This is a genomic window from Agrobacterium sp. 6Ca8, from assembly GCF_055382765.1.
Genome location: NZ_AP026434.1, coordinates 1,360,544 through 1,777,500 on the forward strand (window position 1 = coordinate 1,360,544; position 416,957 = coordinate 1,777,500).

The window sequence follows — 416,957 nt, forward strand, 5'->3', positions numbered from 1 at the left end:
ACGGCTGCGGTCCACCCGATGATCCGCCACAACGGAAGCCAGGACGCTTGCGACACGTTCGATCGGATAAAGCAGTTCCTCGCTCGGATTTTGTGGCGAAAACACCATGAAAGGAAAATCACGGCCCCCTTCGATCAATTTTGGCAGACCGCTGCGGCGCAGCTTTTCGACGTCGCTCCCGCCCTGATCGCCGCCATGCAGCCATACCACGAGAGGATAGGTTTTGTCCGAACCGGCATAGTCTTTGGGCGTATAAAGCAGATAATTGATATCCGACGCGATCGTGGAGTCAGACCTCATGGCCTTCTGCTCGGCAAAGGCAAATGTCGATGTGGCCAGTGCCGCAACAGCGATCAGGCATAGTTTCAGATGCTTCATGCTTTTGTCCTCCCAACAAACACGTCTTCCAAGACGCGACTGGTGAACTCATCAGCCGCCGGGTTGGTTCAGTGGTTTGAAAAGCATGCCGGTCAACACGCCATGCGGAACCCGATTGAGGCTGCGAATATCGATCAGCCAGGTTTGTCCACCGCAGTGTGGAGGACAGAGAGATGCGTTCATTATTTGTTCTGGCCTGCTGTTTGAGTTTTTGCTAATCATTGCAACAAGAGTGCTTTTGAAAAATGCCGTCGTCGTGCGGATAGGCAAATATCAAGGATGCAGGCATGGCGGTTGCCTATCTGGACAAACTGAACGAGCAGCAACGCAAGGCCGTGGAACATGGCGTTGGGCCTTCAGGCGGACACACGGCTGGACCGTTGCTGATTATCGCCGGTGCCGGTTCCGGCAAGACCAATACGCTGGCGCACCGGGTGGCGCATCTGATCGTCAATGGCGCCGATCCTCGCCGCATCCTGCTGATGACGTTTTCACGGCGTGCCGCTTCCGAAATGTCGCGTCGTGTCGAGCGTATCTGCAAGCAGGTCATCGGCGCTAACGCCGGAGCCCTCACCGATGCGATGGCCTGGTCCGGCACGTTTCACGGGATCGGCGCCCGCCTCTTGCGAATCTATGCGGAACAGATTGGACTGGACATGGATTTCACGATCCACGACCGCGAAGACAGCGCTGATCTGATGAATCTTGCCCGACATGAACTGGGTTTCTCCAAAACCGAGAGCCGTTTTCCGACAAAGGGCACCTGCCTTGCGATCTATTCGCGCGCCGTCAATTCACAAACGCCGCTGAAAGAAATCCTGCGCCAGCACTATCCATGGGTGTCCAGCTGGGAAGAAGAACTCAAGCAATTATTCGCCGCCTATGTCGAGGCCAAGCAGGCCCAGAACGTTCTCGATTACGACGATCTTCTGCTCTACTGGGCCCAGATGGTCAGCGATCCCGACCTTGCAGGCGATATCGGCAATCGTTTCGACCACGTGATGGTCGACGAATATCAGGATACCAACCGGCTGCAGGCCGCGGTGCTGATGGCACTGAAGCCGGGCGGTCGCGGGTTGACCGTGGTGGGTGACGATGCCCAGTCGATCTATTCGTTCCGGGCAGCAACGGTGCGCAATATCCTTGATTTTCCGGCATCTTTCAGCCCGGCTGCCGATATTATCACCCTTGATCGCAACTATCGCTCGACACAGCCGATACTGGCTGCCGCCAATGGTGTCATCGACCTTGCCCGTGAGCGATTCACCAAAAACCTTTGGACCGAACGACAGTCACTCGAGCGGCCGAAGCTCGTGACAGTAAAAAGCGAAACCGAGCAGGCGAACTTTATTATCGACCAGGTGCTGGCCAATCGTGAGACCGGCATGACGCTGAAGCAACAGGCCGTGCTGTTTCGCACCTCCAGTCACAGCGGGCCGCTTGAAGTTGAACTTACACGCCGCAACATTCCCTTCGTCAAATTTGGCGGCCTGAAGTTTCTCGACAGTGCCCATGTAAAGGACATGCTGGCGGTATTGCGTTTCGCGCAAAACCCACGCGACCGCGTCGCCGGTTTCAGGCTACTTCAGATGCTGCCGGGTATCGGGCCGAAGAAAGCCGGCAATATTCTCGATACGATTGCGGCAGATCCCGAACCTTTGCTCGCCCTTGCCGAAATTCCGCCGCCACCCAAAACCGGTGATGACTGGGTATCCCTCGTGCAGTTGCTGGCGAACATGCGAAAATCGCACGGCGGCTGGCCATCAGATATCGAGCAGGCGCGGCTCTGGTACGAGCCCCACCTCGAACGCATCCATGAGGACGCCGAGACGCGGAAGGCCGATTTGCTGCAACTCGAGCAGATTGCCGGCGGCTATCCTTCCCGCGAACGCTTCCTCACCGAACTGACGCTCGATCCGCCGGATGCCACCAGCGATCAGGCAGGCGTGCCGCTGCTCGATGAGGATTATCTGACGCTTTCAACCATTCATTCGGCAAAAGGCCAGGAATGGCGTTCCGTCTTTATCCTGAACGTGGTCGATGGCTGCATACCCTCCGATCTGGGTGTCGGCTCCACGCATGAAGTCGAGGAGGAACGCCGGCTGCTCTATGTCGCCATGACGCGCGCCAAGGACAGCCTGTCACTGATAACCCCGCAACGGTTCTTCACCCATGGCCAGAACGCGCAGGGCGACCGGCATGTCTATGCCGCTAGAACCCGCTTCATACCGGCAACTTTGCTGCAGTTCTTTGAAACCGCCACCTGGCCCCTGGTTTCGGCCGCAGCCTCCGAGCGCAGCGCGCAGCAGATCCGCATCGATGTAGGCGCGCGGATGCGGGCGATGTGGAAATAGGGAAGATCGTACAGGCTGGAACGATGGATAACACGGCTGTTCGAAAGATCATCCATATCGACATGGATGCCTTTTATGCATCGGTGGAGCAACGCGACAACCCCGCACTTCGCGGCCTGCCGGTCGCCGTCGGCGGATCGGCCGCACGAGGCGTGGTGGCTGCGGCAAGTTACGAGGCGAGAACCTTCGGCGTCCATTCAGCCATGCCGTCCGTCACTGCCAAACGGAAATGCCCGGATCTGATCTTCGTACCGCCACGCTTCGAGGTATACCGGCAGGTGTCGCAACAGATACGGGAGATATTCGCCGAATATACCCCTCTGATCGAGCCGCTATCGCTCGACGAAGCCTATCTCGATGTCACCGAAAACCTGAAAGGCATGGAGATCGCCACCGAAATTGCGCTGGAGATCCGCGCAAAGATCAAGGCGGTCACCAGACTCAATGCATCTGCCGGCATCTCCTACAACAAGTTTCTGGCCAAGATGGCAAGCGACCTGAACAAACCGAATGGCCAGGCCGTCATCACGCCGAAGAATGGGCCTGGCTTTGTTGAAGCCCTGGCCGTCAAGAAATTTCATGGCGTAGGACCCGCCACGGCCGAGCGGATGAAACGGCACGGCATCGAAACAGGGCTCGATCTCAAATCGAAATCACTCGGTTTTCTGCAACAGCATTTCGGGAAATCCGGCCCTTATTTCTACAACATCGCCCGCGGCATCGATGAACGGCAGGTCAAGCCCGATCGCATCCGCAAATCTGTCGGCGCCGAGGACACATTCGTCGAGGATATCGACGATCTCGACTTGGCGAAGGCGGAGCTTGGCCCTTTGGCTCAGAAAGTCTGGCGTTATTGCGAGGCCCACGACATCACGGGAAAGACGGTGACCGTGAAAATCAAATATTCGGATTTCAGCCAGGCGACACGCAGCAAAACAGTGTCGGGAGCCGTGTCTGACCTCGCAACGATCCAGGAGATGTCAGAGACCCTGCTTGCCTCCGTCTTTCCATTCAAACGTCCGGTAAGGCTGTTGGGGATTACCCTTTCCTCGCTGAGCACCGAAGAGAGTGAAGAGGAAGCGCAGCTCGCGCTTGGCCTGTGATACCCCTGTCCCGAAAACGAAAAAGCCCGCCGCGGGAGGAGGTGCGGCAGGCTTTCCGAAATTTCGAACAACGGCTGGGAGGAGGAGTGCCATTGTTCACAAGACAACCCTTGGGAGGAGGATAGGGCCATCTCAATCCGAAGCTTTGCGGGAGGAGGTGCATCGCTTCGATGAAAACAAGATACCCGGTTTTGCCGCATATTAAATAGGCTTTAATGCAGCGCAGCCATGCAAGAAACGCACGAGTCTGCTTTCATCAGCAGCGGCGCGACCCAGATAGTTTGCGCCCTCAGTATCCATCAGGATTTCATGCTTGCTGTCAGGCTGACGTTGAGCGCTCGCAAAGGAAATTGGCGTAGCTGGCGGAGTCGATGGACAAAGTCCATATCGGGCAGAAGCACACGGCATCCCTGTGCCCGGCATCGGTGTTTCCGGCGTCATCTTCACCTATCGCATTAGCTCTTCTGAAGCACTCCCCGTGATTAGCCTCGAACGCTGGAGTTGATTACTTCGATCAGCCGCATAAGGCTTTGAGAGTAGCCCGGATTATGAAACCCACCGGGTATTCAGTTTACGGCCTTTGGTGCCCGATTACCTTTGTTACCTTCCAATTCGTGAACCGCACGGAGTATGTCCGACGCGACATCTTTCCATGTTCGCATTTGCGGTTTGAACTCGGCAATCTTCTTTTTCAAAGCAGCGTGCTTACCCGGTTCCAACAACAAAGCGCGAACCAAATCCGCCAACTCATCTGGTTTCTCCGGATTGAAATAAAGAGCTAGCGTCCCACCGGCCTCTCTCAAAGCCGGTACGTCCGCTGCAAACGCCGGGGTACCGCACCACAGAGCTTCACTGATAGGCAAGCCCCACCCCTCCATCCTGCTCGGTAAAACGAGACCGTATGCCTTTTCGTAAAGCAAACGTAATTCCGCCTGGTTCGGATTAAGAACAAAGTGAAACTTGTCCACTATCGAACGAAATTTTTCCAGTTTTAAAAATTTTTCAACCCTTTTGCGCCTCGCCCCTGCCAACACCAACGCTGGCGGAGCGACCCCGGAAGCCTGCAATAGCAGCATGGCCTCGACTACACATTCCAAGTTTTTACGGCCATTATAAATACCGACCCCCAAAAGGTAACGGCCTTGAGGCGGCCTCTTTTCGATTGGCTCAGCTGTCGGCCGAAGCTCGTTGCAAAGGGGTATCGCCACAACGTCCGGCAGGGTCGGCAACGTTCCCACATTTGAGAAGTGCTCTACTTCCCGCGCCGTAAATTCTGAATTTGTCAAAATCAGCGCCGCTGCGCCTATGGCGACCTTGTTATCGTGAATGAAATTTCTCGGAAATGAAAATTGATTCCGGTGTGTAAAATTATGCAACGGGATCATGTCGTGGAGCATCGGAATAAAGGTTGCTTTTTCGCCCCGTTCATTCAACGCCATGATGTAATCTGACATAATTTTCGGTCTCCCTAGTGAAACCAGAATCTGCCCGTCTAGATCAACCTCACGAACTGCACCTGCGGGAATAGTTGCCCACCGCTTGCGATTGCGATGGTCAATGATCGTGCGCACTCCCCTGTAGAACAAGGACTTTAAAAAATTCGAATCAAAAAGGTTCTGCCTCAGGCGCAGTGGCGTCGCGCTCGAAGGAACATTCGGATCCAGAACACCGGTTGGCGATGCATCGCCTGTGCGCGGAAAAACCTCAAAAAAACGACGATGCAGCGGCGAATAGACTACATATTTTACCGACTTATCCGCCAAAGTCAGTTCATAAGCGACTTCCATTACGGTCCGAGCGATTCCGTAATATTTAAACTTCACTCCCGAATTCAGGAACAGTTCCGACAGATCAAAGAAGACTTGGGGCATTTACCGTCCTGCCTGACGGACACGCCGTCATAAAACACATTAGATTGGAAAAACTTACGAGCTTGTATGCCACGCCGTTGTCGATAGCCCACCATTGAGCTTGGCATATAGATTTTGCGCCACACGTTTGTCAACGTTGCGAACCTCTTGTTCGCCCAAAGCTACACATTTCTGCCTAACAACTAAAGCGGGAATTGCACTATGTCTTGATACCGGCGAAAACGGTGCCTGATGGCTTCCTCGGCTATCGTATCCCAGCGAGCGGTGTAGCTGGATTTCATAGCCATCGGTGATTTCCGGTAGGGTCGGGTTGCTTAGAACCAACCTGAAGGACACCACCGACGACCGACGATATGGTGAACCTGCGTTCGCTTGTTGAGAAGAGCGCAGATGCAGATTTGCTGCGCGATATGATCGGCTTTGCCGCCGAGAAGCTGTGGCATGGAAGTTGGCGGTGCGACTGGTGCAGGCTATGGCGAGAAGAGCGTGCTTCGTGTCGCCCAGCGCAACGGCTATCGCGATAGCGATGGGGAAACGCGAGCCGGAACGGTGGAGCTGGGTATTCCCAAGCTGCGGACAGGCAGCTATTTCCCAAGCTCCTAGAACCCCGTCGCATGGCCGAGAAGGCTCTGACCGCGGTTATCCAGGAGGCTTATATCCAGGGGTATCTCGACACGCTCGGTCGATGACCTGGTAAAGGCCATGGGCATAAGTGGCCTCTCCAAAAGCCAGGTCTCACGGCTTTGCGAGGATGTCGACGTCAAGCCTTCCTCGACCGACCCATCGAAGGCGAATGGCGATATATCTGGATCGATGCCACTTACCTGAAGGTGAGACGCGGCGGTCGTACAGTTTCCGTCGCAACCATCATCGCTGTCGGCGTCAATGCCGATGGACGCCGGAAGGTGCTTGGGTTGGAGATCGGCACGTCCCAGGCCGAGCCGATCTGGACAGAGTTCCTGCGCAAGCTGACGCCCGGGGCTTGAGAGGCGTGAAGCTCGTCGTCTCCGATGCCCATGAGAGCATCAAGACGGCCGTTAGCAAGGTGCTGAATGCGACTTGGCAGCGTTGCCGGGTCCACTTCATGAGGAATGCTCTGGCGCATGCCGGAAAGTGCGGCAGACGCGTCGTTCCGCTTTTATTGTCACAGCGTTTGCTCAGAAGACGCCTGAGGCCGCCAGCACACAGTGGCGCAGCGTCGCTGATCAGATCAGGCCGAAGGTGCCGAAACTGGCCAATTTGATGGATGAGGCCGAGAGCGATGTGCGGGCCTACATGACCTTTCCAAAGCAGCATTGGGCCAAGCTCCACAGCACCAATCCATCGAGCGCCTCAACGGAGAGATTAAGCGACGCATAGAAGTGGTGGGCATCTTTTCCAATGATGAGGCCATCATCCGGCTCGTCGGCGCGTTGCTGCTGAACAGAACGATGAGTCGGCCGTTCAACGGGCTCGATACATGACGCTGGAAACCATCGGACAAATGAGCGATGATCCTCTCATCAGCTTGCCGGCAGTGGCGCGCTGATACTCATCCGACCATCTGGGACGAGCCGTGGTCGTCTAAGCTATACCACGTCCAGGGACACGATCTCCTCGGCAGAGGGAGATTGACACTTAACGATCACCCATTTAAATGCACTAAGCCAATTTTGGATCAGACGTGCGTCTGCATTTGGACCAGTGTTAAGCTTTGAGTTTTCCGAGTATGAAACTTGGGCAGGTAGTATATGAACGTTACACGCAGAACATCACTCCGCCAGTTTGGGTTTGTTCATCTAACGTGATAACACACACCAAATGTAGTTTCTGCACCAATTAGGAAGATCGCTGTGATCGGATCATTTTTGTCGCAAAACGACAAGAAGCTGCTGGTACGACTGTTCAAAGAGAACTTTAAAAAGCATGTCGGCTGGTACTCGATGGCAATCGCGGCAATGGTTGTCGTTGCTGCAACGACATCTCTCAGCGCGTGGATCATGCGCGATATCGTTAATAGCGTTTACCTGAAGCGCGGCTTTGATGTCGTTCTTGAGATTGCGTTTGCGGTAGCCGCGATATTCATTGTCAAGGGCCTGGCCACTTTTGTTCAAAGCTATTATCTGAGCAAAGCAGGCAATAGTATTGTTGCTGAACAACAACGCAAAATCTACGATCGCCTGCTGCAGCAAGGCGTATCGTTCTTTCAAAACCTACCATCGTCAGAACTGCTGGTTCGGGTAACCTACAATGCACAGGCTGCCAGAAGCGTTATCGATACCGTCGTTACGTCCTTTATACGCGACCTGCTTTCGCTCATTGGCTTGATCGTAGTGATGTTTGCCCAGAATTTTCTTCTGAGTGCAATCTCGATGATTATAGGACCCATCGCAATCTTCAGCGTCCGTCTTGTCTTGCGTCGCGTGCGCAAGATCATGGAGGCGGAACTTGCTTCGCTTGGCGAAATCGTCAACGTCGTGCAGGAAACCAGCATCGGCGTCCGCGTAATCAAAGCGTTTTCTCTTGAGAAGCTAATGCGTCAACGTATGAACAAGGCGGTATCTGACGTCGAGCATCGCGCCAATGGTATCGCGAAGCTTGAAGCGGCGACCAGCCCCATCATGGAAACGTTATCCGGCCTTGCTATTGCCGTCGTCATTGCAGTTTCCGGCTACACTGTTCTGGAAAAAGGTGGTTCTCCTGGCGATCTGATGGCCTTTATAACCGCTCTGCTTCTTGCTTACGAACCAGCAAAACGTCTGGCGCGTATGAGAATCCAGATCGAAGGAGGCATGATCGGGGTCCGCATGATGTTTGAGGTTCTGGACGCCCCGTTGACACTCGCCGAGAAAAAGGATGCTCTGCCTCTTCCCAAGGCAAGTGGCGATGTGGAACTGAAGAACGTCAGCTTCGAATATGTTTCGGGTCAGCCAGTTCTGAAGGATGTCAGCGTGCTCTTTGAAGGCGGCAAGATGACCGCACTGGTCGGTCCTTCCGGCAGCGGCAAATCCACCATAATCAATCTTATGATGCGCCTTTACGACCCTCAAAACGGCGCAGTCGAAATTAACGGTATGGATTTGCGTGATGTTTCCTTTGCGAGCTTGCGTGAGCACGTATCTTATGTCGGTCAGGAAACCTTCCTGTTTTCGGGTACTGTAAAGCACAATATTTCCGTTGGCCGGGACGATGCTACAGAAGAAGAAATCATAGCTGCGGCCAAGGCTGCCAATGCGCATGACTTCATCATGAAAATGCCTGACGGTTACGATAGCAAGCTTGGTGAAAATGGCTCAGGCCTGTCCGGCGGCCAGAGACAGCGTGTTGCGATCGCTCGAGCCATGCTGAGAGACGCAGACATTTTGATCCTCGACGAGGCGACCAGTGCGCTGGATTCAGAATCCGAATCCCTTGTGAGGGATGCGCTAGAGCGACTGACCCTGAAGAAGACATCCATTGTCATTGCTCACCGACTTTCAACAATCAATCGAGCCGACAAGATCGTCGTTATGGATAACGGGCAGGTTGTAGAAGAAGGCAGCCGGCGTGAATTGCTTGCTACGGATGGCCTTTATAAACGCCTGCACAGCATCCAGTTCGATGCGGACGTAGCATAGTCCTGAGGTTTATGAGGCCGCATTGCAAAGGTTTTTATTGTGACGGAACAATCTCGAAAGATCACGCCGGTTCTTCTTGCTGGTGGGGCGGGATCACGGCTTTGGCCGGTATCGCGCGATCAGTTGCCCAAGCAGTTCCAGCCGCTGGTCGGCAATCTTTCGACCTATCAGCAGACACTGACGCGCGTGGCCGACAAGGCGCTTTATGCCGAGCCGCTGGTGATCACCAACGAGGATTTCCGCTTCTTCGCCCGCCGTCAGGCTGAGGAGATCGATCTTCCGGCGACGGTGGTTCTCGAACCCGCCCGCCGCGACAGTGCCGCCGCCATGGCCGCTGCCGCCGTGCTGGCCGAGCGCCGGGAGCCGGGATGCCTGGTGCTGGCGCTCGCCGCCGACCATGTGGTGCTGGATGCCGACAAATTTTCAGAGTCCGTGAGGCTTGGCGCCAAGGCCGCCGATCAGGGCAATATCGTCGTTTTCGGTCTGGTGCCAACCGAGCCGCGCACCTCTTACGGCTACATCAAGCCTGGTGAAGCAATTGATGGTGAGGCTGACCTGAGCATCGTCGAGGCATTCGTGGAAAAACCGGATGTGAAGACGGCAATCTCCTATCTGGAGAAGGGGTATCTCTGGAACTCCGGCAACTTCCTGTTTCGTTCCGACGTGATGATTGCCGAACTCAAGGCATTCGCGCCAGAGATTCTTGCGGCAGTAACGCAGTCGGTCGAACAATATGAAAGCGACCTTGGCTTCGTGCGCCTGCATCAGGCGAGCTTCGAAGCCTCGCCGAAAAACTCCATCGACTATGCAGTGATCGAGAAGACCAAGCGCATGGCGGTGGTGCACGGCCATTTCCGCTGGTCGGATATCGGCAGCTGGGACGCGATCTGGGAAATCGCCGACAAGCACGGCAACGACAATGCGCTCGAGGGCGACGGCGTCTTCATCGATTCCGAGGGCTGCCTGATCCATTCCACGCAATTGCTGACGACCGTGGTGGGGGCAAAGGATCTGGTGGTAGTGGCTACCAAGGATGCGGTTCTGGTGGTGCCGAAAAACCGGGTTCAGGGCGTGAAGGGCCTGGTGGAGACACTGAAGGATGGCGAACACGCGCCGCGGACGCAAGCGCACAGGCGAGTGTATCGTCCATGGGGTTACATCGAACATATGTATGTGGACGAGCGCTACCGCGTGGGCCACATCACGGTTGATCCTGGCCACCGCATCTCGTTCCAGAAACACTATCACCGCTCGGAGCACTGGATCATCGTCAAGGGCACGGCAACCGTAACGATTGGCGACGAAACCCGGCTGCTGACGGAAAACCAGTCCGTCTATATCCCGATTGGCCAACCGCACCGGCTTGCCAATGAGGGGCAGATTCCGCTTGAGTTGGTCGAAATCCAGACCGGCGCCTATCTTGGCGAAGACGACGTCATCCGCATCGAGGATGATTATAAGAGGGCGTAGTCAGCGAATGCTCCCTATATAAACGGAGCATTCGGATTTACAGCCGACAGAGATATCTAATTTGATCAGAAATGACCGGCTTGCCTTCTTAATTTGTTTGGGGCGAGGCTAGCGCCATGTCAAGCTCCCGCAGCCAAGCATCCGCTGACGCATCTGATGGCATACGCCAATCGCCGCGTGGAGACAAAGATCCACCCGAACTCGTTTTAGGACCATTTGGAACGGCGCTGCGTTTGAACTGGCTGGTTTGAAAAAAGCGCCTTATAAAAACTCTTAGCCATGATCGAACCGCTTCCAAATCGTAGTCCCGTCGATCAGCGTCTGCGAAATCCGGTGGCCAGCTACCGGTTTTGACATCCCGCCAGGCATGCCAAGCAAGGAAAGCCAGCTTAGACGGCCTCATCCCATATCTTACCGTATAGAAAAGATTGAAGTCTTGAAGCTCATAAGGTCCGACAAAATCTTCAGTCCTCTGGCTAGGCGCATCTGCATCACCCGGCACTAGCTCCGGACTGATTTCTGTCGACAATATATTCCACAGAACGGCAGATGCTTCTTCACCGTAAAGTCCGCGCGCCGCTACCCATCGAATGAGATGCTGTATAAGAGTTTTTGGAACCGAGCAATTGACGTTGTAGTGGCTCATATGATCACCGACGCCGTAAGTCGCCCAACCGAGAGCGAGCTCAGAGAGATCACCTGTGCCTAGAACAATCGCGTTATGACGGTTTGCCAGTCGGAAAAGGAGTGACGTTCTGGCCCCAGCCTGAACGTTCTCGAAGGTAATATCATAAACCTTCTCTCCCCCTGCGGCGGGATGGCCAATATCCCGCAACATTTGCATTGAAGCCGGGCCTACATCGATCTCGTCCGCAGTCACTCCCAATGCCCGCATAAGTCGCCAAGCATTCGATTTCGTCGTATTAGAAGTCGCAAAAGCCGGCAAGGTCCACGCCAGGACATTTGAACGGGGTAGTTTCAACAAATCCATGGCGTGGAGCGCAACCAGCAGAGCGTGCGAACTATCCAATCCACCCGAAACACCAATGACCACACGCTCGATGTTACTGGCCTTTAGACGACGAGCAAGACCTTGAGATTGTATCTGAAACGCTTCTTCGCAAAGACCGTCAAGCTGATCTTTGTCATCCGGAACGAATGGAAAGCGAGCAACTTTTCGATGCAAGCCTATGTCATTTGCTGGAGGCTGAAGATGAAAGCCAATGTGCCTATAGGCTTTGGGCGTAAGATCGCGCCGATTGGCAACAAGGCTGCCGTTTCGCAGCCGTTCAGCTGCCAGAAGTTCCAGATCCACATCCGTAACAATCATACCGGCGCTTGTGGAAAAGCGCTCGGATTCGGCCAAAAGGGCTCCAGCTTCATAGACCATTGCATGACCATCCCAGGCAAGGTCCGTGGTCGATTCACCAAAACCGGCCGCCGAATAGAGATAAGCAGCATTGCAACGAGCAGATTGCACTCGGCAAAGCGCGTGACGTTCGGAGGACTTCCCGATAATAGCATTGGACGCAGAAAGATTGGCGATAACTGTCGCGCCGGCAAGGGCAGCCATGGATGAGGGCGGCGTCGGGACCCAGACGTCTTCGCAAATTTCAATCGCCAGCACAAAATTTTCTATATCCTGCGCAGTGAACAGAAGGTCCGTACCGATTGGAACCTCAGTTCCCAATATTTCTATCGTGGCGCCCTTTTCAACTATGGCACCTGATGCGAAGTGCCGCGCCTCGTAGAATTCGCGATAATTGGGCAGATAGGTTTTCGGTACGATACCCAAAAGCCGACCTCGATGCAGCACAACCGCGCAATTGAGAAGATGTCCCTGCCAGCGGACCGGCATCCCTACCAGAACCAGAGGCAGGATCGTCTCGGTACGCTTTCGCAGCAATTCGAGAGCCGATTCCGCCTCATCCAACAGCGCCTGCTGATGCAAAAGATCGTCAATCGCATAGCCGGTCAAACCGAGTTCGGGAAGGACGAGAAGGCCGACCGACTGTTGATCTGCCTCCTCCAGAAGCGGCATTGTCGCCGTAGCATTGGCCAGAGGTGAAGCGGGCGTGACCAAATGAGAAGCAACAGCACAACGAAGAAAGCCTTGCGCGTAAGCTGAAGCAAAAGTCGTGGGTGTCACCTGTTTATTACGCATCATTGTGTTCACTTGCATTCTTGCCGCTATCGGCAACCACCCCAACAAGAAGCCAGGAAGGGCGCACCCAGAACAACGAGGAAAAACGTGGACGCCACTGCTTCCAATTCAGTAACACCGCTTCGACGACACCCTGAGCAGCATTTTGCTCCGCCAGGATCAGGGGATCCGGACAAAAATCATGCCACATTACAAGCCCGCCGGGTCGTACTACCTGCAAGGCCTTTTCCGTGTCGTTGGCTACGACATCGGCAGTATGTCCACCGTCAATCAGGACAGTATCGAAGAAATCGCTGCTGAAAGCCGCAGTATCGAACTCCCGGCTGTCCACCAACAGTTGGGTGACGCGCGAAGCCATTCCGGCTTCGCGATAGAGGCGTCCTATTCGATTTCCGCCATCCGTCACGCCCGATGCGTCTGAATATAAAGAGCGCCCTTCGGTATCCTTTTCCCCTTCCGGAAGATTGAGTGTCCACAAGAGCGCTTCAGAATGTTGCAAGCAAAGCCGCGCCCCAAAACCCTCCCAGGTTCCGAACTCCAGATGACGCTTAGGTTGAAACGCGCGGTAGAGTTGCTCCAATATCTTCGCGTCATGGACCTCCATGCGAAACTGTGTAAGCGGCATGTTAACGAGGTTTATCGGAGCTCGGAATGAGTAACCCAAACCAAGCCGCTCTCCCAACATATGAGCATCAACAATTTCCAGACTGTTCTCAGGCACGTCAAAAGACAATGAGGCGAGCCCCTTCGCGGCCTCGCTCAAAGCGATCTCATGTTGCAAGGGATTCATGGAGGGCGACGGTGTTGTGTTGCGCCTGGCCTCCGCTTGCAGGACGATCGGCTTACTGAAACGTATGTTCGCCACGCCGGGTATCGTCGGCCCCTTTCTGATAACAATACCGCGCAGGTCCTCAACCCGATCAAGAGCTATCTCAACGGCTGTTTCTCCACCCGGGAGCACGAAAGCCTCCGACCCGAGAAGTTCCGAAAAGCCTTCCTGAACACAAAGAATTCCGACATCTGCGCCGGAAACGCTAACCGAAAGGCGTACGATCGCTGGTCCTAAACAGACTGGCTGTACTTTCCAGATCAAGCCATAGCCCCAGGCAGGTGCATCAATAATCAGATCACCTGTTTCTTCATTCACAACACCCGCACCGGCTGGCTCGAATGTGTCAGCGACATCTGCGGCCAATGCATCCGTCGCAACAAGAACAGGCGCAACATAGACAGGTTCCCGTTCGTGTATGAGCCTCAGACCGTCAGCGGCAACGGGAGCGCCCTCAGGGCGACGCAAAAGGAAATTCTCGCCATCCATGACGAGCGCATCGTGATAGCCGACCGACGCCAACCATTCGAGCGCCTGTGAAACGCTCTGCTTTCTTTCAGCCAACGCGTGATTAAGTTCTACGAGAACCCACGGGTTGAATTTGTCGAGCGTCTGAAGAGCGCCCTTCAACACTTCGAGATCGAAACTGTCGACATCAACCTTGAGAAGATCAAGCCTGTCCCACTCCAGACGGCGTATTTCCGCATCCACTGTCGAAAAATGAAACTCCTCAACCTCAGCGGGGCTACCCCAGACGCGGAATATCGCGTCACGACGGTTGCCTTCCGTTTCCCCCATAGCGAGCTGCCGGACCTCGACATTTGAAATCCCGTTGAGTTCGAGATTATGCCTGAGCATCCGATGTGTTTCCGTGGGCTCGTAAGCGATAACCCGTCCTTCGGATGCACAGCGCCCAAAAAGAGCGGAGTAATAACCGATATTGCCGCCGACATCAAAAATTCGCCAATCGCGGCCAATATTGCGGACACACCACCGTTTGGTCTGCATCTCACAATATGGATAATAGCCTCGCATATGGGCGTAATAGGAACCGAGCAGAATTGGCTCCGCCTCAGGAACCATCGTCCAGATTGGAGCCAGATCAAGTTGCACAGCTGGAACCAAGGCCTCAGCTTCCAGACCGGGTTGAGGCTCGGCCAATTGCTGCTCTTCAGAACCCGAAATGTGCTCTGGTCGCGAGCCAGACGGCGAGTTGAGGAAGGATTGCACAATGTCCCTGATCGATCGCCGCATTTATTTCCTCCACTGTCATAACTCTAAGATCGAAAGTTTCAAGATCGTCATGATCAGCGACGCCGACGTAACGGCAACCCGTGAGAGCAAAAAGATGCGCGCGCCCACAGCCTTGATTGCCGCTAACTGCATAACTGCCAAAGCTAATCGCGTTCTCAGCGACATAGCCGGTTTCTTCTCGCAGTTCCCGATGCATTGCTTCAACAGCACCTTCCCCGCGCTCCACATGGCCAGCGGGAAAGGTCATGGAATAACATCGAGCGCCATGTTTGTATTGCCATAAAGTCAAGATACGACCGTCTGCAAGAATAGGAACGGCGATCGAAAAATCAGGCAAATGAACTTGGTGATAGTCGTCAACAACGCGACCATCCGGCAATGACACGGTCTCAACTGAAAGGGTTACGAAGGGAGACGCATAAAGCTCCCTTCGATTTTTGACGGACCAGACATTTTCCATTGCTGCTTCCGCATCCTCAAGTTGTTCCAGCTCTCCATAAGAGAGAGTAATATCTCACTTAGTCTCAGATGGGCTTCGCTGTTATCAGCAAATGCCATCCCAGACTTTGCTCAAGCGCGCGGAACAGCTCCGGCGGCATAGTTTCAAACCACGGCTGCCGTACATACTCGTAATTGACGTATTGCTCGATCTGGTATGGGAAAATGTGATCTTGCCGAATTTCGGTAGCCTCGAAACATCCAGAAAGAAGCTCTTGAACGTCGCGCTCATCGTAGGTGAAGGCAATTGGACATCCTGACTGAGCTTCCGGTTGATCGAGACCAGCTTCAATCATCGCAGCCTTCCACGACCGCTTTGCATATAGCATAATTCGCAATTCACCGTCTGATTTGATAACTTTACGGATTTGTTCGATTACGCCCCTCGGATTGGGTGTATGATGAATCACGCCGAAAGAATATACCAAATCAAAGTTGTTCTCTGGGAACCCTTGCGTAAGCGCTTCAGCGTTCAGGTGCTGGAGATTTCCGTCCTGTCCAAACACTTCAAACCGCGACTTTGCGATCGCAAGACTTGCTTCGGAAAGCTCTATTCCAGAATATACTGCACCACTACGAGCGAAATTGATGGCATCAGTTCCAATCCCACATCCTACTTCCAGTACTTTTTTTCCGCTCCAGCGTGAGAATTCCGCGAAACCCGGAATGTGAGGCTCGACAAAGTACTTCCGGGCCTCAACTTCATCGAAGTATTCTTGCGAACCCACTTCGAGTTTTGAATGTCGAACATTGCAAGGGCGACGATTCCAGTACTCTTTTACGTCTTCAATAGTAGCGTTGTCAGTCACAGGCGAATCCTTTTATTGAATGAACATAGCAGTTTCATTTACTTAGCGATCTATTTCGCTATGGCCCGGAGGGCTATATTGATCAAGCTTACCATTCTCCATAGAGATGCAGGAAACAACGCCGCGTGTCACACCGATGTATCAGTCAAGTTACGCATCTACAGATTGCACTCTTTTTACAGTTATCCCTTCAAGAGCGATTCGAGACCTCCCAATTGAATGAAGGCGCACCTCAATAGGGAGAAGGAAATCCTGCGTTGTGATTTGCAACGGTAGAGATATAATTTTCATGGATCCAAAAAATTTGACTTGCACAGCCTCAACCGTTTTCTCGCCTTGAGTGATTTCGAGGCGCAACTTCGATGTAGGCGAATGATTCCACCTTTTTGTCAGACTTATATCCACCCTATAATTGCCGGGCATCAAATTGGCATAAGGACCATAAAATATATGCCCATTCGCTCCCGTGGAGTGAATTATATCTCCATCCTTTTTTCCGGCGGCACCTGCATGCATTTCGCCAGTCCAGTCTTCAGCATCGACAAACGCAGACTTGAGCAAGTAACCATGCCTCAATCTGGCTGAAAACGGCGTTCGGCTGCAGCCAACGAAACGCTGCATTAGAGACTCGAACCTATTGTGAATGGCATTCACACCAATAATACGGCGTGGCTCCTTGTTCGCTGCCAAGTGATCCCGCTCGTTTGTTACGACGGTGTAAAATTGCTCCATCAATGCGGACGACGCATCGCCTTCCACTTTCCTCGGAAGCCCAAAATTAATTATAAAAGTATCTGCGCGATCAATAACGTCTATATCGTTTTGCCAAAAACGTACATCCGTATGAAATCCCAGAGTTCGCCAACAATTAATAAAGAGATCATATATCCGGTCTTTCGGCCCAAGCCAGACGACATTCGTATTTCTCGGAGCGTTGGCAAATAGATCGACAAGGAATGGAAGCACATGCTCCGGTGTTCCTACTTCCAGATCGTAAGACTCTGGCCTATAACGCGCCTCAATCAAACCTTTCAGAGGCTGCTCGATAGCTTTGCTAAGCGCTTTGCGATACGCCATGTTTACGGTGTCAGTTAAGCTGATTTCCTCTAAGTCGATGCCAGCAAGACCCCAAGTTTCTGATTGCTCGGGTATTTCCGGCTGCAGAATATTGTGAAAAAAATCATCCGTATTGTTTTCCACACTCTTGTGTGCGTGAGCCGGAGTCGTTTGACGAGTGTGGTCGCAGTGATAACCAAGGACGAAAGGCAGAGCGTCCTCAATCCTACCATGGCGCATAACGAGACGCTTCGAAATATTTGCGTCTACATGCCAACCCAGTAGCATCCTTTCATCGAAGCCGTGAATGTAGAAGAGATCAGCGCGTTTTATCAGCTGAAAATCACCGGGCGCATCGTACAGGATAGAGTCCATCCCATACACTACCTCATTTAAATAGAAGTTCTCTCCCGCGTCACGCGTTTCAGCAATAACCCCAGCCGGATCAAGCCTATCAAAGCTCTCCCATAGCGTCTCCGGGATCTCGAAGCGGGGCGCGCAATAAAATCCGTCTTTCAGTCCTGCCAACTGTTCAGACAGGGACTGCGAACCGCGTGGCACGAAAATCATGTCTGTGTTGGTCGACAATATCCAACGGTTTGCAGGATTGGACCGTCTGACGGCAGCGTTGCGCGAAATCGGCTCAAGAGCTTTCAGATGGGTACGAGACGCAAATAGCTGATTATGAAGGCTCGGTCTTATGCGGATGATCCGCAAAAGGCGCTTCGCCCGATCTGTTAGCGTGTCGCAGATCGCCTCCGGGAAGGTTGGAAAATCATCCGGCGTGTTGTAGTCAACGAAAAGAATTTCATCATTTTCGTCGGTTAGCACTTCCGCCATACAATTCAGGCTGAGAGCAGCCCGCTTGTGAAGATTATAGCCGTAGCTATCGTTCCTTCCATAGAGGACGATCGATATCATGACATTACTCGGTTGTGTTTCGCCGCTGCGGCGTCGGCGAGCCAATCCCCCATACCGGGTCTGATCAGTGTTATTGCGGACGAGAGCTTCTCAGCATCGACGACGCGCCAGGGATCAACGACTACCTTCGGCCCTGCTGCTGTAACATCGAGATCGCGATAGGCTTTCCAGGGCGTCAAAATAGCGACCACATCTGCTCCAGCCATGGCGCTTTCCGCATCCATCTTTATCACCATGCCATCAGCAATTTGATCCGGAAGGCTGACAAGCGCCTGGGGGTCGGTAATCCGCACACGATAGCCAATGCTAATCAGCTTGTGGGCAAGCGCTAGCCCCTGGCTTTCCTCGATCACCGGGGTTTCCGGCTTGTAGGACAACCCCAGGATTGCGACTTGTGCGCCCGGATCTGCAGATGCCGCTATCGCGCGCACAAGGCGTTCTGTCTGATGATCATTGATGGCATCCGTCGCTTCGGCGAGATCCGTGCGTGCGCCAAGGCTACGTCCAAGTGCAGCGAATGCCTTGTTATCGCGTGGGAAGCAGGGACCACCATAACCGATGGCGCCCTTGATGTATTTTTTTCCGATCCGGCTGTCTGCGCCGAGAGCATCCGTGACAACATCCGCATCTGCACCTTCGAGGTGATCACACATGTCGGCGATCATGTTTGCGTAGCTGATCTTGGTTGTCACGTAAGTGTTGACGGCAATCTTGCAAAGTTCCGCATTGACCCAGTTCATCCGCTGGAACTCAGGGTTGCTCTCGGTCGAGCCACGATAGACGCTCTCAAGCAAATCTCCCGCTTTAGGGTCGCTTTCACCGATAAGAATCATATCTGGATAAAGCATATCGCGAACCACTGTGCCAAGAGCTATGAATTCCGGGTTGTAACACAGGCCGAGATCCGAGCCCACGGTTCGACCGGATGCACGCTCAAGCGTCTGCCGCAGAATACCGCCTGTAGAGCCAGGCATGACGGTGGAGGTGACAACGATAGTGTGGTAGCCGATCTTATCGTGCAGTGCTGCGCCGATGCTCTCCAGAGCAGAGATCAGATAGTCATTGCGGAAAAAACGATCCGGCCCACTTGGCGTCGGGACGATGATGAAAGTCACGTCTGAGGAAAGCACTGCTTCCCGCATATCGACCGTAGCCCGAATGCGCCCGCCATGCTCGGTGATTAATTCCTGGAGCTGCGGCTCAGGAACGGGCGCCACACCACGGTTGATTGAATCCACAAATGCAGAATTCAAATCCATACCGATGACATCAAAGCCCTTTTTGGCAAACACAGCAAGCATAGGCGCACCGAGTTTGCCCAGTCCAATAACAGAGAGTTTCGGCTTCATCATAATATCTCGCTACAGATCGGGCCACTGGCCGTCACTTGTTTTTTCCACGTGCAATCTGGGCCTGACGAGCAATCCAAGGATAGGTACGGGCAAGCCCCTGCTCAAGCGTGAGGCTTGGCTCCCATCCCAGCTTTTCTCGAATAAGGTCATTGTGGGAGTTACGACCGCGTACACCTTGCGGGCCTGGAATATTGTTAATTTCGAGATCCTTGCCGGCCACTCGCATGGTAATCTTGGCAAGTTCGTTGATCGAAACCATCTCTTCAGAGCCAATATTCACCGGTCCTGCAAAGGTTTCACATCGCGTCAGCCGCAGAGTGGCCTCAAGGCATTCATCGACAAAGAGAAACGACCGCGTCTGCAGACCGTCGCCCCAGATTTCGATCGCTCCACCGGCTTCGGCCTCCGCGACCTTACGGCACAGCGCTGCGGGCGCCTTCTCGCGTCCTCCAACCCAGGACCCCTCCGGGCCAAAGATGTTATGATAGCGCGCGACACGGCATTCCATCCCGTGATTGCGATTGTAAGCAAGATAAAGACGTTCGGAAAACAGTTTTTCCCAACCATATTCGCTGTCTGGATTTGCCGGATAAGCACTGTCTTCCCGCGTGACTGGAGCACTCGGATCTGTCTGGTTATGCTCGGGATACATACAGGCCGAAGAACTGTAAAATACCCGCTTTATGTTGCGACGGTAGCAGGCATCCAAAACGTTAAGATTGATGGTGGCCGAATTGTGCATGATATCGGCGTCATTCTCACCCGTAAAAATATACCCCGCACCGCCCATATCGGCGGCAAGCTGATATACTTCATCGAACCGTCGGTCAATTACTGCTCGACAGTTTGCCTGCTCCCGCAAGTCCGCGATAACGAAATCGTCAGCCTCCGTTGCGGCATATTCCGGGAACTTGAGGTCGACGCCTCTCACCCAAAAACCTTCACGTTTCAGGCGCTTGACAAGATGTGCGCCAATAAATCCACCTGCTCCGCATACGAGTGCCGTTTTCATGTGTCTCATCCCAACCAGAAAATTCCGCAATTATGCGCCAGCAGCAGCTATCAGATAATGTTGGAAGTTTTCAATAGTTTTCGAATTATTTCCGATCTTTTCAAAATGTTTTTGCGCTAACCGGTCATCAATCAATTGCGTGACCCAGCCCTATACGTTAGGACGCCCTAAAAATGGATAACAAGACTCTCTGGCGTCCGCGGCGGCGTAGCCGCTCGATAGTGCCCATACATCTCCAGGCTCCACAGTTCTTTCCAATATCTATTCCAAAGACGGCGCACTGCTGCGGTTGGTTACGATTCATAATCAGGGCCCTCCATTGCCCATCCCCACTATGCTCTCGGGAGACAGCGCGGACCATCCCATTAGCTCTGAGGCCTGCTCGCGAGCGAGAGATAGTGAAAGGCATGTGCCGTGATTGGGCGATCTCGATCCGTCGTGCTTGTAATGCGCTGAACTTCGATCGTTCGACTTACCACTACACCTCTCGCCTTGCCGATCAGGCCGGTCTGGAACGTCGAATTCGTGATATCTGCGAGACACGTGTCCGCTACGGTTATCGTCGTGTACATGTACTCCTGGAACGGGAGGGTTGGTGGACCAACATCAAGCGAACTTATCGCATTTCCAGAGACTTGGGCCTGCAACTGCGCAACAAGACGCCGGAGCGATGGGTCAAAGCCAAGCTGCGGGAAGATCGGCAAATGGCCGTTGGACCGAACGATGTCTGGGCCCTGGACTTCGTTCACGACCAACTGGCGACCGGCAAGAAACTGCGGGTGCTCACGGTGGTCGACACCTTCTCGCGCTATGTGCCGGTGCTTGATCCAAGTCACAGCTATCGAGGTGAAGATGTCGTGCAAACCCTGGAACGGGCATGCCGGAAAGTTGGCTATCCGAAGACGATCCGTGTCGATCAGGGGACTGAGTTCGTATCTCGCAATCTTGACCTTTGGGCCTACCCCAAAGGCGTCACCTTGGACTTCTCACGCCCGGGCAAGCCGACCGACAATGCGTTCATTGAAGCGTTCAATGGCCGCTTCCGAGCGGAGTGCCTGAACCAGCACTGGTTCCTGACCCTGCGGATGCCCGCGAAAAGATGGAGGATTGCCGTATAGACTACAATGAATTTCGGCCGCATGGTGCGATCGGCAATAAGGTGCCGATCTCGCTGATAAAATCAGGAGGCTCAACCAGCCCGCCTCCCTGAATGAAGCCGGAAAACTCTAGCCTCAGTTGGTCCAGAAACCTGGAGCGGTTCATGAAAACTCAAGACTCTCCTGACAACTGGTGGGAAAATGGGGCTCAGGTCAAAACGCACGCCGCAGGCAGGCGTCGCACACCTCTCCGCGTCACAAAGGCGTTGTGAAAACCTCGAGTCACGTTACACACGGCGCCCAAGGTCTTTTCAGCGCTCGGCATCTTTAAGTTTACCAAGCACGGATAAAAGCAAATCCGTTGATCTCACCCAATTGAATTGGCGCCGAAGTTCACTTGCCACTCGACTTTTGGTGTGCACATCCGGCGGGAAATTAGCCAATTGATGCATGGCATTCGCCCAATCCTGAGGTCTATCCGGATCACAAAAAATCACCATGCCAGGCAGCAATTCTGTCATGGCAGGTCTCGTGCTGCATATGCAGGGAACTTCAAGCATCAGTGCTTCTAACGGAGGCAAACCAAAGCCTTCATATAAACTGGGGAAAAGTAACCCTCTGGATCGTTTCAATACTCTCGCCAACTGCCCGTCAGTCAGGCGACCAACTGGGTGTATTTTCCCACCGCTGCCGGAAGCCAACTCCGCAGAAAATCCTTTCGGTGATTTTCCAACGACGACCAAATGATAGTCGTGTGCATTACTAAAGCCCATGGCCTTGATCACTACGTCGATATTCTTATGGTAGTCGTTAGAGCCTATGCAGACGAAATAAGGCGCGTCGGGGGTGAGCGAATCCACGCTTTCGTCTTCCTGCCAATCTACAACATCGACACCATTGTAAACGACGTGGATTTTTTCCTTCGGGATACCAATGATCCGCGAAATATCGTCCGAACTGCTTTCACTGACGGTTACAATAAGGTCGGCATTTCTGATTGAATGAATATATCTATGCTTCCATTCGAAGATAGTTGATTTCTGGAATATGTCCTCAAACAGCAAAGGAATGACATCGTGCACCATAACAACAGAACGAGGAGGCAGCTCTGAGGGACACCAATGAACAGAAGGGAAAAAATGAATAGGTTTTTCGCAGGCTGATCCAACGGAGAAGTTGGCGAGCACTTCTCGCTTTATTAGTTCCTTCAATATCTCACGCGCAACTCTGCCAACACCTCGTCTATCAACTAAAGTATCGGTACTATATTGGATGTTGAGACCCTGAACACATAAAGGAAAATATTCGGGACAATTGAAAGCTTCCTGTGACTTCGAGACCGTTCTCTGTTTTGGAAACCGCTTCCTTATCGCTCTTCGTATCAGACGCTCAGGATTAAGTGCACGGAGTGTCGCTCTGAAGCCACCTCTACCATTTTTCACTTTTTCATCGCCAACCCGACCTCCAGTCAATTGTGTAGATATGACATCATTTGAAACGCGATTGACCACTTCCCGAGCATATTTTGAAGCTAGCAGGGAGTTGAGTTCTTTAGCAATTTTCAGCTCATCTTCGTGGTTCGGCAGATCAAGGGCCATTGCGTACCTTTCGAAAGAGTGACCATAGTTGATGCCCCGCCTTGTATTTTTAGCTGGCTGACAGAGCAAAAACACTATCCCATTTTAAACACAGGAATAAAAAGGCCGAAAAATAAAACGGCCTACTCAGAAAACAGTTCCTCGCACTCCTCCTCAACGATTGCTATTATTCTCAAGTTACCCGCTGGCAGCCAGCAGGTCCTCGGCCTCGTAGATGGCGCAGACGATGTGGTAGAAAGTGCTGGCCGGTGCCGGTTCGTCCAGCATCGGCTTGTCGGCCGGCCATTTGTCGAACCAAAGCCCTTTGACCGGTGTGTCGAGGAAAGGCTGCAGCGCGCCGATGGCCCTCAGGCCCGAGGCAAGATAACGCTGTCTTTCTTCACCAATGGTCACGCTGGCAAGGCGCAAGGCTGCCTTCAGCCATTCCGTCTGCGGCCAGAGCCGTGCCAGCCCGTCATGTACCGAAAAATCATCGTACAAGCTCATGATCGCGACCTTGCGGCGTGGGCAGATGCCATGCGCTTCCCCGATCTCGAACATGCGCTTGGCCTTGGCAATTGCCTCGCCATTGTTGCGCAGGCTGCCCCAGCGCACCAGAAGCCAGGCCCATTCGAACTGGTGACCGGGCTCCATTATGCGGCCCTTCTCGCCTTCAAACGGCATCCAGTCATGGCCGAAGAATTCGCGTAGCCCGCCATTGGTGCCATCGATGAAGCGGGTGAGTGCAAGGCCGGCGATCTCGTCGGCCAGCGCGGTCCATGGACCTTCGGGGTCCTGCACTTCCCAGGCAAGCATCGCCTCGAAAACATGCATATGCGGATTGGAGCACAGCGGCGTGCGCGGCGGGTTCGCTTCCTCAAAGCCGGCGACGGGGTGTTTGTAGTCGCGATTGAGGACGGCGAGGATATCGAGCGCCCGGGCACGCATCTCGTCCTTGCGGTCGGGAAGGGCTGCGGCCGTCTGTGCTGCGGCGAAAAGCGCGAAAGCCTGATTGTAGAGATCGAAGGACGGATCGATCAGCTTGCCGGTCTGGTCGGCAAGGTTGCCGTAAAGGCCGTTATCGAGGCGATAGACCTTTTCGAACCAGCTCAGCCCATGCAGCAACGCATCCTTCCACGGACCCTGCCAGCCGTTCTGGCCGGCGGCAGCGAAACAATAGGCCTGACGGGGCTGCACGCGGGCGCGGCGGTCATCAGAAAAAACCGGTTTCGCATCCTGGCCGAGGCGCTCGTAAAAACCGCCGTCCGGACGGGCCGAGCCCACCTCCCACCACAGCGGCAGTGCGTCCTCTTCAAGCCATTTCCGTAAGGTTCCGATCTCTTCGGCAAGCGCCTGCGCGATACTCGGAAATTGCACAGTCATGCGTCAATTCTCTCTTCAATCGTATTTAGTGACCAATACGCTAAGGAAATTCGGAAACAAAGGTATCAACTGACGTTTAGAGCCTTTATCAAGCTAAAAACACAAGTAAGCGCCACACCCGGCGCTCGAAGAAAATCCGGTATTCCATATCGATCTCAGCTGACCAAGAACGTTGTTTACGTTGCCACGCCTCGGCCGAAATGAAGCCGCCGTCTCCCTGAAAGCCGGAGATGTCGCCGAACTTGGCATTGATGGCCTTGGCAAGCAGCGCCAAATCGTGACAGCATTCGGCCAATAGACAGAATGAGGGATGATGATTGGAATGACGGCGATCGAAAAACTGGCCCAGGGCCTTGTGAAAGCAGGCCTGAACAGCAGCAAAATTGCGCTGGCGACAATCGAGGCGGATGGCCTCGTTCCAGAAGGCCTTGAGGAAGCCATTGCCGTTCAACGAGCTTTCGTTGAAGTTTCCGGTAAAACAGTGGAAGGCTGGAAGCTGGCGATCCGGCCGGACGGGAACGCGGTCGCTGCGCCGATGGTCGATTGTTACCGGATCGGTGACGACGCTATCGCGTCTTTTCCCGGAGCGGACATTGAAGGCATCGAGGTGGAAATCTGCTTCACCCTCGCCACCGATATTCCCGTCGCAACCGCCACCCCGCTCAGCAGAGCCGATATACTGACGCATATCGACGCCGTTCACCTCGGCGTCGAGCTGCTCGGCTACCGGTTGGCGGAAAAGAACCAGGTCCCCTTCCCGCTCTTTCTGGCGGATCGCCTTGCCAATCGCGGGTTTGTTCTCGGGCCGGAAATCGACGCGGCAATCATTAATACCTTAGCCGAAAATACCGGGGATCTGCCGCATCTGACGGTGACCGAAGGTACAGAGCTTCGTTTCGATGCGGTGGTGAAACACCCAAATATCGATCCGCTCGCCCCGCTTATCGCTTTCGCCAATTCCCCCCTCAACAGGGATGGAACGCTGAAGCGCGGACAGATCGTCACCACCGGCAGTCTTTGTGGTGCGATAACAAGCGACCTTGCCGCCGAAACCTATATCGATATGAAAGCGGTCGGGGCTTTCACACTTTCATGCTTTTGATCGTCGCCTTCGGCCATCGACGCGGATAGTGCTTCCGCGTCGATGGCGATTTTGGTCGAGACGTTACGGATCTAAGGCGTCATGTTTCGAAGAACCCCTTTCGGGCTGCTTCATATCCCGTCGGCCAATCTTCGTCCGGCGATCCTATCCGGCTTTCGTCGTCGCCGTCGTGTCCACGCGGCCCGAAAACCAGTTGGCCAGCAACGCGCCGGAGATATTGTGCCAGACGCTGAAGATGGCGCTGGGCACAGCTGCGAGAGGCGAGAAATATGCCGTCGCAAGAGCGGCACCGAGACCGGAGTTCTGCATGCCCACCTCGATGGCGATTGCCTTGCGCTTGGTGAGTGAGAGGCCGGTCGCCTTTGCCGCGAAATAGCCGAGCAGATAACCGAGCCCATTATGAAGAACCACGACCGCAAAGATCATCAGGCCGGACTGCACGATCGCGCCCTTCGATGCGCCGACAACCGCCGAGACGATCAAAACGATACCGATGACGCTCACGAGCGGCAAAGCCGGCACGGCCGCCTTGACGACACCTGGCAAAAGCTTCTGCAAGGCAGCACCAAGGGCCAAGGGAACCAGCACGACCTTGACGATGCTCAGGAACATTGCCCAACCATCGACCGGCAGGAACTGGCTGGCAAACAACCAGACGAGGAAGGGCGTCACCAGAGGAGCAGCAAGCGTCGTCACTGACGTGCAGGCGACGGAGAGGGCGACGTCGCCCTTCGACAAATATGTCATGACATTGGAGGATGTCCCTCCCGGGCAGCAGCCAACTAGGATCACGCCTGCTGCCACTTCCGGCGGCATGGGAATGATCCGGGTCAGCAGGACCGCAAGCAGCGGCATGATGAGGAACTGGCCGAGCACCCCGATGGTAACATCGACCGGGCGCTTTACGACTTCACGAAAATCGTCGACCGAAAGTGTGAGCCCCATGCCGAACATGATGATCGACAGAAGCGTGACGATCCACGGTCCAATCTGCTTGAACGTATCTGGAAAATAAAAGCCGAGCACGGCAAACAAGATGACCCAGACCGCAAAGGTTTTGCCCACAAAAGCCGAAACGGCTGCCAGCGATTTCATGTCTACACTCCCAAAATGAATATGAAACCCCCTCTAGACTCCTAGGGTGCTCTGTCAAGGTCATTACGCCGTTGCTACAACCTCGCGGTCAAAAACGATACGTCGCAAATCCCGGAAGATCGAATACCTCTAGGTCAACAAGCTCAGTTGGCCAAATCTAGCCAACATTGACCGCGACATCTGCCCCACCAAATATGGAGCCAGATTGATGGCAAAACCCCTTAGGACGCACCCATATCTAGCGCGACTCAAATTCTCATTTGGCCTTGCTTTTTCATATCCTCATTTGTGTTCAGAAATGCTTATTTTATCAGCGGCTTCGATCCGTATAACCGAACAAGCGCGCGTGGGCGCATAAGGATCACGACAGCCTATGTCATCGACGCCAAAGGTGTTGTTTCGAACCGAGGCAGGTCCATAAGCCGCATCCCGTGGACTTCATTTCGGTTCATCTTCACTATACGAGTGGCGTCGGCACCACTGGGTTACCAGTCTACAGCGCGTCTGCGGACGCTTATCGCGGCAAGCGCCAGCAGCGTTAAGAAACCTGGGGATGTAGACAAGCGAGCCGCGACCGAATCCCGTTTGCTCGAGGAAATGACGGCCACCCATGCCGACCAAAACGAGACGATGAACAGGATTGAAAGAATAGGTTGTACCCTGTGGTTCATCACGCTGCGGTGGCTGCGACCTGAGCTCAAACGAGTTTGTGCTACGGGTGAAGCTCAGTCGCTGGCGTTCGCGGCCTGTTCGAGCTTTTCGATGTGCTCGCGGCAGAGCGTCTCAACCAGCTTGTGAAGTTCGGCGGTCCGCTCCTGAAGCCAAGTAAGTGCCTCTTCAGAAACCTCGAAACGCTTCGAATAGCGTGCCTTGACGTAGGCCTCATTCAGAATGTTGTACCACGTGGTAAATCGCTGACGGTCGCGCGGCCAGATGTCGATCAAACGGTGATCACGACCTTCTGAAAGTCCACGCAGGAATTTGAGATTGTGCGACGCAGGGGAATAGTTTGTCAGTGTCAGGAGGTAGCAGTTGTAGGCGCTCTCCACTGCCTGATGGAGATTGAAGGCCGCTAGGTGCAGGTTACCTTTCGCAACGAGATATTTTGCCACATCAGCGAAATCTCGCGCATCCGGGAAGTGCCGCAAAAAATGATCTTCTGCCACCCTGAGTGCATCGGCAGGGCTGAGCTGTTTCGCCTCTGCGAGCGGCCGATCGTCGAATTCGTAAAGAACAACACCTTCGCGGGCGAGATCAACGAAGAAGTATTGGCCATCATTTAGGAAATTACTGATTTCGCGAGCGCCGTGCACGATGAGGCCCACGGGCGTCTCGATCTCCTTGTCCCACATCAGCCGGTCTGTTGTCTTGTCCCAGTATTTGGGATCGGCCAGTTCCTTGTTGCTGACGATGACAAGGATGTCGAAATCCGAGCGATAGCCTTTCGACGTATGCGGTTCATCCACCCAGGTGCCACGCGCGTAAGAACCAAACAGAATGATTTTGAAAATGCGTCCATCCTTCTTGGCGTCAGACTTGGAGCGCTCCACCAGATCAGCAAACTCTTCCTGAATAATTCCGACGACGCGCGCGAGCTCGCGCTGCTTTCGTTCCGGCAAATGTTCAACGCTGGTCTTCATGTCTGCTCCGTTTCTGGACGGCATCCTCTATGGGCCATTGTAAACTTCTTTGAAACTCCGATTTTTGGTCGCCGCCAATCGCATGCTTGTCTCCCGCTAGCGCAATCTTCCGGCGCGTTGTCTGCGCCCTCACCTGTTTTTCCAGTCGCGCCAGCAAACCCAATCCTCGTATCGTCCACCCCTTGTCCCCCGCCACTGATCAATCGTGCGATCGGTTTACGCATATCGCCCTCCCCTGATTGACGCGCTTGTGTCCCTATTCAAACACGAGCAATTGCCACTTGGCGAATACTACTTTTAGTAGTAGAAATGCCTCATGGAACGTGATATTGCGGGCGCTTCCGGCGCGGGTCTTGCCTCATGCCTTGTCAGGACCGGCATCCTCCCAGCGCACCCCATGCTGAACCGGATGGAATTGCCGCAGGATATGATATTCGTCCCAATTTCCTGATGGATCGGTTCATAGTTTAGGGAACAAAATACCCGGGGCCGATAGAGCCACAACCTACGCATAAACCCAGGAAGCACAACACCTTGCAGTAGAAGATATATGTCGATTGCATCGACATATTAAATCCCACATGTCGACTAAATAAGGAAATATCGACATGGCATGCTGCCGGTTTATGGGACACGAGGTTAAGCTAATCCCACCTTGTTTTCAATTCCATAGGGCTGAGATAGCTCCGTGTCCACGAAACCGGCAGCAGGCCAGTTCTTCATCCATGGAACGTCGATGTCAGATTAGGTGGCAGCGAGCAACGTGGGGGCAGACCACCGGTTACCTTCCAGCTTGCCACCACAACGATGTCCACACTGCCGTAAAAAGTAGTTTCAGGGAAAATTGCTATCAGCTTACGCGCTATTGGCATTTTTTTCACAGGTCAAAACAAGAACCTCCTGGCAAATGAAGACGAGAATTGCATACCTTCTGTCCTTCGGGGGTGCCATGTAACTCGTCCAGAAGCCGGCTCAAGATTGTCCTGACTTCGTCATCACCGTTGTGCTCGATATAAAACCGGGACAGATTTTTACCGGTTTCCTGTCGTTGGGCCAGTAGCAGATACGCTGTCGCCGTGGTCCAGAAACCGGGAGTGTCCTCCGGAAGCGACTCTGGAAGTTCTGCAAAACCGCGGCGCGAAATCTTCAAGCCGAGCAGCGTATTGTCGGTCTCCAGGATCGTGCCGAGAAGGAAGAAAAATGCACGCCTCCCAGCCAATGCCGATATGTCAGGCACGTGTGCAATATAGAACATTCCAGGCTGCACTTGGAGCTTATCAGTTGATGAAATCGTGGACGGGCGGTCGGGCTGCGTCCCTTTTGCCCATCCCCGCAGGAAGTTACTCAGGATAGGGTTGCGGGGCAAAGCCTCACGTCTGATGGACTCATTATCAAGCTTGATTTCTGGGAGCGGTGTGTCGGCAAGAAGAGATTGCGGCTGAAACAATGCGGTATCAGGCGCAAACAGCAGCCAATGGAACTGTGAATAGAGAATGTCCGGTTTCGATTTTGACTCATAGCGCCTCGCCTGACGCGCAAACTCAGATAAAACGGCCTTTCTAAGAAACTTTTTGTCATCGGCGGAAACGAGTCCTTGAAGCTCTGGAGCCATGAAACTCCAGATTGCCTGCTCGGTCGGCCAACCATTGCGGAATTTCGCATCCCTAATAAGAGGACCCCACTCGTTCAGAGCCTTCTCAATATCCACACGCATCCGTGGTGTACCGATACGATAGAGAAACGACCAAACGCGCAGTTTGGCGTTTCGGACCTCGTGCAACCTGTTGGCGGACGGATCAATAGTGAGGGACGCAAATAAGGCGGTATGCGTTGGACCGCTGCTCGCGCTAAGAAAACGCTCTTGGTTCCGGGTCAGGGTGGGGAGCCATAGCAAGTTGGACAACTTTCCAGCAGGAATATCGGGCGTGATCAGGCGGGTCGAAAAGCCGTCCGGTTTGCTCGATCTAATGCTTTGAAAGAAATCGAAAAATGAATCGTAGCTAAACGCCTCGGCTCTGATTGCCGCATCAAACGCTGGTAAAACCATGTCCGTCACGAGCTTTTCGGCGGGCAAGGGGTAAAGGTGCCTGTTGCTCCATATGTTGCTGCTACTCGCCGCCAAGATTATAAGTCCGACAACAATAGGAATTATTTCTATACCGGTGACAAAAATTAATGGCCAGTCTTGGCTGGCAGGCGAGTAAGGCTGCAGGTGGTTGCGCCGCCGGACCAAGTCCCAAATGTGTTTTTTATCCGTCTTGATAATACGTTTGATCCAGGATCGGAGTGTGAGCCTCCGGAAAAGGATCCCAAAAGTCAGACGTAATGATAGCAAGGACAAAAGCGAGACAGCGGCTAAACGAATGTCTGTGCCATTACCAATTCCCCATGCCAGATAGGCGGTAACAAGAGTGAGTCCGAAAATGGTAAGACCAAACCAGAGATTTATCGACCGCATGATGTAATACGACGGCATCAGCGTCTTGGTGCAATCGAACGAGAAAGGCCAGCGCCCCTTCTCCAAAGCCTCGTGATAATATGAGTTGAGATCAATTGTCTCTAGGCGTGGTGGTTGATCTTCCAAGGGGAAGAGCGGGATTTTTCCATTGAAGTAAGCCGGTTTGCCCTGACTACTTCTGCGCAAAATAGCATTGCCGCGCTGCGCTTCGGCGAGCCAGTCGAAATAATGTTTTGCCGATTGCCAGCCGCAGACCGTGGTGAGAAGGCCCGGATTTTCCGAAAAATTAGCTCCCTCCTCAATGGCGTTGACCATTGCAGCGACGCCTTTTCCCTCCGTATAGTCTGACAACGGGATTGTATCACCCTTGGGCGGCAACAGTCCCTCGATACCTCTTGCGAGCGCTTGGATGAAGTTTGCATGTTCGGCAAAACTTAGCTCAATAGATGCGCGGTTTAATAGTTCTGTCCACTTGTCGACGCGCCAGTTGCCTTTCTGCGCAACTCCGCGTGTCCGTTCTCTTCCAAAGCTGATAAGTTCACCCAATTCATCTAGCAGCCGAGGTAGATTTTCTTTTCCGGCTTTCTCCTTCTGCGTGGGCTCCAAAAAAAACGGCGCTACGGCGCGTTGTGAGTCATTTTCAAGCTCAGCCGGATTGTCGGGATTTTCAGAATTGCCGAAGCTGCCGGAACCCTCTGCAACTCCGTCTGTGCTTATGCCGTCAGGCGAAGATGGGTTGGCGATTAGCACGTCTACCATCCGGCACTTTACCGTCGCAAGCGCCTGCTTGCGAGCTTCGACCAGAAGCTGGAACCCTGTTGGGTCCTCATCCGGGCGAAAATCCCTGAGACGTCGCGAATAGGCTTTGCGGATCGCCTCCTCGTTGCTCAGGGGCTTGATGCCGAGCAACGCCCAACAATCGCCACTCATTGCGGCTGGCCCCACATTTGATCAAGCGCGTCCAGCTGTTTGGCAAACTTTTCCCGCAGTGGCCTCGCATCCCGCAGTCTCTGATTATCCAGAGCCGCGATAAACTGCGCCATTAATGCTGATATCTGTTGGCGCTGCTCGCCGATTGCCTCGGCGTAGAGGCGCTCCGCCCTTGCGACCAAGGCGAGGTTTTCTTGCTGCTCGCGCGGGGCCAACTTGATTTTCGATAGTTCCTTGAAGCGCAGAGCGATTTCGGATTCGGTCAGGCTGGATTGGTTTTGGAACACTTTACGCTTAAGTTCTCCTGTCGAGAGAATCTTGACCTCGACCTCGAGCGCGCCGCTGACATCATAAGTAAAGCGGACCCCAATGCATTGAGATCCGGCCTTGCCAAGCGGTACCGGCACCTCCAGATTTCCGATCAGAATGTTCTGTGAAGGCCGCATGTTCTCGCCTTGATAGACCTGTACATCAATCTTGGTCTGCCCATCGACGGTGGTGGAGTAAAACTGCTCGCGACTTTGCGGAATGATCGCGTTGCGTTCGATAATGGGCGACATCAGCAACTCGTTTAGGCCGTAGGCTTGCTCAACCGACGCAATACCCAATGTATAGGGGCACACATCAGTCATGATGATCTCGTCAAGCGCTTCGTGCCGTGCATGGAGCGCAGATTGAAGCGCCGTTCCGATGGCAATGGCGTGATCGGGATTAGGATGCAACAGGGGAAACCGCCCGAACAAACGGGTCGTCATGGTCTTGAGCAGCGGCATTCGCGATGCGCCACCCACCAGAACAATCTGACTAAGCGACGACGGATCTGTTTCGGAATCGCGAATGACCCTTTCGATCGGTCTCCGCAACCGAGTGATCAGCGGCTTCCACAGCTCCTCTGCCTCCAGTCGCGTAATTTTGCCCTCAACGTCTTTTCCAAAGATGTTGATATGATAAGCCGCGTCCTGGGTCTCGCTCAGAGCTGCCTTAATCCGCTCGGCCTCGTTCAAAAACCTGGCCCGATCCAGAGGCCGCTGGCTTTCGAAATCGATATTGTGGAGGTTCATGAGGTGTGAAGCCAAGCTGTCCCTGAAATCATTGCCACCTAGCATAGAGTCCCCGGCGGACGCCCGTATCTCCATAACCCCGTCGAACTTGTGTAATAGGGAAACGTCAAACGTGCCTCCTCCGAGATCAAGAATCAGAAATTGCCCATCCTCGGAGCTTGCGAGTCCATGGGCCAGTGCAGCGGCAGTCGGTTCGTTAATAAGTCTCGTTACATTCAGCCCTGCCAGATGCGCGGCATTGATGGTGGCCTTACGCTGCGGATCGCTGAAATAGGCCGGGATAGAAATAACCACATCAGATACTTCGATATCGAGCGCAGCCTCTGCGTCTCTTTTCAGGCTTCTCAGGACAAGCGCAGACAACTCCTCGGCGCGCCATGCCTTCTTCGCAAGTTTCACCTCGTGATTTGTCCCCATCCACCGTTTGAAGGATGCCACCGTTTTGTCCGGGTGAGTAACCAGCCTGTCGAGAGCTGGACGTCCGACAATTGCGTCGCCGTTATCCGCAATACTGACCACCGATGGTGTCAGAAAGTCGCCCAGCGCATTCTCGATCAGTTTCACGCCCTGATCAGTCCAGTGTGCTACTAAAGAGTTTGAGGTTCCAAGATCGATACCAATAAGCGCCATTAATCGTTCCATGTCCTAATTAAAGAAAAGACCTCGCACCAATCGCTCACTGAGACCAAGTTCGTGCACTTAATTTCTTATGAATTGCTATATCCAACCGCCCAGGACTTGCCGAGGCGCTTCACGCCTTCCTCAGCGATCGGTGCTAGGCCCTGTTGACAAAGTAGCTTCAGCCGCGCGTTGAAAACTACTTGTCTGCGTCTCCCAAAAAGGCTTCGATGCTAACTCCGTGAAGCCTTTGACGCGCTGCCGCGGACGTCAGCCTGACGTCGGGATTTTCCTCCACCGCCCTTCCATACCAATATTTTGCGGCATGAAGGTCGCCGATCTTCTCATAACACTCTCCCAAACGCTCACCGAGATATCATCCAACGACTGGTCGCCATCTGCCATGAAAAGATAAATCTTAATCGCGTCCGCTGCCTTCCCACTTGCGATCAGGTCTTTTGCTTGGCGCTCTAAATAATTGAAGTTATACAAGATTTATCTCCTGTTTTTACAGCGTGTGGCAGCTTCAGCTAAGCTGCACAACTCACGAACCGGCGCAAGTGTGGCAACCATATTTTTGCGGCGGCCAACACGAGAAAGGTAGCGAAGGATTTTTGGGTTTTGGCGTATCGGGTAGCGACGCGACGAAATTGCTTGAGCCTGTTGAACAGCCGCTCAATGCGGTTTCGGTCCCTCTAGGCTCTGAAGTCACAGGCGGGCGGGTCTTTGCGGTTGGCCCTCGGAGGGATGACGAGTTTGATCCCGTGGACCAACAACTCTTCGCGCAGAGCGTCGCTGTCATAGCCCTTGCAAGAAACAGTCTCAGCTTGCCAACCGGCATTGCCAGAAGATCGGGAACGGCATTGTAATCCGAAGCTACCTGTCAGGATGAAGCGAAGAGAACGTCCCTGACCGCCTGCACGGGCGTGGATTTTCGTCGAAAAGCCGCCGCGGGATTGACCAAGAGCTTCCTTATAAGTCCCCCTTTTGCCGCCGCAGCCTGAGAATGGCCGCGAACCCGTCGATCATATGCTGCCAGTCATCGGCCAGCCTAAGTTCGACAAGCGCCTCCAACAGCGCGTCCCATAGAGTGACAACATGGTGGTAACGAAACTGTCATTCACTCCCTGGATCGCCGAAGATTTTGTATTCAACACGGTGCATCCGCCCAAGAGAAGAGAGACGACAATTATCCAAGCCTCGCCGGCCGATTTGCCGCTCAATCTTGGGCGTGGTTTCGGTTGCTATAGTATTTGCCGCGCCTTCAGTAGTTTGTCCAGCAGTGCCGTTCGACCCAGCGCTTCCGGGCCTGGTCTGCCCGAGCTTTTCAGCAATGCCGGGGCGGCTCAAATTGTCTCAACGGTGGCTCGTATTGCATAGCCGAAATTCTTACGCTCCACCCAACCAGACATCGTTTGCCCACGTTGCGAGGTTGGGCCAAGTCTCGGTCGTTGGACCGTTGTGGTCCCAGAAATGTATTTTGCCGTCGGGCGCGATGCAGTAGTAGTCACCGTTGTCTTCACATATTGGAAGCCAATCGTGGGGTAGGCCAGCGCTGCGGCCTTGTTCAATAGCCGATCTCAATTCCCCATAAACGCCACCCATCTCTTCATTTAGAGTAAGTGGCGACAGGTAACCCATGAAAGCATTAGATATGTTCTTGAGGAATTTTTTATAGTCTTCCGAGAATTCGAAACCCGTGGCGGCTTCGTATCTCGCTATTAGAGCATCATCTGGAAGCGGAATTTTACGTTTTCGCGGATCATCTAGTCGATTCACTTCACTAATAATCGCGTCAATATGTTCAGTCACCAGATACATCTCCTAGAAATCGTTTGCTCGGCTTGGACGGAATCCGGATATCGCGCTACCAATTCGATTGTCTAAAGACGTTCGGCATAAGCGGCCGCGTTCAGCCGCTGGTTTGAGAGGCCACCGAAGCCTCCATTGACCGATCGCATTTCCATGTCGGGATATCTGCCCGGAACCATCGATATGTGCCCACAAGTTTGGCAGGGTTACGCAGATACTAGACGGCTTTTATTGGTAATCGTACGGCATGTAGCGGGCTAGCGGAAGTTGATAAAAACTATTATTTCAAATAGATAAGCAAGCATTTCCCGTCCTTTTCCCCCACAAGACTGATCGGTCGAACATCATCACCTCCATCGATAGATATCTCTACCGGCAAGCCTTGATTTTCAAAAGACTGAAGTTCCTTTATCAACTCTTCAATGGTTTTCCCATTATTAACCCAATCCTTATGATCTGTGTTTTTGACGCTCATTATAAATCCCCTATACGTTTCAGATTTGTGTCGTAAGTTCCGAGGCGCGTCCCCTTAACGAGACAAAGCCATCGCCGGAACCGGCACCAACGCCTGACTTTTTGGACGACGAGGCGCTGTCATGGTGTTCTTGGGCGGCGATAACTGAGACGCTTTCGCCTTCGACGGCGATGTTTTGGCCCGCGGTGACACTCGAGCCGGCAATTGCGAGATTTTTGCTGGCATTGAGGTTCACATTGCCGGATGCAGCGAGTTCGGACCCGACCGTCTCCTCGTCATAGGTGTGATGCCGCTCACTTGCCTTCGACAGGGAACCGGATCTGGAATTCGATGTGTCCGTCTCCATGAAGTTTCTGCCCGCACTGACGATCAGGCCGCCGCCCACATCGATATTGAGATCAGCCGCGACCCTGTCAGGCGCCGCGATCCGGCTGCCGATGATGTTCAGGTCGCCTGATCCAGCCGTGCCCGCAGAGACGGAGACGTTGCCACCGGCCGTCAGCGATGAACCCTTTATGCCTGCTGGCATCTTCCGCACCTGCTTGGTAGGAACACGCTGGTCAGTGCTGTCACTGTAGCAGCTTGTTTGCGCACCGTTTAGGTTACAATTCGCTAAACTGACTTATAACCTGCGAAACAGTCATATTTCTCCAAGTCAAATCTGAACCCATACCGCTGAAAAAGCTTTTCGTTCGCTTCTGCGTTAATTTGATACTCTCCATATAGAAGTGGATCTTCGTCGGGTACGTTTAGCACTTCCCTAAAAAATTGAAGATCACTTTTTTCGAGCTGTAACATGTTCACGAGTGCAGCACTCTCGCTTTGGAACATGCTGATGATTAAATAAATTCCCATCGCCGCACCTCACATTCTTGTACTTCGACCAGGTTTCCGCGCTTTGTTTGCTTCCCAGTTTTAGGATCGTATTCACCTAAATGTTCTTCCCATTTTTATCATGTGGAAAACGAAGAAGAGGCGTGGTGCTGCTGATGGCCAATACAGGCACAGACGCCAATCCTGGAGGACAGTCCCTCGCAGACGGCTGCCGATCCTCATAGCCTGCTAGAAACCAAGCCCGGCTATGGCCGTCTCTGTGACGGCGTTGACGCCGCCGCTATCCGAAAGGCGCTCGGCCGAGCGCATGATGCTTTTTGCTGCCTTGCCGGCCTGACTGGTCACCGGAGTCGTCATTCCAGAAAAATTTTCTCATGCATCTCATGATAATTGGTTCGGTCGTTGACCGTCAGGAGGTTGATATTGTTACGGGCAAAGAGGGTCCACATCGCACTTGGTGGAGAAAGGAGTTCTCTAGCTAACAGTAATTTCCGTAATCGCCACCCGCATTCTAAGCTGCTTCTGCCCCGAGCGCGTAATCGAATTCGCTGAAAGAAAATTCGAACCCATACCTTTCGACCAGTTTCTCTGCCAGTTCTTCACTTAAATCGTAATAATCATACATACATGGATCGTCAGCTTTGACCTCGAATATTGTTTTCAGATATTCGAAATCTTCACTTGGAATACGCATCTTCTTGACAAGGAATCTACTTCCCTTCTTTTCAAAGGCAGCAATATACCGTTCAACCTTGTGCATAACAGGCTCTCCTACTTTGGCGTCGACCGCCCGGGATCTCCCGGCTTTGTCTGCTTTCCCGTTTTAGGATCAAATTCTCCAAGGTGCTTTTTACCAGTCTTGTCATAGACTTCTACTGCACCGTGCTGCTTATCCCATTCGTAAATCTTCCCCTTGCTATCAACCCAACGGGGTCTGCCCCCAACGCCACGCACTTCCTTCAAACCCGGGAAACCTGTAATTTCTTCAGTCTTAGGTTTTGGGTAATACTGATGATCGCCATTCTTCCCTCCTGTATTCTCACTGAGGACAACATTCGACATACCCGCATTTGCGAGAGTCTGCTGCATATCTGTCAGCATTCCCGGCGTCATAGTCTGATTGCCAATCGTGCCACCGGTAAGGAAAATGGCGCCGCCGTCATCGTAGACTTCAATTGTTAGGCTGGCCCTCACGCCATCCGGATATGTGACCAATATCTGTCGTTTTGGCTGATCTCCATTACCGGTAACAAGAACCGTACTGCCGTCGCTCCCTGTGAACTTCTGATTGATCTCTTTACCAGTGCTGGTTGTCGAGGCCAGCAGGAAGGCACCCGCCAGCCCTGCAACCGTGGCTCCAGTGGCGCCAATAATGCCGCGAACGATGTTGGTCATTTGCCGATAGTCCGTGAGGCAGTCCACGGCTTGTGTGGCCGTGAAATATTTCATCTGACCATTCGGCAGCATTACTGCACATGCAGACTGAGCGTGTGCGGGTGTCACTAGCCAGTCGAATATGCTGAAATCAGCAGCCCCTTGCCGACCGCACTCCTCAAGTTGTGCCTGAACCTTTGGATCATCGAGAAACGGGAATATTTCTTTTGAAAGCGCGGCTTGCTCGGGCGTTCTTTTGCCGTCCTGAACCATGCGATCCAGGGCTTCGCCAAACGCATCAGTGATCGTCTTGCCCGCCTCAACGGCGGCCTTCAGACTGTTGGTCGACAGATAGACCTCAAGACCGACATGCTTGTCCTTGGTGATTTCGTAGGCCTTGTCGGGATCGCGGTTGAGTTCGTCGAGCGGCAGGGTGGAGGCGCCGCCGGTTTCCAGCGCCGCCTGCTGTTCCTTGTCGCGAATGACAATGTCTCCGGGACCGACGGTGGCGCGGACGCTCTGGCGGGTATCGTCGAGCTGATAGCTGCCTTCGAGCGTGCTGTTGCCGACCGGATTGACATCGGTTCCTTTGCCGCCGGTGAGATCGAGGCCGAGATTGGCGCTGAAGCCCTCATACTGCTTCTGGCCCTCAAAGTTCTCATGGGTAAGCGTGCCTGTGTCGAGAGTGAGATCACCCGAACCGGACACGATCTTGCCCGCTCCGAGATGGGTATTGCCACCGACGGTGACATCCATCGTGTCCGCGGAAACGAGACCCGACTGTTCGGAAACCCAGTTCGTCGACCCGGAGCCCGCACCGCCACCGATCTGGATACCGGAGATGAGGCTCTTCCCCCCGCCGAGGCTAAAGCCGCCAGAGGTGGATTTGTTCGTGATCTCGCCGGTATCGGGAACGGAGACGATGGTAAGATCGCCGCCGATGTCGACCGTCACCGTCTCACCGGCAACAAGCGCCCCGGCGAGTGTCGTGTTGTTGCCGGACTGGATGACGATGTCGCCGGTACCGGTGACGTGGCTGTTGACCTGAGTAGTTCCGTTGACGTTCGCCCTGGCCGTGGAAGCGCTGGCGCCGCCTGTCAGCCCGACGCCGACGCCACCCGACAGGCTGACGCCGCCGCCAATGCCGATACTGGCGCCGGCGGACGAGCTGCTGGACGACGAACTCTGCGTCGCCTCGGCGCTTTTAAGGGTAATATCGTTGCCAGCTTTCAGCGCAATGTCGCCGGCCTTGTCGTCATCACTGTCGACCGGCAGGCCATCGGCGTCGTAGCCGGTCGAGATCTGCACGCCATGGCCGGTGATATCCCCGGATGCGGCTTCGATCATCACCGAGCGGCCGGCATTGATTTCGGTGGTGACAGGAACAGAGCCCGCCCCCGCCGCCTTGTCCTTTGTATAGGTGAAACCGGCGGTAAGCGAGGCCGAAGCGACATTGCCGTTGACGACAGTGTCGAGCGCATCATAGGCCTTGAGCGATGCAAAGGCAGCATTGGCGGCAGAATAGCCGTCGTTGATGGTCGTAAGCTTCTGCGCCGCGTTGCCGACGCTGTCGGCAGCGCTGACCAGCGAGGTCGAGACCGATAGCGTCACGCCGGCAAACATCTCCTCATGCATGTGTTCGTAGTTGGACTTGTCCTGCGCCGAGAGAAGGTTGACGTTACGGTCTGCGAGGATGACAACATCACGCTGTGCGGACACCTCAGCCGCCTGCAGGTTAGCATCACGACCTGCTGATATCGTGAGGTCACGACCGGCAAACAGGATGGATCTGGCGTTAGTCTCTGATGACTGGCTCGTCTGATCGACCGACTTACCGTAACCGATACCGATGGATGCGCTGCCATTGCCTGATTTCACCTGAATGCCGAAGCCTGAGCGCTTTTCTTTCTCCTGCGATGAGGCGCTTTCTGCCCCGGGAGTGATATTGACGTCGCGGGCTGCATCAAGCGTAATATCCTGACCGGCTGCGATGGACGAGCCGATGACAGTCACGTCGTTCTCGCGTGCCGTGAGCGTTACATCGGTCCCGGCAGTCAGCAAGGAGCCAACGTTAATAGTAGACGATTGGCTCTTTTCTTTCTGTTCTTTGCCCCAGAGCGAGAGGAAGCCACCTCCAGACCCCGCAAACAGGCCGGACTTCTTGCTGCTGCTTTCTAGCGCATGCTGCTCCTCGGCCCCGATGATGGCGACACTATCACCCGCGACGCTGATCGCATCGCCTGCCGTGACATTCGAGCCAGCGATGACGGTGTTGCCGCGAGCATCCAGTTTGATGTTGCCGGAGGCGGAAAGCTCGGAGGCGACTGTAGCTTCATCATAGTTGTACTGTGTTGAGCTCTTTTTCGAGAGAAAGCCCTTGGATGAGGAACTCTGCTCGAACTCCGCGGTATTCTTGCCCGACGCAATCAGCAAATTCCCGCCTGCGCTGACGTTGATATCAGCTTTGTTGGTCTCATCGCCGGCCGTTACGTTGGAGGCGGAGACGACGGTGTCTCCACCTGAGACGATGGACACACCATTCCCGCCGCTGACCGATGATCCGACGACGGCCTGCGTTTCCGTGTGACTCGTCGTCTGTTTCTTGCCGCCGAACAGGCCGCCCTTTTTCTTGTAGGTGTAATCGATCGTGGTGGTGTCGACAGCCTCGGCAATTGTCACGTCGCCGGTCGCTTTCAGACCGACCGTCCCATCGGCGGCAATCATGCTGCCGATGACGTTGAGGCTGCCGCCTGCATTGGCTGAGACCGATCCGCCCGCAGTGATCTCGGAGCCCTGACTTGTGGTTCTAACAACGGTTGTCGAACTCCGCTTGTCGCGCAAGGTGCTGGTTGTCGACCGTTCGGTCACGGAGATGTTGATGTCTCCATTCGATGTCAGGCCCAGATTGCCGCCTGCTTTCACCTTTGCATTGGCCAGCAGAATGCTCTCGTTCCCCGTCAGCGAGGCATTGCCACCCGCCGTGAAGGTGCCGCCGATCGCCGCGATCGACGAACCGGAAACAGTCAGATCACCAGCCGATGCAATCATGCCTGATGTTGCAAGCAGGCCAGTATCGATTGTCACCTGATTGCCGGCGATCAGCGCGCCCGCAGAATTCAATCTTTCCCTGTCATTGGCGGCGAGATGTAGTACCGGCGCAAGAACGGTCGTACCGTTCACCGTCTGCCACTCATATACGACGACGGATTCGGTGAGGCTGGCGATCTCCTCAGCCGTAAGCGGTTGGCCGAGCGGGCGCTGGTTCGCTCCGAGATAGGCAGCGCCGTTATCAAGGAGCTGCTTTATCTGAGCGATCGAATCCTGCCCGGTAAAGCCGGAACCCGTCGCCAGTCTGAGCTGCTGCTCAATATATTGGTTCTCGAAATAGGCGTCCCCAAGGAACTGGATCTGCCGGTCCGGCTGGTAGCCGATGCGGCCAAGGAAATAGCTCGATCCGTAGAATTTCGAGACATCGAGGAAGGCGGCACGCGTTTCATAGAGGAACGTCTGACCGGGAATAGTGCCGCCAAAGCCACCGGACTGCGGGGTTGCAACGGAGCCGAGTGTGAACAGCGCACCGCTTGCGGTCATGCCAGCGAGCAATCCGGTGGGATCGCTCGAAGGCGTAGGCGCTGCCATAGCGACATGGTCGGTGATCGTACCTGCTGCGACGGTATTGTTAACGGCACCAAAACCGGTAATACCCAGCGCTCCGCCAGAGCGGATCGCCGCGGGAACACCGCCGATCGCCTCGACGCTTTCTACACTCCGTCCTGGCCCGATATCCTTTGACGCATCGCGCGTTCCAAAGGGACTGGGACCAGGCATGGCGACCTGCCATGAACCTTCCCAACCACCCGTGTCGCCGGTCGTTCTCGTTTCCTGCCACTCATAGATGACATCAGGATAATACTGGCAGCCACCTTGTTGGTTACAATTGAGCGAAGTGGTACGCTGCAATTGCAAACCGAGATTGTTAAGAGTGCCGGAGCCAACAAGTGTCATGCCGGAGCCGGCTTCGATGTTGCTATAGGCATTGGTGAGATCGACGGTATCGACAAAAAGCGTATTGCCCGCCTTGATTGTCGCTGCGGGGCTACCAGCCGATGTGAGACGGTCTTCAGTCACATCACGATAGACATGGCGGATGGGCGCACCAATGACGAACTGCTTGCCAGCGAAAGAGACGGGAGTTGAACAATCTCCACATTCGCGTGCATAATAGGTGTCATAAGCCGACACGAGTGCGTTTGAGATTTGCTGGCTCGTATAGGTCGGAGCCACGCTTTTCTCGTTACGCAGATTTGCCGTCAGGATCGAAATATTGCGACCAGAGGAAATCAGACCTGAACTGTTGACCGTAGCAGCATTGCGCGCGCCAGAAGCACTTCCAGCAATTGTGAGGTCACGACCTGCGACAATCGCCCCCTGATCATTGGCAAGCACGCCGCCCACGAAAAGTGCCGCGTCGTTACCGGCATAGATGAGCCCCGTGGCGGTGTTGGTCAGGTTACCGGCGATATTGAGGGTAAGATCATTGCCAGCAGCCAGCTGACCGGCGTTGGCAAGTTGCGAAAGCGACAGCGTCAGATCATGGGCCGCGAGAATATTGGTGGCGTCATTCGCAGTGAGGCTACCCGCTTGGATCGCGATGTCACCTGACCCCTGCACGGAACGAGCTGTGCTGCTCACGGTGACAGCATTAAGCCGCGCACCCGTCAGATCTGTCGTTCCAGATGAGATGAGATCAATGCCACCTGACGTTAGCGTGCTGTTGGTGAGATTAATATTATTGGCATCGATGTAGAGCGTGCCGGATGTGGCAAGTCTGCTCCTGTTATTGGAAAGGTCGGCATTTTGCTGCCCGATCCTGATGTCGCCCCCGGCGGCCGTGCGTTTATCGAAGCTGATGACACCATGTGTCGAAGACAGCAAAATGTCTCCGTTTGCCTCCATGCTGTCATAGTGGATGTTCCCGCCTGCGGACGCCTGCAAATTGCCCTCGGCAAGTACGAGCCCGGAAATCCCGAGATCAAGGCCGGAGAGCAGCGCCAAATCGCCTTTCGAAAGCAGCGAGCCCGCTGCGATCGCGCCTGAGGCCGCCGTAAGCGACATCGCCTTGCCAGACTGGGCCGTGCCACCGATGGCAATGGAACCAGCCCCAGACCACAGCGAAACAGGCCCGGCAGCCGACGCGTCGGCCAAGGCAATTCGACCATCCGCCAGAAGGTTGACTGCACCACTGGCCCCGATAGTACCGGCGACATCGATGAAGCCGGCCCCACCATTGATCAGAATATCCTCTTCAGCACCGATCGAAGCGACCTTGGTGTCCTTGCCCGCCTTGACCGACACCGACTTTTTCGAGGTCAGACGACCAGTTGAAACACTTCCCTTCGAGGAAATGTTCACGCCGTTATTGCCAGAGGCATTGCCGATCGAGATTTTGCCGTCGGCCGACAGCGAGAGCTCCCCGGCATTGGCGGCCATGTCGCCGCGCATGCGAACGCCAGCGCCCTTTTCCGTGACCACCATCTTGATGCGGCCGGCCTGCATCGCCCCGAGTGCGGAACCATCAATTGCATATTCAGGTGTTCCGGAGGTCGCATCGAGCGGTGTCGCTTCACCAGTGGCATAATCGAACTTGCTCTTACCGGCCGTCAGGCGCAGGTCCTCGCCATAGATCGTGCCGTCGATCTGGATGGTACGGGATACGACATCAAACAGACTGACTGCACCATCACCGAGCGCGAAATTTGCACCGTTCGGACCGAATGTAACGTCGCCACTATTGACCGTGAAGCCATTGAGACGTCCATCAGCGCCGATGTCAGGCACACCCGTCGTCAGCGTGGCGCGTGGCGTGTTGATGAAACCGCAGCCGTTGCAGGTAATCCCGTTCGGATTGGCGATGATGACGTCGGCGCGGCCGCCGAACACTTCGGTCGGCCCGACGAGAGAACTGCGATTTTGCGACGTCACCTCATTGAGGATGACAGTGGCAGGACCTTTGCCTTGCAGGTTTGGATTTCCAGGTGTCACGCCACCCAGTTTCGACGTACCGATCTCACCATTGAAGTTGTTGAGGATGACACCCGGCGTGCCGACGTTGAAATTGTTGTATTTGTTATGCGACAGACCCTGACCATTTGGAGTGACGATATCGATCAGCGGCACGCCGTTCGGAGCCGCGCCAACACCCGGACGATTGATTGCAGCCGCCCCCACATCCGGCGCGATCTCCTGCGCCCGCAGCAAGACCGGCTGAAACGCCATGACGAAGCTCAAACCAGCGGCGACAAGTTTGCGAACGAGTTTTCCCGTTTCAATGGGCGCTGCCGTTTGGCCGCTCGTATCGCTCAATGGGCGCTTCACTGCTCGTGTCATCGCTTGTTCACCTTTTTACGCTGTACTATGGGAGTGAGCGGGATCAGTTATCGTTTTTGCTGGAGGGCGACGAAGAGGGTTTGCTTTCGAGTTTTTTGTAGACATCCGCCAGCTTCGACTGCGGGGCCGGGCATTTTTTGCTTTTGGCAATCTCGCCAAGGACCTGATTGCGGTTACGCAATGCGTCGATCTCCAGTTTCTCTGGCGATTTCGGATCCATAAAGAAAAGAGCCGGCCAAAACAGAAGAACACCTGTCGCACCGAGGACGACGTTTTTACCCTGCGCATCGGATCGTTCTTTCACCGTTGCCAGGACCTGCCGTTCGTTAGCCTCGAATTCGCGCTTGATGCCGGCGCAATCGAAAGCGCTGTCGGCAGGGTTTGTCGAGGCAACCGGATGCGCTGCCCGGCCACCACAACCGGAAACGACACTGGCAGTCGCCACCAGCGCGAATACGACAGACAATTTGGGGGCGTGAAAAGAAGATCTGACCATAATATTCTCTTTTGAAGCCTACCAGCGTGCCGTCACGCTGGCGAAAATGAGATTGCCGCGTCCGTGACTGACGCTGCTGGAAAATGCCTGGGAGTAGCCGAAATCGGCACTGATGTTTCCGCCAACGAGCTTCGCACCAACGGTCCAACTCGCGAGATAGCCGTCTGGAATATCGAAGCGATGCTGCGAGAACACGCGGCCATAATCGAGGGCCAGGTAGGGGCGTAATTCGCCCAGAACGGGCGCCAGACTTGTTCCCTCCCATGGCATTGTCCGCCAAACCAGTTCGTTGCGGCTGAAAAATCCGTTGTTACCGAATATGACGCTTTCCCTCAGGCCACGTACGTTGCTGGAGCCACCAAGCCCGATCTGTTCTGCGCCAAACATGTTATCGGGCGAATATTGGGCATTGAGGAGCGTCGTTAACTCGAACCGCTGGCCAGCCGCCTCAAACGGCCGCGTCGCGCTGACGGTCGTGTTGAATTTCAAAAACCGGGGATCCGCCGTGCCCGCCCCCGGCTCTCCGGCCTCCACGGCGTCGAAGAGATCAAGACCCTTATCAAGGGCAAAATCGAGAGCGATGACGCCACCCAGAATTCTCTGTGAACGCGACAAGCCCAGACTGCCAATCGTGTATCGACGGCTTCCCACCTCAATTCGATTGCCGAGAAGAAAGTTGTCGGTCTGCTTGTAGGTGAGACCGCCTCTAAGGGTCGTGATAGAATCCTTGTCGCGCAGAATGACGCGATCTATGCCAAATCCAACCTGACCGGAATTGCCCGAGGTTTCGATCGGCCCAAAATTGCCGGGAATGGTGCTGTTATACTCGTACCAGGAGCCATTTGTTGAAAACGTCCAGTATCCATAAGGTACGCTTGTATTGACCGAATAGCTGTTGCTGTGCCCGCGGCCATCGTCGTCCCAAGGATAATCCGGGCCGCTCCGACCGTAGGAGAACCCCAACTGATCATTGATGCCCAACAGGTCGTCGAAGCCGACGGAAACATTGGTCTGGGAGTAACCGGTACTCTCTTGACCGAGGTTGTTGTTGGAAATGCTCGCGTACCAGCGCTTGGCGGGCTTGTTCTCGACGTTGAGGATGGACGTGCCGTCCTCTTTGCCCGGCAACATGGAGGTTTTCGCGTCGTTCGATGACAGCCGGTTGATCTGGTCCAGCCCCTGTTCAATATCGCGAATATTGGCCACCTCACCCTTCACGCCGGGAAAAGCCGTCGCGAATGAACCGTTTCGCTCGGCTGGTTGGCCGTTAAGGTAGATATCCGAGATCCTACCCTCGACGACGACCAGCCGCAGCAATCTTGTTCCGGCAATATCCTGTGGGGGAACGTAGGCGCGCGAAGTCACAAATCCCTTGTCCAGATAAAGGTCGGTGATGGCCTTAAGCAAGGCGGTAATATCCGCAACGCCGACGCAGCGATTGTCGTAGCGCTTCGTGACTTTTCCGACCGCAGCGCCAGACAGCCTTGTCGCACCTTCGATCTCTACACGTGAAATATCGAAGCAAGGACCAGCGGATTTCGCGTCGCCTCCCGGCGCCCGGCTCTCACGACCAGCGACGCCATCAGGCGTAACCTGTTTCAGGTTTTCCAGCCGCTGCAACTGTCCTTGTTGTTCTTGCCGCCGGGAAAAATCATCGGCGGGCGACTGTGCAGTTGCCTGCCCTGACGCGATCAGGCCTGCAAAAAGCGCAATGACAAAGGTCCGCTTGAAACTGTTTCGCGCGCTCTTCGGGGAGTTGGCTAAGATTTGAGCGGCCGGCACAATTGCGAGACAAAAGTCAGGAGGGACTAGCCGTCGGAAACCAGGAATGAAAGCAGCAAGTGGCATATTTCGGAGGCCTGCATTTGAAATGAAGTTTTTCGCGGCAATGCCGCCCATGCTTCACTCTGCAGCTGTCCTTGCTGTCGATCCCCTACCGGGTACATAGATCAGTTCATCTGATCCAAGAAGCGTAAAAGTAGTAAGTTTCTTTACGAGACGATAGTCTTTAGTCATTTTCTGAAAGAACCGTAAACATTAGAAATTCACGAAATAATCAATCTTGCCAACATCATGGCATGGATATTATTTTTCATCCGTGAATTTTAAGCGCGACCCGCCAATTTCATGCCCTTCGGTTCTTCGAGTCAAATAACAACCAGAAGTTACTGCAATGCGCATCTCTCTGCAAGACCGAGATGAAGACCAAAGTTAAGGAGAAACTAAAATTGTTTCTGGGATGGGTGTGAAAAGGCGATGAGACTCGCGACAACAGTGACTAGAACCGGTACGTCAACCCGACAACCGGTCCACTCAGCCGTGAATCGAAGACATAACCGTCGCGCGAGTAATCAACGTCGAGCACCTTATAGCCTGCCGAGACCGACAATGTGTCGGTAAAGATGTAGTTCACCGTCGCGAGTGCTGACCAGGTGAGATCGGAACCCGCGCCGAAACCGCCGATATCCACCTGCCCCTGAACGGACAGCTTGTCCGTGAGGCTGAAAAATGCGCGCGCGCCGATGACGGGATCCACCCAGCCGAAACTCTCCCTATGACTGGCGGAAACGCTGCCGATCAGTGGGTGGCTGGCAGTAACCGCAACGTCATTGGAAATACGCCAGAAGCGCCCGCCGGCAAGCGCGTCGAGAGAAAATCCGTCCGCGTCGATAAGACGATAACCCGCCTGCAGTGTTGCCATGAATTCCTGTGTGTCGACAGTCGCATCAATGGCGGCACCGGCCGGCAAGGTTGGCAAACCTGGAATTTGCAGCGCAGGCAGCGGACCGGCTGCCTTGCTGTCGGTGGTATCGACATACATTAAATCGCCGGAAAGAACGAAACGGTCGTAACGTCCCCAGATGTTGAGAAACCCACCGAAATTGAGATCATCCATGACATCTGAAAAGGATTTCTCCACATGGAGGGTCGGGGCACGTTGGAACGGCGACACGTTGCCATTCAAGCCGGTCGCCCAGAGATAACCCGTCGCCTGAAATGCCCAGTCTGGTGCCACATCAACCGGCGCGGGTGTGGCAACAACGTCGTCCGCAGCTGTGGCCGCGGTTGCGGAAAAAGCCATAAGGACCGAAAAAATTGGTAATTTTAGCAATGCCTTCCCCCCCGACAATCGTCCGCAGCTAAGCCTATTTGACTTCCGGCAACAAGTCCGATTTTCTATCATACGCTGTATCTTGTGCCGCGAACACCGGAGGCTTTTCCATGCACCTGAAGACCTTGCCGATTTTTTCCGCCTGCACCGCCGCGATGTTGTCTGTCGCCACACTGACGACATCTGTGGCCGAAGCCTGCACGCGCTTCGTCTATCTGGGCGAAAATGATCAGGTGATGACGGCCCGGTCGATGGATTGGAAGACGGATGTCGGAACCAACATCTGGGTATTCCCGCGCGGCATGGAACGCTCCGGCGAGGCCGGGCCGAATTCGGTCAAATGGACCTCGAAATACGGCAGCGTCATTGCTTCAGGTTACGATATTTCGACGACAGACGGCATGAATGAGGCAGGCCTTGCTGCAAATGTTCTCTGGCTGGTCGAGTCGAGCTATCCCGCTTATGACGGGAAATCGCCGGGCCTCTCCATCGCCGCCTGGGCGCAATATGCGCTCGATAATTTCGCAACGGTGGACGAGGCCGTCAGCGCGCTCGAGAAGAACCCTTTCACCATTGTCACCGACAATGTTCCCGGCGAAGAACGTCTGGCGACCTTACACCTTTCCCTTTCGGATGCGACCGGTGACAGTGCGATCATCGAATATATTGACGGCAAGCAGGTCATCCACCACGGTCGTCAATATCAGGTCATGACCAATTCGCCGACCTTCGATCACCAGCTGGCGCTCAACGAATATTGGAAGCAGATCGGCGGCACCGTCATGCTGCCGGGCACCAATCGCGCCGCGGACCGGTTCGCCCGGGCTTCATTCTACGCCAATGCCATCCCCAAGAGCGAAAATCCGGTCGAGGCGATAGCCAGCGTCTTTAGCGTCATCCGCAATGTTTCCGTTCCCTACGGTATCACCACGCCGGACCAGCCGAATATTTCCTCTACCCGCTGGCGCACGGTGATAGACCACAAGCGCAAGCTCTATTTCTTCGAATCCGCATTGACGCCGAACATCTTCTGGATCGACATGACAAAACTCGACCTTTCGAAAGAGACGGGTAAGGTCAAGAAACTCGACCTGGGCCCCAATCAGATGCAGATTTATTCGGGGATGGCGAATGAGAGCTTGAAGGAAACCAAGCCTTTTAAGTTTCTCGGGCTTTGAGGGCGGAAACCGCCCAGTTAGGCCGGGAGCAGCTGGCACGGTCTGTATCGACCATTCCTCGCCACCTCACTAACATCATGAACCCGAGAGCATCACGAGAAGCGGTAGTGCAATCGAACGCAGCCCTTTTCGATTGCCGTTGCGCTCACGAGAGTGGGACTGGCCCGATGCCCGGTGAGCGGAAAAAGGGGCTCACCTGAGCCAAGGATTTCCGGGATGACATAAATCTCGATCTCATCCAGTGCATCACGCTCCAGAAAGGCCATCTGCAGCTTTCCGCCGCCCAGCATCCAGACATCGCCATCATCGAGTGCGCGCAATTCCTCGATCAACGAGCCCACATCGCTGCGCGCCTCCAGAGGTCCCTTGGGGCCATCGATCGGCCTTGAGGTGACTACGATAACGCGTTGATCTCCGTAAGCCCAGGGCGCCTGTTCACCGGCGATGAAATCATAGGTCGCCCGCCCCATGACCACCGTTCGAATTCCTTTCAGGAAAAGGCGATAATCGTGTTCGCCGAGGTCCATATCATCATATTTGTAGAGCCAGTCCAAGGAGCCGTCTCCAGAAACGATCCGCCCGTCCAGACTCGCCGCGATATATCCGCGAATGACCGCCATATTATCCTCCTTGATTTATAAATGAATATACGTTTATATATATGTCATGCCAAGACACAAGTCGATTTCAGATGGTCAGGTGCTGGATGTCCTGCTGCCCCTCATGTTGCAGACAGGCCCCGACGGGCTGACTTTTGCCTCAGCCGCAAAGGCCTGCGGCCTATCTGCGGCAACCCTGGTGCAGCGTTACGGCAAGCGCGAAGACCTTGTCGAAACCGTGCTTCTGCGCGCCTGGGACAAGCTGCAGGCGGAAACGGAAACAGCCGATGAGGAGGAACCATTGACGCCGCAGGGCGCCATATCCCTTCTCATGCGCCTCATGCCCCCCGAAGCCGCAGAACAAAACGCCAGTGACGGGTTGCTGCTGCTAAGAGAAGACATTCGCAATCCACAGCTGCGCGCGAGAGGAGCACTCTGGGGACACACCCTCGCCCAGGCGCTTGGCTGCCGCCTTACCCACGACAAGGCTAGAGAGGAACGGCTTGGCTGGCAGATGGCCGCCTTGTGGCAAGGCGCACATACATGGTGGGCATTCGTCCGCGGGGAAGATGCGAACTCGGCAATTCGCAGGGCACTCGAAGAATGGGTCGCCGCGGTGAACGTCGACGAGCGATAATCCGCGCCATCGTGGCGCATGTTTCATAAGCCCGCCAGTTCGTGGATTTATCCCCCGAAAAACCGCTTGACCTCAACTGTGATTGAGGTCCTAGAAGTATTGTCACCTTGTTTTCGCAAGGCTTTTTCCATGCTCTTGAGCAAACAGTGACAAAGGAATACCCCATGGCTTTCCAGCTTCCCGACCTACCCTATGCCCATGATGCGCTCGCCCCTTCTGGCATGTCCGAGGAGACGCTGAAGTTCCATCATGATCTTCATCACAAGGCCTATGTCGATAATCTCAACAAGGCGATATCAGGCACCGAATGGGAAAACAGCAGCCTCGAGGAGATCGTGCGCGCCACCTATGAAAAAGGTGCGGTCGCGCAGTCCGGCATCTTCAACAATGCCTCCCAGCACTGGAACCACAATCTCTTCTGGGAAATCATGGGGCCACAAAAACATGCGATTCCCAAGGTGCTGGAAGATGCGCTGACGCAGTCTTTCGGCTCGGTGGCGCTGTTCAAGCAGAATTTTGCCCTCGCTGGCGCTTCGCAATTCGGCTCGGGCTGGGCGTGGCTGGTGGCGGATACCGATGGCACACTGAAGATCACCCGCACGGAAAACGGCGTTAACCCGCTGTGCTTCGGCCAGAAGGCGATTCTCGGCTGCGACGTGTGGGAACACAGCTATTACATCGATTTCCGCAACAAGCGTCCGGCCTATATTGAGAACTTCCTCGACAATCTGGTGAACTGGCAGGCAGTGGCCGCCCGCCTCTGATTTGAGCCCCACCGAGCCGACCGGTCCCGCTGCCTTGGGGGCGACCGGGCCAGGCGCAGCCGGACAGCCGCCGCCCGGCTGCAACTCCATGCGAGCATCCCCATGTCCTATGTCGTCACCGAAAACTGTATCGCCTGCAAATACATGGACTGCGTGGAAGTCTGCCCGGTCGAATGTTTTTATGCAGGCGAGAATATGCTCGTCATTCACCCGGATCAATGTATTGATTGCGGCATCTGCGAGCGCGAATGTCCGGCCGCGGCAATCCGGCCGGATACCGAGGCGGGTCTGCATGTCTGGCTTGACCTCAACCGCCACTATTCCGGCATCTGGCCGCGCGTGCACCAGAAAAGAACGCCGCCTGATGATGCCGACATCATGAATGGTGCTGCGGCCAAGTTTTCCATTTTTTCGAAGAACCCGGGAGCGGGCGGTTAGCCCGGCACTGCATGTCTCATAATTTCATGCTGATCGATGGTCGTGTGGTCAATCACGCGCATGTCCCGCTGAAAGCACCCTCCTCTCCGACAATCTCGCCGCGTGAATTCAAGGACGCTATGGCGAGCCTCGTCTTCACCGTGGCCGTGGCCACGGCCTCCCATGCGGGCGAGCGGATCGGACGTACGATCACGTCCTTCATGCCGCTCAGCGCCGAACCGCCGCTTCTAATGATCTCCATCGATGCCAGCAGCCGTATGGTCGATCTTGTCGCAGCAAGCCGGCGCTTTTCAGTCACGACGCTGTCCAGAGGGCAGGAGGAGATCGCCGATGTGTTCGCCGGAAAAGGAAACCTGCCGGACCGGTTTTCCGTCGGCCACTGGGATGTCTGGCCGTCGGGAAGCTCAAGGCTTGCTGACGCGCTGCTCTCGATGGATTGCGAACTCGTCGGCTTCATTGATGCCGCCGACCACATCCTGTTTGTTGGATCGATCATCGAAGCGAGCTTCGATCCGCTGCGCAAACCCTTGCTCTGGAGTGAACGCAACTATCTAGGTACGGAGGTAAGCCGTTAGCTAAACCATAGACTTACCTTCCCATGAACTCATGTGCGCAGCGTCTTTCTTCGCCTTCAAGGGCAAGGCCTTTCGAATTGGGGGCGATAGCGGACGACAAACACTGCCAACACGCGGTGGAATTTTCGCGGTTGTCACTTCGAAAGACGGACAGCTTCGAAATACTTTTCGGCGCGGATATCTCTTCACCGCGCCTTCATGCACACCACGGTCCTGTCGTCGCTGAATTCGCTCGATGTTGACCCCTTCACCGACGGGTACTCGTTGATCTTGTGAAAATCTGCCGTCTCGACGCGGGCAAATTCCGCTTCCCAGTCAGCGACATCGGTTCCAGCCGGCAGAGACAGATAACCGTCGGAAAAGATTTCAAGGCTCACAAGCGTGTCCTTGGCGATGCTAAGATCGACCGTCCCCTCTTCTATGACCGTTCCGCCATTGACCGAGGCGTATCCCAGTACGTGTCCCTGCCTGTTTGCGAATTGCGGCTGGACGCGAATTCCTCCCATCAGGAATTCCTCGACCGCTTCGATATCGCTCTCAAGACCGCTCATGCGGGCTGCGGCAATGACAACATTCTCCGCCTCCTGCGCAGTCATGATGCCGTTTTCGACAGCGGAACGCAGGCCGGAAAAGATGGTCGCGCGCGTGCGTGCCTCGGCTGCATCACCATCCCCCATAACGGCAAAAAGCTGCTTGAAGACAAGGATGCGCGCCGATGTACTTACCTTGTCTATAAGCTTTGCATGCTGCAACAACCGGGAGCCGTTGATACGCACACCCGAATCGCCAGCCAGAAGCAGGCGGAAACTGTCCCCCAGGTCGGCAACGATTGCCAGGGTTGTCGACGGCGGATGGCTGGCATTGATGCGCTCGGCCTCCTGCTTCAAGATATCGCTGATGTTCTGAAAAAGCTTGGGCGCGGCTATTGTTTCCAGCGTGCCATCTAGGCCCATTTTCGCCACGGCATTTGCGGCAGCAAGTGCTGCGATACGGCCCGAGCTCAAGCCGCCGTAACTTGCACCGGTCGGGTCGGTCGCACCGTCAAAAACGGCCAGAACCCTTCCCGGTATGATCAGCGCCACATCGTCCCCGGGCGTCGCGGCGTTCTTATATTTCGATTGCGAAAAGCTCGCGATATTCATCGTCGTGTATTCCTTGCAGAGGGAGGCTGGGCAGAGGGAGGCTGGCGGCGACACGTATGTCGCCGCTCCTGCTGGCTTTTGGTGAGGGCTGGTATGGTTTCAGACGAAAGAGGCTTCTTTGTCTTCCGAGAGGCGGAACACGATGAAGACGCAAAGTCCGGTGCTGACCAGAAGGACGGTTGAAAGCGCCGCAGCCGTGCCAAACTCGCCGTCAATCACCTGAACATAGATGAGAACCGGCATGGTGATCGTTCGTGCCGTGTAGAGGATCAGCGTCGAGGACAGCTCGTTGATAGCCGTTATGAAGCTCATCAGCGAACCGATGATGAGACCTGGCAGCATCAGCGGCACCGTCACCGACACGAAGGTCTTTGCCGGCGAAGCCCCGAGATTGACCGCAGCCTCCTCGATGGACGGTTTGATCTGCCTGAGGATCGATGTCGTGGAGCGGACGCCGTAGGGCAGCCGGCGGATAAACACCAGGACGATGATGATGAGCGCCGTCCCCGTGATGTCAAAGGGTGGATAGCGGAACGTGGTGACGTAGCCGATCGCCATGACAACGCCGGGAATGAGGTAAGGCACCATCAGCAGGAGATCGAGCGAGCCGGAGACCGCATTGTCGCGTCGCACCACGATGAAGGACAGCAGGCCGGAAACGATCGCAATCAGTACCACGGCAGCCAGTGCAAACGTGAAACTGTTGGCAATCGCCTGCGGTGAATCACGAAGGATACGGGCATAGCTGTCGAACCCGAAGCCGCCGGTAAAGACGGGACCGCTGGTTGCGAGGAACGAGGTGTAGATGACCGTGAGCGACGGCAGCATGGCGATGAAGACGACCAGATAGCAGAAGCCGTGCACGATGAACGACTTCAACGGGCGCATGGACTGCTTTACCGGCCTGTTGGTCAGTGAACTGGCGTAGCGGCGCTTGGCAAGAATGTGCCGCTGCAACAGAAGTGCCGCCATCGAAATTGCAATCATCACCATGGAAATCGTCACCGCCATGGTTGGCGTACCGGCCATTTCGGAGGTGTATTGCGCATAGGCGATTGTCGAAAGCGTTCTGATGCCCTTGCCGAGGATTGCAGGCGTTCCGAAGTCGGCGATGGACAGCACGAAGCAGATGATCGCGCCGGTGCTGACTGCCGGAAAGACCAGCGGCAAGGTGATCTTGCGGAAACGCTCGAACGCCGTGCAGCCGAGATTTTCCGCCGCGTCCTCATAGGACTTGTTGATGGTGTTCAGCGCGTTCTCCGTCATCAGGAAGATGTAAGGAAAGAACTTCAGGCTGAAGACCATCACGATGCCCGGGATCCCGTAGATCGTCGGCAATGAAATGCCGGCGAAGGACAAGAGATTGGTGACAGCACCATTGGCACCGAACAGCATGATCCAGGCATAAGCACCAATGAACGGCGGTGCGCACAGAACCAGAACCGCGAAGGTGGCAATGAAAGTGCGCCCCTTTATGCGATAACGGGAGGTGCAAAAGGCAAGCGGAATACCGAGAAGGCAGGCGCCCAGCATGCCCAGCACGCCGATCAGAAGCGTATTCCAGAGTGCGACGGTGTAAAAACGTCGCGTGAACACTTCCGCATAGTTGCTGAGACCGAACGCACCGGTTTTGGCATCAAAGAAACTGATGAAGAAGACGCTGAAAATTGGCAGGATCAGGAATATCGCCAGCAGGATGACGGCAAATACCGTCACGCTTGTCCAAAAACCTGGCAGTCGCAGGCGGAAACCGCCGGGAGTTGCAGTCGCAGTCATATCCGTCATGACAGGCGCTCCCCGGTTACGCCCTCGCCGAACAGCTTCGCATCGGCCGCGCGCCAGGAGAAAGTGGTCTTCTGGTTGGGCTGCAGTGCAATGATCTCAGGCGATGGCTTGGTGATCGCCTCGATTTCCTCGCCCGACGAGAGAACGGCTGCAACGTTCATCTCACGCCCCGTGAAGCTGACCAGTCTTATGGTCACGGGCAGTTCGATGCGCTCGTCACAATCGATCGCGGCAGGACCGACAGAAATCGCCTCCGGGCGGATGGCGGCGACGATCTTCCGCTGCGGGGAAATCGCATCCGCCTGCGGCAATGCGACCTTGTGGCCGGAAATGGATGTCTGCCCGCCTGCACGGTCAAGCGTCAGGAAGTTGTTTGCGCCCACGAACGACGCGACGAAGCGGTTGGCGGGATTGTTGTAGACTTCCCAGGGAGGTGCAGCCTGCTGAATGACGCCGCCATACATGACGCAAACCAGATCGGACATGGCAAGCGCCTCTTCCTGATCATGCGTGACATAGACGGTGGTGATGTTCATGGCCTGCTGGATTTCACGGAGTTCCCGGCGCAGGTCCACGCGAAGTTTGGCATCGAGGTTGGACAGCGGTTCGTCCATCAACAGCACTTTCGGGTTGATGACGAGTGCGCGTGCAAGACCCACACGCTGCTGCTGGCCGCCGGAGAGTTCGTGAGGCATACGCTTGGCATAGGGAGCGAGCTGCACGACATCGAGAATCTTGCCGACCCGTTCGCGGATCTCGGCTGAAGACGCCTTGCGCTGTTTCAGACCGAAGGCAATGTTGTCAAATACCGAAATATGAGGAAACACCGCATAATCCTGAAAGACCATGCCGACATCGCGCTTGTGGGCGGGCACATGTTCGATCGCCTGTCTTTCGATGCTGATGCTGCCGCTATCCTGCTGGTGAAAACCGGCAATCGTGCGCAAAAGGGTCGTCTTGCCACAACCGCTGGGTCCAAGAAGCGTAAAAAACGATCCGGAGGGGATGGAGATGTTGATGTCGGAGAGGGCAACGACATCCCGGTAACTTTTCTTGATGCTGGTAATTTCTACGGCGGCCATGTGCTGCTCCATGACATATCCTGCGCGGCACACGACCACGGTGGACGGAACGAAAATGCTGTTGTGAAAGAGGTAAGCAGGGGACGGCTGCCTGACGCACCGCCCCCGGCAATGTTCTTACTGGACGTCGAGCAGGATCTCGTTCCACTTTTCCATCAGACGCGAGCGGTTGTCCGCAGCCCACTTGAAGTCGTATTTCGCATCCGGAACATCGGACAGCGGAACGAGCGCCGAATTTGCAGGAACATCGGTTCTGACAGAGCGACGACCGGCTTTCACCACGACTTCCTGCGCTTCCTTGGAGACGATGAAATCGATGAAGGCCTTGCCGTTTTCGGCGTTCGGCGCACCCTTGACGAGCGCCATGCCGTCAGGCGCGATTGCCGTGCCTTCTTTCGGATAAACGATCTCTACCGGGGCGCTGCCAAGCTTGTAGCGCAGGGCGGCGTCTTCGAGCGTGATACCTACCGCCTGCTCGCCATCATTGACGAAACGCGGAACAGCGCCTGAAGAGGTAGAAAGAACGGAGTTGCCGAGAATGCCGGTATAGACCTCCCAGCCCTTCTCTTCACTATCGAAATCCTGCAAAACCGTCGCCATCTGGATATAGGCGGAGCCGGACTGATCGGCACGGGCCGAGGAAATCAGACCCTTATATTCAGGCTTGGCAAGATCGGCCCAGGATGTCGGAACCGGCGCGCCTTTCAGCGCTTCCTTGTTGACGATGAAGGCCGTAACGACTGCGGTAAAAGGAACCCAGTTGGTGCTCGGCGAAAAGACAGGGTTGATCGATGCTGCCTCGACAGGCTTGTAAGGTTCGAAGAGGTCGGCGGAAAAGTCGATGACGGTGCCATCAACACTCCAGATCACGTCGCCAGCCGCCTTGCCGCTTTCCGCCTTGATGCGGTTCATCAGCTCGCCGGAACCGGCTTTGACAAGCTCGACCTTGGTGCCGGTCTTCTTTTCAAACATGGGCAGCAACTCATCCATGAGCTGCTGCGGCGCTGCCGAATAGACCACGACGGTACCTTCGGCATGGGCGAAAGCCGCACTGGCAAGGAAAGTTGCGCCAGCAACAAGGCGCGCGAAAATAGTGCATGATTGACGCATAAAGGGTGCTCCGTTTTTTTGTTCCCTGACTGGCAAGGCAGTACGACATAATTTCTTATTGATTTTGCGTGTCGCTACCCGCCGTCTGTTATTTATTTTCTTTACGTAAATTAATTAGTCAAGCTGCAATTTATCTTGAATACAAAAATCCAATATCCGTCTGAAATAACTCAACATTTGAAGACAGCCGCGCTTAATCTTCGAACCTGAAAAGTCAGGACGTTCCGGAAAACAAGGTGCACAGCCCCTGAAATTGCGCTAATCATCCGACTTAACTTCTCGTGGGAGACCTGGTTGATCGACCTCGGCTACAATGAACGGCGTCTGCTCGAAATCCTGCGCGGCAAGGGAGGCATGTCGCGCATCGAACTGGCGCGCGAAATGGATGTCTCCGCACCGACCCTCACCCGCCTGACGGCCAATCTTCTGGAATCCGGCCTGATCCTGGAAGCCGAGGAAGCGCGCAGCGACGGCAAACGGGGGAAGCCATCCACTGCCATCGAGATCAATCCGAACGGACTTTTCACGCTCGGGGTCTATTTCAACCCGGACGATCTGCGTGTCTGCCTGGCCGATCTCAACGGCACGATCAGGCAGGAAATCAGGTCCGAGCTTGAGGGACACAGTTTCGAGCATATCATGGAGATGGCCGAGACGGCCGCCCGACAGGTGGTTGAAAAGGCCAAGATCAAAAAGAAGGATGTGCTAGGGTGCGGCATCAGCTTTCCAGGCCACTTCAAACGTGATCGAGGCCATGTCTTTCGCATCAAGCAGTTCGAGAGCTGGCGCGACATCGACGTGGACAAGGACTTCCAGCCCTATTTCGATTTCCCGGTCTTTCACGAAAATGACGGCAATACCGTCATCCTCTCGGAGCTGTATTACGGAGCGGGTCGAAGCATCCGCAATTTTGCGATGATCTGGCTGACATACGGCATAGGCGGCGCCGTTGTGGTTCAGCGCCATCTCTATCGCGGCACGAACGGCAATGCCGGTGAGTTTGGCGGCCTGTTTCCCAAATCCCATCCACGTCCCTCTGGACAGGACCTTTGCGACACGCTGGCCGCCCACGGAGTGGGCATCCGGCGTTTGAAAGATATTGATGAAAGCTATTGCGACCACCCCGCCGTGGTTGCCTGGCTGGAAAGGGCGACCGACCAGCTTCGTCTGCTGGCGCTGACGGTTGCCCGGACGATGGATCCCGGCGCCATCATTTTTGGCGGATCGCTACCTGACTGGGTTCTTGAACACATCGTGCAGCGCATCGGCTCGCTGGAAATGCTCGGCGAAGACTTTTTCGTCGAGCCACCTGAAATACGCAAATCGATGATGAGCGACCTGCCCCATCTCGGTGCCGCCAGCATACCGATCTACCGCGCCACAACGCCCAGCTATTATTCCGGCCGGGCGTTGAAGGGTTGGGCTTAACCGCCAGTCGTCAGAGGCTTTTCGGTCCAGTTGCCGGTGGAAGGCGCCGGGTGTCTGGATCTCTCACCCGGTACCGGTTTTTATGGGAATTTCAGGCAAGTTCGGCCGGGACCAATTCCGCGATCTCCGGCCAGAGCGTCTCCGTCACGGCCATCAATTCAGGCGTTGCGGCGGCAACCCAGGGAATGCCGGTTTCGCCGCGCGTTCCAATCCGCACGTCAAGACCCGCCTCTTTTGCCAGAACAACGCCACCGGCGATGTCCCACATGGTCGTCAGTTTTTGCAGATGGCCATCGAAGATGCCGCGCGCCGCAAAAACCAGTGAAATCGAGGTCGAACGGATGGATTCCACCACCCAGCCGGCATGCCTCAAACCGACATTGAGCGCCGCCACCTCTGCGGCATCGGCAGACGCGCTGTCACCGAGCGACATCACCTGCACTTCCTTAAATGGAACATCGCGCGCAAGCGGCTTGCCGTTCAGCAGCAACCCTGTTCCTTCGGCAGCCGAATAGATCTCCTGGAAGACTGGCATGGCGACGACCCCGATTTCCGGGACGCCGTTGCGCACGAAGCCCAGCGAGATGCCCCAGAGTGGTGAGCCGCGCAGGAAGTTTGCGGTGCCGTCGATGGGATCGATGATCCAATAGGCGTCATCTGCGATCCCGCCCATCTCCTCGCCGAGAACGGTTTCACCCGGAAATGCCGCCGCCAGCCGGTCGCGCACCAGCCCTTCAACCGCGGTATCCGCTTCCGAGACGAAGTCCTGAAAACCCTTGGTGCGGGTGGCGATGCTGCCGCGCGCTTCGAAAAAGCGAAGGGCAAGCCCCATCGCCTCCTCTATGATGCCGGCTGCACGCTCGAGGCGCTGGTTCATCGTGTCCATGACCTGCCCGTCTCGCCTGCATCAGCCTTAAGCCAGCCCGTGAAGGCCTCAACTTCATCCGTCTGGATTGCACCGACGCCGACCTGCGCCAGTGCGCCCCACACACCTTCTGCATCGGAAAGTGCGCGCGTGTCGTTGAGATCGAGGCAATGGGAAACGTCGAGCGTGTTGATCCAGAGGCGGATATTCTGACGCTCCATTTCGGCGCGGCCTTCGACCAGATCAGCGATATCGGTAAATTTTACCTCGATCATCGGCGCGCGCAACGCTTCGATGCGGCGCAGATCCTCGGCAAACTTGCCCTTTCTCACCGGAAACATCGGCATATGCGGGATTTTGCCGAACCAGTCGGTATCCAGCACATCGAAATGCGCGGCTTCAGGATCGATATCGGTTTTCACCAGAACCTGATCTGCGACGCCGAGGCGCAGTACGGTTTCCATGACCTGCGGCAGGTCACGGGTGAACTTGGTATCGATATTGACGGTGATTTTGCCACGCGCCTCTTCCAGCAATTCTTCCAGCGTCGGTACGCATTCCTCCGTCACATCGGCTGCATCGCCGCCAGCACCTGCCTTCAGCCGTGCGGAACGGACGACATCAAAGGCCAGTTCGCTCACTGTCCCCCGCCCCGTCGTCGTGCGGTCGAGCGTCTCGTCGTGAATGACGACCAGCCGGCCATCGGCCGTCGCCTGCGTGTCGATCTCGATCATCTCCACACCGGCAGCGACCGCTGCGCGAACCGAAGCCAGCGAATTTTCAGCGGTCGCGGTCCAGAACCCACGATGGGCGATGGTGAGGATCGCGGGATTGTCGCGCGAGCAGAGGGCAAGAACAATGCACGGATTGGAGACTTTTCGTTGGGCTGCAAGGGTTTGAGGCATTTTTTTCACTTTCGGATGTTGCGTTTACCGGAGTTGGGTTGCCCGGATCAGATTTTCCCCATGCCCGCCGCCATCAGGTCGTCACGCAGAATGCGGCCGGCGATGATGAAAACGACGAGTGCGGGAAGAAGCAGGATGAAGGAGACGATGGAGGCGAGCGGGATCTGCATCGAATAGGGGTCGAGATACATGTAGAGCTTGATCGGCAGCGTCTGCACGACAGGCGCACCGACGATGAAGGACTTGTCGAATTCCTCGAAGCTGCCGATGAAGGACATCAGGCCACCGGCCAGAAGGCCGGGCACCGCAAGCGGCAGGATGATGTGGATGACAATGCCGGCCGTTCCCGCGCCGAGCGAACGGGCGGCATGAATCAGGTCGTCGGGAATGGTTTCTAGCGTCGCCGTCATCAGCCGTATCATCAGCGGCAGCGTGCCGACGATCTGCACAAGGATGACCCCGGTCACCGAATAAGCGAGACCGAAAAGAAGAAACACTTGGCCGATGCCGACAGCGACGACCAGCCCCGGAATGATGATGGGAGCCAGAATGAAGATCTCCACCAGCCGTTTCAGCCGGAAGGGAAAACGGGCCATGGCCCACGCGGTCGGCAGTGCGATCGCGGCCGTCGAGAAAGTCACGACGATGGCGATGAAGATGCTGTTGACGGCGGCCTGGATGAGGCTTGCATCGCCAAGAATGCTCGCCCAGCGCGTGGTGGTGTAATCCTTCGGCACGACCAGAGGCGGCGTCCATCCATCGGCAATGCTCCACAGGAACATCAGCGCCAGAGGCACGGCGATAGCGAGCGCCAGCGCGGTAAAGAGCCCGACGGAGACGAAAATCCGGTCGTCCGGCGTGAATGTGCGGCGGCGGGTCATGGTGACGGGTTCGAGGGCAATGGCGCTCATTATGCGTCTCCTCGGGTTTGGCCGGGGCCGATGCGGGATGTCAGGGAGTAATACAGAAGCAGGACGGAGACCGCGAAGAGGCTCAGCACCATGCCCATGGCATAGACCTGATTGAACCGCCCCTGATTGAACTCCGTGACCATGAGAACCGAAAGCGGCCGGGCAGTGGGCGGACCGACAATATCGGGAATGGCGTAGGAGCCCATGGAGCCGATGAAGGTAAGGAGGATGGCGGCGGTGATGCCTGGCATCGCGAGCGGAACTTCGACGAACAGAAAGGTCTTCAGCCTCGAGGCGCCGAGCGTGCGCGACGCGTAACGGATGTCCTCCGGAATGGCGGCAAAGGCACTGGTGATGATCAGCGTCATGAAGGGTATCTGCTTCCAGACACTGGCGAGAATGACGCCAATGCCCCAGTCGTCACGCACGAGTTTGGGCAATTCAAGCCCGAGCGGCGCGACCAGACGGTCGAGAAAACCGCCCCTTTCGAAAACGACGATCACCATCAGGCCAACGATAATGCCGGGCACCGCCATCGGCAGCTTGTAAAGGCCGCTGAACAGCTTGCGGCCGAGAAAGCTCTTGCGGATCAGAAGCGCCAGCGGCACCGAAGCCGCAAGCGACACCATCACCGGCATGACACCGTAATAGATGGAAGTCGTCAGGCCGCGGATCATCGACGGACGTGTGAAGATCCGCTCGTAGAACATCAGCGTGAAGCTGCCATCGTCCTGCCTGAAGCTGCCGATCAGTGCCGAAAGCAGCGGACCGCCGAAGAAGATCAGCAAATAACCCACCCCCGGCGCAAGCAGGACCAGCAGCTGGGCGCGCCTGTCGCGAAGCACCCCGCGCATCACGCCGCCTCCCCTGCCTGCCCGTCATCGAGCAGATGCACCGATCCGGGAAAACGAAAGGCGACCCTGCGTCCCGCATCGATAAGATTTTCCGCACCGGACTGGCTGATCTTAATCTGGTGGCCGCCGATTTCGACCGTATAGAGCGCATTGGCGCCCATGAAGGAAACGGCAGAGACCGTGCCGGCACCCGCCTCGTCGGCGCTGATGTGGATGTTTTCCGGGCGAACCGAAATCTGTGCGAAACCGGCCGCAGTCGCATCCAGCGTTACGGACTGCCCCCAGGGCAATTGCGCCTGCCTATCCTCAGCCAAAACCGGCAAAAGGTTGGTCTGACCCAGAAAGCCGGCGGTAAAGGCGTGTTTGGGCGCACGGTAAAGTTCGAGCGGTGTTCCCACTTCGACGACGCGGCCGGCATTCATCACCACAATCCGGTCCGACATCGCCATGGCCTCGGCCTGATCATGCGTCACATAAAGGCTGGTCGCGCCGATCCGGCGGTGAAGTTCAGTCAGTTCATGGCGCAGCGTGTCGCGGAGCTTGGCGTCGAGGTTCGAGAGCGGCTCGTCGAACAGCAAGAGGCTTGGCTGCATGACAATGGCGCGCGCCAGCGCCACGCGCTGCTGCTGCCCGCCGGACAGTTGCCGCGGCATGCGATCCACCAGACCGGCAAGATTACAGATTTCAAGCGCATGGGCGATGCGGCGCGCGCGCTCGTCCTTCGGGACCTTCTTCATCTTCAGGCCGAAGCCAAGGTTTTTGGCAACCGACATATGCGGGAAAAGCGCATAGGACTGAAAAACCATGGCGATGTCGCGCGCTTCCGGCGGCGCCTGATCGATGCGCTTGCCGCCCAGCCGGATTTCGCCTCCCGAAGGCTGGCTGATGCCGGTGAGGATGCGCAAAAGCGTGGACTTGCCGCAGCCCGAGGGGCCGAGAATGGTGACGAATTCGCCCCGCTCGACAGTGATCGACACGGGATGAAGCGCCCGGCTCAAACCGTAATCCTTGCTGATATTGCTGATCTCGAGTTCACTCATGGCGAGGCTCCCTCATGGTTTCGACCAAGGCTCCCGGACCGTTTGGCGGTTTCCAGCCCCACGGTCCGGTCGATCCGGGCAGGTGTTACTGGTTGAGCACTTTTTCATCGAGCGCTTCGGCAAGGGCCGTCGACATGTCCCAGAACGCCGGAACCGACAGGCGCGGATAAACGCTTTGCGGCAGAACATGCTCCTGTACGGCTTTGGGCATCAGGTCGTTGGTGACATCCGCCCGCGGAGAGCGCGAAGCCTTGTTCTCCAGCTTCCAGAGCTGGAACTCCTTGCTCATCGCCATATCAATGAGAAGGAGTGCGGACGCGACGTTCTTGGCATTTGCCGGCACGAAAATGGCATCGCCCGAGCCGACCTGGCCTTTTTCCAGCAGCGTGACGCGGAAGCTTTCCGGCAGCTGCTTGGTGCCGAGGAAGCTCATGACCTGATCTTCCCAGACGGTGCCAATGTAGAGCTGCTGGTTATTGATCAGGTTGAGCGTGTCGGCGTTGCCGTTTGTCAGTTCAGCCACGGCAAGAAGACGACGGTAATAATCCCAGACCGGCGTAAGGCACTCGGACGTCATTGCCCAGTCTTCGGCCTGCTGCAGCGTCTGATTATAGTCGGTAAGCTGCTTGCGGCAGTCGCCGGTGAGATAATTCAGCGCCACCGAATAGATGAAGCCGCCGCCGGAGCCGCCCTTGGCTGGCAGGGTGACGCCAAGGCGCTTCGGGTTCTTTTCAGCCCAGACGAGAAGATCGTCGAAGCTCTTCGGCACGTCTTCGGCTTTCACGAAGGCGGAATCGTAGCCGAGTGCGGTCTGGTTGAGATGCACAAGAGGGAAACTGCCGCCATGCGCTTTGCCGAAAACGGTCTCGGCCAGTTCCGGATTGTAATTGGCCATGTTGGGCAAGATCTTCGTCAGCGGAATATTGCCGACGACGCCCTTGGAAGACAAAAGCGGATAGCCGCCGCCGCCAGCGAAATAGGCGTCGACGGGTGAATCCTGCCCAGCCGCCTGCACGGCGATGAGCTGCTGGTTCGCCTGATCTCCCTTCACGTCGCTATAGGTAACCTTGATGCCATATTTGGCCTCGAACCGGGTGATCAGTTCTTTCCACGTATCCGCGAAACTGCCGGCGAAATTGTACATCGTCACCGTGCCTTCCGCTTTGGCAGCGGGAACGACGATGTCATAGAAATTTTCGCGCGTGACCTTCGACAGATCGAAGTCGAGGTTCTTCATGTTGGTATCCGCCGCAAGGCAAGGCGCTACCGTCGTCGCCAGCGCAAGCGCGGCGACCGCAATAAATTTAATGCTCATTGAATGGTTCCTCCTGGGGATCCTTTATTGACCGGCTTCTTATTACTACACTCTAAGTGTATTATTTGTGACAGTCCAGTGAAAAATGCCGTCCCCGGTGCGCGGCCCGAGTTGCGAAGGCCTTGTGCAGCCGCTATCCAAGGCCATGACAACAGATAAGACACCGCGCCAGACCTTCGACCGCCAGCCGCTTGCCAGCGAGAATGAGCGCCTCATTCTCGATATCGTGCGCCGCCACGGCCCCATTGCCCGTGCAACAATCACCGGTCACACGAACCTGACGCAGCAATCCGTGCATCGGTTGATCGAAGGCCTGCTGGAACGCGGCCTTTTGCGTACCGGCGCACCGCTTAAAGGAACGCGTGGCCAGCCGAGCCCGACCATTGAACTGGTGCCTGAGGCGGCCTATTCGCTCGGAATTTCCATCAACACTGACTCCGTGGTGATCTGCATTGCCGATTTCCGCTGCATGGTGGTTGTCGAAGAAAAATTGCGGATGCTTCCCAGCGATCGCGAAATGACGCTTGCCGCACTGTCGCTCGCTCTGGAACGGTTGCTGGCGGACCACGGCATCCCGCGCGAACGCCTGCTCGGCCTCGGCTTTTCCATGTCGGGATTTTTCGTGTCGGAAGATCGGGCGTTCAACGCGCCGGAACCATTGCGCGACTGGTCGCTGATGGACCTGAAACCGATCCTTGAAGAGAAATTCCATCTACCGGTCTGGCTGGAAAACAACGCAACCACCGGCGCGATCGGCGAAAGCCTTCGCGGTGTGGGACTGTGGTGCCAGACCTTCGCCTATCTATCCTTCAACTATGGTTTCGGCGGCGGTCTCATTCTGGGAGGTCAGCCATTCTACGGTTTTCACGGCAATGCCGGTGAATTCAGCGGCATCTTCAACCCGGATGAAGCCGACAGGCGGCCGGCGCTGCAATATCTGATCGCGACGCTGCAGAAACACGGGAGCGAGATAGATTCGATCGAAGCGCTCTATCAGCATTTTGACCCTGCCTGGCCGGGCGTCGAGGAATGGCTTGAGCGGACCATGCCGCAGGTGGACCGGCTGGTGGCGAGCCTGATTGCGGTACTCGATCCACAGGCGATCGTCTTTGGTGGACAATTGCCGCGCGCACTCGGCCGGATGATGATCGAACGTGTACACATGCCCTCGCAACGCGAACACCGTTACGGCATCGGCCCGCAGGAAGCAAAACTGGTGCTCAGCGAGACAGAAGGCGATTCCTCGGCACTCGGCGCCACATTGCTGCCGCTCAGGATCCGTTATTTCCTGTAACCAGGGTCGGCCGGGCGCGGCGATTAAACCGCGCCCGCGAAACCTTGGCCTCGCAGCCTATTCGACCACCACGGACAGCGACGAGCCAGTATAAACCGGCCGCACCTTCACATTGCCCGCGTCGATCGCAGCGAAGGTGCCAGTCAGGCCGTCTGCGGCGATGACGTTGAAGCGCTTGCCGGCAGCGGGTGCGGCGCCATCGAAGGCGAGCCGCAGGGTTGCACCATCAAGCGTCGCGTTGCCCTTGACCCGCAGCGGAGCCTTTTGCGGATCTAGCGCCAGCGTGCCGCCCGTCTGGGCGTAATCGCCGCCAATGACGATGTCACTGTCGCCGTTCAGCAAAAGCGTTCCGCCGGAGACAAGCACGCCACCTGTACCAAGCGCATTGGCGGAGGATGCCACAAGCGTTCCGTCCTGCAAGACGGTGCCGCCGCTATAGCTGTTGGCGCCGGTGAGCGTGAGCGCGCCACTGCCGGATTTGACGAGACGCCCTGCCCCGACAATATCGTTCGTCCAGCGGTCAGCCGCATTGAACCCGCCGGCTGCAGCATCCATCGTCACGTCGACATCGCCGTTAAAGGCACCATAACCGGCAGCGGCGGCCACCAGATTGATCCGGCCCCAGCCATTGCTGTCGTCAAGCAGCGGATAACCGGCCTCGATACCAGTGGAGAACAGGACGGCGCGGCGTTGCGCGGCATCGAGATAAGGCAGGCGTGTCTCCAGCAGGACCTCGGCACCCTTCGGCACCACCATGGGCGCATCGCCAACGGTTTTGTCGCGGCTGAAGGACATGGTCATACGCCGGCGATAATCAGCCTCGTTGGTCGCCGCATCGGCAAAAGGGTCTACATCCGGTTTCGCGCTATGGGCAAAATCGATCAGGGACTGTCCCGCTGGTAAGCGTTTGGCAAAATAGGCCTGCAATTCATCATGCGCGGCCTTCTTGAGATCGGCGTTTTTCGGATACTGCAGAATAGCGGCGGCTATAGCGGTGGCCGTAATGCGGCCGCCGATCACGTCGACTGGCGAATGCATCCCTGCAACGATACGGCTTTCGCCGAGCTCGGAAGCGGCAGTCAGCAATTCGGAAAACCGCTCCGGCAAAACGTAAGCATAAGTGATGGCGGCGAGATAGGCGGCATTGGTGTGACCGCTCGGAAAGCCGCCATCCTTGCCGCGTCCACGGTTCTCGCGCGCATATTTGAGCGCGGGCACAATGACGCCGGGATCGGTTTCGTAAGTTTCAAACTTGCGGTCGCCGATGGTCTCGGTGCCTGTCTCTATCACCTCGCCCTTGGCATTCATGCGCCATGGGCGCGGCGTGGAATAGAAATATTTCGCTGGCGACGTCGTGCCTTCCGGGCCACGCATTACCTTCATGAGGGCCACGACATCCTTCAGCTCGGAATCGGCCGCTCCAGCCTCGGTGCCCTTGTCCTCTTCCTTGCGCGTGATGACCTCGTTCGGATCGAAATCCGCCAGGGTGTGGTTGATGGTCGTCGTCGCGCCCGCGCCTTCGCGATACCACGGAGCAAGCGGCCCCATGCCGTCGATCATGCTGTAACCCTGCGAGCGGCGGTCTTTCATATAGGCGTTCAAGGCCGCGGCGGGGGTGCGGTTCTCACCGGTTACGGAAAGCACGTAACGCATGTTTTCCTGCCAGACAGCGGGATTGACGGCCTTCACATGGCTGAAATCGCTCGGACCGTCGCCATTGGCGCCGCCAGCCGCCCATTTTTCATCGCCCAGCGTCCAGATGCGATTAAAACCCGAGAGGATTTCGATGACGGGATTGTCGCGGTCGTCATAGGCACGGACGTCTTCGCCCCTGGCATTCTTGCCAGTCTGGTTGCGATAGGTATCGGAAAGCGGCAGCGGATATCTTGCTGCGGGTTCGGGTACCGTAATGGCATAACCCTGACCTGCGGGTTGAGTGCGCTCGAATGCCCGTGCGTTCGGGACAAGAACCAGCAATGCGACGGAGGCAAGCAAGGCCGACCGCACGAACGGAAAAGACGACATCTTCAGTTTAGCCATGACGAATCCTATGATTTCAGCGGATGACGCGTGACGAAGCGCGCACGCAGCTTCCGGCGCGCCTCGCCGTCAGCTTTTATGCCGGGCGTATTGCAGTTTTTTTTCGACTTGCTGATTAAGTCAGATCGCATATGCCACAACAGCCGACGAACAAGCGGCGACGTATGCCCGGAGCATAACTCCGGGCAGATCGAGAGCATCGCTATTTCGTGATGAAAGAACGGGCGCTCATCATTTCTTGACCGCAACGGCCTCATTGATCTTGGCGACATCGTCTTCCAGGACCTTGTAGGTCTGGTCGAGCGTCAGTTCGCCAACGATGAGCTGGCTCATGCGCTGGACGATCTGCTGATACATGGCAGTGCCACCCTTGGCGTGCTCGAATTCGCGGGCGGCCTGCGGCACATTCTTCTTGTTGTCCAGGAAGACCTTCATCGCCGCCTTGGCGTTTTCGCTCTTCAGTTTGTATTGCGGATCGACGATTTCGGCGCCCGTCAGGATCACGTAATTTTCGGCGATTTCCCGCTGCACCTTTTCAGAGCCGAGAAATTCGACGAAATGGGCGACGTCTTCGGGATATTTGGTGCGCTTGAAGCCGACAATCGCCGTGCCGCCGGGCATGGCATAGCAACCGGCATCGCCGCAGGGGGCGTTGATCGCGGTCCATTCGAAGCTGTCACCGATCTTGTTCTGGAATGGATTGACCATCCAGTTGCCGGCCAGATAGGTCACGACATTGCCGTTGACGAATTCATCGCCCATGTTCTTGTATTGCGAGCCACCCGCAGCACCCCACATTTCCTTTGGGAAGCTGCCGTTCTGCGTCCATGAATAGATGTCGGAGATGTATTTTTTCGCCGCGTCGTCGGGGAAGCTGAACTTGCCGTCCTTCACATAGGTCGAACCATAAGCGAAGGCGCCGCCGGAGAAGCGGTGGCCGGAGCGGTCCATGGTGAAGGGAATCTGCACGCCGGTCGACTTGGCAACGCGCGCGGACGCCTCGACAATCTCGCTCAATTTCGCGGTCGGGCCGGGCAAGGGTTCACCCGCCTGCTCGAACAGCGTCTTGTTGACGAAGGGCAGGTTCAGCGTCTGCGAGGCCATGTAGCCGTTGATCGACTGCGGATCGTTGACACCAGGCAGACGAAGCTGGGCAAGGCTCGAGCCGTGCAGTTTGGCGAAGCCATCCGCATCCTTCATGTAGGGGCGCATGTCGAGATAGTAGGAAGCGAGCTGCCAGTCGGTGATCTTGGCAACATCCGGCCCCTCGCCCACCGCAAGCTGTACCGGCAGCTGCTTGGAAACGGCATCATAACCGGAAGACACGAAGTTGATCTTCACGCCCGGATTGGCCGCCTCGAACTCCTTGCTGAGTTCAGACATGCGCTGCACATAACCCTGGTCGTCATCCGTAAAAAGGAACGTGATCGTTCTTGTCTCGGCCTCTGCGACCGAAAGGCCGGCGATAGAGGCCAATACGAGGGCGCTAACGCCCGAAAACAGTTTCAGCATGCTCATCCTCCCAATGAAAAACTTTTCACAAATCGAATTGAAGCTCCTCGTCTTAATTCGATTTCGCTTGTTTTGCGACTTGACAGAATAAACGTCAAGCTGTTTGTTTCGGCTAAATCGCACAAATCGCCGCAACAAAGCGAAAATAGATTTGTGAAAATAATTTCATAAAGATCGACGGGAGGCGATCCATTATGACGGATGGACCATTGGCGACGGGCATGTCGCAGCCCACATATACCGTGCCGCCAGGCGAAACGGTTACCGCCTGGATCGTCTCGGATCTGGTGGAAACTTCATTTCCGGGAATTGCGGCACCGGCGGAAGACCGGGTCAATTATCGCTTCATCAACGGCTTTGTGGATGTTGGCGACCTTCCCTGCCGCAAGGCCTTTCAACAGACGATGATCGGCCGCGACATCGCGCCCGACTCCAACTTTACGGTTTCGCACCTCAACCTGCCGGGTTCTAACCGACGCGTTGAATTCACCGGTTTCTGGCACGTTCCGACCCATGTGCAGCGCTGGCTGAAGGGCACGTTCCGCAGCGACACCACAAGACAGGCGCATTTCCGGCTGCGCACCTGCGGCGGCGTGCGCATCTGGGTGGGCGGCGTGGAGCAGGTCCGCTTTGAGCCCTTTATCCGCAATGTCGAAAGCAGCCGCGATATAACGCTCGAACTTGCGGCCGGCGATAACGAAGTGCTGCTGCTTTGCGAAGATCTGGCGGAACGTGACATCATCTGGTTCTTCGAGCTTGAGGTTACGGACGCCACGCCGCTCACCGTCGTGCTGCCGGTGCCGCTCGACCGGGAAGAAACGAAACGTCTTGCCGCACTGGTGCGCGATGTTCGCCCCGCACGCGACGTTTTTTCCGGCGCGGCCCTCGAGCTGGTTTTCGGCGCAGCACCTGCCAGCGACCTTCCCGTCCACATTGCGGTGAAAAGCCACGGCCACGAGCGCGCCGCCCTTGCCGAGGTCGATACCGTGCTGAAAGCCGGGCAATCGACCCTGACGATCCCCGAGACGGCAGGCATTTCGGACGGATATCATGGCGTCAGGATCACCATCGGTTCAGGTGCCGGAACGGTAACGCGCGTCATCGACGCGGCCTTCATGGGCGATATGGCGCCACAACCGGCCGCCACCGATATTGCCGAGCGAAAGAAAGCGGCATTGTCCTTCAGCGCCCGCTTTGGTGCATGGCGCATCGGCCGTGCGCTGGCCATGGTCGCTACCGGCAGCGGTGACATGAAGACGATTTCCGGCATCGTCGACGCAACGCTGCGGTCCATCGACCGGCGCGAGGATTGCTCCGATTTCGTGCTGGTGCCACTTCTCTGGCTGGTGCGCGCCTATGGTGACCGGCTTCCCCCTCAGATGCTTGAGCGGATCAACTCTTCTATTCTCTCCTATCGCTACTGGGTGGACGAACCCGGCAACGACGTCATGTGGTTCTGGAGCGAGAACCACGTTCTGTGCTTCCATACCAGCCAGCTGCTCGCGGGAGACTATCTGCCGGACGCCATCTTCAGCGCCTCCGGGCGCACCGGCAGGGAGCAGGCGGCGCTGGCCGCAGACCGGCTGCAACGCTGGTTCGGCAGCGTCGAGGCGCACGGTCTCGCCGAATGGAATTCGGCCGCCTATTATCCGGTGGATTTCATCGGCCTTCTCGCCATCGAACATTGGGCCGAACCGGAACTTGCCGCCCGCGCCCGCCACCAGCTCGATCTTATTTTCGAAATGATCGCTCTGCACACGCTTGGTGGCGTTCCCTCCGGTTCCCAGGGCAGAGCCTATGACAAGGAGCTGCGCGCCGGGCCACTGACGGAACTGGCACCTTTTGCGCAAGTTGCCTTCGGTCAGGGCTGGCTCAACAATGGCGTCGCCTCACTGCCGATGTTCTGCTGTGGAGATTACCTGCCGCCTCCGCATCTTGCCGCCCTGTCGCAACTGACAGGCGGCCGCATGGTCGAGGCGCGTTATGCGCAGGGACTGGAGCCGGGCAAACTCGTGCTTTTCAAGAACGAAGCAGCCCAGCTTTCCACTGTGGTGGACCACAAGACAGGTCGCAAGGGCCACCAGCAGCACGTCATGGACATCAAGCTTGCCGGCCATCCGATGGCGCGGCTGTGGGTCAACCATCCCGGCGAAGATGATCCGTGGGGCACACAGCGCCCCTCTTATTGGGCCGGCAGCGGCATCCTGCCGCGCGTGGCGCAGCACCGGGATATCGCCATGATGATCTTCGATACGGATGATCACCGCAATGATTGGACCCATGCCTATCTCGGTCGCGACGGGCTGGACGAGGTGGTGACGAAGGGTAACTGGCTCATCACCCGCGCGGGCCGCGGCTTTGCAGCACTTTATGCGACCAATGGGCTTCAACCTGTAACAGCAGGCGCCACCGCCGACCGCGAGATCAGATCACCTGGCCGCCGCGCTGGCTGGATCGGCATTATCGGCTGCGGAGATACGAACGCATTCGCGCACTTCCGCGAAAGAATTCTCGCCACGCAGGTCATGTTCGACGCCGACAGGCGCCTGCTGTCTGTCACACCGCCCGGTGGCCCCGAACTCTCCCTCAACTGGGAGGGCACCTTCACCATCGGCGGGCAAGCCATGGCCTTCGACCACGAGCAGCCACAGCCACAGATCACCTTCGACAGTGCCAAAACCGCCGCAGGCAACGGCGTGGCACAGCCATTTTACTCCTAAGCGGAATGACCAGATGAACCAGCAAAGCATCGAGAAAGACACTCTCAGAGCGACGATCGACAGCGTCGCCGCCGCCTTCAGCCGCCTCAAGGGCATACAGGAAGGCCTGGCAAGCGGTAGTTCCGACGGCAAGATCCAGTTCGATGAATGGGATTGGGAAGTGGGCGTTGGGCTTTATGGCTTCCTGCGCCGGGCGCTTGCCGCGAACGACCAGAAAGCTCTGGACGATCTCGTGACCTGGTACGGCTGGCAGATCGATCGTGGCCTGCCGCCACGCCAGATCAACAGTTCCGCGCCAATGCTGCCGCTCGTCATCCTCACGGAACATGTCGACCGGCCGGATTTCCGGGCGCTGGTGGAAGACTGGGCCGACTGGCTTGTGCACAAATTGCCGAAAACCGAAGATGGCGGCTTCCAGCACGTGGTCAAGGAACGGCTTAACGAGGGTGAACTCTGGGACGACACGCTGTTCATGGCTTGTCTGTTCCTTGCCCGCGCCGGTGTGGTCTGCAAACGTCAGGACTGGATCGATGAGGCAGTCTACCAGTTCATGATCCATGCGCGTTACCTGTCAGACCCCGTGACCGGGCTGTGGTATCACGGCTGGACCTTCATCGGACGCCACAATTTTGCGCATGCCTTCTGGGCACGCGGCAATTCCTGGATCACCGTTGCAATCCCCGAACTCTTCGAACTGGTGCCGACGCTTGCCGAAAAGGACAAACGTTTCCTCGCCAATTTGCTTGCAAGCCAGGTGCGTTCGCTGCGCCAGTATCAGCGCGAGGATGGCATGTTCCACACGCTCCTCGACGATCCGACTTCGCCGGTCGAGACGTCGGCAACCGCTGGCATCGCCTATGGCATTCTGCGCGGCATCGAGGCAGGTATTCTCGGCGAAGAAAACCGCGCCCATGCCGAGCGGGCGCTGAAGGCGGTGCTGGGCAATATCGATGATGAAGGCGTCGTGCACGGTGTGTCGGACGGAACGCCCATGGGCCACGACCTCGATTTCTACCGCCGCATTCCCAATTTGCCGACACCCTATGGGCAGGCGCTGACGATGCTGCTGCTGATCGACGTCTTTCTGAAGAGGCCGCAGGCATCATGAGTGCTCACACCAATATCACCATAGCCGCCGAGGGCCGTGACGCCACTGCCGATATCCAGCAGGCAATAGATACAGCATCGGCTGCAGGCGGCGGCGTCGTGTCGCTCTTGGCCGGACGGCATGTCAGCGGCGGCCTTCATCTTAGAAGCGACGTGGAACTTCACCTTGCACAAGACGCTGTGCTCGCGCCGATTTCCGACTACGACGCCTATGCCCATACGTCCGTTTCTGTCATCGCCGAGGATTCCGATCGCGGCATGATCGTCGCAAAGGGCGCGAGCAACATCGCCGTCACCGGCCCCGGCCGTATCGAGGCTGGCGGTGAGAACTTCATCATCGGTGACGACGAAGCCATGGGAACCTATGTGCCCGCGAAAAAGAGGCCGCGTGTCATGGTTCTGGAATCCTGCCGCGACGTTCGCCTTGAAAACCTCGTCGTCATCGGTTCGCCGATGTGGACCCTGCACATGGTCGATTGCGAAGATCTGAGTTTCCGCAACATCCGTGTCGAAAACGATCGCCGCCTGCCCAACACCGACGGCATCGTGCTGGATGCCTGCCGGCGCGCACTGATCGAGGATTGCTCCATCTCCACCGCCGATGACGGTATCTGCCTGAAGACCAGCGCCGGACCGGATGGCAAGGCTGTTGGCGCCTGCGCTGATATCACGGTTCGCCGCTGCACTGTCTCAAGCATGAGCTGCGCCTTGAAGCTCGGCACGGAATCCTTCGGCGATTTCACCGATGTGGCGTTCGAGGACTGCAAAGTCATCGCATCCAATCGCGGCATCGGCCTTTTCTCCCGCGATGGCGGCGCCATGCGCAACATCCGCTTTTCGCGGATCGAGGCGGAGTGCCACGAAACACCGGGCGGTTTCTGGGGATCGGGCGAAGCCGTGACTGTCACCGTGGTAGACCGCCGGCCGGAACGTCAGGCCGGTAAGGTTGAAAACCTTGTGGTGGAAGACCTGAGCGGTTCGATGGAAGGGGCGATAAACCTCGTCGCCACCTCGAGCGCCGGCATCCACAATGTCACGCTCGCGCGCATTTCACTGTCGCAGCAGCCCGGCCAACTCGGCACCGGCCTGCAATATGATCTTCGCCCGACCAATGCGGACATTGCACCAAGCCCGGAAGCTGCCGGCCGCGCCAATGCCTGGACACGCAGCGCCGACGGCAGGATCGTCGGACTTGAAGATTACCCCGGCGGCATGCCTGCGGTCTATCTGTCCGGCGTTCACGGATTTTCTGCGCGCGACGTTGCCATTGGAAGAACGATGCCCTTACCCGAGGGCTGGAATGCAAAAGAGATCGTCGCAGAGACGACCTTGCCCGAAGGGAGCAGGTAATGGGAAGTCTAAAGCTGGAAAACCTCAACAAGGCATTCGGTGCCGTTCATGTCCTGCATGATATCGATCTTCAGATCGAGAACGGGGAATTCGTCGTTTTCGTCGGTCCTTCCGGCTGCGGAAAATCCACGCTGCTGCGCATCATCGCCGGCCTTGAGGATGTGACGTCAGGCACCATCGGCATTGGCGGACGCGATGTCAGCGCGCTCTCGCCGGCCGAGCGCAAGATCGCCATGGTCTTCCAGTCCTATGCGCTCTATCCACATATGAGTGTGCGCAAGAACCTCGCCTTCGGCCTTGAAAACCTGCGTTTCAAGCGGGCGGAAATCGAAAGCCGCATCAACGAGGCGGCACGCATGCTGGCTATCGAACCCTATCTCGACCGCAAGCCGAAACAGCTTTCCGGCGGCCAGCGCCAGCGCGTCGCCATCGGCCGCGCCATCGTGCGCGAGCCTGACATTTTCCTGTTTGACGAGCCGCTGTCGAACCTCGATGCGGCGCTGCGGGTGCAGACCCGCGCCGAAATCACAAGGCTGCATCGCGATATCAAGACGACGATGATCTATGTGACCCACGATCAGGTGGAAGCCATGACCATGGCCGACAAGATCGTGGTGCTGCGTGCAGGCCGCATCGAACAGGTTGGCAGCCCGCTCGAGCTTTTCGACAATCCGCGCAACCTCTTCGTCGCCGGCTTCCTCGGTTCACCGCGCATGAACATGCTGAAGGGCACATTCGTCGCTGGCAGCGACGGCGGTTTCGCAATCGACACCGGATACGGCGTGTCCCTGCCCTGCCTCGTCGATCCCGCCGTGGCTACCCCCGGACAGGCAGTTCTGGCGGGCATCCGCCCCTCGCATTTTGTCATCACGCAGGAAAAGGGCCTGCCCTTCGAGGTGCAGTACCACGAAAGCCTCGGCACCGAGACCTATCTCTACGGCAATCTTCAGGGCCAGAAAGAGCAGATCATAGTGCACCAGGCTGGCCACTTCGCACCCGCTTCAGGCTCAATTCTGAACATCATGCCGGCGCGCGAAAGGGTACATGTCTTCGACCCCGAAACCGAACTGGCGCTGCCGCGCCTCGACAGCCACGGGAGAGACTAGCATGGCCAATCCGACGCTTGCGAGACTGTCCGACCGCGTGCTCGACGCCGTGATGGCGATTGCCGAAGTGCCGCTCAACCTCATAGAGCGGCTGATCGGCAAAAGACGCATGCCCTATATTTTCCTGATGCCGAACCTCGTTCTTTTCGGCATCTTCACCTTCCTGCCGATTGCCATTGCCGTCGGTTACGCCTTTACCGGCGGCACCGAGCTGCTGATCACCGACCGCCCCTTTGTCGGTCTGGAGAATTTCGGCAAGCTGCTCGATTGCCAGAGCTATATGGATCCCGGAAGCTGCCGGGAATCGCTGTTCTGGACAGCGATCTGGAACACGCTCTGGTTCGTAGGCTTCAACGTTGTCGCCACGCTGTTCGTCGCGCTGGTCACGGCCCTCATTCTTAACAGGGCGATTGCCGCGCGCGGCTTCTTCCGCGCCATGTTCTTTTATCCCGTGCTGCTGTCACCTGTCGTCATCGGCCTCATCTGGAAATGGTTTCTTGACCGCAACGGACTGCTGAACGCCTTCTTCCAGATGCTCGGCGTGCCGCCGGAAATCTTCCTGCTGGATGTCGGCTGGTCGCGCTTCTTCGTCGTGGTCGTATCCGTCTGGTTCCACATGGGCTTTTACACGCTCATCCTGCTGGCCGGGCTGCAGGCCATTCCCAAAGACCTTTATGAAGCAGCCGCAATCGACGCCGCTTCGCCCCGACGCACATTGCTGCGCATCACCCTGCCGCTGCTGGCTCCCAACCTTCTCGTCGTACTGATCCTTTTGATGATCCGCTCAGTGCAAATATTTGACGAAGCCTGGGTTTTGACCAATGGCGGCGGGCCGGGCACGGCCAATACATTCGTGGTGCAATATATCTACCAGATGGCCTTCGGTAGCGATCTCAGGCTCTTCGGCCTCGCATCCGCCGCATCGGTTCTGATGGGCCTTGTTCTTCTCGCGCTGACGCTCGTGCAACTGCGCCTCGGCAAAAAGATGGAGTCCTGATCATGTCCGGCAATATAAACGCAGTCACTTTCCTGACGCGAACCCGCCGCCCCGGCAGGATCGGTCTCACCGATATTCTCTCCTGGGTGTGGCTCATTGGCGGAACGCTCGCAGTGTTGATACCCGTCGTCTGGGCCGCCATGTCCTCGCTGAAGCCGGAAGCCGAGATCACACGGTTTCCGCCGAGCCTTCTGCCGCGCGCCGCCGTGCAGGTGGAAGTTCCAGGTTATGACAGGCCGCTCAGCCTCTGGACCGTCGCCATCGACGGCATGGAGCGGGAGATGGCTATGGTCCGGCGCGTTGGCATCAAGGCGCAGATGGTGGATCCGGCCAATCCCGGCCCGCCGGTCAGCGTCGACACGCGCGAAATGTCGCCCGTCCAGAAACTGACGATCGCGACGCAGAATTTCACCGATCCCTTGACCCAGTTCAACTTCCTGACTTTCCTGAAAAACTCGGTCTTCGTCACTGTTGTCGCGACGGTTTTAACCTTGATCGTCAACGCCATGGCGGCGTTTGCTCTCTCGAAATACCGCTTCCGCGGCGAGAAGGCGATTTTCGTGCTGATCATCTCCACGCTGATGATCCCACTTACCGTCGTCATGGTGCCAGCCTATCTTGTTATCGTCGGTGTCGGCCTCGTCGACAATCTCTGGGGTGTCATCATTCCCACCGTCGCGACGCCAACCGGCGTGTTCCTGCTCAGGCAATATATGCTGACGATCCCGGACGAACTGATCGAAGCAGCGCGCGTCGATGCGGCCAGCGAGTTCCGCATCTTCTGGCGCATCATCCTGCCGCTGACGGCACCTGCACTAGCGGTTCTCGCAATCTTCTCGGTGCTGTGGCGCTGGAACGACTTCCTCTGGCCGTTGATCGTCCTCAGCAGCCGCGAGAACTTCACACTGCAGGTGGGTCTGAACGCCTTCCAGGGCGAGTTCTCGGTGCAATGGCACTATATTCTCGCCATGACCTTCCTCAGCCTGGCGCCGGTTACCGTCGTGTTCCTGTTCCTGCAACGCTATATCACGACAGGCATTGCTGGGACGGGCATGAAGTAAAAGCTCGGTATCACTTGGGGGGCGGTGCGATGCTGCCCCTCAGCACAAGTCGACAGCCAAGTTCCAGCCGGTGCGCAGGCCGGGTCGGGTCGGCGGCGACAAGCCGCTGCTCCAGCAGGGAAAGTGCCGCACCACCCAGCCTGTCGGCGGGCAATTGAATGGTGCTGAGCGGTGGCGCACTGAAGGCCGCCGGCATGATATCGTCAAAACCCAATACCGAAACGTCATCGGGAACCCGGACACCGGCTTCCGTCAGTGCTTTCAGACAGCCGAGCGCCAGATTGTCGGCAGCGCAGAAAATCGCCGTTGCATTTCTGAGCGGGCGCTCCTCGGCCAGCAGGCGACGAATGGCGGTTTCGCCCCATTGGGGTTCATAACTCTCCACCTCAATGACCATATCCGCAGGCACCGGAAACCCCGCCGCAAGAAATGCGTCGCTATAGCCGTCGTAACGGCGGCGGATCGTCGTGCGCCCCTTCCAGGTAATGTGCAGAATATTGCGGTGCCCAAGGGAAAGCAGGTGCTCGATGCCGAGGCGGGCGCCGAAACGGTTCTCGGCCGTCACCGTATCGACGATCATGGCCGGATCCTCGCCATTGATCAGCACCACTGGTTTGCCGAGCGCCGAAAGCGCCTGAACCAGTTGTGACCGGTCATCGTTCAACACCACGATGCCATCCACATTGTCGGCATCCGCCGCCTGCGCCACCGCGACAGGGTCAAGCCGGCTTGTGGCGCTGACGAAGGGAACGATGCGAATGCCGCGCCGTTCGCATTCGCGCCGGAAGCCGTTCAGCATCGTCCAGCTGACCATGTTGAGATCACTTTGCGGAGCCGCATCGTTAGTCATTGCCAGCAACACCACGCGCAGGGTCGCAATCGTCGCCTTCTGCCGGCGGTTTTCGAGATAACCGAGCGAACGGGCCGCTTCCAGCACCCGCTCGCGCACCAGCGTCGTCAAGGGGGCCGTGCCGTTAAGGGCGTGCGAAGCGGTGCTAAGCGAAACATTTGCCTGCTGCGCCACATCCTTAAGCGTCGTTTTCCTGTCTATTTTCATAAAAGGGAAATTCACCCACTCTTTTAAGGATGGGGCGGGCAAGAAACCGGCACAAAGCAGTTGATTTCAAGAATACCCGAGCCCGATTGCTGCTCTGTTTTGTCACGCAAAGATTACAGCATCATCCGTAAAAGCGGAATTGATTTCTCTGTGTTTTCTACCAATCAGCGCGTATTCGAACGCAAGCACCGCCTGCAGCAAACCGCAGGCGGTGAGGCGGTCATAGCGCCTGGGAGATATGGTCGATACTGTCTCTGACGGCAGCAGCCGGGTCTTTCAACTCATGCACCTCAGCCGCGAAAGGCTCGAAGCTGTAAGGCCCCTTGTAGCCAGCGGCCTCCAGCGTCCTTATCTGGGCAAGATTCTCCAGCCGGTCGTCGCTATCCACCAGAACGCGGTGGGCGTCCAGCAAGTCGGCGACGGAGACGGCGGGGTCTGTCACGCCTGATATGTGGACGAGGCCGGTGCGTTCGGGGAAAAACACCGTCTCTCCTGCCAGATGATGATGGAAAGTGTCGTGCACCAGCCTGTAGACATCGCCCCCGCCTACTGCGTCGATGGCCTTGACGGCCTCAGCCTTGGTACGCAGCGACGAGACGGGGAAACCGAGCGGTTCGACAAGGCCGGTCAGCCCACGTTCCTCAAGGATGGGCTTCATGGCCTTCAGCGCGGCCACGAGATCGTCGAAGGGTACCTGTCGGCCCTCGTTGAGCGGGCACATGACAAGCGCCTTCGCGCCACTTGCGGCGGCGTAATCAGCCATCACGACTGCCCTTTTTGGCAGATCGCCCGACCAGACGTTGAATGGGTATAGCGCGTTGATGGAGATGATCGTCACACCGGCCTTTTCGGCCGCAACCTTCACGGCAGCCGGGTCCACCGTGCCGACGATGTCAGGCAGGTCGTTGCGGATTTCGACTTCGCTAAGGCCAAGATTGTGCGCTGTCGCGAAGAAGTCCTCGAGGGAGAGTTTTGGTGCGGTGATGTGGTTGATGGCAAAACGCATGAGATATCCTCACTTATAAAGGGCAGGACGCGCGGGAAGGTCGATGGCGACCGCAGCGCCACCGGTTTCCTGCGCGGCGACGCAGGCATCGGATGTGATGGCGGCCACGTAACCGTCCCAGGAATTAGGTCCGGCCGCAGTCCCCTTCGCCGCCGCATGGATGAAATCCTGCAGCTCGACATCATAGCTCGCGATAAAGCGATCCTTCCAGTCTGTCAGGATATCGTTCTGTAGCTTGGCGCCAAGGCGGGTCTGGACGGACATCGGCTCCGGCAGGCTGGCGATGCCATCCTCTCCCACCACCTGGCACTGAATATCATAGCCATAATGGCAATTGACGAAAATTTCGACGTCGATGAGCGTGCCCCTGGTGGTCTCCAGAATGACGATCTGCGGATCCTTCAGCTGTACATGGCTTCTGGCCGCCGAGCGGGGAAAGAGGACCCGCGCCGAAACATAGTCATCGTCGAGCAGCCAGCGCAGCACGTCGATCTCGTGGATCATCGTGTCGTGGATGGCCATAGCAGTCACATATTGCTCCGGAACCGCCGGATTGCGGTGGGCGGCGTGCACCATGATCGGCGCGCCGATCTTGGTGTCGACGGCCTGTTTCAACGCCACATAACCGGCGTCATAACGGCGCATGAAGCCCACCTGAACCAGCCGCTTGCCCTGCGCCACCTCGGCGTCAACGATGCGTTTTGCCCCTTCCGCCGTTGTCGACAGCGGCTTTTCGCAAAAGCAGGGCTTGCCGGCGGCAATGGCGGCCAGCACATATTGCTCATGCGTTGCACCCCAGGATGTCACCAGAACGGCGTCCACATCCGGCGATGCAATCAGTTCCTCGCCGGTGGCGAAAATGACGGCGTCCGGAGCAATGTCGTTCTTCACCGCCTCGGCGGATGCAGGGTTGACGTCACTCAGCGCCACGACCTTTGCGCCTCCGAGGACCTTGTTGATGCGGCGGGCATGGTCACGGCCAATCGCGCCGGTGCCGATGACACCAATTCTCACAGTCATGGGAAAAACCTCACTTGCGGTATTTTTCGATATAGTTGTTGATCTCGGCGCACATGAACCTGCCCGATTCATCGGCCCTGTCCTCCCAGGCAAAAACACAGGAGGTCATGATGCCGTCGAAGCCGATTTCGGAAAGCGTGCCGAAGAAGTCGTCCCACGGCACCTCACCCTGGCCGATGTTCAAGTGCTGGTGCACGCGCGCCTGCGTGCCGGGCGGGTTGAGAATGTAGCGCAGCCCTGAACTGGCCTTGTGATTGAAGGTGTCACCGACATGCACGTGGGCGAGCACATCCTTCGCTTCGCGCAGCATCGCCTTGGTGTCGTCGCCGAAATAGAAGGTGTGAGGTGCGCAATAGAGAAACTTCACATTCTTCGAATTGACGGTGCGGATGATGTCGAGCGCCGGCTGAAGCGTCTCGCACCAGTCTTCCGGATGCGGCTCGACATGCAGATTGATGCCTTCGCGCTCGAAGATCGGCACAAGTTCTTCCATGGAGCGCCACCAGGCATCCTCGCAGGCCTCGATCATCGAGCCGGTATGGCAGCAATAGCAGGAACCCTTGTCGGGATGCGGTCCACGGCCAAATTCGGAGTTCATCGTATCGACCTCCAGTTCGACAGCGATCTCGATGGCGCGTTTCCAGTGCTTCACTGCCGCCTGCCGCTCGGTCTCGTCATTGGAGGCCCAGCGATACATCGGCAGCAGCGAGGCAATCTTGACGTTTTCGGCCGCCAGCGCCTTCTTGAACGAGCGTATCCTTTCGGGAAACACGCGCGGCGCCTTGAACCATTCGAGGAAATCGGCGCGCGGGCTGAGCTCGATCCAGTCGTAGCCGAGCTCCCTAACTTTGGCGGGAAGGGCTTCGAGGCTGAGATGGCGGTGCATGAACGGGTCGATGGCAATGCGCATTTACGCTTCCTTGTCGTCGGTATCTGTTGAGGTCGTTGCGGACAGGTTAGGCCGCGGTCCGGGAGAAGAGACCGCGGCCTTGGGCCTGCTTGTACATGAGCGGCCCCTTGGTTTATTGCCGGCATTCCCAGTGAATGCTGGCCTCAGTTCTTCGCCTGATAATCCTTGAGGTTGGCGGGTGTAACGAGTTCGAAGGGCACGAAGACCTTCTTGTCGATCGTCTCGCCCTTGGCGAGTTTCAGCGCGGCATCCACCGCGCCCTTGCCCTGGCCGGCGGCATTCTGGAAAACACTGACATCCAGTTCGCCCGCCGCCATCGCGGCAAGTGCATCCTGGGTCGCGTCGATGCCCGCGATGATGACGCCATCCATCGGCCGGCCGGTCGCCTTCAACGACTGGATCGCGCCGATCGCCATCTCGTCATTGTTTGAAATCACCGCATCGAACTCAACGCCAGCCGAGAGCCAGTTGGTCATCAGGTCCGACCCCTGCGTGCGCGACCAGTTGGCGGATTGCTCCTCAACGAGCTTGATGAAGCTGCAATCCGGAGTGGCGACGACTTCCTTGATGTCCTCAGTCCGCATGCGCGCCGCCTGGTTGGAGAGCTCGCCCATCATCACCACGGCCTTGGCTTCCGTCTTGCCGGCAGCCTTCAGAAGCCGGCAGACTTCCTGCGTCTGCAACGTTCCCGACTGTTTTTCATCGGAAGCGACGAAGGCCTGCTTGTCCGGCAGATTGTCGAGATTGACCGGCTGGCGGTTGACGTAGACAAGCGGAATGCCGGCTGCGGCAGCCGCCTGCGAAAGCGCCACCGTCGCATCCGTATCGACGGGATTGACGATGATGGCGTCGACGCCGGCGGCGACAAAGTTCTGCACCTGGCTCAATTGTTTGCCGACATCGTTCTGGGCGTCCTCGATCTGCAGCGAGACACCGTTCATGCCCTTCGAATAGTCGATCATGCCGTTACGCAGCACGGTCAGGAAATTGTCGTCGAACAGGGCCATCGAAACGCCGATGGTCTGAGCCGAAGCCGTGGTCGCCAGCATGGTGGCCAGAGCCGCAATCGCAAAATGTCTTTTCATGTCATCCTCCTCCGAAACTCTTGAAAAGAAACCGGTCGCACAGCCGCAAGTGCATCGCGCCACAGCCGATCGCCGGCAAAAGGATACCCGTCGCCGAAGATGGACATCTGCGGCGTTTGGCAACCTTGAAACATCGTTATTGTCGTGGATCAGCCTCCTGCCCGCTCCACATGCCGGCAACATGATCCTAGTCCGGGGCCGGCGTCAACGCGTCTTCGGCGGGCAAAACCATCATGGCTGATAGAAATAGACGCGGCATTTATGATAGAATCTATCAAACGATCAAAGGCTCTCAGGAACCCATAGATGAGCGGGCACAAATCTCTGTCCCGGCGTTTCCGCCATGCCGTGTTCGATGGTGTGAACCATCGTGGCAACGAGGTCCGTGCATAGTTCGCGAAGCGGTGTCTGGAACACGCCGGTAATACGCCGCTCAAGCAGCGCCTGACGGGATTCCGGCGTCAACTCGTTGACGAGGCAGACGATGGTTTCCTGGCGGTTCTCCTGCTGCAGGGCCTCGATCACACCTTCCATGCCGCCGCCGATGCAATAGATGCCGACGAGATCTTGGTGTTTGGCGATGGTGTCCATGACAAGCTCGTAGGTCAGCCGCCGCGTTTCCAACGTGATCAGCGCATCCATCACCTCGAATTCCGGCGCATATTCCCTGATATAGCTGCGAAAGCCGGTTTCCCGCAGTGAATGACCGTGAAAACGGTGGCCGCCGAGCAAAAGAAGCACCTTGCCCTTGCTGCGCGCCAGCCGCGAGATCATCCAGGCCGCCGTGCGCCCGACCTTCATGTTATTCGCGCCAAGATAGGCCTCGCGCACTCCCTGCGCGAAATCGGAAAGCAGGGAAAAGGTGGGAATACCCTTCGCCTTCAGCGCCTCAACGGCCGCCGTAACGTCATGATGGTCAGGACCGGTGGCCGCAACGGCCTGCACCCGGCCTTTCATGCCGGACAGAAGGGCCGCAAGCTCGCTCGGCTCGCCCGACTGCGCAAATTCGATGCGCAGGTTCAGATGGCGATCCCTCATGTTGCGCGCCGCAAGCTCCAGCTGATCGGCAAATGCCTGGTAAAAGGAGTGCCGTTCTTTCCGCAGAATGATTCCGAGATTATAGGACGGCAGATCGGCCAGCATGCGCTGGCGGATGATGTTGGTGGCATGGAAACCGATCTTTTCCGCCGCCTCGAACACCCGCCGCGAGGTTTCCTCCCGCACCGGCAGGCGACCATTCAATACCCTGTCGACAGTCGCAACGCTGACGCCGGCGGCGTTTGCAACATCTGTGATTGTCGGACGCTTCATGAAGACACCCCTTACACGGAAAGAATCCTGTCATACCCCGCAAAACATGTCACGGATCATGATAGAATCCAACGCAAACCGAGATTTCGGCGAGGGGTGCCATAGCACGCGGCATAAATATTGATGGCTGGGGTGTCTGGTGCGAGGCCTGCTTTTCCACGTCCCTCATCTTTGTGCTTGTCACAGAAATCCAGCCAGCCCAAGTCCTTGGGCTGAAAAGACTCCCTCCGCCGCGCAGACGCGCGTCGGCTGGATTCCTGTGACAAGCACAGGAATGAGGGGAGTTGGAATGCACCAACGCGAGAAAATCATGCGTGGAGTTCCTGAGCACCTGCCGACATAGGTGAAGACATGGCCGCAGCGGCATCCGGACCGTTCAACAGAACCGAATGCCGCGATCGCGTCAGACCCGCTCGAGCGCCACGGCAATGCCCTGCCCGACGCCGATGCACATGGTCGAAAGCGCATAACGCTTGCCGGTCAGAGAAAGCTCGAGTGCTGCGGTGCCGGCAATGCGCGCACCGGACATGCCAAGCGGATGCCCAAGCGCAATCGCGCCGCCATTTGCATTCACCCGCGCATCGTCATCGGCAATGCCGAGCTGGCGAAGCGTTGCGAGACCCTGGCTGGCGAAGGCTTCGTTCAGCTCGATCACGTCAAGCTCTTCCTGTTTCAGGCCGAGACGCGCCAGAAGCTTGGCTGAGGCAGGCGCGGGGCCAATGCCCATGACGCGCGGCGGAACGCCGGCAGTTGCTCCGCCGAGAATGCGGGCAATCGGCGTCAGGCCGTATTTCTTTGCGGCTTCAGCCGAAGCGATGATGAGAGCCGCCGCACCGTCATTGACGCCGGATGCATTGCCCGCCGTCACTGTCGCACCGTCGCGCTTGTTGACCGGCTTCAGCTTTGCAAGGGCCTCAAGGCTCGTCGCGCGCGGATGTTCGTCTTTAGACACCACCAGCGGATCGCCCTTGCGCTGCGGGATCGTGACCGAGACGATTTCCTTGTCGAGGCGGCCATTGGCCTGCGCGTCGGCTGCCTTTTGCTGGCTGCGAACGGCAAAGGCGTCCTGATCTTCGCGGGAGACCTGATAATCGACGGCGACGTTATCACCGGTCTCCGGCATGGAATCGACGCCATATTGCGCCTTCATCAGCGGGTTGACGAAACGCCAGCCGATGGTCGTGTCGTAGATTTCGGCGTTGCGTGAAAAGGCGCTTTCGGCCTTGGGCAGCACGAAGGGCGCGCGGCTCATGCTTTCCACGCCGCCTGCGATCATCAATTCCGCCTCGCCGGATTTGACGGCACGGGCAGCGGCGATGACAGCGTCCATGCCCGAACCGCACAACCGGTTGATGGTGGTTCCGGTCACCGAAACCGGCAGGCCGGCCAGCAGCAGCGACATGCGGGCAACATTGCGGTTATCTTCGCCCGCCTGGTTGGCGCAGCCGAAGATCACGTCCTCGACGGCTTCCCAATCCACGGACGGGTTACGCTCGACAAGCGCCCGCAAGGGCACAGCACCGAGATCGTCAGCCCGCACTGAAGACAATGCACCGCCGAAACGGCCGATCGGTGTGCGGATATAGTCGCAGATGAATGCATCGGTCATCGGTTGTTCCTCAAAGTTCCGGGGCGACAAGATCGGCGACTTCACCATCGACATGGAGAGGCGCGCCGGTCATGGCCTGCAATTCATCGAAGCTCATCGCCGCCAGCTTTTCGCGCAAAACGAAACGGCCATCCACGACGTCAATCACCGCATGGCTGGTGTAGATGCGGGTGATGCAGCCGACGCCGGTCAGCGGAAAGGCGCATTTTTCGACAAGCTTCGGCTCGCCGTTCTTCGTCACATGTTCGGTGATGACGAAAACCTGCTTGGCGCCATGCACCAGATCCATGGCGCCGCCAACGGCGGGCACGCCCTTGGAGCCAACGCGCCAATTGGCGAGATCACCATTCTGCGCCACCTGATAGGCGCCGAGGATCGCCACATCCAGATGCCCGCCGCGCACCATGGCGAAGCTGTCGGCATGGTGGAAGAAGGAGGCACCCGGCTTCAGCGTAACGGCCTTCTTGCCAGCATTGATGAGGTTCCAGTCCTCTTCACCTTCCGGCGGCGCTTCGCCGAAATTCAGGATGCCGTTTTCGGTGTGGAAGATAGCCTGACGGCCGGGCGGCTGGTAACGGGCGACCATTTCGGGAAAACCGATGCCGAGATTGACGTAAGCGCCATCCTCGATGTCCTGCGCTGCGCGCCAGGCGATCTGGGCGTTGGAAAGCTTGATATCGTCGCGAGTGTTGATTGGCTGGGTCATGCGTAGGCTACTCCCGCGCGAATGAGAATTTCTTCCTGTTGCGGATCGGCGATCTCCACGACGCCGTTGACGAAAATGCCGGGCGTGACGACATGCTCGGGGTCGATCTCGCCGGCAGCGACGATCTTGGAGACCTGGGCAATGGTGGTGGCTGCCGCCATGCACATCAGCGGGTTAAAATTGCGCCCCGCCTTGTTGTAGGTGAGATTGCCGTAGGTATCGCCAAGCTCAGCCTTGACGATGGCGAAATCCGCCTTCAGCCAGCGTTCCTGAACATACGACCGGCCGTCGAATTCGGCGATCGGCTTGCCATTGGCAAGCTCCGTGCCAAAGGCAGTCGGGGTGTAGAATGCCGGAATGCCGGCGCCACCGGCACGGATACGCTCGGCAAGCGTGCCCTGCGGCACAAGTTCCAGCTCGATTTCGCCGGCCAGATATCTGTCGGTGAAAGCGCGCGGATCGGAAGAGCGCGGAAACGAGCAGATCATCTTCTTGACCATGCCCGCGTCGATCATTGCGGCAATGCCGATACGGCCATTGCCGGCGTTGTTGTTGATGACCGTCAGGTTTTTCGGTCCCTTGTCGATCAGGGCGTGGATCAGCTCGATGGGCGCGCCGGAGCCGCCAAAACCGCCGATCATCACCGTCGCGCCGTCGCCGATACCGGAAATGGCATCAGTCGCGCTCTTGATTGTCTTGTCCATATCAATCCTCCATCCAGCCCAGCAATGGGAACTCGCAAGGCTGCTTTGTCGCAGAGCTAAATCCGAATCCGCCTCGACGGCAACAATTTTGTGCGTTATATGATTTTTGTTCGTATATCGCACAAATGGAGCGTGACATGGCCGTCAATGAAAGAGACATGATGGGCGGTCTCGCCAAGGGACTGAAGGTGATCGAGGCGTTCAGCGCCGAGCGCCCGCGCCTGTCCATATCCGATGCCGCTGACATCGCAGGCCTTGACCGCGCCTCCACGCGGCGCTGTCTGCTGACACTGTCGGAAATGGGTTACGCCGCCTATGACGGCAAGTTCTTCACTGTGACGCCCAAGGTGCTGCGGCTTGGAACCGGCTGTCTTGCCACCATGCCGCTGCCGCGCATCGTCCAGCCCCTTCTCGACCGTCTTTCGGAAGAGATCGGCCACAGCACATCAGTCTCCATTCTGGACGATACCGAAATCGTCTACGTGGCGCGCGCCGCCCAGCAGCGGGTCATGTCCATCGCCCTCATGCCTGGCTCGCGCCTGCCCGCCTATTGCACCTCCATGGGCCGCGTTCTCCTCTCAGCCCTTACACCGGAACGGCAGCGCGAGGTCCTGGAACACTCGCGGCTGGTGGCACGGACGGAAAAGACGATGACCGGTATCGACGCCCTGCTCGACGAACTCGAGGCGACCCGCAATCGTGGTTATGCCCTGATCGATCAGGAGGTGGAGATCGGCCTTCGCTCCATTGCCGTGCCGGTGAAAACCGTGCGCGGGCAGACGGTCGCAGCACTCAATGTCGGGCTTGCCGCCTCGGTAGCGTCGATGGACGATCTGGTGGAACGTTATTTGCCGCCACTGCTTTCCGTCCAGCGTGAGCTGGGAAGAATGCTTGCCTGAGGTGAGGCCGAAGCCGCGCCGTCATCTCCCATTTTCCGCCGTTCAGCCAATCGCCATGCCCGCGGTGTCATGCCTGTTTCCCGCTTGAAGAAGCGGTTGAAATAGGCCGGGTCGGCAAAACCGAGATCTTCCGCAATCATCTGCACGGTCGATACGGTGAAGATCAGTTCCTGCTGGGCGATCTCGATCTGGCGCCTGGCAACAAGCCGTTGCAGGCTGAGGCCGGAAACGGAACGGACGAGACGGTTGAGATGGGTCTCGGAAAGGCCGAGCTTCTGCGCATAAAACGCCGCCTTGCGCGGCTCGCGAATATGTCGGGCGATCAGTGACAGCAGGAGTTCGAAGCGCTGTTCCGCAGGGCCTTCCCCGGTTCTTTCCAGTAGAGGCCGCGCCGCTCGTGCAAGAAGTGCAGCCACGGTGGCAAGCTGACCTTCGATCATCGCCTCCCGGCCTATCTCGTGGCTTTCATACTCCGCGGAGATATGTTCGAAATCCCTGCGCAATCGCTCGCCCTCGGAGAAATCCTGCAACGGCAACAACACGGGCTGCTGGAAATTCCGCAGCAGCAGCGCCTGTACGGATGCGGCAAGCGCGCCGGGCAGCACGGTGACGATCACCCCGCCAATATCGCGCGAAAAACGAAAGCCGTGCTCGAAACCCGGCGGCACGACAATGGCGACAGGTGGGCGGATAGCCTCGGTGCGGCCATCCAGCAATGCATCGCCCTCGCCGCCCCAAATGTACAAGATTTGCAGGAACGCGGCATGCCGGTGCAGGCCGATTTCAAAGCGATGCAGGCTGCTTCTGGAAAAAAGCGTCTCGCAATGAAAGCGGAAAGCGGTTCCTTGCGCTGTCTCCTCGCCATATAGGCCTTCATTCGCCGCAACCCGCATGTCATCCCAAGCTCCCCGCATCATGGTCGAATTGTGCAATTTACGGATCAGAAAGTCCATTGAGCTTGTCGCGCGCTTTGGTCAATTTCCTGACAGGAGACAATTCCGGGAGGAAAATAATGCGCACCAAGGTCGTCATCATCGGTTCCGGTCCTTCGGGTCTGCTGCTTGGTCAGCTGCTTGCCAATGAAGGCATCGATACCGTCATTCTCGACCGGGCCGGCAAGGACTACATCCTCGGTCGGGTCCGCGCCGGGGTGCTGGAAGAAGGCACAGTGCACCTTCTGGAAAAAGTTGGCGCCGACAAGCGCCTGCACAAGGAAGGTCTGCCGCATGACGGTTTCTCGCTGACGTTTGACGGGCGCGATCACCGTATCGACCTCTTCGATCTGACCGGCGGCAAACGTGTAATGGTCTACGGTCAGACGGAGGTGACGCATGACCTGATGGATGCCCGCGAAAAAGCGGGGCTTACCACAATCTATGAAGCCTTGAATGTGGAGCCTCATGATTTCGATGGTGCCAGCCCCTATGTGACCTATGAAAAAGACGGCGTAGGCCATCGGATAGATTGTGATTTTATTGCCGGATGCGATGGGTTTCACGGCGTCAGCCGCAAATCCGTGCCTGAGCGCTCGATCAAGGAATTCGAGAAGATATATCCCTTCGGCTGGCTCGGTATTCTGGCCGAAGTGCCGCCTGTCAGCCACGAACTCATCTATGCCAACCATCCGCGTGGTTTTGCTCTCTGTTCCATGCGCTCGCACACGCGCAGCCGCTATTACCTGCAATGTTCGCTGGAAGACCGGCCGGAGGACTGGAGCGACGAGCGCTTCTGGGATGAAATCCGCCGCCGCCTGCCGGAAAACCATGCCGATGCCCTGGTGACCGGGCCGTCATTTGAAAAATCCATCGCACCGCTTCGGTCCTTCGTGTGTGAACCGATGCGCTTCGGGCAGTTGTTTCTGGCGGGCGACGCCGCCCACATCGTGCCGCCGACCGGCGCCAAGGGCCTCAACCTTGCGGCCAGCGACGTGCATTATCTCAGCGAGGCGCTCATCGAATTTTATCGTGAAGGGTCGGAAGCGGGCATCGATTACTATTCGCAGAAAGCGCTATCCCGCGTCTGGAAGGCCGTGCGCTTTTCCTGGTGGATGACGACAATGATGCACCGCTTTCCCGATACCGGCGAATTTGGCCAGCGCATCCAGGAAGCGGAGCTGGATTACCTCGTGCATTCCCGCGCTGCCTCCACGGCGCTTGCGGAAAACTATGTCGGGCTTCCCTATTAGGAAACAGTTTCGGGCTTCGGGTCGAGCAGTTCGCGCGCAGCTTCGCGAATGGCCTGTATCAGTAGCGACAGCGGCAGTGAGGGCTGCGTATCGGCCCGCACCGTCAAGCCGACCGGACCGCTGGTATCGCCGGTATCGACCGGCAGGATCGCCAGAGTTCCATCCGCCACATCGCCTGCGACCACCCCTTCCGAAATGATCCAGACGGCATCACTGGTGCGCAGGAACGCGCGACCAAACGCATCCGATACCGTTTCGATGCGGATCGGCAAGGCCGGCACCCCATTGGCGATCAGGAACTGCTCGACGATGGGACCGATTACCGACTGGCGGGTGGGGATCAATACCGGGAATTCGTGCAGGTGATCGAAAACCGAAATGCCCGGCGACAGCAGCGGATGGCCGGCGCGCACGACGAACCGCACCTTTTCGGAATAGAGATGCTCGAAGGAAAAGCCCGCCATCTTTTCCGGCGCAGCCAGGCGCCCGACGACGAGATCCAGATCGCCGACGCGCAACTGCTCCAGAAGAACGGCATTGTCACCGGTGACGATCTTGACCGGGCTGCCGGTTTTTTCCGAAAGAAATCCCGCCATGGCTTTCGGCATGATCCTCACCGATACGGTCGGCAAGGCACCGACGCGAACCGGCGGGCCGGCACGCGCCGCCTCCTGCGAGACGGAATCGACCGCATGGCGAAGTGCCGTCATCGTTGCCCCGGCATGGCGCAGGAACACCTCGCCATAGCGGCTGATGCGGATGCCGCGCCCCTCGCGGTCGAACAGCGAGACGCCGAGAATCTCCTCGAGTTCGCGGATGGTTTTCGTTACCGCCGGCTGGCTGACATGCAGGATTTCTGCCGCACGAATGACGCTTTTCTGGCGCGCCACCTCCACGAAGGTCTGAAGATGCCGGAACTTTATACGCTGCTCGACCATCGAACATATAATCCATTGGTTATATTTTTCACCGATAATGTCATTTTACTTAACCGGAACGTGCTTGCAATATCGTCAACAGGAGGACGTACATCATGCATTTTCTGCGCTGTGGCGAAAACGCGATCCATTATCGTGCGCACGAACTGGAAAGCGGCAAGCCGGTCATCGCCTTTATCAATTCACTTGGTACCGATTTCCGTATCTGGGACGCGGTGATTGCGGAACTTGGCGACAAATATGCTTTCGTCCTGCACGACAAACGTGGCCATGGCCTGTCCGATATCGGCCGCCCTGCCTATTCGATAGACGATCACGCGGACGACCTGATTGCCATCCTCGATCATCTTTCCGTCAACAATGCGATCATCTGGGGTCTGTCGGTCGGTGGACTGGTTGCACAGGGACTTTATGCCCGGCGTCCCGATCTCGTGCGTGCCCTTGTGCTCAGCAATACCGCCCACAGGATCGGCACCGCCGAGATGTGGAACGCGCGCATCGACAAGATCGCCGCTGATGGCCTTGCCTCGCTGATCGATCCGGTGATGGAGCGCTGGTTCACACCAGCCTTTCGCCAGCCGGACAACGTGGTTTATGCGGGTGCACGCAACATGCTTTCCCAACAGCCGGAGGCCGGTTACAGCGGCACCTGCGCCGCCATACGCGATGCCGATTTCACGCACGAAGCGGGCCGCATCGCTGTTCCGACGCTCTGCGTGGCGGGCGATGAAGACGGGTCGACACCGCCAGCACTGGTGCAATCGCTGGCGGACCTCATTCCCGCAAGCCGTCTCGCCACCATTGCACGCTGCGGCCACATTCCATGCCTTGAACAACCGCTCGCCTATGCGCAGGCGGTCGGTGATTTTCTGAAGACCTTGCCGGAGCACTGACAGATGGCGGACAATATCGACAAGAACGAGAGATTTGAGCAGGGCATGAAAACGCGCCGCGCCGTGCTGGGTGACGCGCATGTCGACCGCGCGCAGACGGTGACGACGGGGTTCGACCAGCCGTTTCAGCAGCTCATCACCGAAGCGGCCTGGGGCACGGTGTGGTCCGGTAACCACTGGACGAAGCGCGAGCGCTCGATGGTCACCATCGCCTTGCTTGCCGCACTCGGTCAGGACGAGGAGCTTGCCATGCACGTGCGCGCCACCGCCAATACCGGCGCCACCGAAGCGGATATTCGCGAAGCGCTGCTGCATGTCGCAATCTATGCCGGCGTTCCCGCCGCCAACCACGCTTTCAAGACCGCCAAGCTTGCTCTGGCCGGCATGAAAGCCGATAGTTCCCGCGACGAGGAGGAGACGAAATGAGTAACACAAAGCCCGAAACCGGGCCGTTCTTCGCACGCGACCGCGATATTCATCCGCTGGCCTATGCTCCCTGGTACAAGACCTCTATCCTGCGTTCTCCGCAGCGCGCCCTGATTTCGCTGGAAGGCACCAAAAGCGAGATCACCGGGCCGGTTTTCGGCCACAGCCTGCTGAACGAGCTGGATAACGACCTGATCCTCAATTATGCCCGCCCTGGCGAAATGCCGATTGGCCCGCGCATTCTGGTCCACGGCCGGGTGCTGGACGAGCGCGGCCGCGGCGTGGACGGTGCGCTCGTGGAATTCTGGCAGGCCAATGCCGGCGGGCGGTATCGCCACAAGAAGGAAACCTATCTCGCCGCCATCGATCCGAATTTTGGCGGCGTCGGCCGCACGATCACGGATGAGAACGGTTATTACTGGTTCAAGACCATCCAGCCTGGCGCTTACCCCTGGCCGAACGGCGTCAACGACTGGCGGCCTGCCCATATCCACTTCTCGGTCTTCGGCCACGGCTTTGCCCAGCGGCTGATAACCCAGATGTATTTCGAAGGCGATCCGCTGATCTGGAAATGTCCGATCGTCAAAACCATCCCGGACGAGGATGCGATCAAGCGGCTGATCGCGCCGCTGGATATGAATTCAAACATTCCCATGGACATGCTGGCATACAAGTTCGACATCGTGCTTCGCGGCCGCCGCTCCACGTTTTTCGAAAATCGCAAGGAAGGCAACTGATCATGGTCCAGCCGCTCGGTTATCTCAAGGAATCAGCGTCGCAGACGGCAGGTCCATATGTCCATATCGGCTGCACCCCCAATTTCGTTGGCATCGAGGGCGTGTTCGAAAAGGACTTGGGCTCCGGCGCGCTCTATAACGACAAGGCTCGCGGCGAACGCATAAGCGTGCGTGGCACGGTCTACGACGGCGCTGGCATGCCGCTTAAGGACGCCCTGATAGAAATCTGGCAGGCGGATACGGACGGTTATTACAACAGCCCCAGCGAAACACGCGGCAAGGCGGATCCGAATTTCACCGGCTGGGGCCGCTCGCCCGGCGACATGGATACCGGCGAATTCGTCTTCGACACCATCAAGCCCGGCAAGGTGCCCTTCCGCGACGGCCGGTGGATGGCGCCGCACATCACTTTCTGGATCGTGGCGCGCGGTATCAATATCGGCCTGCAAACCCGCATGTATTTTCCCGAGGAGCAGGAGGCCAATGCCGCCGATCCGGTCCTTGCCCGCGTCGAGCAGAAAAGCCGCATCGCCACCCTTGTCGCCAAAAAGGAGGAAGGAAACATCTATCGTTTCGATATCCGCCTTCAGGGCGAGGGCGAAACCGTGTTTTTCGATATCTGAGCGGAGCTGTAATCTGAGATGAGCCTTTCCCCCTTCGAACATCCGTTTCTCTCCGGCCTTTTTGGCGACAGCGAAATCGTTGAGCTGTTTTCGGCCAGAGCGGATATCGATGCCATGATCCGTTTCGAGACGGCGCTGGCGCAGGCGCAAGCCGGGGCGGGCGTCATTGAAGCGGATGCGGCGGATGCGATCGTCTCGCGCCTTTCCGATTTTGCCGCCGATACCACCGCGCTTCGCCATGGCATCGCCAAGGACGGCGTTGTGGTGCCGGAACTTGTCCGGCAGATGCGGGCGGCGGTTGCCGGTACTGCGGCGGAAAAGCTGCATTTCGGCGCCACCAGCCAGGATGTCATCGATACCAGCCTGATGCTGCGGCTGAAGGCGGCAGCGGAAATCATCGCGGCACGGCTCGGCCGCCTCATCGATACGCTGGGTGATATTGCGGTCCGCGATGGCAGCAACCCGCTGACGGGATATACCCGCATGCAGGCCGCAATCGCCATAACGGTCGGCGACAGGGTGGCAAGCTGGATCGATCCGCTGGAACGGCATCTGGTTCGGATCGACACGTTTTTGCAGCACGGTTTTGCCGTCCAGTTCGGCGGCGCGGCCGGCACGCTGGAAAAGCTCGGCGACAATGCCGGCACTGTCCGCGCCGATCTCGCAAAGCGTCTCGGCCTTTCTGACAGGCCGCAGTGGCACAGCCAGCGCGACGGTATCGCCGAGCTTGCCAATCTGCTGTCGCTCGTCACCGGCACGCTTGGCAAGTTCGGGCAGGATATCGCGCTTCTGGCCGAAGTCGGTGCCGAAATTCGCATGAGCGGCGGGGGTGGTTCCTCGGCGATGCCGCACAAGCAGAACCCGGTCAATGCGGAAACGCTGGTGACGCTGGCACGCTTCAACGCCGTGCAGATTTCGGCATTGCACCAGTCTCTCGTTCACGAACAGGAACGTTCGGGCGCGGGCTGGATGCTCGAATGGCTGTCGCTGCCGCAAATGGTGACGGCAACGGGGTCCTCACTCCTGATCGCCGAGCGCCTCGCGGGGCAGATCGACCGGCTGGGAGCAAGCGAAGAATAAAGAGGGAATGACAGATTTTCGCGAGGACTGAGCGGCCTTCGGGCGCTTTTGCCAGCGATATGGGAATGGTGCCGGCGCGCGATGAAAACGCTTGCGACCAATCACATTAGTCGTTGATAAAAAACGACTTTCTTGAACAAGATGAATGAAGAAAAAGTGATCTTTAAGCTGTTTCTAACCGGAGTTGGCGCTTGACACAAAATTGAACTAACTGGTACAAACATTCAGGTTAACGCTATGCTGGCACAGAAGTGTGGAGCTTCCCCGGCACGGTAAAAACAAACGGAGGGCTTTGGAGCCACAGGGTTTCCAAAGCGATGCGAACAAGGCGAAACGTCTGTTCGGACCCGAACGGGTTGGGAGGAAATATGTCTTACAGTCTCGATTTTTCGGCGGTTATAGACCGTCTGCCCGAGCTGCTTCTGGCCTGTCTTGCAACGATCGGCCTTGCAATCGCCGGCATGTCGCTTGCCACCGTCATCGGGGTTCTCGGCGTCGTGGCCCGCCGCTCGCGCTTCAAGCTGCTGCGCGGTCTGGTCATCGGATTCGTGGAAGCCATTCGCAACACGCCGTTTCTGGTGCAGATATTCTTCATCTTCTTCGCCCTGCCGCAAATCGGCATCAAGCTTAACCCCACGGTCACGGCAATCATTGCGCTTGCGTTGAACGGCGGCGCTTATGCCATTGAAATCATTCGCGGCGGCGTCGATTCCATTCCCAAGGGTCAGGTTGAGGCGGGATTGGCGCTTGGCCTGCACCGGGCGCAGATCTTCCGGCACATCATTCTGAAACCGGCGCTTCGCGCAGTCTATCCGTCACTCACCAGCCAGTTCATCATGCTGACGCTGACCACTTCGGTCTGTACCTCGATTGCGGCTTACGAGCTGACCTCGGTGGCCCAGCAGATCGAAGCGGACACCTTCCGCTCCTTTGAGGTCTATTTCTCGATCACGCTGCTTTATCTGGTCATTTCCTCGCTGATGATGGGGGTATTTTCCCTCATCTCCCGCACATCGTTCAGCTATCCGGTCAAGTGAGGAAAAGACAATGGCATCCATCGGTTCCAACGAATTGTTCTTCCTGCTGCAGGGCCTGAAATGGACCCTTGCGCTGACACTGATCGGCTTCATCGGCGGCGGCATTTTCGGCCTTTGCGTCGCGCTTGGCCGCGTTGCCGAAACCCCGGCGATCCAGCGCGCCAGCACCGGCTTCATCGCGATTTTCCAGGGCACCCCGCTCCTGATGCAGCTTTTCGTCGTTTATTACGGCGTGGCGCTTGCGGGCCTGAATGTGGATGCCTGGATTGCGGTCGCCATCGCATTCACCCTGCATGCCAGCGCCTTTCTGGGTGAAATCTGGCGCGGTGGCATCCAGGCTGTGCCGAAGGGTCAGACCGAAGCCGCCAACGCGCTTGGCCTGCACTACGTGTCGCGAATGAAGGACGTGGTTCTGCCGCAGGCCTTCAAGATTTCGCTGCCCGCCACCATCGGTTTTCTGGTGCAGCTCATCAAGGGCACGTCGCTTGCCGCCATTGTCGGCTTCGTCGAACTGTCCCGCGCCGGCCAGATCGTCTCCAACCAGACGTTCCGTCCGCTGACGGTCTTTGCCATCGTCGGCATCATGTATTTCCTGATCTGCTGGCCGCTTTCCCTGTGGGGCGCCAGTGTAGAAAAGCGGATGCAAGCCGCTTCCCGCTAATACCCATCAACATGTCATCAAGCTTTGTAAGGAGGAGCAAAAGATGAAATCCAACGGTAAATTCTCACGTCGCACCCTGCTCGCGCTCGCCGCAGCAACGGTCGCCCTGCCCTTTATTGCACCGGTCGACGCCTTCGCCGGCACGGTGGATGAGGCCAAGGCCAAGGGCAAGGTCGTAATCGGCATTCAGGGCGACAATTCGCCATGGGGCTTCGTCAATTCGAGCGGCGTTCAGGACGGCCTCGATGCCGATATCGGCAAGGCGTTTGCCGAATATCTCGGCGTCAAGGTCGAATTCGTACCGCTTGCCGTGGCAAACCGCATTCCGGCCCTTCTGACGGGCAAGGTCGACCTGCTGTTCGCAACTATGGGCATGACCGCCGAGCGCGCCAAGACCATCCAGTATTCCAAGCCCTATGCCGGTAACGTGCTTTCCGTCTACGGACCCAAGGACAAGAAGATCGGCAACTATGACGATCTGACCGGCGTCTCCGTCGGCGTTCCTAAGTCCAGCGCCATGGACACGGCGATCACGGCAGGTGCAGGCTCCAAGGCCAAGATCCTGCGCTTTGACGATGATGCCGCCAACATTCAGGCGCTGATTTCCGGCCAGGTCGAGGTTGTCGGTGGCAACCAGTTTTATGGCGACCGCCTCAATCAGGCTGCCAACGGCAAATACGAGCCGAAGTTCGACCTGACGACGCTTTACAACGGCGCCGGCACCCGTCCGGGTGAAAAGGACTGGAACGAGACCGTCAACGCCTTCCTCGACAAGATCAAGTCGGATGGCCAGCTTGCCAAGATCTACGACAAGTGGATGAAGCGCGAAGTTCCCGCTTTCCCGGAAAGCCTGCCGGATATTCCTTTCACCGTGAAGTGAAGACCGGAAGAGGCTGGATTGGGAGGAGTAACCAATGGGAATCTTTAACAGACAGACGCGTTGGCGAACAGCCATCGCCGTCGGATTGGCAGCAGCTTTGCTGCCAATCCTCACACCCGCAGGCGCAGAAGCCAGAACACTTGAAGAAGCAAAGTCCAGCGGCAAGATCATCATCGGCATTCAGGGCGACAACGCGCCCTGGGGCTCCATAAATTCCTCTGGTGTTCAGGAAGGTTATGATGCGGATTTGGCCCGCGGGTTTGCGGACTATCTTGGACTGAAAGTGGAGTTCGTACCGCTTGCAGTCGCCAACCGCATCCCGTCGCTTCGCACCGGAAAGGTCGATGCCCTGTTCGCGTCGATGGGGATGACGCCGGAACGCGCGAAAAACGTACAATATGCGCAGCCTTACGCGCATAACGTCATGTCGGTCTATGCCACCAAGGACAAGAAGATCGCCAACTTCGACGATCTCACGGGAATGACCGTCGGCGCGCCGAAATCAAGTCCGATGGACACGGCTTTGACCGCAGGTGCCGGCACCAAGGCAAAAATTCTGCGTTTCGACGATGACGCCGCCACCATTCAGGCGATCCTGTCGGGCCAGATCGAGGCAATCGGCGGCAACCAGTTTTATGGTGACCGTCTCGCAGCGGCTGGCGGCAAGGATTACGAGGTGAAGTTCGACCTCGTGACCCTCTACAACAGCGCCGCCACGCGCCCCGGTGAAAAGGACTGGAACGAGGCACTCAACGCTTGGCTCGACAAAGCCAAGGCCAATGGCGAGCTCGCAAAAGTCTATGCCAAATGGATGAAGCGCCCGGTTCCGGACTTCCCGGCCTCGCTTCCTGACATTCCCTACACCGTTAACTAACGCTGCTTCGCAGCATGAAGGAAAGTTCCATGTCGCAATCCTCCGCCGCACAGGCTCCGCTGATCGCCCTTGAAGGGGTTGGAAAGTGGTATGGAGCCTTCCATGCGCTGAAAGGCGTCAACATGACGGTTCGCAAAGGCGAAAAAATCGTTCTTTGCGGCCCGTCCGGTTCAGGAAAATCCACCCTTATCCGCTGCATCAACCATCTGGAAGAAATCCAGGAGGGCAAGATCACGGTCGAAGGAACCACGCTTTCGGATTCGACCCGCGCCATCGATGCCGTTCGCCGTGAAGTGGGCATGGTGTTCCAGAGCTTCAATCTCTTCCCGCACAAGACCATCATGGAAAACTGCACCCTGGCGCCCATGCGGGTGAAGGGCCTGTCGAAAGCCGATGCGGAAGCGACCGCGCGCAAATATCTGGAGCGCGTGCGCATTCTCAATCAGGCCGATAAATATCCGGCGCAGCTTTCCGGCGGCCAGCAGCAACGCGCAGCTATTGCCCGTGCGCTCTGCATGGAGCCGAAAGCCATGCTGTTCGATGAGCCGACTTCGGCGCTTGATCCCGAAATGGTCAAGGAAGTGCTCGACACGATGATCGGCCTTGCCCGCGACGGCATGACGATGATCTGCGTGACCCATGAAATGGGCTTTGCCCGGCAGGTTGCCGACCGTGTGGTCTTCATGTCGGAAGGCGAAATCATCGAGGAAGGCCCGCCGGACGAGTTCTTCCGCGATCCCAAGCATCAGCGTACCCGCACGTTCCTCGGCGAAATTCTCGCCCATCACTAAGGCTCACCCGGAGCCGACAGGCAGGCGGGGATGACCCCCGCCTCTCCCACCACGTTCGATGAGCGATGACCTGATCATGACAGACACCAAATCCTTCAAGGTCGGCCTGATTGGCGCCGACATCCAGCTTTCCAAATCTCCCGCGCTGCACATGCGCGAAGGGGCTGCCCACGGCCTCGATTATTCCTATGAGCTTGTCGATGTCGTGGCGCGCAAGCTGCCGGAAAGCGCGCTTCCCGATCTGCTCAATGAGCTGGAATCGCGCGGCTTTGCCGGCACCAACATTACCCATCCCTTCAAGCAGGCAGTGCTTCCGCACCTGCATGAATTGTCTGATGATGCCCGCATGCTCGGCGCGGTCAACACCGTCGTCTTCAAGGACGGACGTCGCATTGGGCACAATACGGACTGGTACGGATTTTACGAAAGCTTCATGCGCGGCCTGCCGGATGCGAAACGCGACCGGGCGCTGCTGGTCGGTGCTGGTGGTGCAGGCGTTGCGGTGGCCCATGCGGCGCTGAAACTCGGCATTACCCATCTCGATATCTGCGACCGCGATTTCAGCCGCGCCGAGCATCTGGCTGCCGAACTCAACGCCCGTTTTGGCGAAGGCCACGCCTTTGCCGTGAAAGACCCGGCAGATTCCCTGCCCTTCGCGGATGGGTTGATCCACGCCACACCGATGGGCATGCCCGCCCATCCCGGCATGCCGGTCAAGGCCGACCTCCTTGAACAACGGCACTGGGTGGCCGATATCGTTTATATGCCGCTGGTGACCGAGCTTCTGGCGACGGCGGCCCAAAAAGGCTGTCGCACCCTGCCCGGCGGCGGCATGACGGTGTTTCAGGCTGTTGGCGCGTTTCGGCTGTTCTGCGGCCGTGAACCTGATGCAGAGCGCATGACGGCACATTTTACCGAAATTTGCACGAAAGAGGGTGTGGCGTGAGCCTTTTCACCATACTTAACGGACCGAACCTCAACCTGCTCGGCCAACGCCAGCCGGAAATCTACGGCTACGAGACGATGGCCGATGTGGAGGCCAATTGCCGCGCGATTGCCGAGGCGGCGGGCCACGAGATATTCTTTGCCCAGAGCAACCGGGAATACGAGCTGATAGACTGGATCCATGCGGCGCGCGGCACATCGGCAGGCATCGTCATCAATCCCGGTGCCTTTACCCATACCTCGGTGGCGATCCTCGATGCACTCAATACCTTCGAGGCACCGGTGATCGAGGTTCACATTTCCAACATCCACAAACGGGAGATCTTCCGCCACCATTCCTATATCTCGACGCGCGCCGAAGGCGTGATCGCCGGTCTCGGCATCGAAGGTTACGGGGTGGCGCTCAGCCACCTCATCGGCCGTCTTTCCCGATCTTCGTGATATGGTCCGGGCTCAGCACATATCGCAACACCATGTCGCTGACGTGATGCGACAATGTTTGCTGACCCTTCTCGGTAAACAGCCCGTCGCCGAAGATGAACGAGAAGGTTGCGACGTTCGAGACGTTGAAAAAGGACAGCGCGCTGATCTGCCAGTGCAGTTCCAGCGCGTTGATGCCGTTGCGGAAAATGCCACTCTTCTGGCCGCGCAGCAGCACGCTTTCCAGGGCATCGATGGCCGGCCGGTTGAGCTGGCGGATCGTTCCGGACGATTGCATGTGCCGGCCGTGATGAATGTTCTCGATCATCACCATGCGGATGAAAGCCGGGTTGCGGCGATGGTGATCGAAGGTGAACCGACAGAGCTTTTCGAGCGCCGCAACCGGCTCCAGACCGTCAAGCTCGAGATCGCTCTCGCCGCCACGCACCTTGGCATAGGCTTCTTCAAGAACGCGCTGGTAAAGCCCTTCCTTGTCGGTAAAATAATAATAGATCATCCGCTTGGACGTGCGCGTGCGGGCGGCGATCTCGTCGATGCGCGCCCCCGACAGGCCGTTTTGCGAAAACTCCTCCATCGCAACGGAAAGAATGTCTCGGCGCACGCCTTCCGGATCGCGCTTCGCCTGCCGGGTTTCGCTGGTGCCGTTCGAAGTTGCGCTTTTTGTCATGATCCATCCATCAGCAGGGTATACGGCTTGCCGCCGCACCCCTATTATTAACCAATTAGTACATAACGCTGAAAAGGAACGCAATATGGCGAGCTATGACACAGGCAAACAGGGCGTGCCAATGCGTACTTCCATCGCCACCGTCTCCATCAGCGGCGAATTCCCGGAGAAACTGGCGGCCATTGCGAAAGCCGGTTTCACTGGTGTGGAGATTTTCGAGAACGATTTCCTGACCTACGACGCCTCGCCGCGCGAGGTTAAGGCCCTTGCGGCAGATCATGGGCTGGATATCACGCTTTTCCAGCCGTTCCGCGATTTCGAAGGCATGCCGGAACCGCACCGCGCCCGCGCCTTCGAGCGCGCAGGGCGTAAATTCGACATCATGGGCGAACTCGGGACCGATCTGATGCTGATCTGCTCGAATGTCTCGCCGGTGTCGCTGGGTGGCATAGACCGCGCCGCCGCCGATTTCCACGAGCTTGGTGAGCTTGCGTCCAGGCATGGCGTTCGCGTGGGTTACGAGGCCCTGGCCTGGGGCCGGCACATCAGCGATCATCGCGATGCGTGGGAAGTGGTGCGCCGCGCCGATCACCCCAATGTCGGTATCATCCTCGACAGCTTCCACACGCTGTCGCGCAAGATCGATCCCAACTCGATCCGCTCCATTCCCGGCGACAAGATCTTCATCGTGCAATTGGCCGACGCACCGCTGATCGACATGGACCTGTTGTACTGGAGCCGCCATTTCCGCAACATGCCCGGCGAAGGCGATCTGCCGGTGGTGGATTTCATGCGCGCTGTCGCCGCAACCGGTTATAGCGGCCCGCTGTCGCTCGAAATCTTCAACGACCAGTTCCGCGGTGGCTCGGCGCGCCTGCTGGCTGAGGACGGCCATCGTTCGCTCATCAACCTTATGGATCAGGTGCGCCGTCTGGAGCCCGACATCCGCATCGAGGCGCCCGCCATGCCTGAGCGGGTGCAGACGGAAGGCGTGGAGTTTGTCGAGTTCACAACGGCACCGGAGGAAAAGGCCAATCTGGAAGCGCTGCTCGCCACACTCGGTTTTGATAAAACCGCGAGGCACCGCAATCGCGATGTCGATCTCTATACGCAGGGCGACATTCGCATCGTCATCAATACCGGCGGTACCGGTGAGAGTTTCGCCGGTGCATCCTACTCCATCCACGGCACCAATGCCTATGCATTCGGCCTGAAGGTCGATGATGCGCAGGCAGCGCTTGCGCGTGCGGCAGCGCTGGGCGCGCCGACATTCGCCGAACCGCGCAAATCCGGCGAAGTCGCGGTTCCAGCCATTCAGGGCGTGGGCAATGGCGTCATCTATTTCCTCGACGGGTCCACGGCGCTCGCCTCCATCTGGGACAATGAATTCGCACCGGTCGATGCGACGGCACCGGCAGGCAATACCGGACTGACCCGCATCGACCATCTTGCGCAAACAACGCATTACGATGAAATGCTGACCTGGCTTCTGTTTTACACATCGCTGTTTTCAACGCGCCGCACGCCGATGGTGGATGTGGTCGATCCCGGCGGTCTGGTGCGCAGCCAGGCCATAGAAAGCGTGCCCTCCCCGCGTTTCCGCCTGACCATGAACGGCGCCGACAACCGAAAGACCTTTGCCGGCAAATTTCTGGCGGAGGGTTTCGGCACCAGCATCCAGCACATCGCCTTCGCCACGGACGATATCTTCGCCACCGCCAAGGCTCTGCATGCGCGCGGCTTTCACGCCCTGCCGATCTCGCGCAATTATTATGACGATCTGGAGGCCCGCTTCGGGCTGGAACCGGAATTCTCCGACGCACTCCGGGAAGCAAGCATCCTCTACGACCGGGACGACAACGGCGAATATTTCCAGATATACAGCCGCACCTTCGGCGAAGGGTTCTTCTTCGAAATCGTCGAAAGGCGCGGTGCCTACGGCGGATATGGCGCGATGAACGCCCCCTTCCGCATCGCTGCGCAGCGGCGTCTTGCGCCACCGATCGGCATGCCGAAGGAATAGGCGCAGACACCAGTCCACTGGTGCTCCAAAAATCCAAACAGGCCGCAGCCGGCAGGAATGCCGCTGCGGCCTGTCTTTATTTACGCCAGCGTCACTATCTCATAGTCCCGTGGAATGGCGGAGGTGGCAACAAACCACTTAGATGCGCGCGTGCGCTGCTGATGAAAATCGAAAGCAGCGCGGTCCACAAAAAGCTCTTCCACCCTCCAGATCAGGGGGTCTTCGGTCTGCGATACCTCAAAGGAAATACAGCCCGGCTCCGCTCTGGTCAGGCGAATGTGATCGGGTAGATGGCTTTCCACAAGTTGGACATCCTGCACCGATGCGCAACGCAGGAAGCCGGATAGCCTGACCGCACCCGTTCTATTCGTCATACCCGGTATCCTTTTTCAATGGTCTTCGTCCGGCCTGTATCACGCGCAGCGGCACCCGCAACCACTGAAATCGATACATCCTCAATACAGACTAAAAACATCCCTTAATCGGGGTCCGGCCATTCGGCACACCCGCGCCCAAAATAAATGCACTTGCGTATTTGTAGAGCAGTATACAAAAATTGTTCAACACTCTGGACATGATTGTCCTGTTTTGTTAGCTTTTTTGTAAAACAAGGGGTGGGGAATACAAGTTCATGCGCATCATCGATTCTGAGACTGGCAACAGGCATTTTACCGGCACCGGTGAGGTCGCCCGTAGCACTTCGACCAGGTCGCAATTCCCGTATCGACCGGCAGCAGCCAATCTACATCGCGCCTGAAACGCCATGCGCTTTCTTTTTGACACTCCCATCCTCCGGCATAGCGTTTCATCCCGCGCGCCTGCCCCACGCCCTTGCCCCCTCACTATTTCAGATGGCCGCGCCGGCATTGCCGCGCATGCCAAGCCGGAGACGCTGATATGACTGCCGCAAACCGCAACGCCCTCCTCTCGGTTGAAAACCTGAGCGTTGAGTTCGGCGACAGCCGCGTCGTGGACGATATTTCCTTTGCCGTGGAAGCCGGCAGGACGGTGGCGATCGTCGGCGAATCCGGATCGGGCAAATCGGTCACGTCGCTCTCGACCATGCGTCTTGCGGATATGATGGGCGCGACTTACCCCGCCGGTCGCATCAGGTTCGAAGGCAAGGATCTGCTGAAGGCATCGCAGAAGGAAATGCGGTCGATCCGCGGCAAGGAGATCGCCATGATCTTCCAGGAGCCGATGACGTCGCTGAACCCGGTCTTCACCATCGGTGACCAGATCTGCGAAGTGCTTGTCCTGCACGAGAAAATGGGCAAGGCGGCGGCCATGGCCGAGGCAAAAAAGTTGCTCGACATGGTGCGATTGCCGGATGCGGCCGAGCTTCTGCACCGTTATCCGCATCAGCTTTCCGGCGGCATGCGCCAGCGCGTGATGATTGCCATGGCGCTTGCCTGTCGGCCGAAGCTGCTGATCGCCGACGAACCGACGACGGCACTTGATGTCACCATTCAGGCGCAGATCCTCAACATCATGCGCGAACTGCAAAAGAAACTCGGCATGGGCATGGTCTTCATCACCCATGACATGGGCGTGGTGGCGGAAATGGCCGATGACGTCGTCGTCATGTGGAAGGGCAGGAAGGTTGAGGAAGGCCCGGTCAAGGACATCTTCGCCAATCCGCAGCATCCCTATACGCGGGCGCTGCTTTCCGCCGTTCCGCGCCTCGGCAGCATGACCGGCGAAGAGTTTCCCAAGCGCCTTCCGCTCACCGTCCTGCAGGATGGCCAGCCGGTCGTGGTGGGCGAGGAACGGGTGCAGAACACCGCAAAATACGATGAGAAGCCGCTGCTTTCGGTTCGCGACCTGTTCGTTCGCTTCGATATTCGCAAGAACCTGTTCGGCAAGGCGACGCACCGTTGCAGCGCCGTGCAGAAGGTCAGCTTCGACATCCACGCCGGGGAGACACTGGCGCTGGTCGGTGAATCCGGTTCGGGCAAATCCACCATCGGCCGCACAATCCAGCAGCTGCAATCGGCGGTATCAGGCGAAATATCCTTCAACGGCCGCAGCTATTCTGAGATGTCGGCGGCGGAACGTTTCCGCATGCGGCAGGAAGTGCAATATATCTTCCAGGACCCCTTCGCCTCGCTCGATCCGCGCAAGACGGTAGGCTTCTCGATCGCCGAACCAATCAACACCCACAGCCTGATCAACGATGCCAAGGCGGTGCGCCGCCGGGTGGATGAGCTGCTGGAACGGGTGGGTCTGAGTTCGGAACATGCATCGCGGTATCCGCACGAGTTTTCGGGCGGCCAGCGGCAGCGTGTCTGCATTGCCCGCGCGCTCGCCTCCGATCCTAAGCTCATTATCGCCGACGAAGCGCTGTCGGCGCTCGATGTCTCCATCCAGGCGCAGATCATCAATCTGTTCATGGATTTGCAAGCGGAACGTGGTCTTGCTTACCTGTTCATCAGCCATGACATGGCGGTGGTGGAAAAGATGAGCCACCGCGTCGCGGTGCTTTATCTCGGCCAGATCATGGAAATGGGCAGCCGCCAGCAGGTCTTCGAAACGCCCACGCATGATTATACGCGCCGGCTGCTTTCCGCAGTGCCGGTTGCCGATCCCCTGATCGAGCGCCGCATCGCCATGATCGAGGGCGAAATTCCCAATCCCGTGCGCCGCGTCGGCGATGAGCCCGCCATTCTCGCCCATGAGGAAATCAATCCAGGCCACTTCATCGCGAAGAGTGCCTGAACAATAACCAAAACCGTAACCATCTGAAGAGGAACAGGTAGATGACAAAAATCAAAAAGGGGATGACGGCAACGTTCGTCGCGCTTGCGCTGGCCGGCACGGCCTTCACCGCAGCGCCGGCTTTCGCCGCTGGCAAGATGACCATTTCCAGCCCGCAGGACCCCGGCAGCTGGGATCCGATCGACACCTTCCTGGTGCAATGGGCAGCTGTCGCCACCAACATCTTCGATGGCCTGACCTATCGCGGTCCGGACCTGAAACTTGTGCCCGGCCTTGCCGAATCCTGGGAAGAGCTGGATGAAGGCAAGCGCATCCGCTTCAAGCTGCGCCAGAACGTCAAGTTCCATAATGGCGAGCCCTTCAACGCCGCCGCCGTCAAGTTCACCTTCGAGCGCCTTCTCGGCGAACAGGGTGCCAAGGGCCCGCAGCGCTCCAACTATGTCGCCATCGAAAGCGTCGACGTCATCGACGACTACACCGTCGACATGAAGCTCAAGGCGCCCGATCCGGTGCTTCTGACCAAGCTTGCCGGTTATGGCGGCATGATCGTTCCGCCGAAATACATTCAGGAAAAGGGTGAGGACAACTTTAACCTCAACCCGGTCGGCACCGGCGCGTTCAAATTCGTCTCCTATGCGCCGAAGACCAACATCAAGCTGGAAGCCAACCCGGATTACTGGGGCGGCGCACCAAAGCTCTCCGAACTGGAATTCCGCTTCATCGCCGAGCCGGCGACCGCAGTTGCCGAATTGCAGGCCGGCCGCGTCGATCTCGTCATTCCGCCCACCATCCCGATCGGCATGATCCCGGTCATCGAAGGCGATTCCAAGCTGGAGATCGTCAGCGTTCCAGGCCCGACGGTGGATGCGCTGCGTTTCAACACTCGTGACGGCATCACCGCTGATCCCAAGGTGCGCAAGGCCATCATCATGGCCGTTGATCGCGGCACGATCGTCAAGTCGATCCTTGCCGGTCAGGCCTCGGAAATCGCCAGCTTCCAGAGCGCGCTGTCCTTCGGCTACGACGCCGATCTGAAGCCGCTGCCTTATGATCCGGAAGGCGCAAAGAAGCTGCTCGCGGAAGCCGGCGTCAAGCCGGGTGCGGCGCTGCAGATCGATATCAGAGGCAATGATGCGACGATGAACGAAGTCGCGCAGGTCATCTCCAGCTATCTGTCCATGGTCGGCATCACCGCCACCATCAAGCCCTATGAGACCAACGTGCTCCTGAACGACATCATCCCGCAGGGCAAGACCGGCGCGATGTTCCAGCAGAAGTGGGGCGGCTGGACCTTCGATTACGACAACACGGCCTATTCCATGTACCACTCGGGTGAAAAGTGGAATCCTTACGACAAGGACGAGAAGCTGGACAAGCTGCTGGAATCGCAGCGCCCGCTGACTGACCGAGCCGAGCGCGAAAAGATCCTCAAGCAAGTCGGCGCCTATGCCGCCGAGCGCGCGCTGGAAATTCCGCTTTACAACACCAATGCCATTTACGGCATCAACAAGCGGGTCAAGGGTTTCGTGGCACCGCCGGATAACCGCCTGAAGCTGACCGACGTCACCGTCGAATAATCAGGCTTATCCTCCCTAAAAGCGCCTTGCCCGCCATCCCGCGGGCAAGGTCGGGTCCCTCTTCAAGGTAAAAAACGTGGCCGGTTTCCTCATCAAGCGATTGCTGCAGGCGATTTTCGTCGTCATCGCCATCACCCTTCTCGTTTCCTTCGCCATCCGCCTGACGGGCGATCCGGCTGTCACCATGTTCCAGGGCGGCGGCAGCATGACGGAAGACGATCTGGCGCGCATTCGTGCGGCGCTTGGAACCGACCGGCCGTTCTTCGTGCAATATTTCAGCTTCCTGAAAGGCCTGGTTACGCTCGATTTCGGCCGCAGCTTCACCGGCAGCACGCCGGTATCGCGGCTCATCGCCGATGCCCTGCCCGCCACGCTGCTTCTCGCCTTCATCTCCATGGCGGTGTCGATTGCGCTTTCCATTCCGCTCGGCATCAAGGCCGCGACCTCGCGCGGCAAGACGGCCGATCAGGTGATCCGTATCTTCTCGCTCGTCGGCCTGTCATTCCCCAATTTCTGGCTGGCCACCATGCTGGTGCTGCTTTTCTCCATCACGCTCGGCTGGCTGCCGCCAAGCGGCATGGGCGGCTTTGCAAGCTACATCATGCCATCGGTCACCATGGGCGTTATCCTGACGGCGACCAATGTGCGCCTGGTGCGCACGGCGATGCTCGATACGCTGCGCTCGCAATATGTCATGGTGGCGCGCGCCAAGGGCCTCAGCGAAAACAAGGTGCTTTACAAGCATGCGCTGCGTAACTGCGCCATTCCGCTGATTACCTATTTCGGCCTGCAATTCGGCGGACTTCTCGGCGGCATCGTCGTCATCGAGCGCGTCTTCAACTGGCCGGGTCTCGGCACGCTCGCCTTCGATGCGGTGGGCGCGCGCGACTATCCCGTGCTTCAGGCCGTCATCACCGTGCTGTCGCTGATGATCGTCGGCATCAACCTTCTGGTCGATATCGCCTACGGGCTGGTCGATCCGCGCATCCGCACGGAGTAATTGACGATGGCTGCCAAAACCTCGCGCCTGTCGCGCTTCAACAATCTCGAATTCATCCTCGGCGCCCTGCTTACCGTCGTCATCTGCCTTGCCGTTCTTCTTTCCGACGTGCTGTTTCCGGGCGGTGCCGAAAAGATCGACCTGATGGCGCGCCTTGCCAAGCCCTTCACTAGCGCCGCCCATCCGCTCGGCACCGATCCGCTCGGCCGTGACGTACTGGCCCGTGTCGTGGCCGGCGGCAAGATTTCGCTGCTCGTCGGTTTCACCTCGGTCATCGGGGCCGTGGTCTTCGGCGTGATCGTCGGCCTGGTCGCCGGTTATTATCGCGGCTTCTGGGACATGCTGGTCATGCGCTTTGCCGATATACAGCTCGCCATGCCCTTCATTCTCTTGGCCATCACCTTCATCGCAATTGTTGGCGGTAGCCTCACCAACACCATCATCCTCCTGATCGTCTCGCAATGGGTACAATATGCCCGTCTGGTGCGCGGCTCGGTGCTGACGCTGCGCGAACGGGAATTCATCCTGTCCGCCCGCGCCATTGGCGTGAAGGACTGGCGCATCATCCTCCAGCACCTTCTGCCGAACCTGATCGGCCCGGTCATCGTGCTGATGACGCTCAACGTCGCCAACAACATCCTTCTGGAAAGCAGCCTCACCTTCCTCGGCCTCGGTGTCGATCCGACCATTCCGAGCTGGGGCGGCATGCTGGCGGATGGCCGCACCTATCTGCAAACGGCATGGTGGGTCAGCGTCTTCCCCGGTCTTGCCATCCTTCTGACCGTGCTTGGCCTCAACCTTCTCGGTGACTGGCTGCGCGACAGCCTCGACCCCACCGGCAGAACCTCAAGGTGATCGTGATGAGCCAGATTTTCGACCAGACCTTCAAGCGTACTCTGGATGTGCTTCTCGCCAATGCCGCGCCCGGCCAGTCCTTTGAGGCATGGACGTTCGATGACGCCAAAAGCCGCCGCGAAGCCGAAGAAAGGCTGAAGAAAAAAGGCGTCAGTGCCCGCATCCGCAGCGCCTACAAGCCGCTTCTCTTCACCTTTCTGGAAGAGATCAATCTTGGTGGCGTCGATGCCATCGAGGTGCATTACCCGGTGCACGCCAATGCACCCGCCAATCGTTTCCGGCTGGAGGCCTATCCGCTGGCGGCACTAGCCGGCGACGCCAAGATCGATTTTATCGCCCGCGACGACGACGCACTTCATTATGACGTTACGCTGAGCCGCAACGGCAAGAAGGAAACCCTGAAGGTTCTCGCTCCCAACCGGGTTCATACCGATATCGTCGGCGAAACCAATGTCTCGCCAACCGGCTGGTTCCGTCCGGCCGGTGACGCTACGGGCGAGCGGCTGGAGACGGATTACGAGCAGCTTTTCGAAGCGGCAATCAATGCCGTCGCCAACCACGGCTGGGGCGATGAGGAACCCTATTTCGAGGAATTGAACATCCGCGTCACGCACCCGTCCGAAGACATGGCGCTGCCGGTCGGGGACGAGGTGGTCAGCCTGCGTGAAGCGCTGCACGAGGATTTCTATTTCTCCCTCCTGGAATTCTTCCAGAAGAAGTCCGGCCGGCCGCTGGGCGACCGCGGCCTGAAACCCGGCCAGATCGTTCCGGAAGTCGTCAAAAGCAACGGCGACGTTTCGGTCCGTATCGAGACCCGTGCACTCACCACCACTTTCTTGGATGGCGGCGAACAGCGGATCGACGAGGCCCGCGAACCGGTGGCGGCGGGTCAGATCGCGCGTATGCTTGCCGAGATCGGCGGCGAGGCGTTCGAGGCCCGCTCGCGGTCGGGCCGCGTTCTTGCCGCCCGTTATGTCGCGGGCAGCGATGCTGCCGTGATGATCAGCGGCGGCCAGCATCCCAATGAAACCACCGGCATCGTTGGCGCCGTCCGCGCCGCCCGCAAACTTGCGGAAAGACAGGGCGCGCATTTCACCATTTCGCCGCTGGAAAACCCCGATGGTTATGCCCTGCACCAGCGGCTGCGCGCCGACAATCCACGCCATATGCACCATGCGGCGCGGTACACGGCGCTCGGCGACGATCTCGAATATCGCACGCGGGAAAATTCGGGCGTCCATCTCAACGAGAAGGCAATCCGTTTCAGCGCGCACGAGATGAGCGGCGCGAGCCTGCATGTGAACCTGCACGGTTATCCCTCGCACGAATGGACCCGTCCGCTTTCCGGTTATGTGCCGCGCAATTTCGCCATGTGGACGCTGCCGAAGGGTTTCTTCCTCATCATCCGCCACCATGCGGATTGGGAAAAGCAGGCGGAAGCCCTGCTCGACCGGGTTACCCGCCATCTCGGCGCCATTCCGGGCCTGCTGGATTACAACAACCGCCAGATCGCGCTTTATGAGATTCACGCCGGTGAAACCGGTTTCCGCATCATCAACGGTTTCCCGTGCCTGTCGTCCATCGACGACCGCCACACAGTGCCGATGACGCTGATTACCGAATATCCTGATGAGACGATCTACGGCGATGACTTCATCACCGGCCACACCGCGCAGATGGAAACGGTTCTTTCAGCTTACGACGCCTGGCAGGATATTTTCGTCGCGGACGTTGCCTGATTTCGAAGCGCCCCCGATTGGGGGCATCAGAATGATGACGAAGTCCCGAAGCCCTCGTCCGTCATGCTTGGGCTTGTCCGGAGCAGCTGCAACGTCTTGGTCTAGTTGGACGTGATTGGATCCTTGGGGCAATCCAGCGATGACGCCGGGTGTGAGGGAGCTTTGTCATCACCCTCAGTTGCCCTTGTACGGCTTACTTCTCAGCCGTGGCGGCAAGCTTCTTTTCCTGCTGCTTCTGCAAAAGCCGCTTGCCCTTGCTCAAAATATGCAGATTGGCGGCATCAAGTTTGTTATATCCGGCCTGGATAATATCGAGATCGGCGACGTGACCGATTGCTGCCAGTTCATGCATCACGTCGCCAACGGCGACATCGACGCTCGGCTTCGGCAGGTGCACAACATCTTCCACCGCGGCGCGCATGCCATCCGCCGCGCCGCCCATGACGTGATACAGCGCCAGCGCCTTGCGGAGAAAAGCTTCGCGGCGCTCGATCTTGTTGTTGAGTATACTGTCGCCAACGCGATTCCGCATAAGATCAACGGCTTTATTCTGATATTCGCCCATCAAGACACCAAATGAAATTCAAAATATGCTTCGGGAGACTACGGACAATCCCCTTAGAACTGGTTAAGGCACCGGGATTACGTGCATATTATCGTCATTTTCCGGCCGCGTGGCGCAGGGCATTTTTCATAACGGCGGCATTTGGAAGCAGCATGCTGAAACGGGACCATTCGTGATGGCTGCAGCGGCTGCGGCAATTGAGAATCGCCAGACTATCCCTATTGTATGATCCAATATCGGGCAGAACCGGATAAGGCGGCGATCCATAACCATCAGGTTATTTATTGCCCCCTTTTTTTCATTTTACTTTGGCCATCGCACTTACCAGTTTGACTGGCTGGATCGGTGGAGGGAGCCACGGATCAATTGGGAGGAAATCATGAAATTACGGATCACCGCCGCAATCGCGGCCATCTGCTTCAGTTCCGTTGCCTATGCCGAGACGATCAAGGTCGGCGTGGTCGGCCCGTTCTCCGGCCCCTTCGCGCTGCAGGGCAAGAACTTCAAGGCTGGCATAGACGCCTGGTTTTCGCTTCACGGCAACAAGGTGGGCAATGACACTGTCGAAGTCGTCTACCGCGATGTGCCGCAGGCCGATCCGGCGCAATCCAAGGCGTTGGCGCAGGAGCTGGTTGTAAAGGAAGGCGTGCAATATCTCGCCGGCTTCTATTTTACGCCCGACGCCATGGCGGTTACGCCGCTTCTGAAACAGGGCAATGTGCCCATGGTCATCATGAATGCGGCCACATCGGCCATCGTTACCAAAAGCCCCTATGTGGTGCGCACCTCGTTCACGACATGGCAGACATCTACGCCCATCGCCAAGGTGGCTTTCGATGGCGGCGTCAAGAAGGTCATTTCGCTGGTCAGCGATTACGGCCCGGGCGTTGACGCGGAGAACGCCTTCAAGGCAGCCTTCACCGCCGCTGGCGGCGAAGTTGTGGAAAGCATTCGCATGCCGCTTTCCACCAATGATTTCAGCCCCATCATGCAGCGCGTGAAGGATTCCGGCGCACAAGGCGTCTTCGCCTTCCTGCCCTCCGGCCCGACGACGCTCGGCTTCGTGAAGGCCTTCAACGACAACGGCCTGAAATCATCAGGCATCAAGCTTTTCGCGCCGGGCGATCTTACACAGGAATCGGATCTGCCGGCCCTTGGCGAAGCAGCACTCGGCATGCAGACTACCTTCCACTATGCCGTCTCCCACGATTCACCCGAAAACAAGACCTTCGTGGAGGCCGCAACCAAGGCCATTGGCAATCAGAAGGAACTGTCCTTCCCCGCAGTCGGCGCGTTTGACGGCATGTATGTCATCACCAAGATGATCGAGGCGACCGGCGGCAAACAGGATGCGGAAAAGGCTGTCGAGGCGGTGAAGGGTCTTTCCTGGACAAGCCCGCGCGGCCCTGTCAGCATCGATCCGCAGAGCCGCCACATCACGCAGAACATCTATCTGCGCGAAGTCTCCAAGGGCGATGACGGCAATTATTACAACAAGGAAGTCCAGACTTTCGAAAAACAGGGCGATCCGGGCCTTGCCGCCGCCAAGTAAGCATTGAGACGGAAATGACCGGCGCCGCCTTTTGTGGGCGGCTCCGGCAAGCGCGCAATCGCATCGGGAGGAGCTTTCGAACATGCAGACGGTCTTCAGCATCCTTGTCGATGCGCTTGCCTATGGCATGGTGCTTTTCATCATCTCCATCGGCCTATCCGTGACAATGGGGCTGATGCGTGTGGTCAATCTCGCCCACGGCGCCTTCGCCATGATCGGCGGGTATCTCGCCTCCTATGCCGCCCATGGCCTCGGCCTTGGTTACGCGGCGGCAATCCTCGTTGCGATTGTCGGCACCATCGTGATCGCCATACCGCTTGAACGGTTTCTCTACCGGCGCATCTACGGCGCACCGGAACTGACGCAGGTGCTGATGACCATCGGCATCACCTTCTGCATCATCGGCATCGCCAATTTCGTGTTCGGGCCAACACTCAAAACCATTCCGCTGCCGCAGGAACTGGCCGGTCCCACCGATCTCGGGTTTCGCACCATCGCCACCCACCGCATCTTCGCCATCGTCGCTGGCCTCGTGGTGGCGGCGGCACTTTGGTTCACGTTCGAAAAGACCGCCTTCGGCATCAAGTTGCGGGCAGCGGTGGACAATGCGGCCATGGCAGCAGCCCTCGGCGTGCGCACCGAAATCATCTATGCCGTAAGCTTCGCCATCGCCGTCGGCCTTGCCGCCATGGGCGGCGTCATCGGCGCAGAATTGCTGCCGGTCGAACCCTATTATGCGCTGCGCTACATGGTCACCTTCCTGGTGGTCGTATCCGTCGGCGGCGCAGGCTCGATCCCCGGCGCGCTGATTGCCTGTCTGCTGCTCGGCGCCATCGATACGACCGGGCGGTATCTTGCCCCCGAATACGGCGAATTCTTCTTCTATCTGGCGGTCATCGTGATCATCACGCTGTTTCCGCGCGGCCTTCTTGGAAGGGCGAAATGAGATGGCGGTGCTCATGAACGACCTCACTGAAACGGCAAAACCGCCGAAGGCCCGCTCGCCCCTGCGCGCGATTGGCGGTCCGCTGCTCATCATCATCGCCGCCATCGCCGGTTACTTCCTGTTCCCGGATAATCTGGCGCTGTTGACGCGTATCATCGCGATAGCGCTTCTCGTGCTCTCCATCGATCTCGTTACCGGCTATTGCGGCGTGGCGACACTTGGCCATGCGGCCCTGTTCGGTGCCGGCGCCTATGCCGCCGGCATTGCCGCTGCCCACTACGGTATCACCGACCCGCTTCTCATGACCCTCATCGGCGCAGCAGTGGGCGGCATCGCGGGATTGCTGTCCGGCACCATTCTGTTGCGCGCGCACGGCCTGCCGCAACTGGTGCTGTCCATCGCCGTCGTCCATCTTTTCCATGAGGCGGCCAACAAGGCGTCGGACTGGACGGGCGGCAGCGACGGGCTTGCCGGCGTCTCGCCCGATGCGCTGTTCGGCACCTTCGAATTCGATCTTTACGGCCGCACCGCCTATATCTACGGCGTCTGCCTGCTGCTTCTGGTTTTTCTGGCACTTCGCGTCGTCGTCAATTCGCCCTTCGGCATGCTGTGTCGCGGCGTCAAGCAGGACAGCATCCGCATTCAGGCCATGGGCGGTTCGGTCAATGGCACGATTTTGAAGATGTTCGTGATATCAGGCATCGTCGCCGGAATCGGCGGCGCGCTGAACGCCATCTCCACGCAGGTGGTCGGCCTCGACAGCCTCAGCTTCACGCTGTCTGCCGAAGCGCTGGTCATGCTGGTTCTCGGTGGCGCGGGCTCGCTTTATGGCGCGCTGATCGGCACCGTCACCTTCATGTGGTTCGAAGACGTCGTTTCCGCCGCCAATCCGTTCCACTGGCTCACAATCGTAGGCCTGCTTCTGATCGCCGTCGTGCTGTTTGCGCCGCGCGGCCTTTATGGCGCGGGCGAACAGATCATCGCGCGCCTGCGGGGAGATCGCAAATGAGCGCCATTTTCGAAGTTTCCGGACTGCAGAAAAATTTCGGCGGTCTCGTCGTTACCAACAATGTCTCGCTGTCGCTTTCGCCCGGCGATCGCACCGTGCTGATCGGGCCCAACGGCGCCGGCAAGACCACCTTCGTCAACCTCGTTACCGGAAACATCAAGCCATCCGCCGGAACCGTGCGGATTGCCGGAGAAGACGTGACGGGGCTCAGCGCCAGTCAGCGCGTGAAGCGCGGACTTGTCCGCTCGTTTCAGGTGACGCGGCTGTTCCAGGACATGACGCCGGAGGAACATGTCGCACTCGCCATCCTGCAAAGGGAAGGCAGGACGGGCCGGATTTTCGGCCGTTACCGCGCCATGCCAACGGTGATGAGCGAGGCACGCGACATTCTCGGAACGCTTGGCCTTCTTGCCATCGCCGAAACCCGCGTCCGTGAAATTGCCTATGGCCAGCAGCGGCTCATCGAGATCGCGCTTGCCATGGCGCTCAGGCCCAAAATCCTGCTGCTTGATGAACCTGCCGCCGGCGTTCCCTCGACGGAAACGGCGCGTATCGAACAGGCGCTCGATCGCCTGCCCGCCGACCTCGCCATATTGATGATCGAACACGACATGGATCTGGTCTTCCGTTTCGCCAGACGTGTGGTCGTGCTCGCCGCAGGCGCCGTCATATTCGACGGTTCGCCTGGCGAGGTCACCAGCAACGCAGAAGTCCGCCAAGCCTATCTCGGAAGTTACGCCAATGCCCGCAGCGCCGCTTGAAATCGCCAACCTGACCGCCGGTTACGGCCCCACCCGTGTCATCGAGGGTCTGTCGCTCTCCGTTCCCGCCGGTTCGCGTTTCGCGGTGCTCGGACGTAACGGCGTTGGCAAGACAAGCCTGTTTGCCACGCTTGCCGGGCAGACGAAACGATTTGCCGGTGATATCCATCTCGGCGGGCAGGACATCACCGCCCTGCCAAGTGCTGCCCGCGCCCTCGCCGGTCTCGGTTACGTGCCGCAAACCCGCGATGTCTTTCCGACACTCACAGTCGAAGAAAACCTCTTCGTCGGCCTCAAGGGCCGGCCGAAATCGGCCATCGAGGAAGCCTACACGCTGTTTCCGCGCCTGAAGGAACGACGCCGCAATCTCGGCTCGCAACTCTCCGGTGGCGAGCAGCAGATGCTTTCCACCGCCCGCACCATCCTCGGCCAGCCGCAGGTGCTGCTTCTCGATGAACCGCTCGAAGGTCTCGCCCCTGTTATCTGCGAGGAACTGATGGCGGCCTTCTCGAAACTCGCGCAATCGGGCGAAATGACCATTCTTCTCATCGAACAGCGCATCCAGATGGCCATCGACTTCGCCGACCACGCCATCATCATGGAACGCGGCCGCATCGTCTGGTCAGGACCGTCCGACGATCTTGCGGCGAACCCGGATATTGTTGATACGCATCTTGGTGTGGGTGGATTGCACTGAGTCCATCTCGCTGAAAACCAGAAGAGTTTTCGGTTGGAACGGCTTTTAGAGTAAGCGACCGCAGGCGCGCCTACATCTCCCCCTCATTCCTGTGCTTGTCACAGGAATCCAGCCAGCCCAAGTCCTGGGGCTTAAAGAACTCTATCGCCGCGGGGACGCGCGTCGACTGGATCCCTGTGACAAGCACAGGGATGAGTAGAATATGCTGGCTACTCCTGTCCCTACTCTCGCCCATCAATCATATCTCAAAAAACACAATGGAATAAAAATTCCATTGCAGTTAAAGTGCACACGATTTCAATCTGCACAAAGGAACGACAATGACGGCAATCGATGCGCCAGACTCCGTGAAGGCTTTTGAGGAGCGGTTGCTTCAGGTCGCGGAAGGCCTGCCGAAACGATTACGTCAATGTGCGGATTATGTCGCGTCCAATCAGGATCGCATTGCCGTTTCCACCGTCGCCGAAATGGCAGAAGGTGCCGGCGTGCAGCCGTCTGCATTCATGCGCTTTTGCCAGATCATGGGTTTTTCCGGCTTTTCGGAGATGCAGCGCCTGTTTCGCGATTCCTATGTCGGTGGCTGGCCGGATTATGCGACCCGGCTGGACCACCTGCGCGAAAAGGGCGACGAGAGCGCGTCGGGCCTGTTGGCGGAGTTCGTGGAGGCTGGTCGTTCTTCATTGGAAATGCTGCTGAAATCGGTCGATACACGGCAGCTTGACGAGGCGGTCTCGGCGCTGGCACAGGCGCGCACCGTGCATATCATCGGTTTGCGGCGCTCCTTCCCCATTGCCAGTTACCTCGCTTACGCCTTCGAGAAAATGAAGGTACCTGCGGTTTTGCACAGCGCCGTCGGTGGCCTTGGCAATCTGAGCGCCATCTCCCGCGACGACGCACTGATTGCGATCACCTTCTCCCCCTATTCGGCGGAAACGCTGGAATTGGCCGAGATGGCCCGCGCCAACGGCATTCCCGTTGTCGCCATGTCCGATTCGGCCGTCAATCCGCTGCGCAAGTCCGGCGCGACGCTACTCACGGTAACGGAAATCGATTTTGGCGCATTCCGCTCGCTTTCCGCCACGCTCTGTCTCGCCATTACACTCGCTGTCGCTGTGGGAACACGCAAAACAGCCTGAATATTTTTATTGAAAACATAAAAAATAGAATTTATGATCCAAATTCATGAAACGGGCATTCCATAATTGTCCGTCTCGTGAATGCACCCGAAGGTGGTGAGACAGAAAGTGGGCGGAGGAGGCCCACTGGCATCAGGCTCCCTCAATGCGGGGTCCGAAGGAGGAAGCTTTTGAAAAAACTTGACCTTATCACGATCGGGCGCTCGTCGGTCGACCTTTATGGTTCGCAGGTCGGCGGCCGGCTGGAGGACATGGCCTCCTTTGCCAAATATATTGGCGGCTCCCCCACCAATATTGCGGCCGGCGCTGCGCGGCTCGGCCTTGCCAGCGCCGTCATCACCCGCGTTGGTGACGAGCATATGGGCCGCTTCATCCGTGAACAGCTGGTGCGCGAAGGCGTGGACGTACGCGGCGTGAAAACCGACCCGGAGCGGTTGACTGCGCTGGTGCTTCTCGGCATTCGCGACCAGAACCAGTTTCCGCTGATTTTCTATCGCGAGAACTGTGCCGACATGGCGCTCAGCGAAGACGACATCGATCCCGCCTTTATTGCCGAAGCAGGCTGTGTCTGCGCCACCGGCACGCATCTGTCGCATCCGAAGACGGAAGCGGCCGTGCTGAAGGCGCTGAAACTTGCCCGCGAAAACGGTGCGAAAACAGCGCTCGACATCGACTATCGACCCAATCTCTGGGGTGTTGCCGGCCATGGCGATGGCGAAAGCCGCTTCGTGGAATCGCAGAAGGTCACCGCCAAGCTGCAATCCACCCTGCATCTCTTCGATCTGATTGTAGGCACGGAAGAAGAATTCCACATTGCCGGCGGCTCGACCGATACGCTGGCTGCACTGAACGCCGTACGCAAGGTGTCGAACGCGACGCTGGTGTGCAAGCGTGGCCCGATGGGTGCTTCGGTTTTCGCCGGTGAAATTCCGGCAAGCCTGGACGATGGCGAGACGGGCGAAGGTTTCCCGATAGAGGTCTTCAATGTTCTCGGCGCGGGCGATGGTTTCATGGCCGGGCTTTTCCGCGGCTGGCTACGCGGCGAGGACTGGCCGACAACGCTGAAATACGCCAACGCCTGTGGCGCCTTTGCCGTTTCCCGCCACGGCTGCACTCCCGCCTATCCGAGTTGGGAAGAGCTGCAATATTTCTTCAAGGCCGGCATCCGCAACAAGGCGCTGCGCAAGGATGAGGCGCTGGAACAGGTGCATTGGTCAACCAATCGCAAGGGCGAATGGGACACAATGCGCGTCTTCGCCTTCGACCATCGCATGCAACTGGAAGCGATCGCCGACGAACTCGGCATTAAACATGAGCGCATCGGCGCCTTCAAGAAGCTCTGCCTCGAGGCCGCGCAAACGGTCGCCGGTGGCAAGGCGGGTTACGGTATCCTCTGCGATGGCCGCCTCGGACGCGATGCGCTTTTCGCAGCCAGCGGCTCCGGTCTGTGGATCGGCCGGCCGGTGGAATGGCCGGGTTCGCGCCCGCTGACGCTGGAACCGGAACTCGGCAAGGATTTCGGCGGGCTTTCCGAATGGCCGCTGGAAAATGTCGTCAAGGTTCTGTGCTTCTATCACCCGGATGATACCGACGAAATGCGCGCCGCGCAGGAGGAGACGGTGATGCGTCTGTTCCAGGCGACACGCCGCAACCGGTTGGAAATGCTGCTCGAGGTCATTCCCTCCAAGGTCGGCCCGACCGACGATCTGACCGCCGCGCGCATCATCGAACGCTTCTACGAGATCGGCGTTTATCCCGACTGGTGGAAACTGGAGCCGATGAAAACCAGAGCCGCCTGGAAAAATGCCTGCGACGCCGTGCATCGCAACGATCCTTACGTGCGCGGCATCGTCGTTCTTGGTCTCGACGCACCGCAAAGCGAGCTGGAGGAGAGCTTCCGCCTTGCCGCCGGTTTCGATCTGGTCAAAGGTTTCGCGGTTGGCCGCACGATTTTCGCCGACGCCGCGCGGGGTTGGCTCGGTGGCAAGATCACCGATGAGGAAGCGGTGAAGGACATGGCGCATCGCTATACCAGCCTGTGCCGCATATGGGATGAGGCGCGCGCCAAAAAGGGAGAGGCAGCGTGAAGACAATCAGATTGACGGCTGCGCAGGCTATGGTTCGTTACCTCGCCGCGCAGATGAATGAGCATGGCGAGACCTATATTGCCGGTGTCTGGGCCATCTTCGGCCATGGCAATGTCGCCGGCATCGGCGAGGCGCTTTATGGCATTCGCGAGGAACTGCCGACCTATCGCGGCCAGAACGAGCAATCCATGGCGCATGCGGCGATTGCCTATTCCAAGCAGCTGCGTCGCCGGCGGGCAATGGCGGTCACCTCCTCCATCGGCCCCGGTGCTGCCAACATGGTAACGGCGGCAGCGCTCGCCCATGTCAACCGCCTGCCGGTTCTTCTCATCCCCGGCGATGTCTTCGCCAATCGCGGTCCCGACCCCGTGCTCCAGCAGCTGGAGGATTTCGGCGACGGCACGATGACGGTGAATGACTGCTTCCGCCCGGTTAGCCGTTATTTCGACCGTATCATGCGCCCGGAACAGTTGCTGACCGCCCTTCCCCGCGCCATGCGCACCATGACGGACCCGGCCGATTGCGGCCCGGTAACGCTGGCCTTCTGCCAGGACGTGCAGGCGGAAGCTTATGATTATCCCGTCAGCTTCTTTGAAAAGCGCGTCTGGCGGCAACGCCGCCCGGAACCGGATGTGGTGGAATTCGAAGAGGCCGTCGCAGCGCTGAAGGCTGCGAAGAACCCCGTCATCGTTGCCGGCGGCGGTGTGCATTTTTCCGGCGCCACCGAAACGCTGAAGCGTTTTGCGGAAACCCATTCCATCCCGGTCGTCGAAACCCAGGCCGGCAAATCGGCACTGGCTTGGGATCACGATCTCAACTTCGGCCCGGTCGGCGTCACAGGCGCCGAAAGCGCCAATATCATAAGCGAGAAAGCCGATCTGGTGTTCGGCGTCGGCACCCGCTTTCAGGACTTTACCACCGGTTCCTGGGCGCTGTTCAAGAACCCGGACCGCAAGATCCTCGCCCTCAACGTGCAGCCCTATGACAGCGCCAAGCATGATGCGATCAGCCTGACGGCGGATGCGAAGATCGGTCTCGAAAAACTGTCGGCCGCGCTTGGCAGCCACCGCTTCACGGCACCGGATGCCAAGCTCAAGGCGGCATGGTTCGAGAAGGCCGATGCCGATACGGCGGCACCGGGTGAGGAAAACGCCAACAGCCTGCCCACCGACATGCAGGTGATCGGCGCCGTGCAGCGCCAGTCGCGCGACAATACCGTCGTCATGTGCGCGGCGGGCACCATGCCGGGTGAGCTGCACCAATTGTGGAAATCCAAGCTGCCGCTTTCCTATCACATGGAATACGGCTTCTCCTGCATGGGCTATGAGGTTGCCGGCGGCCTCGGCATCAAGATGGCGGAACCGGACCGGGACGTGATCGTCATGGTCGGCGACGGCTCCTACATGATGATGAATTCCGAGCTTGCGACATCGGTTGCCATGGGCGTCAAGATCACGCTCGTCATCACCGATAACAGGGGTTACGGCTGCATCAACCGGCTGCAAATGGAAACCGGCGGGGCGGAGTTCAACAACCTCTACGCCCACACCAACGTCAACCCCATCGCCATCGACTTCGTCGCCCATGCCGGCTCTATGGGCGCGGATGCGCGCAAGGTTTCCACCATCGCCGAGTTGGAAGCGGCGCTTGCGGCCGCTCGCGAATCCAGCCGCACGACTGTCATCGTCATCGATACCGACCCCTATCCGACCCCGCAGGCCGGTGGCCACTGGTGGGATGTGGCGGTACCCGAAGTTTCCGACCGGGCCGAAATCGGACCGGCGCGCGCGCGCTACGAAAACCATATCAAGGAAAGACAATAAGATGATCCGATACGGAACCAACCCGATTGCCTGGTCCAACGACGACGACCGCACGCTGGGCGCCAATATCAGCCTTGAACAATGCCTCGACGAAACCGCCAAGATCGGCTTCGACGGCATCGAGAAGGGCCACAAGTTCCCGACTGACCCGGAAGGCCTGAAGGGTGTGCTTGCGCCGCGTAGCCTTTCCTTCGTCTCCGGCTGGCATTCGCTGAACCTTCTGACCGACGGCATCGAATCCGAAAAGAAGGCCATGCAGCCGGCGCTCGATCTGCTGAAAGCCATGGGCTCGAAAGTCATCATCGTCTGCGAGACCTCGAACGCCGTTCACGGTGCCGACGACACGGCGCTGGTTGACCGTCCTCGCCTTGCGGCCGAGGACTGGGCGAAGTTCGGCGCGGGTGTGGAGGCGCTGGCGGCCTATGCTGCCGAACAGGGCATCACCCTCGTCTACCATCACCACATGGGAACCGTGGTCGAGAGCGAAGACGAGATCGACCTTCTGATGAAGCATACCGGGCCGAAGACCCATCTGCTGCTCGATACCGGCCATTGCCTGTTCGGCGGCGGAGATCCCGTGCGCGTCGCGCAGAAATACATGCACCGCGTCGGCCATATCCACGCCAAGAACGTGCGGCCGGTGATTGCCGATCAGGTTCGGAACGAGCGGCTTTCCTTCCTCGAAGGCGTTCGCCGCGGTGTGTTCACCGTGCCGGGTGACAGCGAGGGCGGCGTGAACTTCCCGCCGGTTCTGAAAATTGCCGCCGAGCACAATTACAGCGGCTGGCTGGTCATCGAGGCCGAACAGGACCCGGATGTGCGCAACCCCTTCGAATATCAGAGCCTCGGCCTGAAATCGCTGAAGGCTTTTGCGCGTGAGGCCGGACTGGATAAGGCTCAGGCGGCTTGAGGCCCTTTACTCCCTCATCCCTGTGACAAGCACAGGGATGAGGGAAACGCGGGAATAGCCGCCCGATAAATTGAACGACTGACCAAAAAGGAACACCACCATGACCTCACTTCTGCGCAAGCCGGTCGCGACAAGCGGCAAGGTGCACGACATCACGCCCCAAAGCGCGGATTGGGGTTATGTCGGTTTCGGCCTTTATCGTCTGAAGCCCGGTGAAACCGCAGCCGAGAAGACTGGCGATACGGAAGTCATTCTGGTGCTTGTCGAAGGCAAGGCGAAGATTTCAGCCGGGGGCAAGGAGTTCGGTGAACTCGGCGACCGCATGAACGTGTTCGAGCGCAAGCCGCCGCACTGCGTTTATGTCCCCGCCGGCTCCGAATGGTCGCTGACGGCCACGACGGATTGCACCGTCGGTGTCTGCACCGCACCGGGTGAAAAAGGTAGCCGCGAAGCGCAACAGATCGGTCCCGATGGCGTGCAACTGACCGAGCGCGGCAAAGGCGCCAATACGCGCTACATTTTCCCCATCGCCATGGAAGAACGCGATGTCGCCGATAGTCTCCTGGTGACGGAAGTGTTCACCCCGTCGGGCAACTGGTCGTCCTATCCGCCGCACCGGCATGACGAAGACAATTACCCCGATATGACCTATCTGGAAGAGACCTATTATCACCGGCTCAACCCGGCGCAGGGTTTCGGTTTCCAGCGCGTTTTCACCGAGGATGGGTCGCTGGACGAGACCATGGCTGTAGCGGACGGCGATGTCGTGCTGGTTCCCAAGGGACACCACCCCTGCGGCGCGCCTTATGGCTACGAGATGTATTATCTGAACGTGATGGCCGGGCCGATGCGCAAATGGCGCTTCAAGAACCACCCCGATCACGACTGGATTTTCAAGCGCGACAATCCCTGAGGCATGCCAGCGTCCACGGCACCCTCCTCATCCCTGTGCCTGTCACAGGAATGAGGGGCGAGGGAGGTCCGCGTCGCGATTGCCGTAGAGAAAAAAGCAATCGAACGTATTGATTTCATCGTAGTGATTTAGGGGAGAAGAGACCATGGCCGCTCTTGGCGTTGGCCTTATTGGCACGGGTTACATGGGCAAGTGCCACGCTTTGGCGTGGAACAACGTGACCAGCGTTTTCGGCGATGTGGAGCGTCCACGACTGGTCACACTGGCAGAGGTCAATCCCGAGCTTGCGGCGAAGAAAGCCGCCGAGTTCGGTTTCGCCCGCTCGACCGGCGACTGGCGCGATCTGCTTGCCGATCCTGAAATCGATGTGATCTCGGTCACCACACCCAATGCCTTTCACCCCGAAATGGCGATTGCCGCCCTTGATGCCGGCAAACACGTCTGGTGCGAAAAGCCGATGGCGCCTGCCTTCACGGATGCCGTGAAGATGCGCGATGCGGCCCGCCGTTCGGGCAAGGCGGCGGCCATGGGCTACAACTACATCCAGAACCCTGTCATCCGCCATATGCGCCGCCTTATCGACGAAGGCGCGATCGGCAATGTCTACCATGTCCGTGCGGAAATGGATGAGGACTTCATGGCGGATGCCACCCAGCCCTTCTACTGGAAGAGCGAAGCCTCCTCCGGCTATGGCGCGTTGGATGATTTCGCTGTTCATCCGCTGTCACTTCTGTTTTCCCTTTTCGGCCATGCCGAAAGCGCGATCACCGATATGGTGAAGCCTTACGAGACGCGGCCGCTAAGTGGCGGCGGCGAGCGCGCTGTGGAAACGCATGATCTTGCCAGCGTGCTTCTGAAGCTCGAAGGCGGCATTTCGGCGGTGCTGATCGCCAACCGCTCGGCCTGGGGCCGCAAGGGCCGTATCGCCATCCAGATTTACGGCTCTACCGGCTCGATCCTTTTCGACCAGGAGCGGATGAACGAATTCCAGCTCTACACCACGGACGGGCGCCCGGAGGAGCAGGGTTTCAGAACCGTTCTCGCCGCCCCTCACCACAAGCCGTATGACCGCTTCATCCCCGCCCCCGGCCACGGGCTCGGCTTCAACGATCTGAAGGTGATCGAGTGCCGGGAACTGATCGCGGCCATCGAGGGCAAGACGGCGCATATCATCGACTTCGAGGAAGGCCTGAAGATCGAGCGCAGCATTCATGCCATGGCCCGGTCCTTCGCCGAGGGACGATGGGTCGCGACGAGTGAGATTGCGGAATAGGCAGAGGCGGGGTTAGCGCGGAACTTTGCCTCTTTCGTCATGCTCGGGCCTGTCCCGAGCATCTGCAACCGATTGATTTAACGCTACGTCGTTGGATCCTCGGGACAAGCCCGAGGATGACGGCGGAGAGGTGTTATCCCTTAACCGGCGTTTCCGGCACCGGCGTCAGCACCTTGCCATCCCTAAACCAGCCAAGAATATTGTCGGCCACCAGATCGGCCATCGCATTGCGCGTCGGGATGGACGCAGAGGCGACGTGCGGCAGCAGGGAAACGTTCGGCAGTGACAGGAACGCTTCCGGCACCTTCGGTTCTGCGTAGAACACATCGAGACCGGCAGCACCCACCGCACCGCTCTTGAGGGCCTGCAAAAGCGCATCCTCATCGACGCTGGAGCCGCGTCCGACATTGATGAACACGCCCTGCGGACCAAGTGCCGAGAGGATTTCCGCGTTGATCGCCTTGTGCGTTTCCGGGGTGCCGGGCACGATGCAGATCAGCGTGTCGACAGCCTGCGCCATCTCCTTCAGCGAACCGTGATAGGTATAGGGCAGGCCATCGCGCTTGCTGCGGGTATGATAGCCGATCTCCACCTTGAATGGCTCCAGCCGCTTGGCGATTTCCTGGCCAATGCGGCCCATGCCGAACAGGCCGACCTTGCGGCCGCGCAGGGAAAACGGCGAAAGCGCGAAGGGCCCTTCGCCAACCCATTTACCCTCACGCAGCCAGGTTTCGGCCTGATAGAGACGGCGAACCGTGTTGATCAGCAGCGCAATCGTCGTGTCCGCAACTTCGTCGTTCAGCACATCGGGCGTATTGGTCACCACGATACCGCGCGTGGCGGCATGTTTGGCATCAACGCCATCATAACCGACGCCGAAATTGGCAATGATCTCGAGTTTCGGCAGCGCATCGATCCATTTGGCGTTTACGACGCCTGAAACGGCGATGGCATTAATGCGCTCAGCCGCACCATCAGGCAGAACCGGCTCAGCACCGGCGGGCACTGTCACGATCTCGACCTTGCCTTCGAGGCGTTCGAGCACGCGCGGGTTGATCTTGCCGGGAACGAGAACGACGGCTTGTCTGTCAGACATGGGTGGATATTCCTCCTGATTGCATTCCGATATCGTCAGAGCGGATTCATGGGCGAACCACTCGCCATCCCGCTCTTCTGGGCCGCGATCTTTTCAAACAACGGCGGCCGTGAAAAGGGCAATAAGGGGAAGCTATGGGGCCAGACGGAAGTTTCATGCCGTTTTTTAACGCGCCCGCCTCCGTCATGCCGCACTTGAGGCGCGCGTCGGCGCGGCGCAAAGAGTCTTTCCAGCTCAAGGGCTTGGGCTGGCTGGCTTTACGCTGAAGGCCGGAATGACGAAAGAGAGGGAAACGCTGCTCAAACCCTCGGACGCACCGGCCCTGTCGACTGGCGGATGCGCATTTCCGGCTTGATGAGGTGCACGCCATCCGGCTCGTGGCTGCCCGCCAGCCTGTCCAGAAGCGCACGCGCCGCAAGGCGCCCCACCTCGGCCTGTCCGTTGGACACCGTGGTCAGCGCCGGCGTGGCGATGGCCGCCTCTTCCAGATCGTCGTAACCCGTCACGGAAATATCCACGCCCGCCACCAGTCCGGCGCGCGAAATACCGTTCATCAGGCCGATGGCGACCAGATCGTTCCAGCAGACGGCAGCGGTGGGCTTCTGCGGCAGCGACAGGAAATGCACTGCGGCCTCGAAACCGCCCTGCTTGGAGCGTGGGCCGGGAATACGCAGGTTCGGATCGACCTCGATTCCCGCCTTGCGCAGCGCGTTGACATAACCCTGATAACGATCGCGGCCGGTCGAGGTCTGGTCGGTACCACCAACCATGGCGATGGTGCGATGGCCAAGACTGATCAGATGATTGGTCGCAAGCGAAATGCCATAGCTGTCGTCGCCGCGATAGGTCGGCATGTCGACGCCCTCGAGCGAGCGGGCCACCAGAATGGCGGGCATGCCGTTTTCCTCAGCCAGCGTCATGTCCTCGATCGGCGTGCCGATGGCGGGCGACATGATGATACCATCAGAACCAAGTTGCAGCAGCGTTTCGATGAAGGTGCGCTGTTTTTCAACCGAATCATAATGGTTGGACAGAATGAAGGTCTGGCGGCTGCGATCCAGCTCGGTTTCGATGGCCTTGAGAATTTCCCCATAAAACGGGTTCATCACATCATGGAACACCACGCCGATAATGCCGGAGCGCGAGGTGCGCAGGCTGGCGGCCCGGCGGTTGTAGATGTAACCGAGCGCCCGGGCCTGTTCCTTGATCTTGTCGCGGGTGTCAGAGGCGACCAGCGGACTGTCGCGCAATGCAAGGGAGATGGTGGCAGTCGATAGACCTAGGCTTTCGGCGATTGTCGACAGTTTGATCTTTTGTGCCACGGCATTTCTCCCCAAACCCATGTCATTGACAGACGTTTCTGTTTAAATCGCAATTAAACAATTTAAACAAAATCCGCAACCGGTTTAAGGAATATCAACAAAAAGACAGTGGTTTTTAAAAAACTCAACAAATTATTGAAGGTTGGTATCGATCACCTTGAGAAGTTTAACCACCGTCCTGATGTCCTTGGCCGAAAGCCCCTCGATCGCCCGCGCACCGCAATTTGCGATGGATACGTTGATATGTTCGACGCTTTTCAGGCCTGTCTCCGTCAGTTTCACCAGTGTTACGCGGCCATCCTCGTCATCGCCGCTGCGCTCCACGAAGCCCTGGGCTTCCATGCGGCCGATGGTTCGCGTCATGGTCGGCGCCTTGACACCAAGTTTCTGGGCGATCTGCCCAGGCGTGAGGCTGCCTTCCTGCGCCAACGCCAGAATTACGCCGTCCTGCCCGGCATAGAGGCCGCTTTCGGCAAGGCTGTGGCTCAACGCCGTGCGCATGGAACGGGCGGCCTGGGTGATGGATTGCGCCAGTTCCTCAGGGTTGAAATTCTCATCCCTCTTTTTGGCGTCCTTTACTTTCTTGGTGCCCTTGTCCTTTTTGGCGCCCTTGTCCTTATGCCCAGTTTTGTCCTTGCTCATATGCGAGTGCCTTTTACCCTGTGGCGGAACCGATATATGTTGCTGGAAATCCTTACCGAATGCACGCGCGGACTGCCAGATGCCAAACTCATACACGCATTATCACGACGAAAACGTAACAGACCCACATCTTCGCGCAACAGGTGCAATTTCAGTGCTGCCGCTCGGTGCGCACGAACAGCACGGGCCGCACCTGCCCTTCGAGACAGACACGCTGATTGCGGCGGGCATTGTCTCCCGTTTGGCTGCTGTTTTGCCCGCCGGTCTGCCGGTCTCCTTCCTGCCGGTGGAGCCCGTTGGATATTCCATCGAGCACATGAATGTGCCGGGCACGAAGTCGTTGCGTTACGATGAGGCCGTTGAGCGCTGGCTCGGCATTGCTAAGGCCGAATATGAAAAAGGCGTGCGCAAATTCGTGATGTTGAACGCCCATGGCGGCAATTCGCCATTGATGACCATCGTCGCCACCGAGGCGCGCGCCCGCTTCGGTATGCTGGCGGTCGCCACCAGCTGGACTCGTTTCGGCGTGCCGGTGGATATCGTGAAGCCTGAAGACAAGGCGATCGATATCCATGGTGGAGATATCGAGACGTCGGTCATGCTGGCGCTTTGCCCGGAGCGGGTGGCGATGGAAAAAGCCGCCAACTTCCCCTCCCGCCAGAGCGATTTCGCCAGCCGTTTCAGGCATCTGCGTGCCTATGGTCCACACGCTTTCGGTTGGCTTATGGGCGACCTGAACCCTGATGGCGTTGCCGGAAACGCCGCTGCCGCTTCAGCCGAGAAGGGCGAAAGGATCATTTCCCATGCCGTTTCGGGCCTTGTCGAACTGCTTGAAGACGTCCACGCTTTTGACATAACGTTATTTCATAACAAAATTTGAAAAACTGCGCCGAAACCAGCCAGAATCCCTTTGAACTGCCCGAACGTCGCGCCTATATGGACGTCGACACTTATTCCTTGAGGCCTCAACCGGCCTTTCTCCACGCGAGGTTTCCATGACCGAAACAGCACCAGCCAAGCCCATTCCAGTCACCGTCCTGACGGGATATCTAGGCGCCGGCAAGACGACGCTTCTCAACCGTATCCTGTCCGAGAACCACGGCAAGAAATACGCTGTCATCGTCAACGAATTCGGCGAGATCGGCATCGACAACGATCTTATCGTCGAATCCGACGAAGAAATCTACGAAATGAACAATGGCTGCGTCTGCTGCACGGTGCGCGGCGACCTCATCCGCGTGGTCGAAGGCCTGATGCGCCGGCCCGGCCGATTCGACGGCATCATTGTCGAGACCACTGGCCTTGCCGATCCCGTTCCGGTCGCCCAGACCTTCTTCATGGATGACGACGTGCGCGCCAAGACCGAGCTTGACGCGGTGGTCGCACTTGTCGATGCCAAGCACCTGCCGCTGCGCCTGAAGGACAGCCGCGAAGCCGAAGACCAGATCGCCTTTGCCGATGTCGTTATCGTCAACAAGACCGATCTCGTTTCGCCGGAAGAAGTCGCCCGCATCGAGGATATCGTGCGCGCCATCAATCCCTCTGCGCGCATCTACAAGACCACCCGTTCCGGCGTCGATCTTGCCCGCGTTCTCGACCAGGGCGCCTTCAATCTGGAACGTGCGCTCGAAAACGATCCGCACTTCCTCGAGCACGGCCACGAGGATCACGCGTGCGGTCCTGATTGCGACCACCACCACCATGATCATGGGCACGATCACGGCCATGACCACCATCATCACGACCATGATCACGCGCACCACGATCATGACCACGGCCACGATCACCACCACCATGGCGCGGCCTCCCCGATCCATGACGTGACGGTGCAGTCGGTGTCGCTGCGCGGCGGCGAAATGAACCCGGAGCGCTTCTTCCCGTGGATCCAGAAGGTCACCCAGACAGACGGCCCGAACATCCTGCGCCTCAAGGGCATCATCGCATTCAAGGGCGATGCGGAACGTTACGTGGTGCAGGGCGTGCACATGATCATCGAGGGTGATCACCAGCGCCCGTGGAAGGAAGGCGAAAAGCGCGAAAGCCGCCTTGTCTTCATCGGCCGCGAACTCGACCGCGAAAAGCTGGAAAAGAGCTTCAACGCCTGCCTCGCCACGGCTTGACATCCTTGACGGGGCACCGTGCCACCCTTGGCGTTTTCGGTGCCCTTCCTCACTTTCGACGTCATCCTCGGGCTTGACCCGAGGAGCCATTGCCGCCAGCATATGGATGGTCGAGTGATCCCCGGGTATGACCCGAGGACCGACCTTGACGCCACGGGTTGAAACCGCACCAACGGGTCTTCCCGACCTGGTCTGCGACCGAAATCCATCAATGACAAACACATAGACGAAAGACCGATGCCCCATGCCGACTGTTGCCCCGCTTGATATCGAAGGCCACGTGGTCTCGACCCATTTTCTCGGCGACATTCCGCTGTTTGCCACCGCCGCCGGCACCATTCACCGGCTGGATGGCGGCGAGAAGGTCACTGAGGCGCATGAGGGTCTGCTGACCTGCATCCGCGACCCATATAGCGCAACGCTGCTTTCCGGCGGCGAGGACGGGCGCGTGCTGCGCATTGGCCATGATGGCAGCCTCAGCGAGATCGCCAATGTGCCGCGCAAATGGGTCGGCGTTGTTGCCGGCGGACCGCAGAAGGCGGTCGCTTATGGTGTCGGCAAGTCCAGCTTCGTGCGCCTCTCTGACGGCACGGTCAAGGAATTCAAGGAAGAACGCACGGTGGAGGCAATAGCCTTCGCGCCCAAGGGCCTGCGCATTGCCGTTGCACGCTATAACGGCGTGACGCTGCATTGGGTGGCGAGTGCAGGCGATCCGGTCGATCTGGAATGGAAAGGTGCCCATACCGGCGTCACCTTCTCGCCTGACGGTAAGTTCCTCGTCACCACCATGCAGGAAAACGCCCTGCATGGCTGGAAGATGGAGGCCACCAAGGGCGGCATGGAAGCCCGCCATATGCGCATGACGGGTTATCCCGCCAAGGTGAAATCCGTTTCGTGGTCGGCAAAGGGCAAGTGGCTCGCCTCATCAGGTGCCCCGGCCGCTATCGTCTGGCCGTTTTCCGGCAAGGACGGCCCGATGGGCAAGGCACCCGAAGAACTCGGCAGCCGCGCCAACATCATGGCTACCAATGTCGCTTTTCACCCGCTCGAAGATGTGCTGGCCATTGGCTTCATCGACGGCATGATCCTCGGCGTGCGGCTTGCGGATGGCAAGGAAGCCCTGCTTCGCCGCCCCGGCAAGGGCGCCATTACCGGCATGGACTGGAGCGCCACCGGCAAACTGCTCGCATTTGCCTCCGAGGCAGGCGACTGCGGCATTGTCGATATTTCGGCGTAAGGACAGCAACAGGCGCGCGTCCGGTTTCGACGGATGGCTCGATACGGCTCAATCTCCGCCCTCATTCCTGTGCTCGTCACGGGAATCTAGACAGCCCAAGTCCTTGGGCTGCAAGGGACTGTTTTCGCCACGCAGACGCGCATCGACTGGATTCCTGCGACAAGCACAGGCATGAGGGCTGATAGGTGTCAGCGCCAGAAACCTCGGCATTGTCTCGCTATTCGCTGACCCGACGCCGCGTCAGGAACAGCAGCAGCAGGGCTGCCCCTGCACCAACCGAAGCAAGTCTGATCGACGTACCGAAGCTTGCATATTGCGACACAAACCCCATAAGCGGCACCGCAAACAACCCGGCAAGGAAAATGGAATTCATGTAGAGCGCGGTCGCCCGCGCGGTGCGTCCGCGCGCAAAGCCCTGCACGAAGGTGAGGCACGTTCCGGCGCAAAGCCCGTAATAGGCCCCTTCAAGTGCTGCTCCGAACAACATGGCCGGAAGGGTCTGGACCGAGGCTATGACGTTGAAGGCGACGATTGCCATCACCGCAGAGATGCAAAGAAGGATGCGGGCGCTGACCCGGCGCATGATCCTTGGCGCAAGCAGGATCAGCAGAACCTCCATCGCGCATTTGACGCTGAGCGACAGGCCCGGCACGTAATCCGGCAGGCCCACCTCGCGCACCAGAAATACCGGCAGGGCCGAGGCGCACAGGGCGTGGGCGAAAGACATGCAGAAGCTGGCCGCCGCCGCCATCAACAATGGCAGGTTGCGCCGCGTATCGTTGTCGCCCTCTTTCCGTCGCTCCATCGGGCATGTCTGGCCGCGCGGCACGAAGGCAAGGGCAAGCCCGCCCCAGATGGCCGCCATCAGCATGGCATTCATGAACACGGCCTGCGCACCGGCAAGATCGAGGATCAGATAGGCGGCGGCCGGAAGCAGCATCCATGCCAGCGACACCATTGTCCGCAGAAAGGCGTTATAGGCAGGTGCATCCAGTGCTTTTACCCGACCATGGTAGCGACCATAACTGAAAATCAGGGTACTGGCGGCGTTGGAAAACCCCATTCCCGTTGCCGTCACCGCCACGAGCAATGCCAGATGCCCGGAGGTCGCCGCTGCCGCTGCGATAAATGCACCAAACACAGAGAGCAGCAGCAATGGCCGCACCCGCACACCGGCATCGACACGTTCGCCATAAGTGCGGCTGGCGATGATCGAAGCAACCATTGCCGTCACGCTGTAGAGACCAAGCGTGGCCGGCGGGTGACCAAGGACCTGTATGATGTAAAAACCGATAAATGGCACAACAGCCGCATTGGTGCCGCCGGCGATGAAGACCAGCACGGCAATCATATAGGCCTGACGATCAAAAACGCCCGGCGAGGTGTTTTTCTGTAGCATGGGGGAATCGACTGGAGATCGGCAGCGGGAAGCGGATTGATGCCACCATCACACCAAAAGGGTATGCTGTTCAAGCCCGAGCGGAAGGCGATGTGTGTTTTCGTTCCTCACGAAGCACGCCACCCCTGTTTCCTTAAGCACCGGGGCGTCGCAGCGCTTGCGCCGCCCCTTGTCGAAGACGGAAAAACCGTCAGAACTTCACGCCAAGGCCAACCTTGACGACGTGTTCGCTGACATCGCCGGTCGAAGTGATCGGACCGGTATGGTAGGTTGCCTTGCCGAAGTCGTTGTAACGATATTCGACGCGTCCAAACAGGTTGTTGGTAAAGGCATAGTCTACACCCGCGCCGACCGTCCAGCCGTGCAGCACCTTGCTGTCCTCACCGAAGGGCGCCTTCACTTCGCTGTCCGTCGCGGTGTAGCCGGCAGCGGTGTAGATCAGCGCCCGGTCGATCGCATAACCGGCGCGCAGACGCGCCGAGCCGTTCAGGCCTGCGGAAACCTCGCTGGTGACGATGGTCTTGTCGCCCCAGGCATAACCGAGATCGCCCTCGACACCCAGAATGATGGAGGGGGCCACTTCAGCGTTATAACCAGCGAAACCGGAAAAACGGCCGCCGTCAAATTCATGCTTCGTGGTGACACCGAAAGTGGTCGACTTCACGCGGTTCCAGCCATAACCGGCGGAGGCGCCGACATAAACACCGTCCCAGGAAAAGGCAGGCGCAACATCGTTGACGACCGGTGCCGCTGGAATATCGCCGACGGCGTCGGCGGCAACGGATGCGTCAGAAAGAATGCCGAGCAGGCCGAGAGCGAGAAGAGATTGTTTCAACATGCGATAGCTCCTTGAAAATACCATCCCGGCACCTGCGTGATGCGAGTTTTCGCGACCAGAAACGCAGCGTAATGACGGGGTTGACGCACCCCTAGATTGAAGAACATCGTGGTTAAAATCGCGTAAACGGTACGGACAAAAAGGCGCTTGCAGAACGTATTCCCGTTAACATTGCCAATATTTATCAAATATAAATCAGAACTCACGCGGATGATCCCGAACCGTGCGTCCCGACATATGACGACAGCGATCGCGTCACAAAACCCTCATGAGTAGTGGCCATCCCGCAGTTTTGTGTGTGCAGTCATTGGCGGCCACACAAACAAAAAAAGGGAGCCCGAAGGCCCCCTTGCAGTCATGCGATGCGCCGTTTGTTATTTCCGGAAGCACCGTGTGTCATACACACGTAGCTGGAGGACTGCTTCCGGCTTATATCCTGCGCGCATCGTTCACGCCGAAAATCCCTGTCGATTTTCGATCTGCACCATTAGTGGCGACGCTTTTTGCCGCCATCGTTCTTGTTGTCGATGACATCGACGGAAGTCTTGTTGCCGTTGAGAAGGCCATTCAGGATACCGGTCTTGTTGCCGTTCAGAATCCCGTTATTGGACAGGATACCGCTGACACCCAGATCGATGCTTGGCGACACGACGACGAGTGCGCCGCCCTTGTTGCTATTTCCGGACAGGATACCGCCCAGCAGACCACCGGCATTGGCTTGACCAACGGAAGCGACAGTAAGAACAGCGGCTATGCAAGCAAATTTGGCAATCATTTCTCTCTCCTCTTATGTTTGATCACGCCCCATGGCGTAGTCGAACTGTATATTTAGAGGATTCTAATTCAAGCAAAGCCTAATATTACAATAAATAATTAACTTTAATACTGGTGATTTTAATTAAGTTTTACGCGATTGGCGCCGGTCTATTCTCCTGGAATTTCCGTGGAATACACCATGACTTCCGGCCTCGACAATATGTCGCCCCTGAAACTTTATTAACCATCCAAATATAAGATATTGCTTAATTAGAGACCGGAGATGCAAATGCGGCTGGGAGGATACATCGCGCTTGTTCTTGGGCTTGCCTGCACCTGCGGTGCGCAGGCGGGGGAAAACGCCGATGAACACAATATCACCTATAAAACCGGCATCGGCTACGACACCAATTACTTCGGCGATACCAACCGGTTGAAGGCGATTTCGCTGCGCGCCGGCTTCGGGCTTAACGGAAAGTTCGTGCTTGACGGCACGGAACTACGTTATTCGCTCGAGCATGAGGAGGTTCGCCTCCCCCGTTACCGTTTTGCCAATGAACACAACACCATTGCCAGCCTGGGGCTGACCAGGCGTCTGTCGGAGCGGCTGGAATGGGCCGTGGAACTGCGTGGCACACGCAGCGATGCCGGCGATATCTTCCTGCATCTGCCGGAAGAAGACATCGGTTACCGGCGACTGGACCACAAGCTGGAGGCATCGACACAGCTCGGCATCCTTGCTCTTGGCGGAAAGAACACGCTGACGGCGGGTTTTGCCAGCCTGATGAAAGGCAGGGCGCGTTTTCGTCCGGCCTATTTCGAGCCCACCCGCCTGGAGGCCAATGAAGCGCTCTTGTCGCTCAAGGCCGAACATGTGCGCCCGCTGGCCGGCGGCGAGGCCGGACTGACAATTGCTTATGACCGCATTGTCGTGCCGGAAAGCCAGCAGGAGAAATACGAGCGTTTTCCGGCCAGCACATTGCGGGGATCACTTGCCTACGGTTACAAGTTCTCCGAACGCTTCGCCGTTCTGGCCGAAGGGGGCCTGACGACGATTTCCGGCGACGATATCAGCGACAAGGTGAAGCGCACCCGGCCCTATCTCAGGGCCGAAGCCGAGGTAAAAGCCACGGACCGCATCGCCTTCGGTGCTGGCTTCTCCCAGGATTACGCGCTTTTCGACCCTGATGATCCCATTGCCGAGTTCCACCGCCGTTGGCAGTTCGTGGTTAAAAGCAAGCTCACCGACAAGGTGGGGCTGGACCTGGCGCTGCAGCGTGTCCACAAGGACTGGATCTATTACAATTACGATACCAGCGAACGCAGGCTGGTGGCCACACTGTCCTTCGATACTGGCAAGAACAGCAAGCTGGAGGTGGAATTCAACCGCCTTCTGCATGGCGAGCGCGACACCGACCTGTCCTATAGCGGATCGAGCGTCACCTCGCGTTTCACCGGCACCTTCTGAAACATAGGGCAGCCACATCACCAAAGCGCATATCAGGTCGAAATTCGGTCCCAATTTCTGCTAGAATCCAGCTCCGAGATTCGAAGGCAGGACAGACCGGATAATGAACAGACGACTTTTGCTCCTTGCGGCTGGCCTGACCTCCATTCCCGTTGCCGCCGCGGCACATCCGCATATTTTCGCCGAAGCGCGCATGGAAATCGTCGAGGGGCCGAACGGTACCATCCAGGAGGTGCGCAACATCTGGCGTTTCGACGAGATGTTCTCGGCAAGCGTGGTGATGGATTACGACAAGAACGGCGACCTGAAGCTGGACAAGAACGAGCTGGCCGAAATCGGCAACACCGTGCGTGAATCGCTTGGCGAATATTCCTACTACACCTTCATCACCGCCAACGGAAAACAGGTGGATTTCGCAAAGCCCGACACCATTCATGTGGACTACAAGGACAAGCAGATCCTGATGTTCTTTTCCGTCAAGCCAAACACGCCGCTTTCCATCAAGGGCAAGCTCAGCTTCGGCGCGTGGGACCCGACCATGTATACGGCGATCGATTTTGCGAAAGACGGCGATCTGGCGACCGTCGGCAAGGATCTCGCCGCCTGCAAGCACCATGTCGTGCGCCCCGACCCGGACGAGGTGATCTCACAAAACCAAAGTTCGCTCACCGACGCTTTCTTCAACGACCCGACCGGCACCGACATGACCAAACTCTTCGCCACCCGGCTGGAGGTGACATGCTGAGCCGAAGCGGGCGCCTTTGCGGACACCTGACCATCGCCGCACTCTGCGTGCTGGCCGTGGCAGGTGTTGCCCATGCGCAATCGCCGCTCGGCATAGGCTCGGCCGAGCCGTCCTTTGCCCCTGGCGGGCCGTTCGCGCCGCTGATGCAATGGATCAACGTGCACCAGCAGATGTTCTACCGGGCGCTGACCGGTGCCCTGAAAGCCATGCGCGAAGACAATTGGGCGATGGCATCGCTGGTTGGCCTCTCCTTTGCATACGGGGTTTTTCATGCCGCCGGTCCTGGCCACGGCAAGGCTGTCATCTCTTCCTATATGATCGCCAATGAAACGCAGCTGAAACGCGGCATTCTCATTTCCTTCATTTCAGCACTCATTCAGGGCGCAATGGCCATCGGCCTCGTTGTCGCAGCCTGGCTCGTGCTGCGCGGCACCTCCATCACCATGACGAAAGCCACGCAGGCAATGGAGATCGCCAGCTTTGCCATGGTGGCGCTGTTCGGCGCCTGGCTTCTGCTACGCAAGCTCTGGTCGCTGCGCATCCGGCGGGTACCTGTTGCAGCCTTCGCCGTTGCGGGGGAAGCAACAGCAGTCAGAACCACGGGCATGGGCACGGGCCTCAGGTTTCAGGGCAAGCCGGTTTTCGCGGACCACGCCCATAGTGGCACAGGTGATCTTTGCGTCTCCTGCGGAAAATCGCACGCGCCCGATCCGCTGCTTCTCAAAGGCAAGAATTTCAGCCTGCACGAAGCGTGGTCGGCCATCATCGCAGTTGGCCTGCGGCCATGCTCCGGTGCCATCATCGTCATGAGCTTTGCGCTCTTGAACGGGATTTTTCTCGGCGGCGTGCTTTCCGTGCTTGCCATGTCGCTGGGTACCGCCATCACCGTATCGCTGCTTGCCATCATGGCCGTCTCGGCCAAGGGGCTTGCCGTGCGCTTCGCCGGCCCCGGAAGCCGCAGGGCAGCGGGCATCAGCCACGCGATCGAGATTGCCGGTGCGCTGTTCGTGCTTTTGATGGGCCTTATGCTGCTTGGTGCGTCGCTTCAGTTCTGACTGTCGCGGCGGCGCTGGTAGCGGGCGCGCAGCCAGAACAGCAGGAAAAAGCACAGCACCACCACCGAGCCAAAAGCCGCGGCAAGAAAGGGCGAGTAATCCCCCAGCCAAAGCATGATTTTCGGCATCACGTAAAACACCAGCCCAAAACCAAGGATGATGCCAGCGGCTGCAAGGCCCGGCGACCAGTCTTTACGGCCAGAGCCAGCCTTCTTTTCAGGCGTGGTCATGGGCGAGCTCCGCGCGGATATCCTCAAGCTTGCGCTTCTGCGCGCCATCGGCCGTAAAATTCTCCGGCGAAAGCCAGATTTCAAACGCCTTGCCAATCAACGGCCATTCGCCGTCGATCATGGAAAACCACGCCGTATCGCGGTTGGCACCCTTGGAGATCATGTGCTGGCGGAACACACCCTCGAAGGTGAAGCCGTAACGCTTCGCAGTGATCTTGGAGGGTTCGTTTTGATTGTGGCATTTCCACTCGTAGCGGCGGTAACCCAGATCCTCGAAAACGTGTTTCGCCATCAGATAATGCGCTTCGGTCGAAAGCGGCGAGCGCTTCATCCTGGCGCCATGGGCAACCGAACCGACCTCGACCACGCCATTGGCGGGATCGGGCCGCATGTAGCTTGCCATTCCGACGACGTCACCGGTGGCATTTTCAACGAAAACCAATGTCACCCAGTTGAGTTTATCTCCCGCGTTGACAAGCCAGTCACCAAAGGCTGCAGCATCGGCAAAGCCGCTTTGCGGGAAATATTTGAGAAGCGCATTGACCCCCTCACCACCAAGCGCAGTCCAGAGCCTTGCAAGATGCCTGTCGCGATCAAACGTTTCCGCCGTCACATAACGGCCCTTCAGCGTCACCGGCTGCGGCGCCGGACATCCCTTAAAATCACTCAGATCGCGCATTCTCTTCCCCATTGTCTGGGAGAAGGATTAGGCCAAGCGGGGCTGGATGACAACAGTGCATATACGGAAGGGGGGGCGTGGTTCACCCCCCTCTTCTAACCTCAAACCTTCGCCGCCACCACCGTCGACTCGATATGGTCGACCAGCGCATCGGGCAACCCCAACCGCCCGGCAAGCAGATCGAGATAACCGCGCTCAGCCCGCGTATCGGCCTCTATGGCAAGACGCGAGGCGGTGTAGATTTCCACCTTCTGCTCCTCTGTGCGGGCAGCAGCCACCAGTGCGTCGATATCCAGCGGATCGGCCAGTTCCTTCTCGAGGAACCGCTCGGCTTCAGTGTCGAGGCCGGACACCTGCACCTTATCCATGATGTTGGCGCGCTCTTTTTCGTCGATATGGCCGTCTGCCTTGGCAGCGGCAATCATCGCCTGGATGAGTTTCAGCGCAAAATCGTTGGAAAGGGCGGGAGATTGCGGATGGAAGGCGGAATCGGCGGGCGGGGCGAGAAGCTCCGGCTCGGGTTTTGGAGCTACTTCAGGCGCCTGCCCGGATTTGTAATTCTTGTAGGCGAGATAACCGAGACCGGCGATGGCCGCGACGCCGCCGATGGTGGCGACATTGCCGGCGAGCTTGCGGCCGGTCTTGGTGCCCAGAATGGCGGCGGCGAGCGCACCGGCCTTCATCGGATTGTTCTTGGCGATATCGGCGGCCTGCCCGGCTCTGTCACGGACGCTTCCCGAAAGGCCCGGCACCTGTGAGCCGAGGAATTGTTCAAGAAGCTTCTTGGCGTCGAACATCAAAATCTCCTGTGAGGGTAAAGTCTACACGGGAAGATAGGGAGCCATGGCACGAATACAAATGACAAACCCGCTCACGCCTTCGTGAACGGGCTTGAAGAAGTGGCAGATCAGCCGCGCAGTGCTGCGGCTTCGGCGGCGAGCCTGGTGATGCCGGCCCAGTCAGCCGTTGCCACCAGTTCGCGCGGAGCAACCCAGGAACCGCCGACACAGACGACGTTCGGCAGGGAAAGATAATCATTGGCATTCTTCAGCGAGACGCTGCCGGTCGGGCAGAACACCGTGCCGGCGAGCGGCGAGGACAGCGCCTTGAGGTATGGCGCGCCACCGGCTTGTTCCGCCGGGAAGAACTTCAGCACCTTGTAGCCTTCGTCGCGCAGCGCCATGACTTCGCTTGCCGTGGCGGCCCCTGGAAGCAGCGGCACGTTGGAGGCGCGCGCAGCTTCCAGCACGCTTTTGTTGATGCCGGGGCTGACGATGAAGGTTGAACCGGCTTCGGCGGCCGCCTCGAAATCTTTGGCGTTGAGGATGGTGCCGGCGCCGACATGGGCGCCCTCCACTTCCGCCGCAACCGCACGGATGGCATCGAGTGCCGCCGGCGTGCGCATGGTGATCTCGATTGCCTTCAGGCCACCTGCGACCAGAGCGCGCGCGAGCGGCACGGCGGAAGCGGCATCATCCACGATCAGCACCGGCACGACTGGCTGCAGCTTGAGGATGGAGAGCAGTTTTTCGGAGTCCTGGGCCAAGATAAGCCTCCCTTGCGCGATTGAAACGATTGAAATCCGGTTTATCGATTAGCCTGCCCCGGCCTTGATGTCGAGGCATGGCAAGACCATTTTTATCCAGATACTTCAATCTATTCGCTTCTTTATGACGTCTTCATGCGATAATCTGGCGCACCGGTTTACGGAGACAGCATGGCCAAGGAAATCGAGCGGAAGTTTCTGGTTGCAGGCGATGAATGGCGTAATGAAGTGACGCATAGCATGGCTTTCCGGCAGGCATATGTTGCCTCGCTGGAAAATCGTTCGGTCCGGGTCAGGATCGTCAACGGGCTTGACGCGACACTGACCATCAAGATCGGCGCGAGTTCGCTCGTCCGCGATGAATATGAATATTCCATTCCACTGAATGACGCGGAAGAATTGATGGCCAGCGCCCCCGGCGTGGTGATCGAGAAGATGCGCCACACGGTTGATCACGGTGGATTCACTTGGGAAGTCGATGTTTTCGAGGGTAAATACAAGGGGCTGATCGTGGCGGAGGTAGAGATGGACGACGAGAACGCCAACCCCGATCTGCCCTCCTGGCTTGGCAAGGAGGTAACGGGCGACCGTCGCTTCTCCAACCAGTCGCTCGCCATGGACTGTCCCCACGGAGACTTGGCGGATGCCCTTCAGGATTGACCCGAACAAACCGTTCGACGATGAAATCCGCCGCGCGGGACTGGAACTCATCGAAGAGGCGATAATCAGCCTTCGCGACCAGCCTTCCGGGCGCCACGAGGCGGTGCACGATGCCCGCAAGCGGTTCAAGCGGCTGCGCGCCCTCTACCGCCTCATCGCCAGGGCAGCACCCGATTTCAGCAAAGAGGAAAACGCCCGCTTTCGCGACATCGCCCGCTCGCTCGCTTTTGCGCGGGAAGCGACGGCGCTCGTGGAGACGGTGGAGTATCTCGAGACCTTCGCGGCCTCCACGACGCAAGGAAAGGCGCTGCGATCGATCGCGACAGTCCTGCGCAAGCGCCGCGACCACGCCATCGAACATGAGGCAGGTCTCGACGAGGCCATTGCGGCCGCCATCGCCGGCTGCGAGGAAGCACGCAAGAGGCTGAAGGCAGTGTCGCTGCCGGACGAGCTTAAGGATGTGACAAGGCTGGTGAAGACCGGGTGGGCGAAGCAGAGGAAGAGGGCGCGTAAAGCACTTGCCGACTGCCATGAGCAGGCCGACGTCGAACATTTCCACGAATTGCGCAAGGCGGGCCAGGCCTACTGGATGCATCTCGGCCTTCTGCGCCGCCTCTGGCCATCGGCCATGCGCGCCAAGCGGGCCGACACCAAGCGGCTGGTCGACATCCTCGGCCACGAGCACGATCTTTCGGTCCTTGCCGCCTTTGCCGACCGCGAACCGGAGCGTTTCGGCAATGGCGAGCGACTGGCTCTGCTTCTCGATGCAATCATTCAGAGGCAGCAGGCGCTGCGCGGAGATGGCCTTGAGCTGGCAAACGAAGTCTTCTCCGAATCCGCCAGAACCGAAAGCCGCATCGTCGCCCTTTTATGGCGGCAGGCGGCGAAGTAGACCGGAAGGCCCGAAGAGACTGAGAATTTGACGATTTTCAAAATACCGGCAGCGGCGGATAAATATTGATTTGCGGCCGCCGCCGCTGTATTTCAGCGCCCATGACCGACACCACCATTCTCCCCCGCCCGGAAGCCGCCCCTCACCCCACTGGCGATTTTCTCGTGGCTGCGCTTTATCATTTCGCCCGCCTGCCGCGGTTTGAAAGCCTGCGCGACGAGCTGTTTCAGCTTTGCCGGGAAAACGGCGTCAAGGGCACGCTGCTTCTGGCGGCGGAAGGCATCAATGGCACCATTGCCGGGCCCGATGCGGGTGTGCGCGCCATACTTGCCTTCCTGCGTGCGCAGCCGGAATTTACGGCGCTGGAACATAAGGAAAGCCGGGCATCGAACATGCCCTTCGTGCGCATGAAGGTGAAGCTCAAGAAAGAGATCGTCACCATGGGCGTGCCGGATATCGATCCCAACCGCATCGTCGGCACCTATGTCGATCCGCGCGACTGGAACTCGCTGATCTCCGACCCGGACACCATCGTCATCGACACCCGCAACGACTACGAGACCGCGATCGGTCTCTTCAAGGGCGCGGTGGACCCGAAGACCAAGACCTTCCGCGAGTTTCCCGACTGGGTAAAGAACAATCCCGGCCTGCACAACAAGCCGAAGATCGCCATGTATTGTACCGGCGGCATCCGCTGCGAAAAGGCGACCGCCTTCATGAAGGAACAAGGGTTCGATGAGGTCTTTCACCTCAAGGGTGGCATCCTGAAATATCTGGAAGAGGTGCCGGAAGAAGAGAGCCTGTGGGAAGGCGCCTGCTTCGTGTTTGACGAGCGCGTCTCCGTCGTCCACGGTCTTGCCGAAGGCGATCACAAGCTCTGCCACGCCTGCCGCAACCCGATCACATCGCAGGTGCGCCAATCCCCGTTGTTCGAGGAAGGTGTGTCCTGCCCGAGCTGTTACGACGACCGGACAGAAGAGGACCGCCAGAGGTTCCGCGACCGGCAGCAGCAGATCGAACTGGCAAAGAAGCGCGGCGAGCGCCATCTGGGGCGCTAAAGCGGATCGGCGGCCAGCCACGGCACGTCTTCACGGTGAGAAGGCTCTTACGCGATTAGCGACTTGATCGCTCTGGGCCCCGGATGAGGTCCGGGGTGACGGAGTGTGGATCACCCTTTTGCCCCTGCCCGAAGCGCAAACAGCGGCGCCGTCTGCTCCTCCAGCATGGCTGTAATTTCTTCAGCGGCGACGGGTTTTGAGAACAGGTAGCCCTGCAATTCGTCACAGCCACACAGATGCAGGATAGCCGCCTGTTCTTCTGTCTCGACGCCCTCCGCCGTGACAGGAATATCGAGAGATTTCGCAAGCGCCACGGTTGCCTGCAACATTTCCAGCGACCGCCCGCCCTGTTCCAGGGCCATGACAAGCGACCGGTCGATCTTCATGCGGTCGAAACCGAAGCGGCGCAGATATCCGACGCTGGCGAAACCGGCTCCGAAATCGTCGAGCGCTATATGCAGGCCAAGCTGTTTCAGCTTGTCGATTGCCGCACTTGCCCGCTCCGGATTCTGGATGAAATAGCCCTCGGTCATTTCCAGCCGCAGCCTTGCGGTCGGCGTCTGCGTGGCGGCGAGAATATCCGCCACGTTGCCGGAAAAGGCCGGATTGCGGAACTGAACGGGTGAAATATTCACCGAGAGCTTGATGGAGGGCCATTGACCCGCCGTCTCGCAGGCCTTGCGCAGCACCAGCAGGCCGAGCCGCTCGATAAGGCCACTGGTTTCGGCAGCGGCGATGAAGATATCCGGCGGCACGAAGCCGTATCCCGGCCTTTGCCAGCGGGCAAGCGCCTCCACCCCGGTTATACTGCGCGTGGCGGCATTGACGACCGGCTGGTAGACCACCGATATCTCGTCATTCAGGATGGCATAACGCAGATCGGCCTCAAGCTGCAGCTTTTCCTCGCGCAGCGCATCCATTTTCAGCTCGTAGGCGACGTAACGCCCACGCCCGTTTTCCTTGGCCTGATACATGGCCATGTCGGCGCGGCGCAGCAGTTCCTCACCGTTGATATCACCGGCTCTGGAGACGGAAGTGCCGATGCTGCAACCGATGCTCGCCACACGCTCGCCGATGCTGAACGGCTCGGTGAACAGTTCGAGCAGCGCCTGGCAGAGCTTGCGGCCTTCCGACCACACGTCGTTGCCCTGAATGGCGATGGCGAATTCGTCGCCGCCGAGCCGCGCGAGCACGGCATCTTCCGGCACAAGCACCCTGAGCGCCGCCGCAACGCCCTTGATCAGTCGATCGCCGGCAGCGTGACCGTAGGAATCGTTGATCTCCTTGAAACCATCAAGATCGAGGTAAAGCAGCTTGATATCGGTCTTGTCGTGGCGGGCCTTGCCCACCATGCGGTTGAGCTTGGAAAACAGCCCGGCGCGGTTGCTGAGCCCGCTCAGACGATCGCGCAGCGCCTCTTCCCTCGCCGCCGCCTCGTCAGCCTTCAGCCGGTCGAGCGTCGCCGAACCGATGATGAGAAGTACGAGAAAGAACGTTCCGGCAATGCCGAGTGCCGTGAAGACGACCGGTCGGGCCTCATGGAAGCTCACGTCCCCCGGCAGCTGGGAGCGCCAGACGAGCCGCGCCAGCACATCCCCAAGCGGATTGACGACATCCACATGGTTGGTAGCCGGTCCGTCGCCATATTGCAGTTGCAGACCATCGATGACGTAGTTGCGGGCCAGCTTGTCTACCGTCGCCTGTTTGAGATGACGCGCGAAAATCAGATATCGCCGCTCGGATCCAACCGGAGGCAAGACCCCGGATTTGAGCCGCACCAGCGCGACACCCGTAGCCGCGACGCCGTCGCGGGTTTTCACGAAACCGGTGACCTGCGACGCGATGCCGGGACGCATGGAGCGAACCCGTTCGATCATCTCCTTGAGGCCTTCTGCAAAATAGTCATGGGGCTTCCAGGCAACCGGCTTGCCGTTCTGGTAGGCCATGCGGACCTTGCCGTCTTCGTCGAGGACGACGGCGGTATCGAAAAGATCGCTGTTGACCGTCATCTCGCCATAATTGCTCGCCACCCAGTCGAACCTGTCGGGGGCGTAGACATAGTCGGCGGCATCGTCCCAGGCGGCGTAGTCGTTCAGCGTCGCGCCAAGCTGGTCGCGGAAGGTGACAAGGGCGCCCGCCGTTGTCTCTCGCGAGCGGGCATTGTCGAGCGAGTTCGCCCTTTCCCTGACCTGGCTCAGAGCAGACAAGACCAGCGCGGTGACAATGAGAAGCACCAGCGCAAATGTGGACAATACGACGCCGACGGCGGTTCTACGCCCGACCGGCAAATATTCCCCAATGTTTCGCGGCGCAATCCGCATAAAATCCCCTTCGAAAGCATCATCTTGCGAAGGAAACATTCAAAAGCCGTTAAGTTGGATTGTGGCGACGCCACAAAAAACAACGGGTATAAAACGACAGTATGGGTGAAATAGAGAAAAATTCTCCCCACAATGGTGGGGGATTTTCATAAAAACTGCGGATGCGTTCGCCCCGCAAACAAAAAACCTCCCCCGCGAACGGGAGAGGCTGCAACTTCAATCGTGTCAGGCCTGATTACCAGGACGGAATGACCGTGCCGTTGAACTTCTCCAGAATGAAGGCCTTCACTTCCGGGCTGTGGTAGGATTCCACCAGCGTCTTCACCCACGGCTTGTCCTTGTCCTGCGCACGAACGGCGATGACGTTTGCGTAAGGGGACTTTTCGCTTTCGATGGCAATGGCGTCCTTCTTGGGGTTCAGGCCTGCTGCCGTAGCATAATTGGTGTTGATGACCGACGCATCGGTGTCATCCAGCGAGCGCGGCAACTGCGCAGCGTCAAGTTCGACGATCTGGATGTTCTTCGGGTTTTCGGTGATGTCGGCAGGCGTTACCTTCAGACCGGCTTCTTCCTTGACCTTGAGCACACCCTTGGAAGCGAGAACGAGAAGCGCACGGCCGCCATTGGTCGGGTCGTTCGGAATACCGACCGTCGCGCCGTCCTTCAGCTCGTCAAGGCTCTTCACCTTCTTCGAATAAACGCCCATCGGCGTGGTGATGGTGGTGCCGACGCTGACGAGATCGAACTTGCGGTCAGCGATCTGGTTGTCGAGGTAAGGCTGGTGCTGGAAGGAGTTGGCCTGAAGCTCACCGTCTGCCAGTGCCTGGTTCGGCACGACGTAGTCCGAGAACTCGACGATATCGATGTCCAGTCCCTTGGCGGCGGCGATCTTCTTGACCTGTTCCATGATCTGCGCGTGCTCGGCAGGTGTAACACCAATCTTGATGGTTTCGGCCAACGCCTGACCGGCGGTAAAGAGAGCGGCGAGCGAAGCCGCGAGGATGATTTTCTTCATGGATGTCTCCTTGGGTTTGTTGTTCTTGGGTTTGTTGTTCGTGAACGGTTTTATCAGTTCTTGCGGGTGCGCTTGTCGAAGCTGCGGGCAAGCCGGTCGCCGGCGCTCTGCACGAGCTGTACGAGCACGATCAGCACCAGCACCACGACCAGCATCACGTCAGGCATGAAGCGCTGGTAGCCGTAGCGAATGCCGAGATCACCCAATCCGCCGCCGCCGACAGCACCGACCATGGCCGAATAACCGATGAGGCTGACGAGCGTGAGGGTAAGCGCCAGCGTGATGCCCGGCTTTGCTTCCGCAAGCAGGACCTTGGTGACGATCTGCAACGGTGTTGCGCCCATGGCGCGGGCCGCTTCGATCAGGCCCTTGTCGACCTCGCGGATCGCCGCTTCCACCAGCCGCGCGATGAAAGGCACGGTGGCAACCGTCAGCGGCACGATGGCCGCACTGGTGCCGATGGAAGTGCCGGCGACCAGCCGCGTGAAGGGAATGATCGCCACCACCAGAATGATGAAGGGCGTGGAGCGCGCCGCATTGACGACAAGGCCGAGGATGCGGTTCGTCATCGGCGCGGGGAAGAGTTCGCCTTTGCCGCTGGTGGCAAGGAAAACGCCCATTGGCACGCCGATGATGGAGCCGACGATGCCGGCGACCGCGACCATGTGCAGCGTCTGCAGAAGACCCTTCGACAGAAGGTTGAAAAGCATATCAGGCGACATAACCGAGCACCTCCGTGTGAAGACCGGTCTCAGTATAAAAGCGGCCGGCGCGGGCGGTGATTTCCGCCGTGGCCGGATAGGACACAACCAGCGAGCCGAATGGTTCGCCGGAAATTTCCTCGATGGTGCCGGCAAGGATGTTCACGTCAGGACCGATTTCCGCAACAAGACGCGCGGTCAGCGGCTGGAATGCCGTTTCGCCGAAGAACACCAGCCGCACGAGAACGCGGTCACCTTCCGCGGCTTCCGGCTTCAACCCTGATGTAACCCAGTGCGGCAGCTTAACCCCGACCGAGGACGACAGCAGGCTGCGGGTCGTCTCGTGTTTCGGCGCGGTGAAAATATCGAAGGTGCGCCCCTCCTCCACGATCAGGCCCCTGTCGATGACGGCGACCTGCGAGGCGATGGTCTTCACCACCTCCATCTCGTGGGTGATGAGCAGCACTGTCAGCCCAAGTTCGGCATTGATCCGCTTCAGGAGTTCAAGGATGGACTGGGTCGTCTCCGGATCGAGCGCGGACGTCGCCTCGTCCGACAACAGCAGCTTGGGTTGCGTCGCAAGCGCGCGGGCGATGCCGACACGCTGCTTCTGCCCACCCGACAGTTCCGCCGGATAACGCTTCGCCTTGTCGGAAAGGCCGACGAGTTCGAGCAGCGGCGTTACCCGCGTTTCGATCTCTTTTTTACCGAGACCGGCAATTTCTAGCGGCAGCGCCACATTGTCGAAAGCGGTGCGCGACGACAGGAGATTGAAGTGCTGGAAGATCATGCCGACGGAACGGCGAAGGGTCCTCAGACTCTTCTCATCAAGGGCGGCAACATCGACACCGTCGACGACCACCCGGCCGGACGACGGTTTTTCAAGGCCGTTGGCGAGGCGGATGAGGGTGGATTTGCCGGCACCAGAGCGGCCGATGATGCCGGTGATGGAACCCTTCGGCACGACATAGTCAATGCCGGCGAGGGCTGCGAAGCCCGGCTTGCCATCGCTGCCGCCAAAGGTCTTGGTCACGCCTTCAAACGTGACCATCGCGTCCTTGGCAGTCTGCGGTGCGCGCGCGAGCGATGTCGCGTTGGATGAAAAACTCATTGGGAACTCTGCGAAAACTCTTGACGGATCGGGTCTCAAAAAATCCTGTTGCGGTGCTGAACCGCTCTCTTCATGCAGCCTTCCGGCACATTCGATGACAGCTGATTTTCCGGGTCATTTCGTCAGGCTTTCACTCAGAAATGCCGGGGATCGGCAATTCGATGGCGCATACTTGCCCGCAGGCGCCATCTTTTAACAGGGATGATTTTTCAATTATCTGAAATCAGAGAAAAAATCTACCGCAAAGCCGTCTGTGCGGCCCTGCGGCAGTCAAGACTTCGCGAGTGCGTGAAAATCAGACGCGGCTGACGAATTCCTCAAGCGGGCGGCGGACCTTCTTCAGGTTCACCAGCCAGTCGCCTTCCGGCTCGCGGTATCCGAGCGGCAGGATGGTGACGGAGCGCAGGCCCTTTTCACGCAGGCCGAGGATTTCATCCAGCTTGGCCGGATCGAAACCTTCCATCGGTGTGGAATCCACACCCTCGAAAGCAGCCTGCGCCACCGCCATGCCGAAACCAATATAGGCCTGACGGGCTGCGTGTTCGAAATTCACCTGCTCATCACGCTGCGGATAGGAGGAGAGAAGCTTCTGACGATACGCTTCCCAGCCCTCGTTCTTGACGCCACGCTCTTCGTTGACCAGATCGAACATATGGTTGATCCGCTCTTGCGTGTAGTTATCCCACGCCGCAAACACCAGAAGATGCGAGCCTTCAGTCACCTGCGCCTGGTTCCAGGCGATCTCGCGGATCTTTGCGCGCACTTCCGGATCGGTAACGACGATGACTTCGAACGGCTGCAACCCGCTGGAAGTCGGCGCCAGCCGGGCGGCTTCGACGATGCGCTCGACCTTGTCTTCCGCAACAGTCTTGGAAGGATCCATTTTCTTGGTGGCATAACGCCAGTTGAGTTTTTCGATAAGCATGTTCGTTTTCCCTGGGAGGACCAGCCCGCACCGCTCCGGATGAGGCAGCAGCAGGCGCTACGTCTGCGTAGCCTGCCTGACATAGGAGACAGGATGGCAGGCGCAAGCAGGCACCGCCGGGTAACTGGCAAAAAAGTTTGGAAAACTGATAGTAAGGTGGAAGAACTTTATTGGGGAGAGCGATCGTGTACTTTCCTGGTGAGGAATACAGCAGGTAAAGTTCACACACGAGCCAGCCTTTCCACCCTCATCCCTGTGCTTGTCACAGGAATGAGGGAGAAAGCCTCACCCCTTCATCACACCGTGGTTCCCCTTCGGAAAACCCGATGCCAGCGCGCTGTACCATTTGCCGCTGTTCTTCAACGTACGAACCTGCGTTTCGTAATCCACGTGCACGAGGCCAAAGCGCATGCGGTAACCTTCCGCCCATTCGAAATTGTCCATCAGGCTCCAGGCGAAGTAACCCCGCATGGGGTAACCGTCCTTCACCAGATCAGCAACGATACCAAGATGTTCGGCGTAATAGTCAAGACGGGGTTGATCATCCACCTCGCCGTTTTCGACACCCATATTGTAGCAAGCGCCATTTTCGGTGATGTAGCAATCGGGCAGCTCGTAGCGCTCGTAGAGCGTCTCCACCAGCGAGTGCAGCGCCGGCGCATAGACTTCCCAGCCGATATCGGTTTTGACATCGCTGACGGCCGGGGCTGGTTTGGTGGCAGGGAATTCCGCACCTTCGGTGGCGTCGTCGGCAACGCGCATCGGTGTATAATAATTCAGGCCCCACCAGTCGAGCTTCTGGCTGATGATGGACAGGTCTTCCGCCTCCACCACCGGCATGCGGCTGCCCAGGGCCTCCATCATCTCCGCCGGATATTCGCCCTTGAAGACCGGATCGAAAAACGCGCCGTTGTGGAACTGGAATGCCCGTTCAGCTGCCTTCAGGTCGGCGTCGCTATTGGAGGCCGGGATGACGGAATGGGCGTTCAGCACCAGTCCGACCGGCACCTTGGGCGCAACATGGCGGGACGCCTCGACGCCGAAACCATGGGCAAGGTTGATGTGGTGCATGGCCGCAAGGGCTGCATCCATGTTGCGCTCGCCCGGCGCATGAATGCCATAGAGATGGCTGAGCCAAACCGCACACCAGGGTTCATTGAAGGTCGCCACCGCATCCAGCCGGTCGCCCAGCCGTGCCATGACGGTCTTGGCGTAACGCTGGAAGGCATGGGCGGTGGAACGCGAGGCCCAGCCGCCGTCGCCCATCAGTGTCAGCGGCAGGTCCCAATGGTAAAGCGTCGCATAGGTTTTTATGCCGCGCGCCTTGCAGCCATCGACGAGGCGGTCGTAGAAATCCAGCCCCTTCTCGTTGATCGGGCCGAATCCATCGGGAATGATGCGCGGCCAGGCAATGGAGAAACGATAGGCTTCGACACCCATTTCCTTGATCAGATCGAGATCATCCTCCCAGCGATTATAGTGATCGCAGGCAACGTCGCCATTGTGGCGCCCGAAGACATGGCCCGGCATGTTGCAGAAGGCATCCCAGATGGATGGCTTGCGACCGTCAACCTTGGTGGCACCCTCGATCTGGAACGAGGCGGTCGCCACGCCGAACAGGAAATCGCCGGGGAAACGGGCTGCAAGCGCTTTGTGATCGGTCATCGGATAGGCCCTTTCGTCATCCATCGAGCGTCAAAAGATGGAGAGCGGTTTAGACCAAGTCAGCAATGAGGTACAGCCGCAGGCACGCAAAATCTGCAACGTTTCAGCAGCGCGGTTAAGATATCCAAAGCGCTTTAGGTACACGAAAGTCGCCGCAACGGTTTCCCGGCAGCGGGAGAACGACAGCCCGGCAAATGCGGATGGGAGTTGAGTGTGGTGGAAAGTCTTGCATCTGCCGGGCCGCGCCTTGTTCGACCGGAATGCCGGTCGATCTGTGACAGCCTTTTCACGACACCTACCGGATCGGCCCTTCCCGCTACTGGCAATTGCGGGACGCCTTTCCGGAACGCGGTTTGCCAGAACCACGCTTGTCGATGCCGGCAGCCGGTCCGCGAAAGGCGCCGCGCGTATCGCCCTTCCGTTCCGGTTGCAGGGAAATGATGCAGCAAAATGGACGGGTGGGGACATGCGGGGAAAGGTTTTGCGGTAAGTGACTGGAAAGAAAGGAGGGGTGGCGCGGAAATGTTCTCGCCTTTGGCAGCAGACGGCGAGCATGCCCCCTTAATCCGGCTATCGCAGCCTTCTTAGTCTCATTTTATGGAATGTTATCTGCACCATCGGGCCCGGAGACCGAACGGTGCCGTACACCGCAGATACGACGTCATCCTCGGGCATGTCGCGAGGATGACGGAGGAGAGGTTTGCGGCTTTAACCAGCCAATAGACGGGGGATGCTCCCCCGTCCTTTGTTTATGAACGTACCAGTCCGTCAAACGTAACGATTGACGACGTTCTCCAGATATTCCTGACGACCGGACTTCGGCTCGGGGTTGATATCCTGGCGCTCGACCAGCGCTGCGATTTCTTCGAGCTTCAGCTCGCCGCGCAACATCTTCTGGGCTTCAGGTGCGTCCCACTTCGCGTAACGCTCCGAAAGCGGCTTCGACAGCGCGCCGTCCTCGATCATCTTCGCCGCCGCCTTCAAGCCGCGGGCGCAGCAATCCATGCCGCCGATATGGCCGATCAGCAGGTCCTGCGGATCGAGCGACTGGCGACGCAGCTTGGAATCGAAGTTGGTGCCGCCATTGGTGAAGCCGCCGCCGGCCAGCACGTGGTAATAGGCCAGCGCCATTTCAGGTACGTTGTTGGGGAACTGGTCGGTATCCCAGCCAGACTGGTAATCGTTGCGGTTCATGTCGATGGAGCCGAAAATGCCGAAGGCATTGGCCATGGCCAGTTCGTGTTCGAAGGAATGGCCGGCGAGGATGGCGTGACCCTGCTCGATATTGACCTTCACTTCCTTTTCGAGACCGTTCTTCTGCAGGAACGCATAAACGGTTGCGACGTCGTAGTCGTACTGGTGCTTGGTCGGCTCTTGCGGCTTTGGCTCGATCAGGATCGTCCCTTCGAAACCGATCTTGTACTTGTATTCCACAACCAGATTGAGGAAGCGGCCGAGCTGGTCCAGCTCGCGCGAAAGATCGGTGTTGAGCAGCGTTTCGTAACCTTCACGACCGCCCCATAGCACGTAATTGGCGCCGCCGAGCTTCTTGGTGGCATCCATGCAGGTCTTCACCGTCGCAGCCGAGAATGCGAAGACATCCGGGTCCGGATTGGTCGCGGCACCCGACATGAAGCGGCGGTTGGAGAACAGGTTCGCCGTGCCCCACAGAAGCTTTACGCCGGTATCAGCCTGCTTCTGCGCGAAATAGTCGACGATCTCGTTGAGGTTCCTGGTGTTTTCGGCAAAGTTCCTGCCTTCCGGGCGCACATCGGCGTCGTGGAAGCAATAGAACGGCGAACCGAGCAGCGAGAAGAATTCAAAGGCGACATCGGCCTTCAGCTTGGCGGCCTGCATGGTGTCTTCAAACCACGGACGCTGGAACGTCTGCCCACCGAATGGGTCGCCGCCCGGCCAGGTGAAGGTGTGCCAGTAAGCCACGGCAAAGCGCAGGTGATCTTCCATACGCTTTCCAGCAACGATCTCGTCGGGGTTGTAATGGCGGAAGGCGAGCGGGTTGGTGCTGTCGGGGCCTTCATATTTGATCTTGGCGATATCGCCGAAGAAGCCTGTGCTCATTGGATGGTTCCTCCTCTGGGGTGGGTTTAGGTGGTGTTCAAAAATTCGAGGTCTGCGCGGGCCGCTTACCCCCCTCTGTCCTGCCGGACATCTCCCCCACAAGGAGGGAGATCAGCAAGTTGCGCTCAACCGCTTCGAGCGCGACCTCACAGGAGGACGTGACCTAGCCGCTTGTCGATCTCCCCCATTGTGGGGGAGATGCACGGCAGGGCAGAGAGGGGTGAACGGCGCACGCAAAACCTCAATGCGAAAGCGGCCGAATGGCGGGATAAAGCGCGTGATACCGCTGGTAAGCCTCCTCATAAGCATCGCCAAGCGCCACCACCGGCTCGATCGTCCGCGCCGTTTCCGGCTGCGTGCAGACTGCAACCGGATCTGCACCTGTTGCAGCGATGAGACCGAGGCGGGCGGCGCCGAAAGCGGCGCCGAAATCGCCCTCGGCCGGAATATCCACGGGCACACCGAGCGAAGTCGCGATCGAGGCCAGCCAATAGGCCGAGCGCGAACCGCCGCCGATGGCGGTGACGCGGGAAATGGAGGTGCCGGCCGACTTCAGCGCTTCGAGATTGTCACGGATGGCGAAAGTCACGCCTTCCAGCACGGCCTGCGTCAGCGCCCTGCGGTCACTTTCATGCGAAAGGCCAATGAAAGAGCCGCGAATGGCGGCATCGTTATGCGGCGTGCGCTCGCCGGAAAGATAGGGTGCGAAAGTGACGCCGCTCGGCGCCAGAAGCTCGTCGCCCAGTTCACCCGTCAGTTCGGCTGCGGACTTGCCGGTGAGGCGCGAATACCAGTTGAGTGCATCGGTAGCGGACAGGATGACGCCCATCTGGTGCCATGTGTTGGGAAGCGCGTGGCAGAACGCGTGTACGGCGCTTTCCGGCTTCGGCAGATAGGAGGCGTTGGCGGCAAACAACACGCCGGAAGTGCCGAGCGAAACGAACGCGTGGCCCTCTTTCACCGTGCCCATGCCGCAGGCGGAAGCGGCATTGTCACCCGCACCGCCGGCCACCACGGCCTTGCCCGCAATGCCCCATTGCGAGGCGAGCTCGGCACGCAGCACACCTGCCTCCTCGGTGCCTTCGACCAGCGACGGCATGTGTTTTTCTTCAAGGCCGGTCGCCGCCAGAAGATCGGCAGACCATTTGCGTGCACCGGTATCCAGCCACGATGTGCCGGCGGAATCCGACATTTCCGAGATATATTCACCCGTCAGCCACAGTCGCAGGTAATCCTTCGGCAGCAGTACCTTGGCCATCTTCGCGAAGATTTCAGGTTCGTTCTTCGCCACCCAAGCCAGTTTCGGTGCGGTAAAGCCTGGGAATACGATGTTGCCGGTGATCTTGCGGAAGCGCGGATCGGCATCGAGTTCGGCAGCCTCGGCATAGGAGCGCGTGTCGTTCCACAGAATGCACGGCCGCAGCACATTGCCGCTCGCGTCTATCAGCGTCGCGCCATGCATCTGGCCGGAAAGGCCGATACCTTTCACGGCAGCGAGTTCCTTCGCAAACTTCTGCTTCAGACCTTCGACTGCGGTTTTGGTCGCGGCGATCCAGTCCGCCGGGTCCTGTTCCGACCAGCCGTGATGCGGACGCGAGACCTCCAGCGAGCCGTTGGCCGAGCCGACGATCTTCTGATCGCCGTCCATCAGCAGGGCTTTGACACCGGATGTTCCAAGATCGAGACCGAGATACATGTAATTCTCCATTCCGGCGCTCCTTGCGCCACTTCAGCGGTTTTAAGAGTCACCGCATTTCCGGACGGAAAACCGGCGGCCACTTTTCCTGGAAATGCTCTCCTCAGGGCAGATTGTCCCTGAGGAATATGTCGATACGGATACGCTCCTGCGCGGCGATGACAGCGAGACCATCCGCGCGCGCTTTCAACACGCGAATGGCGCTGCGCACCTCATGACCTGCATCCTGGTTGAGCACGGCATCGAGCACGCCTTCCCGCAGCGCATTGGCCGTGTTTTCGGTGAGCTCATGGGCGATGACGGATGGCGACCTTTCGCCCGATGACGCCCTGAGCGCCCGGATGAGGCCGCGATTACCGGCGCCGAGACTGTAGATGCCGGACAGCGCGTCGCTCGCAAGCGCCTTGGTGACCAGCGCCTCGACGGTGACGGGATCGTCCCGACCTTCGAGGACCGGCAATAGTCGCAAGTCCGGAAATTCGCTTTCGATGACGGAGCGGAAGCCGTCTAGGCGTTCGCGATGGTCGCGCACCAGCATGGAGCCGGCAACGACCGCAATATCGCCGCCGCGCCCGGACAGGAAGCGCCCCATGAGGCTAGCCGCCGTGCGCCCGGCCGCAACGTTGTCGACGCCGGCATAATGGTCGCGGCGCGAACCGGAGAGATCGGAAACCAGCGTGACGGTGGCGATGCCATCTTCGGCTAGCCGGTCTGCGGCTTCAGCAACATCCTCAGAATCGGTGGCGACGAAGGCGACGCCCGACGGCTTTTCCCGCCGCGCGACTTCCAGCGCCTCCGTCAGTGCCGCGGCATTGAAAGGCGGCACCTCGATAACGCGGATCGCCGTGCGCTCCAGATGGGCACGGGCGGCTGCGGCACGAACTTCGGCTCGCAGCGTCGCCATGAAGGAATTGTCGTTGCCGGGAAGGATGAAGACCAGTGAATAATTGCGACCCTTGGCCAAATTGGCGGCAGCGATATCGCGCACATAACCAAGCTCGGCAATCGCCGCCTCCACCCGCGCTCGAGTAGCGGCGTGAACGCCGGGGCGCATGTTCAGCACCCGGTCGATGGTGGCAAGGCTGACACCCGCCCGCTCGGCGATATCGTGAACTGTCGGCTTCATGTTTCCTCCCGTGCCATTTGAATATCCAGCTTTGCCGCCGTCGTAAACCGAAAAATGATGTACGTACCTCACATTTTCAGCAAGATGATGATTTCGCTTTATTTCCATCTCTAAACTGCGGGTGTGCGCCTTTGCCCGGCGTCATCCCTCGGCTTTTCCCAAGGATTTAGACACATCAATAAAATCAACAGGCTGCAGAATATCGGGGCTGACCAACAACTTCCGTCATTTTAGCCTTGGATCAAGGACTTGGGCTTACTGGATATCCGCTCAAGGACGGCATGAGGGAAAAGTATCGCAACCAGACAAAAAAAGGGGCCGTCATTTCCGACGGCCCCAGCTCTGCGGTGGATGGGAGGGGATTTTGTTCAGTGCGCCGCGTCTGGTGGCGGCGCTGCCTTGGGTTTCTGGATCAGCACGGTCATGAAGATCAGGCTGCCGAACAGCAGCGTCAGCGCGAAGAACACATCCGCAAAGGCGAGTATCCACGCCTGCTGCGAGACCATGCCGACCAGCTTCTTGATCGCGACGGAAGCACCGTCCAGCCCGTAGGAATCATAGTTCGCGCCGACATTGTTCAGCCACTCCAGCGCCTGTGGATTGGAATAGCTGACATGTTCCGCCAGCCGCACATAATGATCGTCGGTGCGTTGCGACAGCAGGGTGTTGATGACGGCAAGGCCAACCGCGCCGCCGAGGTTGCGGGTGAGGTTGAACAGGCCCGAGGCATTGCGGATGCGCGCGGGCGGAAGCGTGCCGAGCGCGATGTTGTTGATCGGCACCATACACATCATCAGTCCGAAACCGCGCAGGACCTGCGGAATCAGCAGCTCGTAGAAATCCCAGTCGGTGGTAACATGCGTCATGATCCACGTGCCGCAACCGAAGCTGATGAAGCCGATGGCCATCATGATGCGCGGATCGAGCTTGGTGGACACCTTGCCGGCAATCGGCGCGGTGAAGAACATGGCAAGACCGGAAACGAACATGGTCTCGCCGATCATCAGCGCATCGTAACCGCGCACGCGACCGAGATAGAGCGGGTAGAGATAGGTCAGCCCGTAAAGCCCTATGCCCATCACGAAGGAAAACAGCGAGCCGATGGAGAAATTTCGGTCCGCAAAGGCGCGGATGTCCACAACGGGGAAGTCCACCTTGAAGGCACGCCAGAAGAACACCACCGCACCGATGACCATGGCCACCGAACCGATGACGATATGCTCGTCGTTGAACCAGTCCTTGTTGTTGCCCTCTTCCAGCACGTATTCCAGAGAGCCGAGGAAGACGGCCATGGAGATCAGCCCCCACCAGTCGAACTTCTTCCAGAGCGAGGTTTCAGGCTTGTCGAAATCGATCAGGCTCCATGTCAGGATGGTGACGATGATGCCGGGAATGATATTGACGAGGAACAGCCAGTGCCAGGAAAAGGCATTGGAAAGATAACCGCCGACCGTGGGACCGATGGTGGGCGCAAGCGTGGCGACGAGACCGATGATCGGCGAGACGACCGAACGCTTGGAGGGCGGGAAAATGGTGAAGGCGGCCGCAAAGACCGACGGGATCATGCCGCCACCGATAAAGCCCTGGATCGCCCGGTAGACGATCATCTGGTCGATATTGGTCGCGGTGGCGCAGAGCGCGCTCGACAGGGTGAAGCCGGCGGCGCAGGTGGCAAACAGCACGCGCGTGGACAGGATGCGCGCCAGCGTGCCCGACAGAGGGATCATGATGACTTCTGCGATCAGATAGGATGTCTGCACCCAGGCGATCTCGTCGGAGCCCGCCCCGAGACCTGCCTGGATTTCCGCAAGCGAGGCGGAGACGATCTGAATATCGAGAATGGACATGAACATGCCGAAGACCATCGCGAAGAACGCGATGAGCCTGCGCTTGTCCATGGGTGGATCGACGGGGACAGATACCCCGCCTGTGCCGACAACCGTAGCCGCCATGATCTTGCCCTCAACGACGCCCTGGTTGGCCTATGGGTTAACGTGCGCTGTTTTCGTGTTTTCCGGCGCCGTGCGGGTATCCACATCGACGACGACGCTCAGGCCCGCACGCAGATTGTGCTTGGCTAGATCTTCCTTGGAGAAGACGATACGCACCGGTACGCGCTGGATGACCTTGGTGAAGTTACCCGTGGCGTTTTCCGGCGGCAGCATCGAGAAGACCGAACCGGAACCGGGCGAGATCGACTGGACCGTGCCCTCAATGGTCTCGTCGTCGAAAGCATCCACATGGACGCGGACCTTCGAACCGGGCACCACGCGGGCCAGCTGCGTTTCCTTGAAATTGGCGTCGATATAAAGCTCGTTCAACGGCACCAGCGAAGCAAGGCGCTTGCCGACCGAAACGAGATCGCCCGTCTGCACCGCCAGATTGCCGATAACGCCGTCATAAGGCGCTTTCAACACGGTGAAGGCCAGATCGCGGGCCGCCTTGTCCTTGGAAAGTTGCAGCGAACGGATGGTGCTTTCGGCTTCCTCGCGCTGGGCGCGAAGAAGCTCGACATTGGCTTTCGCGGACGAGATCGCCGCCTCGCCGGCTACGACATTCGCCCTGGCCTGATCGAGCGCGACCTGCGCGCTGTCGGAAGCGGCAACGGTGCCGACATCCTTCGCCTGCAATTCGGTGGCGCGCTTCTGGGTGATTTCCGCGCCGCGAAGGGCCGCATCCAGAGCGCCCTTCTGGGCAACGGCCTGTTCCTGCGCTGCCTCGCCACCGATGATCTGCGCGTCGATGCGCTTCAGCGACAGTTCCTCGGTACGGATCTGCGCGTCGGCCTGTTCAAGCGCGATGCGATAGTCGCCGTCATCCAGAGTAACCAGCGGATCACCCGCCTTGACTTCCTGGTTTTCGACAACGTTCACCTTGGCGATGTAACCCGAAACCTTGGGCGCGATGACCGCGATATCACCCTGTATATAGGCGTCATCCGTCGAAACCATGAAGCGACCGTCGATCCACCAGTTATAACCGTACCAGCCGGCGCCGGCGAGAAGGGCGATCGCAAAGATCGGCAGAAGCGGCGAACGCTTCTTCTTCTTCGGTGCGGCAATTGTCTGTGGCGGCTGTTGCGGCGGGGCCTCCACCGGCTTTGCCGGAGAGGTCTCAGCCTTGGCGGAAACGTCCGCCTCTTCCGCATCGTTGACGGCGCGAACCGCGCTATTCTTCTGGGCCGACATGAGATTGTACCGTGATAAATTGAAGAAAGTTTTTCGAACTGAACCGTTCGGTTCGATTGACATAATCCCTTTCCTGACACATATCAAGTGTAATCGAACTGATTGGTTCGACGTTCGGTTAATTTTTTTTACGCCATTGCAGTGCTAGGAACCGGTAACGATGGCAGGTGAAGACATGGATATGGAGACGGAAACCGAAACGGGCTGTCCGGGAAACCCCGCCGGGCGTTTTGCTGCGGGCGAAGACCCGGCCAAGCGTGAGCAGATTGTTGCCGGCGCCTGGCGCGTGTTCAAGCGCAAGGGCTTCGATGCCGCCAGCATGAACGACATCACGCGGGAAGCCGGCGTTTCCAAGGGAACGATCTATGTCTATTTCTCCAACAAGGAAGACCTGTTCGCCGCCCTTGTCGATCATCACCGCCAGGAATTCGCGACCTCCATGCGCAACATTCTGGCCGGCACCGAAGAGGTGCGCGACGGCCTGAAACAGTTCGGCAAGGCCTTCGCCAACAAGATGATCTGCTCCGAAATGATACCGGCCATGCGCTCGGTGATCGGCGTCATCGACCGCATGCCGAAGCTGGCGCAGCGTTTCTTCATCGCAGCACCCAACAACGTGCGCACCGTTCTTCAGGATTTCATCGAGCATCAGGTCTCGCTCGGCCATCTCAAGGTCGATGACGTCGAACTTGCCGCCCGGCAATATATCGAGCTTTCCACGGGCACTTTCTTCAAGCTGCGCCTGTTTGGAGAACTCGAAGGCCCGGTTCCCGAAGAGGAGCTGGACCGGGTGATCGACAGCGCCATCATGGTGTTCATGGCGGCTTACGGAACCGACAAGGCCTGAAATCATTCAGCAACGGGCGACCGGACCGGCAACGGCACGGGGCCTGATACGCGGTTTGCGCGAAATTTCGATGAAATCTTGCCTATCACAGGCGCGGTCTCCTTGTTTCTCGCGTATTGCGCTATAAATTCCACGAACCGAATGTTTCGGGTGGCCTTGTTGCTGAAAGGAAAAATTCCCTGATGGAGTCCGTTCTCCCTCTTCTGTCCGACCCCGCTGCCTGGGTGGCGCTGGTCACCCTGATCGTCATGGAGGTCGTGCTTGGCATCGACAACCTGATCTTCATCTCGATCCTCACCAACAAGCTTCCGCCTGAACAGCGCGAAAAAGCCCGCAAGATCGGCATCGGGCTTGCCTTGATCATGCGTCTCGGCCTTCTCGGCACTGTGGCCTGGATCGTGCAGCTCACCACGCCGGTCTTCGAAATCTTCGGCCACGCCTTCTCGTGGAAGGACATGATCCTCATCGCTGGCGGTCTCTTCCTGATGTGGAAGGCCACCAAGGAAATCCACCACAATGTCGATCCTGAAGATCACAAGGAAGACATGGTGGGCGGCCCGGCTGCGATGAATTTCGGCGCCGCCATCGGCCAGATCCTGCTGCTCGACCTCGTGTTCTCCGTGGACAGCATCATCACCGCCGTTGGCATGACACCGCATCTGCCGATCATGATCGTGGCCGTGATCTTTGCCGTTGCCGTGATGCTACTCGCCGCAACGCCGCTCGCCAACTTCATCGAGCGCAACCCCACCATCGTCATGCTGGCACTCGCCTTCCTGATGATGATCGGCACGACCCTGATCGCCGAAGGCATGGGCTTCCATGTTCCCAAGGGCTACGTCTATGCCGCCATGGCGTTTTCGGCGCTGGTGGAACTGCTCAACATGCTGGCGCGTAACGCCAGACAGCGCAAGAAAGCACAGGCGGCCAAACCGCACTGATTGCCCCGACCCGTCATGCCGGACCTGATCCGGCATCCCTTCAGCCCAAGCCCTTGGGCTGAAGGGACACTTTCCGCCGCGCCGACGCGCGGCGGCTGGATACCGGCTCATGGCCGGTATGACGCGAACGTGTGGAACGCGCCGGCCAGTCGGAACCGCATGCCCCGCCTCGCGTTCTTCGACATCCCTACCGGAAGAGTCCGTCCCGCCGTCTCTCCTTCGAAAGCATAAGCAAGCATGACGACCGACCAGATCCTCGCCTTTACCGTGATCGCCGGCATGATGGTCGCGTTCATATGGGACAGGTTCCGCTATGATGTGGTCGCGTGCAGCGCGTTGCTGGTGGCGGTGACGGTTGGGGTCGTGCCTTTCGACAAGGCGTTCTCCGGTTTCTCGGACGATATCGTCATCATCGTCGGCAGCGCGCTGATCGTCAGTTCGGCCGTGGCGCGTTCAGGGGTCGTCGATATGACGATCAAGAAATATTTCCCGGAGATGCACTCCAAAACCCTGCAACTGGCCTTTCTGATGATCGTCGTCGCCATCATGTCGGCCTTCATCAAGAACATCGGCGCGCTTGCCATCATGATGCCGGTTGCTTTCCAGTTCGCCCGCAAATCCGGCAGCCCTGTTTCCTATTATCTGATGCCCATGGCCTTCGCCGCCCTTCTGGGTGGGCTTATGACGCAGATCGGCACCTCGCCCAACATCGTCGTTTCCAGGCTGCGTGAGGAAATGACCGGGCAGAGCTTCTCGATGTTCGATTTCACCCCGGTCGGTGCCGGGCTGACCGTAATCGGCATCATCTTCCTGACCTTCGGTTACCGCCTGCTGCCGGTGCGCAACCGCCAGCAGGCATCGATGGAGGATATTCTGGACCAGTCGGCCTATACCGCCGAGGCGACGCTTCCCGCCGACAGCACCTACGCCGACAAGCCGCTGCGGGAGCTGTTGAAACAGGCGGATGGCGACGTAATCGCCAGCACGATCCTGCGCGGACCCCGGCGTATCTCTCCCTTCCCCGATGTCAATCTGAAGCCGGGCGACACCATTCTTCTCGAAGGCAACCCGGAGGGCCTCGACCGCATCGTCTCGCAGGCCAAGCTGCTGCTGTCAGGCAAGCCGCTCACCGAGAACGGCCAGAAGACCGCCGACCTTATTTCCATGGAAGCGGTTATCAGCAACGAATCCGTTCTCAACGGGATTTCCGCGCGCGAACTGGCGCTGTCCTACACCCGCGGCGTCAATCTGATTGCAGTCAGCCGTCGCGGCCAGCGCGTCAGCCAGCGGCTCTCCGACCTGACCTTGCAGGCGGGCGACGTCATTCTCTTGCAGGGCAGCCGCAAGAACCTGCCACAGGTCTTGCAGGAATTTTCGCTGCTGCCCCTGGCGCAGCGGGAAATCCTGCTTGGGGTGCAGCGCCGCGCGCTTTTGCCCGTCATCGTGCTTGCCGCGGCCATGATTGCCGCCGGCAGCGGGCTGGTGCCGGTATCCGTCGCCTTTTTCGCCGCCGCCTTCCTGATGATCGTCGTCGGCGCGATACCGCTGACCGAAGTCTATAAATCGATCGACGGGCCGATCCTCGTCATGCTCGCCGCCCTCATTCCCGTCAGCGACAGTCTGCGCACCAGCGGCGCCAGCGAGCTGATCGCCGCCTGGCTCGGCCATGCCGCACAAGGACTGCCGCCCTTCGCAGCACTCGGCATGATCCTGTTGACTGCCATGGCGGTAACGCCCTTCCTCAACAATGCTGCAACCGTGCTGGTCATGGCACCCATCGCCGCCGGTTTCGCCACCACGCTCGGCTTTCGGCCGGAGGCCTTTCTGATGGCGGTGGCGATCGGCGCCGGCTGCGATTTCCTCACGCCTATCGGCCACCAGTGCAACACGCTGGTCATGGGTCCGGGCGGTTATCGTTTCAGCGATTATCCGCGCCTTGGACTGCCGCTGTCGATCATGATCGTCATTGCCAGCATTCCGATGCTGCTTTATGTCTGGCCGGTGAATTAGGGGCGGTTTACGTCCGGGCGAAGACAGCGCAAGCGCCATATTTCCTTGACGCCTGCGGCATAATATGGCCTAAGCCGATGCCGAACGGAAATATGCAAAAGTGCGTTCAACACGCCTTTCCGCACCCTTTCCCGCCGCATTCAAACGAAAACTTCGTGATAGAAGGGTGAAGCCGCCCCGATGTCACCACCCCGTCACGACGAGTGAATTTCATGACCACTTCCGGCGTTCGCGTCCGCATCGCACCTTCCCCCACCGGCGAGCCGCATGTCGGCACCGCTTACATCGCGCTGTTCAACTATCTCTTCGCCAAGAAACACGGCGGCGAGTTCATCCTGCGCATCGAGGATACCGACGCCACCCGCTCGACGCTGGAATATGAGCAGAAGGTTCTGGAGGCGCTGCGCTGGACCGGCCTCACCTGGTCGGAAGGCCCTGACGTCGGTGGCCCCTACGGTCCCTACCGCCAGTCCGAGCGCAAGCCGATGTACTGGCCCTATGCCGAAGAATTGCTGGAAAAAGGCCATGCCTTCCGTTGTTTCTGCACGCCCGAGCGGCTTGAGCAGATGCGCGAAGCGCAGCGCGCCGCTGGCAAGCCGCCAAAATATGACGGTCTCTGCCTCCACCTGAAGGCTGAAGAAGTGACCACCCGCGTCGCCGCCGGCGAAGCCAACGTCGTGCGCATGAAAATCCCGACCGAAGGTTCGTGCGATTTCCATGACGGCGTTTACGGCGATGTCTCGATCCCCTGGGATTCGGTTGACATGCAGGTGTTGATCAAGGCCGACGGCATGCCGACCTATCACATGGCAAACGTCATCGACGACCATCTGATGAAGATCACCCATGTGGCGCGCGGCGAAGAGTGGCTGGCTTCAGTGCCCAAGCACATCCTGCTTTACCGTTATTTCGGCTGGGACCAGCCGACGTTCATGCATCTTTCGCTGATGCGCAACGCCGACAAATCGAAGCTTTCCAAGCGCAAGAACCCGACGTCGATCTCCTATTATTCCGCGCTCGGCTACCTGCCGGAAGCGCTGATGAACTTCCTCGGCCTGTTCTTCATCCAGATCGCCGAAGGCGAAGAGCTGCTGACCATGGAAGAGCTGGCCGCGAAGTTCGATCCGGAAGCACTTTCCAAGGCCGGCGCCATCTTCGATATCCAGAAGCTGGACTGGCTGAACGGCCGCTGGCTGCGCGAAAAGCTCACGCCTGAGGACTTCATTGCCCGCACGCTGGAATGGGCGATGGAAAATTCCCGCCTGACCGAAGGCCTGAAGCTTGCCCAGAGCCGCATTTCCAAGCTCGGCGAATTGCCAAACCTTGCCGGCTTCCTGCTTTCGAGCGACGTTGGCCTGACGCCCGCCTCCTTTGCCGGTCTCAAAAGCAAACCCGAGGAAATCCACGAAATCCTCACCACGGTTGCCACCGATCTGGAAAAAATGCCTGATTGGAACGTTGAAGCCATCGAGGCCGAGCTGCGCGACATTGCCGAACGCACGGGCAAGAAACTGCGCGTCGTCACGCCGCCGCTCTTCGTCGCCGTCTCCGGTTCCTCGCGCTCGCTGCCGCTGTTTGACTCGATGGCGCTGCTCGGCCGCTCCGTGGTGCGCCAGCGCCTGAAGGTCGCTATTGCCGTTGTGGCCACGATGGTTGGCAGCGGTGCTTGATGCCTGCCGGGGCGGGTTTTAAATCCACCCCTCATTCCTGCGCTTGTCACAGGAATCCAGCCACGGCGCGTCGGCGCCGTGAAAGAATGAATTGAGGTCTCCCGCGCCAAGGACTTGGGCGCACTGGATTCCTGTGACAAGCACAGGAATGAGGGATACGGGAGGCAATTGTCGCCGCGGCAACGCCGCAACAGGATTGAACAATGAACGACAAGACAACCGAAACCACCGCCCTTTCCTCCGACGCCACCGAAGTGCGCCGCCAGAAACTTGCGCTGCTGCGCGAGCAGATCGGCGATGTCTATCCGGCGCATTTCCATCGCACGCTGACCAATGCGGAGCTGGCGGAAAAATATGCCGATATCGAACCGGACACGGAAACCGGCGACACGGTAACGGTGGCGGGCCGCGTTTATTCGTCGCGCAATTCCGGCATGTTCATGGATATCCATGACGCCTCGGGCAAGGTGCAGATCTTCTCTCACAAAGATACGACGCCGGAAACGGCGCGCAATCTTCTGCCGATGATCGACATTGGCGACATCATCGGCGTAACCGGCAAGGTGCGCCGCACCAAGCGCGGCGAGCTGACGATCAACGCCGAAGAAATCACCATGCTCACCAAGTCGCTGCTGCCGATGCCGGAAAAATGGCACGGTGTCTCCGATATCGAGCTGCGTTACCGCAAGCGCCATCTCGATATTCTGGCGAACGAGGACTCCAAGCTGCGCTTCCTGCAGCGCTCCAAGATCCTGTCCGGCATCCGTCGCTTCATGGAGGCCGAAGGCTTCCTCGAAGTGGAAACGCCGATGCTGCAGACAGTTTATGGCGGTGCGACGGCCGATCCGTTCAAGACCTTCCACAACACGCTGAAGATGGACATGTATCTGCGCATCGCGCCGGAACTGTTCCTGAAGCGCACGCTGGTATCAGGTCTTTCCGACAAGGTGTTCGAAATCAACCGGAACTTCCGCAACGAAGGCGTTTCCACAAGGCACAATCCTGAATTCACCATGATGGAGTGCTATTGGGCCTATGCCGACTACGAAGACATCATGGGTCTGGTGGAACGGCTGTTCGAGACGCTGGCGATTGCCCTCCACGGCACGACCGAGGTGGAATTCCAGGGCCAGACAATTTCCTTCAAGGGTCCGTTCAAGCGCGTGCCCATGCCTGATGCGGTGAAGGAAGCGACCGGCATCGACTTCCTTGCGATCAAGACTGACGAGGAAGCCCGCGCCGCCGCCAAGGCTGCCGGTTTCGCCGTCGAGAAGGACTGGACCTGGGGCGAATGCCTTGCCTTCATCTTCGAAGAGAAGGTTGAAGGTACGCTTATCCAGCCGAGCCACGTCACGCATTTCCCGAAGGATATCTCGCCCTTCGCCAAGGAAGTGCCGGGCGAACCGCGCCTCGTTGAGCGTTTTGAGAGCTATTGCAATGCCTGGGAAGTGGGCAATGCCTTCTCCGAACTCAACGATCCCGAAGAGCAGCGCCGCCGCATGGTGGAGCAGCTTGAGCAGGCCCATGCCCGCGGTGAAAAGGACAAGCAGCTGGATGACGAATTCCTCGACGCCATCGATCAGGGCATGCCACCTGCCGGCGGCCTCGGCATCGGCGTCGATCGTCTGATCATGCTCCTGACCAACGCCCCCTCGATCCGCGACGTCATCCTCTTCCCGGCCCGCCGCAACAAGGCGGACTAAGGACACTCAAGCGAAGGCGGCCGCATGGCCGCCCTTGCCCTCATGCGCTCGGCCTCTACCGAACATTGCGTCCCTATAGCAAAATTTCCTGCTAGATCGTCTCATGGCGCAGACGCGCAACGGCTAGATGCCGGATCAGGTCCGGCATCACGAAAGAAGGCGCTGCGACGATATTTTACAAACGTCGGCACAGCCGTATCAATTTTCCAGATGGTTTTAATTCCGAGGTGTCAGCAAGAGCTCAAACGCTCCTAATGCCCCGCCTTCGCCTTTGCCGCGCCCGGCTCTTCGGCAGGCGCAACCTCACCCTCAGCCAGCTTCTCTTCCGCCGCCTGCGCGGTCGTTGTGCCTTTTCCGAAGATCAGTGATTTCAGATAGCTGATGCTGAAGATGCTCCCGCCATCGGCTTCCGGGGTCGAGGTCAGAAGTTCTTCGTCGGCTACGGGTTCGCCGTGGGCTTCCGCACCGGGTCCGCCCTCGTGCGTTTGCGCCGGCGCAGCGTCGTGGCCGCCGCCGCCTTCGCCCTTGGTTTCGCCGTGTCCGCCCGCGCCTTTTGCGGCTTTTCCGCCATGCCCTTCGGGTGCGGCGTCCGAAGTGGGGGTTGCGCAGTCGGTGGCATCGCTCAGGCTTGCGGCCATTGCTTCGGCATCTTCCAGCGGCAGATCGATGCGCAGCCCGTAAAACTGGCCGCTGCCGTTTGATGCACCATCGTAATAAAAGGCGGAATAACGCTGGGCATCGGCGCCTTCGGGAATTTTCGCCGGATCGGCAATGAAGACCACCTGGGCCGCGATGGCGCGGCCGCGCATTTCCGAGCGCAATTGCGGGCCGTTTTTATCCAGCACGGAAACCTGGACCAGATCGGGCTTCTGTTTGTCGTAAACTGCCCTGGCGACACGCAGCGCCGTTTTCAACCGGTCCGTGCCGTTGCCGCCGTCAGTACGAATGAATTTGCGGACCCACAGGGAACCGTTCTTGCGGATGTTGACTGTCTGGACTGCGTCGCAGGAAAGCCCGTTCGCGGAGGCATAGGTGGACCCGAGCAGCCGCTCGCTGCCGATAAACACGGCAGCAGAACCGGTCGCACCCGCCAAAAGCAGGATCCCGCCTCCGATCATAACGAGTTTGCGCGAAAACCGCATTCGTCCGAATACAGCCTTCACGCGCAAAATCCTGACATTCAGTACCCCGCCTATCGCCCTCACCCCGGAACGTGGCTCGAAGGATGAGGAACACACGCGGGATAAGCTCGGGACCTCGTTGTCCGAGCCTTGCGATAGTGCCGCTTTCTCATTGAAAAAAGTTTAATCCCCCCGGCGCCGTGCGGGCAAAAGCGCACCATTTTCAGACATTTTTGAAATCCGCTAAATTGCGAATGATTTGCAATAGCGTTGACAAGTGTGTTTCCATGACAGATGGTGTTGCGAGTTGATCGCAACAAAAATCGGTGACAGACGTGAATCTCCATAAAATCCGCCATGCCCTTTTTGCTTTTTTGCTTTTCCTGCCTGCTGCGGCTGTCGCGCAGGAAAAACCGAAGGTGGTGACCACCTTCACGATCATTGCCGATATGGCGCGCAATGTGGCGGGCGATGCGGCAGAGGTGGAGAGCATCACCAAGCCAGGCGCTGAAATTCACAACTACCAGCCGACGCCTCGCGACATTCTCAAGGCCCGCAAGGCCGATCTGGTGCTGCGCAACGGCCTCAATCTGGAATTGTGGTTCGAGAAGTTTCTGGCCAATCTTTCAGGCGTGCCTGATGTGACTGTCAGCGACGGCATCGAACCGATGGCGATCAATGGCGGGGCGTATCAGGGGAAACCGAACCCGCATGCCTGGATGTCACCCGATAACGCCTTGATCTATGTGGAAAATATCCGCAAGGGACTCGCTGGAATAGATCCCGCCCACGCCGAAATTTACGCCGCCAATGCCAAGGCCTATTCCGACAAGATCCGTGCCACCGTGCAGCCCATCCGCGATGAGCTTTCCGCGCTTCCTGAGAACAAGCGCTGGTTGGTAACGAGCGAAGGGGCGTTCTCTTATCTCGCCCGGGATTTCGGGCTGAAGGAACTGTTCCTGTGGCCGGTCAATGCCGACAGCCAGGGTACGCCGCAACAGGTGCGCGGCGTGATCGACGCCATGCGCGAACATAATATTCAGGTCATCTTCAGCGAAAGCACGGTTTCCGCCGATCCCGCCCGGCAGGTGGCCAAGGAAACCGGAGCTGCCTATGGCGGCATACTCTACGTGGATTCGCTGAGCGAGGCCGACGGCCCTGTTCCGACCTATCTCGACCTGCTGCGCGTGACGAGCAGCACCATCGCCAAAGGACTGTCTTCATGAGAATGGGCAGCAAAAAAAGCGGCGGCGGCCTGACGGTTCAAAATGCGACAGTGACCTATCGCAACGGCCACACCGCATTAAGAAATGCCAGCTTTTCCATTCCACGCGGTACGATCACTGCACTTGTCGGCGTCAACGGCGCCGGCAAGTCTACGATTTTCAAGGCAATCATGGGTTTCGTGCCGCTGGCCGCCGGTTCCGTCTCTATTTTCGACCTACCCGTGAAGGATGCACTCAGAAAAAACCTCGTCGCCTATGTGCCGCAAGCTGAAGAGGTGGACTGGAGTTTTCCCGTACTGGTTGAGGATGTGGTGATGATGGGCCGTTACGGCCACATGAACTTCTTCCGTATTCCGTCGAAACACGATCACGAGATGGTCGAGAGAGCGCTGACGCGCGTCAATATGCTTGATTATCGCAAGCGGCAGATCGGCGAGCTTTCCGGCGGACAGAAGAAGCGGGTGTTTCTGGCCCGCGCGCTGGCGCAGGAAGGTCAGGTTATCCTGCTGGATGAACCCTTCACCGGCGTCGACGTGACGACGGAAGAACAGATCGTCGCGCTGTTGAAGGCACTGCGTGACGAGGGCCGCGTCATGCTGGTTTCCACCCATAATCTCGGTAGCGTACCGGAATTCTGCGATCGCGCCGTCTTCGTCAAGGGTACCGTTCTGGCGTCGGGCAAAACAGTAGACACCTTTAACGAAGAGAACCTGCAAAAAGCCTTTGGCGGCAGCTTGCGCCACTTCGTTCTCGGCGGAGCCGAACTGCATGATGATGCCGATCCGCGCCGGGTGAAGGTGATTACCGACGATGAGCGGCCTTTCGTGATCTACGGAAAGAACGGCCAGAACGGACACGATCCGCAGGCTCCGAAGGAAAAAGCCGATGATAAACAGCCTTCTTGAGCCTTTCACCTATGGCTACATGCTGAACGCCATCTGGGTCAGCGCACTTGTGGGCGGCGTCTGCGGCTTTCTTTCCGCTTATCTTATGCTAAAGGGCTGGTCGCTGATCGGCGACGCGCTCTCGCACGCCATCGTTCCCGGCGTTGCGGGCGCTTATATGCTGGGGCTGCCCTTTTCGCTCGGCGCCTTTCTTTCCGGCGGGCTTGCGGCTGGCTCGATGCTGTTCCTCAATCAGAAAACCCGGCTCAAGGAAGACGCAATCATCGGCCTGATCTTCACCTCGTTCTTCGGGCTGGGGCTGTTCATGGTGTCGCTGTCGCCCACCTCGATCAATATCCAGACCATCGTGCTTGGCAATATTCTGGCAATTACCACCGAAGACACGATCCAGCTTGCCCTGATCGGCGGCATCAGCCTCATCGTACTGGCGCTGAAATGGCGCGACTTCATGGTGGTGTTCTTCGATGAGAACCATGCGCGTACCGTGGGGCTGAAACCGGAAGTGCTGAAAGTGATCTTCTTCACCCTGCTTGCCGCCTCCACGGTTGCAGCCCTTCAAACCGTCGGCGCCTTCCTTGTCGTTGCCATGGTGGTGACACCAGGCGCGACCGCCTATCTTCTGACCGACCGTTTCGAGCGGCTGATCCTGATGAGCCTCGTGATCGGCGCGACCACCAGCTTCGTCGGCGCTTATCTCAGCTACTTCCTCGACGGCGCCACCGGCGGCGTTATCGTCGTGCTGCAAACAGCGATCTTCCTTTCCGCTTTCGTGTTTGCACCCAAACACGGGCTGCTCGCTTCGCGCGCCAAAGCGCGCAAGGCACTGGGAGAAGCGCAATGAGCGAATATCTCGAACTCGCCATCCTGCCGTTTCAGCTGCCCTTCATGCAATATGCCTTCATCATCACCCTGATGATTGCCGTGCCGATGGCCATGCTCTCGTGTTTTCTGGTGCTGAAGGGCTGGTCGCTGATGGGGGACGCAGTTTCGCACGCCGTGCTGCCCGGCGTGGTGATTGCCTACATTGTCGGAATTCCCCTTTCCATCGGCGCCTTCACCGCCGGTATGATCTGCGCTCTCGGAACCGGTTTCATCAAGGAAAACAGCCGCATCAAGGAAGACACTGTGCTCGGCATCGTCTTTTCCGGCATGTTCGGGCTGGGGCTGGTGCTTTACGTGAAGGTGCAGAGCGACATGCATCTGGATCACATCCTCTTCGGCGACATGCTGGGCATTGCGCCTTCAGACATGCTGGAGACCGGGCTGATCGCGCTTTTTGCCACCCTGTTTCTCGGGGTGCTGCGCAAAGACCTGCTGGTCAATGCCTTCGATCCGCAGCATGCCAAGGCAATCGGCCTGCCCGTTCGCCTCCTGCATTACGGTCTGCTGATGGTTTTGTCGCTTGCCGTGGTCGGCGCGCTGAAGGCTGTGGGTATCATCCTCTCCGTCGCAATGCTGGTCACCCCCGGCGCCATCGCCTTCCTGCTGGCGCGGCGCTTTTCCGCAATGCTCCTGGTCGCCATCTCGGTTGCGGTTCTCTCTTCGCTTGCAGGAATATGGCTAAGCTTCCTGATCGACAGCGCGCCAGCCCCGACCATTGTACTGTTCATGAGCCTGGCATTCGTCGCGACATTCATTCGCACCAGCCTCAAGGCCCGCCGGATCGACGCCGCCAATGAAACGGTGGTGTAAAAGAACGATTTTTGCGGGCGCGTGGAACATTTTCCCCTTTTGCGCGTCATTTTCATGAGCTTGCCCTCAAGCGGCAAACTCATGAAAATTAAGCGAAAGGGGAAGCTCCATGCTGAAATGGGCTCTTATTTTCTTTGTTATTTCGTTGATCGCGGGCGTATTCGGCTTTACCGGCATTTCGGCAGCGGCGTCGGGCATTGCCCGTATCCTGTTCTTCATCGCCGTCGTGATCTTCCTGGTCTTCCTCGTGCTTGCACTGATCGCTGGAAGCGTGGTGGCGTAATAAAAAAGGCGACCGGCTTTTGGGCCGGTCGCCTTCTCCTCTCTCCCGTATAGAATTATCAGCCTGTCCAGCCACCGTCGATCACATGGATCTGGCCAGTGGTGAAACCTGCCTCATCAGAAGCGAGATAGGTGACGAGTGCGGCGATTTCTTCCGGCGTGGCAATGCGGCCCATAGGCTGGCGGGCAATGAAGTCGACCAGGGCCTGTTCGTAATTGCCAGTGGCGCGCAGGCGGTCGTGCAAGGACGGGCTATCCACTGTGCCTGGGCAAATGGCGTTGCAGCGAATACCCTTGGTGACGAAATCAGCAGCAATTGCCTTGGTCAGACCGACAACCGCCGCCTTGGAGGCGGTGTAGGCGAAACGGTTCGGCACGCCCTTCACGCTGGATGCGACGGAGGACATGTTGACGATTGCGCCCTTACCCTTTTCCAGCATGCCTGGCAGAAAGGCGCGGCAGGTGCGGTACATGGCCTTGGCATTGAGGTCGAAGGAGAAATCCCAGTCCTTTTCCTCGCAATCGAGAATGGTGCCGGAATGAACGAAACCGGCACAGTTGAACAGAACATCCGCATGGCCGATATCGGCAGCAAAAGCCTTCACACCATCGCCATCCAGCACGTTCAGAACCCGCGTTTCCGCACCTTTCAGGGTCGAGAGCGCCTGCTCGTTGATATCAGTGGCGATGACGCGCGCACCGAGCGATATGAATCGCTCCGCCGTCGCACGGCCGATACCCTGGCCGGCTGCGGTGATCACCACTGTCCGCCCGTTAAAATCCTGCACCATGAATAGCCTCCCGCTACGGCGCACCCGCCCGCTGGGGCCGAGCCGCTGAATTTCGCCAGTGAATTTCATTGATCTCAAATATGGATCGACAATTCATATGTAAACGCGGTATTCATGTAACGTCAAGCAGGCTTGCGCAAAAGGGCAGCGTGCGGCAACGGTATTTAAAAAGTGCATTTCCCGCCAGGCAATCCTGCAAAACGCCACCGAGGCAAGATGACCGAAGACGACAGCGAAAGATATCGCGCCCCCGCCCTCGACAAGGGTCTGGACATTCTCGAGCTTCTCGCCCGCACGGATGGCGGGCTGACGCAGATCGAGATTGCCAAGGCCATAGGCAAAACCCCGAACGAGCTTTACCGCATGCTGGACCGCCTGGTGCGCCGTGGTTACGTACAGCGGCTGGAGGGTGACCGGTTTTCGCTGACGCTGAAAATGTTCGGGCTCGCACATTTTCACGCGCCGGTGCGCCGGCTGGTCTCTTTCGCAGCCCCGGTGATGCGCGATTTTTCCGCAAGCGCCGAGCAGGCCTGTCATCTGGCCGTTTACGACCGCGGCAGTGTTGTCGTCATCGCCCAACAGGAGTCCTCCACCTATTGGGCGATGTCCATGCGGGTGGGCGCGCAGATGAGCCTCTTCCAGACCGGTTCCGGCCATGTGCTGCTGGCCTTCCAGAACGAGGTACAGCGCAAGATCATGATCACCGAGCAGGTGCGCGGTGGCGGGGAAACCGAGCCTTCAGACCTTGAGGAGCGGCTGGCGGAAGTTCGCAGGAATGGCTTCGAATCCATGGACAGCATGCAGACCGCAGGCGTGCGCAATGTTTCCGCCCCCGTGCTGACACTTGATGGTACCGCACTTGCCGTCATCACCTGCCCCTATATCACCCCGCTTGGCGGCAAGGCCCCGACGCGAGAGGCCTGCGAGGTACTGATCCGCGATGCGGCAAGGCGCATTTCCGAAGTGGCGACGGGTCAGGGAACCATCTGAGACGCACAAAAAAACGCGACCGGCAGGGACCGATCGCGTTTAAAGTGACTGGAGATTTCTGTATCTTAAACGCAAAGGGGACCGGGATGGTTCCCCTTTTTGTTATCAGGCGGCAGCCAGCGTCAGTTCCTTGCGGACCATTTCGCGCAACGTTACCAGATCCTTGGCGAACAGGCGGATGCCTTCCGAGAGCTTCTCGGTTGCCATCGCGTCTTCGTTCATTGCCCAGCGGAACGCCTTTTCATCGAGCGACTGCAGCGGCTCGGCCTTCACGTTGTCGGGCGAAAGCTTGCGCTCAAGCGTGCCGGTGTCCTTGTCCAGCTCTTCCAGCAGCGCCGGGCTGATCGTCAGGCGGTCGCAACCGGCAAGCGCTTCGATCTCGCCGACATTACGGAACGATGCGCCCATGACGACGGTGCCGATGCCATTGGCCTTGTAATAATTGTAGATGCTGCGCACCGAAACGACGCCCGGATCGGTCTCAGCAGTGTAGGTCTCGCCGGTCGACTTCTTGTACCAGTCGAGGATGCGGCCGACGAAGGGCGAGATGAGGAAAGCTTTGGCTTCCGCGCAGGCGATGGCCTGTGCCTGCGAGAACAGCAGCGTCAGGTTGCAGTCGATACCCTCGGACTGCAGGACTTCTGCAGCCTTGATGCCTTCCCATGTGGAAGCCAGCTTGATGAGGATGCGTTCACGCTCGATACCGCGCTCCTTGTAGGAGGCGATGATGTGGCGTGCCTTGGTGATGGAGGCCTGTGTGTCGAAGGACAGGTCGGCATCGACTTCCGTCGATACGCGGCCGGGAACGAGACCTGCAAGGGCTGCACCGACGGAAATGGCAAGACGGTCGGCAACGGCCGCAACGACAGCGTCAGACTGGCCGCCCTGTTTCTTGCCCCAGGCAACGGCTTCCTTCACCGCATCCGCAAAAGCGGGGGTGCCGAGCGCCTTCAGAACGATGGTGGGGTTGGTGGTGCAATCCACCGGCTTCAGGCGCGCAACCGCCTCGATGTCGCCGGTATCGGCAACGACCGTGGTGATAGCGCGAAGTTGTTCGAGTTTGGACGTCATGGCGAATGATCCTTCATGATCTCTTGTAAACTTGCACAGCCGTCTTTTCGTTCCCGCACCATGGTGCGCCCAAGGCCGAAATCACGGTTTTGTCCGGCTCCGACTATCGCAAGCGGCAAGGTCGAAAGTCAAGACATTTGCGCATCGCAATTGACATAAGTTTCATGCCTGCGATACTCCGCCCCATAAAGAGAGTGACAAAAACCGTGGCGAAACTGAGAAGAGAAACCCATACGGCCTATTCGGAAGCGGCTTCGCTGAGGCTGCGTGCCGCATGGCTCTACTATAATCAGGGTTTGACGCAGAAAGATGTCGCCGAGAAGCTCGGCATCAGCCGCTCCACCGTCATACGCCTTCTGGACGAGGCGATGAAACGCTCCGAAGTACAGATCTGGATCAACGAGGGCATCGAGGATTTCGTCGAACTGGCCGGCAGGCTGGAGGCAGCTTATGGGCTGGATGAGGCGGTGATCATTCCCTCCCCCGGCCCCTCCCCCGGCAAGGCGAATGCCGAGGGCACGGCCAAGGCCGTTGGCCTGGCGCTCGGGCAATTCCTTTCCGAAGCGGTGCCGAACGACGCCACCATCGGCGTCGGCTGGGGCCGCACCATGACCGCCTCGCTATCCAGCTTTCGCCCGCCGCGCCGGGAAAACTGCAAGGTCGTCTCGCTGCTCGGCGGTATCGTCGCCGTGCACCAGACAAACCCGCTTGATTACACCTGGCGGCTGGCAAGCGCGCTTGGGGCGGAATGTTACATGTTCCTTGCACCGCTGCTGGTAGACTCCGTCGAGACCAAACGGGCGCTGATTGAGAAATGCGGACTTGCCACACTTTATGATCTGGCCGAAACGCTCGACCTCGCCATCGTATCCTGCGGCGATATCGGCCCGCATTCCACTTCGCTTTCGGAAGGTTTCATTTCGAAGGAAACGCTTCAGGAACTCATCGATGCCGGCTGCGTCTGCGACACCATGTTCAACTTCATCGACGCGGAAGGCCGCTCCGTCGATCACCCGATCAACGAGCGCGCCATGGCGATCGATCTAGACACGCTGCGCAAGGCCAAACACATCGTGCTCGCCTCCGGCGGCGCCCACCGAGCCATCGCCATCCGCGCCACCATCAAGCGCATCGGATGCAATACGCTGATTACAGACGAGGCGGCGGCAAGAGCATTGATGGAACTGGTTTAGGCCTCGACAGGCGACCCAGGCTGTTCCTCATTCCTGCGCTTGTCACAGGGATGAGGGAGAGCTGCCTCACACCTTCCCCGTTTCCCATCCCAACATCGCCCGTTTGCGGGTAAGGCCCCAGTGATAACCCGTGAGCGCCCCGCTTTTTCCCACAGCGCGATGGCAAGGAACGACGAAGGAGACCGGGTTCGCGCCAACAGCTGCACCGACCGCACGGGAGGCAGTTGGCTGGCCGATATCGCAGGCGATGTGCGAATAGGTAACGGCGCGGCCCATGGGAATTTTCAGAAGGCTTTCCCATACCCGCACCTGAAAATCCGTGCCGAGCAGCACGACCCGCAATGGCCGGTCCGCCGACCACAGCGTCGGTTCGAAAATACGTGCGGCATAGGGCGCGGTGGCTTCACGATCCTCGACATAATCCGCATTCGGCCAGCGACCTGCCATGTCCTCGAAACAGGCTCTTTCCTCGCCGGGATCGGCGAAAGCGCAGCCGGCAAGGCCGCGATCAGTCACCATGACCAATGCAAGACCGAAGGGTGAAACATGGAAACCGTACCGGATCGTCAACCCACCGCCCTTGGCCTTCCATTCGCCTGGAGACATGGCCTCGTGGGTGACGAACAGATCGTGCAGGCGGCCGGGCCCAGACATACCGACCTCGATCGAGGTTTCCAGCAGCGGCAGATCCTCTTCGCGCAACAACCTTTTGGCATGATCGAGCGTTACAGCCTGCAAAAACGCCTTGGGGGAAAGACCGGCCCAGCGGGTGAAGGTCTTCTGCAATTGCGTCGGCGACTGGCCGAGCCTTGCGGCAATGGCTTCAAGGGAGGGCTGGTCGCGATAATCCAGCGTCAAAAGCTCGATAACCCCGCGCACCGTATCGTAATCCGAACCGATGGGGGTGATGTCTTCATTCAGCATGATATTGGCGTTCATCGCATGTCTCCTAACGCCTCACAGAAAACCATCAAAGCGCGTCGGTCTCCACCCGTTTCTTGCGCCGTACTCAGTTTCTGCCGAGATACCGGCCTCGAGCCTATTGACGGGTTTTAAGCGGAATTATCCGCTCACATCCGCCGCACCGTCGCCAACGCACCGCCGAAAGCCTTGGCGAAGCTTTCCCGGTCATCCGGATTGAGAAACGAGCCGATATCCGTTGCCTTGCCTTCACCCGTTACATGCATGGAGACGATGCCGATTTCCTCGTGCCGCTGAACCCTGAAGCGAGCCCAGAAGGGGTTGAAACGATGCTCGACGACGCGGCCAGTCGGGGAGAATTTGCGGATAGACAGGCTGGTGCGCGAGACGCTCACCTCTTCCCGCGCCTTCGCTGCCCGGTAGTTGGCGCGGAAGGCGACATAAAGCAGCAGAAAATCCAACCCGAGGAACAGGCCGACGGGCCATGCGCCAGTGGTGAGGAAAAAGCCGCCATGGAGGAGGCAGGCAAGCCCGGACAAGGCGAGAAGCAGCCGGAAACCCCTTCTTCCGAGCGAACGGTGCGGAACGAGTTCCGCCGCAAAAATCGGCTGATCGTTGAGCGTATCCACGTTGATTTCCTCAGGGCGGGCTGGCTATAGATAGGTCATGACAGTCGCCAAAAAACGATCCAGCACCCAAACATTGAAAAAGTCAAATGCGACATCCGCCCGCAGACCGGCGCGTGTGAAGACGATCTATTCGAAGGACGAGTTGAACGAGATCTTCCGCCGTTTCTCCATTCAGCGGCCGGAGCCGAAAGGCGAGCTGGAACATACCAACCCCTTTACCCTGCTGGTGGCCGTGGCGCTTTCGGCGCAGGCGACCGATGTGGGCGTAAACCGGGCGACGCGGGCGCTGTTCAGGGTGGCCGATACGCCGCAAAAAATGCTGGCACTTGGCGAGGAGGAGCTGATCGGCCATATCAAGACCATCGGGCTTTACCGCAACAAGGCCAAGAACGTTATCGCTTTGTCACAGATGCTGATCGACAATTTCGGCGGTGAGGTGCCGAGGACGCGCGAGGAGCTGGTGACCCTGCCCGGCGTCGGCCGCAAGACGGCCAATGTGGTGATGTCGATGGCCTTCGGTGTGCCCACACTCGCCGTGGACACCCATGTTTTTCGTATTGCCAACCGGCTCTGTCTTGCGCCGGGGAAAACCCCGGATGAAGTGGAAGACCGGCTCGTCCGCATCATTCCCGAAGAATATCTGTTCCATGCCCATCACTGGCTGATCCTGCACGGGCGTTATTGCTGCAAGGCGCGCAAACCGGAATGCGAGCGCTGCGTGATTGCCGATATCTGCAAATCACCGGAAAAGACCTTCGATATTCCAGCTCCGCTGGTGGAACTACCCGCGCAATTGTTCGGTGCGGCCAGCGGCGAATGACGGATCGCGCCGGCTGACGGCCTTGTGCAGATGCACCATCATCGAAGCCGCAAAAAGCGGCGTCAGAAGGTTGAGGAAGGGGATTGCAAGGAACGCTGCAATCACCAGCCCGGCCATGAACACGGTTGTGCGGTGTTTCAGCCGGAACAGCCGCGCGTCAGCGGGCGAGCGGAAACGCATGGACGCAAATTCGAAGAACTCCCGGCCCAGCAGATAACCGTTCACCAGAAAAAAGGCGATGAGGTTGACGCCCGGCACCAGCAGCAACAAAAGCGCAATCAGGTTGCCGGCAATGACGACGCCAAAGAACTTGATCGATGACACCACGGCCTCACCGATGGGCATCGCCTTGCCCGGCGGATCATCGGGATAGGTCTTTTTCTCCACGACTTCGGCGACATCGTCGAGAAACAATCCGGCAATAACGGCAGTGACCGGCGAGATCAGCAAGGCCAACGCCAAAGCCAGCCCGATTCCGGCGAAAATGGCGAAAACGAAAGTCAGCCATCCCGCCCAGTCCGGCACGCTGGGGACCAGCGTATCCACCCACGGCAAGGCGAAATAGATGAAGACAGAGCGGATGGCGAACCACAGCGCTGCCAGCACCAGAAGCGTCAGCCCCAGAACCTTCCAGAACACCGACCGGGTCTCGGAGGCAAAAAGATTGCTGAAGGCAAGCCTCGCCGCATTAAAAATCATTCGGAACTCCTATGACGCCTCTCGCGTTTTAAACTGGCGTTCAGGAGAGATAGGCGCCGCCCATCCGCTCCGCAAGACAGGAATGAAGACGTCGCTGTTGGGAATTAAACCGCTGATGGAATTTCCCTTGAATAAAAGACGTCTCTAAAATATAATAATCTATCTATTAGAATTCGCATTCCGGTCCGGTGGAGGACAAGGCCGGAAAAGCTCGCCCCCACCGACAAGTCGCGGTTCGCACGCTCGCCCGGGCGCGCGGATGCATCATCGTTCATAAATATAAAAGAATGAGGCGTTGGTGGAACAGCTACTGTTGAATCTGACCCGTGCCATGAAGGCCGGTACGCCTTCAGAGCGCAAGATCGCCAAATATCTGATCGAGCATCTGGACGAATTGCCGTTTGAGACGGCGCAGACACTGGCTGCCAAGCTCAGTCTCAGTCCGATGACGGTTGGCCGTTTTCTGCGCTCGCTCGGATACCGGCAATTCAGCGATATTCGCATCGATCTGCGCCACGCCGAAGAGACCGCGGGCGTGGACCAGCCCGCTATTGTTGAAAGCGGCGATCAGAAGTCCAATCCGTTTTCGCAACTCCTTTCCCAACAGATCCAGGCCATTCAGGCTGCTTTCGAAATGACGGACCAGCCGATATGGCGCGTCGCCATGAGCGAGATCGCTTCGGCGGCAGATGTTTTTCTGGCAACGTCACCGGAAGGCCTTGGCACCGGAAGGCACTTTCACGGGCGGTTGCTGGAGTATCGCAGACGCGTGCACTTCCTCGGCAGCGACAGCGCCGCCTATATCGCCCTTTGGGACTTCGATCCCGCAGAAGCGCTTCTCATCCTCATGGATTGCGGCGGCAGCATCACGCCCTTGCAGAGCCTTTCTGCGACGGCGCGAAAGAGCGGCTACAGAACCCTGTTGATCACCACCCGGTTCTATGAATGGGGACCGGAAAGCGCCGATATCTGTCTTGCCATGCCGCACACCCAGACCGGCGGACAAGGCCTGCTGCAGCTCGTTGCGCTGATGGAATTCACCCTCTGCAGCCTGATTGCCGGAGCCGACGAGCAGCGCACGGCACGCATGAAAAACCTAACCGGCCTGAAACGCTCGCTTGGCATCTGACCCTCGGCGGGAGGAAACGGATCGCGCCCGTCCGCCACGACCTTACCTGCCGTTGTAGGCAAAGATCAGAGGCTTTCCAGCTCCTGGCGATGGCGGTGCATGGCGAGAAAACGGCGATAATCCCGCTCGTAAAGCGGTGTGAGCGCTGGATTGCCTGGGATTTCCGTATTGCCCGGATACATGGCGGCACCCGCCGCTGCAAGGCCCGCATGCACACCGCCGGCGGCTGCCGCCGTCATTGCCGTGCCGAGAAGAACGGCGTCGGCTGTGGCAGGCACGACGATGCGCTTGCCAGTCACATCAGCGTAAAGCTCCATCAACAGCGGGTTCTTCACATGGCCGCCGGTAACGTGCAGGCTTTCGACGGCATAACCGAAACGCTCCATCGCATCGAGCACATGGCGCGCGCCAAGCGCAATCGCCACGGCAGTGCGCCAGTAGAGCCGGCAGAGACTGTCGAAGGATGTATCGAGCGTCAGCCCGCTGATGACGCCCACCGCATGCGGATCGGCGAGCGGTGAGCGGTTGCCGTGGAAATCCGGCAGTACATGCAGCCGTTCGGCAAAGGCCGCGCCCTCGAGCGCGCGCAATTCGGTAACCCGCGCAACGATGCGGGCGTGCAGCGCCGTATCCGGCTCTCCGCCCGCCGCGTGCATACGCACGATATGATCAAGCAGCGCGCCGGTGGCAGATTGCCCGCCCTCCACCAGCCAGTGGCCGGGCAGCACCGCCTGCCAATAGGGACCCCACAGGCTGTGGCCTGGCATCTGCCGCTCGGACATGGCGACAAGGCAGCTGGAGGTGCCGGCGATCAGCGCCACATGTTTACCCACATCATCAGAAAGGCATCCGCCAAGCGCACCCAGCGTGCCGGCGTAAGCATCGATCATGCCCGCCGCCACCTGACAGCCGGTGTCGAGGCCGAGTTCGGCGGCAGCCTCGGACGAAAGCGGGCCGATGGCTGTCCCCGGCATCACGGTCGCTTCGGGCAGGCCTGCCCGCTGTTTCAGATCGCCAAGCCCGGCAAGATTGAGATAATCAGCCTGCCAGCCGGGATTTTCCTGCGCCAGAAAATTCCACTTCGCCGTCTGCGTGCAATTTGAACGCTTGGTGGAACCGGTTGCCTTCCATGTCAGGAAATCCGCCAGATCGAAGGCGAAAGACATGCGCGCCCAGCTTGCCGGCAAATTCGCCTTCAGCCACATCAGCTTCGGCATCTGCATTTCCGGTGACACGCTTTTACCGGCGAAATCCAGCACGCGGTGGCGGGATGCCGTCAGCCGGTCGGCCTCGCCGATTGCCCGATGGTCCAGCCAGACGATGGTGTCGAACCGGTCTTTGCCCGTGACGGAGACAGAAACCGGTTCCCCACGCTCATCACGGATAACGAGCGAGCAGGTAGCATCAAAACCAATAGCGGCTACGCTGTCGGGTGACACACCCGCATCGGCAAGCGCTGCTCTCACCGCAAGGCAGACGGCGTTCCATATATCGGTGGAATCGTGTTCGGCGTGGTTTTCCTGCGGCCTTTGCATCAGGATGGGATGGGTTGAGCGGGCGAGAAGCCTGCCGGTCGGGTCGAAAATCCCGGCGCGGGCGCTCGCCGTTCCGACATCGACAGCGACGAGATTTTGACGCATCAAGACTTCAGTTCCATCCCTTGCGTAACGACCTCCGGGCGGTGGCAGGCATGGTTTCCTTCAGCCTGCGTCACGTTCCACCTGGCTGTCAAAACCGCCCTTCCCCATATAATCGCCGACAAGTTGAACCAAATCTTCCATGGCGTCAAACGTGGCATTGGCCCCGAGCTCCGCGATCTTTTCGCGAAATGCCGGAAACCGCGCATGCGAGCCGCCGGTGAAGGCAAAAACCGCCATGCCGGCTGCCTTCGCCGCCGCAATGCCCGCCGGGCTGTCCTCGATCACGATGCACTGACGCGGATCAGTGCCCATCTGCCTCGCCGCATGCAGGAAAAGGTCGGGTGCCGGCTTGCCGTTCTTCACCATGGTGGCGCTGAAAACATGCGGCTCAAATTTATCGATGAGGCCGGTCAGCCCCAGCGAGTAACGGATGCGTTCCGGTTGACTTGAGGAGGCAACGCAGCGTTTGAAGGCCACCAGCCTGTCCAGCGTTTCGGCAATGCCGTCGATGGGACGCAACTCAGTGCGGAAACGCTCAAACAGCGTCGCGCGCATATGCTCGAGAAAATCGATGTCGGTCTCGATACCGTATTCCTCAAACAAAGTCGTCGTCATGCTGGCAACGCTGCGACCGAGAAAGCGGTTGTAGGCCTCTTCCTCCCCCATCTCCACGCCAAGATGGGAGAGCATGTCGAGAAGAACCGAGATGGAGACCGGCTCGCTGTCGACCAGAACGCCGTCGCAGTCGAAAATCAGAAGAGGTCCGGTCCCGTCTCGCATCTCACGTCACTTTTCAGCCAGCTTGTCATCCAAATAAAGCTGCAAGGTCTTCGCCGTGCCTTCGTGCCACAGTGTCGTCAATGCATGAGAGAAGCGTTTACGGAAAAGCTCCGATTCGGCAACCTCCCCGAAGATATCGTCAAGCGAAAGGAAGGCCATCGGGTCGTCCTTGGCCTTTGTGGCTGCCGCCTGTAGCCGCTCGGCGCTGGCGTCGTTGAAGGTGATTTGCCTGCCGCTGTCGGAGGTGCCGTAGAAATAACGGCACCACAGTGCTGAAACCAGTGACAGACCGACGATATCTTCACCGCGCGCCAGACGGTCGGCGGTGGAGGGCAGGATGAATTTCGGCTGGCGGTTGGAGCCATCCTGCGCGAGGCGCGGAATGGTATCGCCGATTTTCGGGTTGAGGAAACGCCGTTCGATCAGGCCGAAATATTCGCCAAGATCGGTATCGGGTACGGGCGGAATGACCGGGATGATCTCTTCCTTTTCGAGCTTTGCCAGAAACGCCCGGATCAGCGGATGCTCCATCGCCTCATGCACGAAATGGATGTCGAGCAGCGCTGCCGGATAGGCGATCGCCGCATGGCCGCCATTGAGGATGCGGATCTTCATGTGCTCGTAAGGCGCAACATCCTTGACGAACTGAACGCCCGCCTTTTCGAGCGCCGGTCGGCCCGCCGGGAAATTATCCTCCATCACCCATTGCTTGAACTCTTCGCAGAAGACCGGCCAATTGTCCTCGATGCCGAAATCGTCACGGGCGATATTGCGTTCGCGCTCTCCCGTGGCGGGGGTGATGCGGTCGACCATCGAATTGGGGAAAGCGACGTTGCCGCCGATCCAGTTGGCGAAGGCCGGATCGAACAAGGCGGCGAGACCGACCACCGCGTTTTTAGTGACCTTGCCGTTATGGGGAATGTTGTCGCAGGACATGACGGTGAAGGGTGAAAGCCCCTTGTCGCGCCGCGCCTTCAGCCCGGCAACGATAAGGCCGAACACGGTTTTCGGGGAAGACGGGTTCCTGCCATCCTCGGCAATCGCGGGATGCTGCGGATTGAAGGAGCCGGAAGCATCGATGAAATAACCGCCTTCGGTAATCGTCATCGAAACAATTCGGATTTTCGGATCTGCGAGCGTGTCGATAATGCCTTGGGTATCGCCAACCTTCAGAATGTCGATCATTGGCCCGGTGACGCGCGCACCGGTGCGATTATTGTCCTGCTCTACCACCGTGGTCAGGAAATCCTGTGCGGCAAGTTTTTCGCGCATTACCGCGTCCGATGGCAGTACACCCGCACCAATGATGGCGAAGTCGTGGTCCGCGCCGGTGTTGAACAGGTCGTCCAGATAGACCGCCTGATGGGCGCGGTGGAAATTGCCGACGCCGAAATGCACGATTCCGGCGGAAAGATCGGCCCGGGAATAGGCCGGAATCGCCGCGGTTTTTTTGGCTTCATCAAGCGTGGCGAGGGAGAGTTTGCATGTCATGTCACGATCCTCGAAGGGAAAACGTTGTTTGTGCCAGGACCGGATGAGAGGCACCCGGCACGCAGCGCGGATTTGCCTTCCGGTCTTCGCGTCATATCGCGATGCCCTTGTCATCGAACCTGTGGATTTTGGCATCATCTGGTGTGATGAAGACGGTATCGCCGTGTTTGCATTCGAATTCACCGTCGGTTCTGGCGGTGATGGGGCCGATGCCGGGGACGTCGAGGTGGAGGAAGGTGTCGGAGCCGAGATGTTCGGCAACCGTGACCTTGCCCTGCCACAGGCCGGTTTCTTTCGACAGTGTCAGGTGCTCGGGCCGCACGCCGGCGGTGGTCGCACCCTTTTGCCGGGCGTAGTCGCCGGTCACCAGGTTCATGCGCGGCGAGCCGATGAAGCCGGCGACGAAGAGGTTGGCGGGCGAGCGGTAAAGCTCCATCGGCGAGCCGACCTGCTCGATATTGCCGCGGTTGAGGACCACGATCTTGTCGGCCATGGTCATGGCTTCCACCTGGTCGTGGGTGACGTAGATCATCGTCGTCTTCAGCGTGTTGTGCAGCTCGGAGATTTCCAGCCGCATGGTGCCGCGCAGCGCCGCATCGAGGTTGGAGAGCGGCTCGTCAAACAGGAACGCCTTTGGTTCGCGCACGATGGCGCGGCCGATGGCGACGCGCTGGCGCTGGCCGCCGGACAGTTGCGAGGGCCGGCGTTCGAGATAATCGGTGAGGTTAAGGATGCGGGCGGCATCGTCGACCTTCTTGTCGATGACGGCCTTGTCGAGCTTGGCCATCTTCAGCGGGAAGGCGATGTTGTTGCGCACGCTCATATGCGGATAAAGCGCATAGGACTGGAACACCATGGCAAGGCCGCGCTCGGCCGGGGCTTTTTCGGTGGCGTCGTTGCCGTCGATGACTATTCTGCCGCCGGAGACGTCTTCCAGCCCGGCAATCAGGCGCAGCAGAGTTGACTTGCCGCAGCCGGACGGGCCGACGAAGACGACGAACTCGCCGTCATGGATATCGAGATCGATCGACGGGATGACTTTTGCCTCGCCGAAGAGCTTGGACACGTTCTGAAGGGAAATGCTGCCCATTATTGTCGTTCCTTATTTCACGGCGCCAAAGGTGAGGCCACGCACGAGTTGTTTCTGCGAGAACCAGCCGATGACGAGAATGGGGGCGATCGCCATCATCGAGGCGGCCGAGAGCTTGGCCCAGAACAGCCCCTGCGGTGAGGAGAAGGAGGCGATGAAGGCCGTCAGCGGTGCCGCATTGGTGGTCGTCAGCCGGATGGTCCAGAAGGATTCGTTCCAGGCAAGAATGACGTTCAGGAGCAGCGTCGAGGCAATGCCCGGAACCGCCATTGGTGTCAGTACATGCACGATCTCGTTCCAGAGCGAGGCACCATCCATGCGGGCTGCTTCCAGGATCTCGCCGGGGATTTCGCGGAAGTAGGTATAAAGCATCCACACCACGATCGGCAGGTTGATGAAGGTGAGCATGACGGTCAGCCCAATGCGGGTATCGAGCAGGCCGGCATTGCGGAAGATCAGGTAGATCGGCACCAGCACCGCCACCCCCGGCATCATCTTGGTGGAGAGCATCCACATCAAAATGTCCTTGGTGCGTTTGGTCGGCGAGAATGCCATGGCCCAGGCGGCGGGAATGGCGATCATGAGCGCGATGATCGTCGAGCCGAGCGACAGCACGACCGAGTTCATGAACGGCTTGAAGTAATCGCGCTGGGTCTGCACGGTGATGTAGTTTTCGAGCGTGCCCGAGGGAATGAGGCTGAAGCCTGCGATCGCCTCCGGCTCGGTCTTGATCGAGGTGAGGAAGGCGTAAAGGATCGGGAAGAACAGCAAAAGCGCCACGGCCCATGCCGCGATGGTGAAGCCGATCTTTGCGCGTGTCGTTGTCTTGCGGGCCATGATCGCTTCTCCTTAACGGTCGAGGTTCTTGCCGACGGCGCGCATCAGGAAGATGGCGACGATATTGGCGAGCACGACGGCGATGATGCCACCGGCCGATGCGCCGCCGACGTCGTAGCCCAGAAGCGCCGTGCGATAGATGAGGAAGGCAAGGTTGGTCGAGGCATAGCCGGGGCCGCCATTGGTGGTGACGAGGATTTCCGCGTAAACGCCGAGCAGGAAGATCGTCTGGATGAGGATGACGACGGTGATGGCGCGGGCAAGATGCGGCAGCGTCAGGTAGATGAAGCGGTTGATGAAGTTGGCGCCATCCATCTCGGCCGCTTCCTTCTGCTCGCCATCGAGCGACTGGAGGGCGGTGAGCAGGATCAGCGTGGCAAAGGGCAGCCATTGCCAGGCGACGATGATGATGATGGAGAGCAGCGGAAACTGCGCGAACCAGTCGACCGGCTGCAGGCCGAAGAAGCGCGACAGATCGGCAAGCACGCCGTAACCGGGATGCATGATCATGTTCTTCCACACCAGCGCCGCAACAGGCGGCATGACGAAGAAGGGCGAGATGATCATGATGCGCACGATGCCCTGACCGAAGATGTCCTGGTCAAGCAGAAGCGCAATCGCAATACCGCCGATGACGGTGATCAGAAGCACGCCGCCGACGATGGCAAGCGTGTTGAAGATCGACTGGAAGAAGGCCGGATCGGTATAGAAATACTGGTAATTGAACAGGCCCGCAAAGCTGACATTGGCAGGGTTGAGCAGATTGTAGTTCTGGAACGAAAACCACAGCGTCATCGCCAGGGGCACGATCATCCACACCAGCAAAAGCAGCACCGAAGGCGCAAGCATAACCCGCGCCAGACCGCTCGTGTTTCGTGTTGCCATTGCACTAACCTCCCCATGGGCTCGGGCATCACGAAATGCCCCCGGCATATCCGGAAGAACCGGCTCATTCCAGTTTTGATTTGAAAGGCTTAAAGGCCGCCGCGCAGCTCGCGGCTTGCGCCCCCAAGGTCCGCTGCCCGGCATTGGCGCCGGACAGCGATCTTCAGGAGGATTACTTGATGTAACCGGCGCGGGTCATTTCACGCGTCGCTGTCGACTGGGCGCTGGCAAGCGCATCGTCGACACTGGACTGGCCGGCAACGACCGCCGAGAACAGCTGACCGACCGTGGTGCCGAGCGCCTGGAATTCAGGGATCGCCACGAACTGACCGCCGGTGTAAGGCACGGGCTTTACGGTGGGCTTGGTGATGTCGGCGGCATCCATCGCAGCAAGCGTCGGCTTGGCGAAGGCGGCTGCTTTTTCATAGTCAGCATTCTTGTAAAGCGAGGTGCGGGTACCCGGAGGCACGTTTGCCCAGCCTTCCTTGGCAGCGACGAGTTGGGTATATTCCTTGCTGGTTGCCCAGGAGATGAACTTCTCGGCTGCATCCGCCTTCTGCGAGCTCTTCGGGATAGCAAGGTTCCATGACCACAACCAGTTGCCGTGGTTCTTCAGCTCGCCATGCGTCGGGAAGAGCGCATAACCGACCTTGTCGGCAACGGTCGAATCCTTCGGGTTTGAAACGAAGGAAGCAGCCACCGTGGCGTCGATCCACATGCCGCATTTGCCCTGCTGGAACAGCGTCAGGTTTTCGTTGAAGCCGTTGGAGGAAGCACCCGACGGACCGGCATCCTTCATCAGATCGACGTAGAACTGAAGAGCACTCTTCCATTCCGGCTGATCGAACTGCGGCTTCCAGTTCTCATCGAACCAGCGGCCGCCAAAGGAGTTGGTGAGCGCGCTGATGAAGGCCATGTTCTCGCCCCAGCCAGCCTTGCCGCGCAGGCACATGCCGTTGATATCCGTCTTGCGATCGGTAATCTTGCGGGCAGCGTCACCGATGAATTCCCAGGTCGGGTTTTCAGGCATCTTCAGGCCGGCTTTTTCAAACAGGTCCTTGCGATACATGATCATGGCGGATTCGCCGTAGAACGGCGCCGCATAAAGCTTGCCTTCGCTGGAAAGACCACCACGGATCGCCGGCAGAATATCATCCACGTCGTATTTGTCGCCAAGCTTTTCGAGCGGCAGCAGCCAGCCCTGCTTGGCCCAGATCGGCACTTCATAGTTGCCGATGGTCATGATGTCGTACTGACCGCCATTGGTGGCGATATCGGTCGTCACGCGCTCGCGCAGGACGTTTTCTTCAAGCGTGACCCATTCCACCTTGATGTCGGGGTTCTTGGTGGTGAAGTCGGAGGTCAGACCCTGCATGCGGATCATGTCGCCGTTGTTGACGGTGGCGATGGTCAGCGTTTCGGCGGAAGCAAGGGTCGAAAAGGCGAGTGCCGAGCATGCGCCCAGCAAAATGGTCTTCAATGTCATATCTTCCTCCCAGAAGAAATTTATGAGCATTCGCTTTGCTCTGGGGCATTTACTCACCCGCAGCCAAAAAAAGTCAAGCAACATCCTGTGCTGCGGCGCACATGGAAAAATCAAGTAATTGATTTTAATGGATTAATTTTTGCTCAGTGTGTGAGCAAATATTCACTTGTCGCTTCGTCGGTGATGAGGCCGTTCAAAAGACCACCCCTCAGTGCCGCGAGAATCGAGGCATTCTTGCGCGCGCCCTGCGCCATACCGATGACCGTGCAGGTCTCTCTGGACGGAATGGGAACGGAGGCGACGCGCTCGTTGACGGAATGGTCGAGAATGCGGCCGTTGGCATCATACATCCAGCCGCAGATTTCGCCGATCGCACCGCTTGCCATCAGGGCCTTCATCTCGTCGACACCGAGAAAACCATCAACGCAGAGCGGTGCATTTTCTCCCAGTTCGCCGACGCCGACGAAGGTGACATTGGCGGCTGCACCCAGCGCCAGCGTGGAGCGCACCATGGACTGGTCGTGCAGCAGTTCCCGCTCTTCCGCAGACGAGCAGAGAACCGGCAGCGGCATCGGGAAATGCCGCGCCTTGATGGCATCGGCCATACTGAAGATGACGTTGTAATAGGCGGCCGATCCATCCGGCCCGATATTGCCTGTCAGTGACACGATGCGGTGCTGCGGACATTCCATCGGCGGCAGTTGGTCCACAGCCGCCTTCAGCGTACGGCCGGTGCCGATGGCAAGCACGATGGGATCGGCATTTTTCAGCCAGCGCTCGATTTCCGCCGCGCCGGCCTCGGCAATGCCGACCGTGGAGGAAACGCCAGCGGGATCGCTCGGCACCACCTCGATATATCTAAGGTCGAATTTCTGCTTCAGCCGCTCCGCCTTTTCGAGACAGGCGGCGATGGGATGATCGAGCCGGACCTTGATCAACCGCTCGGCGACGGCCAGCGATACCAGACGCTGCGCCGATTGCCGGGATATGCCCATGGCAGCGGCGATCTCGTCCTGCGTGCGGCCCGCGACATAATAAAGCCAGCCAGCACGCGCCGCATCATCCAGCCGTCCATGTGCGTCGTTCCGTCTGGCCATGCCGCCGCCCTCTAAGAATTATGCTCGAGCATTTGCTGGCATTTTTTCAGGCCGCCTGTCAAACGGCGCAGCGACTGAGCGAAGCGTTTGGCGGCACCGGGCACCTCTAAAGAAGATGCAAAACATTTCCTCCGTCATGCTCGGGCCTGTCCCGAGCATCTGCAATGCACCGATTTACGAGACATTGGCAGATCCTCGGCACAAGACCGAGGATGACGTCGTGAACACAGAGGCACCTATCCCTGCGCAGTTTCCTCTATATCAAGCCGCTTCCTGCACCAGATGCCCTGCCGAAACCTCGCGGTAATGGCGTTGCGGCGGAACATAGTTCACAGGACGGATCGGGCTTTTGATCTCGTCCGTTGCCATGTTGCGCCTGATCTGGCGCCGGGCCGGATCCGGCACCGGAACGGCGGACATCAGCTTTTGCGTATAGGGGTGCTGCGGATTATCGAAGACGGCGGCGCGTGGGCCGATTTCGACGATCTCGCCGAGATACATCACCGCGACACGATGGCTGACACGCTCCACCACAGCCATATCGTGGGAAATGAACAGGAAGGCGAGGTTGAGGCTCTGTTGCAGATCGAGCAGCAGGTTACAGACCTGCGCCTTGATGGAGACATCAAGCGCCGACACCGCTTCATCGGCAACGATGACCTTGGGGTCAAGCATCAGCGAACGGGCAATGGCGATGCGCTGGCGCTGGCCGCCGGAAAACTCATGCGGGAAGCGCCGCATCATATCCGGGCTGAGGCCAACCTTCTCCATCAGGTCCGCCGCCTTTTCACGCGCCTGCGCCTTCGGTCCAAGCCGGTGTTCGATGAAGGGCTCCATGATCGCCGTCCCGATGCTCATGCGCGGATCGAGACTGGCGAAGGGGTCCTGAAAGATCATCTGCACGCTGCGGCGCATGGTGCGCAACGTCGTCTTGTCGAGTTTCATCACCTCGTAACCGTCGAGCGTCACGTTACCGGAGGTCGGTTCGATCAGCCGGGTGATCGACCGCCCCGTGGTGGACTTGCCGCAGCCGGATTCACCGACCAGCGATAGTGTCTCGCCCTCAGCCAGATCGAAGGAGACCTTCTCCACCGCATGCACGGCACCGGACTTGCGACCGAGAAGACCGGAGCGGATATCGAAGCGGGTCGTCAGGTCCCGGACCGAAAGAATGGGCGTGCGACCACCGGAAACCGTGTTCCTGACCTCTTCGACCGGTTGGCTTTCGCCGGTCTTGATATCGATGATCGGAAAACGGGCGGGCAGTACCCGCTCTTTCATCGAACCGAGCTTCGGCACCGCCGAAAGCAGGGCGCGCGTATAGGGATGGTTCCCGCGATGGAAGATATCGTCCGTTGTGCCGGTTTCCACCACGTCGCCGCGGAACATGACGATGGTGCGGTCAGCCACTTCCGCCACCACGCCCATATCATGGGTGATGAACAGGACCGACATGCCCTCCTCTTCCTGCAATTGCTTGATAAGGTCGAGAATCTGGCCCTGAATGGTCACGTCGAGCGCCGTCGTCGGCTCGTCTGCAATCAGGAGCTTCGGCTTGGAGGCAAGCGCCATGGCAATCATCACGCGCTGGCGCATGCCGCCGGAAAACTGGTGCGGATAGTCGTCGAAACGGTTCTTCGCATTGGGAATGCGGACTTTTTCCAGAAGCCTGACAACCTCGGCCTTGGCAGCAGATGAGGAAATATCCTGGTGCACGGTCAGCGCTTCGGCGATCTGCTTGCCGATCGGGAAGATCGGATTGAGGCTGGTCATCGGCTCCTGGAAGATCATCGAAATGTCCTTGCCGCGAACCTTGCGCATCTCCTCTTCCGGAAGTGCCAGCAAATCGCGCCCGCCGAGCATGACCTTACCCTCGATGCGGCTCGTTTTCTTATCGAGAAGCCGCATGATCGACAGCGACGTCACGCTTTTGCCCGAGCCGCTTTCGCCAACGATCGCCACCGTCTCGCGGGGCGCAATGTCGAAACTCATATTGCGGACCACCGATTTCCAGCCGCCATCAACGCGGAAGGACGTGGTCAGATTTTGAACCGAAAGAACCGGACTTACCGAACCGCCGGTCTGTTCCATGGATGTTGCCGCCAAAAGCATGCCGATCTCCTGAAAAGCGAAAGGCGGCCATGAAGGCCGCCGGATGTCTTACGCAGCAAGCGCGGTTTCGGCCATCGAGACCCAGTAGCTGATGCCGTAAGGCAGGGCCTCGTCGTTGAAGTCATAGGCGGCATTGTGCAGCCCGGCCGTGTCGCCGTTACCGATGAAGATGAAGGCGCCGGGGCGTGCTTCCAGCATGTAGGAAAAATCTTCCGCGCCCATATGCGGGTTGGGATTGGTGTTGACGGCGTTTGCGCCTGCCACACCTGCCGCCACGCTGGTTGCGAATTCGGTTTCGTCATTGTGATTGAAGGTGACGGGATAACCGCGATCATATCTCACCTCCGCCGTCGCGCCATGCGCCATGGCGGTGGCTGTCGCCACTTCCTTCAACCGTTTTTCGGCAAAATCGCGGGTTTCCGGCAGCAGGGTGCGCACCGTGCCGGTCAGCGTCACCGAACCGGGAATGACATTGCCCGCTGTGCCGCCGTGGGTAGTGGCGACGGTGACGACCAGCGATTTCAACGGGTCCGTTTCCCGCGAGACGATGGATTGCAGGGCGATGATGATATAGGCCGAGGTCAGCACCGGATCGACGGAAAGATGGGGGGCCGCCGCATGGCTGCCCTTGCCGGTAATGACGATCTCGAAACTATCCGCCGCCGCCATCGTCGAACCCTTGCGGATGGCGAAATTGCCGACCGGAATGCCCGGCTCGTTATGCATGCCATAGACCTGAGAAATGCCGAATTTCTCCATCATGCCGTCGTTCAGCATGGCAAGTGCCCCTGCGCCACCCTCTTCAGCCGGCTGGAAGATGACGGCCACGGACCCTTTGAAATTACGGGTCTCGGCCAGATATTGCGCCGCGCCCAAAAGCATGGCTGTGTGCCCGTCATGGCCGCAGGAATGGGCCTTGCCCGGAACCTTGGAAGCCCAGGGCTTGCCGCTGGTTTCGAGGATCGGCAGCGCATCCATGTCGGAGCGGAAACCGATGGTCGGGCCGTCCCCGTGCCGCCCCTTGATGATGCCCACCACGCCGGTCTTGCCAATGCCGGTTTCGACGATATCGCATCCGAAGGATTTGAGTTTCTCCGCCACGAATTTCGAGGTTTCGAAGACGTCGTAGAGCAGCTCCGGCGTCTCGTGCAGGTGGCGCCTCCAACCGGCTACTTCTTCCTGCATCTCGGCCACACGGTTCAATATCGGCATTCCCATTTTTCCTTTTTTTTGTTCCCCGCCGGGTTGTCGGGAACCATATTGCGTTTGGAATTTCTGCTTTTGCAAGTATGAATTTCGCTAGATGAGTGAAAAATAGGCCCGAAGCCAATCGGCTCAAATTTTGTTCATCAATCAGAGTTTGGGGCTTGCATTTCAAAAAAACTGACAATAGCATCATTAGGAACGGAAGAATATTCGTTAGCAAAGTCAAACACTTAAAACAAAAGACTTGCAAATGACGTTGAGGAAAAGCGTCAAACATTCAAACAGATAAAATCTTCAAAGGGGAAAATCACAATGAAGAAGCGCAGCGTTCTCTTTGCCAGCACGGTGGCGGCCTTGGCCATGGCAGGCTCTGCCGCCCATGCCGAGCGTGGCAGTGACGGCGAACTGAAAATCCTTTTCTGGCAGGCTGTATCGACACTCAACCCATATCTTTCCGCTGGCACGAAGGAAGTCTACAGCTCGTCCATGGTGATCGAGCCGCTGGCGCGCTACGACGAAAAAGGCGAGCTGGTGCCGATGCTGGTGAGCGAAATTCCGACGGTCGACAATGGCGGCATCGCGAAAGATCTGCTCAGCATGACGTGGAAACTGAAGAGCGACGTCAAATGGTCTGATGGCACGCCCTTTACCGCTGACGACGTCATCTTCACCTGGAAATATTGCATCGCACCGGACGGCGGCTGCGCGCAGGCGGCACAATATGAAGGCGTGAAGAACGTCGAGGCGATCGACGCCCACACCATCAAGATCAGCTTCAACGAACCGAAGCCCTACCCCTACTCCGCATTTGTTGGCGCACAATCGCCTGTCATCCAGAAGAAACAGTTTGAAAAATGCGTCGGCGCTGCGGCTCCCGGCTGCACATCCGCCAATTTCGGCCCCATCGGCACCGGCCCCTTCGTGGTCAAGGATTTCAAGCCGAACGACGTCATCAGCTTCGTGGCCAACCCCAATTATCGCGATCCGGCCAAGCCCGCCTTCGCCACGGCTACCCTGAAGGGCGGCGGCGATGCAGCTTCCGCTGCACGCGCCGTTCTTGAAACCGGCGAATTCGACTACGCCTGGAACATGCAGGTGGAGCCGGAAATTCTGGCCACCATGGTAGCTGCCGGCAAGGGCAAGCTGGAAACTGCCTTCGGCACGCAGGTCGAGCGTATCAATCTCAACTGGTACAACGCCGATCCTGCGCTGGGTGACAAGCGCTCCACCAAGGAAGGCGGCCCGCATCCGGCCCTTTCCGACCCGGCCGTGCGCCGCGCGCTCTCGCTTGCAATCGACCGCGATATTATCGATGAGGCAGGTTATGGCGAGGCAGGCAAGCCGACCTGCAATATCGTGCCGGCCCCGGAAGCCGTCGCTTCGACCAAGAATGACAGCTGGTGCCTGAAACAGGATCTGGAAGGCGCAAACAAGCTGCTGGACGATGCGGGCTGGGTAAAGGGCGCCGATGGCATCCGCGCCAAGAACGGTGTGAAACTGTCCTTCCTCTACCAGACCTCCACAAACTCCGTTCGCCAGGCCACGCAGGAACTGGTGAAGGACATGTGGTCGCAGATTGGCGTTGCTTCCGAACTGCGCAATGTCAGCGCCTCCGTCTTCTTCGGCGGCGATCCGGCAAGCCCCGACACCTTCCAGAAATTTTTCGCCGATGTTGAAATGTACACCAACAATTTCGACGGTACAGACCCGGAAAAATATCTGGCGGAATGGCTATGCGACAAGATCCCGGCTCCGGCTAACGGCTGGCAGGGCCAGAACATTCCGCGTTATTGCAACCCGGAATTCGACAAGCTGGTGGGCGAACTCTCCAAGACCGCAGACCCTGCCAAGCGCGGTGAGATTTCCAAGCAGCTGAACGATATGCTGACCGAAGAAGGCGCGCATATTCCGCTCATCCATCGCGGCAGCGTCTCCTCGCATTCGCTGACACTCGAAGGCGTTCGCATGAACGCCTGGGATTCGGAACTCTGGAACGTCGCGGATTGGTCCCGCAAAAAGTAACCCGCAAATGCGCGGTCGCCCCTGACGGGGGGACCGCGCTCATTTTGCGAGACCCTGACGGTCTGGAGACTTTCCGATGTTTACCTTTACGCTCCGGCGGCTTGCCTTTGCCGTACCGACGTTGCTCGTCATCAGCTTCGTCATCTTCGCCCTGCTCGATCTGGCGCCGAATGATCCGACCGGCGACCTGCCGCTGACCATTCCGCCCGAAGTGCGCGAGCAGATCCGCGCCTCGCTCGGTCTCGACCAGCCCTTCTTCATCCGTTACATGCTGTGGCTGCAGCAATTCTTCATCAATGAACCGCTGAACCTGTTCGAGAAGCTGACAGGCTGGCAGATCGGCGACGGCAGCCGCATGCGTGTGCTGTCCTGGGCAACGCGCAGCCCGGTGGTCGATCTCGTCATCCAGCGCATGCCGCAAACGCTTTGGGTCGTCGGCCTTGCCTATCTCTTCGGCGCGCTTCTGGCGATCCCGATCGGCGTCATTTCCGCCTACAAGCAATATTCGATCTTCGATCAGATCGGCACCTTCGTCTCGATGGTGGGTTATTCGGTTCCCACCTTCTTCACCGGCGTGCTGCTGGTCGTCATCTTCAGCTCCTATCTGCAATGGTTCCCTTCCGTCTACGACACCAATCTGCAGGTGACTGACTGGGGAAGCCTCGTGGCACAGATCAAACAGATGTTCATGCCGGTTCTGGTGCTGACCCTTTACAACGTCTCGCAGATCAGCCGTTTCGTGCGCGCCTCGATGCTGGACAATCTCCATCAGGACTATGTACGCACCGCGCGTGCCAAGGGCGTGAAGGAAAAATCCGTTCTGCTCGTTCACGTCCTGCGCAACAGCCTTATACCCGTCGTCACCGTCATCGCACTCGGCGTGCCGACGATCTTTTCCGGCGCCATCATTACCGAACAGATTTTCCGTGTGAACGGGCTTGGCCAATTGCTGATCACCGCCGTTCAGGGTGCGGATATTCCGCTGGTGCAGACGCTGACCTTCATTTTCGCGGTGCTTATCGTGCTCTTCAACCTGATTGCCGACGTGCTTTACGGCAGTCTCGACCCGAGGATCCGCTATGACTGACGCCACCCTCGCAGCACCAGCCGTCGCCGCCACGCCTGTGCAATCGGCACTTGCCGATATCTGGAAACAGTTCCGGGTCCACAAGGGCGGCGTGGCAGGCCTGTTCGTTTTCATCTTTATTTTGCTTGCGGTCTATGTCGGCCCCTATATCCACACTGTCGCGCCCAATGCCATCAATGTGAAGGAACGCAACCAGTGGCCGTCGCTGGCGCATCCCTTCGGCACCGACAATCTGGGCAAGGACATGCTGGCGCAGGTGCTGGCGGGCGGGCGCATCTCGCTTGCCGTCGGCATCACCGCCATGCTGCTGGCGCTGTTTCTCGGCACGCTGGTGGGGGTGCTGTCAGGCTATTTCCGAAGACTTGACGGGCCGCTTATGCGGCTGACGGACCTTTTTCTGGCCCTGCCGCTGCTGCCACTGCTGCTCGTCATTCTCATGCTGTTCCGCGATACGCTGCGTGCCGCTTTCGGGCCGGAAACCGGTATCTTCATCCTCATCGTCTTCGTGATCGGGGTAACCAGCTGGATGCATACCGCACGCATCGTGCGCGGCGACGTGCTGACGATCAAAAGCCAGGAGTTTATCATGGCGGCGAAATCGAGCGGCATGCGCGAATACCGCATTATCCTGCGCCATATCCTGCCGAATGTGTTGAGTTCGATCATGGTCTCAGCCACGCTCGGCATCGCCTCGGCCATCATCACGGAATCGGCGCTGTCCTTCCTCGGCCTCGGTTTTCCGTCCGACTTTCCGACCTGGGGACGGCTGTTGTTCGATGGCGCCAACTTCCTGCAGCTGACGCCCTCGCGCGTGCTGTGGCCTGGACTGGCAATCTCGCTGACGGTTCTGAGCGTCAACTACATCGGCGACGCCGTGCGTGATGCGCTTGATCCAAGGGCGCTTAAGAGCTGAGGCGAAGGGCGCGGTGGCTGCGCCCTTCCCTTTATCTCAGTGATAATTCATCTTTTCCGCGTCGAGAATGCTGTCTGCATCCAGCGCAGCAATCGGAATGTCGCTGCGCGCCGGAATATCGCCGGAAAGCTGCAAGGCCAGATAACGCCCGCAGCAGACTCGTAAAAACGAGGTGAAGTTGCCGAGATCATGCCCGGCATCGATCGATTCATTATAAAGCTTGGCAATGAGCTGCGCGCTGTTCATGCCATCGCGGCGTGAAATCTCGTCCAGAGTCGTCCAGAAGAAGTTTTCAAGTCTGACGCTGGTGACCATGCCATCGATCCGCAAAGACCGGGTATGGCTTTCCCAAAGCGTCGGGTCTGCCTTGATGAAAAGCTTGCACATGGTGTCCTCCCTCAGCAAGCTGCAGAAGATAGACGGGAAACGGGACCGGTAAAAGCCCCATTCCGCCGGCCTTATCTGCCGAGCACCACCATGAATTGCGAAAGCCATGCCGGATGCGCCGGCCATGCGGGCGCCGTCACCAGCTTGCCGTCGGTAACCGCCGCATCGATGGCGATATCGGCATAGGTACCGCCCGCCAGTTCCACCTCGGGGCGGCAGGCCGGATAGGCCGAGCAGGTGCGGCCCTTGAGGACACCCGCAGCCGCCAGCAATTGGGCACCGTGGCAGACAGCCGCGACCGGCTTGTCAGCCTCGAAGAAATGCTTCACGGCGGCAAGCACATCCGCATTCAGCCGCAGATATTCCGGCGCGCGACCACCCGGAATGACCAGCGCGTCGTAATCCGCGACCATGATATCGGCAAAAGTTGCGTTGAGCGCGAAATTATGGCCGCGTTTTTCTGAATAGGTCTGGTCGCCCTCGAAATCATGGATCGCGGTCGCGATCGTCTGGCCAGCCTTCTTGCCGGGGCAGACGGCATGCACCGTGTGACCAACCGCAAGCAGCGTCTGGAACGGCACCATGGTCTCGTAGTCCTCGGCGAAATCGCCGGTGATCATCAAAATCTTCTTCGGCATGCTTGCTCCTCCCATTTCGAATGCCCGGGGCACCGTAACAGGAGGGGTGGAGAAGCGGGTATTATGGCTATACTACAGGGCCGATAAAGACGGGATCAGCGCGCTTTGGGCGGCTCCGGCCAGCGACGAACACCGCCGCCCCAATCCTCGAAGGCCTTGGAAAGCTTGAGAACGAGCAGATCCGCGTAACGCGGGCCGACGATCTGCAAGCCGATGGGCATCCCGGATTTCGAGAAGCCGCAATTGATCGAGGATGCCGGCTGTTCCGACATGTTCCAAGGGACGGTGAAGGCGATATGTTCGAAGGGTCGCTCGGGGTCGTTGGTGGGCGAGGCCCAGTCGGCCGGATAGGAGACGACGGGATTGACGGGTGAAATCACCACATCAACTGACTGCATCAACCGCCCGCAGGCTTTGCGCATTTCCATGGTCTGGTTGAAACCGAAAACGGCACGCGCGCCGGAAACATCAGCGCCCTTCTGCGCCCATTCGTGAATATAGGGAAGGATCGCCGCGCGTCGTTCGTCACTCAGCGCCGCCATATCGCCCCAGAATTTCGCCCGCCAGAAATCATCCAGCCCATCCAGCATGTCCCGAGACAGCACCGGCTCGACCGGGACCACGATGGCACCTGCATCTTCGAACAGCTTTGCGGACGCCAAAACAGCATCCCGCACCTCATCGTCCAGAGCCAAGCCGCAGCCGGCATCCAGCATCAGGCCGATCCTCAGGCCCTTTACGTCGATATCGAGGTCCATCCAGTTGATATCGTTGGGCGGCAGCGCGGTGCCGTCACGCCAGTCCGGGCGGGAAAGCGTGGCCATGGCATAGGCGGCGTCAACGACGGTGCGGGTCATCGGCCCGGCGCAGCGGCCTGTATAATAGGGATCGACGGGTATGCGGCCCTGGCTGGGCTTGAAGCCGAACAGCCCCGTCCACCCCGCCGGTAGCCGCACCGAGCCGCCAATATCCGTACCGATATGCAGCGTGCCGTAACCCGCAGCACCGGCAGAAGCCGCACCGGCACTGGAGCCGCCGGGGTTCTGTGTCGGGTCCCACGGGTTGCGGCTGAGCTTGTGGAAACTGGAAAGACCCGATGACAACATGCCGTAATCCGGGCAGGTGGTTTTGGCGTAAATGATGGCGCCGTCCTCGCGGCAGCGGGCCGCAACTGGCGCGTCTTCCAGAGCCGGCACCAGTTCCACCGCTTTGGTGCCAAGCGGAACTGGCTGGCCTTTGGTGGCGATCAGTTCCTTCAGCGACACCGGAATCCCATCGAGGGCCCCGAGCGTTTCACCTTTTTGCCAGCGCATCGTCGAGGCCAGCGCCTGCTTGCGGGCATCCTCGGGATCATAGGCGTAAAGCGCGTTCACCGTGGGCTCGAATGCGTCGATACGGGCCTCTACCGCCTGCCAATATTCCGATGGCGACAGCTTCTTTTGCCCGTAAAGCGCCAGGATTTCGAGCGTGTTGAGGTGTATGAGATCGGTCATAAGCTTCGTCTCGTCAGAAAACAGATAATATGGGCGATATCGGCTTGAAGCGGTCAGCTGGTATCGCGTGGGTCCAGCAGGTCGCGCAGGCCATCGCCAAGCAGATTGAGGCCGAAGACCGCGAGCGCAATGGCAAGGCCGGGCATGATGGCAAGCCAGGGTGCAGCACCTAGATAGGTCTGCGCATCGGCCAGCATCCGCCCCCAGGTGGCGGCCGGCGGAGGCATGCCGAGACCGAGGAATGAGAGTCCCGCTTCGGTGAGGATGGCAAGGCCGAGCTGGATGGTCACCTGCACGATGATCTGGTTGGAAATATTCGGCACGATATGAAACAGCGTGATCTTGGCGCGGTTCTGGCCGATGCTGGTGGCGGCGGTGACATATTCCCGCGACCATATCTGCAAGGCCGCACCCAGCGTCAGCCGCGCAAAGACCGGCACCATGAAGGTGGCAATGGCGATGATGGCGGTGAACCGCCCCGTACCGATGAACGCGCCGAGCATCATGGCCGACAAAATCGGCGGTACGGCGAAGATGATATCGCAGGCGCGCATCACCAGGGTTTCAGTGAAACCGCGCAGTGCCGCGACCGATACGCCAAGCGCCGTGCCAATGAGCGCGCCGATCGCAACGGCGGCGATGGAGGTGGAGAGCGAATTCCATGCCCCCGCCATCAGCATGGACAGCACATCGCGGCCAAAATGGTCGGTGCCAAGCCCGCCATAGGCAAAGGGCGATTTCAGCTTCTGGGCAATCTGTATCTTCGTCGGAGAAACCGGCGTCCAGACCAGCGAAAGCAGGGCAACCGCGACAAGAAAGAGAGTGACGGCGATGCCAAGGACGAAAGCGGGGCGGCGGCGGATCAGTCGCATCATCGTGCACCTGCCCGCAGTCTTGGATCGATAAAGAGATAGGCGATATCGACCAGAAAATTCATGACGATGACAAGCGCCGAGAAGAACAGCACGACGGACTGCATGACGACGATATCCCGCTGGGTCAACGCCTGATAGGCAAGCCGCCCGAGGCCCGGCAGGTTGAAGACATTCTCCACCAGCACTGCCCCGGCAATCAGGAAGGTGAATTGCAGGCCGATCATGGTGACAACGGGGATCATGGCGTTCGGCACCGCATGTCGCCACAGCGCTACCCGCTCGCTCAGCCCCTTGGCGCGGGCGGTGCGCACGAAATCCTCGTTCATTACCTCAAGTACTGCCGAGCGGCAGACGCGGGTGAGGACGCCTGCCTGCGACAGCGCAAGTGCAATGGCTGGAAGCACAAGCGCGATAAATCCGGCAGAAAAACTCGGACGCCAGCCGGGAAAACCGCCTGATGGCATCCAGCCGAGCGTGGTGGAAAAGACGATGATGAGCAGCAGCCCAACCCAGAAACCGGGAACGGCAATGCCGACATGGGAAAACAGCCCGGCTGCGAAATCCACCGGCCCGTTTCGGCTTCTCGCTGCCGCGACGCCGAGCGGAATGGCGATGGCGACCGATAGGCAGACCGCGAGCAGCGCAAGCGGCAGGGTGACGGCAAGCCGCTCGACAATAAGCCCCGCTACCGGCACGCCGTAGGTGTAGGATTGTCCGAGATCACCCCGGAATACGCCTGCAAGCCAGTGGATGTAACGCAATGGCAAGGGCTGATCGAGACCCATCTGCTTTTGCAGCGCGAGAAGCGTATCCGGGCTCGCCGACGTACCGAGCATGATGGCCGCCGGATCACCCGGCAACAGCCCCATGATGATGTAGATGATGAGCGACACCGCAAACAGCGTGACGATGAGGCTTGCAAGGCGCCGGACGAGAACGGCTAACATCTGGCATTCTTTCCTTGCGTTGTTTCGTTTCGGGATGTGGCGGATGGATTTATTGTCATCCCCGCACACTCTTCCCTCACCCCTGTGCTTGTCACTGGGATCCAGCCGAAGCGTGCCTGCGCGGCGGAAAGTTTCCTTTCAGCCCAACGACTTGGGCTGGCTGGATTTCTGTGACAGGCACGGGAATGAGGTGGTGGGTAGGAATGCGCCTCGCCGTTCACAACAAACGTCACTCTTCCCAATGCACATCCGTCAGCACATTGGACGGAATGGGTTCGTTTTCCCACAACCCCTTCAACTTCTTGTCCCAGACGCCGAGTTTCGGCATCACGAACAAGAACAGCGCCGGCACATCTTCGGCGAGGATTTTCTGGGCTTCGCCGTAAAGCTTTTCCTGCTCGGCCGCATCCGCCGTCTTTTCGACATTGGCGATGACCTCGTTGAAGGCAGGGTTCTTATAGTTGAAATAATAGGGATCACGGGAGTAGATATCGATATCCATCGGCTCAGCGTGGGCGACGATGGTCATGTCGTAATCCGCGCCCTTCAAAACATCCGCCACCCATTTTGCCGGAAATTCCGTGGTCTCGATGGTCATGGTGACACCGATTTCGGCCAACATCGCCTGGAGGATTTGCGAGGTCCGCTGGGCATAGGCCATTTGCGGGGCCTTGATCGTGAAGCTGAAACCGTCGGGGTAACCCGCTTCGGCAAGAAGCGCCTTTGCCTTGTCTATATCGTAAGAATGAACACCGGTCGTATCGATGTAACCGCGATCGTTCGGCGTGTAGTGGCTGCCGATGGCCGTGCCGTAACCCGACCATGCGCCTTCAATCACCGTGCCGCGGTCCACCGCCATCATCAGCGCCTGGCGCACGCGCTTGTCGTTGAAGGGTTTGCGGGCATTGTTCATGCCAGCCACGACCTTGAGTTCCGTATTGCCGACGAAGGTACCGAGACGCGCATCGCCGTCGAAGGACGTCATCAGTTCCGGCGCGCCGAATTCCGGGAAGGCATCGATATCGCCGGATTTCAGTGCCGCTGCCTGCGCCTGCGGATCGGAAACGAAGCGGAAGGTGGCCTTTTCAAGTTTCACCGCCACCGCCTTGTCCCAATAGGCCGCGTTCTTCTCCAATTCCACCTTGTCGCCCTTGGCCCAGTTTGCGAACTTGAACGGGCCGGTGCCGATGGGCGTGGTACGGTTATTGTCAGCGCTCTTCGGCGCAACCATGACGGAGGCCGGCCAGCCGAGCCAGTAGATCAGGCTGCCCGCCGGCTGCTTCAGCTTCAGTACCAGCGTCGCGGCATCCGGCGTTTCTATGCTCTCGATGGCGGTGAAGAAGCGTTTTTGTGGGTTTACCGACGTTTCACCGCGCGCCCTGTCGAGCGAAAATTTCGCAACAGAGGAATCGAAGGCCTCGCCGTCGTGGAAAGTAACACCCTGGCGCAGCTTGAACGTATAGGTCTTGCCATCGGCTGAAATTTCCCAGCTTTCGGCAAGCTGCGGTTTCACCTTGCCGTCGTGGTCGATGGTGACGAGACCTTCGAATATGTTCTGCCAGCTGACCTGACCGATGGCGACGGGTGCCGCAATTGTCGGGTCGAGACCCGTCGGCTCCACTGTCATGCCCAGCGTCAAGGCGGTCTTTGGCGCGGCCGCGGCGTCCGTCATCGAAAGCGGCATCCAGAGCGCCGTCCCCAGTGCAAGCGCAAGCGCGGCGCGCCGCGTAACTTTCAGCGGCTGCGAAAAATAAGTGCGTGGCATCATTGTCCCCTGTCTGGCGGCCGAGGCATTTTTGCCTTTCGAAGACCGCCCGTTGCAAAAAGAGTGTCATGTTGCAGGCGCACACACAATCGTGATTTTTGTGTGCTCCGTGTAGCTGAAATGGCTACACGGAAATACGGATGGAAATCAACCGGGATGGACAATTCTCCAGGCTGACGAATTCCCCTACCCCGCTGTCGCCTCGCGCATGAAACGCTCGATGAAATCGGCAAGCTTGGAGGCGGCGAAGGATAGTTGCCGGTCGGGCGCCACGCAGAGATCGATCTGGGTGTGGATGCCCTTCTTGCCGGAAAGCGGAACAGCAACCATCTGGCCGCTGCGGATTTCACGCGCTACCGACAAGGCAGGCAACAGCGTGGCCGCCGCATGGCCCAGAACAAGTTCCTTCAGCATTTCCAGCGAACTGGTGATAAAGACGGGATCAAGCTCGATACCGGCATCGGCAAACAGCGTATCGAAGGCCTGACGCGCCGCGAAACTCTTGTCCGGCAGGGCAAGCGGCAGGCTGGCCAGTTCCTTCAGCGAGACTTCCGCCTGCGCGGCAAGCGCATGGCCGGTCGGAAAGATAGCATCGTAACTGATACGGGTGCGCGAGCGCACTTTCACGCCGGAGACCTTGGGCGCAAAAAGGCTGACGACCAGATCCGCTTCGGCTGCACCCAGTGCTTCCATCGCCTGGCGCGCGCTGGTGATGTGCACCTCGAAGCGCAACTGCGGATATTTGAGGCTGAACTGCGCCAGCACCGGCGCCAGAAGGTTCGCAACCGTCGCGCCATTGGCATAAACGGTGACCCGGCCGCGCTGAAGCCCCTTCAGGTCATCGATCAGCTGGTGCACATGATCGAGTTCGCGCAGCGTCTTGCCGGCGCGGGCAGCCAGCAATTCCCCCGCCGCCGTCAGCTTCACGCCCCGGCTGGAACGCTCCACCAAAGGCGAGCCAAAATAATATTCGAGGTTCTCGATCTGGCGGCTGACTGCCGTCGGCGCGACATTCAGGTTTTCGGCAGCGGCGCGCATGGAATTGGTGCGGACAAGTTCGTCGAAATACATCAATGCGCGCAATTGCATGGTCGGGATACCCTGTTTTGGCCGACACTGTCCGTCATGCCGGGCTTGACCCGACTATAGCGGCAGCTCAAGCGCGCTTGAAGCCCTCGCTCGCCACCAGCAGCTGCCTGGTATAATCCGCAGTAAACTCGCGGCTTTCCAGCGCTTCCGCCTCCAGCATTTCCACCACCTTGCCGCTTTTCATCACCGCAAGGCGATCGCACATGTGGCTGATGACGCCGAGATCGTGGCTGACCATAACGAAGGTGAGGTTGCGGTCCTTGCGGGCCTGTTCCAGCAGATTGAGGATTTCCGCCTGGATGGACGCGTCGAGCGCCGAGGTCGGCTCATCCAGTAGCAGAATCTTCGGCTCGACGATCAGCGCGCGGGCAATGGCGATACGCTGCCGCTGACCGCCGGAAAGCTGGTGCGAATAGCGGAAGCGGAAACCGGTGCCGAGACCCACCTCATCAAGCGCGCGCGCGATCCGATGCTCGCGATTGTCGAGACCATGGATGACGAGTGGTTCCAGCAGCAGCGCATCCACTGTCTGGCGGGGGTGCAGGGAACCGTAAGGGTCCTGAAACACCATCTGCACATCGCTATAGAAGCTCTTGTCGCGGTGCTTGCTCGAATAGGAGCGACCGGCCACCATCAACGAGCCTTCGTCGAAATGGTTGAGGCCGGCAATCGCCCGAAGCAGCGTCGACTTGCCGGAACCGGACTCGCCGACGATACCGAAGGACTCACCCTCGGCCACATCGATGCTGACGCTGTCGAGCGCGATATATCCGTCGAAATCGACCACCATGTCTTTGATAGAAAGAACCGTGCTCATGCGCGCCACTCCGCCTTGCGTTCCAGAACCGGCAGCGGATGCCGGTGGCCGCCAATTTCCGGCAGGCAGTTCAAAAGACCCTGCGTATAGGGATGCTTCGCCTCTTTAAGATTGGCAGAAGACAGCTCCTCGACGACCTTGCCCGCATACATGACGAGAACGCGGTCGCAGAAAGACGACACCAGCCGCAGATCGTGGCTGACAAAAATCAGCCCCATGCCGCGGTCGCGAACCAGCTTGTCGAGAATATCGAGCACTTCGAGCTGCACCGTCACGTCGAGCGCGGAAGTCGGCTCATCGGCGATCAGAAGTTCCGGGCCGCAGACCAGCACCATGGCAATCATGACGCGTTGGCCCATTCCGCCGGAAACCTCGTGCGGGTAAAGATCGAACACGCGCTCGGGATCGCGGATCTGCACCGCCTCCAGCATGGCGAGCGTGCGTTGGCGCGCCTCGCCGGAACCGATGCTTTCATGGGTACGCAGCGTTTCCATGATCTGGCGGCCGATGGGCATGACCGGGTTCAACGAATATTTCGGGTCCTGCAGGATCATGGCCAGGCGCTTGCCGCGCATGAGCCGCCGCTCCTTTGCCGAAGCACCGAGAAGATCGACATCTCCGAAGCGCAACACATCGGCCTCGATGCGCGCACTTTTCGGGGTCAGCCCCATAATGGCGCGGCCGGTCTGCGATTTGCCGGAGCCGGACTCGCCGACGATGCCAAGGCGTTCGCGTCCCAGCGTGAACGAGACGCCACGCACCGCCTCCACCAGCCCGGTGCGGGTGGGGAAGGAAACGCGCAGGTTCTCGACGGTCAGAAGCGGCGCGCTCATTGGTTCGCCTCCTTGGGGTCCAGCGCATCGCGCAGGCCATCGCCCAGAAGGTTGAAACCGAGGCTGACGATCAGGATCGCAATACCCGGCATGGCGGCAACCCACCATTGATCGAGAATGAAGCGGCGTCCGGAAGCAATCATCGCGCCCCATTCCGGCAGCGGCGGCTGTGCACCGAGGCCAAGGAAGCCGAGACCGGCTGCTGTGAGGATGATGCCCGCCATATCGAGCGTGACACGCACGATGAGCGACGACATGCAAAGCGGCATGACGTGTTTCAGAACGATGCGGAACGGCGACGCGCCCATGAGCTTGACCGCCGCGATGAAATCGGAATTGCGGAAGGTCATGGTTTCGGCGCGCGCGATGCGCGCATAAGGCGGCCATGAGGTGACCGCGATGGCGAGCACCGCGTTTTCAATGCCCGGTCCAAGTGCGGCCACCAGCGCAAGCGCCAGAACCAGCTTCGGAAAGGCCAGAAAGATATCGGTGATGCGCATCAGAACGGCATCCACCCAGCCGCCGGCATAACCCGAAACGGTGCCGACGATGAGTCCGATGGGTGCGGCGATGATGGCCACCAGAAGCACGACGAACAGGGTCAGCCGCGAACCGTGGATGAGGCGCGAGAGAATATCACGCCCCTGATCGTCAGTGCCGAGCAGGTAACCTTCTGTCCCCGGAGGCAGAAGCCGGGCATTGCGCAGATCGCCCTGCACCGGATCGTGTGGTGCAAGCACATTGGCGAACAGTGCGACAAGCAGCAGCGCAATGATGATGCCGAGGCCAAGCAGCGCCAGCCGGTTTTCCGAAAAGCGCCGCCAGATGACATAGGCACGGCCTAGCCGTGCCTGCCTGCGCGAGGCAGGCCGGTCGGAGAGCAGCCATTCGCGGCTGTAGGGTTTGAGTGTATCGGTCGAAATCGTCATCGGCTGCGCGTCCTTGGGTCGAGCGTCCGGTAAAGCAGATCGGAGAAGAGATTGATGCCGACGAAGATGGCGCCGATCACGATCGTGCCGCCAAGAACGGCATTCATATCCGCATTCTGCAGGGAATTGGTGATGTAGAGGCCGAGCCCCGGCCACGCGAAGATGGTTTCGGTCAGCACCGAACCCTCCAGCAGACCGGCGTAAGATAGCGCAATCACGGTCACCAGCGGCACGGCGGCGTTGCGCAGAGCGTGAAACCAGATGATGCGCGTTTCAGAAAGCCCCTTGGCGCGCGCCGCAACGATATATTCCTGGGCGAGCTCATTCAGCATGAACGAACGCGTCATGCGGCTGATATAGGCCAGCGAAAAATAGCCGAGCAGCGAGGCGGGCAGGATGATGTGGCGGAACAGATCCCACAATACGTCCCATTGCCGTTGCCAGATCGCGTCGATCAGGAAGAAACCCGTGACCGGCGTAAAGGTGAATTCGTAGACGATATCCATCCGGCCGGGATAGGCGACCCATTGCAACCGGGCGTAAAACACCAGCAGCGCCAGGAGGCCAAGCCAGAAAATCGGCACGGAATAGCCGATAAGGCCGATGACGCGCACGACCTGGTCGGCAAAGCTGCCGCGCTTGACCGCGGCAAGCACGCCGAGCGGAATGCCAAAAACGGCGCCGATGATGGTGCCGAGCGTGGCAAGCTCTATGGTTGCCGGGAAAACCCGCTTGATATCCTCCATCACCGGGTTGGTGGTGAGGACTGAGATGCCGAAATCACCCGACAGCGCCTGCTTCAGATAGATGAAGAACTGCTGCCAGAGCGGCAGGTTGAGGCCGAGCTGCTCACGCACGCGCTCGACCACATGCGCAGGCGCGCGGTCGCCGACGATCGCCAGTGCGGGATCGATCGGCACAACGCGGCCAATGAAAAATGTGACCGCCATCAGCCCCAGAAAGGTGGTGATGACGGTGACGGCGAAGCCGAGAATGGCCTTCGCGCGGGCGTTGGCACGGCGTTTGCCCTGCCTCGCCCGGCTATTTGCTTCAACGATGCTCAAGAGACCGATCCTTCCGGATCATTCCTTGGAGATCGTATAGACATAGTTGGTGTCGAAGCTCGGTCCGAGCTTCAGGCCCTTGAGCTTCGCGGAGTATCCCGCCACTTCCGTCTGCTGGAAGATGATGACGAACGGGCCTTTTTCGAGAACTTCCTTCTGGAGGTTCTGATAGATGGCGGCGCGCTTGGCATTATCCTTTTCCAGAAGTGCCGACTGCGTTTCCTTCGTCAACTCCGGAACGTCCCAGGCGTTACGCCAGGCAAGCGTCTTGTTCTTGCCTTCTTCGGAGTTGTCGTAGTTGATCGTGAAGGTCTCGGCATTCGAGTTCGGGTCGAAATAGTCCGAACCCCACTGGCCGATGTAGATATCGTGCGTGCGGGCGCGATACTTGGTAAGCGTCTGCTTGCCGTCGCCGGGAATGATTTCCAGCTTGATGCCAGCCTGCGCCAGCGTCTGCTGTACGCTTTCGGCAATGCCGGTCACCGGCTGCGTGTTGCGCACATCCATGGTCACGGTGAAGCCGTCCTTCAGACCAGCCTTCGCCAGCAGTTCCTTGGCCTTGGCGACGTCGAGCTTGTATGGGTTCTCGTCAAGCGCGCCGAGCTGGCCCTTTGGCAGGAAGGTCTGGTGGATTTCGCCGATGCCCTTGATGATCGTCGCGCCGATCGCGTCGTAGTCGACGAGATATTTAAAGGCCTCAACGACCTCAGGCTTCTTCAGGTTCTCGTTCTTCTGGTTGAGGCTGAAGTAATAAACGGTGCCCTTGGGCGCGGAGGTGACGGCAAGGCCTTCCTTCTTGGAAACGGCTTCCATATCACCCGGCTCGAGGTTGCGGGCAACGTCGATATCACCGTTTTCAAGCGCCAGGCGCTGGCCGGAGCTTTCCTTCATGTGACGATAGACCACGCGCTTCAACTTCGGCTTCTCACCGTAATAGTTGGGGTTGGCCTCCAGAATGACGGCTTCGTTGGCCTTCCAGCCAAGGATCTTGTAGGGGCCGGAACCGGCATAACCTGTTTTCAGGAACGCATTGCCGAAATCGGTCTCGTATTTGTAATCGGCGCTCGGCGTGACGGGCTTGGCCTTTTCGGTCACCAGCTTCTTGTCGACAACTGCGGCAACGGTCGCGGTCAGAACGTTCAGCACGAAGCTCGGTGCGTAGGGCTTGTCGACCGTCAGTACGAAGGTGTTGGCATCCGTCGCTTTCGCCTTCTCAGTGACGTTGTCGCCCTTGAGACCGAACTGCGTCAGAAGGAATGCTGGCGACTTGTCGAGCTTGATGGCACGTTCAAAGGAAAAGGCAACATCATCTGCCGTCACCGGATTGCCGGAGGCGAATTTCAGGCCGGTCTTCAGCTTGAAGGTATAGGTGAGACCGTCTTCAGAGGTCGTCCAGCTCTCGGCCAGATCGCCGATCACCTTGGAGGTGTCGTTGAGATCGATGGAAACCAGCTTGCTGTAGGTGTTGCCAGTAACTTCAGCTGCCGAAAGCTCGAATGCCTCACCCGGATCGAGCGTGATGATGTCGTCGATGGCGAAACCTTCAACCAGCGTATCGGCCGGCGTGGCGGCAAAAGCGTGCGGCGCAGACAGCATCATCAGCGACAGAGCAGCGCTGGTGCTGAGGATACGCATGGACTTGTTGAGCGATTTGATCATAGGATCTCCCCTTTTGTTATGAGATTGATTTAGTTCGCTTTTATTTGCCTTCAGGCCGGCTCGTGCCAGGCCTGGGATAGGACGCGCAGCCAGTTTTCCCGGCATATTTTAGCAAGTTCTCCATCACCGTAGCCCGCCGATTTCAGCGCCGCAACCAGATTGTGGTTGCCGCTGGCATCGGCAACGCCAACGGGTACCGTCGCGCCGTCGAAATCCGATCCGAGCGCCACGCAATCGACGCCCATACGCTCCACCATGTAGTCGATGTGGCGCACCATGTCGGAAAGCGGCGTGTCGGCAATGTCGCGCGCATCCGCCCGCAACATGGTGACCGCGTAGTTGAGACCCACCAGACCGCCGCTCTCCTTGATGGCATCCATCTGCCGGTCAGTAAGATTGCGGGCGACGGGGGTGAGCGCATGTGCGTTGGAATGGCTGGCGATCAAAGGCTGGTTCGTGGTCTTCGCCACATCCCAGAAGCCCTTTTCGGTGATGTGGGCGAGATCGATGAGAATGCCGAGCCGGTTGCACTCCTTGACCAGCGCAAAACCGGCATCGGTAAGGCCGGGCGCGGTATCGGGCGACATTGGATAGGAGAAGGGAACGCCGTGACCGAAAATATTGTGCCGGCTCCAGACCGGACCGAGCGAACGCAGGCCGGCGGCATAAAAAACCTCAAGCGCATCGAGATCGGCACCGATCGCCTCACAGCCTTCCATGTGCAGCACGGCCGCGAAAATATCCTCGGCAAAGGCCTTGCGGATATCGGCCGTCGAGCGGCAAAGGCGCCAGGCGCCGGCACGGTCAAGCCTGAGCGCGATCGCAGCCTTTTCCATCGCAATATCGAGCGAGGGCTGGCGTTCGAGCGGCGCCGCAAGCGGTGTATCGTAATGACCCTGCGCGTCCGGCTCCTGCAGGACCAGATCGCCGGAGGGAATGTAGATGGCGCAGATGCCGCCGCCGAGACCGCCTGCACGTGCACGCGGACCGTCGATATGGCCTTCGCGGGTACCGTTCTTGAATTCAGCCACCGGATCGCCACCGGCCTTGCTGTTGCGCCACAACCGAAGCAGCACATCATTATGACCGTCGAACACTGCATGCATGTCAAGAAATTCCAGTAAGCGGCAAAACCAAAGGGGGCGGGCAGACGCCGGAATAACACCGCGCGAGAGCAAACCGGCGCATTTTTCGCCGACTGCTATAGTCTGTCAGAAACGATCTTAGGACGATCTCTCACGGCTCCGCAAGACGCAAATTAGGCAACGATGAAATTATCACCACTTGCCTTTTGCCGGGAATTGCGCAACGTCAAGCCTGCCAGCCGCCTACGGCTTTTTTCAGCAGCGGCGTCGCGAAAACACCCCTCACCCGCTCCGGCCATTCCGGCCCGAAAGCAGCGATTTTTTGCACCCAGCGATCCGATTGCAGCATGGCAGCGCCGATTGCCACCGGCTTGATGCCGGATGAGGCGAGAAGCGAAAGACCTGAAATGATGGAACTGCCGCTGGAGATGACATCGTCCACCAGCGCCACCCGCCTGCCCTCGATGAGTGGCAACATGCGCGGATCGATGTAAAGCCGTTTTTCCTGCTTGGTGGTGATGGAGGACATCGGCACCGACAATTCCTCCAGATACCAGAATTTGCGCGAAGTGCCGAGCGGCACATATCGTGAATGGCCGAGGTGACGGGCAACGGCTGCGGCAAGCGTGAGCCCCAGAGTCGGCAGGCCGATCACGACATCTGGCTTGAGGGGGCGAAGCTTTTCCGCCAGGTCGGCGGCCAGCACTTCCAGCACGTCAAAAGAGGCCTGATTGACGATGAGCGAGGCGAGCGCATGTTCGCCATCCGCCAAGGGCCGGATCGGCAGGCAGATCTGCCGCCCGTCATCCAGCTCCGCCGGAAAGAAAGCCGAATGCGGGCCTGTCGTATCGAATGAACGGGGCGGAAGAACATCCTGCCAGAACTCATGCGGCGCGGCGGGGGATGATGCGGCGGGCGATGCGGATTGCGGCATCGGTTTTCCTTTCAGAAGCGGGACGGCAAAAGCGGAAGTGATTTTCATCCGCGCCATCCCCGTTCGGCATATCAGGCATTTCGACAACCGCAGGCATGCGGCGGGTTCATTTCATTGGGTTTTTCAGCTAGAAGGAAACAAAGCAACAGGCATCGGACAAGCCCACCTATGGCGTGGGTTTTCCCCATATTCAAGGACAAGCTACCCATGAGACTGCTGGACCGCATCGGCGAGGACCTGCCATTCCTGACGGAGCTTCGCCACGACCTCCACGCCCATCCGGAACTGGGCTTTGAAGAGGAGAGAACCAGCGCCATCGTCGCCGATCTTCTCGAAAGGGCGGGAGTGAAGGTGCATCGCGGCTTGGGCGGCACCGGCGTGGTCGGCACGCTGCAGGTGGGCAACGGCACCCGCAGCATCGGTCTTCGCGCCGACATGGATGCGCTGGCCATGCCGGAAATTCCCGACCGGCCCTATAAATCGAAGTTCCCCGGCAAGATGCATGCCTGCGGCCATGACGGCCACACCGCCATGCTGCTGGGCGCTGCGCGTTATCTCGCCAGTACCCGCGATTTTTCCGGCACCGTCCATTTCATCTTCCAGCCGGCCGAGGAAGGCCGTGGCGGCGCCAAGAAAATGGTTGAGGACGGGCTTTTCGACCTGTTTCCCTGCGATGCAGTTTATGGCCTGCACAACATGCCGGGGCTTGGCATTGACGAAATGGCCGTGGTGGAAGGACCGCAGCTTGCCTCTTCCGATAGCTGGCGCGTCACCTTCAGGGGCATTGGCACCCACGGCGCCAAGCCGCATCTCGGCCGCGATCCGGTAACGGCGGCGGGCACCTTCCTCGCTTCGCTGCAAAGCATCGTCGGCCGCGTCGTCGATCCGCTGCAACCTGCCGTCGTCAGCGCCTGCTCGGTGCAGGCGGGTGACCCCAAGGCGCTCAACGTCATTCCCGATATCGTCGAAATCGGCGGCACCGCACGCGCCTACGCGCCTGAGGTGCGCAGCCAGCTTGAAACGGAAATCGGCAGGCTCGCCAAGGGTACGGCGGCGATGTTCGGCATCGAGGCAAGCTATGAATTCATCCGCCGCATTCCGCCCGTCATCAACGATGCCGATGCGACGAAACGGGCGCTGCGAGCCGCCAAGACCGTCTTCGGCAACAAATCCCGCACCGCCTTCCCGCCCTCGACCGCCGGCGACGACTTCGCCTTTTTCGCGGGCGAAGCCCCCGGCTGCTACGTCTGGCTCGGCAACGGCCCGGCGGTGGATGGCGCGCTGCACCACAACACCTCCTACGACTTCAACGACGCGGCAATCGTTCCCGGCGTCGCTTTCTGGGCAACACTGGTGGAGCAGGAACTGGCGGCGGAATAAGGCCGAAAGCCACTTTTTGCATTCCCAAATCTGAAAAGCCGGGCAGCGGCAGACGCGCTGCCCGGCTTTCTCGCTCAGATATTCCGGCGGTTCAACAAATATAGCGCCGTCAGGACAAGGCAGGCCATGATCGATGAATAGGCGATCACCGGCCATGCCGCATCACCCGGCAGAATGACGACAGCCAAGGTGCCCGCTATTCCCACAAACAGACTTTGAATGCAGAAATAGAAGGCGACGGCTGTTCCAGCCATGTGCCCGAACTCCTCCAGCGCGCCATTGGCGGTGACTGAAACCGTAAAAACGATTCCGACCGCCATGACCCACATCGGTACGATAAACGTCAAAAATGACGGAACCGCCCCGACTTCACCTGCAGTGAACAGAAACGCCCCCACCAACAACAGGGCCATGCCCCTCACGAGACTGCCCTGCACACCCCATCTGGCAACGAAAAACTTCGCAAAACGGGTGGTAACGATCATTGCGATTGCGACGGTTGCAAAAGCCAGGCTGAACTCCACCTCGGAGAGACCTGCCCTGCCGATCATGACGAGCGGAGCGGTGGAGAAGAATACGAAAAACGTTCCCATGGCAGTGCTGAACCCAAGCGTATAGGTCCAGAAGCGACCACTGCCCAACATGCGCAAAGGCGATGGGCGTGACATCGTTGCCGTCGCCGGTCGGGTTTCGCTCCAGTTCATCCCTGCGGCAACCGTCGCAATGAAAGCTGCCGCGCCCAGGGTGACGAAGATGGCACGCCAGCCGAATTCATTGGCGATGACCGCCCCGACAATCGGACCGAGTGCCGGGACGAATGCGAGAATGGAGCTGAACGTTCCGTATATCGTCGTTGCTTCTGGACGATCCGCATAGACGTCGCGAACGGTGGCGAAAGTGGCGACCAATGCCGCCGCCGCTCCAGCCGACTGAAGGAACCGGAAAACGATAAAGGCGCTCGCCGTTGTCACAGCTGCGAGGCAGAACGAGGCCACGACGAACAGCAGGGCACCGCCGATCAAGACGGGCCGGCGGCCGATGCGGTCGGAGATGGGGCCAAACACGATTTGCCCAAGGCCGAGCATCACCATGTAAACGGTGAGCGTGAGTTGAACCACCACCGGTGTCGTGCCGAGGGCTTCCGGCATGATGGGGACGACCGGCAGGTAAATATCCATGGCCAGCGAGGCGAGAATATCAAAGGGAGCCATGAGCAGCATTGCTGCCAACAGCGATCTCCCCCAAACGGGAGTTGGAATAGACATTAGAATTGATCCGCTCAAATGAGGACATTTGGCGGCGTCTGCCCGAAGAAACAGGGATCGTTCGACAGAACGCCGCAACAACGAAATATCGTCGTTGCGGCTTACTTATCTGATGACTTCGAGGCACCCATGTTCAACATCCATATAGAGCGACAGGTAAACAGGGGTTGGATTTAGCAATATGCCGGCTTTTTGGCAACGCTCGACCCTGGTTTACCCCACCACCGCAATCACCGGGCTTTCCATCACCCGTCCCGTCAACACATCGGCAATGCCCATATCCGTCTGGTGCGGGCCGATATTGCAGGCGAGCGTGGCGCCGAAGCAGGCCTTGAAGACGAGATAGGGCGGCTGCCACTCCACCACCTTGCCGACAGCGGTGCGTAATTCCTCTAAAGCCTGTGCCACGTCTTCAAGCGGCGCATCGGAAACGAGGCCTGAGAGCGGCAGGGGTAAAAGCGCGGTCACCTTACCCTCAGAGGCGACAGCCATGCCGCCGCCTGTCGCAATCACCGCATTGGCGGCCAGCGCCATGTCTTCGGGATTACCGCCGAAGACAGTGAGGTTGTGGCTGTCATGCGAGACGGTGGTGGCGAAGGCGCCGTTCCAGCGTCCCCAGCCGGTAAGGAAGCCGGTCCTGGTAACTGGCTCGGCTTTGCCGTGGCGGTGGGTGACGGAAATCATCGTGGCGCCTTCGGGGGGAACGACGAAACCATCCTTCACCTCGGCTTCCACCTCGCCCCATTGCGTGAAGCGTGGGCGGTCGATGGTGGCAAGGCGCACCCTTGCGCCCTCGCAGGCAACCCGGAAATCATCGGCTGCGCGCAGCGGCAGCTTCATCGAGCCTTCGAGCGCCGCCGCATCGCAGGCTGGATTGTCGACGAGCATATGCCCGGCTTCCGCAACCGCCCTGCCACCGGCCAAGACATGACGGGGTGAAAAACCACTCAAATCCTCGAAAACGACGATATCGGCACGGCGACCGGCGGCGATGAGGCCGAGATCGGCACGGCCAAGCCTTTGCGCAGCATTCAGTGTTGCGGCGCGCAGCGCCCATTCCGGCTTCAGGCCATAACGGACAAGGCGGCGCACCACATCATCCAGCCCGCCGCCCCGCAACAGATCGTCCGGGAAAACATCGTCAGTGCAGAGCGTCAGCGTCTGCGGCAGGTGGCCGAGCGCATTCAGCGCCTCCACAAATTCCGGCAGCAGATGATCGTGCGAGCCGCGCAGCTCGATGGTCAACCCCGCCCGAAGCTTCGCCATCAAGTCTTCAGCCGAGACCAGCTCGTGATCGGAAGAAACGCCTGCCACCATGAAGGCGTTGAGATCGGCGTCCTTCAGGCCGCGCGCATGGCCACAGATCAGCTTTTCCGAGACAAGACCGGCCTGTACGATGCCGCTCATGCGCGGATCGCGTTCGATGACGCCGCGCATGTTCATGATTTCCGCAACCCCGCCAATCTGCGGCCATGACAGGATATCAGCGAGAATTCCGGCATCGAAATCAGCGCCGCCGCGCTCCAGCCCCGGTGCTGATGGCACTGAGGAGGGTGCAAGCAGAATGGCGCGCAGCGGCAGGTTTTCGATGGATTTCGCCGCCCAGCGCACCCCTTCGACACCATGGACATTGCCGAATTCATGCGGGTCCCAGACGATAGTCGTGACGCCGCGGGCAACCACTGCTGCCGCATAGGCAGCGGGCGTTATCATCGAGCTTTCGATGTGCATATGCGTGTCGATCAGGCCGGGCGAGACAAAGGCGCCCGACGCGTCGACGAGCTGCGCAGCATCGCTGCGGCTTGCCGGTTCGTGAACGCTGGCGATTAGCGGACCGACAATGCCGATATCAGCGGCGCGAATCTCCCCCGTCACCACATCCACCAGCGTTCCGCCGGTAATGAGAACATCGAAAGCCGCATCGCCGCGCGCAGCGGCAACCGCGCGGGCGCGCAGCGCATCGTCGTTAAGATCGACCGGCTCGCGTATCGGGGATTGTGCACTCATCGGGCAGCCTCGCGGCGCAACGCCTCGAGAACCGCAGCCTTTGCCGCTTCGGCATTCACGGTGTCGGCGAAATGCGCGTTGAAGGCGGCAACCTTGTCGGCACGCGGCTCAACCACCGTTCGCCCGCGCGTTAGCGCCGCGTGAAGCTCGACATCGATCCGCGTATGGCGCCAGCCAAGCAGCTCGGAGGTGAAGCCGACAGCGGCAACGGGATCGTAAAGCGCCATGGCCGGTCTGCCGCGTCTCGTGGCGATGCCGATGAAACCTTCCAACAGGTCGGCAATCAGGCCGGCGTTTTTGCCGCCAGCATTTCGGATCGGCAGCACATCGGCTGGCGAGGCGGTGACCTTGCGGCAGGCGTCCAGATCGACCATGCGCAGCGGCAGGTCATGGGAAAGCACGATGGCCAGCGCTTCCGGATCGGCAAAGGCGTTGAATTCGGCAGATGCGGTGTGGTTGCCGCTCGTCACGCCGCCACCCATCCAGGTCAGATCGGAAATTTTCGCGGCAAGATCGGGCCGGGCAAGGCAAAGGGCGGCGATATTGGTAAGCGGGCCGAGCGCGAGGATACGCTTTTCGCCTGCCCCCTCAAGCCAGCCGCACAGCGCAGTGAAAGCGTCGCTTTGCGGCAAAGCGGGGGCATCCGGCAGGCTACGGCCGACGGTCGGAATGCCGCTGTCACCCAGAATGCATTGTGCGGTTTCGAGCGCGCCAAGGACGGGTTTGGCACGGCCCTGATGGAGCGGCATGGACCAGCCGAAGGCGGCGACCGCGCCTGCGGCGTTGCTGCAGACAACATCCAGCGTCGCATTGCCGAAGACCAGCGAAATGCCGTCTATGGCAAGGCCTGCCGATTGCACCACCATGATGGCGGCGATATCGTCAAAGCCCATATCAGTATCGATCCACACACCCATGATCAGCCAAACACCTTGAGGCTTGCCGCCTTTTCGACCGGAAGGTCGAAGGCGAGCGTATCACCGATCGTATGGGCGGTCAGCGCAGCGTCGGTCTCCGCCTTGATGGGACCAAGCAGCGTATCCAGCAGGTACTCACGGGTATTTCCGGCAAAGGATGTGCCGCGCACGGTTCCCTGGAAAGGACCTGAACCAAGGGTGACCATGCGCGGCCGCCAGGCCAGTCCAGATGCTGAAGGGACTGGTCCGGTAAGCGGTGTTGTGCCGTTTTCGGTTTTCAACGCGCCGCCTTCCAGCGCGAAGATATTTTCAAAGCCGACGAAATCCGCCACGAAGGCGGAAACCGGCGCATTATAGATCTCTTCCGGCGTACCGATCTGCTCAATCTTGCCGCCCTTCATGACGACAATACGGTCGGCCAGTGCGAGCGCCTCGATCTGGTCATGGGTGACGAAGATCATCGTCACACCGGTTTCCTTCTGCACGCGCTGCAATTCGGTGCGCATTTCAAGCCTGAGGCGCGCATCAAGGTTGGAGAGCGGTTCATCGAGCAGCAGCACCTTCGGCTCCATGACCATGGAGCGCGCCAGCGCCACGCGCTGCTGCTGGCCGCCGGAAAGCTCGGCCGGCTTGCGCGATGCGAAGTTCGATAATCCCACGGACTTCAGGCCGGAGGCGACCTTGTCATCAAGCGCCTTGCCGTTCATGCCCTTGAGTTTGAGGCCGAAGGCCACGTTTTCGTAAACCGTCAGGTGCGGAAACAGCGCATAGGACTGAAACACCAGCCCGACAGCGCGCTTGTTGGCGGCGACGCGGGTGATATCGGCGCCGTCGAGATCGATGCGCCCGCCCGCCACCGGCATCAGCCCGGCAATGGCGCGCATCGTGGTGGTCTTGCCACAGCCGGAAGGACCGAGCAGCGCGAGAAGTTCACCCTTGCGGATATCGAGGTCGAGATCCTTGACGGCGATGCTGTTGCCGTAGGCGAGCGAGACTTTTTGAAGCGAAAGGTAATTTGCGTCAGACATAACGGGAGAACCCCAGAAAACGTTCGGCCAGGAAGACGATGCCGATGGAAAGGAAGGCGAGCAGCGATGAGAGTGCAGCGACAGACGGATCGAAGACGATTTCCATGTAGCCCAGCATGTCGATGGGCAACGTGCGCACGCCCGGACCCGACAGGAACAGCGACACGGGCACCTGATTGAAACTCGTCACGAAACCGAGGATGAAGGCCGACAGGATACCACCGCGAATATTGGGCAGCACCACACGGAAAAATGCGCCAAACCGCGACGAGCCGAGCAGCACCGCCGCCTCCTCGATATCCGAACGCAGATTGTTGAGGCTGGCCGAAACCACCCGTACCGCATAGGGCAGGATGAGCGCCGTGTGCGCGAGAAACAGGGCAAGCGTGATGCCGATGCCGAAGGGCACGACGAAATAGCGCAACAGCGCCAGACCGACGATGATACCCGGCACGATGATCGGCGCCGAAACGATCGTGCGCACGGTTTCCGCAAAGGGCAGCTTGTAGCGCGACATGGCGTAGGAAGCGGGAATACCGAGGACGAGCGCCGTGAATGTGCCGCCGATGGCAAGGAACATCGACATCGCGAAGCTTTCGCGGAAACTTTCGACGGTGAAGACCTTCGCGATCCATTTCAGTGAAAAGCCCTGCGGCGGAAAGGCGAGCGTGTCGCCGGCCGAAAACGAGGCCGCAACGATGATGAGGAACGGCCCGATCAGGAAGCCGACAACGAGCAGGAGCGTGAGCGGAATGAAGAGCTGCCGGGTCATTTCTTGTTCCTTGCGGTGGCGATGCGCTTCAGCAGGATATTGGCGGCAAAGCTCATGACGATCAGGATGAAGGCGATGACGCTGGCGGCGACGAAATTGTTGGAGACCGTCACCTGCTGATAGAGCAGGGTTTCCAGCATCAGCACCTTGGAGCCGCCGAGAATGGCCGGCGTGATATAGGCCGTGAGCGAACCGGTGAAGACCAGCGTGCCGCCGACAACAAGCCCCTCCTTGGTGAGCGGCAGGATGACCTTCCAGAACACCTGCAGCCAGTTTGCGCCGAGAACGCGGGCGGCTGCGATCGTATCCTTGGGCATATTCTCCAGCGCACTGATGAGGGAAATGATCATCAATGGCAGGAACAATTGCAGAAGGCCGATGAAAACAGCCGTTTCGGAAAACAGTATACGGATCGGCGCATCGCTCAGTCCTACCGCCTGAAGCGCCTGGTTGACGATGCCGGTTCTGCCGAGAATGACGATCCAGGCATAGGTTCGGGCAACCGGCGAGATCATCAGCGGCAAGACGACCAGATTGACGACATGTCCTTTCGCGCCCTGCGACAGATTGACGATGGCGAAAGCCGCCGCATAACCCACCACCGCAGATACAATGGTGACGAGCGCGCCAAGCTTCAGGGTGCGCAGGAAAACCGCCCTGTTCAGCGGATCGGAGAAGAAATCGGCGTAAGCGGACAATGTCCAGCCGTCAGTGGTGTGAAAGCCCTCCGACAGAAGCATGAAGACCGGCACAAGAAAGACCGCCGCCGCGAAAATAGCGGCGGGCAATGCAAGCGCCAGCGCTTCGGCCCGGTTCTGAAACATCGCTTTATTCCCTGAACGGCCTGCGGCCGATTGTTACTGCAAGCGGTCATGGCCAGCTTGCGGAATTGAGAGGTGGAAAAGCGGTCAGGGGACGACCAAACCGCTTTTCCGGGAATGGAGCCGCCCTTTCGGACGTTTTAAATGCCCCATTCCAAACCTTGATAAGGACTTACTGGCCGACCTTGGCGTTCCACTCCGACAGCCACTTGTCACGGTTGTCGAGCGTCACGGCGGAAGGAATGAGCTGCAGGCTTTTTGCGGTTTCGTCGCCATAGGTGATATTGTTCGCCACCTCGTCGGACACCTTGACTTCCTTGTTGGTGGGGCTGTCCACGAGCTTTTCGGCCAGCGCCTTCTGAACGTCGGTCGAGAGCCAGAAATCCATGAACTGCAGTGCCAGATCTTCGTTCTTCGTGCCCTTCGGCACCACGAGCACGTTCATGCCGCCGGTCTGGCCTTCCTTGGGCGTTGCCCAGGCAAGCGGCAGATCGAGCTTGGTAAAGGGCGCCCAGGAGAAGCGGCCGATGGGGGCGGCCCAGATTTCTTCCTGCTGCATGAGCTGCACCAGCTGCGACGATTTCACGTAGAACGTGACGATATCGTCCTTCTTTTCGCCCACGGCTTCGATAGCGCCGGAGAGATCAGGCGTATCCTTGCCGATGGCCTTGCCCAGCATGTAAAGCGCCGGCGGGCCCTGATTGGTAGTGACATTCGGGAAAGCGACGTGGTCGACGATGCCGTCCTTCAAAAGATCGGCCCAGCTATCGATCTTCATCTTGTCTGTGCGGTAAACGATTGACGTGGCGTAGAAATTGACGCCGACGCTCATGCCGTCGCCATTCGGATCCTTGGCGATGTCATAGAGCTTGCCGATATTCGGCACCTTGGCGGCATCGATCTTCTGGATCAGGTCCTTGCGGGTGGCGGAAAGCGCATCCGCCATGGAAACAATGGCGAGATCGACCACCGGATTGGCCTTGTTGGCCTCCATCTTGGCGAGGCGCTCAACGCTGTTGCCGGTCTCGACGACCAGCTTGCAGCCGCATTGCTTTTCGAACGGTGTATAGACCAGTTCCTTGAATTCGTCCTGCGCGAAGGCGTAGACCGAGATCGTCAGCGTCTTGTCCTGCGCCTGCGCGGCACCCATCGTCAGCATCAGGGCGGTGCCCGATGCAAGAATGATTTTTTTCATGGTGTGAGTTCTCCTGCTGTCGTGTTTTTGGCTTCAATCGCATCATGCTTTTTTTCGCCGGTGGAGCCGCGCATGATCAGCGCCATCGGTACTTTCGAGATTTCTGCCGTGACCTCGGCAGCTATGCCGTTTTCGATGCCCGCCTCGCCATCGATCGCGCGCAACAGCGCATCCACGGCCAGATCGGCGATGCGGCGCATATCCATGCGCATCGTCGTCAGCGGCGGCGTCACCACGGCGGAGAAAATCAGATCGTCGAAGCCGGTGACACTCGCCTCTTCCGGCACCTCGATGCCCTCGCGCTGCAATTCAGTGAGCGCGCGCAACGCATGCAGGTCGGATACGGCAGCAAAGGCAGTGAAACCATCCCTCACCTTTTCGGTAAGGCCGAGACGGCAACCCGCACCATCCACCTTTTCAATGGCGTCTACCCACAGCGTCTCTGTGACGCAGGCCTTGCCCAGACCATCGCGAATGCCGCCGAGGCGGTCGTTCTGCACATTTGAGTCGCGGTTCTTGCCGATCAGCACCACCTTGTCGTGTCCGAGGGCTGCCAGATATTCGCCGATCTGCCGGCCGCCATCCCAGTGGTCAGCGGCTACGGTGTTTCCGGGCGTCGAGGGGCTGTCGATCACCGCCACCGGGCAATCGACATCCGCGATACGCGTGCCGCGGCGGGGAACGACGACCATGCCATCCACTCCACGCTCGATCAGCCGGTTGATGGCGTCCGTCTGCATGGCGATCTCGCCGCGGGAGTCGGCGATCAAAACACCATAACCGGCATTGACGGCTGCCTTTTCGATGGCCTGCGCGATCTGTGGGAAGAGTGGATTGGCGATATCCGGCAGCACCAGCCCGAGAACTCCTGACCTGCCGGTGCGCAGCGCCCTGCCCGCGGAACTCGGCACATAACCAAGTTCGCTTGCGGTCTTGCGGATGCGCTCCACCAGTTCCGGCGAAACACGGCCCTTGCCCGACAGCGCATTGGACACGGTTGCAACCGACACGCCGAGTGCCGCTGCTATCGCGCTCAGATTGGTGGCAGGCCGTGAAGACGCCATGATGGTCCGAAAGGGCTGATTAAACGTTTAATCACGATAATCGACCAAAACCGTCGTGTCGAGTCCGGCCAGAGACAAAACCGGGCAAAAATCGAGGCACGAAACCTAAGTGCCCGAAAAAAGTGCGCTTATTTTTCCAGTGGCAGATTGCCAGCCGCACGATAGGCCTCGACCTGCCGTACCAGCCAGTCGCGAAACAGCACGACTGGAACGTGGTTGGCTCGGGATAGCGGCGCGACCGCATAATAGGAACTCGGGCTTTTGGCCTGATGATCGTAGGCTTTCACCAGTTGCCGCGATTTCAGTTCGTTATCGATCAGGAAAAGCGGCATCAAAGCCACGCCAAGTCCGGCGATACAGGCCTGTGCCACGCTGGAAAACTGCTCGAACCGCATGCCCTGCGGCAAGGCAAGCGAATGGCCGAGGCTCTCGAACCAGTGGCTCCAGGCACCCGGCCGCGAGGCCATGTGCAGCAGAGGCAGGCCGGCAATGTCCTCACCCTTTTCGACCGGATGCGCCTTCAGGAATTCGGGGCTGCATACCGGCGCAACCATCTCATGCATCAGAAAGGTGCTTTCCGCCCCCGGCCAATCCGCCTGCCCGATGTGGATCGCCATATCCAGTTGCTCACGCTCGAAGTCGAACTGGCCGATGCGGGTGGCGAAATTGATGGTGATTTCCGGATGACTGGAGACGAAATCAGGAATGCGCGGCAGAAGCCAGCGGGTGCCGAATGTCGGCAGCATCGCTAGATTGAGCGTGTTGCCATGCGTTTTGGTCATGATCTGCAACGAGGCGGCACGTATCTCGCCAAGGGCTGCGGCAATCGATTTCGCGTAAGCACCACCCTCGGTCGTCAGTGACACACCACGCGCGCCGCGCTCGAACAGGCGCACGCCAAGCTGTTCTTCCAGTGACATAACCTGACGGCTGATCGCCCCTTGCGTCAAGGCAAGTTCATCCGCAGCGGCTGAAAAGCTGCCAAGCCGGGCAACGGAATCAAAGGCGGCAAGCGCACTGGTGGAGGGCAGGAGTTTGCGGCTGAGAGACGTCATGAGCCATTACTATATGTAATGCAAAAATGAGTAAACATGGCTTGTGCCATCAGGGGCTAACACGAATAATCCGGCCAGCAAATCCGGAGGCATAACGTGAGCGAACGCGCAGCATTCAATTGGCAGGACCCTTTTCTGCTGGAAGACCAACTGACCGACGACGAGCGGATGATCCGCGACGCCGCCGCAGCCTTCGGCAAATCGGAACTTATGCCGCGTGTGTCCGAGGCCTATCTTTCTGAGACCACCGAACCGGAACTGTTCCGCCTGATGGGCCGCACCGGCCTTCTGGGCGTCACCCTGCCGGAAGAATATGGCGCCGCAAATGCCAGCTACGTGGCCTATGGTCTCGTGGCCCGCGAGGTGGAGCGGATCGACAGCGGTTATCGCTCGATGATGAGCGTGCAGTCCTCACTCGTCATCCATCCGATCTTCGCTTATGGCTCGGACGAACAGAAGAAGAAATACCTGCCCGGCCTCGTCTCCGGCGAGCTGATCGGCTGTTTCGGCCTGACCGAACCGGATGCCGGCTCCGATCCGGGCGGAATGAAGACCCGCGCCGAAAAGATCGCCGGCGGATATCGCCTGCGTGGTTCGAAAATGTGGATTTCCAATGCGCCCATCGCCGATGTCTTCGTCGTCTGGGCGAAATCCGAAGCCCACGACAACCAGATTCGCGGCTTCGTGCTGGAAAAAGGCATGAAGGGTCTGTCTGCACCGAAGATCGGCGGCAAGCTTTCGCTGCGCGCCTCCATAACAGGCGAGATCGTCATGGATGGCGTGGAAGTGGGCGAAGATGCGCTGCTTCCGAATGTTTCCGGCCTGAAAGGCCCGTTCGGCTGCCTCAACCGCGCCCGCTACGGCATTTCCTGGGGAGTGATGGGCGCTGCGGAAGATTGCTGGTTCCGCGCCCTGCAATATGGTCTCGACCGCAAGCAGTTCGGCAAGCCGCTGGCCGGCATGCAGCTTTACCAGAAAAAGCTCGCCGACATGCAGACCGAGATCGCTCTCGGCCTCCAGGCATCGCTGCGCGTCGGCCGCCTGATGGACGAGCACAAAATGGCGCCGGAAATGATCTCCATCATCAAGCGCAACAATTGCGGCAAGGCGCTGGATATCGCCCGCCAGGCCCGCGACATGCACGGCGGCAACGGCATCCAGATCGAGTACCACGTGATGCGCCACGCCCAGAACCTCGAAACGGTCAACACCTACGAGGGCACGCACGACGTTCACGCGCTGATCCTCGGCCGGGCGCAGACGGGCATTCAGGCGTTTTTCTGAGACCTTCTCCGCATCATTTCCTTCATGAAAAAAAGGCCTTCGAAAATCACTTCGAAGGCCTTTTTACTTTTCCGGTTCAGGCAATCGCTTAGAACGTGCCTCTGACACCAATGCCGAACATGCGCGGTTCGGTCATGCTGGCCTCGATGCCGCCAATGCCGCGGTTCTGCTGCATATAGGTCGGCGCACGCTCGTCGAAGACGTTCTTCACGTAAGCGTAGACCTCCATCTCCTCCTGGAACTTGTAGCTCGCACGCACATCGGCGATGGTGTAGGGGTCGATCGCATAGGCAGCCGTGTTGGCCGTATCGGAATAATAACCATCGATATGACGCACCTGACCCGAGACGGTGAACTTGTCGGTCACATCCCAGCTTGCCCCGATGCTGAACATGTAACCAGGCGATTTCGCGAATTCATTGCCTGCATAGCTGGCATTGCTGGAAATCTGGTCGATTTCGGTCTTCAGCACGCCGGCACTTGCCTTCAGCGTCACATTGTCGAGAACCTGATAGTCGGCGCCGACTTCCAGACCATAGGCATGCGCTTTCTGCGCATTGATGGTGTAGGATTGAGTAATGCCTGACGAGATAACGACCGGAATATTGTACTGGGCGTTCTTGTAATCCATGTAGAACAGGTTGCTGTTGAGCGTCAGCCTGTCATCCAGCAACTTCGCGCGGGTGTAGAGTTCGTAGTTCCAGATGGTTTCCTTCTCGAAGGGCAACCATTGGCCCGACGAGATGTTCAGCGATATGCCGCCGGGATTGTAACCACGGCTGATCATGCCGCCAACGGTCCAGTCATCGTTGATCGCATAGGCAAGCGAGGCCTTGGGAAGCAATTCGGAAAAGGTCTCGTCAAAATCAACCGCGACGTTGGAATAGACGGAGCGGCCCGCGCGCTGAATACGATCGGTCTGGTAACGCAGGCCGCCGGTAAGCGTCCACTGGTCGGTCAGACGGTAGCTCAACTCGCTGAAAATGCCGAGATTGTCCTTGGTATCGTCAAATGTCGAAAGGGTTCTTCTGTTTGCCGGGTTCAGAAGATAGAGAATTTCATCGGCCTGCGTATGGGCGTAATAGATGCCCGCGACGCCACTCAGAACGTCTTCCTGGTCACCGAAGGTCACACGGGTCTCGTGGGACACATTCTTCTGATCGATATTGGCGTCGCCATTATTGACCACACCCACCCTGCGGCGCGCGTCTGAGGCGGAAAATTGCGTCTGGTTGAAGAGTTTTACGCCGTTTTCAAAGTCGTAATTGATGTCGAGAATACCGGTGTGGGTATTCTGGCTCCAGCTCGGCATGGTGGTGGTGACGTGGTTGAGATCCTCGAAAGGACGCGACGCCGCTTCCTGACTCGGCCGGTTGGCGGCGTTATAGGAATAAGTCAGCTTGGTCGTCAGGCCCGGAATTTCCGGCGGTTCCCACAGAAGCTTGAAACGCGCGTTGAATTCCTTGAAATCCTGGTTGGTGCCTGCGTGGGCAAAACCGGAATTGATGTAATCGATAAAGGTATCGCGACCCGAATAATCGATTGCCAGACGCGCCGCCAGCTCGTCTTCGATCAACGGGCCTGAGACCGCAAAGGACGCCCGCTTCTGGTGATAATTCCCGATTTCGGCCTGATAGCTTGCTTCCGGCGTAAACGTCGGGTCCTTGGTATTGACGAGAATGGCGCCGGCAATGGCGTTAGCGCCCTGCGATGTGGTCTGCGGCCCACGGAAGACCTCGATGCTTTCGACATCCCAGATGGACGTCGCGCCATAGATGAACTCGTTATAACCGAGATAGTGACCATCGACATTGATCGTGGCGCGCGGCACGGTGCCGGCGAAGAACGCCGTTGCTCCGGTGTTCGGTCCCTGCGTGTCGAGACCGCGAATGATCGGGGCGCTGACATTGTCGGTATAAACAACGTTTGGAATGTCCTTGATCGCGTCTGAGACGGTTGGATCGCCGGTCTTTTCCTTTTTCAGTTCATCGCTGGATTTGACCGAGACGGAAGACGCCGTGTTCTTCATGTCGCGCGCGACTTTTTCGCCGGTCACCACAATCGGCTTGAGAACGGTCGTTCCCGAGGCCTCGACCTGTTGCTCCTGGGCGAAAATCGGCGTCACAAACAGGGCGGCCAGCGTCAAAACGCTGACCCCGCCCATCAAACGGCCGCTAGAACGAAACCCCATAACACACCCCTAATAAACATGAGTATCAAAGTCATATTCAAGTAACGGAAGCGTTATCCGTTTCGCAATAGAGAATGCGTTCCGTATTGTGGACGGATAGGGTTCCGTAACGGGATGTGCCATATTTACAACAAAGTTTATCGACTGGCCGTTGTCATGTAACTCCCCGCCTCAAGGGGAAGGCGTTGAAATAACTCAGAAATCGATTCCGATTTCCGGTCGGATGCGCTAGGCATGTTCACGACATAAATCGGGGAGCGACTTGGACGCCATGGATGACGAGCCGGACAATCTGCCTGAAAACGACGGAGAGAAGCGCTCTGCCCTCATTCAGTCGGTCTCTATTGCTGCCCGTTTTCTCGACCTTCTGGCAAAATCGGACGGGGCGCTTGCACTGGGCGAACTCGCCAAACGCGCCGGCACAGGCCGTTCCACAGCTCATCGTTACCTGCAAAGCCTCGTGCGGGAAGGACTGGTGGCACAGGACCCTGCAACCGGCAGCTACGACCTCGGCCCAACCGCGCTCTCGATAGGCGTCAGCGCGCTCAGACGAATCAATCCGGTCGAAACCGCCGGTCGACAGATGAAAGCACTGGCCTCGCAGATCGGCGCCAGTTGCGGCGTGGCGATCTGGACCGATCGCGGCCCGACCGTGGTGCAGTGGCACAGGAGTGCCAGCTTCTCCATCAGCACCGTGGCGCTGGGGGATGTTCTACCGCTGGATAACAGCGCCTGCGGGCTGCTTTTTCAGGCTTATCTGCCACCGGATAGGACAGCGCCGGTGCGCAAGCTGCAGCCGCCCGCCTTTCGCGGGTCCCGCCCAGACGCTAAAGTCCTGCACGCCATTCGTGAGACAGGCGGGGCGGAACTCAACGAACACCTGTTCTCCGCCCTGACCGGCAAGGCCGCCCCGGTTTTCGACGCACAGGGCGAAATCTGTTGCGTCGTCACCACCGTTTCTTTCCTCGCGACCGCCGAGACCGAGCGGCACTTTCCGCAGCTTCTTGAAGCGGCCGGAAAGGCGACGGCAGAATCCGGCGGCTCGTAAACCTATCCGGCCAGGTGGTCGGCGAAGGTGCTGCCGGAATAGGCGGTGCGGAACAGCCCGGCATCGCCGAGCCTCGGAAGCAGCCGCTCCAGCACCAGCCGCATCGACGCGACCGAACCGCCGGGCACCGCGACAAAGCCGTCTATCGCGCCGGCCGCCACCCATTCGCGGATGCTTTCAAAAGCATCCTCAACCGTGCCGATGATCTGCCAATGGCCCGACCCCATCACTTCCGGTCGCCGCAACAATTCGGCAACGCTCAGCGTTTCCCGTTCGATCAACCGGCGGAGCAGATTGGCATGGGTGCGGCTTCTCGGTGTCTCGGGCGGCGGCGGCAAGTCAGAAGGGGTGACGATCCGCGTGAGCGACCAGTCGGAAAGGTCAAGACCCGTCAGATTTTGAATGGATGCAAATATGCGGCCATGGTTGGCCCTTGCGTGGGTCTCCGCAAATAGCTCCAGCGCCTCCTTCTTGGTGTCCGCCAGATAAAGACTGAGACCCGGCATCAGCTTCACCACATCCGGTGAGCGCCCATGCCGCTCCGCTCTTTGCCGTAAATCCGCCCGAAGCTCGATTGCCGCCTGCATATCCGGCGTCGAGGCGAAGACCGCATCCGCAACGGAGGCTGCGAAATCGCGGCCTTCGGGGGAAGCTCCAGCCTGCACCAGTGGAATACGGCTGGAATGGGCCGGCAGGTTGAGCGGGCCTTTGACGCTGAAGTGCTTTCCTTCATGCGCGATTGGCTGGACCAGCGACGGATCTGCAAAACGCCCGCTCTCTTTGTCCAGCTTCAGCGCCTCGTTGGGAAAGCTCGCCCAGAGCTGCTGTACTACCTGCGTGAACTCGGCGGCGCGTTCATAACGCTCCTGTGGCGATGGCATTTCTTTCAGGCCGAAATTTTCGTGGCCGTCCAGCGCCGTGACGATGTTCCATCCCGCCCGGCCATTGCTCAGCCAGTTCAGCGATTGCAGTTGGCGGGCAATCACATAAGGCGGCAGGAATGTCGTTGAAACCGTGGATAACAGGCCGACATGGCTGGTCTCCCGTGCGATGGCGGCCAGAAGCATGTTCGGGTCCATGCTCGCAAATCCGCCGCCGGTCTCCAGCCCCTCAGTGCGCAGAAACAGCGTGTCGGGCCGGAAGACAAAATCCACATGCGCAGCCTCGGCGCGCTTTGCAAGATCGACGAAATAATCGCTGGAGAAAACCCCGTCTATACCGCTGTCTTGACGCCGCCATGCCTCGCCGCTGAGCCAGGTTGGCGCCAGCGACATGCCGACGTGAAGCTTGAGCGCGACTGACATGAAACACCTCGAATGAAAAAATCATCACGAAATCCGCGATGTGAATCGGCAAATTTCGATTTGTGGAGAATTTTACTATAGTTTAGTGTCGCTTCAAGACCAGCCTGTCGCGCTTGCCGGTACAGAACCCGATTTCCGCAAGTTCGATATGTGAATTCAACAGCTTAGGTAGGACGTGCGTCGAGTCGACGCATGGCCCTATGAATAACAGGAGTTGTAATCCGGTGCTTGATGCCACGGACCTTCATGCGAGTTACGGACACATCGCCGTATTGCAGGGCCTGTCTGCCCGCTTTCAAACCGGCCGCGTCACAGCGCTGGTCGGACCCAACGGCTGTGGCAAGTCGACGCTGTTGAAGACCATCATGGGCTTCGTGCCTTTATCATCAGGCAGGATAAGCCTCGGTGACCGCCTGATCGGCGCGATCGGACGCCGCGAACTCGCCCGCCGCATCTCCTATCTGCCGCAGGAATGCCATTGCCCTGACTATATGACGCTTGGCGAATTGATCGAGCTTGCGGGTTATGCACGTTACGGGCTTGGCGGCGGTCCCTCCGAACGCGACCGGGCGCTTTTTGCCGAAGCGCTGAAGACCGTCGGGCTGGAAGACAAGGCCAGGGCGCAGGTCAACACGCTGTCCGGCGGCCAGCGCCAGCGCGCCTTCATCGCCATGGTGCTCGCTCAGGACACGGAGGTGATCCTGATGGACGAGCCGGTCAACCATCTCGACATGAAATATCAATATGCCGTCCTCAGCCTCGTGCGCGAACTGACGGACAGGCACGGCAAAACTGTTATCGTCGTGCTGCATGATCTCAACCTCGCCTCAACCTTCGCCGATGACGTCATCATGCTGAAAGCCGGACGGGTTCTCGCCTCCGGGCCTGTTGCGAATACCGTCACATCAGCCAATGTGGCCGACGTCTTTGATCTCGAGGCCGACATATTTTCCCGGCAGGGGCGGCTCATCTGCGTGCCGCGGCTGGAGCGGCAGGAACAGGCCATTCCGGCATGACATCTAAAATAATGCTGATCTTTGCCGCCGCGATCTTGCTGGCCGTTGTTCTCGTCACCAACTTCGTGCTGATGACTGGCGACCTGCCACTTGCCGAAATCGCGACGACGCTCGTGCACGGCGAGGCCGAAACCTATGAACAGTCGGTTCTCCTCTATCAGCAAATCCCGCGCTCACTGATTGCGATCTATGTCGGCGCCACCACGGCCGTCAGTGGCTGCGTGCTGCAGGGGCTTGCCCGCAATCCTCTCGCCTCGCCCTCCACCCTGGGCCTGAATGCCGGTGCGACGCTTTTTGTGGTCGCCGGTGCGCTGGTGTTCGATTTCTCGCCCGAAATACAGGGGCTCATCGCGCTTATCGGCGCCGGCTTCGGCTTTGGCGCCTGCTTCCTCGTTGCCCGGCTGGCCGGGCGGTCAAACGATCCGCGCGGCCTGTCGCTCATCCTGTCCGGTGCGCTTGTCTCCATGCTGCTGATCGGCATCACCAATGCCCTCCTTTTGTCAACCCCCACACGTCGCGCCGAATTCCTGAGCTGGGTCGGCGGCAATATCAACCACGTCTATGCCGAGCGCCTCACCGATTTCTGGTGGATTGGCGCCATTGCGATGGTGATGCTCTGGTCGGTTGCCCGCCCGCTGACGCTGGTACTGCTGGGTGCGGAAAAAGCCGCTTCCGCCGGCGTCAACGTCACGCGCGTTTCCCGGATCGCACTTTTCGCCACAATGCTGGCGTCCGGCTCGGCCGTGGCCATCTGCGGTCCCATCGGCTTCGTCGGCCTCATCGTTCCGCATATGGTCCGGCCGCTGGTCGGGGTGAATTTCACGCTCGCTTTGCCCGCTTCAGCCCTTGTCGGGGCGATTCTGTGCGTGCTGGCCGATCTGGGCGCGCAAACCCTGTTCAGGCCGTATGTGGTCAATACCGGACTGTTCATGGACCTGCTCGGCGGCCTCGTCTTCATCGTCATAGTCAAGCGCTTCTATCTTTCACCTTCGGCCAATAAACTGTCATGAAGAGGGCTGTCATGAAAAGGCAATTGGCCACCGATGGCAAAGCGGTCCTGCGGCTGCCGAGCGGGATGCAGATCGGCATCGGCAACCTAAAGGCCGGCCTTGCACTGATCCTGCTGGCGTTGGTGCTGGCCGCCATTTCCATTAGTCTCGGAAATACACAGACCGGTCTCATTGACCTTCTGCACGGCGTTGCCGGCGGGCATTTGAGCGACGATCAGGCCTATGCGCTGTGGACGGTACGGCTGCCGCGCATCCTGCTTGGTTTCATGGCCGGATGGAGCGTTGCGCTGGCCGGGGCCATGCTGCAATCGGTCGCCCGCAATCCGCTTGCCGATCCCGGCCTGTTCGGTCTGAGCCAGGGATCAATGACCACCATAATGCTGCTTCTGGTGCTGGTGCCGGCGGCGCCCAAGACCATGGTGGCGCTTGCGGCCGTCGGCGGCGGCCTTGCGGTAGCTTTCCTGCTCATCGCGCTCGTGGGGCGCGAACGTTCCAGCGGGCTCGCCATCCTGCTGATGGGCATCGCAATCGAATCCGCCCTTTCATCAGTCTCATCAGTGCTTTTGCTCTACACACCAACGGAAACATCGCTGTCGCTTGCAGACTGGATGGCGGGTTCGCTGTTTCAGGCGAGCTGGCCGATCATCCTCGTGTTCGCGCCTCTTTTCGCGGTCAGCCTTGTGGGCATTTTCCTCATCGGCCGGGCGCTTGCAGTATTTGATCTCGGTAACGAGATGGCCATGGCGCTCGGCGAAACGGTCAAACGTTCGCGCCCGCTCGTCATCGTTTTTGCGGTCATCCTCAGCTCCGCTTCCGTCACCGCTGTCGGCCCCTTGACCTTTCTCGGCGTCATCGCCCCGCATCTCGCCACCTTCCTGTCGCCCGCCGTCGGTCGCGCCAGGCTTTTCCTGTCGGGGCTGACGGGCGGCATTCTGGTGGTGACCGCCGATACGCTTTCGCGTGGGCTGGTGGCCGATACGCCGATGCCGATAGGCCTTGCGCTGACGCTGATCGGCGTGCCGCTTTTCATCCTCACGCTGCGCCTGCAGGCGCTGCGCAGAACTAACCGCCACTGAAGAAATTGAACAAAGGGTATGCCATGCGATTTGCCATCCTCGTAGCAGCACTTCTGACCGCCGGAAGCAGCCTTGCCGCAGAGCGAACCGTCACCGATGCCGCCGGCCGCACGGTCTCCATCCCCGAGCAGCCGCAGCGCATTGTCGTCATGCACGAACCGCTGCTGGGCGTGCCGCTGATGGATCTTGGCGCCAACGTGGTAGGCGCCTATGGCCGCAACAGCGACGGCAAATTCGCCACTGCCGTTGATTTCATCGACACCGTTCTCGGTGAAGGCCGCACGAAACCGAAAGGTTTCGGCGCGGTGGGTCAGATCGATCTGGAAAAGCTGAGAGCGCTGCAACCTGACCTGATCGTCGCCACGGAAATGGACAGCGGCAAGGCCGAGCAGCTTTCCACCGTCGCGCCCGTCTATCTGCAGAAGGTAAGCACTGGCCACACCTATGGCTTCAGCGTCGAAGAGAATCTTTCGGGTCTCGTTGGCAGAAGTGACGCTTTTGCCGAGCGCCGGAAGACCTATGACGAGAAACTCGCCACCGTCAAAAAAGCACTCGGCGAAGACGCAAAAGGCAAGACCTATCTCGCAATTCTGCTGACCGACCAGATCAACGCGGTCGGCGATATGTCCGGTGCGGTGCAGGCGCTCGAGGATCTGGGTTACGCACGGCTGAAAATCGACAACGCCACCTCGTCGGGTGGGCTGGGTTCCACCCTGACGATGCCGCTCAGTGCCGAGGCTTTTGGCAAGCTCAACCCTGATCTGCTGGTGGTGATGAACAGCTATAACAGCCCCGCCCGAGGCGAAGCCGGAACGCGCGCCGCACTCGAAAAAATCATTCCCGGCTGGGAACGCTTCGTCAAACCGGCGCGTGACGGCCGGATCATCTTTCTCGATTCCAGCCGGGTCACGACGCCGTCCATCCCAAGCGCGCTGCACACGCTGGACGCGGTGGAAAGCTGGGCAGGCCGCCGTTAAACGCCTTTTCGACAAGCGCAATTCCGGCGCAAACCATGCGCCGGACATAAACTTGAGTTTTTGAAGAAACTTATATTGCGACCGCCGGAACCGCCTGTTATGGTTCGCGCATCTTGACACAACGACGTCGGATCTCCCGCCGGAAAACTCCGGTGCGCGATTGTCCGGCATGCCGATCCGGGACAGCGAAACTGCCGATCCCCATCGGCGATATCCCAGGGAAGACAGCAACATGAGCATTGCACAAAGCATTGAAACCGGCGTTCAGGACCGGACCCCCAAACGCCATCGTTACGCCGTCAAGCTACGCTGCCTTGACGTGGCCCGGGTGGAAAAACTCAGCCGGTCCATGGTGCGCATCGTATTGACCGGGCCTGAGCTTGAAGGCTTTGCCAGTCTCGGTTTTGACGACCACGTCAAGATGTTCTTCCCGCTTCCCGGCGAAACCGAACCTAACCTGCCGGTGATCGGCCCGAACGGCCTCGAATTTCCCGAAGGCGCGCCGCGCCCGCTCGCACGCGATTACACGCCGCGCAGCTTCGATGCCGAGAAGGGTGAACTCGCCATCGATTTCGCCACGCACCATGATGGCCCCGCCAGCAACTGGGCAAAATCCGCCAGGGTGGGTGACAAGGCATGGATTGCAGGCCCGCGCGGCTCGTTCACCATTCCCTTCACCTTCGACTGGCATCTGCTGATTGCCGACGATACCGGCCTTCCCGCCCTTGCACGGCGACTGGAAGAAATGCCCAAGGGCACCCGCGTCGTCGCCCTGATCGAAGTTGAGACGGAGGCTGATCGCCTGGACCTCGCCACGAAAGCTGACGCGTCGATCATCTGGGTAACGCAGGAGGCCGCGGGCGGCGCCGATCACGACGCCCTGACGGAGGCGCTGCGTACGCTTGAACTGCCTGAGGGCGATTTCTTCAGCTGGGTCGCCTGCGAATCGAAAGCGGCGAAAGACCTGCGCGCAATCCTGATCGGCGAGTACGGCGCGAACCCCAAATGGACGCGCGCTTCCGGCTACTGGCGGCGCGGAGCAAGCGGCGTTCACGATCATTTCGATGAATGAACCGGCAATCGCGGCGGCTGGCAAGCTGGAGGCGGACATGATGACGACGGAACTCAAAGCCCATCTCGCCAAGGTTCTGGACGATGAGGTGGGGCATATCGGCCCGAACGCCAACCTGTTCGGCTGCGGACTTCACTCCCTCGCTCTCATGCGCCTGATCCCGCCGCTTTCGCAGCTCGCCGGTACGCGACTTCACTATGACGATCTCGCCCGTCAGCCCACGCTTACCGCCTGGCAGGCGCTGATCGAGCAGTCGCGCGCGGGCTGCTGATCCCCGCAAGAGGGGACTTTCCCCGCCAAGCGCGACCTACCTCAACATTATACTTCCAAGGAGAGGACCATGGCAGCAGATAATTCGCGCATGCTTGCGCGCCGCATCGAACAAACCTTCGACAATGCGGACGAAGCCCCACGGAGCGGATCGCAGCCAAGCCAATATGAGGAGCGGGTCTGGTTCCAGCAGTTTCAGGACCCCGATCAGGTCTTCCGGCATATTCTCACCTACCGCATCGGCGGCGAGAGCGACCTTCTGCGCCTGACATCGGCACTGGAGACGGTTTGCGAGGCATGGCCCGAACTGCGCGTGCGGTTTTCCTTTGGAGAAGACGGCACCCTTGCCAAGAGCGTAGAGGCCCCTTCGGCATCTCTCGTGCAACTGTTTCAGACGGCATCGAAAGACGAAGCGGTGGCCCTTCTGCACGACCTTCAGGCAAGCCCGTTCGACGCGGAAATCGATCCGCCGTTTCAGGCCATCGTGCTCTTGAGCGAAGGAGAGGTACTGCTGGCGCTTCTGGTGCATGGCCTGCTTGGTGAATCCCTCTCACCGCAGATTTTGCTGGGCGCTATTGCCGCAGCCTATGCTGGCGAGGCACCAAAGCCGCTTTCGCCACGCATCACCGAAAACGCCATCGTCAATCCAGTTCCGCTCCCCTGGCTGCAAGGACCGGCCTCCGGCACGCCCGTCGTCTCTCTCCGAAATAACGGGACCAAGCCGGCGAGCCACTGCCACGGCGTCGATCTTCCGGCTGCCCTTCTCGACCCAAACGGCTCGGCCGCACCGGACGCGCTTCTGGCACGCACCGGTGCCCGTTTCGCGCTTTTTCTGGCGACCAATGGCGATCTCGACACTGTTACCCTGCGCCTGCCCCTGCAACCCGGGAACGAGGCCGGCCTGCCGCTTCCGGCAGATGCGGTCGCCCGCGTCTCGATCTCACGTAGCCAGTCGCCGCAGGAGGCCGAAAAAGCCGTGCTGGCTGGGTTGGCCCGACATGGCGAACACAACGACGAGGTTGCCACCTTCACGCTTCAGACCCTGCCAACATCGGCTGAAACCTCATCCGTCGAGCGGCTCCGGTTCGAGCGCCTGCCACTCCCCTCTCTCCAGTCCGGCCTTGGCCTGACGCTCGCTGCTGGCAGCACGGTTGATGGCCACATCCGTCTGGAACTGACCGGCGGCAAGGAGGCCTCGCCGCATGCGACGGCATTTCTGCTGGAGCGTTTCATCGCCCATCTCGAAGGCGGTGCGGATTTTTCCGGCATTACGCATCAAACCTCGTCCGCAGGGCCGGAGGCTGCAGCATCCCTGCCCGCCGCCTCCCGCTCCAGCGACGACGAGACTGCCGCGGCAATTCTTGCCGAATTCCGCGAAGCGCTTGCGTCGACAGACATGGGACCGGATGACGATTTCTTCGATTTTGGCGGCCATTCGCTGATCGCGACCCGCATCATCGGACGCCTTTTGAGCAATCACGGCATCGAGCTGCGTTTCAACGACCTGTTCAGCTATCCCACCGCCGCATCGCTCGCAAAACAGGCGACGCGTCTCGAAACCGCCGCCCCTGCACAGGCGGAAGCAACCGCGACCGGCTCGCTGACGGCACCGCTTTCTCTTGCGCAGATGTCGCTCTGGAAAGCCTATGCCGCCTTCGGTTTCGGCGAGATTTTCAACATCCCCTTCGCGCTCGATTTCCTCGATCCGGTGGATGAGAGCGCTTTCGAATGTGCATTCCTCGATATTATCGAGCGTCATCCCGGCCTGCGAACCCATTTTTACGTCGAAGATGGGACGGTTCTGCAAAAGATCGTGCCGATGCACGACCTGCCCGGCTATAAGTGGTTCTGGACGAGTGAGGAAAGCGAAGGCGTGGACCGGCATACGGAAGCGTCCTGGCGGTTCGACCTTGCCCGCGAATTGCCGATGCGGCTGCGTTTCCTGCGCAATCCCCAAACCGGCGGCCAGGTGCTCTCTTTCCTCTTCCACCATATTGTGCTGGACGAATGGTCGGTGAACCTGATGATGGACGAGCTGACCGAAGCCTATAGGGCAAGAGCCACGGGCAAGGCCCCTGTCTTTGCGAGCAAGCCCGCACCCTTCCATGAATTCGCCAGAAAACAGGTGGCATCCGGCGTCAACGGCGACCACCTTGCCTACTGGACCGATATGCTGCGGGACGCACCGAAAGGCCTGGTCCTTACCGGACAGAACAGCACGCCGACAGATGCTGCACACGACGAGGCGCCGGCGGGCGGCTGGATCGAGTTCAAGCTGGAAAAACACGTCAGCGACGGACTTTACGCCATCGCCAAGCAGAACAGCGCCTCCCTGTTCAACGTCGTTTATGCCGCCATCGCCGCGTCGCTGCGCCATCTGGGCGGGCTGAGCGATCTCGTGGTCGGCACATCGGCGTCCGGGCGCACCGACAGCGGCTATTTCGATACGATCGGCTATTTCACCACGGTCGTTGCCCATCGTGTGCGTTTCCGCGAGGAGATGACGGTCGGCGAACTGATTTCCTCGGTGAAGAACACGGTCAATGGCTCTCTGGAACACAGCGAAATTCCAATCGATCTCGTCGAAGAGGCGCTCGGCATGACGCCCGGCCGCGACCATCTGTTCGAGGTATTCATCCAGATCCACGCCAAGAACAAGCTGAACGGCACGCTTTCAGGGCCGGACGGCAAAACCGTCGAGTTCCGGCAGATCGATCCCGACAAGCACGAATCCATGCTGGGGCTGCAATTCGAGGTAATGGAAGAAACGATTGGCGGCGAACGCTCCATCCGCGTGTTGATGAGCTACCGCTCCGACCGCTACGGCCCCGAGGATGTCGACCGGCTGCGCACGACCACCAGCGGCGTCTTCAGCCGTTTCGCCGAAGCAGGCGCTTCGGGCCGTGTGCTGACCACGCTAGCCTGAGTGCTGGCCAGGCTTCGCAATAAACCCGGCTCCGCATGGCGGCGCCGGGTTTTGCTTTTTAACAAATGTCCGGAAAGCTCTCTTCCGTCATGCTCGGGCCTGTCCCCACTGGATCCTTGGGACAAGCCCAAGGATGACGTTGGGTGGGAGGACAGCATGTCACCCCATCAGGCAGGGTTTTGCATAACGGAGCCGGGTTTATCACATCCGCACCCAGTCACTCCCGACCAAATGCAGAGTGACGGCAGAGAGATTTCCGTCCCCTTCTTGCAGAGCACCCGGCTTCTCAAACCGCCAGACGGAAGGCCGCGGAAACCTCTTCGGCCGGAGCCGCCAGCGCCTCGTCGCGCAGCATGGCATCCAGAAACAGCGGCATCTCCTCGCGGTAACGCGCGAAATCGTCGGCTTCGGTCAGTGCGGAATCCGCGTCGATATGCAGGTTCAGATCACTGCCGTCATCCTCGCCACGGAAGGTCAGGTTGAACCCGTCGCCCGGACCATTGGCGAGAATGTGCCTGATAACGGCAAGCCCTGCAAATACCGGCGCGCTGAAGGGCAGGACGTTGATAAGCGGTGAGAAGAAAAACCGCCGGCCCTTTGATATGTTGCGATCGGCGGCGATCTGTTCGATGCGGTAGCGGCCATGCAGGCGCTGCCGGCGCAGATTGGCGGCATTGCGCGCAAGGAAGCTACCAAGGCTCTCCTGCGGTTCTATTGTCAGATGGAAAGGCAGGATATTGACGAGCATGGCGGGCATATGCGCGCCGACGCTGCCCCAGCGGCTCATGAAGGGCAGCCACAGCGTCAGCACATCGCGATCCGGGCGCGGCAATACGCGGTGAAGATAAAGGCCTGAAAGCAGCACCAGCAGGTCCGGCCAGCCTATCTCCAGTGCGCCGGATATCTGTTGCAGTCTTGTGCTGAAACCTTCCGGCAATCCCGCATCGGCATGCAGGCCGCCGCCACCGTAATCCTCGCAATCCTTGTCCAGCACGGGCAGATCCACCGGCGGCGCGAGATAGGCCGTCCAGAACTCGCGGTCCTTTTCGAAACGGCGGCTTTGCCGGTAAGCGTCCTCTTCGGCAAGAAAACTGGGGAAAGGATGGAAATCCGGACCCGCCTCGCCCTTGCCGCAATAGTGCCCGTAAAGCTGCCCGCAGCGCTGCTCCACCAGCGTCAAACCATAACCGTCGACGACGATATGATGGGCACGGATATACCAGAGGTAGCGATCGTCGGCGATGCGGTAAAGCACCTGGGCGGAGAGCTTGTCGGTTCGAAGATCAAGCCCTGCCTCGACATCCGCGTTCATGCGCCCCAGCGCTTCCTCGAAAGGCGCCGGATGGGCACGGAGATCGACAAGCTCGACCATCGGAGCGTGGAGCGGATCGCAGCATTGCTGCGGCGTCTCGCCATCCTCACCGACGCGAAAACGGATCGACAGAACTTCCGATTCGCGCACGGTGCGCCTGATTGCCTCAAGCAGAGCGCCTTCGTTCACGGCACCGGAAAGCTCGATGTAATGGGCGACGGTAGAGACCGGTTCGTCGGGATGGAAGGAAAACTCCTCCCAGAAATCGAGTTGCGGCTGGGTCAGGGGAAGCCAGCCACTGGCAGGATCGATATGCGCCATCTGTTTTTCCTTGGATTATTCCTGTGATTTTCTGGCCGCAATGATGCGGTTCATGCCGCCGAGGCGGGTAAAAGCGAACTGACCTGTTTGGCGTTTCGGCAACGCAGGAGTTGCTGCGGCGAAAGCTCCACGCCGAAGGCGCTGCGAATTTCGGCCGAGACGGTTTTCAGATGCGAAGGCAAAAGGCCAAGCGCCAGCAAATCGCTGCTCGTGTCCACATTTTCCGGGTTTTTGCCCAGCACGCCGAGATAGATATCCAGCACGCGGCGATCACCCTGATCGGCGACTTTGATTGTTACAGCCGCAGGTGCCTTTGCCGGTTCCGCTGCCGTCAGCAATTCGCGGGCGCGGCGGCGATCCGGCTTGCCATTGGCCGATAGCGGCAGATCGGCCACATTGAGAAAGCGGCCGGGCACATGCGATTCCGGCAGATGCCTGCGGGCGAAATTGCGCATATCGGCGGCGGAAAGCTCAATGCCAGGCATCGGAACATAAAGCACGCCGATAGCAGCCTCCCCCTTTTGCTCGGCACCGTAATCCACCACCAGTACACGCTGGATGGAGGGGTGGCGGATAAGTTCATTTTCCACATCCGGCAGCGAGACCCGCACCCCGCGCACCTTGACGTAACCGTTGACGCGGCTGGCGAACATGATCTTGCCATCCGGCCGGTAACGGCCCCGGTCTCCGGTGCGGAAGGCGCGCACCGCATGTCCACCGGGATCGCTGACCGTGACGAAATCCGTCTGGGTAATGGCACCATCTTCAAGATAGCCGATCGCCACATTCACGCCCACTGTGTGGATGCGTCCGACAACGCCCGCCGGGCAATGGCCGCCCTGATCGTTGAGGATGAAATATCGATTGCTGGGTAGAGGGTGTCCATAGGGTATCGCCGTGGTATCGGCTGCCACGATCTCGTGCCAGATGCTCCAGATGGTCGTTTCCGTCGGCCCGCCCAGCGATATCAGCCGAAGCTCGGGTTTCAGCCGGCGCAACTCCTCGATGACCACGGGCTTGATGTAATCACCGCCCTGCGCAACGAGCCGGAGCGAGCCGAGCTGGTCGCCACGACGGCAGGACAGGAGCATCTCAAGGATCGCCGGCACCGAGCACCACAGCGTAACGCCGTGTTCGGCCACCAACTCGTTCCAGCGGACCGCATCCTTTTCCTCGCCGGGTTCCGGCAGCACCAGCGTCGCACCGGCGGCAAGCGCGCCGAATACATCGAAGACCGACATGTCGTGGTGCAAGGGCGTAACGGAGATAAAGACGTCATTCTCCGTCACCGTCCATTCCGAAAGCGTACTGTCGATGACATTGGCCGTGGCCCTGTTAGAGAGCACGACGCATTTCGGTTTGCCTGTCGTGCCGGAAGTGTAGAGGTAATAAGCGGGTGCTTCGCTTGCTGAAAGTACCGCCAGTTCCGCCGGGTTAACGGGCACGCCGGAGGCGGCTGGCGCTGCGAGAAGCTCCTCGGGACCGACAGCGTCGAATCCTTGCGGAACGGAACGGGCGACGATCATGGCCGGGCGGCAATTGGTCAGCAGATAGTGCAGGCGATCTTCCGGCGAGCTCGCATCGATCGGCACCCAAATGGCGCCGATAAGTGCAGCGGCCAGCGTGACGGCCGTGTGCTCCGGGCTGCGCGGCAGGCACACCGCTACGACATCGCCCCGGCCAATGCCGCGCGTCTTAAGGCCCGCCATCGCCCGCGCCACCGCGTCGCCAAGTTCGTGATAGGAGATGCGCCGTTCGCCGTTGATCAGGGCCGTGCGCGATCCGTCTCCTTCGAAAAGATGCGAGGCGATCCGTTCCAGGAATGGCGGGCAGACGAAGTTCCGCTCGTCGCCATTCAGCCGATAGTGAGACAGGTCGACGATCTCGCGGAAATTCATCGAAAACGTCCCGCTGGCGGTGATCGCGGTAATCGCACGCTCTATGGCGCCGAGAATGCCAGCCACCATTCCGGCATCGATCGCCTGCTCCGCATAATCGATATCGAGGACGAGATCGCCATCCGGGTTTTGCGAAAACCGGAAATCCAGCGCCACCTGTGGTGTCTGGGTCAGCCCGTCCGTCCAACGAAGCGTGGAAGCTTGCGAAAGCGTCGGCCATGAGAGGCCGTTGGTGATGACGACAGGCAGGGCGAGCCCGCCGGGATTGGCGTTGAGAAGGATGCGATTGAGATCGATCCCCGAAAAAGCCAGATGATTGAGGCCCTCAAGCACATCGGTTTGCAAAGCTGCGGCACGCTCCACAAAATCGCCCTTGGCCGCATCCCATTTGACCGCGATGAAGCTCGAGCGATTGGCAAAGGTGCCTTCCACCTGCGGGGCGACGGGAATGCCGGCGACGAGGGCACCTTCGTTCAGCCAAAGCGACAGCACATCGAGGATTACCGCCGTCAGCGCAGAATTCTTGAACAGCCGCTCTTTTGCGCCGATCCGTGAAAAGGCGGTAAAGCGTTGTTTTTCCATGGTCAGGCTCTGGCGGCTGTAACGCGAAACGGCAATGGTTTCGAGCGGGGCTTTCCACGGCAGTTGCGAGGGCACTTCCGCACCCTCAAGTTTCTCAGCCCAGTATGCGGCATCCTCGGCACGGGCCGCTGCTACATCTTGCTGCGCGACGGTGGCTGCGACGGCTGATGCGGGCGGCACGACATCATCGAAGAGTTCCGCCGCAAGGCTGGCTATTCCCCGTCCGTCGAGAATGAGGGCGTCGAAGCGCAGGAAGACCGCCACGCTGTCCCCCACCGCAATTTCCGGCAGACGAAACACCGTGACCTGCCAGGGAGAGGCGGCAAGATCGAAATGGGCATGGGAGAAAGCCTGCCGCACGGTGCCGATCCGCTGTTCGGCTTCGGAAGCGGACAGGTGCGAAAGATCAACAATATCAAGGTTTAGCTTCGGCTCATCCGAGATCACCTGCACCAGACGCCGCTCATCGATGTGGGTGCGCAGGCTTTCATGCCGCTCGACCATTGCGGTAAGGCGCGAGCGAAGCAATGCCGGATCGATATTGCCGCGATATTCGCGGAACTCCTGCATCGCCACGCCGCTCAGCGGCAGATGGGTACCGCGACCGAGCAGATAGGCCTTTTGCAAGGCTGAGAGTGGCCGTTCCATGGATTTTCCTTTTGTCTGCGCTGTCGCTTCAGGCGCTTGCAAGCCAAATCGCTCCACGGTCTCGGAAACGAGATCGGGGCTGGCGGCGAGGTGGCGAAGAAGGGCGGTATAGGCGTCGAACAGGGCTCGCAGCCAGCTTTCCGGCAGTGCATCGAGCCGCACATCCCAGTTGATCAAAAGCCCGCCATCGAGCGCTGCGACCTGCGCATCCAGCGCAACTCCAGGCCCCTGCGAGACGGTGTGGATCATCGGGCCGAACACGCGCCCCACATTTTCCGAAAACAACTCGCCCCCGGGCAAATCGACACCCGCGGTAAAGACAACCGGTGAGGTCTGCAAACCGCCGCGCAGGCGGGAAAGGTCGCGCATGACGCTGACCCCGGGATAGGACTGGTGCGCCAAAAGCCCGTTCATCTCTCCGAACAGCCGTCCAAGCAGTCGCTCAAGGCTCTCCTCAGGCCGGATATCAACGCCAAGAATGAGCACATTGGAGAATTCGCCGACGATGCCATCGACCCCTTCCACCCGCGGCGCGCGCCAGAAAGCCGGCACGGAAAGCCGGAACTTTTCCGTATTCGTCGCCTGCGAAAGCACCACTGTAAAGACACCAAGCAACAGGGTCGACGTGGTCACGCCGCAGCGCCGCGCCACCCGTTCCAGACTGCTGCGTTCAGCCGGAGAAAGTCTTGCTGCAAGGCGATCGGTGTGAACGGCGCGTGACGGGTCCTCGGGCAAAAACGGCAATGGCGGTGCCTCCGGAATATCGGCAATATGTTGCCGCCACCACAGCCGGTCCCTTTCACGCTGGGCTTTAAGTTCCGGATCGGATGCAAGACGTTCCGCCCAGCTGAAAAACGATGGTGGTGTATCCCCCAATGGCTCGAGTTCGTCCGCGTCGGCTTCATAAAAGCGGGCGAGATCTTCCAGCACGATACGCATACTGGCGGGATCGATGGCCAGCATGTCGGTATCCAAATGCAGCCTGGCGCGACCTGCGGGCAGCAGGCTGAGCGACACTGCCGCCGGCGGGGCAACACGCAGATCGATCTGGCGATGGCTCCACGCCTCACGTTTGGCGGCAAGACGGTGCGCAAGCGCCTCATCATTGAGAGCCGCCATGTCCTCCACGTCGAGGCGGAGCGGCCGGCCGGCGGGGTCCGCCGTCTGTCGCCCTTCCGCATCAATCCTGAGGTTGAGCATGGGGTGACGCCGGCAAAGCCTTTCGACCGCGACGGCCAGTCTTTCCGCCTCCAGCCCCCTGCCTTCGAACTCGAGATAGAGATGCGGCGTAACTTTTCCGAGTATCCCGTCCGCCTCTCGGCCGACCCAGTAGGCAACCTGCATGGGGGTTAAATTTAGCATGTGAATTTGCACCGATTGACAAAACATGATTATCATAATCAAGTATAAGCCACCGTCAACCACTCGCACAGGAGGCATCCCATGAAAACGGGAGCACTCAGGACGAATGACGTCGATTCCGACGAAATTACTGATTTTGATAGAGAATTTCTGTTCACTTCTGGCTCGGGCGAACTGCGTGCCAGAGGCATTCGCGAAAGGATAACGATTCCTGCCCATGGCGCCGAAGACGCGGGAAGCCCTTTGCAGAAGGCGATAAAGGCCGCTTTCGAGAGGGCGCGCAGGGCCGGACAGGACAATCCCATCGCCATTGGCGCCATCCCCTTCGACGTCAACGAGCCATCCTGCTTATACATTCCCAACAACCATGAGTGGAATCCAAAGGATACCGCTTCGATCTCGACTGATTCGGCCATGCCAGCGCTTGTCGGCCAGAACAGCCTGCCCGATGAAAATGGTTTCAAGCGCGCCGTCGAGCATGCCATCGTCAATTTCCGCCATTCCGATGTCCGCAAGGCGGTGCTTTCCGTCATGCGTGAACTGACCTTCGCCTCCGAGGTCAATGTCGAAAGATTGCTGGCCAGCCTCGCCAAACAGAACCGCGAGGGTTACCAGTTTCGCATTCCGCTGCCCGATGGCGGCGATCTGATCGGCGTGAGCCCCGAACTCCTCATCCGCAAGCAGGGTGAAAAAGTCATCTCGAACCCGCTCGCGGGCTCGGCAAAACGCATGGCTGACCCGGTGGCGGACAAGGCCAATGCAGACCGGCTTTCGGCTTCGGAAAAAGACCATTACGAGCATAGCCTCGTGATCGAGGATATACGCTCGCTGCTTACGCCTTGCTGCACTGAAATCGACGTTCCCGAAAAGCCCTCCCTCATCAACACGGCCGCTCTCTGGCATCTTTCAACGCGCATCGAGGGTCGCCTTGCTGATCCCGAGACCAATGCGCTGCAACTCGCGTGCCTGCTGCATCCCACACCTGCTGTTTGCGGTTTCCCCACCGAGCGTGCCCGCAGGCTTATTCGCTTCGTCGAGCCTTTCGAGCGTGGGCTGTTCACCGGCATGGTCGGCTGGACGGATGCCGAGGGTAACGGCGAATGGGTGGTGACAATCCGTTGCGGCACCGTGCAACGGCAAACCGTGCGGCTGTTCGCAGGCGCCGGCATCGTTGAAGCCTCGGAACCCGAATCCGAGTGGGCCGAGGTGCAGACCAAGCTCAAGACCATGCTGAACGCCTGCGGTCTTTCTGCCTAATTTTCCCAGGGACACACCATGACAATCGAATTTGAACGCTGGCCCGAAGATCTGGCGCGCCGATACCGCGACCGCGGCTACTGGATCGACAGACCGCTCAGCGACATCCTCACCCAGCAGGTGGAACTTCGGCCGGACGCGACCGCGCTGATCTGCGGCGACCGCCGCTTCACCTATGCCGATCTCGACCGGCAATCTTCCAATCTTGCCGGGCATCTGGCTGCCGCCGGGATCGGCAGGGGCGATACGGCACTGGTGCAATTACCAAATATCGCGGAGTTCTATCTCGTCTTTTTCGCTCTGATGAAAATCGGCGCTGCACCCGTCAATGCGCTTTTCAGCCATCGCCGGCTGGAAATGACCTCCTATGCGGAACAGATTACGCCAAATCTGGTGATCGGCTCGCGTTCCCACGAGCTTTTTGCCAATGACACGTTTCTGGAGGCGCTGAAGCTTACCTCTCCGCAGCTTGCCGTGACGCTGCTGCTTGGTGAGGCGGAACCGCAGCGCAGCCTCGAACAATGGCTCTCATCACCCGCCGAAAATGCGCCGCATTACGGCCCTTCGGCAGCCGATGAGGTAGCGTTGTTCCAGCTTTCCGGCGGCAGCACCGGAACACCGAAACTGATCCCCCGCACGCATAACGACTATGACTACAGCGCCCGGGCCAGTGCGGAAATCTGCGAGCTGACGCCGCAGACCCGTTTCCTCTGCGCCATTCCGGTGGCGCATAATTACCCCATGAGTTCGCCGGGTGCGCTTGGCGTGTTCCACGCTGGCGGCACCGTGGTAATGGCGGCCAATCCCGAGCCGCTTGCCTGCTTTGACCTCATCGAAAAACATGGCGTCGACATTGTGCCTCTGGTGCCGCCGGCCGTGGCACTGTGGTTACAGGTGGCGCCCGCCCATCGCGAACGGCTGAAATCCCTCAAGCTGCTGCAGGTCGGCGGCGCAAGCTTTGCTGAAGCTTTAGCCCGTCAGGTGCCGCAGGTGCTGGGTTGCACCCTCCAGCAGGTCTTCGGCATGGCGGAAGGTCTGGTGAACTATACCCGCGCCGGTGATCCCGACCATATTGTCTTCACCACGCAAGGGCGGCCGATCAGCCCGGATGACGAGATCCGCATCGTTGACGAGGACGGCAACGACGTCCCAGAAGGCGAAGCCGGCATGCTGGCGACGCGCGGCCCCTATACGTTTCGCGGATATTACCGCGCCGCCGAGCACAGCGCGCGCGTCTTCGACAACCAGGGTTTTTATTATTCCGGCGATGTCGTTCAGCGCACGCCCGAAGGTTACCTGCGGGTGGTTGGCCGGGTGAAAGACCAGATCAATCGCGGCGGCGAGAAGGTCGCATCGGAAGAGGTGGAAAACCTGATCCTGCAGCATCCGGATGTGACGCATGCCGCACTGGTGGCGATGCAGGACGAACTCCTCGGTGAAAAAAGCTGCGTCTTCGTCGTTTCCCGCAATCCCGCTCTCAAGGCACCGGCCATCCGCCAGCATCTCTCTGCTCTGGGTGTTGCGGATTACAAGCTGCCGGACCGGGTGCGTTTCATCGACACCATGCCGCTTACTGCCGTCGGCAAGATCGACAAGAAACGTCTGCGCGACATGCTCGCAGCGCCAATCCCGGCGTAATTGAGCGTGCACGCCTCAACCATTTGAAAATTGCGTGTCGCCCATGCCGATGCGCCAAACCATCGAGGTCAATATGACGATCCCCACCATTTCCGATTATCCGATGCCGGTCGCAGCAAGCTTTCCGGCCAACAAGACCAAATGGCAGCCGGACGCCAAGCGCGCCGTGCTGCTCATCCACGACATGCAACGTTATTTCCTGCGGTTCTACGAGGCCGACGGCACGTTGATGACAACCCTCATCGACAATCTTGCAAAGGTAAAGGCATGGGCGGTTCAGAACGGCGTGCCGGTCATATACACCGCCCAGCCGCACGACCAGCCTGCCGCCGACCGCGCGCTTCTGAACGACATGTGGGGACCGGGCCTGACCGTGGTCGACCCGGAGTTGCAGAAGGTCGTGGACAAGCTTGCGCCGACGCCCGACGATGTGGTGCTGACCAAATGGCGCTACAGCGCCTTCCAGCGTTCAGACCTTGCCGAGCGCATGAAGGGGTGGGGCCGCGACCAGATCATCATCGGCGGCGTCTACGCCCATATCGGCTGCATGATGACGGCTGTTGAAGCCTTCATGAAGGATATTCAGCCCTTCATGCTGGGTGATGCCGTCGCCGATTTTTCCGAAGCCGAACACCGCATGGCGCTGCAATATGTGGCAACACGCTGCGGCGTGGTGATCGACACTGAAAGCCTTGCCGGCGCGGGAGAGACCACCGATATCAGCGAATGGCTGAAGGCCCGCGTCCTGCAAATGGTGGAGGACGAGAGCGACATCGACCCGGATGAGAACCTGATCTTCTATGGGCTGGATTCGCTGCAGGTGATGAAGCTTGCCGGCGAACTGAAGGAACGCGGCGTCATCGTGGGCTTCGAAGAGCTTGCCCGCGTACCGACGCTTTCTGCCTGGTGGGCGCTGATCGAAGAAAAGCGGCTCGCGGCCTGAGCGGACGGACAAGATGATGCAGAACAGATTTAACGGGCGGCGCGTGCTGGTGACGGGTGCCGCGCAGGGCATCGGCCGCCGCATCGCCGAGCGTTTCACCGAGGAAGGGGCCGAGGTCATCGGCCTTGACCTCATTGCCGATGCAACCGATGCAACCTTCCGCCAGATCACGCTCGACATCACGGACGCGGCGGCAGTGGAGGCGGCGAGCAAGGCGATCGAGAAGGAATGGGGCGGGCTGGACATTCTCGTCAACGCCGCCGGCATCCTCCGGCTCGGCGACAGCGAAAGCCTGACGCCGCAGGATTGGAACGCCTGCATGGATGTCAATGCTGCGGGGCCGTTCTACCTGCTGCGGCAATGGAGCGGCGTCTTCAAGCGGCAGCGGCGCGGGGCAATCGTCAACATCGCCTCCAACGCCGCCGTTGTGCCGCGCATCGGCATGCTCGCCTATTGTGCTTCCAAGGCCGCACTCGTCAGCCTCAGCCATTGTGCAGCACTTGAACTCGCGCCCTATGGCGTGCGCTGCAATGTGGTGTCACCCGGCTCCACCGATACGCCGATGCTGGCCGGCATGCTGAACGATCCCAGCGGCAAACAGCGACTGGTCGCCGGTCTTCCCGAGCAGTTCAAGCTCGGCATTCCGCTGGGCAAGATCGCGCGGCCGGACGACATCGCCGACACGGTGCTGTTCCTTGCCTCCGATCAGGCAGGCCATGTGACGATGCAGCAGATCGTGGTCGATGGCGGCGCCACGCTTGCCGCCTGAGCATCGGTCCGCGTGATGAGGATGACAGATATGGCCAACGCGCCGGCGTTTCACGGCGAAGCTGTTTCCGGCGATCCACCCCAGGCCATCTGGCCTTGGCCGGACGACAGATGCGATTGTCATTGCGTCACCCTTCATTACAGCGCCGAAGAAGGGCGCGGCGGCAAGGTCCCTCCCTTGCCGCCGCAGCTTTTGCGCGCTGCGCCCAGACGCAAGGCGGAATTTATAGCCGGGCGCAGATGTGCTGCCGAAGCCATACGCCGTCTGACCGGCCGCGCCGCCTTTCCCGGCATGGGAGAGGATCGCGCCCCTATCTGGCCCGAAGGCGTGGTCGGCGCGATTTCCCACAGCCACGAGCGGGCAATTGCGCTTGCCGGCTCTTCCGAGCGGTTCTGCGGCATTGGCATCGATATCGAAAGGCTTCTGAGCGAGGAGGAAGCTTGCGATATTGCCCCGCAGGTACTGACCGCAAACGAACGCCTCAGTCTTGGAAACGACATCGATCCCTTCATGACCGGGCTGATCTTTTCGGCCAAGGAAAGCCTGTTCAAAGCGCTTTATCCGACCGTCAGACGTTTGTTCTTTTTCGAGGCGGCGGAGTTATCCGGCTATGAAGAGTGCGGTTCAGCATCCCTTCGGCTGACGACCGACATCAGCGGCGAGTGGCGCAAGGGAACGGACATTGCTTTCCACTTCTGCCGCTTCGAAGGCTTTTTGCTCACCCGTATCCTTCTCCCGCATTAAGGGAAAAATACAGAATCCTTTTCTGTGAAGATCATATTTAAAGTCGTTGTTCCCGTCATTTGTGTGAAACACTGAAACGGTACGCACCGTGTTGGAATGATTCCAAACATGCAACGGTGGAGACACGATATGACCGACATCGATACGAGCAAGCTTTCCTGGGATGCGTGGGACGAGCTGCAAAACCCGCCGCCGGCCGAAACCGATTTCGACCGCGTGGTCGAGACCGCGATTTCCCGCCGCGGCTTTCTCGGTGGCGTGCTTGCCTTCGGTTCGGCCGCAGCAGCCATGGGCACGCTCGGCAACCTGATGACCAGCACCTCGGCGGAAGCGCAGGAAGCGGCAGCCGGCCGTTTCCCCTTCAAGCCGGTGGCTGCCGCGACCGACCACACCATTCACGTGCCGGAAGGCTACAGCTGGAAGCCAGTCGCCAAGTGGGGCCAGCCGCTGTTCTCCAACGTGCCCGACCTCGACCCTACCAAGGGTGTCAGCGTTGAAAACTCCGACAAGGTCTTCGGCGAAAATACTGACGGCATGGAACTGTTCATGGTTGGCAATCACCAGCTGATCGCCGTCAACCATGAATATGTAAACCCCGAAACCAACCTGCCGCATGCCGAAAAGGGCAACCCGAAAACGGCCGACGACGTCAAGATCCTGCAGAACATGCAGGGCGTCACCGTCATGGAAGTTGCGGAAGGCACCGGAGGCTGGGAAATCGTTCTCGACAGCCCGTTCAACCGCCGTATTCACCACAACACCCCGATGAAGCTTTCCGGCCCGGCCGCAGGCTCGGACCTCGTCAAGACCGCCGCAGATCCGAAGGGTGTCGACTGTCTGGGGACCTTCAACAATTGCGGCGCCGGCCGCACGCCCTGGGGCACCTACCTCACCTGCGAGGAAAACTTCAACGGCTATTTCGGTACCACTGATGCCGCCTTCAAGCTGCCGGATGACTACAAGCGCTACGGCATCGTCGCCGAGACCCGTTACGCCTATGAGAAGTTCGATGCGCGTTTCGATGTCGCCAAGAACCCCAACGAGCCGCGCCGCGCCGGTTACGTGGTCGAGATCGATCCTTCGGACGCCTCCTCCACCCCGATCAAGCGCACCGCCCTCGGCCGCATCAAGCACGAAAACGCCGCCGTGGTGATTGCCCGTGACGGCCGCGTGGTGGTTTACATGGGCGATGACGAGCGTGGCGAATTCCTCTACAAATTCGTCTCCAACGGCATTTACGTGCCCGGTGGCGACACCTCGAAACTGCTAGACGAAGGCACGCTCTACGTCGCCAGGTTCTCGGACGACGGCGCTGGTGAATGGTTGGCTCTCACGCCTGAGACGACAGGCATGAAGATCGATGAAATCTGCGTCTTCACCCGTCAGGCCGCTTCCAAAGTGGGCGCGACAACGATGGACCGCCCGGAATGGGTCGCCATCAACCCGGTCGCCATCGAAGCCTATTGCGCCCTTACCAACAACAGCCGTCGCGGCGAAATGAAAGACGGCAAGTTGCGCGCCAATGCTGGCGGCGACGCCATGGCGATCAATGCTGCCAACCCGCGCGAAAAGAACGAATACGGCCAGATCGTGCGCTGGTACCCGGAAAACGACGATCACGCGGACGGCAGATTCAAGTGGGACCTGTTCTGCATGGCCGGCAACCCCACCGTTCACAAGGATGCCTATGCAGGCTCTTCGAACATCAACGAAGGCAACATGTTCAACTCGCCCGATGGCATGATGTTCGATTCGACCGGTCTTCTCTGGATCCAGACCGACGGAGAGGACAGCAACGAGGGCAACTTCGCCGGCCAGGGCAATAACCAGATGCTGGCAGGCGATCCGGCGACCGGCCGTATCGAACGTTTCCTGACCGCGCCGAAGGGTTCTGAAGTTACCGGCCAGACATGGTCCGGCGACAAGCGTACCCACTTCGTCGGCATCCAGCACCCCGACGCCCCCTTCCCGGATGGCGAAGGCAAGCTGCCGCGCTCCACCGTTATCGCCATCAAGCGTGACGACAACGCGCAGATCGGCTGACGCTTTGGCTTAGGCGGAACCGGGTCTCGGCATAGCGGAGATCCGGTTCCTGTCACCCGTGACCAAGGGTCGATGCGGCCTGACTGAATTTTCACTCGCCAGTGGACAAGAGAGGCATTACCGCTTCAAATCTCCCCACACGATACCAGTCAGGAGAATGACCATGGAAATATTGCGCGCGGGAACACGGGCCTCAACCAAAGGCCCCGAGGCATGGTTTACCGGCACGGTCCGTATCGATCCTCTGTTCAACCCGTTCGATGCAGAGCGGGTTCAGGGCGCTCAGGTCACCTTCGAACCAGGCGCGCGAACCGCATGGCACACGCACCCGCTCGGACAGACCCTGATCGTGGTTTCAGGGTTTGGAAGGGTGCAGCGCGAGGGTGGCCCCGTGGAAGAAATCCGCCCCGGCGATACCGTGTGGTTCGCACCGGGCGAAAGGCACTGGCACGGGGCGGCACCCGATGTCGCCATGACGCATATCGCGCTTCAGGAAGTGAAAGACGGCAAGGTCGTGGACTGGATGGAGCACGTCACGGACGATCAGTATGGTGGCTGAAGTGGCCTGGCCGAAATGGCGCTCGTCCTGCCTGCCGGACGATCTCCAGCGTTAAGCAACATCCGGAAGAGCCGAAATATTTCGGGGGCGCGATTTTAACTTTGACTCGTATGCGCATTGGGTGAACCTTCATCGCGTCGCGGGAACATGGTGGAGAATCGTGATCTTAACCGGTGGAATTGTCCTTGCCCTTATCACCGCCAATGCGGTTGCAATTCCATGCCCATGACACTCAACCGCCGCGATGTGGTGGCGGGGTTGTCGATTGCCGGCCTGATGTTACCGGAAGCGATCGCCTATTCGGGGATTGCCGGCGTTCCAGCCCAGCACGCCATCCTTGCCGCCATCATGGGCTGCATCGTCTATGCCATTTTTGGCCAGAGCCGTTTTGCGGTCGTCTCGCCCACATCGTCCTCCGCCGCAATCCTGGCGGCAATGCTTGCGACGCTCTCGGTCACACCAGCGCAAAAGATGCTGCTTGTTGCCATTACTGTCGCTCTGGTGGGCCTGCTGTTTCTGCTTGCGGCTGCCACGCGGCTCGGCGCCCTGTCGAGTGTCATCTCACGCCCCGTGCTGCGCGGTTTTGCCTTCGGCCTCGCCATTCTGATCACCATAAAGCAATTGCCGAGCCTCTTCGGGATAAAGGCGCAGTCGGGCGAGCCGCTTTCCATTCTCCTGCAAATCCTCTCCCGCCCGCAGGACTGGAGCCTTGAAAGCATCGCCGTCGGCGTTGTGGCACTCGCCGTGCTGCTTCTCCTGCGCAGGCGCCCCGCCATCCCCGGTAGCCTCGTCGTCATCGTGGCAGGAATTGCCATCTCGATCCTGCTCAACCTTCAAAGTCGGGGCGTCGCCGTCGTCGGCCAGATCGATCTTGCCGGCATATGGGCGGGCCCGTTTTCGGTGTCGCTCGACGATGTCGCGCATGTTGCCCGCTTCGCGCCGCCACTCGTCCTCATCCTCTTTGCGGAATCATGGGGCACCATCCGAAGCTTTTCGCTTCGCCATGGCGAAATTGTCGATTCCAATCGCGAACTCAGAGCATTCGGGCTTGCCAATATCGCCAGCGCCGCCATGCAGGGTATGCCGGTTGGTGCGGGTTTTTCCGCAGGCGCAGCAAGCGAGGCGGTTGGGCCGCAAAGCCGGCTTGCCTCTGCCATCGCCGCAATCGGCCTGGCGGTCTTCAGCCTGCTCGCCGCCAGATGGTTCGCTTTCATCCCGGAAGCAGTCCTTGCCGCCGTGATCGCCGTGGCGCTGTTGCATGCGCTCGACCCCGCGCCCATCATCCGTTTATGGCGGCTCGGCAACGACGCCTATCTGGCACTTGCCGCCGCAGCCGGCGTACTTGCCTTCGGTGTGCTGAACGGCATGCTTGTCGCCGTCGCCCTTTCCTTCGCCGTCTTCGTTCGCCGGCTTTCCTTACCGCATGTCATGCATCTTGGCCGGCTGGGCGATAGCCACGACTTTGTCGACATGGAACGCCACCCGGATGCGAAGGATGTGTCAGGCATGATTATTCTCCGGCCCGCACAGCCGCTTTTCTTCGGCAATGCGGAACCGATCCTTGCCGCCGTTACCAAATACATCGTTGCGCGGCCGGAACTGCACATCGCGATTGTCAGCCTTGAGGAAACATTCGAACTGGATTCCACCGCGCTTGATGCGTTGCTGGAGTTCGATGCAGCGATGCAGCGCAGCAGCATCGTGGTCTATTACGCGCGCATGCACGACCATGTGAAGGATCTGCTGCTTGTCGGCGGCGGATCCGACATGGTGGCGCGCAGCAATTTCAGTGTCGATGATGCCGTGACGGCGGCCATGCATCGGGAGGACAGCCTTGCCACACAATCTTGAACCGCATCTGACCCCGGTTGAAATCACCTCACTCAAACCAACGCAGATGACAGTCGGTCTGCGCGAGGTGGAGGACAAGCGCCGGCAATGGGCCGCCATCCGTGAGGAAAAGGGAGCCGACTTCCTCGGACACCACATGGTACCCGTCGTCCTTGGTCACAAACAACGTCTTTATCTGGTGGACCACCACCACCTCGCTTTGGCCTTGCATGAGGAAGGCGTGAAACATGTCCTGACCAGTATCGTTGCCGATCTTTCCCATCTCGGCCGGCAGGAATTCTGGTCGGTGATGGACCATCGCAACTTCGTCTATCCTTTCGACGTGGATGGCGTGCGCCATCCCATCGAAAACCTTCCCAAACGGATCGTCGATCTCAAGGACGATCCCTTCCGCGCGCTGGCCGGCGCGGTTCGCGACGCTGGCGGTTTTGCCAAAATAGACGCTCCCTTCAGTGAATTCCTCTGGGCGGATTTCCTGCGCCGCCGGGTGGGAGACAAGAAGCTGCGACATTCCTTCGAGGACGCTGTGGAGGAAGCGATGCAACTGGCACGCTCGCGCGATGCGCGGCATCTGCCTGGATGGTGTGGAGCGGACCGATGACAACCCTTCCCTCCCTTTTCCGAGTGATGGCGGCTGCCATCGCAGTTTTCGTACTGGGCGCGGCGAGCCTAGCTGCGCAGGAACTACCGCCGCCAGCGAGACCGGCCCCTACGGAACAGACGACAGAGCAGAAAGTCGACCAGTTGCTACAGCTTCTGGGACAGGACGATGTTCGTGCCCTTCTCACACAGAAGCTTGCGGCCGCCGGGACAGAGCAGCCGCCAGAACTGACGCCGCAGAGCCAGTTGAGCGATCTCGACCAATGGGCAAGCAAGCGGCGCGAACACCTAGGCCGCCTCGCAAGGGACCTGCCCGGCATGTCCACGCAGATCATCGCGGCGCTGGGAAGGCTTTGCGACGAGATCAGAAACTACGGTGCAGCCGTCTTCTTGCTGCACGTATCCATCCTGTTCGGTGCGGGCCTTGCCGGCGGCGTTGCCACGAACCGGATCATAGCGATGCAGGCCTCCCGCAGGAACGGCGCGGATATCGGCAAGGAGGCCTCGTCTGTCGTATCGCGGAGGCTTTTGCCCGTCTTCGGCTACGGCATTGCTGCCACCGCCATGTTCCTTGCCATCCAATGGTCACCTTTGCTGAGCGCCGTTCTCCTGCCCTGGCTTGCAACCAGCATCGTGTTGCCGCTGCTTTTTGCCTTCACGCGCCTGCTGCGGCGGGTCGTTGGCCGTGAGGCCTATGCCCGGCGCGATTTCTGGATCGTCCGCTGGACATGGCTCCTGACACTTGCCGGCATTTTCTGGTCCCTGCTCAGGACGCTCGAAAATCTCGATGTCCCGCGTGAAACGCTCGGGCTTCTGTCCTCCGCCATGGTCGGGCTCCTGTTCCTGCTCGCATGCATCTGGATCTGGCGTCGCCCGGTCGGCGATCCGGGTTCGGAGCGGGCAAGGGCAATCGACGTCGCGTTGATCTTCAGCCTCATCATCCTCTTCGGGCTGCGGCTTGCCGGTGCCGGGGTCCTGTTCTGGATCGGGCTTTATGCGCTGGTTCTGCCCGGCCTTGCCTCGACGCTTGGCATCGCGGCGCGAAAGCTGGCAACCGACATCGGCACCTATGGGGAAAGCGATCTTCGCCCGGTACTGGTCGAGCGAGGCGTGCGGCTTGCAATCGTCGGGACTGCCATCCTGTGGCTGATCTTCCTCGTGCGCGCGCATCCGAATTCCCTGCCCGATGGCGCATTGCTGACGTCGATCGTCGTCGGCGTCCTGCACGGGGCGCTGATCCTGCTTCTTGCCGATCTCGTCTGGATCGCGATCAAGTCGATGATCGCACGGCGGCTGGAGTTGAGTACACCCGCCGGCAACCCGATGAGCGGCCAACCGGGTGTGGGCCAGCCGCAAGATGACCGGCTTTTGACCATTCTGCCGATCCTTCGCAACATGCTCGGCATCATCATCGCCGCGGTTGCGGTCATGACGGCACTTTCGGAACTCGGCGTCAATATCGGGCCGCTGCTGGCGAGCGCCGGCATCTTCGGCATCGCCATCGGTTTCGGTTCGCAGACGCTGGTCAAGGACATCATCAGCGGCGTGTTCTACATGATCGACGACGCCTTCCGCGTCGGCGAATACATCCAGAGCGGTTCCTACCGCGGCACGGTGGAATCCTTCAGCATCCGCTCGGTCAAACTGCGGCACCATCGCGGCCCGATTTTCACCGTGCCGTTCGGATCGCTCGGCGCCGTCGAAAATATGAGCCGCGACTGGTCGATCGACAAATTCCTCGTCACGGTCGCCTTCGATACTGACATTGCCAAGGTCCGGGCCATTACCAAGGAGATCGGCAAGGCGCTGAAGGAAGACCCGGAATTCGGACAGTTCCTGATCGAAACCGTCAAGCTGAAGGGTGTCGAGCAATTCGGCGAATATGGCATGACGCTTGGTTTCGGCATGATGCTGCGCGCCGGCGGGCAATCCTCCATGGTGCGCCGCAAGGCCTATTCGATGCTGAAGGATGCCTTTGCGCAAAACGACATCCAGTTCGCCAGCATGGCGGGCGCCTATCCCACATCTACACGAAGCGCGCGGCCACAGGAGCCCGAAGCAAGCGACGGGACGGGGCCGGTGGAAGAATAGGCCTCCGGCAACCGCGCCCCAACCTTATCCCATTCGTTCGGACATATATTCGCCCGGCGAAGCTGGAAACACCACGGTCTTGTTGCCGTTGAGGAAGACACGGTGATGGATATGGGCATGAATGGCGCGTGCCAGAACCTGGCTTTCCACGTCCCTCCCGAGGCTCACATAATCCATGCCGCTCTGGGCATGGGTGACGCGGATCGTGTCCTGTTCGATGATCGGGCCTTCATCGAGATCAGCGGTGACGTAATGGGCCGTCGCGCCGATCAGTCGCACGCCGCGCTCATAGGCCTGCTTGTAAGGGTTTGCGCCCTTGAAGGAAGGCAGGAAGGAATGGTGGATGTTGATGATGCGGCCAGACATTTCCTGGCACAGCCGTTCCGACAGAACCTGCATGTAGCGCGCCAGCACGACGAGTTCGGCGCCTGCATCGCGCACCACCTGCAGTATGGCCGCCTCGGCTTCCGGTTTCGTCTCCGGCGTGACGCGAATGTGGTGAAAGGGAATATCCTCGTTCACCACCTGCTTCTGGTATTCGAGGTGATTGGAGATGACAGCGACAATCTCCACAGGCAATGCACCAATGTGGGAACGGTAGAGCAGATCGTTCAGGCAATGGCCGAAGCGTGAAACCATGATCACGACTTTCGTTTTCCGCGAGAGATCATGGACATCGTATTCCATGTCGAAATCGGCGGCGACGGAAGCGAACCCTGCGACGAGAGCAGCGGGTTCCATCCCTTCCTCCGAAACGAAGCTCAGCCGCATGAAAAAGCGGCCCGTTTCCAGGTCGGTGAATTGCGAACTGTCGTTGATGTTGCAGCCGGACCGCGCGAGATATCCGGACACGGCAGCAACGATGCCGCTGCGTGCCGGGCACGAGACTTTCATGACATAGCTGGTCAAATCCTGCTCCCCTTGATGGATCAGCGATCGGGCACATTGGCGGTGATGCCGCCCTGCCCGATCATGGCTAACGAGACCGATAATAGCGTGTTACGCGCCGTAGATCGGGAAGTCCTCACACAGCGCTGCAACCTCGGCCCGCACGTTCGCCTCAATCTCAGCATTGCCTTCGGCACTGACAGCCAGCGCGTCGATGACGCGCAGGATCAGCACGCCGATCCGCTCGAATTCGGCCACGCCGAAGCCGCGCGTGGTACCGGCCGAGCTGCCGAGCCGGATGCCCGAGGTGACGAAGGGCTTTTCCGGGTCGTTGGGAATGGAGTTCTTGTTGCAGGTGAGACCTGCCCGCTCAAGAGCGATTTCGGCAACCTTGCCGGTAACGCCCTTCGGACGCAGATCGACCAGAACCATGTGGCTGTCGGTTCCACCAGACACGATCCCCAGACCGCCATCCGTCAGCACTCGCGCCAGAGCCTGAGCATTGGCTATGACCTGACCGGCGTAGTCGGCAAAGTCCGGCCGCAGCGCCTCGCCGAAGGCAACGGCCTTGGCAGCGATGACATGCATCAGCGGGCCGCCCTGATTGCCGGGGAAGACGGCCGAATTCAGCTTCTTTGCCAGATCGGCATCGTTGGTCAAAATGACGCCGCCGCGAGGGCCGCGCAGGGTCTTGTGGGTGGTGGAGGTGACGACATGGGCGTGCGGCACCGGATTTGGATATTTGCCGCCGGCGATCAGGCCGGCATAATGGGCCATGTCGACCATCAGCCATGCGCCAACCTCGTCGGCGATCTTGCGGAAGCCTTCGAAATCGATCTGGCGCGGATAGGCCGAGGCGCCTGCGACGATCAGCTTCGGCCTGGTTTCCAGCGCCTTTGCCCGAACCTTTTCCATATCGATCAGATGCGTCTCTGCATCCACCTCATAGGAGACGACATCGAACCACTTGCCCGACATGGTGACCGGCGAACCGTGGGTCAGGTGGCCGCCATGGGCCAGCGAAAGCCCCATGATCCGGTCGCCCGGCTGAAGAAGTGCCAGAAACACCGCCTGATTGGCCTGCGCGCCGGAATGCGGCTGAACGTTCGCAAACTCCGCGCCGAAAAGTTGCTTCAGCCGGTCGATGGCGACCTGCTCGACCTTGTCGACGAATTCGCAGCCGCCATAATAGCGTTTGCCGGGATAACCTTCGGCATATTTGTTGGTCAGCACCGAGCCTTGCGCCGCCAGAACGTCGGCGGACACGATATTCTCCGAAGCGATCAGTTCAATCTGGGTTTTCTGGCGATCGAGTTCCTCGGCGATGGCGTCGGCAATCACCGTATCCGAAACGGCATTATGGGACAGACGGTTGAGCATTGTTTCCTCCTCAAGGATCAGGCGATTTCGGCGGCAAGTTCCTTGCAGCCGGTTTCAAGCAAATGGCCGAGATGCGGCGCGAAACTGTTCCAGATATCCATACGGAAACCATCCGGCGCATCGCGCCACAGCACCACGGTCACGCCATCGAAAATCGTTCTGCGGGCCTCGCCAACCGGAATGGTGTCGATGTCGCGGGCACAGCCGAGTGTCAAAAGCTCGGCGGCGAGCGGCCCCTTGATCGCGAGCGTCACTTCCCTTCCTGAAATATCGACGAGACTATGCGGATGGCCGGCATAAATGCCAGCGCAGGCCGCAATCACCCTGTCGACCGCGCCAACGGGAGCAAGGATCGTCCATTCGTCGGGACCAAGGCGCACGGCCTCGATTTCGCCTGCAGCAGTGCGAGCGCCGATCCGGTCGGGCAAGGTCAGGCCAAGGGCTCTATTGAGCGGGACCAGATCGCCGCGCGCACGCAGCGACAGCCGCCCCTGCGCGGCCAATATGCTGACCCGGGCTGCTTTGCTCTCGGCCAGCGTGCCGGGAACGGGGGAGGAAACGCGCATGTTCATTGTCATCTCCGGGTCAGATCTTCAGGCGGGTGTTTTCGGGATCGACAAAGACCATCCCGGTGATTTTTGCGGCAATCGTGCGTTCGGGCATCGGAATATAGACGGTCTCTCCCATCCGCTCATGGCCGCCCTCGATCAGCGCCAGCGCAATCGGCTGGCCAACCGCATCCGAATGATAGGACGAGGTGACATGACCGACCATTTTCATCGGGATAGGCTGCTTCGGATCGAAGACAATCTGCGCGCCCTCTTCAAGCTTCGAGCGGTCTTCGGTCAGAAGACCGACGAGGTGACGACGGCCCTTGGCGACGAGATCGGGGCGCGCGAGGCCACGCTTGCCGACGAAATCCGGTTTGGCCTTGCCCACGGCCCAGCCCATCGCGGCATCATAGGGCGTGACCGTGCCGTCGGTATCCTGGCCGACGATGATGTAACCCTTTTCGGCACGCAGCACATGCATGGTTTCCGTGCCATAGGCGGTGATGCCGTATTGCTGGCCGGCCTCCCACAGGATTTCCCAGAGCTTGCGGCCAAGCGGCGCGGGCACGTTGACTTCGAAGCCGATCTCGCCGGTGAACGACACCCGGAACAGCCGCGCCGGCATGCCGGCCACCGTGCATTCCGCGCAGGACATATGCGGGAAAGCCTCTTCCGTCAGCTCGACGCCCTCGACCAGCGGAGCGAGCAGCTTTGCCGCATTCGGGCCGTTCAGCGCAATGGTAGACCATTGCTCGGTGGTGGAAGTCAGCCAGACGTTGAGATCCGGCCATTCGGTCTGGAGGTAATCCTCCATCATGTTCATCACCCTTGCCGCACCGCCGGTGGTGGTGGTGACGTGGAAGCGATCCTCGGTCATGCGGCCGATGACGCCGTCGTCGCGAATGAAGCCGTCATCACCCAGAAGCAGGCCGTAACGGCAGCGGCCGGGCGCGAGCTTCGACCACGGGTTGGTGTACATGCGGTTCATGAACTCGACCGCATCCGGCCCGACGACCTCGATCTTGCCGAGCGTCGAGGCGTCGAACATGCCGAGGCTTTGCCGCACCGCCCGGCATTCGCGGCCGACTGCCGCATCCATGTCTTCACCTGGTTTGGGGAAGTACCAGGCGCGCCGCCATTGGCCGACCGGTTCGTAAACCGCGCCATGCTCCTCAGCCCAGCTGTCGATCTGCGTCTTGCGCGTCACCTCGAAATGCTGGCCGCGATGATAACCGGCGAAAGCGCCGAAGGTCGTCGGCGTATAGGGTGGGCGGAAGGTCGTCAGGCCTACTTCCGGCTGGCGTTTGCCGAGCGCTTCTGCCGCGATGTTGAGGCCGTTGATATTGGACATCTTGCCCTGATCGGTCGCCATGCCGTTGGTGGTGTAGCGCTTGACGTGCTCGATGGAGCGCATGCCCTCGCGCACGGCCAGCCGCAGATCCTTTGCGGTCACGTCGTTCTGGTAATCGACGAAGGCCTTGGCCTTGCCGGCATCGCGATCGCTCGGCAATTCCGTCAGCGATACGCCGCTGCCGGTGCGGTCGTGCTCCACCGCATAGTCGCGGGTATCGCCCGTCTTGCCCAGGGCTGCAGCGATCTTCCGGCCCTGCTCGGCGCCATCCTTCAGCACCGCTTCAATGCCCCAAAGCCCGCGCCCGGCGCCGGCAATTGCACAATCCTCATTGGTCATGGCCGGCAGGAAGGTGGTCCGCTGATCGTCCCAGGCAATCTTGCCCTGCGTATGGGAAAACAGATGCAGCGACGGCGTCCAGCCGCCAGACATCAGCAACGCATCACAGGCGATTTCCTGCCCCGCGCCGACCGCGGAGCCATTCACCGGATTGACGCGGACTGATTTCACACGCAACCGGCCCGAAGTCGCCGTCACGGTATGCGACAGCCGCACCGGAATGCCGAGCGCGCGCGCCTCGTTCACCAGTTCCTCGCGCACCTTCGAACGGGTATCGACGATGGCCTGCACCCGCGCGCCTGCGCCATGAAGATCGAAGGCGGCATACCAGGCGCTGTCATGGCTCGTCACCACCACCGGCCTGTTGCCTACCTTGACGCCATAGCGGTTCAGATAGGTCTGGGCGGAGCCCGCCAGCATCACGCCCGGCCGATCATTGCCATGGAAGACCAGCGGTTTTTCGAGAGCCCCCTGCGCCAGCACCACATGGCGCGCCCGCACCCGCCACAGGCGTTCACGCGGCATGTCCTTGGTCACGGTTTCGAGATGGTCGGTCAGCTTTTCGCAAAGGCCGATCATGTTCTGGTGGTAGTAGGCAATCGCCGTCGTGCGGGTCATGACCCTGACGCCGCGCTCCTTCAGCGCCTTCAACTCGTCCGCCAGCCAGTTCCATGCTGGCTGGCCGTCAATCTGCGCCTGCGGCTCGGACAGCAGCGTCCCGCCGGCTTCGGCATTTTCGTCCACTAGCACGACCTTGAGACCATCGACCGCCGCTGCGCGCGCCGCAGCCAGACCCGCAGGACCGGCGCCGACGATCAGCACGTCGCAATGCAGGTTGCGCGAGGCATAGGTATCGGGGTCTTCTTCCGTGGGCGAGACGCCGAGACCGGCCGCCGCGCGGATGAAGGGCTCATAGACCTTGTTCCAGAAGCTCTTCGGCCACATGAATGTCTTGTAGTAAAAGCCCGCCGAAAACAGCATATAGGCCATGTCGTTGACTGCGCCGATATCGAATTTCAGGCTGGGATATTTGTTCTGAGAGGTGGTTTCCAGCCCGCTCCAGATTTCCTGCACCGTGGCGCGGGTATTTGGCTCGAACCGGCCGGAGCCGCGGCGGGTGCCGATCAGCGCATTCGGCTCCTCGGAACCCGCCGCTACAGGGCCGCGCGGGCGGTGGTATTTGAACGAGCGGCCCATGAGATGTACGCCATTGGCGAGAAGCGCGGAGGCGACCGTATCCCCCTTTACGCCGCGATAGGTCTTCCCATCGAAGGTGAAGCTTACCGAGCGGGCGGCATCCACCCGGCCACGGCCGGAAACGCGATAGGAGTTCATTTCGACACCTCGGAGCTGGCTGGTGCGCTGGATAGGGAGGAGAGATCAGGACGCGGCTCGCCTACGCGATAGGTTGTCAGGAAACGGTCGCTCACCGTGTCGCGCACCGCATTGAAGAAGCAACCGCAGCCATGCAGGTGCCGCCAGCGCTCGAAATGCGGACCCCTGGCGTTTTCGCGGATGAACAGGAATTCTTCCCACTGTTCATCACTCTGAGACGAGGGGTCGGCCGCGCGCACGACATGGGCCTGCCCGGCATAGGTGAATTCGGCTTCGGGCAGCGTTTCATGGCAATAGGGGCAACGGATCAGCAGCATGGGTTAGCTCCTCAGTGCGCCACGGCAGCGGCGGCGGCCTCGTCGATCAGGCGGCCGGAGCGGAAACGCTCCAGCGTGAAAGGCGCGTTGATCGGGTGCGGTTCGTTTTTCGCGATGGTCCAGGCGAAGGTGTGGGCAGCGCCCGGCGTGGCCTTGAAACCACCCGTGCCCCAGCCGCAATTGACATAAAGCCCGTCGACCGGCGTCTTGCCGAGAATGGCCGAGCGATCCGGCGTGACATCAACAATGCCGCCCCATTTGCGCAGCATCCGCATGCGGTTGAAGATCGGGAAGATTTCGACGATGGCGGCGATCGTATGTTCGATCAGCGGCAGGCCGCCGCGCTGCGAATAAGAGGTATACTGGTCCGTACCCGAACCGATCACCAGCTCACCCTTGTCGGACTGGCTGATATAGGCGTGGACGGCATTCGACATGACCACGCAGGGGAATATCGGCTTGATCGGCTCAGACACCAGAGCCTGCAGCGGATAGCTTTCGAGCGGCAGGCGCACGCCTGCGGTATCCATGACAACGGACGTATGGCCAGCGGCGGAAACCGCAACTTTTTTCGCCTTGATGAAACCTCGCGCCGTCTCGACACCCGCGACGGACCCGTCGGCATTGCGGCGAATGGCGGTGACCGGGCAATTCTGGATGATATCGACGCCACGGGCGGCAGCACCGCGCGCATAACCCCAGGCAACCGCATCGTGGCGCGCCGTGCCGGCACGTTCCTGAAGCGCACCGCCCATCACCGGGTAGCGGGCGTTTGGCGATATGCTCAGCGGCGGACAATATTCCTTGCATTCTTCCGGGGTAAGCCAGCGATTGTCGACACCGTTCAAACGGTTGGAATGGATGTGGCGCTTGAAGCTCTGCACATCGTGGACATTATGGGCGAGCATCAGCACCCCGCGCCGCGAATACATGACGTTGTAGTTCAGTTCCTGGCTCAAGTTCTCCCACAAATCGACGGCGTGATCGTAAAGACGCGCGCTTTCGTCGTAGAGATAGTTGGAGCGGATGATGGTCGTGTTGCGGCCGGTATTGCCGCCGCCGAGCCAGCCCTTGTCGATGACAGCGACATTGGTGATACCGTGCTGGCTGGCCAGATAATAGGCCGCACCCAGACCGTGCCCCCCGGCGCCGACGATGACCACGTCATATTCGGCTTTTGGCTGGCTATCGGGCCATTGCTCGTCCCAGTTCTTGTGGCCGGTCAGGGCATTCCGCAGGAGATTGAAGGCATTAAAACGCGTCATGAGCGGGCCTGCTGGTTGGAACTATCGGTATTCAAAAGCCTACGGAGATTTACAGCGGCCGGGCTGGACAATCGCGTCTGTTTGCGTGAATATTTGCGCCATGAGCTCTCATCGCGCCAAGAAACGCCTCAGCGTCGCCTTCCTGCTCGCCGACCGGTTCACGCTGTCGGCCTTCGCCAATTTCGTCGATGTGCTGCGTCTTGCTGCCGATGAGGCTGACCGTTCCCGGCCGATCCTGTGCGAATGGTCCGTGCTGTCGGCGACCCTTGGCAATGTGCAATCGAGCTGTGGTGTGAAGGTGCAACCGGATACGCGGCTCATCGACGCGGTGCATTACGACTATATCGTTGTTGTCGGCGGATTGATCAGCGACCACAGCGCCCTGCCGCCGGAGGCATTGCGGTTCCTGAAAGACCGTGCGGCAGCGGGCACTCCCCTTATCGGGCTCTGCACCGGCGTTTTCATTCTACATGAAGCCGGCCTGCTGGATGGTTATCGCTGCTGCGTGAGCTGGTTCCATCATCAGGATTTTCTCGACCGGTTCGACGCCGAGCAGATGGTCTCCGACCAGCTCTTCGTCATAGATCGTAACCGCCTGACCTGTTCGGGCGGCCATGGTGCTGCGCATCTGGCGGCGTTCCTTGTGGAGCGCCATGTCGGCCAGTCGGCCGCCATCAAAAGCCTCAATATCATGATGATCGACAGTGCGCTCAGCGGCGAAAAACCCCAGCCCGGCCAGCAGAGCACCAGAACGGCAACCGATCCCCTGGTCAGAAAGGCGATCCTGCGCATGCAGCAGAACATCGAGGTTCCGAGAACCGTGCTCGAACTTGCGCGCGATCTCGGCCTTGGCCGACGCAGCCTCGAACGGCGTTTCCTTGGAGACCTGAAAGCAACGCCCTCCAAGGTCTATCTTGAGCTGCGGCTCGACCGCGCCCTTTCCCTCCTGCGCACCACGCGTGACCCGATCACCCAGATTGCGCTCGCCACCGGGTTTTGCGACGCCCCACACCTTTCCCGCACACTTCGTGCCGAGCGCGGCTTCAGCCCCAGCGAATATCGCAAAACGCAGATTGGCCACACGACAACGGACGAAGAATTCGCAGTCGGCGTGTTGTTGCCGCAACCTTGAGGCTTTGCTGTTCGCCTGCGAAAAGTCGGGCCCTGCAAAAAATAGATCAACGTATTTGATATGGTCAGACTTGCCCGTACCGGTATAAAAGTCCTCGATCCTGTTTAGGGGAGCCGTGGGGGGAATGGGATGAATTCAGAGCGTCGTGGCGTTCTCGCGCTTTTAGGTGGCCTTGTGCTGGGAAGACCGTCTGTCGGCAAGGCCGCGAGCAACGTTGCGGCAGTTGCCCAATCCCGCTCCGAATACAAACCCCGGCATGTCCTTTGTTTTCTTGGCCCGGAAAATGGTCTGGCAGCGCTGCGGCAGAGCGCTCGCGCCGCTATCGATAAATTTGCCGGCGATTTCAGTCTCGATGAGGATTATTCGCAGGATGAACCGGACGACAGGATGGAACGCTCCTTCAATGTCTGCTGGGATCGTGTCGAGCCGGACGCCTATCAGGAGAGTGACGAGGAGGCAGTCGCAGGCCACGGCTCGGTTCTTTATGTGCTTGGCCCGTCAATGGCCGCAGAAACAGCCGTGGCGACCTGCGGTAAAGCCCTGATGTTCGTGCACCACATGCTCGATAGTGGCGCAGTTGCCGTAAAGGGTGAAAGCGCCGGCGTTGCCCATGGCGTGCAGCGGTGGAAGGAACTCTTTGAACAGTCGCGCCGTAACGCGGCCGCAAACGACGCCCTGGCATTCGCCAGAACCTGCCGTCTAGCCTTCGCGCGCCGGCCCATCGGCGGCGATGCCGACGGAATGGGGAGCGTCGGCTTTCATCTGGTCGGATTGCCTGACGTGGAGATACACTTCACCCGAAAAGACCAGCAGCAGCCCTCAACCAATAGCGAGCAACTGAAGATCGCCGCGCTGATTGACGATATTGCCGATCAAATGACCCGCGACGGCGTTGAAGCGGCCGTGAAGGATCGTCGTGCCGACCTGTCCGATGACACGCGGTATGAGGAGGACGAATATAAATTCAATCCGTTCGGCGTTGCGACCATTCGAGACCACAAGCTTTGACGCCACGCCTATAATGATGGGGGGCCTGGGTCGCTCTCTCCAGCGACAAGCTGCATCGGCCAGACGCAGTAACGCGCCTGATTTGGGTAAAACGGCGCATAAGCCGGCATTGTAGACAGAAGCGTCTGGGCTACCATTACACCGAGATCGTGCAGGGACATGCGGAAACTGGTCAATCGCGGTTCGAGAAACTGGCCGCGTGGACCATCACGAAAACCGATGACCGCAAGATCCCGTCCCGGTTTCAGTCCCACTTCCGCCAGACGGCGATAAAGGCCAAGGGCCATCAGCTCATAGATCAGCACAAGCGCGGTTGGCCGCGGCCGCATCTGTAGCCACTCGCTGGCGGCGTGATATCCGCCCTGCTCGCTCGATTTCGCCCGGATGACCAGAGAGGGATCGTAAGCAATGCCGTTCTCCTCCAGTCCGCGCCGGTACCCGTCCATGAAAACATAACCGAGATTGACGTCGCTATCGGGTGCAGCAACCGCAATGGTACGATGACCGGCAGCGGCGAGCCGGTTGACGGCACTGCGCGCAACCTCCTCGAAATCGAGATCGATCCACGCATGATCGGCGCTGGAAGAGGTGCGGCCGAGCGTTACGAAAGGCAAGCGGGTCTGCTTTAAAAAATCGACACGCTTATCGACACGGCGGGTCGAGGAAATGATCATCGCATCCACCATGCGGCGCGCCACCATGCGCTTTAGATATTCGTCCGGGTCTTCCTCACCGGGACACGGCAGAACGATAAGATCGAGATTGTGAGCGGAAAACACGCTTTGCAAACCATCCGTCACTCCCATGAAGAAGTTGTCGGAGTTCTCCACCGTCTGCGCGTCGCTGCCGGTCATCAGGCCGATGACGTTAGTCGTCCCCTGCCTGAGGCTGCGGCCTGACTGGTTTGCGACATAGCCAAGTTTTTCCGCCGCCTCCAGAACACGCCGCCGCGTCTCCTCGTTAACGTCGGGCTTGCCGTTCAAGGCACGGGAAACGGTGCCTATCGATATCTCCAGATAATCGGCAAGCTGACGAATTCCTTTCATGCACTCCCCCTCCTGAGCCGGGTACGAAATATGCGTCCCCAATAACGGTATTGACATATCTAACATGATCATCCTAGTGTCGTAAACGTTTACGACGCTCTGCGCAAAGAGGAGTTTGCCCAGAGACCGGGGAGAGAAGATGACATATAATGCCGTTTTATGCGGGTGCGGAGCTATGGCCAAAGGCTGGCTGCGCGCCATTCAATCGACGCCGGACATTCTCGGCGCGATCAAGATAGTCGGGTTCGTCGATCTGAACGAAGACACGGCACGCGCGCTTGCCGAAGAATTCTCCCTCACCGACGTCATCATCGGCGTCGATCTCCGCGATGTTCTCGCACGGACCAAAGCCGACATCCTGTTCGATGTCGTCATCCCGCAGGCACGGTATGCCGTGGTTGCAACCGGTCTTGCAGCCGGGTGTCATGTGCTCAGCGAAAAGCCGCTTGCGGCCTCGATGGAAGAAGCCGAAAAGCTGGTGGAACTGGCGGAAAAGGCCGGAAAAATTCATGCTGTAGTGCAAAACCGGCGCTTTATCTCCGGCATCCGGCGGCTGCGCCGGGCCGTGGAAGACGGCATTATCGGTGATTTGACGGCCATTCACTGCGACTTTTTCCTCGGACCCCATTTCGGCGGTTTCCGCGAGGAGATGAAGAACGTTCTTCTTCTCGACATGGCGATCCACACTTTCGATGCGGCGCGTTTCGTCGCCGATGAAAAGCCGCTCTACGTGTTTTGCGTGGAGAAAAATCCGGCAGGCTCCTGGTACGCCCACGGGGCAAGCGCCAATGCCATATTCGAATTCTCCAACGATGTGGTCTTCACCTATCGCGGCTCCTGGTGCGCGGAAGGCGAAAGAACCAGTTGGGAAGCCCGCTGGCGGCTGATTGGCTCCAAGGGCATGATCCTCTGGGACGGCGAAGACAATTTCTCCGCATCCGTCGCCGGCGAAGAGCCGGGTCTTCTACGCGGATTCAAGACCGTAAACGTTTCCGACAGTATTTCCGAGAAGGATACGCACGGCCACGCCAGCGTCATACTCTCGTTTCTTCAATCCATCCATACCGGCCAGATGCCGGAAACGGCCTCCTTCGACAACATCAACAGCCTGGCAATGGTGATCGGCGCGATTGAAAGCGCCCGCATCGGCCAGCGCGTTTCCATCGCAGCATAAGGACCGACAGACGTGAGCAATCCGGCAAAATCCATCCGCATCGGCACCATGGTCAGCGCCACCAAGGGACAGGCAGCTGAACGCATCGGGCAGATAGCCGATCTTGGTTTCGAGAGCTTCGAACCGTTCTTCTGGCAGACGACCAACGGCCAGGACCTTGCCGAGCTTGGCAAGCGTTCACTTGACGCGATCGGTGACCGCGACATCACCATCGGCACGCTCGGCATGTTCGGCAATCCGCTGGAGGAAACGGAAATCGACCTTCAGACCTTGCAGGGCTGGAAAGACTGCATCGACAATGCTCATCACTTCGGTGCCACCTGCGTTGCCGGTTTCACCGGCCGCCTGCGCGGAAGGCCGCTGCCCGAGAGCCTGCCCCGTTACAAGGAAATCTGGAGCGAGCTTGCCAAACGCGCAGGGGACAAGGGCGTGAAGATCGCCTTTGAAAATTGCGCCATGGATGGCAACTGGCAAACCGGCGACTGGAACATCGCCCATAATCCGGATGCGTGGGAACTGATGTTCAACGAAACGCCGGACGAGAATATCGGCATCGAATGGGAACCCTGCCACCAGATAGTTTATCTCATCGATCCGCTGCCGCAGATCCGCAAATGGGCGGACAAGATTTTCCACGTGCACGGCAAGGATGCGACCATTCGTTGGGATGTCATTCGTGAGCATGGGATTTTCGGCAAGGAAAAATTCGTCTTCATGCGCACGCCGGGCTTCGGCGACAGCAACTGGACGGACATTATTTCGGAACTGCGCCTGGCCGGCTGGTCCGGCTCGATCGACATCGAAGGCTGGCATGACCCCGTCTATCGCGACACGCTGGAAATGACGGGACAGGTACACGGCCTGAACTATCTGAAACATTGCCGGGGCGGCGATTTTGTCGTCGATCCCACCTGAGGAATGGAAGCCTTTGGGAGAAGGCTTCCAGTAATTGCAGAGACGATAACCAAGAGGAGGAGATTATTATGGGTATCGCGAAATGCATGATCGCCGGTACGCTTGTTCTGGCAGGCGTATCCGCCGGTGCGATGGTGGCGCATGCGGAAGATGTGACCTTGACCCTGTGGTCGCTGGACAGGGACATCCAGCCGGCACCCAACCTCGTGAACGAGTTCAACAAGCTCAATAACGGCATCAAGATCGAATACCGGCAATTGCAGTTCGATGATGTGGTGAGCGAATCCATGCGCGCCTACTCGACCGGCAACGCGCCCGATATCATCGCCATCGACAACCCAAACCACGCCATGTTCGCCGCACGTGGCGCGTTTCTTGACGTGACGGATATGATTGCGAAGTCGGACGTCATCAAGACGGCAAACTATTTTCCGGGTCCGCTGAAATCCGTAACATGGGACGGCAAATATTTCGGCGTTCCGAAGGCGACGAATACGATCGCACTCTATTACAACAAGGACCTGTTCAAGGCAGCCGGTCTCGATGCGGCAAAACCGCCGCAGACCTGGGACGAGCTTGTGGAAGCTGCCCGCAAGCTGACCAACCCCGCCAAGAATGTTTACGGCATCAGCTTCAGCGCCAAGGCCAACGAGGAGGGCACCTTCCAGTTTCTGCCATGGGCGCAGATGGCCGGCGCCACCTACAAAAACATCAATACCGATGGCGCGGTGAAGGCGCTTGAAACATGGAAGACCCTTCTCAGTGAAAAGCTGGCCTCGCCGGATACGCTGACGCGCAGCCAGTGGGATTCCACCGCCACCTTCAACGCCGGCAACGCGGCCATGGCGATCTCCGGTCCTTGGGAAATCGACCGCATGCTCAAGGACGCCAAGTTCGACTGGGGCGTGACGCTACTGCCGGTTCCGACGCCGGACGCGCCGCGGTCTTCGGCCATGGGCGACTATAACTGGGCGATCTTCTCCAAGAGCAAACATCCCGCCGAAGCCTTCAAGGCCATCGAATTTTTCGCCTCGCAGGACAAGGACATGTTCAAGAACTTCGGGCAATTGCCGGCGCGTTCCGATATTCCCGTTCCGCCCACCGGCAACGCGCTGAAGGACGAAGCGCTCAAGACCTTTATCGAGCAACTCAAATATGCGCAGCCGCGTGGTCCCTCGCCTGAATGGCCGAAGATTTCCAAGGCGATCCAGGACGCTATCCAGGGCGCCCTGTCGGGTCAGATGACGCCGAAGGCCGCGCTCGATCAGGCCGCTGAAAAGATAAAGCTGATCGAAGGCTGATCTGTCTGGGCGGGCGGCCGGGTTCACCCGGCCCCATCCAAGGGGTTCCTCCCGGTGGGGCTGCCTGCTGCTTTATGCAGCGGCGGCCCCGATCGGAGCTTGTGAGGATGTTTCATGAAAAAACTGTTTTCCAGCGTCAGCGACGGTCGTGGTTTCGACCTCATCCTCGTCGCATTTCCTTTGGGCTTCCTGTTCGTCATGGCGGGCCTGCCGCTCATCTACAACATCGTCATGAGCTTTCAGGAAGTCGACATGTTCAGCCTGGGCACCTTCGTGCGCCCCTTCGTCGGCTTCAAGAATTATATCGACCTGTTCCGGCAACCGGAAACATTGCCGATCCTTTTCAACACCGTCACCTTTGTCGTCACCTCGATTGCCGGGCAATTTGCCATCGGCTTCGGTCTGGCGCTGTTCTTCTGGGTTAACTTTCCCGGCGCCACCTGGCTGCGCGGGCTGTTCCTCGTTTCCTGGGTCATGCCCGGCCTCGTCGTCGGCGCGATCTGGAACTGGATATTGTCAGGCGATTTCGGCGTGCTGAATTTCTTCCTGCGGGAAAGCGGCATGATCTCAGGCAATATCTTCTGGCGATCGGACGCGAATTTTTCGCTCTGGGCCGTGGTCATCGCCAATATCTGGCTCGGCACCTCGTTCAACATGATCCTTCTTTCTGTCGGCCTCGCCTCCATCCCCGGCGATCTCTACGAAGCGGCGGAGCTGGATGGCGCGAACGCCTGGCAGCGTTTTTACACCATCACCCTGCCGATGATGCGTTCCACCATCGGCGCGATCATCTCGCTCGGCCTGATCTTCACGCTTCAGCAGTTCGATCTTTTCGCCGCCATCACCGATGGCGGGCCCAACAACAGTTCCAACGTGGCGCAATATTGGGCCTGGGATCTTTCGTTCCGGCAATATGATTTCGGCAAGGGCGCGACGATCTCCGTCATCATGATCGTTTTCGTCATGCTGGCTTCCGTCGTTTATGTGCGCTCGACACGGCATGAGGTGCGCGGATGAGTATCACGACCCGCAACCGGTTGATGCTGGCAATCGCCATCGTGCTTGCCGTCATCTATCTCTTTCCGCTCTACTGGATGTATCTGACCTCGCTGAAAAGCGGCTCGGAGATGTTTGCGAACCCGCCGGGCTTCTGGCCGGCCGATCCGCAATGGCAGACCTATGCCTATGTCTGGGAAAGCCGCAATATGGGCCGTTATCTGTGGAATTCGGTGCTCATCGCTTCAAGTGCCGTGGCGCTCATCACCGTGCTTGGCGTTGGCTGCGCCTATGTGCTGGCGCGCTATCGCAACGTCTGGGTTGATATCGGCCTCTTCCTCATCCTCATGCTGCAGGTTCTGCCGGCGTCCCTTATGATTACGCCGATCTTCGTCGGCTTCTCGCAAATGGGTCTGCTGGATTATCCCCGCCTGTCGGTCATTCTCGCCATTGCGGCGAAAAGCATGCCCTTCTTCGTGGTGCTGGTGCGCGCAACCTTCATGGCGGTGCCGCAGGAGCTGGAAGAGGCAGCGCTTGTGGACGGCAATTCCCGCGTCGGCGCCTTCTTCAACATCGTGCTGCCGCTTGCCAGAAACGGCATTCTCGTCAGCGCCATTCTCATTTTCATGCAGGCATTCGGGGAATTCGTCTATTCGAAATCGATGATCCAGGCGGCTGAATTGCAGCCTGCCAGTGTCGGCCTCAATTCCTTCATGGGCCCCAACACCAGCGAATGGAACAACATCATGGCCTATGCGACCATGTATGTGACGCCCATTCTTGCCCTGTTCATTCTCTTGCAGCGCCGCATCGTTTCCGGCCTGACATCGGGAGCGTTAAAATGACCCTTCAGATCGAACTTTCCGGCGTAAACAAATATTACGGCGCCTTCCACGCGCTGAAGAACATCCATCTTTCCATCAAGAAGGGCACCTTCGTCGCCCTCGTCGGCCCGTCCGGTTGCGGAAAGTCCACCTTGCTGCGTTCGCTGGCAGGGCTGGAAACCATATCGAGCGGCGACATGCGTATTGCAGGCACTTTGATGAACGGTGTGCCGCCGCGCAAGCGCGATGTGGCGATGGTGTTCCAGTCCTATGCGCTCTACCCGCACATGACGGTGGAGGAGAACCTGACCTACTCGCTGCGCATGCGCGGCGTGGCAAAATCGGAAGCCCGCAAGGCGGCAGAGGAGGTTGCAGCCACCACAGGCCTGTCAAAGCTGATGAAGCGCTATCCGCGCGAACTTTCCGGCGGGCAGCGCCAGCGTGTGGCGATGAGCCGCGCGATCATCCGCAACCCGCAGGCATTCCTGTTCGACGAACCGCTCTCCAATCTAGACGCGGCCCTGCGTGTGCACATGCGCAAGGAAATCCGAGCGTTGCACGACCGCTTGCACGCCACCTCGGTCTATGTCACCCATGACCAGATAGAGGCTATGACGATGGCGGATCACGTCGTCGTCATGCGCGACGGCGTGATCGAACAGCAGGGCACGCCACTGGAATTATACGACCGCCCGGTCAATCGTTTTGTTGCTGGCTTCATCGGTTCACCGGCAATGAATTTCATTCCGGCAACGGTCAGCCCGGACGGCGCGGCGCTTCAGCTTCGTTTCAGTGAAGGCGAGCCGCAGCAGTCCATCAAAAACCCGGCTCCCTTATCGCCCGGCAAGCGTGTCATCGTTGGTATCAGGCCGGAACACATCCGATGTCGAACCGCAACCGGCGCGGCGCTGACGTTACCTGTTTCGGCCGTGGAAACCACAGGTTCGGCCACCTTCCTCACCCTTGGCACATCGACCGAAGTGGTCATCGCTATACAGGGACGCAGTGAGGTCAGGAGCGGCGAAGTCGTCGGCCTCGACATCAACCCGACCGACCTGCATTTATTTGATGAAGAAACCGGAGCCGGCCTCGGAGGCCGGTGAAACGAACCATGGGGCATATCCGGACCGGGCGGCCCTTCGGGGCTTTCCGATCCGCAACGAGGTGAAAGCTTCAGCGCCCCATGATGATGTCGAGGATGTTGCGGCGCGCGGTTGCGGAGGTGGCGGTGGCCCGGCCAACCTCGCGGGCGGCGATGGCGGGCGAACCGGAGCCTTCAATATCCACCCACCGACCGGCATGTTCCGTGGATTGACGCTTGAGATAGGTATAGGGCGTTTCGTCCCAGCGAAAGATCTTCGATTTCATATTGTCGAGAATGAAATCTCCGCGGTCCGTTCTTACCGTGAGGATGGCATGGCCATCGCCTTTTTCGTCCCGGACAACGGTGATCAGCAGATCGGAAACCGGGAAACCGGCATCCATAAGCCGTTTCCGTTTCTCCAGCGTGAGGTCCTCGCAGTCTCCCGCGCCGTTATAGGGATACTCCCAATAGTCCTCGTAACCCCACACTTCCATGTCGGAACGCTGGTCGATTTCGATATTGACTGCGCTGTTGATCGAAACAAGGGTAGCCCAGACATCAGGCGTAAGACTGAGCGGCGGCATTTCCCTGACCGGCTGACATTCATCCGTATGCCGCTTGCAGAAATCGTAATGCCCGATGGGCTGCGACGTGAACTTGCCAGTCTGCATCGAAGGAGACGCCTGCACCGGCGCAGCGAAACCCGCGACGGCCAGAATGAAACATGCTTGCAGCAATTTGATGAGATGGGTCATGTTCGTCTCCTGACGACATGACCTACCGGTGGCGATTTGAGTTCACATGAAACAAAATGCTCGACTTTTAACGAACCCGATAATTCCGCTCCCTATGGTCCCGACAAGGAGCGGCGTTGACTGGGATAACGCCGGGGTAGCCACGGCATCTGAACGGCCAGCAACGGTAAAGTGAGCAGCGGGAACTTGCCACGCCGGGGCGGCCTGCCTATGAAGAGGCCGTCACGCAATAGTAATCCATATATTAGAGAACGCTGCATGAGCCTGTTTGCGAAGACCACCCGCGCGGCCGCTGTCATTCTGGCACTGGCCTGCCTGCCCTCAAATGCCGCAGCGCAGCAGATGGTCGTCGTACCTCCCGGAAACCGCTCCGCCCAACAGCCGGAAATACCTCAGGCCTCGGCGATCAGGACCAGGGCGTTTTCCACGACCTATGAGGAAAAATTCCGCAAGACGGTCGATCTTCTAAACAGCGAACCCGGTCTACTCGGCAAGATCAGGAAGGCGGGAGCGGCCTATGGCATCGATCCTATCCACATCGTCGGCGCCATCGTTGGCGAACACACTTTCAACGTCACCGCCGTGGACCGCCTTCAGACATATTACGTCAAGGCCATTTCCTATGCGGAACTCGATATAAAATTCAGCTATCAGGGCGTTGCCCTGAAGACGTTTCTCGAGCGTCCGGAATTCCGCTCCTGCGCGACGCTTGCCACGACATCCGAGCAATGGAGCTGCCGCGATATCGTTTGGGATGCAAGTTTCCGCGGCAAGGTCGTCGATGGCGTGAGCTATGAAGCGATTTCGTTCCAGCGGGCCTTCTTCCAGCCCTTCTATGCCGGACAGACCTTTGGTCTTGGCCAGATCAGCCCGTTGACGGCGCTGCAGGTTACCGATCTCGTAAACAGAACCAGTGGTCTGCCGAAACTCTCCGCCGACAGGCCGAAAGAGATCTACCGTGACGTCATGGATCCTGACCGGAGCATCATCTACATCGCCGCTATCCTTCGAGATTCCATCGACGCCTACAGGGAAAAAGGCTTCGACATTTCCGGCAATCCCGGCATCACCGCCACTCTCTACAATGTCGGCCAACCCCGGCGTCGCGCCGAACGCCTGCGGACGGCCGTGGATGCAGGCGCAAAGAACCTGCTGCCGGTTGAAAACTACTATGGATGGCTTATCAACGAGCGCCTCGACGTTCTGAGAGGCATCCTCGATGGCAAGGCCATCGACAAGCGAACCACCTCGGATATCGGTGAAAAAACGCGATAATGCCCTTGCAGGGAGGATTGCAAATCTGCCTCGCAAAGGATGATGCACGCAAAACGCTTCCCCGACCGCCCGGAATCTGCTACTGCCACGTGCACATGAATTGACTGATAGTGGGATAATTCCGCGATATGCCTGACGAAGGCGACAGTACCGACGATAGTCGACACCGAACGAGGCTGGCTTGCGTAAAGCGAAGCCAGCCTCGTCCTTTCTTGTTTTCTTCAACGAAACGGGTTTCAACCTCGGATGTTCAGTCCGGGGCTTTTTGCGTTCGCGCCCGTTCCCATAAAGGCCCCTGACCATGGAATTCCTCGCAGATCCAAATATCTGGATCGGCCTCGTTACCCTTATCGTCCTCGAAGTCGTCCTCGGTATCGACAACCTCGTTTTCATCGCGATCCTCGCCGACAAGCTGCCGCCGCATCAACGCCACAAGGCGCGGATCGTCGGTCTGTCGCTGGCGCTTGTCATGCGCATTCTGCTGCTGTTTTCGATTTCATGGATCGTGACGTTGACGCGGCCGCTATTTCAGGTCGCGGACTTCTCCTTCTCCGGGCGCGACCTCATCCTCATTCTCGGTGGTGCGTTCCTGCTCGCCAAGGGAACGATGGAACTGCACGAACGGCTGGAGGGCGCGCATAAGCCAAAACAGGGCAAGGTCGTCCATGCCGTCTTCTGGCAGGTGATCGTGCAGATCGTCGTGCTTGATGCCGTGTTCTCGCTCGACAGCGTCATCACCGCCGTCGGCATGGTCAACAATCTCTGGGTGATGATTACCGCCGTCTGCGTGGCCATGGCCGTGATGATGGCAGCATCGAAGCCGCTGATGAGCTTCGTGTCGAAACACCCCACCGTGGTCATTCTCTGCCTCGGCTTCTTGTTGATGATCGGCTTCAGCCTGATCGTCGAAGGCTTCGGCTTCCACCTTCCCAAGGGTTACCTCTATGCCGCAATCGGCTTTTCCGTGCTCATCGAGGCGGCAAACCAGATTGGCAGGCGCAATCGCGAAAGACGTATCACCGCCGGTGATATGCGTGAGCGGACGTCCGATGCCATTCTGCGGCTTCTGGGCGGCCGTGTCGGCGAAGAACAGTCCCTTGGCGAGACAGCCGACGTCATCGCGGCACAGGCGGCACGAAGCGACCTGTTCAAATCCGAGGAAAAGGACATGATCCGCGGTGTCCTTACGCTTGCCGAGCGCCCGGTAGTATCAATCATGACGCCACGGACGGAAATCGACTGGCTCGATGTCGACGCCGACCACGATACGCTAAGGAACCGCCTGCTGGAACTCGACCATTCCCGCCTGATGCTCGCGCAGGGCAAGCTGGATTCGTTCCTCGGTGTCGCCGCAACAAGGGACTTGCTGCGCGATCTTCTGCATGACGGCAAATTGAACCTAGAGCGCTCGCTGCGCCAACCCCTCGTCGTGCATGAAAGCGCCACCGCGTTGCAGGTCATGGAGCAGCTGCGCAAATCCCCGCTCCAGATGGCCGTCATCGTCGACGAATACGGCACGCTTCAGGGAATAACGACGCCTACCGACATTCTCGAGGCTATCGCCGGCGAATTTCCGGATGAGGGCGAGGAATCGCAGATTTCGGAACGGGCAGAGGACGGTTCCTGGCTGCTGGACGGCGCTGTCGACGTGAGACGGGTATCCTATCTGCTGGATATCGATCTGGTGGACGAGGACGATCGTTACTCCACCGTCGCCGGCTACATCCTCTGGCGCCTCAATCGCCTTCCCGAGATCGGCGAACGTGTTTCCGGCGACGGGTTCGAGTTCGAGATCGTTTCCTGCTCGGACAGAAACATTGAAAAGGTCCGGGTCTGGAACACCACGCTTCCCGAGGCGTGAGCTGGAAAAATCCCGAACCCGTTTCGAAATGGCGACGTGACGTGCAAGCCACGGCCCGTCTCCACATTTGCGTCACCAAGCAAGCGGCCGACCGGTGAAAACCGTCCTCCGCTCTAGTGGGCGGCATCGATCGTGGTAATCCAGCCGGCGGCGCGGCGGGCTGCTTCCGCAAGCACCGGTTTCGGCGCCTTGTACCATTCGTTTTCAGGCAGCTCACGCTTCACGCGTACGAAGCTGATGGCATCGTCGAGCGTCGGGAATTCCACCGGCAACGTCATATGCAGAAAGAGCGCAACAACGGCGACGGAACGCGAGCGGCCGCCGCGGCAATTGATCAGCACGCTGCCGCGCTCGCGCCGGGGATAGGACGGCTTGTCGGGCAGTATCTGTTCGAGCGCCGCCCGCAGGATGTAATGGGCCGCAACCATCTGGGTATCGGGATTTCCATCGCCGTCGATCAGGCCGATCTTGTAATAACGTATTTCGCCGGGTCCATAGACGCTGCCTTCATGATCGGAAACGATCTGCGGCTGCTCCACGAAGTTGAAGTCGAGATTGACGGCGCAATTGACGACGGTGGTGATGCCGTTTTCACGCAGAAGCTTCAGATCGCTGGCGCCTTCCTTACCTGAAATGAAGAGATCGACGCCATAAAGAGGATGCCGCTCATAGATGCGGCTGAGCTTCGGCAATTCGCCGGTTTCCTGTTCGCGGGATAGGGTCTTTTCCGGTTGCGGCATGTCTTGTCTCCATCGGCGCCGATGTGGCGGCCGTCATGTCCTTGCTTGTTCAGGCGTTTGCAGCCGTCTGGCTTGGCGAGATCGCTGCCCTGGCTATGCGGCTTGCGGATATGGATCGCGCCACCCGCTGCAATGTCTGGTAATTCGCCCCCTCGCCCGTAGCGATATAGCCGGGGCAGAGAAAATCGGCCGACCCCTCCGCCACCTTCCCCAAGGTCAGCGGCTCGTATGTTCCCCCGGCATTCTTGAGAATGAGGATGGCTGCTGCCACATCCCAGGCGTTGACGCCGAAGCCCGCAGCAGCATCTGTCCAGCCAGCCGCCACATGCGCGATGCTGAGTGCAGCGCTGCCGGGCCGGCGCAGCGTCGAAAAGGTCTCGACAAGCGCACCGAAATTGGAAAGCGCCGCATCCCGCCCATCCAGCCGGAAATCGCGCGAGACCGGATAGCCCGTGATAAGCGTCGCCCGGGTTTCATCTGCGACGCTGCGGGAGCGCAGCCTGTCGCCGTTGAGATAAGAAGCCTCGAGGTCGGCGGAAAACATCTGGTCAGTCACGGGGTCGTACACCACGCCGGCAACGGCTTCCCCACCGATGACGGCGGCAATCGATACGCACCAGAAGGCAAGGCCACGGGCAAAATTCGCCGTGCCGTCAATCGGATCGACATACCATTGCACCTCGCCGTTGCCGATCTGGCCACCCTCTTCGCCCATGATCGCCGAATTCGGCTCCCGTTCGAGAATGACGGCGCGGATCGCGGCTTCGGCGCGTTTGTCGTGAATGGTGACGATGTCGTGGAGATCGACCTTGTAATCCACCGCCATATCAGAGCGGAATGCCACCAGCAGCGGATCGCGCACGGCACGCGCCGCCGCTTCGGCGATTTTCATCAGCCGCACCGAGCGGGAAAGCGCCTCCTCATTTCCAGATTTGTTTTCAGTCGAAGAAGGGCTTTGCATCGGCGTATCCAGTCTATTTTTTTCGCAAAGGAGGGACCGGCGCGGCAGGACCGCGCCAGCCTGGATTATTTCCTGTAGTTGACGCGCCAGACATCCTGCCATTCCTCGCGACGATCGAAATCGTTGAGGCCGGTGGCGGACTCGTAACCCATCAGCCTGTCGGCAACCTTCATCAGCCCCGACGGCTCGTCAGCCGGCATCTTGATGTCGATATTGGTCGGCAGCTTGCCGTCCTTCATCTGCGGTGCGATGCCCTCTTCCGTCAGTATGTAGTGGACGAAGAGTTTCGCCATGTTCGGACTTTTGGTCTTGGAGGCGATGAGCCCAAGCTTGATGTAGGTCCAGCCGACCCAGGGATCGAGACCAGTGCAGAGGCCGAGCTTGTAGCCCTTGTCGGCATTGTCGCGGAACTTGGCAGAGCTGAGCAGGCCGAAGAAGGGCTGCTTCTGGCCGGGTGCGCCGACGGCCTCTGCCACCGGGTCATCGCCATCGGTGGCAAGCGGGCCGTTCTGCGCCAGCGCCTTGATCCAGGCTGCGGCCGCATCCTTTTCGATATCCCTGCCAAAATGGGCCTTGTAGGCGGCCGCCACCTTCTCGTTGCCGTGGGCTTCGAGCTGGTTGAACCAGTCCGTATAGGTGCTCTTGCTCAAAGGATCGACCATGGCGACCTTGCCTTTCCATTTCGGCTCGGTCAGTTCCCAGATGTTGGTCACCGGGCATTTATCATAGGCTTCCGTATTGTAAGCCCAGACATTGGCGTTGGTGGAGATTGCCAGCGGGTTCTGGAACTGGGCCGGGATTTTCGCAACCATGTCGCCCGGCAGGTAATTCTCGACAAAACCCGCTGGCAGAAGCTGCGCGAGCGCCGATGGCGCATCGGTGATCAGCACCACGTCGCCCTGCACATTGCCGGACTGGCTTTCGCGGATGATCATTTCCAGCTGGCTGTTGGCGGAAACCTTCACGCCTGTCGCCTTTAACCCGTATTTGGCGCTGAACTTGTCGGCCATCTCCACGATCTTGCCGGTGCTGTCGTAGATATTGATCGGCTTTTCCTGCTTCGCCGCCGCCAAGATCGCATCGAGATCGAAGGTTTCTTCGGCTGCAGCCCCCATTGCGGATAAGCCTGCAACGGCGATGGCTATCGCCGTCATCGGTAAAAATCTGCTTCTTCTCATCGTTCCCCTCCCAAGGAAAAGGCAAGGCAGGCTCGCGCCTGCCCTGCCGTTATTTTTTGTAGTTCACACGCCAGAAATCCTGCCAGCCTTCGCGCTTGTCGAGGTCGTCGGCCGCCGTTGCGGCATCAAAGGCCATCAACTCGTCGAGATGATCGGCTACCCGCGATGGTTCGTCCGCCGGCAGACCGATTTTCGTGTTGCCGGAGATTTTGCCATCGACCGTCTGCGGCGAGATGCCCTCTTCCGTCATCAGATAGTGAAGGAAGAGCTTTGCAGCATTCGGGCTTTTGGTCTGCCCGGCAATCAGGCCGAAGCCGGGATAGAGGAACCCGGAAAACGGTTTGACGCCACTGCAAAGACCGAGCTTCAGCCCCTTGGCCTCATTATCGCGGTATTTCGCCGCCGAGGTGATGACGAAAAAGGGATCGGTCTGTCCCGGAGCGCCCGCCGCATCGGCAACCGTGCTCGAGTCCGTCAGCAGGGGAGCGTTCTCGGCAAAGGCCTTCACCCAGGCAGCCGTCGCGCTTTTTTCGCCCGTTTCCAGCTTCTTGCCGTAGAGCTCCTCATAGGCCTTGGCGACATCGGCATCATGATGGGTTTCGATCTGGTTGAACCAGTCGGCATAAAGCGGCTTGTCGAAGAGATCGAGCATGGCAAGCTTGCCCTTCCAACGCGGCTCCGTCAGCTGCCAGATGTTGGTGACCGGGCATTTGTCGTATTTCTCGGTATTGTAGGTCCACACATGCGGATCCGAAACGACCACGAGCGGATCGCGCAGCTTTTGCGGAATATCGCTTTCCATATCCGGTGGCGACCAGCTGGTGGCAATGCCTTCCGGCAGAAGTTCCCCCATGGCGGAGGCGACATCCGTTGCGACGCTGACATCGCCGACGACATTGCCGGCGCGATGTTCGCGGATCATCAACTCGACCTGAGTTGCCTCGTTCACTTTCTTGCCGCTTGCCTGCACGCCATATTTGGCGGTGAAGGCCTGTGCGGTGTCGACGATCTTGCCGGTCACCGCATAAACGGTGATCGGTTTTTCCTTCTTCGCGGCGTCGATGAGCGCATCGAGATTAAAGGCGTCCTGCGCGTGGGCAGCACCGCCAAGCGCCAGCGAGAAGATAAGGGAAAGGGCTGAAGCCGCCATCCGCCGCCGCCGCTCGCCACCACATCGGTTCTTGGTCATGATATTCACTGTGTCGGTCCCCCCATTATTTCTTGTAATTCACGCGCCAGAAGTCCTGCCAGGTTTCGCGCGCATCCCAGTCTTCCAGGCTGGTGGCCATGCTGTAGGGCAGAACGCGGTCGAGCACGGCGCCGATACCCGAAGGTTCGTCGGCGGGCAGTTTTACGTCTTTGTTGGTGGACATCTTGCCGTCGATCGCCTGCGGCGCGATGCCTTCAGCAGTCATGACGTAGTGAATGAAGAGCTTTGCAGCATTGGGGCTATCCGTGCCCGTGGTGATCAGGCCGACACCTGGATAAAGCCAGCCGATCCACGGCTTCAGCTCATTGCAGAGGCCGAGTTTCATGCCCTTGTCGGCATTATCGCGAAACTTCGCCGAGCTGATGAGGCCCATGAAGGGCTGCTTCTGGCCAGGCGTGCCAACGGCTTCCTCCGCCGCTGCATCGGCATCGGTCAGCAGCGGCGCGTTGGCGGCAAGTGCCTTGACCCAGGCCGCTGTCGCGCTTGACTCTGCGGTCTCGAGGTCCTTGCCGTAAAGCGCCTTATAGGCCGCCTTCACCTCCCCATCGCCATGCTTAGCCATCTGGTTGAACCAGTCGACATAGGATGCCTTGCCGAGCGGATCCTGCATCGCCACCTTGCCCTTCCACTTCGGGTCGGTCAGTTCCCAGATATTGGAAACGGGGCATTTGTCGAAAAGCTCGGTATTGTAGGCCCAGACATTGGCGCTGGTGACGACGGTCAGCGGATCCTGATATTCCGGCGGAATATTGCCAGCGAGATCCGGCGGCAACCAGCTTTCAACAAAGCCCATTGGAATAAGCTGTGCCATCGCCGCCGGGGCATCGCTGATGATCGAGACGTCACCCTGAATATTGTTGGCCCGCGCCTCGCGGATGACCATCTCCAGCTGCGCTGTTGCCTTTACCTTCGCACCCTCCGCGCCCACGCCATACTTCTTGGCGAAATTCTTCGCCATTTCCACGATCTTGCCCGTGCTGTCATAGACGGTGATCGGCTTTTCCTTTTTGGCAGCCTCGATCAGGGCGTTGAGGTCGAAAGGCTCCCCCGCCTTCGCCACGCCGCCAAACGTTGCCAGAATTGCCGTTGCACACAGGAGACGGCTAAGGCCGCCCGTCATTTTCCGCTTCATACTGCTCCTCCTTCAGCAAGCGATTGTCAGTCTTTTCGTCGTTGTCAGTTGTAGCTACTGCTCCTCAGCACGGCGTCCGCTTCGGTAATCCGTTGCCCTTTTGCGTCGAACACATGCAGGGCGTCGGGAGGCACGTGGAAAAACACACGGTCGCCACTATCGACGCGCGGCAGGGCATGGGTGGTCAGGAACAGCGTGTGGTTCTCGCTCCTCAATTCGAGAATCCAGCTGCCGCCCGTCGGAAGCACGCCGGTCACCGTCATTTCACCGAAGAGGCTGCCCTGCGGTACATCCTCAGACCTTGCCGTGTAACCCATCGCCTCTGGCCGCATGCCGACCGAGGCGATGCCGCGCAACTGCGGATAGCGCGTTGCGAAATAAGCCTCCGCATTGTCGGCGATATCAGACACGCCGGGCTGGCCGAAGGTCAGGATATTGATCGGCGGACTGCCGACGAATTCGGCGACGAAGCGGTTGGCCGGACGGTCGTAGATATCGTTCGGCGTACCCATCTGCTGGAGCGTGCCCTCGTTCATGACGGCGATTGTCGTTGCAAGTGTCATTGCCTCCCACTGGTCATGCGTCACGAAGACGATGGTGGTCTTGAACTCCTTGTGCAGCCGCTTCAGCTCGGCGCGCATTTCCAGCCGCAGCCGGGCATCGAGGTTGGACAGCGGCTCATCCAGAAGCAGCACGCCGGGATTGACGGCAAGCATGCGGGCCAGCGCCACACGCTGCTGCTGCCCACCGGAAAGCTGTGACGGATAACGGTCGCGGTACTTGGCAATGTCGAGCGCCTGCATGACGCGCTCGACGCGTGCCTCCCGCTCGGCTTTCGGCAGCTTGCGTAGGCGCAGGCCGAAATCGGTGTTGCGCTCGATGGTCAGATGTGGCCAGAGCGCGTAGCTCTGGAAGACGAGCCCCATTTCGCGCTTTTCCGGCGGCACGAATATGCCGTCATTGACGGAATCTATCACCCTGTCGCCGACACGGATTTCACCGCCGGAGAGGCTTTCAAGACCCGCGATCATGCGCAGCGTCGTGGTCTTGCCGCAGCCGGAAGGGCCAAGCAGGCACATGAATTCGCCGTCGCGGATTTCGAGATCGAGATCGGAAACCGCATTTGCGGAATTCACGCCGTAGTTCTTCTGCGCCCCGCGCAGGTTGATGGTAGGCATCAGCTTCCAAGTCCTTCTGCAAGATTTGTGCGGGTCAGCTTCTGGGCCAACAGGGTACCGAAATAGGCAATGCCAGCGATGATCAGCACCACGGCGTTTGCGGCCTGCGTATAGTGGTAGTCGACCAGCCGCAGCGAATAGGTGGTCAGAACATCCGTGCTCGGCACCGCGAGGATCACGAACAGGCTCAAGCCCTTGATGCCCGAGATGAAGGGCAGGAGAACCCCCGTCACCAGCGATCCCTTCTGGATGGGGATGACGATCGAGACCATGCGGCGGAACCAACCGGCACCGGCGATCTGTGCTGCCTCTTCCGGGTCCTTTCCAAGCTGTGTCATGGCCGAGATACCGGCGCGCGAGGCATAGGGCATCTGGTCGGCAATCAGTGCGAGGATAAGGATCGTCACCGTGCCGTAGAGCGCCGGCATCGGCCCTCGCGGAACCGCAAACAGCGAGAGATAGGCGGCGGCAAAGGCGATGCCGGGCACAAGATAGGGCAGGAACGTGACTTGACGCAGATAGACCGACAGGGCGCGCACCGGCGTGCGGATGACGACATACCCGACCAGAAGGCCGAGGACGCCAGATGCGAGCGAGGCAAGACCAACGATCATCATCGTGTTCTTCGCGGCTGCCCATAGATCGGGGCTTAAAAGAACGCCGGTCTGCAAGGCCACCGTGTTGAGATTGCTGCCGATCCAGTAATCGAGCGTGAAATTGTCGAACGTGAATTTGGCCGGCATCTTCATGACGGTCGAGAGAGCGAGGGTGAGCAAAGGCAGGCCGACGCTGAGAATGAAGACAGCGGCCGCAAAGCCCGTTGCCGGAAGACGCATTTTGCCGAGGCGGCTTTGCCGGTTCATCGACCCCTTCGAGCCGATCGTCACGAAACGGCGGGCTTCGCGAACCAGGCGGGCATCGATCATCAGCGTGATGATGCCGATGAGCATGATCGAGGCCGCAACGACGCCGGCAACACCGGTCTGGCGCGAGGCGATGCTGCGGAACAGCGATGTCGAGAGGACTTCGAACTTCACGGGAAGCCCGAGAACATAGGGTACGCCGAATTCGCCAAGGCACTTTGCAAAGATCAGCACCATGGAAGAGAGCAGCGCCGGGCGCATCAAGGGCAGGATGACCTGCAAAGCCACCTGATAACGATGAGCGCCGAGAATGCGGGCCGAATCCTCCAGCTGCGAGTCGAAGCGGCGCAGCGCCGAGCCGAACAGCAGGATAACGAAAGGTGTGTAATGCAGGGCAAGGATGATGGTGATCGGGAAGCGCCCATAGGCCACCCAGTCCGGCGGTGTCAGGCCCATCGCCTCGAACCAGCCGGGTTGGCCGCCAACGGTGCGGTTCTTGAACAGCGTCGTCCAGGCGAGAGCGAAGGTCCATGCGGGCAGCATGTAGGGCACGATCAGCGCGGTCGCGAACCAGCGGCGACCGAACATGTCCGTGCGGCTGATAAGCCAGGCAAGCACCGTGCCGATAACAAGCGAAAGCGCAATCGCCCCCAAAGCGACGGTGAGCGTGTTGAAGAGCGGATGCCAGAAAAGATCCGTTGCGACGGGCGAGAAGAACGCCCTGTCGAGATAATAGAGCGTGAGGTCACCGACATCCTTGCCAAGACGCCGTTCGTGGCCGAACTGGACACGGACGGCATCCAGAACGATAGAGATGATCGGAACGACGATCAGATAGGTGAAAAGTAACGCCGTTAGCACGCCGATGAGCGTCGTCGGCTCCCTGAGCGCGACCTTGAGGCGATATCGCCAGGCCTGCCATGCCGAAGGCGCGGTCGCCGGGGGACGCCCCAGTGCCTCCGCCTTCGTTGATTCGCTTAAAAGAGCCATTATTCCTCCCCATATGGCCGCAACATTGCTCCGACACGCCGGCAAGCATCTGCCTGCGCGCAACCTGCGGAACAGGCGGCGCGTGCGTCGAACATGAGCAATGCGTCAATGCTTCAGCAGCGGGCACATCAGGCCCGCGAGCAACGATGATCCAGCTCCTCCCGGAAACATCGCCGGCAAGCAAAACGTGGAATAAATATTCCATATAGCGCTTAACCTTGGAATGCATGATCCATCCTAAACGGCATTTTGTCAACGAAAAAATGCACACGTGATCATTGATATATGCCATTGTTTTTAAACGGTTTTATTGAACGTGTTTTGCAAATTTTTTTATCGACGCATAAGCAGTCATTTTTTCCCGCAGAATGAAAATGGAAAGGACGATATATTTGCCGGCGAAAGCGAGAACCGCCTTCCATCAGCAAAAGCGCTTCGCACCTGAAATATTTCGATTGGAATAGTCGACCCTTATGGCCTGTGATATCAGACATGAGGTTTTGCAACGGGGAAGTTGAATGGCGAGAGGGTTCGTGACGGCCGAAGAGGTGGCGAAAAAGGCTGGTGTCTCGCGCTCCGCCGTCTCGCGCACATTCACCCCCGGCGGCAGCGTATCGAAGGCCGTCCGGCGCAAGGTGCTGAAAGCCGCGCATGAGCTTGGCTACCGCGTCAACCGTCTGGCCCAGGGCCTCAATAATGACCGATCCAATCTCATCGGGGTGGTCGGTGCCAATCTCAGCTCGCCGTTTATTTCAAAACAGCTCGACCTCCTCAGCATCGGCCTTCTGCGTCGCGGCTTGCAATGCCTGCTGCTGAATGCGGCCGATGCACGCAAGGATATCGCGCCGCTGATCGAACTGCTTTTCGAGTTTCGCGCCCAGGCCATCGTCGTACTCTCCGGCGAGCCGCCAGCATCTATCGTCGACGAATGCATTGCCAATGGCGTGCGCCTCATCCTCATCAACCAGCGCCTCGACCGGACCGATACGAACATGGTGCTGAGCGACGATTCCCACGGCGCCGATCTCGCCGCCATGCGGCTTGTGGCGGCAAAATGCCGGAAGGTCGCGGTCGTTTCCAGCGGCAGCCAGACACCGGCACAGCTGCGCCGCGCCGGCGCTTTCACCCAGCGCATGAGCATCGAGGGTATCGAGGTCGTTCCATGGTCGGGCGGTCCGACGAGTTATGACAGCGGCTATCAGGCAGGCTGCGAGTTGCTGACGGACAAGACAATAGACGGCGCCTTCTGCGTGACTGATCTGCTGGCACTTGGCTTCATGGATGCAGCAAGGCTAGAGATGGGCCGCCGAATTCCTGAAGACCTGTCGATTGTCGGTTTCGACGATATTCCGCAGGCGGGCTGGAAAAGCTATCAGCTGACGACCGTTGCCCAATCCTTTGACGCGCTGACCGAGAAGGTCCTGACCGCCCTCGACAGCGACGAGCCCGAGACCCGGCTTCAGGTCGTGCCCGTTGAGATGGTCGAAAGGATCACCGCGCGCTAGAAGAGCACTCCTGGGCAAAAACCACAGCGCCGTTTTACTGGCATGGCTTCAACCCGCCTGCTTGATCCGGCTTTCGATCAGGAGACCGCTTTCATCGAGGATCGGATGTGCGACGGCGGCGATATGGGCGTTGATGCGCTTCAGATCGCGCAGCATGTCGAGATGCACTGAGCTTGTCTGGATGCTGTCGGTCAGGCCGTCGCGCAGGCGCTGGAGATGTCGCTCCGATGACTGTTTTTCCAGCCGGCGCACGTCTTCCTTCACCTCCACCAGCCGACGGGCAAGGTCGGCATTGCGGGTGGCGAAAACGGATTGCGCCATGCGGATATTGTCGAGCGTGATGGAGAATAGACGTTCCAGCTCGCTTTTGCCATCATCGGAAAACCTGAGACCAAGATTGATCTTCTTGGCGATTTCCGGGCGGATGCCCTTCTCGATGATATCGCCGATATGTTCGAGATTGATGGCATATTCAACGATATCCATCGCACGTCGCTGATCCTTCTGGCACAAACCGTCCTGGCCCACCTTTGAGACATAGACCTTGATGGCATGCTGGATACTGTCGACCCGGCCTTCCAGCGTACTGATATCATTGAGCTTGGAAAGATCGCTGTCGCGCATGGCGTCATTCGCCTGACGCAGCATGCGCTCGATCAGGTCACCAACCAGCATGACCTCGCGGCTTGCACCGGCAAGCGCCGCAACCGGTTGACCCAGATCATGACTGTCGAGATAGCTGCGGCGGCTTTCGGTTCCCTCTTTTTCCGGCAGCAGCGCGGTCGTCATCCGCAGCAACAACGGCGATAGCGGCCATGCGATCGCGGCAACAGCAAGATTGAAAAGGAGATGCGCATCGACCGCTAGATTGGCGTGCGAGAAAGGCGACATGTCGAGCAGTGCCGCGCCGTACCCGGCAAGAGGCAGGGCTGCGACACAGCCGGTGGTCCGGACGATGAGGTTGCCAAGCGCCACCCGGCGCGCCGCGACCGGCGCCTTCAACGTCGCCAGCACCGGCGGAACCGCGCCGCCGAGATTGGCGCCGAGTACCAGCACGATAACGAGGCTTGTTTCAATGCCGCCGCTTGCCGCAAGCGAGAGTATGAGGACGACGATGGCAAGGCTCGATGATGCCAGCACGGCCAGCACCGCGGAAAAGATCAACGCGACCGGCCAGGCATTGCCGAGCATGGAAATGAAGAGGTTAAGCGCCGGCGACTGCCGGATCGGATCCGTCGCCGCGGAAAGAAGATGCAGGGAAAGCAGCATCAGGCCGACACCGGCAAGGGCAGCACCCGCACCCTGCCGCTGCACCGACTTTCCACGCAATAGAATGACACCGGCAAGGATCAGCATCGGCGACAGCCAGCCAAGACCGAGTGCGACAATCCACGCGGTCGTCGCAGTACCCACATTCGCGCCGAGCAGCACGATTTGCGCCATCGCCGGTGCGATCAAGTCTTTTTCAACGAAGGAGGCAACCATCAGCGCCGTGGCTGTCGAACTCTGCAGGGCGATCGTCGCCACGAGACCGGCGATGAAGGAGCGAAACCCTCCCCGTGTACCGGCGGCAAGCCCGATGCGAAGCTTGGCGCCGAAGGCACGCGACATTCCGTCCTTGATCTGCCCAAGGCCGAAAAGCAGCAGCGCCACCGCGCCGAACAGATTGATGCTGACAACGACCGATTCCACTAGATCACCTCGCCTGTCCTGCTTGCCGCCACTCTTCCCCGAGGGGACGTTGATCTGCCCCGTTCACATCGTGGATTGCGTCGAAAAAACCTACGGATCACACCGCAACGGATTGGAGTTGCGGTGTGAGACGGAGCTCCAGATGCCGCAAACCGCCTTCGGCACGGTCGAGAAACAGCCCAAGGGCACCGAAGAAGATTTCGATAAAACTCTTAACCGAACCGTCGTGGTGATCGGGCTCACGGCCGAACCGCTCCGCCAGCATCCGGTAAAGGGAAAGCCGTTGAGGCGCGATATGGACAAGCGCCAGCCCCGCGCCCTGACGCAGGCAATACCAGTCAGCAATAAGCTCGAACATCGGCAGATCGGAGGAAAGCCCGGCATCATGCGAGGCAAGGCTTTTTTCACCAAGCAGGCCGATAACCTCGGATATGGTTTTATCCGCAATCGCCGCCACGATCCCGGCTGGCCACTCCTTGGTGAAATAACGATGCCTGATAAGCGCGCGTTTGTGGCCAAGCAGGAAATCACCATAATTGCCGGCCGCAAATGCGCGGTCCTCATCCTCGCCCGCAAGTGCCATTTCCTGCGCATACCCCCGGCAAATGCGGCTGTTAATCGGCAGCGCGGCCATTTCCACCGTCTCGATGGAAATCTCGTGCTGCTGGGGATGGACGACCTTGAAGGCGGGTGGAAAGGCAACCAGAGACGGCACGGCGATATTGGTGAGCGAGGTTTCCCCTTCCCCACGCCGGGTTACGCCTTCCACATGCAGATGCCCGCTGAAATGGACTTGGAACCCGGCCTCAACCAGCGCATCCTCAACCGCCTTGCGCGGCGTGCGACGCACCACGTTGGTTTCGCCGAACAGCGCACTTTCGGCACCGCTTGCGCCATCGAAGGGATCGAGCGCCGGATAGTGCGAAAAGCCGAGCAAAGTCTTGCCGAGCGCCTGCGCTCTTTTGCGCACATCGGCAATCCAGTCGATGATGAAGGGCTTGCAGCGCAAAAGCGCATTCCAGCCGCCAGAGGTACTGTCGGTGAAAGCCGCTTCCTCACCCGTCTCGAAAGTGCCGTCAAGCGGTTCGAAAATATTGGCGTCGATCATGAGCAGCCAGAGGCCCGGCTCCGGCTCAACCAGATAAGATGCGTCCATCAGCCAGTAGATATTGGTGCCATCGGGGGAACGCACCTCGTAGAGACGATCTTCCGTCGCATCGGAAAGCCCGAACGGTGTTTCCCAATGCAGATAGTCCGGCTGGCGGAAATATCCGAAAGCCCCCATCGGGCCAAGGCCAACGGGGTAGCCTTCGCAATACATCCGGTCGCTGATCACCACCCGATCACCGGCCCGCCGCGCATCGCTTGAAACGGAAAGGCATTTGCCGTTCTCCGTTAGAAACTCCTTGGTATGATGTCGGCCACGCGGGCCGAAAATATCGTGGTTGCCGGGCAGCGCATAAAAGGCGGTGCCATGGGTATCACGATGACGCTCCAGAATACCCTTCAGCGTTTCGGATGTCGCGCGCTGGCCGTCGTCGGTATAATCGCCAAGCAGCACCACATGGCGAATGCCCCGCTGCCGCACTTCTTCGAGTGCAGCATGCAGCGCATCGGCGCTTTCGTTGAAAACACGGGTGGATTCGCGTGTATCCGACCAGCTACGCATGGTGATGCGTTCTCCATCGACCTCTATTCCGGGAAAACCGAAATCGGCCGCCGTGTCATGGAAATGGGCGTCGGCAATGACGGCGACGGAAGGAAGCGTGCGTTTCAGCATGGTTGGACAGTCTTTCTGCCTTCGACCATATCGATCCAGTCGGAAGCGCGGCGGGCAGCAGCATAAAGCATCGGTTTCGGTGTCTCGAACCATTCGTCCGGCCGCAATTCCCGCTTCGTGCGGATCACAGCCAGTGCATCGTCGAGGTTAGGGTAAAGATGCGGCTGCTGCTTGTGCAGGAAAAGCGCGACCAGCGATACCGAGCGGCTGCGGCCGCTGCGGCAATTGACGAGCACATTGCCGCCATCGGGAAACGGATAGGTTTCGCGCTTCGGCATGGTCTGCCGCAATGCGCCGTCGAGAATATAATAGGCCCCCAGCATCATCGTGTCCGGACTGCCTTCGCCGTCGATAAGACCGAGCTTATAATAACGGATGTCGCCATACCCCACCGCGCACCTGTCGCCATCTTCCGCCGACGCCTGCACGAGATTGATATCCAGATTGACGGCGCAGTTGACGACGGTGGTAATGCCGTGCCGGTGAAGGAGCCCAAGGTCGCTCGCACCATCGCTGCCGCCGATATAGAGCGCAACGTTACGCGGGCCGAGCCCTTCCGCAATCAGGCTGATCGCAGGCCGGGCATAAACGGGTCCATCCATCTCATTCCTCCACATGCACCAAGCACCCTTCACGGACGGGCGCTCGTCTAAACTCAGGCCGATACGGCCCGCTGCCGATCCGAAGGCTGCCGCTCTGCCAAAGGTATCTTCGATGCCCGACTGACGCCGCTTGCAACACCGCTGGCTGCGGCCAGCACCGGCCCGCCATCTTCAAGACTACCGATCTCCAGGAAAGGGCAGACGTCGCCGCCAGCTTCGCTGACGAGTAGCAGTCCCGCAAGACAATCCCATGAATTCATGTGCAATTCGAGATAGGCATCGGAGCGGCCATCGGCCACATAGGCAAGCGCCAGCGCACCGGAACCGGCGCGGCGCACATTGGTGCCCATATCGAGCAGGTTCTTGACGACATCAAGATAGGTGGCGTTCGCGATACGGGTCGACCAGCCCATTTCGATCGAGGCCGCATCGAAACGTTCCGTCTGCGCAACCTGGATCGGCTGCCCGTTACGCGTTGCCCCCTCGCCGCGTCGGGCGAAATAAAGTTCATTCAGAGCCGGATTATAGATAGCGCCGATTTCGGTTTGCCCGTTTTCGACATAGGCGATGGAGATGCAGAAGTGCGGAATGCCGCGGGCGAAATTTGCGGTGCCGTCCACGGGATCAACGACCCAGACGCGATCACCGATCACACCGCCGCCCTCCTCGCCGAAAAAACTGTCCTTAGGAAAGCAGGCCGAGATCGCGCCGCGAATATGCGCTTCGGAGGCTGCATCCGTCACCGTCAGAAAGTCCTGCGGGCCCTTCATCGAGAAGCTGCGTGTCGCCTCGCCCTGAAAGCCTTTCAGCACCAGTTCCCCGGCGGAAAGAATAGCGCTGCGGCACAGTTCGGCACGGGCTGCCAACGTATCCGGATAAGGCATCAGGTCCATGCGGAATAACCATCTCTCAAAAGATTGAACACGCGTTCATATTGCACACGTGTTCAATCTTTTCAAGCGTGATTTTGCGGCGGGCGGTCCGCTGGAGTTCATACCAGTCTCCTAAGCGTTCAGACAACCGGTTTAGCCCAAAATCCCCCAGACGCGATGGAACGGTTTTGCACTGCGGGAGTTTCCATATCGCAACCCAAGCAGGAGGAAGAAAAATGGATCATGCCAATCACGTACGCCTCGTTGAAACCGAACTGACCCCGTCGGTTCTGGAAGGTGCAACAGTTTATGGCGCAGATGACCACAAGGTCGGCAAGGTCGATCACGTCCATGGCGTCGGCGCGGCAAGCACCGCGATCATCGACGTCGGCGGCTTTCTCGGCATCGGCGCAAAGCCCGTCGCAGTACCGCTCAGCGATCTCGATTTCATGCGCGATGAAGACGGCGATGTCCACGCGATTACCTCGTGGACCAAGGATCAGCTCAAGGAAATGCCTGAGCATCACCACTAATCTTTAAAAAACGCCCGGCTACCAGCCGGGCGTTCTTTTTTCTCCTGTCGGACGACCCCGCCCATACTCCCCATAAGATGAGCTAAGGCCCGATTGTTCTGCCGACCGATGGAACGCTTAAGCGTATCGAGCATTTTCATGGCGCTCAAAAAATTCGGGCGCAATGCAGTTCAGGGGGACAGTGATTGAACAACCAGATACAGGCCACTCCGCTGAGCATCGACGACGTCACCGTCATCGATGACGAGAAGGTCAAAAAAGCAGTTACGGCAGCCGCTCTCGGTAACGCGATGGAGTGGTTCGACTTCGGCGTATACGGCTTCGTCGCCTATGCCGTCGGCAAGGTCTTCTTCCCTGACGCGTCACCCGCCGTTCAAACGGTGGCGGCGCTCGCAACCTTCTCCGTCCCCTTCCTCATCCGCCCTTTGGGGGGCGTATTTTTTGGCGCCATGGGCGACAAATTCGGGCGTCAAAAAGTCCTCTCCCTGACAATCATCATCATGGCCGCGAGCACCTTCTGTATCGGCCTCATCCCCGGTTATGCCACCATCGGCATATGGGCACCCATTCTGTTGCTGTTATGCAAGCTTGCCCAGGGGTTTTCCGTTGGCGGCGAATATACCGGTGCGGCCATTTTCGTGGCGGAATACGCGCCTGACCGGAAGCGCGGTTACCTTGGAAGCTGGCTCGACTTCGGCTCCATCGCCGGCTTTGTGCTTGGCGCGGGGCTCGTCGTGCTGCTCAGCACCGCGATGGGTGAAGCCAAGTTCCTCGACTGGGGCTGGCGCATTCCGTTCTTTCTGGCGGCACCCCTCGGGCTGATCGGGCTTTATCTGCGCCACGCGGCAGAAGAAACACCAGCCTTCACCGAACGCCTGCAGCGCTCTGAAGAAGAAGACCGGCAGTCGCTGAAAGAGCGCCCCATGGTTCCCATCGCCGAGATCGTGAGCCAACATTCCCGCTCGCTGGCAATATGCATAGGCATGGTCCTCGTGACCAACGTCACCTATTACATGCTGCTCACCTACATGCCGACATATCTGTCGAAGACGCTGAATTACAGCGAGGACCATGGCGTCCTCATCATCATCGCGGTTATGGTTGGCATGCTGTTCGTCCAGCCCGCCATCGGGCTTTTGAGCGACCGGATCGGACGCAGGCCGTTTCTGGCGGTTGGCAGCACGGCGATCCTGTTTCTTTCACTGCCGGCATTTCATCTCATCGCCAGCGGACAGGTTGTTCAGATTTTCTTCGGCCTGCTCATCCTGGCGGTCGCACTCAACTGCCTGATCGGGATAATGGCATCCACCCTCCCGGCCCTTTTCCCGGCCCGCATCCGCTACAGCGCGCTGGCTATCGCGTTTAATATTTCGATCATCGTTGCCGGACTCACGCCGACGCTCACTGCATGGTTGGTGGAGGTAACGGAAAATATCTATATGCCGGCCTACTATCTCATGGTCGCGGCCATCTTCGGCATTGTGACGACATTTTTCCTCAAGGAAACCGCCAACCGGCCGCTTTATGGCGACACGCCGAATGCGTCTAGCCGAAAGGAAGCGAAGTCGCTTCTTGCAGAGCAATATCTGCACATCGAGAAAAGCGTCGAGGAGATAGACGACGAATTGCTCAAACTTGAAGAACAGAAGGAAATTCTTCAAGCAAAACGCAACCAGCTGGTTGGCAGACATCCGGATCTGACCTGAGCGGATATCCAGTCCTGGAACAGGATGCGCGGCGATGCATTTGCACCCCGCGCATCCCTTAAACGTCAGACGGCAAGGAACCCGCCATCGATGGGCAACACCGCGCCGGAAATCATGCTGCTATCATCTGACAGAAGCAGTGCGATGCTCTGTGCCACGTCTTCGGCCTCGGCAAAGCGCTGCAGCGGATGGCGAACCATCATTGGTGCGCTCTTGGCCGGATCGTTCCATGCTTCGGCAGCCAGTTCAGTGAGCGTGATTGTTGGTGCGACGGCGTTGACACGGATGCCGTGCGGCCCGAGTTCCTTGGCAAGAACGCGGGTTGCGCCTTCAAGCCCCGCTTTCGAGGCCGCGTAGCAGAGATGATCCTGAAAACCGCGATGACCGGCAATTGACGTGATGTTGACGATTGCGCCACCGCCACCCTTTGCGACGCGGGCGCGGGCGAATTCCTGACAGGCAATGAGCGCTGCACGCAGATTGATGCCGAGCACAGCCTCATAACCTTCGTCGCTCATATCAAGCACGCTTTCGAGCACGTTGATGCCGGCGCTGTTGATGAGAAAATCGCATGGACCCGCCTCGACCATCGCGGCCCGCGTCGACGCCACATCTGCGAGATCGACACGGATCGAGCGTCCGCCGATTTCGCTTTTCAGGCTGTCGAGATCGGACTGGGTCCGGCTGATTGCCACGACCTCAGCACCGCGCGCGGCCATCAGGATAGCGCAGGCACGGCCGATGCCCTTGCCTGCGCCGGTGATGATGACGGATTTTCCGGAAAACTGCATGGAATCCTCTTTATTTTGCGGCCAAAACGGCCGGACGATGGAAGCTTGTGGCGCTTCAGGAATGGTTTGCGGAACGAATGGCGCGCGCCGCATTCTGCAGTGCCAGAAACGCGTCGTAGCGTGACTGGTGCACTTGGCTGAATGCAGCGTCCGGTGCCGAATATTTGGCAATACGCGACATGGCGGGCATTGCGGAAATCAGGTCGGGATAGGCCTTGGCAGCAACCGCGCCGAGCATCGCCGATCCCAGAAGCACCGGCTCCTCGCATTCAGTGAGTTCAACCGAAAGCCCCGTCGCATCCGCCAGCAATTGTCTGGCAAGCGGATGCGCGCCCGCGCCGCCGCTGACACTGATCGTTTCCACGGGAGCGCCATGACGCGCCTGCGTCTCGATGATCTGGCGAAGCCCGTAACCGAGGCCGAGAAGCCCCGCCACGTAAAGCGCGACAAGCGAATCCACCCCCGTCTCGGTGCCGTAACCGGCAATGACGGCACGGGCATGAGGATCGGCGAAGGGCGCGCGGTTGCCGAGGAACTCCGGCACCACGTGAAAATTCTCGGCAATCTTCACGGCAGCGGAAGCAGACGTGGCCAAAGCCAGTGCACGGTCGGCAAGCCATGCAGGTAATGACTTGCCTTCTTTTTCGGAAAGCGCCTTTGCCTCTGAAAATGCCGGGTGCAATTGCACCAGATAATCAATGGCCGCACCGGCGGCGGATTGGCCGCCTTCATTGAGCCATGCGCCGGGAACCATGGCGGAATAATAGGGACCCCAAACACCCGGCACGAAAGCCGGCTCCGAGGTGGTTGTCATGGTACAGGAAGAGGTACCAAAGACGTAACCGAGGCACCGCGAAGCGTCGCCGCCCGCAGCCACCGTGCCGACACCCCCGGCATGCGCATCGATCAGACCGGCGGCAACGGCGGTTCCAGCAACCAGCCCCATGGCTTTTGCGCCTTCATCGGTCAAACCATTACCCAGCGCCGTGCCTGGATGAACGACGCTTTCACCGATACGGCGGAATCCCTGCTCCGCCAGATCGCCAAGCCCGATGCGGGTGAAATATTCCGCATCCCAACGTTCCTCATGGGCGAGATAAGTCCACTTGCAGGTAACCGTGCACGCGGAACGATCGAGCGCGCCTGAGGCTTTCCAGGTCAGGAAGTCCGTCAGGTCAAAGAAGTGCTCGGCGCGCGCATAGATATCCGGCCTGTTTTCGCGAAGCCAGAGCAGCTTGGGCGTCTGCATTTCCGGGGAAATCCGGCCACCGACATATTTCAGAACGGCATGTTCGCCCGCATTGATCCGCTCCGCCTGTTCGACGGCGCGGTGATCCATCCAGACGATGATATCGCGCTCTGGATGATCCGGCGCGCCGACCGGAAGGGTCTCATCCTCAGGCCCGCGCACCACGAGCGAGCAGGTGGCATCGAAACCGATGCCAACCACGGCTGCGGGATCTATGCCGGCGCGCGAGACACTTTCCCGCACGCTGTCGCAAACGGCTTTCCAAACCTCACCACTCGATTGTTCGGCTATGCCGCCGTCTTCACGATGCATCGTGATCGGGCGCTTGGCGGTGGCGAGAAGCCTGCCCGCCACATCAAAGACACCGGCACGGGCAGAGCCGGTACCGACATCGACGCCAATCAGGTAGGAAGCCATTTGCGATACTCCTTGGGAGTGTAGTTTAAACGCGGTCGAAGTTGGTGGGCAGCACCAGCATGTCGCGGATGGTGACGGTGCGCTTGCGGGTCAGCATGTAAACAACCGCATCGGCCACTTCACTCGCGTCGATGAGGCTACCCGATTCCTTGGCGTTGCGAAGATTTTCTTCCGGCCAGTCTGCCAGAAGGGCCGAGACGACCGGGCCGGGAGAGACCTGCGCGACGCGCACACCATGCGGGATCATCTGGCGACGCATGCCCTGCACGAAGCTGGTGATCGCCCATTTCGAACCCGAATAGACCGGTTCCCAATAGGTCGGGAAATGTCCGGCGATCGAGCAGGTGACGATGATGTCGCCGGTCTTGCGCTCCGACATGTGCGGCACGACGGCCTGTACATTCTTCATCACGGCATTGACGTTGAGGTTCAACATCTTGTCGATGGCTTCCGGCGTGGTTTCGGTGAGATCGCCACCGATATAAGTGCCTGCGTTGCAGTAGAGAATGTCGATGTGATCGACCTTCTCAAGGATTTCCGGGATCATGGCATTGCAGCTGTCTGCATCCAGAAGGTTCGTGACCTGCGCGATGGCGCGCTTGCCGAGTTTACCGACAAGTTCATTCAGGGCTTTCTCGTTCCAGTCGACCATGACGACGGTTGCACCGTTTTCCAGTAGCGCCTCGGTGGTGGCGAGGCCAATACCGGACGCGGCGCCGGTGATGACCGCGATCTTGCCTTGCAGCAATTCAGACATTTAATTCTCCTGCTTCTTTGAAGATATGACGTGTGGGCTCAACGCCAGTCGCGCCCGATATAGATGGCGAGCAGAATGATGCCGCCCTTGATGACATCCTGCAGATAAGGGTTGATACCCATGAGATTGAGGCCGTTATTCAGGATGCCGAGCAGCACCGCGCCGATAAGGGTACCAAGAATGAGCCCGCGTCCGCCGGCAATCGCCGTGCCGCCGAGAACCACGGCCGCAATGGCATCCAGCTCGAAACCGACACCCGCATTGGGCTGTCCGCTCATGAGCCGGCCGGTCAGAATGAGAGCTGCAAGCGCTGCCGTCACGCCTGAGATACCATAGACGGCAAGCTTGACGCGCCGGGTCTTGACGCCGGAGAGGCGCGCGGCCAACTCGTTGCCGCCGAGTGCATAGACATGACGACCGAAAGCCGTACGCTGCAAAAGCACCCAGGCCACGGCGTAGATCACCACCATGATGATAACAGGCACCGGCACGACGCCAACGCGACCGACGCCAAACCAGGAAATCCAGCTCGGAATGCCGCTGACGGGATAACCGCCGGAATAGATGAGGCCGAGACCGCGCGCCATTCCCATCGTCGCAAGCGTGACGATGATGGCCGGCATCTTGCCCCAGGCGACAAGTGCTCCGTTGAAGATACCGATGCCAAGTCCGATGAACAGCCCGGCCGGCAAGGCGAGCGACGCAGGCAGGCCGGTATTCACCATCAGGCCGGCAGACAACGTGCCGACAAGCGCCATGACCGCGCCGACCGACAGGTCGATGCCGCCTGTGAGGATGACGAATGTCATGCCCACGGCCAGAATGCCGACGACTGAAACCTGTCGCAGCACGTTCATGATGTTGTTCACGCTGAAGAAATTGTCGCTCGCAAGACCCATCAGGATCGATACGACAATCAGGCCCGCCAGAGGCAGGGCGAGTGGCGAGCGCAGCATGCTGCCAAGGCCGAAACCGCTCGTCTTTTCGGCAATGCCGGTATTTGCATCAAGCGACATGTTCAACCCTCCCGGTGGTGGCGTTTGTCATTATTGTTTCTGAATTGATGTCTGCGCCCTCGACGGTGGCGACGATGCCCCCGGAGCGGAACACGCAGACGCGGTCCGACATGCCGATCACTTCCGGCAGCTCCGAAGAGATCATGATGATAGAATAGCCCTTGGCTGCGAATTCGCGCATCAGCGCATAGATTTCCGCCTTCGCGCCGACATCGATGCCGCGCGTCGGTTCGTCGAAGATCAGGACGCGCATGTCATGGTTCAGCCAGCGGGCGATAACGATCTTCTGCTGGTTTCCACCGGACAGCGTGTCCACGCGGGCATAGGGTCCCTGTGCCTTGACCTGAACCTGCGCCATCGCCTTTTTCGTGTGCTCCAGCTCTTTTTTCAGGTCGATAAACCAGTGAGCCTTCTGGTACTTGCGATAGTTGTTGAGGGAGATGTTCTGCAGGATGGAGAAACTGGTGATCAGACCCTCTTCCTTGCGGCTTTCCGGCAGCAGGCCAATGCCGCGCATCAGCGCCTCATCCGGGCCGGAAAAGCGGGTCTCGACGCCATCGACCTTGATCTTGCGGCGCGAAGCGGAATGCGCGCCAAGCATGGCCAGCACCGTTTCCGTGCGCCCGGAACCGACAAGCCCGGCAAAACCGAGTATCTCACCCTGCCGCAGGGTAAAGCGCGAGACCGGCCCGCCTTTTTTCAGTTGAAGCTCTTCGACCTCGATCACGTTGCGCGCAGCTGTATCGATCTTCGGTTTGGGCGGAAAATTGGCCTCGATGCGCCGGCCGACCATCATCTCCACCAGACGGTCATTATCGACGTCAGAGGTGAGGCAGGAGGCGATGAGTTCGCCATCACGCAGGACGGTGATGCGGTCGCAGATCTCGAATATTTCCTCGAGATGATGGGAAATGAAGATGATAGCGACACCCTGACGCCGCAGCTCGCGCATGACCTTGAAGAGATGCTCGGTCTCGGACGGGGTAAGCGTCGCAGTCGGCTCATCGAGAACGAGAATACGGGCATCGAGTGAAAGCGCCTTGGCAATTTCCACGAATTGCTGCTGGGCAACGGAAAGGCGGTGCACCGGCACATCGAGCGGAACGTCCACGGCCAGACGGCTCATGATTTCGGCGGCACGTTTACGCATCGCGCGCTTGTTCAGCAGGCGCAGCGGTCCGCGGATTTCGCGTGCCAGAAACATGTTTTCAACTGCATCGAGATAGGGGATCAGGCTGAATTCCTGAAACACGATGCCGATACCGGCGGCAATCGCCTCGTCGTAATTGGCGAAGCGGCGGTCCTTTCCGTCAATGCGGATCGTGCCCTCCGAGGGCTGCAAAATGCCGCACAGGATTTTCATCAATGTCGACTTGCCAGCGCCGTTCTCTCCCAGAAGCGCATGCACCTCGCCGGCGCGCGCCTGCAGGTCAACGCCGCGCAGGACCTCGATCTTGCCGAAGCTTTTTCTTATTCCATTCAGTTCCAGCATTTTACCCTCCTCGATGGTCGGGACATGTCCCGCCCCCACACGAGGTGGGGACGGGACCTGGGGAGGAATTCTTACCAGCTGAAGTCGCCGGCGTTCTTGCTGTCAACGACCATGACGTCGATCGGTACTTCCTTCGGAACGACGCGGGCGCCCCACTTCTGGGCAAGCGCCATGGCAAGGCCAACGCGCACCTGGTCACGCGGGAACTGCGCGGTCGTTTCGATGAAAGGGCCGCCGTCGGCAATTGCCTTCACAGCTTCGGGAGCACCATCAACCGAGGTCAGCTTGATGTCCTTGCCGGAGCCCTGGATCGCAGCGAGTGCACCCATTGCGCCGCCATCATTCACCGAGAAGATACCGGCGAGGTTCGGACGGGACTGGATCATGTTTTCAACGACGCCGAGCGCAACGGAGCGGTCCTGACGACCATTCTGCGTGTCGACAAGCTTGATGTCGGCAAATTCGGCAAGCGCTGCCTTGCAGCCTTCGACGCGCTGCAGGATCGGCACGACCGGGATACCGTCGAGGATTGCGACTTCACCCTTGCCGCCGAGCGCATCACCGAGATGCTTGCAAGACTTGTAGCCTGCGTCACGGTTCTTCGAGCCGACGAAGGTGTCGACCGGGCCGTTTGCGTTGGCGTCGACAGCAACGACAATCACGCCGGCAGCTTTGGCAGCGTGCACGGCGGCTTCGATGCCGGCGCTGTCGGTCGGGTTCAGAAGCAGGATGTCGATCTTCTGCTGCAGCATGTCTTCCACGTCGGAAATCTGCTTTGCCACATCGTGGCCGGCGTCGGTGACGACAACATCAGCGCCGATGCTTGCCGCGGCTTCCTTCAGCGCTTCCTGCATGGACACGAAATAGGGGTTATTCAGTTCCTGGAACGTCATGCCGATTTTCAGCTTGTCCTGTGCTAGCGCCGGAGCGGCCATCATTGCAAGTGCGGCCGATGCCATCAGGAACTTGGATTTCATTCTCATAGTAACTTCCTCCCGTTTGGAAAATCTGGGCAATAAGAGCCCGTTTCCGGACAGTCCTCTGCCCGAATTGGTGAAAAATCCGCGATGTATCTTGGTTTAATCCGCCATGACCGCTGCCTTCTGGGCCGCGAATACCGTACGAAACCTCGATGGCGACATTCCCTTCAGCTTCAGGAAATGCCTGTTGAAATTCGAAAGGTTTGAAAAGCCCACGTCGTAGCAGACTTCCGCCACCTTCACGTCCTGATCCACCAGAAGCATCTGGCAGGCCAGATCGATGCGAAGCTGATTGCGATAGCGCACCAAAGTCGTTCCCGTATGTCGCTTGAAGGCACGGGAAAAGGCACTCTGGCTCTGGCCAACCATGTCGGCCAGATCGATTTCCTCGACCTGTTCGGTCAGGTGCTGGCGCAGATGCGACAAGGCGCGGTTGATGCCGCTATCGCCGATGCCCGTCAGGTCCAGCTCGTAACTCAGGCTCGCCAGCACCTCGGGCGCCGGCGCGTTGACCAGCAGATCGAGAATTTCCCAAAAAATCGCAAGACGCTTCAACCCCTGCGCCTCGATCAAACGCAGTATCAGCGGGCGAACGCGATCGCTGGTCTCATCGTCGAACAGAATGCCGCGGCGGCTGCGGTCCAGAAGGGCGCGAACTACCTCCATCTCGGACATGGAAGCGCAGGCATCCTCGATAAAAGCTTCCGGAAACTGGATGACGAGAGAGCGCGTGGGAACGATCTCGTCCGGCTCGATCTCGCTGATCCAGTTTTGAGGGAGATTTGGGCCAGTCATGATTAGCTGGCCCGGGCCGAAGCGACCGACGAAATCGCCGATGTAGAACGTGCCTGACGTCGCCACGACCAGATGAATTTCATATTCGGGATGGTAATGCCAGCGCACGGTGCGGAACGGATAGCCATGCCGCCAGGCGGCGAAGGATTCGCCCTTGCGGATATGTACCAGTTCCAGATCGGGCTGCATCGATGTTTCCTCCCATCGGTCACGTCCGCCGTATTCGCGGAGCAAAGCCATTCCTCTTTATGGCTCGTCCCAGGCGTTGATGGGGAGCATATGGCCTGCGGCACATTTACTTCCACATCATACCGGGGAAATTACCGATACTTTTTTGACTGTTTTTTGTCAGAAATTGAAGAGTGCCGTGCATCCGCCGACAACTAAGCCAGCGGTTGCGCCCATTTTTTCGCGCAGTTGCACGCCATACGCCCAGAAAATGCGCATCTTAAAGATCGATGTGATGATTTTTTAAAGCTCGACCCGCCGATCACCGGCAGGTCGAGCTTATACTTTTCCGAAGGGTTTTTGACGCCCCTGCATCGGCAGGCGGCTTGCCGGAAGCGATTATTGCGGCATCAGAATTTGCAGCTTCACGTCCGTTTCCCTTGCCTCCACCGCACGGTCAAAACCGGCAATGCTGTCTTCGAAGGGAATGGTCGCGGAGATCAGCGGCTTCAGATCGACCTTGCCGGACGCGATGAGAGCGACCGCACGGTCATACACATTGGCGTAGCGGAAAACCGTCTCCACCCGCAGCTCTTTTGCCTGCAAGCCGACGATATCGACCGGCACCGGATCGACCGGCATACCGACGAGGACGATGGCGCCGCCGGGACGTGCGAGTTTCGCCATACCGAGCACGGCGGGTGCAGCGCCAGAGCATTCGAAAACGACATCGCAACCCCAGCCATCCGTCGCATCAGCCACGGCCTGCGACAGGTCACGTTCGCGGATGTTGACGGTCTCGATGCCGTCATAGGCTGCGATGATATCCAGCTTCGGCTGGGCAAGATCGGCAACGATCACCTTTGCGCAACCGCCGGCTAGCGCCGCCAGCGCAACCATCATGCCGATCGGACCGGCGCCCGTCACGATGGCAACATCGCCGGGCTGAATACGCGCCCTGAGCGCTGCCTGCATCCCGATGGCGAAGGGTTCCACCATGGCGCCTTCGGCAAAGGAAACGTTGTCGGGCAACTTGTATGTAAAGGCGGCGGGATGAATGACTTCCGGTGTCAGGCAACCGTGAACGGGTGGCGTTGCCCAGAAGCTGACGGCCGGATCAACATTGTAAATGCCAAGTTTGGAGGCGCGCGAGGTTGGATCGGGAATGCCCGGCTCCATGCAGACGCGATCACCCGCCTTCAGATGCGCAACCTCGGCACCGGTCTCGATTACCGTTCCGGAAGCTTCATGGCCCAGCACCATCGGCGCATGCACAACGAAATGGCCGATTTTGCCATGGGTGTAATAATGGACGTCCGAGCCGCAAATCCCGACGGTATGGGTACGGATGCGCACATCCTTGGGTCCGAGCTTGCCGGGAATGTCGAACTCCCTGAGCGAGAGCTTTCCTTTTTCTTCCAGCACCAGTGCTTTCATCTCATCCTCCGTAGTTTGCGAAAGGCCTTACAGCGAATTCAAACAGCGTGATGCGATGCAATTTCGACAAAAGTAAACAGAAATCAGCCGGATCGGCCGGTTTTTCTTCAAGGAGGAAAAACTGTATCGATGAGCCGGCAATTTCTTATCATCCCTGGCGCGTTAACGAGTCTACGGGGGAGAGAGACAGCACGATTCGCTCAGCGCGCTTCAGGGAATATCGCCGGCTCAGGGTTACTCACTTAGCCGGAACGAGATTGACCCTGATGTGTACGCAGAACCGGCGACAAGCGGATCAGCGTGTGATCCTCAGCCCTTCCAGAAAGGTGCGGAAACTGTCGACGGCGCGTTTCGAGGTCGTTTCGGGGTCGTCGGAATTCGCGATCCACTGGGCTGCACTGCTGCTCGCCGCATTGATGAAACGCGCACAGGCCTCCGGATCAATGTCGACGATCGTCCCTTCCTGCTTCAGCGCATCGAGACTTCGCGCAACGGCCGAGATACAGCCGTTGGCATTTGGCCAACGTGAAGGGTCGCCGAGAACGGCCGGTCCATCACGGAACATGATCCGCTGGATTTCCGGCTCCAGAGCCATGAGAATGTAACCGACATTTTCCTCGACAAAACCCTCCCAACGCGTCGCGGCCCTAGACGAGATGTCACAGAGCCTTTTCGTCATCTCGGCGTCGATCTCACCCACAACCGCCAGCAGCAGGCCTTTCTTGTCGCCAAAATGGTGATAGAGCGCGCCGCGGGTCAGCCCTGCTTCGGCAGTGAAGTCGTCCATCGAAGCTTCGGCATAGCCGATGCTGCCAAATGCCTTGCGGCCAGCGACCAGAAGCTTCGCCCGCGTCTCGGCAATCATTTCACTGCGAGGTTTGCGCATTTTTTCTCCGAATTCTACATACGTCGCGTATACTAGTTGACATACGCGACGTATGCAATTATTTCATTTGCATACGCCACGTATGTTTGTGGTGGGTACTCCCTAAACAAGGTGCATCCCGATGTCTAATCCATATAGAGAAATTTTCCGGGCTCCGGGCGCCAAAGGCTTTTCCGCCGCAGGCTTCTTTGCCCGTCTTCCGATTGCGATGGCACCGATCGGCATCGTCGCCATGCTTTCCCAGACCCATGGTGAATATTGGCTTGCCGGTGCGGTCTCGGCAACCTTCGCGCTGACCAATGCCGCGGTCGCTCCGCAGATTTCCCGATTGGTGGACCGCAAGGGCCAGAGCAGCGTCCTTGTCCCGGCCACCATCATATCGGTCATCGCCTTTGCTATCCTGATTATCGCGACCAACCAGAGATGGCCTGCCTGGACGCTCTTTCTTTCGGCCTTCCTCGCCGCGGCCATGCCGAGTATTCCCGCGATGATGCGCGCCCGCTGGACGGAAATCTTCCGTGACCGGCCTGAGCTGAACACTGCTTTTGCATTTGAATCCGCCGCCGACGAACTTGTCTACATCGCCGGCGCCTCGCTCTCCGTCGGTCTCGCGGTCTCACTCTTTCCGGAAGCAGGTATGATGATCAGCACCGCCTCGCTGGCACTCGGTACCTTTGCCTTTCTGCTGCAACGATCGACCGAACCCAAGGTACGCAGTTTTGAAAGTGGCAGCAGGCAACATTCGGCTATCCGGCTGCGTTCGGTCCAGATCATCACGGTCGCCCTGATCTTCGTAGGGTCCACTTTCGCCACAGCCGAGGTAAGTGCCGTTGCCATCACCAAAGAACTCGGTCAACCGGAAGCTGCCAGCCTCGTCATCGGCGTCTATGCCATCGGTTCGTTTGTCGTCGGCCTGCTTCTGGGCGCGATCAACCCCAAAATGCCGCTGCAACGGCAATTGCTGATCGCCGTCAGCGTCCTTGCGCTCACCGCGCTGCCGCTCCTCTTTGCAAGCACGACAGTTTCCCTGCTTGCCTTCGCCGTATTCCTCAGCGGCGTTGCAATCTCTCCCATCTTCATCACGGCATTTGGCCTGATCGAGCGCCGCGTCCCGGAATCGATGCTGACGGAAGGCGTGACCTGGGTGATGACCGGCATCGGTATCGGCATGGCGCTCGGCGCCTTCATTTCCGGCTGGGTGATCGATAATTTCGGCCCGAGCAACGGCTTCTGGGTATCGATTGCCGCCACCCTGTCGACAGTCACCATTATCAGCCTCGGTCAGCGCAGCCTTTCTGGAGAGACCAACCGCTCTGCGACGACAACCGCAGCGCAGCCAGCCGAGTAAAGCACAGGCGTATGAAGCGCGCGCCGGCGCGCTTCTTGGCATATCCGGCCGACGCAATGCACAATCGGCATGAAAAGCTGCAAGCTATGTCGCCAAATAAAACAGTCTGGCATTGCGGTGGCCGATCGATGCCTGCTCGTCGGGCGAGAGCGTTGAAAGAAGCTCACTCGTCATACCGATCCATTCCGGTAGACCCGAGCCGAGATCGACCACCGGCCAGTCGCCGCCCCAGACCATTCTCTCAGGTCCGAACAGGTTGATCACGGTTTCCACATAGGGTGTCACGCTTTCCAGCGTCGCGCATCCCGGTGCACAATAGGCGGTGATGCCGGAGAGTTTGACGAAGAGATTGGGCAGCGTCGCCAAGTCGGCCATACGCCCGCTCCACTCCCGAAAATCGTTTCCGGCAATGTCCGGCGTGCCGCAATGGTCGAGCATGAAGCGCACATCGGGGCAGGCCCCGACAAGTTCGGCGGCAATGGCAAGCCGGCGGGAATGAAAACACAGATCGACCGGCCATCCGGCCTTTCCAATCGTGCGCACGTTTCGTCGGTAATTTTCCTCGCGGCTGAGGTCGTCGGGCATAACGTGGAGAATGCGCCGGAAACCGACCACGTTGAGGTGGCGGCACTCCTCCAGCCAGGCTTCGAAACCATTATCCGTTTCCGGTCGGCAACTGGCGATCTGGCCGAACATCGGCAAGCCACCCTCGCCGATCATGCTGGCGATGAGGCGAGCCTCAGCCTGATAGTCGCCGTCATCCACCCCGCTTTCCATGAAGATCGTACCCACTACGCCACATCCCTCGACAAGCGCTGCGTAATCAGCCTGGGTGAAGCTTCCCGCAAGGCTGGGCTCCCCTCGTGTCCAGGCATAACCGAGCTTGCCTCGCAAGATCAGATGCTGGTGAGTATCGATCAGATCCATGGCGTCCTCCTCCCTGTCGTTGCGGTCAATTTTCGAGGGCGAGCGCGTCGAAACCCGCCCAGGCGGCGTCCGGCACGGCCGTTTCGAAAATAGACAGGTTGCGCAAAAGGCTGTCCGGTTTTGCGGTGCCGATCAGGACACTTGCGACATCGGCATTTTGCAGCGGAAAATGCAGGGCAGCGGCCGCAAGTGCAACCCCGTGCCCGGCAGCGTGGAGCTCCATGGCGCGCACCCGCTCCATGACATCTGCTGCTGCTTCACTATAGTTGAAAGTCGCACCCGGCCTTGCACCCGTCGCAAGAATGCCAGAGTTGAAGACGCCGCCGATGACGAGCGAGGTGCCGGTTTCCGCACAACGCCCCAGCAGCTTTGCTGCAGCCGACCGGTCGAGCAGCGTGTAACGACCCGCCAGAAGAATGCAGTCGATCTCGTCTATCTCCATGAGGTTCAGACAAGCCGGAACCTCATTCACGCCAAGACCGAACGCGCCGATCCGGCCTGTCGCCTTCAACTCGTGCAGGGCCTCGATGCCGCTTTCGGTGAATATCCTGAAATGATGGCGATAGGCCTCTTCCCCAAGCGTGGTCTCCTCCAGATCGTGGACATAGAGAATATCCACTGAACCGAGACCAAGCCGGGCGAGGCTTTGCTCATGCGAGCGCATGATGCCATCATAGCTGTAGTCGTATTCCACCACGAAAGGCAGTGCATCGACAAAACCGTAATCCGTTGTCACGCCCGCTTCAGCCGGTTTCAAAATCCGCCCGACCTTGGTGGACAGCACGAATTCGTCGCGTGGTTTCCCCTGAAGAAAATCCCCGAGGCGGCGTTCGGAAAGGCCCTGCCCGTAATAGGGTGCGGTATCGAAATAGCGGATGCCGGCGTCCCAGGCGGCTTGCAGCGTCTCCATCGCATCTTCGCGGCTGACGCTGCGATAGAGATTACCGATACCGGCCGCGCCGAAGGAAAGTTCGCTCAGCGACAGCGCCGTGCGACCAAGTTTGCGGGTTTTCATGCGGTACCCTCCTCGCGGCGAAGCTGGCGCTCAATCGTGCGGATGACGCCGCGGAGTTCGCCGAGCCCCTTCATGCGGCCAATGTAGGAATATCCGGGATTGGTCTTTTTGGTGATGTCATCACCCAGCAGATGGCCGTGGTCAGGCCGCATTGGAATATTGGTGCGGCGGCCAGCCTTGGCGGCGGCCCGCTCCTCGCGCAACAATGCCTCGATGACTCCAATCATGTCCGTTCCGCCATCCAGATGATCGTCCTCAAAGAAGGAACCATCCGGCTCAACGGTCACGTTCCGAAGATGGGCGAAATTGATGCGAGACGCGAACTCCCGTGCCATCGCCACAAGATCATTGTCGCTGCGGGCGCCGTAGGAGCCGGTACAAAGGGTGATGCCATTGTTCGGGCTTTCAACGGCCGAGAGGATGGCGCGAATATCCGCAGGTGTCGAGACAACGCGCGGCAGGCCGAACAAGGAGAACGGTGGATCATCAGGGTGGATGCCGAGATGCACGCCCACCTCTTCCGCCACCGGCACGACCTCTCTCAGAAAGGCCAGAAGATTGCCCTGCATGGTCGCGCTGTCGACGCCATCGAACGAAGCAATCAGAGCGGCGATGGATTCGCGCGTCTGCACCAGGGCGCCGCCCGGCAGGCCGGCGATGATGTTACGCTCGAGAAGCGACTGGTCATCTTCGCTCATTTGCGCAAAACGCTTTTCGGCTCGCGCCACGAGCGCAGGATCGTAATTTTCAGCAGCACGAACACGCTTCAGGATGAAGACGTCATAGGCGACGAAATCCGCCATTTCGAAGCGCAGCGCCAATCCGGTATTGCGTGCCTGCCAGCGCAGGTTCGTGCGTGTCCAGTCCACCACCGGCATGAAATTGTAGCAGACGACGGGAACACCCGCGCGACCGAGACGGGAGAGTGTATCTTTCCAGCGCGCAATCGCCTTCGGCGCATCGGCATCGCCGCGCTTGATGGACTGTTCCATCGGAATGGATTCGCAGACACTCCATTCCAGGCCGGCTGCCTCGATCATCGCCTTGCGTTTGGCGATCTCTTCGGCCGGCCACGCCGTCCCATCGGGGATCTGGTGCAGCGCCGTTACAACGCCGCTGGCGCCGGTCTGCCGCACATGCTGCAAGGTGATGGGGTCCGATTCACCGAACCAGCGCCAGGTTTCCTTCATATTCTACTCCTCCGAAAAATGCCGTTCGATGGCGCCGAGCGCGCCGTATTGGACGATGTCGCGATAGGCCGCCCGAAGCGCCGTTACGAATGCCTCATCCGCCTGCCATTCAGGCCCGAAGACGCGACGGAATGTTAAAAACCGGTCGATGACCGCGTCCTGCTCCTCGCCGTTGCCGGTGGGTGCACTCCATTCGGAGAATGCCGGATCGGCCATGACAATTGCCTCTCCCCGCTCGTTCAGCGCTGCGCAGGACCGTATCCACATCGCAACCGCAAAAAGAGCGGCCGTATTCGGCGCGCCTGCGGCACGTAGCTCCGCAAGCGGCGCGAGAATGCGTTGCGGCACTTTCTGTGAAGCGTCAGAGGCGATCTGGGCGGCGCGATGACGAAGGGCGGGGTTGGCGAAACGCTGGCGCAGACCGGCAACATAGTCCGGTCCGCTGACGGCCGGGCTCAATGTCGAACCAACCTCCCGCCAGTAACGGTCGACGTAACCGCGTACACGCGCATCGGCATAGATATCGGCGATCGTCTCAAGCCCGCTGCATTGGCCGATTGCGGCCATGGCGGTGTGAGCGCCATTCAGCATCCTGAGCTTCATATGCTCATACGGCTCGACCTCATCAACGATTTCGGCACCTGACAGCTCGATGCCGGGGCGACCGTGCGGAAAGCGATCCTCGATTACCCAGCGGAAGTAGGGTTCCGCAATTACCGGCCAGGCATCCTCGCAGCCGAGACGCGCGGTCACGCGCTCGCGGTCGGTTGCGGTGGTGGCGGGCACGATGCGGTCCACCATGACGCAGGGGCAGGAGAGATTTTCCGCGATGAAGGCAGCGAGATCATTATCGGTGAGACCAGCCATCTCCACCAGAAGACGGTGCAGGATGCGACCGTTGGACGGAAGATTGTCGCAGGAGAGCAAAGTCAGCGGCACAGCCCCGGCGGCCCGCCGGCGTCTTGTCGCTTCCAGCAGAAAACCGAGCGCGGAGCGCGGCTTTTGCGGATGCGCCAGATCATGAACGACATCGGGATGGTCACGAAGAAGCGTGCCCGCCGACAAATCGGCGAGGTAACCCTTTTCCGTGACCGTCAAAGTGACGATTCTGACCCGCGGATCAGTCATGGCTTGCAGCAGCCGCTCCGGATCCTCAGGAGCGACGATGGTCTCGAGGATTGAACCGACAATCCGCAGCGTTTCGTTTTCACCGTCACGCAGGCAGAATGTATAGAGATTGTCCTGCGGCGCGATGGCATCGCGAGTATCGGGGCTGCGCAGCGAGGCAGCGACAATGCCCCAGCCGGTTTCGCCACGCGCCAGGCAATCATCGATGAAGACCGCCTGATGGGCGCGGTGAAAAGCGCCAACGCCGAGATGCACGATGCCCGGTGTCACCGCTTTGCGGTCATAGGCGGGCAAAAGGACGTCGTTTGGCAGATGCGGCAACGCAAGGGACGAGAGGCGTTCTGTCATGGTCATTTATCTCCGTATCTCAGCCGAATTGCAGGCCGCCGTTCATGTCAACGACAGTGCCGGTCATGAAGCCGGACAGCGGCGAGGCGAGGAAACCTACGGTATGGGCCACCTCTTCCGGCTGGCAGAACCGCCCGACGGGAATGGCCGCAAGCTGGCGCTGGCGGTCTTCCTCTGACAGTTGCTCCATGATCATCGGCGAAACCACATAGGCCGGCGCGACTGCATTGGCGGTGACGCCAAAAGGGGCAAGTTCGCGAGCGGACGAGTAAGTGAGGCCCACCAGCGCCGATTTCGAGACCGAATAGGCCGTGCCCGCCGTCAGGCCACCGGACTTCCAGGCATAGGACGAGATGTTGATCAGCCGCCCCCAGCGGTTTTCCTTCATGGCGGGAACGACGGCCTGCGTCAGCAGCAGGGCGGCATCGAGATTGACGGCCATCAGCCTGTGCCAGTCATCAAGCGTGGTCGCTCCCAGCTTGTGCGGCGACAGCACACCGGCATTGTTGACGAGAATGTCTATGACCTCGAAACGGTTGGCGACATCTTTCATGACGGCCTGCAGCGCAGTCGCATCGCCGAGATCGACGGCGACGGGATCACAAGCACCGCCAAACCCCTCCGCAAGCGCCGCAACAGCTTCGATGTCGCGATCGAAGGCGATTACCCTCGCCCCTTGCGCGACCAGCGCCGCAACCACGGCACGGCCGATGCCGCCACAAGCGCCTGTCACGAGCGCCGTCTTGTGTTTCAGTTCCATTCTGTCTCCTCCACGTCCACTATCAAATGGACAAATGCTTCCGCTCTTCTTCAGGCAACTGTTCGTAGATCACGAAAACCATATCCAGATGCGTCACCAGCGCCTTTTCCGCACCTTCGGCATCGCCACGATCGAGAGCATCCACGACTGCCAGATGCTCTTCGATGACGGCGGGCAATCGTTCCGGCTTTGCCCAATAACGATGGAACCGCGACAGGGTCACCTTGGCGGCAAGGATCGCCTGCCAGACACCTTCGCGACCGGAAAACGTGCCGAGCAGGCGATGAAACGCCTCGTCGGCATGGAAGAAGCCGGATGCGTCGTTGGCGGCAATCACTCTTTCCTGCTCGGCGATGACGTCGCGCATCGTACGGCTCATTTCTTTCGTCCACTTCGGCGCGACTTCGCGCAGCAAAGCCACTTCGAGTGAACGGCGGATAAAATGGCTGTCCTGAATTTCGCCAAGCCTGATCGGCGCAACAAAGCTGCCGAGTTGCGGATAGACGTCCACAAGACCCTCTTCCGACAGGCGCTGGATCGCGGCACGCACCGGGGTGCGCGACACCGAAAACTGACGGCAGATCGAGTTTTCACTGATCGGCGCACCGGGCGCTAGGCGGACCTCGACGATCGCCTGACGCAACGCCGCATGAACCTGATCGGCAACCGAGCCATAACGATTGACCACAAGCTCCACGCTTTCGATTCCGGAGCCGGGGGCCTCTTGATGAGAGCCGCGCCCAGTGAAACCGGCAGTGGTGTTTTTCGTCATGAACGCTCCCCTTCAAAAGGCGGTCGTGAAAATCTCATTGCTACTTGGATACAAGTATACTAGTGTCCATGGTGCTTACGCAAGTCGGCTGTTGGGAGAAAGAGCGATTAAGGGAGGTTCCAGTCGCTTTTTTTAAGGAGCAGGCCGTTTCATGGAGGAGAAAAACATGACGTATTTCATGCGCAGCCTCGTCGCTGCCGCAATCATCGGCGCGGGAGCGTGCGGTGTCGCGCAGGCGGCGGACGCCAGCAAGATCGCCCTCGTTCCGGGCGGTCCGCACCCTTATTTCGCCGCCTGGGAACAGGCCGGCAAGGACGCGGCCAAGGACTTCGGCCTGGCTGGCGCCGACTATAAGGTGCCGCAAAAGTGGGAACTGGCACAGCAGAACCAGCTTCTCGAAAGCCTTCTGAGCCAGGGTTATAACGGCTTCCTGATTTTCCCAGGCGATCCCGTCGGCGCGGTCTCGACAGCAGAGGAACTGACCGGCAACGGCGCGAATGTGATTGCTGGCGCCGGATGCTTCAAGGACCCCTCGCCCGCCGCCTTCTGCCTTGGTACCGACACCGGTAATTCCGCTTATCTCGGCACCAAGGAGCTGATCAAGGCGATGGGAGCGGGCAAAAAACGCATCGCTCATTTCACCGGCTTCCTTGTTGACCCCAACACCCAGCTTCGTATCGATGCCGTAAAAAAGGCAGCTGACGAAGCCGGCGCCGAGGTCGTTCAGGTCATCGCCGATATCGACGCGCCGGAACCGGCGGAAGAAAAGATCAGCGCCTACCTGGCCGCCCACGCTTCCGAAGTGGACGGTATCGTGACCACAGCCTGGGTTCCTGCTGTCGTTGCCTCCAACGCACTGCGCAAGATCGGCGACAAGCGTATCCACATGGTCGGCATCGACCACGACGAAGTCGTGCTGAAAGCGATCAAGGACGGTTTCGTCGACGGCACGATGCTTCAGAACCCCTATGGCCAGGGTTATATCGGCGCGTTTGCACTGAGCAAACTTCAGGCCGGCTGCAAGGTGAAAGAAGATGCGCCGTTCAAATCCAATGCGCTGACGACCAAGTTCATCGATTCCGGCACCGCCTATGTCGATGCCGCCAAGGTGGACAACTACATCGATGCCATGCGCGCCGAGACTAAAAAGCTGCTCACCAACTTCGATACGACCTATCTGAGCTGCAACTAATCATGCCTTGAGCAATTGCCGGGCGGCAAACGACCGCGCCCGGCAATCTGCCCCGCCAGAAAATATTCTTTCAGGCGGCAGCGCAATGACCAGGCGACCCGCGCAGGCGCTTCGGGCGAACCAATACCGGGACAGTTTCATGACCGTGAACGATACTTTGCTCACAAAGGGCTCGCAGGAGGGCGACAGACGAATGGGGTCCAGCCTTTCGCAAGGCCGCTTTTTTCTGACCAATGAATTTGGCCTCATTCTGCTGATCGTCGTCTTCGCCGTCATTTTTGGCGTCGCGGCCAGCGGCTTCCTTTCGCCTTTCAATCTGTTCACGCTTGGTCGCAGTGCCGCGATCAACATCATGATCGGCCTGTCGATGATGGCGGTGATCGTGACTGGCGGCCTCAATCTTGCCGTTGGAGCGATCGGCGTCTCGGCGGCCATGGCCTGTGGTTATCTGATCGAGGTGCTTGGCGTGCCGTGGCCGCTCGCCCTCATTGGCGGTCTCGCCACCGGCGCGGCGCTCGGTTTCGTCAATGGCTGGACCGTCATCCGCACGGGGCTGCACAGCTTCATCATCACGCTTGCCACCATGAGCATCTTTTTCGGCGTGATGATCTTCCTGACGCGCGCCGAGGCCTACCGTGGCCTACCGCCGATCTTCGCCGCCTTCGGAAAAATGAAGCTCGCGACCTATTTCTCGCCGCTGCTTCTCGTCACGCTCGCAACGGCGCTTGCCCTGTCCTTTCTCTACCGACGCACCGTTCTTGGCCGCGAAATGCTGGCGGCAGGCGCACGCCCGGAAGCGGCGGAACTTTCCGGCATTCGGGTCGACCGTATCTTCATTGCCTGTCACATGCTGTCGGGCCTGCTTGCAGCACTCGCCGCCCTGATGCTGGTGACGCGCACGGGCGCCGCCATTCCTTCCATGGCAGGCCAGCTTGGGCAGGACTGGCTTCTGCCAGCATTTCTCGGCCCGGTTCTCGGTGGCACGCTTTTGCAGGGCGGCAAGGTTTCGGTGCTCGGCACCTGTCTTGGCGCACTTTTGGTCACCATGCTCACCAGCGGCCTGCTGCTGCTTCAGCTCGGTGAATTCTGGGTCCAGACATTTCTCGGCCTGCTGCTGTTGCTAGCGGTTTTGATGGACAAGGCGCGGCGAAGCTATCTCGCCCGACGTAACCTGGCTTGAGGACTGGACGATGAAGACCGACAACACCCTTCTACGCCTTGCCAGAACCGACTGGTTCGGCCCTCTATTGGTCACGGTGCTGGCAATCGCGCTTATCCGCAGCTTCAGCCCCAACTTCCTCTCTTCCTTCAACATCCAGATTTTGCTTCTTGCAATCGCGGTCAATGCGCTCATCGCCTTTTCCCAGATGATCATCATTGCCATTGGCCAGATGAACCTGTCCGTGGGCGCAATCGGCGGACTGGCGGCAATATCCTTTGCGGGACTGATGCAGGTCTGGGGGCTTCCGGCACCGGTGGCCGCCATTGCTGCGGTACTGATCGGTGTTGTCTGCGGCATGCTCAACGGTCTGCTGATCGCCATCACAGGCATTTCCGCCTTCGTCATCACACTGGCGACCCTGTCGATCTACAAGGGTATCAACCTCGGCATCACCCGGGCGGAGCCGTTCTACGGCGTGCCGGAATCGGTGAAAGCCTTTGGCTCGGCACTGCTCGTTGGCCCGGTTCCGTGGCTCGCCGCACCCACCATCATCATTGCATTCGCGCTGTGGTTCATGCTGCGCCGCCAGCCGATAGGCCGCTTCATCCTTGCCATTGGCGGCAACAGCCATGCGGCAGAGCTTTCCGGCATTTCGATCCGCACGACAATGATTGTGGCGCACGGCATTTCCGGCCTCCTGGCGTCGGTCGCCGGCATTCTGCTCGTATCCCGCCTGCAGATCGGCCAGCCGTCCATTGGCGATGACTGGCTCATCCTGTCCTTTGCCGCACCCGTTATCGGCGGTGCCGTACTGGCTGGCGGGCATGTCAGCGTGGGGGCGACCCTGCTCGGCGTCGTCATCGTTGCCATCATCACGCAGGCACTCGTGCTGTTCTCCATCGATCCGTTCCTCGTGCAGGTGGTGCTTGGCGCAATGATCCTCGCCGCCGTCGGCATCAACCGCCTGCGCGAAACGCATCTCGGCAAAAAGACAGGAAAGGCCTGACATCATGGACAAGCAACCTGTTTTTCAGGCGCGCAACATCGAAAAAGTGTTTCCCGGCGTTCGGGCGCTCAAGGGCGTCAATCTTTCGCTGGAGCCGGGATCGATCCACGCGTTGCTAGGTGAGAACGGCGCCGGCAAATCGACGTTGATCAAGGTCATTACCGGCGTCCACCATCAGAGCAGTGGCCAAATCCTTGTCGATGGGCAGGAAGTACGCTTCGGCAACCCGCGCGAGGCCATTGCCCGCGGCATCGGTGTCGTCCATCAGGAACGCAACCTCATCCCGCGCTTCTCGATTGCCGAGAATATCCACATGGAAAAGCTTGGGGCGCACTATCTCAAACCCATCGACTACGCCGCGCTGAACCGCGACGCACGCCGCTGGCTGCAGGCTCTCAATCTGGAAGTCGATCCGGCGATGCCGGTATCCGAGCTTTCCGTTGCGCAAATGCAGCTCGTGGAAATTGCGAAGGCGCTTTCCCTGCAAAGCCGGGTTCTTTTGCTCGACGAACCCACGACATCGCTGACCCCGAGCGAAACGGACAACCTCTTCCGCATTCTGCGCCGCCTGCGCGATGATGGCGCAAGCCTGGTCTTCGTCAGCCACAAGTTGGAGGAGGTTCTCGACATTTGCGACCGGGTGACGGTGCTGAGGGATGGCGAAAACGCCTGCGAAAGCCGGTCGATGGAAGGTCTCGGACGCCAGGACCTGGTGCGCCTGATGATTGGCCGTGCCGAAGGCGGCGGTGGCTGGCGCAAACGCGCGGTCGAGCACAATCCGCTGGTGCTTGAACTCAAAGGTGTTTCTACCGCAATCGGCCATCGCGATGTCAGTCTTTCCGTGCGCAAGGGTGAAATCGTCGGCCTTTACGGGCTGGTGGGCGCTGGGCGCACCGAATTGGCAAAATCGATCATGGGTAAATTCGCCGTCACGGAGGGCGAAGTCCGGATCGAAGATCGCCCGGCCCGCATCCGCTCCGTTGCCGAAGCCATCCACGAATACGGCGTCGGTTACGTCAGCGAGGACCGCAAGGGTGACGGCCTCATTCTCCAGCATTCCGTTCTCGCCAATGCGGGCGTTCCCATCTGGCGCAAGCTCTCAAACGCATTCGGCGTGCTTTCCGACAGCCGCATCCGTGCGGCGGTCACCCCTTTCCTGCAGAAACTTGAGGTGAAGACGCCGAGCCTGAGCCAGACCGTGGGTAATCTTTCCGGCGGCAACCAGCAGAAGATCAGCGTCGCCAAGTGGCTTGCCGCCGACGTGAAGCTGCTGATTGTAGACGAACCTTCTGTTGGCATCGACATCAAGACCAAGGCCTATCTGCACGATCTGCTGCGCGAGCTTGCAGACGGCGGCACCGCCATTCTCGTCATTACCAGTGACATGCCGGAGATGGTGGCACTGGCCGACCGCATTGTTGTCATGGACCGCTATCGGGTTAAAGGCGTGGTCGAAAACAATGGCGTCTATGCCGATATGAGCGAGGGTATCATGGGCTTGATCCATGATGCGGAGCGCGAAACGGCCCTTTCACGTCAGGCATGACGCACGGCCTTGCCGAAGTGTCATCGCAAAAACCGCACGCTGTTCCGGTAGGGCGTCAGGTACCATCGGACGGCTGCTCGAAATCTCTCCCGGCACGACGCCTTCTGCTGGGCGGGACGCCGTATTTCTGGGTGTAGCAACGGGTGAAATGGGCAGCGGTCGAGAACCCCGTCAGCAAGGCCACGTCAACGATCGAAAGCGAGGTCTGCTGCAGCAGCTCATCCGCCTTTGCCAGCCGAAGACCACGGTAAAAAGACATCATGGACTGGTCGAAATGGCTGGAAAACAGACGGTGGAGCTGGCGAATACTGCTGCCGCACAATTGGCCCAGCTGCTCCGGCGACAGGGGATCCGCAACATGGGTCGTCATGAGTTCAATTGCAGCTTCGAGTACCGGGTGGTGGACGTTGAAACGTTGGCCGGCGCGGCCCAACTGAGGCTCATCGGCCGTTCTCAAACGCGGATGTATGAACCATTCGCTGACATCGCGCGCGAAGGCAGAACCATGGTCTTTCGCAATAAAAGCCCCCATCATGTCAATGGCGGCAACGCCGCCCGCGCAAGTGTAGCGATCGCGATCGATGACGTAGAGCGCACGCTCGATCAGGAGATCGCTGGCATATTCACTAAGCGGATCGATGTGGGTCCAGTGAACGGTAAAACGTCTGCCCGTCATCAGACCGGATTTGGCAAGGATCGCCGCGCCGCCGGAAATGCCTCCAAGCTTGACACCCCGCTGGTTGAGCGCGCGCAGGTTGCGCACAAGTGCCGGATCTTCATAGAGCATGGGATTTCCGCCCGCGACGATGAAGACCAGATCCAGCTTCTCAGACAAAGCCCGCGAAACGGGCGCGGTATCGAAACCTCCGCCTGACGTGGATGCGCCAAACCCGCCATTCGCCGAGTAAAACCGGCAATGGTAGAGCGTTTTGCCGGCAAGGTGATTGGCCGCGCGCAGCGGCTCAACCGCCGCAGCCAACGACATCAGCGCATAACCCTCAATGAGTATGAACCCGATCGACATCGACCCTTCGGCGTGCATGACCTGCTCCAAGACAATCCCCAGGGCAAGCTTAGCCGACTTGGCCAAACTGGACAATAATGCGTCCGTCACGGATAAAAAAATCGTGCGGTATCGCGCTATAAACTTGGACAACCGCCCTGTTTTCGAGGAACACAGATTTGCGCTATTCGGCTCTCCAGGTTTTCAAACAGGCCCTGACCGGCCACAAGGGCTGGCGCCCACTGTGGCGGAACCCCGATCCGCAACCTCATTACGATTTCATCATTGTTGGCGGTGGCGGTCATGGACTTGCAACGGCCTATTATCTAGCCAAAACCTTCTCCAAGTCCCGGATCGCCGTTCTGGAAAAAGGCTGGCTGGGATCAGGAAACATCGGGCGCAACACCACGATCATCCGCTCAAACTATCTGCTGCCCGGAAACGAGCCATTCTATGAGTTTTCGATGAAACTCTGGGAAGGGCTTGAACAGGAATTCAATTTCAATGCGATGGTAAGCCAGCGCGGCATTGTGAACCTGTTCCACACCGACGCGCAGCGCGATGCCTACCGCCGTCGCGGAAACGCCATGCTGCTGGCCGGTGCGGACGCGCAACTGCTGGCACAAGACGATCTCCGCGCCATGATCCCGTTTCTCAATTTCGACAATGCACGCTTTCCAATCAAGGGCGGCCTTTACCAGCGCCGCGCTGGAACTGCTCGCCACGATGGCGTTGCCTGGGGTTACGCGCGCGGCGCTGATCTGGCAGGGGTCGATCTTATCCAGAACTGTGAAGTCCAGGGGTTTCGCATCGAGGATGGAACGATCAAGGGCGTGGAAACCAGCCGTGGCTACATCGGTGCCGGAAAGGTCGGCGTCGCCGTGGCGGGATCGACCGGCCGCGTCATGGCCATGGCGGGCATGCGTCTGCCTATTGAAAGCCATGTGCTGCAAGCCTTCGTTTCGGAAGGGCTGAAGCCGACCATACCGGGCGTCATAACCTTCGGAGCAGGCCATTTCTACGTCAGCCAGTCCGACAAGGGTGGCCTGGTCTTCGGTGGCGATATCGACGGCTATAATTCCTATGCCCAGCGCGGCAATCTGCCCGTCATCGAAGATGTCGCCGAGGGCGGCATGGCGCTGATGCCGATGATCGGCCGGGCGCGCCTGCTGCGCATATGGGGCGGCATCATGGACATGTCGATGGACGGTTCACCGATCATCGACCACACGCCTGTGAAGGGCCTCTATCTCAATGCCGGCTGGTGTTACGGCGGCTTCAAGGCGACGCCGGCCAGCGGCTATGCATTCGCGCATCTGCTGGCCACCGATACCCCGCATGACACGGCCAAGGCCTACCGGCTCGACCGGTTCGAAAAGGGCTATGTCATCGACGAAAAGGGCGCCGGCGCCCAACCGAACCTTCACTGAGGCTTGAACAATGCTGATCCCTCACCCACTGCTCGGGCCGCGCGACGCTCAGGAATTCACCTATCTCGGCGATGCCGCCCTGTTGCGTCGCCCGGACGGAATGGCCGAGAGCGCTGCGAAAGACTTCAACGATTATGTCTATCTGCGTGACAATCCCGCCGGCCTGCATCGGGAACTGTGGTTTCACGAACAGGGTGATCGCAGCTGGCTCGTGGTCACGCGAAACACCGTCACCCATGAAATCCTCGGAGCGGAACTCGCAAACGAGGTAGCGCTCCGTCAGAAGGCAGATGAAGCATGAGACTGAAGGACGGCTTGATCGACCGCAGCAAGGTGCTGCATTTCACCTTCGATGGAAAGAATTATCAGGGGCATCCCGGCGACACGCTCGCCTCGGCACTTCTGGCGAACGATGTCCGCCTGATGGGGCGCAGCTTCAAATATCATCGCCCCAGAGGCGTGATCTCTGCCGGCTCAGAAGAGCCGAATGCGCTGGTCGAATTGCGCACGGGATCGCGGCTGGAGCCGAATACCCGCGCCACGACGGTCGAACTGTTCGACGGGCTGGAGGCGAAAAGCCAGAACCGCTGGCCGTCCCTGTCTTTCGATGCCCTTGCGATCAATGATCTGTTTGCCGATTTCCTGACCGCAGGCTTTTACTACAAAACGTTCATGTGGCCGAAGGCGTTCTGGGAAAAGCTCTATGAGCCCGCCATTCGCAAAGCTGCGGGACTTGGAAGCCTGTCGATGAAACCGGACCCCGACAGTTACGACAAGGGGTTCCTTCACTGCGATCTGCTGGTCATCGGCGCCGGAGCCGCCGGTCTGGCTGCTGCCCTGACTGCGGCGCGTGCCGGTGCCAAGGTTATTCTGGCGGACGAGGACAATCGCCTCGGAGGTCGCCTGCTTGCGGAGAGCCACCTGCTCGACGGCGCCCCTGCAACCGACTGGATCGCGACGCTCGAGGCGGAGTTTTCAACCCTGCCGAACCTGCGCGTCATGCGCCGCACCACGGTTTTCGGCTCATTCGACCATGGCATATTCGGTGCGGTCGAGCGGGTTTCCGACCATCTTGCCGCACCAAAGGGCGTACGCCAGTCCCTCTGGCGCATCACTGCAAAGCGCACGGTGCTTGCCGCCGGGGCGACAGAGAGGCATATCCCCTTTAAAAATAACGACCGGCCGGGGATCATGCTTGCCGGTTCGCTGCGTGCCTATGCCAATCGCTGGGCAGTCAGTCCGGCAGGCAGGGTCGCAATCTTCACCAATAACGATGACGGCCATCGGACCGCTGTCGACCTGGCTGCGAAAGGTGTCGAGATCGCCGCAGTCATCGATCCGCGCCCGGATGCGCGGGCGCTTGCGGAATACCGCCTGATTGCGGGGGCGACAGTTACCGGCAGCAAAGGCAGGCTGGGGTTGGTTTCCATCGCTGTCCGCAAGGATGGCTATGACGAAACCATCGATTGCGGTGCGCTTGGTATCTCCGGGGGCTGGAACCCCAATGTTCATCTTACATCGCACCAGCGCGGTCGCCCGTTATGGGATGACGGGCTACAGGCATTCCTGCCCGGCGACGTACCCTCGCATATGCTCGTTTCAGGGGCGGCGGCCGGCAAAGGCAGCACGGGGGCGGCGCTGATCTCCGGTGCAGCCGCTGCCATAACGGCTCTGGAGCAAATGGGGATTGCCGCATCCAGGCCAGCCCTGCCGGAGGCCGAGGATACGCAAATCGGCATCAAGCCCCTGTGGCATGTGCCGGGGAAAGGGCGCGCCTGGGTCGATTTTCAGAACGACGTCACGGTCAAGGACATCAAGCTCGCCCATCAGGAAAACATGCGGCCCATCGAGCATCTCAAGCGCTGGACCACGCTTGGTATGGCAACTGACCAGGGCAAGACATCGAATGCCACCGCTTTGGCAATCATGTCCGAACTGACGGGCAAATCGATACCGGATACGGGTACGACGATTTTTCGCCCTCCCTATACGCCGGTTTCGATGGCGGTACTCGGCGGCGGCGACACCGGCGCACATTTCCGTCCGCGCCGCCTGACACCCAGCCATGCCTGGGCTGAAGCACATGGCGCCGTTTTCGTCGAAGTCGGTCAATGGATGCGTGCCCAATATTTCCCTCAAGCCGGGGAGACCCATTGGCGGCAATCCGTCGACCGCGAGGTTCTGGCCACCCGAAAGGGCGTCGGCATCTGCGATGTGACGACGCTTGGCAAGGTGGATGTTCAGGGCGCCGATGCGGCTGAATTTCTCGACCGTCTCTACTGCAATGCAATGAAGAGCCTCAAGGTCGGCATGGTCCGTTACGGCCTGATGCTGCGGGAAGACGGCCACGCCTATGATGACGGCACCTGTGCCCGTCTGCGTGAGGATCATTATATCGTCACCACGACCACGGCCCAGGCCGGCCCGGTCTATCGTCACATGGAATTCGCCCGCCAATGCCTGTGGCCGGAATTGGATGTGCAATTGATCTCGGCAACGGATGCCTGGGCACAGCTCGCAGTCGCCGGTCCGAACGCCCGCCGCCTTATCGAACGCATTGTCGATGGTTTCGACCTTTCCAACGCAGCCTTTCCCTTCATGGCCTGCGCCGAACTGACGGTTTGCGGGGGATTGCGAGCACGGCTGTTCCGGATCTCGTTTTCAGGGGAACTTGCTTACGAGATTGCAGTCCCCGCCCGCTACGGTAATGCCCTGATGTCCCGGCTGATGGAGATCGGTGCGGATCTTGGAGCCACCGCCTACGGGACGGAAGCGCTTGGTGTCATGCGTATCGAGAAAGGCCATGCTGCCGGAAACGAGTTGAACGGCCAGACGACGGCGCAGATGCTGGGCATGGGCAGGATGGTTTCGGCCAAGAAAGACGCGATTGGTACCGTCATGACTCGCCGCGAAGGGCTTGTCGGCGAAAGCCGGGTGCTCGTCGGCCTGCAGCCGCTTGCGGCAACGGACCCTGTGGTGTCAGGTTCACATCTGTTTACCCGCGGCGCCAGCCAGAATACCGAGACCGATCAAGGCTGGATCACATCCGCCTGCTATTCGCCCAACCTCGGTTTCAGCATCGGCCTTGGTTTCCTTGCCGATGGTGCAAACCGTATCGGAGAGATCATCGTCGCGGCCAACCCCTTGCAGGGACAGTCGGTCGAATTGCGTGTGGTCTCGCCCCATTTCATCGACCCTGAGGGAGAGAGACTCCGTGCCTGACTTGAAGCCGACAACCGCACTCGGCGCGCAAACTTCGCGGCGCGCCCGCCATGGCACGCTGCGACTTGAGGAAAATTCGGGGCTTGCCCTCGCATCGCTCAGCCTGCGCCGCAACGTCAAAGAACCGGTGCCCTTTGACCTCACCTTGCCGGGTCCCGGAAAATGGGTCCAGCAAGGCACGGCTTCAGCTTTTTGGACGGGGCCGGGCCAATGGCTGATTGAGGCCGCAGACCGGGCCGAAACAGATTTCGCCGCAGAACTCGCGAGCCTTTGCCCTTCCTGTTCAGTGACGGAACAGACCGATGGCTTCGTCGCCTTCGAAATCGAGAGCGACGCAGGCGAGGCGCCGATTGTCGCGCTCATGCAGAAGCTGGTGAACCTCGATCCCTCGGTATTCGGGCAAGGGGCCGCCACGCGCACCGGCATGGAACATATGAGCGTTTTCGTCATCCGGCGCGCGCCGGACCGCCTTGCCATCCTCGGCATGCGCTCCGCTGCGGAAACACTGTGGCATGTGATCGAGACTGCGATCCGTCGTCAGGCGGAACTTCTTGGCGCTGCCGCATAAAGCGGGACTACAATGCCACCAGACCGTTTTTTGCCAATAGTTGACCTGTACGGGCGAACTGTGTCGTGTTGACATGGGCGCTTCGGGATCATCTCGAACGGTTACCGTTCTGAGCCATCAGTGAATAATCGCTCTGACGACGGCGCAAATCATATTGTCGCAAAAATCGACTAGACGGGCTATCGCCGCCTGTGAAAACGGCCGGACTAGTGCAGCGGAAATATGAGGTTATCGTAGTGACAAGCGACAATGTTCAATATTTTTCGGCAACACTCTATTTTGACGATTTACCCACCCTGTCGGCTGAGGCGCTGATCGAAGCCTGGGGCCTTGAAGGGTATGAATGTGAGCAACTGGAGAGCGAAGGCGTCTTTGATGGCTTTCGCGGCGGAACCCGCGTCTTCGTTGGCATTCCCGAGGCGGTGGGAACGCTGGCAATTCCTGCTCACTATCCTGCGGTAGCGCGGGTCGAAGTCGACTGGACGAACACGTTCTGCATCAATGCAAAAGCTGCGCATGATGACCTGTGCCGTGCGACCCATCAGGCGAAATTCAAACTGATGATCGTGGCGGATGACGACGACCCCACAGTGGCACATAACGAGATCGCCATGACCCTGCTCGGCATTCACCAGCTTGCACCGATGCGCGCCGTTGTGTTGCATTATCTCGACCTCATCGTCGGCCGCACCGATCTTGACGACTGTCTAAGCTACGCCAACAGTCACCTGGATCAGCCGCAACAGACAGCAACAATGCTTGCCTATGGCGCCTTCGTGATCCGGGAGAACGGCGCGACCAGAGCCTGGACTACGGGTCTCGAGCATTTCGGCCAAACGAATTTGCTCTTCGACACGTCTTCGGATAACCCGACGGAGGCTCTTCTTGCCGTATTTGGGCTTGGACATCTCGCCGTCCACGGAAAACGCTTCAAGGCGGGCGAAGCCGTAACCTCATTCGACCTTCTTGCCCGGTTTGAATCCGCCGAGATGGGCGGGCAGCCCATGCTGCGGATTGTCAAACACGAAGCCGGCCAAGCTGTATTGAATCGGCCGGGCTAGCAACAACAGAGCATTTTCATTCCCGCTATGGAAATGCCGTCTTCCGCCCCGCTTTTCTTGCGGTCGGATGACGAGTTTTGTTCTGGCGAGCTGGGGAAAACGCTTCGCGTATATCGACAGGGCGTGAATTATGGTGCTCCAAGGAATGGCAAAGCCTGACGCAATCTCTTCAAACGGACGACAGGCAAATTCCAAGGGACGCCAATGTTTGCATTCACACCTTTCCTTCGCGGCACCGTCGTAATGTCCGTGGCCATTACTGCGCTTCATGCCGGTAGCGCTTTGGCTGCCGAAATCGATCCCGCATTCTATGATGCGGCCCTGTGCAATCCGCCCTATTCGATGACATCGGCGACCGAAATTTATGATGCCGCCGAAAAACTTGCAAAGGCCGACACATCGTCTTTGGGTGCGGCTATCTATAAGCTTCCGAACCAGATCGGCCGCGATGGGTTTGAGAGTGACGAAGTCTTCTTCGCCAATGGTGCAGTCGGTGTTTTGATCAAGGGCCAGCGTGCCGATGCTCTGGCAGCGAAATATGATTTGAAACCGGAAACTTCAGACCTGATGGGTACATCGACCAAGGGTTATGCCCGGCAGCTTCCGCAGGACCAGCAGCCGCCTGAAGGTCTGGCTGGACCGGGAAAAGTCTCCATTGTGGCGCGCGAAGGTGCGGCACTTGGCGACAAGACCCTGTTGGCGTGCGAATTCGCAGCGGACTGAATCGTGGCGAAGCACTGCCAATCCTAACGCCTTGACTAACAAATGTAATTGCCGCCCGCATACCACTTTCAAATCTCTTCTGCTGGCGGGCGCGGCTACATATTCATATCGAGGTTTGTTTCATACGCCGGCCTGATCGCCCAGGCCGGCGCCGCTTGGAACAATCTCAGGATTTCGCCTGAGCGCCCTCATGGAAATGGATAGGGGCGTGGTGCAGATAGTGCGCAACCTTTCGCTTGGCGGCGATATCGGTCCAGACGAACAGGACATTGTCCTCCGTCAACCCGGTCGCCGTAGCGATCTCGGTTGCAGGCATGCCGTGTTCCAGACCGTAGAGGCAGATATCCATCTTGTCGTAAGGAAGCGCGAAATAGAACTCTTCCTGCGTCTGCGGCATGGAATAGGTATCCGTTGTCGGCGGGCGGGAGCGGATTTCCTGCGGGACGCCGAGATGGGCCGCGAGTTGATAGACCTGTGATTTATAAAGATGGGCGATCGGCTTGATGTCGGCAGCCCCGTCGCCGTTCTTGACGAAGAAGCCCTGGTCGTACTCCAGCCGGTTCGGGGTTCCGAGCACCGCGAAGTTCAGGCGGTCGGCGTGATAATATTCGAACTGCTTGCGCGTGCGCTGCTTCATATTCGTCGCCGCAACGATGCCGAGATAGGCTTTTGCGGAGAGGCGAACCTTGCGCGTTTCGCCCGATGGCGAACGGACGACCAGCGAGGAAATATTATAGGCACCGGTGCTCATGGCGTTGTCGAAAACGATCTTGGAGGCCCAGCCCGGCCCGTATTCAGGGACAACCTCGCGGATGAAGCCATCGCGCCTTTCATAACAACCCATGGCGGCGAGCGAAGGGCCGATATCTTCCAGCACGCAGTCCATACCCAGCTTCGTCGCCAAAGCCTGCCCCAAGCGCAGGCTTTCCGGGTCGGAATCGTTTTCCGGCATGAACAGGCCAATAACATTTGCTGCCCCGAGCGCGTGAACGGCAAGTGCGGCGCAGACGCTGGAATCGATACCGCCGGAAATGCCGAGCACCAGCCCGCGCTTGCGCAGGTTGAAACGAAGCGACTGGCGGATTTTTTCGGCGATACGCTCTACCTCCGCCGCCGCATCAAGTTCAAGCGGCGAGAAAGGCAGGCTCTTTGCATTGTTCGTCATCGATTGTTCTCCGTATCTTGAGCAGCGAGGCGGCGACTGATCTTGCCGGTATCCGTCGTCGGCAGGAAATCGCGAAATTCAACCAGTGTTGGCACCATGTGGGTTTCGAGGTGCAGAGCGCAGTAGCGCATGACGTCTTTTGCGGTGATCGCCTCGTCGGATGCGATCACGATCGCCTTCACCGCCTGACCGAAAACCTCATGCGCAACGCCGACGACCAATGCGTCCGAGACGCCCGGCATGGCTTGCAGAACGGCCTCGACCGCCTGCGGCGCAACCTTTTCGCCACGCGACTTGATGATATCGTCCTTGCGGGCAACGAAGGTGAGATAACCCTCGGCATCGCAGGTAAACAGGTCGCCGGTGTGAAGACGCGTCCGGCCCGTTGCGGCATCAACGCGCAGCGCGCGCGCTGTGGCAGCCTCGTTGCGCCAATAACCACGCATGACGTGCGGCCCGCTGACCACGAGTTCGCCGACCTCTGCGGGCAACAGGCTGTCTCCGTCCTCGTTCACCACCGCGATGGCAGTGCCCGGAATGGCGATGCCGACAGAACCGCGTTTCCTGTCGAGGTCTTCCGGCGGCAGAAAGCTGATACGGGTACACTCCGTCTGGCCATACATGCAAAACAGGTGCACATGCGGCAGAAAGGTCCGCAGCCAGTCGCTATGGGTGGGCGACAGGGGTGCCGCGGCAGCGGTGACGTAGCGCAGGCTTTCAAACAGCGCCGGCGACAGATCGCGCGTCTGCATCATGATGGACAGCATGGTCGGCACCAGCGCGAGGCCCGTGATCCGCTCGTCGCGGATACGCTCGAAAATCAGATGCGGATAGGCGAAGGATTTCTCGATCACCAGCGTGCCGCCGACGAAAACGCTGGAAAGCAGCTGGTTCAGGCCATATCCGAACGAAAGCGGTAGTACGCCGAGCAGAATATCTTCCGGCCTATTGCCGAGATACGAGGTAATCGAACGGACGGCCGCATCCATATTATCATGCGCCAGCATCACGCCCTTTGGCTCGCCGGTGGAGCCAGATGTATAGATGATTACTGCCAGATCGGTATCGAGCAGGTTTCGCGGCAGCGCGCCTATCGGCTCCTCGAGCATCGCGTCAAAATCGACACCATCGGCCGTTGGGTTCGGCGCGCCGGAAACGATGCGCAACAACGGAGAAGAACCGGCCGCATCCGAAACGACCTTTTCCAGCCGGGCCTCGGCAACCACCGCAAAGGGCGTACAACTGTCCAGAATTTGCGAAAGGCGTGCGGCCTTGGACGATGGGTTGATGGGGCAGGCGACAGCGCCCGCCATCCAGCAACCGAAAACCGCAACCGCCATGCGCCAGCCATTGTCCAGCACAAGGACGACACGGTCTCCCGGGCTTGCGCCTCGCGCTATCAGAGCAGTGGCGAAAGCCTCGCTCATCGTCTTGAGTTCGCCGTAACTCAGGCGCGTCTCACCGGCCACCAGCGCCGTCTTGCCGGCATGGCGCTCCGCACTTCGATGCAGGTAGTGGTCGATACGCAATTGGCGCTTCCCGAAATTTCAGGCGGTCTGCTTGCGACCGATGAAGGCGGCGATGTTGTCGATCGTATCGAGATTGGCCGGTACGATATCGCCGTCGGCAACGCGGACGCCGTAGCGTTCCTCGATGAAGCTCACCAATTCGAGAATTCCCGTGGAATCGACCATGTCATTGTCGATCAACGAAAGATCATCGCCAAACGGCCGGCTTTCGTCACCGAACAGAAAGTTTTCGATGATGAAACCGCGAATTTCGGCTTTCATGCCGGTGCTTTCATTGGTCATTTGGAGCTTCCTTCGATTTTTTGCGATGACATTGTGGAATTCTGGGTCGTGGCAGCATGCAGAAGCTGGGTCGAGAGTATGCCGACGAAGGCGGCGTTGTCGCGAAAGCCGGTCGCCTGTTTTTGCCGCACCTTGGTTGTCAGCTTTTCCACCGCCTGGGCATTGAACAGGCCGGTGGTCCTCACTTGACCGGTAGAAAGTACGGTTTCGAGATAGCCGGCATCCGCGAAGGCTTCTGCGTCGGGCGCGCGATAGGGCTGCTTGGGTCGGTTTAAGATCGCATCGGGCACCAGCTCGGCTGCAGCCTGTTTGAGGATATACTTTTCCTTCAGACCGCGCAGTTTCGCCTCGGGATGGAGCGCTGCGGCAAAGTCTACCACACGGGGATCGAGGAACGGAAACCGGCCTTCCACTCCATTTGCCATCATGACCCGGTCTCCCTGACTGGACAGAATATAGCCGGGCAAGAGAAATGCTGTCTCGAGGTACTGCGCCTGATGAAGCGGATGCCAGCGGCGGAAATCCTCCGGCAACTGCGCGGCAAGATCGGCCGCAGCGTCGTAGTCGCCAAGCTGCGCTTTCAATTCCGCTGAAAAGAAGATTTTCGCCGCCGCCGTAGAGCGCAAGCGCGGCCGATGGGAAAACAGCGGTTCGTCGGTGGCTTCTGCGCCGAAGGAGAAGAAGCGTGCCAGATAATCCGGCGTCTGCTGTTTCAGCCCCGGAAGGTAGGGATAAAGCCGCTGGAACAGTTTCGGCCGGCGAGCCGATTGCGGCTGGCGGCTGCAAAAGCGCCGTACCCGCGCTTCGCGGAAAATATCGTAGCCAGCGAACAGCTCATCAGCACCTTCACCGGTCAGCACCACCTTCATGCCCCGTTCGCGCACATGCCGGGAAAGCAGGTAAAGCGGCACCGGTGCTGTGCGAAGAATGGGCGTCTGCACGTGCTCCATGACCTCAGGCATGTATTGCGCTATGTCCGCAGTTGAGCACTCCGTGGTTTCGGATGCGACGCCAAGATGCTGGCTCATTGTTTTCTGCCAGATACTTTCGTCGTGCTCCGCACTTTCGAAGGCCAGCGAAAATGTGCGCAGGCCTCGGCTAACGCTTTCGGCAGCCAGGGCAGAAACGAGGGAGGAATCGAGCCCGCCGGACAGATAGGAGCCGACAGGCACATCGGCGCGAAGCCTGATCCGCGTTGCGTCGGCCAGAAGCGCCGTCAGCTCTTCCACCTGCGCGCCAAGGCTTGCCGGCGGTGCTGCGTCCTTGCCGTCAGGATAGGAAAGCTGCCACCAGCGCCGTACCGTGGACGCGCCATCGCGCAGGATCATCAGATGACCGGGCGGCAATTCGTGAATGCCGCGAAAGGCGGTGCGCGGCGGCAACGGGAACCAGAAGGTAAATATCTGATCCAGCGCTACCGGATCGATCTCGGCCGTCATTCCCGGCAACGCCAGAAGCGCCCCGATCTCGGATGCGAAATAAAACGTACCTTCATGCCACGTATAATAAAGCGGCCGGACACCCATCCGGTCACGAGCAAGCACCAGTGTGTCGTTGCGGGCGTCGTGCAGGGCGAAGGCAAAATCGCCGTTGAATTCGTTGAGGCAATCCAGCCCCTTGTCGCGATAGTCATGCAGGATGACTTCGGTGTCGGAGTGGGTACGGAAATGGTGGCCGCGCGCGGACAGCGTTTCGCGCAGTTCGACGTGATTGAAGATTTCGCCGTTGAAGGAAATGGCAAGATCGTCTTCGACGGTGCGCATCGGCTGCGTGCCATCGGCAATGCCCACAATCGCCAGCCGTGCGTGGGCAAGGCCGACATCGCCGCGCAGCAGGGCTCCATGCGCATCTGGACCACGATGCTTAAGACGCGACGCCATCAGCGCAAGGCGCTCGTTTGCGCGCTCGGCCGGCATGTCGTGTCGATAAAATCCAGCAATTCCGCACATTACTCGACCGCCTGACCAAAGCTGTCACCGATGAGGCGCGTCCAGCTTTCACCGCAAAAGCCGTTGAAAAATGCCGTTCCATCCGTCGCTGCCTTGAGGAGGTCCGCATTGCGCGAATGCACGATGGTGGATGACGCATGCAGAAACGTGCATTTCTTGCCGAGCATCGCCCGCAGCAGTGCCGGCTGGGTGCGGCCCCTGATGGCCGCGAGACCACGATCATAGGCATTGCGGATCAGCCGGTCGATCACGATCTGCTCCTGCCCGGGCACGGCCATGATCTGCAGCGTCCGGCCGATGCCCGTTGGATTGCCATGGTAAAGAAAAAGCCCCACCGCCCTGCCGCCGCGGGCCCTCACAATCCGTTGGACTGGTTCGCCGTGCAGACGTTTGCGTTTGGCGTGTTGGAGCATGTGCAACAGGCTTTCCTCGGTCCAAACGGGATGGAGCGGAAAGTGGCCGACGAGTTCCCGTGCCAGACGCGCGAATTCGGTATCGCTCGCGTCGTCGTCGGTAAAGCTGTCCACCTTGTCCGGATGTGATGCGTAATAGGATAATGCTCGCCCATGGCCACGCGCCGAAATGGTGCGATCGATGATCTTGCTGAACGGCGTCAGCGCGCGGAAAGTGCTGGAGAAACGATCAGCGGCTATTTCCAGCCCGAATGAAGCCGGGCGTAAAATCCGCAGCCAATCGAGACTGTAGGAGGCGAGCAGCTGGCCGCGCATCGTCTTCCACATATCGGCGGAAACGTCGTTGATCGTCTCCCCGAATGTCAGCTCCTGAGGTCCACCCAAAACTTCGCGCAGCAAACGCGCTCCGGCAAAGGGATCGGTCTCACGGTCTTCAGCGACAAAGGAAGAGCAGACAGCGGCCTGTATGTTCCGGCCATTAAGTTCCATTGCCACGGGCAACACACCCAGAAATCCAGACACGCGCCCATCGTCACGCACATAGACCTTGGAGTGAATATCCGGATTTATGTTTGAATTTTCGAGAAAGACGGCGCGCAAATATGACGTCAGATCATCTGTCGCGGCCCCATCTTTCTTCCGCAAAAAACGGTGAAACATGTCAGCCACGGACACGAGATCGTCCGCAATAAATGAGCGTATTTCAGACATACTCGCCGCTTCTTGCCGGATAGATATTTAATCGAAAGTAATTATCATTCCTATTCTGCCGCAGGCGTATTAATCATAAGTTATGTGCCGGCGTTTTTTCGCGTGATTGTGGCGTTTTGCCAAGAATTTGACGGGTAATTTCAACCCTAGAGCGCGTCCGGTTTCAACTGAATTCGGTGGACGCGCTCTATATCTTTGTTTTCAAACGTTTTTCCGGACGTAAAAGTCCTACGCCCGGAAATACTTTAGTATTGGACAGACAGGGAATCGATTGAAGCGGCTTTCGGCGGTGCGAACTTGGTCAGATCGATACCTACCACGGCGGCCTTGTATTCCTCAGCGCTCGGTGTGCGGCCAAGGATTGCCGACAGCACCACGACAGGGGTCGAGGCCAGCAGCGATTCACCCTTCTTCTCGGCAGTGTCCTCAACAACGCGGCCCTGGAAGAGACGGGTCGAGGTTGCCAGAACAGTATCACCCTTCTCCGCCTTCTCCTGGTTGCCCATGCAAAGGTTGCAGCCCGGGCGCTCCAGATAGAGGATGTTCTCGTATTCCGTCCGGTTGGCAGTCTTCGGCTTGAGATCATCGAACTCGAAGCCGGAATATTTCTGCAGGATTTCCCAATCCCCTTCCGCCTTCAGCTCGTCGATGATGTTATAGGTCGGTGCCGCGACCACGAGCGGCGCCTTGAACTCGACCTTGCCTTCGGCCTTCTCGATGTTCTTCAGCATCTGGGCGACGATCTTTATGTCGCCCTTATGCACCATGCACGAACCGACGAAGCCCAGATCGACCTTCTTGGTGCCGCCGTAATAGGACACCGGACGGATCGTGTCATGGGTGTAGCGCCGGGAGACATCGGTGTTGTTGACGTCGGGGTCGGCGATCATCGGTTCGTCGATCACGTCCAGATCCACGACGACTTCAGCGAAATATTTCGCATTGTCGTCAGGGGCCAGAGCGGGCTTTTCGCCCGAGCGGATTTCGGCAATACGCTGATCTGCCTTGGCGATCAGGCCCTTCAGTGTCTGGGCGGCATTATCCATGCCCTTGTCGATCATGATCTGGATACGCGACTTGGCGATTTCCAGCGACTCGATCAGCGTCTCGTCTTCAGAGATACAGATCGACGCCTTGGCCTTCATCTCGGCCGTCCAGTCGGTAAAGGTGAAGGCCTGATCGGCGAGCAGCGTGCCGATATGGACTTCAATGATGCGGCCCTGGAAAACGTTGTCGCCATGCTGCTTCAGCATCTGCGCCTGCGTCGCATGGACAACATCGCGGAAGTCCATATGCGGCTGCATCTTGCCCTTGAAGGTGACCTTGACGGATTGCGGGATCGGCATGGTCGCCTCGCCCGTCGCCAGTGCCAGCGCCACAGTGCCCGAGTCGGCACCGAAGGCCACGCCCTTGGACATGCGGGTGTGGCTGTCGCCGCCGATGATGATCGCCCAGTCGTCCACGGTGATGTCGTTCAGCACCTTGTGGATCACGTCCGTCATCGAATGATAGACGCCCTTGGGGTCGCGGGCAGTGATGACGCCGAAGTTGTTCATGAAGGACATGAGCTTCGGAATGTTCGCCTGCGCCTTCTTGTCCCAGACGGAGGCCGTGTGGCAACCCGACTGGTACGCACCATCCACCAGCGGCGAAATGACGGTCGCCGCCATCGCCTCAAGTTCCTGCGCCGTCATCAGACCGGTCGTGTCCTGCGAGCCGACGATGTTGACCTTCACGCGCACGTCGGAGCCGGCATGCAGCACCTTGCCGGGCGTGACGCCAACGGCATTGCGGTTGAAGATTTTCTCGACGGCCGTGAGGCCCTGGCCTTCGATGGAGATTTCCTTGTTGGGCGCAAAGACCGGGGTGGCCTCGACGCCAAGCGTTTCAGCCGCAAATGTCTGGAGCTTCTTGCCGAAGACGATGGCATAGGAGCTGCCCGCCTTCATGAATTCCATCTTCTGCGGTGTGAAGGAGGAGGAGAGATCGACCAGTTCCGTGCCGTTCTCGTCACGAAGCTTGTAGTTCTTGGCGTCGATCTTCAAAACGGTGCCGGTCTCAACCGAATATTTCTGCTCCAGAACCGGATTGCCGTCATTGTTGAGGATGGGCTTGCCGTCTTCGCCGAGCTTCTTCACCCAGTTCTTCAGGTTGATGCCGATGCCGCCCGTGACGTCGACAGTGGTGGCGAAGATCGGGGAAATGCCGTTGGTGCCCGCAACGATCGGGGCGAAGTTGACGAAGGGCACATAGGGGCTAGCCTGCTTGCCGGTCCACAGCGCCACGTTGTTGACGCCCGACATGCGCGACGAGCCGACGCCCATCGTGCCCTTTTCGGCGATCATCATCACCCGCTTGTCGGGATGCTGCTTCTGCAGCGCGACGATTTCCGCCTGCGCTTCCGGCGTGATCATACACTGGCCGTGCAGCTGCCGGTCGGAGCGCGAATGCGCCTGGTTGCCAGGGGACAGAAGATCGGTAGAGATATCGCCTTCGGCGGCGATGAAGGTCACGACCTTGATCTCATCCTCGACATCGGGAAGCTTGGTGAAGAACTCAGCCTTGGCATAGCTCTCAAGAACGCCCTTCGCGACGGTATTGCCCGCCTTGAAGGCATCACGTAGCCGGAACATGTCAGCGTCATAGAGGAAGACCTGCGTCTTCAGCACTTCGCCTGCCTGCTGGGCAAGCCCGGCATCATCGCCAAGGGCGATGTCGAGCAGCGCTTCGATGGAGGGGCCACCCTTCATATGCGACAGCAGTTCGAGGGCGAAAGTGGGCGTGATCTCCGGAACGACAGTTTCGCCCAGAATGATCTGCTTCAGAAAGGCGGCCTTGACGCCGGCAGCGCTCGTGGTGCCTGGCAAGGTGTTGTAAATGAAGAATTTGAGGGCATCCGCGCGATATTCGCTACCGGTATCCCTGATCAAGGCAATGATTTCGCCGGTTAATCCGCCATCGTCGATCGGCTTGGGAGCGAGCCCTTGAGTTTTTCTGCTTTCGATCTCAGCCAGGTAATCCAAGTAAAGGTTCATCGCAATCCCAACGTCATGAGGTGTATGGCGCCGAAACGCAGCGCCACGAAACACTATTGTTAATCGGCCCAGGGTCCTATCGATTTCGAGTACGTCAACCAGGGCCGGAAGGCAAGATAGCGCACTCTGTTTCTGTTTTCGATAACGGGACAGGAGAACATGCGGGCAGGCATGCCGTCTGCCGTCGTGCCCTCAGGGATGCGCCCGGCATTCCTCCCCGCGGCCTGCCGTACGCGATGCCGGCAAACCATTGCCTCACCGATAGAAGCAACGTCGAGCACAAAAAAATCCGGCCACCGAGGAGGTGGCCGGATCAGGCATGCAGAAGATAAGAGCAATCACATCTTCGGAAGCAGAACCTTGTCGATGACATGAATGACGCCGTTCGACTGCTTGACGTCGGCGATCGTCACATGCGCAACACCACCCGCTTCGTCGGTCAGGGTAATTTTGCCCATGCTTTCCTTCGCCTTGAGGATGCAGCCGCCGACCGTCTTCACATCATGGGTGCCGTTGTCATCCTTGATCATCTTCTCGATGGCGCTGGACATGGCATCGGCCGCCACGACATGACAGGTCAGGATCTTGGTCAGCTGCGCCTTGTTTTCCGGCTTCAGCAGAGTTTCGACTGTACCCTTCGGCAATTTGGCAAAGGCCTCATTGGTCGGAGCAAAGACCGTGAACGGTCCCTTGCCCTGAAGGGTTTCTACGAGACCGGCAGCCTTGACGGCGGCGACCAGCGTGGTGTGATCCTTCGAGTTGACGGCATTCTCGATGATGTTCTTGTTTTCGTACATTGCTGCACCGCCGACCTTTGGATTTTCAGCAAAGGCACCCGAAGCAAGAGTCGAGATTGCCGTCGCAAGGGCGAGCGTACGGATTGCGGACTTGAACATTGAATATTCCTCTTCCCTAATCGCCTCGGCGCGGAAGCGCGCCTCTGAAGGCCTGTCGTTCCCGTCTCGGGGAACAGCACAAGTGACGAGAGCGACAGGAGGAAAGTTTCAAGCAAAAGGCAGTTTCATACGATCGCTTGCTACAGCGCTGATTCATTTCGGCTTTTTCTCAACCGAATTACACTCGCGATCGGCCAGCGCGCAGTGATCTGCAAACGGAGCAACCCTACGAAGGGGCGAAAGCGCCCAGCAAACATTCGATTTACGACGCTGCCGTCGGCGCTAACAGCTGGAGAAGCGAAGCCAAGAGCATGTTGCCACCCGCAATACTATGCTCCTGCTCCACATATTCAGCCTCATTGTGACTTAGACCATCCCGGCAGGGTACGAAAATCATGGCCGATGGCGCGACGCGGTTCATAAAAAGCGCATCGTGGAATGCGCCGGAGAGCATTCTCTTTGTTGCAAAGCCCCGCTCTTGTGCGGCCTGATCCAATACGGCAAGTAATTCATCCGGAAAACTTGCCGGCGGCATGTCGAAAATCTGGGAAATAGTCGCCGAGCAGCCTGTGTCCGCCGCTGCCTGCTGGATCGCCATGCGGATTGTCTGCTCCATGACGCCGATTGTTGTCAGCGAAGGGTGTCTAAAATCGATCGTGAAGCGCACCGTTGCCGGGATCGCGTTCACCGCGCCGGGTTCAAGGGCCATTCGGCCAATCGTGAAACGCGCGGCCGGATCGGCCGGCATGATGTCGCGATAGAGTTCAGCAAGCGCGTTGGCCGTGGCTTGCATGGGGTCATGCCGATATTGCAGCGCCGTTGTTCCAGCGTGGGCGGTCTGCCCTTCGATAATCACCTCCAGCCAGCGCGTTCCCTGTATGCCGGTGACGATGCCGATCGGTAAGCCCTCTTTTTCCAATGAAGGGCCTTGCTCGATATGGACCTCGAGATAAGCGAAAACCGGCGTGCCCAGAGGCCGCATCGCGGCAACCGGGAGACTTTCCAGCGTGGCGGAGAGTTCATCTGCGAAAAGCGCACCGTCAGTCGCGCGCATGGTCTCCCAGGCGCTTGGAATTGAACCGGCGGCAAAAGCCATGGAGCCCATGCAGCCCGGCGCGAAGCGGCAGCCCTCTTCATTCGTGAACGATACGACCTCCACCGGCCGCTCGGTTTCCACCCCGCAATCCTCGAGTGTTTCCAGAACCTCAAAAGCTGCGAGCGTGCCGAGCGCACCGTCAAAACGACCGCCTGTGGGCTGACTGTCGAGATGACTTCCGATAAGCAGCGGCGACAGATCCGGGTTGCGCCCCTCGCGGCGAATGAACAGATTGGCAATCGGGTCCTGAAAGACTTTGAAGCCGCGCTGCAGCGCTAGCTCCGTCAGCAATTGCCGCGCCTGCCGGTCGAGGCCGGTCAAGGCCTGGCGGTTTACGCCACCCTTTGCCGTCGCGCCTATTTGCGCAAACCGGTCGAGTCGATCGATAAGTCGCTGCCCGTTGATCGAAAGAGTTTGCGTCATCATCATTTCCCCGTTTGCCCTCAACCCGAAAGCCCTGGCTGCGCCGCCTCAACAAACGATCGCACACGGGCAGGCTCGACAGGGTTCCACCAGACACCGCCCTGTTTTAGCGACGAAGCGACGATGACACCGCTGGTGCGCTTCAGGATTTCAACGATATTGGCTTCCCCAACACCAGAACCGACCAGAAGCGGAAGATGTGTGGCCTGCCCGATCTCTTCGATTTCCGCCATCGTTGCGCTGTTACCGGTTCGCTGGCCAGTAGCGATCACCGCATCCGCATCAAAGAAAGCAAGGTCGCGGGTCAGCTCATCGATGCTACGATCACCCGTGATCGCATGCGCGCCATGCTTAACGTGGCTGTCGGCGAAAACCTTTATGTGCTCGGCCCTGAGCAGGGATCGATAACGCATCGCTTCCGCCGCACGCCCTTCCATGAAACCCTCGTTGGCGACATAGGCATTGGCCCACTGGTTGACGCGGATGAATTTCGCTCCGCCCGCCATGGCAATGGCGAAAGCCGGGATCGGCGCATTGGCAAGCACGTTGATACCGAGCGGCACGCCAGTCGCCCGCGCGACCCGGTCAGTCACCACGCTCATGAAGGCAGCTGTCTCATGACCGATATCCTCCGGCTTGGAAAAGGGAATATCGCCATGGTTTTCAACGAGAAGACCATGCATACCGCCTTCGATCAAAGCCTCGGCATCGCGCATGCAGACGTCGTAGATGGCATCCATGGCCGCGCCACGATACCTCGGTGCTCCGGGAAACGGTGGGCAATGCACCATGCCGATCAAGGCCTTGTCACGACCAAAGATTTCCTGGATGGCGTTCGCCCTATTGTCGGATATGATCTGCATGCCTTGTCCTCTCGAAAGTTTTTCATGCGTGCCTTCGTCATCGGCAATATCGCGCTCGACGAAACCTATTCCGTTTCCGCCCTGCCGGAAGCCGGGGCTTCGATTTTCGGCCGGCAGGCCTTCCGCGATCTTGGCGGAAAAGGCTGCAATCAAGCCATTGTCATGGCTCGATGCGGGCTCGATACCACATTGACTGCTGCTGTAGGTACAGATGACAGGTCTGCGACCATCCGCGCCCGCCTTGCAACCGAACCTCTGACCGCCGACCTCATTGGCATGGATGGGCAGACCAGCGATCTCTCCATCATCTTCAATACGCCCGATGGTGAAAACAGCATCGTAACGACCACTGCCTGCGCACAATCCCTGACCCCGGAAGACGTGGCCGGAACCCTTGGTACAGCCAGCCCCGGCGACCTTCTCGTCGTGCAAGGCAATCTGGGTGAAACAACCACCCGTCTCGCACTGTCGCAGGCAAAGGCAACGGGAATGATCACCGCATTCAATCCTTCACCTCTCCAACCCTGGTTTGAAAGTCTCTGGCCGCTCACGGACATCGCTTTCCTCAACCGCGGCGAAGCGGCCGCCCTGACCGGGGATACCGGCTCGACAGCGATAAAATTGCTCATTTCAGCCGGTGTCCGCCAGGTCATCCTCACCCTTGGCGGCGAGGGTTCGATGCTGGGCACGACAAACCAATGCCTGACCGTGCCCGCCGAAAAAACTGGCGTTGTCGATACGACGGGTGCTGGCGATTGCTTCATGGCCGTCACGCTGGCCTCCGCCGCGTTGAGAAACGTCAGTGTGGATGAACGGGCGTTGAGGCATGGCGCAAAGGCATCTGCGCTGACCGTCAGTCGTCGGGGCACGCTTTCAGCCTTTCCCGATATCCTTGAGCTCGCGGATATTTTGTCCAACTGACGATCCTCTCCACCGATACATGCCGCCGCGCTCAGCGAGCTTCTGTCAGCCAGCCCAGAATGTTTTTCCACAAACGGCCGTAGCCCTGCCATTCGCAGAAGGCGGGAGAGAGCCAGTGCGGACCAATGTCGGATGTCCACGCCGCTGTCCGACCCTGGCCAAAAACGCCGGTGACCAGAAGCGGATGACCGCCCTGCTCGGCAGGCAGGCGGGCGACCACGTCCACATCCGCGCGCTCGCGCACCTCTACCTCATTGACACCGAGGAGAAGCGGCCATTCGCCGGAAAGACCTGCAACGGTGGGATGATCCGGCATCAGAATGTCGGCCGTCGATCCTTCTGGAATTTCAACGCGGTCATCCCATGGCAGGCAGGTCACGGGAAGCGTATCTTCCACGGGGGTGCGACGCCACCGGGCCTTGCCATCGATACCCTGGAACGAGAAATATCCGCCAACCATCAGCAGGCCGCCACCCTTTTCGACCCATGCCTTGAGAAGCTTCAGACGGTTTGGAACGGTTTTCGAGTGCAGCCAAACCGCAGGCGGCAAAAGCAGCGAATTGGCACCGATGTCAGAGAGGATGATCGCGTCATACGCATCCAGCCCCGCCATATCGAAGGGAAGTTTCTCGACAGCATCATGAGCCGTCAGGTAGGTCAGCTCGTATTCACTACCTTCGAGCGCCTTTACCAGAGGTTCCGCGCCCAAGTGAAAGGTGACGCTGCCGAACTGGTCGAAGCCCTTGTAGTGAGTGGCGGAGCTGACCCAGCTTTCGCCCACGAGAAGTATTTTCTTTGTCATTTTTCGTTCCATTTCTATGGGTTCGTCACGTCTTCGCCTGGAAGACCGAGCGCGGGTTATCCCGCATGAGGATTTGCAAGGTGAGGTCATCCAGACCATGCCGCTTCAATCGCGGCAGGAAATGCTTGAGGATATAGGCGTAACCATTGCCGCCATACCGCGTCAGCATCATCTTCAGGAAAACATCGTGGGAAAGCAGGATGCGGTCCAGATATCCGCGCTCCACCAGCTGGACGATGGCTTTGGCCGCTTCGTCGTCACTCGGGCATTGGACCTGCTGATCGGCATAGAAGAAATCCATGCCGATCATGTCGTATTCGATGAAGGCACCGCGGCCGGCAAGTTCTCCCTGATAGCCAAGGTCATCATGCGACGGGTTCATGTGACACAGAACGGTGTGACTGACATCCGCGCCTTCCTGCTCGACTACATCGAGAACCCTATGACCCAGCCTTAACCAGCCCGGAAGATGCACCATGAGGGGCAAACCTGTACGGGCCTGCGCCCTCGCCGCACCCCGCAGCGATTTTTGCTCCTCGGGGGTGAAGTCCGAGGACACACCGATCTCTCCGATCAGACCGATTTTCACGCCGGTTCCGTCGACGCCCTGAAGCGCCTCGTGAACGATTTCATTGGCGATGTCGTCGATGCCGAGCGCTGCCACTTTCTCAGGATGAGAGGAGGCCAGATAATAACCCGCCCCCATCACGATGTTGAGCCCGGTCGCCTCGGATATCCGCCTGAGGGCAAGCGGATTTCTGCCGATACCCTGGCAGGTCGGCTCCACCACCGTATGGCCGCCCTGAGCGGCGAATTCATGCAGTTCTTTAATCGCAAGCGGCTCATCATCCAGCGTGATGTTGTGCTTGTTGACGAAGGGATCCTGGCGAAGTTCGCCGAGGATTTCCTGGCAGACCAAGCCCTCTGCCAGATATTGCCGCTCAGGCGTTTTCGGGGCGTGCCACCAGCAGCGGCAATCGTTGAGAATATGCTCGTGCATCAACGTCACGCCGAGCTTTTCCACCGGGACGGGACCGGCAACCGTCATGAAATTGCCGGAGCGAATATGGCCTTTCGAGAGTTCATCCACCATGGCCTCAACCCTTTTTTCTGGAACCCAAGCGGAAGTTGGTGGTGAAGATGCGTGTGTTGAGCCAGATAGCGGCAAGAATGATCGCGCCCGTGACAATCTGTGTGAAAAAGGGCGAAATATGCATCAGGATCAGCCCGTTGCCGATCACGGCAATGGTCATGGTGCCAAGCACGGAGCCGAGAATGGTTCCGCGTCCGCCCATCAACGATGTACCGCCAAGCACAACCGCTGCCACGACTTGCAGCTCAAAGCCGACAGCAGCATTTGAGGAACCCGAGCCGAGGCGTGACGCGATCAGCAGCCCAGCGATTGCGGATGCCACGCCTGCCACCAGATAGACCGATGCAAGGATCCATTTTGCCGGCATACCCACACGACGCGCAGCCTCCAGATTGGAGCCTACCGCCACGACCCGGCGTCCGTAGCGGGTGGACGAAATGACCACATAGGCCACGACAGTGATGAGGATACCGATCAGCGCCGGCACCGGGAAACCGAACAGGTCTCCGCGACCGAGAAAAAAGAAGCCGGGCGCATCCGGAATAGGCACCGAATACCCTTGGGTGATATAGAGTGCGACCCCTCGAAGGATGGACAAGCCTGCGAGCGTAACGATGAAGGCCGGAATGCCCTGATAGGCAATGAACCAGCCCTGCAAGAGACCAAGCACGGCTCCGAGCATGAGCATGGCGACCAGCACCAGAGGCCAGGGATAGCCCGCCGCCATGAGGATGGCACCGACGGCGTTGATCAGCGCAACCATGGAGCCGACCGACAGGTCGATGCCGCCGGTGATGATGACAAGCGTCATGGCGACGGAAACGATGAGGATGGGAGCGGCCTGACGCACGACGTTCAGCAGGTTGCCTGCCGTTAGGAACGTATCCGTGCTTACGGCAAAGAACAGCATGCAGGCGATGAAAAAGGCCGTTATGGACAAGACCTGCGCGTTTTCGGCGATGAAATCGGCGACGGGTGAGCCCTTGGCGCGTTCAGTGTAGACGGTCAATGGCGACCTCCCACGATCAGTTTGACGAGGTCTTCGAGGCTGGTTTCGTTGATCTGCCGTTCGGCGACCTTCGTTCCCTCGTACATGACGGCGATGCGATCACACACGCGGAACAGATCCTGAAGACGATGAGTGATGAGGATGACGGACACGCCCTTGGCCTTGACCCGGTTGATCAACGCCAGAACGGCCTCCACCTCTGCCACGGCAAGCGCCGAAGTGGGTTCGTCCATGATCAGGACCTTGGGATTGAAGGACGCGGCACGGGCGATTGCGATTGCCTGCCGCTGTCCGCCGGAGAGTTTTTCCACCTTGGCCGTCAACCTTGGAATACGGATTTCCAGCGCGTCGAGCATCTTGCGGGCCTCGGCCAACATCGTCTGCCGGTCGAGGAACGGACCCTTGGTGATCTCGCGCCCAAGAAACAGGTTGCCGATCACGTCTATATGGTCACAGAGGCTCAAATCCTGAAAGACCATCTCGATATTGCGATTGCGCGCATCGGCGGGACCGGAGAAACGGACCTCTTCCCCTTCGAGCGTAATGGATCCTTCATCTGGAATGTAGGTTCCGGAAATAACCTTCGTCAGCGTCGATTTTCCAGCCGCGTTGTCACCGACAAGGCCCAGGCATTCACCGGGATAGATGTCGAGATCGACGCCGCGCAGCGCCTGATGTGAACCGAAGGTTTTTACGATACCGCGAAGCGAGACGCGCGGTTCTTGCGCCGCACCGGAGAGATGCTGGGGGAGAATATCTCCCCCAGCGCCGGTGACAGCGGTTGGGTGCTGTCCGCCGGCGATCATTTGAAGACCGCCCGGTAGGGCTCGACATTGGCCTTGGTAACGATGGTCACGGGCACGGCAATCGTCTTTTCGACACTGCCACCATCAGAAACAGTCTTCAGCGCCTTGACGGCCGCAGCACCCATGGCCGCCGGGTCCTGCTGGATGACACCCGCGACATAACCGGCGTCGATGCCAGCGATCGCCTGCTTGGTCAGATCCCAGCCGAAGACCTTGATGTCCTTCTGCTTGCTCTGGCTTTCGACGGCAGCGACGGCGCCGAGAAGGGCCGGTTCACCCGTTGCGTAGATTGCGGTCATATCCGGATTGCCAGTTATGAGGTTTTCCGCCGCGGAAAGAGCCGTATCCTGCACGTTCTGTCCGTCAACGACGCCAGCCGCCGTGATGCCGGGCTGATCCTTGAGCGTGTCCTCAAAGCCCTTCTGGCGGATATTCTGTATGAATGAGTTGAGGGCCCCGACGACGCCGATCTTGGCCTTGCCGCCCATGTCTGACTTCACATAGTCGACGAAGAACTTGCCCATGTCGGCACCAGCCTTGGCATTGTCGACGCCAATCTGTGCCTTCTGAGGCCCTTCGGGCAATATTGCGTCGATAGCGACCACTGGGATGTTCGCTTCGGCGGCCTGCTTTACCGCAGGCATGATGCCGTTGACATCAATGGCAACGACCGCGATCCCATCGACCTTCTGCTGGATATAGGTCTCGATGGCGCTGTTTTGCGCAGCCGGATCGTTATTGGCATTGAAGATGACGAGCTTGACGCCCGCTTCCTTTGCCGCCTTTTCCGCACCCTTGTTCATGTCGTTGAAAAAGATGGCCTGCTGGTTGATCTGCACCAGGGCTATCGTCTTTTCCGCGGCACCGGCAATGCCGGCGGAAAGCGTCGCCCCGGCCAGAACGGTGGCGGCAAGGGCTGCGGAGAAATATCTGCGTTTGATTATTGTCATTTGCGTTCTTCCTCTGTTGGTTTTGTCCGTCGCAATTATTGTTTCGACGGCGGCGCAACGGAGCTCCGCACGACGATTTCTACGGGAAGCAGCTCTTCCGGATGGGCCGGAGTTTCCTGTTCCCAATTGGTTTCGGCGAGCAACGACAGGGCGCGCTGGCCAATGGCCCTGACCGGCTGGCGAATGGCGGTAAGCGGCGGATCGAACAGATGCAGCGGGCCGACATCGTCGAAGCCGATCATCGACACGTCCTGCGGAATGCGCACACCCTGCGCCCGCAAGACTTCAATCATCCCGATGGCGATTTCGTCAGAGCTGGCGAAAATTGCCGTGGCGGGACGGCCTTCGGAAAGAAAACGCAAGGCCGCCTCGCGACCGAACTCCGCAGTATAGTCGCCGCAATAACGCATGATCGACGGCTCGGAGCCGCAATGTGTCCGCAACGCTGCCTCCAACCCAAGGAAACGCCGCTGCGTGCTGAGCATCTCTGCCGGGCCGCCGACATAAAGCACGCGTTCGTGGCCATATCCAGCAAGGTGTTCGCCGGCCAGGCGGCCACCCTGTTCATTATCACAGAACAGCTTCGGCACGGATGCCCCACTGACGTCTTCATCGACCACAACGACTTTGCCGGTGGCGCTGATAAGCTCGGCAAGCTCGTCCGTATCGGGGTGGTTGGTAACGAAGACCAGCCCGTCGACATGGTTGCGGGCAAGAAGCCGCAGATAGGACAGTTCGCGTCCCGGCCGGTTCAACGTTGCGAAAAGCGATACGGCAAGACCGCGCCTGTCTGCCTCCTCTTCCACTGCTGCAACCAGCATGCCGAAGAACGGGTTGCCGATATCGGGAACGACGAGACCGATCGTATCGGAGCGCCCACGGCTCAGACGCCGGGCATGCGGGTTAGGAACATAGTTGAGCTGGCGAATGGCGTCTTCGATGCGGGCCTTCGTGTCCGCAGGCAATTCCAGCGAGCCGTTGAGCAGCCGCGACACCGTGGCGACGGAAACACCCGCGGTGCGGGCAACATCCTTCAGACTGGTCGCACGATTTGGCGCCATCATTCTTCCCGTTCCTGTTCCCGTGGGCCTTTGGCCTCTTGATAGGCTTGTAAAGCGATTTACTAAACCGGTTTACAAGGAAATCCAAAACTTGCCCCCTGTCAAGATCATTTGGTGAGGCATTCGAATTTTGGCATATCGGAGACTTTTGCGGCCTTCCGACGGACAAAGGCCATCGCAGGAAGAGTGACGGCGCTCCTCGCCTTCACACAGAGGTGTCTTCGATCAGCACCTCTGATTATCAGGATTGTTTCATTGCTAAACGAGTGAAACGGGTCCACTGTGTTTGTTCCAGCAGCTGTAGTACGGGCGCTGCTGTTTAAGGGTTGAATACCCTGGCCCCGACAAAGGAGGACGCCATGTCTTCCATATTCCACCAACCGACAAAACAGAATCTCGCAACGCTGGCTGGCTACGTCTTGTCTGCGGCAAGTGTGGCGCTGATCGTTTACATCCTGATCGGCGCGTAGTTGCGATAACCGGCTGTAACTGTGCAGGTTTTAACGCAACGGAAAGCGGTGTTGGACATGATCGAAAGAACCACAGAGACCGAAATCACATTCACGCATCCGTTCCGTCTGGAGGCCCTTTCGGAACCCTTGGGAGCGGGCACTTATCGCCTGGTCATAGACGAGGAATTGATAGAGGGCCTCAGCTTCACGGCGTATCGCCGCGTGGGAACCCATCTAGAGATTCCCGCGATCGCTGTCGCCATGAACCGCCGCCAGTTCCTTCAGGTGTCACCAACTGAAATCGATGATGCATTGGCTCGCGACGTCGCAACCGCAGACGCCGGCCCGCGCGCCATTCCATGATACCGCAATGGTCGCGCACCTAAAGTGCGTAGCAGTTTTACGCCCGGAAAATGCGTAAAAACAAATAGCGAGAGCACGTCAGACAATTTTGTTTAAACAGGATGTGCTCTAGCCGAAGTCGGAAGGCGTCAGGACGTTCAGATTGCGCCGGTACTTGGCATACACCTTCTTGGCAGCCTCGTAGATCGGCGTGCGCATTGCGTCAAAAGACGAAAGGCATTGGGCTTCCGACATGCCTGTTGCATGCACGCCGCCCTTGGCGAGTGCAGCGGCTTCGACAAAAAACCGGATTTCGAACATGCCGTCATGGCCGAAAAACCGCACAGCTCTACGCACATCGTCAAAACTGCGGGCCGAGTTGGGGAAAGCCAGTGTCATGCTTCACACCTGCTGCGTTCTTCCCTTCGCAAAACGTTACGACGATTGAGTGAAAGCATACCATCGGTTGCTTCCGATATGCTGAGTTCAGTCAGCCTGCGGCCACCCACCCGTACCGGCACACCGGTGAATACATGATATATGGTCCAGGTTTGATCCCTCTCGATCCTTCTTCCATATTGGGAGTCAAGCGTATCGGCGACGGAAGTCCCGCCTTCGTTCTCCCAAACTTCGATCCTGAGCGCCTGGCGTCTTTGGTCGTTATAACTATTCATGGTCTTGCCTTTCATCCGAGGCTTCAGCGCGGCTTTGATCCGCGTGGAGCCGGTTTTATTCTACATTGCGACTGCTGCGTTCCTGTCTCTCGGTCGAAAGCCCCTATCGATCGGAGTGGTGTTTGAGCCAGACATCCCTAAGGACTAGATGCGGTGTCGTGTCCAAGTGGCACCAAGAAAATCCATGAGCGAAACGACCAGATGCCGTGAAATGGCACTGGAGAAATGCAGATAGTCTGCGTTGTGCAACTGATGGCAGCGCAATCGCCCGTCAACCTGCATGCTCGTGACGCAACAGGTGACATCTCGGTGATTACCGCAAAGAAATACGGCACCGTCAGCGCAAACATTCACTAAATGACAACGAAGAAGAGGCGGTGCCTCTCTGACACCGGGGAGCCGTGCTGCCAACACAACGAAGCTTATACTGCGCCTGGATTGCGCGGAAAACAAGGCGGACGCTAAAACCTGCCGGGCATACAAAGCAAACACGTCTATTCAAAGCACGCATTTCTACGCCACGATAGAAGTAGCCGAGCCCTGTTTTCCTGTCCTTCCCCGGATCAACATCAGCAGGCAGGCATCGCAGCCGGAAAATCGGGCCCGAAAAACCCAGGCCACTTTAGGCTGATAGGATCATGCGCTTTTTTTCCTGTCTGGAAAGAAACTCACGGACATCCTGTTCTCGTAGTGGCGCCGCATAGATATAACCCTGCACCAGCGTAGCACCGAGACCTTCAAGGGCCGCGAGTTCCTCCCGTGTTTCGACCCCTTCCACCACGCATTCCAGCCCCATGTCGCGGCTGAGCGTGAGCAGCGATTTCACGATTTTGTAGCTGGCTGGCTTTTCGTGCAGATCCGTGACGAAGCTGCGGTCAATCTTGATCTTGGTGAGGGGCAGAGCGTGCAGCCGTGTCAGGCTGGAATAACCGGTGCCGAAATCATCAAGCGAAATGCCGCAACCGAGCCGCCGCAGCATTTCGACCGACTGCCTGACCTGTTCGAAATCATGCGCAAAGGCCGTTTCGGTAATTTCAAGGTCAATACGTGTTGCGTCGAAGCCGCTGTTTTCGATGATGCCGATCAATGACAGCACGCCTTCGCAGGAATTGAGGTCATGGGCCGAGAGGTTGAAGGATAGTCTAAGGGATGGCTCCCATGCCGATGCGGAAACGAGAGCGGCTCGAAGAAGAGGCCGTGTCAGCGAGCTGACGATACCGGCCCGCTCGGCAATGGCGAAGAACTGGGCAGGCGGGACATGCCCAAGGACCGGGCTGTGCCAGCGCGCCAGTGCTTCAAAACCCGCAGCTCTTCCATCGCGTATGTCGACGATCGGTTGGAACACGACTGAAAGCTCATTTTCTATCTCTTTCTGCTTGAGCAGATGTTCGATACGGGCTTCGATATTGATCTGCTTTTCGTGCTCCGCATCGAATAGGACGGCATCGCCCCGCCGGGTTTTCTTGGCGTGATACAACGCATAGTCCGCGCGGTCGAAAAGTTGCTCAAGCGTCAAAGCGAGGCACGGAAATACGGCTATCCCCATGGAAGCAGCGACATGCACCGTTCCCTCGGGCAGATGATAGGGCGCCCTCAACCGTTCCGAGATCACGTTCGCATTTACGACGAGTTGCGCATCATCAGGTATGATTGGGGCAACGATCGCAAACTCATCTCCCCCAAGGCGGAATGCCTTGCTGGTCGTCAGAGTTTCGGTGAGACGTTTGCTGACGTTGACGAGCAGCCGGTCGCCTACGGAATGGCCGTAAAGGTCGTTGACCGGCTTGAACCCATCAAGATCGATAACGCCAAGCGCCAGTCGCGTTCCCGCCACCCTTGCTTTTTCGATTTCGGCTTCGAGATGGGCGAAAAAGGCGCGGCGGTTGGGCAGTTCCGTCAGGCTGTCGATATTGGCAAGCAGCAGGTTCTCATTGTTCAGCGCTTCCGTGCGCTGCTGCGAAACAATCATGCGCTCGAAATTGCGGTAGTTGGTCAACAGGATGGACATCATGCCAGCGCAGACCAGAAGGACATTGATGGCAATGGCGATGAATGTCGGTTGCCTTGAGGCCAAAAAGAAGATGATGAAGGCGCCGTTGACGATGGCCGTGACCATGAAGGCGGCCGAACGCACATACATCAGACAGAAGATGCAGGAGATAACGGTAATCGCCATGTAGAAGGCGACATGAGACTGCGTATAGGCGTCCCCATAGGGCACCAGCAAAAAAGACCAGAGCGTGAATATAATGGCGATACCGGCTGCCAAGCGATTTGTGCGCTGAAGCGCTGCATGGGCCACCTTCGGCGGGGGATCGATACCGCGGGTTCTCCACCAGAATGCAACCCTGACGGTGCAGCCGAGTGTGAAAAAAGCGGGAATTCCAATGGTGAGCCAAAACGGCGCCAGTTGCAGATGTGTAGTGGCCAGCGCCCATGTACTTGAAATCAGTATGAAATACATCATCGGCATCTGCCGCGTGAAAGCGCGATATTGCGCTTTCAGCAGGTCCGGATTGTCGGACCGGACAGACATAAAATACAGCAATTTCTGTTTGGCGCCAAGTATGTTCATTTGCACGACTCATCGAGTACAGAGTCGGTTATTTATCAAGTCCGTATTACATCATCGGAAATACACAAGGTAAATCAAGAGGAAATGAAATCAACTCCAAGGTGTGCAGTCATGTTTTTACATAATCTGCGGCAAATAAGCTCTATTGCTGAATAGAAATCAGCTGGGTACGACGATCGTTGCCGGCGTTTCTTGTTGCGGCCATCGCAGTAGCGCCTCCTGTCCGGCAGGGGTCAAGCCATAGACGCCTCTATCCAGACGTTCAAACCAGCCATAGACGTTTGCAAGCAAGATCTTTCCGGCATCCGGTATGCCGGATCTGACCTGACGCACGCGCAGGGGCCCTGATGCCAACGCCAAAGCGCAGCCGAGTGCCTGTTGGCGGTACGCGGTCATGATTGGTGCGCGAGTGCTTCCACCCACCGCCGGATCTCCGCGTCGCCTCTTGTGTTCACGTATCAATCGCGAACGCCGTTTTGGGTTGGTTCGCGGCATCGGTGATATGGAACTGACGATAACGCTGACGTCGCCAACATCGGAAATGCCGAGCATGCCGATCCCGAGCCTGCGGCAGAGGTCGCGGTAACGTTTGTCAGCCTCGCGGCCCTTGCCCTTGGCTGAGACCCGCGCCGCAATCCAGACCTCGTCTGCCATAGCCGCGCGATCAACCGCCTGCAAAATAAGCTCCAAATTGAAGCTCAGTTTCAGCTCGCAGATGACGACAACAGGCGGATCGTTATCGCTCAAGCCCACGAGGTCGCAACTGCCAACCTCGCCTTTGACAGTGTAGCCCGCTTCCTCGAGGAAACTTTTGACGGGCAGATAAAGCGAAGTTTCCATGTACCCGCAGATTAAAGTGACGAACCAGGCCCTAGATATATCGATCCGACTGCGCAGAACAACCGCTATAACCACCAATGCGGTTGCAAGTTGTCGGTGATGCGGGCAATCGCCAATAGTACCGGAATGATCAACTGGCACTTCTCCACGAAAGCGGACGCTTTTTGGGGTAGATACGATCAAAAATCGTCACGGATTCGATTTGCGATCGGCAAGACACCGGCGATCAGAGTCCAATCGCCGGTGCAAGTGTTTAAAACAATGCTTTCAGTCTCTCATCAGACGTCAGGCGTGAAAGACCCGCATTTATCAAAACTCTTCCCAGTTGTCCGGCGATGTGCTCAGGGCAGCATTGCCGGAGAACGCAGCTTTAATCTTTCCGCCGAGTGCACGCGCAGGAGAAACTGCAGGCCTGTCGGCGGACGAGGCTGCGCGAACCGGTGCGGAGATGTCGCTGTAACCACCTTCTGACAACTTGAACCGAGCGAGCAGTTGGTTGAGCGACGAAGCCTCGCGTGCAAGCCCGTGGCTTGCCGCCGTGCTTTCTTCCACCATGGCAGCGTTCTTCTGGGTGTCCTGGTCCATCTGGTTCACAGCCGTATTGATCTGCTGGAGACCAGAAGATTGCTCCTGTGCCGATTCCGCGATCGCCATCACGTGACGGTTGATTTCCTGTACTTCCGTGACGATGAGTTCGAGTGCCCTGCCCGTTTCGCCAACCAGTTGCACACCCTGCTGAACCTGACTGTTCGATGTCGTAATGAGATTCTTGATCTCCTTGGCGGCACCGGCGGAACGCTGTGCCAGTTCGCGAACCTCTTGGGCAACAACCGCAAATCCCTTGCCCGCCTCACCGGCACGGGCAGCTTCCACGCCTGCATTCAGCGCCAGAAGGTTGGTCTGGAAAGCGATCTCGTCGATCACGCCGATAATGTTGGAAATCTCATCAGCGGATGAAGCAATTTGCTCCATTGCCGTGACAGCTTTCTGCACCACTTCTCCCGACTGTTCCGCCCCCACTTTTGCACGACTGACAAAGTGGCCCGCTTCTTGCGCCCGTTTGGTCGAGTCTTTCACCGTCGTGGTGATCTCTTCCAGTGCAGCAGCTGTCTCCTCGACGGCCGCTGCCTGCTGTTCCGTACGCTTGGCCAGATCGTCGGCTGCGGCCCTGATCTCTTTCGCGCCGGAGTCGATGCCGCGCGCGTTCTGCGCCACCTGGTTCAGAGTCGATTGCAGCTGTTCCGCTGCCCTGTTGAAGTCGCCGCGAATACCGTCAAGGCTGGACACGAACGGCTGAGCGATCCGGTAAGTAACGTCGCCCTGAGCGATCTTCGAAAGGGCAGCAGCAAGGTTGTCGACGGCGAATTGCACGTCGGCAGCTTCTTTCGCCTTCTGTTTCTCGCGCTCTATCCGGTCCTGCTCTGAAGACGACCGATGGTTTTCCGTTTCATTCTCAAGCCGGAGGCGCTCAATGGCGTTCTCGCGAAATGCCTGAACAGCAGCGGCCATCTGGCCGACTTCATCCTTGCGGTCCATACCTTCGATTTCGCTGGCTGTATCGCCTGCCGCCAACGACCCCATCCGCTCGCGAAGCCGCGCAATCGGGGTGGTAATGCCACGCGAGGAAATAAGCAGGCCGAGCGCGATCAGTGCCAGGGAAACAAGTGCTATGCTGACCAGAGCGGTCCAGATTGTCGTGTTGGTGCTGGCCGTGAGGCGCTCTCTCCCATCGTTCATCACCTGGATCAGTTGCTCGTTCCCCGCGCTGATTTTCGGTGAGACTTCAGTTATTTTTCGAAGGACGTTAAGCGCCATCTGCTGAGCTTCAGCATTTTTTCCCGCCTGCATGAGAGCGATGACCTGATTGCCGATTTCCTCAACCTCGGCAACGCCCTTGAGGATATCACGAGCGGCATCCGTCCGGGCCGGCACCAGCTGCATGATTTTATTCTGCCGTTCTTCCAGTTGCTTCCGGTCGGCCTTGAATGTTTTGACAGCGGCCTCGAAATCACTGCTGGTCGAGTCATTGAGGCTGGCGCGAAGCATCTGCATGCCGAGTGCATTGAGATTGCCGCTGGTTCGGGCGTTCAGCACCGCAGCAAGCGCCTCATTGGCGATGAAATCGCTGTAAACATTGTCGGTATTTTTATACTGCAAGCTGACGTAGCTGATTCCGGAAAGCGACATCAAACTCATCACTGATATGACGAATAAGACCTTTGTTTTTATTTTGGTATTCTTCAGGAAAGACATGAATAGCCTCAGGGCAAGCGCTCCTCCAGCTGTCCGCGCAGGAAGCCAGGGAAACAAACAATGGAACATCGCGGGTAGCTGTGCCCCTCCTCATAGGGCGACAAGCGGATATCCGCTCCGGGCCGCCAAAGGCTGGGCGCGTTGGATCCACTCGTTCTACCAGCCCCGCCGATGAAACTTTGGAACCTGCGTATTTTAGATTTCACAAAATTACTAAATGAAGTGTTACCCGGCATATGCAAACGATGACATGTATGATGCCGTAAACTTACTCGGGCTTTGCTTTTCGACGGGTTGCGCGCTTTCGCGAGCCGGACTCGAAAGAGAAGATTATCCTCGCCGTTTCAGCACTGCTTGATGCTGGCGGCATCGGTATTTTCACGAGGATATCGATGGGGCCGACGGCTTCCCGCATCGATTTAACCGTCCCGGAGGTCGCGTCACGCGAGGCAATGTCCAGCGTGCGGGCCATGGCTTTGCCCTTATTCTGTTCGATCAGCAGTCACGGTGTATGCATAAACTCACAATTTATTGTGGTTGCCCTTCGGAGCAATTTGGCCTTGTTTGTAGACTCACACTCTTCACGGGAGGGAAATTATGTCGATAAAAACAACAACTCGCGCCACGCTGCTGGTAGGATCGCTTCTGATTGGCGCAAGTTCCGCACTTGCAGAAACAGTTCTTCACCGCGGCAATTCCGGGGAGCCTCAGACGCTAGATCAGGCACAGACCTCGATCAATATCGAAGCCTTTATCCTCAAAGACCTTTATGAAGGTCTCACCATTTACGATGCTGCCGGCAAGATCGTTCCCGGTACGGCGGAAAGCTGGACGCTGTCTGAGGATGGTACCGTCTACACGTTCAAACTGCGTGCAGATGCGAAGTGGTCGGATGGCACTCCGGTAACGGCTGGAGATTTTGTTTTCTCCTATCAGCGCGTCGAAGACCCGAAGACCGCAGCAAAATATGCGAATATTCTCTATCCGATCAAGAACGCCGAGAAGATAAACAAGGGCGAAACTTCGGTTGACCAGCTTGGCGTCAAGGCCGTGGATGACAAGACCCTTGAGATCACACTCGAGCGCTCAACGCCGTTCTTCCTTGAACTCCTTGCCCACCAGACAGCTCTGCCGATCTCGAAGGCAAGCTTTGACAAGAACGGAACCAACTTCGTAAAGCCGGGCGTCATGGTCTCGAACGGTGCTTACAAGCTTGAAGCGCATGTTCCCAATGACAGCTTGACGGTGGTCAAGAACACCAACTTCTGGGACGCATCGAACACCAAGATTGACAAGGTCATCTTCTACCCGATCGACGACCAGGCCGCATCCGTTCGTCGTTTCGAAGCCAAGGAAATGGACCTCGCCTACAACTTTTCCGCGGACCAGATCGACCGTCTGCGCAAGGCCTATGGCGAACAGGTTCACGTTTCGCCGACGCTTGCGACCTATTACTATACCTTCGACACGCGTGAAGCGCCGTATAATGATGTCCGCGTCCGTCAAGCCCTGTCCATGGCAGTCGACCGCGATTTTCTCGCCAAGGAAATCTACAGCGGTTCGCAGGTTCCCGCCTACTCCATGGTTCCTCCGGGCATGGACTCCTACGGTGAGCCTGCGAAAGCAGAGTTTGCGACGCTGTCGCAACTCGATCGTGAAGACGAAGCCGTTAAACTCATGAAGGAAGCCGGTTACGGCGAGGGCGGCAAGCCGCTTTCCGTCGAAATTCGCTACAACACCAACCCGAACCATGAGCGCGTCGCCACCGCTATTGCGGATATGTGGAAAAATACCTTTGGCGCCAAAGTGTCACTGGTGAACCTCGACGTCGCCTCGCATTACGGCTACCTGCAGGAAGGCGGCAAGTACAACGTAGCGCGTGCAGGCTGGGTTGCCGACTATGCGGATGCGGAAAACTTCCTCGCCCTTTCGGTATCCTCCAACAAGACCTTCAACTACTCGAAGTTCAATAATGCCGAATATGATGCGCTGATGCAGAAGTCCTATGACGAAAAGGATCCTGCTGCGCGCTCCAAACTGTTGCACGAGGCAGAAACCATCCTCATGAAGGAACAGCCGGTTGCTCCGCTTCTCACACAGGCGGACCTGTGGCTGGTTTCCAACCGCGTGAAGGGTTGGGAAGACAATGCTGCTAACGAACACCTCAGCCGCTTCCTGAGCGTTTCCGAATAAGCAGTGCTGGCACGGTGGCCGAAACCACCGTGCCATGTCGGAGCCTGAAAATCATGATTTCATTTATCCTGCGCCGTTTGGCGAGCGCCGTGCCGACATTGTTCATCGTCGTCACGATTTCGTTTTTCCTGATGCGTTTCGCACCGGGCGGTCCGTTCAACCTCGAGCGGCCCCTGCCCCCGCAAACCATGGAAAACCTGATGAGAACCTATCACCTGGATGAACCATTGTGGCGCCAGTATCTCATCTATCTCGGCAACGCCGCCACCGGCGATTTCGGTCCGAGCTACATCTACAAGGACAACACCGTCGCCCAGTTGATCGGCAAAGGCCTGCCCTATTCGCTGCAGCTCGGTTGCTATGCTCTTTTGCTGGCGTTGGTCGGCGGCATTCTTGCCGGCACCTTTGCCGCACTCAGGCAGAATAGCACCTTCGATTTCTCCATCATGTCCATCTCGACCATCGGCATCACCGTGCCGAACTTCGTCGTCGCACCTGTCCTCACGCTTATCTTCGCCGTCTTACTGGGGCTTCTGCCCGCAGGTAGCTGGGGTGACGGGTCGCTACGCTATCTCATTCTTCCGATGATCGCGCTCGCCTTGCCGCAGCTCGCGGTCATCGCGCGTCTGACGCGCGGTGCAATGATCGAGGCTCTGCGCATGGACCATATCCGCACCGCCAGGGCCTATGGCCTCCCGTCTCGCAGCGTCGTGGTGATTCACGCCATGCGCGCGGCGATGCTGCCGGTCGTTTCATATCTTGCTCCTTGCGCCGCAGCGCTGCTGACGGGCTCGGCGGTCATCGAGACGATCTTCACCATTCCCGGTGTCGGCCGCTATTTCGTTCTTGGCGCCATCAATCGTGACTACACGCTGGTCATGGGAACGGTCGTTCTCATCGCCATTTTCGTCATCCTGTTCAATCTCGTGGTCGATATTCTCTACGGCCTGCTCGATCCGAGGGTCAGACATGACTGATATCTCCGGCAATATCGCCCCTCAGCCATCGGTGAAAAGCCGAAGCCTGTTCCAGCTTGCAGCCCTGCGTTTCAGACGAAACAAGGCCGCCATGGCTGGCTCCATCATGCTTGTGCTGATCACACTTTTCTCGTTTATCGGCCCGCATTTCCTTTCACACACCTATGATCAGGTGTTTTCGTCCTATGTCTCCGTCGCGCCAAGCCTCGAGCCGCGCCCGGACGTGAACAACCTCCAGAGCGTCATGGAAGGTGTGGCAGGCCGTGCGCGCGTCGAACTGAAGGAGTTTGCCGTCGAAGGGCAGACCTTCACGGCAACGGTTACCTCCAGCAGCCCGATTGACCCGCGCACGACACGTTATTTCGACCGCGCCAACGAATTCGAAAACACGAAAGTCGTTGCTACGGAAGATGATGGTCGAACGCTGAAGTTGGAAGGCGATGTCAATCGCGAATACTTCTTCTTCGGTACAGATTCAAACGGTCGCGACATGCTGGCTCGCGTAATGCTGGGCGGCCAGATCTCCATTGCAGTCGGCGTTCTCGCCAGCCTCGTTTCGCTCGGCATCGGCGTGCTTTACGGCGCTACGGCGGGTTACATCGGCGGGCGCGTCGACAATGTAATGATGCGTTTCGTCGAGATCCTCTATTCGCTGCCCTTCGTCTTCCTGGTCGTGGTTCTCGTGGTTTTCTTCGGGCGTAGCTTCATCCTGATCTTCCTTGTCATTGGCGCAGTGGAGTGGCTGGATATGGCGCGTATCGTGCGTGGCCAGACGCTTGCCTTGAAACGGCGGGAATTTGTGGCGGCAGCTCAGGCCTTGGGTTTGAGCGACTGGCAGATCATCCGCCGTCACATCATCCCCAACACCATCGGTCCCGTGGTCGTGTTCGTGACGGTCGTTGTCCCGAAGGTCATACTTCTTGAAAGCTTCCTCTCCTTTCTCGGCCTTGGCGTTCAGGCGCCACTCACGAGCTGGGGTGCGCTCATTTCCGAAGGCGCCAACAATATTCAGTCGGCTCCGTGGCTGCTGATATTCCCGGCAATCTTCTTCGTGCTAACGCTTTTTTCGCTGAACTTCGTAGGCGACGGATTGCGTGATGCACTCGATCCCAAGGATCGTTGACATGAATACGACATCCGAAAACATACTCACCGTCCGCAATCTCAAGGTCGATTTTGCCACGCCAGACGGCACGGTCAACGCCGTCAAAGGTGTCGATCTCCACGTAAAGCAGGGTGAAACGCTCGCTGTCGTCGGGGAATCCGGCTCCGGCAAAAGCCAGACCATGATGGGCATCATGGGCCTCTTGGCTTCCAACGGCGTCATTCAAGGCTCGGCGCAATATCGTGGACGCGAGTTGGTAGGATTGCCGGTCAACGAGCTGAACAAAATCCGTGGCGCGAAAATCACCATGATTTTCCAGGAGCCGATGACTTCGCTCGATCCGCTTTACAGGATCGGCGCGCAGATCGCCGAGCCAATCGTGCATCACCGGGGCGGCAGCAAGAAGGAAGCGAGGGCGCGCGTTCTCGAACTTCTGAAACTTGTCGGTATTCCGGACCCGGAGCGGCGCATCGACAGCTACCCGCATGAGCTTTCAGGCGGCCAGCGCCAACGCGTCATGATCGCGATGGCGCTGGCAAACGAGCCGGATATTCTGATCGCGGATGAGCCAACCACCGCGCTCGACGTGACAATCCAGGCGCAGATCCTCGATCTTCTGAAGTCGTTGCAGCAGCGCTTCGGCATGGCCGTGGTGCTGATAACGCACGATCTCGGTGTCGTCAGGCATTTTGCCGATCGTGTTGCAGTTATGCGCCGAGGCGAGATCGTTGAAACCGGTCCGACGGAAGAGATCTTCGAGCGCCCGCAGGCGGACTATACGAGGATGCTTCTCGATGCCGAACCCAGCGGCCACAAGCCGCCGGTTGGCAAAGAAGCGCCGGTCGTTCTCTCTGGCCAGAACGTCACGATCGATTATGTGATCCCGGGCGGCTTCCTGTCGAAGTCACGGGCTTTCAGGGCCGTGGACAGCGTTAATGTCAGCCTTCATCAAGGGCAGACCATCGGCATCGTCGGTGAATCCGGATCAGGCAAGTCCACGCTCGGTCGCGCGCTTCTGCGCCTTGTCACTGCAGAGGGCCGCATTTTCTTCGGCAAGACGGAAATCACCGGACTTGGCCGAACGGCAATGAGGCCATTGCGGCGGCAGCTGCAGCTTGTGTTCCAGGATCCGTATGGATCTCTTTCGCCAAGGCAGACTGTTGGAGAGATCATCACTGAGGGTCTCTTTGTGCACGACCCACAGCTCAGCCGCGCGCAGCGCGACGAGCGAGCAATAGAAGCGCTGAAAGAAGTCGGCCTCGATCCCGCCGCCCGCAACCGCTACCCGCACGAGTTTTCAGGCGGGCAACGTCAGCGTATCGCAATTGCCCGCGCGATCATCCTCAAGCCAGATGTCGTCATTCTCGATGAACCTACATCTGCGCTGGACCGATCCATTCAAGGACAAGTTATCGATCTCTTGCGTAATTTGCAGAAAACGCACAACCTTTCCTACATCTTCATCAGCCACGACCTCTCTGTCATCAAAGCCATTTCGGATTATGTCATCGTGATGAGAAACGGGAAGATTGTCGAAGAGGGAGAAACGGACGCGATATTCGAGCGGCCGGCGGCTGAATATACCAAAACACTGATCAAATCCGCGTTTTCGGCCGAAGTAACATCATAGATTACAGCCCGGCACTGCCGGGCCTTTTCTGGCCCCGTTACAAAAGATCCGGTTTGTGGAGGAGGTCGTTATTTCGCGGCCATGGCGGCCTTCCTCTCCTGTTCAATCCCGACCATGTCGTCACGTAGCAAACCGGTTCGATGATGTGCGAAAGCTGGTACCCGTCACAGGACTAAGCGACTTCCAAATTCATCACAAAATCCGCGGTTTCATGGGCATGAATGCGGGTAAAACGTATCAGCTCGTCGAAGTGACGTTGCATCTTACGGATGGCTTCAGCGTTGTTGAGCACAAGATACATGGCGCCGACGAAAAGTGCTGCCCGTTGCGAACCGAAGATCGTATAGGGCACGGAAAAGCGTTCTTTTTCATTGAACAGAAACAGCCGGAATGATGGGTATAGCTCGCTGATAAGTCCCGACATATGTTTGAGTTGTTCGGCACGTGTCTCGCGGTCCAAACCGCTCCACATACCGCGCCCCTGCGCAAAAGCTTCCAGCGTTTCGAGCGGCATGCAAACTTCCATGTCGGTACCAGGCTGGCGATTATAATCGAGTCGAAACGCCGTTTCGCTGGCCTGCGCCATCACACTCTGATGCGCGCCCATGGCCTCGAAAGCGATGATCTCGGGTGTGCGAAGCAGATCGGGAATGCGTGCCGGAACATAACGGATTTTGGTGCCTGCCGCTTCCGCATGCCACTTCATCAACAGCGTATCCGTATAATCAGCGCCGCCCTCCTCGATCTCGAAACTTGGCCGCAATTCCCCCATCAACCCCTGATCATGGGAAAGACCGAGTAGCCAATCGAGCGAGACGGAATGTCGCTCGGCGATATTCAGCAGCGTCTCCACACGCGGAAGCCGCGCCGAATCACCGGAAAGCAATTGCGAAAGTGCTGATCGATCAATGCCAATGGCGGCGGCAAAAGACGCCTGGCTGTCTTCTGACCTGTTCACCAGCTGGATCAGGCGGGCACGAAACAATTCTGCGAGCGCGCGCTTGTCCATAATTCACCCGTTTGTTTATAATTATCACCATAATGCTTAAACTGTTATCAAAATCAACAGTTGGTCACCATAAACCCGTTGTGGCTGGCTGAGACTGGTGCGACCCTGCGGTGACAGGGGCATCAAGAGTATGAAATGACAGACATATTGGCAAAGAAGACGGCGCGGCTGACTGGCGTGCGCCGCAGAAGAACGCGTGACCGAATTGAATGGCCAACAGTCTCGCTGTTGGCGGTCTGTTACGGTCTCTGGATTTTCGCGGGATATTTTCTGTATCCGTTGTTTCCAATCGTTTCTCTGGTGCTCATGGGCATTGCAGTTGCCCTGCACTCCTCGCTCCAGCACGAGGTTCTGCATGGGCACCCCACGCGCAATGCACGACTGAACGAAGCTTTGGTCTTTCTGCCGCTCGGGATTTTCTACCCCTATCGCAGTTACAAGCGCACGCATCTGCAACACCATGCAGACGAGCGTCTGACCGACCCATTCGACGATCCGGAAAGCTATTACCGGGCCATGGGCGACTGGCAAAAGATGCCGTCGTTCCTCAAGGTCCTGCTGGGATGGAACAATACGTTCATCGGGCGTCTGGTCATCGGTCCTCCGCTGATGGTTGTTGGTTTCACGATATCCGAATGGCGCAAGATCGCGCAGGGTGATCGGCGGGTGATCTATGCCTGGACCCTGCATCTGGCCGGACTTGTTCCGACACTGCTGGTCATATCCCTGATTTTCGGCGTTCCAATCTGGCTCTATGTCAGTGTGGCGGCCTATCTGGGCATATCCATCATTGCCATTCGCTCCTACTGCGAACATCAATGGTCCGAACAGCCGGATGGGAGAACGATCATTGTTGAAAACTCCATCCTGGCTCCACTGTTTCTCTATAACAACCTGCATTTCGTGCATCACAAAATGCCGACAGCCGCCTGGTATAAATTGCCCTCCCTCTACAGCGAGAGGCGGGCGGAGTGGCAGAAGATGAATGACGGATATGTGTTCAGCAATTATTTCGAGGTGTTCCGCGCTTTCGCCTTCAAGGCCAAGGAACCGGTAGCGCATCCTGTCTTGAGACGGGACGAGCAAGTTTTAATCGCGTCACCCGTCGTGCCTGCCGCTCTGATTTTTTCTGACCATGCGATGCAGGAACAAGACGTGAGACTGGAAATTCCATCGTGACATGGATCGCGGCACTGCCAATGTATGACTGGCCCGAACTGCGCAATGAGACGGACAGGCTGTGGGCCGATATGCGCACCCGTTTTTTAGCAGAGGGTATCGACGCTCCCAAAGGCCTCACCAGACGCAACGGCGATATGCCGGCGGTTCCGGGAGGTATTCGTGGAAAGGACGGCGCCATCATTGCCGCAGACCCTGCCACGCTCGATCCCGATGCATTGGATCTTGCGGTGCTCTGGCGGCATCCGGCTCTGCTGATCTCCGGCACCTGCTGGGGGCCAATGGAGTTTGGCCTGCAGGATCATGTGCAGGTGATTGGACAGAGCGATTATAATGGCATCAAGGGTGGTGCAGGCGAGTTCTATTCCAGCGCCATCATTGCCCGCATAGCCGACGGTGGAGAGGGTGCAGAACCTTCGAAAACCGGTGAGGCCGCTTTGCCGAAAGGATTTCTTAGCGGGAAAATACTGGCATTCAACGAGCACAAGTCATTATCCGGCTATCTCAGCTTGAAACGCGATCTGGAAGCAGAAGGCGCGGGCCTCGATCTGTTTGAAAATTGTCTCGAAACCGGTGCGCACCGCGCTTCCGTCATCGCAGTGGCCGAGGGCCGGGCGGACATTGCCGCGATCGACTGCAAATCCTGGATGCTTGCGCAACGGCATGAACCGGCCGCCCGGAGCCTCCACGTTATCGGCTGGACTGCACGGCGCAAAGGCCTGCCCTTCATCCGCGCCAAGGGTATCGATCTGCCTTTCACCATGTAAGGCACGAGCCTCACGGCCTTCAATCACATATCCGGTGGCGAGAAATCACGCAGGAGCAGCCTTGCCTTTTCCATGTCCGAAGACAGAGGCCGGTCATCCGAATAGGGCTGGAGGTGCTCGCGAAGCAGATTGTAGACCGCATTTGTTCCGGCTGCCCGCCCGGCAACATTTTCCAGGAAATCATGGGCCTGCACCCCGGCCATCCATTCGATGGCCAGAATATATTCGGCATTGTCGAGAACCGCGAGCAGCTTGTTGGCGGCTGCCGTGGGATGAGAGAGAAAATCCTCCTGCAATCCCGATGTCAGCCCTCCATCTGTGGAGGCAGGCGCGGAAAGACGTCTGCTATCGCCGACAAGGGCTGCGGCCGTATATTGCGCGATCATGAAACCTGAATGGCTTCCGGCATCGGTCGCCAGAAATGGCGGCAGACCACTCACCAGAGGATTGACCAGCCTGTCGATACGGCGCTCGCTCGTGGAGGCAATCTGTGCAATGGCGATGGCGAGACTGTCTGCCGCCTGCCCCAATGCCGGGGCAACGGCATGGGCCTCCGACGAGACGATGGGCTGCTCGGGCGTGCCAAGGATCGCGGGATTGTCGGTGACGGAGGCGAGCTCTCGGTCAACGATGGAGGCGCAGGCATCGAAGATGTCGCGTGCAGCACCATGCGCATGCGGCACGGCACGTAGGCTTAGCGCGTCCTGTGTCCGCCTGCCATGAGCGGCGGCAACCAGCCCACTGCCTTCAAGCCGGGATCGCAGAGCAGCCCCGACGGCCGCGATTCCCTTCGAGGGACGCAGCGCGAGAACCGTCTCGTCAAAAGCGTCGATCTGGCAGCCTGCTGCTTCAAGCGTCAGCGCCGCTATGGCATCGGCCCAATCTAGCAGGTGATTGGCCCGCGCGAGTGCCATGCAGGAAAGACCGGTCGCACAGGCTGTACCATTGACGAGGCTCAGCCCTTCCTTGGCACCCAGCACGATGGGTTGAAGGCCCATTGCCGCCAGGGCATCCCGTCCACTCATAACGCGCCCGCCGAGCCGGGCCTGGCCCTCTCCGATCAGAACAAGCGCAACATGCGCGTTGTGCACCAGATAGCCCGCCGATCCGCGGGACGGCACGTCGGGAATACAATCCTGTTCCAGAAACGTCGACAGATGCGAGACGATCTCGCGTCGGACACCGGAGTGCCCATGGGCGAAATTGGCGATCTGCGCCGCCATGATTGCCCGAACTTCGCGAGGATCCAACAACGGGCCGACACCGCAGGCATGGCTGAGAATAATGGAGCGCGAAAGCCGACCCTGCGCGGTGCGATCCACCACAGTGTCCGACAGTGCACCGACCCCGGTATTGATGCCATAGGCACGCACACCGCTTTCGACGATGCTGTCAACGATCTGGCTCGCCCGGTCAATCCGCAGATAGGCCGCGTCTGACACACGCAGTGCCTCGCCCTTGCCGATATGGGCCACATCGCGCCAACTCAATCCATCATCCAGTAGAACAGTCATGACGTTTTCCTATGATGCAGAAACGGCTGCGAGGAGCGGGAATTTTCCATCTTGAATACTGCCGGCGTTGGCCCGTGTCTCAATTACTGCTGTAAAGACGATAGCGGCTGCCGGGATAAAGGAGGCGGACGGAAGACACGATCCCCTTTGTCGACCATGTGCGACGACGCACGAGCAGGCATGGTTCCGTCTTGGAAATCGCCAGCAGCTTGCACTCCCAGGGCTGTGCGCTGACCGCCTCGATATGCTGCTCGGCTTTCACGATCGGTGCCACTCGCGTGAGATAACCGTTGGGTGTTACGAGGTTGAAATCCTGTTTGATGTAATCGGGCGCGCAGTCCGAATTGACGAAACGATCCTCGATTTGCATCGGCACGCCGTCTTCCGCATGCACAATGATCGAGTGCGCAGCAAGGCTGCCCGCCGGAACAGCGAGCGCTTCGGCAAGATCTGGATCGCAGGTTTCGATTTGAAGAAGTATGACCCGCGCGCTGTGAACACCGCCGTTGCGTGTTATTTCTTCGGCAATGTTGGGTACGCTCTGGAACTGCGATGTGCGCTTCTTGGACGCAACGAACGAACCTTTGCCGCGTACACGCACCACAAGCCCTTCGTCGGCCAGCTCACGCAAAGCGCGGTTGGCCGTCATACGGCTGACACCGAGAATATCGACCAGTTCGTTTTCCGATGGAACACGTTGACCGATCTTCCACTCACCCGCCTCGACGCGACTGCGGACATAGTCTTTCAGCTTTACATAGAGCGGTGAACTCTGGTCTTCGGTGCCCTGCGCGTCACGAGCGTCCTCAGATATCGGCGGCATCACTTCCCGGAAAATCTTTCTGTCGTGATCCATAGCTATGACGTCACCAATACGCAGGGTTGTCGGCAAAGGGCGGGGCAATGCCACGCCCTTTGCCGATGGATTCAGTTCAATTTGTGTTCGGCCAGCCAGTCGCCCGCCACGACATCGAAACTGTCGTGATTGGCCAGACGACCGTTCATAACGACGAGATCTTTCGTCGTCAGGGCGGCAGAAACAGCATCGAGAGTGCTTGTCACAACGTCGCTAACTTTCGGTGTGGCAATCACTGGTACGATGTTCTGGGCGGGAAAGAGGTTCTTGACGTCTTCAAGCACGATGAGATCGTTTGCAGCGATGGCCGGATCGGTCGAGAACAGGTTTGCAGCATGGACCTGACCGTTGATGAGTGCCGAAAGGGTCAGCGGGCCACCGACGTCAAGCGATTTGAACGACTGGAACTCGAGGCCATAAAGTTCCTTCAGACCGATAATGCCTTCCTTGCGCGTTTTCCATTCCGGTGGACCGCCAAGTACGAGCTGCGAGGCTACGGGTGCGAGATCGGCAATCGTCTTCAGCTTGTATTTGTCAGCGGTCGCGCGCGTCACAGCCACGCTATCGGAATCCTGTGCTGCGGAGGGTGTCAGCATCGAGACGCCTTTCGGCAGAGCCGCCTTGAGCGCTGCGGCCACATCGCTTGGCGAATGGGCCGTGGCGTTCTTGTCGAGATAGCTCAGCGTCGCACCAGCATACTCCGGCAACAGATCTATTGATCCGTCGAGCAACGCAGGGATATAGACTTCGCGGCTACCGATGCTCAACTTCGTTTCGACGGCAACACCCTTGGCGGCAAGGGCCTTGGCGTAGATCGTCGCCAGAAGCTGGCTTTCGGGGAAGTCGGCGGAACCGACGATGATTGTCGTCGTATCGGTTCTCGGAGTGGCTGGCGCGGCCAGCGGATTGCTTTGCGCCAATGCCGAAGCAGCGGAAAGTGCCATGAGCGCAAATGCGCTGGCGGCAGTGATGATCCTGAATGCCATGCGAGCTTCTCCTTTATGTTGAAACAGTCGTGGAATAGAAAACCGCGTTATTTTAGAACCTCTACCGCTTCGCTCGACGCGTCAGGCCTGGCGATACGGTGACCCTCGATATGACGCCGATGATCAGATCCACGGTCAGGGCCAACGCACCGACGAGAACGGCACCTGCGGCCATCTGATAATAATCGTTCTGCGCCCGCCCATCGATGATCAGGCGACCGAGACCACCAAGAGAAACATAAGCGGCGATGGTTGCGGTCGAGATGATCTGAAGCGTGGCGCTGCGCAGACCGGAAAAGATCAATGGCAGAGCGCAGGGCAGTTCCACATCGAACAGAATATCGAGCGGACGTTTCCCCATGCCTCTTGCAGCGTCCACCGCAGCGGGATCCACCGCCGCGATACCGGCGTAACTGCCAGTCATGATCGGCGGCACGGCCAGAAGCACGAGCACGATAAGGCTGGGTACGATAAAAGCCATATCGGATGCGAAAACGGGGCCAAAAACAATCACAAGAAGTGCGATTAGGCCGAGGCTTGGAAGGGAGCGTAGCGCATTTGCAAGACCCGCGATGAAGACGACACCGCGTCCCGTGTGCCCCACATAAAGCCCAACCGGCAAGCCAATCAGACAGGCGAGAAAAAGGGCCGCAAAGCTATAAGCCAGATGCTGACCGACGAGAACGATGACACCATCACTCCCTGTCCAGTGAGCTGGATCGCTAAACCATTCGATCATCGCGCCGCACTCCCAGGCTGCCACGGCGTCAGGCGGCGTGAAATGAACAGAACAAGCCCGTCCAGCAAGGCTGCAAGAAGCACGCAGAGTACGATGCCTGCTATGATCGGCGTCAGGAACCGCAGTTGAAGCCCCTGCGTGAAGAGCAGACCAAGTTGCGGCGTTCCAACCAGTGCCGCTACGGAAACGATGCTGACATTTGAAACCACGGCCACACGCAATCCGGCGGCAATCACAGGAACGGCGAGCGGTAGCTCCACCATCACCAGACGCGCAACCTGTCTGTAGCCCATGGCATTGGCCGCCTGGAGGACGTCTGGCGAAACCGATTCCAAACCATCGTTCACTGTTCGCACCAGAAGCGCCAACGCGTAGATCGTCAGCGCGACGACGACGTTTAGCGGATCGAGTATACGGGTGCCGAGCACCAGCGGCAGCAGTACGAACAGCGCAAGCGACGGAATTGTGTAAAGAAGTCCGGCAACCCCCAGCAGGGTCGACCGGAATAAACCGGCCCGCTGCGCAATCCAACCGAGCGGCAGGGCAAGAAGCAGGCCGATCACCACCGGGATGACCGAAAGGCCGAGATGCCAGATAAAAAGCTCGAAAATCCGCCCGGATTCCCGGTAGAGCCAATCAAACCTCATGGCTGACCTCCGAAGCGACCGACCCGCGCGGCTTCGATGGCTTTGGCGACATCAGAGAGTGTGACGGTGCCGACAAGCTGGCCCGTTGACCCTACGATGACCCCGCGGCCGGAGGGCGAACTCAACGCTGCATCGAGCACATGGCGCAAACTGCTGCCTTCCGGCGCCAGCGTACCACTGAGATTGAGATCTCCCTGACGCAGTGGTTGCCTGAGACCCTGCGCATCGGCCCATCCGATCGGACGATGTTCGGCGTCAGTCACCAGAACCCAGCGATCCGTTGCAACGCCACGAAGGCTGTCCGGTGTTGCGCCGAGCAAGGCTGTCGGCTCCGCACCGAGAGGGACTGCTCCGTCAAATTCTGCAAAACTCAGGAAGCGATACCCTCTGTCCCGGCCGATAAAGTCCGCCACGAAGGCATCTGCCGGGCGCGCCAGCAATTCCTCTGGAGTGGCGATCTGCGCAAGCGTTCCGCCGGCACGCAAAACAGCAACCTGATCGCCAAGCTTCAACGCTTCGTCAATATCATGGGTTACCATGATGATGGTCTTGCCAATCTCACGCTGCAAGCGAAGAAATTCGTCCTGCAACTGTGTGCGAACGACGGGATCGACAGCACTGAAGGGTTCGTCCATCAGCATGAATTTGGGATCGGAAGCGAGTGCACGTGCAACGCCGACGCGTTGCTGCTGGCCACCCGAAAGCTGCCATGGATAGCGATCGGCAAAGGCGGCGGTCAGCCCTACACGCTCAAGCAACTCATGCGCCGTGCGCAGTGCTTTTTCCTTCGGCGCTCCGTTTAGCCGCGCAGTGGTCGCTATGTTCTGAACAACGGTGCGATGGGGGAAAAGCCCGGCATGCTGGATGACATAACCGATACGACGACGCAGCAGTGCCACGTCCATGCCATCTGTCGGTTCGCCGTCAAGAAGGATCGAACCGGACGATTGTACGATCAACCTGTTGATCATCCGCAAGGATGTGGTTTTGCCGCAACCCGAAGGGCCGACGAACACGGTCAGTTTGCCGTTTGGCGCCGTCAGGGACAAACCGTTTACGGCAGTAGCCGCGCCCGCATATTGCTTGGTGACGTTGTCGAAGACGATCATGCAAATCTCTCCTGCGCTCTGTCTGCGCCTTCAGGCTCGGCAACTGTGATGACTGCCTAGGTTGTCTATACAAGCACGCAAATAGCGTATCCGCAAGATAGATCGATGAAAATATCCGCAACCCTGGAAATGACTAAACTTTAAGCATTTTGACCGCTATAGAGACGCTGTATGCACATAGAGCAAGCGGTCTCGGCGGCCGCAACTCTCTACGCCTTCAAACTGCGCTGCTTTTCCGATCAAGATCAGGCCCGCTCAACGCGACAAATTTGTTCATAAGCAACTCGTTGCTTCGATTTTTGTGCGCGGGAGCAGAATGGAAATACGAATTAATTCGTGCTGAAATTCAAAAGATCGCGCGCTGATCGTGACTGAGACCGCAAAACAGGCGTTTTTGAAAACCACTCATCCACGGCGACTTGTCTCGAGAAGGCCATAAAGCCTTGTGGCCACCGCCATCGAACAATAGTATTACCGCGTCGTATTCAATTAACGAGGATAACATGGCAACAGGTACCGTCAAATTTTTCGCACAGGACAAGGGCTTCGGCTTCATCACACCGGACAACGGCGGCCCGGACGTCTTCGTCCACATCTCCGCCGTAGGGTTTGGTGGTTCTCTTCAGGATGGCCAGAAGGTCAGCTACGATGTTGGACAGGACCGCAAGACTGGAAAGTCCAAGGCCGAGAACGTCAGCCTCATCTGATCAGCGTCTCTTGGCTCCGCGATTACTCGCGGGGCCAAATCGGTCCTTACTCCCGCTGACGTTAGGCTGTTTCCATCCCGTCGCTCCCAATCCGTGCCAAGCCGGCTGCAAAAACTTCGGCGTCGATGGGACGGCCGAAAAGGTAGCCTTGGCCGACCGGACAGCCCATTTCGCGAAGCATTTTGCGCTGGGCCTCGGTCTCCACGCCTTCTGCAACCACAGTTAACCCAAGGGCGCGTCCAAGATCGATAACGGCCTGGACAATCACCCTTCTGGACGGCCTCGTTGCGAGTTCGCTTATAAAGGCGCGGTCTATCTTGATCTCGGTAACCGGAAAGGTTTCGAGCGAGCGCAGGTTCGAATAGCCTGTGCCGAAGTCATCGACGGAAAGGCCGACGCCGCTCTGTCGCAGCCGCTGAAATGCGTCCATCACGCCGGGTGTATCGCTGAGGAACATGCTTTCGGTGATCTCAAGCGTCAACCATGCCGGGTCGGCCTTGGTCAGGCACAGGACCCGATCCAGCATTTCGGCCATGTCATGCTGCAGGAACTCCCCGGCGGATACATTCACCGCAAAGCGCAAAGCCTTGTCGCGATGCGCGTTAATGCGCCGTGCATAAGCCGCGACGGTCGTCAGACTTCGTTCGGTCAGATCAAGCAGCAGACCTGATCGCTCGGCAGTCTCGACGAAACTTCCGGGGAGCTGGCTGCCAAACAGAGGATGATTCCAGCGTATCAAAGCTTCCGCACCCACCCACTCGCCGGTTGCAAGGTCTACCTGGGGTTGGAAGTGATACACAAATTCATCATTTGCGACCGCGACCTTCAATTCGCGAGTCATTCGCACGCGTCGGCTTGCCTGTTCGTGATCCGATTCTCGAAACCGTCGCGGACCACCCAGAGGGGCGGACTTGGCGGCCCACAGGGCGATGCCGGCATTGCGGATCAGCGAAATGGGTCTCGCCCGAGGCTGGCCCACCGCATAGCCGACGGCGAAACGCAGTGAGACACTTGCACCTCGCACGACGAAGTCAGCGGCAAGCGAAGCGGATACCGCTGCCACGATAGTGTCCGCACTTGATCCATCCGTGAGCTCAAAAGCCAAAGCGAACTCATTGGCGCCCATGCGTCCCACCTGGGCAGCGCCCACGTCCCGCAGCCGCCGCCCGGTTTCATAAAGCAGGGCATCCCCGACTTCGAAACCGTATCCCGTGTTGAAATCGTGAAAACCGATCACATCCAGCTTCACGACCAAGGGCGTCGCTTTGGCATTGGTTGCGAAACGCTCCTCGGTAGCCAGGATAAATGCTTGACGGTTCAGGCAACCCGTGGTCGCGTCGAGGTTCGCGACACGATCCAGCGCGGTGTGCGCCTGGCGAATCGCCGAGACGTCGCGCAGTATGCCGACGTAGAATAGTTCTTCGCCCACCCAGGCAGGCCGGAGACTGAGACTGTTCCAGAACGCCGCCCCGTCCTTTCGATAGTTACGCAGCGTTGAGTCCAGAGGCTCCGCCGCCTCGATCGCAGCGCGAATGTGGACGACCTCTTGTTGGTCGCGCTCGTTGCCCTGCAAATAGCGGCAATCTTTCCCGACGACCTCGTTCCGAGCGTAGCCAGTCAGATGCTCGAAGGCCTTATTGACATAGAGCAAGGGCGAACTGGCGCCCAAACGCTGTGCGATCGCGATCCCATCGGTTAGTTCTTCGACCAGCGTCGCAAGAATTGGCCTGATAGCGTCGGAGCTGAGAAGCGCATTGTCCGACATGACCGGCGCGGGCTGCATGAGGTGCGACTGCATGCGTTTTTCGAATTCTTCCATGACAAGAACCATGGACGGCGAACACGGACGGGGCAACCCGCAGCCGAGGCGGTTCCAGGACAAGCGTCAGCCGTTTTCGGACAAACTGATTCTCGCGCCATCGCCAGACGTCCGAAAGCGATCACGGTAGTCGGACGGCGTCACTCCAGCGTGCGAAACAAAGGCACGGCGCATCGCGCGTGTCGATCCAAAACCACTTCTCGCTGCCACCAATGCGATTGGCAGGCGGCTCCCTTCCAAAAGGAAGCGCGCAACGTCGATACGGGTCCGGTCGACATAGTCTGATGGCGATATACCGACCTCCTGCGAAAAAACACGCGTAAAGTTCCGCACACTCATGGCCGCGATCTTCGCCAAGGCGCTGACAGAAAGGTCCGCCGCCGGATGGTTCAGAACATATTGCTGGACGTTGTGTAGACGGCTGCGGTCGATAGCCTGTGCCGCCAGATGCACGCTGAACTGTGACTGATCGCCTGGTCGCTTCAGAAACACGACGAGCCGGCGAGCAACGTAGAGCGCAATCTCCCGGCCCAAGTCCTCCTCGACGAGGGAAAGGCCGAGATCTATAGCCGCGCTGGAACCGGCCGACGTGATCATCGCGCCATCACGGACAAAAACCCGGTCGCTTTCCACCCGCGTCTCGGGGAAGCGCTCGGCCAACAGTGACGCGAACTGCCAGTGCGTCGTAACACGCCGGTCTTTTAGTAGACCTGCCTCGCCAAGCACGAATGCCCCCGTGCAGACGGAGCCGTAGCGCCGCGCCTGAGCCGCGATTTTAACAATCCAGTCGACAACACGCCCGCCCGGACTTTGCGGAACTCCGACGCTCCCGGCCACAAGCAATGTATCGGGGCTACCAAGGTACGCATCGAAAGCGCAGTCGGTCAGGATTTTTAGCCCCGATGCACAGCGGATCGTGCCCTCGTGCCCTGCCAAGACAGCAACTTCGTAGAATAACTTTTCAACACGGGCATTTGCTTCGGCAAACACGTCCATTAGCCCTGCAAGCTCCAGAGAATGCACGTCCTTTGGAACGAAGATCACGATCCGCATGAGAGTATCTTTCCCTGCACAAAGGACTCAAAGCTCTCGACGAGGATCTAAGCGCCGACGCCGGTCTATGTGGCGACGGTTGCACAATGCTGAAGGTCCGTCAAAGTCAAAGGTATTAGCTCGAAGCGGCGGAAGAACTCTGCACGCGCTGACTTTGTTCGAACTGCCGACCACTAACGGATGTTTTTATGATTGCTACCGCAACCCCAGCCGCCCGCCATTGGTGAACGAGATATTATCTCATTTTGTTGCCGATCTGAGCCCATCTGTTCGACATTGTGAGGGCCGAATAGTCTGGGCTATGAACGCTTTTCGGCGAGGATAGACAGCATGTGTATCTGCGGCGGCTTGGCGAACAGGTCCCCTGCCTCTGCCTTCGCCATCAAGGCTGCAGCGACTTGGCCATTTAAGTGCGCATCCCTACCGTCCTCATCGTCGAATGTATCGAAGATTGCAAACGAACTTGGGCCTCCCTGTATCGCATACCAGGAAATCGTGCCGGGCTCTGCATTGACCAGCGGTAAGGCTGATCGCAGAAACTCGGCGACCTCCTGTTCTTTGCCGGGCATTGCCTCGAGCGGAACGTAAAGCGCGAATTTGGTCATGACCACCTCCATGGGCACATCATTGTGCCGCAACTGAAGGAACGCGTTAAGCACGACAAATGTTCGGTGATGGACAATAAAAAGGGGTGTCGATGTAAAGATGCGATCCACGCCTCTGCACACATGAGGTTTCGATGATCAGTCGATTTCTGGATGGCCACCTAAAGCAACGAGCTGCTCTGTGTTGTCTATGTCCACCTTGGCGCTTTCGCCGATCTCTATGTCGATGACGTCGAGACCACATTGCGTGATTATCTTGCGCGCGCCGCTGTCGCCTATAAGCTCCATGAGCTGCGGGAATGCGGCGCGAGGAAAGACAACCGGGTTTCCCGGATTTCCTTCGCACACCGCGCGGATAATCGCCTCTCCGTTTCTCTCCGCAAAAGCGCCGGTGAGTGCGTCAATATCCGCAGGTTCAAGCAGCGGCATATCCGCAAGCATGATCATAATCCCGTCGGGATCTTGCGAGGCGGCACGCTGGACGCCGAGCACGATCGAGCTTGCCATTCCGTCACTGAAGTTGGAGTTTCTCGCGATGATCAGGTCGAGCCCTGCAATTTCGGCCTCGACGTCCGAGCTTCGGTATCCGGTCACAACAACCACAGAACGATTGCCGGCCCCAAGCGCTGCCAATGCGGCCCGACGAACGAGGCTGGTTTCCCGAAAACGCGCAAGAAGCTTGTGCCCGGCACCCGCCATCCTGCTCGATCGTCCAGCGGCCAGGACAACCACGGCAACTGACACTCGTCTATCTCCTGCCGCTTCCACACCGAACCTCACGCATAAAGGGACAAGCGGCTCGCCGCGATGTCGGCAAGGATGGACAGGGCAAGAGAGTTCGCATCGCGGGTTGGCCCGAAAAGCCCGATCGGCGCCCTTATCCGATCAGTATCTGCCCGGGAGAAACCGGAGCTGACAAGGAAATCGACCCGTCTGCGGTGTGTACGGGTGCTCCCCAAGGCGCCGATGTAGAATGCGGGTGACCGTAACGCGGCTTGCAGAACGGACTGCTCCGCATCAAGGTCGTGATGGAGAAGAACAACAGCGGTGTACTGATCGATATCGGGCACAACTTTTTCGCTCGCTGTGCAGGCCACCACCTCGAAGCCGGAGGATTGGGCTATATCAGCGGCCCTCTCGGCCTCTATACTTTGACCGGAAATCACGACACGCGTGCGCGGCCGATAGACCGTGAAAAAGTGGTCGTCGGCGTAACCGGCCCGCGATGGCGGCTCGACGATCTGGAGCTGTTGGGTCTGCCTCGAGTAGCGCAGGCCCGTGGTCCGGCGCTGATGAAGCTGTTCAAGAGCGCCGCTCAACATCTCGGTATTTTGCAGCACGTGGATCGACACGGTAATCCCACCGCCGCACGGCAGGGCAATATCGAAAAAGGGGGAGCCTAATCCGAACTTCACCTCCCTATCTCTGTTCTCGCCCATTGCGTCGAGCGCCTCGGAAGCGACCGCTGTCTCGATGCAGCCCCCCGACACATAGCCACAAAAACGACCATCTGCCGCAATGGCGACATGGGAGCCAAGCGCGCGAGCCGCTCCCCCGCGAATTTCGACAAGGGTGGCAAGTGCCACCCTGCCCTTTGCAAGCTCCCTTATCGCAAAGCCAAATATTTCTTCCGTATCATCGGTGAGCAACGACCTGACCGGCGTCGGCTTTGTCGCAGCTTGGATATCCTCCTGAGGACAGATATCTGTGAGGGCGGCGATGTCGTCATGCAACATCCGGCAGCCCGCCTATGATCTTGTCGAGCGTCACAGGATAGTGACGCACCCTCACCCCGGTGGCATTATAGATTGCGTTGGCGACGGCTGCAGAAACCCCGCAGAGACCAAGCTCGCCAACGCCCTTGGCCTTCATCGGCGACGACATGGGGTCTGCTTCGTCCATGAAAATCACTTCCTGATGAGGAATGTCGGCATGCACCGGAACTTCGTAGCCAGCCAGATCGTGGTTGACGAAGAAGCCTTGCTTCGTATCGACCGCCAACTCCTCGGACAGGGCTCCACCCACACCCATTGTCATGGCACCAATAACCTGGCTGCGCGCTGTTATCGGGTTCAGGATCCGTCCGGCCGCACAGACGGCCAGCATGCGTCGAATGCGCGTTTCACCCGTGGCCACGTCAACGCCGACTTCCACGAAGTGGGCACCGAACGTTGACTGTTGATGGGCTTCGGAAAGATCGCCCCATTCCATTCCATCCTCGCCAACAAGGCCGTTTGGCGCAGCCGCCTCCGTAAGCGCTACCGAACGGTTTCCTGATCGAACCTGTCCGTTCTCGAACACGACGTCATCAGTGTTAAAGCCGAGTTTCTGCGCCACCGCCTCACGAAGCTTCACGCAGGCTGCGTAGACGCCGGAGGTAGAACAGTTCGCGCCGAACTGCCCGCCCGACCCCGCCGAAACCGGAAAGCGGGAATCGCCCAGCTGGACTGCTACTCGATCGACCGGCAGGCCCAGCATCTCAGCTGCTGTTTGTGCGATGATGGTATAGCTGCCGGTCCCGATATCGGTCATATCGGTTTCAACCGTTGCAATGCCGTCAGCGCCGAGCCGAACCCTTGCTGCGGATGGGAGGAGAAGATTGTTTCGCAAAGCGGCTGCAACACCCGATCCGATCAGCCAGTTTCCTTCTCGTCGGGACCCCGGCTTGCCGCGCTGGTTCCAGCCAAACCGTTCCGCCCCGAGCTTGAGACAGCCGACCAGGTTCCTTTGGGTAAAAGCGCGCTCGGGCTTCTCAGGGTCGACCTGAGTGTCGTTGAGTATCCGAAACTCGACCGGATCGACGCCCACCTTTTCGGCTATCTCGTCTATGGCGATCTCGAGGGCCATCAACCCCGGCGCTTCGCCGGGCGCCCGCATCGCATTGCCTTCTGGCAAGTGAAGCGTGGCCAGTCTCATGGCAGTCATCCGGTTCTCACCCGCGTAGAGCAGTCGCGTCTGATTGACAGCCGTTTCCAGCTGGCCCCCAGGCTGGTCACCCGACCAGCTTTCGTGAGCAATCGCGGTGATTTTGCCGTCCTGTGTCGCTCCAATGCGAATACGCTGGATCGTCGCCGGCCGATGCGTCGTGTTGTTCGCTATGAACGGACGGGGAAGCGCGACCTTGACCGGACGTCCAGTAGCCTTTGCTGCAAAGGCAGCGAGCACCGCGTCGGCCCGCAAGAAAAGCTTACCCCCGAAACCTCCGCCTATGAATGGCGACATCAAATGGATATTGTCCTTGTCGATACCAAGTGTAGTCGCCAGATCGGATCGCCACCAATCAATCATCTGGCTGGACGTCCAAACGGTCAGTTTATCGCCATGCCACGCAGCGATGGACGCATGGGGCTCCATCATGGAATGTGACTGATCTGGAGTGGTATAACTTTCGTCGAGAGTGACCGGTGCGCTCTTGAAGGCTCCCTCGAAGTCACCGACTGCCGTGTCGGGCTGCTGCTTCTCGTCGGGCTTGACCGCACTGTCCTTGGCCTTCTTGAGATCGAAGCTCCCGGGCGCAGTTTCATATTCTACTGTCACAAGCGAAGCTGCGGCGCGCGCCTGCTCGAAGGTTTCTGCGACAACCACTGCCACCGCCTGGTGATAGTGCTGGACTTCATCGCCACCAAAAAGATTGGCTGTGTTGAATTTACCCTTCTCGCGCTTGCCCACGTCCAAGGTGGTGACAACCGTCAAAACGCCGGGGGACCGCTTTGCGGCGTCGGTCGATATCGACCGGATACGGCCCTTCGCAATCGCGGCACCGACCGGATACCCGTAGGCGTAAGGAATATTCGGATCGTGCCATTCGTAGGCATACATTGCTCGGCCCGTCGTTTTCTCTTGGCCGTCAATGCGGGGGATAGGCTGACCGACGACTTTCATCCGGTCGATGGGATTGTTGATTGCAGGTGTGTCGAATTTCATGGTCGTTATCCCCTTGCCTCTGCGATCACCGCACCGATCGTTCGTTCCACGAGGGTTATCTTGAAGCGATTTTGCTCCGTCGGGCGAGCGTCGCCGAGAAGTGCCGCACTTGCGGCTTTTGCACCGCTCTTCAGCTCCTGGTCACCTGAGCCTGTTCGCCAGGGCTTGTGAGCGACGCCACCTACAGCCACGCGGCCGGTGCCATCCGGCTGGATCACCGCAGCGACGGATACGAGCGCAAACGCGTAGGAGGCCCGATCGCGCACCTTGCGATAGATATGCTTGCCCCCAATTGGCTTCGGCAGCGTGACCGCAGTTATGAACTCGCCCGGCTCCAGGACCGTCTCGATGTGTGGGGTATCGCCGGGAAGCCTGTGAAAGTCTGCGATCGGGATTGCGCGGCCACGGCCGTCGCCATTGACCGTTTCGACGGTTGCGTCGAGCGCCCTCATCGCAACAGCCATGTCGCTGGGATGGGTGGCGATACAGGACTCGCTGCTTCCGACGACTGCATGCTGTCGCGAAAAACCGCCAAGGGCCGAACATCCGCTTCCCGGCTGCCGCTTGTTGCACGGTTGGTTGGTGTCATAGAAATACGGACAGCGCGTGCGCTGGAGGAGATTGCCCGCGGTGGTGGCCTTGTTTCGCAGTTGACCAGACGCCCCGGCGACCAGGGCGCGGGTAAGCAAACCATAGTCGCGACGGACAGTCTCGTCGCTTGCCAGATCGGTATTGCGGACCAAAGCCCCTATGCGCAGACCGCCATCAGAGGTGGTTTCGATCTTGTCGAGACCAACTCCGTTGATGTCGATGAGATGCGCCGGGTGCTCGATCTCCAGCTTCATCAAGTCCAGGATATTTGTCCCGCCGGCGATGAATTTGGCTTCCGGATTGGCTGCTGCCGCTTTCGCTGCCGCCTGAGCCGTTGTGGCTCGCTCGTATGTGAAGGCTCTCATGCTTCGATCCCCCCGACTTCGGCAATTGCATCGAGAATGTTCGAGTAGGCGCCGCATCGACAGATGTTTCCGCTCATTCGTTCCCGAACTTCTGCCGCGGTGACTTCCACCTTTGCGGAAATGTCTGCAGTGGCGTGGCTTGGGATGTTCGACTTGATTTCCTCCAAGACCGCCACGGAGGAACAGATTTGTCCGGGAGTACAGTAACCACACTGAAAACCGTCGTGTTTGATGAATGCGGCTTGCATGGGATGCAGGTTTCCAGGTTGTCCGAGGCCCTCGATGGTGGTGACCTCGTCACCGTCGTGCATCACAGCCAACGTCAGGCACGAATTGATCCGGCGTCCATCCACCATCACGGTACAAGCGCCGCACTGTCCGTGATCGCAGCCTTTCTTTGTGCCGGTTAGATGAAGGTGCTCGCGCAAGGCGTCGAGCAAGCTCGTGCGATTGTCGAGTTCGAGATCATGCATCTCGCCGTTCACTTTGAAGGAAACACTTGTCTTGAAATTCATTTCTTCCCCCGAGGACTGTGCTGCGGCTCCTTTTGCCGCAACTCCCGTGACAGCAATTGCCGCCGCCGAGGAAACAAGTAAGTCCCGCCGCGAAAGTTCCAAATGTGAGTGATCTCTCATCTCCAGCTCCATTCGTTGTTGATGGTCTGGCGCACTCGGAGAAACGCCATATCCCAACATAGGGAAGCAAAAGAAGATGATTAGATGCGCCTTTTCGCTAACACTTATTAGCGAGGCTCATAAATCGGCATACGCGATCCATGGGGCAGCCACCGTCAGCCGCCCACTGTCACCCAGGCTGTCTTTCTAGAGATGGAGTAGACCACGCGCTCATAAAACTAACGCATCTGGCAGAGTTGCGACAATTGCGACCCCGTCCAGCGCCTCGCGAGTTCGCTGGCATCCACCGTGCCGGGCAGGAGGCTTCCCAGCTCACCGCCGATCTGAATTTGAGCATCGGTGATTTTGCATGCTCTTTCGTTGACTGAAACGATCACCGCAATCTCCGACTGCATCGGTGGCATCTCGAAAAGCGCGTCGGGAGGGCTTTCGCAAGTAACTATGGCCGTAGCTCTAAGAGTGGAGTTTTGATCCACGCCACGGCAAAATTCTGCGGATTGCACGCGGAAACTGCGAGTTTGGTTGGGTCCGGCTGGGAGCTGCTCACAAACCTGTGCTGAGGAAACTGCCCCTGCAATGAGCGGCCATTCAGGCCGCCCAACCAGAGAAACGCAATTTGCGAAAACGGGGGCGGTTGAGGCGACGAGCGACGCCATACATACAAACAGCGCTGGGATAGGATGTTTCACGGTGCCACGCTCCTCCACGTCTTTCAGACAGTTGTAAAGCTGGATTGCGGCTTTTTCGCTTCGAATGCAGCAGGAGCCGGTTAATCGATCCGTATATGCGCCGTTTGGTCAGGCTTTTCTGGCGGGGAGGATGGGCGAGAAAACCAAAACGATTGGCGCGATAGCGCTCGTGTTTTGAGATGTCGCTTGCATGATGGCCGACATCCATCTGGTACCTTTTCACGACAACGGATGAATGAGAAAAGTTTAGTCGGCTCCAGGTTTCCTGCGTCAAATGGCATAAAAAAGGGCGGCCAGAGCCGCCCGTTTTATGGAATGTTTACGCCGCCCCTGGCCGGTTGATCGTCAGGAAGTGACGAACGACGGGTTTGTCCGGACCAACATGGTAGGTCAGAACCTTTCCCTGCACGTCTGCATCGGCGTTGGAAACCCGCTTGTGCTGGCGGAGGTGCTCAGCCCAGGATTCCACCATGAACCACTCGACGATCTTTTCCGGATCGGCGGAATCTTCCGTCACACCCCACCCATAGGCACCATCGCGGCGGCGTTCTTGAGAGAGGTGGTCGAGAGCACGCAGGAAGGCTGAACGATGCTGTTTCTCGACCTTGTACTCGATGAGGATCAGGACAGGACCACGGTCATGAGCAACAGGCTCGGCGACCAGCGGTTCCGGCCAGTGGTTGGACGGCACCATGTCGGCGTCACCAGCCGGGAGCTTTACGCGGTGCATGATGAACCCTGCAACGAGCAAGCCAGCTGCACCGATAAGCAATGTCGTCTGAATTCCAACGGCTTCGCCCACAGCACCCCAGCCGAGGCTGCCCGCCGTCATGGCTCCGTTGAATACGGTCAGATAGACAGCGAGGCCACGCCCACGCACCCAGTTGGGCAGAACAGCCTGGGCTGCGCCGTTCAGGGTCGTCAGGGCGGTGATCCAAGCACCACCAAGGAACAGAAGAGCGATAATGGCGACGATCTTCGGCGGGGCGAGCGAAAGAACACCCATGACGACTGCGGTGATCACCGCTGCGCCAAGAAGCAAACCATCCGAGCTCAGGCGTTCGCGTAGCCTCGGCATGACCAATGCTCCACCGATCGCACCGGCGCCGACCGCACCAAGCAGAATACCGTAGAAGCTGGCATCACCACCCAGCAGTTGACGGGCAACCAGCGGAAGAAGTGCCCAGACGGCACTGGCGAATGCGAAGAAGATGGCGGCACGAAGAAGGACGACATGCAGGGGGCGGCTTGAGCGAGTGTAACGTAGGCCAGCCCTGAACGCGCCGAAGAAGTTCTCTTGTAGAGCGTCGTTGGCGTTTTTGGCACGTGGCCACCACACCAGAGCCGCGATAACGAAGATGTAGCTTGCAACGTCTGCGCCATAGGTGATCCCCGCCCCGAACGCTGCCAAAAGCAAACCGCCAGCAGCTGGGCCGATGGAACGAGCGATATTGATGCCGAGGGAGTTGAGAGCGACAGCGCTCTTCACGTCCTCGCGTTTCACCAGTTCAGGAACAATCGCCTGCCAGGTCGGGCCCATCAATGCGGCACCAATGCCGCCGAGGAACGTCAGGCCGATCAGTGCGCTCACGGAAAGCATGCCTGTCTGCGAGAGGACCATCAGCGAGATACTTACGAAGGCCAGCAGGAGCTGGACCGCAATCAGGAACTTGCGGCGATCCAGAATGTCGGTGAGAACGCCTGCCGGAATGGCAAGCAGGAAGATCGGCAATGTTCCGGCCGCCTGAACCATGGCGACTGCAGCAGGCGATGCCGAGAGGTCCGTCATCAGCCATGAGCTTGCGACATCGCGCATGAAGCTTCCGGTATTGCCGAGAACCGTTGCAATCCAAAGGACCGCGAAGACGGGCTGTGCGAGAGGAGCAAAAGTGCCCCCGGATGTTTTCGCGGCGCTCATTTACCCGCTCCCTTTGCAAGGTCGGCCGCTGCAACGAAGATGAATGCACCGGCCAGACCGATGTGTTCGAAGAAGGCGTTCGTTGCCATCATGCGGTCCATGCCGGGCGCCATTTCCCAGAAGCGAAGAGCAATGAACGTTGCGAGAAGCGTAAAGCCTGCAAGTGCGAGTGCGCCTGCCCAGCGCAGGAAGCCCGAGACCACCATCGCGGAGGCCGTAAGCTCGAACACGATGACGACGACGGCAAAGAGAGCGGCAGGCTGCAGACCGAAATGATTCATCTCAGCAAGCGCGCCATTGAAATCGAAAATCTTGGTGAGTGGACCCTGGATGTAGGCAGCGCAGAGAGCAAGCAGCGATACAGTTCTCGTAATGGGAGAGCCGACGACGCGTGCAAGTCCGCTCAAGGCCGAATTCGATATAGGGGATTGGTAGGTCATATCCTGCTCCTTTTTGGTCGCTGACGTGATCGAGCGGCCGCGTTTGATGGAGCGATATTGGCCGGTGATCGCTCTGCCAACAATTGCAGCAATAGTTTCGATTTAATTGCCAATATTGCAATTATAGGGTCGGATCGCTTGGGCGAACAGAAGTCGCCCAAGCGAGGACACGATCAGACTGCCCAGCAAGAGCAGCCAAGAGCGCCGAAGAAACCCTTGAGGTCGGCGATCGGCAGTTTCGAGGTCCAGGCTCCCGCATGGTCGTGACCATGCACGCCGCAATCGCTGGCGCAGCCACAGGTCGAGATAGCCGTGCGCCTTAGAGACCGCGCGCCAGCACCTTCCGGCTCGCCCCATGCAGCATATCCGCCGAACTTGCGGACTGGAGACCAGTCGGGCATTGCAGGCGGCACGTCGTTCTCGTCGAGCGTTTTGAAGTCACCCGCTCCATAGACGATTTTGCCGCCAACCATGGTCAGCTCCGATACCAGGAACGAGATCTCGTCTTCGGCGCAGGAGAAGAAGTCCTTGTCGGGAACGACAAGGTCGGCGAACTGGCCTTTCTCGATACGGCCTTTCTTGCCTTCTTCATTCGAAAACCATGTGACTTTTTCAGTCCACATCCGCAGAGCCGTCTCGCGATCGAGGCAGTTGGCACGCGGATAGAGTTGCATGCCACCAACCGTCTTGCCGGTCACCATCCAGGACAACGAGACCCAGGGGTTGTAGGAGGCGACGCGGGTCGCATCCGTGCCGGCGGAAACGTTGACGCCCTTGTCGAGCATCTTTCGGATCGGTGGGGTCGCTTCGGCAACGCCTTGGCCATATCGCTCGACGAAATATTCGCCCTGATAGGCCATGCGATGCTGGGTTGCGATGCCGCCACCAAGGGCCGCAATGCGGTCGATGGACCGGTCCGAGATGGTTTCGGCATGGTCGAAGAACCAGTTCAAACCTTCAAGCGGAATGTCCTTGTTGACCTTCTCGAAGACATCAAGCGAACGGGAGATTGTCTCGTCATACGTGGCGTGCATGCGCCATGGCCAACGGTTCTCGGCCAGAACGCGCACCACTTCTTCGAGTTCGCCTTCCATTTCCGGCGCCATTTCCGGACGTGGCTGGCGAAAGTCCTCGAAGTCCGCCGCGGAGAAGACCAGCATTTCGCCGGCACCGTTGTGACGGAAATAGTCGTTGCCCTGCTTGTATTTGACCGAAGACGTCCAGTTGAGAAAGTCTTGCTTTTCTTCCTTGGGCTTCTGGGTGAAGAGATTATAGGCCAGACGCACCGTCATCTGGTTCTCGTCAGAGAGTTTTTGAATGACCTCGTAGTCATCAGGGTAGTTCTGGAAGCCACCGCCTGCATCAATCACACCCGTTACGCCAAGACGATTGAGCTCACGCATGAAATGGCGGGTGGAGTTGACCTGATAGTCGAGAGGCAGTTTGGGTCCCTTGGCAAGGGTGGAGTAGAGAATGCCGGCATTAGGCTTGGCCAGCAACAGACCAGTCGGATTGCCGTTGGCATCACGGGTGATTTCGCCACCGGGTGGATTGGGCGTATCGCGGGTGTAACCGACAGCGCGCAGTGCAGCACCGTTCAAGAGCGCGCGGTCATAGAGGTGCAGCAGAAATACTGGGGTATCTGGCGCGACCGCGTTGATCTCCTCGATCGTCGGCAGACGCTTCTCCGCAAACTGGTGTTCGGTGAACCCGCCGACAACACGCACCCATTGCGGGGCTGGCGTTATCGCCACCTGGCGCTTGAGCATGTCCATTGCATCTGCCAGCGAGCGCACGCCGTCCCAGCGCAATTCCATATTGTAGTTTAGCCCGCCACGCACAACGTGGGTATGGTTATCGATGAGGCCGGGCAGAACGCGCTTGCCCTTGAGATCGACGATCCTGGTGTTGGAACCAGCAAGGGACATGACCTCGCTGTCCGAACCGACTTCAAGAAACAGTCCATCCTTGATGGCGACCGCGGTCGCGTTTGGATTGGTGCGGTCAAGGGTCGTGAAACGACCGTTATGGAGGATCAAGTCTGGGTGCATGGTATCTATTCCGGTCTGGTTGGGATCGGCGGCATTGGCCTTTGAGAAGAGGTTCGAAAACGCCAGGCTCGAGGCCGCTCCAAGGAAGGTTCGGCGCGTCGTCATCAGCTCCGCTCCTCCAAATTGGTTTGCGAACGATGGGCAATTTCCGGAGAATTTCCGCCCTTCGGCATGTGACCGAACATGTGCGGCTTCACCTGCTGGAGCCAGGAAACCGCTGCCGGCTCCTTGCTCCAGAGCGATTTGGCGAGCGGGATGATCTGCTCACCGACGAGAATGCCGAGCAGGCCGACAAGCGCGATAACCGGCGGAGCAGGCGAGCGCACGTTGAGCAGGCTGTAGACGATGCCGACCAGCAGACCCGCGCCAAGAGACAGAAGATAGATTTTCATGAGAGTCATCCTCGTTAAAACGGACAACCGCTCCGATGCGTCACCGGAGCGGTTGATCTGGCTTACTTCGCGGGGTTCGGGCCGATGCGCTTGCCATGGCTGACGCGTTCGGCACCGCCGTGGACGTGAGTGACCGCGTAATCGATGCCCATGCCATAAGCGCCGGAATGCTCCTTCACCAGTGTGGTGACCGCATCGTAGGTTTCCTTGCGAGCCCAGTCGCGCTGCCATTCGAGCAAGACCTGCTGCCAGGTGACGGGTATGACGCCAGCCTGCACCATGCGGTCCATTGCATATTTGTGCGCATCGGAAGAGGTGCCGCCGGAAGCATCGGCGACCATGTAGATTTCGTACTCCGGAACGTCATGCAAAGCAGAGAGTGCAAAGGTCGTGTTGCAGACTTCGGTCCACAGACCAGAGACGACAATCTTCTTGCGGCCGTTGGCAGCATTCTTTGCCAGCGCATCGCGTACGTTCTGATCATCCCAGGAGTTCATCGAGGTGCGTTCAAGGATGTCATTCTGCGGATAGACGGCCAAAAGTTCGGGGAAGGTGTTGCCGGAGAAGCTCTCGGTCTCAACCGTGGTAATCGTGGTTGGCACGTTGAAAATCTTGGCAGCCTTGGCCAAGCCAACGACGTTGTTCTTCAGGGTCTGGCGGTCGATCGACTGAACGCCGAATGCCATCTGCGGCTGCTGATCGATGAAAATGAGCTGGCTGTTGGCGGGGGTAAGAACTTCAAGCTTGGACATGTCAATTCCTCTTCGGTTGTTTTGGACCGCGAATGCGGCCGGTTATGAAATGAGCAGGACCTTTCGGTCGGATGCCGTGCCCTGGGACACAGCTTCCAAGACCGTCGGGAAGTTGAAACCGATGCTTTCTTTCGCTTGCTGCCTCGGCTGCTGAAAGAAAAGGTAGCGCGAGTTGCGACCCCGTAGAATTGCAATATTAATTGCGAATGAATTGCTTTTATCGCAACAATAATCTCTCGATCCGGCTGAGCTGCGGACTTCGCACGGGGCTGCGATACGCGGCCACGCGTTCCGAAAACTTCTAAAGGAAATTTGATGCGCAGAGTCGGCCTTGAAGACTTCTGCAGCGTCCTTGATTTCGCTGTTCGGTGGGAAGCAATTTGGCTGAATTTGCCCTGCGCGGCACTGCCAGTGAACAACGGTTGCGCGGTGTGTGAGCCGCGTAATCCTTGGCAGTCTGCCGTTGAGTATTGACGCGACAAGATTGCGGGTCACCGTTGGCATTCACGCCCCATATCGCGATCACGTCGCCTTATACTTGATCTGAACAACCGTTATTCCAAATTGCAGGTGGGTTCGTGCGACCAAGGAGCCAAGCCTGTCACAGCCTACTCCCATTCGGGATAGAGCCACGGGCTCACATCAGCCGTGGGATATCGTCAAAGGAGAACGTGGAGAAGCCCGCCGTTGTGGAGTAACTATCCATGGATATGGATAAAGCTATCAGGACGTGGCGGTACCCTCGTCGTAGGCAGAAAACACGCCCGCAACCCAGTCTGCAAATACCCGATACTTCACGCTCGGAAACCGGCCCGCTGGCCTAACTATGTGAACAGGATAACGTGGTGGCGCCCAATCTTGCAGGATGGGGACCAGTGCGCCGCGAGCGATATGGGCGCGTGCCAAGAATTCAAATGTCTGTCCAATACCCAGCCCCGCCAATATTCCATGCAAATGCGCAGTCGCATCACTGGTGGAGAGCTTGATCGGGCTGTAGATTTCTATTTTCTCGTCACCATTCATCAATCGCACTGGTGCGGCCTTCAGGCTGCGCGCGAAAAAGTACTGAACGAAAACATGATCACGCTGCAGATCCGATGGCGAAGCTGGCACGCCGTATTTTTCGAGGTACGCCGGGGTGGCGCAGGTTACTATCTCGACGCTGCATAGTTTCTTCGCAACAAGAGATGCGCTTGGCAGATCTCCGGCACGAATGACGCAATCTATTCCCTCTTCAACGATGTCGGCCTGACGTTCTGTCACACCAAGGTGCAACTCGATCTCTGGATAGAGCGCGTAAAACTCTGGCAACCGAGGGATCAGAATCGTATTGGCGAAGGTCCCTCCTACGTCAACACGAAGTTTTCCCCTGGTGGCAAGGCGCCCGCGGGTCGCCTCGTTGTTCATTTCATCGAAATCGGCGATCAGCCGGAGGGCGCGCTCGTAATAAGCAACGCCCTCGGGTGTCACCGTGAGTGAACGTGTCGTTCGTTCCAGCAATTTGAGGCTCAAGCTGGCCTCAAGATCCTGAACAAGCTTGCTCACGGTGGACCGTGGCGCACCCATCGTGCTGGCAGCCTTTGCAAAGGATCCGGCCTCGACGACGCGAACAAAGGCTCTGATTGCTCCCAATTGATCCATTGGCATTTCTCCATAGAAGCCCGATCAGTTGCCACAGACACCAGTGAGCGGGGGTTGTTAGGCAGTCAGCGGCTCGAGGTTTGCCTGGATCTGGTCACGGAACGCTTCATACCGGCTCGGCAACTTAAGCGCCTCGCCCAGATGTGCCGTGTCCTCGTCCCGGTCAAACCCCGGCTCGTTCGTGGCAATCTCGAACAACACGCCGCCTGGTGTGCGGAAGTAGATTGCCCAGAAATAATCGCGGTCAATGACGGGCGTAACCTGATAACCGGTGTCCATCAGTGCCTTGCGAACTTCGAGTTGCTTTTCGCGGTTTTCGACGGCAAAGGCGATATGGTGAACCGAACCGGCGCCCTGACGGGCAAACGACGTTTTCGGCAGTGCTGCGACATCAATCGTATCGGCGCCGTTTCCATTGGGAATGATAAAGCGGGTCACGTCACCTTCCTTCTCGGCGCGTTGATACCCCATGAAACCAAGAAGCTCTTCTGTCGCGGCAGTATCGTGCAGGCTGAACCGGGCGCCGGCAAAACCGCGGATAGCTGCATCGGCCGGAATGCCGTCCGCCAGCCACGGCGCGCGGTTGTCATCGGCAGATTCAATCAGCGCCAGACTGTCACCGTCCGGACCCATGAATTGAAGTCTGTTGGCGCCAAAGACGGTGTCAGTTTTCAAGCCATCGACACCGTGCGCGGTAAACCGATCCTGCCAGAATTTCAATGCGCCCTTTGGCACGGAGAACTGGGTTTCCCCGACCTCACCAACACCGGGACGACCCAGCATCATGTTCGGGAAAGGGAAGTAGGTCATGACGGTGCCGGCGGAGCCGTTCTCGTCACCATAATAAAGGTGGTAGACGTTCGGGTCGTCGAAGTTAACGGTCTGCCTGACGCGACGCAGGCCCAGTGTGTCGGTGAAGAAGCGATTGTTCTGACGCGCATCCGAAGCCATTGAGGTTACGTGATGCAGTCCCTTGATATCCTTGATCATGTCCTTGCCTTTCAATGTCGCCGTTAGTGTTTGGCTGTTGACGAATATCTAGACCGATTGATCACACCAGAGAATTGCAATATTAATTTCGACTGCGTTGCTCTTTTTGAAACAATCCCAATGAACGATTACAAAGCTCTGCGAACCTTCCTCCTTGCGGCCGAAAAGCGAAATTTCGCCCAGGTTGCCCGCGAACTCGACATGACGCCGGCTGCAGTCACAAGGGCTATTGCGGCACTTGAAGCCGAACTCGGCGTTCAGCTGTTTGTCCGTACGACCCGGCAAGTGTCGCTGACAACAGACGGTGCGATCTTCGCCGCCCAGATTCAGCCGGCGGTGAAGACGCTTGAAGAAGCGCGCCGCGACGTGATGAACGCTCACAAAGCCGACGAAGGGCGTCTCAGGATCAGTGCGCCGACGTGGTTTGGCAAGGCGGTGCTCCCACCGATCCTCTCCGGCTTCAAAGAGCGATACCCGAAGATGGGCTTCGAGATATCACTGTCCGACGGACTGGTGAATATCGTTGATGATGACTACGATCTGGCGATCCGCATCTCGTCTCAGCCATCGGACAAGTTCACGATATGGAGGAAAATCCGCGTCGTGCCGCGCATTCTGGTTGCGGCACCGGGAAGCCGGTTTGTCGAGATGCAGCATCCGAACGAGCTGACGCCAGACGATTGCCTCGCCTATAGCGGCGAAAGCCGGCGAGAGAACTGGGTTCTCTCGGACGGCGGCTCGAGCATGACGATATCGGCAGGGCGCGCCTTCAGCGCCAATAATGGTGAGGTTCTGGCCGACATGGCCGCAGATGGAGCAGGCGTTGCCATGCTGCCGAACTTTCATGTCTCGGAACACCTCAAGAGTGGGCGCCTCGTGCACGTCTTCAAGGGCTGGGCCCCACCCGATCTGTGGTTGACCCTCTACTACCCGCCCTATCAGGCTCTGCCTCCCCGCATTGCATCCTTCTCCAAATTCTTCGAGGAGCAGGTTGCGGCGCAGATGGTCATGCTTGATTGATATCCCGGACTGTCCCGCCACAGCGTCCTTGCTGTGCGGAGATCTCGGCCGCGACCCGCGCCTGTAACTGCCAGAGGTTTCGATCGCGAATGCCCTCTGCCTGAAGATCGACGATCGTGTTGTGCAGATACTGGGCGCAGGAACCGCCCTCCCCGCAGGCGCTGGCGATCAGTTTTGCCGTCGTTTCCACCGGTAGCGGCGCCGTCAGACCCGCGCGCTTTGTGCTCGCCCAGAATGTCAGAGCCTTCTGGATGCCGTCAGGCGTTTTGACCTTTACCCAGCGCACCATGTCGATGACTTCCCGATACCTGATTTCGCGGGCGACGAGAGCTCGAAGGTCGTCACGCCGCCGCTCGGACGAGAGTTGCATGATGACACCGTCGCACTGTCCACCACGCTCAAGCGCCATCATCAGACCTGGCTGCGCGCTCGTTGCCCGCCAGCGCTCGATTTTCAGGGAAAACGAACGATGCCAGCCATGGGCGGTGGCACGTCGCCTGCCGGCTGGCTTGAACTCAGGATTCCAGATGAGGGAACCGTATGCAAACACCCAGATCGGATCGCTATCGGCTTCACGTTCGATAGCGGCAACCAGAGCGTCAAGTTCTGTTTCAGATAACGGCGTCCAGCCCGGCTCCGGGCCGTCGTCACGGACGTCTCTGATGGTCAGGGCTACAAGCTCGGGCGTCAACTGCATCGTCGTCTCGATCGGTAGTACGGCAAGGATTGCATCAGTGGCCGTGGCAGGTTCCGCCACGGCCACCTCTTATCGTCAGGATCGAATGAATGCCAGAAGATCGGCGTTCAGCACATCGGCATTCACGGTCAGCATGCCATGCGAGAAGCCGGGATATGTCTTCAGCGAACCATTCTTCAGCAGCTTGGCGGACTTCAGTGCAGAATCCGCGATTGGAACGATCTGATCGTCTTCGCCGTGGAGAACGAGCGTCGGCACCGTGATTGCCTTCAGATCTTCCGTCTGGTCGGTTTCGGAGAAGGCCTTGATGCCATCATAGTGCGCCTTTGCACCGCCCATCATGCCCTGGCGCCACCAATTCTGTATTACGCCTTCCTGAACCTTGGCGCCATCGCGGTTAAAACCGTAGAACGGGCCGGCCGGGACATCGCGGAAGAATTGCGCCCGATTGGCCGCCAGCGCCGAACGGAAGCCGTCGAACACTTCGATCGGCAGGCCTTCGGGATTGGCTGCGGTCTTCAGCATCAGCGGCGGGACTGCCGATACCAGAACGGCCTTGGCGACACGACCGGCCGGCTGACCAAACTTCGCCACATAGCGCGCCACTTCGCCACCGCCAGTGGAATGGCCGATATGCACGGCATTTTTCAGATCCAGCGCTTCGACGACAGCGAAAGCGTCGGCGGCATAGTGGTCCATATCATGCCCTTCGGAAACCTGGGCAGAGCGTCCGTGGCCACGGCGATCATGGGCAACGACCCGGTAACCGTTGGCAAGGAAGAACAGCATCTGGGCATCCCAGTCGTCAGACGATAACGGCCAGCCGTGATGGAAGACGACGGGCTGAGCATCCTTGGAGCCCCAATCCTTGTAGAATATTTCGACGCCGTCCTTGGTGGTGATAGTACCCATGGTCTTGTTTCCTTCGATTGATGTGTTGGTGGGGGCAGCGTTTGCTGCGAAGGTGAATACGGGTGAAATGGCCATCGCCGCTGCGGCTGCACCAACTGAAAGCAGTGCGCCACGGCGCGTTATGGAAAAGTCGTTCTGGGTCATCTCACGTCCTGCAAATGTATGGTTTCGTGTTTCAGGCGACGCCGTTGCTCGTCTGATGTGTGGATATTGCTACCAAGTCGCGGGCACAACAATTGAACTAATAATTCATAGTTTGTTGTGAAATTCGAAATAATACGTTCCGGTCGTTATCGGGACAGTGCGGATTGTCCCGATAACGCGGAATCTATCATTTCTGCTTTGCCGAGACGGCCTTGGCGGCAGCATCGATGGTATCAGCGACGACCGTCGGCTGCGTCATGAACAGGGCGTGGCTTGCTGAGACCTTGGTGATCTTGGCTTTGATGCGTTCGGCCATATGGATCAGCATTGCCTGGTCGAATGCCTTGTCCTCAGTAGCGATCACAGCCCAGCTGGGCTTGGTACGCCAGGCAGCATGTTCGAGCTTCGTGCCGAACGCCGACATGTTGATCGGGACCTGAGCGTCCCTCATGAACGCAACATCGGCATCGCTAACGTCATGAGCAAAACCAGCCTTGAACTTTGCCGGGCTGACATATCCAAAACCATCCTTCGTGGTTTCGATGACGAATTCCGATGCGGGAGCAAACCCCTGATATTGCTGGGCTGTCGTTTCGCCGGCATCTGGTGAGAGCGCAGAGACATAGACGAGGCCAGCAACCTTTTCATCAACGCCCGCTTCTGTAATGACCGTGCCGCCCCAGGAATGTCCGACCAGAATGACCGGACCGTCCTGCCGCTCGAGAGCACGCTTTGTGGCGGCAACGTCGTCCGCCAGAGAGGTCAGGGGATTCTGGACGATGGTCACGCGGTAACCACGCTTTGTGAGATTGTCGTAGACACCCTTCCAGCCAGAGCCGTCAGCAAAAGCGCCATGGACAAGCACGACGTTTTTTACGGACTGGTTCTGGGAAATGGTGTCGGCAGCGTTTGCCGGCAGTGCGGCAGACAATGCGGCGGTGGCAATTGCAGAAAGGGCGGTTGCGGACTTGCGTGTCATGGCTTCTTCCTTTTTGTTTTGCGATAACTGTTATCGCGATACACATAAGCTGACAGATGCTGACCCTTCCGTCAAGATAATTCTTATCGCGATATTTATTTTTGCCGTATGATTGACTATATGTATGTGTGAAGGAGCCTAGAATGACCATACGTCACAACAATCCACCGCCCTTGCACGACCAGCTGTGCTACGCAATTTATACTGCCGGCATTGCCATCCAGCGCGCTTACAAGCCCTTTCTGGATGAGCTGGGGCTGACGTACCCGCAATATCTCGTGCTAAACGTGCTTTGGAGCGGAGATGAGCAAACCGTTGGCGCCATTGCAAACGCCCTCGCATTGGAATCGAGCACACTGACGCCGCTCTTGAAGCGCCTTGAGACAGCCGGCTTGTTGCGCAGGACCAGAAACCTCAGCAATGAGCGGCAGGTGGTGATCGCGTTGACCGAGGAAGGCCGCGCATTGCAGCACAGGGCGGGCTGCCTCAGCGACACCTTGCTTGCAGCTTCAATGCAAACTCCAAAGGAGCTGGCCGATCTGAACCACGACGTCCGCCATCTCCGCGACGCGATCTATTCACAGATCGGCGGGTGGGACGCGCCCGCCTGATCTGCAGGCGCATCTCGGAACCTACGCTGTCGGCACCGTCCCCCCATCAATTGTGTATTCAGTACCAGTAATCGAAGCCGCGCGGTCGGAAGCGAGGAAGGCGATCAGGTTTGCGACCTCTTCCGGTTTTGCCGGGCGGCCGAGCGGAATGCCGCCCAGTCCATCCATGATGATCTTCTTGCCACCCTCAAGGTCAGTTCCGGCCTGCTTCGCCAGGCGCTCTGCAAGGTGGACGGAGGCTTCCGTTTCGATCCAGCCCGGCGAAACCCGAACGACGCGCACGCCTTTGGGCGACACTTCCTTCGACATCGCCTTGCTATAGGTCGAAAGTGCCGCTTTCGCTGCGGCATAGGCTGTTGTCGATTCCGGAAGCGGCAGGACTCTCTGGATGGATGTCACATGCACGACAACGCCGCTTCCCCGGGCGACCATATCCGGGACCAGTTGCCGATCCAGCCGGACAGCCGGATAAAGGTTAAGCGATATTTCCTTGTGCCAGTCATCCTCCGACAGGGCAGAAAAGCCGCCCCCCGATGCTGAGGAGCCACCCAGCATATGGACGATGACATCGACGCCGCCAAGGCGCCGCCGCGTGGCCTCTGCGACGATTTCACATCCCTCTTCGGTGCTCAGGTCCGCATCGACGAACAATTCTTCCGGCATGTTTTCCGGACGGGCACGCGCTGTCGTCAGCACCTTTGCGCCGAGTTCGCGAAACAGGCTGACGGTCGCAGCGCCAGCACCTTTGGTTCCAGCCGTAATGAGTGCGCGTTTGCCGTTCAGATTGAGAAAGTCAGTCATGACCGGATCTCCAGCCTGACGATCCTGTCGTCCTTGATCGTGAAGGCATGGATTAGCATCACCGGACTACCGGGAAACTTGCCACTCACCCTCGCCCGCACGAGTGTCTTGTCACCGTCAATCGTGGTTTCCACAGGTTCGGCAACGTATTGAGCCGACCTCTTGGCGGCCACCCACCATTGACGGATGGCGGCAGTGCCCTGATAGCGGGCATTCTCGTCCTCGACCACCGCATCGACATCAAGCGTTTGCAACAGCCCGTCGGCATCGTTGCGGGTGTCAGCGTCAAAATACATATTCACAACTTGGGGCATATCCATCTTATTTCTCCTTGTGAGGTGCCCCTAAGTTAGTGCTCTACCATTGCATTGATAAGTGGGATAAACATGCACGTGATGTTGAACAGATCGGGATAATGGAACAGTTAAACCTTAGGGAACTCGAAGCAGTCATCGCGATCGCCAGGCGCGGGACGTTTCGCGCAGCGGCTATCGATCTCGGTATGTCCACAACTGCGCTCAGCCACACCATCGGCAGGCTTGAGGCGGGGCTCGGCGTACGATTGTTCAATCGCACCACGCGCAGCGTCTCGCTGACAGATGCCGGCAGGCTCTTTGTACAGCAGGTTGCGCCTTCGCTTCAGGACCTTCATGCCGCTCTGGAAACGGTGCGCTCTCAACGCGAGACACCGTCTGGAACGATACGCATCAATGCGGCACCGTTTGCAGCACGCGCCATCATCTCACCGCTCGTGCTTGAGTTCCTGCGTCGCTATCCCGAGATGAATGTCGATCTGGTCACGGAAGGAAAAATGGTTGATATCGTCAATGACGGTTTTGATCTGGGCGTCAGGGTGGCAGGTCTCGTTCCCAGCGACATGATTGCCGTTTCGCTCGGCCGGCCCCAGCGACACGCTGTTGTTGGTTCTCCGGACTATTTCGCACAACATCCCAAACCCGTGGTTCCTCCGGATCTTCTCAATCACAGATGCATTCGCGTTCGCTTGCCTGACGGCTCACTGTTTCGATGGCGGTTTGAAAAAGACGACGAACCGGTGCAAATCGATGTGCGAGGCCCGATCACACTTGATGAAGCGGGCCTTGTGAGGACTTCGGTGCTGGAAGGTACCGGCCTGGGCTATACCATGGAAGAGGAAGTGCTCCCCGACATCAAAGCGGGGCGCCTTGTCCGGGTGCTGGAGGACTGGACACCACCGTATCCGGGGCTCTGCCTGTATTATCCCGGGCGCCGAAATCTGTCGGCTGGAGTGAAAGCGTTTCTTGATCTGGCCCGCGAGCTTTCGCGACGAGCTGCTGACTAACCCGCTGACCCCGCATTTGTAGTGGCGGCCCTTTGGGGAGCCGCCACACACGTCTTGGGATAGGGAAACAATCAAGCCTTGATGAAGGCCAACAGGTCTGGATTGATCACGTCGGCATGCGTGGTCAGCATCCCGTGCGGGAAGCCCTTGTAGATCTTCATCGTGCTGTTCTTGATCAGCTTGGCCTGAAGCTCTACGGCGGCCTTGTAGGGAACGACCTGGTCGTCATCACCCTGGGTCACCAGCGTGGGAACCGTAATCGCCTTCAAGTCTTCGGTCTGATCTGTCTCCGAAAACGCCTTGATACCTTCATAGTGCGCCACGGCGCTACCCATCATCCCCTGGCGCCACCAATTGTCGATCACACCCTGCGAAACTTTCGCATCCGGCCGGTTGAAACCATAAAATGGGCCCGACGCAACATCGAGGAAGAACTGCGCGCGATTGGCTGCCAGGGCGCTACGGAACCCATCGAAGACTTCCATCGGCGTGCCATCAGGATTGGCTGCGGTTTTCAGCATCAACGGCGGAACGGCGCTGACGAGGATAGCCTTTGCCACGCGTCCCTGTGGCTGACCATGCCGTGCGACGTACCGAGCGACTTCGCCGCCGCCTGTGGAGTGGCCGATATGAACGGCATTGCGCAGGTCAAGATATTCGGCGACGGCGGAGGCATCGGCAGCGTAATGATCCATGTCGTGACCATTGCTCACCTGGCTGGAGCGTCCATGGCCGCGGCGGTCGTGGGCCACAACGCGATAGCCCTTGCTGAGGAAGAAAAGCATCTGGGCATCCCAGTCGTCTGACGACAGCGGCCAGCCATGGTGGAAGACGATCGGCTGTGCATCCTTCGGACCCCAGTCCTTGAAGAATATCTCTACGCCGTCTTTGGTGGTGACGAAATTCGTGGTCATCGATGCAATTCCTTCTGGGTTACGGGAAATTTTCTTTTCGGAAGCCATCGCCGGCATGGCCAAGGCCAGAGAAACCGTGGTGCCGGCCAACAGGACCTGCCGACGGGACAGTGAAAGTTCGTTGATCATGGGCCTCTCCGAAATTTCGCGCGCTCATTCGGCGCCGCGGGTGCTTTCGAACAGGAACCAGGCACGGCGCTCTGCCTCATCCACCCAGTTTTCGATCAGGCTGGCGGTTGCGATGTCGCCATGGTCTTCACAAAGATTGTGTGTCGCCTTCATCAGCGAGACGAGTGTGAGATTATCGTCGCGAAGCTCGGCCAGCATATCCGCCGGGGTCACGAAATCGGCGTCGTTGTCGAGAAGCCGCTGCAACCTGGAAATATGGCTGATCGAACGAAGTGTGGTGCCGCCGATCTTGCGGGCTCGCTCGGCAATGTCATCCGTCATGGCGAAGATCTGCTCGCCCTGCTCGTCCAGCATCAGGTGGTAATCACGGAAATGCGGACCGCTCATATGCCAGTGAAAATTCTTCGTCTTGAGATAAAGCGCGAAGACATCGGCCAGCAGCGCCGTCAACGCGCCGGAAATATCGGCGGTTGCGTTCGTGCCAAGGGCAGTCGGTGTTGCAAGAGGCGACTTGCGATGTTTTTCAGCGAGGGTGCGGTTCATGGTAATCTCCATTGGGTTTGGGCTTGGGTTTGGGTTTCAGGGATTCAGGGATTCAGAGCCGTGCAACGATCAGCGGATCGTCGATATCGACAGGAAGAGGCAGGAGGGCTTGCTCGGAAAGGCCCAACTGGCTAGCGATCACACTGCGTGAATAACCGGCCGCCGCTGCTCGGTAATCGATATCTTGTGGCGCGCTGCGACTGAAGAAAATCAGGATATGCAGTGTGCCACTGCCGGTGTTTTCGATGTGATGCGGGTAAGCCGGCGGCACGAAATAGGCGTCGCCCGGATGGATCGAATAGGTGTCAGCGCTTCCATCGGGATCAAGGACTGTCATCTGACCGGTCCCTTCGAGCACATAGCCCATTTCGGCGGTCTCGGGGTGCCAGTGCGGTTCGCGCAGGCCAATCTCGCTGATGCGGACAGAAAACATCGAAAGACCATCGAGAACAGACCAAGCCGGAGCCTGCGCGGTCCTTGCAGAGCCCGCCGGCGACGATACGTGCGGCGCTGACTCCTCGACACGGAATTTGAGCCTGTTTGGATGAAGCGCCTGCTTTTCAACGGCTGGCTGGGCCTGCAGGTCGAATATCTCTGTGTTTGCGTTCAGCCTGCCAAAACTCGGCGGCTTTTGCGGTTGCCACTCGAAGGTGCTCAGCAGCACGGCGTCGGACATCACGTCGAAGGCGCCAGACAGGCTGAAATCTTCCGGATCCTCGTTCGAAAAGGCAAGGATGAACTCCGCCTCCGTTTCACCGGTATTTTCAATCGCGTGAACCGTGCCTGACGAAACGAAGAACATTTCGCCAATGCCGATAAGAAAGACGTCGCGGCTGCCATGATTGCCGACGACAGTCACCAGTGCCTGTCCGCGGACACAGTAGCCCAGTTCATTGGCATTCGCATGCCAGTGAGGCTCCCTGATCGCGTGTGCCGTGAGCACCAGCCTGCGTATTGAAAGGCCTTTGAGGATTGGCAGTTGATCGCGACCAAGGCGCATGATCGATCCCGCCGGGCTTTCGAAGGCTGCAGGCCGGTCCTTGAGAGAAAGAACATGTTTTGAAATCTGCATTTTCAACTCCTGCCCACATCGTTTGTTTGACGAGATGGTTGTAGGCGAGGATCTGGTTGCGCGGTATCCAATGCTTGGTTAGTCGGACTGACACCTAAGTATAGTGGCTCGCCTGCCGAACCGAGGCTACAAATCCAGGCCCTCCACTGAAGAGATGCTGGATGCCAATGCGCCCTGAATTTTCAAGCGCGCCCTTTCACATGGATGTCGCGATCCATCTGAGGCCATCCCAGTCCTGGAATGGCCATTCTTTTTTGCGCGGTTATGAGATTGAGTTTGCATAGGAATATTGGAATTGCCAATTGCGTTTCGGCAGCAGGGATGGCTTGATAATGCGGTCGATCTCAACGTGGGAAATCTCCTTGCATTCGCTGGTCCTGGTAAACCCGGAAAGACGGCTGCCGGCGCGCTTTGAACTTGGCGTGCTCGTCTGCGCATTTTTGCTCGCAGCGCTGATCTTCTATCTCGATACCTATACCGACATTCACAGCGCGCTTGCCACGCTCTATGTCATCACCTTGCTTCTGTCGGCAGAAACCCTGACAGAAAAAGGAACGATACTGGTGACCGGTATCTGTATCGGTCTGGCGGCAGTCTCGTATCTTGCAGCTCATGGGCTGCAAACCGACCTCGCCGCAACCCTACGCCTGGCGGTCGCGGTTGCTGCAATGTTGATCACCTGCGCCTTGATCATCCGCAATCAGCGCGCGCGCCTCAATCTTGTGAAATTCAATGCCGCCCTGCAGAGCAGCGAAGAGCGCTACCGGACGATTTTCGAGCAAAGCCGCGTTGCACTTTGGGAGCGCGACTATTCGCAGGTCCGCGCAATGCTGATGGCGTTGAAAGCAGATGGTGTCAAAGACCTTGGTGCTCACGCTCGGGAGAACCCGGATTTTCTGGAGCGATGCATCGTCAGCGTCCCTACCGTTGCCGCCAACGCGGCGGCACTTGAATTGCTGGGCCATGTGGGTAACAACAATCCCGGCTCCATGCGCCGCTATATTGCCCAGGACGACGCCACCTTTCTCGATCTCATCGCGGCAATTTTCAACAACGAGACGCATTTCGAAGGCAAGGGCAGCATCATCACCAGCGATGGCACCAGCAAATTTGTGCTGCTGACCGTTGGCTTTCCTGAAGATCCTGCCAATTTCAACCGTGTCATTGTCGGTATGTTCGACATTACGGAGCGGGAACTGGCCCAGAAAGCACTGTTCGAGGCCCAGGCGGAATTGGCATTGGCGTCGCGCGCGGCAACCGTCGGCGCGTTATCTGCCTCGCTCGCGCACGAACTCAATCAGCCGCTCGGCGCCTTGGTGGTCAACGCCCAGACCCTGCAGCGCTGGCTGGATCGCGACCCGCCGGATCTGGCAGCCGTTTCCCGCTCAGCTGAGCGCATCGCTCGTGACAGCCAGCGTGCCAGCGACATCATTCAGAGCGCACGATCAATGCTTGGTAACCGCCCGCCCGATATCGAGCCGGTTTCGCTGGCCGATCTCGTCACGGAGACACGCGCGCTGATGGAGAGCGAGCTTGTCAGAAACGGGGTCATTGTTGAAATAGCTGAAGCAAGCGATGTGCCCACCGTCAACGCTGTGCGGATAGAGCTGCAGCAAGTCTTGATCAACCTGATCACCAATTCCCTTCACGCCATGGCCGAAACCCCGGAAGCGATGCGGCGGATATCGGTAACGATCGAGCCTGGGGATGATCAAAGCGTGATCATCAAGGTTCTCGACACAGGTCCCGGGCTCAGTCCGGACGTTCTCAAAAACCTGTTCAAACCATTCTGCACGACCAAACCGACCGGGCTTGGCATGGGCCTTGCCATCTGCCGCAGCATGCTCGAAGCCCGCGGCGGCATGCTGTCTGCCAGCAATCACATCGATGGTGGCGCATTGTTCGAAATGATCGTCCCGATGGAGGCAACCCATGAATGATGCGAGAAAGTCCGCCAAACCGCCGAACGGCGATACGCCGGTTGTCTACGTCGTCGATGACGATACTGCGATACGCGAGGCTTTGGTCGATCTGTTCCTGTCAATTCGAACAGAAGCAAAATCCTTTGAAAGCGCCCAGGACCTGCTCGAAAATGCCGATCTGGACCGACCTGGCTGCATTCTTCTCGACGTTCGCCTGCCCGGTGCGAACGGCCTTGATTTTCAGCTCCACCTGGAAAAGCTCGGCAACCGAATGCCTATCATCTTCATGACGGGTCACGGTGATATACCAATGACAGTCCGTGCCATGAAAGCAGGCGCCATCGACTTCCTGACCAAACCTTTTCGGGACCAGGACATCCTCGACGCCGTCTCGGTTGCTTTTCAGAAAGATCGGGAAATGCGCCAGCAATCTGCTGCAAATGGCGCCGTCGTGGAACTGGCCAAGACATTGACCCGCCGCGAGCATGAGGTCATGACGGCTGTCGTGCAAGGCCTGATGAACAAGCAGATTGCGTTCAACCTCGGGATCAGCGAGATCACGGTCAAGCTGCATCGCGGCAATGTCATGCGCAAAATGGAGGCGCGCTCCGTAGCCGAACTGGTGCGCAAGGCGGAACTGCTGGGCCTTTGAGGCCAAAACCTAGACCCTTGTATGGTGCAATGTTGTGTCTCGATGGCGCATATAGAAGCCAGTTGATTTTAAGAGGCAAGGCCCAATCAAATTGTCCAGAACACCTGTCATAGCCATCGTTGACGACGATCGGTCGATCCGCGAAGCCCTTGACGATCTCGTTTTGTCCTGCGGTTACGAGAGCCGGCTGTTTTCGTCTGCGGAAGACTTTCTGGCCCGCGGTGATCGCGTCGCGATCGACTGCATGCTGGTCGACGTTAAAATGCCAGGCTTGAGCGGCATCCAGATGCAGGACGTGTTAAACTCGCGCGGTGATCAAAAGCCGCCGATGATTTTCATGACATCCTATTGCGACGAGCGAACGAGAGCAGCGGCAATGGATGGCGGTGCATTCGCATTCCTTGGGAAGCCAGTCGATTTCAACCAGCTTATACTGTGTCTTGAAGAAGCACTGAAGCACTGAAATTTCCAACACGTTCAGGAGTGGAACCATGTCTGATCAATGCTCGCACCTGCCGACGATCCGATCGGTCAAGCCCATGACGCTTGGCTGCGAGGAATGTCTCGAAACTGGCCAGATATGGCTTCATTTGAGGCTCTGCCGCGAATGTGGTCATGTCGGCTGCTGCGATCAGTCCCCCGGCCGCCACGCGACCGCGCATTTCCACACCACCCGCCACCCCATCATCGAGGGCTATGACCCGCCGGAAGGCTGGGGCTGGTGTTATGTGGACGAAACCATGGTGAACCTGCCTGATCAGACACCGCAACGCGGGCCGATACCGCGATATTACTGAACTTCGCCGAAAAATCGGCGGTGACCTGCGGACGACATTTCCAGCTGGAGGTAACAGATGGCAGATCTCAGCGCGCGCCTGGACCAGATGTTTCCGGTGCTCAACCCCCATCAGGTCGAGACGGCGAAGCGTTTTGCCAGCGGCGAGCCAAAAGATTTCGCACGTGGTGACTTCGTCTACAAGGTAGGAGACCACGCAGCGCCCGCCTGGCTGGTGCTGAAGGGATCGATGGACGTGTTTCGCCACGAAGGTCTTTCCGGCGAGGCACCGATCACGACGCATGGAGCAGGCCAGTTGTCTGGCGAAGTCAACCAGCTGTCGGGTCGACCGACACTTGCCGGGGCCCGCGCCGGGTCCGAGGGCTGCACGGCCATTCCCTTTGATGCCGCCCATTTGCGGGCCTTGGTGATCGGATCGGCCGATGTCGGCGAAATCATCATGCGCGCCTTCATCCTGCGCCGCGTCGGTCTGATCGATGCAGGCGCAGGTTCTGTTCTGATTGGAACCGCTGGCAATGCCGCGCTCTCGCGCCTGCAAGGATTCCTAGCCCGCAATGCCTTTCCCCACATCGTGCTTGATGCTGCCATGGAGGGTGAAGGTAAGGCGCTGATCGAACGTCTGGGTATTCTCGCCTCCGACCTTCCGCTAATGGTCTGCCCCAACGGCACCGTGCTCAAGAAACCGACCGATGCGGAGGCCGCAGCATGTCTCGGCATGACGCCGGACCTCAAGCCCGGAAAGCTCTATGACGTCGCTGTAGTCGGCGCTGGACCGGCGGGCCTTGCCACCGCCGTCTATGCCGCTTCGGAAGGGCTCGACGTCCTTGTCATCGATGAACACTCGATTGGGGGGCAGGCCGGCGCTTCGTCTCGGATCGAAAACTATCTCGGCTTCCCGACGGGCATATCCGGACAGGCGCTGGCGGGACGTGCCTACAATCAGGCACTCAAGTTCGGGGCGGAAATGGTTCTTCCCGTCGCTGTCAAAAATCTAATCCCTCCGAAAGATGACGCAGGTGTGCTGGCGCTCGAACTCGACGGTGGAAAATCGGTGACGGCCCGCAGTGTCGTCATCGCATCCGGCGCTCGCTACAGGCGGCCGGATATCACCAACATTGACGGTTTCGAGGGCAACGGCGTTTCCTATTGGGCCTCGCCGATCGAGGCAAAACTTTGCGCCGGCGAAGAGATCGTCCTGGTTGGCGGCGGCAATTCGGCAGGCCAGGCCATCGTTTTTCTGGCGCCTCAGGTCAAGACACTTCATCTGGTCGTGCGGCGCGCACTCGAAGATACGATGTCGCAATATCTGATCGACCGTATCAAGGCCCTGCCGAACGTCCAACTGCACATGCATTGCGAAGTGGACGCGATCAATGGCGATAACGCCACTGGCATCTCCTCCGCAAGACTGCGCAACCGCCTGGATGGAAGCGTGAACACCTTGCCGCTTCATCATCTCTTCCTTTTTATCGGCGCGGATCCGAACGCTGGCTGGATCAGCAGCCGGGTGCAAACCGATGACAAGGGCTTCATCGTCACTGGGCAATCCTTCGATGAGCATTGTCGTTTTTCCCGCAAGCCATTGCCTCTCGAAACCAGCCTGCCGAATGTCTTTGCCATCGGGGATGTCCGTGCCGGATCGACCAAGCGGGTCGCGGCAGCAGTTGGGGAAGGTGCCGCCGTCGTCTCGCAAATCCACGCCGCACTAAGCCTGATAAAGCCCCCCAACTGAAGCATCCGACCTTTCTCAAAATCAAAAACCCGCTGGCAGAAGCCAGCGGGTTAAAAATATCGTTCTTGAGTACCGTGACAGGCAGCCGGTCGATACTCAGATAGCCGACGCACCGAGTTGCCGGCCATAAGCAACGATTTCCCGGCCAACCGCGATGCGATCATCCTCGAACCGCTGCAGGGCACTGGGAAGGTCAACCTCGGACTCCAGGCTGTTGCTCAACGCCATGACATCGCCCGCTGCTTTCGACACGCCCATCGCGGTGTGCGGACGCGCGACAAAGGCGGCGTCGCCGATGAGGACGACCGAACGGCCCGTCATGCGGGGCGACTCGTAGTCGAAAATGCCCTGGATAGAGGGGCTTGGCTCCGCCTCGACCGCCTGGGCGAATTGCGGCGGAAGCATCTGCAGCGCATCGACGCGCAACGCCTCCAGACGGTCGCTCGACAAGCCACCACGCGGCAGCGAAAATGCATGCGTTCGCCCATCCAGATCGGTGAACGTGTGGGCAAGTTCGCTTGCTGGCACTTTGCGATACCAGACCCAGTTATATCGGCGATTGCCGATGTCCATTTCGCCCTTCGAGCCCGGGACAAGATAACCGAGCGCATGTACGCCCGGCCTGACATGAAAGGCAAACCGGTCGAGAAGCAGATTAGCTGCCGTTGGAAGCCTCGTTTCCGGGATCAATCCACGCCATGCGACATAGCCGGAATAGCGGTTTTGAGTGTCTCCGGGATTGACCGCTGCGCGCACCACCGAACCAAGGCCATCGGCACCGATAACCAGATCGGCATTCACCCGCGTACCGTCACCAAAAATCAGCTCCGCGCCACTCTCGCCATCCAGCACTTTGACGACATCCCGACCCAACACATAGCTTCCTGAAGCGATGCGGGAAGCGACAGTTTCGAACAGGTAGTCCCAGGAGATCTGGGTCTGGGGCGCCTTAACGGTCTGGGCGATACGTCCGTCCTGATCGAGATAGATGCGTTCCTTAGCCACCACGCCGATACGGGCGACATGCTCGCAGCCAATCAGCCGGAGAATGTGCAGCAGGTCCCTCTGACCGACGAGGCCCGCTCCCCGACCTGCAAGACCGCTCTTCGATCGCTCGTAGATGCGGACATCGTGGCCAGCCTGTTGTAACATGATGCCAGCGAAGAGGCCGGCAAGCGAACCGCCGACGATTCCTATACGTAGCTTTTCCATCGTTCCGCCCTCAGTTTCCGACAACCGTCAGCGAATGCCGGCGATGATGAAATATTTTCACCGCGAAGGCTGCGAGGCCGAACGCCGCGCCGAGAAGGCTGACGACGAGCCAGCCGCCCTGCCCCCAGGCCAGTGTCGCCATCGCCGAACCTGTGGCACCCCCCAGAAACATGCCAGTCATGAAGACCGTGTTGAGACGGCTACGCGCATCGGCATCCAGGGCATAGATGATGTGCTGGTTAGAAATCAGCGCGCTCTGTATGCCGAAATCAAGCACGATGACGCCCACAACCAAGGAAACGATCGATGCCCAGACCCCGAAGATCAGCCAGGCGGCGATCGTCAATCCGGCGCCCATCCAGACCACGAAATGCGGTCCCCGTCTGTCGGCAACAACTCCTGCCAGAGGCGCTGCAAATATGCCGACCGCACCGACGATCCCAAACAGACCCGCTACATCGGCACCGAGCTGAAATTCTGGCCCCGCCAGATAGAGAGCGAGGATGGTCCAGAAGGCCGTGAACGACGCGAACAGAAACGCCTGGATGATAGTCGCTGCCCTCAAGGCCGGGTGGCGTTTCCATAGCTGGCCAAGCGACCGGAGCGCCTGATGATATCGCAAAGTCGAGGTTGGCCGATGATGCGGCAGGACCGCAAACATGAGGCCCGCGGCGAGCAGGGCGAGCGGTACGCCGATCCAGAACATTTCCCGCCAGCCGGCGTGTTCGCCCACAAAGCCCGACAGGGTGCGGCTGAACAATATGCCCGACAATACGCCTGCCATGACGGTGCCGATTGTGGCGCCGCGCTTTTCGGGCGCGGCCAGCGATGCCGCAAAGGGCACGATCTGCTGGGCGACTGTCGAGCATGCTCCAACCATGACCGATGCTGCAACCAGCATCCAGGCCGTCGGCGCCAGTGCAGCCAGCGCGAGCGCGGCGGCAAGCACCACGAATTGCCCAATGATCATCCGGCGGCGATTAACGAGGTCGCCGAGCGGCAGTAAAAGGAACAACCCCAGTGCGTAACCGAGTTGCGTTGCGGTGGGCACCATGCCGGTAACTGGCTGCCGACTGAAATCCGCCTCGATAAGGCCGAGCATCGGCTGATTGTAGTAGATGTTTGCGACGGCAATACCGCCCGCGACGGCCATGGCCAGAAGCGCAACTTGTCCGATCGCATCATTGTGGGTGGCGCTTGCCGCCCCGGCTTGCATCTGTCCTGTCTTTTCCATGATACTGTTCCACCGCCAATCTTGATCTGGGCAAAATATGCTCAATCTCGTTGGCCGCACATTCGATAGACGTCTACCTGGACCTATACATCGGTCTAGGTTCGTACTGATGCGTTCGATGCTAGATTTATTCAAACACGCTGAAGGGAGACTGTGATGAGCGAGAAGCGGCCGGATGGGATAGAGCATTACAAAGCGCCAGCAGGTGGCTGGGGCGCACTAAAAGCCGTCGCCAAAACCCTTGCTCACCAGCAGATCATCGCCGAGGGCGCGGCGACATTGTTAAAGGCAAACCAGCCCGAAGGCTTCGATTGTCCCGGCTGCGCCTGGCCCGATCCGAAGCACACAAGTTCGTTTGAGTTCTGCGAGAACGGAGCAAAGGCGATCACCTGGGAATCGACGGCCAAGCGCGTTGGCCCCGATTTCTTTGCCGCTCATTCGGTGACTGATCTCTGGCAATGGACCGACCACAAGCTTGAAGATCAGGGGCGCCTGACGCATCCGCTGATCTATGATCATGCCAGTGACCGCTACGTGCCGATCGAATGGGATGCCGCATTCGCGCGTATTGCCTCGGAATTGAACGCCCTTCCCAGCCCTCATATGGCCGAGTTCTACACGTCCGGTCGTGCCTCCAACGAAGCAGCGTTTCTCTTTCAGCTCTTCGTTCGCGCCTATGGCACCAACAATTTCCCCGACTGTTCCAACATGTGCCACGAAGCCACCAGCGTCGGTCTGCCCCTGTCGATCGGTGTCGGCAAGGGCACTGTAACGCTGGAGGATTTCGATCATGCCGACGCGATCTTTTCGTTCGGGCACAATCCCGGCACCAACCATCCGCGCATGATGACGACATTACATGAGGCCTCCCGCAGGGGTGTGCCGATTGTCGTCTTCAATCCACTAAAGGAGCGGGCGCTGGAGCGGTTTGCAGCCCCGCAGGATCCGATCGAAATGGCGACGATGTCATCCACGCCGATCGCGTCTGCCTATCATCAGGTTCGTACCGGCGGCGATCTTGCCGCACTCAAGGGTATGATGAAGCGCATCTTCGAGCGGGACGCGGCCGATATCGAAGCTGGCGGACCCGGCGTCATCGACCGCGATTTCATCGCGGCGCATACGATTGGCCTTGAAGCCCTGCAAGCCGATATCGACCAGACGCAATGGCCGGAGATTATCGAGAAATCCGGCCTGTCACTGGAAGCGCTCGATAGCGCCGTGGATGTCTACCTCAAGGCGAAAAACGTCATTCTCTGTTATGGCATGGGCATCACACAGCATGCCCATGGCACGGCCAATGTGCAGCAACTCGCCAATTTCCTGATGCTGCGCGGCAATATAGGCCGGCCAGGCGCCGGTATCTGTCCCCTGCGCGGCCATTCCAACGTTCAGGGCGACCGGACCGTCGGCATCACTGAAATTCCCAATGAGGCTCTTCTTGCTGGCATGGAAAAAGCCTTCGGTTTCCGCCCGTCTGGTGAAAAGGGCCATAACGCCGTAGAGGCAATCGAGGCCATCATTGAGGGCAGGTCGAAAGCGTTGGTGTGCCTTGGTGGCAATCTTGCTGTCGCAATGTCCGATCCTGAAGCGACGTTCGCGGGCATGCGGAAACTCGATCTGGCCGTTCATCTTGCGACAAAGCTCAATCGCTCGCATCTGCTGCTGGCAAAGACATCGATCCTCCTGCCGGTTCTGGGCCGGACGGATCTGGATATTCAGGCGACAGGGCGCCAATCCGTCACGGTAGAGGATTCCATGTCGATGGTGCACGCGTCGCGCGGTTTCCTCAAACCGCCAAGCGATGAGTTGCGCTCGGAACCCTGGATCATTGCCGGCATGGCCAAGGCGACGCTAGGTAACCGGCACGACATCGACTGGGACGGGATGGCCGGCGACTATGAGCAGATCCGCGACAAGATCGAAATCGTATTTCCCGATTTTCATGATTTCAATACGCGCGTGAAAACGCCCGGAGGCTTCCGGCTCACGGTCGCGGCTTCTGATCGTGTGTGGAATACGCCGTCCGGTAAGGCCGAATTTCTCGTCGCACCGGGACTTGATGAGGACACACGCTTGCACGACCCCGAAGCCCTTGTGCTGACCACCTTGCGCAGTCATGACCAGTACAACACCACCATATACAGCCTCGACGACCGCTACCGTGGTGTCTACGGCCGCCGCGACGTCATCTTCATGAACCAGCGGGACCTTGAAACGCGGGGACTAAGAGACGGAGACCTCATCGATGTCGAAGCAATTTGCGGGAGTGGCGCCAAAACCGCTACCGGATTTACCGCCGTTGCCTACAATATTCCGCCCGGCTCGGTAGCAGGTTATTACCCCGAAATGAACCAGGTCATTGCGCTCGCAGACTACGACAGGAAATCCGGGACCCCAGCATATAAGGGCGTTCCAGTGAGGATACGCCGATCCACGTAACCGAGCTTTATTTTACTAACAATCCGGGCCAGCTTCCCAGAAACAGAAGTCTTCGTTGCAGCCAGCGACAAGATGTCGGCGGCGAAGGACGGAAAATTAGTAGCCGATACGACGTGTTCCTTGTGTTGAGCGCATTATTAATGATAATCGTCAGCAATACTCTCAATCCATGATGATATCCAACATCATGGAGACGGCGCCGTCGAAAGGGTTCGGACATGCGGATCACCAAGGAAAAGAAGCAGGAAAATCATGAACGGATTGTTGCGATTGCATCCGGGATGTTTCGCGAACGAGGGTTCGATGGCGTTGGCGTGGCTGACCTGATGGAGGGTGCGGGCCTGACCCATGGTGGATTTTACAACCACTTCGTCTCGAAGGAGGCGCTCATAGCAGCAGCCTCCGCCAAAGGGTTTTCCGAAACGTTGGCACGCTATGCCGGGTATGATTTGGGCGAGATGATCGACGCCTACATCTCGCGCACGCATCGTGATGCGCGTGGCCAAGGCTGCACGGCCGCCGCACTGAGCGGGGAAGCAGCGCGGCTGCCAAACGAAACCAGAGCTGTTTTCGGCGAAGGCATCGAGCGCCTTGTTGACGCGCTGGAGAGCAATCTTGCGGCGAACCAGCCCGCCGGCTCAAATGCCCGCACGCAAGCCATCAGTATTATGGCGCAAGCTGTCGGGGCCATCGTGCTATCGCGGGCCTGCCCGGACGCATCGGCCCTGGCGGATGAAATTCTTGATATTTGCCGCGCCGATTGCCGGGCCTCTGTCGAAAATGGCGGGCGGGAGCAATAGGGCCGCAGCCATGCGACCCCATCTCCTGCAAAATACGAACTCAGTCTGCGACCTTCACAACGACCTTGCCCCTGGCGCGCCCGGTCTCGACATGGGCCAAGGCCTCCGCCGTCTGAGCAAAGGGAAATACCTTGTCCACGACCGGACGGATCACGCCGGCGTCGATCAGCTTGGCGATCTGGGCAAGTTGTTGCCCTTCCGCGCGCATAAACAGGAAGGAATACAAGACGCCCCGGCTTCTCGCCTTCTTCAGCACGCCCCGGCTCAGCATCCGTACCACCAAGCGCAGGAACATGTTCAGCCCCAGAGATCTGGCAAAGGGAACATCCGGCGGCCCCGAGATCGATATCAACCGACCACCCGGTTTCAGAACATTCAGCGACTTGGCCAGCGTCTTGGCATCCTGACTGTTCAGCACCAGATCATAACCGGATAGCACCTGTTCGAAATCCTGCGTCCTGTAGTCGATCACCACATCGGCGCCGAGGCTTTTGACCAGGTCAATATTCGCGGCACTGGTCGTGGTGGCCACCGTGGCGCCGAGATGCTTGGCAAGCTGGATGGCAAAGGTCCCAACCCCACCGGAACCAGCCTGAATGAACACTTTCTGGCCGGGCTTGACCTTGCCGACCTCCACCAGCGCCTGCCAGGCGGTCAGTCCAACCAGCGGTATGGATGCAGCCTGCTCCATCGAAAGGCTCGCGGGCTTCAGCGCTACATCGGCGGCGTCAATTGCGATGAACTCTGCAAAGGTACCGGCCCGGTGATCCCTCGGGCGGGCGTAAACCTCGTCCCCAGCCTTGAATTGCCGCACATTCGCGCCCACGCTTACAACCGTTCCGGCTAGATCGTGACCCAGAATAAAGGGCGGGCGATAGGGCAGGAAAAGCTTGAACTCGCCGTCCCTCACCTTGGAATCCAGAAGGTTGATCGCCGTGGCCTGAATGCGAACCAGAACATCATTCGCGCCCATCCGGGGCTCGGGCATGTCTGCCAGACGCAAGGCGCCCTTCTTTTTGTATTTGTCGACGACGAAGGCTTTCACGGACGTTCTCCAGTGTAAAAATATTATCGGCTCAGATGGCTAAAAAAGCCAAGGCTTTCAGCGCGAACTGAGCATGTTGTTGGAAGGCCCTGCCGTGGCCATCATTCTCGCTCACGCGATGTTGAATTGCTTGCGCAAGGTTCGATCAAACAGCGCGCGCGGCAGGAAACGCCGGGCAAACGAGGTCTGCCGGGCCGCCTTGCCGGAGGGGTAGCGCAACCGCGGCGCCTTGTCCTGCGCCGCCATCAGGATGGTGGCCGCAACATCATCCGCCGTGTCGCCGGTCGCCATGGCCAAGTCAAACGCCGTGCGGTATCTGGCCAGTGTCTGGCCATAGGCTGCAACCGGACGGTCGCCTTGCGGAGAATTGGCCTCGATCGAGGTTTTCGTTGCCCAAGGCTCGATCACGGCGACACGGATGCCGAACTGGCGAACCTCATGGTCCAGCGATTCCGAATAGCCCTCAATGGCGTGCTTGCTGGCCGAGTAATAGGCTCCAAAAGGACCGGGTATTAAGCCCAGGACAGAGCCGATGTTCAATATCCTGCCATAGCCCTGTTGGCGCATCATCGGCAACACGGCATTGGTCACCCGAACGACACCCAGAAAATTGGTTTCGAACAGCGAACGAACCTGATCCACCGAGCTTTCTTCGGCCGCCCCGGACAGGGCGTAACCGGCATTGTTGACCAGAAGGTCGATACGGCCAAGTTCCTGATGCGCCAGCGCCACGGCATCCGAGACAGACAAATCGGAAGTCACGTCACAAGCAATCATCCGAATGCCATCACGTGTCTCGTCAGGTGCAGCCTTACGACTCGTGCCAATCACCCGGTAGCCTGCCCGGGCCAGAGCCGTGGCGGCCGCCTTGCCAATCCCACTGGAAGCCCCGGTCACAAAGGCGGTCTTCTGTCTCTTGGTAGCAAACGTCGCCATAGCGTCTTTCTCTCTTTTCGGTATCACCATGGATTGCCGCCAAGGCATATGGTTTTACGACACTAATTTTATGATGATTATCATCATCATTGATGATTTTTAATGATATATATCATCATTAAAGTCAAGTGTGACTTTCATTTGGTGAGGGAAAGGGTAACCCTTCAGTGTCGGGACCCGGCACCAATCCGCAAAGGATCAGGCACAGCACACTGATTTGATGGGGCCGCACCAGCGAGCGACCCCAAAAGTAGTCAACGCCCGGCAGCTGCCGCCAAAGAGGGGTAATCGATATAACCCGCGGCACCGCCACCGTAGAGCGTAGCCGGGTTTATCTCTGCCAACGGCGCATCGCTTTTCAATCGCTCAACCAAATCGGGATTGGCAATGAACGGCCGGCCGAAGGCGATCAGATCCGCCCGACCCTCGGTAAGATGCGAAGTCGCCAGTTCGAGGTCATAGCCGTTGTTGGCGATATAGGTCTTGCTGAAGCGACGGCGCAATGATCCGAAGTCGAATGGCGCGACATCGCGCGGTCCACCTGTGGCACCCTCGACGACATGAATGTACACGATGCCAAGGGCTTCGAGCTGATCGACGATGTAATCGAACTGCTCCTGCGGATCAGTGCTCGAAATGCCATTGGCGGGCGAGACCGGCGAGATGCGGATGCCGGTGCGTGCAGCGCCGATTTCCTGGACAACCGCGGCCGTGACTTCCAGCATGAGGCGCGCACGGTTTTCGACAGAGCCGCCATAGGCGTCTGTGCGAACATTGGCACCGTCCTTGGCGAACTGATCAAGCAGATAGCCGTTGGCCCCGTGGATCTCGACACCATCGAAACCAGCCTCGATGGCGTTGGCTGCTGCCTGACGGAAATCGTTGACGATCCCAGGAAGCTCTTCCAGTTCAAGGGCCCGGGGTTGCGAAACGTCCACGAAGGCGTTGTTGACGAACGTCTTTGTCTCGGCGCGGATGGCTGAAGGGGCAACCGGCGCTGCGCCGTTCGGCTGGAGATCAACATGGCTGATGCGACCGACGTGCCAGAGCTGGAGGAATATATGGCCACCCTTCTCGTGCACCGCACTGGTGACCTTGCGCCAGCCTTCGATCTGCGCCTGGGTATAGATACCGGGCGTGTCCTGGTATCCCTGCCCCTGCTGTGATATTTGCGTGGCTTCGGAAATGATGAGCCCGGCCGAAGCACGCTGGCCGTAATATTCAGCCGTCAGGTCACCTGCGACAAAGCCCGAACCGGCACGATTGCGCGTCAGGGGCGCCATGACGATCCTGTTGGAAAGGGTCAAGGAGCCAAGCGTATAGGGTTCGAAAAGCGTCTTTTTAGTCATGATTTGCCTATGTGTTGCCGCCGCAGCGGTATGGGTTGCGCGGTCTGCTCAAGCGACGGTGCGGTACCGTTCGGCTGGCAGCGCATTGCCGAAGTTGGCCAGCATGGTCTTGCGCGCAGCTTCAAAGGCTTCCCACTGACCGGCATCGGGAAGCGGCGGGATGGTCACCGGCTCGCGACGGTCGAAGCCGACCAGAGCCGCATCCACAAGATCGCCCACCTCCATGACGTTGTTCAGTGCATTGACGTCGGCGCCGACATGGTCCCAGATTTCGGTTCGTGTCGTGGCGGGAAGAACAGCCTGAACGTAAACGCCCTTCGGTCCAAGCTCGAGGCTAAGCCCCTGAGACAGGAAGAGGACAAAGGCCTTGGTTGCGCCGTAGACCGTCATGCCGAACTCCGGCGCCAGACCAACCACGGAGCCGATGTTGACGATTGCACCCTCACCTTTCTTGACGAGTCGAGGAGCAATTGCGCTGGCAAGGCGAACGAGTGCAGTCGAGTTGAGTGCAACAAGCCGGGCCATGTCGTCGGTGCTCTGCTCGATGAACGTTCCACCGATGGCCGTTCCGGCATTATTGACGAGGATGCCGATGCTGTCATCGTCGCGCAGTCTCGTCTCTACTTTCGCAACATCGGCGAGTTGCGTGAGATCCGCCTGGACGATGTCTATGGCCACGCCGGTTTCCTGTCGCAGACGGCTTGCAACGGCCTCCATTCGCGCCACGTCACGGGCGACCAGCACGAGATCGTGGCCGCGCCGCGCAAACCGATCGGCATAGGTTGCACCAATACCGGTGGAGGCGCCGGTGATGAGGACTGCAGGATTTGTGCTCATAGGATTGCTCTTTTCTGTGATGGAACCTATATTCATGACGATCATCATGATTGGATTTAAATATGATAGCCATCATGTAAATGTCAACGACCATGTTGGGAGAATTGTGAAAATGAAGGTCAGCCGAGAACAGATGGCGGAAAACCGTCGCCGGATTCTGGATGTCGCCAGCCGGCTGTTTCGCGACAAGGGGTTCGATGCCGTCAGCGTTGCGGAGGTGATGAAGGCAGCCGGTCTTACTCACGGCGGCTTTTATGGACATTTCAGTTCAAAAGACGATCTGGTCGCGGAGACCCTTGCCCATGCCCTTGCTTCGGATAGCGTCGGAGGAGGCAACTTCAGCGATTTCGTCAAATCCTATCTTGCGCCTCGCCATCGCGACAACGCTGCCGGTGGCTGCCCAACCGCCGGTCTCGCTGCAGCAATTCGCCACCAGACGCCGCCGGCGCGCTCCGCCATGACAGAAGGCCTTCGTGCGCAGATCAGCCGGATCGAAAAGGCACTCCCGCAACTGGACCCGGCAGATCGCCGGCGCACAGCGATAGGAAGCTGGGCGGCCATGGTTGGGGCAGTCATACTCGCCCGGGCAATCGACGATCCGGAACTATCGGACGAGATTCTGGAACAGACGCACGCATGGATCGACAACAGCGTCAGTTAGTCCGCAAAGAACGACGACGCGTACCGGGCATGACCTCCCACTGAACCTTCATCCAAATGCGATTGGAGGTTCTGCGTTTTTCAACATTCCAGTTGGCGCGGTGTGGGCAATCGGTAGGAAAGCAAAGCTTTGATCTCCCGCAGCATTGGAGCCGGGCGCAGTGATGATCCCGGCATAGCCTGCCGGGGTCTGGTATCCGCGTGATGAGTCCGGCCGGAAGATCGGTCCGGATGTGGATGAGATGGAAAACCCCAACCTTTCGACCGTGCTCGGCCAGATGGTGTGAGGCCACGCATTGTTCGGCTCCTGCTGCCCTTGAACGCCGCCGTCACACCACTCTTCAGGTTTGAGCCGGCACGCATGGACGCCCCTACTCTGCCGCGAGCGCCAGTGGCTGCCCTACGTGCTCGACCGTCTCTTTTTCGGCACCTGCCTTGGGTGGCTTGATCCGGAACCAGACAGCATAGAGAGCCGGAAGGAAGAGCAGGATCATCACCGTGCCTGCTGCCGTTCCACCGATCAGGGTATAGGCCATCGACCCCCAGAATACTGAGTGGGTCAGAGGTATGAACGCCAGGATCGCCGCGAGAGCCGTCAGGATCACGGGTCGTGTCCGCTGCACTGTCGCTTCGATAACGGCATGATAGTCATCGAGCCCTGCCGCCTGGTTCTCCTTGATTTGCTCTGTCAGGATAAGCGTGTTGCGCATCAGGATACCCGCCAGTCCGATCAAGCCGAGAATGGCGTTGAAGCCGAAAGGCTGATTGAACAGGAGCAGGGTCGGAACCACCCCGGCAAGACCAAGCGGCGCTGTCAGCATCACCATTGTCATTGTCGAGAGACTGCGAACCTGCAGAATGATGACGATCAGCATGGCAGCAATCATCACCGGGAACACCTGAGCGAGTGCCGTATTGGCCTTGAGAGACTCCTCGATGTTGCCGCCCATCTCGATACGATATCCAACGGGAAGCGACGCGATGAGTGGCTGCAGAGCTTTCATAACCTGTTGGGAAACCTCCGGAGGCTGCGTCGCCTCGTTGATATCAGACCTGATCGTGATGACAGGCGTGCGGTCACGACGCTTCAGAATAGGTTCTTCAAACCGGATTTCGGAGTGCCCGAGTTGATCCAGCGGAACCTGACGGCCATCCCTGCTCATTAGAGAGAAGTCGGCAAGACGTGACGGATCGAGGCGGTTTTCGCCAGCACTGCGAGCGACGACGGGCACGTTGCGGATATTGTCGCGCACCTGCGTAACTGGGATGCCGGAGAGCAGCATCTGCAACTGCTGGGCTGCCTCCGATGGAGAAAGACCAATCAGATTGAGCCGCTCCTGGTCGGGCACAAATCGCAGAACGGGTGTTCCGTTGCCCCAGTCACGGTTGGCTTGGCGAACATCGGGTATAGTCTTCATGATCGCCAGAGCCTGCTCAGAAATCCTATAGAGTTCATCCTGATCGGGACCCATGATCCGGAACTCGACCGGGAACGGCGTGTAAGGACCAAACACAAGCTGGGTGACGCGGACGGACGCTTCAGGAACAAGACCCTCCGAAATAGCTGCACGAAGGCGATGCTTCAGTTCTTCACGAGCGTGGGCATCGGGTGTGAGCACGACGACCTTGGCGAAGGCAGGGTCAGGTAGTTCCGGTGCCATGGCAAAGAAGAACCGGGGTGCGCCCTGTCCTACGTAGGACGTGACGATATTGGTCTCAGGCTGAGTTTGCAGCCAGTCCTCGACTTTCTTCACCGCAGATGTCGTCGCCTCAATGCTCGTGCCCTCGGGCATGCGCACCTCGACCAGCACCTCAGGCCGATCCGACGTCGGGAAAAACTGTTGTTTCACGCCGCCCATTCCAACGACCGAAACGGCCATGGAAATGCCGACCACGGCGCAGACCATGAACTTATGGCGGACAGCGAACTCGATGACGGAGCGCAGACGGCGGTAATTCGGCGTGTCATAGATGGCGTGATGACCGCCCTCGACCGGCTTGATGTTGGGCAACATCTTCACACCGAGATAGGGCGTGAAGGTGACGGCGACGATCCAGGATACGATGAGCGCAAAGCCCACGACCCAGAAGATGTTGCCGGCATATTCGCCTGCGGTCGATTTGGCAAAACCCACGGGCATCAGTCCGATGATCGTGACCAGCGTGCCGGACAGCATCGGCGCTGCCGTATGGCTCCAGGCATAGGCGGCCGCCTTGATGCGGTCCATGCCCTCTTCCATCTTCACCACCATCACTTCGATGGCAATGATGGCATCGTCAACTAGAAGGCCAAGCGCGAGAATCAAAGCGCCAAGCGTGATGCGGTCGAAGAAGCGCCCGGTCTCCAGCATGATGAGGAAGACGACCGCAAGGGTGAGTGGCACAGCAAGTGCGACAACAATACCAACGCGCCAGCCAAGTGCCACCAGACTGACAAACAGAACCACGCCAAGCGCCATCGCGAACTTGAGCATGAACTCGCCGACGGCTTCATCGATGTTGACGGCCTGGTCGCTGACTTTGGTAAGCGTCATCCCCAGCGGCAATGTTTGCGCAATGGCGGCAGAGCGAGCCTCAAGCGCCTTGCCGAGATCAAGACCGTTCCATCCCGCCTGCATCACCGCACCCAGCATGATTGTCGGTTCACCCTCGTGGCGGATGATATACGTGGCGGGATCCTGATAACCGCGTCGCACCTCTGCAAGATCGGAGAGCTTCAGGGTTCGTCCAGCAGCAACGATCGGCGTGTCGGCAATCGCCTGCACACTGTTGTAAGCTCCGTCGAAGCGGATAAAGACCTGTGGGCCTCGTGTGTCGATTGAACCCGCAGGCGTGACCGTGTTCTGCCGCTGCAACGCAGAAGCGATATCCTGCGCGGATATGCCGAGTGTCGCGAGCTTCGCATAGGAGAACTCGACGAAAATCTGCTCGGGGCGCTCGCCGACGATGTTGATTTTCTTGACGCCAGGCACGTGCAGGAGGTCCTGGCGGATGACTTCCGCTTGCCGAACGAGATCGCGCATCGGCATTCCCTTTGCCTTCAGGGCATAGAGGCCGAAACTCACGTCAGAATATTCGTCGTTGACGAATGGGCCCATCACGCCCGGGGGGAGATTGCGGGCTTCGTCGCCAAGCTTCTTGCGCGCCTGATAGAACTCTTCAGCAACCGCACTTGCCGGCGTGTTATCCTTGAGGGTGACGGTCAGGAAAGCGTAACCTGGCCTCGTTGTGGTCTCGACGCGGTCGTACCAGGTCAGTTCCTGAATACGTTTCTCAAGCGGCTCGGCGACGAGGTCCTGCATTTCTCGCGCTGTTGCACCCGGCCAGACTGACGTGACCGTCAATGTCTTGATGGTGAAGGACGGATCCTCGGCGCGCCCCAGCTTGACGAAAGCGTAGACGCCGGCTGCGGCCAGCAGCACGATAAAGAACAGGGTGATGGCGCGTTCGCGAACCGCGATGGCTGACAGGTTGAAGCGCATTAGTTTTTCACCTCTTGGCTCGAGGCAATCCTGACGGTCGCACCATCGTCGAGAAGATGCGCGCCGAGGGCAACGACCTGCTCCCCGGTCCCGATCCCCGTGACAAATGCCGTCTCCTCGCCAATCTGCTGAACTTTAATCGGGGTGAACTTCACCTTTGACGTGGCGCCGTCGACGACCCAAACGCCTGTGCGATTACCGTCGTCCAGAATGGCGCCGACGGGGACGGCGACCTCCGACTGGCGTTCGGCATCCGGTGTTCTGATTGTTACAGTGGCGCCAAGCGGTGCTGATGCCGCATCACCCTCAAGAATGTAGCGCGCTTCATAGGTTCTCGTTTGAGGATCAGCCGAATCGGAGATCTGTCGCAGTCTGGCGTTTCCACTAAGCCCGTCGCTTCCATAAACACTGGCCTGTGCTTCCGATCCCACCTTAGGTCGCAGTGTCTCAGGCAGCCAGACGACCGCCTCGCGAGGGCCCGCCTTTGCAAGTTGAACAACCGTCTGGCCGGCGGCGACCACTTGTCCCGGATCACCGAGAGTTTCGACGACCGTTCCATCCGAGTCAGCAACAAGAGTGGTGTAGGTTGCCGCATTCTCGGCAACCTCCGCTTCGGCCTCGGCCGCCGCAAGCTGTGCTGTCGCTGTATCGAGAGCCGCCTTTGCCTGTTCATAACGCTGGGGCGTGGCCGCGAGGCCATTCTTGACCAGTGCCGCATAGCGCTTCTCATCGGCTTGCGCCTGAAGCAGAATAGCACGCGCTGATATGACCGAATTCCGCTTTGCCGTCAGTGCAAGCTGAAGATCGGTCTCATCAATGCGCATCAGCGGTTGGCCCTGTTTGACCTGCTGACCGACATCGACCAGCCGCTCCACGATTTTACCGGGAACGCGAAATCCGAGATTGCTTTGAACGCGCGATGCGACCGTCCCGGTGAATGACCGGTCGGCCCTGCCGGTCCTTTTCGCCTCCGCAATCCTTACCAGTGGTGAAGCCGTCCTTGGGTCTGCGGCCTCGGCTTCCCGTTTTGGGGTTTCAGAAACGAGGAAAAAGGCGGCGGCCCCAGCCGCTGCGACAAGACCCACGACAGTCAGGACATGTTTGCGTTTCATTGTAAGTTCTCTTCTTGACCAGCGGTGCAAATGATTTAGATTGCGATCTAAATCTATATGCGCTATAAATGTCAAACGAAATCTAACCGGAGGTCGATATGAGAGTGAGCCGGGCACAAGCCGAGGAAAATCGGGAGACGGTGATCAACGTTGCCAGCCGTCTGTTTCGCGAGCACGGATTCGATGGCATTGGCCTGAAAGATTTGATGAAGGGTGCAGGACTCACTCAAGGCGGGTTCTACAAGCAGTTTGCATCGAAGGACGATCTTGCAGCCCAGGCTTCGAGGCGCGCGATGGAAAGCGCTACACGCAGATGGTCTGAAGCGGCTGCGGACAGTTCCGATCCTCTCGAAGCAGTGATGGCGTTCTATCTGTCAAAGGACCACCGTGGAGAAAAGGCAGAAGGTTGCCCCCTGGTGGCACTGGGGTCGGACGCTACTCGGCAGAGTGAAGAAGTCAGGCGTCCATTCGAGGATGGGATACGCGCTCACTTCGAGGTGCTCAATGAACTGCTTGATGACACCAGAAGCTCCAATCCCAGCGGCAAGGCGATGGCGATCCTGTCTCTCATGGTCGGCGCCGTTACCCTGTCGCGGATCATGGAAGACGAGAATACGTCTCAAGGAATCCTCGACGCAGCGGCGGAGGAAATCAGGCGCATCGCAGGCGCTGATCATGCGGCCTGAGGATCGCGCTCGGTAGCTAGGGAAAACAAAAGCCAAACGCAGTCGCCGCGTCGGATTCGGGCGGATGCGATTTAGGCACTGAAGAAACTGCATATCCGGAGAACAGGCCCTGACCGCACCGTCGGTCGGGATGCCGAAGGCATGCCAATTTAAACGAAGAACAGGTGTAAAACATGCGTCGTATCGTTGTCACAGGAATGGGAGCTGTCAGTCCCCTTGGAGCGAATGTCGGTATCTCCTGGTCGCGCCTGCTCGCGGGTCGAAGTGGCATTCGACGGCTGGGTGACGACGTGGTGGCGGACCTTCCATCGAAAATCGGGGGCGTTGTCCCCTCATTGATGGAAGATCCCGAGGGCGGCTTCGATCCCGACACCATTGTGGCTCCGAAGGACCAACGCAAGGTCGACCGTTTTATCATATTTGCACTGGCAGCCGCGGAAGAAGCGCTTGCACAAGCAAACTGGAAGCCGACCTCGAATGAGGAACGGCTGAGGACCGCGACGATTATCGCGTCCGGTATCGGCGGCTTTCCTGCGATAACCGAAGCGGTCCGCACCGTCGATCAACGCGGTGTCCGTCGCCTTTCGCCCTTCACCATACCGTCGTTTCTGGTCAATCTCGCAGCAGGGCATGTCTCAATCCGTCATGGCTTCAAAGGCCCTCTCGGTGCACCGGTAACCGCGTGCGCCGCCGGCGTTCAGGCAATTGGCGATGCTGCGAGGCTTATTCGGTCAAATGAAGCCGAAATTGCGATATGCGGCGGAACAGAAGCCTGCATGAACATCGTCAGCCTCGGAGGTTTTGCAGCCGCCAGATCTCTGTCGACTGCTTTCAACGAAACGCCGGACAAGGCATCGCGCCCCTTCGACACATCACGCGATGGCTTTGTCATGGGCGAAGGAGCGGGCATGCTTGTCATTGAATCCCTGAGCCACGCAATTGCTCGCGGCGCTACACCAATTGCCGAACTCGTCGGCTACGGCACGACAGCCGACGCTCATCACATCACGTCAGGACCAGAAGACGGGAACGGTGCCAAAAGAGCCATGGAGATCGCCATTGCGCAGGCAGGCATTTCCCCCCGCGAAATTGGTCATCTGAATGCCCACGCCACCTCGACCCCGGTCGGAGACCTCGGCGAAATCAGGGCCATCAAAAGTATCTTTGGTTCCGAGAAGACTGTCGCTGTCAGCGGGACGAAGTCAGCGACAGGACACCTACTTGGCGCGGCTGGAGGATTGGAAGCAATCTTCACCATTCTGGCACTCCAGCACCAGATTGCGCCGCCAACTCTCAACCTGAATGCTCCGGATCCGGAAGCCGAAGGCATCGATTTTGTGGCGAACCACGCGCGCCAATTAGACGCTGAATTCGCAATATCCAATGGTTTCGGTTTTGGCGGTGTCAATGCGAGCGCAGTGTTCCGGCGGTGGCCGAAGGCAAACGGCGCTGGCTGAGGATCACCGTCGCGCCACCACACGCTGAAACTGTTTTTGCTTGGGACTTGAACGTCAATGAACCAAACCTTGGGCACGACACCGGACATACTGCACCTCAAACCGAGGATTGCCGTTATAGGCGTCGGCGGCGGTGGTGGTAATGCGGTCAACAACATGATGGCGCAGAAGCTGCAAGGGGTAGAATTCATTGCAGCAAACACCGATGCACAAGCTCTCTCCATGTCTAAAGCCCCACGAGTTGTGCAACTCGGCCTGATCGCGACTGGCGGGCTTGGGGCCGGATCACTCGCCGAGGTCGGACAAGCGGCGGCCGAAGAAACGATCGACGAAGTGATGGACAATCTGACCGGGATGCATATGTGTTTCGTGACCGCGGGCATGGGGGGCGGCACTGGAACGGGCGCCGCGCCTGTTATAGCTCGAGCTGCGCGGAAGGCCGGAATACTGACGGTCGGCGTGGTAACCATGCCATTCGCATTTGAGGGCATACATCGAATGCGAATGGCCCGACACGGTGTAGAGTGTTTAGCCGAAAGCGCGGATGCCGTGATCGTGATCCCAAATCAGAACCTCTTCCGGGTGGCAGATGCCACAACGACGTTTGCTGAGGCTTTCGAAATGGCGGATCTGGTTCTTTATGCAGGCGTCAGCTCCGTCGTCGATCTGATTGTCAGGGAAGGGCTTATCAATCTCGATTTCGCCGACCTAAGGTCAGTGATGCGCGGTATGGGCCGAGCTGTGATGGGCACGGGAGAAGCGGCAGGCGAAGGACGTGCAAGAGCTGCCGCCGAAGCAGCGATTGCTAATCCGCTTTTTGACGACACATCGGTCAAAGGTGCCAAAGGGCTCCTCGTCTCGATTTCCGGTGGACCGGACATGACGCTGTTCGATGTGGACGAAGCAGCCACGCGCGTGCGCGAAGAGGTCGACGCTAACGCCGATGTCGTGATCGGCGCGACGTTCGACGATGCGCTTGCGGGTCGACTGAAAGTGTCCGTTGTCGCGAGCGGATTGCGGCAACCGGCAGAGGTGACCTTTCTTGCGGAGCGCACGGGGTGAGCCTGCTCCTTTGCACCCTCGAGCGAGCATGTCCTTGAAGACTTGAGAGTGCCTGCGTGTCTGCTACCGCCCGGCCCAAGATAGGGCGACATAGAAAATTCCAGTGAAATCGATCGAGAGAAAACAGCACATGCTGAAGCACTTCTTAGAAAAATGGCGTCTATGGGAAGAAGCACTCCTCGGTATCGATGATTTGCAGGGGGACTATCTCCTCTCCTTGGAAGAGCGCGTGGCTCGGCTCGAGGCAGCTACGGAGGCGCTAGATAGAAAACGCCTGCCTGCGACCTTGCCCAAATCTGCCGAAACAACGCCACGTCGGTGACGCGGAAACCCTGATCACAAAGTGAATGCCGCTCTGAGCGCTTGAAGTGCTTGTTCCGGCTCGTGTTTTACAAAGGCCTAGGTGCACGCTATCAGAGCCCCACGTGGCTATACCGCCAGCAAGTCATTTGCGGTATCCAACGCCCTAAACGCAAATTGCCCTCCGGGATGGGAGGGCTTTGTTGTTGATAGTCTTGAAGATATTGGTTGCGGGGGCAGGATTTGAACCTGCGGCCTTCAGGTTATGAGCCTGACGAGCTACCGGGCTGCTCCACCCCGCGTTATCCGACTTTTTGCGTTAGCAAAAATGTCATTACCAGCGTAAATCCCTATTGGATTTATCGCGACTGCATCACAGGGACGCTGTGATGTATAGTTCCGGAGCAAATTGCCGAAGGCGATTTGTCTCCTTTAAGGGACGCACCCTCATTGGGTGACCGATTTGTTTTGGCACATTGTGCGCTGGATTATTATAGCATAAAGGCCGCTTCAGCGGCCTTTTGATTAGGGCTTGAAGCCCTTTTTGTGAGTGAGAAGATATTTGTTGCGTTTTGCAGACCTGGCAGCGACCTACTCTCCCGCGTCTTGAGACGGAGTACCATTGGCGCTGGGGCGTTTCACGGCCGTGTTCGGAATGGGAACGGGTGCAGCCGCCCCGCGATAACCACCAGGTCGGCAAAACGCAACACAGTTCATGTTTTCACATGAGTGTTGTTTCGAGAAGCTGGGAAGCTTGCGCTTCATTTAATTTAACACGTCTTTCTGCGACCCATCCCGTATGTTTGCCATACAGACCAGAGGTCGTCGCGCCCTGTGGCGCGGCCCGTCCGGAGCGCTATGCGCGTCAGGACAGAACAGATGATGCTCATCTTTGATGAGCATGAACAATGGGAACGAAGAAGTCGATCGAGCTATTAGTAACGGTAAGCTTCACATGTTGCCATGCTTCCACACCCGTCCTATCAACGTGGTCGTCTTCCACGGCTCTGATAGGGAACACTCGTTTTCAGGTTGGTTTCCCGCTTAGATGCCTTCAGCGGTTATCCATTCCGTATATAGCTACTCTGCTATGCCCTTGGCAGGACAACAGATCCACCAGAGATACGTCCATCCCGGTCCTCTCGTACTAGGGACAGATCCTGTCAATATTCCTACACCCACGGCAGATAGGGACCGAACTGTCTCACGACGTTCTGAACCCAACTCACGTACCGCTTTAAATGGCGAACAGCCATACCCTTGGGACCTGCTCCAGCCCCAGGATGCGATGAGTCGACATCGAGGTGCCAAACAACCCCGTCGATATGGACTCTTGGGGGTCATCAGCCTGTTATCCCCGGCGTACCTTTTATCCGTTGAGCGATGGCCCTTCCACACGGGACCACCGGATCACTATGACCGACTTTCGTCTCTGCTCGACTTGTCAGTCTCGCAGTCAGGCGGGCTTATGCCATTGCACTCGACGACCGATTTCCGACCGGTCTGAGCCCACCATCGCGCGCCTCCGTTACTCTTTCGGAGGCGACCGCCCCAGTCAAACTACCCACCATACACTGTCCCGGATCCGGATAACGGACCGCGGTTAGACATCCACGAAGATAAGGGTGGTATTTCAAGGATGGCTCCACAAGAACTGGCGTCCCTGCTTCAAAGCCTACCACCTATCCTACACATGCCTTGGCGAATGCCAGTGTAAAGCTATAGTAAAGGTGCACGGGGTCTTTCCGTCTGACCGCAGGAACCCCGCATCTTCACGGGGAATTCAATTTCACTGAGTCTATGTTGGAGACAGCGGGGAAGTCGTTACGCCATTCGTGCAGGTCGGAACTTACCCGACAAGGAATTTCGCTACCTTAG

At 58.7% G+C, this 416,957-nt stretch carries 357 protein-coding genes, 1 tRNA gene, 2 rRNA genes and 6 pseudogenes (2 of these 366 running past the window's edge); 148 read left to right on the forward strand and 218 right to left on the reverse strand.

The window, feature by feature from the left end; translation table 11 throughout:
• On the reverse strand, positions 1 to 378 hold the 5' portion of the coding sequence (locus ACZ5A6_RS20435; protein WP_464111340.1) for a carboxylesterase family protein. It extends 360 nt beyond the left edge of the window; 378 of the gene's 738 nt are visible here — the first part of the coding sequence; its start codon is at positions 376 to 378; the stop codon falls past the left edge of the window.
• Positions 379 to 665: 287 nt separating this feature from the next.
• Here ACZ5A6_RS20435 and ACZ5A6_RS20440 point away from each other — a divergent pair, with 287 nt between their 5' ends.
• Both ACZ5A6_RS20440 and dinB read left to right on the forward strand, forming a co-directional pair.
• Entirely contained in the window at positions 666 to 2,732 is a 2,067-nt protein-coding gene (locus ACZ5A6_RS20440; RefSeq protein WP_464111341.1) for an ATP-dependent helicase, read from the forward strand.
• 23 nt (positions 2,733 to 2,755) lie between these two features.
• Positions 2,756 to 3,835 (forward strand): DNA polymerase IV, encoded by a 1,080-nt coding sequence (gene dinB, locus ACZ5A6_RS20445; protein WP_464111342.1) that lies wholly within the window; start codon positions 2,756 to 2,758, stop codon positions 3,833 to 3,835.
• Between the two features lie 566 nt (positions 3,836 to 4,401).
• On the opposite strand, the gene ACZ5A6_RS20450 is transcribed toward dinB, so the two are convergent.
• On the reverse strand, positions 4,402 to 5,706 hold the full coding sequence (locus ACZ5A6_RS20450; RefSeq protein ID WP_464111343.1) for a glycosyltransferase family 4 protein: 1,305 nt from the start codon (positions 5,704 to 5,706) through the stop codon (positions 4,402 to 4,404).
• Between the two features lie 441 nt (positions 5,707 to 6,147).
• On the opposite strand from ACZ5A6_RS20450, the pseudogene ACZ5A6_RS20455 reads away from it, so the two are divergent.
• The 5 genes and pseudogenes from ACZ5A6_RS20455 (at position 6,148) to ACZ5A6_RS20475 (ending at position 10,772) form a co-directional block, all read left to right on the forward strand.
• Positions 6,148 to 6,534, forward strand: a pseudogene (locus ACZ5A6_RS20455) (transposase).
• Positions 6,450 to 6,949: pseudogene (locus tag ACZ5A6_RS20460) on the forward strand (transposase). The pseudogenes ACZ5A6_RS20455 and ACZ5A6_RS20460 overlap by 85 nt, the downstream one beginning before the upstream one ends.
• Positions 6,847 to 7,169 (forward strand): annotated as a pseudogene (locus tag ACZ5A6_RS20465) (transposase). The pseudogenes ACZ5A6_RS20460 and ACZ5A6_RS20465 overlap by 103 nt, the downstream one beginning before the upstream one ends.
• A gap of 369 nt (positions 7,170 to 7,538) precedes the next feature.
• On the forward strand, positions 7,539 to 9,302 hold the full coding sequence (locus ACZ5A6_RS20470; RefSeq protein WP_174041260.1) for an ABC transporter transmembrane domain-containing protein: 1,764 nt from the start codon (positions 7,539 to 7,541) through the stop codon (positions 9,300 to 9,302).
• 39 nt (positions 9,303 to 9,341) lie between these two features.
• A complete protein-coding gene (locus tag ACZ5A6_RS20475) occupies positions 9,342 to 10,772 on the forward strand; it encodes a mannose-1-phosphate guanylyltransferase/mannose-6-phosphate isomerase (RefSeq protein WP_464111344.1) in 1,431 nt (476 codons plus the stop codon).
• 88 nt (positions 10,773 to 10,860) lie between these two features.
• On the opposite strand, the gene ACZ5A6_RS20480 is transcribed toward ACZ5A6_RS20475, so the two are convergent.
• The 7 genes from ACZ5A6_RS20480 to ACZ5A6_RS20510 all read right to left on the reverse strand — a co-directional run bounded on the left by ACZ5A6_RS20480 (position 10,861) and on the right by ACZ5A6_RS20510 (position 20,667).
• Positions 10,861 to 12,939: an NAD(+) synthase gene (locus tag ACZ5A6_RS20480; protein WP_464111345.1), complete on the reverse strand. Its 2,079-nt coding sequence runs from the start codon at positions 12,937 to 12,939 to the stop codon at positions 10,861 to 10,863.
• A complete protein-coding gene (locus tag ACZ5A6_RS20485) occupies positions 12,929 to 15,019 on the reverse strand; it encodes a class I SAM-dependent methyltransferase (RefSeq protein WP_464111346.1) in 2,091 nt (696 codons plus the stop codon). The genes ACZ5A6_RS20480 and ACZ5A6_RS20485 overlap by 11 nt, the downstream gene beginning before the upstream one ends.
• Positions 14,937 to 15,479: an NUDIX hydrolase gene (locus tag ACZ5A6_RS20490; protein WP_464111347.1), complete on the reverse strand. Its 543-nt coding sequence runs from the start codon at positions 15,477 to 15,479 to the stop codon at positions 14,937 to 14,939. Before ACZ5A6_RS20490 ends, ACZ5A6_RS20485 begins: the two co-directional genes overlap by 83 nt.
• A gap of 64 nt (positions 15,480 to 15,543) precedes the next feature.
• Complete coding sequence (locus ACZ5A6_RS20495; RefSeq protein WP_336510526.1) at positions 15,544 to 16,326, reverse strand: class I SAM-dependent methyltransferase; 783 nt, start codon at positions 16,324 to 16,326, stop codon at positions 15,544 to 15,546.
• 150 nt (positions 16,327 to 16,476) lie between these two features.
• Complete coding sequence (locus ACZ5A6_RS20500) at positions 16,477 to 18,303, reverse strand: hypothetical protein (RefSeq protein ID WP_464111348.1); 1,827 nt, start codon at positions 18,301 to 18,303, stop codon at positions 16,477 to 16,479.
• The gene (locus ACZ5A6_RS20505; RefSeq protein WP_464111349.1) at positions 18,300 to 19,655 is read right to left on the reverse strand and encodes a UDP-glucose dehydrogenase family protein; all 1,356 of its coding nucleotides are present in this window, start codon (positions 19,653 to 19,655) and stop codon (positions 18,300 to 18,302) included. Before ACZ5A6_RS20505 ends, ACZ5A6_RS20500 begins: the two co-directional genes overlap by 4 nt.
• A 31-nt stretch (positions 19,656 to 19,686) precedes the next feature.
• A complete protein-coding gene (locus ACZ5A6_RS20510; RefSeq protein ID WP_464111350.1) occupies positions 19,687 to 20,667 on the reverse strand; it encodes an NAD-dependent epimerase/dehydratase family protein in 981 nt (326 codons plus the stop codon).
• 368 nt (positions 20,668 to 21,035) lie between these two features.
• On the opposite strand from ACZ5A6_RS20510, the pseudogene ACZ5A6_RS20515 reads away from it, so the two are divergent.
• A pseudogene (locus ACZ5A6_RS20515) lies at positions 21,036 to 21,877 on the forward strand (IS3 family transposase); the annotation flags it as partial.
• Positions 21,878 to 22,075: 198 nt separating this feature from the next.
• Here ACZ5A6_RS20515 and ACZ5A6_RS20520 read toward each other — a convergent pair.
• The 3 genes from ACZ5A6_RS20520 to ACZ5A6_RS20530 all read right to left on the reverse strand — a co-directional run bounded on the left by ACZ5A6_RS20520 (position 22,076) and on the right by ACZ5A6_RS20530 (position 24,998).
• Positions 22,076 to 23,362 (reverse strand): glycosyltransferase family 4 protein, encoded by a 1,287-nt coding sequence (locus ACZ5A6_RS20520; RefSeq protein WP_464111351.1) that lies wholly within the window; start codon positions 23,360 to 23,362, stop codon positions 22,076 to 22,078.
• Between the two features lie 177 nt (positions 23,363 to 23,539).
• Positions 23,540 to 24,724 carry an AGE family epimerase/isomerase gene (locus ACZ5A6_RS20525; protein ID WP_464111352.1) on the reverse strand — a complete coding sequence of 395 codons (1,185 nt, stop codon included), beginning with the start codon at positions 24,722 to 24,724 and terminating at the stop codon, positions 23,540 to 23,542.
• A gap of 88 nt (positions 24,725 to 24,812) precedes the next feature.
• On the reverse strand, positions 24,813 to 24,998 hold the full coding sequence (locus ACZ5A6_RS20530) for a hypothetical protein (RefSeq protein ID WP_464111353.1): 186 nt from the start codon (positions 24,996 to 24,998) through the stop codon (positions 24,813 to 24,815).
• Positions 24,999 to 25,046: 48 nt separating this feature from the next.
• Here ACZ5A6_RS20530 and ACZ5A6_RS20535 point away from each other — a divergent pair, with 48 nt between their 5' ends.
• Positions 25,047 to 25,826, forward strand: coding sequence for a 2-keto-4-pentenoate hydratase (locus ACZ5A6_RS20535; protein WP_464111354.1), 780 nt, complete (start codon positions 25,047 to 25,049; stop codon positions 25,824 to 25,826).
• A gap of 144 nt (positions 25,827 to 25,970) precedes the next feature.
• Here the strand turns inward: ACZ5A6_RS20535 and ACZ5A6_RS20540 are convergent, their stop codons facing one another.
• On the reverse strand, positions 25,971 to 26,921 hold the full coding sequence (locus ACZ5A6_RS20540) for a bile acid:sodium symporter family protein (RefSeq protein WP_065703333.1): 951 nt from the start codon (positions 26,919 to 26,921) through the stop codon (positions 25,971 to 25,973).
• 725 nt (positions 26,922 to 27,646) lie between these two features.
• Positions 27,647 to 28,561 (reverse strand): nucleotidyltransferase and HEPN domain-containing protein, encoded by a 915-nt coding sequence (locus ACZ5A6_RS20545; RefSeq protein ID WP_464111355.1) that lies wholly within the window; start codon positions 28,559 to 28,561, stop codon positions 27,647 to 27,649.
• A 316-nt stretch (positions 28,562 to 28,877) separates the two neighbouring features.
• On the opposite strand from ACZ5A6_RS20545, the gene ACZ5A6_RS20550 reads away from it, so the two are divergent.
• Complete coding sequence (locus ACZ5A6_RS20550) at positions 28,878 to 29,012, forward strand: HAD hydrolase-like protein (RefSeq protein ID WP_464111356.1); 135 nt, start codon at positions 28,878 to 28,880, stop codon at positions 29,010 to 29,012.
• A gap of 426 nt (positions 29,013 to 29,438) precedes the next feature.
• Here ACZ5A6_RS20550 and ACZ5A6_RS20555 read toward each other — a convergent pair whose 3' ends face one another.
• The 14 genes and pseudogenes from ACZ5A6_RS20555 to ACZ5A6_RS20620 all read right to left on the reverse strand — a co-directional run bounded on the left by ACZ5A6_RS20555 (position 29,439) and on the right by ACZ5A6_RS20620 (position 48,088).
• Positions 29,439 to 31,949: a hypothetical protein gene (locus ACZ5A6_RS20555; protein ID WP_464111357.1), complete on the reverse strand. Its 2,511-nt coding sequence runs from the start codon at positions 31,947 to 31,949 to the stop codon at positions 29,439 to 29,441.
• The gene (locus ACZ5A6_RS20560) at positions 31,946 to 33,640 is read right to left on the reverse strand and encodes an Hsp70 family protein (protein WP_080801867.1); all 1,695 of its coding nucleotides are present in this window, start codon (positions 33,638 to 33,640) and stop codon (positions 31,946 to 31,948) included. The genes ACZ5A6_RS20555 and ACZ5A6_RS20560 overlap by 4 nt, the downstream gene beginning before the upstream one ends.
• Before the next feature lie 258 nt (positions 33,641 to 33,898).
• On the reverse strand, positions 33,899 to 34,120 hold the full coding sequence (locus tag ACZ5A6_RS20565) for a hypothetical protein (protein ID WP_019567044.1): 222 nt from the start codon (positions 34,118 to 34,120) through the stop codon (positions 33,899 to 33,901).
• A gap of 38 nt (positions 34,121 to 34,158) precedes the next feature.
• A pseudogene (locus ACZ5A6_RS20570) lies at positions 34,159 to 34,717 on the reverse strand (IS5 family transposase); the annotation flags it as partial.
• Positions 34,718 to 35,017: 300 nt separating this feature from the next.
• The gene (locus tag ACZ5A6_RS20575; protein WP_019567043.1) at positions 35,018 to 35,449 is read right to left on the reverse strand and encodes an SMI1/KNR4 family protein; all 432 of its coding nucleotides are present in this window, start codon (positions 35,447 to 35,449) and stop codon (positions 35,018 to 35,020) included.
• A 271-nt stretch (positions 35,450 to 35,720) separates the two neighbouring features.
• Positions 35,721 to 35,915 (reverse strand): hypothetical protein, encoded by a 195-nt coding sequence (locus ACZ5A6_RS20580; protein WP_019567041.1) that lies wholly within the window; start codon positions 35,913 to 35,915, stop codon positions 35,721 to 35,723.
• 19 nt (positions 35,916 to 35,934) lie between these two features.
• Positions 35,935 to 36,444: a hemagglutinin repeat-containing protein gene (locus ACZ5A6_RS20585; RefSeq protein WP_019567040.1), complete on the reverse strand. Its 510-nt coding sequence runs from the start codon at positions 36,442 to 36,444 to the stop codon at positions 35,935 to 35,937.
• Positions 36,445 to 36,527: 83 nt separating this feature from the next.
• Complete coding sequence (locus ACZ5A6_RS20590) at positions 36,528 to 36,770, reverse strand: DUF7683 domain-containing protein (protein ID WP_019567039.1); 243 nt, start codon at positions 36,768 to 36,770, stop codon at positions 36,528 to 36,530.
• Positions 36,771 to 36,977: 207 nt separating this feature from the next.
• Complete coding sequence (locus ACZ5A6_RS20595; protein WP_019567038.1) at positions 36,978 to 37,106, reverse strand: hypothetical protein; 129 nt, start codon at positions 37,104 to 37,106, stop codon at positions 36,978 to 36,980.
• A 154-nt stretch (positions 37,107 to 37,260) separates the two neighbouring features.
• Positions 37,261 to 37,509, reverse strand: a complete 249-nt coding sequence (locus ACZ5A6_RS20600; RefSeq protein ID WP_019567036.1) for a DUF7683 domain-containing protein — start codon at positions 37,507 to 37,509, stop codon at positions 37,261 to 37,263.
• Positions 37,510 to 37,520: 11 nt separating this feature from the next.
• Entirely contained in the window at positions 37,521 to 44,510 is a 6,990-nt protein-coding gene (locus tag ACZ5A6_RS20605; RefSeq protein WP_464111358.1) for a hemagglutinin repeat-containing protein, read from the reverse strand.
• Positions 44,511 to 44,553: 43 nt separating this feature from the next.
• On the reverse strand, positions 44,554 to 45,006 hold the full coding sequence (locus tag ACZ5A6_RS20610; protein ID WP_019567034.1) for a hypothetical protein: 453 nt from the start codon (positions 45,004 to 45,006) through the stop codon (positions 44,554 to 44,556).
• Positions 45,007 to 45,024: 18 nt separating this feature from the next.
• Complete coding sequence (locus tag ACZ5A6_RS20615) at positions 45,025 to 46,905, reverse strand: ShlB/FhaC/HecB family hemolysin secretion/activation protein (protein ID WP_464111359.1); 1,881 nt, start codon at positions 46,903 to 46,905, stop codon at positions 45,025 to 45,027.
• Between the two features lie 379 nt (positions 46,906 to 47,284).
• Positions 47,285 to 48,088 carry a hypothetical protein gene (locus ACZ5A6_RS20620; protein ID WP_448799246.1) on the reverse strand — a complete coding sequence of 268 codons (804 nt, stop codon included), beginning with the start codon at positions 48,086 to 48,088 and terminating at the stop codon, positions 47,285 to 47,287.
• Positions 48,089 to 48,228: 140 nt separating this feature from the next.
• On the opposite strand from ACZ5A6_RS20620, the gene ACZ5A6_RS20625 reads away from it, so the two are divergent.
• Complete coding sequence (locus ACZ5A6_RS20625; protein WP_019567031.1) at positions 48,229 to 49,296, forward strand: linear amide C-N hydrolase; 1,068 nt, start codon at positions 48,229 to 48,231, stop codon at positions 49,294 to 49,296.
• Positions 49,297 to 49,388: 92 nt separating this feature from the next.
• On the opposite strand, the gene ACZ5A6_RS20630 is transcribed toward ACZ5A6_RS20625, so the two are convergent.
• Positions 49,389 to 49,916, reverse strand: a complete 528-nt coding sequence (locus tag ACZ5A6_RS20630) for a dihydrofolate reductase family protein (RefSeq protein ID WP_464111360.1) — start codon at positions 49,914 to 49,916, stop codon at positions 49,389 to 49,391.
• Between the two features lie 46 nt (positions 49,917 to 49,962).
• Between ACZ5A6_RS20630 and ACZ5A6_RS20635 the strand changes: the two genes are divergently transcribed.
• The 4 genes from ACZ5A6_RS20635 (at position 49,963) to ACZ5A6_RS20650 (ending at position 52,309) form a co-directional block, all read left to right on the forward strand.
• Positions 49,963 to 50,532, forward strand: a complete 570-nt coding sequence (locus tag ACZ5A6_RS20635; protein ID WP_019567029.1) for a TetR/AcrR family transcriptional regulator — start codon at positions 49,963 to 49,965, stop codon at positions 50,530 to 50,532.
• 164 nt (positions 50,533 to 50,696) lie between these two features.
• Entirely contained in the window at positions 50,697 to 51,296 is a 600-nt protein-coding gene (locus tag ACZ5A6_RS20640; RefSeq protein WP_060642638.1) for a superoxide dismutase, read from the forward strand.
• Positions 51,297 to 51,398: 102 nt separating this feature from the next.
• Complete coding sequence (fdxA, locus tag ACZ5A6_RS20645) at positions 51,399 to 51,734, forward strand: ferredoxin FdxA (RefSeq protein ID WP_019567027.1); 336 nt, start codon at positions 51,399 to 51,401, stop codon at positions 51,732 to 51,734.
• Between the two features lie 11 nt (positions 51,735 to 51,745).
• Positions 51,746 to 52,309 (forward strand): flavin reductase family protein, encoded by a 564-nt coding sequence (locus tag ACZ5A6_RS20650; RefSeq protein ID WP_464111361.1) that lies wholly within the window; start codon positions 51,746 to 51,748, stop codon positions 52,307 to 52,309.
• Between the two features lie 185 nt (positions 52,310 to 52,494).
• Here the strand turns inward: ACZ5A6_RS20650 and ACZ5A6_RS20655 are convergent, their stop codons facing one another.
• The 4 genes from ACZ5A6_RS20655 to ACZ5A6_RS20670 form a co-directional block, all read right to left on the reverse strand.
• Positions 52,495 to 53,451: a hypothetical protein gene (locus tag ACZ5A6_RS20655; protein ID WP_019567025.1), complete on the reverse strand. Its 957-nt coding sequence runs from the start codon at positions 53,449 to 53,451 to the stop codon at positions 52,495 to 52,497.
• Positions 53,452 to 53,550: 99 nt separating this feature from the next.
• Entirely contained in the window at positions 53,551 to 55,236 is a 1,686-nt protein-coding gene (locus ACZ5A6_RS20660; RefSeq protein WP_025594992.1) for an ABC transporter permease, read from the reverse strand.
• Positions 55,233 to 56,318, reverse strand: a complete 1,086-nt coding sequence (locus ACZ5A6_RS20665) for an ABC transporter ATP-binding protein (RefSeq protein ID WP_464111362.1) — start codon at positions 56,316 to 56,318, stop codon at positions 55,233 to 55,235. Before ACZ5A6_RS20665 ends, ACZ5A6_RS20660 begins: the two co-directional genes overlap by 4 nt.
• Positions 56,319 to 56,435: 117 nt before the next feature.
• Positions 56,436 to 57,428 carry an ABC transporter substrate-binding protein gene (locus tag ACZ5A6_RS20670; RefSeq protein ID WP_112154184.1) on the reverse strand — a complete coding sequence of 331 codons (993 nt, stop codon included), beginning with the start codon at positions 57,426 to 57,428 and terminating at the stop codon, positions 56,436 to 56,438.
• Between the two features lie 294 nt (positions 57,429 to 57,722).
• On the opposite strand from ACZ5A6_RS20670, the gene ACZ5A6_RS20675 reads away from it, so the two are divergent.
• Entirely contained in the window at positions 57,723 to 58,856 is a 1,134-nt protein-coding gene (locus tag ACZ5A6_RS20675) for an ROK family transcriptional regulator (protein ID WP_004431088.1), read from the forward strand.
• A 91-nt stretch (positions 58,857 to 58,947) separates the two neighbouring features.
• Here the strand turns inward: ACZ5A6_RS20675 and ACZ5A6_RS20680 are convergent, their stop codons facing one another.
• The 6 genes from ACZ5A6_RS20680 to ACZ5A6_RS20705 form a co-directional block, all read right to left on the reverse strand.
• On the reverse strand, positions 58,948 to 59,742 hold the full coding sequence (locus ACZ5A6_RS20680) for an inositol monophosphatase family protein (RefSeq protein WP_306623146.1): 795 nt from the start codon (positions 59,740 to 59,742) through the stop codon (positions 58,948 to 58,950).
• Positions 59,730 to 60,626 (reverse strand): glycerophosphodiester phosphodiesterase family protein, encoded by an 897-nt coding sequence (locus tag ACZ5A6_RS20685; protein WP_306623147.1) that lies wholly within the window; start codon positions 60,624 to 60,626, stop codon positions 59,730 to 59,732. The genes ACZ5A6_RS20680 and ACZ5A6_RS20685 overlap by 13 nt, the downstream gene beginning before the upstream one ends.
• A gap of 47 nt (positions 60,627 to 60,673) precedes the next feature.
• Positions 60,674 to 61,537, reverse strand: coding sequence for an ABC transporter permease (locus ACZ5A6_RS20690; RefSeq protein WP_149916203.1), 864 nt, complete (start codon positions 61,535 to 61,537; stop codon positions 60,674 to 60,676).
• A complete protein-coding gene (locus ACZ5A6_RS20695) occupies positions 61,537 to 62,391 on the reverse strand; it encodes an ABC transporter permease (RefSeq protein WP_060642645.1) in 855 nt (284 codons plus the stop codon). The genes ACZ5A6_RS20690 and ACZ5A6_RS20695 overlap by 1 nt, the downstream gene beginning before the upstream one ends.
• Positions 62,391 to 63,431 (reverse strand): ABC transporter ATP-binding protein, encoded by a 1,041-nt coding sequence (locus tag ACZ5A6_RS20700; RefSeq protein ID WP_464111363.1) that lies wholly within the window; start codon positions 63,429 to 63,431, stop codon positions 62,391 to 62,393. The genes ACZ5A6_RS20695 and ACZ5A6_RS20700 overlap by 1 nt, the downstream gene beginning before the upstream one ends.
• Before the next feature lie 85 nt (positions 63,432 to 63,516).
• Entirely contained in the window at positions 63,517 to 64,746 is a 1,230-nt protein-coding gene (locus ACZ5A6_RS20705) for an extracellular solute-binding protein (RefSeq protein WP_464111364.1), read from the reverse strand.
• A gap of 145 nt (positions 64,747 to 64,891) precedes the next feature.
• Between ACZ5A6_RS20705 and ACZ5A6_RS20710 the strand changes: the two genes are divergently transcribed.
• Positions 64,892 to 66,040: an ROK family protein gene (locus ACZ5A6_RS20710; RefSeq protein WP_464111365.1), complete on the forward strand. Its 1,149-nt coding sequence runs from the start codon at positions 64,892 to 64,894 to the stop codon at positions 66,038 to 66,040.
• Between the two features lie 57 nt (positions 66,041 to 66,097).
• On the opposite strand, the gene ACZ5A6_RS20715 is transcribed toward ACZ5A6_RS20710, so the two are convergent.
• Positions 66,098 to 68,080: a phosphatase PAP2 family protein gene (locus ACZ5A6_RS20715; protein ID WP_464111366.1), complete on the reverse strand. Its 1,983-nt coding sequence runs from the start codon at positions 68,078 to 68,080 to the stop codon at positions 66,098 to 66,100.
• A 231-nt stretch (positions 68,081 to 68,311) separates the two neighbouring features.
• Complete coding sequence (locus tag ACZ5A6_RS20720; RefSeq protein ID WP_111789889.1) at positions 68,312 to 69,592, reverse strand: ABC transporter substrate-binding protein; 1,281 nt, start codon at positions 69,590 to 69,592, stop codon at positions 68,312 to 68,314.
• Positions 69,593 to 69,786: 194 nt separating this feature from the next.
• On the opposite strand from ACZ5A6_RS20720, the gene ACZ5A6_RS20725 reads away from it, so the two are divergent.
• Genes ACZ5A6_RS20725 through ACZ5A6_RS20750 form a run of 6 tightly spaced genes read left to right on the forward strand, consistent with a single transcriptional unit; the run spans position 69,787 to position 77,933 of the window.
• Positions 69,787 to 72,312: a hypothetical protein gene (locus tag ACZ5A6_RS20725; protein WP_464111367.1), complete on the forward strand. Its 2,526-nt coding sequence runs from the start codon at positions 69,787 to 69,789 to the stop codon at positions 72,310 to 72,312.
• 13 nt (positions 72,313 to 72,325) lie between these two features.
• On the forward strand, positions 72,326 to 73,420 hold the full coding sequence (gene bglB, locus ACZ5A6_RS20730) for a beta-galactosidase BglB (protein WP_464111368.1): 1,095 nt from the start codon (positions 72,326 to 72,328) through the stop codon (positions 73,418 to 73,420).
• Positions 73,417 to 74,769 (forward strand): polygalacturonase PglB, encoded by a 1,353-nt coding sequence (gene pglB, locus ACZ5A6_RS20735; RefSeq protein WP_464111369.1) that lies wholly within the window; start codon positions 73,417 to 73,419, stop codon positions 74,767 to 74,769. Before bglB ends, pglB begins: the two co-directional genes overlap by 4 nt.
• Positions 74,769 to 75,875 carry an ABC transporter ATP-binding protein gene (locus ACZ5A6_RS20740; protein ID WP_464111370.1) on the forward strand — a complete coding sequence of 369 codons (1,107 nt, stop codon included), beginning with the start codon at positions 74,769 to 74,771 and terminating at the stop codon, positions 75,873 to 75,875. Before pglB ends, ACZ5A6_RS20740 begins: the two co-directional genes overlap by 1 nt.
• Before the next feature lies 1 nt (position 75,876).
• Complete coding sequence (locus tag ACZ5A6_RS20745; protein WP_004431062.1) at positions 75,877 to 76,872, forward strand: carbohydrate ABC transporter permease; 996 nt, start codon at positions 75,877 to 75,879, stop codon at positions 76,870 to 76,872.
• Between the two features lie 2 nt (positions 76,873 to 76,874).
• Positions 76,875 to 77,933: a carbohydrate ABC transporter permease gene (locus ACZ5A6_RS20750; protein WP_464111371.1), complete on the forward strand. Its 1,059-nt coding sequence runs from the start codon at positions 76,875 to 76,877 to the stop codon at positions 77,931 to 77,933.
• Between the two features lie 10 nt (positions 77,934 to 77,943).
• Here the strand turns inward: ACZ5A6_RS20750 and ACZ5A6_RS20755 are convergent, their stop codons facing one another.
• The 9 genes from ACZ5A6_RS20755 to ACZ5A6_RS20795 all read right to left on the reverse strand — a co-directional run bounded on the left by ACZ5A6_RS20755 (position 77,944) and on the right by ACZ5A6_RS20795 (position 87,341).
• Complete coding sequence (locus ACZ5A6_RS20755) at positions 77,944 to 78,990, reverse strand: LacI family DNA-binding transcriptional regulator (protein ID WP_013762382.1); 1,047 nt, start codon at positions 78,988 to 78,990, stop codon at positions 77,944 to 77,946.
• Positions 78,991 to 79,210: 220 nt separating this feature from the next.
• Positions 79,211 to 79,996, reverse strand: a complete 786-nt coding sequence (locus ACZ5A6_RS20760; RefSeq protein ID WP_464111372.1) for a TIM barrel protein — start codon at positions 79,994 to 79,996, stop codon at positions 79,211 to 79,213.
• 9 nt (positions 79,997 to 80,005) lie between these two features.
• Complete coding sequence (locus ACZ5A6_RS20765) at positions 80,006 to 81,016, reverse strand: Gfo/Idh/MocA family protein (RefSeq protein WP_174012359.1); 1,011 nt, start codon at positions 81,014 to 81,016, stop codon at positions 80,006 to 80,008.
• Positions 81,017 to 81,026: 10 nt separating this feature from the next.
• A complete protein-coding gene (locus tag ACZ5A6_RS20770; RefSeq protein ID WP_004431052.1) occupies positions 81,027 to 81,926 on the reverse strand; it encodes a sugar phosphate isomerase/epimerase family protein in 900 nt (299 codons plus the stop codon).
• A gap of 143 nt (positions 81,927 to 82,069) precedes the next feature.
• A complete protein-coding gene (locus tag ACZ5A6_RS20775) occupies positions 82,070 to 83,011 on the reverse strand; it encodes a sugar ABC transporter substrate-binding protein (RefSeq protein ID WP_013762379.1) in 942 nt (313 codons plus the stop codon).
• Positions 83,012 to 83,293: 282 nt separating this feature from the next.
• Positions 83,294 to 84,322, reverse strand: coding sequence for a LacI family DNA-binding transcriptional regulator (locus ACZ5A6_RS20780; RefSeq protein WP_464111373.1), 1,029 nt, complete (start codon positions 84,320 to 84,322; stop codon positions 83,294 to 83,296).
• A 403-nt stretch (positions 84,323 to 84,725) separates the two neighbouring features.
• Positions 84,726 to 85,931, reverse strand: coding sequence for a 3-oxoadipyl-CoA thiolase (gene pcaF / locus ACZ5A6_RS20785; protein WP_019567006.1), 1,206 nt, complete (start codon positions 85,929 to 85,931; stop codon positions 84,726 to 84,728).
• 10 nt (positions 85,932 to 85,941) lie between these two features.
• Positions 85,942 to 86,637, reverse strand: a complete 696-nt coding sequence (locus tag ACZ5A6_RS20790) for a CoA transferase subunit B (RefSeq protein WP_004431045.1) — start codon at positions 86,635 to 86,637, stop codon at positions 85,942 to 85,944.
• Complete coding sequence (locus tag ACZ5A6_RS20795) at positions 86,634 to 87,341, reverse strand: 3-oxoacid CoA-transferase subunit A (protein ID WP_060642652.1); 708 nt, start codon at positions 87,339 to 87,341, stop codon at positions 86,634 to 86,636. Before ACZ5A6_RS20795 ends, ACZ5A6_RS20790 begins: the two co-directional genes overlap by 4 nt.
• A gap of 137 nt (positions 87,342 to 87,478) precedes the next feature.
• Here ACZ5A6_RS20795 and ACZ5A6_RS20800 point away from each other — a divergent pair, with 137 nt between their 5' ends.
• On the forward strand, positions 87,479 to 88,240 hold the full coding sequence (locus ACZ5A6_RS20800) for an IclR family transcriptional regulator (RefSeq protein WP_464111374.1): 762 nt from the start codon (positions 87,479 to 87,481) through the stop codon (positions 88,238 to 88,240).
• Here ACZ5A6_RS20800 and ACZ5A6_RS20805 read toward each other — a convergent pair.
• On the reverse strand, positions 88,186 to 89,133 hold the full coding sequence (locus ACZ5A6_RS20805) for a helix-turn-helix domain-containing protein (RefSeq protein ID WP_112753042.1): 948 nt from the start codon (positions 89,131 to 89,133) through the stop codon (positions 88,186 to 88,188). The two genes, ACZ5A6_RS20800 and ACZ5A6_RS20805, sit on opposite strands and share 55 nt — an antisense overlap.
• 119 nt (positions 89,134 to 89,252) lie before the next feature.
• On the opposite strand from ACZ5A6_RS20805, the gene pobA reads away from it, so the two are divergent.
• Positions 89,253 to 90,425: a 4-hydroxybenzoate 3-monooxygenase gene (gene pobA, locus ACZ5A6_RS20810; protein WP_464111375.1), complete on the forward strand. Its 1,173-nt coding sequence runs from the start codon at positions 89,253 to 89,255 to the stop codon at positions 90,423 to 90,425.
• Here pobA and pcaQ read toward each other — a convergent pair.
• On the reverse strand, positions 90,422 to 91,363 hold the full coding sequence (gene pcaQ, locus ACZ5A6_RS20815) for a pca operon transcription factor PcaQ (protein WP_019567002.1): 942 nt from the start codon (positions 91,361 to 91,363) through the stop codon (positions 90,422 to 90,424). The genes pobA and pcaQ overlap by 4 nt on opposite strands.
• 95 nt (positions 91,364 to 91,458) lie before the next feature.
• Here pcaQ and pcaD point away from each other — a divergent pair, with 95 nt between their 5' ends.
• From pcaD to aroQ, 12 genes are all read left to right on the forward strand, one after another.
• Positions 91,459 to 92,256, forward strand: a complete 798-nt coding sequence (pcaD, locus tag ACZ5A6_RS20820; RefSeq protein ID WP_112351149.1) for a 3-oxoadipate enol-lactonase — start codon at positions 91,459 to 91,461, stop codon at positions 92,254 to 92,256.
• 3 nt (positions 92,257 to 92,259) lie between these two features.
• A complete protein-coding gene (gene pcaC, locus ACZ5A6_RS20825; RefSeq protein WP_004431033.1) occupies positions 92,260 to 92,682 on the forward strand; it encodes a 4-carboxymuconolactone decarboxylase in 423 nt (140 codons plus the stop codon).
• Positions 92,679 to 93,419 carry a protocatechuate 3,4-dioxygenase subunit beta gene (gene pcaH / locus ACZ5A6_RS20830; protein WP_004431032.1) on the forward strand — a complete coding sequence of 247 codons (741 nt, stop codon included), beginning with the start codon at positions 92,679 to 92,681 and terminating at the stop codon, positions 93,417 to 93,419. The genes pcaC and pcaH overlap by 4 nt, the downstream gene beginning before the upstream one ends.
• A gap of 2 nt (positions 93,420 to 93,421) precedes the next feature.
• Positions 93,422 to 94,042 carry a protocatechuate 3,4-dioxygenase subunit alpha gene (gene pcaG, locus ACZ5A6_RS20835; protein ID WP_464111376.1) on the forward strand — a complete coding sequence of 207 codons (621 nt, stop codon included), beginning with the start codon at positions 93,422 to 93,424 and terminating at the stop codon, positions 94,040 to 94,042.
• A gap of 18 nt (positions 94,043 to 94,060) precedes the next feature.
• Entirely contained in the window at positions 94,061 to 95,122 is a 1,062-nt protein-coding gene (locus ACZ5A6_RS20840; RefSeq protein WP_004431028.1) for a 3-carboxy-cis,cis-muconate cycloisomerase, read from the forward strand.
• Positions 95,123 to 95,490: 368 nt separating this feature from the next.
• Positions 95,491 to 96,159: an amino acid ABC transporter permease gene (locus tag ACZ5A6_RS20845; RefSeq protein WP_004431026.1), complete on the forward strand. Its 669-nt coding sequence runs from the start codon at positions 95,491 to 95,493 to the stop codon at positions 96,157 to 96,159.
• A 10-nt stretch (positions 96,160 to 96,169) separates the two neighbouring features.
• Complete coding sequence (locus ACZ5A6_RS20850) at positions 96,170 to 96,820, forward strand: amino acid ABC transporter permease (protein ID WP_004431025.1); 651 nt, start codon at positions 96,170 to 96,172, stop codon at positions 96,818 to 96,820.
• Between the two features lie 43 nt (positions 96,821 to 96,863).
• Positions 96,864 to 97,700 (forward strand): transporter substrate-binding domain-containing protein, encoded by an 837-nt coding sequence (locus ACZ5A6_RS20855; RefSeq protein WP_004431022.1) that lies wholly within the window; start codon positions 96,864 to 96,866, stop codon positions 97,698 to 97,700.
• A 34-nt stretch (positions 97,701 to 97,734) separates the two neighbouring features.
• Positions 97,735 to 98,574, forward strand: a complete 840-nt coding sequence (locus tag ACZ5A6_RS20860) for a transporter substrate-binding domain-containing protein (RefSeq protein ID WP_464111377.1) — start codon at positions 97,735 to 97,737, stop codon at positions 98,572 to 98,574.
• A 29-nt stretch (positions 98,575 to 98,603) separates the two neighbouring features.
• Positions 98,604 to 99,365 (forward strand): amino acid ABC transporter ATP-binding protein, encoded by a 762-nt coding sequence (locus tag ACZ5A6_RS20865; RefSeq protein WP_004431018.1) that lies wholly within the window; start codon positions 98,604 to 98,606, stop codon positions 99,363 to 99,365.
• A 58-nt stretch (positions 99,366 to 99,423) separates the two neighbouring features.
• Positions 99,424 to 100,311 carry a shikimate dehydrogenase gene (locus ACZ5A6_RS20870; RefSeq protein ID WP_013762364.1) on the forward strand — a complete coding sequence of 296 codons (888 nt, stop codon included), beginning with the start codon at positions 99,424 to 99,426 and terminating at the stop codon, positions 100,309 to 100,311.
• Positions 100,308 to 100,751 (forward strand): type II 3-dehydroquinate dehydratase, encoded by a 444-nt coding sequence (aroQ, locus tag ACZ5A6_RS20875; RefSeq protein ID WP_004431014.1) that lies wholly within the window; start codon positions 100,308 to 100,310, stop codon positions 100,749 to 100,751. Before ACZ5A6_RS20870 ends, aroQ begins: the two co-directional genes overlap by 4 nt.
• Here aroQ and ACZ5A6_RS20880 read toward each other — a convergent pair.
• Positions 100,723 to 101,418, reverse strand: coding sequence for a TetR/AcrR family transcriptional regulator (locus tag ACZ5A6_RS20880; protein ID WP_004431011.1), 696 nt, complete (start codon positions 101,416 to 101,418; stop codon positions 100,723 to 100,725). The genes aroQ and ACZ5A6_RS20880 overlap by 29 nt on opposite strands.
• Before the next feature lie 121 nt (positions 101,419 to 101,539).
• Between ACZ5A6_RS20880 and ACZ5A6_RS20885 the strand changes: the two genes are divergently transcribed.
• A complete protein-coding gene (locus tag ACZ5A6_RS20885; protein WP_111804070.1) occupies positions 101,540 to 103,441 on the forward strand; it encodes a bifunctional sugar phosphate isomerase/epimerase/4-hydroxyphenylpyruvate dioxygenase family protein in 1,902 nt (633 codons plus the stop codon).
• A gap of 80 nt (positions 103,442 to 103,521) precedes the next feature.
• Here the strand turns inward: ACZ5A6_RS20885 and ACZ5A6_RS20890 are convergent, their stop codons facing one another.
• Positions 103,522 to 103,815, reverse strand: a complete 294-nt coding sequence (locus ACZ5A6_RS20890; RefSeq protein WP_013762362.1) for a putative quinol monooxygenase — start codon at positions 103,813 to 103,815, stop codon at positions 103,522 to 103,524.
• Positions 103,816 to 104,338: 523 nt separating this feature from the next.
• On the opposite strand from ACZ5A6_RS20890, the gene ACZ5A6_RS20895 reads away from it, so the two are divergent.
• The 5 genes from ACZ5A6_RS20895 to ACZ5A6_RS20915 all read left to right on the forward strand — a co-directional run bounded on the left by ACZ5A6_RS20895 (position 104,339) and on the right by ACZ5A6_RS20915 (position 111,330).
• Positions 104,339 to 106,159: an ABC transporter ATP-binding protein gene (locus ACZ5A6_RS20895; RefSeq protein WP_464111378.1), complete on the forward strand. Its 1,821-nt coding sequence runs from the start codon at positions 104,339 to 104,341 to the stop codon at positions 106,157 to 106,159.
• A gap of 41 nt (positions 106,160 to 106,200) precedes the next feature.
• Positions 106,201 to 107,736: an ABC transporter substrate-binding protein gene (locus ACZ5A6_RS20900; protein WP_004431003.1), complete on the forward strand. Its 1,536-nt coding sequence runs from the start codon at positions 106,201 to 106,203 to the stop codon at positions 107,734 to 107,736.
• Between the two features lie 76 nt (positions 107,737 to 107,812).
• A complete protein-coding gene (locus tag ACZ5A6_RS20905; RefSeq protein ID WP_003499197.1) occupies positions 107,813 to 108,736 on the forward strand; it encodes an ABC transporter permease in 924 nt (307 codons plus the stop codon).
• A 6-nt stretch (positions 108,737 to 108,742) separates the two neighbouring features.
• Positions 108,743 to 109,591, forward strand: a complete 849-nt coding sequence (locus ACZ5A6_RS20910) for an ABC transporter permease (RefSeq protein WP_004430999.1) — start codon at positions 108,743 to 108,745, stop codon at positions 109,589 to 109,591.
• A gap of 5 nt (positions 109,592 to 109,596) precedes the next feature.
• Positions 109,597 to 111,330, forward strand: a complete 1,734-nt coding sequence (locus ACZ5A6_RS20915) for a M14 family metallopeptidase (protein ID WP_306623240.1) — start codon at positions 109,597 to 109,599, stop codon at positions 111,328 to 111,330.
• Between the two features lie 193 nt (positions 111,331 to 111,523).
• Here ACZ5A6_RS20915 and ACZ5A6_RS20920 read toward each other — a convergent pair whose 3' ends face one another.
• Positions 111,524 to 111,895 (reverse strand): hypothetical protein, encoded by a 372-nt coding sequence (locus ACZ5A6_RS20920; RefSeq protein ID WP_013762356.1) that lies wholly within the window; start codon positions 111,893 to 111,895, stop codon positions 111,524 to 111,526.
• Between the two features lie 379 nt (positions 111,896 to 112,274).
• On the opposite strand from ACZ5A6_RS20920, the gene ACZ5A6_RS20925 reads away from it, so the two are divergent.
• From ACZ5A6_RS20925 to ACZ5A6_RS20975, 11 genes are all read left to right on the forward strand, one after another.
• The gene (locus ACZ5A6_RS20925) at positions 112,275 to 113,447 is read left to right on the forward strand and encodes an ABC transporter substrate-binding protein (protein WP_019566988.1); all 1,173 of its coding nucleotides are present in this window, start codon (positions 112,275 to 112,277) and stop codon (positions 113,445 to 113,447) included.
• An 82-nt stretch (positions 113,448 to 113,529) separates the two neighbouring features.
• Positions 113,530 to 114,393, forward strand: a complete 864-nt coding sequence (locus ACZ5A6_RS20930; protein ID WP_013762353.1) for a branched-chain amino acid ABC transporter permease — start codon at positions 113,530 to 113,532, stop codon at positions 114,391 to 114,393.
• A gap of 1 nt (position 114,394) precedes the next feature.
• A complete protein-coding gene (locus tag ACZ5A6_RS20935; protein WP_025595027.1) occupies positions 114,395 to 115,402 on the forward strand; it encodes a branched-chain amino acid ABC transporter permease in 1,008 nt (335 codons plus the stop codon).
• Positions 115,399 to 116,163, forward strand: coding sequence for an ABC transporter ATP-binding protein (locus ACZ5A6_RS20940; protein ID WP_013762351.1), 765 nt, complete (start codon positions 115,399 to 115,401; stop codon positions 116,161 to 116,163). The genes ACZ5A6_RS20935 and ACZ5A6_RS20940 overlap by 4 nt, the downstream gene beginning before the upstream one ends.
• The gene (locus tag ACZ5A6_RS20945) at positions 116,144 to 116,860 is read left to right on the forward strand and encodes an ABC transporter ATP-binding protein (RefSeq protein ID WP_004430985.1); all 717 of its coding nucleotides are present in this window, start codon (positions 116,144 to 116,146) and stop codon (positions 116,858 to 116,860) included. The genes ACZ5A6_RS20940 and ACZ5A6_RS20945 overlap by 20 nt, the downstream gene beginning before the upstream one ends.
• Positions 116,861 to 117,180: 320 nt before the next feature.
• Entirely contained in the window at positions 117,181 to 117,996 is an 816-nt protein-coding gene (locus ACZ5A6_RS20950; RefSeq protein WP_004430982.1) for a MurR/RpiR family transcriptional regulator, read from the forward strand.
• A 170-nt stretch (positions 117,997 to 118,166) separates the two neighbouring features.
• Complete coding sequence (locus tag ACZ5A6_RS20955) at positions 118,167 to 120,083, forward strand: bifunctional 5-dehydro-2-deoxygluconokinase/5-dehydro-2-deoxyphosphogluconate aldolase (RefSeq protein WP_464111379.1); 1,917 nt, start codon at positions 118,167 to 118,169, stop codon at positions 120,081 to 120,083.
• Positions 120,080 to 121,906, forward strand: coding sequence for a 3D-(3,5/4)-trihydroxycyclohexane-1,2-dione acylhydrolase (decyclizing) (iolD, locus tag ACZ5A6_RS20960; protein WP_035200203.1), 1,827 nt, complete (start codon positions 120,080 to 120,082; stop codon positions 121,904 to 121,906). Before ACZ5A6_RS20955 ends, iolD begins: the two co-directional genes overlap by 4 nt.
• A 1-nt stretch (position 121,907) precedes the next feature.
• A complete protein-coding gene (gene iolE, locus ACZ5A6_RS20965; RefSeq protein WP_004430977.1) occupies positions 121,908 to 122,816 on the forward strand; it encodes a myo-inosose-2 dehydratase in 909 nt (302 codons plus the stop codon).
• 100 nt (positions 122,817 to 122,916) lie between these two features.
• On the forward strand, positions 122,917 to 123,729 hold the full coding sequence (gene iolB / locus ACZ5A6_RS20970) for a 5-deoxy-glucuronate isomerase (protein WP_013762346.1): 813 nt from the start codon (positions 122,917 to 122,919) through the stop codon (positions 123,727 to 123,729).
• A 145-nt stretch (positions 123,730 to 123,874) separates the two neighbouring features.
• Positions 123,875 to 125,002, forward strand: a complete 1,128-nt coding sequence (locus ACZ5A6_RS20975) for a Gfo/Idh/MocA family protein (protein WP_038495038.1) — start codon at positions 123,875 to 123,877, stop codon at positions 125,000 to 125,002.
• Positions 125,003 to 125,135: 133 nt separating this feature from the next.
• Here ACZ5A6_RS20975 and ACZ5A6_RS20980 read toward each other — a convergent pair whose 3' ends face one another.
• The 3 genes from ACZ5A6_RS20980 to ACZ5A6_RS20990 all read right to left on the reverse strand — a co-directional run bounded on the left by ACZ5A6_RS20980 (position 125,136) and on the right by ACZ5A6_RS20990 (position 128,062).
• Positions 125,136 to 126,098, reverse strand: a complete 963-nt coding sequence (locus ACZ5A6_RS20980; RefSeq protein ID WP_464111380.1) for a 2-hydroxyacid dehydrogenase — start codon at positions 126,096 to 126,098, stop codon at positions 125,136 to 125,138.
• 299 nt (positions 126,099 to 126,397) lie between these two features.
• Positions 126,398 to 127,420 carry a LacI family DNA-binding transcriptional regulator gene (locus ACZ5A6_RS20985; protein ID WP_004430963.1) on the reverse strand — a complete coding sequence of 341 codons (1,023 nt, stop codon included), beginning with the start codon at positions 127,418 to 127,420 and terminating at the stop codon, positions 126,398 to 126,400.
• 132 nt (positions 127,421 to 127,552) lie between these two features.
• Positions 127,553 to 128,062, reverse strand: coding sequence for a MarR family winged helix-turn-helix transcriptional regulator (locus ACZ5A6_RS20990; RefSeq protein WP_004430960.1), 510 nt, complete (start codon positions 128,060 to 128,062; stop codon positions 127,553 to 127,555).
• 79 nt (positions 128,063 to 128,141) lie between these two features.
• On the opposite strand from ACZ5A6_RS20990, the gene ACZ5A6_RS20995 reads away from it, so the two are divergent.
• From ACZ5A6_RS20995 to ACZ5A6_RS21005, 3 genes are all read left to right on the forward strand, one after another.
• Entirely contained in the window at positions 128,142 to 128,942 is an 801-nt protein-coding gene (locus ACZ5A6_RS20995) for a creatininase family protein (protein WP_035252227.1), read from the forward strand.
• A gap of 115 nt (positions 128,943 to 129,057) precedes the next feature.
• On the forward strand, positions 129,058 to 130,182 hold the full coding sequence (locus ACZ5A6_RS21000; RefSeq protein ID WP_004430957.1) for a CobW family GTP-binding protein: 1,125 nt from the start codon (positions 129,058 to 129,060) through the stop codon (positions 130,180 to 130,182).
• Positions 130,183 to 130,426: 244 nt separating this feature from the next.
• Positions 130,427 to 131,419: a WD40 repeat domain-containing protein gene (locus ACZ5A6_RS21005; RefSeq protein WP_013762340.1), complete on the forward strand. Its 993-nt coding sequence runs from the start codon at positions 130,427 to 130,429 to the stop codon at positions 131,417 to 131,419.
• A 217-nt stretch (positions 131,420 to 131,636) separates the two neighbouring features.
• Here ACZ5A6_RS21005 and ACZ5A6_RS21010 read toward each other — a convergent pair whose 3' ends face one another.
• The 3 genes from ACZ5A6_RS21010 to ACZ5A6_RS21020 form a co-directional block, all read right to left on the reverse strand.
• Entirely contained in the window at positions 131,637 to 132,818 is a 1,182-nt protein-coding gene (locus ACZ5A6_RS21010; RefSeq protein WP_464111381.1) for an MFS transporter, read from the reverse strand.
• Positions 132,819 to 133,008: 190 nt separating this feature from the next.
• Entirely contained in the window at positions 133,009 to 133,656 is a 648-nt protein-coding gene (locus tag ACZ5A6_RS21015; RefSeq protein WP_004430952.1) for an outer membrane protein, read from the reverse strand.
• Positions 133,657 to 134,143: 487 nt separating this feature from the next.
• The gene (locus ACZ5A6_RS21020) at positions 134,144 to 134,431 is read right to left on the reverse strand and encodes a hypothetical protein (protein ID WP_004430950.1); all 288 of its coding nucleotides are present in this window, start codon (positions 134,429 to 134,431) and stop codon (positions 134,144 to 134,146) included.
• A 270-nt stretch (positions 134,432 to 134,701) separates the two neighbouring features.
• Between ACZ5A6_RS21020 and ACZ5A6_RS21025 the strand changes: the two genes are divergently transcribed.
• The 3 genes from ACZ5A6_RS21025 to ACZ5A6_RS21035 all read left to right on the forward strand — a co-directional run bounded on the left by ACZ5A6_RS21025 (position 134,702) and on the right by ACZ5A6_RS21035 (position 137,680).
• On the forward strand, positions 134,702 to 135,880 hold the full coding sequence (locus tag ACZ5A6_RS21025; protein WP_013762336.1) for a hypothetical protein: 1,179 nt from the start codon (positions 134,702 to 134,704) through the stop codon (positions 135,878 to 135,880).
• 103 nt (positions 135,881 to 135,983) lie between these two features.
• On the forward strand, positions 135,984 to 136,625 hold the full coding sequence (locus ACZ5A6_RS21030; protein WP_004430943.1) for a DUF1007 family protein: 642 nt from the start codon (positions 135,984 to 135,986) through the stop codon (positions 136,623 to 136,625).
• A complete protein-coding gene (locus tag ACZ5A6_RS21035) occupies positions 136,619 to 137,680 on the forward strand; it encodes a nickel/cobalt transporter (protein ID WP_464111382.1) in 1,062 nt (353 codons plus the stop codon). The genes ACZ5A6_RS21030 and ACZ5A6_RS21035 overlap by 7 nt, the downstream gene beginning before the upstream one ends.
• Here the strand turns inward: ACZ5A6_RS21035 and ACZ5A6_RS21040 are convergent.
• The 4 genes from ACZ5A6_RS21040 to ACZ5A6_RS21055 form a co-directional block, all read right to left on the reverse strand.
• Positions 137,671 to 137,910 carry a hypothetical protein gene (locus tag ACZ5A6_RS21040; protein ID WP_003516247.1) on the reverse strand — a complete coding sequence of 80 codons (240 nt, stop codon included), beginning with the start codon at positions 137,908 to 137,910 and terminating at the stop codon, positions 137,671 to 137,673. The two genes, ACZ5A6_RS21035 and ACZ5A6_RS21040, sit on opposite strands and share 10 nt — an antisense overlap.
• Complete coding sequence (locus ACZ5A6_RS21045) at positions 137,897 to 138,589, reverse strand: GNAT family N-acetyltransferase (protein ID WP_019566970.1); 693 nt, start codon at positions 138,587 to 138,589, stop codon at positions 137,897 to 137,899. Before ACZ5A6_RS21045 ends, ACZ5A6_RS21040 begins: the two co-directional genes overlap by 14 nt.
• Positions 138,590 to 138,690: 101 nt before the next feature.
• Positions 138,691 to 139,386, reverse strand: a complete 696-nt coding sequence (locus tag ACZ5A6_RS21050) for a tellurite resistance TerB family protein (RefSeq protein ID WP_003516244.1) — start codon at positions 139,384 to 139,386, stop codon at positions 138,691 to 138,693.
• A 110-nt stretch (positions 139,387 to 139,496) separates the two neighbouring features.
• Positions 139,497 to 140,135: a 2-dehydro-3-deoxy-phosphogluconate aldolase gene (locus ACZ5A6_RS21055; protein WP_003516242.1), complete on the reverse strand. Its 639-nt coding sequence runs from the start codon at positions 140,133 to 140,135 to the stop codon at positions 139,497 to 139,499.
• Positions 140,136 to 140,306: 171 nt separating this feature from the next.
• Between ACZ5A6_RS21055 and ACZ5A6_RS21060 the strand changes: the two genes are divergently transcribed.
• The 3 genes from ACZ5A6_RS21060 to trhO all read left to right on the forward strand — a co-directional run bounded on the left by ACZ5A6_RS21060 (position 140,307) and on the right by trhO (position 142,745).
• Complete coding sequence (locus ACZ5A6_RS21060; RefSeq protein WP_025595043.1) at positions 140,307 to 140,795, forward strand: CYTH domain-containing protein; 489 nt, start codon at positions 140,307 to 140,309, stop codon at positions 140,793 to 140,795.
• Positions 140,779 to 141,687 (forward strand): CHAD domain-containing protein, encoded by a 909-nt coding sequence (locus ACZ5A6_RS21065; protein WP_333722123.1) that lies wholly within the window; start codon positions 140,779 to 140,781, stop codon positions 141,685 to 141,687. The genes ACZ5A6_RS21060 and ACZ5A6_RS21065 overlap by 17 nt, the downstream gene beginning before the upstream one ends.
• 101 nt (positions 141,688 to 141,788) lie before the next feature.
• A complete protein-coding gene (gene trhO / locus ACZ5A6_RS21070) occupies positions 141,789 to 142,745 on the forward strand; it encodes an oxygen-dependent tRNA uridine(34) hydroxylase TrhO (protein WP_065660371.1) in 957 nt (318 codons plus the stop codon).
• Between the two features lie 110 nt (positions 142,746 to 142,855).
• On the opposite strand, the gene ACZ5A6_RS21075 is transcribed toward trhO, so the two are convergent.
• From ACZ5A6_RS21075 to ACZ5A6_RS21125, 11 genes are all read right to left on the reverse strand, one after another.
• Positions 142,856 to 145,105 carry a bifunctional diguanylate cyclase/phosphodiesterase gene (locus ACZ5A6_RS21075; protein ID WP_003516234.1) on the reverse strand — a complete coding sequence of 750 codons (2,250 nt, stop codon included), beginning with the start codon at positions 145,103 to 145,105 and terminating at the stop codon, positions 142,856 to 142,858.
• Between the two features lie 196 nt (positions 145,106 to 145,301).
• Positions 145,302 to 146,081, reverse strand: a complete 780-nt coding sequence (locus ACZ5A6_RS21080; RefSeq protein ID WP_003516232.1) for a MetQ/NlpA family ABC transporter substrate-binding protein — start codon at positions 146,079 to 146,081, stop codon at positions 145,302 to 145,304.
• Positions 146,082 to 146,134: 53 nt separating this feature from the next.
• Positions 146,135 to 146,803: a methionine ABC transporter permease gene (locus ACZ5A6_RS21085; protein WP_003516230.1), complete on the reverse strand. Its 669-nt coding sequence runs from the start codon at positions 146,801 to 146,803 to the stop codon at positions 146,135 to 146,137.
• Positions 146,793 to 147,893 carry a methionine ABC transporter ATP-binding protein gene (locus ACZ5A6_RS21090; protein WP_013762329.1) on the reverse strand — a complete coding sequence of 367 codons (1,101 nt, stop codon included), beginning with the start codon at positions 147,891 to 147,893 and terminating at the stop codon, positions 146,793 to 146,795. Before ACZ5A6_RS21090 ends, ACZ5A6_RS21085 begins: the two co-directional genes overlap by 11 nt.
• A gap of 295 nt (positions 147,894 to 148,188) precedes the next feature.
• Positions 148,189 to 148,818 carry an NAD(P)H-dependent oxidoreductase gene (locus ACZ5A6_RS21095; protein WP_003516226.1) on the reverse strand — a complete coding sequence of 210 codons (630 nt, stop codon included), beginning with the start codon at positions 148,816 to 148,818 and terminating at the stop codon, positions 148,189 to 148,191.
• A gap of 285 nt (positions 148,819 to 149,103) precedes the next feature.
• On the reverse strand, positions 149,104 to 150,483 hold the full coding sequence (locus tag ACZ5A6_RS21100; RefSeq protein ID WP_065703337.1) for a GH1 family beta-glucosidase: 1,380 nt from the start codon (positions 150,481 to 150,483) through the stop codon (positions 149,104 to 149,106).
• A 768-nt stretch (positions 150,484 to 151,251) separates the two neighbouring features.
• A complete protein-coding gene (gene xylA / locus ACZ5A6_RS21105; protein WP_003516221.1) occupies positions 151,252 to 152,562 on the reverse strand; it encodes a xylose isomerase in 1,311 nt (436 codons plus the stop codon).
• 241 nt (positions 152,563 to 152,803) lie between these two features.
• Positions 152,804 to 154,258, reverse strand: a complete 1,455-nt coding sequence (gene xylB, locus ACZ5A6_RS21110; RefSeq protein ID WP_464111436.1) for a xylulokinase — start codon at positions 154,256 to 154,258, stop codon at positions 152,804 to 152,806.
• Positions 154,259 to 154,361: 103 nt separating this feature from the next.
• Positions 154,362 to 155,384 carry a LacI family DNA-binding transcriptional regulator gene (locus tag ACZ5A6_RS21115; RefSeq protein WP_013762325.1) on the reverse strand — a complete coding sequence of 341 codons (1,023 nt, stop codon included), beginning with the start codon at positions 155,382 to 155,384 and terminating at the stop codon, positions 154,362 to 154,364.
• 368 nt (positions 155,385 to 155,752) lie between these two features.
• The gene (locus ACZ5A6_RS21120; protein ID WP_013762324.1) at positions 155,753 to 157,336 is read right to left on the reverse strand and encodes a DHA2 family efflux MFS transporter permease subunit; all 1,584 of its coding nucleotides are present in this window, start codon (positions 157,334 to 157,336) and stop codon (positions 155,753 to 155,755) included.
• 30 nt (positions 157,337 to 157,366) lie between these two features.
• Positions 157,367 to 158,572 carry an HlyD family secretion protein gene (locus tag ACZ5A6_RS21125; RefSeq protein WP_019566960.1) on the reverse strand — a complete coding sequence of 402 codons (1,206 nt, stop codon included), beginning with the start codon at positions 158,570 to 158,572 and terminating at the stop codon, positions 157,367 to 157,369.
• 160 nt (positions 158,573 to 158,732) lie between these two features.
• Here ACZ5A6_RS21125 and ACZ5A6_RS21130 point away from each other — a divergent pair, with 160 nt between their 5' ends.
• From ACZ5A6_RS21130 to lysS, 5 genes are all read left to right on the forward strand, one after another.
• On the forward strand, positions 158,733 to 159,419 hold the full coding sequence (locus ACZ5A6_RS21130) for a TetR/AcrR family transcriptional regulator (RefSeq protein WP_003516212.1): 687 nt from the start codon (positions 158,733 to 158,735) through the stop codon (positions 159,417 to 159,419).
• 182 nt (positions 159,420 to 159,601) lie between these two features.
• On the forward strand, positions 159,602 to 160,360 hold the full coding sequence (locus tag ACZ5A6_RS21135; RefSeq protein WP_060642669.1) for a TerC family protein: 759 nt from the start codon (positions 159,602 to 159,604) through the stop codon (positions 160,358 to 160,360).
• Positions 160,361 to 160,597: 237 nt separating this feature from the next.
• Positions 160,598 to 162,370, forward strand: a complete 1,773-nt coding sequence (locus ACZ5A6_RS21140) for an SLC13 family permease (protein ID WP_174047700.1) — start codon at positions 160,598 to 160,600, stop codon at positions 162,368 to 162,370.
• Between the two features lie 212 nt (positions 162,371 to 162,582).
• Complete coding sequence (gene gltX, locus ACZ5A6_RS21145) at positions 162,583 to 164,040, forward strand: glutamate--tRNA ligase (RefSeq protein ID WP_013762321.1); 1,458 nt, start codon at positions 162,583 to 162,585, stop codon at positions 164,038 to 164,040.
• A 203-nt stretch (positions 164,041 to 164,243) separates the two neighbouring features.
• On the forward strand, positions 164,244 to 165,743 hold the full coding sequence (gene lysS, locus ACZ5A6_RS21150) for a lysine--tRNA ligase (RefSeq protein WP_013762320.1): 1,500 nt from the start codon (positions 164,244 to 164,246) through the stop codon (positions 165,741 to 165,743).
• Positions 165,744 to 165,994: 251 nt separating this feature from the next.
• Here the strand turns inward: lysS and ACZ5A6_RS21155 are convergent, their stop codons facing one another.
• Entirely contained in the window at positions 165,995 to 166,885 is an 891-nt protein-coding gene (locus ACZ5A6_RS21155) for a hypothetical protein (RefSeq protein WP_041694669.1), read from the reverse strand.
• Between the two features lie 314 nt (positions 166,886 to 167,199).
• On the opposite strand from ACZ5A6_RS21155, the gene ACZ5A6_RS21160 reads away from it, so the two are divergent.
• The 5 genes from ACZ5A6_RS21160 to ACZ5A6_RS21180 all read left to right on the forward strand — a co-directional run bounded on the left by ACZ5A6_RS21160 (position 167,200) and on the right by ACZ5A6_RS21180 (position 170,970).
• Positions 167,200 to 168,090 (forward strand): metal ABC transporter substrate-binding protein, encoded by an 891-nt coding sequence (locus ACZ5A6_RS21160; protein WP_464111383.1) that lies wholly within the window; start codon positions 167,200 to 167,202, stop codon positions 168,088 to 168,090.
• Positions 168,087 to 168,995 carry a manganese/iron ABC transporter ATP-binding protein gene (locus ACZ5A6_RS21165; protein ID WP_333704646.1) on the forward strand — a complete coding sequence of 303 codons (909 nt, stop codon included), beginning with the start codon at positions 168,087 to 168,089 and terminating at the stop codon, positions 168,993 to 168,995. The genes ACZ5A6_RS21160 and ACZ5A6_RS21165 overlap by 4 nt, the downstream gene beginning before the upstream one ends.
• A complete protein-coding gene (locus ACZ5A6_RS21170; protein WP_003516197.1) occupies positions 168,976 to 169,836 on the forward strand; it encodes a metal ABC transporter permease in 861 nt (286 codons plus the stop codon). Before ACZ5A6_RS21165 ends, ACZ5A6_RS21170 begins: the two co-directional genes overlap by 20 nt.
• Complete coding sequence (locus ACZ5A6_RS21175; RefSeq protein ID WP_025595057.1) at positions 169,833 to 170,687, forward strand: metal ABC transporter permease; 855 nt, start codon at positions 169,833 to 169,835, stop codon at positions 170,685 to 170,687. Before ACZ5A6_RS21170 ends, ACZ5A6_RS21175 begins: the two co-directional genes overlap by 4 nt.
• Positions 170,688 to 170,796: 109 nt before the next feature.
• Positions 170,797 to 170,970, forward strand: coding sequence for a DUF1328 domain-containing protein (locus tag ACZ5A6_RS21180; RefSeq protein ID WP_003516193.1), 174 nt, complete (start codon positions 170,797 to 170,799; stop codon positions 170,968 to 170,970).
• Positions 170,971 to 171,028: 58 nt separating this feature from the next.
• Here ACZ5A6_RS21180 and ACZ5A6_RS21185 read toward each other — a convergent pair whose 3' ends face one another.
• Positions 171,029 to 171,760 carry an SDR family oxidoreductase gene (locus tag ACZ5A6_RS21185; protein ID WP_464111384.1) on the reverse strand — a complete coding sequence of 244 codons (732 nt, stop codon included), beginning with the start codon at positions 171,758 to 171,760 and terminating at the stop codon, positions 171,029 to 171,031.
• A gap of 216 nt (positions 171,761 to 171,976) precedes the next feature.
• Between ACZ5A6_RS21185 and ACZ5A6_RS21190 the strand changes: the two genes are divergently transcribed.
• Complete coding sequence (locus ACZ5A6_RS21190; protein ID WP_464111385.1) at positions 171,977 to 172,750, forward strand: IclR family transcriptional regulator; 774 nt, start codon at positions 171,977 to 171,979, stop codon at positions 172,748 to 172,750.
• Between the two features lie 105 nt (positions 172,751 to 172,855).
• On the opposite strand, the gene tal is transcribed toward ACZ5A6_RS21190, so the two are convergent.
• Complete coding sequence (gene tal, locus ACZ5A6_RS21195; protein ID WP_013762313.1) at positions 172,856 to 173,821, reverse strand: transaldolase; 966 nt, start codon at positions 173,819 to 173,821, stop codon at positions 172,856 to 172,858.
• Positions 173,822 to 174,027: 206 nt separating this feature from the next.
• On the opposite strand from tal, the gene ACZ5A6_RS21200 reads away from it, so the two are divergent.
• Positions 174,028 to 175,014, forward strand: coding sequence for a sugar-binding transcriptional regulator (locus ACZ5A6_RS21200; RefSeq protein ID WP_003516185.1), 987 nt, complete (start codon positions 174,028 to 174,030; stop codon positions 175,012 to 175,014).
• Between the two features lie 66 nt (positions 175,015 to 175,080).
• Here the strand turns inward: ACZ5A6_RS21200 and ACZ5A6_RS21205 are convergent, their stop codons facing one another.
• Entirely contained in the window at positions 175,081 to 175,953 is an 873-nt protein-coding gene (locus ACZ5A6_RS21205; RefSeq protein ID WP_003516183.1) for a methylated-DNA--[protein]-cysteine S-methyltransferase, read from the reverse strand.
• A 131-nt stretch (positions 175,954 to 176,084) separates the two neighbouring features.
• Positions 176,085 to 176,564: a DUF2244 domain-containing protein gene (locus tag ACZ5A6_RS21210; RefSeq protein WP_003516181.1), complete on the reverse strand. Its 480-nt coding sequence runs from the start codon at positions 176,562 to 176,564 to the stop codon at positions 176,085 to 176,087.
• 37 nt (positions 176,565 to 176,601) lie between these two features.
• Between ACZ5A6_RS21210 and nth the strand changes: the two genes are divergently transcribed.
• The gene (nth, locus tag ACZ5A6_RS21215; protein WP_065703269.1) at positions 176,602 to 177,384 is read left to right on the forward strand and encodes an endonuclease III; all 783 of its coding nucleotides are present in this window, start codon (positions 176,602 to 176,604) and stop codon (positions 177,382 to 177,384) included.
• Here the strand turns inward: nth and ACZ5A6_RS21220 are convergent.
• Complete coding sequence (locus ACZ5A6_RS21220; protein ID WP_065703267.1) at positions 177,346 to 178,083, reverse strand: sulfate transporter family protein; 738 nt, start codon at positions 178,081 to 178,083, stop codon at positions 177,346 to 177,348. The two genes, nth and ACZ5A6_RS21220, sit on opposite strands and share 39 nt — an antisense overlap.
• A gap of 295 nt (positions 178,084 to 178,378) precedes the next feature.
• Here ACZ5A6_RS21220 and ACZ5A6_RS21225 point away from each other — a divergent pair, with 295 nt between their 5' ends.
• Complete coding sequence (locus tag ACZ5A6_RS21225) at positions 178,379 to 179,212, forward strand: MurR/RpiR family transcriptional regulator (protein ID WP_025595058.1); 834 nt, start codon at positions 178,379 to 178,381, stop codon at positions 179,210 to 179,212.
• Positions 179,213 to 179,277: 65 nt separating this feature from the next.
• On the opposite strand, the gene ACZ5A6_RS21230 is transcribed toward ACZ5A6_RS21225, so the two are convergent.
• From ACZ5A6_RS21230 to ACZ5A6_RS21275, 10 genes are all read right to left on the reverse strand, one after another.
• Positions 179,278 to 180,852: an FGGY-family carbohydrate kinase gene (locus ACZ5A6_RS21230; protein ID WP_065703266.1), complete on the reverse strand. Its 1,575-nt coding sequence runs from the start codon at positions 180,850 to 180,852 to the stop codon at positions 179,278 to 179,280.
• Between the two features lie 60 nt (positions 180,853 to 180,912).
• Positions 180,913 to 181,632, reverse strand: a complete 720-nt coding sequence (locus tag ACZ5A6_RS21235) for an HAD family hydrolase (RefSeq protein ID WP_003516170.1) — start codon at positions 181,630 to 181,632, stop codon at positions 180,913 to 180,915.
• A gap of 6 nt (positions 181,633 to 181,638) precedes the next feature.
• Positions 181,639 to 183,123 carry a mannitol dehydrogenase family protein gene (locus ACZ5A6_RS21240; protein WP_065703263.1) on the reverse strand — a complete coding sequence of 495 codons (1,485 nt, stop codon included), beginning with the start codon at positions 183,121 to 183,123 and terminating at the stop codon, positions 181,639 to 181,641.
• A 91-nt stretch (positions 183,124 to 183,214) separates the two neighbouring features.
• Complete coding sequence (locus tag ACZ5A6_RS21245) at positions 183,215 to 184,213, reverse strand: ABC transporter ATP-binding protein (protein ID WP_013761442.1); 999 nt, start codon at positions 184,211 to 184,213, stop codon at positions 183,215 to 183,217.
• Between the two features lie 12 nt (positions 184,214 to 184,225).
• Positions 184,226 to 185,050: a carbohydrate ABC transporter permease gene (locus tag ACZ5A6_RS21250; protein ID WP_003510506.1), complete on the reverse strand. Its 825-nt coding sequence runs from the start codon at positions 185,048 to 185,050 to the stop codon at positions 184,226 to 184,228.
• 12 nt (positions 185,051 to 185,062) lie between these two features.
• Positions 185,063 to 185,935: a carbohydrate ABC transporter permease gene (locus ACZ5A6_RS21255; RefSeq protein ID WP_013761441.1), complete on the reverse strand. Its 873-nt coding sequence runs from the start codon at positions 185,933 to 185,935 to the stop codon at positions 185,063 to 185,065.
• Between the two features lie 172 nt (positions 185,936 to 186,107).
• The gene (locus ACZ5A6_RS21260; protein WP_013762306.1) at positions 186,108 to 187,421 is read right to left on the reverse strand and encodes an ABC transporter substrate-binding protein; all 1,314 of its coding nucleotides are present in this window, start codon (positions 187,419 to 187,421) and stop codon (positions 186,108 to 186,110) included.
• A 143-nt stretch (positions 187,422 to 187,564) separates the two neighbouring features.
• Entirely contained in the window at positions 187,565 to 188,518 is a 954-nt protein-coding gene (locus ACZ5A6_RS21265) for a sugar-binding transcriptional regulator (RefSeq protein WP_003518080.1), read from the reverse strand.
• A gap of 261 nt (positions 188,519 to 188,779) precedes the next feature.
• The gene (locus tag ACZ5A6_RS21270; protein ID WP_065705826.1) at positions 188,780 to 190,630 is read right to left on the reverse strand and encodes an ABC transporter ATP-binding protein; all 1,851 of its coding nucleotides are present in this window, start codon (positions 190,628 to 190,630) and stop codon (positions 188,780 to 188,782) included.
• Positions 190,631 to 190,678: 48 nt separating this feature from the next.
• Positions 190,679 to 191,842 carry a M20 aminoacylase family protein gene (locus tag ACZ5A6_RS21275; protein ID WP_003518084.1) on the reverse strand — a complete coding sequence of 388 codons (1,164 nt, stop codon included), beginning with the start codon at positions 191,840 to 191,842 and terminating at the stop codon, positions 190,679 to 190,681.
• A gap of 306 nt (positions 191,843 to 192,148) precedes the next feature.
• On the opposite strand from ACZ5A6_RS21275, the gene ACZ5A6_RS21280 reads away from it, so the two are divergent.
• The 3 genes from ACZ5A6_RS21280 (at position 192,149) to ACZ5A6_RS21290 (ending at position 195,858) form a co-directional block, all read left to right on the forward strand.
• Positions 192,149 to 193,858 (forward strand): peptide ABC transporter substrate-binding protein, encoded by a 1,710-nt coding sequence (locus tag ACZ5A6_RS21280; RefSeq protein ID WP_003518085.1) that lies wholly within the window; start codon positions 192,149 to 192,151, stop codon positions 193,856 to 193,858.
• Positions 193,859 to 193,934: 76 nt separating this feature from the next.
• Positions 193,935 to 194,945, forward strand: a complete 1,011-nt coding sequence (locus tag ACZ5A6_RS21285; RefSeq protein WP_464111386.1) for an ABC transporter permease — start codon at positions 193,935 to 193,937, stop codon at positions 194,943 to 194,945.
• Positions 194,938 to 195,858, forward strand: coding sequence for an ABC transporter permease (locus tag ACZ5A6_RS21290; protein WP_013762302.1), 921 nt, complete (start codon positions 194,938 to 194,940; stop codon positions 195,856 to 195,858). The genes ACZ5A6_RS21285 and ACZ5A6_RS21290 overlap by 8 nt, the downstream gene beginning before the upstream one ends.
• Positions 195,859 to 195,894: 36 nt before the next feature.
• Here the strand turns inward: ACZ5A6_RS21290 and ACZ5A6_RS21295 are convergent, their stop codons facing one another.
• The 14 genes from ACZ5A6_RS21295 to ACZ5A6_RS21360 form a co-directional block, all read right to left on the reverse strand.
• Positions 195,895 to 196,245, reverse strand: coding sequence for a ribbon-helix-helix domain-containing protein (locus ACZ5A6_RS21295; protein ID WP_003518088.1), 351 nt, complete (start codon positions 196,243 to 196,245; stop codon positions 195,895 to 195,897).
• Between the two features lie 71 nt (positions 196,246 to 196,316).
• Positions 196,317 to 196,883 carry a DJ-1/PfpI family protein gene (locus ACZ5A6_RS21300; RefSeq protein ID WP_019566944.1) on the reverse strand — a complete coding sequence of 189 codons (567 nt, stop codon included), beginning with the start codon at positions 196,881 to 196,883 and terminating at the stop codon, positions 196,317 to 196,319.
• Positions 196,884 to 196,978: 95 nt separating this feature from the next.
• A complete protein-coding gene (locus tag ACZ5A6_RS21305; RefSeq protein ID WP_121557426.1) occupies positions 196,979 to 198,376 on the reverse strand; it encodes an amidase in 1,398 nt (465 codons plus the stop codon).
• A 53-nt stretch (positions 198,377 to 198,429) separates the two neighbouring features.
• Complete coding sequence (locus ACZ5A6_RS21310; protein WP_013762300.1) at positions 198,430 to 199,251, reverse strand: ABC transporter permease; 822 nt, start codon at positions 199,249 to 199,251, stop codon at positions 198,430 to 198,432.
• Positions 199,248 to 200,198 carry an ABC transporter permease gene (locus tag ACZ5A6_RS21315; RefSeq protein ID WP_003518092.1) on the reverse strand — a complete coding sequence of 317 codons (951 nt, stop codon included), beginning with the start codon at positions 200,196 to 200,198 and terminating at the stop codon, positions 199,248 to 199,250. Before ACZ5A6_RS21315 ends, ACZ5A6_RS21310 begins: the two co-directional genes overlap by 4 nt.
• Positions 200,199 to 200,427: 229 nt before the next feature.
• A complete protein-coding gene (locus ACZ5A6_RS21320) occupies positions 200,428 to 201,963 on the reverse strand; it encodes an ABC transporter substrate-binding protein (RefSeq protein ID WP_003518093.1) in 1,536 nt (511 codons plus the stop codon).
• Between the two features lie 186 nt (positions 201,964 to 202,149).
• Positions 202,150 to 203,052 carry a LysR family transcriptional regulator gene (locus tag ACZ5A6_RS21325; RefSeq protein WP_013762298.1) on the reverse strand — a complete coding sequence of 301 codons (903 nt, stop codon included), beginning with the start codon at positions 203,050 to 203,052 and terminating at the stop codon, positions 202,150 to 202,152.
• 67 nt (positions 203,053 to 203,119) lie between these two features.
• Positions 203,120 to 203,869, reverse strand: coding sequence for an ABC transporter ATP-binding protein (locus ACZ5A6_RS21330; protein ID WP_003518095.1), 750 nt, complete (start codon positions 203,867 to 203,869; stop codon positions 203,120 to 203,122).
• The gene (locus ACZ5A6_RS21335; protein WP_464111387.1) at positions 203,866 to 204,702 is read right to left on the reverse strand and encodes an ABC transporter ATP-binding protein; all 837 of its coding nucleotides are present in this window, start codon (positions 204,700 to 204,702) and stop codon (positions 203,866 to 203,868) included. Before ACZ5A6_RS21335 ends, ACZ5A6_RS21330 begins: the two co-directional genes overlap by 4 nt.
• Positions 204,699 to 205,631, reverse strand: coding sequence for a nickel transporter permease (nikC, locus tag ACZ5A6_RS21340; protein ID WP_003518097.1), 933 nt, complete (start codon positions 205,629 to 205,631; stop codon positions 204,699 to 204,701). The genes ACZ5A6_RS21335 and nikC overlap by 4 nt, the downstream gene beginning before the upstream one ends.
• Complete coding sequence (locus ACZ5A6_RS21345) at positions 205,628 to 206,695, reverse strand: ABC transporter permease (protein ID WP_003518099.1); 1,068 nt, start codon at positions 206,693 to 206,695, stop codon at positions 205,628 to 205,630. The genes nikC and ACZ5A6_RS21345 overlap by 4 nt, the downstream gene beginning before the upstream one ends.
• A gap of 18 nt (positions 206,696 to 206,713) precedes the next feature.
• The gene (locus tag ACZ5A6_RS21350) at positions 206,714 to 208,354 is read right to left on the reverse strand and encodes an ABC transporter substrate-binding protein (RefSeq protein ID WP_464111388.1); all 1,641 of its coding nucleotides are present in this window, start codon (positions 208,352 to 208,354) and stop codon (positions 206,714 to 206,716) included.
• A gap of 50 nt (positions 208,355 to 208,404) precedes the next feature.
• Positions 208,405 to 209,460 carry a dipeptidase gene (locus ACZ5A6_RS21355; RefSeq protein ID WP_003518101.1) on the reverse strand — a complete coding sequence of 352 codons (1,056 nt, stop codon included), beginning with the start codon at positions 209,458 to 209,460 and terminating at the stop codon, positions 208,405 to 208,407.
• A gap of 205 nt (positions 209,461 to 209,665) precedes the next feature.
• A complete protein-coding gene (locus ACZ5A6_RS21360; RefSeq protein ID WP_035252713.1) occupies positions 209,666 to 210,373 on the reverse strand; it encodes a phosphoribosyltransferase in 708 nt (235 codons plus the stop codon).
• Between the two features lie 207 nt (positions 210,374 to 210,580).
• Between ACZ5A6_RS21360 and ACZ5A6_RS21365 the strand changes: the two genes are divergently transcribed.
• Positions 210,581 to 211,753, forward strand: a complete 1,173-nt coding sequence (locus ACZ5A6_RS21365) for a M20 aminoacylase family protein (RefSeq protein ID WP_065705843.1) — start codon at positions 210,581 to 210,583, stop codon at positions 211,751 to 211,753.
• A 74-nt stretch (positions 211,754 to 211,827) separates the two neighbouring features.
• Here ACZ5A6_RS21365 and cml read toward each other — a convergent pair whose 3' ends face one another.
• The 9 genes from cml to ACZ5A6_RS21410 form a co-directional block, all read right to left on the reverse strand.
• Entirely contained in the window at positions 211,828 to 213,018 is a 1,191-nt protein-coding gene (gene cml, locus ACZ5A6_RS21370; protein WP_025595074.1) for a CmlA/FloR family chloramphenicol efflux MFS transporter, read from the reverse strand.
• A 213-nt stretch (positions 213,019 to 213,231) separates the two neighbouring features.
• Entirely contained in the window at positions 213,232 to 215,025 is a 1,794-nt protein-coding gene (locus ACZ5A6_RS21375; protein WP_464111389.1) for an adenine deaminase, read from the reverse strand.
• On the reverse strand, positions 215,022 to 215,942 hold the full coding sequence (locus ACZ5A6_RS21380; protein ID WP_003518107.1) for a nucleoside hydrolase: 921 nt from the start codon (positions 215,940 to 215,942) through the stop codon (positions 215,022 to 215,024). Before ACZ5A6_RS21380 ends, ACZ5A6_RS21375 begins: the two co-directional genes overlap by 4 nt.
• A gap of 2 nt (positions 215,943 to 215,944) precedes the next feature.
• Entirely contained in the window at positions 215,945 to 216,970 is a 1,026-nt protein-coding gene (locus tag ACZ5A6_RS21385; protein WP_003504741.1) for an ABC transporter ATP-binding protein, read from the reverse strand.
• Entirely contained in the window at positions 216,963 to 217,742 is a 780-nt protein-coding gene (locus tag ACZ5A6_RS21390) for an ABC transporter permease (RefSeq protein WP_003504740.1), read from the reverse strand. Before ACZ5A6_RS21390 ends, ACZ5A6_RS21385 begins: the two co-directional genes overlap by 8 nt.
• Positions 217,739 to 218,566 carry an ABC transporter permease gene (locus tag ACZ5A6_RS21395; protein ID WP_003504739.1) on the reverse strand — a complete coding sequence of 276 codons (828 nt, stop codon included), beginning with the start codon at positions 218,564 to 218,566 and terminating at the stop codon, positions 217,739 to 217,741. The genes ACZ5A6_RS21390 and ACZ5A6_RS21395 overlap by 4 nt, the downstream gene beginning before the upstream one ends.
• Before the next feature lie 169 nt (positions 218,567 to 218,735).
• The gene (locus tag ACZ5A6_RS21400) at positions 218,736 to 219,758 is read right to left on the reverse strand and encodes an ABC transporter substrate-binding protein (protein ID WP_003518109.1); all 1,023 of its coding nucleotides are present in this window, start codon (positions 219,756 to 219,758) and stop codon (positions 218,736 to 218,738) included.
• The gene (locus ACZ5A6_RS21405) at positions 219,755 to 220,822 is read right to left on the reverse strand and encodes a LacI family DNA-binding transcriptional regulator (RefSeq protein ID WP_065705819.1); all 1,068 of its coding nucleotides are present in this window, start codon (positions 220,820 to 220,822) and stop codon (positions 219,755 to 219,757) included. The genes ACZ5A6_RS21400 and ACZ5A6_RS21405 overlap by 4 nt, the downstream gene beginning before the upstream one ends.
• Before the next feature lie 128 nt (positions 220,823 to 220,950).
• Complete coding sequence (locus ACZ5A6_RS21410; protein ID WP_003518111.1) at positions 220,951 to 221,877, reverse strand: LysR family transcriptional regulator; 927 nt, start codon at positions 221,875 to 221,877, stop codon at positions 220,951 to 220,953.
• A gap of 96 nt (positions 221,878 to 221,973) precedes the next feature.
• Between ACZ5A6_RS21410 and ACZ5A6_RS21415 the strand changes: the two genes are divergently transcribed.
• Entirely contained in the window at positions 221,974 to 223,161 is a 1,188-nt protein-coding gene (locus ACZ5A6_RS21415; protein WP_003518112.1) for an acyl-CoA dehydrogenase, read from the forward strand.
• Positions 223,162 to 223,249: 88 nt separating this feature from the next.
• Here the strand turns inward: ACZ5A6_RS21415 and ACZ5A6_RS21420 are convergent, their stop codons facing one another.
• Positions 223,250 to 225,352, reverse strand: coding sequence for a TonB-dependent receptor (locus ACZ5A6_RS21420; RefSeq protein ID WP_065705816.1), 2,103 nt, complete (start codon positions 225,350 to 225,352; stop codon positions 223,250 to 223,252).
• Between the two features lie 271 nt (positions 225,353 to 225,623).
• Between ACZ5A6_RS21420 and ACZ5A6_RS21425 the strand changes: the two genes are divergently transcribed.
• Complete coding sequence (locus ACZ5A6_RS21425; protein WP_065705812.1) at positions 225,624 to 226,400, forward strand: IclR family transcriptional regulator; 777 nt, start codon at positions 225,624 to 225,626, stop codon at positions 226,398 to 226,400.
• A gap of 2 nt (positions 226,401 to 226,402) precedes the next feature.
• On the opposite strand, the gene ACZ5A6_RS21430 is transcribed toward ACZ5A6_RS21425, so the two are convergent.
• Positions 226,403 to 227,704, reverse strand: coding sequence for an NtaA/DmoA family FMN-dependent monooxygenase (locus tag ACZ5A6_RS21430; protein ID WP_065658487.1), 1,302 nt, complete (start codon positions 227,702 to 227,704; stop codon positions 226,403 to 226,405).
• Positions 227,705 to 227,904: 200 nt separating this feature from the next.
• Between ACZ5A6_RS21430 and ACZ5A6_RS21435 the strand changes: the two genes are divergently transcribed.
• The 7 genes from ACZ5A6_RS21435 to ACZ5A6_RS21465 all read left to right on the forward strand — a co-directional run bounded on the left by ACZ5A6_RS21435 (position 227,905) and on the right by ACZ5A6_RS21465 (position 236,051).
• On the forward strand, positions 227,905 to 228,720 hold the full coding sequence (locus tag ACZ5A6_RS21435; RefSeq protein WP_065658486.1) for an ABC transporter ATP-binding protein: 816 nt from the start codon (positions 227,905 to 227,907) through the stop codon (positions 228,718 to 228,720).
• The gene (locus ACZ5A6_RS21440) at positions 228,717 to 229,730 is read left to right on the forward strand and encodes a FecCD family ABC transporter permease (protein ID WP_464111390.1); all 1,014 of its coding nucleotides are present in this window, start codon (positions 228,717 to 228,719) and stop codon (positions 229,728 to 229,730) included. Before ACZ5A6_RS21435 ends, ACZ5A6_RS21440 begins: the two co-directional genes overlap by 4 nt.
• A gap of 11 nt (positions 229,731 to 229,741) precedes the next feature.
• Positions 229,742 to 230,806 (forward strand): FecCD family ABC transporter permease, encoded by a 1,065-nt coding sequence (locus ACZ5A6_RS21445; RefSeq protein WP_019566927.1) that lies wholly within the window; start codon positions 229,742 to 229,744, stop codon positions 230,804 to 230,806.
• Positions 230,807 to 230,829: 23 nt separating this feature from the next.
• Entirely contained in the window at positions 230,830 to 231,783 is a 954-nt protein-coding gene (locus ACZ5A6_RS21450; protein ID WP_019566926.1) for an ABC transporter substrate-binding protein, read from the forward strand.
• A 232-nt stretch (positions 231,784 to 232,015) separates the two neighbouring features.
• Positions 232,016 to 232,855 (forward strand): siderophore-interacting protein, encoded by an 840-nt coding sequence (locus ACZ5A6_RS21455; RefSeq protein ID WP_038495885.1) that lies wholly within the window; start codon positions 232,016 to 232,018, stop codon positions 232,853 to 232,855.
• Positions 232,848 to 233,126: a phosphopantetheine-binding protein gene (locus tag ACZ5A6_RS21460; RefSeq protein ID WP_038494938.1), complete on the forward strand. Its 279-nt coding sequence runs from the start codon at positions 232,848 to 232,850 to the stop codon at positions 233,124 to 233,126. The genes ACZ5A6_RS21455 and ACZ5A6_RS21460 overlap by 8 nt, the downstream gene beginning before the upstream one ends.
• Before the next feature lie 69 nt (positions 233,127 to 233,195).
• Positions 233,196 to 236,051, forward strand: a complete 2,856-nt coding sequence (locus tag ACZ5A6_RS21465) for a condensation domain-containing protein (protein WP_111802269.1) — start codon at positions 233,196 to 233,198, stop codon at positions 236,049 to 236,051.
• A gap of 286 nt (positions 236,052 to 236,337) precedes the next feature.
• Here the strand turns inward: ACZ5A6_RS21465 and ACZ5A6_RS21470 are convergent, their stop codons facing one another.
• Both ACZ5A6_RS21470 and ACZ5A6_RS21475 read right to left on the reverse strand, forming a co-directional pair.
• Positions 236,338 to 237,684, reverse strand: a complete 1,347-nt coding sequence (locus ACZ5A6_RS21470) for a condensation domain-containing protein (RefSeq protein WP_111795975.1) — start codon at positions 237,682 to 237,684, stop codon at positions 236,338 to 236,340.
• Positions 237,685 to 237,734: 50 nt separating this feature from the next.
• The gene (locus tag ACZ5A6_RS21475; protein ID WP_464111391.1) at positions 237,735 to 242,174 is read right to left on the reverse strand and encodes an amino acid adenylation domain-containing protein; all 4,440 of its coding nucleotides are present in this window, start codon (positions 242,172 to 242,174) and stop codon (positions 237,735 to 237,737) included.
• A gap of 81 nt (positions 242,175 to 242,255) precedes the next feature.
• Between ACZ5A6_RS21475 and ACZ5A6_RS21480 the strand changes: the two genes are divergently transcribed.
• The 10 genes from ACZ5A6_RS21480 (at position 242,256) to ACZ5A6_RS21525 (ending at position 254,669) form a co-directional block, all read left to right on the forward strand.
• Positions 242,256 to 243,431, forward strand: coding sequence for an isochorismate synthase (locus tag ACZ5A6_RS21480; protein WP_065705798.1), 1,176 nt, complete (start codon positions 242,256 to 242,258; stop codon positions 243,429 to 243,431).
• A gap of 18 nt (positions 243,432 to 243,449) precedes the next feature.
• On the forward strand, positions 243,450 to 245,069 hold the full coding sequence (locus ACZ5A6_RS21485) for a (2,3-dihydroxybenzoyl)adenylate synthase (RefSeq protein WP_065705796.1): 1,620 nt from the start codon (positions 243,450 to 243,452) through the stop codon (positions 245,067 to 245,069).
• 73 nt (positions 245,070 to 245,142) lie between these two features.
• Positions 245,143 to 246,012: an isochorismatase gene (locus ACZ5A6_RS21490; protein WP_025595093.1), complete on the forward strand. Its 870-nt coding sequence runs from the start codon at positions 245,143 to 245,145 to the stop codon at positions 246,010 to 246,012.
• Positions 246,013 to 246,025: 13 nt separating this feature from the next.
• Complete coding sequence (gene dhbA / locus ACZ5A6_RS21495) at positions 246,026 to 246,781, forward strand: 2,3-dihydro-2,3-dihydroxybenzoate dehydrogenase (RefSeq protein WP_013762274.1); 756 nt, start codon at positions 246,026 to 246,028, stop codon at positions 246,779 to 246,781.
• Positions 246,782 to 246,811: 30 nt separating this feature from the next.
• Entirely contained in the window at positions 246,812 to 247,525 is a 714-nt protein-coding gene (locus ACZ5A6_RS21500) for a 4'-phosphopantetheinyl transferase family protein (protein WP_025595094.1), read from the forward strand.
• Between the two features lie 129 nt (positions 247,526 to 247,654).
• Positions 247,655 to 249,568 (forward strand): PhoX family protein, encoded by a 1,914-nt coding sequence (locus ACZ5A6_RS21505; RefSeq protein ID WP_025595095.1) that lies wholly within the window; start codon positions 247,655 to 247,657, stop codon positions 249,566 to 249,568.
• A 163-nt stretch (positions 249,569 to 249,731) separates the two neighbouring features.
• Positions 249,732 to 250,127 carry a (R)-mandelonitrile lyase gene (locus ACZ5A6_RS21510; protein WP_003518141.1) on the forward strand — a complete coding sequence of 132 codons (396 nt, stop codon included), beginning with the start codon at positions 249,732 to 249,734 and terminating at the stop codon, positions 250,125 to 250,127.
• A gap of 219 nt (positions 250,128 to 250,346) precedes the next feature.
• Entirely contained in the window at positions 250,347 to 251,978 is a 1,632-nt protein-coding gene (locus ACZ5A6_RS21515; RefSeq protein WP_376909215.1) for a SulP family inorganic anion transporter, read from the forward strand.
• On the forward strand, positions 251,962 to 252,579 hold the full coding sequence (locus ACZ5A6_RS21520; protein ID WP_065705793.1) for a ParB-like protein: 618 nt from the start codon (positions 251,962 to 251,964) through the stop codon (positions 252,577 to 252,579). Before ACZ5A6_RS21515 ends, ACZ5A6_RS21520 begins: the two co-directional genes overlap by 17 nt.
• Positions 252,576 to 254,669: a mechanosensitive ion channel domain-containing protein gene (locus ACZ5A6_RS21525; protein WP_065705791.1), complete on the forward strand. Its 2,094-nt coding sequence runs from the start codon at positions 252,576 to 252,578 to the stop codon at positions 254,667 to 254,669. Before ACZ5A6_RS21520 ends, ACZ5A6_RS21525 begins: the two co-directional genes overlap by 4 nt.
• Before the next feature lie 24 nt (positions 254,670 to 254,693).
• Here ACZ5A6_RS21525 and purU read toward each other — a convergent pair whose 3' ends face one another.
• The 6 genes from purU to ACZ5A6_RS21555 form a co-directional block, all read right to left on the reverse strand.
• On the reverse strand, positions 254,694 to 255,578 hold the full coding sequence (purU, locus tag ACZ5A6_RS21530; RefSeq protein ID WP_065705836.1) for a formyltetrahydrofolate deformylase: 885 nt from the start codon (positions 255,576 to 255,578) through the stop codon (positions 254,694 to 254,696).
• A gap of 90 nt (positions 255,579 to 255,668) precedes the next feature.
• Positions 255,669 to 256,937: a serine hydroxymethyltransferase gene (gene glyA, locus ACZ5A6_RS21535; RefSeq protein ID WP_019566911.1), complete on the reverse strand. Its 1,269-nt coding sequence runs from the start codon at positions 256,935 to 256,937 to the stop codon at positions 255,669 to 255,671.
• Positions 256,938 to 256,954: 17 nt separating this feature from the next.
• Positions 256,955 to 257,509: a sarcosine oxidase subunit gamma family protein gene (soxG, locus tag ACZ5A6_RS21540; RefSeq protein ID WP_065705789.1), complete on the reverse strand. Its 555-nt coding sequence runs from the start codon at positions 257,507 to 257,509 to the stop codon at positions 256,955 to 256,957.
• 13 nt (positions 257,510 to 257,522) lie between these two features.
• Positions 257,523 to 260,513, reverse strand: coding sequence for a sarcosine oxidase subunit alpha (locus tag ACZ5A6_RS21545; RefSeq protein WP_464111392.1), 2,991 nt, complete (start codon positions 260,511 to 260,513; stop codon positions 257,523 to 257,525).
• Entirely contained in the window at positions 260,510 to 260,830 is a 321-nt protein-coding gene (locus ACZ5A6_RS21550; protein ID WP_065705784.1) for a sarcosine oxidase subunit delta, read from the reverse strand. The genes ACZ5A6_RS21545 and ACZ5A6_RS21550 overlap by 4 nt, the downstream gene beginning before the upstream one ends.
• 11 nt (positions 260,831 to 260,841) lie before the next feature.
• On the reverse strand, positions 260,842 to 262,095 hold the full coding sequence (locus ACZ5A6_RS21555; RefSeq protein WP_003518155.1) for a sarcosine oxidase subunit beta family protein: 1,254 nt from the start codon (positions 262,093 to 262,095) through the stop codon (positions 260,842 to 260,844).
• Between the two features lie 100 nt (positions 262,096 to 262,195).
• Between ACZ5A6_RS21555 and ACZ5A6_RS21560 the strand changes: the two genes are divergently transcribed.
• Together ACZ5A6_RS21560 and ACZ5A6_RS21565 are read left to right on the forward strand one after the other, a co-directional pair.
• Positions 262,196 to 263,227 (forward strand): GlxA family transcriptional regulator, encoded by a 1,032-nt coding sequence (locus tag ACZ5A6_RS21560; RefSeq protein WP_019566906.1) that lies wholly within the window; start codon positions 262,196 to 262,198, stop codon positions 263,225 to 263,227.
• 129 nt (positions 263,228 to 263,356) lie between these two features.
• Positions 263,357 to 264,235, forward strand: coding sequence for a hypothetical protein (locus tag ACZ5A6_RS21565; protein ID WP_111802277.1), 879 nt, complete (start codon positions 263,357 to 263,359; stop codon positions 264,233 to 264,235).
• An 8-nt stretch (positions 264,236 to 264,243) separates the two neighbouring features.
• On the opposite strand, the gene ACZ5A6_RS21570 is transcribed toward ACZ5A6_RS21565, so the two are convergent.
• Entirely contained in the window at positions 264,244 to 265,281 is a 1,038-nt protein-coding gene (locus ACZ5A6_RS21570) for a LacI family DNA-binding transcriptional regulator (protein WP_019566904.1), read from the reverse strand.
• A 139-nt stretch (positions 265,282 to 265,420) separates the two neighbouring features.
• Between ACZ5A6_RS21570 and ACZ5A6_RS21575 the strand changes: the two genes are divergently transcribed.
• The 6 genes from ACZ5A6_RS21575 (at position 265,421) to ACZ5A6_RS21600 (ending at position 271,594) form a co-directional block, all read left to right on the forward strand.
• On the forward strand, positions 265,421 to 266,455 hold the full coding sequence (locus ACZ5A6_RS21575) for a Gfo/Idh/MocA family protein (RefSeq protein WP_112155632.1): 1,035 nt from the start codon (positions 265,421 to 265,423) through the stop codon (positions 266,453 to 266,455).
• A gap of 12 nt (positions 266,456 to 266,467) precedes the next feature.
• The gene (locus tag ACZ5A6_RS21580; RefSeq protein ID WP_464111393.1) at positions 266,468 to 267,370 is read left to right on the forward strand and encodes a sugar phosphate isomerase/epimerase family protein; all 903 of its coding nucleotides are present in this window, start codon (positions 266,468 to 266,470) and stop codon (positions 267,368 to 267,370) included.
• A gap of 68 nt (positions 267,371 to 267,438) precedes the next feature.
• Positions 267,439 to 268,671, forward strand: coding sequence for an ABC transporter substrate-binding protein (locus ACZ5A6_RS21585; RefSeq protein ID WP_464111394.1), 1,233 nt, complete (start codon positions 267,439 to 267,441; stop codon positions 268,669 to 268,671).
• Between the two features lie 114 nt (positions 268,672 to 268,785).
• Positions 268,786 to 269,688 carry a carbohydrate ABC transporter permease gene (locus ACZ5A6_RS21590; protein ID WP_003518164.1) on the forward strand — a complete coding sequence of 301 codons (903 nt, stop codon included), beginning with the start codon at positions 268,786 to 268,788 and terminating at the stop codon, positions 269,686 to 269,688.
• Positions 269,685 to 270,512, forward strand: coding sequence for a carbohydrate ABC transporter permease (locus ACZ5A6_RS21595; RefSeq protein ID WP_065705780.1), 828 nt, complete (start codon positions 269,685 to 269,687; stop codon positions 270,510 to 270,512). Before ACZ5A6_RS21590 ends, ACZ5A6_RS21595 begins: the two co-directional genes overlap by 4 nt.
• On the forward strand, positions 270,509 to 271,594 hold the full coding sequence (locus ACZ5A6_RS21600) for an ABC transporter ATP-binding protein (protein ID WP_065705778.1): 1,086 nt from the start codon (positions 270,509 to 270,511) through the stop codon (positions 271,592 to 271,594). The genes ACZ5A6_RS21595 and ACZ5A6_RS21600 overlap by 4 nt, the downstream gene beginning before the upstream one ends.
• A 70-nt stretch (positions 271,595 to 271,664) precedes the next feature.
• Here ACZ5A6_RS21600 and ACZ5A6_RS21605 read toward each other — a convergent pair whose 3' ends face one another.
• Positions 271,665 to 272,330, reverse strand: coding sequence for a transglutaminase-like cysteine peptidase (locus tag ACZ5A6_RS21605; protein WP_065663440.1), 666 nt, complete (start codon positions 272,328 to 272,330; stop codon positions 271,665 to 271,667).
• Positions 272,331 to 272,588: 258 nt separating this feature from the next.
• Here ACZ5A6_RS21605 and ACZ5A6_RS21610 point away from each other — a divergent pair, with 258 nt between their 5' ends.
• Both ACZ5A6_RS21610 and ACZ5A6_RS21615 read left to right on the forward strand, forming a co-directional pair.
• Positions 272,589 to 273,605 (forward strand): DUF1402 family protein, encoded by a 1,017-nt coding sequence (locus ACZ5A6_RS21610; RefSeq protein WP_003518169.1) that lies wholly within the window; start codon positions 272,589 to 272,591, stop codon positions 273,603 to 273,605.
• Positions 273,606 to 273,906: 301 nt separating this feature from the next.
• Positions 273,907 to 275,466 carry a TerC family protein gene (locus tag ACZ5A6_RS21615; RefSeq protein WP_019566897.1) on the forward strand — a complete coding sequence of 520 codons (1,560 nt, stop codon included), beginning with the start codon at positions 273,907 to 273,909 and terminating at the stop codon, positions 275,464 to 275,466.
• Between the two features lie 113 nt (positions 275,467 to 275,579).
• Here the strand turns inward: ACZ5A6_RS21615 and ACZ5A6_RS21620 are convergent, their stop codons facing one another.
• The 7 genes from ACZ5A6_RS21620 to ACZ5A6_RS21650 form a co-directional block, all read right to left on the reverse strand.
• Positions 275,580 to 276,206, reverse strand: coding sequence for a dual specificity protein phosphatase family protein (locus ACZ5A6_RS21620; protein ID WP_013762253.1), 627 nt, complete (start codon positions 276,204 to 276,206; stop codon positions 275,580 to 275,582).
• Positions 276,207 to 276,255: 49 nt separating this feature from the next.
• The gene (locus tag ACZ5A6_RS21625) at positions 276,256 to 277,167 is read right to left on the reverse strand and encodes an inositol monophosphatase family protein (RefSeq protein ID WP_065705776.1); all 912 of its coding nucleotides are present in this window, start codon (positions 277,165 to 277,167) and stop codon (positions 276,256 to 276,258) included.
• Positions 277,168 to 277,232: 65 nt separating this feature from the next.
• Positions 277,233 to 278,321: an ABC transporter substrate-binding protein gene (locus ACZ5A6_RS21630; protein ID WP_080801794.1), complete on the reverse strand. Its 1,089-nt coding sequence runs from the start codon at positions 278,319 to 278,321 to the stop codon at positions 277,233 to 277,235.
• A gap of 73 nt (positions 278,322 to 278,394) precedes the next feature.
• A complete protein-coding gene (locus ACZ5A6_RS21635) occupies positions 278,395 to 279,495 on the reverse strand; it encodes an ABC transporter substrate-binding protein (RefSeq protein ID WP_111802281.1) in 1,101 nt (366 codons plus the stop codon).
• Between the two features lie 64 nt (positions 279,496 to 279,559).
• Positions 279,560 to 280,687 carry an ABC transporter substrate-binding protein gene (locus tag ACZ5A6_RS21640; protein ID WP_464111395.1) on the reverse strand — a complete coding sequence of 376 codons (1,128 nt, stop codon included), beginning with the start codon at positions 280,685 to 280,687 and terminating at the stop codon, positions 279,560 to 279,562.
• A gap of 44 nt (positions 280,688 to 280,731) precedes the next feature.
• Positions 280,732 to 281,865: an ABC transporter ATP-binding protein gene (locus ACZ5A6_RS21645; RefSeq protein WP_464111396.1), complete on the reverse strand. Its 1,134-nt coding sequence runs from the start codon at positions 281,863 to 281,865 to the stop codon at positions 280,732 to 280,734.
• Positions 281,865 to 283,718, reverse strand: a complete 1,854-nt coding sequence (locus tag ACZ5A6_RS21650; RefSeq protein WP_019566891.1) for an ABC transporter permease — start codon at positions 283,716 to 283,718, stop codon at positions 281,865 to 281,867. The genes ACZ5A6_RS21645 and ACZ5A6_RS21650 overlap by 1 nt, the downstream gene beginning before the upstream one ends.
• A gap of 518 nt (positions 283,719 to 284,236) precedes the next feature.
• Between ACZ5A6_RS21650 and ACZ5A6_RS21655 the strand changes: the two genes are divergently transcribed.
• Entirely contained in the window at positions 284,237 to 285,223 is a 987-nt protein-coding gene (locus tag ACZ5A6_RS21655; protein WP_003518188.1) for a LacI family DNA-binding transcriptional regulator, read from the forward strand.
• A 48-nt stretch (positions 285,224 to 285,271) separates the two neighbouring features.
• Here the strand turns inward: ACZ5A6_RS21655 and ACZ5A6_RS21660 are convergent, their stop codons facing one another.
• From ACZ5A6_RS21660 to ACZ5A6_RS21675, 4 genes are all read right to left on the reverse strand, one after another.
• Positions 285,272 to 286,915 (reverse strand): Na/Pi cotransporter family protein, encoded by a 1,644-nt coding sequence (locus tag ACZ5A6_RS21660; RefSeq protein WP_065705774.1) that lies wholly within the window; start codon positions 286,913 to 286,915, stop codon positions 285,272 to 285,274.
• Positions 286,916 to 287,012: 97 nt separating this feature from the next.
• Complete coding sequence (locus ACZ5A6_RS21665; RefSeq protein WP_065705772.1) at positions 287,013 to 288,695, reverse strand: metallophosphoesterase family protein; 1,683 nt, start codon at positions 288,693 to 288,695, stop codon at positions 287,013 to 287,015.
• Entirely contained in the window at positions 288,689 to 289,297 is a 609-nt protein-coding gene (locus ACZ5A6_RS21670; protein WP_019566888.1) for a dual specificity protein phosphatase family protein, read from the reverse strand. The genes ACZ5A6_RS21665 and ACZ5A6_RS21670 overlap by 7 nt, the downstream gene beginning before the upstream one ends.
• Positions 289,298 to 289,350: 53 nt before the next feature.
• Positions 289,351 to 290,190: an inositol monophosphatase family protein gene (locus tag ACZ5A6_RS21675; RefSeq protein WP_464111397.1), complete on the reverse strand. Its 840-nt coding sequence runs from the start codon at positions 290,188 to 290,190 to the stop codon at positions 289,351 to 289,353.
• A gap of 215 nt (positions 290,191 to 290,405) precedes the next feature.
• Between ACZ5A6_RS21675 and ACZ5A6_RS21680 the strand changes: the two genes are divergently transcribed.
• Positions 290,406 to 290,702 (forward strand): PRC-barrel domain-containing protein, encoded by a 297-nt coding sequence (locus ACZ5A6_RS21680; protein WP_003518197.1) that lies wholly within the window; start codon positions 290,406 to 290,408, stop codon positions 290,700 to 290,702.
• Between the two features lie 185 nt (positions 290,703 to 290,887).
• Complete coding sequence (gene proP / locus ACZ5A6_RS21685; RefSeq protein ID WP_025595114.1) at positions 290,888 to 292,408, forward strand: glycine betaine/L-proline transporter ProP; 1,521 nt, start codon at positions 290,888 to 290,890, stop codon at positions 292,406 to 292,408.
• 65 nt (positions 292,409 to 292,473) lie between these two features.
• Here the strand turns inward: proP and ACZ5A6_RS21690 are convergent, their stop codons facing one another.
• The 9 genes from ACZ5A6_RS21690 to ACZ5A6_RS21730 form a co-directional block, all read right to left on the reverse strand.
• The gene (locus tag ACZ5A6_RS21690) at positions 292,474 to 293,199 is read right to left on the reverse strand and encodes an SDR family oxidoreductase (protein ID WP_065705833.1); all 726 of its coding nucleotides are present in this window, start codon (positions 293,197 to 293,199) and stop codon (positions 292,474 to 292,476) included.
• Between the two features lie 55 nt (positions 293,200 to 293,254).
• Positions 293,255 to 294,865 (reverse strand): FGGY-family carbohydrate kinase, encoded by a 1,611-nt coding sequence (locus tag ACZ5A6_RS21695; RefSeq protein ID WP_464111398.1) that lies wholly within the window; start codon positions 294,863 to 294,865, stop codon positions 293,255 to 293,257.
• Between the two features lie 25 nt (positions 294,866 to 294,890).
• Positions 294,891 to 295,622 carry an SDR family oxidoreductase gene (locus tag ACZ5A6_RS21700; RefSeq protein WP_065705768.1) on the reverse strand — a complete coding sequence of 244 codons (732 nt, stop codon included), beginning with the start codon at positions 295,620 to 295,622 and terminating at the stop codon, positions 294,891 to 294,893.
• Between the two features lie 38 nt (positions 295,623 to 295,660).
• Positions 295,661 to 296,638, reverse strand: coding sequence for an ABC transporter permease (locus ACZ5A6_RS21705; protein WP_003518202.1), 978 nt, complete (start codon positions 296,636 to 296,638; stop codon positions 295,661 to 295,663).
• Positions 296,628 to 298,130: a sugar ABC transporter ATP-binding protein gene (locus ACZ5A6_RS21710; RefSeq protein WP_065705766.1), complete on the reverse strand. Its 1,503-nt coding sequence runs from the start codon at positions 298,128 to 298,130 to the stop codon at positions 296,628 to 296,630. Before ACZ5A6_RS21710 ends, ACZ5A6_RS21705 begins: the two co-directional genes overlap by 11 nt.
• A gap of 71 nt (positions 298,131 to 298,201) precedes the next feature.
• Positions 298,202 to 299,113: an ABC transporter substrate-binding protein gene (locus tag ACZ5A6_RS21715; protein WP_013762239.1), complete on the reverse strand. Its 912-nt coding sequence runs from the start codon at positions 299,111 to 299,113 to the stop codon at positions 298,202 to 298,204.
• Positions 299,114 to 299,209: 96 nt separating this feature from the next.
• Positions 299,210 to 300,094 (reverse strand): AraC family transcriptional regulator, encoded by an 885-nt coding sequence (locus ACZ5A6_RS21720; RefSeq protein ID WP_003518205.1) that lies wholly within the window; start codon positions 300,092 to 300,094, stop codon positions 299,210 to 299,212.
• A 378-nt stretch (positions 300,095 to 300,472) separates the two neighbouring features.
• Positions 300,473 to 301,510 (reverse strand): NAD(P)-dependent alcohol dehydrogenase, encoded by a 1,038-nt coding sequence (locus ACZ5A6_RS21725; protein ID WP_003518206.1) that lies wholly within the window; start codon positions 301,508 to 301,510, stop codon positions 300,473 to 300,475.
• Positions 301,511 to 301,805: 295 nt separating this feature from the next.
• The gene (locus ACZ5A6_RS21730; protein ID WP_003518207.1) at positions 301,806 to 302,396 is read right to left on the reverse strand and encodes a TetR/AcrR family transcriptional regulator; all 591 of its coding nucleotides are present in this window, start codon (positions 302,394 to 302,396) and stop codon (positions 301,806 to 301,808) included.
• Between the two features lie 121 nt (positions 302,397 to 302,517).
• Between ACZ5A6_RS21730 and ACZ5A6_RS21735 the strand changes: the two genes are divergently transcribed.
• The gene (locus tag ACZ5A6_RS21735; protein ID WP_065705760.1) at positions 302,518 to 303,744 is read left to right on the forward strand and encodes an MFS transporter; all 1,227 of its coding nucleotides are present in this window, start codon (positions 302,518 to 302,520) and stop codon (positions 303,742 to 303,744) included.
• 84 nt (positions 303,745 to 303,828) lie between these two features.
• On the opposite strand, the gene ACZ5A6_RS21740 is transcribed toward ACZ5A6_RS21735, so the two are convergent.
• Genes ACZ5A6_RS21740 through ACZ5A6_RS21765 form a run of 6 tightly spaced genes read right to left on the reverse strand, consistent with a single transcriptional unit; the run spans position 303,829 to position 309,884 of the window.
• Positions 303,829 to 304,671 (reverse strand): amidohydrolase family protein, encoded by an 843-nt coding sequence (locus tag ACZ5A6_RS21740; RefSeq protein WP_464111399.1) that lies wholly within the window; start codon positions 304,669 to 304,671, stop codon positions 303,829 to 303,831.
• A 25-nt stretch (positions 304,672 to 304,696) separates the two neighbouring features.
• Complete coding sequence (locus ACZ5A6_RS21745; RefSeq protein WP_121557401.1) at positions 304,697 to 305,686, reverse strand: aldo/keto reductase; 990 nt, start codon at positions 305,684 to 305,686, stop codon at positions 304,697 to 304,699.
• Positions 305,683 to 306,876, reverse strand: a complete 1,194-nt coding sequence (gene uxuA, locus ACZ5A6_RS21750) for a mannonate dehydratase (protein WP_464111400.1) — start codon at positions 306,874 to 306,876, stop codon at positions 305,683 to 305,685. The genes ACZ5A6_RS21745 and uxuA overlap by 4 nt, the downstream gene beginning before the upstream one ends.
• A gap of 3 nt (positions 306,877 to 306,879) precedes the next feature.
• Positions 306,880 to 308,352: a mannitol dehydrogenase family protein gene (locus ACZ5A6_RS21755; protein ID WP_121557606.1), complete on the reverse strand. Its 1,473-nt coding sequence runs from the start codon at positions 308,350 to 308,352 to the stop codon at positions 306,880 to 306,882.
• Positions 308,353 to 308,371: 19 nt separating this feature from the next.
• A complete protein-coding gene (locus ACZ5A6_RS21760) occupies positions 308,372 to 309,112 on the reverse strand; it encodes an SDR family NAD(P)-dependent oxidoreductase (protein ID WP_003518213.1) in 741 nt (246 codons plus the stop codon).
• A gap of 22 nt (positions 309,113 to 309,134) precedes the next feature.
• Positions 309,135 to 309,884, reverse strand: coding sequence for a GntR family transcriptional regulator (locus ACZ5A6_RS21765; RefSeq protein ID WP_019566872.1), 750 nt, complete (start codon positions 309,882 to 309,884; stop codon positions 309,135 to 309,137).
• A gap of 151 nt (positions 309,885 to 310,035) precedes the next feature.
• On the opposite strand from ACZ5A6_RS21765, the gene ACZ5A6_RS21770 reads away from it, so the two are divergent.
• The 4 genes from ACZ5A6_RS21770 to ACZ5A6_RS21785 all read left to right on the forward strand — a co-directional run bounded on the left by ACZ5A6_RS21770 (position 310,036) and on the right by ACZ5A6_RS21785 (position 314,790).
• On the forward strand, positions 310,036 to 311,076 hold the full coding sequence (locus ACZ5A6_RS21770; RefSeq protein ID WP_019566871.1) for a sugar ABC transporter substrate-binding protein: 1,041 nt from the start codon (positions 310,036 to 310,038) through the stop codon (positions 311,074 to 311,076).
• Between the two features lie 139 nt (positions 311,077 to 311,215).
• On the forward strand, positions 311,216 to 312,256 hold the full coding sequence (locus tag ACZ5A6_RS21775) for an ABC transporter permease (RefSeq protein ID WP_019566870.1): 1,041 nt from the start codon (positions 311,216 to 311,218) through the stop codon (positions 312,254 to 312,256).
• 10 nt (positions 312,257 to 312,266) lie between these two features.
• Entirely contained in the window at positions 312,267 to 313,244 is a 978-nt protein-coding gene (locus ACZ5A6_RS21780) for an ABC transporter permease (protein ID WP_019566869.1), read from the forward strand.
• Positions 313,245 to 313,248: 4 nt separating this feature from the next.
• Positions 313,249 to 314,790: a sugar ABC transporter ATP-binding protein gene (locus ACZ5A6_RS21785; protein WP_019566868.1), complete on the forward strand. Its 1,542-nt coding sequence runs from the start codon at positions 313,249 to 313,251 to the stop codon at positions 314,788 to 314,790.
• Positions 314,791 to 314,845: 55 nt separating this feature from the next.
• Here ACZ5A6_RS21785 and ACZ5A6_RS21790 read toward each other — a convergent pair whose 3' ends face one another.
• The gene (locus tag ACZ5A6_RS21790; RefSeq protein ID WP_019566867.1) at positions 314,846 to 315,832 is read right to left on the reverse strand and encodes a GlxA family transcriptional regulator; all 987 of its coding nucleotides are present in this window, start codon (positions 315,830 to 315,832) and stop codon (positions 314,846 to 314,848) included.
• Between the two features lie 140 nt (positions 315,833 to 315,972).
• Here ACZ5A6_RS21790 and ACZ5A6_RS21795 point away from each other — a divergent pair, with 140 nt between their 5' ends.
• From ACZ5A6_RS21795 to ACZ5A6_RS21820, 6 genes are all read left to right on the forward strand, one after another.
• Entirely contained in the window at positions 315,973 to 317,223 is a 1,251-nt protein-coding gene (locus ACZ5A6_RS21795; protein ID WP_003518227.1) for a sarcosine oxidase subunit beta family protein, read from the forward strand.
• A gap of 10 nt (positions 317,224 to 317,233) precedes the next feature.
• On the forward strand, positions 317,234 to 317,524 hold the full coding sequence (locus ACZ5A6_RS21800) for a sarcosine oxidase subunit delta (protein ID WP_003518230.1): 291 nt from the start codon (positions 317,234 to 317,236) through the stop codon (positions 317,522 to 317,524).
• Positions 317,521 to 320,445 carry a sarcosine oxidase subunit alpha family protein gene (locus ACZ5A6_RS21805; RefSeq protein ID WP_464111401.1) on the forward strand — a complete coding sequence of 975 codons (2,925 nt, stop codon included), beginning with the start codon at positions 317,521 to 317,523 and terminating at the stop codon, positions 320,443 to 320,445. Before ACZ5A6_RS21800 ends, ACZ5A6_RS21805 begins: the two co-directional genes overlap by 4 nt.
• The gene (locus ACZ5A6_RS21810; RefSeq protein ID WP_464111402.1) at positions 320,438 to 321,013 is read left to right on the forward strand and encodes a sarcosine oxidase subunit gamma; all 576 of its coding nucleotides are present in this window, start codon (positions 320,438 to 320,440) and stop codon (positions 321,011 to 321,013) included. The genes ACZ5A6_RS21805 and ACZ5A6_RS21810 overlap by 8 nt, the downstream gene beginning before the upstream one ends.
• A 236-nt stretch (positions 321,014 to 321,249) precedes the next feature.
• Positions 321,250 to 322,074 (forward strand): hypothetical protein, encoded by an 825-nt coding sequence (locus ACZ5A6_RS21815; protein ID WP_464111403.1) that lies wholly within the window; start codon positions 321,250 to 321,252, stop codon positions 322,072 to 322,074.
• A 204-nt stretch (positions 322,075 to 322,278) separates the two neighbouring features.
• Positions 322,279 to 322,797, forward strand: a complete 519-nt coding sequence (locus tag ACZ5A6_RS21820; RefSeq protein ID WP_003518238.1) for a hypothetical protein — start codon at positions 322,279 to 322,281, stop codon at positions 322,795 to 322,797.
• Between the two features lie 166 nt (positions 322,798 to 322,963).
• Here the strand turns inward: ACZ5A6_RS21820 and nadE are convergent, their stop codons facing one another.
• The 9 genes from nadE to ACZ5A6_RS21865 all read right to left on the reverse strand — a co-directional run bounded on the left by nadE (position 322,964) and on the right by ACZ5A6_RS21865 (position 335,159).
• On the reverse strand, positions 322,964 to 323,962 hold the full coding sequence (nadE, locus tag ACZ5A6_RS21825) for an NAD(+) synthase (RefSeq protein ID WP_464111404.1): 999 nt from the start codon (positions 323,960 to 323,962) through the stop codon (positions 322,964 to 322,966).
• On the reverse strand, positions 323,959 to 325,491 hold the full coding sequence (locus tag ACZ5A6_RS21830) for a class I adenylate-forming enzyme family protein (protein ID WP_464111405.1): 1,533 nt from the start codon (positions 325,489 to 325,491) through the stop codon (positions 323,959 to 323,961). The genes nadE and ACZ5A6_RS21830 overlap by 4 nt, the downstream gene beginning before the upstream one ends.
• Before the next feature lie 18 nt (positions 325,492 to 325,509).
• Entirely contained in the window at positions 325,510 to 325,773 is a 264-nt protein-coding gene (locus ACZ5A6_RS21835; protein ID WP_003518245.1) for an acyl carrier protein, read from the reverse strand.
• On the reverse strand, positions 325,770 to 327,722 hold the full coding sequence (gene asnB, locus ACZ5A6_RS21840) for an asparagine synthase (glutamine-hydrolyzing) (protein WP_112959892.1): 1,953 nt from the start codon (positions 327,720 to 327,722) through the stop codon (positions 325,770 to 325,772). Before asnB ends, ACZ5A6_RS21835 begins: the two co-directional genes overlap by 4 nt.
• Positions 327,722 to 328,657, reverse strand: a complete 936-nt coding sequence (locus tag ACZ5A6_RS21845; RefSeq protein ID WP_233284966.1) for a hypothetical protein — start codon at positions 328,655 to 328,657, stop codon at positions 327,722 to 327,724. Before ACZ5A6_RS21845 ends, asnB begins: the two co-directional genes overlap by 1 nt.
• Before the next feature lie 434 nt (positions 328,658 to 329,091).
• The gene (locus ACZ5A6_RS21850) at positions 329,092 to 331,881 is read right to left on the reverse strand and encodes a bifunctional aconitate hydratase 2/2-methylisocitrate dehydratase (RefSeq protein ID WP_464111406.1); all 2,790 of its coding nucleotides are present in this window, start codon (positions 331,879 to 331,881) and stop codon (positions 329,092 to 329,094) included.
• A 338-nt stretch (positions 331,882 to 332,219) separates the two neighbouring features.
• Positions 332,220 to 332,777, reverse strand: a complete 558-nt coding sequence (locus ACZ5A6_RS21855) for a fasciclin domain-containing protein (protein WP_003518253.1) — start codon at positions 332,775 to 332,777, stop codon at positions 332,220 to 332,222.
• A 262-nt stretch (positions 332,778 to 333,039) separates the two neighbouring features.
• The gene (locus ACZ5A6_RS21860; protein ID WP_112682794.1) at positions 333,040 to 334,296 is read right to left on the reverse strand and encodes a Zn-dependent hydrolase; all 1,257 of its coding nucleotides are present in this window, start codon (positions 334,294 to 334,296) and stop codon (positions 333,040 to 333,042) included.
• Positions 334,297 to 334,316: 20 nt separating this feature from the next.
• Positions 334,317 to 335,159 carry a BtpA/SgcQ family protein gene (locus ACZ5A6_RS21865; protein WP_038494808.1) on the reverse strand — a complete coding sequence of 281 codons (843 nt, stop codon included), beginning with the start codon at positions 335,157 to 335,159 and terminating at the stop codon, positions 334,317 to 334,319.
• 24 nt (positions 335,160 to 335,183) lie between these two features.
• Here ACZ5A6_RS21865 and ACZ5A6_RS21870 point away from each other — a divergent pair, with 24 nt between their 5' ends.
• Complete coding sequence (locus ACZ5A6_RS21870; protein ID WP_013762216.1) at positions 335,184 to 336,080, forward strand: ribokinase; 897 nt, start codon at positions 335,184 to 335,186, stop codon at positions 336,078 to 336,080.
• A gap of 31 nt (positions 336,081 to 336,111) precedes the next feature.
• Here the strand turns inward: ACZ5A6_RS21870 and ACZ5A6_RS21875 are convergent, their stop codons facing one another.
• From ACZ5A6_RS21875 to ACZ5A6_RS21900, 6 genes are read right to left on the reverse strand one after another with little or no spacing between them, the layout of a single operon-like run.
• The gene (locus tag ACZ5A6_RS21875) at positions 336,112 to 336,882 is read right to left on the reverse strand and encodes a glutamine amidotransferase (protein ID WP_003518260.1); all 771 of its coding nucleotides are present in this window, start codon (positions 336,880 to 336,882) and stop codon (positions 336,112 to 336,114) included.
• 25 nt (positions 336,883 to 336,907) lie between these two features.
• A complete protein-coding gene (locus ACZ5A6_RS21880; protein WP_076845324.1) occupies positions 336,908 to 337,975 on the reverse strand; it encodes a phosphotriesterase family protein in 1,068 nt (355 codons plus the stop codon).
• Positions 337,976 to 337,979: 4 nt separating this feature from the next.
• A complete protein-coding gene (locus ACZ5A6_RS21885; protein ID WP_003518264.1) occupies positions 337,980 to 338,984 on the reverse strand; it encodes an ABC transporter permease in 1,005 nt (334 codons plus the stop codon).
• Positions 338,981 to 339,790: an ATP-binding cassette domain-containing protein gene (locus ACZ5A6_RS21890; protein ID WP_013762213.1), complete on the reverse strand. Its 810-nt coding sequence runs from the start codon at positions 339,788 to 339,790 to the stop codon at positions 338,981 to 338,983. Before ACZ5A6_RS21890 ends, ACZ5A6_RS21885 begins: the two co-directional genes overlap by 4 nt.
• Entirely contained in the window at positions 339,787 to 340,740 is a 954-nt protein-coding gene (locus tag ACZ5A6_RS21895) for an ABC transporter substrate-binding protein (protein ID WP_019566852.1), read from the reverse strand. Before ACZ5A6_RS21895 ends, ACZ5A6_RS21890 begins: the two co-directional genes overlap by 4 nt.
• Positions 340,741 to 340,775: 35 nt before the next feature.
• Complete coding sequence (locus ACZ5A6_RS21900) at positions 340,776 to 341,801, reverse strand: LacI family DNA-binding transcriptional regulator (RefSeq protein WP_013762211.1); 1,026 nt, start codon at positions 341,799 to 341,801, stop codon at positions 340,776 to 340,778.
• 527 nt (positions 341,802 to 342,328) lie between these two features.
• Here ACZ5A6_RS21900 and ACZ5A6_RS21905 point away from each other — a divergent pair.
• Entirely contained in the window at positions 342,329 to 342,616 is a 288-nt protein-coding gene (locus ACZ5A6_RS21905; RefSeq protein WP_112292331.1) for a hypothetical protein, read from the forward strand.
• Positions 342,617 to 342,724: 108 nt separating this feature from the next.
• On the opposite strand, the gene ACZ5A6_RS21910 is transcribed toward ACZ5A6_RS21905, so the two are convergent.
• From ACZ5A6_RS21910 to ACZ5A6_RS21930, 5 genes are all read right to left on the reverse strand, one after another.
• Complete coding sequence (locus ACZ5A6_RS21910) at positions 342,725 to 342,994, reverse strand: DUF1488 family protein (RefSeq protein ID WP_111804685.1); 270 nt, start codon at positions 342,992 to 342,994, stop codon at positions 342,725 to 342,727.
• The gene (locus ACZ5A6_RS21915) at positions 342,991 to 343,284 is read right to left on the reverse strand and encodes a hypothetical protein (RefSeq protein ID WP_111800146.1); all 294 of its coding nucleotides are present in this window, start codon (positions 343,282 to 343,284) and stop codon (positions 342,991 to 342,993) included. The genes ACZ5A6_RS21910 and ACZ5A6_RS21915 overlap by 4 nt, the downstream gene beginning before the upstream one ends.
• 607 nt (positions 343,285 to 343,891) lie before the next feature.
• Positions 343,892 to 345,844, reverse strand: coding sequence for a putative bifunctional diguanylate cyclase/phosphodiesterase (locus ACZ5A6_RS21920; protein WP_162693354.1), 1,953 nt, complete (start codon positions 345,842 to 345,844; stop codon positions 343,892 to 343,894).
• 159 nt (positions 345,845 to 346,003) lie between these two features.
• The gene (locus ACZ5A6_RS21925) at positions 346,004 to 346,684 is read right to left on the reverse strand and encodes a DUF2161 domain-containing phosphodiesterase (RefSeq protein WP_112682744.1); all 681 of its coding nucleotides are present in this window, start codon (positions 346,682 to 346,684) and stop codon (positions 346,004 to 346,006) included.
• A 309-nt stretch (positions 346,685 to 346,993) separates the two neighbouring features.
• Complete coding sequence (locus ACZ5A6_RS21930; RefSeq protein WP_112682743.1) at positions 346,994 to 348,937, reverse strand: methyl-accepting chemotaxis protein; 1,944 nt, start codon at positions 348,935 to 348,937, stop codon at positions 346,994 to 346,996.
• 597 nt (positions 348,938 to 349,534) lie between these two features.
• On the opposite strand from ACZ5A6_RS21930, the gene ACZ5A6_RS21935 reads away from it, so the two are divergent.
• From ACZ5A6_RS21935 to ACZ5A6_RS21950, 4 genes are read left to right on the forward strand one after another with little or no spacing between them, the layout of a single operon-like run.
• The gene (locus ACZ5A6_RS21935; protein WP_003518320.1) at positions 349,535 to 351,130 is read left to right on the forward strand and encodes a peptide ABC transporter substrate-binding protein; all 1,596 of its coding nucleotides are present in this window, start codon (positions 349,535 to 349,537) and stop codon (positions 351,128 to 351,130) included.
• 53 nt (positions 351,131 to 351,183) lie between these two features.
• Positions 351,184 to 352,107: an oligopeptide ABC transporter permease OppB gene (gene oppB, locus ACZ5A6_RS21940; RefSeq protein ID WP_019566844.1), complete on the forward strand. Its 924-nt coding sequence runs from the start codon at positions 351,184 to 351,186 to the stop codon at positions 352,105 to 352,107.
• The gene (locus tag ACZ5A6_RS21945) at positions 352,100 to 353,230 is read left to right on the forward strand and encodes an ABC transporter permease (RefSeq protein WP_003518322.1); all 1,131 of its coding nucleotides are present in this window, start codon (positions 352,100 to 352,102) and stop codon (positions 353,228 to 353,230) included. Before oppB ends, ACZ5A6_RS21945 begins: the two co-directional genes overlap by 8 nt.
• 1 nt (position 353,231) lies before the next feature.
• The gene (locus ACZ5A6_RS21950) at positions 353,232 to 354,842 is read left to right on the forward strand and encodes an ABC transporter ATP-binding protein (protein ID WP_162647927.1); all 1,611 of its coding nucleotides are present in this window, start codon (positions 353,232 to 353,234) and stop codon (positions 354,840 to 354,842) included.
• Positions 354,843 to 355,014: 172 nt separating this feature from the next.
• On the opposite strand, the gene ACZ5A6_RS21955 is transcribed toward ACZ5A6_RS21950, so the two are convergent.
• Positions 355,015 to 355,851 carry a helix-turn-helix domain-containing protein gene (locus ACZ5A6_RS21955; RefSeq protein WP_019566842.1) on the reverse strand — a complete coding sequence of 279 codons (837 nt, stop codon included), beginning with the start codon at positions 355,849 to 355,851 and terminating at the stop codon, positions 355,015 to 355,017.
• A gap of 135 nt (positions 355,852 to 355,986) precedes the next feature.
• Between ACZ5A6_RS21955 and ACZ5A6_RS21960 the strand changes: the two genes are divergently transcribed.
• Both ACZ5A6_RS21960 and ACZ5A6_RS21965 read left to right on the forward strand, forming a co-directional pair.
• Complete coding sequence (locus ACZ5A6_RS21960; protein WP_111800151.1) at positions 355,987 to 357,030, forward strand: fatty acid desaturase; 1,044 nt, start codon at positions 355,987 to 355,989, stop codon at positions 357,028 to 357,030.
• Positions 357,031 to 357,050: 20 nt separating this feature from the next.
• Entirely contained in the window at positions 357,051 to 357,797 is a 747-nt protein-coding gene (locus ACZ5A6_RS21965; protein ID WP_035252707.1) for a phosphate/phosphite/phosphonate ABC transporter substrate-binding protein, read from the forward strand.
• 23 nt (positions 357,798 to 357,820) lie between these two features.
• Here ACZ5A6_RS21965 and ACZ5A6_RS21970 read toward each other — a convergent pair whose 3' ends face one another.
• The 6 genes from ACZ5A6_RS21970 to ACZ5A6_RS21995 form a co-directional block, all read right to left on the reverse strand.
• Positions 357,821 to 359,311, reverse strand: coding sequence for an HAL/PAL/TAL family ammonia-lyase (locus ACZ5A6_RS21970; protein WP_464111407.1), 1,491 nt, complete (start codon positions 359,309 to 359,311; stop codon positions 357,821 to 357,823).
• A 79-nt stretch (positions 359,312 to 359,390) separates the two neighbouring features.
• The gene (gene hutC, locus ACZ5A6_RS21975) at positions 359,391 to 360,134 is read right to left on the reverse strand and encodes a histidine utilization repressor (protein ID WP_076845313.1); all 744 of its coding nucleotides are present in this window, start codon (positions 360,132 to 360,134) and stop codon (positions 359,391 to 359,393) included.
• A gap of 104 nt (positions 360,135 to 360,238) precedes the next feature.
• The gene (locus tag ACZ5A6_RS21980; RefSeq protein ID WP_003518329.1) at positions 360,239 to 361,153 is read right to left on the reverse strand and encodes an ABC transporter substrate-binding protein; all 915 of its coding nucleotides are present in this window, start codon (positions 361,151 to 361,153) and stop codon (positions 360,239 to 360,241) included.
• Between the two features lie 61 nt (positions 361,154 to 361,214).
• On the reverse strand, positions 361,215 to 361,892 hold the full coding sequence (locus ACZ5A6_RS21985; RefSeq protein WP_003518330.1) for an ABC transporter permease: 678 nt from the start codon (positions 361,890 to 361,892) through the stop codon (positions 361,215 to 361,217).
• Entirely contained in the window at positions 361,889 to 362,539 is a 651-nt protein-coding gene (locus ACZ5A6_RS21990) for an ABC transporter permease (protein WP_019566836.1), read from the reverse strand. The genes ACZ5A6_RS21985 and ACZ5A6_RS21990 overlap by 4 nt, the downstream gene beginning before the upstream one ends.
• Positions 362,536 to 363,648: an ABC transporter ATP-binding protein gene (locus ACZ5A6_RS21995; RefSeq protein ID WP_112155611.1), complete on the reverse strand. Its 1,113-nt coding sequence runs from the start codon at positions 363,646 to 363,648 to the stop codon at positions 362,536 to 362,538. The genes ACZ5A6_RS21990 and ACZ5A6_RS21995 overlap by 4 nt, the downstream gene beginning before the upstream one ends.
• Before the next feature lie 503 nt (positions 363,649 to 364,151).
• Here ACZ5A6_RS21995 and ACZ5A6_RS22000 point away from each other — a divergent pair.
• A complete protein-coding gene (locus tag ACZ5A6_RS22000; RefSeq protein WP_003518333.1) occupies positions 364,152 to 364,355 on the forward strand; it encodes a cold-shock protein in 204 nt (67 codons plus the stop codon).
• A 61-nt stretch (positions 364,356 to 364,416) separates the two neighbouring features.
• Here the strand turns inward: ACZ5A6_RS22000 and ACZ5A6_RS22005 are convergent, their stop codons facing one another.
• From ACZ5A6_RS22005 to ACZ5A6_RS22085, 17 genes are all read right to left on the reverse strand, one after another.
• On the reverse strand, positions 364,417 to 366,174 hold the full coding sequence (locus ACZ5A6_RS22005; protein ID WP_236763054.1) for a putative bifunctional diguanylate cyclase/phosphodiesterase: 1,758 nt from the start codon (positions 366,172 to 366,174) through the stop codon (positions 364,417 to 364,419).
• 66 nt (positions 366,175 to 366,240) lie between these two features.
• Positions 366,241 to 367,227, reverse strand: a complete 987-nt coding sequence (locus ACZ5A6_RS22010; RefSeq protein ID WP_003518336.1) for a GlxA family transcriptional regulator — start codon at positions 367,225 to 367,227, stop codon at positions 366,241 to 366,243.
• Between the two features lie 299 nt (positions 367,228 to 367,526).
• The gene (locus ACZ5A6_RS22015) at positions 367,527 to 367,832 is read right to left on the reverse strand and encodes a putative quinol monooxygenase (RefSeq protein WP_026331023.1); all 306 of its coding nucleotides are present in this window, start codon (positions 367,830 to 367,832) and stop codon (positions 367,527 to 367,529) included.
• 138 nt (positions 367,833 to 367,970) lie between these two features.
• A complete protein-coding gene (locus tag ACZ5A6_RS22020; RefSeq protein ID WP_336510035.1) occupies positions 367,971 to 368,576 on the reverse strand; it encodes a nucleotidyltransferase family protein in 606 nt (201 codons plus the stop codon).
• 32 nt (positions 368,577 to 368,608) lie between these two features.
• Positions 368,609 to 369,568: an XdhC family protein gene (locus tag ACZ5A6_RS22025; protein ID WP_112292334.1), complete on the reverse strand. Its 960-nt coding sequence runs from the start codon at positions 369,566 to 369,568 to the stop codon at positions 368,609 to 368,611.
• Positions 369,558 to 371,756 carry an aldehyde oxidoreductase molybdenum-binding subunit PaoC gene (paoC, locus tag ACZ5A6_RS22030; protein WP_038494776.1) on the reverse strand — a complete coding sequence of 733 codons (2,199 nt, stop codon included), beginning with the start codon at positions 371,754 to 371,756 and terminating at the stop codon, positions 369,558 to 369,560. Before paoC ends, ACZ5A6_RS22025 begins: the two co-directional genes overlap by 11 nt.
• A gap of 5 nt (positions 371,757 to 371,761) precedes the next feature.
• Positions 371,762 to 372,712 (reverse strand): FAD binding domain-containing protein, encoded by a 951-nt coding sequence (locus ACZ5A6_RS22035; RefSeq protein ID WP_111800158.1) that lies wholly within the window; start codon positions 372,710 to 372,712, stop codon positions 371,762 to 371,764.
• Positions 372,709 to 373,347 carry an aldehyde dehydrogenase iron-sulfur subunit PaoA gene (paoA, locus tag ACZ5A6_RS22040; protein WP_003518348.1) on the reverse strand — a complete coding sequence of 213 codons (639 nt, stop codon included), beginning with the start codon at positions 373,345 to 373,347 and terminating at the stop codon, positions 372,709 to 372,711. The genes ACZ5A6_RS22035 and paoA overlap by 4 nt, the downstream gene beginning before the upstream one ends.
• A 218-nt stretch (positions 373,348 to 373,565) precedes the next feature.
• The gene (locus tag ACZ5A6_RS22045) at positions 373,566 to 373,742 is read right to left on the reverse strand and encodes a hypothetical protein (protein WP_003518350.1); all 177 of its coding nucleotides are present in this window, start codon (positions 373,740 to 373,742) and stop codon (positions 373,566 to 373,568) included.
• Positions 373,743 to 373,935: 193 nt separating this feature from the next.
• Entirely contained in the window at positions 373,936 to 374,244 is a 309-nt protein-coding gene (locus tag ACZ5A6_RS22050) for a hypothetical protein (protein ID WP_141682257.1), read from the reverse strand.
• 111 nt (positions 374,245 to 374,355) lie between these two features.
• Positions 374,356 to 375,954 (reverse strand): MFS transporter, encoded by a 1,599-nt coding sequence (locus ACZ5A6_RS22055; protein WP_035200026.1) that lies wholly within the window; start codon positions 375,952 to 375,954, stop codon positions 374,356 to 374,358.
• Entirely contained in the window at positions 375,951 to 376,394 is a 444-nt protein-coding gene (locus tag ACZ5A6_RS22060) for a DoxX family protein (protein ID WP_065658421.1), read from the reverse strand. The genes ACZ5A6_RS22055 and ACZ5A6_RS22060 overlap by 4 nt, the downstream gene beginning before the upstream one ends.
• A 173-nt stretch (positions 376,395 to 376,567) precedes the next feature.
• Positions 376,568 to 378,550, reverse strand: a complete 1,983-nt coding sequence (locus tag ACZ5A6_RS22065) for an amidohydrolase (RefSeq protein ID WP_013762172.1) — start codon at positions 378,548 to 378,550, stop codon at positions 376,568 to 376,570.
• Complete coding sequence (locus ACZ5A6_RS22070) at positions 378,550 to 378,837, reverse strand: XapX domain-containing protein (protein ID WP_003519470.1); 288 nt, start codon at positions 378,835 to 378,837, stop codon at positions 378,550 to 378,552. The genes ACZ5A6_RS22065 and ACZ5A6_RS22070 overlap by 1 nt, the downstream gene beginning before the upstream one ends.
• A gap of 62 nt (positions 378,838 to 378,899) precedes the next feature.
• The gene (locus ACZ5A6_RS22075; protein WP_013762171.1) at positions 378,900 to 379,589 is read right to left on the reverse strand and encodes a hydrolase; all 690 of its coding nucleotides are present in this window, start codon (positions 379,587 to 379,589) and stop codon (positions 378,900 to 378,902) included.
• Between the two features lie 723 nt (positions 379,590 to 380,312).
• The gene (locus tag ACZ5A6_RS22080; RefSeq protein ID WP_013762169.1) at positions 380,313 to 381,230 is read right to left on the reverse strand and encodes a LysR family transcriptional regulator; all 918 of its coding nucleotides are present in this window, start codon (positions 381,228 to 381,230) and stop codon (positions 380,313 to 380,315) included.
• Between the two features lie 57 nt (positions 381,231 to 381,287).
• Positions 381,288 to 382,220: a VOC family protein gene (locus ACZ5A6_RS22085; RefSeq protein WP_464111408.1), complete on the reverse strand. Its 933-nt coding sequence runs from the start codon at positions 382,218 to 382,220 to the stop codon at positions 381,288 to 381,290.
• A 120-nt stretch (positions 382,221 to 382,340) separates the two neighbouring features.
• On the opposite strand from ACZ5A6_RS22085, the gene ACZ5A6_RS22090 reads away from it, so the two are divergent.
• Positions 382,341 to 383,240 carry a LysR family transcriptional regulator gene (locus ACZ5A6_RS22090; protein WP_003519235.1) on the forward strand — a complete coding sequence of 300 codons (900 nt, stop codon included), beginning with the start codon at positions 382,341 to 382,343 and terminating at the stop codon, positions 383,238 to 383,240.
• Here ACZ5A6_RS22090 and ACZ5A6_RS22095 read toward each other — a convergent pair.
• The 3 genes from ACZ5A6_RS22095 to ACZ5A6_RS22105 form a co-directional block, all read right to left on the reverse strand.
• Positions 383,227 to 383,937, reverse strand: coding sequence for a gamma-glutamylcyclotransferase (locus ACZ5A6_RS22095; RefSeq protein WP_174051011.1), 711 nt, complete (start codon positions 383,935 to 383,937; stop codon positions 383,227 to 383,229). The genes ACZ5A6_RS22090 and ACZ5A6_RS22095 overlap by 14 nt on opposite strands.
• Positions 383,938 to 384,012: 75 nt before the next feature.
• On the reverse strand, positions 384,013 to 384,993 hold the full coding sequence (locus ACZ5A6_RS22100; protein ID WP_065687459.1) for an alpha/beta fold hydrolase: 981 nt from the start codon (positions 384,991 to 384,993) through the stop codon (positions 384,013 to 384,015).
• A 187-nt stretch (positions 384,994 to 385,180) separates the two neighbouring features.
• Positions 385,181 to 385,972, reverse strand: a complete 792-nt coding sequence (locus tag ACZ5A6_RS22105; protein WP_003519240.1) for an alpha/beta fold hydrolase — start codon at positions 385,970 to 385,972, stop codon at positions 385,181 to 385,183.
• A gap of 143 nt (positions 385,973 to 386,115) precedes the next feature.
• Between ACZ5A6_RS22105 and ACZ5A6_RS22110 the strand changes: the two genes are divergently transcribed.
• Entirely contained in the window at positions 386,116 to 386,583 is a 468-nt protein-coding gene (locus ACZ5A6_RS22110) for a MarR family winged helix-turn-helix transcriptional regulator (protein WP_111800161.1), read from the forward strand.
• Positions 386,584 to 386,604: 21 nt separating this feature from the next.
• On the opposite strand, the gene ACZ5A6_RS22115 is transcribed toward ACZ5A6_RS22110, so the two are convergent.
• Complete coding sequence (locus ACZ5A6_RS22115) at positions 386,605 to 387,384, reverse strand: SDR family oxidoreductase (protein WP_111800162.1); 780 nt, start codon at positions 387,382 to 387,384, stop codon at positions 386,605 to 386,607.
• Positions 387,381 to 387,704 carry a nuclear transport factor 2 family protein gene (locus tag ACZ5A6_RS22120; protein ID WP_013762164.1) on the reverse strand — a complete coding sequence of 108 codons (324 nt, stop codon included), beginning with the start codon at positions 387,702 to 387,704 and terminating at the stop codon, positions 387,381 to 387,383. Before ACZ5A6_RS22120 ends, ACZ5A6_RS22115 begins: the two co-directional genes overlap by 4 nt.
• Positions 387,705 to 387,799: 95 nt before the next feature.
• Between ACZ5A6_RS22120 and ACZ5A6_RS22125 the strand changes: the two genes are divergently transcribed.
• Complete coding sequence (locus ACZ5A6_RS22125; protein WP_003519247.1) at positions 387,800 to 388,705, forward strand: LysR family transcriptional regulator; 906 nt, start codon at positions 387,800 to 387,802, stop codon at positions 388,703 to 388,705.
• 71 nt (positions 388,706 to 388,776) lie between these two features.
• Here the strand turns inward: ACZ5A6_RS22125 and ACZ5A6_RS22130 are convergent, their stop codons facing one another.
• From ACZ5A6_RS22130 to ACZ5A6_RS22140, 3 genes are read right to left on the reverse strand one after another with little or no spacing between them, the layout of a single operon-like run.
• Positions 388,777 to 389,748, reverse strand: a complete 972-nt coding sequence (locus ACZ5A6_RS22130; protein ID WP_025595168.1) for an alpha/beta fold hydrolase — start codon at positions 389,746 to 389,748, stop codon at positions 388,777 to 388,779.
• A gap of 24 nt (positions 389,749 to 389,772) precedes the next feature.
• Entirely contained in the window at positions 389,773 to 390,291 is a 519-nt protein-coding gene (locus ACZ5A6_RS22135) for a Dps family protein (RefSeq protein WP_003519251.1), read from the reverse strand.
• Between the two features lie 52 nt (positions 390,292 to 390,343).
• Positions 390,344 to 391,363, reverse strand: coding sequence for a cupin domain-containing protein (locus ACZ5A6_RS22140; RefSeq protein WP_174050930.1), 1,020 nt, complete (start codon positions 391,361 to 391,363; stop codon positions 390,344 to 390,346).
• Between the two features lie 362 nt (positions 391,364 to 391,725).
• Here ACZ5A6_RS22140 and ACZ5A6_RS22145 point away from each other — a divergent pair, with 362 nt between their 5' ends.
• From ACZ5A6_RS22145 to ACZ5A6_RS22165, 5 genes are all read left to right on the forward strand, one after another.
• On the forward strand, positions 391,726 to 393,303 hold the full coding sequence (locus ACZ5A6_RS22145; protein ID WP_111800164.1) for a sensor histidine kinase: 1,578 nt from the start codon (positions 391,726 to 391,728) through the stop codon (positions 393,301 to 393,303).
• Positions 393,296 to 393,937 carry a response regulator transcription factor gene (locus ACZ5A6_RS22150; protein WP_013762159.1) on the forward strand — a complete coding sequence of 214 codons (642 nt, stop codon included), beginning with the start codon at positions 393,296 to 393,298 and terminating at the stop codon, positions 393,935 to 393,937. Before ACZ5A6_RS22145 ends, ACZ5A6_RS22150 begins: the two co-directional genes overlap by 8 nt.
• 91 nt (positions 393,938 to 394,028) lie before the next feature.
• A complete protein-coding gene (locus ACZ5A6_RS22155; protein ID WP_025595171.1) occupies positions 394,029 to 394,400 on the forward strand; it encodes a response regulator transcription factor in 372 nt (123 codons plus the stop codon).
• A gap of 28 nt (positions 394,401 to 394,428) precedes the next feature.
• The gene (locus tag ACZ5A6_RS22160; protein ID WP_060642819.1) at positions 394,429 to 394,734 is read left to right on the forward strand and encodes a UBP-type zinc finger domain-containing protein; all 306 of its coding nucleotides are present in this window, start codon (positions 394,429 to 394,431) and stop codon (positions 394,732 to 394,734) included.
• Between the two features lie 57 nt (positions 394,735 to 394,791).
• Positions 394,792 to 396,465 (forward strand): FAD-dependent oxidoreductase, encoded by a 1,674-nt coding sequence (locus ACZ5A6_RS22165; protein WP_065658409.1) that lies wholly within the window; start codon positions 394,792 to 394,794, stop codon positions 396,463 to 396,465.
• 96 nt (positions 396,466 to 396,561) lie between these two features.
• Here the strand turns inward: ACZ5A6_RS22165 and ACZ5A6_RS22170 are convergent, their stop codons facing one another.
• Both ACZ5A6_RS22170 and ACZ5A6_RS22175 read right to left on the reverse strand, forming a co-directional pair.
• Positions 396,562 to 397,677 (reverse strand): FAD binding domain-containing protein, encoded by a 1,116-nt coding sequence (locus ACZ5A6_RS22170; protein WP_111800165.1) that lies wholly within the window; start codon positions 397,675 to 397,677, stop codon positions 396,562 to 396,564.
• Between the two features lie 10 nt (positions 397,678 to 397,687).
• Positions 397,688 to 398,911: an MFS transporter gene (locus ACZ5A6_RS22175; RefSeq protein ID WP_111800166.1), complete on the reverse strand. Its 1,224-nt coding sequence runs from the start codon at positions 398,909 to 398,911 to the stop codon at positions 397,688 to 397,690.
• A gap of 156 nt (positions 398,912 to 399,067) precedes the next feature.
• On the opposite strand from ACZ5A6_RS22175, the gene ACZ5A6_RS22180 reads away from it, so the two are divergent.
• The gene (locus ACZ5A6_RS22180; RefSeq protein WP_111800167.1) at positions 399,068 to 401,353 is read left to right on the forward strand and encodes an FdhF/YdeP family oxidoreductase; all 2,286 of its coding nucleotides are present in this window, start codon (positions 399,068 to 399,070) and stop codon (positions 401,351 to 401,353) included.
• Positions 401,354 to 401,571: 218 nt separating this feature from the next.
• On the forward strand, positions 401,572 to 402,153 hold the full coding sequence (locus tag ACZ5A6_RS22185; RefSeq protein WP_111800168.1) for a TetR/AcrR family transcriptional regulator: 582 nt from the start codon (positions 401,572 to 401,574) through the stop codon (positions 402,151 to 402,153).
• Positions 402,154 to 402,193: 40 nt separating this feature from the next.
• Here ACZ5A6_RS22185 and ACZ5A6_RS22190 read toward each other — a convergent pair whose 3' ends face one another.
• The 4 genes from ACZ5A6_RS22190 to ACZ5A6_RS22205 form a co-directional block, all read right to left on the reverse strand.
• Positions 402,194 to 403,198: a zinc-binding dehydrogenase gene (locus tag ACZ5A6_RS22190; RefSeq protein ID WP_111800169.1), complete on the reverse strand. Its 1,005-nt coding sequence runs from the start codon at positions 403,196 to 403,198 to the stop codon at positions 402,194 to 402,196.
• A 111-nt stretch (positions 403,199 to 403,309) separates the two neighbouring features.
• Positions 403,310 to 404,134 carry an oxidoreductase gene (locus ACZ5A6_RS22195; protein ID WP_111800170.1) on the reverse strand — a complete coding sequence of 275 codons (825 nt, stop codon included), beginning with the start codon at positions 404,132 to 404,134 and terminating at the stop codon, positions 403,310 to 403,312.
• A gap of 254 nt (positions 404,135 to 404,388) precedes the next feature.
• Positions 404,389 to 405,483: an alkene reductase gene (locus ACZ5A6_RS22200; RefSeq protein ID WP_111800171.1), complete on the reverse strand. Its 1,095-nt coding sequence runs from the start codon at positions 405,481 to 405,483 to the stop codon at positions 404,389 to 404,391.
• 48 nt (positions 405,484 to 405,531) lie between these two features.
• On the reverse strand, positions 405,532 to 406,320 hold the full coding sequence (locus tag ACZ5A6_RS22205; RefSeq protein WP_111800186.1) for an SDR family NAD(P)-dependent oxidoreductase: 789 nt from the start codon (positions 406,318 to 406,320) through the stop codon (positions 405,532 to 405,534).
• Positions 406,321 to 406,432: 112 nt separating this feature from the next.
• On the opposite strand from ACZ5A6_RS22205, the gene ACZ5A6_RS22210 reads away from it, so the two are divergent.
• Positions 406,433 to 406,981 carry a TetR/AcrR family transcriptional regulator gene (locus tag ACZ5A6_RS22210; RefSeq protein ID WP_065658404.1) on the forward strand — a complete coding sequence of 183 codons (549 nt, stop codon included), beginning with the start codon at positions 406,433 to 406,435 and terminating at the stop codon, positions 406,979 to 406,981.
• 48 nt (positions 406,982 to 407,029) lie between these two features.
• Here the strand turns inward: ACZ5A6_RS22210 and ACZ5A6_RS22215 are convergent.
• From ACZ5A6_RS22215 to ACZ5A6_RS22225, 3 genes and pseudogenes are all read right to left on the reverse strand, one after another.
• Positions 407,030 to 407,200, reverse strand: a pseudogene (locus ACZ5A6_RS22215) (IS3 family transposase); the annotation flags it as partial.
• A gap of 151 nt (positions 407,201 to 407,351) precedes the next feature.
• Complete coding sequence (locus tag ACZ5A6_RS22220) at positions 407,352 to 410,462, reverse strand: efflux RND transporter permease subunit (protein WP_111800172.1); 3,111 nt, start codon at positions 410,460 to 410,462, stop codon at positions 407,352 to 407,354.
• Positions 410,462 to 411,574: an efflux RND transporter periplasmic adaptor subunit gene (locus ACZ5A6_RS22225; protein ID WP_111800173.1), complete on the reverse strand. Its 1,113-nt coding sequence runs from the start codon at positions 411,572 to 411,574 to the stop codon at positions 410,462 to 410,464. The genes ACZ5A6_RS22220 and ACZ5A6_RS22225 overlap by 1 nt, the downstream gene beginning before the upstream one ends.
• Positions 411,575 to 411,672: 98 nt before the next feature.
• On the opposite strand from ACZ5A6_RS22225, the gene ACZ5A6_RS22230 reads away from it, so the two are divergent.
• From ACZ5A6_RS22230 to ACZ5A6_RS22245, 4 genes are all read left to right on the forward strand, one after another.
• Positions 411,673 to 412,260: a TetR/AcrR family transcriptional regulator gene (locus ACZ5A6_RS22230; protein WP_003519277.1), complete on the forward strand. Its 588-nt coding sequence runs from the start codon at positions 411,673 to 411,675 to the stop codon at positions 412,258 to 412,260.
• A gap of 173 nt (positions 412,261 to 412,433) precedes the next feature.
• Positions 412,434 to 413,717, forward strand: a complete 1,284-nt coding sequence (gene fabF, locus ACZ5A6_RS22235) for a beta-ketoacyl-ACP synthase II (protein ID WP_060642809.1) — start codon at positions 412,434 to 412,436, stop codon at positions 413,715 to 413,717.
• 57 nt (positions 413,718 to 413,774) lie between these two features.
• Positions 413,775 to 414,779 (forward strand): cell division protein FtsZ, encoded by a 1,005-nt coding sequence (gene ftsZ / locus ACZ5A6_RS22240; RefSeq protein ID WP_112292336.1) that lies wholly within the window; start codon positions 413,775 to 413,777, stop codon positions 414,777 to 414,779.
• A gap of 103 nt (positions 414,780 to 414,882) precedes the next feature.
• Positions 414,883 to 415,101 (forward strand): hypothetical protein, encoded by a 219-nt coding sequence (locus ACZ5A6_RS22245; protein WP_336509981.1) that lies wholly within the window; start codon positions 414,883 to 414,885, stop codon positions 415,099 to 415,101.
• Positions 415,102 to 415,304: 203 nt separating this feature from the next.
• Here the strand turns inward: ACZ5A6_RS22245 and ACZ5A6_RS22250 are convergent.
• From ACZ5A6_RS22250 to ACZ5A6_RS22260, 3 genes are all read right to left on the reverse strand, one after another.
• Positions 415,305 to 415,381 (reverse strand) — tRNA-Met (locus ACZ5A6_RS22250).
• Positions 415,382 to 415,657: 276 nt separating this feature from the next.
• Positions 415,658 to 415,772: ribosomal RNA gene (rrf, locus tag ACZ5A6_RS22255) — 5S ribosomal RNA — on the reverse strand.
• A 221-nt stretch (positions 415,773 to 415,993) separates the two neighbouring features.
• Positions 415,994 to 416,957 (reverse strand): 23S ribosomal RNA (locus ACZ5A6_RS22260); it runs 1,843 nt beyond the window's last position.

What these genes read in the sequence shown, in the direction of transcription:
- ACZ5A6_RS20655 (WP_019567025.1), bottom strand. Translation starts at nt 53,451, where the DNA reads ATGAATATCGCGAGCTTTTCGCAATCGAAATATAAGAACGCCGCGACG.
- ACZ5A6_RS21220 (WP_065703267.1), bottom strand. Translation starts at nt 178,083, where the DNA reads ATGATTTTTAATGCGGCGAGGCTTGCCTTCAGCAATCTTTTTGCCTCC.
- ACZ5A6_RS22080 (WP_013762169.1), bottom strand. Translation starts at nt 381,230, where the DNA reads ATGGATCAATTGGGAGCAATCAGAGCCTTTGTTCGCGTCGTCGAGGCC.
- ACZ5A6_RS21775 (WP_019566870.1), top strand. Translation starts at nt 311,216, where the DNA reads ATGACCGTGAACGATACTTTGCTCACAAAGGGCTCGCAGGAGGGCGAC.
- ACZ5A6_RS21945 (WP_003518322.1), top strand. Translation starts at nt 352,100, where the DNA reads ATGACTGATATCTCCGGCAATATCGCCCCTCAGCCATCGGTGAAAAGC.
- ACZ5A6_RS21290 (WP_013762302.1), top strand. Translation starts at nt 194,938, where the DNA reads ATGACTGACGCCACCCTCGCAGCACCAGCCGTCGCCGCCACGCCTGTG.
- ACZ5A6_RS21135 (WP_060642669.1), top strand. Translation starts at nt 159,602, where the DNA reads ATGGAGTCCGTTCTCCCTCTTCTGTCCGACCCCGCTGCCTGGGTGGCG.
- ACZ5A6_RS21165 (WP_333704646.1), top strand. Translation starts at nt 168,087, where the DNA reads ATGAGAATGGGCAGCAAAAAAAGCGGCGGCGGCCTGACGGTTCAAAAT.
- ACZ5A6_RS21125 (WP_019566960.1), bottom strand. Translation starts at nt 158,572, where the DNA reads ATGTCGGCCCAGAAGAATAGCGCGGTTCGCGCCGTCAACGATGCGGAA.
- ACZ5A6_RS20700 (WP_464111363.1), bottom strand. Translation starts at nt 63,431, where the DNA reads ATGAGTGAACTCGAGATCAGCAATATCAGCAAGGATTACGGTTTGAGC.
- iolE (WP_004430977.1), top strand. Translation starts at nt 121,908, where the DNA reads ATGATCCGATACGGAACCAACCCGATTGCCTGGTCCAACGACGACGAC.
- ACZ5A6_RS22125 (WP_003519247.1), top strand. Translation starts at nt 387,800, where the DNA reads ATGGAACAGTTAAACCTTAGGGAACTCGAAGCAGTCATCGCGATCGCC.
- ACZ5A6_RS20640 (WP_060642638.1), top strand. Translation starts at nt 50,697, where the DNA reads ATGGCTTTCCAGCTTCCCGACCTACCCTATGCCCATGATGCGCTCGCC.
- ACZ5A6_RS21915 (WP_111800146.1), bottom strand. Translation starts at nt 343,284, where the DNA reads ATGAAAGGCAAGACCATGAATAGTTATAACGACCAAAGACGCCAGGCG.
- ACZ5A6_RS20590 (WP_019567039.1), bottom strand. Translation starts at nt 36,770, where the DNA reads ATGGGAATTTATTTAATCATCAGCATGTTCCAAAGCGAGAGTGCTGCA.
- pobA (WP_464111375.1), top strand. Translation starts at nt 89,253, where the DNA reads ATGCGCACCAAGGTCGTCATCATCGGTTCCGGTCCTTCGGGTCTGCTG.
- ACZ5A6_RS21400 (WP_003518109.1), bottom strand. Translation starts at nt 219,758, where the DNA reads ATGAAAAAAATCATTCTTGCATCGGGCACCGCCCTGATGCTGACGATG.
- ACZ5A6_RS21010 (WP_464111381.1), bottom strand. Translation starts at nt 132,818, where the DNA reads ATGCTACAGAAAAACACCTCGCCGGGCGTTTTTGATCGTCAGGCCTAT.
- ACZ5A6_RS22165 (WP_065658409.1), top strand. Translation starts at nt 394,792, where the DNA reads ATGGCAGATCTCAGCGCGCGCCTGGACCAGATGTTTCCGGTGCTCAAC.
- ACZ5A6_RS21740 (WP_464111399.1), bottom strand. Translation starts at nt 304,671, where the DNA reads ATGGATCTGATCGATACTCACCAGCATCTGATCTTGCGAGGCAAGCTC.
- dinB (WP_464111342.1), top strand. Translation starts at nt 2,756, where the DNA reads ATGGATAACACGGCTGTTCGAAAGATCATCCATATCGACATGGATGCC.
- ACZ5A6_RS21235 (WP_003516170.1), bottom strand. Translation starts at nt 181,632, where the DNA reads ATGCGAGACGGGACCGGACCTCTTCTGATTTTCGACTGCGACGGCGTT.
- ACZ5A6_RS20805 (WP_112753042.1), bottom strand. Translation starts at nt 89,133, where the DNA reads ATGCGGGTTGCGGCGAATGAAGGCCTATATGGCGAGGAGACAGCGCAA.
- ACZ5A6_RS21665 (WP_065705772.1), bottom strand. Translation starts at nt 288,695, where the DNA reads ATGCTGAAACGCACGCTTCCTTCCGTCGCCGTCATTGCCGACGCCCAT.
- ACZ5A6_RS22025 (WP_112292334.1), bottom strand. Translation starts at nt 369,568, where the DNA reads ATGTTGCATGACGACATCGCCGCCCTCACAGATATCTGTCCTCAGGAG.
- ACZ5A6_RS20860 (WP_464111377.1), top strand. Translation starts at nt 97,735, where the DNA reads ATGGGAATCTTTAACAGACAGACGCGTTGGCGAACAGCCATCGCCGTC.
- pcaQ (WP_019567002.1), bottom strand. Translation starts at nt 91,363, where the DNA reads ATGGTCGAGCAGCGTATAAAGTTCCGGCATCTTCAGACCTTCGTGGAG.
- ACZ5A6_RS22110 (WP_111800161.1), top strand. Translation starts at nt 386,116, where the DNA reads ATGACCATACGTCACAACAATCCACCGCCCTTGCACGACCAGCTGTGC.
- ACZ5A6_RS20595 (WP_019567038.1), bottom strand. Translation starts at nt 37,106, where the DNA reads ATGACGACTCCGGTGACCAGTCAGGCCGGCAAGGCAGCAAAAAGCATC.
- ACZ5A6_RS20900 (WP_004431003.1), top strand. Translation starts at nt 106,201, where the DNA reads ATGACAAAAATCAAAAAGGGGATGACGGCAACGTTCGTCGCGCTTGCG.
- ACZ5A6_RS20765 (WP_174012359.1), bottom strand. Translation starts at nt 81,016, where the DNA reads ATGACTGTGAGAATTGGTGTCATCGGCACCGGCGCGATTGGCCGTGAC.
- ACZ5A6_RS21550 (WP_065705784.1), bottom strand. Translation starts at nt 260,830, where the DNA reads ATGCTGCTGATCCGTTGCCCCTATTGCCATGAAACGCTGCCCGAAGCC.
- ACZ5A6_RS21360 (WP_035252713.1), bottom strand. Translation starts at nt 210,373, where the DNA reads ATGCCGCAATCCGCATCGCCCGCCGCATCATCCCCCGCCGCGCCGCAT.
- oppB (WP_019566844.1), top strand. Translation starts at nt 351,184, where the DNA reads ATGATTTCATTTATCCTGCGCCGTTTGGCGAGCGCCGTGCCGACATTG.
- ACZ5A6_RS21455 (WP_038495885.1), top strand. Translation starts at nt 232,016, where the DNA reads ATGAGCATTGCACAAAGCATTGAAACCGGCGTTCAGGACCGGACCCCC.
- ACZ5A6_RS21820 (WP_003518238.1), top strand. Translation starts at nt 322,279, where the DNA reads ATGTTTGCATTCACACCTTTCCTTCGCGGCACCGTCGTAATGTCCGTG.
- ACZ5A6_RS22160 (WP_060642819.1), top strand. Translation starts at nt 394,429, where the DNA reads ATGTCTGATCAATGCTCGCACCTGCCGACGATCCGATCGGTCAAGCCC.
- ACZ5A6_RS22170 (WP_111800165.1), bottom strand. Translation starts at nt 397,677, where the DNA reads ATGGAAAAGCTACGTATAGGAATCGTCGGCGGTTCGCTTGCCGGCCTC.
- ACZ5A6_RS20600 (WP_019567036.1), bottom strand. Translation starts at nt 37,509, where the DNA reads ATGCACAAGGTTGAACGGTATATTGCTGCCTTTGAAAAGAAGGGAAGT.
- ACZ5A6_RS21045 (WP_019566970.1), bottom strand. Translation starts at nt 138,589, where the DNA reads ATGCGCGATCTGAGTGATTTTAAGGGATGTCCGGCGCCGCAGCCGGTG.
- ACZ5A6_RS21320 (WP_003518093.1), bottom strand. Translation starts at nt 201,963, where the DNA reads ATGCCACGCACTTATTTTTCGCAGCCGCTGAAAGTTACGCGGCGCGCC.
- ACZ5A6_RS21565 (WP_111802277.1), top strand. Translation starts at nt 263,357, where the DNA reads ATGAATTCAGAGCGTCGTGGCGTTCTCGCGCTTTTAGGTGGCCTTGTG.
- ACZ5A6_RS21650 (WP_019566891.1), bottom strand. Translation starts at nt 283,718, where the DNA reads ATGGCTCTTTTAAGCGAATCAACGAAGGCGGAGGCACTGGGGCGTCCC.
- ACZ5A6_RS21185 (WP_464111384.1), bottom strand. Translation starts at nt 171,760, where the DNA reads ATGGTGCAGGATTTTAACGGGCGGACAGTGGTGATCACCGCAGCCGGC.
- ACZ5A6_RS20480 (WP_464111345.1), bottom strand. Translation starts at nt 12,939, where the DNA reads ATGATGCGTAATAAACAGGTGACACCCACGACTTTTGCTTCAGCTTAC.
- ACZ5A6_RS21835 (WP_003518245.1), bottom strand. Translation starts at nt 325,773, where the DNA reads ATGACCAATGAAAGCACCGGCATGAAAGCCGAAATTCGCGGTTTCATC.
- ACZ5A6_RS21935 (WP_003518320.1), top strand. Translation starts at nt 349,535, where the DNA reads ATGTCGATAAAAACAACAACTCGCGCCACGCTGCTGGTAGGATCGCTT.
- ACZ5A6_RS20925 (WP_019566988.1), top strand. Translation starts at nt 112,275, where the DNA reads ATGAAATTACGGATCACCGCCGCAATCGCGGCCATCTGCTTCAGTTCC.
- ACZ5A6_RS20625 (WP_019567031.1), top strand. Translation starts at nt 48,229, where the DNA reads ATGCACCTGAAGACCTTGCCGATTTTTTCCGCCTGCACCGCCGCGATG.
- ACZ5A6_RS21015 (WP_004430952.1), bottom strand. Translation starts at nt 133,656, where the DNA reads ATGTTGAAACAATCTCTTCTCGCTCTCGGCCTGCTCGGCATTCTTTCT.
- pcaC (WP_004431033.1), top strand. Translation starts at nt 92,260, where the DNA reads ATGGCGGACAATATCGACAAGAACGAGAGATTTGAGCAGGGCATGAAA.
- ACZ5A6_RS21600 (WP_065705778.1), top strand. Translation starts at nt 270,509, where the DNA reads ATGACCCTTCAGATCGAACTTTCCGGCGTAAACAAATATTACGGCGCC.
- ACZ5A6_RS21700 (WP_065705768.1), bottom strand. Translation starts at nt 295,622, where the DNA reads ATGTCTGAATTGCTGCAAGGCAAGATCGCGGTCATCACCGGCGCCGCG.
- ACZ5A6_RS21865 (WP_038494808.1), bottom strand. Translation starts at nt 335,159, where the DNA reads ATGCAGATCATATCCGACAATAGGGCGAACGCCATCCAGGAAATCTTT.
- asnB (WP_112959892.1), bottom strand. Translation starts at nt 327,722, where the DNA reads ATGTGCGGAATTGCTGGATTTTATCGACACGACATGCCGGCCGAGCGC.
- ACZ5A6_RS21350 (WP_464111388.1), bottom strand. Translation starts at nt 208,354, where the DNA reads ATGATCAAATCGCTCAACAAGTCCATGCGTATCCTCAGCACCAGCGCT.
- ACZ5A6_RS21330 (WP_003518095.1), bottom strand. Translation starts at nt 203,869, where the DNA reads ATGAGCACGGTTCTTTCTATCAAAGACATGGTGGTCGATTTCGACGGA.
- ACZ5A6_RS21115 (WP_013762325.1), bottom strand. Translation starts at nt 155,384, where the DNA reads ATGAAGCCGACAGTTCACGATATCGCCGAGCGGGCGGGTGTCAGCCTT.
- ACZ5A6_RS21920 (WP_162693354.1), bottom strand. Translation starts at nt 345,844, where the DNA reads ATGAACATACTTGGCGCCAAACAGAAATTGCTGTATTTTATGTCTGTC.
- ACZ5A6_RS20920 (WP_013762356.1), bottom strand. Translation starts at nt 111,895, where the DNA reads ATGGGCGAATATCAGAATAAAGCCGTTGATCTTATGCGGAATCGCGTT.
- ACZ5A6_RS21490 (WP_025595093.1), top strand. Translation starts at nt 245,143, where the DNA reads ATGACGATCCCCACCATTTCCGATTATCCGATGCCGGTCGCAGCAAGC.
- ACZ5A6_RS21375 (WP_464111389.1), bottom strand. Translation starts at nt 215,025, where the DNA reads ATGAGTGCACAATCCCCGATACGCGAGCCGGTCGATCTTAACGACGAT.
- pcaD (WP_112351149.1), top strand. Translation starts at nt 91,459, where the DNA reads ATGCATTTTCTGCGCTGTGGCGAAAACGCGATCCATTATCGTGCGCAC.
- ACZ5A6_RS21585 (WP_464111394.1), top strand. Translation starts at nt 267,439, where the DNA reads ATGGGTATCGCGAAATGCATGATCGCCGGTACGCTTGTTCTGGCAGGC.
- ACZ5A6_RS22105 (WP_003519240.1), bottom strand. Translation starts at nt 385,972, where the DNA reads ATGACACGCAAGTCCGCAACCGCCCTTTCTGCAATTGCCACCGCCGCA.
- ACZ5A6_RS21705 (WP_003518202.1), bottom strand. Translation starts at nt 296,638, where the DNA reads ATGTCGCTTGATGCAAATACCGGCATTGCCGAAAAGACGAGCGGTTTC.
- ACZ5A6_RS21720 (WP_003518205.1), bottom strand. Translation starts at nt 300,094, where the DNA reads ATGCAGCCCGATCTGGAACTGGTACATATCCGCAAGGGCGAATCCTTC.
- ACZ5A6_RS21470 (WP_111795975.1), bottom strand. Translation starts at nt 237,684, where the DNA reads ATGGCGCATATCGATCCTGCCAGTGGCTGGCTTCCCCTGACCCAGCCG.
- lysS (WP_013762320.1), top strand. Translation starts at nt 164,244, where the DNA reads ATGAACGACAAGACAACCGAAACCACCGCCCTTTCCTCCGACGCCACC.
- ACZ5A6_RS21710 (WP_065705766.1), bottom strand. Translation starts at nt 298,130, where the DNA reads ATGCTGGAACTGAATGGAATAAGAAAAAGCTTCGGCAAGATCGAGGTC.
- ACZ5A6_RS20940 (WP_013762351.1), top strand. Translation starts at nt 115,399, where the DNA reads ATGAGCGCCATTTTCGAAGTTTCCGGACTGCAGAAAAATTTCGGCGGT.
- ACZ5A6_RS20670 (WP_112154184.1), bottom strand. Translation starts at nt 57,428, where the DNA reads ATGCGTCAATCATGCACTATTTTCGCGCGCCTTGTTGCTGGCGCAACT.
- ACZ5A6_RS20545 (WP_464111355.1), bottom strand. Translation starts at nt 28,561, where the DNA reads ATGAAGACCAGCGTTGAACATTTGCCGGAACGAAAGCAGCGCGAGCTC.
- ACZ5A6_RS20990 (WP_004430960.1), bottom strand. Translation starts at nt 128,062, where the DNA reads ATGAGCAAGGACAAAACTGGGCATAAGGACAAGGGCGCCAAAAAGGAC.
- ACZ5A6_RS20840 (WP_004431028.1), top strand. Translation starts at nt 94,061, where the DNA reads ATGAGCCTTTCCCCCTTCGAACATCCGTTTCTCTCCGGCCTTTTTGGC.
- ACZ5A6_RS21155 (WP_041694669.1), bottom strand. Translation starts at nt 166,885, where the DNA reads ATGCGGTTTTCGCGCAAACTCGTTATGATCGGAGGCGGGATCCTGCTT.
- ACZ5A6_RS21005 (WP_013762340.1), top strand. Translation starts at nt 130,427, where the DNA reads ATGCCGACTGTTGCCCCGCTTGATATCGAAGGCCACGTGGTCTCGACC.
- gltX (WP_013762321.1), top strand. Translation starts at nt 162,583, where the DNA reads ATGACCACTTCCGGCGTTCGCGTCCGCATCGCACCTTCCCCCACCGGC.
- ACZ5A6_RS20710 (WP_464111365.1), top strand. Translation starts at nt 64,892, where the DNA reads ATGACAACAGATAAGACACCGCGCCAGACCTTCGACCGCCAGCCGCTT.
- ACZ5A6_RS21285 (WP_464111386.1), top strand. Translation starts at nt 193,935, where the DNA reads ATGTTTACCTTTACGCTCCGGCGGCTTGCCTTTGCCGTACCGACGTTG.
- ftsZ (WP_112292336.1), top strand. Translation starts at nt 413,775, where the DNA reads ATGAACCAAACCTTGGGCACGACACCGGACATACTGCACCTCAAACCG.
- ACZ5A6_RS21355 (WP_003518101.1), bottom strand. Translation starts at nt 209,460, where the DNA reads ATGCATGCAGTGTTCGACGGTCATAATGATGTGCTGCTTCGGTTGTGG.
- ACZ5A6_RS22200 (WP_111800171.1), bottom strand. Translation starts at nt 405,483, where the DNA reads ATGACTAAAAAGACGCTTTTCGAACCCTATACGCTTGGCTCCTTGACC.
- ACZ5A6_RS22185 (WP_111800168.1), top strand. Translation starts at nt 401,572, where the DNA reads ATGCGGATCACCAAGGAAAAGAAGCAGGAAAATCATGAACGGATTGTT.
- ACZ5A6_RS21175 (WP_025595057.1), top strand. Translation starts at nt 169,833, where the DNA reads ATGAGCGAATATCTCGAACTCGCCATCCTGCCGTTTCAGCTGCCCTTC.
- ACZ5A6_RS20935 (WP_025595027.1), top strand. Translation starts at nt 114,395, where the DNA reads ATGGCGGTGCTCATGAACGACCTCACTGAAACGGCAAAACCGCCGAAG.
- ACZ5A6_RS20975 (WP_038495038.1), top strand. Translation starts at nt 123,875, where the DNA reads ATGGCCGCTCTTGGCGTTGGCCTTATTGGCACGGGTTACATGGGCAAG.
- ACZ5A6_RS21675 (WP_464111397.1), bottom strand. Translation starts at nt 290,190, where the DNA reads ATGGACCTGATGCCTTATCCGGATACGTTGGCAGCCCGTGCCGAACTG.
- ACZ5A6_RS21410 (WP_003518111.1), bottom strand. Translation starts at nt 221,877, where the DNA reads ATGACGTCTCTCAGCCGCAAACTCCTGCCCTCCACCAGTGCGCTTGCC.
- ACZ5A6_RS20555 (WP_464111357.1), bottom strand. Translation starts at nt 31,949, where the DNA reads ATGAGTGGCGATTGTTGGGCGTTGCTCGGCATCAAGCCCCTGAGCAAC.
- trhO (WP_065660371.1), top strand. Translation starts at nt 141,789, where the DNA reads ATGACCGACACCACCATTCTCCCCCGCCCGGAAGCCGCCCCTCACCCC.
- ACZ5A6_RS20650 (WP_464111361.1), top strand. Translation starts at nt 51,746, where the DNA reads ATGTCTCATAATTTCATGCTGATCGATGGTCGTGTGGTCAATCACGCG.
- ACZ5A6_RS22120 (WP_013762164.1), bottom strand. Translation starts at nt 387,704, where the DNA reads ATGGATATGCCCCAAGTTGTGAATATGTATTTTGACGCTGACACCCGC.
- ACZ5A6_RS22065 (WP_013762172.1), bottom strand. Translation starts at nt 378,550, where the DNA reads ATGACGACGCGCCGAACCTTCCTTGGAGCGGCCTCGAGCCTGGCGTTT.
- ACZ5A6_RS21620 (WP_013762253.1), bottom strand. Translation starts at nt 276,206, where the DNA reads ATGCCGCAACCGGAAAAGACCCTATCCCGCGAACAGGAAACCGGCGAA.
- ACZ5A6_RS22100 (WP_065687459.1), bottom strand. Translation starts at nt 384,993, where the DNA reads ATGACCCAGAACGACTTTTCCATAACGCGCCGTGGCGCACTGCTTTCA.
- ACZ5A6_RS21555 (WP_003518155.1), bottom strand. Translation starts at nt 262,095, where the DNA reads ATGACGCGTTTTAATGCCTTCAATCTCCTGCGGAATGCCCTGACCGGC.
- ACZ5A6_RS20485 (WP_464111346.1), bottom strand. Translation starts at nt 15,019, where the DNA reads ATGCGGCGATCGATCAGGGACATTGTGCAATCCTTCCTCAACTCGCCG.
- ACZ5A6_RS21570 (WP_019566904.1), bottom strand. Translation starts at nt 265,281, where the DNA reads ATGAAAGGAATTCGTCAGCTTGCCGATTATCTGGAGATATCGATAGGC.
- ACZ5A6_RS21420 (WP_065705816.1), bottom strand. Translation starts at nt 225,352, where the DNA reads ATGGGGTTTCGTTCTAGCGGCCGTTTGATGGGCGGGGTCAGCGTTTTG.
- ACZ5A6_RS22225 (WP_111800173.1), bottom strand. Translation starts at nt 411,574, where the DNA reads ATGAAACGCAAACATGTCCTGACTGTCGTGGGTCTTGTCGCAGCGGCT.
- xylB (WP_464111436.1), bottom strand. Translation starts at nt 154,258, where the DNA reads ATGTATCTCGGTCTCGATCTTGGAACATCCGGTGTCAAAGCCCTGCTG.
- ACZ5A6_RS20770 (WP_004431052.1), bottom strand. Translation starts at nt 81,926, where the DNA reads ATGCGCATTGCCATCGACCCGTTCATGCACCGCCATCTCAGCCTCGAA.
- ACZ5A6_RS21245 (WP_013761442.1), bottom strand. Translation starts at nt 184,213, where the DNA reads ATGGGCAGCATTTCCCTTCAGAACGTGTCCAAGCTCTTCGGCGAGGCA.
- ACZ5A6_RS21875 (WP_003518260.1), bottom strand. Translation starts at nt 336,882, where the DNA reads ATGACAAAGAAAATACTTCTCGTGGGCGAAAGCTGGGTCAGCTCCGCC.
- pglB (WP_464111369.1), top strand. Translation starts at nt 73,417, where the DNA reads ATGAGTGCTCACACCAATATCACCATAGCCGCCGAGGGCCGTGACGCC.
- ACZ5A6_RS22205 (WP_111800186.1), bottom strand. Translation starts at nt 406,320, where the DNA reads ATGAGCACAAATCCTGCAGTCCTCATCACCGGCGCCTCCACCGGTATT.
- uxuA (WP_464111400.1), bottom strand. Translation starts at nt 306,876, where the DNA reads ATGAAGGAAACCTGGCGCTGGTTCGGTGAATCGGACCCCATCACCTTG.
- ACZ5A6_RS21325 (WP_013762298.1), bottom strand. Translation starts at nt 203,052, where the DNA reads ATGCAATTGCGCGCATTGATGTATTTCGACGAACTTGTCCGCACCAAT.
- ACZ5A6_RS21765 (WP_019566872.1), bottom strand. Translation starts at nt 309,884, where the DNA reads ATGACGAAAAACACCACTGCCGGTTTCACTGGGCGCGGCTCTCATCAA.
- ACZ5A6_RS21780 (WP_019566869.1), top strand. Translation starts at nt 312,267, where the DNA reads ATGAAGACCGACAACACCCTTCTACGCCTTGCCAGAACCGACTGGTTC.
- soxG (WP_065705789.1), bottom strand. Translation starts at nt 257,509, where the DNA reads ATGAACATGCGCGTTTCCTCCCCCGTTCCCGGCACGCTGGCCGAGAGC.
- ACZ5A6_RS21255 (WP_013761441.1), bottom strand. Translation starts at nt 185,935, where the DNA reads ATGGCAACACGAAACACGAGCGGTCTGGCGCGGGTTATGCTTGCGCCT.
- ACZ5A6_RS21460 (WP_038494938.1), top strand. Translation starts at nt 232,848, where the DNA reads ATGAATGAACCGGCAATCGCGGCGGCTGGCAAGCTGGAGGCGGACATG.
- ACZ5A6_RS20800 (WP_464111374.1), top strand. Translation starts at nt 87,479, where the DNA reads ATGGCCGTCAATGAAAGAGACATGATGGGCGGTCTCGCCAAGGGACTG.
- ACZ5A6_RS22180 (WP_111800167.1), top strand. Translation starts at nt 399,068, where the DNA reads ATGAGCGAGAAGCGGCCGGATGGGATAGAGCATTACAAAGCGCCAGCA.
- ACZ5A6_RS21910 (WP_111804685.1), bottom strand. Translation starts at nt 342,994, where the DNA reads ATGACACTGGCTTTCCCCAACTCGGCCCGCAGTTTTGACGATGTGCGT.
- ACZ5A6_RS21995 (WP_112155611.1), bottom strand. Translation starts at nt 363,648, where the DNA reads ATGATCGTCTTCGACAACGTCACCAAGCAATATGCGGGCGCGGCTACT.
- ACZ5A6_RS21090 (WP_013762329.1), bottom strand. Translation starts at nt 147,893, where the DNA reads ATGAGTTTTTCATCCAACGCGACATCGCTCGCGCGCGCACCGCAGACT.
- glyA (WP_019566911.1), bottom strand. Translation starts at nt 256,937, where the DNA reads ATGCTCAACCGTCTGTCCCATAATGCCGTTTCGGATACGGTGATTGCC.
- ACZ5A6_RS21020 (WP_004430950.1), bottom strand. Translation starts at nt 134,431, where the DNA reads ATGATTGCCAAATTTGCTTGCATAGCCGCTGTTCTTACTGTCGCTTCC.
- ACZ5A6_RS21120 (WP_013762324.1), bottom strand. Translation starts at nt 157,336, where the DNA reads ATGGCGGCTACGGTTGTCGGCACAGGCGGGGTATCTGTCCCCGTCGAT.
- ACZ5A6_RS22135 (WP_003519251.1), bottom strand. Translation starts at nt 390,291, where the DNA reads ATGAACCGCACCCTCGCTGAAAAACATCGCAAGTCGCCTCTTGCAACA.
- ACZ5A6_RS20575 (WP_019567043.1), bottom strand. Translation starts at nt 35,449, where the DNA reads ATGTATCTGGTGACTGAACATATTGACGCGATTATTAGTGAAGTGAAT.
- ACZ5A6_RS21440 (WP_464111390.1), top strand. Translation starts at nt 228,717, where the DNA reads ATGACATCTAAAATAATGCTGATCTTTGCCGCCGCGATCTTGCTGGCC.
- ACZ5A6_RS22075 (WP_013762171.1), bottom strand. Translation starts at nt 379,589, where the DNA reads ATGTCCAAGCTTGAAGTTCTTACCCCCGCCAACAGCCAGCTCATTTTC.
- ACZ5A6_RS20660 (WP_025594992.1), bottom strand. Translation starts at nt 55,236, where the DNA reads ATGACGGATATGACTGCGACTGCAACTCCCGGCGGTTTCCGCCTGCGA.
- ACZ5A6_RS21035 (WP_464111382.1), top strand. Translation starts at nt 136,619, where the DNA reads ATGCTGAGCCGAAGCGGGCGCCTTTGCGGACACCTGACCATCGCCGCA.
- ACZ5A6_RS22070 (WP_003519470.1), bottom strand. Translation starts at nt 378,837, where the DNA reads ATGAAAATCTATCTTCTGTCTCTTGGCGCGGGTCTGCTGGTCGGCATC.
- ACZ5A6_RS21205 (WP_003516183.1), bottom strand. Translation starts at nt 175,953, where the DNA reads ATGAACGCCAATATCATGCTGAATGAAGACATCACCCCCATCGGTTCG.
- ACZ5A6_RS20845 (WP_004431026.1), top strand. Translation starts at nt 95,491, where the DNA reads ATGTCTTACAGTCTCGATTTTTCGGCGGTTATAGACCGTCTGCCCGAG.
- ACZ5A6_RS21755 (WP_121557606.1), bottom strand. Translation starts at nt 308,352, where the DNA reads ATGACAGAACGCCTCTCGTCCCTTGCGTTGCCGCATCTGCCAAACGAC.
- ACZ5A6_RS21760 (WP_003518213.1), bottom strand. Translation starts at nt 309,112, where the DNA reads ATGGAACTGAAACACAAGACGGCGCTCGTGACAGGCGCTTGTGGCGGC.
- ACZ5A6_RS21695 (WP_464111398.1), bottom strand. Translation starts at nt 294,865, where the DNA reads ATGGCTTCCTACCTGATTGGCGTCGATGTCGGTACCGGCTCTGCCCGT.
- ACZ5A6_RS20540 (WP_065703333.1), bottom strand. Translation starts at nt 26,921, where the DNA reads ATGAAATCGCTGGCAGCCGTTTCGGCTTTTGTGGGCAAAACCTTTGCG.
- ACZ5A6_RS21965 (WP_035252707.1), top strand. Translation starts at nt 357,051, where the DNA reads ATGTATGACTGGCCCGAACTGCGCAATGAGACGGACAGGCTGTGGGCC.
- ACZ5A6_RS20510 (WP_464111350.1), bottom strand. Translation starts at nt 20,667, where the DNA reads ATGAAAACGGCACTCGTATGCGGAGCAGGTGGATTTATTGGCGCACAT.
- ACZ5A6_RS21305 (WP_121557426.1), bottom strand. Translation starts at nt 198,376, where the DNA reads ATGACCGATCTCATACACCTCAACACGCTCGAAATCCTGGCGCTTTAC.
- ACZ5A6_RS20880 (WP_004431011.1), bottom strand. Translation starts at nt 101,418, where the DNA reads ATGACAAAAAGCGCAACTTCGAACGGCACCAGCGAAACCCGGCAGGCG.
- ACZ5A6_RS21805 (WP_464111401.1), top strand. Translation starts at nt 317,521, where the DNA reads ATGAGACTGAAGGACGGCTTGATCGACCGCAGCAAGGTGCTGCATTTC.
- ACZ5A6_RS21625 (WP_065705776.1), bottom strand. Translation starts at nt 277,167, where the DNA reads ATGCAAAGCCCTTCTTCGACTGAAAACAAATCTGGAAATGAGGAGGCG.
- ACZ5A6_RS21385 (WP_003504741.1), bottom strand. Translation starts at nt 216,970, where the DNA reads ATGTCTGACGCAAATTACCTTTCGCTTCAAAAAGTCTCGCTCGCCTAC.
- ACZ5A6_RS20720 (WP_111789889.1), bottom strand. Translation starts at nt 69,592, where the DNA reads ATGCTGAAACTGTTTTCGGGCGTTAGCGCCCTCGTATTGGCCTCTATC.
- ACZ5A6_RS21095 (WP_003516226.1), bottom strand. Translation starts at nt 148,818, where the DNA reads ATGCTTATCGAAAAACTCAACTGGCGTTATGCCACCAAGAAAATGGAT.
- ACZ5A6_RS22175 (WP_111800166.1), bottom strand. Translation starts at nt 398,911, where the DNA reads ATGGAAAAGACAGGACAGATGCAAGCCGGGGCGGCAAGCGCCACCCAC.
- ACZ5A6_RS20620 (WP_448799246.1), bottom strand. Translation starts at nt 48,088, where the DNA reads ATGGCTTTTTCCGCAACCGCGGCCACAGCTGCGGACGACGTTGTTGCC.
- ACZ5A6_RS21395 (WP_003504739.1), bottom strand. Translation starts at nt 218,566, where the DNA reads ATGTTTCAGAACCGGGCCGAAGCGCTGGCGCTTGCATTGCCCGCCGCT.
- ACZ5A6_RS22130 (WP_025595168.1), bottom strand. Translation starts at nt 389,748, where the DNA reads ATGATCAACGAACTTTCACTGTCCCGTCGGCAGGTCCTGTTGGCCGGC.
- ACZ5A6_RS21080 (WP_003516232.1), bottom strand. Translation starts at nt 146,081, where the DNA reads ATGAAGAAAATCATCCTCGCGGCTTCGCTCGCCGCTCTCTTTACCGCC.
- ACZ5A6_RS20950 (WP_004430982.1), top strand. Translation starts at nt 117,181, where the DNA reads ATGACGGCAATCGATGCGCCAGACTCCGTGAAGGCTTTTGAGGAGCGG.
- ACZ5A6_RS20870 (WP_013762364.1), top strand. Translation starts at nt 99,424, where the DNA reads ATGAGCGATGACCTGATCATGACAGACACCAAATCCTTCAAGGTCGGC.
- ACZ5A6_RS21075 (WP_003516234.1), bottom strand. Translation starts at nt 145,105, where the DNA reads ATGTTTCCTTCGCAAGATGATGCTTTCGAAGGGGATTTTATGCGGATT.
- ACZ5A6_RS21715 (WP_013762239.1), bottom strand. Translation starts at nt 299,113, where the DNA reads ATGAGAATGAAATCCAAGTTCCTGATGGCATCGGCCGCACTTGCAATG.
- ACZ5A6_RS22060 (WP_065658421.1), bottom strand. Translation starts at nt 376,394, where the DNA reads ATGACCTACCAATCCCCTATATCGAATTCGGCCTTGAGCGGACTTGCA.
- cml (WP_025595074.1), bottom strand. Translation starts at nt 213,018, where the DNA reads ATGTCTATTCCAACTCCCGTTTGGGGGAGATCGCTGTTGGCAGCAATG.
- ACZ5A6_RS21365 (WP_065705843.1), top strand. Translation starts at nt 210,581, where the DNA reads ATGAGACTGCTGGACCGCATCGGCGAGGACCTGCCATTCCTGACGGAG.
- ACZ5A6_RS21315 (WP_003518092.1), bottom strand. Translation starts at nt 200,198, where the DNA reads ATGTTAGCCGTTCTCGTCCGGCGCCTTGCAAGCCTCATCGTCACGCTG.
- pcaF (WP_019567006.1), bottom strand. Translation starts at nt 85,931, where the DNA reads ATGACCGATGCATTCATCTGCGACTATATCCGCACACCGATCGGCCGT.
- ACZ5A6_RS21130 (WP_003516212.1), top strand. Translation starts at nt 158,733, where the DNA reads ATGGCAGGTGAAGACATGGATATGGAGACGGAAACCGAAACGGGCTGT.
- fdxA (WP_019567027.1), top strand. Translation starts at nt 51,399, where the DNA reads ATGTCCTATGTCGTCACCGAAAACTGTATCGCCTGCAAATACATGGAC.
- ACZ5A6_RS21040 (WP_003516247.1), bottom strand. Translation starts at nt 137,910, where the DNA reads ATGACCACGCCTGAAAAGAAGGCTGGCTCTGGCCGTAAAGACTGGTCG.
- ACZ5A6_RS21655 (WP_003518188.1), top strand. Translation starts at nt 284,237, where the DNA reads ATGGCGAGAGGGTTCGTGACGGCCGAAGAGGTGGCGAAAAAGGCTGGT.
- ACZ5A6_RS20780 (WP_464111373.1), bottom strand. Translation starts at nt 84,322, where the DNA reads ATGAAGCGTCCGACAATCACAGATGTTGCAAACGCCGCCGGCGTCAGC.
- ACZ5A6_RS21725 (WP_003518206.1), bottom strand. Translation starts at nt 301,510, where the DNA reads ATGAAAGCACTGGTGCTGGAAGAAAAAGGAAAGCTCTCGCTCAGGGAG.
- ACZ5A6_RS21905 (WP_112292331.1), top strand. Translation starts at nt 342,329, where the DNA reads ATGATCGAAAGAACCACAGAGACCGAAATCACATTCACGCATCCGTTC.
- ACZ5A6_RS20865 (WP_004431018.1), top strand. Translation starts at nt 98,604, where the DNA reads ATGTCGCAATCCTCCGCCGCACAGGCTCCGCTGATCGCCCTTGAAGGG.
- pcaH (WP_004431032.1), top strand. Translation starts at nt 92,679, where the DNA reads ATGAGTAACACAAAGCCCGAAACCGGGCCGTTCTTCGCACGCGACCGC.
- ACZ5A6_RS21955 (WP_019566842.1), bottom strand. Translation starts at nt 355,851, where the DNA reads ATGGACAAGCGCGCGCTCGCAGAATTGTTTCGTGCCCGCCTGATCCAG.
- ACZ5A6_RS22095 (WP_174051011.1), bottom strand. Translation starts at nt 383,937, where the DNA reads ATGCAGTTGACGCCCGAGCTTGTAGCCCTGACCATCAGAGACGTCCGT.
- ACZ5A6_RS20755 (WP_013762382.1), bottom strand. Translation starts at nt 78,990, where the DNA reads ATGAAAATAGACAGGAAAACGACGCTTAAGGATGTGGCGCAGCAGGCA.
- ACZ5A6_RS20795 (WP_060642652.1), bottom strand. Translation starts at nt 87,341, where the DNA reads ATGGACAAGACAATCAAGAGCGCGACTGATGCCATTTCCGGTATCGGC.
- bglB (WP_464111368.1), top strand. Translation starts at nt 72,326, where the DNA reads ATGAACCAGCAAAGCATCGAGAAAGACACTCTCAGAGCGACGATCGAC.
- ACZ5A6_RS21390 (WP_003504740.1), bottom strand. Translation starts at nt 217,742, where the DNA reads ATGACCCGGCAGCTCTTCATTCCGCTCACGCTCCTGCTCGTTGTCGGC.
- nth (WP_065703269.1), top strand. Translation starts at nt 176,602, where the DNA reads ATGACAGTCGCCAAAAAACGATCCAGCACCCAAACATTGAAAAAGTCA.
- ACZ5A6_RS21485 (WP_065705796.1), top strand. Translation starts at nt 243,450, where the DNA reads ATGACAATCGAATTTGAACGCTGGCCCGAAGATCTGGCGCGCCGATAC.
- ACZ5A6_RS22055 (WP_035200026.1), bottom strand. Translation starts at nt 375,954, where the DNA reads ATGAGCGCCGCGAAAACATCCGGGGGCACTTTTGCTCCTCTCGCACAG.
- ACZ5A6_RS21060 (WP_025595043.1), top strand. Translation starts at nt 140,307, where the DNA reads ATGGCCAAGGAAATCGAGCGGAAGTTTCTGGTTGCAGGCGATGAATGG.
- ACZ5A6_RS22140 (WP_174050930.1), bottom strand. Translation starts at nt 391,363, where the DNA reads ATGCAGATTTCAAAACATGTTCTTTCTCTCAAGGACCGGCCTGCAGCC.
- ACZ5A6_RS20895 (WP_464111378.1), top strand. Translation starts at nt 104,339, where the DNA reads ATGACTGCCGCAAACCGCAACGCCCTCCTCTCGGTTGAAAACCTGAGC.
- ACZ5A6_RS20775 (WP_013762379.1), bottom strand. Translation starts at nt 83,011, where the DNA reads ATGAAAAGACATTTTGCGATTGCGGCTCTGGCCACCATGCTGGCGACC.
- ACZ5A6_RS21000 (WP_004430957.1), top strand. Translation starts at nt 129,058, where the DNA reads ATGACCGAAACAGCACCAGCCAAGCCCATTCCAGTCACCGTCCTGACG.
- ACZ5A6_RS21960 (WP_111800151.1), top strand. Translation starts at nt 355,987, where the DNA reads ATGACAGACATATTGGCAAAGAAGACGGCGCGGCTGACTGGCGTGCGC.
- ACZ5A6_RS21950 (WP_162647927.1), top strand. Translation starts at nt 353,232, where the DNA reads ATGAATACGACATCCGAAAACATACTCACCGTCCGCAATCTCAAGGTC.
- ACZ5A6_RS21430 (WP_065658487.1), bottom strand. Translation starts at nt 227,704, where the DNA reads ATGTCAGTCGCGCTCAAGCTTCACGTCGGCATGTCGCTGGCGCCAACC.
- ACZ5A6_RS21560 (WP_019566906.1), top strand. Translation starts at nt 262,196, where the DNA reads ATGAGCTCTCATCGCGCCAAGAAACGCCTCAGCGTCGCCTTCCTGCTC.
- ACZ5A6_RS21575 (WP_112155632.1), top strand. Translation starts at nt 265,421, where the DNA reads ATGACATATAATGCCGTTTTATGCGGGTGCGGAGCTATGGCCAAAGGC.
- ACZ5A6_RS21510 (WP_003518141.1), top strand. Translation starts at nt 249,732, where the DNA reads ATGGAAATATTGCGCGCGGGAACACGGGCCTCAACCAAAGGCCCCGAG.
- ACZ5A6_RS22045 (WP_003518350.1), bottom strand. Translation starts at nt 373,742, where the DNA reads ATGCAGTCGGAGATTGCGGTGATCGTTTCAGTCAACGAAAGAGCATGC.
- ACZ5A6_RS21240 (WP_065703263.1), bottom strand. Translation starts at nt 183,123, where the DNA reads ATGACATGCAAACTCTCCCTCGCCACGCTTGATGAAGCCAAAAAAACC.
- ACZ5A6_RS20505 (WP_464111349.1), bottom strand. Translation starts at nt 19,655, where the DNA reads ATGATGAAGCCGAAACTCTCTGTTATTGGACTGGGCAAACTCGGTGCG.
- ACZ5A6_RS20440 (WP_464111341.1), top strand. Translation starts at nt 666, where the DNA reads ATGGCGGTTGCCTATCTGGACAAACTGAACGAGCAGCAACGCAAGGCC.
- ACZ5A6_RS20605 (WP_464111358.1), bottom strand. Translation starts at nt 44,510, where the DNA reads ATGACACGAGCAGTGAAGCGCCCATTGAGCGATACGAGCGGCCAAACG.
- ACZ5A6_RS20450 (WP_464111343.1), bottom strand. Translation starts at nt 5,706, where the DNA reads ATGCCCCAAGTCTTCTTTGATCTGTCGGAACTGTTCCTGAATTCGGGA.
- ACZ5A6_RS21880 (WP_076845324.1), bottom strand. Translation starts at nt 337,975, where the DNA reads ATGGTGGATGAACTCTCGAAAGGCCATATTCGCTCCGGCAATTTCATG.
- ACZ5A6_RS21030 (WP_004430943.1), top strand. Translation starts at nt 135,984, where the DNA reads ATGAACAGACGACTTTTGCTCCTTGCGGCTGGCCTGACCTCCATTCCC.
- ACZ5A6_RS21380 (WP_003518107.1), bottom strand. Translation starts at nt 215,942, where the DNA reads ATGGGTGTGTGGATCGATACTGATATGGGCTTTGACGATATCGCCGCC.
- ACZ5A6_RS21730 (WP_003518207.1), bottom strand. Translation starts at nt 302,396, where the DNA reads ATGCGCAAACCTCGCAGTGAAATGATTGCCGAGACGCGGGCGAAGCTT.
- ACZ5A6_RS21525 (WP_065705791.1), top strand. Translation starts at nt 252,576, where the DNA reads ATGACAACCCTTCCCTCCCTTTTCCGAGTGATGGCGGCTGCCATCGCA.
- ACZ5A6_RS21790 (WP_019566867.1), bottom strand. Translation starts at nt 315,832, where the DNA reads ATGCACGCCGAAGGGTCGATGTCGATCGGGTTCATACTCATTGAGGGT.
- ACZ5A6_RS20790 (WP_004431045.1), bottom strand. Translation starts at nt 86,637, where the DNA reads ATGACCCAGCCAATCAACACTCGCGACGATATCAAGCTTTCCAACGCC.
- ACZ5A6_RS20690 (WP_149916203.1), bottom strand. Translation starts at nt 61,537, where the DNA reads ATGAGCGCCATTGCCCTCGAACCCGTCACCATGACCCGCCGCCGCACA.
- ACZ5A6_RS22050 (WP_141682257.1), bottom strand. Translation starts at nt 374,244, where the DNA reads ATGGATGTCGGCCATCATGCAAGCGACATCTCAAAACACGAGCGCTAT.
- ACZ5A6_RS21900 (WP_013762211.1), bottom strand. Translation starts at nt 341,801, where the DNA reads ATGGCGCCAAATCGTGCGACCAGTCTGAAGGATGTTGCCCGCACCGCG.
- ACZ5A6_RS21050 (WP_003516244.1), bottom strand. Translation starts at nt 139,386, where the DNA reads ATGTTCGACGCCAAGAAGCTTCTTGAACAATTCCTCGGCTCACAGGTG.
- ACZ5A6_RS20610 (WP_019567034.1), bottom strand. Translation starts at nt 45,006, where the DNA reads ATGGTCAGATCTTCTTTTCACGCCCCCAAATTGTCTGTCGTATTCGCG.
- ACZ5A6_RS20490 (WP_464111347.1), bottom strand. Translation starts at nt 15,479, where the DNA reads ATGGAAAATGTCTGGTCCGTCAAAAATCGAAGGGAGCTTTATGCGTCT.
- ACZ5A6_RS20525 (WP_464111352.1), bottom strand. Translation starts at nt 24,724, where the DNA reads ATGACTGTGCAATTTCCGAGTATCGCGCAGGCGCTTGCCGAAGAGATC.
- ACZ5A6_RS20550 (WP_464111356.1), top strand. Translation starts at nt 28,878, where the DNA reads ATGGAACGTGATATTGCGGGCGCTTCCGGCGCGGGTCTTGCCTCATGC.
- ACZ5A6_RS21335 (WP_464111387.1), bottom strand. Translation starts at nt 204,702, where the DNA reads ATGAGCGCGCCGCTTCTGACCGTCGAGAACCTGCGCGTTTCCTTCCCC.
- ACZ5A6_RS21890 (WP_013762213.1), bottom strand. Translation starts at nt 339,790, where the DNA reads ATGATCGCCGGCGGACAGCACCCAACCGCTGTCACCGGCGCTGGGGGA.
- ACZ5A6_RS21545 (WP_464111392.1), bottom strand. Translation starts at nt 260,513, where the DNA reads ATGAACTCCTATCGCGTTTCCGGCCGTGGCCGGGTGGATGCCGCCCGC.
- ACZ5A6_RS21610 (WP_003518169.1), top strand. Translation starts at nt 272,589, where the DNA reads ATGAGCCTGTTTGCGAAGACCACCCGCGCGGCCGCTGTCATTCTGGCA.
- ACZ5A6_RS21230 (WP_065703266.1), bottom strand. Translation starts at nt 180,852, where the DNA reads ATGCGTCAAAATCTCGTCGCTGTCGATGTCGGAACGGCGAGCGCCCGC.
- ACZ5A6_RS20665 (WP_464111362.1), bottom strand. Translation starts at nt 56,318, where the DNA reads ATGGCCGCCGTAGAAATTACCAGCATCAAGAAAAGTTACCGGGATGTC.
- ACZ5A6_RS20560 (WP_080801867.1), bottom strand. Translation starts at nt 33,640, where the DNA reads ATGGCGCTTATTGGTATCGATCTTGGAACCTCAAACTCTTTAGTAGCA.
- ACZ5A6_RS21770 (WP_019566871.1), top strand. Translation starts at nt 310,036, where the DNA reads ATGGAGGAGAAAAACATGACGTATTTCATGCGCAGCCTCGTCGCTGCC.
- ACZ5A6_RS21785 (WP_019566868.1), top strand. Translation starts at nt 313,249, where the DNA reads ATGGACAAGCAACCTGTTTTTCAGGCGCGCAACATCGAAAAAGTGTTT.
- ACZ5A6_RS20930 (WP_013762353.1), top strand. Translation starts at nt 113,530, where the DNA reads ATGCAGACGGTCTTCAGCATCCTTGTCGATGCGCTTGCCTATGGCATG.
- ACZ5A6_RS20890 (WP_013762362.1), bottom strand. Translation starts at nt 103,815, where the DNA reads ATGACGAATAGAACGGGTGCGGTCAGGCTATCCGGCTTCCTGCGTTGC.
- ACZ5A6_RS20740 (WP_464111370.1), top strand. Translation starts at nt 74,769, where the DNA reads ATGGGAAGTCTAAAGCTGGAAAACCTCAACAAGGCATTCGGTGCCGTT.
- ACZ5A6_RS21140 (WP_174047700.1), top strand. Translation starts at nt 160,598, where the DNA reads ATGACGACCGACCAGATCCTCGCCTTTACCGTGATCGCCGGCATGATG.
- ACZ5A6_RS21930 (WP_112682743.1), bottom strand. Translation starts at nt 348,937, where the DNA reads ATGTCTTTCCTGAAGAATACCAAAATAAAAACAAAGGTCTTATTCGTC.
- ACZ5A6_RS21265 (WP_003518080.1), bottom strand. Translation starts at nt 188,518, where the DNA reads ATGGCCAGACGGAACGACGCACATGGACGGCTGGATGATGCGGCGCGT.
- ACZ5A6_RS20635 (WP_019567029.1), top strand. Translation starts at nt 49,963, where the DNA reads ATGCCAAGACACAAGTCGATTTCAGATGGTCAGGTGCTGGATGTCCTG.
- ACZ5A6_RS21515 (WP_376909215.1), top strand. Translation starts at nt 250,347, where the DNA reads ATGCCCATGACACTCAACCGCCGCGATGTGGTGGCGGGGTTGTCGATT.
- ACZ5A6_RS21595 (WP_065705780.1), top strand. Translation starts at nt 269,685, where the DNA reads ATGAGTATCACGACCCGCAACCGGTTGATGCTGGCAATCGCCATCGTG.
- ACZ5A6_RS20850 (WP_004431025.1), top strand. Translation starts at nt 96,170, where the DNA reads ATGGCATCCATCGGTTCCAACGAATTGTTCTTCCTGCTGCAGGGCCTG.
- dhbA (WP_013762274.1), top strand. Translation starts at nt 246,026, where the DNA reads ATGATGCAGAACAGATTTAACGGGCGGCGCGTGCTGGTGACGGGTGCC.
- ACZ5A6_RS22220 (WP_111800172.1), bottom strand. Translation starts at nt 410,462, where the DNA reads ATGCGCTTCAACCTGTCAGCCATCGCGGTTCGCGAACGCGCCATCACC.
- ACZ5A6_RS21190 (WP_464111385.1), top strand. Translation starts at nt 171,977, where the DNA reads ATGACCGAAGACGACAGCGAAAGATATCGCGCCCCCGCCCTCGACAAG.
- ACZ5A6_RS21180 (WP_003516193.1), top strand. Translation starts at nt 170,797, where the DNA reads ATGCTGAAATGGGCTCTTATTTTCTTTGTTATTTCGTTGATCGCGGGC.
- paoC (WP_038494776.1), bottom strand. Translation starts at nt 371,756, where the DNA reads ATGAAATTCGACACACCTGCAATCAACAATCCCATCGACCGGATGAAA.
- ACZ5A6_RS21270 (WP_065705826.1), bottom strand. Translation starts at nt 190,630, where the DNA reads ATGCTTTTGGCGGCAACATCCATGGAACAGACCGGCGGTTCGGTAAGT.
- ACZ5A6_RS22195 (WP_111800170.1), bottom strand. Translation starts at nt 404,134, where the DNA reads ATGGCGACGTTTGCTACCAAGAGACAGAAGACCGCCTTTGTGACCGGG.
- ACZ5A6_RS20580 (WP_019567041.1), bottom strand. Translation starts at nt 35,915, where the DNA reads ATGAGCGTCAAAAACACAGATCATAAGGATTGGGTTAATAATGGGAAA.
- ACZ5A6_RS21250 (WP_003510506.1), bottom strand. Translation starts at nt 185,050, where the DNA reads ATGGCCCGCAAGACAACGACACGCGCAAAGATCGGCTTCACCATCGCG.
- ACZ5A6_RS22085 (WP_464111408.1), bottom strand. Translation starts at nt 382,220, where the DNA reads ATGATCAAGGATATCAAGGGACTGCATCACGTAACCTCAATGGCTTCG.
- ACZ5A6_RS20535 (WP_464111354.1), top strand. Translation starts at nt 25,047, where the DNA reads ATGACGGCGATCGAAAAACTGGCCCAGGGCCTTGTGAAAGCAGGCCTG.
- ACZ5A6_RS21295 (WP_003518088.1), bottom strand. Translation starts at nt 196,245, where the DNA reads ATGTGCAAGCTTTTCATCAAGGCAGACCCGACGCTTTGGGAAAGCCAT.
- ACZ5A6_RS21425 (WP_065705812.1), top strand. Translation starts at nt 225,624, where the DNA reads ATGGATGACGAGCCGGACAATCTGCCTGAAAACGACGGAGAGAAGCGC.
- ACZ5A6_RS20500 (WP_464111348.1), bottom strand. Translation starts at nt 18,303, where the DNA reads ATGATATCGATCGTCCTCTATGGAAGGAACGATAGCTACGGCTATAAT.
- ACZ5A6_RS20885 (WP_111804070.1), top strand. Translation starts at nt 101,540, where the DNA reads ATGCGTACTTCCATCGCCACCGTCTCCATCAGCGGCGAATTCCCGGAG.
- ACZ5A6_RS21450 (WP_019566926.1), top strand. Translation starts at nt 230,830, where the DNA reads ATGCGATTTGCCATCCTCGTAGCAGCACTTCTGACCGCCGGAAGCAGC.
- ACZ5A6_RS20685 (WP_306623147.1), bottom strand. Translation starts at nt 60,626, where the DNA reads ATGCCTCAAACCCTTGCAGCCCAACGAAAAGTCTCCAATCCGTGCATT.
- ACZ5A6_RS22210 (WP_065658404.1), top strand. Translation starts at nt 406,433, where the DNA reads ATGAAGGTCAGCCGAGAACAGATGGCGGAAAACCGTCGCCGGATTCTG.
- ACZ5A6_RS20945 (WP_004430985.1), top strand. Translation starts at nt 116,144, where the DNA reads ATGCCCGCAGCGCCGCTTGAAATCGCCAACCTGACCGCCGGTTACGGC.
- ACZ5A6_RS21850 (WP_464111406.1), bottom strand. Translation starts at nt 331,881, where the DNA reads ATGAACCTTTACTTGGATTACCTGGCTGAGATCGAAAGCAGAAAAACT.
- ACZ5A6_RS21615 (WP_019566897.1), top strand. Translation starts at nt 273,907, where the DNA reads ATGGAATTCCTCGCAGATCCAAATATCTGGATCGGCCTCGTTACCCTT.
- paoA (WP_003518348.1), bottom strand. Translation starts at nt 373,347, where the DNA reads ATGAGAGATCACTCACATTTGGAACTTTCGCGGCGGGACTTACTTGTT.
- ACZ5A6_RS20705 (WP_464111364.1), bottom strand. Translation starts at nt 64,746, where the DNA reads ATGAGCATTAAATTTATTGCGGTCGCCGCGCTTGCGCTGGCGACGACG.
- ACZ5A6_RS21680 (WP_003518197.1), top strand. Translation starts at nt 290,406, where the DNA reads ATGGATCATGCCAATCACGTACGCCTCGTTGAAACCGAACTGACCCCG.
- ACZ5A6_RS20615 (WP_464111359.1), bottom strand. Translation starts at nt 46,905, where the DNA reads ATGGGCGGCATTGCCGCGAAAAACTTCATTTCAAATGCAGGCCTCCGA.
- ACZ5A6_RS21925 (WP_112682744.1), bottom strand. Translation starts at nt 346,684, where the DNA reads ATGGAAACTTCGCTTTATCTGCCCGTCAAAAGTTTCCTCGAGGAAGCG.
- ACZ5A6_RS21405 (WP_065705819.1), bottom strand. Translation starts at nt 220,822, where the DNA reads ATGGCGTCTTCACGGCCTGCCACCAATCTGAGCGCGATAGCAGCGGCA.
- ACZ5A6_RS21170 (WP_003516197.1), top strand. Translation starts at nt 168,976, where the DNA reads ATGATAAACAGCCTTCTTGAGCCTTTCACCTATGGCTACATGCTGAAC.
- ACZ5A6_RS21310 (WP_013762300.1), bottom strand. Translation starts at nt 199,251, where the DNA reads ATGATGCGACTGATCCGCCGCCGCCCCGCTTTCGTCCTTGGCATCGCC.
- ACZ5A6_RS21985 (WP_003518330.1), bottom strand. Translation starts at nt 361,892, where the DNA reads ATGATCGAATGGTTTAGCGATCCAGCTCACTGGACAGGGAGTGATGGT.
- ACZ5A6_RS21630 (WP_080801794.1), bottom strand. Translation starts at nt 278,321, where the DNA reads ATGACGGCGATAGCCATCGCCGTTGCAGGCTTATCCGCAATGGGGGCT.
- ACZ5A6_RS21260 (WP_013762306.1), bottom strand. Translation starts at nt 187,421, where the DNA reads ATGACATTGAAGACCATTTTGCTGGGCGCATGCTCGGCACTCGCCTTT.
- ACZ5A6_RS21505 (WP_025595095.1), top strand. Translation starts at nt 247,655, where the DNA reads ATGACCGACATCGATACGAGCAAGCTTTCCTGGGATGCGTGGGACGAG.
- ACZ5A6_RS20680 (WP_306623146.1), bottom strand. Translation starts at nt 59,742, where the DNA reads ATGGACACGATGAACCAGCGCCTCGAGCGTGCAGCCGGCATCATAGAG.
- ACZ5A6_RS21445 (WP_019566927.1), top strand. Translation starts at nt 229,742, where the DNA reads ATGAAAAGGCAATTGGCCACCGATGGCAAAGCGGTCCTGCGGCTGCCG.
- fabF (WP_060642809.1), top strand. Translation starts at nt 412,434, where the DNA reads ATGCGTCGTATCGTTGTCACAGGAATGGGAGCTGTCAGTCCCCTTGGA.
- iolB (WP_013762346.1), top strand. Translation starts at nt 122,917, where the DNA reads ATGACCTCACTTCTGCGCAAGCCGGTCGCGACAAGCGGCAAGGTGCAC.
- ACZ5A6_RS21690 (WP_065705833.1), bottom strand. Translation starts at nt 293,199, where the DNA reads ATGCAGTTTTCCGGAAAATCCGTCATCATCACCGGCGCAGGCAAGGGC.
- ACZ5A6_RS21500 (WP_025595094.1), top strand. Translation starts at nt 246,812, where the DNA reads ATGGCCAACGCGCCGGCGTTTCACGGCGAAGCTGTTTCCGGCGATCCA.
- ACZ5A6_RS21300 (WP_019566944.1), bottom strand. Translation starts at nt 196,883, where the DNA reads ATGCCGAAGAAGATTTTGATGATCACCGGCGATTTCGCCGAGGACTAC.
- ACZ5A6_RS21635 (WP_111802281.1), bottom strand. Translation starts at nt 279,495, where the DNA reads ATGGCGGCTTCAGCCCTTTCCCTTATCTTCTCGCTGGCGCTTGGCGGT.
- ACZ5A6_RS20910 (WP_004430999.1), top strand. Translation starts at nt 108,743, where the DNA reads ATGGCTGCCAAAACCTCGCGCCTGTCGCGCTTCAACAATCTCGAATTC.
- ACZ5A6_RS20995 (WP_035252227.1), top strand. Translation starts at nt 128,142, where the DNA reads ATGCCAAACTCATACACGCATTATCACGACGAAAACGTAACAGACCCA.
- ACZ5A6_RS22115 (WP_111800162.1), bottom strand. Translation starts at nt 387,384, where the DNA reads ATGACTGACTTTCTCAATCTGAACGGCAAACGCGCACTCATTACGGCT.
- ACZ5A6_RS21275 (WP_003518084.1), bottom strand. Translation starts at nt 191,842, where the DNA reads ATGCCGATATTGAACCGTGTGGCCGAGATGCAGGAAGAAGTAGCCGGT.
- ACZ5A6_RS22230 (WP_003519277.1), top strand. Translation starts at nt 411,673, where the DNA reads ATGAGAGTGAGCCGGGCACAAGCCGAGGAAAATCGGGAGACGGTGATC.
- ACZ5A6_RS22090 (WP_003519235.1), top strand. Translation starts at nt 382,341, where the DNA reads ATGAACGATTACAAAGCTCTGCGAACCTTCCTCCTTGCGGCCGAAAAG.
- ACZ5A6_RS22035 (WP_111800158.1), bottom strand. Translation starts at nt 372,712, where the DNA reads ATGAGAGCCTTCACATACGAGCGAGCCACAACGGCTCAGGCGGCAGCG.
- hutC (WP_076845313.1), bottom strand. Translation starts at nt 360,134, where the DNA reads ATGCCGCCGATATCTGAGGACGCTCGTGACGCGCAGGGCACCGAAGAC.
- ACZ5A6_RS20855 (WP_004431022.1), top strand. Translation starts at nt 96,864, where the DNA reads ATGAAATCCAACGGTAAATTCTCACGTCGCACCCTGCTCGCGCTCGCC.
- ACZ5A6_RS21605 (WP_065663440.1), bottom strand. Translation starts at nt 272,330, where the DNA reads ATGACCCATCTCATCAAATTGCTGCAAGCATGTTTCATTCTGGCCGTC.
- ACZ5A6_RS22005 (WP_236763054.1), bottom strand. Translation starts at nt 366,174, where the DNA reads ATGGAAGAATTCGAAAAACGCATGCAGTCGCACCTCATGCAGCCCGCG.
- ACZ5A6_RS21670 (WP_019566888.1), bottom strand. Translation starts at nt 289,297, where the DNA reads ATGGATGGACCCGTTTATGCCCGGCCTGCGATCAGCCTGATTGCGGAA.
- ACZ5A6_RS22010 (WP_003518336.1), bottom strand. Translation starts at nt 367,227, where the DNA reads ATGCGGATCGTGATCTTCGTTCCAAAGGACGTGCATTCTCTGGAGCTT.
- ACZ5A6_RS21800 (WP_003518230.1), top strand. Translation starts at nt 317,234, where the DNA reads ATGCTGATCCCTCACCCACTGCTCGGGCCGCGCGACGCTCAGGAATTC.
- tal (WP_013762313.1), bottom strand. Translation starts at nt 173,821, where the DNA reads ATGACGTCCAAACTCGAACAACTTCGCGCTATCACCACGGTCGTTGCC.
- ACZ5A6_RS21465 (WP_111802269.1), top strand. Translation starts at nt 233,196, where the DNA reads ATGGCAGCAGATAATTCGCGCATGCTTGCGCGCCGCATCGAACAAACC.
- nikC (WP_003518097.1), bottom strand. Translation starts at nt 205,631, where the DNA reads ATGACGATTTCGACCGATACACTCAAACCCTACAGCCGCGAATGGCTG.
- ACZ5A6_RS21480 (WP_065705798.1), top strand. Translation starts at nt 242,256, where the DNA reads ATGAAAACGGGAGCACTCAGGACGAATGACGTCGATTCCGACGAAATT.
- ACZ5A6_RS21855 (WP_003518253.1), bottom strand. Translation starts at nt 332,777, where the DNA reads ATGTTCAAGTCCGCAATCCGTACGCTCGCCCTTGCGACGGCAATCTCG.
- ACZ5A6_RS21980 (WP_003518329.1), bottom strand. Translation starts at nt 361,153, where the DNA reads ATGGCATTCAGGATCATCACTGCCGCCAGCGCATTTGCGCTCATGGCA.
- ACZ5A6_RS20760 (WP_464111372.1), bottom strand. Translation starts at nt 79,996, where the DNA reads ATGCGTTTTGCCATCAACCACATCACCGCACCAAAACTCTCCCTCGAG.
- ACZ5A6_RS21065 (WP_333722123.1), top strand. Translation starts at nt 140,779, where the DNA reads ATGCCCTTCAGGATTGACCCGAACAAACCGTTCGACGATGAAATCCGC.
- ACZ5A6_RS21645 (WP_464111396.1), bottom strand. Translation starts at nt 281,865, where the DNA reads ATGCCTACCATCAACCTGCGCGGGGCGCAGAAGAACTACGGCGTGAAT.
- ACZ5A6_RS20695 (WP_060642645.1), bottom strand. Translation starts at nt 62,391, where the DNA reads ATGCGCGGGGTGCTTCGCGACAGGCGCGCCCAGCTGCTGGTCCTGCTT.
- ACZ5A6_RS21745 (WP_121557401.1), bottom strand. Translation starts at nt 305,686, where the DNA reads ATGAAAACCCGCAAACTTGGTCGCACGGCGCTGTCGCTGAGCGAACTT.
- ACZ5A6_RS21870 (WP_013762216.1), top strand. Translation starts at nt 335,184, where the DNA reads ATGCGTGCCTTCGTCATCGGCAATATCGCGCTCGACGAAACCTATTCC.
- ACZ5A6_RS20630 (WP_464111360.1), bottom strand. Translation starts at nt 49,916, where the DNA reads ATGGCGGTCATTCGCGGATATATCGCGGCGAGTCTGGACGGGCGGATC.
- ACZ5A6_RS21990 (WP_019566836.1), bottom strand. Translation starts at nt 362,539, where the DNA reads ATGAGGTTTGATTGGCTCTACCGGGAATCCGGGCGGATTTTCGAGCTT.
- ACZ5A6_RS21895 (WP_019566852.1), bottom strand. Translation starts at nt 340,740, where the DNA reads ATGACAATAATCAAACGCAGATATTTCTCCGCAGCCCTTGCCGCCACC.
- ACZ5A6_RS20750 (WP_464111371.1), top strand. Translation starts at nt 76,875, where the DNA reads ATGTCCGGCAATATAAACGCAGTCACTTTCCTGACGCGAACCCGCCGC.
- ACZ5A6_RS21475 (WP_464111391.1), bottom strand. Translation starts at nt 242,174, where the DNA reads ATGCTAAATTTAACCCCCATGCAGGTTGCCTACTGGGTCGGCCGAGAG.
- ACZ5A6_RS21970 (WP_464111407.1), bottom strand. Translation starts at nt 359,311, where the DNA reads ATGACTGTTCTACTGGATGATGGATTGAGTTGGCGCGATGTGGCCCAT.
- ACZ5A6_RS21085 (WP_003516230.1), bottom strand. Translation starts at nt 146,803, where the DNA reads ATGTCGCCTGATATGCTTTTCAACCTTCTGTCGAAGGGTCTTCTGCAG.
- ACZ5A6_RS21435 (WP_065658486.1), top strand. Translation starts at nt 227,905, where the DNA reads ATGAATAACAGGAGTTGTAATCCGGTGCTTGATGCCACGGACCTTCAT.
- ACZ5A6_RS21280 (WP_003518085.1), top strand. Translation starts at nt 192,149, where the DNA reads ATGAAGAAGCGCAGCGTTCTCTTTGCCAGCACGGTGGCGGCCTTGGCC.
- pcaG (WP_464111376.1), top strand. Translation starts at nt 93,422, where the DNA reads ATGGTCCAGCCGCTCGGTTATCTCAAGGAATCAGCGTCGCAGACGGCA.
- ACZ5A6_RS20725 (WP_464111367.1), top strand. Translation starts at nt 69,787, where the DNA reads ATGACGGATGGACCATTGGCGACGGGCATGTCGCAGCCCACATATACC.
- ACZ5A6_RS22000 (WP_003518333.1), top strand. Translation starts at nt 364,152, where the DNA reads ATGGCAACAGGTACCGTCAAATTTTTCGCACAGGACAAGGGCTTCGGC.
- ACZ5A6_RS20745 (WP_004431062.1), top strand. Translation starts at nt 75,877, where the DNA reads ATGGCCAATCCGACGCTTGCGAGACTGTCCGACCGCGTGCTCGACGCC.
- ACZ5A6_RS21640 (WP_464111395.1), bottom strand. Translation starts at nt 280,687, where the DNA reads ATGAAGCGGAAAATGACGGGCGGCCTTAGCCGTCTCCTGTGTGCAACG.
- ACZ5A6_RS21025 (WP_013762336.1), top strand. Translation starts at nt 134,702, where the DNA reads ATGCGGCTGGGAGGATACATCGCGCTTGTTCTTGGGCTTGCCTGCACC.
- nadE (WP_464111404.1), bottom strand. Translation starts at nt 323,962, where the DNA reads ATGACGAACAATGCAAAGAGCCTGCCTTTCTCGCCGCTTGAACTTGAT.
- ACZ5A6_RS20520 (WP_464111351.1), bottom strand. Translation starts at nt 23,362, where the DNA reads ATGGCCCTTGATCTGCCGAACCACGAAGATGAGCTGAAAATTGCTAAA.
- ACZ5A6_RS22150 (WP_013762159.1), top strand. Translation starts at nt 393,296, where the DNA reads ATGAATGATGCGAGAAAGTCCGCCAAACCGCCGAACGGCGATACGCCG.
- ACZ5A6_RS20915 (WP_306623240.1), top strand. Translation starts at nt 109,597, where the DNA reads ATGAGCCAGATTTTCGACCAGACCTTCAAGCGTACTCTGGATGTGCTT.
- ACZ5A6_RS20715 (WP_464111366.1), bottom strand. Translation starts at nt 68,080, where the DNA reads ATGGCTAAACTGAAGATGTCGTCTTTTCCGTTCGTGCGGTCGGCCTTG.
- ACZ5A6_RS20980 (WP_464111380.1), bottom strand. Translation starts at nt 126,098, where the DNA reads ATGTCTGACAGACAAGCCGTCGTTCTCGTTCCCGGCAAGATCAACCCG.
- xylA (WP_003516221.1), bottom strand. Translation starts at nt 152,562, where the DNA reads ATGAGCACAGGCTTCTTCGGCGATATCGCCAAGATCAAATATGAAGGC.
- ACZ5A6_RS20585 (WP_019567040.1), bottom strand. Translation starts at nt 36,444, where the DNA reads ATGCCAGCAGGCATAAAGGGTTCATCGCTGACGGCCGGTGGCAACGTC.
- ACZ5A6_RS21590 (WP_003518164.1), top strand. Translation starts at nt 268,786, where the DNA reads ATGAAAAAACTGTTTTCCAGCGTCAGCGACGGTCGTGGTTTCGACCTC.
- ACZ5A6_RS21100 (WP_065703337.1), bottom strand. Translation starts at nt 150,483, where the DNA reads ATGACCGATCACAAAGCGCTTGCAGCCCGTTTCCCCGGCGATTTCCTG.
- ACZ5A6_RS21860 (WP_112682794.1), bottom strand. Translation starts at nt 334,296, where the DNA reads ATGACGCAAACTCTTTCGATCAACGGGCAGCGACTTATCGATCGACTC.
- ACZ5A6_RS22015 (WP_026331023.1), bottom strand. Translation starts at nt 367,832, where the DNA reads ATGACCAAATTCGCGCTTTACGTTCCGCTCGAGGCAATGCCCGGCAAA.
- ACZ5A6_RS21735 (WP_065705760.1), top strand. Translation starts at nt 302,518, where the DNA reads ATGTCTAATCCATATAGAGAAATTTTCCGGGCTCCGGGCGCCAAAGGC.